This is a genomic window from Pseudomonas sp. GL_135, assembly GCF_057834665.1.
Genome location: NZ_CM174408.1, coordinates 112501 through 495000, shown reverse-complemented (window position 1 = coordinate 495000; position 382500 = coordinate 112501). Strand labels below are relative to the sequence as shown.

Here is a 382500-nt window from a genome sequence, read left to right as displayed (position 1 = left end):
TAATGCCGGGCGCTTCCTGGATACCTACGTAGTTACCCAGCGACTTGGACATCTTCTTGACGCCGTCCAATCCTTCCAACAACGGCATCGTCAGAACACACTGAGCTTCCTGACCATAAGCACGCTGCAGCTCACGCCCCATCAGCAAGTTGAATTTCTGATCGGTGCCGCCCAGCTCGACGTCTGCGCGCAAAGCTACCGAGTCGTAACCCTGCACAAGCGGATAGAGGAATTCGTGGATGGCAATCGACTGGTTCGACTTGTAACGCTTGTCGAAGTCATCGCGCTCCAGCATGCGCGCTACGGTGTATTGGGAAGAGAGCCGGATGAAGTCTGCAGGACTGAGTTGATCCATCCAGGTGGAATTGAATGCCACCTCGGTCTTGGCCGGATCCAGAATCTTGAAGACCTGTGCTTTATAGGTCTCGGCGTAGTCGAGCACTTGCTCGCGCGTAAGCGGGGGGCGGGTAGCACTCTTGCCGCTCGGATCGCCAATCATGCCGGTGAAGTCGCCGATCAGGAAAATCACCTGATGCCCTAGATCCTGGAATTGGCGCAGCTTGTTAATAAGCACCGTGTGTCCAAGGTGCAGGTCGGGCGCGGTTGGATCAAAACCGGCCTTGATGCGAAGTGGCTGCCCACGCTTGAGCTTTGTGATCAGCTCGGCCTCGACCAGGAGTTCATCTGCACCACGCTTGATCAGCGCTAGCTGCTCTTCAACCGACTTCATAACCGCCCCGTAATGCCTTATTTCAAAGGGAAACAACCATACAAGATCAGCGCCCAAATACAAGTTCTGACAATAGGAGCATGACGAATCGCGGAGCAAGCCGATCACAAGCTTGCCTCAGGCGAGATTTGGTTATATTTTATACAGTTATTTCATCTTCATCATGTCATTCATCTTTTCCATTTCATCTTTTTCAAAGTCAAAATTACCTATGACCGACACTCCGCCTAAAGCGCCACCGCTTTATCCGAAGAGCCACCTGCTCGCAGCCAGCGGTATCGCCGCGCTGCTTAGCCTGGCTCTCCTTGTATTTCCATCCAGCGACGTCGAAGCCAAACGAACAAACCTTACTCTGGAACTCGACACACCTGCCGATCAGATCGAGCAAGAACAAGACGCTCAAGAACAGACTCAAGCCACAGACGCGCCGGTAGATTCTCCGTTCGCTCAGATCGAAGGTGATGCGGCTGAGCCGGCCGAAACAGCCAAGACCTCCAACGACACCAAGGCCGCGCCGAAAGAGATCGCTACTGCCAAGGGCCCGACCCACCGGGAAGTGGTGGTATCGAAGGGCGATACGCTGTCGACATTGTTCAGCAAAGTCGGTCTGCCCGCGACGGCAGTGCATGACGTGATTGCCAGCGACAAGCAAGCCAAGCAGTTCAGCCAGTTGAAAAATGGCCAGGTGCTGCAGTTCGAACTGTCGCCTGAAGGCAACCTCAAGCAACTGCACAGCAAGCTGAGCGAGACAGAAAGCATCAGCTTGTCTCGTACAGACAAGGGCTACACATTTACCCGTGACGTGAGTAAACCCAACGTCCGCACTGCCTATGTGCATGGCATGATCAACAACTCGCTGTCGCAATCCGCCCAGCGTGCAGGCCTGAGCCACACCATGACCATGGAGATGGCAAACATCTTCGGCTACGACGTCGACTTCACCCAGGATATCCGCAAGGGTGACGAATTCGATGTGATCTACGAGCAGAAGGTCGTCAACGGCAAGACGGTCAGTACGGGCAATATTCTTTCGGCGCGCTTCGTAAACCGCGGCAAGACTTACACCGCTGTGCGTTATACGAACAAGCAGGGTAATACCAATTATTACACCGCAGACGGCAACAGCATGCGTAAGGCGTTCATCCGCACGCCAGTCGAATTCGCCCGCATTAGCTCGCTGTTCTCATCCGGTCGCAAACACCCGATCCTGAACAAGATTCGCGCCCACCAAGGCATCGACTACGCTGCACCTCGTGGCACGCCAATCAAGGCGACCGGCGATGGCAAAGTCATTCTTGCCGGGCGGCGCGGCGGCTATGGCAATACCGTGATCATCCAGCACGGTGAAACGTACCGGACGCTGTACGGCCACATGCAAGGTTTTGCCAAGGGCATCCAGTCGGGATCCAGCGTCAAGCAGGGACAAGTCATTGGCTATATTGGAACCACCGGGCTGTCGACGGGTCCTCATGTTCATTACGAATTCCAGGTAAACGGCGTTCATGTCGATCCATTGGGGCAGAAGCTGCCGATGGCTGATCCGATCGCCAAGTCCGAAAAACAGCGGTTTATGCAGGAGAGCCAACCTTTGATGGCTCGCATGGACCAGGAAAAGGCCACCATGCTGGCCTCGAGTAAGCGCTGACCCATGACTTTATATGTAGGTGTAATGTCCGGAAGCAGTCTGGATGGACTCGACTTCGCGCTGGTAGAACAGGATGACCGACCACGTCTGCTCGGCACCTACTACATTCCCATGCCGGACGATCTTCGCGCCGAACTGCTTGGGCTCTGTGCCAGCGGCCCGGACGAGCTGGCACGCGCCGGCATTGCCGAGCAGAAATGGGTTCACCTCGCGGCTCAAGGCGTACTGGCCCTGCTGGATCAGCAGAATGTTTCAGCCGGTGAGATCCGCGCCATCGGCAGTCACGGTCAGACGATTCGTCACGAGCCGGCTCGCGGCTTCACCATCCAGATTGGCAACCCTGCCCTCCTGGCCGAGCTGACGGGAATCACCGTGGTCAGCGACTTTCGCAAGCGCGATATCGCTGCAGGTGGCCAAGGCGCGCCGCTGGTTCCGGCATTCCACGAAGCGCTGTTCGACGATAACAAGGACTACCGCGCCGTGCTCAACGTGGGTGGGTTCAGCAACCTCAGCCTGATCGAAATAGACAAACCGGTTTCCGGCTTCGACTCGGGCCCGGGCAATGTGTTGCTCGACGCCTGGATTCAAGCACAGCGCGGCGTGAGCTATGACCGCGATGGCGCTTGGGGCGCGAGCGGGACAGTCAATGATGCGCTGCTCAAGTCCATGCTCAGTGATCAGTTCTTTCAGACCAAGGGTCCCAAGAGCACCGGCCGTGAAGTGTTCAACCTTGGCTGGGTTCACCACCACCTGTTCCAGATGCCCACGCTGAGACCGGAAGATGTGCAGGCGACACTGCTGGAAGTCACCGCATTGAGCATTACCGAGTCGCTGCAATCGGCACAGGCGCAGACCAAAGAACTGCTGATCTGCGGCGGCGGCGCTCACAACAAGGCCTTGATGGATCGACTGGCAGCGCTGCTGCCGGCAACAAAGGTCACGAGCACGGCGGAGTTCGGCGTCGATCCTGATTGGGTCGAGGCGATGGCATTCGCCTGGCTCGCGCACTGCGCACTGGAAAGCGTGCCCGCCAATCGTCCGAGCGTCACGGGGGCCAAAGGCTTGCGTGTTCTGGGTGCCATCTACCCGGCTTAAGCGCAACGCCCGAAATGCAAAACGCCGCGCAAATGCGCGGCGTTTTTGTCTGTACCGACTGGATCAGATCGAAAACGAAGAGCCACAGCCACAAGTAGTCGCGGCGTTGGGGTTCTTGATCACGAAGCGAGAGCCTTCCAGACCCTCCTGATAATCCACCTCCGCACCTGCCAGGTACTGGAAGCTCATAGGGTCGACCACAAGGCTGACGCCCTCGCGCTCGACGATCGTGTCATCTTCGGCGACGTCTTCATCAAAAGTGAAGCCGTACTGGAAGCCGGAACAACCGCCACCGGTCACGAAGACGCGGAGCTTCAGGCGATCATTGCCCTCTTCGTCGACCAGGGTTTTCACCTTGTGCGCGGCACCGTGGGTGAATTCCAAAGCCACAGGGGTAAAGGATTCAACGCTCATGCTCAAAATCTCCCGGCGCTAAGCCGTCATAATGCGTAATGTCGCGCATTATCCGCTTCTCCTAGAAAATTGGTCAACTATTGTCACGGCAGCCACAAGCCGCAAGCGACAAGCTGCGAGAAACAGCCAGCTATCGGCTTACAACTTGAGGCGCTCGACTTGACGCCGTTAAGGCAGCATCCCCGCGTGGGACAGGCCCAGGCGCTCATCAAGGCCAAACATGATGTTCATGTTCTGCACGGCCTGGCCCGAAGCGCCTTTGACCAGATTGTCGATGACCGACAGCACCACCACCAGATCGCCATCCTGCGGACGATGCACCGCCATGCGACAAACGTTCGCGCCGCGTACGCTCCGGGTTTCCGGATGGCTGCCGACCGGCATCACGTCGACGAATGGCTCATTGGCATAACGCTTTTCGAACAACGCCTGCAGATCGACCGACCTGTCAACGACGGTCGCGTACAACGTGGCGTGAATACCACGGATCATCGGCGTCAGGTGCGGCACGAACGTTAGCCCGACATCGCCACCTGCAGCACGACGCAGCCCTTGGGTGATTTCGGGAAGATGGCGATGCCCTTTTACGGCATAGGCCTTGAAGCTCTCGCTGGTTTCGGAATACAGCGAGCCCACACTGGCGCCGCGTCCTGCACCACTGACGCCCGACTTACAGTCGGCGATCAAACGCGACGGATCGGCCAGGCCCGCTTCGAGCAGTGGAAGAAAACCCAGCTGGGTTGCGGTCGGATAGCAACCCGGTACCGCAATCAGGCGTGCGCCCTTGATGTGCTCGCGATTGACTTCCGGCAGGCCGTACACCGCCTCGTCGAGCAGTTCCGGCGCGCCGTGGGGCTGGTTGTACCACTTGGCCCACTCGACCGGATCCTGCAGACGGAAGTCGGCGGAGAGGTCGATGACCTTAGTGCCGGCGGCGAGCAATTCGCCCGCCAGCGCATGTGCGACTCCGTGAGGCGTGGCGAAGAACACCACGTCGCATGCGCCAAGCACTTTGACATCCGGCACGCTGAATGCCAGACCGTCATAGTGACCGCGCAGGTTCGGATACATGTCAGCGACAGGCAGACCTGCCTCGGAGCGCGAGGTGATCGCAACCACTTCAGCCTCTGGATGTTGCGCCAGAAGACGCAGCAACTCGACGCCGGTGTAACCCGTGCCGCCGACGATACCGACCTTGACCATAACCTGCCCCTCAACGAAACCACTGGAAAGCCGCTGATCATATGGGCCGATCGCCAATGGGACAACCGCGAACGTGACGTACGGGCGCCGATGCCACTACTATTTGGCACCGTGTCCCTGGAAAAAAACCAAAATGCTCTATCTCTGGATCAAAGCGCTGCATATCGTCGCGATGGTGTGCTGGTTCGCCGCCCTGTTCTATCTGCCGCGATTGTTCGTCTATCACGCCATGAGCGAAGACGCCGTAAGCCGCGAGCGTTTCTGCACCATGGAGCGCAAGTTGTACCGGGGGATCATGATGCCCGCGATGATCGCTACCCTGATATTCGGGATCTGGCTGATCGTCCTCGCACCGGGTTTCCTGCAGCAAGGCTGGTTGCACGCCAAGCTCACCCTCGTCGTCCTGCTGATTGGCTATCACCACGTCTGCGGCGCGCAGGTCAAACGCTTCGCCCGTGGAGAACCAGGCCGCAGCCATGTGTTTTATCGCTGGTTCAACGAAGTACCCGTGTTGATCTTGCTGGCGGTGGTCATTCTGGTTGTCGTCAAACCGTTCTGACGCGCATCGCTCACATCATATGAACTCAAGACAAGGAAGCCGGCATGTCGGAGCACTTTAAGATCGTTTTCGAGGGACAGTTGCGAACAGGGGTTGAGCTGGAAACTGCACGCCTGAACCTGGCGCAGCTGTTCAAGACCGACGTGTCCGGCGTTGATCGTCTCTTCACCGGGAAACCCGTGACCATCAAGCGCAGCTTGACGCGGGACGACGCGCAGCGCTATCTCGCGGCGCTGAACGATGCAGGCGTCGAAGGCCGTATCGAGGTTGAGGAGCCAGTGTCACTGAGCCTTGATGAAGTGGTGGAAGACGTTCCCCAGCGTCCGGCTTTCGAACCTGCAGCATCGCCCTACGCACCGCCGCGCACGCCGGTTGCACAAGACTGGCCCGCCGTGGGCGAATTGAAGGTGTTCTCCATTCAGGGCCGAATCGGCCGCTTGCGCTATCTGGCGTGGAGCCTGGCGCTGGTTGCAGTTGGCCTGCTGGTCGCCGCCCTGTGCGTCGGCGTTCTAAGCGTTTCGCTGGTGGCGGGCGGACTGCTCGGCACCGTTGCCCTCGTCGCGTTCGTGGTTGTCAGCATCCAGATCGGCGCCCAGCGGTTGCACGATGCCGGGTGGTCAGCCTGGTTGCTGTTGCTGAATCTGGTACCGGTAGTGGGCAGCTTCTTTCCGATCGTAATGATGGCCGTCCCCGGCAGCACGGGCCCGAATAGGTATGGTCCGCCGCCGCCAGGTAACACACCGCGCGTCAAGGTCCTCGCCATCCTGTGGCTTGCGGTGCTTGCGCTGGTGTTTATCGTCGCGATGATGGGTGGCATGGAGACTGTTCAAGAGCAGGTCGAAGCCACCACCAGCGAATACGAGGAAGCGCTGCCGTACGACGATGACACGGAACAACCGGTCGTTCCCGTTGATCCTGTAGATATTGGTGACTCGTCCGACAGCAACGACGACCAATAACTATCTGGCAGCAAGGACGCTGTCTTACTACGAGCTGCAAACACTGGAGAATTGCATGACCCGTTACGCCATGGTCACAGGGGCATCCAGCGGTATTGGCCTGGCGATGGCCGAAGCCCTCGCCCGCCGGGGTCGCAACCTTATTCTGGTGGCCAGGCACCGGGAGATGCTTGAGAGCATCGCAATCGAGTTCACCCAACGCTTTGGTGTCGAGGTGCTGTTCCGCGCCTGCGATCTGGGTGAGCCACTGCGCCTCTCGGGCTTTCTGCTTGAACTTGAGGAAGGCTCGCGAAGTATCGATTTGCTGGTCAACTGCGCGGGTATTGGCAACAGCGGGCCGTTTCTAGCCCAAGAGTGGGCGCAGGAGCAGGACCTGCTCGACCTTAATGTGCTCGCGTTGACGCGCCTCTGTCACACAGTCGGCAACCTGATGGCGGTGCAAGGCGGCGGCCAGATCCTCAACGTTGCGTCGATCATGGGCTTTCAGCCTGGGCCGTGGATGAGCACCTACGCCGCGAGCAAAGCGTATGTACTGCATTTTTCCGAAGGGCTTCGCGAGGAACTGCACAAAACTGGCGTGAAGATTTCGGTGTTGTGCCCCGGGCCGACGCGAACAGCGTTTTTCCGCACCGCACAGCTGGACGCCGGCAAGTTCACCCACGACAAACACATGACCGCCGAGGAAGTTGCGCTGTACACGGTTCGCGCGCTGGACAAGAACCGTGCGGTGATCATTCCTGGTTGGCGTAACAGGCTGCTGACACGCCTTCCGCGCTTCGCCGGTCGCTGGATGACGCGAAAACTCTGGGGCTCGATTCTCAAATCTCGTACGTCAGTCTGACGCAGCACATCGCAACAAACGTCTGGGCGTGACCCGGGACGCTCAGTACACTGCCTTCATCCCCCTCGAAACGGAGCAAGAAGGCTGTGGATACTTTGTTCACCAAGATCATCAACCGGGAAATTCCGGCGAAGATCATCTATGAAGATGATCAGGTACTGGCTTTTCACGACATCGCCCCACAGGCGCCAGTGCATTTTCTGGTCATTCCGAAGAAGCCGATCGCCACCCTCAACGACGTGACTGAAGACGATAAGGGCCTGCTGGGCCATATCCTGTTCACAGCGCAGCGCCTGGCGAAAGAGCTGGGTTGCGAGGATGGCTTCCGAGTGGTCATGAACACCAACGAAAAAGGCGGGCAGACCGTCTATCACATTCATATGCACGTGCTGGGTCAGCGCCAGATGAACTGGCCGCCGGGCTGAGTCATTCCATTCATGCTTCGTCGCCCCGTCGCAGGCGTGCTCTGCGCCTCGGCGGGCTGATGCCGGACAAGCCCGGTTACATCGTTTGAGGTAGACTGGCCACCGTGGATTTACCCGGAGGCGCCCATGGCTACCGAACGTCACTATTCCCCTATCGACCGCTTTCTGCTTCAGGCCGACGCTGCGATGAAGACGCTGCTGCCCGTCAGCGCGCACGCCCACCGTCCCTCGCCTGCCATCGTTCAACCCGACGTCAAGATGAATGAGTCCGACACCCGGCACGTAGCCGGGCTCATGCGCATCAACCACACTGGCGAAGTCTGTGCTCAGGCGTTGTATCAGGGGCAGGCGCTTACTGCGAAACTGCCTCAGGTACGCAAAGCCATGGAGCACGCCGCCGAGGAAGAGATCGACCACCTTGTGTGGTGCGAGCAACGCATTCACCAGTTGGGCAGTCACACCAGTGTGCTCAACCCGCTGTTCTACGGAGCTTCGTTTGGTATTGGCGCGGTGGCTGGCCTGATCAGCGATCGAATCAGCCTGGGCTTCGTTGCCGCGACGGAGGATCAGGTGTGCAAGCATTTGAACGAGCATCTGGAGCAATTGCCGGTCGAGGACGAGAAGTCCCGGGCGATTCTCGAACAGATGCGCGCCGACGAGGAGCATCACGCGGAAAGCGCGATCGAGGCAGGCGGTTTCCGCTTCCCGGCGCCAGTGAAATTCGGCATGAGCCTGATCGCCAAAGTCATGACCAAGACCACCTACAGGATCTGATCGGATCCGCGGCGACCGGCTTCTCTTACGGGGCAAGGCAATCGCTGGAGGCCGGAAACAAGAAAGGCGCCTGAAGAGGCGCCTTTTTTATCGCTGAAACCTTAGACCGGCATGTTGCGGCCGTAGAAGATTTCGAGCATCTCGTGCTTCACGCGGCCAGTGACCTGCTCGCGCTGCTCAGCGGAGAGATTGCTGGTGGCGTCGCCGAACAGGTAGTTGTCCAGTTCGAATTGCTTGAGCAGCATTTTGGTATGGAACAGGTTCTCCTGGTACACGTTGACGTCAGTCATCTGGTAGCTGTCGCGCGTGTCGTCGGAAAGGTAATTCTGGATCGAGTTGATCTCGTGGTCGATGAAGTGCTTCTTGCCTTCGACGTCACGGGTGAAACCGCGCACGCGATAATCGACGGTCACGATGTCGGACTCGAACTTGTGGATCAGGTAGTTCAGCGCTTTCAACGGCGAGATCACGCCACAGGTCGACACGTCGATGTCCACACGGAAGGTGGCGATGCCGTCAACGGGGTGAATTTCCGGATAGGTGTGAACCGTGATGTGGCTCTTGTCCAGGTGCGCAAGGATGGTTTCCGGCAGCGGACCCGGCGATTCTTCGATCTGGCTGTCGGTCGGCGTGACCGGCTGCTCGGAGATCAGAATGGTCACACTGGCGCCTTGTGGGTCGTAATCCTGACGCGCGATGTTCAGGATGTTCGCGCCAATGATATCGACGACATCGGTGAGAATCCGCGTCAGGCGTTCGGCGTCGTACACACTGTTGATGTACTCGACGTAGGCCTGCTGGTCCTGCGGGGTTTCCGCATAGCAGATGTCATAGATGTTGAAGCTCAAGGTCTTGGTCAGGTTATTGAACCCGTGGAGCTTGAGTTTGCTTTTCACCGTTAAAAACTCTCTATATGGGTGCGGCGCTGGCCGCGTGATCAAGCATGCCCGTCAACTGAGCCCGGCTCAGCTGCGTAGGACGGTTAACACCTCTTCGCGTTGGCGATTTTGGTTGTCTGGTCGGAGGCGAGCCGGCTATCCGGCGGTCGCGCCCTGAAAAAGGGGCGCATTATGCAGACGTCAGAAGTCGCATGCCATAGCCTGCACCGCTTTTGTGAAAATTGAGCGTTGCTCAGCCCAGTTCGATGATCTCGTAATCGTGGGTGATTTCGACGCCTGCATTACCCAGCATGATCGACGCCGAGCAGTATTTCTCGGCCGATAGCTCGATCGCTCGCTTGACCTGCGTTTCTTTCAGGCCGCGCCCTTTAACCACGAAGTGCAGATGGATCTTGGTGAAGACCTTGGGATCTTCGTTGGCGCGCTCGGCTTCCAGAAACGCCTCGCAGCTCTCGATAGGCTGGCGGGCTTTCTTGAGGATGCTGACCACGTCGTAGTTGCTGCAGCCACCCAAACCGATCAGCACCATTTCCATCGGGCGAACACCCAGATTGCGACCGCCGCTTTCTGGCGGGCCGTCCATCACGACCACGTGGCCGCTGCCGGACTCACCGAGGAACATTGCCTCACCCGCCCATTGAATACGCGCCTTCATCACCGGACTCCAATGCTTGAAAAATGGCGGCCAGCTTAGCACAGGGCTTTACTGTCGCTGAGTGGACCGGGCATGCCCGAAAACGAGGGAAATGTAGGAAATATCTGAAAAAATGGCTAATTGCCGGTCTTGAACTGCATCAAATCGGAAATACTGCCGATACCTCTAAGAATGCCTCAGGGCGCAGTTTTTTACGGGATACAGCCATGCTCGCCGTGCCGCCTCCGAACAAGATGAAAATCGCCGACAAACTGCTGCCCCATTCCCAGCGGCGAAAATGCCCGGCGAAGAGCAACATCATTTGCGCAGGCGAGGAATCGGACTCGCTGTACTTGATCCTAAAGGGCTCGGTGACGATCCTGATCGAAGATAACGAAGGCCGCGAGATGATAGTGGCCTACCTCAATACCGGGGATTTCTTCGGCGAACTGGGGCTTTTTCAGCAGACGGCCGCCGGTGCACAGCGCAGCGCCTGGGTGCGCGCCAAAACCGAATGCGAAGTGGCCGAGATCAGCTACGCCAAATTCCGCGAGCTCAGTCAGCATGATCCCGAATTGATGTATGCCATCGGTGCGCAGATCGCCGAGCGGCTGCGCAATACCACGCGCAAGGTTGGCGATCTTGCGTTTCTGGACGTCACTGGCCGCGTTGCCCGCAGCCTGCTCGATCTGTGCAAGCAGCCTGACGCGATGACTCACCCCGATGGCATGCAGATCAAGATCACTCGCCAGGAGATTGGCCGTATCGTGGGGTGTTCGCGGGAGATGGTCGGTCGCGTGCTCAAGGCGCTCGAAGAGCAGAACCTGGTTCATGTTCGGGGCAAAACCATGGTTGTGTTCGGTACCCGCTAACGACGTGACCGATGCCCGCAGCTGAATCAGATCCCGGCGAGCAGTCGCGTGTAGCGTTCGCTCAGGCGGTGAAGAAAATCCGGCACTTCGAACAGTTCGTGCAAGGCGATATGGCTCTCTGCTTTGCAGCGCTGCTCCAGCTCGCACGTCTCGTTAAAACGATTGACCGCATTCACCATTGCCACGCGTTCGTCATCCAGTAGCATCGCAGCATGAGCCAACACCACCGGCCGCTTGCCACCCTGACTCTGCCGCCAGCGCTGCGCCGTACCGACCATCTTGCGAGCGTTGAGGTTGACGTTGAAACGGCCATCGCAGAAGGCACCTTCGACTTCGCCCAAGGATGCATTGCCACCCAATTCAATCAGCGCATCCAGGATCGGCTGACACAGGCGCATGTAAGCGTTTTCGATGCGGTCGCGATCCAGGTCGGTGTCCGGCTGCACATACACAAGCGCCACATTCACCGTCGAAGGCGATTGCGGCACGGGCTCGCCGCCACTTTCACGCAACAGCACAGGCCATCCACTGTCGGCGAGCGTTTCGCTGGCTTCAGTGAAGCCGGGAAGACGGCTCAACCGCCGCGGCATGACCAACGCGCGATCCGTAGGCCGCCAGAACAGCAAACCACTGTCGGCGTACCCATCACACACCGATGCCAGCAGATCCTGCTCAGCCTTGAGGCCGGCTTCAACGCAGGTGTCCAAAAGCTGAAGGGTCATGCTGCCTCCTGACGCAAGTGGCGATGGCTTTCTGGCCTAGAACGATAGATCAGTCCAGCCCGCCGGACTTGATCGCCGTGCCTTTCTCCGGGAAAAACAGCCGCTGCAGTTCCACGCCCGGCTTCTCGGCGCGCATGAACGCCTCGCCAACGAGAAAGGAATAGACGTCGTTGATCTCCATCAGCTCGACATCGGCGCGGTTGAGGATCCCGCTTTCAGTGATGACCAGACGATCACGGGGAATACGTGGCAGCAGATCAAGCGTGGTTTCCAGACTGACATCGAACGTGTGCAAGTTGCGGTTGTTGACGCCCACCAGCGGGGTGTCGAGAGTTTTAAGTGCTCGCTCCAGCTCGTCGCCATCGTGGACTTCAACCAGCACGTCGAGGCCGACACCCTTGGCAACCGAGGCCAGCTCGGCCATCTTGACGTCGTCCAGTGCCGAAACAATCAGGAGAATGCAATCGGCGCCCAACGCCCGCGCTTCGACGATCTGGTACGGGTCGATCATGAAGTCCTTGCGGATCACCGGCAGAGAGCACGTCGCCCGGGCTTGCTTCAGATACTCGTCAGCGCCCTGGAAGAAATCAATGTCAGTGAGCACAGACAGGCAGGTAGCCCCGCCGGCTTCGTAGCTCTTGGCGATTTCCGCCGGCTGGAAGTTTTCGCGGATCACGCCTTTGCTCGGCGAAGCCTTCTTGATTTCTGCAATGACGGCCGGCTGCTTGCGCTTGGCCTGAGCAATCATCGCTTGAGCGAACCCACGCGGCGCATCGGCTACTTTCGCCAGAGTTTCCAACTCGGCGAGGCTGACGCTGGCTCGACGCGCAGCGATTTCCTCGACCTTTCGGGCCAGAATCTTTTCCAACACCGTCGGCACATTCATTCTTCATTCTCCTGCTTGAATACCGCGGTAAAGGCACCCAGTTCTTCCAGCTTCTCGCGGGCCAGGCCCGTGTGCAATGCGTCGTGGGCCAAGGCCACGCCTTCTCTCAATGACGACGCATGGTCAGCCGCGTAAAGCGCGGCGCCGGCGTTGAGCACGATCATTTCAGCGGCTTTCTGGCCGTGCTCGGATTTGCGCCGACCCAACGCGTCGCGAATCAATTCCAGCGATTGCGCCGGGCTGTCGACCACCAGGCCGAACAGGCTCTGGCTCTTCATGCCCAGATCTTCCGGCTGCACCCAGTATTCGGTCACTTCGCCGTTCTTCAGTTCCGCGACAAACGTCGGCGCGGCGATGCTGAATTCGTCCAGGCCATCCTGAGAGTGCACGACCAACACATGTTTGCTGCCCATGCGCAGCAGCACCTCGGCCAATGGCCTGCACAGCGCCTGACTGAACACGCCGACCACCTGATGTTTGACGCCAGCCGGGTTAGTCAGTGGACCGAGCATGTTGAACAGTGTGCGCAGGCCCAGTTCCTTGCGTGGTCCGGCGGCGTGTTTCATCGCGCCGTGATGGGTTTGCGCGAACATGAAACCGATGCCGACGCTGTCGATGCAGCGCGCCACTTGCACCGGGGTCAGGTTCAGGTAAACGCCTGCGGCTTCCAGTAAGTCAGCGCTGCCACTCTTGCCGGAGACTGCGCGATTGCCGTGCTTGGCGACTGTGCAACCGGCCGCCGCGATCACGAACGAAGCAGCGGTCGATACGTTGAAGATGTTCGCGCCATCGCCGCCGGTGCCGACGATGTCGACCACGCCGTCGAGGGTTTTGAGTTGGACCTGATCCGCCAGCTCGCGCATGACCGACACCGCACCGACAATCTCGTCGATGCTTTCACTCTTCATGCGCATGCCCATCAGAAATGCGCCGATCTGCGCCTGGGTGCACTGGCCGGTCATGATCTCGCGCATGACGTCGCGCATTTCATCGGTGCTCAGGTCCAGTTGATTCACAACCCGGCCCAGCGCCGTTTTGATATCCATTGCCATGTCGAAGTCCTTAACCCTGACGGGTGCCGCCGGTCTGCTTGAGGAAGTTGGCGAACAGCTCGTGGCCCTGCTCGGAAAGAATCGATTCAGGGTGAAACTGTACGCCCTCAACGTTCAGGGTTTTGTGACGCAAGCCCATGATTTCATCGACAGAGCCGTCTTCGCGCTGGGTCCATGCGGTCAGCTCGAGACAGTCGGGGAGCGTCTCGCGCTTGACCACCAGCGAGTGATAGCGGGTCACGGTCAGCGGATGCTTGAGACCTTCGAAAACGCCTTTGTCCTCGTGAATCAGCTCGCTGGTCTTGCCGTGCATGACCTGGCGCGCACGCACCACGTCACCGCCAAACGCCTGACCAATCGACTGATGGCCCAGGCAGACGCCGAGCACGGGCAGCTTGCCCGCGAAGTGTTTGATCACGTCAATGGACACGCCCGCTTCATTGGGCGTGCACGGCCCGGGGGAGACGACAATGCGTTCGGGGTTCAGGGCTTGGATCTCGGCGACGGTCATTTCGTCATTGCGAATCACTTTGACGTCGGCACCCAGCTCGCCCAGGTACTGCACGACGTTGTAGGTGAAGGAGTCGTAGTTATCGATCATCAGCAGCATGGTGCTTAACCTTTTGAATTACTGACTTCTAACGTGGCCTTCTGGTTTCTGACCGCAGTTGCACGCAGAGAGGTCGCAGGACGGGTTCCGGCGAGGCACTGCAAACCGAGGCATCAGAAGGCATATCAATACAGATCCGGCAGGGCCGGCGGGGGAAATAGTCAGGCGCGCCAACGCCAACGGGCGTGGCCCTTGATAACACGCATCAAGAAGCTGCTGACAATCGACACAGGAAAGGTCTCGTTCATACGTTGCCGCACAGTAGCGTACCGCCGCAGGGCGCGCAATATCGCAGTGCCCGTATGGCCCGGCCCAGCGGCCGATTGGCAGGAACCGGGCGCCTGCAAGATGCAGATCGCAGCTTGTAGGCCAGTACAGAATATTCGCCGTGAATGCCACGGCATCGTGGGCGATTTGTGTCGCGGCTGCTACCTTCTCGTACAGCACTGAAAACAATAAGGGATGCCCCCATGCTCAAAGCCACACTGCGCTGGCCGTTCGCGGCTTGCCTGCTCTCGCTCGCCTGCTCCTCGGCCCTGGCCGCCTCTTCCCCCTACTCCACGATGATCGTGTTCGGCGACAGCCTCGCCGACGCCGGGCAGTTTCCCGATGCGGGCGGACCACCGGGCGCCACCTTGCGCTTCACCAACCGCACCGGCCCAACGTACCTGAACGGCAGCGGCGAGGCATTCGGTCTGAACTCATCGACGTTGCTGGGCGGAATGCTAGGCGTGGCGCCCGGGGATCTGCAGGCGTCGACGTCCCCCGTTCGCGCGGCGCAAGGGCTGGCAGACGGCAACAACTGGGCCGTGGGCGGCGATCGGACCGATCAGATTCTCGCGGCGATCACCACGCAATCACAGGTTGCCAATACCGACGCGGCGACGGGCGTGACCACGGTGTTCCGGACGCGACCCGGTTATCTGGTTGAAAACAGCTCGCGGGCTGACCCGAACGCCCTCTATTACCTGACCGGGGGCGGCAACGACTTCCTTCAGGGCCGAGTGCTGAGTGCCGGACAGGCCGTCAACGCGGCAAACAACCTGGCCAACGGCGCACAAATCCTGTCCCAGGCCGGCGCCCGTTACATCATGGTTTGGCTGCTGCCGGACATCGGCCGTACACCTGCGGTATTCGGCACGCCGTTGCAGGTGCCGTCGACGTTACTGAGCGGGGTGTTCAACCAGCAGTTGGTCAACCGCCTGGGGCAAATCGATGCCGAGGTCATTCCGCTCAATGTGCCGGGGCTCATACGTGATGTTCTGACCGATCCGGCGCGCTACGGGTTGGCGGCCGATCAGAACTTGATCGGCACCTGTTTCAACGGCAACAACTGCACCGCCAACAGCGTTTTCGGGATTGGCGGCCTGACGCCAGATCCGACCAAGCTGCTGTTCAACGACGGCGTGCATCCGACCGTTGCGGGCCAGCGATTGATTGCCGACTACGGGTATTCGGTTCTGTCCGCACCATGGGAAATCACCCTGCTGCCGGAAATGGCCAACGGCACGTTGCGCGCGCAGCAGGATGAACTGCGCAGTCAGTGGCTGGCGGACTGGGGCAACTGGCAGAACGTCGGTGAATGGCGCGCCATCGTCGCCGGTGGCGGTCAGAAAATGGATTTCGACGCGCAAGGCAATTCAGCAAGCGGAGACGGTCGTGGCTACAACCTCACGGTGGGCGGCAGCTATCGTTTCGCTGAGGACTGGAGAGCAGGCCTGGTGGCGGGCGCTTACCGGCAAACCCTCGAAGCCGGTGCCAAGGACTCGGACTACAAACTCAACAGCTATATCGCGACCGCGTTCGTGCAATATCAGGCGCAACACTGGTGGGCGGACCTGGCCGCTTCGGGTGGAAAGCTCGACTACGACAACCTCAAGCGCAAGTTCGCACTGGGCATCAGCGAAGGCGCAGAGAAAGGCGACACCAAAGGCGATCTGTGGGCAGTAAGTGGGCGCGTGGGCTTCGATCTGGCCGAGCCGAGCAGTCGCTGGCATTTCTCGCCGTTCATCAGCGCCGACTATTCCCACGTCAACGTTGATGGTTACTCGGAGAACAGTGCTCGCGCGACGGCACTTAATTACGACGACCAGACGCGCAAGTCGAAGCGGCTGGGCGCGGGGCTGCAAGGCAAATTCGACGTCACACCGCAGACCCAGGTGTTTGGTGAAGTGGCCCATGAACGCGAGTTCGACACCGATCAGCAGGACGTGACCATCGCGCTGAACAGCGTGCCGGGGGTGGACTTCGATCTGAAAGGCTATGACCCACAGCGCAGCTTGAATCGCGCAAGCCTGGGCGTGAGCCAGAAGCTGGCGCCCGACCTGACGCTGCGTGCCGGCTATAACTGGCGCAAGAATGATGACGTGACGCAGCAAGGGGTGAATCTGGCAGTGAGTCTGGATTTCTGACGCACTTAAAACATGTCGGAGCGCCCCGTGTGGCGCTCCACCTGCTCGCGAAGGTTTCGTTGAGCACGCTAAAGATTGAGCGGCGCGGAATCAGCCTTCGCGAGCAAGCTCACTCCTACAACGGATTTGTGTTCGGCATAAAAAACGGCGCCCCTGGCGCCGTTTTCATGAGCAGACCAACCATCAAGCCTCAGGCGTTTGCTGCGCCAGCGCCACCGCGCGGAACATCGCGCGGCGCTTGTTGAGGGTTTCTTCCCACTCCAGCGCCGGCACAGAATCCGCAACAATCCCGCCGCCGGCCTGCACGTGCAGTTCGCCGTTTTTGATCACCGCGGTGCGGATGGCAATCGCGGTGTCCATGTTGCCGTTCCAGGCGAAGTAACCCACTGCGCCGCCGTACACACCACGCTTGACCGGCTCCAGCTCGTCGATGATTTCCATCGCGCGAATCTTCGGCGCGCCCGACAATGTGCCCGCCGGCAAGATAGCCCGCAGCGCGTCCATCGCCGTCAGGCCGTTTTTCAGCTGACCGGTAACGTTGGACACGATGTGCATCACGTTCGAATAACGCTCGATGACCATCTTCTCGGTGAGCTTCACCGAACCGACTTCCGAAACCCGCCCGGTGTCGTTGCGTCCCAGATCGATGAGCATCAGGTGCTCGGCGATCTCTTTGTCGTCAGACAGCAAATCGACTTCCAGCGCGTAGTCTTCTTCCTCGGTGGCGCCGCGAGGACGCGTCCCGGCAATCGGGCGTACGGTGATCAAGTTGTCTTCGACCCGTACCAGCACTTCCGGCGAACTGCCGACGACGTGGAAGTCGCCGAAGTTGAAGAAGTACATATAAGGCGTCGGATTGAAACACCGCAACGCGCGGTACAGGTCGATCGGTGCGGCCTTGAAGTCGATGGACATGCGCTGCGACGGCACGACCTGCATGCAGTCGCCCGCGAGGATGTATTCCTTGATCGTGTCGACGGCTTTTTCATAATCCGACTGGGTGAAGCTGGAACGGAACACCGGGTCCGCCGCCTGCGGACGGGTCAGGTCCAGACCACGGCGGGGCGTGATCGGCTGACGCAGTTTCTCCATCAACGCTTCGAGTCGCGCCAGGCCACCTTCATAGGCTTCAGGCTGAGCCGGATCGACCAGCACGATCGCGTGCATCTTGCCGGCCAGGTTATCGAACACCACGACGGCATCCGACACCATCAACAGAATATCCGGCACGCCCAGTGGATCAGGATTCGGGCATGCGCCCAGACGCGGCTCTACATAACGCACGCAGTCATAACCGAAATACCCCACCAGACCGCCGTTGAAGCGTGGCAGACCGGCGATGGTCGGGACGTTGTAGCGGGCCTTGAAGGTCTCGACGAAGTCCAGCGGGTCTTCGGCTTCCAGGCGCTCGATCTCAACACCGTCGTGGGTGATGCTGACGGTGTGGTCATGCACACGCATGACCGTGCGGCACGGCAGTCCGATGATCGAGTAACGCCCCCACTTCTCCCCGCCCTGCACAGACTCGAGCAGGTAGGAATTGGGCTCGTCAGCAAGCTTCAGATAGATCGACAGCGGCGTGTCGAAGTCAGCCAGGGTTTCGTAGGCAAGGGGAATGCGGTTGTAGCCTTCAGCGGCCAAACGCAAGAATTCTTCGCGGGTCATATCAGCCTCGTGGTCTGAGGGAAAACGGTCAGGGATGCAAACGCGCCGGGGCTCCGGCCAGATTCAAGTCAGGCGCGCCAACGCCAGCGGGCCAGGGCCTTGATGACTTTCATCCAGAGTTTGCGAGTGACCACCACGATGGATTCTCTAAAGGAGGGGGACTTGATGTCGGGCAACGTTATCTCAGCGCCCTGCGCTAAGCAACCGGCAGAACTGCCCGGAATCAGCCTGCGCAAATCGTCGATGACCAGTGCCGGGGACTCTTCCGCGATCGGGCGGCCGTGGTTATAGCCGTAGCTCAATGCCACACAGGCGACACCCGCCGCTTTCGCCGCCAGCACGTCGTTGCGCGAGTCACCCACGAACAGTGACTGCGAGCCCGGTACGCCCGCCATTTTCATGACGAAGAACAGCGCCGCCGGATCGGGCTTCTGCTGCGGCAGCGTGTCGCCACCCACGATCCAGCGAAAGAACCGGCCGAGCTTGAGGTCATCCAGCAAGGGCGCGACAAAGCGTTCCGGCTTGTTGGTGATCAGCGCCATCTCGACGCCCATCTTCTGCAGCCACTTCAGGGTTTCGCGCACGCCGGGGTAGACCTTGGTCAGGGCGTGGCTGCCGCTGTAGGCCTCCATGAAAATCGCCAGCGCAGCCTCTGTGGACTCTTCATCCACGGCGGTGTAATCCATGCCGTTCGCCAACGCGCGGCGTACCAGCACGCGAACACCGTTGCCGATCCAGTCACGTACCCGTTCGATTCCTGCCGGCGGCCGGCCAAGCTGGATCAGGGTTTTATCCACAGCTGCCGCCAGATCCGGCACCGAGTCGATCAGTGTGCCGTCGAGGTCGAACATGATCAGCTTGGGCAGACGGCCCGGAAACAGCTGCTCGAAGCCGCTGGTCAACGGGCCAACGCCAGTTCTGCGTGCATCTTCGCAATGACTTCGCGGTAATCAGGGGCATTGAAAATGGCCGAGCCCGCGACGAACGTGTCGGCACCGGCTGCGGCGATCTCACGGATGTTATTGACGTTAACGCCGCCGTCGATCTCCAGACGGATGTCGCGACCGGACGCGTCAATGAGCGCGCGGGCCTCGCGCAGCTTGTTGATCGTGCCGGGGATGAATTTCTGACCGCCGAAGCCCGGGTTGACGCTCATGAGCAGGATCATGTCGACCTTGTCCATGACGTATTCGAGCAGGTTCAGCGGAGTCGCCGGGTTGAACACCAGACCCGCCTTGCAGCCACCTTCGCGAATCAGCTGCAGGGAACGGTCGATGTGCTGGGTCGCTTCCGGGTGGAAGGTGATGTAGGTGGCCCCGGCTTCGATGAAGTCGCCGATGATGCGATCCACCGGGCTGACCATCAGATGAACATCGATGGGCGCGGTGATGCCGTATTTGCGCAATGCCGCGCAGACCATCGGTCCTATTGTCAGGTTGGGGACGTAGTGGTTGTCCATGACGTCGAAGTGGACGATGTCGGCGCCAGCGGCCAGCACGTTGTCGACTTCCTCTCCCAGACGGGCGAAATCGGCGGACAGAATCGAAGGAGCAATAGCGAAGGGCTGCATGACGCACCTTTTATGAGCGAAATCACGGTGGCGCGCATTGTACTCCAAGAGTTTGAAACGTGCGTTGGGTCGCACGCGAGTGAGTCAAGAGGCTTGATGCAGGCGGCGTGAACCGCACTAGGCCCAGTGCGACAGAAGTGCGCACCGGGCCCAGGCTTGATTCAGGATTCAACGTCAACAGGTGACGACTGAAACCTTACACGGTCTCGACCAGCAGACGAGGACGTGAGCTCAGGGCGAAACGGGCCAGACCAAAGCTCAACGCCGCGCCGATGATCAGCATGAAGAACGTGCCCCACGCCGCCTTGGCGACCTGCTTGGCCGCAACATCCGCCGCTTCACGGGCCTGTTGCTCAGCTTGTTGCTTGAGCTCCGCCACTTTGGCCGCGGCTTGCTGATAGGCCTGGGCATAGTTGTCGACGATCTGCTGCGCCTCGGCTTTGCTCTTGCCGGTGCGGGCCGCAACGATGTTGACCAGCGCGTCTTTGTCGGCGGCGTTCAAGGCCGGTTCGCCGGCTTTCTGAACGCGATCAAACCACTGCTTCAACTGATCGCCCGCCTGGGCTGGATCGGTAGACGCCTGTTCTGCTGTCTGCTTGGCATCGGCGCCAGCCACGTCAGCTTTCTGATCCAGCTTCGAAGGGTCGAGCTCTGGCTTGCCGGACTGCTTCAGGGTGGTGTCCAGCTGTGATTTCAGGCTGTCCCAATCCAGGCTGATGCCGTTCTTATCCAGCTGTTGCTTGATGCTCTGGCCCACACCCGGTGCGGCAGCGGCAACGCCGTCGGCCGCCAGGGAGATACCCTTGCCGGCGATGTTGCCGGCAGTGCCGACGAGCGAGCCGGCCAGCGACGCGAGGAGCCAGGTGGTCAGCAACGTGCTGACCGTCCAGCTGAGCAAACCATGCAGACCACCACGGTCCGGCGCGGTACGGCCCGACACCCAGGCACCGGCGGCAATGGCCACCAAGGTACTGATGAACAACCAGGCGCCGGCGCCCTTACCAAAACCGCTGAGCGGGTTGCCCTGGGCCATCGGATCAAGCGCGCCGGCGCCGATCGCCGTGCCAAGCACGCTGAGCACCAGGTACGTCACCAGCGTGATTGCCGCACCGGCAAACACCGATCCCCATGACACACGGAATGGCGAGGCGTTGCCCAGAACGGCAGATGTTGCGTAGGTCGAAGCCATGAAAATTTCCTCCGGTGCAGGGGGTGCACATCACTCGTGCAACCGACATGTCAGTGCAAATGCACCCCCTGCGTTGATATGGGCGAGCCTGCGAGGGCGGACTCACCGCGTCTTGTAAGACGTGAAACCAGTTTGATCAGCGCGTTGAGGGATGTGATGGCGCATTTGCACCGCTTCGTCTGGTGCATTCGCACCGACCCTCGCGGACCCGGCTGCACTAAGCTTCAGCACTAAGGCTTTGCCAGCCGGTCGGATAGCGTGGAGCGCCCGGCTGACCGAAGCCCGACCGCATTGAGACGTCAGGAGAGCAAGCATGTCACAGGCCATCCTCGCCAGAGAAACCAACCGCCGCCAGTTGCAGCAGATCATCTCGGGTCTGTCGGACGGGGTGATGCTGGTGGAGGTCGATCAGACCATCATCTGGGCCAACGAAGCGGCGCTGCTGATGCATGGCGTCGAAGAGATCAGCGACCTGGGCGCCAACGGCGAGGCCTATCGCGAGAAGTTCTCCCTGCGCTATCGCAACAACCATCCTTTGGACGTCGATCAATATCCGATCAGCCGCGTGGCGGCAGGTGAGGTGTTCAGCGACGTGCTCATCGAGGTCAGCAAGATCGGTGAAGGTGAAGAAGACGAGCGCAGCTGGGTGCATCGCGTGCGCAGCATGGTGCTCGAAGACAGCACCGGCACGCCCGAATCGCTGGTGCTGATCCTGGCCGACGCCACGGAGTGGGCCGGCGCCGAGCAGCGTTTCGAAAAGACCTTCAACGCCAACCCTGCTCCCGCGGTGATCTGCCGCCTGAGCGATCTGCGCTTCATCAAGGTCAATCAGGGCTTTCTGGAGATGACCGGGCATTCGAGAGAGAGCGTTATTGGCCGCTCGGTGTACGAAGTGGACGTGCTGGAAAACGCCGAACGCAAGGACCTCGCCATCGAGCGTCTGAATCAGGGCGCGACCATCCCGCAGATGCAGGCCGAGCTGAAGCTGCCGGAGGGCGGTACCAAATTGGTCATCGTCGCCGGGCAGCCGCTGGACATGAACGAAGAGGACTGCATGCTGTTTTCGTTCACCGACCTTGAGCCCAGACGCAAAGCCGAAACCGCTCTGCGCCAGAGCGAGGAGCGGTTTGCCAAGGCGTTCAAGCTGACACCGGTTCCCACGCTGGTGTGTACGGCGGATCGACAACAGATCGTCGAAGCCAACGAAGCGTTTGTCAGCACCCTGGGTTACACCCCGCAGGAGCTGATCGGCCGGACCGTCGCCGAGCTGGGTTTCATCGAAGACGGCGCTGTGATGGACGGGCTGTTCAACGTCCTGGAAACCACCGGCCGCGTCGACGGGCTCGACCTGAAAGTCCGCAAGAAAGGCAGCGAGTCGCTGGACTGCGTACTGGCCGCTGACACCGTGACGATTCAGGACAACGCTTGCTACCTCTTCGTACTGATGGACATTACCGAGCGCAAGCGATCCGAGCTTGAGCTGGTCGAGGCCATCGAAACGGTGATGCAGGACGCTTCGTGGTTCAGCCAGACGCTGATCGAAAAGCTGGCCAATGCCAAGCGGGTCAACAGTCGACAGATGCCCAGCGCTTCATTCACCGACCTGACCGCTCGCGAGCGAGATGTGCTGAGTTTGATCTGTGAGGGGCTGGCGGACAAAGAGATCGCTGCACGGTTGAACCTGGCGCTCAACACCATTCGCAACCACGTCGCGACGGTGTATTCCAAGCTGGACGTGCACAGCCGGGCGGAAGCCATCGTCTGGGCGAGGGAGCGAAACCTGTTCGCCAATCAGGGCAAAGGCAAACGCTGAGTGGTGCAAATGCGCCAGTGCGTCTGGTGCATAGTCACCTTCAGGGGGTGCTGTCCGGAACCTACGCTATGGGTGTGGCTGACGCAGTTGGGTCAGCGAGATATGCATCACGGATACCCATTTCCCGGAGCCAAGATATGAAAAGCGAACAAGTGAAAGGCGTACTGGAACAGGCAGCTGGCAAGGCCCAAGACGTCTTCGGCAACCTGACCGGTGACGAGCGCACGCAAATGGAAGGCAAGGCACGTCAGGCGGCGGGTGAATTGCAGGAGCGTTACGGCGATCTGCTGGACGAAGTTGCAACCTTCACCCAGCAACGCCCGCGCACTACGTTAATAGTGCTCGCCGGCCTGACGCTGACCGTGGGCTGGTTGCTGGCCCGTCGTCGCAGTTGAGGTTCGTGGCTTGGCCAGCATGATCACTGGCCAGCCTGATCAATACGCCGCGCGGTAGATTTTCTCGATGTCGGTGGCGGTCAGCTTCCGTGGATTGTTGCGCATCAGGCGCTCGATCTTGCTGGCCTCATCGGCCATCGCCGGAATGGCGTCTTCGGGCACATTGAAGCTGCGCAGGCCAGACGGAATCTCCACCGCTGCGCACAAGTCGGCCATGGCTTTCACGGCGAGGTCGGCGGCGTCCTTGTCGCTCAGGTGCGCGACACGGACGCCCATCGCGTCGGCAATGTCGCGCATCCGTTCGACGCAGGCCAGCTTGTTCCACTCCATCACATACGGCAGCAACAGCGCATTGCTGACGCCGTGGGCAATGTTGAAACGCCCTCCCAGCGGATACGCCAACGCATGTACCGCGCCAACCCCGGCATTGCCGAACGCCATGCCGGCCATGAGGCTGGCGGTGGCCATGTCTTCTCGCGCCTGCAAATTCGAAGGATTGGCGTAGGCCTTGGGCAGCGCCTTGACGATCAGTTTGATGGCGCCCAATGCGATGGCGTCGGTGATCGGCGAGGCATTGACTGAAAGGTAGGACTCGATGGCATGCACCAGCGCATCGACTCCGCTGGCTGCCGTGACACTGCGCGGACAGGTCAGGGTCATCAACGGGCTGACCAGCGCGACGTCGGGCAACAGGTAATCGCTGACGATGCCTTTTTTCAGCTGGGCCTCCTTGTCCGAGAAGATCGCGACGTTGGTGACTTCCGAACCGGTGCCGGCGGTGGTCGGGATGGCAATCAGCGGCGGGCCTTTGCGCTTGACCAGATCAACGCCGAACAACTCGGCCAGCGGCCCTTCGTGGCTGGCGAACGCGGCGACGCCCTTGGCGATGTCGATGGCACTGCCGCCACCCACACCGATCAGGCCGTCGTGACCGCCCTCCCGGTAGGCACGGGTGCAGTGCTCGACGATGGAGATTTCCGGCTCGGGTTTGACCTGATCAAACAGGCCATACCGACGGCCGCCCAATTGCGCCAGTGCGAGGTCGACCGTGCCGGATTTAACCAATATCGCGTCGGTGACGATCAGCGGGTTTTGGACGTTGAGCCGGGTCAGCTCGGCCGACAACTGCTCAATCGCGGCGGGGCCGGTGATCAGTTTGTTGGCGATTTTGAAGGCAGAAACACTCATCGGGCTCGTCCTTTACGTTGTTGTTGGAGACGTGGCTCTTTTACAAGGCAGGGTCAGCGTGCGTTGAGTGAAACATAGACCGGATCGCGGGATACGTCAGTTTTGTGGTGTGGGAAGCGCCCTCGGTGTGCGCTATTAATGTTGCGGCGTTGCACCTGACGCTTTCCCGGCTGAAGCCGGTCCTACCATTCGCGTTACAGCCAGTGCCTCAATGGGTGTTGATCACTCCACCGCCGTGCGCAATTTCTCGCTGCGGCCGCGCAGCCATTCCAGCACCAGCAAGAGCACCACCGAGAAACCGATGAGCAAGGTGGCGGCGGCGGCAATCGTCGGGCTGAGGTTTTCGCGGATGCCGCTGAACATCTGCCGCGGCAAGGTTGCCTGGCCTGGACCGGCGAGGAACAGCGTCACCACTACTTCATCGAACGAGGTCGCGAAGGCAAACAGCGCTCCGGAGATCACCCCCGGCGCAATCAGCGGCAGGGTCACACGCCGAAAAGCGGTGGTTGGCGAAGCGCCCAGGCTGGCCGCTGCACGCACCAGGTTGTAGTTGAAACCCTGCAAGGTGGCCGACACGGTGATGATCACGAACGGCACACCCAACACGGCGTGGACCAGGATCAGCGAGATGTAACTGTTGCCCAGACCCAGTGGCGCGAAAAACAGGTAGCTCGCCACCCCGACAATCACCACCGGCACCACCATCGGCGAAATCACCAGCGCCATCACCAGTGCCTTGCCGGGAAAGTTGCTGCGGGTCAGACCGATCGCCGCCAACGTCCCGAACCCCATCGCCAGCACCGTGGCAGCTGGCGCGACGATCAGGCTGTTCTTCAGCGCGCGCATCCACTCCGCCGAACCGAAAAAGTCCTGATACCAGTGCAGCGAAAAGCCCTGCAGCGGGTAGACCAGAAAGCTGCCGGAGTTGAACGACAGCGGCACGATCACCAATACCGGCAGCACCAGAAACAACAGAATCAACCCGCACAGCGTGCGCAGCGTGTAATGCCAGACCCGCTCGATGGGCGAGGAATAAGGGCTCAACATGGTCGTTCTCCTCAGCTCAGACGCAGGCGGCTGGCGCCGACCAGCCAGTTATAGATCAGGTACAGCACGACGGTCGCCAGCAGCAGCAACCCGCCCAGCGCCGTCGCCATGCCCCAGTTGATGCTGGTGTTGGTGTAGAACGCCACGAAATAACTGACCATCTGATCGTTCGGGCTGCCGAGCAGCGCCGGGGTGATGTAGTAGCCGATGGCAAGGATGAACACCAACAGACAGCCCGCGCCCACACCGGCGTAGGTCTGTGGGAAGTACACGCGCCAGAAGCTCGCAAACGGGTTGCAACCCAGAGAGATCGCGGCGCGCATGTAGGTCGGCGAGATGCCTTTCATCACGCTGTAGATGGGCAGAATCATGAACGGCAGCATGATGTGTACCATCGAGATGTAGACGCCGACCCGGTTGAACACCAGTTCCAGCGGTTTATCGATAATGCCCATGGCCATCAGCGCGCCATTGATCAGGCCGCTTGATTGCAGCAACACGATCCACGCAGCGACGCGCACCAGGATCGACGTCCAGAAGGGCAAGAGGACCAGGATCATCAGTAAATTGCTCTGCCGTGCAGGCAGGTTGGCCAACAGGTACGCCAGCGGATACGCCAGCAGCAGGCAGATCACGGTGATCACCAGGCCCATCCAGAAAGTGCGGGCGAAGATGTCGAGGTAAATTGCCTGGTCGGGCGTCGCGGGCGCCACTTCACCGAGGTCATCGATGCGGTGGTCGACAGCGGCCAGTAAATAATAGGGGGTGAAGCTTGAGGTGTTGCGGCGGATCGCCTGCCAGTACGCGGGGTCGCCCCAGCGTTCATCAATGGCTTCCAGCGCTTCTTTATAAGAAGCCGGCTCTTCCTTGAATGGCATGGCGCGGGCGGTTTTTGCCAACAGACTGCGGTAGCCCGCCAACTCCTGGTTCAAGCGTTTGGACAGATCGCCCAGCGTCTGATTCTTGCGCGCTTCGGCCAGGTCCTGGCTCGCGGCTTTGTACACCACTTCCGGCGGCAGCCCCTTGCCGTCCCATTTCGCCACTTCCACCACAGTGAGCGGCATGCCACCCACCACTTCCGGGTTACTGACGCTTTTGTAGAGCAGCGCCGCAATCGGCACGAGAAACACCAGCAGCAGGAAGATCACCAATGGCGCGATCAACGCCTGAGCCTTCCAGCGATTGACGCGCTCGGCACGGGCCAGGCGTTGCTTCAGGGTCGGGCTGGCGCCTTCAGTCAGGGGCACGGCGTTGGCCATAGTGAACTCCGAAATCTTTTAACAAAGAGCGCGTCCCCTGCCCTGCTTTCAGCCAGTTCAGACGACGCACCCGGATCTAACTCACAACGGAACGCTTACAGGGCTGCGATCTTATTTCGCCGCCCAGGAGTTGAATCGCTGTTCCAGCGACTCGCCGAAGTCAGCCCAGAACTTCACGTCGATCTGCACTTGGTCCTTGATGTTCTCAGGGGTGGTCGGCATGTTTTTCAAGGTCTCCGCGCTCAGCAACGGGACGGCGCCCGTGTTGGCCGGACCGTAAGCGATGTTTTCGGAGTAGATTTTTTGTTGCTCTGGCTTGAGTGAATAAGCGATGAATTTCTTCGCCTCTTCGGCGTTTTTCGCGCCCTTCGGGATGGCCCACGCGTCGAAGTCATACACGCCGCCGGTCCAGACCACTTTCAGGTTGCTCTCTTTCTGCACGGCAGCGATACGACCGTTGTAGGCCGAGCTCATCACGACGTCGCCCGATTGCAGGTACTGCGGCGGCTGTGCGCCCGCTTCCCACCACTGAATGCTTGGCTTGAGCTTGTCGAGCATTTTGAAGGCGCGGTCCTGGCCTTCCTTGGTACCCAGCACTTTGTAGACGTCTTTCGGCGCAACACCGTCAGCCATCAAGGCGAATTCCAGGGTGTATTTGGCGCCCTTGCGCAGGCCACGCTTGCCCGGGAATTTCTCGGTGTCCCAGAAATCAGCCCAGCCGGTCGGTGCGGATTTCAGCTTGTCGGCGTTATAGGCCAGCACGGTCGACCAGACGAAAAAGCCCACGCCGCATTCAGAGATTGCGCCTTTGACGTAGTTGTCTTTGTTGCCGAGATCGACCGATGCCAGCGACTCGAACATGTCTTCGTCACAGCCACGGGACAGCTCGGGCGATTCCACTTCCACCAGATCCCACGTCACGCTCTTGGTATCGACCATGGCTTTGACCTTGGCCATTTCACCGTTGTATTCGCCAGCGATGATCTTGCCGTTGCCGGCTTTTTCCCACGGCGCGTAGAAGGCCTTTTCCTGGGCCGCCTTGTTCGCGCCACCGAAGGAAATGACCGTCAGGTCCGCTGCCATGGTTTGCGCGGCGCACATCATGCCGACCGATAAGGCGGTGAGCTTCAATGTCTTGAGCATCAGTTTTTCTCTCCACGAACAATGTTGGTTAAGCGATGGGGCGATTTGGCTCGCCTCTGGTTTCTTCGGTTGACGCGTAATACGGGCGTATCAATGCGCATCCAGCAACGGGTCCAGCGCGCGCGCGTGCTCAACCTGCCATCCAATGGGCACAACATCGCCAACGCTCAGGGCCGGATCCAGCTCGGCGATGGGCTGTTTGACGAAGAAATCGGTTTTGCCGGCGACTTCCAGGCGCACGCGCACGTGGTCGCCCAGGTAGATGAATTCGGCAACACGGCCAGAGAAGCGGTTGACGCAACTTTCACTGCGGCCGTTGAGGTTTACGCGCTCGGGACGAATCGACAGAGTGACCGGACTCCCCGTGGCGCCGACGTTGATCGCCAGCGCTTCGACTTTTTCGCCGCGCGGCAGGCCCACTACGCAGCGGTCGCCGCTCTGGCTGAGCAACGTGCCGCTGATGCGGTTGTTCTCACCAATGAAGTTGGCGACAAAGGTATTTTTCGGTTCCTCATAAAGGGTGCGCGGCGGGGCGATCTGCTGGATCTCGCCCTGATGGAACACCGCGACGCGGTCGGACATGGTCAGCGCTTCGCCCTGATCGTGGGTGACGTAAACGACGGTCACGCCCAGGCGCTGGTGCAGGTGCTTGATCTCCATCTGCATGTGTTCGCGCAGTTGTTTGTCGAGCGCGCCGAGGGGTTCGTCCATCAGCACCAGCTGCGGCTCGAACACCAACGCCCGGGCCAGCGCGACACGTTGTTGCTGACCACCCGACAACTGCGCAGGGTAACGATGGGCGAAGGTGCCGAGCTGCACCATGTCGAGGGCGCGTTTGACCTTTTCGGCAACGTCGGTCTTGCTCATGCCGCGCACCGACAGCGGAAACGCGAGGTTCTCGGCGACCGTCATGTGCGGAAACAGCGCGTAGTTCTGGAACACCATGCCGATGTCGCGCTTGTGCGGCGGCACGTTGTTGATCGAACGGCCCGCCAGCAGGATCTCTCCAGCAGTAGGCGTCTCGAAGCCGGCGAGCATCATCAGGCTAGTGGTTTTGCCGGAGCCGGAGGGCCCGAGCAGGGTGAGGAATTCGCCTTTGCAGATATCCAGGTTGAGGTCTTTGACGATCAGGGCTTCGCCGTCGTAGCTCTTTTGCACACCGCGAAAGCTGACCAGAACATCACTTGCCCCAGCGCTTGAATCGACGTTGCTCATTGCCCACACCTTTGTTTGATCCACCGTGGGGATCAAGCCTAGATGAGCCTGAAGGCCGCGCAAATCGGGGCGTGAGAGAGAATGACCTAGGCGGGATGGAAGGTTTCGGGTAGGGATTGCCCTACAAAGATGGCGGGGACAGGTATGACTTATCCGAGGGATTTATTGCCGTTACCGACGCTTTCGCGAGCAAGCTCGCTCCCACGGGGGATTGCGGTCATTTTGCAGGGGCGCGTCTGGCCGCGAAGACATCAGCACAAGCGCCAGAGGAGGTCGTTTTTAGACTTCGCCTCAGACCAACTTGTGCTCCATCGCATACTTCACCAGCTCGGCCAGCGAATTGATTTTCAGCTTCTGCATCAGGCGCGCCTTGTGGGTGCTGATGGTTTTGCTGCTTAAAGCCAGTTGCTGGGCAATGTCGTTGACGTTGGCGCCCTGGGCCAGGCGCTCGAACACTGAAAACTCGCGTTCGGACAACAACGAGTGCAAAGGCCGGCTATCCGTCAGCCCGACCTCAAACACCATCCGATCGGCCAAGTCCGGATCGATGTAACGCCCACCCGCAGCCACGCGCCGGATCGCTGTCAGCAGCAACGCAGGATCGCTGTCCTTTGTGGCATACCCAGCGGCGCCGACCTTCAAGGCCCGCGCGGCCATTTGCGCTTCATCGTGCATCGACAGCACGAGAATCGCAGGCGGATTGTTCAACGCGCGAATTCGCGGGATCGCCTCCAGACCGTTGACGCCCGGCATGGAAATGTCCAGCAGCACGACCTCGCACGGGATGTGGCGCAAAGCCTCCAGCAACTGCTCGCCATTGCTGGCCTCCCCGACCACTTGCAGATCCTTCGCCAGGCCGATCAGTTGTTTGATGCCCTCGCGGACAATCGTGTGGTCTTCGGCAACCAATACGCGAATCAATGCACGTGCTCCTCAGCGACCGGGTCCAGCGGAATGTGGATGCGCAAGGTTGTGCCTTCACCGGGCAAGGTGTCCAGATGCAATTGCCCGCCCATGATCAGCACCCGCTCGCGCATGCCCACCAGCCCGAACGATGCCGGGCGTTCGGCGCGCAGATCGAAGCCCTTGCCGTCATCGGCGATGCGCATGCACAGGACGCCGTCGTTCAGCGTCAGGCTCAGCTCGACCGTATGCGCTTCGGCGTGACGCATGACGTTGGTCAGCGACTCCTGAAGAATGCGAAACAGCCCGATGGCCGTTGCGTCCGGCAGGCTGGGCAAATTGTCCGGCACCTGCACCAGGCAGGGGATCTGGGTGCGCGCTTCAAAGCGTCGGGCCTGCCACTCGATGGCCGAGGCAATGCCTGCATCGAGAATCGGTGGCCGCAACGCGGTCGCCACGTCCCTCACCAACTGGAACAACTGGGCAATCAGGCGCTTCATGCTGTTCAAGCGATCCCGCAGGCCAGGGTCGAGATCGGCGTAAGCCAGTTCGCACATGGATGTTTCCAGCTTGAGCACGGTCAGCATCTGACCCAGTTCATCGTGGACTTCCCGGGCAATACGCGCCTTTTCTTCTTCGCGCACGGTTTCCAGGTGCGCCGACAGCTCGCGCAACTGCTCGGCGAGCACCTGCAAGCGCGCCTCACTTTCCTGCAGAGCGGCGAGAGATCGACGCCGTTCGGTCACGTCGGTGATGAACACCACCAAGTACTCGGAATCGCGAAAGCGCAGGAAACTCAGTGACACATCGGCAGGCAGGATGCTGCCATCGGCACGCACGCAATTGCTTTCGTAGTTCTGCGGCCCTTCCTCGGTGGAGCGCGCGGTTTTCCACAGATTGAGCCAGCGATCCATGTTCAGCCCCGGTTCGAAATCAATCAGCGGCCGGTCCACCACCCCACCCGGCGCATAACCCAGCATGGTTTCGGCGGCCTGATTGGCGTAGCGCACATGGCTGTCCCAATTGACCCAGAGAATGCCGACGGTGCTCTGATCGATGGAGAACTGCGCCAGCCCCAATGCCTCTTCGCCGGCCAGGCGCCTGGCGATGTCATCCCGCGCGCCAAGCAGCTGTTTCTCCAGTTGCTGCTGTTGCTTGCGCTGCCAGTAAACAATCGCCGCGCTGGCCAGAAGCAGGACCAACAGCAGCAGCGCGATGTTCTTCCACAGCTCCGGCGACTCGCTGATCTGCGGGTATTTGGGCTGCAGCCATTGCGTATGCAACTGTTCGAGATCCCGGGCCGGAATGGCGTTTAATGCCTGGCTGATTATCTCGGCGAGCTGCGGCGTGTCACGTCTGGAAGCCACGCGCAGCAATTGCGGAAAGCCGATGTCGCCCACCACGGCGAGCCCGGCAAACTCTGCCTCACGGGACAGACGGCTGAGCTGTGCCTCATCGATGACGGCGTAACGTGCCTGCTGACTGAGCAAGAGCTGCAAAGCCTGACGCTCCAGCGGTACGCCTTGGAGATTAAGGTGGGTGTAGTTGCTGCGCAGGTAGTCAGCGGTGGCGCTGGGCATGCGTACGGCGACGCGCGCCTGGCTGTCGAGCTTTTCCAGATCCACCGCACCGGTGCCATCACGTTCGCCGACGATCAGTTGCGGCACGCGCATGTACGGATCGGAATACAGCCACAGGCGCAAGCCGGCGGGCGTCTGGGTCAGGCCGGGCGCAAAGTCGATCTGGCCGTCGACAAGGGCTTTTTCGAGCTCGGCCTGATCGGCATAGCTGCGCCACAGCAGCTCCACCTGAAGGGTCTTTGCCATGAGATTGATAAGGTCGACGTTCGCGCCCGACAACTGCTGCGCACGACGATCAAGCTGGGCGTAAGGCGTTTGAAGGACGAGGCCGACGCGCAATTGCCCGCGCTGGGTCAGCCAGTCCCGCTGTTCGCGACTCAAGGGGTCGGCCTGCGTGGGCGAGGCGGCGGCATGGTGCGACATCGGCAACGCGATCAGCATCAGGCCGATCAAGAGCGCGCCGGTATCGCCGATAACCCGAAGGCACCGCGCGTGGATTCTCAAACTGTCGTCTCCATGTCCATGAATCCTGTGCCGATCATGCGCTGTGTATGGCACTCGCTGTATAGCCGATTGCCTGGCCTGACAAACCGCCATCAACCCATTAGTCTGCTGGAATTGTTTCCGGCCTTTGGAATACTCGATGTCCTACACCCTTCGCGCACTATTTCCTGCGCTGTGCCTGACGCTGATACTACCTTGCTCGCCGCTCGTGGTGGCTGCGGACCCGACGCCGGATAAAGACGCCAAGCCTGCTGAAGCGCCGGTCGAGCGGACCGCACTGCCGTCGCGCACTGAAGAAGACACCCTGGCGCTGGAGCGTCAGGTGCCGCAAGTCGAGCAACAACAGTTGCAGGCGGGCGACGAGGCCTTTCTGGCCCTATGGAAACCGGCGAACGTCGACGAGCCCAAAGGCGCGGTGATCATCGTGCCAGGCGCCGATGAATCAGCAGACTGGCCGACGGCGGTGGCACCGTTGCGACGCAAGTTGCCGGACGTCGGTTGGTCCAGCCTCAGTTTGAGCATGCCGGACGCTCACAATGACGGTATTTTCGCCCGCGCGGTGGATGCACCAGCGGCGGCGGGTGACGGCGATAAAGCAAAGGACGCGGCGGCAAAAGCCCCCGACCCTGCGGCCACCGCTGAAGCGGACGCTGCAGCGGCTGCCGAACAGGCCGCCGCCCAGGCCGAGATCGCCAAGGCAAACGCCGAGAAAATCTTCGCCAGGATCGACAGCGCTGTGGCGTTTGCCCAGCAGAACAAGGCCCGCAGCATCGTCCTCCTCGGCCACGGCAAAGGCGCTTATTGGGCAGCGCGTTACATGAGCGAGAGGCCCTCGCCGGCTGTTCAACGGCTGGTAATGGTCACGGCCGTGGACACGGGCAAGGAAACGCCATCGCTGATGGAGTTGCTGCCCACACTGAAAGTCCCGACGGCCGACTTCGTCAATAAGGATCGTCCGGTGCCACGTCAGCAGGCACAAGACCGCCTGGACGCGAGCAAGCGAAGCAAAAACGCGCGGTTCACCCAAGTCGCACTGAGCGCCATTCCCGGCAACCCGGCGATGGAACAGGACCAACTGTTTCGTCGGGTTCGGGGATGGTTGGAAGGGGATGCAGCGAAGTAACCCTGATCGCCTGCGATGCTGCCTGCGCTCAGGGCAGCATCAACGAAACAAAAGCGTCAGCGAAACCCGCGTCGATCGCGAATCACCGCGTAGGCATGATGCAGCTCGCGGGTTTTCTCGGTGGCATCACGAACCTGGATCTGGTTAGCGCCACTGCCGGCGATCTTGTCCGGGTGATGACGACTCAGCAAGCGACGATAGGCCCTCTTGATCTGCGCCGGCTCGGCATCGGCTTTCACACCCAGCAAACGGAGCGCGTCCTGAAACTCGCCGCCACTGCTGGCGGGCGCGCCCCGCGAACGCTGCTCGTCTTCGGTCGATGACAAGCCTTCGACCTTGTCCGCCGTCCAGCCCAGCCATTTGCCCCACAGCACAATCAGTTCACGCTCGGTGCGCGACGCCCTGCCATCCGCCCACGCCATGCGCCAACAGGCACGCAACAGACCTTCTGCGGCGTGGGGCTGTGTTTTAAGGCGCGTGAGGTGGACACGCAAATTGTCGCGCCCGTCCTTACCCCGATTAAACGCCTGGATTGCCCGTCGTTGCGCCGCCTCGCCGAGGTCCAGCCGGCGCATCTCAACGCGCGCCTGCTGAATGTGCCCGTCGACCACCCGACCGTCGCTCTTCGCCAGACGCCCCAGCATGATGAAAATAAGCTCGTCATCCTGCGGCACGCTGCGGCCATTGGCACGCTCGCGCATCTCCGCCCAGCTGCGGAAATGCAGTCGCCGATCAAGCGCCTGCCCAAGAAGTGCGCCGAGCATGGCGCCGGGAATGCTGGCAATCAGATAGCCGACGCCGCCGCCGACCACCGTGAATGGCCACAGCATTTAGGATTTCACCGCAAGGATCTGCTCGACTTCGGCCAGACGCTCATGGGTACCGACATCCACCCAGCGGCCGCCGAAACGTTCGCCTGTAACCAGGCCTTTCGCCATGGCGTCACGCAACAGGGGCGCCAGCTTGAACGCGCCTTCGGTGCAGCCCGCGAAGAGTTGCGGATGCAGCACCGCAATGCCGCTGTAGGTCAGGCGCGGCTGAGCTGCGTCGTCATGCACCTGCCCGTTGATCAGCGCGAAATCCCCGCCAGGGTGATGCGGCGGGTTGTCCACCAGCACCAGGTGCGCAAGCCCCTTGAGCGGTTTCATCAATGAGCTGAAATCGAAGTCGACCCAGATATCACCGTTGACGACTAGAAAAGGCTCGTCGCCCAGCAGCGGCAGCGCACGGAAGATCCCACCACCCGTCTCCAGGGGTTCGCCTTCAGGGGAGTAGCGGATTTTCAGGCCCCACTGACGACCGTCGCCCAGATAATCTTCGATCTGCTGGCCCAACCACGCATGGTTGATCACAACGTCTTCAACGCCGGCCGATTTGATCGCGCGCAGGTGATACTCAATCAGTGGAACGCCGCCGGCACGCACCAGCGGTTTGGGCGTGTGCAGGGTCAACGGGCGCAGGCGCTCGCCTTTACCCGCCGCCAGAATCATCGCTTTCATGCGGCCCTCATCAAGACAATCATCAAGTGCAGTCCCTCTTCAATTTCAGTCCATCCATTACCCAGCAGATGCCGGATTTGCCTGTGTCGGTATTGTATGGCCAAGGCTGGTCAACAGATTGCTCAACTCAACCAGCTCGGGGCGTCGCGCCAACACCGCCTCTATATAAGAGAAGAAGCGTGGTACATCCGCGACGTAGCGTGGTTTGCCGTCACGGTGGCAAATGCGGGCGAAAATACCGATCACCTTCAAATGCCGCTGCACGCCCATCAAATCACTGGCACGACGGAATTCATCGAATTCTTCCTGCACCGGGATGCCCGCCGCAGCGGCCTTGCTCCAATACAGCTTGAGCCAGTCCGCTACGCGCTCCTCCGGCCAGCTCAGGAACGCATCCTTTAACAGGCACGTAATGTCGTAGGTGACCGGGCCGTATACCGCGTCCTGAAAATCCAGTACGCCAGGGTTCGGTTCGCTGAGCATCAGGTTGCGCGGCATGTAATCGCGGTGCACCAGCACCCTCGGCTGGGCCAGCGCGCTTTCGATCAGCAGATCGCTGACGGCCTGCCAACTGGCCTGCTGCGCCTGGTCAAACGCCACGCCCAGATGATGCTTCACGTACCACTCGGGAAACAGCTCCAGCTCGCGGCGCAGCAGTGCCACGTCATAACTTGGCAACGGCGCATCCATCGGGAGTTGCTGGTAGGCGAGCAATGCGTCGATTGCGTCACTGAACAGCTGATCGGCATTTTGCTCGTCGATCACATCCAGATAAGTCTGACGACCCAGGTCATTCAACAAAAGGAAGCCCTGATTCAGGTCTTCGGCATAAATTTTCGGAACATTAATGCCCGGCCCGCTCAATAAATGAGCGATATCCACGAAGGGTTTGCAGTTTTCCTGTGGGGGCGGAGCATCCATGACAATAAAAGTGCGGCCCTCCCCCTCCCAGCGGAAGTAACGTCGGAAACTGGCGTCGCTGCTGGCAGCAGTCAACGTGGCCGGGGGTATCGGGCCCCAGCCCTGGGCCTCAAATAAACGCGGGAGCTGCTCATCGAGCCAAACTTTCAGGTGTTGCAGGCGTACATCTTGATCTGGCATTGCAAGGGTCTCCGACGGCGCTAGCCGTCAAGCGGGTCATGCTTTATTATCCGACATCTTTTTCAGCCCATCGAGAGGCGTGCGGCCCCCCCGCGGGCAGATGGCGCGCAGGAAGCCCGGACTAATAAGATGGCATTGAAATCCCCCGCGTTTCGTAAAAAATTTCCGTTGCTCGTAACCGGCAGTCTGCTGGCGATGCAACCCTTGGCCGTCCCGTACGTGGTTGCCGCCGAACAGTATGACTGCTCGGTGTCTGCAACAGGTGCATGGGATTGCTCCCCGAAAACCAACGCAGCCCAGTTGCCTCCGCGCCCCGTGCACGACGCCAACAGTGTTTCGTCCAACAGCAGCACGGCAGATGGCGCTCAGACGACCACCACCTCCGATGGCGAAGTCGTGCCCAAAACGATGTTGGTCACCGAGGCCAAGGGCCGTGGCCTGAAGTCGCGCAGCGCCGATTACAGCCACCTGGACTGGGTGCCGCGCGAGAAGCTGACCGCAGCCCAACTGGCTGAGACCGGTCCGTATTGCTCGGGCGCCTATGTCGAACCGATCCGTCCGGGCATGGACGACAAGACGCCGAAGAGCGACGCACCGACTTTCATCGGCGCCAAGGCTTCGCGTTATCAGCAGGAAGAACAGGTTGCGACCCTGGCAGGTGACGTTGTCCTGCGTCAGGGCAGCATGCAGGTCGAGGCTGACGAAGCCAGCCTGCATCAGGCCGAGAACCGTGGCGAGCTGAACGGCGATGTCCGTCTGCGCGACAACGGCGCCCTGATCGTCGGCGACCATGCTGAAGTTCAGCTCGACACCGGCGAAGCCAAAGTCGACAACGCCGAATACGTGCTGCACAAGAGCAACGTTCGCGGTAACGCGCTGTACGCTCGTCGTGCCGAGAACGCGATCATCCGCTTGAAGGACGGCACGTACACCACGTGCGAGCCGAACAGCAACGCGTGGACGGTCAAGGGCAACAACATCACCCTGAACCCGGCCACCGGTTTCGGTACAGCCACCAACGCCACACTGCGCGTTCATGACATCCCGATCCTGTACACGCCTTACATCTATTTCCCGATCGACGACCGTCGCCAGTCCGGCTTCCTGCCGCCGACCATCGGCACGAGCACCGACACGGGCTTCTCGTTGCTCACTCCGTACTATTTCAACCTGGCGCCGAACTACGACGCCACGTTGTACCCGACCTACATGGCCAAGCGCGGCATGTTGCTGGAAGGCGAGTTCCGCTACCTGACCAAGAGCAGCGAAGGTCAGTTCGGTGCGGCTTACTTGAATGACGACGATGATGATCGCAAAGACCAGTCGGACTACAAAGACACTCGCTGGTTGATCAACTGGCAGGATCGCAGTGGTCTGGACTCGCGTCTGACCAGCAAGATCGACTACACCAAGGTCAGTGATCCTTATTACTTCAAGGATCTGAAAAGCGGTCAGGAAGGTGTGAGCACTAGCGACTACCTGAACCAGCAAGGTGCGCTTTACTACCGTGGTGACAGCTATACCGCGACGCTGAATGCCCAGCAGTATCAACTGACCACCGTGACTCAGATCACGCCTTACGGTCGCCTGCCTCAGCTCACGGTGAACGGTTCGCTGCCGTTTAAGCCTGCCGGCTTCAAGTTCGATTACGAGACTGAGTTGGTTCGGTTTGATCGCGACTTGAGAACGGGCGGCTATACCAATGAGGACGACGTTACTCAACCTCGACTGGATTCCAACGTCAGCGGCCTTGCCCGTGCAAACGGCGATCGTCTGAACCTGGCTCCGTCGGTAAGCCTGCCGCTGACGGCGAGTTACGGTTTTGTAACGCCTAAGCTTAAATACGTTTACACCCAGTACGATCTTGACCTGGACGCGCAGGGCAAACGAACGTTGCTGGCCGACGAGACTTATCGCAGCAGCGAAAACCGCAGTGTTCCGATCTTCAGCGTCGACAGCGGCTTGTACTTCGATCGCAACACCAACTGGTTCGGTAAAAACTACCGTCAGACGCTGGAGCCTCGTGCTTACTACCTTTATGTCCCGAACAAAGATCAGAGCGATATTCCGATCTTCGACAGTGGCGAAACCACCTTCAACTACAGCTCGCTGTTCCGCGACAACCGCTTCGTCGGCTCCGACCGAATCGGCGACGAGAACAAACTGTCGCTGGGCGTGACCAACCGCTGGATCGAAGACAACGGTTTCGAACGTCAGCGCGTGAGCATTGGTCAGGCGGTGTACTTTGCCGATCGCAAGGTGCAACTCCCTGGCATTTCCTTCGAAGACCGCAAAGATGCTCAGTCCGACGTGTCGCCGTATGCACTGGAATACGAATACCGCTTCAACCGTGACTGGCGTGCAACGTCGGACTTCAACTGGGACCCGGACAGCCGCAGCACTCGCTCCGGCAGTGCAATGCTCCACTACCAGCCTGAAGACGAGCCGGGCAAGATCATCAACGCCGGCTATCGCTATCGTAACGACCAGATTCGCTACGATCAGACGACCGGGCGCTGGACCATTGGAGGCGGCGACGCGGTCCTTCCGGACGGCTCAGTCATCAAGGACTACTACAAGATCCAGCAGCATGACTTCTCGGTTATCTGGCCGGTTGTGCCGCAGTGGAGCGCCATCGCGCGCTGGCAGTTCGACTACAACCGCGACCGTACCCTCGAAGCCTTCGGTGGTTTTGAATATGACAACTGCTGCTGGAAGTTGCGTCTGATCAACCGTTACTGGGTTGATTACGACGAAACGACCCAAGAGGTTGCGCAGAACGAAAAAGGCGACCGCGGCGTCTTCCTACAAATCGTGTTGAAGGGACTTGGCGGCGTCGTTGGCCAAAAAGTTGAAAGCTTCCTCGACAAAGGCATCCAAGGTTATCGTGAACGTGAAGACCAAGCTTTCTGATTGTCTGCGCCCGCTGATGCTGGGCGCGCTGCTTATCGGTTCTGTTGCGCACGCTGAAGTGCGCACCATCGACAAGGTAGTTGCCATCGTCGACAACGACGTGGTCATGCAAAGCCAGCTCGACCAGCGCACCCGTGAGGTTCAGCAAACCATCGCCAAGCGCGGGCAAGGCGTTCCGCCTGCCAGCGCACTGGAGTCACAGGTTCTGGATCGTCTGATCCTGGAAAACCTGCAGATCCAGATCGGCGAACGCTCCGGCATTCGCATCAGCGATGAAGAGCTGAACCAGGCAGTTGCCACCATTGCTCAACGCAACAACATGAGTGTTGACCAGTTCAAGGCTGCACTGACCCACGACGGGCTGTCCTACACCAGCGCACGTGAGCAGATCCGCCGGGAAATGATCATCAGCCGTGTGCGTCAGCGCCGGGTTGCCGAGCGCATTCAGGTCTCGGAGCAAGAAGTGAAGAACTTCCTGGCTTCCGATCTGGGCAAAGCTCAGTTCTCTGAAGAGTTCCACCTGGCCAACATTTTGATCCCGACGCCGGACAGTGCGACGTCGGATCAGATTCAAGCTGCTGCAGCCAAAGCCAAGGACCTCTACGGCAAGCTGCAACAGGGTGCGAACTTCGAGCAGATGGCGATCGCATCGTCGGCCAGTGAAAGTGCGCTGGACGGTGGTGACATGGGCTGGCGTAAAGCCGCTCAGCTACCGCCTCCGTTCGGCGACATGCTGTCGTCCATGCGTCCGGGCGAGGTCACCCCTCCTGCGCGTACACCGGGCGGTTTCATCATCCTCAAACTGCTGGAAAAACGCGGCGGCGAGACTCAGACCCAGATGCGCGACGAGGTTCACGTTCGTCACATCCTGATCAAGCCAAGTGAAATCCGTAGCCCAGCCGAGACCAAGCTGCTGGCGCAACGTATCTACGACCGCATCCAGAATGGCGAAGACTTCGGCGAACTGGCGAAGAGCTTTTCCGAAGACCCGGGTTCGGCGCTTAACGGCGGCGACATGAACTGGGTTGACCCGCGCTCGCTGGTTCCGGAGTTCCGCGACGTCATGAACGAGACACCTCAGGGTGTCGTCTCCAAGCCGTTCGAGACCCAATTTGGCTGGCACGTTCTGGAAGTCCTCGGCCGTCGTTCGACTGACAGCACCAGTCAGGCGCGTGAACAACAGGCAATGACCGTACTGCGTAACCGCAAATACGACGAAGAACTGCAAACCTGGCTGCGTCAGATCCGTGATGAAGCCTACGTCGAGATCAAGCTCCCCGGAGCTGATCAGGCGGCCAAGTGAAACCCCAGCGTTTCGCCCTGACACCCGGCGAGCCGGCCGGCATTGGTCCTGACCTTTGCCTGTTGCTCGCCGCGCAGTCCCAGCCCCATCCCCTGATTGCCATTACCAGCTGTGACCTGCTTACCGAGCGGGCCGCGCAGCTGGGCGTGGCCGTTAGCCTGATTCCCGTCACACCCGCCGCATGGCCTGACGTCCGCGCCCCCGCTGACAGTCTGTATGTCTGGGACACGCCGGTTCAGGCGCCGGTCATTGCCGGCAAGCTCGACAAAGCCAACGGCGGTTTCGTGCTCGAGACCCTGACCCGAGCCGGCCAGGGCTGCATGGACGGCCACTTCGCCGGGATGATCACAGCGCCGGTGCACAAGGGCGTGATCAACGACAGTGGCATCGCATTTTCCGGCCATACCGAGTTCCTTGCGGAGCTGACCCATACCGAACAAGTGGTGATGATGCTGGCGACCGGTGATCTGCGCGTGGCGCTGGTGACCACTCACCTGCCCCTGCGTGACGTCGCCGACGCGATCACTGCTGAGCGGCTGGAGCGTGTGACGCGCATCCTGCACGCGGATCTGGTCAACAAATTCGGCATCCCCCGCCCGCGGATTCTGGTCTGTGGCCTAAACCCGCATGCCGGCGAGAGTGGCCACCTGGGCCGCGAAGAAATCGACATCATTGAACCTACTCTGGCGCGTCTGCGCAGCGAGGGGCTGGACTTATATGGCCCGCTGCCCGCCGACACGCTCTTTACCCCCAAATATCTGGAGCACTGCGACGCGGTGCTGGCGATGTACCACGACCAAGGCCTGCCCGTGCTGAAGTACAAAGGCTTCGGCGCCGCCGTCAACATCACGCTGGGCCTGCCGATCATTCGCACCTCCGTGGATCACGGCACGGCGCTGGATCTGGCGGGCACCGGCAAGATCGACACCGGCAGCCTCAGGGTCGCTCTGGAAACCGCCTATCAGATGGCCGAGACCCATTCATGAACGAGCAATTCCAACACAAGGCGCGCAAGCGTTTTGGCCAGAACTTCCTGCACGATGCCGGCGTGATCGACAAGATCCTGCGCTCCATTCGTGCCAAGGCCGAAGACCGCATGCTGGAAATCGGCCCGGGGCAAGGTGCCCTGACCCAAGGTCTGCTGAGCAGCGGCGCGCAGCTGGACGTCGTGGAGCTCGACAAAGACCTCGTGCCGATCCTCATGCATCAGTTCGGCAGCAAGCCGAATTTCAGCCTGCATCAGGGTGACGCGCTGAAGTTCGACTTCACCAGCCTGAACGCCGCACCCAATAGCCTGCGTGTCGTCGGCAACCTGCCGTACAACATCTCGACGCCGTTGATTTTCCACCTGCTGCAGAACGCCTACCTGATCCGCGACATGCACTTCATGCTGCAGAAAGAAGTGGTCGAGCGTCTGGCGGCAGGCCCTGGCGGCGGTGATTGGGGTCGCCTGTCGATCATGGTTCAGTACCACTGCCGCGTGGAGCACCTGTTCAACGTCGGCCCGGGGGCATTCAATCCGCCGCCGAAAGTGGATTCGGCCATCGTTCGCCTGGTGCCCCATGAAACCCTGCCGCACCCGGCCAAGGATCACCGCGTGCTCGAACGCGTCGTCCGCGAAGCCTTCAACCAGCGCCGCAAGACACTGCGCAACACGCTGAAAGCCCTGCTGACCAGCGAAGAAATAACCGAAGCCGGTGTCGATGGCAGCCTGCGTCCGGAACAACTGGACCTCGCGGCGTTTGTTCGCCTGGCCGACATGCTCAGCGAAAAGCCTGTCGCCGCCTGACCTTCTGGGGACATGTCCGGTCAAAGCCTCAGTGCTTGCTTATCCGTTACATGTCCTAGACTGACTTTCAACCGGACCACTTCCGGCTTCTCCGCTTTCGCTTTTAAGGCCTCTTGCATGTCTGATTCTCGTTACCAGGTCGACGTCAGCGTCGAGACCCGTTTCCTAGCAGAACAATCACAGCCTGAGCACAACCGCTTTGCCTTCGCTTACACCATCACCGTGCACAACAACGGCGAGCTGCCAGCCAAGTTGCTGTCGCGCCATTGGGTCATCACCGACGGCGACGGTCAGGTTGAAGAGGTTCGCGGTGACGGCGTCGTAGGTCAGCAACCGCTGATCCAGCCTGGGCAAAGTCACACTTACACCAGCGGCACCGTGATGACCACCAAGGTGGGCAATATGCAGGGCACTTATCAAATGCTCGCAGAAGACGGCAAGCGCTTTGATGCTGTCATCGCGCCATTCCGTCTGGCCGTACCGGGGGCGCTTCACTGATGGCGGTTTACGCAGTCGGTGACCTGCAGGGCTGCCTTGAGCCGCTGAAGTGCCTGCTCGAACGCGTGGCATTCGAGCCTGGCAAAGACACGCTCTGGCTGGTTGGCGACCTCGTCAACCGAGGCCCGCAGTCATTGGAAACCCTGCGTTATCTCTACGCCATGCGCGACTCCATCGTCTGCGTGCTGGGCAATCATGACCTGCACTTGCTGGCGGCCGGTCGCAACATCGAGCGCCTGAAGAAAGGCGACACGCTGCGGGAAATCCTCGAAGCGCCCGACGCGGTCGTGCTGCTCGACTGGTTGCGCCAACAGAAGCTGATGCATTACGACGCCGAACGCGACATTGCACTGGTGCATGCCGGAATTCCGCCGCAATGGACGCTGAAAAAGGCGCTGCGCTGCGCTGAAGAAGTGGAAGAGGCATTGCGCGATGACAATCGCTTCGAGCCGTTTCTCGACGGCATGTATGGCAACGAACCTGCCAAGTGGGACAAAGACCTGCAAGGCGTCACTCGGCTGCGGGTCATCACCAATTACTTCACGCGCATGCGTTTTTGCACCAGCGACGGCAAGCTCGATCTCAAAAGCAAGGAAGGACTCGACAGTGCGCCGGCGGGTTACGCGCCGTGGTTCAAGCACAAAGAGCGCAAAACCAAAGGCACGGGTATCATTTTCGGCCACTGGGCCGCACTTGAAGGCCGATGTGATGAGCCTGGCGTGTATGCACTGGACACGGGCTGTGTCTGGGGCGGCGCAATGACCCTGCTCAACGTCGACACCCGCGCGCTGATTCGCTGCGAATGCGACGAGCGCGGCAACGCAAAAGCACCCACCCCCGAGGCATCCCCTGTCAGCGAGCCGACGCCGCTGCAGCAATAAACTCTCCCTACGTTCTCGACCGTTCGAGGACCCGACGGCCCAGGAGCCCGAGCCATGACTGACTTCAAACGCATTTCACCCGAACAAGTCCACGCCCTGCGCGAACAAGGCGCCGTGCTGGTGGACGTGCGTGACGCGCAAACCTACGCGACCCAGCACATTCCGGAATCGCATCACCTCGACAACCATTCCATCGCCGACTTCATCCGCCAGGCCGATCTGGACAAACCGCTGGTCGTTCTCTGCTACCACGGCAACTCCAGCCAGAGCGCAGCGGCCTATCTTGTAGGCCAAGGCTTCTCCGAGGTCTACAGCATGGATGGCGGATTCGAGTTGTGGAAAACCAAATTTCCAGACGAAACCGCGCAAGGCTGATCGAAAAATATTTTTGCTGGCCGCTATCCCGCGTCCTACGCGGGCTCGCGCCCCCATCTGACGAACGGGTATGCCCTGTTCATCCCCATTGCTTCTTTCTGTGCCCGAATCCGAACTACTCTTAGCCTCAGGCCATCCGAATCAGGGGAGAGCCGGTACACCGGCGCGTGGGTCATCGGTCGCTACTTTTATGGTGTTTGGGGGGTAATGGCAGCTGCGTGATCGGCTTCCATCCAGCATCAACTGACGATCCGCCGCCGGCTCCACGTATCGAGCGAGGTGACGTCATGAGTATTTTTAGCCACTTCCAACAACGCTTTGAATCGACACGGCAGGAAGAGCTCTCGCTACAGGAGTATCTCGAGCTCTGCAAAACCGATCGCAGCGCATACGCTTCCGCCGCAGAACGTCTGCTAATGGCCATCGGTGAGCCTGAGTTGTTCGACACGTCGACCAATTCCAGGCTGTCCAGAATCTTCTCCAACAAGGTCATTCGGCGCTATCCCGCGTTCGAAGAATTCCACGGCATGGAAGACTGCATCGAGCAAATCGTCTCGTACTTCCGCCACGCCGCCCAGGGCCTTGAAGAGAAGAAACAGATCCTTTACCTGCTCGGCCCTGTTGGCGGTGGTAAATCGTCCCTGGCTGAAAAACTCAAATCGCTGGTTGAAAAAGTACCGTTCTACGCCATCAAAGGGTCCCCGGTTTTCGAATCCCCTTTGGGCCTGTTCAAACCCACCGAAGACGGGACGATCCTCGAAGAGGACTACGGCATCCCGCGCCGGTACCTGAACACCATCATGTCGCCATGGGCGACCAAACGACTGGCCGAGTTCGGTGGCGACATCAGCCAGTTCAAAGTGGTTAAGCTTTACCCTTCCATCCTCAATCAGATCGCCGTCGCCAAAACCGAGCCCGGTGACGAGAACAACCAGGACATTTCGGCGCTGGTGGGTAAGGTCGATATCCGCAAGCTCGAGGAGTACCCACAGAACGATGCCGACGCTTACAGCTATTCGGGCGCGCTGTGCCGGGCCAACCAGGGCCTGATGGAATTCGTCGAGATGTTCAAGGCCCCGATCAAGGTGCTTCACCCGCTGCTGACCGCCACCCAGGAAGGTAACTACAACAGTACCGAAGGTCTGGGCGCGATCCCGTTTACCGGGATTTTGCTGGCCCACTCCAACGAATCGGAATGGCACAGCTTCCGCAACAACAAGAATAACGAAGCCTTCATCGACCGGATCTACATCGTCAAGGTGCCGTACTGCCTGCGGGTCAATGACGAAATCAAGATTTACGACAAATTGCTGTTCAACAGCTCCCTGTCCAAAGCCCACTGCGCCCCGGACACCCTGAAAATGCTTGCGCAGTTCACCGTCCTGTCGCGGCTTAAAGAGCCGGACAACTCCAACATCTATTCGAAGATGAGGGTCTACGACGGCGAGAACCTCAAGGACACCGACCCGAAAGCCAAGTCGATTCAGGAATACCGCGACAGCGCCGGCGTCGACGAAGGCATGAACGGCCTCTCTACACGGTTTGCGTTCAAGATCCTGTCGAAGGTCTTTAACTTCGATCCCCATGAGATCGCCGCCAACCCGGTTCACTTGCTGTACGTGCTGGAGCAGCAGATCGAGCAGGAGCAATTTCAGGCCGAAACCCGCGAGCGGTATCTGCGTTTCATCAAGGAATACTTGGCGCCGCGCTACATCGAGTTCATCGGCAAGGAAATCCAGACCGCCTACCTCGAGTCCTACAGCGAATACGGCCAGAACATCTTTGACCGCTACGTGCTGTACGCCGACTTCTGGATTCAGGACCAGGAGTACCGCGATCCGGAAACCGGCGAGATCCTCAACCGGGTGGCGTTGAACGAGGAGCTGGAGAAAATCGAGAAACCGGCTGGCATCAGCAACCCGAAAGACTTCCGCAACGAGATCGTCAACTTCGTGCTGCGTGCCCGCGCCAACAACAACGGCAAGAACCCAACCTGGCTGAGCTACGAGAAGCTGCGGGTGGTGATCGAGAAGAAAATGTTCTCGAACACCGAGGACTTGCTGCCGGTCATCAGTTTCAACGCCAAGGCCAGCAAAGAGGATCAGCAAAAGCACAACGACTTTGTCACACGAATGGTCGAGCGGGGCTACACCGATAAGCAGGTAAGGCTTCTTTCCGAATGGTACCTACGGGTCCGGAAATCGCAGTAAGGCAGCTGCAAGCGTCAAGCTACAAGCTGTAGGAAGAAAGCGCGTCAACCGCCTCTACTTGCAGCTTGCGGCTCACAACTTGAAGCTCCCCGGAGGGGCCTATGAGCTATGTGATCGACCGACGTCTCAATGGCAAGAACAAGAGCACGGTAAATAGGCAGCGCTTTCTTCGCCGTTACCGTGACCACATCAAGAAAGCAGTAGAAGAAGCCGTCAGCCGGCGCTCCATTACTGACATGGAGCACGGCGAACAGATCAGTATTCCGGGGCGGGATATCGACGAGCCGGTCCTGCACCATGGTCGCGGCGGCAAGCAGACGGTGGTTCACCCGGGTAACAAGGAGTTCACCACCGGTGAGCACATCGCCCGTCCGCAAGGAGGCGGTGGTGGAAAAGGGCCTGGCAAGGCGGGCAACTCCGGCGAAGGCATGGATGAGTTCGTATTCCAGATCACCCAAGAAGAGTTCCTCGAATTCATGTTCGAGGACTTGGAGCTGCCCAATCTGGTCAAGCGCAACCTGAGCGGCACTGACACCTTCAAGACCGTTCGCGCGGGGATCAGCAACGAAGGCAACCCGTCACGCATCAACATCATCCGCACATTGCGCTCGGCCCATGCGCGGCGTATCGCGCTGTCCGGCAGCAGCAGGGCCAAGCTGCGGCAAGTGCAGGCTGAACTGGAACGCCTCAGGATCGAGGAGCCCGACAACTTCGGCGACATCCAGGAACTGGAAATCGAGGCCGCAAAACTTCAGGCGCGCATCCGTCGCGTCCCGTATCTGGACACCTTCGACCTCAAGTACAACCTGCTGGTCAAACAGCCGAACCCCAGTTCCAAAGCCGTGATGTTCTGTCTGATGGACGTTTCCGGGTCGATGACCCAGGCGACCAAGGACATCGCCAAGCGCTTCTTCATCCTGCTGTATCTGTTTCTCAAGCGTAACTACGACAAGATCGAAGTCGTCTTCATCCGCCACCACACCAGCGCGCGCGAGGTCGACGAAGAGGAGTTTTTCTATTCACGGGAAACCGGCGGCACCATCGTTTCGAGTGCATTGAAGCTGATGCAGGAGATCATGGCCGAACGCTACCCCACCAACGAATGGAATATCTACGCAGCCCAGGCCTCGGACGGCGACAACTGGAACGATGACTCGCCTATTTGCCGGGACATCCTGATCAAACAGATCATGCCTTTCGTCCAGTACTACACCTACGTCGAAATCACCCCGCGCGAACATCAGGCGCTGTGGTTCGAATACGAGCGCATCGGTGAAGCCTTCGCCGACACGTTCGCCCAGCAGCAGCTGGTCTCTGCCGGTGATATCTATCCGGTGTTCCGTGAACTCTTCCAGCGCAGGTTAGTGACATGACCGCTAGAGAGCAGAAGCGCCAACCCCTCTCCACGGGTTCAGAGTGGACGTTCGAACTGATCCAGGCCTACGACCGGGAAATCAGCCGCATCGCCGAACGTTATGCGCTGGACACTTACCCCAACCAGATTGAGGTGATCACCGCCGAGCAAATGATGGACGCCTACGCGTCTGTCGGCATGCCGCTGGGTTATCACCATTGGTCCTACGGCAAACACTTCCTCAGTACGGAAAAATCCTATTCGCGCGGACAGATGGGTCTGGCCTACGAGATCGTCATCAACTCCGACCCGTGCATCGCCTATCTGATGGAAGAGAACACCATCTGCATGCAGGCGCTCGTTGTGGCCCACGCCTGCTACGGGCATAACAGCTTTTTCAAGGGCAACTACCTGTTCCGCACCTGGACCGACGCCAGTTCGATCATCGATTACCTGGTCTTCGCTAAGCAGTACATCATGCAATGCGAAGAGCGCCACGGGATCGATGCGGTCGAGGATCTGCTCGACTCGTGCCACGCGCTGATGAACTACGGCGTCGATCGCTACAAGCGGCCCTACCCGATTTCGGCAGAAGAAGAACGCCGCCGCATGAAGGATCGGGAGGAGCATCTGCAGAAGCAGATCAACGACCTGTGGCGCACGATTCCGAAAAGCGCCAGCAAGAACGACAAAGAGGATTTCTCACGCTTCCCCGCCGAGCCTCAGGAAAACATCCTTTACTTCATCGAAAAACACGCACCGTTGCTGGAGCCCTGGCAGCGTGAAGTCGTGCGCATCGTGCGCAAGATCGCCCAGTATTTTTACCCGCAGCGTCAGACCCAGGTGATGAACGAGGGCTGGGCCACGTTCTGGCATTACACGCTTATGAATGATCTGTACGACGAGGGGCTGGTGACTGACGGCTTCATGCTGGAATTCCTGACCTCTCATACCAGCGTTGTCTACCAGCCGGGTTTCGACAGTCCCTACTACAGTGGTATCAATCCCTACACCCTGGGCTTTGCCATGTATCAGGACATCCGGCGGATGTGCGAGCACCCGACCGAAGAGGACCGCCAGTGGTTTCCTGATCTGGCCGGCACCGACTGGCTGACGGCGGTGAAATTTGCGATGAGCAGCTTCAAGGACGAGAGCTTCATCCTGCAGTACCTGTCGCCCAAGGTGATCCGAGACCTGAAGCTGTTCAGCATCCTCGACGATGATCAGAAGGATGATCTCCTCGTGCCCGCCATCCACGATGAAACCGGCTACAAGGTGATTCGTGAAACCCTCGCCGCGCAATACAACCTCGGCAACCGCGAGCCCAACGTGCAGATCTACAGCATTGACCGGCGCGGTGATCGCTCCCTGACCCTGCGTCATCAACAGCACGACCGCAAACCTCTCGGCGACTCCACGGACGAAGTGCTGAAGCACCTGCATCGGCTGTGGGGTTTTGATATCCATCTGGAAACGCTGCAAGGTGACCAGGTGATGAAAGTCCACCATGTGCCACCGAGAAGCGAACACGCTGACAGTGAATATCCCCGGCTGGACCTGGCGGTCGTCCACTTATAGACCCTGAGCGTTTCCAGCCTCCGCGATTGCGACTTAAGGTTTATCCTGTCGCGCTCACGGAGGCTTTTTTATGCAGATTTATAAAGTTGGCGGCGCAGTGCGCGATCGCCTGCTTGGCAAACCGGTCACTGACATCGACTGGGTAGTAGTGGGTGCCTCGACCGAAGAGATGCTGGTCAAAGGCTATCGCCCAGTGGGAACGGATTTTCCGGTCTTCTTGCATCCGTTGACCGGTGAGGAATACGCGCTGGCCCGCACCGAGCGCAAGACCGGCAAAGGCTACGGCGGCTTTGTTTTTCACGCCCATCCGGATGTCACCCTTGAACAGGATCTGATCCGCCGCGACCTGACGATTAATGCAATTGCGGAGGACAGGAACGGCCAACTGACCGATCCTTACCACGGCCAGCAAGATCTCGAAGCCCGAGTATTGCGTCACGTTTCCCCCGCGTTCGCCGAAGATCCTCTGCGTGTCTTGCGCGTGGCCCGTTTCGCCGCGCGCTATGCCCCCGACGGTTTTACCATCGCCTCGGAAACCCTCGAACTGATGCGTCAGCTGAGTAGCTCGGGTGAACTGGAAGCGCTGACACCGGAACGCAGCTGGAAGGAAATCTCCCGGGCACTGATGGAAAAAGAGCCGCAGGTGTTCATCGAGGTCCTGCGTGAATGCGGCGCCCTGAAGGTGCTGATGCCGGAAGTCGACGCGCTGTTTGGCGTGCCTCAGCCGGAAGCCCATCACCCCGAAATCGACACAGGCGTGCATGTCCTCAGCGTGTTGCATCAATCTGCCCTGCATCGCCAGCCACTCAGCGTGCGCTGGGCCTGCCTGCTGCACGACCTGGGCAAAGGGCTCACGCCGCAGGAGGAATGGCCGCGCCACATCGCCCACGAGCATAAAGGGCTCAAAGCGATCAAGGCGGTCAACCAGCGCTTCAAAGTGCCAAGGGACTGTCAGGAGTTGGCGCTGCTGGTGGGCGAATATCACACCCACGGCCATCGCGCGCTGGAGCTGAAGCCGTCGACATTGCTGGATCTGCTGCAGAGCTTTGACGTCTATCGCCGACCGCAACGCTTCGAGGAATTCATCGCCGCCTGCGAAATGGACGCCCGAGGCCGCAAAGGATTTGAGGAGCGCACCTATCCGCAAGCGGAGTATCTGCGCGGTGCTGCCGAAGCGGCGCGGCAAGTGGCGGTTCAGCCACTATTGGAGAAAGGTTTTCAGGGCCAGCAATTAGGCGAAGCGCTCAAGCGAGAGCGGCTGGATACGCTGAAGGTGTACAAGGCGTCGTATCAGCTTTGAGCCGCTGAGTTGGCCGCGGCGCCGTCGAGCTGAATGTCGGACGCCTGTTAGACCGCAGGAAGCAGGATGGCCGGGGTAAGCTGCTCGCCGCGCCATTCGAAGGCAACCGGCCAGAGCTTCTGATCGATGTTCGCTTCAGCCCATAGCTGGGCAAACGACACACCGACCTCAGGGTGCAGACGCTGCGGCGCGATCAGCGACAAGGGCCACAGCACGAACGCATTTTTGAGGATTTCGGCGCGTGGCAGAATCAGGCCATCGAAGTTGCCGACCTGTTCGTCATACAGCAGGACGTCAATATCCAGCGGCAGCCCCTTGCGATCAGGGGCATAGCGGCCGTTATCGGCTTCAATGAACTTGAGGCGGCGGTCCAGTTCGGTCAGCGGCAGATCTGTCAGTGCCGACACCACCAGATTGAAAAACGGCCCGCTCTTGATCCCCACCGGGTGACTTTCAAACACCGGCGAGAGGGTCATGTCGGTGAGGAATTCGGCAAGAGCGTCAAGGCCTGCGCAAAGATGGCGCTCCCGCTCGATATTGCTGCCCAGTCCCAGAAAAATCCGTGTCAGCGACATCCGCGCTCGATCTCCACCCCAACGCCCTTCGCCGCTGGCACGGCTCCCGGCTTGGTCAATTTGAGGTGCAGCCAGGGAATATTGAACTCGCTCATCAGCACTTCGGCGAGTCGCTCGGCGAAGGTTTCAACCAGCTGGAATTGAGAGGCTTCGGCGAACGCCTGAATCCGTGCGGACACACTGGCATAATCGAGCGCTTTGCTCAGGTCGTCGCCTGCAGCTGCAGGCCGATTGTCCCAGGCAAAACTCAGGTCCAGGCGCAGGCACTGGCGAATGCCACGTTCCCAGTCGTAGGCGCCGATGACGGTATCGACCTCCAGACCTTCAATGAAAACTCTGTCCAAGCCTGTCTCTCCGTTGCACGACAAGGGCGCGATGCGCCGTTAGAATCAAGGCAACCTCGCCCGGAATGGTTAGCATGTTTTGGTTACTGGCGGTCCTCGCCTACCTGCTCGGCTCACTGTCCTTCGCCATCCTGATCAGCCGCATAACCGGTCGCCCGGACCCGCGCGCCAGTGGCTCGGGCAACGCCGGCGCGACCAATATGCTGCGCCTGGCCGGCAAGAAACTTGCGGTACTGACGCTGATCGGCGACGTCTGCAAAGGCATGATCCCGGTGCTGATCGCCAGAGGATTGGACCTCGACCCACGACTGCAAGCCTGGATCGGACTGTGCGCAGTGCTGGGGCATCTGTTCCCGCTGTACTTCCGTTTTCGTGGCGGCAAGGGCGTGGCCACGGCCGCCGGCATGTTGCTGGCCTTATACCCGCCAGCTGCCCTGCTCGCCATCGGCGCCTGGCTGCTGACGTTCTACCTCACTCGCACCAGCTCGTTGGCCTCGTTGATCGCCACGCCGCTGACGCTGCCGCTGCTCGCATGGCAGGAGCCCCACGCGTTACTGCCGATGAGCGTGTTAACGCTGCTCATCGTCTGGCGCCATCGGGGCAATCTACGCGACCTGTTTGCCGGGCGCGAACGGCATTTCTGAAGCTACGCCCTGCCACAGCCCCCACCAGGCGCTCGAACCGATTGGCCATCAAAGACCGGGTAACTGCTCCATCGGCCAGCGCGCCTGCACGGTAATGCTCAAACTTTCCCTCTGCCCCGCCTGCAAACGCTGGCAGCCGGCAAAAGCGATCATCGCGCCGTTGTCGGTGCAGAACTCAGGCCGGGCGTAATAAACATTTCCGCCCAGGCCATCGAGCATCTGTTCCAAGGACAGACGCAACGCCTTGTTCGCGCTCACGCCGCCGGCGATGACCAGACGCTTGAGCCCGGTCTGCTTCAGCGCCCGTTTGCACTTGATGGTCAAAGTGTCCACCACCGCCTGCTGGAAGGCCAGCGAGATGTCGCAACGGGTTTGCTCGCTGTCGTCCCCGGTACTTTGGCACTGCTGCCAAGTGTTCAAGGAGAACGTCTTCAAGCCGCTGAAGCTGAAATCCAGCCCGGGGCGATCCGTCATCGGACGCGGAAAGATAAAGCGCCCGGCCACACCGGATTGCGCCAGACGGGAAATCTCCGGACCGCCGGGGTAATTCAGGCCCATCATCTTCGCGGTTTTGTCGAACGCTTCGCCGGCGGCGTCGTCCAGGGTTTCGCCCAGCAACTCGTAGAGACCAATACCATCGACGCGAACAAGCTGCGTATGGCCACCGGAAACCAACAAAGCGACGAACGGAAACTCAGGGGGATTTTCTTCCAGCATGGGGGCCAGCAAATGCCCTTCCATGTGGTGAACACCCAGAGCCGGGATGTCCCACGCAAAGGCCAGCGCCTGTGCGCAGGAGGCACCCACCAGCAGGGCCCCGACCAGCCCTGGGCCAGCGGTATAAGCGATGGCATCGATCTCGGTCACGGCACAGTCGGCCTCGGCCAACACCTGACGAATCAAGGGCAGCATGCGTTTTACGTGGTCACGGGAGGCAAGCTCCGGGACCACCCCACCGTAGACGCGGTGCAGGTCGATCTGGCTGAATAATGCGTCGGCAAGCAGCCCGCGTTCGCTGTCGTACAGCGCGACACCGGTCTCATCGCAGGAAGTTTCCATTCCCAGTACTAGCATGGGGTACGCCTTGTTGGGGCTGAATTCGAAGGCGCGCATAATAGTCGCCGCTCATGCCTGCGACCAGTGCTTTTCGATCAGAGGCTTTGCATTCCGCGAAGCAAGGGGTTAACATCCGCAACCCTTAAAAACCGACGTACTTAGTGCAAGCGTTGCAGTAAGCGTTGACCCCGGTAATGAATGAAGGTAGCTCTGGATGCCAGCCGTCAAAGTTAAAGAGAACGAACCCTTCGACGTAGCTCTGCGTCGTTTCAAGCGCTCCTGCGAAAAAGCCGGTGTTCTGGCTGAAGTTCGTAGCCGCGAATTTTACGAGAAGCCGACTTCTGAGCGTAAGCGTAAAGCAGCAGCTGCTGTTAAGCGTCACGCCAAGAAAGTACAGCGCGAACAGCGCCGCGCCGTTCGTCTGTATTAATACAGACGTCTGACGCAAGCTTCTGCCTTGCCCGGCCTTCAAAGCCGGGCTGTCGGCAGTTGCAGTTCTAGCCTCAAGCAACACCGATCAAGCGACACAAGACAGAGGCTGTTGACGTCGCAGATGCGACCGAGACAAACCCCGTCGATTTCTTCCAGCCTGATTCAGGCCGCGTTGACCCGTCTACACTGACCAAGCAACCGTCGTTACGGTTTGGATTCGCCACGATCTTTCTGGCGGGGCGCCTGATGATGAGAACGCCATGGCCGGACTGATTCCCCAAGGTTTTATTGACGACCTCCTGAACCGCACCGACATCGTCGATGTTGTCAGCTCACGCGTTCAATTAAAAAAGACCGGCAAGAACTTCAGCGCCTGTTGTCCTTTCCATAAAGAGAAGACACCGTCGTTCAGCGTCAGCCCGGACAAACAGTTCTATTACTGCTTCGGCTGTGGCGCGGGTGGCAATGCCCTCGGCTTCATCATGGACCACGACAACCTGGATTTTCCCCAGGCCGTCGAGGACCTGGCCAAAGCGGCCGGGATGGAAGTCCCTCGCGAACAAGGCGTCAAAGGGCAAAAGCCCCGACAGCCTACCGATTCGCCGCTCTACCCTCTATTAACAGCCGCCGCCGATTTTTACCGGGCCGCGCTGAAGAGCCATCCAACGCGAAAATCTGCGGTGGAATACCTGAAAGGCCGTGGCCTGTCAGGTGAGATTGCCCGCGACTTCGGACTGGGCTTCGCCCCTCCTGGCTGGGACAACCTCTACAAGCACCTTAGCAGCGACACTCTTCAGCAGAAGGCGATGATCGATGCCGGCTTGCTGATCGAAAACGCCGAAACCGGCAAACGCTACGACCGCTTCCGCGACCGGGTGATGTTCCCGATTCGCGACAGTCGCGGCCGTGTGATCGCATTTGGCGGGCGGGTATTGGGCGACGACAAGCCCAAATACCTGAACTCTCCTGAAACCCCGGTGTTTCATAAGGGTCAGGAGTTGTACGGTTTATTCGAAGCTCGCAAATTTAACCGTAACCTGGACGAGATTATCGTCGTCGAAGGCTACATGGACGTCATTGCACTGGCCCAACAGGGCTTGCGCAATGCTGTGGCGACGCTGGGTACGGCGACCAGCGAAGAGCATTTGAAACGGCTGTTTCGTGTGGTGCCGAACGTGCTGTTCTGCTTCGATGGTGACCAGGCTGGCCGAAATGCTGCCTGGCGCGCACTGGAAGCGACGATTCCCGGCTTGCAGGACGGCCGGCGCGCCAGGTTTCTGTTCCTGCCCGAAGGGGAGGATCCCGACACCTTGGTGCGCGCCGAAGGCACTGACGCGTTCAAGGCGAGAATCAACCAGCACGCACAACCGCTGGCTGACTATTTTTTCGAGCAACTGACCAAGGAGGCCGATCCGCGCTCCCTGGAAGGCAAGGCGCACATGGTGACACTGGCCGCGCCGCTGATCGAAAAAGTGCCGGGCGCCAATTTGCGCGAGCTGATGCGCCGACGACTGAAAGAGATCACCGGGCTGGACACCGCCGCGGTCAACCAGTTGATGCAGTCCGCTCCGGTTGAAGCTCAGCCCAGCTACGATCCGGGCTTCGATTACGAGGCCGTGCCGGATTACGGCGATTATCAGCAGCACGATTACCAGGCGCAGCAGGAATGGACACCGAACGCGCCGGGCGGTCAGCAGAAGAAATGGGACAAGAAGCCGTGGGAAAAAGGCAAGAAATGGGACAAGAACGGCAAGCGTCCTGATTTTGAGCCTCGCGGGCCACGCACACCGGCGACGGTTGAGCCGCCGGCGCTGACAGCACTCAGAACCTTGCTGCATCACCCTGAACTGTCAGCGCAGGTTGCCAACGCAAGTACGTTCGCCGATGAAGAAAACGTGTATTCGCAGCTTCTGGTGGCACTGATTGACGCCACACAGAAAAACCCGAAGCTGCGCACCATGCAATTGATTGCCCGCTGGCATGGCACCGATCAAGGACGATTGTTGCGTCAACTGGCGGAAAAGGAATGGCTGATCTCGGCCGATAACCTTGAACAACAGTTTTTCGACACTATAACTAGCTTGTCTGCCCGCCAACGCGAGCGACATCTGGAGCAATTGATCAGGAAGGAACGGCAGTCAGGTCTGAGCGCGGAAGAAAAAGTTCAGCTGCTCAACCTGTTAAATCGCAAAGTTCCTGCACAAACCCCGACCTCAACTGGCGTGTGAGGTCATAGCTCGGGTATAATCCCCGGCTTGTTTTTTGCCCGCCAAGACCTTCAGTGGATAGGGTGTTATGTCCGGAAAAGCGCAACAGCAGTCTCGTATCAAAGAGTTGATCACCCTGGGTCGTGAGCAGAAGTATCTGACTTACGCAGAGGTCAACGACCACCTGCCTGAGGATATTTCAGATCCAGAGCAGGTGGAAGACATCATCCGCATGATCAACGACATGGGGATCCCCGTACACGAGAGTGCTCCGGATGCGGACGCCCTTATGTTGGCCGACGCCGACACCGACGAGGCAGCCGCTGAAGAAGCCGCTGCTGCGTTGGCTGCGGTCGAGACCGACATCGGTCGCACGACTGACCCAGTGCGCATGTATATGCGTGAAATGGGTACCGTCGAGCTTCTGACACGTGAAGGCGAAATCGAAATCGCCAAGCGTATCGAAGAAGGCATCCGTGAAGTGATGGGCGCCATCGCGCACTTCCCTGGCACGGTTGAGCACATTCTCTCCGAGTACACCCGCGTCACCACCGAAGGCGGTCGTCTGTCCGACGTCCTGAGCGGTTATATCGACCCGGACGACGGCATAGCGCCGCCAGCCGAAGTCCCGCCGCCAGTCGATCCCAAGGCCGAAAAGGTTGAAGGTGCTGACGACGAAGAGGAAGACGCTTCCGACGATGAAGAGGACGAGGTCGAAAGCGGCCCGGACCCAGTCATCGCCGCCCAGCGCTTCGGCGCCGTTTCAGACCAGATGGCCATTGCCCTCAAGGCGCTGAAAAAGCACGGCCGCGGCAGCAAGCAGGCCAACGCTGAACTGCTGGCTCTGGCCGAGCTGTTCATGCCGATCAAGCTGGTTCCAAAACAGTTTGAAGGCCTGGTTGAGCGTGTTCGCGGTGCCCTGGAGCGTCTGCGTGCACAAGAGCGTGCCATCATGCAGCTGTGTGTTCGTGACGCACGCATGCCGCGCGCTGACTTCCTGCGCCAGTTCCCGGGCAACGAAGTTGACCAGAGCTGGACCGATGGGCTGGCCAAAGGCAAAAGCAAATACGCTGAAGCCATTGGTCGTCTTCAGGCCGACATTCAGCGTTGCCAGCAAAAGCTGACCGCGCTGGAAGAAGAAACCGGCCTGACCATCCTGGAAATCAAGGACATCAACCGTCGGATGTCGATCGGTGAGGCCAAGGCCCGCCGCGCGAAGAAAGAAATGGTTGAAGCCAACCTGCGTCTGGTGATCTCGATCGCCAAAAAGTACACCAACCGTGGCCTGCAATTCCTCGATCTGATCCAGGAAGGCAACATCGGTTTGATGAAGGCGGTGGACAAGTTCGAATACCGTCGTGGTTACAAGTTCTCGACGTACGCCACCTGGTGGATTCGTCAGGCGATCACTCGCTCGATCGCTGACCAGGCACGCACCATCCGTATTCCGGTGCACATGATCGAGACGATCAACAAGCTCAACCGTATTTCCCGTCAGATGTTGCAGGAAATGGGTCGCGAACCGACGCCGGAAGAGCTGGGCGAACGCATGGAAATGCCTGAGGACAAGATCCGCAAGGTATTGAAGATCGCTAAAGAGCCGATCTCCATGGAAACCCCGATCGGTGACGACGAAGACTCGCACCTGGGTGACTTCATCGAAGACTCGACCATGCAGTCGCCAATCGATGTCGCCACGGTAGAGAGCTTGAAAGAAGCGACGCGCGAAGTGCTGTCGGGCCTCACCGCCCGCGAAGCCAAGGTACTGCGTATGCGTTTCGGTATCGACATGAACACCGACCACACCCTTGAGGAAGTCGGTAAGCAGTTCGATGTTACCCGTGAGCGTATCCGTCAGATAGAAGCCAAGGCGCTGCGCAAACTGCGTCACCCGACGCGAAGCGAACACCTGCGTTCGTTCCTCGACGAGTAAGCGACACGTCGTACCAAAACCCCCGGCATTGCTGGGGGTTTTGCGTTTTAAGGAATAAATTTCCGGCAGAGTGCCACTGTTGTCCAGCGCGGCTACACTCGATTGATTCTCATCCATGAATCACGAGGCTGCCATGATCTGGATGCCGGCCATTGCTCTCTTGTGCTTGCTCGCCCCCGCTGCAATCAGCGCCCAGACGGTGCTTGGCGATGGCCAAAACAGGCAAGCGATCCATCAAGAGTGGCTGCCCGGCGAGGATGCTGAACCTGGGAGTGCACCCGGCGTAAGCCTGCATCTGCCCACTGACTTGATCAGCGACCAATTCGCAGGTATCGATCAACGTCTCCAACCTGAGCATTTTGGCGGACTGGACGATCCTCCACCCCTATCGCAGGCGGTCACTCACTCCAGCGAGCGCAGCAAGCTCTGGCATGAGTTTTTGCTGATCGGATTGCCCGGGCTGCTGGTTCTGATAACGGTGCTGGCCATTGTGGTGCGGATCAACCGTCGCCTCAGCTCGGAAATCTCTCGCCGAATTGCCCTTGAGCAGGAGCTGCGCAGCAGCGAATACCACTATCGCGGGATGATCGAAAGCCTTTCGGCCATCGCGTGGGAAGCCAATATCCACGACTACTCCTACAACTACGTCTCACCCCACGCTCAGGATTTGTTGGGTTACCCGCTGCACCAGTGGCGGAGGCCCGGATTCTGGCGGAGCATCGTTCATCCGGAGGACGTCGACTACGCACAGACCTACTGCGACCGCGAGGTGGCGGAAGGTAATGATCACAGCGTCGACTATCGAGTCCTGAGTGCCGACGGCAGGGTGGTCTGGATCCGCGACATTGTGAGCATGATCGGCTATGGCCAGGAACCCGTGATGCGCGGGCTGATGATCGACATCAGCGAAGCCAAGCAAACCGAAGAGGCGCTGCGCCTGTCGGAAGGGAAATTCGCCTCGGTGTTCGCGCAATGCCCTGACATGCTGGTCATCGCGCGCCTTTCTGATGGCTGCTTTCTGGAGGCCAATCCGGCATTTGCAGAGCAAATTGGCGTCAGCCCGGCCGACGTCGTAGGGCGCGTTCCTTCCGAGTTGAATATCTGGGGTATTCCCGACATTGGCCACAGTCTGCTGCAACGCCTCCAGAAGGGCAGCATCCGCAACCTTGAAATGCCGTTTCGGCGCAGTGATGGCCGCCTGTTCACTGGCCTTCTGTCAGCCGAGCCCTTTGATCTGGACTCCACTGCCGCAGTGGTTCTGGTGGTGAGGGACATCACGCCGCTCAAGGAGGCCCAGCAACAGCTGCAGATGTCCGAAGAGAAATTTGCCAAGGCGTTTCACTCTTCGCCAGACGGCCTGCTGATTACACGGCAAAACGACGGATTGCTCGTGGAGGTGAACGACGGTTTCAGCCGCATCACCGGGTATCACAGCTCGCTGTCGCTGGACCGTACCACCCTTGACCTGGGCATCTGGGTAGATCTGAACGAGCGACAGCAACTGCTCGATCAGTTGAGGCGCGACGGCTTTGTGAAGGACTTTACCAGCCACATCCGTCGCAGGGATGGTCAGATCCGCCTGTGCGAGATTTCCGCGCGGCCACTGCCGATTGCCGGTGAGGACTGCATGCTCACCATCGCGCGTGACATCACCGACCGCCATCAGATGCAGGAAAAGCTGCAACTGGCCGCGACGGTATTCGAAAGCACAGCGGAAGGCGTATTGATCACCGACACCCGGCAGCGGATCAACGCAGTCAACCGGGCCTTCAGCGAGATCACCGGCTACAGCGAACAGGAAGCGCTCGGCGACACGCCGCGATTGCTGGCATCCGGACTTCACGACAGCGCGTTCTACGCCGCCATGTGGTACCAACTGACAGCAGAGGGTCATTGGCAGGGCGAGATCAGCAACCGGCGCAAGAACGGCGAGATCTACCCGAGCTGGCTGACCATCAGTGCCGTGCGCAATCGAGACAAATTCATCACCCACTTCGTTGCGGTGTTCGCTGATATCTCCAGCCTGAAGCAGGCTCAGGCCCGCCTCGACTACCAGGCGCACCACGACCCTTTGACCGGCCTGCCAAACCGGACGCTGTTTGAAAGCCGACTGCACGCCGCGCTGACCCACTCAAGAGCGGCCTTCAGCCTCGGCGCGGTGTTGTTTCTGGACCTGGATCGCTTCAAGCACATCAATGACAGCCTCGGCCACCCCGTTGGTGACCTGCTATTAAAAAGCATTGCGGTGCGCCTGAAGGAGAACCTGCGCGACATCGACACCGTCGCGCGGCTCGGTGGCGATGAATTCATCATCCTGTTGCCGGGCCTGCAAAATCCGACCGACGCCGAAGTCGTCGCCACCAAGCTGCTCAACAGTTTTTCGGCGCCGTTTCAGGCGGGCGATCACGAGTTCTTCATGAGCACCAGCATCGGGAGCGCGCTGTTTCCCACAGACGGCGCGGACGTCGCCACGCTGATCAAGAATGCCGACGCGGCGATGTACCGCTCGAAGGCCAAGGGGCGCAACCGGGTCGAGCACTACACCCGCGATCTGACCGCTCAGGCCAGCGAGAGGATTGCTCTGGAACAGGAGCTGCGGCGCGCTATCGAGCGGAACGAGTTCACCCTTTCCTACCAACCCAAAATCAGTTTGCTGACACACCGGCTAGTCGGCGCCGAAGCGCTGATACGCTGGTTCCACCCCACTTTCGGCGACGTCCCACCCGAGCGGTTCATCCCGCTCGCAGAAGAAAACGGCATGATCCTGCAGATCGGCGAGTGGGTGCTCGATACGGCCTGCCAGCAATTGCACGAGTGGAACCAGCGCTACGATGTGTTTGGCCCGCTGTCGGTAAACCTTGCCGGCGCTCAATTGCGTCAGCCCAATCTGGTCAACAAGATCGAACGACTGCTGCTCCAGCACCAGTTACAACCTGGCTGTCTACAACTGGAAATCACTGAAAACTTCATCATGTCGCAGACCGAAGAGGCGCTTTCCGTCCTGCATCGCCTGAAAACACTCGGCGTACAACTGGCAATCGACGACTTCGGCACCGGCTACTCATCGCTCAGTTATCTCAAGCGCCTGCCGCTGGACATCCTCAAGATCGACCAATCGTTCGTGCGCGGCTTGCCTGATGACCCCCACGATGCGGCGATTGTCCGCGCCATCATTGCGCTGGGTCGCAGCATGCAGCTGACAGTCATCGCAGAGGGCGTCGAGACGCTTGAGCAACAGCAATTCCTGGCAGACGAAGGCTGCGAACAAATTCAGGGCTACCTCGTCAGCCTGCCCCTGCGCGCGGAGCAATTCTGTGCGACATTTCTTCGTACAACCGTTTCAGACGTTTCGGATGGCACAGCGCGTAAACCGTCGTTATAATCCGCGGCCTACTGAGGGCCTATAGCTCAGTTGGTTAGAGCAGGGGACTCATAATCCCTTGGTCCACGGTTCGAGTCCGTGTGGGCCCACCAAATAGAAAGCCGCGCATTGCGCGGCTTTTTTCGTTCTTGCGCGGCACGCTCCGCCGGGCTCATCACAACCTCAATCGATCACCACATGCGGCAAAAACCGGCTGCTGTCTTTGGTGATCAAACTGTCGTCTTCACGAATCCCGATCCCCGAAGCCATATCCCCCACCACCCACGATCCGATCAGCGTGTAGCTGTCGCCAAAACGAGGCAATGGCGCGAATTCCTGAAGGATGTAGGGCGCATCGTTGTAGGGGCCGTCTTCGAAAATGACTTGATCAGTCGGGGTGCGGATTTCGATGTTGGCGCCTTCGCGGGAAAAGTACGGTTTGCGCACCCAACCCTTTGGTACTGCGGATTGTGGGTGTTTATCGACAAAGGACGGCAGCAGATTGGGATGCCCTTCGTTGAACTCCCATAGCAACGGCAGGATGCCTTTGTTCGAAATAATCGCCTTCCAGGCCGGTTCGATGAACTGCGTATCACATTGCGGGATGGCCTGGCCGTGGGGCTCATGGAAAACATGCTCCCAGGCGTGAAGCTTGAAGATGCGCTCGATCCAGCGGCCTTCGAGGTCGACGAATCGGCCGTTGGCATTCAGGCCGATGTCTTCGATGTCGATGTGACGGGTTTCGATGCCGGCGTGTTCCGCCATTTTGCGCAGGAATTCAGTCGTGCCCCTGTCTTCTATCGAGCCTGACATGCACGAGAAGTAGAAAGGCCCGCCCTCCCTGATTGCCGCGAAAGCCCGGACCAGGTCTTCCGCCATCGAGTTGAACTGTGAAGCGTGGGCCGGCAATACGCCGCGCTGGATCTGCTCTTCAAGCCAGATGAGCTGAAACGCGCCCGCCTCATAGGCTGACGTAGGCGTGTCCATGTTGGCTTCCAGCAGCTTGGCCGGGTTCACGCCGTCATAGCTGAAGTCAAACCGGCCATACAGATGCGGATGGCCTTCCTTCCATGAGGTGCGAACCAGCTCGAAAAACGTCTCCGGAATGGCCAGCCGGGTCAGCAGCTCTTCGCTCTCGACGACCTTTTCCACGACGTCCAGGCACATGGCATGAAGTTCCTGGGTCGGCGCTTCGATGTCACGTGTGATCTGCGCTTCGGTGAACTGGTAATAGGCCCGCTCATCCCAGTAGCGCTCACCGTCGATGGTGTGAAAATTGAACCCTTCACGCTCGGCCGTCTGGCGCCAGTCAGGACGCTCCTGAATGCTGATCCTTTTCATGGGTAACGTCCCTGTTAGCCGCCGAAGCTTGAGCCGCTGCTTTTGCCACCCCACCCGCTGCGAGCGGTGGCCTGGCTGCCGAAGCCACCACGGGACACGGAAGACGAGACCGATGAATTGCGGCCCAGGGTGCTTTTGCTGTAAGTCCCGGTCGAGCTGGTTCGCGCTTGGGTAGAGTTACCGAAGGTTTTGCCCTGCTCGATCTGGCGCGACAATGTGGACGTTTGATAACCACCACGGGAGTCTCGCGCCTGATAAATAGGCTGGGAGTAGTAACGACCGCCACCGCCGGTAAAGCCGTTGACCACGTTGCTGACGAGCATGCCCATCAGGAATCCGTTTACTCCGGAACCGAAGCCACCCCCTCCGCCACCGGACTGGTCGGCCTGGGCTTTCGCTGCGTCGACCTGTGACTTGGGAAGCTCACCGGAAACTTCCAGCTGGAAGCCGCCGAGCTTGGGCGTGAATTTGCCATCGGCATTCTGCTGGCAGTAATCAGGGACGAAATCTGCTTCACAGGCTGTTTTGTCGTCGTAGGTCGGGGCAACGCGGCGGTGCTCCGCCAGCGCGCTCATGTAGGCGTCCGAGCAGACATCGACCGGGACTTTCTGATCCACACAGGCTTGTACCGACGGGTAGGTCTGCTGCGCGGAAACTTCCACAGTGTCGGATTTGCTGCACGCGCTGATTGCCAGCGGCAGGGTGCTGGCCAAGACCAGTTTGAGGGAACTACGTCTCATCGATAACTCCTTTCGATAACAGGCGATCAGGTCGACGGCGTCATGCAAGCCGAGTTGAGAAAACCGACACTGATCGAGACGCTGGCGGCATAGATCGCCGCAGCAAGCTCGCCTCGGGTAATGCGTGCGGAAAGATCCTTGAGGACCATGCTGGTCGCGGTAAACGCCAGCAACTGTACGACAGCCGCAATGACTGCCCAAATCACCACATCCAGTACGCTGATGCTGTAGGTGATGACGTTGCTGGCAGGCAGGGCGAAACCGATGAGTGCACCGCCCAGGGCGACGGCCGCAGCTACATTGCCCTCACGAATCTGGGCGAACTCCTTGTGCGGCGTCAGACGCGTGTAGGCCATCTGAAACAATGCGAACAACCCGCCGGCCACAATGATGTAGACCAAAAAACTCAGCAACGACTGGAAGCTGACGGACATACGAAGCGCTTCAAGCATTTTTACTTCCTTTTAAATGACGGTGAAATCAGTGGACTGCAGGGTCACGCCGACCGACGTGGTGAAGGAAACAACGCCCTCCTCGTCCTCTTCAACGGACAGCAATAGAAACTCGCGTCGGTCCACCAGGCCCGTGTCCCGCGCGTACAACATGCTCAGGTGTTTGATGCGGTAGGCGCCGTCAGGGCTGACGACCTGCTCGTCCATGGGCGTGAGCTCGGTCTGGCCTTCTTCCGTGCCCCACTGACGCCCGTACTCCCAGCCGTCATGTTCGAACACCGGCAGACCGACGCTGGACTCAGGCCCCACCAGGCGCTTGAGCTCCGCCTCGCTGTTGATCGTGACGACGCTGCTGTAGCCGAACAGGATGATGTCCTGGACGTCTTCAGCGGCAGGCCCGTTCATCATGACTTGCAGCCAGTAATCTTCGTCCTCGAAGTAGAAGCGCACCAGACGAACCGATTGCCCCAGATCGACCTGCCCCACTGACCAGACCACTTCTTCGTCAGGAACCACCAGCTCCGAATGGCCGTCGAGCATCAGCTTGAGCGAGTCATCGAGGTCGAGCATACGACCGGTAGCCAGCCCGAGCGGATTAGCCAGGGCCGCATTGGCGGAGGGGTTGGAGCCGGCCGGTGGAATGGGCGACTCCAGGCCTAACGCGCGTTTGATCCAGCTCATGTGTCATCTCCTTGAATTCGCGCCGAGGCGATGTAAAAAGTTGTGCCACTCACTGCGCCGGACCTCGCTCGACAAGCCGCCGTGAGTGCATTAACCAGGCCGTCACAATACCGGCAAGCGCGCCACACAGGTGTGACTCAATCGATACACCCGGGACCGGAATGAAGCCAAAAATCAATCCGCTGTAGCCCAGCAGGGTCACCAGTGCAATCGCGAAACTTGCCAGACTGCGCTGATACCACGCCCGGGCCAGCAGATACGCCCACAAGCCGAAGATCAGACCGCTGGCGCCCACATGGATGACCGGACGACCGACCACCCAGACCATCAGCCCACCGAGCACAACGATGAGCAGCACCACGCGCACGTATCGCTGAAGCCCCTCGGTTGCGACCAGCCAGCTCAGCACCACAAAAGGCAGAAGATTGCTCAGCAGGTGACAGACCGATCCATGCAAAAACGGGGAGAACACGATGCCCTGCAGGCCGGATAAGGTCCTGGGTACAAGGCCGTGAGACAGCAGGCTGTTGGCGGTCAGCGAGTTAACCATCTGCACAACGATCATCACAGCGGCAAGGCACAGTATCGTCCGTAGTCCGTTTCCGATATTCATCTGCACACCGGTGAGCCGAAAAAAGAAGCCGAAAAAAAGGCAGACGGAAACCCGGCTGCCTTCTTACGGTGTTACTGGCCCGAGTTACCGCTCTGGCTTTGTGCTTTCAAGCGGGCGAGAACGTCAGCTGCGCCGCCGGTTTTCGAGCCAATCCCGGCATCCTGAAGACGACGCTCCAGATCGCCGCCGTTGGCAGCCTCGGTCAGCTCATCGGCCGCTTCAAGCCTGGCGTCCTGTTCATCCTGACGCTGCTTGATACGAGCCAGCGAACCCACTGCGGTTTCGAGTCGGCCATTGGCGCCGCCCGTTGCAGCAGCCGCGTTGATCTGCGCCTTTTGCACGCTGTCACGGGCTTTGGCCATATCGGTCTGCTGACGCAGGCCTTTGATCTGGCTTTCGGCCTTGATGACCTGTGCGGTCAATTTCGCCACGTGGACGCCGAACTGATCGGCCGCGAGTTTTTCTTGATCGCGCAGAGCCGTCAGCTCGGCCACTTTCTCGGCGCACTCGAGGGCGAGGGCTTCTTCGCCTTTATTCATCGCGGCGAGCGCTTTCTGCTCCCAGTTGGCGATGTTCTTGTCGTGCTCTTCGACGCGCTGCAGCGAGAGCTTGTGCTTGGCTTTGATCTGGATCAGCTGGTTGCGCGCCGCGAGCATGGAGGCATCGGCGTCACGGATTTCCTGATCGAGGATTCGCAGTGCCTGAGCATCGACGATGGCTTCACCCACCTCGGAAGCCCCACCACGCAGCGCTGTGACCATTTTTTTCCAAAGGCTCATTGATGTGTCTCCCGGTTACTGTGGATCAACTTTAAGAAAATCTTCATAGGCGTCGGCCGCATGAATCACGTTTTCTGCCAGGGTGAGCACCTCGTGGACGACGACCGTCAGCGAAGAGGCAGCGCTCAGTGCGCCAAACATGTTGTAGAAGGTTTCGCCGTTTGGCAGGGTCTCGATGCCGATCGACGACAGCGGGAAGAGCTCCCGGCTTCGCAGCACGGCGTCGTTGAAAGCGGCTGGGTCTTTGACCTCAGAGGCGTACACCAGTACGGAATCAACCAGGATCTGATCGCCCGCGATGGCAATGATGATGGGCAAGCCACCGAACTGGTTCATCACCAGGCTCAGACTCGGCTCGGCACCTTGAATGAGGGTCAGCTTGATGTCGTTATTCTTGACCACGTCCAGCTCGGCGAACGCCGAGTGAAGGGTGTCGATCGTCCAATTGGTATTCTCAGTCATGAATCCCTCCAGTTTGATCCGGTTACCCAAGTAGGGCTGGCGTAGTACCTTTTCGATATCTCTCAATACCTCCGCGTTTTCCGGAAGTACGTACAGCTCTCGTTTCACGTACCCGGCGGCTGTCAGCCGAGCGCGCATTTCGCGCATGTAGTCGGTTGAAGTTTTCCGAGCCATTGAAGTCTTTCCTGAACATCACATGTGATAGCAACGCACCCTACGCGCAAGCATTGATATATGCAACATCTCACATGTGATGATTTTGTGAATGAAACCACGACGGTGGTGACGCGCCGCATTTACCGGGCTTCGGATATATTCATCTTCCCCATGGTCTGTAACCCCATGAACTCAGCCTCCCTCCCCTCCTGGCTTCGCCGCGTACTGCGTCCACTGCTGGACCCATACCGCCGCTATCGCCATGCCCGCTACATTCACGCCGGCCGAATCGTAGTCGGACTGCTGGTGTCGATACTGCTGACGACCGGTTTTCATCTGCCCCATGGGGAATGGGCGTCGGTGACGATGCTGATCGTGATTGGCGGGTTGCAGCACCACGGCAATATCGGCAAGAAGTCGGTGGAGCGCGCTTACGGGACTTTGATAGGCGCGGCACTGGGCCTGGCAGTCGTGGCGCAGGAAAGCTACTTGGGCATGCCATTGCTGACGTACGTGGTCATGTCACTGATCTGCGGTTTCTTTGCGTATCACGCCATTGGCAAGGGCGGTTACACGGCGCTGCTGTCGGCCATCACCCTGTTTATCGTGGCGGGCCACGGTGATAACCCGATCACGGACGGGTTGTGGCGGACGGTGGACATCCTGATCGGCATCGCCCTCGCCCTGGCGTTTTCCTTCGCGCTGCCGTTGTATGCCGTGTATTCGTGGCGCTACAACCTGGCCAGTGGCCTGCGGGACTGTGCGCTGGCTTACGACCGCATCGCCAGCGGGCAGTCGATCACCGCAGACGAGCACGTGAAGTTGACCGCGCGAATGGGCGCGACGCTGTTGCAGCTGCGCTCGCTGATGCCGTCGGTGTCCAAGGAAGTAAAGATATCGATCGTTGAACTGGACGCCATTCAGCGCCACTACCGCATGTGCCTGAGCATCCTCGAGATTCTTTCGAACCTGCGTCCGGCAGACACTGGCAGTACAGGGGTGACGGCGGAGCAACGGCGAATCCGTCGCATGCTGATCGGTATGGCGCGCGCGCTGCAGACCGGTGCAACTGAACGTTTGCAGCGGCCAACCGAGAGCTTGACCGTCGGGCCTGACGTTCCGACCGCCTCGACCGAGGTGCTGGGTTATCAGTTGATGACCCGCCAGTTCACGCAGAATCTCGAAAGCCTGCAGCAGCGTCTGGCGAAAACAGCGCCGGCGTGGAAGATCTGAACCACGCCAGCGCTCTGACCAAAAACCGGCGGAGGATCAATAAACCGGCGGAACGACCATCTCACGCGGCACCGGGGCACGCAGATAATTGGCGTTGTACTCGCGTTCCGGCAGCACCACTTGCGGTGTCTCGGTATCGCCGCGCGGGATCTGCTCCAGCAGGTGATGAATGCAGTTCAGGCGCGCCCGCTTCTTGTCGTCGGCCTCGACGATCCACCACGGCGCGACATCGGTGTGGGAACGGGTGAGCATTTCTTCTTTCGCATTGGTGTAGTCCTCCCAGCGACGGCGGGACTCAAGGTCCATCGGCGACAGCTTCCACTGTTTCAGCGGGTCATGGATGCGCATCAGAAAGCGCCGGTATTGCTCGTCGTCGGTGATGGAGAACCAGTACTTGATCAGGATGATGCCCGAGCGCACCAGCATTTTTTCGAACTCGGGGACGGTGCGGAAAAACTCTTCGTACTCCTCGTCATTGCAGAAGCCCATGACCCGCTCGACCCCGGCCCGGTTGTACCAGCTGCGGTCGAACAGCACCATTTCGCCGGCGGCGGGCAGGTGCGCGACATAGCGCTGGAAGTACCACTGCGTGCGCTCGCGTTCACTCGGCGCGGTCAGTGCAGCCACGCGGCACACCCGCGGATTGAGTCGTTGGGTGATGCGCTTGATCGCACCGCCCTTGCCTGCCGCATCCCGGCCTTCGAACAGCACGACAACCTTGAGCTTCTGGCTGACCACCCAGTCCTGCAGTTTAACCAGCTCGCCTTGCAGGCGTAGCAGCTCGCGGAAGTACAGGCGGCGATCAATCCCCTTGGGCACCTCCTCGCCCAGATCGGCCAGCAAGCCATCCAGGCGCGCGTCGTCGTACTCCATTTCCAGTTCTTCGTCGAAGCTGTCGAGGATATCGGCCTGGATGTAGCGGGCGGTTTCAGAGAAATCCAGAGTCATGACGAGGCTCCCGGCGTGGATTCAAAGGGATGGGAAGAGAATTTAGGCACGCCGGGGGTGACAGAAGAATGACAAAAGCCTTACAGCGCAGAAAAGTCCTACATGACCGACGCAGGTTTTCTGGCGCCCATCTCTGCCGTACGAGCAACGCAAAATGCCTGGGCTTTAGCGTCGCCTTGGCATTCGAATATCACCCAAACCCCCACGGAATCTCCTAACATGCCCCGCTTGCCGAAGGAGATACACCCTTGTCTGACACCCGCCCCCCAGCAATCGATGACATCGACCGCAAACTGATCGCCGCGCTGCAAATCAATGCCCGGGAACCGGTCGCCAATCTGGCTCGGCAATTGGGCATTGCGCGCACCACCGTGACCTCGCGACTGGCGCGCCTGGAGAAAGCCAAGGTCATCACCGGCTATGGCGTGCGTCTGGGTCAGCGGTTGGTGGATGGCGGGCTGCAGGCCTATGTCGGGATCACCGTGCAACCTCGCTCCGGCAAGGAAGTGCTGCGGCGGCTGAGCGCGCTGGCGCAGGTGCAACAGTTGTGTGCCGTGAGCGGCGAATTCGATTACGTGGCGTGGCTGCGCACGGATTCGCCGGAGCAGCTGGATCAGATGCTTGATTTGATCGGCAGCGTCGATGGCGTCGAGAAGACCACTACGTCGATCATCCTGAGCAGCAAAATCGACCGCGGGCAGCCGTCCTGAACTGACCGCTTCTGACAATATGACGAAGCGCTTCGTCACTTTGCCGGCATTCTCGACACATCGACAACACTCTGCGTCTTAATAACGTCCCAACTGTTATCTAGACTTGTCCACTTTCGCGCCGCAGTCGAACAAGGTCAGTCATGAAAAACAATCGCCACCCCGCCAACGGAAAAAAACCGATCACGATTTTCGGCCCGGACTTCCCGTTCGCCTTCGATGACTGGATCGAACACCCGGCGGGCCTCGGCAGCATTCCGACGGAAAACCTCGGTAAAGAAGTGGCGATCGTCGGCGCAGGTATCGCGGGGCTGGTGGCGGCTTATGAGCTCATGAAGCTGGGGCTCAAACCCGTCGTTTACGAAGCCTCGAAAATGGGCGGCCGTTTGCGCTCGCAACAGTTCGAAGGCGCTGAAGGCATCATCGCCGAACTGGGCGGCATGCGCTTCCCGGTCTCCTCCACCGCCTTTTATCACTACGTCGACAAGCTCGGCCTTGAATCCAAGCCCTTCCCCAACCCGCTGACGGCTGCCTCCGGCAGCACAGTAATTGACCTGGAAGGCAGCACCCACTACGCACAAAAACTGTCGGACTTGCCTGCGCTGTTTCAGGAGGTCGCCGACGCCTGGGCCGACGCGCTGGAGGCCGGCTCGCAGTTTGCCGACATTCAGCAAGCGATCCGGGACCGCGATGTACCTCGGCTCAAAGCGTTGTGGAACAAGCTGGTGCCGCTGTGGGACGACCGCACATTCTATGACTTCGTCGCCACGTCGGAAGCCTTCGCCAAACTGTCGTTCTATCACCGCGAAGTGTTTGGTCAGGTCGGCTTCGGCACCGGTGGCTGGGACTCGGACTTCCCGAACTCGATGTTGGAGATCTTCCGCGTGGTGATGACCAACTGCGACGATCACCAGCACCTGATCGTCGGCGGCGTCGGGCAAGTGCCTATCGGCATCTGGCGCCACACCCCCGAGCGTTGCGTGCATTGGCCCGAGGGCACCAGCCTGTCGACGCTGCACCGAGGCGCCCCGCGCACGGGCGTCAAAGGCATCAGCCGCGCCGCCAACGGCCAGTTCGCGGTCACAGACAATCTGGGTGACGTTCGCCATTACGATGCGGTTTTGGCGACGTGCCAGACGTGGTTGCTGACCACCCAGATCGAGTGCGAAGAGTCGCTGTTTTCCCAGAAGATGTGGATGGCACTGGACCGCACGCGTTACATGCAGGCGTCGAAAACCTTCGTCATGGTCGACCGGCCTTTCTGGAAGGACAAAGACCCGGAGACCGGCCGCGACTTGATGAGCATGACCCTGACCGACCGCCTGACCCGTGGCACCTATCTATTCGACAATGGCACCTATTCCAACGGCGTCGAGAAGCCGGGGGTGATTTGCCTGTCGTACTCGTGGATGAGCGACGCGCTGAAAATGCTCCCTCACCCCGTGGAAAAGCGCGTCAGCCTGGCGCTGGGCGCGCTGAAAAAGATCTACCCGAAGGTCGATATCGCCGCACGCGTCATCGGAGACCCGATCACCGTGTCGTGGGAATCCGACCCACACTTCCTCGGTGCTTTCAAAGGCGCGCTGCCGGGCCACTACCGCTACAACCAGCGGATGTACGCGCATTTCATGCAGAAGGACATGCCTGACGAGCAACGGGGCATTTTCATCGCCGGTGACGACGTGTCCTGGACGCCGGCCTGGGTTGAGGGCGCTGTGCAGACGTCGCTGAACGCGGTGTGGGGCATCATGACCCACTTTGGCGGCAAGACTCACGCCGAGAACCCGGGCCCGGGTGACGTGTTCCACGAGATCGGCCCGATCGTTTTGCCGGAATAAGGAAGCCTCCAATGCGCGTCGCCCTCTACCAATGCCCGCCGTTGCCCCTCGATGTCAGCGCCAATCTTCGGCGCCTGGAAGCTCAGGCGGTCGAGGCATCGGCGCAGGGGGCGAAGCTGCTGGTCCTTCCGGAGATGTTTCTCAGCGGGTACAACATTGGTGCCCAGGCCGCGCGGGAGTTGGCGCAAGCGAGCGACGGCCCGGCTGCGTTGAGGATTGCCGAGATCGCTCAAGCAACGGGTATCGCGATTCTGTACGGCTACCCGGAGTTGAGTGGCGACGGTCAGGTATACAACGCGGTGCAGTTGATCGACGCGCAAGGTGTTCGGCTCTGCAATTACCGTAAGACCCATCTGTACGGCGAGCTGGACAACGCGATGTTTAGCGCAGGCGATGAGCACTTTCCGGTGGTGGCTTTTGGGGACTGGAAGCTCGGATTTCTGATCTGCTACGACGTCGAGTTTCCCGAGAACACGCGCCGTCTGGCCTTGGCCGGCGCAGACCTGATTCTGGTACCGACCGCAAACATGGCGCCCTACGACTTCGTCGCGGAAGTCACCGTGCGGGCCCGTGCCTTCGAAAACCAGTGCTACCTGGTCTACGCCAATTATTGCGGCAGTGAGGGCGATATCCATTACTGCGGCTTGAGCAGTGTCTGCGCGCCGGACGGTCGACAAATCGGTCTTGCCGGTCAGGATGAGACCTTGGTGATGGCAGATCTGGACCGTGACGCGATGAGTGAATCCCAAACGATCAATACCTATTTCAAGGATCGCCGGCCAGGGTTTTATTCGGGACTGGGGAAGCCGTAAGGTCATCATTCGACGTCGCCACTGCGCACGTCCCACACCTGCACGCCCTTTATCCGCTAGCATGGCCGCTCAGTCATCCAACATCACAAGCGCCATGCCCAACCCCATCAGCCAACGATCCCTGACCCTGTCCAACGGCTTGAATGTGGTGCTGGTTTCGGCCCCACGTTTGAAGCGTTGCGCTGCGGCGTTGCGGGTCGCGGCAGGCAGTCATGATGTTTCGCCCCGCTGGCCGGGGCTTGCGCATTTCCTTGAGCATCTGTTCTTTCTCGGCACCGAGCGCTTTGCGGCTGACGAAAAGCTGATGGCGTTCGTGCAGCGCCACGGCGGGCAAGTGAACGCCAGCACACGCGAGCGCACCACCGACTTTTTCTTCGAACTGCCGCGCGCCGTGTTCGCCGACGGTCTTGAGCGGCTGTGCGAAATGCTCGCCCATCCGCGCATGACGATTCCCGATCAGCTGCAAGAACGGGAGGTGCTGCACGCGGAATTCATCGCCTGGTCGCGGGACCATGCCTCTCGTGATCTGCTAAAACGCCTGCAGCCTCTGTCGGCCTTGCATCCGTTGCGTTGGTTTCATGCAGGGAATCGCTTCAGTCTTCCGGTTCCGCGTCAGGTGTTTCAGGATGCGCTGCAGGCGTTCTATCGACGGTTTTATCAGGCCGGGCAGATGACGCTGAGCCTCGCGGGGCCTCAATCGTTTGATGAACTGGATAAGTTGGCGACCCAGTTTGGCGAGTATTTCGCGCAGGGCAGCCGGGTTGAGCAACAGCGACCGCCTGCGCTGCTCACTGATGAACCGAAGCCGATCGGTAAGGCTGATCAGCGTCGGATGCATCTGACGTTTGCGTGCGAAGGCTTACCGGCAGGGCAGGAACAGGCCGCGGCGTTTCTCTGCACCTGGATGAATGACGCGCAAGGGGGCGGGCTGGTGGCGGAGCTGCGTGACCGAGGCTTGATTGAGTCGCTGAAGGCCGAGGTCATGTATGAGTTTGGCGGCCAGGCAGTCATCGACATTGAGGTCGCATTGGCCGCGAAGGCAGCCGACGCGTCATCGCACGTACCAGCACTGGTTTTCAGCTGGCTCGCCTTCTTCAAATCCCATTACCGTCAGTCGATCGAAGAATACGCACGGCTGGAACAGCGGCGTCTGGCCGTCAGCGGTGCGCTGTCGCTGGCGCGGTATTACAGCGCTGAACCTGATGCGGCGTGTCTGTCGACAGAGGCGGTTGATGCGCTGCTCAGCCAGCTCACACCCGCAGCGCTGTTACGGACGCGAGCCGAGCCCTTGGCGTGTGGCACATCCAGCGTTGGGTGGCGGTTGCCTGAGCCCAATCCATTTCTGAAACCCGCAACGGCATCCACTACGCCGACCTTGCCCTTGGCCAAGCTGACATTCAGCAGTGCGTTGCCAGCAAACGGCGAGGCCGCGCTGTACCTACGATGGACGCTCGTTACTGCGCAGCCCAAGCTTGCGCGAATGTTGGAAGAAAGCCTGAGATCACTGGCGGCCCAAGCCAGTCAAGCGGGAGTCACGCTGGCATTCAGTGCCTACGGCAGGTTCTGGCAGCTGAAAGTCTCAGGCCTGGCGGAACCGTTGCCCGCCGTACTGGAAGAGGCGCTGAGTCTGCTCGTCCAGCCGGATGCGCAAACCCTGGCGCGCTACGGTGCGCCAACTGATGAACCGGCCGCAATCCCGATCCGTCAGCTGTTGAAGACGCTGCCTGATCATTATTTGAACAATTCAGTCACCCCACACGCCCACGACCTGCAGCGCGTGTGGGCTGAGGCCAGTTGGACAGGGTTTGTCACGGGCTTTACACCCTCAGCGGGCAATGTGTTGAGCCACGCTGCCCGGCTCATCCACGGTCTGCCTGATGGTTCGGCACTCGCAACACCTCGAGAGACAGGAAACCGGTGGGTAATCGAACCGTCCGAGTCTTCCGAAACTGCGGTGCTGATGTTCTATCCAGCGCCATCCGATTCTCTCCATGACGAAGCCACATGGCGACTCTTCGCACAGCTGATGCAGGCCCCGTTCTACCAGCGCCTGCGTGTCGAGCTGCAACTGGGCTACGCCGTCTTCAGCGGTTTCCGACAGATCGCCGGGCATGGAGGTCTCCTGTTTGGCGTGCAATCCCCTAGCGCGAGCGCGGAACAGCTGGTCGCGCACATCGAGACCTTCATCGAGGGTCTGCCGGCATTGATCAACGCCGCAGACCTACCCGCGCAGGTAAAAATCCTGCAGGATCAACTCGAAACGGCTGACATGGAGCACCTGCAAGCAGCCGAACTCCTCTGGCAAGCGCACCTGGCAGGCCACAGCACTGATTACTGCACCCGCCTGCAACATTCCCTTGCACATCTTCGGCAGGACGCTTTGCTCGAAGCCGCCCATCGGCTGGCACAGCCGGACGGCGCCCGCCTGTGCCTGTCAAACCGTGCCAGTGCGCTCTAGCCCGCGCAGGTCATGGTCCGCAAACAGCCGATCATTGCCCGTTGTGCAAGGATCTTTATCGGATATTTCATCATTGGGCCGCCGATAATTTTAGTAACATAGCCCCCTAAGCATTTGAACGTCTCCGCTCGCCGGAGCACTAACGAATGTAGTCACCCACCGCTGCACTAACCCAGAAGGAGTCAATTATGTGGACTAAACCTGCTTACACTGATCTGCGTATCGGCTTTGAAGTCACCATGTACTTCGCAAGCCGTTGATTGTTGCGCGGTGAGAAGCCTCGGTTCGCCGGGGCTTTTTTATTAACGCGATTCTGATTTCAGGGCCGATCGGCCGTCGCTACGGGGTTCACATGCACATCCAGATTCTCGGTTCCGCCGCCGGCGGTGGTTTCCCTCAGTGGAACTGCAACTGCGCCAATTGCGCAGGCTTTCGCGACGGCAGCTTGCGGGCGCACGCGCGCACCCAGTCGTCCATCGCGCTGTCGGACGACGGTGTGAACTGGATCTTGTGCAATGCCTCTCCCGACATCCGCGCCCAGCTGCAGGGTTTCGCCCCGATGCAGCCCAATCGTGGCCTGCGCGATACCGGGATCAGCGCGATCATTCTGATGGACAGCCAGATCGACCACACCACCGGGCTGCTGAGCCTGCGTGAAGGCTGCCCGCATCAGGTCTGGTGCACGGACATGGTCCACGAGGACCTGAGCACGGGTTTCCCGCTGTTCAACATGCTCAAACACTGGAATGGCGGCCTGACCTGGAATCGCATCGAGCTGGAAGGCAGCTTTGTCATTCCAGCCTGTCCGAACCTGCGCTTTACCCCATTTCCACTGCGCAGCGCGGCACCGCCCTACTCGCCTCACCGATTCGACCCCCACCCGGGCGACAACATCGGCTTGATGGTCGAGGACCTGAGTACCGGCGGCAAACTGTTCTACGCGCCGGGCCTGGGCAAAGTCGACGATGCCCTCATGGAGAAAATGAGCGGCGCCGACTGCCTGCTGGTCGACGGCACGATGTGGGATGACGACGAAATGCAGCGCCGTGGCGTCGGCACCCGCACGGGTACGGAGATGGGTCATCTGGCGCAAAACGGCCCCGGCGGCATGCTTGACGTGCTGGAAAAACTGCCGCAACAGCGCAAGGTGCTTATCCACATCAACAATACTAATCCGATCCTCGACGAAGACTCGCCCGAGCGCGCTGAACTGGCGCGCCGGAACGTCGAAGTGGCATTCGATGGGATGAGCATTGAGCTTTAAGAACGCTAATTACCGACTGTGGGGCCAGGTTTGCTCATGAAGGTGTCAGGTCAGCCAGCCGATGCGGCCCAGGTAGATCGCCTTCGTGGGCAAGCCCACTCCCACGGGATCTGCGGAAATTCTTGACGAGAACTGCCGACATGAACGATGCAACGCCGCTGTCTCCCGCTGAATTCGAACAGGCCCTACGTGCAAAGGGCGCGTATTACCACATCTATCACCCCTTTCATGTGGCGATGTACGAAGGGCGCGCGACCCGCGAGCAGATTCAGGGCTGGGTCGCCAATCGGTTCTACTATCAGGTGAATATCCCGCTGAAAGACGCCGCGATCTTGGCCAACTGCCCGGACCGGGAAATCCGCCGCGAATGGATTCAGCGTTTGCTCGACCATGACGGCGCACCTGGCGAAGACGGCGGTATCGAAGCCTGGCTGCGTCTGGGTCAGGCCGTGGGTCTGGATCCTGACCAGCTGCGCTCGCAGGAACTGGTCCTGCCCGGCGTACGATTTGCCGTCGATGCCTACGTCAACTTCGCCCGTCGCGCCAACTGGCAGGAAGCGGCGAGCAGTTCGCTGACCGAGTTGTTCGCGCCGCAGATCCATCAGTCGCGTCTGGACAGCTGGCCGCAGCACTATCCGTGGATCGACCCGACCGGCTACGAATACTTCCGCACCCGCCTGGGCCAGGCCCGCCGCGACGTCGAGCATGGTCTGGCGATCACGCTGCAGCACTACACCACGCGGGAAGGCCAAGAGCGCATGCTGGAAATTCTGCAGTTCAAACTCGACATTTTGTGGAGCATGCTCGATGCGATGAGTATGGCCTACGAGCTGAACCGCCCGCCCTATCACAGCGTGACCGACCAACGCGTCTGGCACAAAGGAATCGCCCTATGAGCTTCAATCGCGAGCAGGTGCCCAGCTGGCGCCGCGGTTATCGTTTCCAGTTCGAGCCCGCGCAAAACGGTCACGTGCTGCTCTACCCTGAAGGCATGATCAAGCTCAATGACAGCGCGAGCGCGATTGGCGGCCTGATCGATGGTCAGCGCAGCGTTGGCGCGATCATTGCGCTGCTTGACGAAAAATTCCCCGGCGTTCCCGAGCTCGGCACTGACGTCGAGCAATTCATGGAGGTCGCCCGTGCAGAGCTCTGGATCGAATTTGCCTGACTCAGTGAACACTCAGTCTGATGTCTACATTCCGCCCACGCCCCCGGTCGGGCTGCCGCTATGGCTGCTCGCCGAGCTGACCTATCGCTGCCCGCTGCAATGCCCGTATTGCTCAAACCCGCTGGACTTTGCCAAGCAGGGGCAGGAGTTGACCACCGAGCAGTGGTTCAAGGTCATGGCCGAAGCCCGGCAAATGGGCGCGGCGCAGATCGGCTTCTCGGGTGGCGAGCCACTGGTGCGCCAGGACTTGGCGGAGCTGATCGCCGAAGCGCGGCGGCTGGGCTTCTACACCAACCTGATCACTTCCGGCATCGGCCTGACCGAGCAGAAGATCATCGACTTCAAGGAAGCCGGGCTGGACCACATCCAGATCAGTTTCCAGGCCAGCGACGAGCAAGTGAACAACATGCTCGCCGGCTCGAAAAAAGCCTTCGCGCAGAAGCTGGAAATGGCCCGCGCTGTGAAAAAGCATGGCTACCCGATGGTCCTCAACTTCGTGACCCATCGGCACAACATCGACAAGATCGACAAGATCATCGAGCTGTGTGTGGCGCTGGAAGCGGACTTCGTGGAGCTGGCGACCTGTCAGTTCTACGGCTGGGCACACCTGAATCGTGTGGGCTTGCTGCCGACCAAAGACCAACTCGTGCGCGCCGAACGCATTACTAACGAATACCGGGTCAAGCTCGCCGCTGAAAATCACCCGGTGAAGTTGATCTTCGTCACCCCGGATTATTACGAAGAGCGTCCGAAAGCCTGCATGAATGGCTGGGGCAATCTGTTCCTCACCGTGACGCCGGATGGTACTGCGCTGCCGTGCCATGGCGCGCGGCAGATGCCGATCCAGTTTCCCAACGTGCGCGATCACACCATGCAGCACATCTGGTACGAGTCGTTCGGTTTCAATCGCTTTCGCGGTTACGAGTGGATGCCAGAGCCTTGCCGCTCCTGCGACGAGAAGGAAAAAGACTTCGGTGGCTGCCGCTGTCAGGCGTTCATGCTCACCGGCGATGCAAGCAATACGGACCCGGTGTGCAGCAAGTCGCCGCAGCATCACTTGATCACCCAAGCCCGTGATGAAGCCGAGTATGCTAGCCAGACCATCGAGCAACTGGCCTTCCGCAATGAACGAAACTCACGCCTCATCGCCAAGTCCTGACCTTCTTTCTGCCGCCCAGGCTGTGGCGGCAGGCACCGATTTCGCCGAACTCAGCGTCAGCCCTGCGGGGCTTTTCTGGAGTGAATTCCGCCCGCAGGATGCCGCGACGCGCATCTGGCGCTGGCACCACGGCGCGACTGCTTGCCTGACGCCCGAGGGTTTCAGCGTGCGCAGCCGGGTGTATGAATATGGCGGCGGTTCGTTCTGCCTGACTGACGGTGCCGTGGTGTTCGTCAACGAAGCGGACCAGCAGATTTACCTCCAGCCCTTCGACTCCCAAACACCTCAACCCCTGACCCAGGGCGACAAGCTCTTCGGAGATGTCCGCTACGCGCGTGGGCAGATTCTGGCGGTTGAGGAGGATAAGGACACTCACCGGCTGGTCGCCTTCGACGTCGCCGACAGCCGCCGCCACGTACTGGCCGAAGGCGCCGATTTTTACGCATCGCCCACCGTCAGTCCGGATGGCAATCGCCTGGTATGGATAGAGTGGTGGCGGCCCCATCAGCCGTGGACGTCTACGCGACTGATGAGTGTCGAACGCCAGGCCGATCTCGCGTGGGGCCGACCGCACTGCCTCGCGGGCGGGCTGGGGCTGGAATCGCTGCAGCAACCCCGCTTTGATGAGGCTGGCCGCCTGTATTGCCTGACCGACCGCGCCGGATTCTGGCAGCCGTGGGTTGAGACGCTGGATGGTTTTGAAGCGCTGCCTGCCGCCGCTGCCGATCACGCTTCGGCGCCGTGGCAACTGGGCGCGTCGACCTGGGCGCCGCTGAGTGATGGCGCTTACCTCGCCGCCTGGTTCGAGGACGGCATAGGTCTGCTCGGCTTGCGTTCGGCGCAGGGTTCAGTTGAAGATTTCAGCGGAGATTACAGCCGTTTCAGAAGCCTTGCGGTGGACGCGGACTACCTCTATTGCATCGCAGCGTCGCCCGTCAGCCCTTCTGCGGTGATTGCCATCAGCCGTGCTGACAAGCGCGTTCAGGTGCTGGCCGGCGGCGTGCCTCCTCTCCCCGTCGAGCGTATCAGCCAGCCGCAAACCCTGCGTTATCCGAGCGGCTCCAGCGAAGCCCACGGGTATTTCTATCGGGCCATGAATGGCGACGACAAGCCGCCGCTGGTGGTGTTTATCCACGGCGGCCCGACCTCCGCCTGCTATCCCTCACTGGACCCGCGCATTCAGTTCTGGACCCAACGGGGCTTTGCCGTCGCTGACCTTAACTATCGCGGCAGCACCGGTTACGGCCGAGCGTATCGTCAGGCGCTGTTTCTGGAATGGGGCGTTGTCGACGTCGAAGACGCCTGCGCAGTGGTGGAATACCTGGGCAATCAGGGTTTGATCGATCCGGAAAACGCATTCATCCGCGGCGGCAGCGCAGGCGGCTATACGACGCTGTGCGCATTGGCCTTCAAGGATGAGTTCCGCGCGGGCGCGAGCCTGTATGGGGTGAGTGACCCGCTGGCGCTAGCGGAAGCCACGCACAAGTTCGAAGCGGATTATCTGGACTGGCTGATCGGCGACCCCGACGTCGACATGGCGCGCTATCGGGAGCGCACGCCGCTGCTGCATGCCGATCAGATCAAGGTCCCTGTGATTTTCTTCCAGGGTGAACTCGACGCCGTGGTCGTCCCCGCCCAAACCCGAGACATGCTCAATGCATTACTGGAAAACGGCATCCCGGCCGAAGGGCACTTCTACCCCGACGAACGCCACGGCTTCCGCAAAGCGGCCAATCTCGCCCACGCACTGGAAACCGAGTGGGCGTTTTACCGGAAGGTAATTGATGGTTGATGTGTCAGACGTTTTGCGCGTCAGCCACTGAAGCACCTGGCCAACACGATCATGTGGGAGTGAGCTTGCTCACGAAGAAGGCATTTCAACCGCTGGAATTTTAGCGGTTGTACCGGCCCCTTCGCGAGCAAGCTCGCTCCCACAGGTTGTGCGTAAACTGTCAAACCCGCGACATCGCCATGTGTAACCGCGCGAACCCGTGATTGGCTCATCCATAAACGTGCAGCGCCACGGCGCCGATCAATACCAGCCCTACCCCGCAGACCTGAATGGTGCTGAGCCGCTCTTTGAAGAACAGGAAGCCAAGCACGGCGGCGATCCCCCCTGAAAGGGTGCTGATGACGGTGACCACGGAAACCGATCCCACCATCACGCCATACGAGAACGCGGAGAATCCACCCAGGTTCAGCAGGCTCGCTGCCACAAGGGTTACCCCGGCGCGCACAGGCGGCAGCTTCAGGGCGTCTTTCATTCGCAAAATCATCGGCGACAAAACGGTGAGGCCGACCAAGTATCCCAGCCAGAGCATCGTGACGGGCCCCAATGCAGGCAGTGTGAAGCGACCCTGCATCCAGAAGCTCGATCCGTACAGCAAGGCAGCGCCCAATGCGTAAGCAATCGCTTTCCGGTTATGCTTTTTCGCCGTGGAATCATCGCCTGCCGTGATGCTCGACAGAACGACTCCCAGCACACACAGCGCGATCAACAGCAGCTGTGTCATTGATATCTGCTCGCCGCTCGCCCAGGACAACAGCGTGGTGAAGACGCCGTACGACGTCACCAGAGGAGCCACAATTGAAGCTTTGCCGAGCGCGAACGCTTTGGATAGGGCCAGCGCGCCGCTGACCGTGAAAACCGAGGCCAGCACACCTAGAAGCCACGTGTGCCAAGGCGCAGAGAATGATTTGGAGATAAAAGCCGGGTAGCACAACAACAGAATGCACATGATCAGGAAGCCAAGTGCCTGACCGAAATAAACCGCTCGCTTGACCCCTACCGCGCGGGCATTGAGCCCTACCAGAAAGTCTGTGCCGCCCCAGAAAAGAGCGGCGAGTAATCCCAGAACAACGTCCATCCCTGACCTTCCTGATCATAAAGTCCGACGTCGGACTTTATGTCAGCTGACCTGAGACGGGAAGCGCGGTGTTCAGCGGATCGGGTTACTTGCGACTGACAATAATGTAGATCGCATGGATGATCCCCGGGATGTAGCCCAGCAGGGTCAGCAGGATGTTCAGCCAGAAAGCGCCGGCGAAGCCGACTTGCAGGAACACGCCCAGGGGTGGCAGCAGGATGGCGATGATGATGCGAATGATGTCCATGGGTGGAGCTCCTGATTAAGTGGCCCAATAGAAGAGGGCCGCACAGCTAATCGACCTTTAGCCACTACAGGGGTTCCGCAGCGCACGTCCTCAAGCCATTACCTTCCCGCAGGCGCCCCAAGCGAGGCGGCCGATGTCATCGCACTTTTCAAAACGCAGAAAAAAGAAAACCCCGCCTAAGCGAGGTTTTCCAGACTGTTTCCCATGACTTCCATTTCTTCCCGCCGTCCTGGCAGGCAATCCCTTACGTGTCCCTGTTATCTGTTTGCGCATCCTGCGCGACGTCCATGTGTGTAGATTAAACTTGGATCCACTAAAGCGATAGAGCCGATTGCCATCACGTCATGTAAGCAAATGCTTACATGGTTTCCGCAGTGTCAGAACTGTGACGCCTCCAACAGATACAGCGACTCGCTGCCTGCCGTGACCGACGCCGAAAGTGACTGAATTCGCGGCAGCAGCCGAGCAAAATAAAACCGTGCAGTGCCCAGCTTGCCGGCGTAGAAATCTTCCTGAGCCTCTTTGCCCGATGCGGCTTTTGCCATCATCGCCCACATGTAGGCGTAGGCCGTGTATCCGAACGCATGCAGATACTCAACAGACGCGGCACCGATTTCATTCGGGTTGCTGCGCGCCCGGTCCAACACCCAGTCGGTCAATTCGTCCAGTGTGGTCAGTGCTGCGGCCAACGGCTTGGTGAACTCGGCCTGCGAACTGTCAGATGACGCGATGAATTGACGGACCTCGTCGGAAAACAGCTTGTAATACGCTCCGCCGCTGGCAACGATCTTCCGCCCCATCAGGTCCAGTGCCTGAATGCCGTTGGTGCCTTCGTAGATCTGGGTAATGCGCACATCACGCACCAGTTGCTCCTGACCCCACTCGCGAATGTAGCCGTGACCGCCGAACACCTGCTGACCGTGCACAGTGGTGTCCAGGCCCATGTCGGTGAGGAAGGCTTTGGCGACCGGGGTCAGCAGCGCGACCAACGCATCGGCGCGCTGACGCACATCGGCGTCTTCGCTGTACTTGGCGGTGTCCAGTTGCATGGCTACGTACGTGGAGAACGCGCGACCGCCTTCGTTCAGCGCCTTCATCGTCAACAGCATGCGGCGCACATCGGGGTGAACGATGATCGGGTCGGCCATGGTTTCTTTGGACTGCGCGCCTGTCGGGGCCCGGCTTTGCAGACGGTCGCGGGCGTACTCGATCGCGTTCTGATAAGAACGCTCGCCGGACGCCAGGCCTTGAATGCCCACACCCAGTCGCTCGTAGTTCATCATGGTGAACATCGCCGCGAGGCCTTTATTCGGCTCGCCGATCAGATAGCCCTCGGCCTGATCGAAGTTCATCACACAGGTGGCCGACGCCTGAATGCCCATCTTGTGCTCGATGGACCCGCAGAACACCGTGTTGCGCTCACCCAGGCTGCCGTCGTCGTTGACCATGATTTTCGGCACGAGGAACAGCGAAATGCCCTTAGGCCCTGCCGGTGCGTCCGGGAGCTTGGCCAAGACCAGATGGATGATGTTCTCGGTGAGGTCGTGCTCGCCGCCGGTGATGAAGATTTTAGTCCCGCTGATCTTGTAGGACCCGTCGGTCTGCGGCTCCGCTTTCGTGCGGATGATCCCGAGGTCGGTGCCGGCGTGAGCTTCGGTCAGACACATTGAACCGGCCCATACCCCGGCGTACATGTTCGGCAGGTACTTGGTTTTCAATGCTTCGCTGGCGTGGGTGGCGATCGAGACGCACGCGCCGGACGTCAACATCGGGTACAGCCCGAACGCGAGGCTCGCGGAGTTGACCATCTCTTCGACTTGAGCAGAGACCGCCTTGGGCATGCCCATGCCGCCGAACTCCGGATTGCCGCCGACGCCGACCCAGCCCCCTTCAGCATACGTTTTGTACGCCTGAACGAACCCCGCCGGAGTGGTGACGACGGTGTCTTTCCAGTGGCAGCCTTCCTCATCGGCCGCGCGGCTCAGCGGTGCGACGGATCTGCCAGTGACTTTGCCCGCCTCTTCGAGAATCGCCTCGACGGTCTCGGCGTCCACGGTTTCAGACAGTTCGGGAAGCGTGGCCCAAAGTCGGGAGACTTCGAACACTTCATTGAGGACGAAGCGCATATCGCGCAAGGGCGCTTTGTAGTCAGCCATGGCAAACCTCGTTTCAGCGGCAAAGAACTCGGGGGAGGAGCGGCACAGCATGGAGATTGCGGCGCCGATGTGTCAGTGGAACGAGTGTACCTGAACACCATTTGCGACACATAGGGTCAACGCGTGACTATTAATTGCTTTTCGGTCACTACCGAATGACAGTCAGGCCCATGCCCGCTTGCGACCGCGAGTGGGTTTGACTAGTGATTAAAAAAGGTTGATTTAGCCAGCGGCCGCCATGCGAACAGCACCGCGCTTGCTCGTTTGTGCATGACTGATGACGCAGTTACGGCCGGCGCCTTTGGCGGCATACAGTGCCTGATCGGCGGATTTGAGGACTTCTTCCGGATTGCGATGCTCGGGAAGACGCTCGGCCACACCAATGCTGACCGTCACCGATACCGCTGAAGCCTGGGAGCCTGCCCGACGCTGGCGCCCTTGCAGGTCGTCATTCGGCCGATTGTCCTGATTACGCAGCTGAATCTGATAGCTGGCGATGGTTTCCCGGATGACTTCGAGATGCGGCATGCACTCTTCCAGGGTTTTGCCGGCAAACACGATGGCGAATTCTTCACCGCCATAGCGATAGGCGCGCCCGCCACCGTTGGTGATCTTCGACAATTTGCTCGCCACCAGACGCAGCACCTGGTCTCCGACGTCGTGGCCGTGGGTGTCGTTGAATTTCTTGAAATGATCGACATCGCTCATCGCCAGCACATAATTGCGGCCCAGTCGCTGCATCCGCTCATTGAGCGCGCGTCGGCCGGGCAGCCCGGTCAGCTCGTCGCGGAACGCCATTTGGTAGGCCTCGTGCGCGACTGCCGCCGCAATCATCAGCATCACCTGGCTGCACATGATGTTCAGGGTGAACGGCAAGATGAAGGTTTTCGGCAACGCCCAGAACATGCCGAGCAACCCCACCAGTTGTGCGGCATGCAGCGGGCGCGGCTTATAGAGGTATTGCGTGATCAACACGGCGAACGCGATGAAAAACGTCACGTAAGACAACTGGATCAGGCTCATCCAGTCTCCGTGCAGTGCCGGCCAGCGGATGTCGGCGAGCCAGGCCAGCAGCCCGGCGGGGAAGCTCTGTTCGAGTCCCAGCGCGACGCTGCCTACGGCGACCAGTACCGCCAGTCGAGCGACAAGGTCTTGAAACAGATGGGTCCGCTCTTCCCACGCGGCAAACAGGCCAAACATGACCGGAAGCAATAGGCAGCACAGATGAAACACCACGGCAGCGTCCTCTCGGACTTTTCCGTTATCGCGGTAGTAATCGGTCTGCGTGTCGAGCAGGAAATAGGCGATGTACACCGTGATCATCAGGAACAGTTCACGCTGCCGCTTGTAAACGCCGCAATACGCACCACCCAGCAACAGCACCAGAGTGGGCAGCACGTTGAAGAGTGAGGTGAAGAAGACGTTGAGGTCTTTCACGTACGCGGCCGCCAGTCCGGCAATCAGCAAGGCCAGAGAGGGTAAAAAATGACTGAGCCGTGCGGCAGAGGGGCGCAGCAAAAGGACTATCTCCTCACCGAAGATGCGAGCGCTGATTAAATGGCATTGTGCCTGTATCGGCCGCGTCATGCATAGGATGAGGAAGAATGTGCATGGCTATGGGCAATGATCGGCAGGCACAAAAAAGCCGCTTGTCCCTGAGGACAAGCGGCTTGAGGGAAACGCTTCCGGTGACTTAGTAAGCCAGGCCGAAGTGTTCTTCGTTCATGTCCATCAGGTTGCTGGCGCCCGACAGCATAGTTGCCACGTGGGTACGGGTGCGCGGCAGGATGCGCTGGAAGTAGAAGCGCGCCGTCTGCAGCTTGGCGGTGTAGAAGGCTTCTTCGCTGGTGCCGGCCGCCAGTTTCTCGGCTGCCACACGAGCCATGTCAGCCCAGAAGTACGCCAGGCAGGCGTAACCGGAATACATCAGGTAATCCACCGAAGCGGCACCAACTTCTTCACGGTCTTTCATGGCGGCCATGCCGACCTTCATGGTCAGTTCGCCCCATTCTTTGTTCAACGCAGCGAGCGGTGTCACGAATTCGCTGATCGCTTCATTGCCTTCCTGCGACTGACAGAACTTGTGGACGATCTTGGTGAAGCCCTTAAGCGCCTCGCCCTGAGTCATCAGCACTTTACGACCCAGCAGGTCGAGCGCCTGAATACCGGTGGTGCCTTCGTACAGCATGGCAATACGCGCGTCGCGAACGTTCTGCTCCATGCCCCACTCGGCAATAAAGCCGTGGCCGCCGTAGACCTGGACGCCGTGGTTGGCGGCTTCGAAACCGACTTCGGTCATGAACGCCTTGGCGATCGGGGTCATGAACGCCAGCAGGCCATCGGCTTGCTTCTTGGCTTCGGCGTCGTCGCTGTACTTGGCGATGTCGACCTGCTTGGCGGTGAAGTACACCATCGCACGAGTCCCCTCGGCGAAGGCCTTCATGGTCAGCAGCATGCGACGTACGTCGGGGTGAACAATGATCGGGTCAGCGGCTTTTTCCGGCGCTTTCGGGCCAGTCAGCGAACGCATCTGCAGACGCTCACGGGCGTATTTCAGGCCGCCCTGGAAACCGATCTCGGCGTGGGCCAGACCTTGCAGCGCCGTGCCCAGACGCGCGGTGTTCATGAAGGTGAACATGCAGTTCAGGCCTTTGTTCGGCGGGCCGATCAGGTAACCGGTGGCGCCGTCGAAGTTCATCACGCACGTGGCGTTGCCGTGAATGCCCATCTTGTGTTCCAGCGAACCGCAATTCACAGCGTTGCGCTCGCCGACGCTGCCGTCAGCGGCCGGCACGAATTTCGGCACGATGAACAGGGAAATGCCTTTGGTGCCGGCAGGCGCGTCGGGCAGGCGGGCCAGCACGATGTGGACGATGTTATCGGCCATGTCGTGTTCGCCAGCGGAAATGAAGATCTTGGTGCCGGACACTTTGTACGAACCGTCAGCCTGAGGCTCGGCCTTGGTGCGCAGCATGCCCAGATCGGTACCGCAGTGAGGTTCGGTCAGGCACATGGTGCCGGTCCACTCGCCCGAGACCAGCTTGGTCAGGTAGGCGTCCTGCTGCTCAGGGGTGCCGTGCTCGGAGATGGTGTTCATCGCGCCATGGGACAGGCCCGGGTACATGCCCCATGACCAGTTGGCTTCGCCAACCATTTCACTGACGGCCAGACCCAGCGACTCGGGCAGACCCTGACCGCCGTGAGCGACATCGTGGGCCAGGCTCGGCCAGCCGCCTTCAACGAACTGCTTGTAGGCTTCCTTGAAACCGGTCGGCGTTTTTACGCCGGACTCGCTCCAGGTGCAGCCTTCGATGTCACCCACACGGTTCAGCGGGGCCAGGACCTGCTCACAAAACTTGGCGCCTTCCTCGAGAATGGCGTCAACCATGTCAGGCGTGGCGTCCTGGCATGCTGGCAGACTCTGATAGTGCGCTTCGTAGCCGAGCAGCTCGTCACGGACGAAGCGAATATCACGCAAGGGGGCCTTGTAGTCAGGCATAGCGATAAACCTCTGCTGGTGAATCCTGGAATTGGATGACCGTGTGGTCACTGTGGGGCATTGCCCCGGCGCCGACGCTTGGGTTCACGCGGCGATCAAACAGGTGTTTGAAACATACGTTTACGCCTATACCTTGTCAAGCGACGCCCAGCGCCTTTCATCACCTGATGCGGGCAACTCGCAGGCGTGCGTAGACGACGCCACGCGGTTAAGACCGGAGCGTTGAGTCTAGAAAACGTCGGGGTAAAAAAAGCTGAAGCGCCCGCAGGATGGGCACGTGAATGGGGCGTTATTCAGGAGAGTGTCATGCAGCGACGTGAGCCGCAGCGCACGATAGGAGGCAAATCAGGCGAAGGTATCGATCAGCGTGCCAAGCATTTCGTCGCTGGCTTTTTCGACTCTCACGCCAGCCTGGACTTGAATACGGCCTTGGGTCAGCTCGACAACATTGGTGGCCATGTCGGAGCGTTGCGGACGGTCCACAGAGCGCAGACGCTCCAGCTGGAAATCCGAAGACTGACTGCGCCCGGACACTTCAGTGGCGGGACTGGCCAACTGGGTTGCAGCCTGATCGACACGGCCCTGCCCGACCTGCATTGCGCTGAGGCCTGGGTACAGTGTGTTGTTCAGTGAGATTTGCATGAGCACGATCCTCTGTTCGTAGCGAACACAGCGATTAAAGCAGCAAACCGACTGGATTACGCTGCGAAGCGACTAGTGGCATTGAGCCTTGTGACGTGCCTCACAGTCTGCGACTCATTACTCGCTAGTCCAACAGCTCCAGATGCAGGTGCTCGGCGATCATTTCCGAAGTCGCCTTCTTCATGAACGGCACGCGACCGAGGCACGGCGCTGGCAAACGCTCCGCGAGCGTGGCGAGGTTTTCCTCAAGCCGTGACGTTTTGGGATCGATAATATTCGCCACCCAGCCCGCCAGTTGCAGACCGTCGTTGGCGATCGCTTCCGCTGACAGCAGCGCATGGCTGATACAGCCCAGCCGCACGCCCACTACCAGAATAACCGGCAGTTTGAGCGCGATGGCCAGGTCAGACAGATTGGCCTGATCGGCCAGTGGAACGCGCCAGCCGCCAGCCCCTTCGATCAGCGTGAAGTCGGCCTGCTTGTCGAGGATATGCTGCATCGGGCCGAGCAAGGATTGCACGGTCAAGGCGACACCCGCCTCCCGTGCGGCCAGATGGGGCGCAATGGCTGGCTCGAAGGCCACCGGATTGACTTCGTTGTAGGTCAGTTGGATCGAACATTGGGCACGCAGGGCGACGGCGTCCGAGTTGCGCAGACCTTTGGGTTTGACGTCGCACCCTGAAGCCACGGGCTTGCCCGCCGCCGTACTCAACCCCGACTGCCGCGCCGCGTACAGAAGCCCTGTGGCGATGGTGGTCTTGCCAACGTCGGTGTCGGTTCCCGTGATGAAATACGCAGCGCTCATCGTGGCGACCATCCGTTCAGATATTTCAAACTATTGCCTGCTTACTATAGCGCCCGTTTGACGGACGTTGACTAATAGATCATTTTTTAATCAATGTCAGGCTTCGCCAAGACGGCGTACACCACCTGATACGTGGCGGGCAGGCCTTTTTCCTGACGAAACTTTTCGTACGCCTCCATCAAAGCCTGAATTCGCGCGCGGCCGGTCAGGCCTCCCGGGCGACCTGGATTGATGTTGTGCGCACCCAATGCCTTGAGCTCGTGGGTCAGGCTGCGCACGTCGGGATAGTGCAGCACGTGGGGCAGGACTTCGAGGCTGCGCACGCTCAGACCACTGTCCGCGCAGAGGCGTTGATACGCCTCGCGCTCGCGGAAGCGGTTGACGTGGACCATGCCGTCCACCGCCTGCCAGCTGTCGCGCAGTTCAACCAGCGTCCCGACGCAGAGGCTGGCAAAAGCGAACACGCCGCCTGGTTTCAGCACACGACGCGCTTCGCTCAGCACCGCGGAAAAATCCGGGCACCATTGCACCGCCAGGCTGGAGAACATCAGATCGACGCTCGCATCGCGCAGCGGAAGATGCTCCGCGTCGCCTGACACGTAATGAGTGGCGCCCCCTAACGGGCGTGCATAACGCAGCATGCCTTCGGCGATGTCGAGCGCAATGCCCTCGCTCTCAGGAAACGTCTGCGTCAGCGCGCGACTGAAGCAACCGGTGCCGCTGCCCAGGTCCAACCAGCGGGAAGGTGCCAAGGCTGGCAGTCGCGTCATCAGCTCGGTGCCGACGGCGCGCTGCAAGTCGGCCACGCTGTCGTAACTCGCCGCGGCCTTCGAGAAGGACGCCGCCACCTGACGCTTGTCAGGCAGGGTGTGTTGCCCGGATGCCTGTTGCTGTTTCACGGCCTTCAGCACCGCGCAATGGGAAAGATCAGTCATCACCGGACTCGTGTAAAAACGCATGAACTGCAGCGGCGACGCCGTGCGGGTTTTCCAGAATAAAAGCGTGACTGGCCTGCTCGATCACGCCGACTTCGATGTCAGGCTGGAGGCAAAGCAAGTCCGCCGATGCTTCAGCGGGCACCAACGCGTCAAGACCGCCGAACAGATGCAATTGAGGACCGCGAAACCCTTGCAGCGCTTTGCGCGTGTCCATTTGCTCGAGCAGCTTCAGGCCTTCGATCAAACCGGCACTGGTGCCGTGGGGCGCGCAGGCTTTCAGTTGTCTCGACAGCGGCCGTGGCTCTTCGGCGCCTTGCACGCATAACAGGGTGAAGCGCTTGAGCGTTGCGTCCAGGTCGGCCTTGCAACCGGCAATGAACGCGTCGAAATCCGTTTGTGGCATCGCGTTGGGCCACTCGCTGCGGGCCACGAAGCAGACATTACTGGCGAACGTCGCCAGCCCACAGCAGCGCTCGCCCCTGCGCGCCGCCAGTTCGGCGGCGAGCATGCCACCCAGGGACCAACCGCCCAACCAGACGTTGTCGGGCAATGTCGAATCCAGCTCATCAAGCCATTCGTCGAGGTTGTCGGTGTCCATGTCAGGCAAAGGCTCGATCACGACCCGCAAATGTTCGTCGAGCCCTCGCAGCGCTGCCGCCAGCGGTTCCAGAGGAGAAACACCAAGGCCCCAACCGGGCAACAGGATCAACTGATCACGCATGGTTCAGCTCCGAAGATTCGTCTACGCCCAGCAGCGGAAAACACTGCTCCAGTGCATTCAACAATAGCTGCACCTGCGCTTCGCTGTGGGCGGCGGACAATGTCACGCGTAAACGTGCGCTGCCCGCAGGCACCGTCGGCGGCCGAATAGCGGTGACCATCACACCGCGCTCTCGCAGCAACTGCGACAGCCGCAACGCGCGTCCGCTGTCGCCAATCAAGATTGGCTGGATGGGCGTGAAACTGTCCATCAGCGCCAGGCCAAGGGCTTGAGCGCCAGCGCGAAACTGCTTGATGAGTGCTGCCAGGTGCTCACGCCGCCAGTGTTCGGAGCGCAGCAGTTCGAGGCTTTTAAGGGTCGCGCACGCCAGCGCCGGCGGCTGGCTGGTGGTATAGATGTAGGGGCGGGCGAACTGGATCAGGGTTTCGATCAACTCTTCGCTGCCCGCGACGAATGCGCCGGCCGTGCCGAAGGACTTGCCCAACGTGCCGATCAGCACCGGGACGTCATCGATGCCAAGACCGAAGTGCTCGACGATGCCTGCACCGTTCGCCCCCAGTGGGCCGAAACCATGGGCATCGTCGACCATCAGCCACGCATTTTTGGCTTTGGCCGCCTTGGCCAGCGCGGGCAGGTCAGCGACGTCGCCGTCCATGCTGAACACGCCGTCGGTAACCACCAGCGTGTCGCCGACGGCTTTGTCCAACCGGCTGGCTAGGCTGTCGCAGTCGTTGTGCAGATAGCGGGAAAAACGCGCGCCGCTGAGCAGGCCGGCATCAAGCAACGAAGCATGATTGAGGCGATCTTCCAGCACCGTATCGCCCTGCCCGACCAACGCGGTGACCGTGCCGAGGTTGGCCATGTAGCCATTGGAGAACAACAGCGTGCGGGGCCGCCCGGTGAACTCGGCGAGGGCTTCTTCGAGGGCGTGATGGGGCGTGCTGTGGCCGATCACCAAATGCGAAGCACCACCGCCGACGCCCCAGTGCTCGGCGCCGGCTTGCCAGGCCGCGATGACTTCGGGGTGATTGGCCAGCCCCATGTAATCGTTGTTGCAGAACGCCAGCAGCGGCTTGCCGTCGACAATGACTTCAGGGCCCTGCGGGCTTTGCAGCAAGGGCCGCTGACGATAAAGGTGCTCGGCACGACGGGCAGCGAGACGTGCGTTCAGATCAAAGGACATGCAGGCCTCGTAGGTAGACGCGGGGTAATGAGCACGCGGTTATCGTCAGGCTGGAGGTGAACCCGTGGGAGCGAGCTTGCTCGCGAAGAGTCAGGAACATCCGCTAAATCTTCAGCGGCTGGCATGGCTCCTTCGCGAGCAAGCTCACTCCCACAATAATGCACTCTGGCCGGAGGATCGAAGGCGCATCAAACAGCCGCGTCGTAAAACAGCTCGCTGCTTTTCTGCTCGATCAGCGCTTGTTCGATGGCGGCCTGATGCACCTCGTCCGAGTGCTCTTCCCGAGCTTCTGGCTGAATGCCCAGACGCGAGAACAGCTGCATGTCCTTGTCGGACTGCGGGTTGGCGGTGGTCAGCAGTTTGTCGCCGTAGAAGATCGAGTTGGCGCCGGCGAAGAACGCCAAGGCCTGCATCTGATCGTTCATGGCTTCGCGGCCAGCGGACAGGCGCACGTGGGATTGCGGCATCAGGATGCGCGCGACGGCCAGCATGCGGATGAAATCGAACGGATCGATATCCTCGGCGTTTTCCAGCGGCGTGCCGGCCACTTTCACCAGCATGTTGATCGGCACGGATTCCGGGTGCTCTGGCAGGTTGGCCAGCTGGATCAGCAGATTGGCGCGGTCGTCCAGGGATTCCCCCATGCCCAGAATGCCGCCGGAGCAGATCTTCATCCCCGAATCACGCACGTACGCCAGGGTCTGCAGACGATCGCTGTAGGTGCGGGTGGTGATGATGCTGGTGTAGAAATCCGGCGAGGTGTCGAGGTTGTGGTTGTAGTAATCAAGGCCCGCGGCGGCCAGCGCCTGGGTCTGGTCCTGATCCAGCTTGCCGAGGGTCATGCAGGTTTCCAGGCCCATGGCCTTGACGCCTTTGACCATCTCCAGCACGTAGGGCATGTCTTTGGCCGACGGGTGTTTCCACGCCGCACCCATGCAGAAACGGGTCGAACCAATGGCCTTGGCGCGTGCGGCTTCTTCCAGCACTTGCTGGACCTGCATCAGCTTTTCTTTTTCCAGACCTGTGTTGTAGTGGCCCGATTGCGGGCAGTACTTGCAGTCTTCCGGGCAGGCGCCGGTTTTGATCGACAGCAGGGTCGAGACTTGCACGCGGTTGGCGTCGAAGTGAGCGCGGTGCACGGTTTGCGCCTGAAACAGCAGGTCATTGAATGGCTGTGTGAACAGCGCCTTGACCTCGGCTAGATTCCAGTCGTGACGCAGGTTGGCATTGATGCTGGCGCTCATGGGCGGCTCCTTGATGTTTTCTGGACGATGACCCGGGCGGCTTCGCCCAGCGGCAAAACCGGAAAGCCCACAGGCGCAACACGGATGTTCGGCATATTTAAGGAAGCGACATGCGCTGTCAACCATGCAAGGGGCACGAGGTTTACATCTGGTTAAAAAACGCACAGACGTGTTTGTTGTGCGATGAAGCGACAGATTCCGCCACTCCGATCTGCGTGGCCTGTGAACGCGAACTGCCTTGGCTGATTGACCAGTGCGACCGATGCGCATTGCCCATGCCGATGTCCGGTCTGACCTGTGGCGCCTGCAATCGCCAGCCTCCGGCCTTCAATGAAGTTGTCGCTCCGTGGCTTTACGACTTCCCGATCGACGCGCTGGTCACACGCTTCAAGCATCAGGGCAAATGGCCGCTGGGACGACTGCTCGCCGAGCTGTTGGGCGAGACCCTGCAGCACCGCTTCAATGAAGGCCTGCAGCGACCCGACGTTCTTATCCCGGTGCCACTGGCCAAAAAGCGCTTGCGTCAGAGGGGCTTCAATCAAGCGGCGATGCTGGCGAACTGGCTCGGTGCGCGATTGGACTTACCCGTCGATGAGCGCGTGATTGGCCGTGTAAAGGAAACACCCTCGCAGCAGGGCCTGGATGCGAAAGCCAGAAAGCGCAACCTGGCGTCCGCCTTTGCGCTGAAGGACGCGACGCCGATTGGCGGCAGGCACCTCGCGCTGATTGATGACGTCCTCACCACCGGCTCCACGGCAAATGCGCTAGCAGAACTGTTGCTCAAGGCCGGCGCCAGATCGGTGGACGTGTATTGCCTGGCGAGGACGCCGAAGCCAGGGGACTAAAAAGCCGGGAGGTTAAGAAACCCGCGGGATTTGGGCGTAAGCCGTTTTGCCTTACACTCCGGCTTCATCACTCTCAGCGCATCCGACCCCCTATGTCACTACCGCCGTCCCTCACCCAGCACATGGTTCGTCGCCCCCATCGCATCGCGCTGTTGCAGCACATTGCCGAGCAGGGTTCGATCACGCGTGCAGCAAAGAGCGCAGGGCTGAGCTACAAGGCGACATGGGACGCCATTGATGAGCTGAACAACCTGGCGCAGAAACCGCTGGTCGAGCGCAGCGTCGGCGGTCGAGGGGGTGGCGGCGCGAAATTGTCGGCCGAAGGCGAGCGGGTGCTGCGGCTTTATCAGCGCTTGCAGGCGTTGCAAACCCAACTGCTGGAAACCTCGGAGGAGTCCAATGACCTCGCCTTGCTCAGCCGCTTGATGCTGCGCACCAGCGCGCGCAATCAGTTGCATGGTCAGGTCAGCGGCGTTCGTTCTCAGGGCCGCAACGATATGATCACGTTGCAGCTCGCGGGCGGTTTGTCGATCGAGGCGCAGATCACTCACGACAGCACATTGCGACTGGGGCTTGAGGTCGGCACGGATGTGTTCGCCCTGATCAAGGCCGGCTGGCTGGAATTAATAGCGCCAGACCAGGCTGAAACAACCGGACACAATTGCCTCACCGGTCAAATCGAGGAAATTCTCGACGCCGAGGATGGCCCAAGTGAAGTCAGAATTGTCCTTCCCAGCCACCAGATTCTCTGTGCGTTGGTCGACGCGGACCGGCTGCACGCCTTGCAGCTCAAGGTCGGCGGTGAGATTAAGGTTCAATTTGCGCCCTCAAACATTCTGCTCGGCACGCCGCTATAAGCGCCGCTTGCACGCAAGACCGACGCCCGACTCGTCATCTGACCGACACAATAACGTCATGAGCACTGCATAGGGTTTTGCCCTAAACCGCAGGGAGCCCGTGATGACGCTATTAAAAGATAACCAATCCACCGACCTCGAAAACATGGTTGGCCTGACCCGACGCGGATTCATCAGCGCGGGCGCCCTGTGCGGCGCGGCGATGTTTCTCGGGGGCAACCTGCTCAGCCGCAGCGTAATGGCCGCCAGTGTCAGCGCCGCCAACGGGACGCTGCTTGGCTTCGACAGCATCCCCTCTTCCACCGCCGACAGCATCAGTCTGCCGCCGGGCTATCGCTCCTCGGTTCTGATCAGTTGGGGCCAGCCGCTGCAATCCAACGGCCCGGCCTTCGACCCCAGCGGCAAAGGCACTGCAAAGATGCAGGAGTTGCAATTCGGCGACAACAATGACGGCATGAGCTTGTTTACCTTCCCCGGTGACAAGCCGGAGACCGCCGGCCGCGCACTGATGGCGATCAACAACGAATACACCAATTACCGCTACCTCTTCGATCACGGCAAAGACCCGCAATCCGCCGAAGACGTGCACAAGGCCCAGGCCAGCGAAGGTGTGTCGGTGATTGAGGTCAAGCGCGACGGTCAGCAGTGGGCGTTCGTGCAAGGTTCCAAATACAACCGTCGGATCCACGGCAACACGCCGATTCATCTGAGCGGCCCGGCCGCCGGGCATGAATGGTTGAAGACCGCCTCCGACAAAACCGGCAAGAACGTCCTCGGGACCTTCCAGAACTGCGCCAACGGCAAGACGCCGTGGGGCACCTATCTGACCTGCGAAGAGAATTTCACCGACTGCTTCGGCAGCAGCGATCCCGCGCAGACCTTCGACGCCGCGACCAAGCGCTATGGTGTGACGGCTGCCAGCAAGGAAGTGAACTGGCATTTGCACGACCCGCGCTTTGACGTCGCGAAAAACCCCAACGAACCCAATCGCCATGGCTGGGTGGTTGAGATCGACCCGTTCGATCCGAAATCCACGCCGGTCAAACGCACCGCCCTGGGCCGCTTCAAACACGAAAACGCTGCGCTGACGGAGACAAAGGACGGCCGCGTCGTGGTGTACATGGGCGACGATGAGCGCGGCGAGTTCATCTACAAATTCATCAGCCGCGACAAGGTCGATCACAAGAACCCGAAGGCCAACCGCGACATCCTCGACCACGGCACGCTGTACGTGGCGCAGTTCGACGCTGGCGACAGCAACCCCGACCACCCGAAAGGCCAGGGCAAGTGGATTGAATTGAGCCACGGCAAGAACGGCATCGACGCGGCCAGTGGTTTCGCCAATCAGCCTGAAGTGCTGATTCATGCTCGCCTCGCGGCAAGTCAGGTGAAAGCGACGCGCATGGACCGGCCCGAGTGGATCGTTGTCAGCCCCAAGGACGGCCAGGTCTATTGCACACTGACCAACAACATCAAGCGCGGCGATGAAGGCCAGCCGGTCGGCGGTCCGAACCCCCGGGCGAAAAACCAGTACGGGCAGATTCTGCGCTGGCTGGAAACGGGGTCAGATGCAGCCGCCATGGACTTCGCATGGGACTTGTTTGTCGTCGCCGGCAACCCGGGTGTGCATGCCGGTACGCCCCAGGGTGGATCAAACAACATCAATCCGCAGAACATGTTCAACAGCCCGGATGGCCTGGGCTTCGACATGGCCGGGCGGCTGTGGATTCTGACGGATGGCGACTCCACCAATGCCGGCGACTTCGCAGGCATGGGCAATAACCAGATGCTGTGCGCCGACCCTGCAAGCGGAGAGATCCGCCGGTTCATGGTCGGGCCAGTAGGTTGTGAAGTAACCGGCATCAGCTTCGCGCCCGATCAGAAAGCCCTGTTCGTCGGCATTCAGCACCCTGGTGAAAACGGCGGTTCAACCTTCCCCGAGCACTTGCCGAACGGCAAGCCGAGGTCATCGGTGATGGTGATCACGCGGGAGGATGGCGGCGTGATCGGCGCATAACGAGCGCGCTTCCCCATCCCGCAAAAGAGGCAATCGGCGGGATGGGGATTCCACTGAATCAACGGCAACGGGTGTAACGCGCTGTGTCAGGTGTAACACGCCTGAGTTACCATGACTGGCCCGACGCGGCAGCCTGCTGCGCGCAGGAGTTAGCATGGCCCACCCGTTCGCAACACTTACACCTGACCTGGTGCTGGACGCCGTCGAGAGCATCGGCTTTGTCACCGACGCCCGTATTCTCGCGCTCAACAGCTACGAGAACCGCGTCTATCAGGTCGGCATCGATGAACAGCAGCCGCTTATTGCCAAGTTCTACCGGCCCGATCGCTGGACCAACGAAGCCATTCTCGAAGAACACAGCTTTACCGCCGAACTCGCCGACGTCGAAATCCCGGTCGTCGCGCCCCTCGTGCACAACGGCGAGACTCTGTTCGAGCACGCCGGTTTTCGTTTCACCCTCTTCCCCCGTCGTGGCGGCCGCGCGCCAGAGCCCGGCAACCTTGATCAGCTGTACCGTCTAGGCCAGTTGCTCGGGCGCATTCACGCCGTCGGCGCCACGCGCCCGTTCCAGCACCGCGAAGCCCTTGGTGTGCAGAACTTCGGCCACAACTCGCTGAACTACCTGCTGGACAACAACGTGATTCCGCGCAGCCTGCTGCCGGCCTATGAATCCGTTGCCAAAGACCTGCTCAAGCGTGTGGAAGACGTCTACGCCGCCACGCCCCATCAGAACATCCGCATGCACGGCGATTGCCACCCCGGCAACATGATGACCCGCGACGACATCTTCCACATCGTCGATCTCGACGACTGCCGCATGGGCCCGGCGGTGCAGGATGTCTGGATGATGCTCGCGGGTGATCGTCAGGACTGTCTGAGTCAGCTGTCGGAATTAATGGACGGCTACAACGAGTTTCACGATTTCGATCCCCGTGAACTGGCGCTCATCGAACCGCTGCGCGCACTGCGCCTGTTGCATTACAGCGCCTGGTTGGCTCGTCGTTGGGACGATCCGGCGTTCCCCCACAGCTTTTCCTGGTTCGGCACCGAACGCTATTGGGGCGACCAGGTACTGGCGCTGCGCGAGCAGTTGTCCGCGCTGAACGAGGAACCGCTGAAGCTGTTCTGAAAACGCTAAATACCCCTGCAGGACACCACAACAAAAAAACTTGCCGAAGGACCACCCATGCAAGCTGCCAACCCGCGTCGCGGGTACATTCTGGGCCTGAGCGCCTACATCATCTGGGGACTGTTTCCGATCTACTTCAAGGTGCTTGCCAGCGTTCCCTCGCTGGAAATCATCGTCAATCGGGCGATCTGGTCGGCCATCTTCGGCTCGCTTCTGCTGCTGGTATGGAAGCATCCCGGCTGGTGGCAAGAGCTGCGGGATAATCCTAAACGCCTCGCGATTCTCGCCTGCAGCGGATCGTTGATCGCCGCCAACTGGCTGATCTACGTCTGGGCCGTGAACAACAACCATATGGTCGAAGCCAGCCTGGGTTATTTCATCAACCCACTGATCAACGTGATGCTCGGCATGGTGCTGCTGCGTGAAAGACTGCGCCCCTTGCAATGGGTCGCAGTGATGCTGGCGTTGATCGGTGTGCTTCAGCAGGTCTGGCAGGTGGGGAGCCTGCCGTGGGTGTCGCTCGCGCTGGCGTTCACCTTCGGCTTCTACGGCCTGATTCGCAAAAAAGCACCGGTGGCTGCATTGCCCGGGCTGGTGGTGGAGACCTGGATTCTGGTGCCGCTGGCCGTGGGCTGGTTGATTTTCAACCCGCTCGCCCACAGCGCACAGCCGGAGTTCTGGACCACATCCGAGGCACTCTGGCTGGCGGCGGCCGGTCCGGTGACGCTCGTGCCGCTGGTGTGTTTCAACGCCGCAGCCAGGCATTTGCCCTACGCGACGCTGGGCTTTTTGCAGTACATCGCGCCGACGCTCGTGCTGGCCCTGGCGGTTGTGCTGTACGACGAACACATGCCCTCGGCCACCTTGGTAACCTTCGCCTTCATCTGGTCCGGGTTGATCATCTACAGCATCGACGCCTGGCGCTCCCTGCGCAGACGCGCCCAAGCCTGATGGAATAGGGTAATCCGCTGCAGGCCTTCTAACGAGCAGAGCCTACAGCGGCGACATTGTTTACTCGTCCGTCGGCAAATGCAGTTCCACCATCAGGTCATCCGCCAGGGTTTCCAGCCGCTGTTGCAGCACATCCAGTGAAAGATCCATCGGCAATCCCAACTCGGCATGGGCGCGAAACAGCGTTTCGCTGCTCATGGGTGCTGGCTCCACGCTGGTCACCAGATGCTCCAGGTTGACGCCTTGCTCGGTCAGCACGCGAGTGACGTCGCGCACGATCCCGGATCGATCATTGCCCACCAGCTCCATGGTGATGGGCCGCCACTCCGGCAAGGATTCTGGAAGGACTTCGGCGAACAGGACGCGAATGCCTTTTGCCGAAAGCCCTTCCAGCGCGTTGCGCAGGGGCGGATGCGCGTCGACCGGCGCACTGACCCGCAGGATCCCGGCGAACTGCCCGGCCATGTGTGACATACGGCTTTCCAGCCAATTGCCACCGTGATCGGCAATGCATGCCGCGAGCTGCTCGACCACGCCTGGCTTGTCCGGCGCTGACACAGTGACGATAAGATGATCCACAAACGACTCCTTTTATCCGCAGCGACTGAGACCTGTTTAATAGCACGTCCCATGGATTGCAGGGAGTATAGGCACGTCTACCCGGCGTGCAGTGGCGTCAATGCTGCAGGAATTTTTGTGTACGATTCTGATAATTATCTGGAACAATCTGCACGATCTTTGAGAACATCCAACACCGCTGCGTGACCGAATGCCCAAGTTCGGTCGCTCGGTGCACTTTCAGTCTGATTTTCATGCCGCAACTCATCATGTAGTATCGCTTCGCGTTCACTACATAGATGTCGAATCCAGGCCTGATCCGATGTTCCTGCAAGGCCGAAACCTGTTTCCGCGCTTCACCTCAGGTGCCCGCCGCCCCGCCCAGCCGCCCGCACCGGCATGTTCTGGAAGGGCTCGCAGTGACGTCGATGGCTTTAACAAGAAAGCGCTCGTGATTGAAGCGCAGATAGCTGAGCAGAGTGAGGCAAGCAATGACTGAACACGTTCAAGTCGGTGGCCTGCGGGTCGCCAACGTCCTGCTGGATTTCGTGAACAACGAAGCCATTCCTGGAACCGGCCTCGACGCCGCTGCATTCTGGGCCGGTGCCGATGCGCTCATCCACGAGCTCGCGCCCAAGAACAAAGCCCTGCTCGCCAAACGAGATGAATTCCAGGCGCGTATCGACGCCTGGCATCAGTCCAATGCCGGCAACGCCCACGACGCAGCTGCCTACAAGGCGTTCCTGCTGGAAATAGGCTATCTGCTGCCGGAACCGTCGGACTTCCAGATCACCACACAACACGTCGATGAAGAAATCGCTCGCATGGCCGGCCCGCAATTGGTGGTGCCGGTGATGAACGCACGCTTTGCGCTCAATGCTTCGAATGCCCGCTGGGGCTCGCTGTATGACGCGTTGTACGGCACCGACGCCATCAGCGAAAGCGGCGGCGCGGAAAAGGGCAAAACCTACAACCGGGTCCGCGGCGACAAAGTCATCGCCTTCGCCCGAGCGTTTCTGGACGAAGCCGCCCCGCTGTCGGCGGGCTCCCATGTCGACTCCACCGGCTACAAGCTGGTCGATGGCATGTTGATCGTAAGCCTCAAGGGCGGCAGCAACACCGGCCTGCACGATGATGCCCAACTGATCGGCTTCCAGGGCGACGCGTCGGCGCCGACCGCGCTGCTGTTCAAGCACAACGGCCTGCACTTCGAACTCCAGATCGACGCGACGAGCCCGGTCGGCCAGACCGACCCGGCCGGCGTCAAAGACGTGCTGATGGAAGCGGCGCTGACCACCATCATGGACTGCGAAGACTCCATCGCAGCTGTCGACGCTGACGACAAGGTCGTGGTGTACCGCAACTGGCTGGGGCTGATGAAGGGCGATCTGTCCGAAGAAGTCTCCAAAGGCGGTACGAGCTTCACCCGTACGATGAACCCCGACCGCGTCTACACCTCACCCACCGGTGAACCCGTCACGCTGCATGGCCGTTCTCTGTTGTTCGTGCGCAACGTCGGTCACCTGATGACCATCGATGCAATCCTCGACAATCAGGGCAACGAAGTGCCGGAGGGCATTCTCGACGGCCTGCTGACCAGCCTCGCGGCCATCCACAACCTCAAGGGCAATACCTCCCGCGCCAACAGCCGCACGGGCTCGGTGTACATCGTCAAACCGAAGATGCACGGCCCGGAAGAAGTGGCCTTCACCAACGAGTTGTTCGGGCGCATTGAGGCTGTGCTGAAGCTGCCGCGCAATACGCTGAAAGTCGGAATCATGGACGAAGAGCGTCGGACCACGATCAACCTCAAGGCGTGCATTCAGGCGGCAAGCGAGCGTGTGGTGTTCATCAACACGGGCTTCCTGGACCGCACCGGCGACGAGATTCACACGTCCATGGAAGCGGGGCCTGTCGTGCGCAAGGCGCAGATGAAGGCTGAAAAGTGGATCGGCGCGTATGAAAACTCAAACGTCGATATCGGCTTGAAATGCGGCCTGCAAGGGCGCGCGCAAATCGGCAAAGGCATGTGGGCGATGCCTGACTTGATGGCCGCGATGCTCGAACAGAAAATCGCCCACCCACTGGCCGGTGCCAATACCGCCTGGGTTCCGTCGCCTACCGCCGCGGCGCTGCATGCACTGCATTACCACAAGGTCGATGTGTTCGCGCGTCAGGCTGAACTGGCCCAGCGAGCGCCGGCCTCGGTCGACGACATCCTGACCATTCCGCTGGCGCCGAACACCGACTGGACAGCCGAGGAGATTCAAAATGAGCTGGACAACAACTCGCAGGGCATCCTCGGTTATGTGGTGCGCTGGATCGATCAGGGCGTAGGCTGCTCGAAGGTGCCGGACATCAACGACATCGGCCTGATGGAGGACCGTGCCACGCTGCGGATTTCCAGCCAGCACATCGCCAACTGGCTGCGCCATGGTGTCGTCAGCGAGCAGCAGGTGATGGAAAGTCTCAAGCGCATGGCGCCGGTGGTGGACCGTCAGAACGCAGGCGATGGGCTGTATCGCCCGCTGGCGCCGGACTTCGACAGCAACATCGCGTTTCAGGCAGCGGTCGAGCTGGTGATCGAAGGCACGCGGCAGCCCAATGGCTACACCGAGCCGGTCCTGCACCGTCGCCGTCGGGAGTTCAAGGGGAAACATGGCGCGTAATCAGCGCCCAAACAAAAAGGCGGTGTCCAGTTAAGTGGACACCGCCTTTTTTATTGCACAACTTTTTATGGCAAAACGCAGCTCGAAGGCGGCGTTATCAGGCCATTTCCAGTTCCCGCTTCACCAGACGCAACAGCTGCTTGGTGTTGATCGGCTTGAGCAGAAAATCCACCACGCTCAGGTGCATGGCGTCGATGGCGTCGCGCACATTGGCGTCGCCGGACACGATAATGATCGGCAACTCCGCACGGTCCGATTCACGCACGCGACGGATCAGGTCCAGCCCGTCGCATGGCGCCATGCGCAGATCGGTGATCAGCAGCGCAATGGACGGCCGGGTCTGCAGCAAATGCATGGCGCTGGTGCCGCCGGCGGCGGTGATGCAACTGATGTCATTGAGACTGAGAATTTCGGCCAGAACTTCCCGAGCATCCTTGTCGTCATCGACGATCAACACCCGTTGTGGCGATTGGGATGCAGGCGCGAGCATTACCTCATTGAGGGCTTCGCGCTCTTCATCACTCAAAATACTGTGATCGAACATACCCGTCTCATCTTCCTGTCGACTTCAATTCTGACAGCGCAAACGATTGATACGCTGCACATCCTGTCGGCTTCATGCCGGGCCCTTAAAGCCTCGTGCTCACTGCATCGCTGCGGTATTACACCTTGGTTCGATGCGATTCAACGCCTTTGCAGTCACCTAAGACTTACGTCCAATGGGCACTGCCCGATAAGCGGTCGACCATGGGGTCAATAAAAACAAGCGGTATCGGTCATGAGCAAAGCGGACGCTTTTACCCAGGCAGGCAAAACAGCCGTTCTGCAGAACATCCACGGCACGATGCAATTTCTGCAAAAATTCCCGCCGTTCAACCAGATGGAAACCGCCCATCTGGCCTACCTTGTCGAGCAGTGTCACCTGCGTTTCTACGCTACAGACGAGAGCATCATCAAGCCTAGCGATGGGCCAGTAGAACATTTTTACATCGTCAAACAAGGCCGCGTGGTGGGCGAGCGTCCCCACTCGGCAAAAGGCGGCACCGAGACCACGTTCGAAATCACCACGGGCGAGTGCTTTCCCCTTGCCGCGCTGCTCGGCGAACGCGCCACGCGGACCGAACATCTGGCGGCCGAAGACACCTTCTGCCTGCAGCTGAACAAGCAAGCCTTCATCAAATTGTTCGCGCTCTCCAATGAATTCCGCGACTTCGCTCTGCGCGGCGTCAGCAGCCTGCTCGATCAGGTGAATCAGCAAGTAAAGCAGAAGGCGGTGGAAACACTCGGCACCCAATATTCGCTGAACACGCGGCTGGGTGAACTGGCGATGCGTCATCCGGTGACGTGCTCCCCCGATACGCCGCTGCGCGAGGCCGTGCGGCAGATGGACGAGCAACAGGTCGGCAGCATTGTGATCGTGGATGAGGCCAAGGCGCCGCTGGGCATCTTCACGTTGCGCGATCTGCGTCAGGTCGTTGCGGACGTCAACGCCGACTTCGGCCAACCCATTGAGCGCAGCATGATTCAGGCGCCGTTTTATCTGAGCCCGGACGCCAGCGCGTTTGACGCAGCCATTGCCATGACTCAGCGGCATATCGCTCACGTGTGCCTGGTCAAGGATCAGCGCCTGTGTGGCGTGGTGTCCGAGCGCGACCTGTTCTCGCTGCAGCGCGTGGACCTGGTGCATCTTGCGCGCACCATCCGCAGCGCGCCGCGCATCGACTCGCTTGCCAACCTGCGCGGCGACATCGTCCAGCTGGTGGACCGAATGCTCGCCCACGGCGCCTCGTCCACGCAGATCACCCAGATCATCACGCTGCTCAACGACCACATGGTCTGTCGCGTTATCGAGCTCACGCTTGAAGAAAAAGGCGATCCCGGCATCGCGTTCAGCTGGCTGTGTTTCGGCAGCGAGGGCCGGCGCGAGCAGACGCTGTACACCGATCAGGACAACGGCATTCTGTTCGAGGCCGGGGATGCTGCCGAGGCTGCCGCAATACGCGGCCGACTGCTGCCCATCGCCGAGCGGATCAATCAAAGCCTGGCCGTATGCGGATTTGCCCTGTGCAAGGGCGGGATCATGGCGAGCAATCCGCAGCTGTGCCTGTCGCGTATCGAATGGGCGCGGCGATTCGGCTCCTTCATTCGCGAAGCCACGCCGGAGAACCTGCTGTCGTCTTCCATCTATTTCGATCTGCGCGTGGTCTGGGGCGATGAAAACGGCGGCGATCAATTGCGCCAGAGCATTCTTGCCCAGGTGGCAGACAACGCGTTGTTCCAGCGCATGATGGCCGACAACGCCCTGCGTCAACGCCCGCCGGTGGGCCGTTTCAAGGATTTCGTGGTCGCCCGCAAAGGCAGCGAAAAAGACACGCTGGATCTGAAAACCCAAGGCCTGACGCCATTTGTCGACGGCGCGCGTTTGCTGGCGCTGGCCAACGGCGTCGAGGCCAGCAATACGCTGGAAAGGCTGCGTCAACTGGTCGACAAAGAGGTCATCGACCCACTGGACGGTGCGGCGTACGAAGAGGCTTATCACTTCATCCAGCAAACCCGCATGCAGCAACATCAGCAGCAAAACCGGCAAAATCTGCCGTACTCCAACCGCATCGACCCGGATGTGCTCAATCATCTGGACCGACGCATTCTGCGTGAGTCGTTCCGCCAGGCGCAGCGGCTGCAGACCAGCCTCACCGTGCGCTACCAACTGTAAGCGACTGATCATGAATTTGTTCCGCTGGCTGAGGCCACACAGACGCGCCGTCGCCCCTGAACTCTCGCCTGAACAGCTAATACGCCTGCGCGCCCTGCCCGGCCCGGTCGCGTTGGATCGGAAGACATTGCGCCAGCAACGCTGGGTCGTGGTCGATCTTGAAACCAGCGGGCTGAATCTGCAGCGGGACGAAGTGCTGTCTATCGGTGCCGTGGTCATCGAAGACGGCGCAATCGATCTGGGGCAGCAGTTCGAGCGCACGCTGATGCGCACCGGTCACAAACTCAGCCCCAGCGTGTTGCTTCACGGCCTAGGGCCCACGGCAATTGCCGCAGGCAGCGAGCCCGTCGAAGCACTGCTGGATTTCATGGCGTTCGTGGGTGACAGCCCGCTGCTGGCGTTTCACGCGGCGTTCGACGAACACATGCTGGGGCGTGCATTAAAGGAAAGCCTGGGCTATCGCCTGCTGCACCCCTTCATCGATGTCGCTCACATCGCGCCCTTCGTTTGCCCGAACGCGAATTTGCGTCAGGCAGGCCTGGACGACTGGACGCGATTCTTCGGGCTTCACGCCGAAGAGCGTCATCACGCCAGCGCCGATGCCCTGGTGACCGCCGAGCTCGCGATGATCCTGTTCAGCCACGCCAGGCGACAAGGGATAGAAACCCCCGCACAGCTTGAGCAAGGTGTGGCGAAATGGCGACGGCAGCAGCAGTCGCACTCGTTTTAGCATCCATCCTCTGCGCCAGCCTCCGCATCCCGTCTCGCCTTACAAACCGAATGGTCGATTCGTACATCAACCGTTCGGCTTGTTCCTACAAGGACCAATTGCCAGCATTGGGCGGCTCTGACACAATCGCGAACAATTCTCGTTAGCCCCTTTGTTCTCCTCGGTGCGTTCGTGTCGTCACTTCAAAGTCCCCAGCAGCAGCTCGTCGGAACGCTCTATCGCGACCACCGCGGCTGGCTGCTGGGTTGGCTCCGACGCAACGTGGCCTGCCCCCATCGCGCCGAAGACCTGAGCCAGGACACGTTCATTCGCCTGCTGGGCCGCGAGCAATTGCTTGAACCCCGCGAGCCCCGGGCCTTTCTGGTCTCGATCGCGAAAGGCTTGTTGTTCGACCACTTCCGCCGGGCCGCGCTGGAACAGGCGTATCTGGACGAGCTGATGCTGATCCCCGAGGGCGAACAACCTTCGCTGGAAGAGCAGCAACTGATTCTTGATGACCTCAAAGCCATTGATCGCCTGCTGGGCAAGCTCTCCAGCAAAGCGCGCGCCGCCTTTTTGTACAACCGCCTGGACGGGATGCCCCACGCGGAGATCGCCGCACAGCTCGGCGTTTCCGTACCCCGCGTGCGTCAGTATCTGGCGCAGGGTTTGCGCCAGTGCTACATCGCGCTGTATGGCGAGCCAACATGAGCCGTATTTCCACCCGACCTGTTTCATCCCCCGTGCTGGACGCCGCCATTGCCTGGCAGCTGTGCCTGGATTGCGGTCGAGGCAGTGAGGTCGAGCGCGAAGAGTTCGCCAAGTGGTACGCCGCCAGCGAGGAGCATGCCCGCGCCTGGATGCAGCTAGGCATGGTCGATCAACGTTTCGCCGGCACCACCGGCCCGGCACGTTCGGCGCTTTTGCGGTCCCGTGATGGCATCTGCGTGCGGTTGCGCAAGCTGGGCCGCGGGGTTGCAGGCTTCGCGCTGGCGCTGGGCTTGACGGTGTTTTTGGGGGATCGCCTGCTGCCGGTGGATTACTGGCTCGCGGATCTGCGCACCGCCACGGGCGAGCAACGCACCATTCGCCTGTCGGATAACACCCTTATCCGGCTCAACACACACACCGCGCTGGACGTGCGATTCGATGACACACAGCGACGGATCGTGCTTCAGGAAGGCGAAATCTTCGTGGAGACCGGGAGCCACAGCGACGCGCGTCCGTTCATCGTCGAAACCCCGGAAGGGCAGATGCGCGCCCTGGGCACGCAGTTTCTGGTCAAACGGCAGGCTGATGGCACGCTGTTGAGCGTGCTGCAATCAGCCGTCGCCGCTCACCCGCAGGCTTCCACCCACGAACTGGTGCTGCATGAAGGCCAGCAGATGCTGATTCATCGCAACAGCCTCGGTCCCATGCTGGCCCTTGCACCCGGTACCGGCGCCTGGATGCGCGGCATGCTGGTGGTCGATAACGCCCGCCTGGGAGACGTGGTCGCGGAGCTTGCCCGTTATCGCCAGGGCCATCTCGGCGTAGCGAAAGACGTTGCGGACCTTCGCATCACCGGCAGCTTTCCGCTGACCAACACGGATCTGGCGCTCAAGGCATTGACGCCCACCCTGCCCGTGCAGATCGAAACGCGTACGCCGTGGTGGGTGACGGTGGTCCGCAGCGAGAAAAAGCCGACGACTGCGCTGTAAATACTGCCCTCTAAATAAAGGCCCGCGAGCGAGTGCGACTTATTTTCTCCCGGCCCTATCACTTTTCAGATCTCGTTCGGCACATAGGCATTGAGAACCATTTCCTTCGAGGTGCCGTTCATGTCCCGCACGCTTCAAACCCTTCTGCGACCGAGTCTCCTGGCTATCGCCGTCGCCATTGCCGCACCGATGCTCAGTGCGCCGCTGATGGCCGCCTCACAGGCGTCCAGCGTGCGCGCCTACAATCTGCCGGCCGCGCCGTTGTCGACGACGCTGACGCAGATTGCCAGTCAGGCGGGCCTGGCGCTGTCGCTGGATCCGGCACTGGCAGCGGGCCGCACGTCGGCGCCGGTTCAGGGTCAATTCGACGCATCAGGCGCGATGGGGCAGGCGCTGCGTGGCACCGGCTTGCAATTGAACCTGACCACGGCGGGCACCTACACCCTCGTGGCTGCGCCTGAAGGGGCGATGGCATTGCCGGCCACCAGCATTCAAGGCAGTCAGGAAAGTTTCGAAAGCGCGTGGGGGCCGGCGCAGGGATACGCCGCCAGTCGCACCGCAGCGGGCACCAAAACCGATACTGCACTGGTCGAAGCACCGCGCTCGATCTCGGTCGCGACCCGACAGCAGATGCAGGATCGCGCAGTACAGAACATCGACGACGCCGTTCGCTACATGCCGGGCGTGGTCGCCAGCAGTTACGGCAGCGACAGCCGGGCCGAATGGCTGAAGGTCCGCGGTTTCGAACCCACCCAATTCCTCGACGGCTTGCCGCTGCCCAAAGGCGCCTACGTGATGCCGAAGATGGAAACCTGGGACCTGGAGCGCATCGCCCTCCTGCGTGGGCCGGCGTCTTCGGTTTACGGTCAGACCCCGCCGGGCGGCATGCTCGACATGGTCAGTCGTCGCCCCGAAGCCGAAGCCAGCCACGAAGTGCAGGTTCAGGTCGGCACTTACAATCGCAAGCAGATCAGCTTCGACAGCACCGGCAAGATCGACGACGCCGACAATTTCGAGTACCGCGTCAGCGGCGTCGTGCGTGACAGCGGCACCTCGGTGGATCACATCGATGACAAGCGTTACAACATCGCGCCGAGCCTGACCTGGAACATCGACCCGGACACCAAGCTGACTTTCCTCAGCCAGTTCAATCGTGACGATACCGGTATCACCAGCCAGTTTTTGCCGATCCAGGGCACCAAATACCCGTCGGCCGTGGGCCGCGTGAAGTACCACGAAAACCTCGGCGATCCGGACTGGGAGTTCTACGACAAAACCTATTACGCGCTGGGCTATGCCTTCGAGCATCGCCTGAACGACGTCTGGCAGTTCAAGCAGAACGTTCGCTACACCAAGAGCGACCTGTCCTTTCAGGGGATAACGGCCGGTGGCTTCTTCGGTTCGGTCAGCGGGGATGGCACCGTCCAACGCGGCGCCAATGTCGTGAACGAAGACATCTCCCAGTTCGCGCTGGACAACAACCTGCAAGCCGACTTCGACACGGGCGCTCTCAAACACACTGTGCTGCTGGGGCTCGACTATCAGCGTCTGAATCACAACTACAAATGGCAGTACGGCGCCGCGCCGACCAGCAACATCGCCAACCCGATTTACGGGCAGGACTTCAGCAACGTCGCCTACAGCGCATTTCAGGATTACAACCAGAAAACCCAGGACGTCGGCGTCTACATTCAAGACCAACTGGCCCTGGATAACTGGCGTCTGACCCTGGGCGGCCGCCAGGATCTGCTCAAGACCGAATCGAAGTTCTACAACACCGATCAATCCGATGACCGCACCGACAGCGCGTTCACCGGCAACGCCGCCCTCAGCTACGTCTTCGATTCCGGCTTCACCCCGTACATTTCCTACGCCGAGTCATTCCAGGCCGAGCAAGGCGGCGCCAATGGCGTAGCGTTTCAGCCAGGGACGGGCAAGCAGTACGAAGTGGGCCTCAAATACCAGCCGCCGGGCAGCAACATCATCTTCACTGCGGCCGCGTACGACCTGACCCGTCGCGACATCGTGCTCAGCGATACCCTTGGCGTGCAGCGTCCTCTGGGCGAAGCAAAAGTGCGTGGCTTCGAGCTGGAAGCGGTGGGCGATGTCACTGAGAACCTGAAAGTGACGGCGTCCTACACCTACGCCAACAGCAAGATGACCAAAGTCACCGACCCGCTGGACAAGAATCGTCCGCTGCCACTCACGCCTGAAAATCAGGCGGCGATCTGGGGTGATTACACGTGGCACAACGGCGTGCTAGACGGGTTCGGCCTGGGCTTTGGCGCGCGATACATTGGCGAAACCGACAACATTGCAATAGGAAGTTACGGTTTTGTCGCCGACTCCAACTACGGCCACAGCAATGCTTACACCGTCTACGACGCCGCCGTGCATTACGACCTCGGCCGCATGAGCACGTCGTTCAAGGGCGTGAGCGTGTCGGTCAACGCCAACAACGTTTTCGACAAGGAATACATTTCCACCTGCGACGGCTTCTACTGCTATTACGGCGACCGCCGTACAGTGCTCGCGAGCGTAGACTACAAATGGTAATCGTTTAAACTCTCATTACCTGAAACAAGGGCCGCTCCCATACAGCGGCCTTTGTTGCTTTCGCCTACTCCGGATTTCCACATGAAAAGCCAAACCATCCGCCGCTGGTCTTTCATCCACACGTGGACCAGCCTGATCTGCACGGCATTCCTGCTGATGCTGGCAATCACCGGCTTACCCCTGATCTTCAGTCACGAGATCGCTCACCTGACGGGCGATGCGCCGGAATTCAAGGAAATGCCCGCCGGCACTCCGCATCTCGACCTCGAACAACTCGTCCGCTCAGCCGAAGCCCACCGCCCCGGCGACGTGATGCAGTACTTCGGCTGGGACGACGATGACCCCAACGGCGTCTACGCCATCATGGGCAAAACTGCCGGCGGCGACCCGAACGAATCCCACAGTTTCATGATCGACGCGCGCACCGGCGAAGCGATGGAAACCCCAAATGCCAATGGCGGTTTCATGATGATCATGCTGCGCCTGCATGTGGACATGTACGCGGGGCTGCCGGGCAAACTGTTGCTGGCGTTCATGGGCCTGCTGTTTGTCATGGCGATCGTTTCCGGCGTCGTGCTGTACGCACCCTTCATGCGCCGTCTGGATTTCGCCACGGTGCGGCCGAATAAATCCACGCGGGTGCGCTGGCTTGATCTGCACAACCTGATCGGCGTCGTCACCTTGACCTGGGCCATTGTCGTCGGCCTGACCGGCGTGCTTAATGCCTGCGCCGATCTGGTGATCGCGCAATGGCGTACCGACGCGCTGATGACCATGATCGCGCCATACAAAGACGCCCCGCCTCTCGCCGAGCGCGGGCCAGCCACCCGACTGATCGAGATATCGAAGGCCACCGTCCCCGGCGCCGAGCCGAGCTTCATAGCCTTTCCCGGCTCGCGCTTTTCCAGCGAGCATCATTACGCGGTGTTCATGAAAGGCGACACGCACCTGACCTCCCACCTGCTGACCCCTGTCCTGATCGACGCTCAGGATCTGCACGTGACCGCAACGCTGGGACGCCCGTGGTACATGGACGCACTTCTGTTGTCGCAACCGCTGCACTTCGGTGACTACGGCGGCATGCCGATGAAAATCCTCTGGGCCGCGCTCGATGTGCTGACGATCCTCGTCCTCGGCAGTGGCTTGTACCTGTGGTGGGTCCGCCGCCGCGCCGCTGTCGCCGTCGCGAAGGCAGTGGCCGTAGAGGCGGAAGTCGCATGACCCGACACAAAAAACACTCTGCATTCTGGAAGACATTCGCCAAACCGGGCTGGATTGCACTGCTGACAGCGATTGGTCTGTTTGCGGCGCTGCTGGGCGACGGCGCGTGGGACGTGCTGTCGTGGATCGGCATGGCGATCCCGGCCTGGCTTAGTTGCAAGGGGCTGATGGCGCGCAAGCGGGTTTAATCACAGCCATTCCTCTACTGCACAACATCGGCGGGATCTCCCCGGCCGATGTTCGATGTCGTCATATGACACATGAATAGCCGTCCCCTCGTTGTTCATGCGCCGAGTCAAGGCCACCCCACCCAAACGCCCCAATTTAGCTCAGGCCCGGTCGCTGACGAATCAGCGTCGTGACAAGCCCGTTACATTCAGAAATATAATCAGCGCTCAGCAGTATTTCAATTGACAACAAAACGTGCCTTTGACTAAATCCAGTCATACGACGACGTATAACGATCGCCGCTAAATAAAAACAATACCCAGAGTGGACTCGATGAAAATCAAAGGCATCCGTTGGTGGATGGTCGCGCTGATAACCGGCGGCCTGATCGTCAACTATCTCGCACGCAACACCCTCTCCGTCGCCGCTCCCACCATGATGAGCGAGCTGAACATTTCCACCGAACAGTACTCGCACGTCGTCATCGCGTGGCAGATGGGCTATGCCTTCATGCAGCCCGTTGCCGGCTATGTGATCGACGCCATTGGCACCAAAATCGGCTTCGCAGTGTTCGCTATCGCCTGGTCGGTGGCGTGCGCATCGGCAGCCATGGCCACCGGCTGGCAGAGTCTGGCGTTCCTGCGCAGCTTGCTGGGCATTACTGAAGCGGCAGGTTTTCCGGCGGCGATCAAAGCAACGACTGAATGGTTTCCCGCCAAAGAGCGCTCGGTCGCCATCGGCTGGTTCAACATCGGTTCGTCGATCGGTGCGTTGCTGGCCCCTCCCCTCGTGGTCTGGGCGATTCTGCATAGCGGCTGGCAGATCGCGTTCATCATCGTCGGCGGGCTGGGCCTGCTGTGGAGCGCTGGCTGGCTGTTCTTCTACAAGCATCCGCGCAATCAGCGTCTTCTGGGCGATGAGGAGCGCGATTACATTCTTGCGGGTCAGGAGTCCCACCTGAAGGACGCGCCCACCAAGCACGCCAGCTGGAAGAAGATCGTCGGTACCCGCAATTTCTACGCAATCGCCTCGGCCCGCATGCTGTCGGAGCCGGCATGGCAGACCTTCAACGCCTGGATTCCGCTGTACCTGATGACCGAGCGCCACATGAACATCAAGGAAATCGCGATGTTTGCCTGGCTGCCGTTTCTCGCCGCCGACATCGGCTGCGTGTTGGGCGGTTACTTGAGTCCGTTTTTCTACAAGCACTTCAACGTGTCGCTGCTGACGTCGCGCAAGATGGTGATGGTATTGGGCTCGCTGTGCATGATCGGACCTGGCTGCATCGGTCTGGTGGACAGCCCCTATGTCGCCATCGCGCTGCTGTGCGCTGGCGGTTTTGCGCACCAGACGCTGTCGGGCGCCTTGTACGCCATCACGTCGGACTCCTTCGGCAAGAACGAAGTGGGCACGGCAACTGGTCTGGGTGGCATGTTCGGGTTTCTCGGCGCGGCACTGTTCACGCTGGTGCTCGGGATCATGGTGACCAAAGTAGGCTACAGCCCACTGTTCGTGGCGCTGGCCGCTTTCGATCTCATCGCCGCCACGATCATCTGGTTTGTTGCCAAGCCGCTGTTGGCCGGCACACCTTCGGCGCAGTCCGGCAGCGCATCGGCTGATTCGGCAGATGGGGTCCCGACGGTCTGACATTTATGTCCGGGCCTTCGCAAATCGGCCCGGCATTCACTCAGGATATTGCGCAGCGTCCCGGCCCTCACTAGTCTGGAGGCCCAGGCCGATCAGAGGAATGCCCATGTCTGCGCCCAGCATGACGCTGTATTACAACGCCGCTTCGCCATTCGCGCGCAAAGTGCTGATCTTGCTTCATGAAACCGGACAGGCAAGCCGGGTGAGTCTCAAGGCGGTTGCGCTCACCCCCGTCAGCCCCGACGCTGAAGTCTGTCGCGACAATCCGTGCGGGAAAATTCCGGCGCTGTGCCTGGCCGACGGTAACGTAATCCATGACAGCCGGGTGATTCTCGACTACTTGGACCAACAACATGTCGGCAACCCCCTTATCCCCAAGGAAGGCTCGGCGCGCTGGCGGCGATTGACGCTCGCGTCGCTGGCGGATGCCCTGTTGGACGCTGCATTGCTCATCCGCTACGAGACCTTCCTGCGGCCAGAGGAGAAACATTGGTCGGAATGGCTCGACGCCCAACAAGAAAAAATCGCCCGCACCCTGGCCTATTTCGAGGCCGAAGCCGTCACTGAATTGAGTACGCATTTCGACGTCGCGTCGATCAGCGTGGCCTGCGCGGTGGGCTATCTGGATTTCCGCCAGCCGAATCTGGGCTGGCGCAGCAGCTACCCGCGATTGGCAAACTGGTATGGCGAAGTCAGTCAGCGGCCGTCGATGCTGAAGACTCAGCCGCCTGCGTGAGCCATGTGGAGCGCCACCCCGGTCACGCCCATAAGCCCAACCGCGCGGCCGAAATCTCGAGTTCGCCTCGATGCTGTGGGAGCGAGCTTCCCCGCGAAGGGCGCGGAGACGGCCGCTGCATTCTTTGGCGCCTGAATCGCCGTTTCGTGAGCAAGCTCACGCCCATAGGGGGTGTGTTTGCTGCAAGACAGCGCGTCGCCTGGACGACGGGGTATCTCCCATCAGCAATCCGGCCTGTCCGCCGTATAACGACGCGCCGGGTTAACCGCCGCGCCGAATTCACGCAGGGCCTTGGCGCCGATCAGCAACGGATAGTTGAAGTGGCTGCGGTCGACGAGGTTGACCTCCACGGTGCGTTTCACGTTGCCCAGGCACAGCTCAAGATCGACAACCGGGCGCTTGGTGGGATCCGCCGGTTCTTCGTCATCGTCGCCTTCGGAACGGCCCTTGATCCGGCTGATGCGCGAAACCTTGTGCTCATACACTTTGCTGTCGGCGTCCTTGGTCGCCAGACGGAAACGCACCCAGTCATCGCCATCGCGCTTGAACAGTTCGATGTCCTTGGCCGACAGCGATGCCGTCAACGCGCCGGTGTCCATCTTGGCTTTGAATGTCTCGCCGATCTCCGAGACCTGGATGTATTCGTAACGGCCGTACAACGTCGGTTCGGCAGCCATGACAGGCAACGCCAGCAAAGACATAAGCGCCAGAAGGGATTTCACGGATTTGATTCCTCGTGATGAATGGGCGAAGCGTGTGCCCGGTTTAGACCGTCACTTTGCCGATGGTTCGCGCCGGGGCTGGAGCACCGGGCAGTCGCGGTGAGGGCAATGCCGAGCGTACCGAAAGCGGCGTGAAACATTCGTCGGTATCGCCAGGGATTTTGCGCCAACCGCCCGGCCTGCTTATCATTGCGCGCCACCCTGTCGACCGCGAGTGCCTTATGCGTCACCTGCTTACCGGAATTGCCGTCACGCTGCTGCTTCTGCTCAACACGCTGGTGCTGATCGGCCCGCTGATGGTCTTTGCGCTGCTCAAGTTGGTGTTCCAGAGCGAGATGCGCGACAACTGCTCGGCAGCAGTGATGTGGATCGCCGAGACCTGGTGTGAAATCAACAAGCTGATCTTCAAAATTTGCCTGCCGACCCAGTGGGAAATCTGCGGCGATGAAGGCCTGCGTGGCGACACTTCCTACCTGGTCATCGGCAACCACCAGTCCTGGGTCGACATCCCGGCGCTGGTGCAGGCGCTGAATCGACGTACGCCGTTCTTCAAATTCTTCCTCAAGAAAGAGCTGATCTGGGTGCCGTTCCTGGGGCTGGCGTGGTGGGCGCTCGATTACCCGTTCATGAAGCGCTACACGAAAGCGTTTCTGGCCAGGCATCCCGAGCTCAAGGGTAAGGATCTGGAAATCACCCGCGAGGCGTGCGAACTGTTCAAACGTCAGCCGGTGACGGTGGTGAATTACCTGGAGGGGACGCGCTTTACCCCGGCCAAGAAAGCCGAGCAGGCTTCGCCCTATCGTTACTTGCTCAAGCCCAAGGCGGGCGGCGTCGCATTTGTGCTGGCGGCGATGGGTGAGCAACTGGACGCGGTGCTCGATGTGACGGTCGTTTATCCCAGCGAGCGCATTCCGGGGTTCTGGGACTTGATTTCAGGACGGGTGCCGCGGGTGATCGTCGACATCAAGACCCGCGAACTCGACCCGGCGCTGTGGCAGGGCGATTACGAGAATGACCCGGTGTTCCGCGTGTACGTGCAGGACTGGGTCAACGGGCTGTGGGAAGAGAAGGATGCGCGGATCGCCGAGTTGCGCGGCGCGATTTCCTAGCATTACTTCTTGGCAACAAGCGCCCCTTTTGCAGGGGCGCGGCAACTCAATTACTTGGCGCCCCAGACGCCACTCAACGCCTGCAACGCTGAACCACCGGCGCCTTGCTGACCCAGGTATTGCAGGATCACCGGCACGAACTGGCTGACCATGCTGCTGTTCATGCCCAATGCGCTGAACGCCTTGTTCACGTCGCCCATGCTCTGAACATTGCCCAGCGCGCTATCCAGGGCCGAGCTGCTGCTCCCCGAATTACCCAACAGTCCGCCCAGACCACTCAGGCTGCCCAGGGCCGAGTTGCCGGCCAATTGATCAAGGCCGGGCACTGATTTGCTCAGTTGCGAATAGTCGTTGCCAGCGAGTTTGTTCTTGGCCAGCCCCAACAAGGCCCCGGTGCCGCCCACCGCTTGCTCCGGCGTGACCTTCAATTGCGTGCCCAGCGTGTTCAGCAGCCCGGCGGCCTCAGGCGCGGCCGTTGCCTTTTGCTGGCCGCCGGTAGCATTGGCAACCGCGTTGGCGGCGTCATTCAGATTGAAAGCGAAGACCGGTGTGGCGGCCAGCGCCATCAGGCTCGCCAGCGCAGCACCGCGTACGTTTTTCAGTGAAACTTTCATCGCAACAACCTCGTTTGCCGGGGGACCGGCCGTAGCCGGGTAAACACGCGTTGGACCGCCTCTCGAAGGGAAGTTCCACGCAGGCCGTCAGGGTTAGCGGACGTAAAACAGCCGCTGCGGCTCGAAGGTCCGCGCCAGCCGTTGATCCGCCGCCGTCGAGCCTGCCTCCAGGAGCCGATGACGAATGAACGCCTTACCGAAATGCTCACCGTTGCGGAGCTTCTCGCGCAGGCTGATCAAGCGCGTGCCGCCCTGATGATCGGCGCCTCGATAAAGCGGCTCGCTGAAGAGGCGTACCTGAGGGTCGGGGCTGGCTCCCATGGATGTCAGCTGAACCTGCGTGATGATCGCGAAACCGGACAACCAGGGCGACCAGAGCCGGGAGACGTCGGCAGCGAAACACTCACCCGGCGTGAAGTCAGCCTCACAGTCCGCCAGCTCACGGTAGGTCGGCGCCACTCGCACATGTTGGCGGTAAGCGGCTCGGTATCCGGCCTTGCAGACGGGCGGCGCGATTCCGGCCCAGATGCAGTCGTTGGGATTTTCAAAGAACAACTCCGACGAGGCCCAGCCCGACGGAAAGGGCTCCAGGTGAGCGCTGGCCAGCGTGGCTGGCAGGACAAAGAGCGGCATTGTGACGAGGAAATAAATCGAGGTTCTGACCCACCAGACAAACATGCATGACTCGCCAGCTGAAAAACGGGCCGGACAAATAGCACGGAGAAAAGACAGCTGAAACCAGCGGGAACGGAATTCAAACGCGCCTCAAGTATTTTCAGAAACGCCCTACAAATGCCGGACCAGAAGCCTACGTCAGGTATAAAAAAAGCGACCCGAAGGTCGCCTTTTGTAAAGCTCAGAGAATCATGCGGCGCTGAACAGTTTGTGTGGATCTATGACGAATTTCTTCGGCACGCCAGCGTCAAACTCGCCGTAACCTCGCGGGGCGTCGTCGAGGCTGATGACTTCCACGCCCACCACATCGGCGATGTTGATGCGGTCCCACATGATCGCCTGCATCAGTTGGCGGTTGTACTTCATGACCGGTGTCTGGCCAGTGTGGAAGCTGTGGGATTTTGCCCAGCCCAGGCCGAAACGAATGCTCAGCGCGCCGACCTTGGCGGCAGCGTCCACGGCGCCCGGGTCTTCCGTCACATACAGGCCAGGAATGCCGATTTTGCCGGCGACGCGCACCACGCCCATCAGCGAGTTGAGTACGGTGGCCGGTGCCTCGGCCTTGGCGCCGGAGTGGCCGTGGCCGCGTGCTTCGAAGCCCACAGCGTCGACGGCGCAGTCCACTTCCGGTTCGCCCAGCAGATCGGCGATCTGCTCGTGCAGCGGGGTGTCTTTGGACAGGTCGGCGATCTCGAAACCCTGGGCCTTGGCGTGGGCCAGACGCACCGGATTGACGTCACCGACGATGACGACTGCCGCGCCGAGTAAGCGTGCTGATGCGGCAGCGGCAAGACCAACCGGACCTGCACCGGCGATGTACACCGAGCTGCCCGGGCCAACGCCGGCAGTCACTGCGCCGTGGTAACCGGTGGGCAGGATGTCGGAAAGACAGGTCAGGTCGCGAATCTTCGACATCGCCTTGTCGCGATCGGGAAGCTTGAGCAGGTTGAAATCGGCGTAGGGCACGAGCACGTATTCGGCCTGGCCGCCGGTCCAGTCGCCCATGTCGACGTAACCGTAGGCACCGCCGGCACGGGCCGGGTTGACGGTCAGGCAGACGCCGGTGTGTTGCTCTTTGCAGGAGCGGCAACGGCCGCAGGCAACGTTGAACGGCACGGACACCAGATCGCCGATTTTGAGGTTCTCGACATCGCTGCCCTTCTCGATCACTTCACCGGTGATTTCGTGCCCCAGTACGAGGCCGACCTGGGCTGTCGTTCGCCCACGCACCATGTGTTGATCGGAGCCACAAATGTTGGTGGAAACCACGCGCAAGATCACCCCGTGCTCGATCTTCTTGCCGCGCGGGTCCTGCATCTTGGGATAGTCGATTTTCTGTACTTCGACCTTGCCTGCGCCGAGATACACCACACCACGATTACCAGACATACATGTCACCTCTTTATTTGTTGTTGTAGAAGAGAGTGGATCGGGTTTCGAGCGGCAAGCTACACGCCGCAAGAAGTGTGCACGCCGCCTTCTCTTGCGGCTTGAAGCTTGAAGCTTGCAACTACCCCCTACAGCACCACCGTCCTGTTGGCGTTGAGAAACACCCGTCGCTCGATGTGGTATCCCACCGCGCGCGCCAGGGTCAGGCCTTCGATGTCGCGACCCTTGGCGATCAGGTCTTCGGGGTAGTGACTGTGGTCAACCACTTCGACGCCCTGGGCAATGATCGGCCCTTCGTCGAGGTCGTTGTTGATGTAATGGGCCGTCGCGCCGACCAGTTTCACACCCTTGTTGTAGGCCTGGTGATAGGGCTTGGCGCCCTTGAAACCCGGCAGCAGCGAGTGATGAATGTTGATCGCCTTGCCATCGAGCTTGCGGCACAGCTCCGGCGACAGCACTTGCATGTAGCGGGCAAGCACCACCAGTTCAGCGCCGGTGTCTTCGATCACCTTCATTACCCTGGCTTCCTGCGCCGGTTTGTCGTTGGGGTCGAGGGGGAAATGGTAGTAGGGAATGTCGTGCCAGCGCGCCAACGGTTCGAGGTCCGGGTGATTGGAAACCACGGCGACCACGTCCATCGACAGCTGATTGATGCGCTGGCGGTAGAGCAGATCGTTAAGACAGTGGTCGGCCTTGGACACCATGATCACCACTTTGGGGCGGTAATTCGGGGCGGTGAGCTCGAAGATCATGCCGAAGGATTCGCCACGCTCGGCAAGGCCTGCACGGAAGGACGACTCGTCAAACCCCTCCGGCTGGCGAAACTCGACGCGAATGAAAAAGCGGCTGGACAGCCGGTCATCGAACGAGTGGTGCTCGGTGACGTAACAGCCCTGCTCGAAGAGGTAACGCGTCACCGCGTCCACCGTGCCCAGCACGCTAGGGCAGTCGGCGGTCAGAATCCAGGTATCGGGGGCGCGGCTCATGGGGTGTTGCTCCTACTGGTTCAATTCTGCGGGACATACGCAGATCCCCTGTGGGAGTGAGCTTGCTCACGAAGACGGCTTCTGGGACAACACAAAATCGTGCCCCCTATCGGCCACTTCGCAAGCAAGCTCGCTCCCACAGGTCATGTGGTCAACCTGGCATCAGGCGGCAACGCTCAAACCATACTCAGCACTCGCGTCCTGCAACCACATCCACCAGTAATCGGCGAAGCTGCGGCGGATGACCAGTTCCCAGGTGTCTTCGCCGGTACGGCGGATCACCAACTGCGATTTGGCGAACACCGTGCCGATGGCCTTGCCCACCGGGAAGTTGCTCGGGTGCACGTCGTAGCTGGTGGACTTCATCAGCACTTCGCGCACCTTCGGGCCGGTCAGCTCCAGCAGCGATTGCCCGCCGCTGACGTTGACGATGGCGATGTGCAAACCGGCTAGCGCCTCGCGCAGCTTCTGCTCGACGGCGAATTCTTCACCGGTCGGCACGATCAGCAACCACTCATCCGGGCCGAGCCACTGGATCGAGCTATCGCCGCTTGAGACCAGCGCCAGCGCGCCCGGCAGTTCCATGCCCAGCGCCTTGTGCACACCCGCCGCGAACGCCGCATCGTGGCCATTGCCACGGATGGTCAGGTGGCCAAGCAGTTTTTTCTCCCGCAGCACGACGCCCGGATTGCTGCGGCCTTTGCCAATCAGGCTCTGAAGGTCAGCGTGAAACAGCGGCGACTCGGCTTTGGCGTCGGTCGCTGGCCGCTGTTGGTAAACGTTGGCTGTGGTCATAGAGCACCTGTGTTGAATTCTGTTGTTTCAGTGAGTGCAAAATATGCGATGTCCGGGATGGCCCCTTCGCAAGCAAGCTCGCTCCCACAAGGTCCATGATCACCGTGGCAGCAAGTTCAGTCCCATGAAGTCAACGGTCATCGTGAAAGCAAGCTCATTCCCATCAACGTCAACGGCCACTGTGGGAGCGAGCTTGCTCGCGAATGGATCAGGCGACGCAGCATGTCAGACATGCCGCGCGCCCCCACCAATCACTCCACGTTCTGTTGATCACCCTTCGGATCGAAGAACACCGAGGACACGATCTCCGCCTCGATCACCGACCCATCCGCCAGGGGCGCAAACACCCGCTCGCCCATGCGCTTCAGCCCGCCCTTGACCACACCCATCGCGAACGAATAGCCCAGCGAGTTCGCGGCGTAACTCGAGGTCACGTGGCCCACCATCTTCATCGGGATCGACTGCTTCGGATCGAACACCAGTTGCGCGCCTTCCGGCAGCCATTTATTCGGGTCAACCGGTTTCAGGCCCACAAGCTGCTTGCGATCTTCCCGCACGCAGTCCTCACGGTTCATGCCGCGCTGGCCGATCCACGAGAACGGCTTGGTGCGGCCGACACACCAGCCCATGTTCAAATCGTCCGGGGTCATCGAGCCGTCAGTGTCCTGGCCGACAATGATGAAGCCCTTCTCCGCCCGCAGGACGTGCATGGTTTCAGTGCCATACGGGGTCAGGTTGTACTGTTTGCCGGCTTCGGCGATTTTTTCCAGAACGCCCATGGCGTAGTCGGCCTGGATGTTCACTTCGTAGGAAAGCTCGCCGGTAAACGAAATCCGGAATACACGCGCCGGCACACCGGCCACCAGCCCCTCTTTCCAGGTCATGAACGGAAACGCTTCACGGCCCAGGTCGATGTCGGTCACTTCGCTGAGCAGCTTGCGGCTGTTCGGGCCCGACAGTGTCAGGGTTGCGTAGTGGTCGGTGACGGACGTGAAGTACACCTTCAGATCCGGCCACTCCGTCTGTTGATAGATTTCCAGCCACTGCAGCACGCGGGCAGCGCCGCCGGTCGTGGTGGTCATGATGAAGTGGTTGTCGGCGATACAGGCGGTGACACCGTCGTCGAAGACCATGCCGTCTTCCTTGCACATCAGGCCGTAACGCGCCTTGCCTACATCGAGCTTGGTCCAGGCGTTGGTGTAGATGCGGTTCAGAAATTCCCGCGCATCCGGGCCTTGAATGTCGATCTTGCCCAGTGTCGATGCGTCCAGCAGACCCACGCTGTCGCGCACGGCCTTGCACTCGCGGCGCACCGCGGCGTGGATGTCTTCACCGGCTTTCGGGAAATACCATGGACGTTTCCACTGACCAACGTCTTCGAATTCAGCGCCGTTCTTCACGTGCCAGGCGTGCAGCGCGGTGAAGCGCACCGGCTCGAACACGTGACCGCAGTGACGCCCGGCGATGGCGCCGAAGGTCACCGGCGTGTAGTTCGGGCGGAACATGGTGGTGCCCATTTCAGGGATCGACACGTTCAGCGAACGGGCGGCAATCGCCAGCCCATTGACGTTGCCAAGCTTGCCCTGATCGGTACCGAAACCCAGCGCGGTGTAGCGTTTGACGTGCTCGACGGACTCGAAACCCTCGCGGGTCGCCAACTCAATGGCCGCCGCGGTGACGTCGTTCTGCAGGTCGACGAATTGCTTCGGCGCCCGCGCAGTGCCTTTCTCGTGCGGCACTTGAAACAGCGCCAGTGTCGGCTCTTCCACGCGGCTCAACGCTTTGGGCAGTACGCCTTCGACCGGTTTGAAACCGGCTTCACTGGCGGCGCGAACACCGCCTTCAAAGCCATCGGCCAGTGAGTCGCCGAGGGCGTAGACGCCGTTCACACCGCCGACGCAGACACGTTTCTGCGGCGCTTCGCCCGGCACGAAACCGAGGATGTCTTCGCGCCAGACCGGCTTGCCGCCGAGGTGGGAAGCCAAGTGAACGATCGGGCTGTAACCACCGGAGCTGGCGACCAGATCGCACTCGAGCCACTCGCCAGGACTGGTGACCTTGTGAGCTCTGACGTCGATGGCGCAAACCCGGGCTGCGGTCACGCGCTTGGTGCCACGGGCTTCGGTGACGGCGCTGCCGGTCAGGATGCGAATGCCTTTGGCGCGGGCTTCTTCCACCAGTGCGCCGCGCGGGTTGTGACGCGCATCGGCGACAGCTACCACGTGCAAGCCAGCGTCTAGCCAGTCCAGCGCCACGCGGTAGGCGTAATCGTTGTTGGTCGACAGCACCAGTTTCTTGCCCGGCGCCACGCCATAACGGCGCACGTAAGTGGAGACCGCGCCGGCCAGCATGTTGCCCGGCACATCGTTGTTGCCGTAAACCAGCGGGCGCTCGTGGGTACCGCTCGCCAGCACCACGCGCTTGGCGCGAACACGGTGCATGCGCTGCCGCACCTGACCAATCGGTGCACGGTCGCCGAGGTGATCGGTCAGGCGCTCATGAATGGTCAGGAAATTGTGGTCGTGGTAACCGTTCACCGTGGCGCGCGGCAGCAGGGTGACGTTGGGCAGGCCTTTGAGTTCGGCCACCACCGTCGCCACCCATTCCGCTGCCGGTTTACCGTCCAGACTTTCGCGGCTGTCCAGCAGGCTGCCGCCGAATTCTTCCTGCTCGTCCGCCAGGATGACCCGAGCACCGCTGCGCGCAGCGGCCAGTGCGGCGGCCAGACCTGCAGGGCCGGCGCCGACCACCAGCACATCGCAGTGCTGGTTCATGTTGTCGTAGGTGTCCGGATCCAGCTCGGTCGGCGAACGCCCCAGGCCTGCGGCCTTGCGGATGTACTTCTCGTAGGTCATCCAGAACGATTGCGGGTACATGAAGGTTTTGTAGTAGAAGCCCGGCGGCATCAGTTTGCCGCCGACCTTGCCGAGAATGCCCATCATGTCGGTATTCACGCTCGGCCAGCCGTTGGTGCTGGTCGCGACGAGGCCCGAGTAAAGCGCCTGTTGCGTAGCGCGCACGTTGGGAATCTGCGTGGCTTCGGTGGCGCCGATCTGCAGCACGGCATTCGGCTCTTCGGAACCTGCCGCAAAGATGCCGCGAGGACGGGAATACTTGAAGCTGCGACCAATGATGTCGACGCCGTTGGCAAGCAAGGCGGCGGCCAGGGTGTCGCCTTCGAAGCCTTGGTACGTCTGGCCATTGAAGTTGAAATTCAGGACCTTGCTGCGATCGATGCGGCCGCCGTTGGGCAGGCGATTGGACTGGCTCATACCTGATCCCCCTTTCTGATCGCGGGCGCCGGATTGACGAACTGCGGCTGCGTGCCGATCGGATAGGTTTCGAGAATTTCGTAGGTCACGGTGTCACGCGTGGTGTTGAAGTACTGACGGCAGCCCGCTGCGTGAATCCACAGCTCGTGGTGCAGGCCGCGCGGGTTGTCGCGGAAGAACATGTAATCGCCCCACTCTTCGTCAGTGCAGGCAGCCGGGTCCAGCGGACGCGGGATATGGGCCTGACCGGAGACGTGGAATTCCTCTTCGGAGCGCAGTTCGCCACAGTGAGGACAGAAGATATGCAACATGGGAAAAGTCCTCTGTTAGTGGGCTACGGCTGCAGCGCCGTGTTCATCGATCAATGCGCCGTTGTGGAACCGGTCGATTGAGAAGGGCTTGGCCAGCGGGTGCATTTCGCCTTTCGCCAGGCTTGCAGCAAACACGTTGCCCGAGCCAGGGGTGGCCTTGAAGCCACCGGTGCCCCAACCGCAGTTGAAGAACATGTTCGGCACCGGCGTCTTGGAAATGATCGGGCAGGCGTCCGGGGTGGTGTCGACGATGCCGCCCCACTGGCGGTTCATGCGTACCCGCGACAGCACCGGGAACATCTCGACGATGGCCTGAATGGTGTGTTCGATCACCGGGTACGAGCCGCGCTGGCCATAGCCGATCCAGCTGTCGATCCCGGCCCCGATCACCAGGTCGCCCTTGTCGGACTGGCTGATGTAGCCGTGCACGGCGTTGGACATGATCACGCTGTCGATAATCGGCTTGATCGGCTCAGACACCAGCGCTTGCAGCGGATGAGATTCCACCGGCAGACGGAAACCGGCGAGCTTGGCCATGTGGCCAGAGTTGCCGGCAGTCACCACACCGACGCGCTTGGCGCCGATGAAGCCCTTGTTGGTTTCGACGCCGATGCACACGCCGTTTTCCTTGCGGAAACCGGTCACTTCGGTCTGCTGAATCAAGTCCACGCCCAACGCATCGGCGGCGCGGGCATAGCCCCAGGCCACGGCGTCATGACGCGCCACACCGCCGCGACGCTGCACGGTCGCGCCGATGATCGGGTAACGGGTGTTTTTCGAGCAGTCGAGGTACGGAATCTCGTCGGCCACTTGCTTGCCGTTAAGCAACTCGCCGTCGACGCCGTTGAGGCGATTGGCGCTGACGCGGCGCTCGGAATCACGCATGTCCTGCAGGGTGTGGCACAGGTTGTAAACGCCGCGCTGGGAAAACATGACGTTGTAGTTGATGTCCTGAGACAGGCCTTCCCACAGTTTCATCGCGTGTTCGTATAAGTGCGCGGACTCGTCCCATAGATAGTTGGAACGCACGATGGTGGTGTTACGCGCGGTATTGCCGCCGCCCAACCAGCCTTTTTCGACCACGGCCACATTGGTGATGCCGTGTTCTTTGGCCAGGTAGTACGCCGTCGCCAGACCGTGCCCGCCTCCGCCGACAATCACGACGTCGTAGACCTTTTTCGGGGTGGGCGTGCGCCACATGCGCTGCCAGTTTTCGTGGTGGCTGAGGGAGTGTTTGAAGAGGCCGAAGCCCGAGTAATGCTGCATGGTGCGACTCCTGACTCAGCGGTAAACCGGGAAATCGGCGCACAGCGCGGCGACCTGGTCGGCAACATTGGCCTCGACATCGGCGTCGCCGAGGTTGTCGAGGATGTCGCAGATCCAGCCTGCCAGCGTGATGCACTGGGTAACTTTGAAACCGCGCGTGGTCACAGCGGGTGTGCCGATGCGCAGGCCCGACGTCACGAACGGCGATTGCGGATCATTCGGCACGGCGTTCTTGTTAACGGTGATGTGCGCTCGACCCAGCGCCGCATCGGCGTCTTTCCCGGTCAGGCCCTGACGGATCAGGCTGACGAGGAACAGGTGGTTATCCGTCCCGCCCGACACGACGTCGTAACCGCGATCAATGAACACCTGCGCCATGGCCTGGGCGTTGTCGATCACTTGCTGTTGGTAGGCTTTGAAACCGGGTTCCATGGCTTCTTTGAAGCACACGGCCTTGCCGGCAATCACGTGCATCAGCGGGCCGCCCTGGGCACCCGGGAACACGGCGGAATTGAGCTTTTTCTCGATCTCTTCGTTGGCCTTGGCCAGGATCAACCCGCCACGGGGACCGCGCAGGGTTTTGTGGGTGGTGGTGGTGACCACGTCGGCGTACGGCAGCGGGTTCGGGTACAAACCGGCGGCGACCAGACCGGCCACATGGGCCATGTCAACGAACAGCAGCGCGCCCACTTTGTCGGCGATCTCACGAAAGCGTGGGAAATCCAGGGTTTTGGAGTAGGCCGAGAAACCGGCAACGATCATCTTCGGTTTGTGCTCGACGGCCAGTCGCTCGACTTCGTCGTAATCGATCAGGCCAGTGGCAACGTCGATGCCGTATTGAACGGCGTTGTACAGCTTGCCCGATGAAGACACTTTGGCACCGTGGGTCAGGTGACCGCCATGGGCCAGGCTCATGCCCAGCAAGGTGTCGCCCGCTTGCAGCAGCGCCAGGTAAACCGCGCTGTTGGCCGATGAACCGGAATGCGGCTGGACGTTTGCGTAGTCGGCGCCAAACAGCAGCTTGGCGCGATCGATCGCCAGTTGCTCGACCTTGTCGACATGCTCGCAACCGCCGTAGTAACGCTTGCCGGGGTAACCCTCGGCGTATTTGTTGGTCAGGCCGCTGCCCTGGGCCTGCATCACGCGCTTGCTGGTGTAGTTCTCCGAGGCGATCAGCTCGATATGGTCTTCCTGACGCTGCTCTTCGGCACTCATCGCCGCCAACAGTGCATCGTCATAACCCTGGATCTGGTCTTGCTTGCTGAACATCGCGGTTCTCCCAGCGGCGGCGCGGCGCCTGAATGATCGACAGGGCCTTGAACTGCCCTTTGGCCACGATGGTATGGCTGACGCTGACAGCCCAGATGCCTACGCACGCCACACAAAGGCGCGTTTACGACATGGGTCAACGGGGAGCGGGATTTGCGCGATTCTGCGCGCAGCAGACTGTCGGCCCTGAGCCTCCCGCGGATCCTCGGCACGCCACAACACCTCAGACCAATGGGCACGGGGACTGTCAAAACTGACAGTATTCAAATAGCGACAGCGGCCTTACTTTTGAGCCAACGGATTAACTGCCAGCCACTCACTCAAGGGAATGATCATGGGCACAATCGCAAGGTCGCATACGCTAACTCCACAGTTGTGGAAAACCCTGAGGGGGAAACACGTCAGTCGGCAGGGGCCCGCTACCGAGCCGCTGCTCTTTCTGACTCAGGGCGTGTTTCACACGGTAGATATAGAAGGCTCGGTCAAGCTGAGGATTATTCGAGAACTGAACGAGTTTGAGGCGCTGATTGCCGTCTACGTCGAGGATTCGGACGAAGTTCTCTCGGCCACAGTTGCAGTGGGCGATGCCAGGCTTTATGCAACCCCTCAGGACATCGTTCATCAGGACGGCGGGTACTATTCGGTCATTCTGAAAATCATTTCCTATCCAGACGCAGAAGTGGTCGCCGATATTTATTTATGGGAACTACCACCCATCGCGGCACCGCAGTCCGTCGAATCCGACCTCGCGCTGTATCTTCCAAAAGGCACGACTTTTTACGTAAGTCCTACTGAAGAAGACATTGTGATGGACAGAACTTTCAGAGTGTCTGATGACCGCCAAGTGTCAGTCAACATCCGTACCGTTGAAGGGCGCAGCTACTCAAAAACTGTTACGGAAGCTGAAGCAATTCGATGTGCCGCGCTCGGTGATTACTATGTAGAGAGCAGTTCCAATAAACTATCGGTCGTCTATGGCATCACCACACGTGCCGAATTACCCTCATCACCGATTCTCAAGCATATGCCGCTACCGGATGTGCCGAGGTCCCGTCATGACCTCGGCACATGAGTGACGGTATTCAGTTTTTTTGCGTAACCCATCCGTCAGCCCGAAACATGCTGCTAATACCCCGCACGGCCTGACGAATCCGGGCCTGGTTCTCGATAAGCGCAAAGCGAACGTGGTCGTCGCCGTATTCACCAAAACCGACACCGGGCGATACGCAGACCTTTGACCAGCACGTTACGACACTGACGCAAAGTTGCTCACTGAATTTAAAAAATAGAGCAGTAGCCAGTCTGAGGATCTGTTGAAGTTGCTATCCCAATACAGTGAACTTAAGCCTCATTTACTATAAATATTTGGCTGACAGCACCCCGACCAACGGCAGTAAAACCTGTCATTTCTGACAGTTCACGGGCAAGTTTTCAAGGCGTAATATGAACTTACCAACTCATCGGTTGGCCTATCTAAAAGGAGCAATAACCATGGCACAAATCGAAGTTCAAGTGAGAGGCTTAACATTTAGCCCAATCAAGGTCTCTATGACAGATATTGATTTCGCTGGGCTTAATAAAGGTGATGAAATCGTGGCCGGACATCAACCTGCAAGGGTCCTTTATAAGAAAATCTGGTTTCCCGATGATGGGACGGAATCTTCGTACGTAATCTTCACTCATTACGACGGCCTGATCAGCCACACATCGGACTGAAGAGATTGCAGGTATTGCCTGAGGAATCAGGCAATACCTGCAACACTATATATAGTCAGCTTTTCCCAGAAAGCTGCCCATCCGTCCGTAACATGCTACGAATACCCCGCACGGCCTGACGAATCCGGTCCTGGTTCTCGATAAGCGCAAAGCGAACGTGGTCGTCGCCGTATTCACCAAAACCGACACCGGGCGACACGCAGACTTTGGCCTCTGCTAGCAGTTTCTTGGCGAACTCCAGCGACCCAAGGTGCGCGTAAGCCTCGGGAATCTTCGCCCAGACGTACATCGACGCTTTCGGGTTCTCGACCATCCAGCCCAGCTCATGCAGACCTTTGACCAGTACGTTACGGCGCTGACGATACTGCTCGGCGATGTCGAGCACGCACTGCTGATCACCTTCCAGCGCAGCAATGGCGGCCACTTGCAGCGGCGTGAACGTGCCGTAGTCGTGATAGCTCTTGATCCGCGCCAAGGCGTTGACCAATTCCGGATTGCCGACCATGAAGCCGATCCGCCAGCCCGCCATGTTGTAACTCTTGGACAGGGTGAAAAATTCCACCGCAATGTCCTTGGCGCCGGGCACCTGCATGATCGACGGGGCTTTCCAGCCGTCGTAGACGATGTCGGCGTAGGCCAGGTCGTGAACCACCAGCACGTCGTACTGTTTGGCGAGGGCAACGACGCGCTCGAAGAAATCCAGCTCGACGCATTGAGCGGTAGGGTTGGACGGGAAACCCAGAATCATCATCTTGGGCTTGGGGATCGAGCCGCGAATGGCTTTCTCCAGCTCTGCGAAGAAGTCCACGCCTGGCACCAGTGGCACGGAGCGCACTTGGGCGCCGGCGATGACGGCGCCATAGATGTGGATCGGGTAACTGGGGTTTGGCACCAGAACAGTGTCGCCCTGATCCAGCGTGGCGAGCATCAGGTGCGCCAGGCCTTCCTTGGAGCCGATGGTGACGATGGCTTCATCTTCAGGGTCGATGTCGACGTCGTAGCGTTTCTTGTACCAGCTGGAAATCGCCCGACGCAGACGCGGGATGCCACGCGAAGTCGAGTAGCCGTGAGTGTCTTCACGTTGGGCGACGGTGACCAGTTTCTCGACAATGTGCGGCGGCGTTGCCCCATCGGGGTTGCCCATGCTCAGGTCGATGATGTCCTCACCACGACGACGCGCAGCCATTTTCAGCTCGGCGGTGATGTTGAACACGTAAGGGGGGAGTCGATCAATGCGCGCAAAACGGCGCGGCGAACCTTGGTCTGCCATGGAAACCTCTGAAGACGTAAGCGCCCGGAACCGTCCGAGCGACGCTGGCCACTGCGGTGGCCTGAGGCGGAAGATACGGGCGGGGACAGCGGTTTGTCTACAGCGACACCGGAAAATTGAGGGTGCTCACACCGGCCTCTTCCCGGCTAAAGCCGGTCCCACTGAATCACTGCGATTAAATAGTGGGACTGGCTTTAGCCGGGAAGGCGTCGGAAGTCGCAACGCAAAACTAAGGGCGCACACGCTGAGTACCTGTCTGCCACATCACTGTCATTCGATGATCTGCCGCAGTCCAAACAGCAGCAAAAAATGCACCGGATAAATCAGGTACGCCCACCGCCGCATTGGCCACACGTCAAATGCCGGGCGCCAGTGCAGAATTGCCAGCCCCAACAACGGCGCCAGCAGACAAGCCACCAGCGCACCGATGGAAATCGGGTCGCCCCACAGCATGCCGTCGATGATCTTCGGCCACTCGTTGCTCAATAAACAGACGATCCCCGGCACAATCGCCAGCCATAAAGAGGTACGCAGCACGAGCACAAACGCCAGCGGCAGCAAAACCCCATACATGCCGAACATCAAGTGCGGCCCAAACAGAACACCAATCGCCAGGGCAGCGATACCCAGGCCCCTCGCCGGCCATGACCGGCTCAATCCGCCCTGCGCAACCAGCAAACCCAGCGCCAGCGTCGGCAGCACATTAAGCGTCGTGACCTCCCCGGCCATGTAAATCCTGTAGGGCAACTCGGCGACCACAGAAAACACCGCCAGCCATGTCAGGTATTTCCACTTCACCGAAGGCTCAACCTCACGCCGGCCACTGCGCACCACGTTGACGGCAATCGCGAGGCAAAACCACGGGAACGCCAGCCGCCCCGGCACGTACAGCCAATTGGCGTGCCAGCCGACGTAGCGCAGGTGATCCATCACCATGCTCAGCATCGCCAGCCACTTGAGCAGGTCCAGCGCGCGATCACGCGCGGGTGCGGTCATTGATTTCGTTTCGGTCATATTGCTTCGCTGTCTGGCTGAATTTTCTGACGCAAGAATGCATGACCAAACCGATCAACTTTGGTTACAGTCGCAGCCTTCGATTACAGGGAAGCGGCCATGTCAGACCAAAGCCAGCAGTTCGCCAGCGACAACTATTCGGGAATCTGCCCGGAAGCGTGGGCGGCCATGGAACAAGCCAACCACGGGCACCAGCGTGCCTATGGCGACGACCAATGGACAGCGCGCGCGGCCGATCAATTCCGTCAGTTGTTCGAAACAGACTGCGAGGTGTTTTTCGCCTTCAACGGCACCGCGGCCAACTCCCTGGCGCTGTCATCGCTCTGCCAGAGTTACCACAGCGTCATCTGCTCGGAAACGGCCCACGTTGAAACGGATGAATGCGGCGCCCCGGAATTTTTCTCCAACGGCTCTAAACTGCTGACCGCACGCAGCGAGAACGGCAAGCTGACGCCTGATTCCATTCGTGAAGTCGCGCTCAAACGCGCCGACATCCACTATCCGAAACCCCGCGTGGTCACGTTGACCCAGGCCACGGAAGTCGGCAGCGTCTATCAGCCCCAAGAGCTCAAAGCCATCAGCGAGACCTGCAAAGAGCTGGGCCTGAACCTGCACATGGACGGCGCTCGTTTTGCCAACGCCTGCGCCTTCCTCGGTTGCTCGCCTGCCGAGCTGACCTGGAAGGCAGGGGTTGATGTGCTGTGCTTCGGTGGCACCAAGAACGGCATGGCGGTAGGCGAGGCGATCCTGTTCTTCAACCACAAACTCGCCGAAGACTTCGACTACCGCTGCAAGCAGGCCGGTCAACTCGCCTCGAAGATGCGCTTCCTGTCGGCGCCCTGGGTCGGTTTGCTGGAAAACGACGCCTGGCTTAAACACGCGCGTCACGCCAACCGCTGCGCGCAGTTGCTGGCGGATCTGGTGAAGGATATTCCGGGGGTGGAATTGATGTTCCCCGTGCAGGCCAACGGCGTATTCCTGCAACTGTCGGAAGCGGCCATTGCTGCGCTGACCGCACGGGGCTGGCGCTTCTACACGTTCATCGGCGTCGGCGGCGCGCGCTTCATGTGCTCGTGGGACACCGAAGAAGCACGCGTGCGGGAGTTGGCTGCGGATATCCGGCTGGTGATGGGTAGCTGAAAGCAGCTTGCTCGTGGCTCGCAGGCTGCCGCCCATCCGCAGTCAGCGGATGGGCTGGGCTGGGCGGCACATCACCCTTGGGCGATCACCTTCTCGATCACTTCGACCGTTGCGCTGACCTTGTCTTCGTAACGGCTCAGCGCTTCGGCATGTTGTTGCTTGAGTTCGATCTGCTTTGAACACAGGTTCAACGCCGCCAGCACCAGCAAGCGGTCGCCGATCAGCGTCGGGTAACTGCGCTTGGTTTCAAACAATGCCGATCTCAGCATCGACACAGCATCCATCAAGGTCTGCTCTTGCCCGGCAGGTGCCTTGATCGTGTAGTCGTTGCCCAGAATCGAAATAACCTTGGCGCCGTCCTGATCAGTGATCATGCGTCAACCGCGCTGACGCTGGTGGCACGATCAACCAACGCCTGGATGCGCGCAGCCGTCGCGCCTTGCTTCTCTTCCTGCTCCATCAGACTCAGCTGCAGACTGTCGTTGTCATCCCGGGCTTGTTTCAACTCTTCGGCGAGTTGTGCGTTCGTGTTCTGCAGCTCCTGATTGTGCTGTACCAGGTCACTGACGAGCTTTTCCAACTGGCTTAGGGATGCTTCCAACATTTTGATATCTCAGGCAAATTTCAAAGGGCGCGTACGATAAAGAAAAGTCACTTTAGCTACCAGTGAAATCAGGGCATCCAAGCCACTACACCGACCAACAAGCATCTCTACAACTCTATTCCGCAAACGCATAACGGCCCTGATTGACTACGTTTCTGCGATCTTGTTCCTGCTGTTCGTCAGATTAGCGGGTGCGACATAACCGCACAGCGCAGACCAGCGGCATCAAGTCCCCATATGGCCGTCCGATAACCCGTGCATCTCTGACACATTTATCTTTCGCCTCGCATGGATCGCGGCCTTCCTGGAACCGTAATGTCCCTACGTAATTTGAATATCGCCCCACGCGCCTTTCTTGGATTCTCCGTCATTGGCCTGCTGATGCTGATTCTGGGCATCTTCGCTTTGTCGCAGATGAACAAGATCAACAACGCCAATGTGGTCATGGCGACCAACAGCATGCCGAGCATCAAGGCGCTGGATAAGTTGACCGAGGGCAGCATTCGCCTGCGCGTATTGTCGTACCGGCTCATGCTCAATCGCGACCCCGACACGCTGCAGAAAACCACCGATTTGTTGGCCATGCGCAACAAGCAGATCGACGATGCCCGCGCCGTCTACGTCAAACTGATTTCCGCACCAGAGGAACAGTCGGCCTACGACCAGTACGTGCAGCTGCTGAACGACTATCGCCAGCTTGAAAGCCGCATGAAGTCGCTGAGTCAGGCCAATGACATGACCGAACTGACCCGCCTGCTCAGCGCCGACCTGCAGACCAACTCGGACCAGATGAACGTAGTGCTCGGCAAGCTGGTGGAGATGAACACGCAACAGCTCAACCAGGCCAGCGCCAACGCGACTCAGCAGTACTCGACCGCGTTCACGATGGTCGTCACGCTGCTGATCATTGCCACTGCGCTGACCTTGCTGTTCGCCTGGTTGCTGACCAACAGCATTACCCGACCTATCGCGTCGGCACTGCACGCTGCCGAGGATATTGCCGAAGGTGACCTGACGCGCACCATCACGGTGGACGGTACTGACGAAGCGGGCCGTTTACTGGCCGCGATGCTGAAGATGCAATCCAAGCTGCGCGATACCCTGCAGCGCATTTCCGGTTCGGCCACACAGCTTGCTTCGGCAGCCGAAGAGCTGAACGCTGTCACCGATGAAAGCGCACGTGGCCTGTCCCAGCAGAACAACGAAATCGAACAGGCCGCCACCGCGGTCAACCAGATGACCAGTGCCGTAGAAGAAGTCGCACGCAATGCTGTGAGCACCTCGGAAGCGTCGAAGAATGCCACCACGTCCGCCAGCGATGGCCGCGATCTGGTGCAGGAAACCGTCGGCGCCATCGAGCGCATGAGCGCCGATGTGCAGAGCACCTCCACCTTGATCGGCAATCTGGCGGACGAGTCCCGTGACATCGGCAAGGTGCTGGATGTGATTCGCGGTCTGGCGGACCAGACCAACCTGCTGGCCCTTAACGCTGCCATCGAAGCGGCCCGTGCGGGTGAAGCGGGTCGCGGGTTTGCTGTGGTTGCCGATGAAGTCCGCGCCCTCGCCCACCGCACCCAGCAGTCGACCAGCGAAATCGAGCGCATGATCGGCAGCATCCAGGGCGGCACCGAGCAGGCTGTGAACTCCATGCGCAGCAGCACCGAACGCGCCGAGTCCACATTGAACATCGCCAAGGGCGCCGGTCTTGCGCTGGATACCATTAATAGCGCGGTGGTGGAAATCAACGAACGCAACCTGGTCATCGCCAGCGCCGCGGAAGAGCAAGCCCAAGTCGCTCGGGAAGTGGACCGCAACCTGGTGAACATCCGTGACCTGTCGACTCAGTCGGCGACCGGGGCGAATCAGACCAGTGCCGCCAGCAACGAGCTGTCACGTCTGGCTGTGGATTTGAACGGCATGGTTGCGCGCTTCAAGGTTTAACCACGGTTAAGAGCCGCTCGAGACCGAGTCGGCTCTTCCAAACGGGTAAGAGGTTGAGGCCGGCGTCAGGCCTCAATATTCAATCCGCACATCCCCCTTCGGCACGCTGCAGCAGGCCAGGATGTAGCCTTCGTCTACATCGTCATCGGTGATGCCACCGTTGTGCTCCATCTCCACCTCCCCGCTCAGTTTCATCACCTTGCAGGTCCCGCAGATACCCATGCCACAGGCCTTGGGAATCATCAGGCCTAGCTTCGCAGCAGCCGCGTGTACGGTTTCGCCCGGTGCGACGCGAATGCTCTTGCCGGTGTCGGTGAATTCCACCTGATGCAAGTCAGCGACATCCAGGTCGGGCGCATCGGCGGCCTGTTCGGCCTGTTCCACGGCGTCGGCGCGGGCTTCCGGCGGCGTCGCGCCAAAGGACTCTTCATGGTACTGCGCCATGTTGAAACCGTTGGCCTCAAGCAACCGCTTGACCGCACTCATGTACGGCGTCGGCCCGCAGCAGAACACCTCTCTCTCCATGAAATCCGGGGCCATCAGTTCGAGCATCTTCTGGTTCAGATAACCGCGATAGCCTGCCCAAGGCTCACCCAACCCATGTTTCTCACAGACGATGTGCAGAGCGAAATTGTTGATTCGCGACGCCATCTGTTCCAGCTCGCGGTGGTAAATGATGTCTTTGGGCGAGCGCGAACTGTGGACGAACACCATGTCGACGTTGGCGTTGGTGTCGTAGTACCAGCGCGCCATGGACATGACCGGCGTGATGCCGACGCCGCCGCTGAGGTAGAGAATCTTCGGATTCGGGAAATCGATCGCGTTGAACAGGCCCACCGGCCCGTGCACCGCCAGCTCCTGGCCTTCGTGAAGCGTGTCGTGCAGCCAGTTTGAAACCTTGCCGCCGGGCACACGCTTGATGGTGATCGAAAAGCTGTACGGCACCGAAGGCGAACTGGAGATGGTGTAGGAGCGCATGATCGGCACGCCGTCGATTTCAAGCTCCAGGGTGACGAACTGGCCGGGCTTGAAGAAGAACAGAATCGGCTGGTCGGCCATGAAGCAGAACGTGCGCACGTCCCAGGTTTCCTGGATCACTTTGACGACCCGTACCAGGTGGCGGCCGTTGGACCACGTCTGGGTGTTGACCGGGCTGAGGAAACTCTGGGACATATTCACTCTCCACGGCCGACGGTCGGCCTCTTATGGTGCGATTCTGCGTAACGGGCGACCCGCCTATTTACCTATCAGCGACATTCACATACTTATGGCGACCAGCCCCGGTCTATAGGGGCCGGGCCGTCGGAAACGGATTCGGCCATGTCGCCCATGGATAAGGTTCGGGTCGCGCCCGGCTCCACACTCGCCATCAATTCGTTACAGCATTTTTATCTGTCGGCCGGCGCGTCAGAAACTCTGCCGCCTCACGTGATTCGCTACACACCCACCGTATCAGCCACATTCGTAGGCTGCGCCAAGCGCGGCCTGAGGACTTGAAAGATGGACGTCACCGCAACTCTGAGCTTGGGCGATCCGCTGGAACCTGCGCGCAAGGCGACTGCCGAGATGCTGCACACCCGCGAGCGCACTTACTCGCTGCCGCAGCCTTTCTACAGCGATGAGCGGCTGTTTGAAATCGACATGCAGGAAATCTTTCAGAAAGAGTGGCTGATCGCGGGGATGAGCTGTGAAGTGCCGGCCAAAGGCAACTTCCTCACCCTCCAGATCGGCAAGAACCCGATCCTGGTCGTGCGCGGACCGGACGGCTCGATCAATGCGTTCCACAACGTCTGCCGCCACCGCGGTTCTCGCCTGTGCACCAAGGAAAAAGGCAAGGTTGCCAAGCTGGTCTGTCCTTACCACCAGTGGACCTACGAACTCGATGGTCGCCTGCTGTATGCCGGTACCGAAATGGGTGCGGACTTCGACATGAAGCAGTTCGGCCTCAAGCCGGTGCATTGCAAAGTGGCGGGCGGGTACATTTTCATCAGCATGGCCAGCAACCCTCCCGCCATCGACGCGTTCCTGCAGACGCTGAATCACTACATGGAACCGTACGACATGGAGAACACCAAGGTGGCGGTGCAAACCACCCTGGTCGAAAAAGCCAATTGGAAGCTGGTGCTGGAGAACAATCGCGAGTGCTACCACTGCAATGCGTCGCACCCCGAACTGCTGAACACCTTGCTGGAGTGGGACGACGTCACCGACCCGCGCGCTGACCAGGCCTTCAAGGACCACGTCGCGGCATCCGCCGCCGCCTGGGAAGCCGAAAAGATCCCGTTCGCCCACGCCAGCTTTGGCCTGCGCAACCGCATCGTGCGCATGCCGCTGCTCAAAGGCACCGTCTCGATGACGATGGATGGCAAGCAAGGCAGCAAAAAACTGATGGGCCGCATCCAGAACCCGGACCTGGGCTCGATGCGCATCCTGCACCTGCCCCACTCGTGGAACCACTGCATGGGCGACCACGTCATCGTATTCACCGTGTGGCCGGTCAGCGCACAAGAAACCCTCGTTACCACTAAATGGCTGGTGCACAAGGATGCTGTCGAAGGCGTCGACTACGACGTCGCGCGCCTGCGTGAGGTCTGGGACGCCACCAACGACCAGGACCGTCGACTGGCCGAAGAAAACCAGCGCGGGATCAACTCCGTCGCTTACCAGCCGGGGCCGTACTCAAAGACGTACGAATTTGGCGTGGTGAACTTCATCGACTGGTACAGCGCCAAATTGCTGGAAAACATGGGCGCCGAGCCTGCTTCATATTTGAAAGGTGTGGCGGTTAACCACGAGTAGGGTTTATCAGTCGGGTTCATGCGCACAACGTCGCGGGCAACCGCGCTTCTACAGACATTCGAGCTGTAGGAGCGCGCTTGCCCGCGCTGCGTTTAGGAAGTGTGCGCGGAAATCTGCGTGACGCTCCCCGAACCTGCATGTGATCTTGCCCCACTTTGATAAATGCTAAAAAAGACTCCTGATCATTTTTTGAGCAGATCGCTCAAACGACCGGATTCAGGGGTTAAACCCCGACCGCGAACATGTTATCCACAGAAGCGCCAACAGCATATGTGTGTAAGTCTGCAAAGTGCTGTGGAAAAGCGTGAAAAGCGCTCGTTAGAGCTTACCAGCAGCGCGGATTAACTCTAGATGGCTGTTATTGGTTAAATTTTGAGCAAAGCTCTAGACGCCACGAATTACAAGGTCTGCAGCGAATCACGAACATCTTATCCACACGCACGCTCACAGACAATGTGGGTAAGAAAACGCGCCAACGGGACTGGCCTGTGGAGAAAATCCATAGCAATCCGCTAGATAGAGCGATCAAAAATCAACCAGCCGGCTGAGAGCGACGCCAGCAAAGGGCTGGAGCAATACGCGAACAGTTTATCCACAGGCGGATCAACAGCGATTGTGGGTATGTCTCCATAGACATTTGGGTGGGTACGTTTAGGAAGTGTCTGACATCCAAGCCCCGGACTGCTCGGTACACTCATCGCACATCAACCCGGCAGGAGGGAGCACACTTATGGATCACTGGACACCGTTCTCACACAAAGTCGTTATTGAGGCGAACAACAGGCTATCCAAACGTAAGCAAGGCGCCTCGTTTGCTCTGCCCAAAGAATTATTGGGCATTATCAGCTTCAAACCCAAGACCACGGAAGAAATCAGGGAAGCGTTCCGATCGGCCTCCCGCAGGCTCCGGCAGGAATGACCGCACATGACCGAAGAGCGCTACAACTACATCTTCAGCGAGTTAGTGAACGATGAGGACGACATACTCGGCCAACTGGCGTACTCGGTGTATAAACGGCAGAAAATCGAGTATATCCACGCGTTCAAAGAGAGAAACGGTACTGATCCGCTAGATTGCGATCTCGTTGCATTCCACGACATCAGCAACAGGAGCTCGCAAATTGAAGCCTATCGAACCCAGGCGACCCGGCTGGCGACAAACTTTCTGGAGTCCTCACTGAGTACCGAAACGGACGAGTTGGCGGCGTTTTACTCTTCCAGAGCCGCCAACGATATCCGCATGGCGCGGCCAGGGTTCTGGAAGGGGGCTGCGCAGAGCCTCGTTGGCTTGGGCTTGTTCACTCTACTCGTCGGGTGTCTCGTTTTCTTCGCATGGAGTTTGAAACAGGGGCCGCGTCAGGTCATTGAGCAGGTTTTCGACGTTGTGATTGTTGATGCAGATTCCAGGGGTCGAAAAATGCAGCGAGAAACGCCTCAGTCGTGAACGGAGAAAAGGCGCCATCGCGGCGCCTTTCGGGGCTCAACGAACTACCCCCTCCTCCACCAACAATTTCAAAATCGCCGCAGCCCCCTCCTGAGCAGTCACCCCCTTGAGCACCTGCCCACCGCCTCCGGTCGCTTTAGCCGTGGCGGCCTTCATGCGATCAGCGCCGCTTTTGGCTTTGATGACCTTCAAGCGCTTTGGCCGTGGCTTTGCGGGGGTTAACTCCGCGTCGGTAAACACTTCGTCGATGACTACTTCAATCTCTTCCACATCCAGCAGACCGCGTTGCGCCGGGCCGTAAGCGCTTTGACGAGGCTTCGGTGCAGCGTTATCCACAGTCGCCAGGAACGGCAATCTGACCTTGAGTCGGCGACGCTGACCTCGGGGGAGCGCCTGCAGCACCTGGGCGCTGCCATTGCTCATGGACTCGACCTCGGCCAGGCCCACCACCAGCGGCCAGCCGAGCGTTTCGGCCAGCAAATACGGGAGCATGCCGGACCCTTCGCCCGTCTCGGCCTGACTGCCGGTCAGCACCAGTTGCACGCCCGACTCACGAATGTAATCCGTTAGTCCAGGCACTGCGTCCGCGCCTGGCGGCTGGGCAAGCACATGGAGTTCGTCCACGCCCATACCCAGGTAGCCACGCAAGGCGGGCTCTTCGGCATTACCCGCATGCAACACGTGCAAGTTATCCCCAGCCAGTTGCAAACCCAGTTCAACCGCGCGGGCATCCTGCTCGGCGCGACGGGGACGTCCTGACGTCGGGTGCGCGCCGACGGAGACGAGGCTGATGACGTGCAGCGTACCTTTATCCACAGAGCTCCCCATTTCAGGCTGCATCGCGCTTCGCCCCATTTCGATAAGTGTCCACCGCCTCCATCAGCGCTTCGAGAATGGCCGAACTCTCTCCGATCACCGACAGATCAGCACGCTTGATCATGTCGCAGGTCGGGTCAAGGTTGATGGCCACCACCTTGTCGCAGGCGCCAATGCCCTGTAAATGCTGGATCGCGCCGGAAATTCCGACCGCCACGTAAACCCGGGCGGTGACCCAAGTGCCGGACGCGCCCACCTGGCGATCGCGCATCATGAAGCCATCGTCCACCGCCACCCGGGATGCGCCCTCAGTGGCGCCCAATGCGACGGCGGTGCGGTGAAACAGCGGCCAGTCCTTGACCCCGTTACCACCCGAGAAGATAAATTCAGCTTCAGACATGGGGATAAGTGCCGGATCGACCGCCACCGCGCCAAGGTCCTCAATGCGCGGTAAGCTGCGTACAACTGCTGTGGATAACTCCACAGGCAGCGCTTCATGCCGAGTTTCACTGACAGGTTCGGCACATTCCGCTTGCGCAAGAATAAGGCGTGACACGGGGCGCAACAGGTCTTGCGCTCCAGCACCGGCGCGCCCGATGCACTGTTCGCCAGCCACTTGCCAGACGCGTGTCGACGGCCGCTCTCCCAAACTCGCCGCAAAACGGCGTCCCAACTCTCCCCCGCCGTTTCGGCTGTCGGGCAGCAACCAGTGATGCGGGTCGAACTGGTTATCCACAGCCCGCAAACCCTGTACCCGCTGCTCGGGCGAATAACCACTGAACACGCTCCCTTCCAGTATCAACAGACGATCGACCCCAGCGGTGTCGAACGCCGTCTCTTTGTGCTCGCCAAAAACCACCGCCAGCACCGCACCCTCGTTGCCCGCCAGCCCATGGGCCAAGCCCAACAGGTCGCGATCATGGCTGCTCAGACGGCCGCCGACCATGTCGGGCACCACAGCGATATAAAAAGCCGGCGTCGCAATCCGATGCAACGGCAATTGCACATCCACAGATACAGAGCGTTTGATCGCGCCGCCCTGTTGCGCACCGCTGCGATCAACGCGCTTAAGACCGTTGGGACCGATAAAACCGACGCCATGCACGTTTTTACGCAGCACACCGTTGGGGCCCATCCAGCTAGATTGCGGCGGTTGCATGGCAGCGTGCAGCGGATGCAGCCGGTTTCGTGCGATCCATTCAGCGCGTGGATCACGGCGGATAATGTCGCTCATCAATGCGCCTCCGCAGGTTCACGTCGGGCCGCCGCCGGTTTTACCGGCGCGGTATCTTCCAGCAGTGAGTCAGCCACCAGCTCGGCGATGTCTTTGATCATGGGCCGTGGCTCCACAACGCCTTCGAGCATCGCGGTGCATTGTGGACAACCCACAGCCACCAGCTCGGCGCCGGTCTCGCGGATGTCATCCATGCGCATGTCCGGAATCCGTTGCTTGCCGGGAATGTCAGTGATCGGCGCGCCGCCGCCGCCGCCGCAGCAACGTGAGCGGAATCCGGATCGGACCATTTCCTTGACCTCAATGCCCAGCGCACGCAGCACATCGCGCGGCGCCTGGTATTCGCCGTTGTAACGGCCGAGGTAGCACGGATCGTGATAGGTGACGCTGGTGCCTTTGTGCTGGCCCAGCTTCAACGCGCCGTCGCCGATCAGCTCCGCCAGATACGTGCTGTGGTGCTGTACGACGTAGTGGCCTTCGAACGCGCCGTATTCGTTTTTCAGCACATGAAAGCTGTGTGGGTCGCAGGTGACGATGCGCTTGAACTCGTACTGCGCCAGCGTCTGGATGTTGCGTCTGGCAAGCATCTGGAACGTCGCCTCATCTCCCAGACGACGGGCCACATCGCCGCTGTCGCGTTCTTCCAGCCCCAGCACGGCGAAGTCGACCTTGGCGGCTTTCAGTACTTTGACGAAGGCGCGCAAGGTGCGCTGATTGCGCATGTCGAACGCGCCGTCACCGACCCAGAACAGCACGTCCACGGTTTTCTTGTGGCTCATGAGGTCAAGGTTCAGGTCGGCCGCCCAGTTCATGCGTCCGCCCGGCGCGAAGCCACCCGGGTTGTCGGTCGCGATGAGGTTTTCCAGGACCTCGGCGCCCTTATTGGGGGTGGCGCCTTTTTCGAGCGTCAGATGCCGGCGCATGTCGACGATCGCGTCCACGTGCTCGATCATCATCGGGCACTCTTCCACGCAGGCCCGGCAGGTCGTGCACGACCACAGTGTGCCGGCGTCGACCAGCCCGTTGACGATGGGTTGATGGGGATTGCCGCTGTGCTCGCCAATGGGTTTGCCCTGGCCGTCGAGGGACGGATAAGGGCTGCCGGCGAAGTGGGCATCGGTGCCGCCCGCCAGACCGACGACCATGTCCTGTATCAGCTTTTTCGGGTTCAGCGGCTGGCCCGCAGCGAAGGCCGGGCAGGCAGCTTCGCACTTGCCACACTGCACGCAGGCGTCAAAGCCGAGCAACTGATTCCAGGCGAAGTCCTTGGGTTTTTCCACGCCCAGCGGCGCTGTTCTGTCGCTGAGATCGAGGGGCTTCAACCCTGTGGAGCGGCCACCGCCGAAGCGCTCGGGGCGCCGGTGCCACGCCAGGTGCAACGCGCCGGCGAAGGCGTGTTTCATCGGGCCGCCCCAGGTCATGCCGAGGAACAATTCGCAGATGCCCCAGAGCACGCCAATCCCCAGAATGATCGCCAGCAACCAGCCCCCGAAGTTCACCGGCAGTACGCCCGCAACGGGCAGCGTGACGATGAAGAACGAACCCGAGAACGCCAGCAGGCTTTTTGGCAGGCGCATCCACGGGCCTTTCGAGAGCCGACTCGGCGGATTGCGTCGACGCAGGTACATGAAGATTGCGCCCACGAACATGACGGCCGACACCAGCAGCAGCGAGTAACCGAGGACCCGGTTATGCCACCCAAAACCGTGTACCAGAATCGCCAGGACGATCGACGCCACCGCGCCGCCGGCCGTGGCCACGTGGGTGTTGGCGATGTATTTGTCCCGCGCGACGACGTGGTGCAGATCAACCATGTAGCGCTTGGGCATGGCCAGCAATCCGCCGAGCAGATCGACCTTGGCAGCACGCCCGTTGCGCCACAGGCTCACCCGCCGCAGCGCGCCAAGGACCGCGAGGGCCAGGGCAGCGAAAAGCAGGATGGGTAAAAGGGTGTTTAACATGTGGAGCTCCCAAAGACTCAGGGTCTTACAGGTCGGGATGCCTTACTTGGGTCCTGTGGGAGCGAGCTTGCTCGCGAAGCCGGACCGACATTCAACAGGTATGTCGACAGACCCGTCGCTTTCGCGAGCAAGCTCACTCCTACAGGGTTGTGTGCCGGCCGCTAGAAATCCTTGCACAGCCTGAGTGCGTCATAGATCGCCGCATGGGTATTGCGTTGAGCCACGCAATCGCCGATGCGAAAGAGCAGATACCCGTCACCTGACTGACTCAATGAAGGCTGCGGCTGAATCGCGAACAGCGCGTCGATGTCGATCTGACCCTTGTTGCGCGACCCTTCCTTCATCCCGTAATAAAGCTCCTCGTCAGGACGCACGCCGTTCTCGATCACCACCTGATCGATCACCCGCTCCTCTTTGGCGCCGGTGTATTCGTTCTCCAGCACGGCCACTAATTTGTCGCCCTCGCGGTAGACCTTTTCCAGCATCATGTCGCCGGTCATGATTACTTCCTTCGGGTACATGCTGCGGTAGTAGGTCGGGAACGACGTGCCGCCGATGGCCACACCCGGCTTGATGTCGTCGGTGACGATCTCGACCTGACAGCCTTTGTCCGCCAGGAAGTCGGCCGTGGACATGCCGGTGAACTCGCAAATGGTGTCGTAGACCAGCACGTTCTTGCCCGGCGCAACTTTGCCGTCAAGGATGTCCCAGCTGCTGACAACCAGGCCTTCAGCGGCGCCCCAATGCTCGTTCTGCTCAATGAATGGATGACCGCCGACCGCCAGCACCACCACGTCCGGGCGCAGGTCCATGATGGTCGCGATATCTGCCGCCGTGCCCAGACGCAGATCGACTTTCAAGCGCGCCAGCTCCAGCTGATACCAGCGCGTGATGCCGGCGATCTGATCGCGCTGCGGCGCTTTCGATGCCGTGGTGATCTGGCCGCCGATGGCGTCTTTCTTCTCGAACAGAGTCACGTCGTGGCCCCGCTCGGCCGAGACGCGCGCCGCTTCCATCCCCGCAGGCCCTGCCCCGACGATCACCACCTTGCGCTTCACACCGGTGGTCTTTTCGATGATGTGCGGCACGCCCATGTATTCGCGAGACGTCGCGGCATTCTGGATGCACAGCACGTCCAGGCCCTGGTACTGACGGTCGATGCAATAGTTGGCACCGACGCACTGACGGATCTGATCGACCTGACCCATTTTGATCTTGGTGATCAGGTGCGGGTCGGCGATGTGCGCGCGGGTCATGCCGACCATGTCGACGTAGCCGCCTTCGAGGATGCGCGTCGCCTGATTCGGGTCCTTGATGTTCTGCGCGTGCAGGACCGGCGCCTTGACCACTTCCTTGATGCCGGCCGCCAGATGCAGAAATGGCTCCGGTGGATAACTCATGTTCGGGATAACGTTGGCGAGGGTGTTATGGGTATCGCACCCCGAGCCCACGACGCCGAGAAAATCGATCATGCCGGTCTGGTCGTAGTACTTGGCGATCTCTTTCATGTCCTCGTGGCTGAGGCCGTCCGGGTGAAATTCGTCGCCGCAGATCCGCAGGCCGACGCAGAAGTCCGGACCGACTTCCTTGCGCACGGCCTTGATCACTTCCAGGCCAAAACGCATGCGGTTTTCGAAGCTGCCGCCCCACTCGTCAGTACGCTTGTTGACCCGTGGGCTCCAGAACTGGTCGATCATGTGCTGGTGCACCGCCGACAGCTCGACGCCATCCAGACCGCCAGCCTTGGCACGCGCCGCCGCGCTGGCGTAGTTGCCGATCACCCGCCAGATCTCTTCCGGCTCGATGGTCTTGCAGGTCGCGCGGTGTACCGGCTCGCGAATGCCCGAAGGCGACAACAGCGTCGGCCAATGATCGCCGTCCCAGCGGGAGCGACGACCCATGTGGGTAATCTGGATCATGATCTTGGCGCCGTGCTTGTGCATGGCGTCAGCGAGGTTCTGGAAGTGCGGAATGATCTTGTCGGTCGCCAGGTTCACCGATTTCCACCAGCCCTGCGGGCTGTCGATGGCCACGCTGGACGAGCCGCCGCAAATGGCCAGACCGATGCCGCCCTTGGCTTTCTCCTCGTAGTACTTCACGTAACGGTCGGTGGTCATGCCGCCGTCGGTGGCGTAGACCTCGGCGTGCGCGGTACTCAATACGCGGTTGCGTATGGTCAATTTACCGATCTGAATCGGTTGAAACATCGCTTCGAAAGCCATGACGGAAACCTCGACTTACAACGGCTTGACGACAAACAGGCCGTCGTCGTGGCCTTCTTCGGATCCGCCGTAAACCTGCTCGGCCACGGTGCGGATTTTGCTGCCGCTGGCTTCCAGGACTTGGTCCATGGCGCCGGCAAACCAGCCGGTGAACATGTAATCGACCTTGCGCCCCACTTTGCCGTAGACGTAAACGAAGGCCGAGTGCTCAAGCTTGACGCTGGCGGTGCCTTTTTCCAGATCGATGTCCTGAATCTTGAACAGGCCCCAACCGCGCTGGGACAGACGATTCATGTAGTGCTCGAACACCGCAACGCCTTCGATGCCATGGCATTCGGCTTCTTTCTCGCACCAGTGCCAGGCGGACTTGTAGCCGGCCTTGTAGAGGATTTCGGCGTACGCCTCGGCGCCCAGCACTTCTTCGATGCCCATGTGGTTGTTGACGAAGAAATGCCGCGGCACGTACAGCATCGGCAGGGCGTCGGAGGTCCAGACACCGGTCTCGCTGTCGACTTCGATTGGCAATTGCGGGGCGATCTTGGCCATGGAAACTTAACTCCGGAAAATTCGAGTGGATGCCCTCTCCGCGAGGGGGAGAGGGAAAATTCAGTGCTCGGCGCGTGGGGCCGGAGGCTTATTCGCCCCAGACGTCGCCCAGAATGCGAACCCAGTTTTCGCCCATGATCTTGCGCACCACGCGCTCGGCGTGGCCGCGTTTGAGCAGGGTTTCGGTGAGGTTCGGGAATTCGCCGACGGTGCGGATGCCCAGCGGGTTGATAATCTTGCCGAAGTTGGTCAGGCGCCGGGCGTAGCCTTTGTCGTGGGTCAGGTATTCGAAGAATTCCTGGCCGTGGCCCTGGGTGAAATCAGTGCCGATGCCGATGGCGTCTTCGCCGACGATGTTCATCACGTACTCGATGGCTTCGGCGTAATCGTCGATGGTCGAATCAATGCCCTTGGCCAGGAACGGCGCGAACATGGTCACGCCGACAAAGCCGCCGTGATCGGCGATGAACTTAAGCTCCGCGTCGGATTTGTTGCGCGGGTGTTCTTTGAGGCCCGAGGGCAGGCAGTGGGAGTAGGTCACTGGCTTCTTCGATTCGAGGATGACTTCCTCGGAGGTCTTGGAACCAACATGGGAGAGGTCGCACATGACGCCGACGCGGTTCATCTCCGCGACGATTTCACGACCGAAACCTGACAGGCCGCCGTCGCGCTCGTAGCAGCCGGTGCCCACCAGATTCTGGGTGTTGTAGCACATCTGCACGATGCCCACGCCCAGCTGTTTGAAGATCTCGACGTAGCTGATCTGGTCCTCGTAAGCATGGGCATTCTGGAAGCCGAACAGGATGCCGGTCTTGCCCAGTTCCTTGGCTTTGCGTATGTCGGCCGTGTTGCGCACCTGGATCACCAGGTCGCTGTTTTCACGAATCAGTTTCTGGCTGGAGGCGATGCTGTTGACGGTCTGTTGAAAACCTTCCCACACCGAAACTGTGCAGTTGGCCATCGTCAGGCCACCTTTGCGCATGTCTTCGAACAGCTCACGGTTCCATTTGGCAATGATCAACCCGTCAATGACGATGCTGTCGGCGTGTAATTCGGCTGGGCTCATCAGGCGGTCCCCTGGGGTTCTTTAATGGCCGGAAGGTCTGCCGGCGCTTTGGGATCAGCATATGCCTGAGGGTCGGAGGAGCCGGGTGCAAAAACGACAGGGGAATTGCCGAAAGCGTCAAGAAACGACAAAGGGACGACATGGCCTTTTGCAGCCCGCATTTGATACCTGTTCTTTGCCTCGCGCTTGGGCGAGAATCCAATCCATCTCTGACTCGGAAAGCCCCAATGAAAACCATGTTTCTGGCTCTGGCTCTATTCGCGACAGGCGCACACGCTGCATCCAATCCGGCCGCCAACCCTTGTGACGGCGTCGAAGAGGACCAACAGACTCTGGAGTGCTCGGTGTACAGCCGCGACACGGCGGAGAAGCTGCTGACCGAGAATGTTCAAAACGTGCTTGAGCGTGTGCAGACGCAGTTCGGTGCAAACAAGGCCCAGGCCGAGGAATTCGCCACCAAACTCAAGGCCGCCCAGGAAGCGTGGAAAAAACTGCGTGACGCGGACTGCGCAGTCGAGGTGTTTCCGGCCAAGCCAGGTACCAAGGAATTCAACATCGATCAGAACGACTGCCTGACCCGCGCCAGCGACGAGCGATCGGAGTATCTGGATACCGTCGCGCAGTCCGAGTGATCCCGAATGCGCTACCCTGACGTCCTTCCCGAGCTCAAGGTAGGCACATGAACATCTGCGGCGTAGAAATCAAAGGCAGCGAGGCCATCTTCGCTGTCGCCACTCGCGCATCTGGCGCGCTCGAACACGTTCCACTCCCAACCAAGAAGATCGCACTCGAAGACGACGATGAAGCCGTCAACGTGAAAGCGTTCGCCCGCCAGATCGAGGCCTTCGTGCGCGATAGCGGCATTGGTCACATCGCGATCAAAAAGCGCAGCAAGAAAGGTGAGTTCGCCGGCGGCCCTACGACGTTCAAGATCGAGACCATCTTTCAGCTGCTGGAAGACTGCGAGGTCATCCTGCTGTCGCCTCAGACGATTAATGCTCAGATGAAGAAGCACAGCTTTGAATTGCCCGCAGCACTGAACAAGTATCAGCATGAGGCGTACAAAGCGGCGTGTTCGGCGCTGATGAAGACCAAGTAGAAAGGTCTGCACCCGATCGCTTGCTCGGTGGTGGGCCGGGGTTAAATCCGACTGTAGGACCGGCTTTAGCCGGGAAGGCGTCAGGCGCCACCACCTTAAACTGAGGGTGCTCAACCGGGCCTATTCCCGGCTGAAGCCGGTCCTACTGAACGAGCCGGAGCCTGAAGAAGAAGATGAAAGCCGCCCGCCGGGTCATTTATACCGAATTATAGTCGCGACTATAATTCACCATAATTGAGCATCAAACAGTCTTCACCTCACGCGTGCGCCCTCGGTCCTCCCTCGGGCACACCACAAATCTCGCCCTGTAACTGCGGGTGAAATAGGACGGCGATTCAAAGCCGCACGCAATGCTGACCTCCAGCACGCTCATGTCGCTCTGACGCAGCAGTTGCCTGGCTTTTTCCAGCCGCAGGCCGAGGTAGAAGTTGCTCGGCGTGTCGTTCAGGTGCAGACGAAACAACCGCTCCAGCTGACGCCGCGTCACCTGAATCCCTTCCGCCAGTTCCAGCGTGCTCAGCGGCGGCTCGGTGTGCTGCTCCATGACGCCGATGACCTGTACCAGTTTCTTGTTATTGATGCCGTAGCGCGTGGCGATCTGCATGCGCTGGTGGTCTTTGCGCTGGCGTATGCGCCCGAGGACGAACTGCTCGGACACCTTGATCGCCAATTCCGGTCCATGGGCCTGGCCGATCAGGTCGAGCATCATGTCGATAGAGGCCGTGCCTCCGGCGGAGGTAATGCGGCGCCGGTCGATCTCGAACAGCTCCTGCGTCGCTTGCAGCCGGGGGTAGGTTTCCTTGAAGGCGTCCAGCGCTTCCCAGTGCAGGGTCAGGCGATAGCCCTCCAACAGACCGGCTTGGGCCAGGACAAAACTGCCGGTGTCGATCGCACCAAGAACCACGCCTTCCAGGTCCAACCGGCGCAGCCAGTGTTCCAGTGTTCCGGTGTAAAACTTCAATGGATCGACGCTGCCCATCACCCACAGCGTCGCACCCTTTTTCAGCGGCTCAAGCGCGGCGTCCGCATTTACCGACATGCCGTTGCTGGCAATCACAGGACCACCGTCGACGCTCAGGATGTGCCAGCGGAACAGCTCGCCTCCAAAACGATTGGCGACGCGCAGCGGCTCCAGCGCCGACACGAAGCCCATCATCGAAAAGCCGGGCATGAGCAGAAAGTAGAAATCCTGGGACATCGTTGGCGCGTTCCTTGGGATCGGAGCAGATGGGCGATTGGGGTGGAGACGTGAGTTCAGAAATGATCGTGCCTCTTGGGCCCGATCATCAAATACACCTCTTGCCGATGGGCAGCAACAGCACACGTCGCTGCTGTGCAAGACCGTGTCGCCGCTGTGCGTTTTGAGAGGCTCGCCGCTGCGTAGTTTTGCACCTCAACAGCGGGCCGCAATGTCCGCGTCACTGTCTGGCCTGCAAGGAACCTCTCCCATGAATCATGACGTCATCATCACCTGCGCACTGACCGGTGCTGGCGACACGACCGGGAAAAGCCACCTGGTCCCGATCACGCCCAAGCAGATTGCCGCTGCCGCAGTCGAGGCCGCGAAGGCCGGGGCAACCGTCGTGCACTGCCATGTGCGCGACCCCGAGACCGGCAAGTTCAGCCGTGACGTCGAGCTGTACCGCGAAACCATGGACCGCATCCGTGAAGCCGACATCGACATCATCGTCAACCTGACCGCCGGAATGGGCGGCGATCTGGAAATCGGACCTGGCGAACGTCCGACCGAATTCGGCCCCGGCACCGATCTGGTCGGTCCGCTGACCCGGCTGGCGCACGTTGAAGCGCTGCTGCCGGAAATCTGCACGCTGGATTGCGGCACCCTCAACTTCGGCGATGGCAACACGATTTACGTGTCCACGCCCGCGCAACTACGGGCCGGGGCCAGGCGAATTCAAGAGCTGGGGGTGAAAGCCGAGCTGGAGATTTTCGACACCGGCCATCTTTGGTTTGCCAAGCAGATGATGAAAGAAGGCTTGCTCGATAACCCGCTGTTCCAGCTGTGCATGGGCATTCCGTGGGGGGCGCCGGCGGACACCACCACGATGAAAGCCATGGTCGACAACTTGCCCGCCGACGCGGTGTGGGCTGCCTTCGGTATTGGCCGCATGCAAATGCCGATGGCCGCGCAGGCGGTATTGCTCGGCGGCAACGTGCGGGTCGGTCTGGAGGACAACATCTGGCTCGACAAAGGCGTGCTTGCGAGCAACGGCGCACTGGTCGAGCGCGCCGGCGAAATTCTCAGTCGCTTGGGCGCACGGGTCCTGACCCCGGCCGAGGGCCGCGTGAAGATGGGGCTTAAGAAGCGGTTTTGATCCGGCGCACAAGTCTTGCCACGTCCTGCGAAACCCTTCAAAAAAATCATTCGAGCACCGACATGACCTTCATCACTACCATTAAAACCTTCGCAGCCTTGGGCAGCGGTGTCATCGGCAGCGGTTGGGTGGCGCGCGCGCTGGCTCATGGCCTGGATGTCGTGGCCTGGGACCCGGCGCCCGGAGCCGAAGCAGCACTGCGCAAACGCGTCGCCAACGCCTGGCCGGCGCTTGAGCAAAAGGGTCTGGCGTCGGGCGCCTCCCAAGAACGTCTGCGCTTCGTCGACACCATCGAAGAGTGCGTTCGCGACGCCGACTTCATCCAGGAAAGCGCCCCGGAGCGCCTTGACCTCAAGCTGGATCTGCACAGCAAGATCAGCGCGGCGGCCAAGCCTGACGCGATCATTGGTTCCAGCACCTCCGGCCTGCTGCCGTCGGAGTTTTACGAAAGTGCCACGCACCCGGAACGCTGCGTGGTGGGCCACCCGTTCAACCCGGTTTATCTGCTGCCGCTGGTGGAAGTGGTCGGCGGCAAGAACACCGCACCGGAAGCGGTGCAGGCAGCGATTCAGGTCTATGAGTCGCTGGGCATGCGCCCGCTGCATGTCCGCAAAGAAGTCCCCGGTTTTATTGCGGATCGCTTACTGGAAGCGCTATGGCGTGAGGCGCTGCACCTGGTCAACGATGGCGTCGCGACCACCGGCGAAATCGATGACGCGATCCGTTTCGGCGCTGGCTTGCGCTGGTCATTCATGGGCACCTTTCTGACTTACACCCTGGCTGGCGGCGATGCAGGCATGCGTCACTTCATGGCGCAATTCGGCCCGGCGCTGCAGTTGCCGTGGACCTACCTTCCGGCGCCCGAGCTGACCGACAAGCTGATTGACGATGTGGTCGATGGCACCTCCGATCAATTGGGCAGCCACAGCATTGCAGCGCTGGAGCGGTATCGCGATGACTGCCTGCTGGCGGTGATTGAAGCGGTGAAAACCACCAAGGCCAAACATGGAATGGCGTTCGAGGATTGATCTGCGCAAGCCTCGCCAGGTTTGAACTCACTGGTTGATCATGGATAACTTTGGACTCATTACATGCCCGCGCTCCTCACTTACAAAACCCCAGTCCTCGCCGATTGGGTCGACTACAACGGCCACCTCCGCGACGCCTTCTATTTGCTGATCTTCAGTTTCGCCACAGACGCCTTCATGGACCGAATCGGCCTCGCCAGTGACGATCGGGATGCCAGCGGCCACTCGCTGTTCACGCTCGAAGCGCACATCAATTTCCTGCACGAGGTGAAACTCGGTCAAGCCGTGGAGGTGCGTACGCAAATCGTCGGACACGATGGCAAACGGGTGCAGCTTTACCACGGTCTGTACAAGGCAGAGGAGGATGTAGAGCTGGCAGCGAGCGAGCAGATGCTGCTGCATGTGGATCTCGCGGATGGGCCGAAGTCGGCACCGTTCAGCGCAGTGTCGCTGCAGGCGTTGCGCCTGCTCTCGGAAGCTCAACTTGATCAGCCGGAGCCAAAGTATGTCGGGCGTATCATCGCCCTGCCCGGCCGGCGAAACACCCCGTAGAGAAGCGAATCACAGCCACAAAAAAGCCCGCATCGCTGCGGGCTTCTTCATTTCAGCAAATCGATCAGAAAACGATCAGTTCACCTTGGCGTTCAGCTCGCCTTTGGCATAACGCTCGAACATCTTCTCCAGGGAGATCGGCTTGATCTTCGAGGCGTTGCCAGCGGTGCCGAATGCTTCGTACCGGGCGATGCACACGTCGCGCATGGCCGATACGGTTTTCGCCAGGTATTTACGCGGGTCAAATTCGCTCGGGTTCTTCGCCATGAACTCGCGGATGGCACCGGTGGACGCCAGACGCAGGTCGGTGTCGATGTTGACCTTGCGCACACCGTGCTTGATGCCTTCAACGATTTCTTCGACCGGCACGCCGTAGGTTTCTTTGATGTCGCCGCCGAACTCGTTGATGATTTTCAGCCATTCCTGTGGAACGGAAGAAGAACCGTGCATCACCAGGTGAGTGTTCGGGATGCGCTTGTGGATCTCTTTGATCCGCTCGATCGCCAGGATGTCGCCGGTAGGCGGCTTGGTGAACTTGTACGCGCCGTGGCTGGTGCCGATGGCGATGGCCAAGGCATCCACCTGGGTTTTCTTGACGAAATCGGCCGCTTCTTCCGGATCAGTCAGCATCTGGCTGTGATCCAGCATGCCCTCTGCGCCAACGCCGTCTTCTTCACCGGCCATGCCGGTTTCCAGCGAGCCCAGAACACCCAGCTCACCCTCAACCGAAACGCCGCAGGCGTGCGCCATGGCGACCGTTTCCTGCGTCACGCGAACGTTGTACTCATAGTCAGCCGGGCTTTTGCCGTCTTCGCGCAGCGAACCGTCCATCATGACCGAGCTGAAGCCCAGCTGGATGGAACGTTGGCAGATGGCCGGGCTGGTGCCGTGGTCCTGGTGCATGACCACCGGAATGTGCGGGAATTCTTCGATTGCCGCCAGGATCAGGTGGCGCAGGAACGGGGCGCCAGCGTATTTGCGCGCACCGGCCGAAGCCTGAACGATCACCGGAGAGTCAGTCTTGTCGGCCGCTTCCATAATGGCGCGCATTTGTTCCAGGTTATTTACGTTGAATGCAGGAACGCCGTAACCGAATTCGGCTGCGTGGTCCAACATCTGGCGCATGCTGATAAGTGCCATTGTCTGTCTCTCTCCCGGTGGGGTCGTTAATCGTGCGTGCCGTATTGGCGGCTATTCAAATTATAGGGGTCGATTGCTCAGTCATCGCCCCGGTGCAGCCTCGCTCGAACTGCTCGGCCCTTTACGGCGCCTTGCAGCCACGACCGATCAAATCGTTGGTAGCGTCCCAGTAGACCAGGCCTTCGCTGCCTTTGTTGTCGAACGCCAGCACGCCGTTACTGTAAAGCGCGCCGGAAGCTCCGGGCGACGCTTGCAGACGGAATACCTGCTCGCTCTGATTGAGGCGTACATCCACCTCCTTCTTCGCGGCATCGGCGTACTTCCAGAAAATCTCGGCTTTGCTGTCGCAGACCCAATGGGTCCACGGGGCTGCCGGTTCCGAAGCCTTCATGCTGGCGCAACCGCTCAGCAGCATCAGTGTCGCAAGGGCTAACAAGCCTTTCATTACTACTCCCGAATCCCCTGCATCGCGTGACTGATGTCGATCACGGCAGGGGCAATGCTGTTCCTGTATTCCGGCACACCGTCAACCAAGAATCAATGACAGGGGACTGGTCCCACGGCAGGCATGAATTCGTATTTTTCCCAGACTTCAGGCCCGCCACGCTTGTAAACGATCGGTACGGTTTCCGCCTGCCAGCCCGCCTGGTAGCAACTGACCTGAAGCAAACCCGGCGCCGCAGTCGATGCCGTCTCCGCTTCAGGCTTGCTTGCGCAGCCGACCAGCAAACCCGCCATGATCAACAGCGGTAATGGCTTGACCATTTCACTCCCCTTCACCTTGGCCGGTCAGGCCTTGGTGCGTTGTTCCAGAACATCCACGGCAGGCAGAACCTTACCCTCGACAAACTCGAGGAACGCACCGCCGCCTGTAGAGATATAGGAGATCTTGTCGCCTACACCGTATTTATCGATCGCGGCCAAGGTATCGCCGCCACCGGCGATGGAGAAAGCAGAGCTCTCGGCGATGGCGTGAGCCAGCGTCTTGGTGCCTTCGCCGAACTGATCGAACTCAAAGACGCCAACCGGGCCGTTCCAGAGAATAGTCTTGGAAGATTTCAGCAATTCGGCGAAGTGAGCAGCTGTTTGAGGACCGATGTCGAGGATCATGTCGTCATCGGCCACATCGGCGATTAGCTTGACGGTGGCTTCGGCATCCGCGGCGAACTGCTTGGCAACCACCACGTCGACCGGCAACGGCACGCTGACCTTGGCGGCGATTGCTTTAGCGGTATCGAGAAGGTCCGGCTCGTACAACGATTTGCCAACCGGATGACCGGCCGCCGCCAGGAAGGTATTGGCGATGCCACCGCCAACAATCAGCTGGTTGCACTTCTCGCTGAGGCTGTTAAGCACGTCCAGCTTGGTGGAAACCTTGGAGCCGGCCACGATGGCCGCCATTGGCTGGGCCGGATTGCCGAGGGCCTTGCCCAACGCGTCAAGTTCAGCGGCAAGCAGCGGACCAGCCGCAGCGACTTTGGCGAACTTGGCCACGCCGTGGGTCGAGCCTTCTGCACGGTGAGCGGTGCCGAAAGCGTCCATCACGAACACATCACACAGAGCGGCGTACTTCTGCGCCAGCTCGTCAGCGTTCTTCTTTTCGCCCTTGTTGAAGCGCACGTTCTCGAACAGCACGATATCGCCCGCTTTGACGTCGACACCGTCCAGGTATTCCGCGACCAGCGGCACTTCGCGGCCGAGCGCCTTGCTCAGGTAGTCCGCGACCGGCTTCAGGCTGTTCTCGGCGGAAAACTCACCTTCGGTTGGACGACCAAGGTGTGAGCAGACCATGACCGCTGCGCCTTTCTCCAGCGCCAGTTTGATGGTGGGCAACGACGCGAGAATGCGTGCATCGCTGGTCACCACGCCATCTTTGACCGGAACGTTGAGGTCTTCGCGGATCAGTACACGCTTACCTTGCAGATCGAGGTCGGTCATCTTCAACACGGTCATGAGGCATTCCCTGTTTTTACTATTGTTTATGAATGGTGTGCAGGTAGTGATCGGCGACATCCAGCATACGATTGGCAAAGCCCCACTCGTTGTCGAACCAGGCCAGGAGGTTCACCAGCCGAGGGCCCGAAACCCGCGTCTGGCTGGCATCGATGATGGCCGAGTGCGGGTCGTGGTTGAAATCGCAACTGGCATGCGGCAATTCGGTGTACGCCAGCAGCCCCTTCAGCGGGCCGCGGGTAGCGGCCTCGCGCAGGATACGGTTGACCTCGACGGCATCGGTGTCATGGGCGACCTGCAGCGTGATGTCCAGGCACGAGACGTTCACCGTCGGCACACGAACTGCTTTGGCCTGAATTCGGCCGGCAAGTTCCGGAAGCAGGCGCTCGATGCCGCGCGCCAGACCAGTGGACACCGGGATAATCGACTGAAAGGCCGAGCGCGTACGGCGCAGGTCCTCATGGTGATAGGCGTCGATCACCGGCTGATCATTCATTGCCGAGTGAATCGTGGTGATGGTCACGTATTCGAGACCCAGCTCGCGGTTCAGCAGGTCGAGCAACGGCACGCTGCAATTGGTGGTGCACGACGCGGCAGACACCAGCCGCTCCTCGCCCGTCAGGGTTTCCTGATTGATGCCGTAGACGATGGTGGCGTCGACATCGGCTTCGCTGGCCATGGGCTGGGAGAACAACACCCGCGGCGCGCGGGCCGCAAGAAAGCGCTCTCCGTCGGCGCGTGTGTTGTAGACGCCGGAGCATTCGAGCACCAGATCCACATCGAGCGAGCCCCAGTCGATGCCTTCCGGCGTCGCGCTGCGAAACACTTTGATGACGTGATCGTTGATGTGCAGAAAATCGCCTTCGACCCGCACATCGCCGGGAAACCGGCCATGGGTGGAGTCAAAGCGCGTGAGGTATTCGAGACTGGCCATGTCGGCCAGGTCGTTGATTGCCACCACTTCGAAGCCAGCCTTCGCACCTCGTTCGCACAGCGCACGCAGCACGCAGCGGCCGATACGACCGTAACCATTGAGGGCGACTTTATAAGGGCGTGGCTGAGGCATGGGGTTCTCAAAATCTTGAGTGGTACAGAGAACCTGCAGGCGCGTGGCTCGCCTCGCGATCTGTTGCCAGATACAGGCAGCAGATCGCAGGACAAGGCACGCGCCGACAAGGGCAACGCAATGGTGCTTAGTCTTCCAGCAGCTCTTCAGCTGTGGAGAGAACGTTCTCCAGCGTGAAGCCGAACTCTTCGAACAGCAGGTTGGCAGGTGCCGACTCGCCGAACGTGGTCATGCCGATCACGCGGCCTTCCAAGCCCACGTATTTGTACCAATAGTCGGCGTGAGCCGCTTCGATGGCGATGCGCGCGCTGACTTCCAGCGGCAGAACCGACTGCTTGTACTCGGCGCTCTGAGTTTCGAAAACGCTGGTGCACGGCATGGAAACCACACGCACGTTTTTGCCGTCCGCGCTCAGCTTGTCGTAAGCCTGAACAGCAAGGCCGACTTCGGACCCGGTGGCGATCAGGATCAGATCCGGCTCGCCGTTACAGTCGCGCAGCACGTAGCCACCGCGGTTGATGTTTTCCAGCTGCTCGGCATCACGCGCCTGATGCTGAAGGTTTTGACGAGAGAAAATCAGCGCCGATGGGCCGTCATCACGTTCGATGGCGTGTTTCCAGGCGATGGCGGATTCAACGGCATCAGCCGGGCGCCAGCAGTCCAGGTTCGGCGTGGTGCGCAGGCTGGTCAGCTGCTCGATCGGCTGGTGAGTCGGGCCGTCTTCGCCCAGACCGATGGAGTCGTGGGTAAATACGTAGATGATGCGTTTCTTCATCAACGAGGACATGCGCACGGCATTGCGGGCGTATTCCATGAAGATCAGGAACGTCGCGCCGTATGGCACGAAACCGCCGTGCAGGGCGATACCGTTCATGATTGCGCCCATGCCGAACTCACGCACGCCGTAGTGCAGGTAGTTGCCGGTGGCGTCTTCGCCGGTGATGCTGCGGCAGCCTTTCCAGATGGTCAGGTTGGAACCTGCCAGGTCAGCGGAGCCGCCGAGGAATTCAGGCAGCAGCGGACCGAAGGCGCTCAAGGCGTTCTGGCTGGCCTTGCGGCTGGCGATGGTTTCGCCCTTGGCGTTGACTTCTGCCACGTACGCGGCGGATTTCTCGGCGAAGTCAGCAGGCAATTCACCGCTCATGCGGCGGATCAGCTCGTTGGCTTCGGTTGGGAAGGCAGCGGAATAGGCAGCGAAACGCTGGTCCCACTCGGCTTCAACGGCCAGGCCTTTTTCCTTGCCATTCCACTCGCTGTAGATGTCGGCCGGGATCTCGAACGGACCGTGAGTCCACTTCAGCGCAGCGCGGGTCAGGGCGATTTCTTCAGTGCCCAGCGGAGCGCCGTGGCAGTCTTCCTTGCCCTGCTTGTTCGGCGAACCGAAACCGATGGTGGTCTTGCAGCAGATCAGCGTCGGCTTGTTGCTCTTGTGAGCGGTATCGATGGCGGTTTTGATCTCGTCGGCGTCATGGCCGTCGACATTGCGGATGACCAGCCAGCCGTAAGATTCAAAGCGCTTCGGGGTGTCGTCGGTGAACCAGCCCTCGACTTCGCCGTCGATGGAAATTCCGTTGTCGTCGTAGAACGCGACCAGCTTGTTCAGGCGCAGCGTGCCGGCCAGCGAAGCGACTTCGTGGGAGATGCCTTCCATCATGCAGCCATCACCCATGAACACGTAGGTGTGGTGGTCAACGATGTTGTGGCCTGGACGGTTGAACTGGGCAGCGAGGGTTTTCTCCGCGACCGCGAAACCGACGGCGTTGGCGAAACCCTGACCCAGTGGGCCGGTGGTGGTTTCAACGCCCGGGGTGTAGCCATATTCCGGGTGACCCGGGGTGCGGCTGTGCAGCTGGCGGAAGTTTTTCAGGTCTTCGATGGACAGGTCGTAACCGGTCAGGTGCAGCAGCGAGTAGATCAGCATCGAGCCGTGACCGTTGGACAGGATGAACCGGTCGCGGTCAGCAAACATCGGATTGGCTGGGTTGTGCTTCAGATAATCGCGCCAAAGCACTTCAGCGATATCCGCCATGCCCATCGGGGCACCCGGGTGGCCGCTATTGGCCTTTTGCACGGCATCCATGCTGAGGGCACGAATGGCATTGGCTCGCTCACGACGGCTTGGCATCGCTGATCTCCTGGGGCAGATAAAAGTGGGACCGGAAAAAGGCGGCCATTTTCCCTCAGGCACCCTCCGGGGGCAATGACAGATCACACGCCATCGGTGTTTTCCTCTGCCGCTGACGTGTTTTCGTACGCCACACCCAACGCATGACGGCAAACGGCAGAATCACGGCGCCGGGAGGTCGCCACTGATCGACCAATATCAAAACTTTTTGATATTGGCCTTGCGACCGGCTTGGTCGATAACTAGACTGCCTGCCTTATGAATCTTCGCGTGCCTGCCATTAGCCATGATGAATGCGACGAGCTGGCTGCCCTGTGCAAAGCCGGCGGCGATCCGCTGCGGCTGAATGTCCTGCGCGCGCTGTCGAATGATTCCTTTGGCGTGCTGGAGCTGGCGCAGATCTTCGCCATCGGTCAGTCCGGCATGAGCCATCACCTCAAGGTCCTGGCCCAGGCCGATCTGGTGGCGACGCGGCGTGAAGGCAACGCGATTTTCTATCGACGCGCCCTGCCCCACACCGAACACACCGGCGGCAAGCTGCACGCAGCGATGCTTGAAGAAGCCGACAACCTGCGCCTGCCCGATGACGTACAGACCCGGATCGGGCTGGTGCATCGGCAGCGGGCCAATGCCAGTCAGGATTTCTTCGCACGCACGGCCGAGAAATTTCGGGCCCAGCAGGACCTGATCGCAGGACTGCCGCAGTACCGCGACAGCCTGCTGTCGTTGCTGGACAAACTGAGCTTTCCCGCCGATGCCACGGCAATAGAAGTCGGGCCCGGGGATGGTGGTTTTCTGCCGGATCTGGCGCGGCGTTTTCGGCACGTTACGGGGCTGGACAACAGCCCGGAAATGCTCGATCTGGCGCGCAAGATCTGCACGCAAAGGGCGTTGGGTAACGTTGAGCTGAAACTGGCCGATGCACTGACCAACGCTAATATTTCCGGCAACTGCGTGGTGTTGAATATGGTGTTGCACCATTTCGCCGCGCCCGCCGAAGCGCTCAAACAATTGGCCAACCTGTTGCAACCGGGCGGTAGCCTGCTGGTGACAGAGTTGTGCAGCCATGACCAGAGCTGGGCCAAGGAGGCCTGTGGCGATCTCTGGTTAGGCTTCGAACAGGAAGATCTGGCCCGTTGGGCCATCGCTGCGGGGCTGGTCCCCGGGGAAAGCCTGTACATAGGCTTACGTAATGGTTTCCAGATCCAGGTCCGCCATTTTCAGCGACCGGCTGGCGACACTCACCATCGGTACTAATCAGGAAATCCGTCGAGATGAGCGAATACTCCCTTTTCACCTCCGAGTCCGTGTCTGAAGGACATCCGGACAAAATCGCCGACCAGATCTCCGATGCGGTGCTGGACGCCATCATTGCCCAGGACAAGCAGGCGCGCGTCGCCGTGGAAACCCTGGTCAAGACCGGTGTGGCCATTGTTGCCGGCGAAGTCACCACGACCGCGTGGGTCGACCTGGAGCAGATCGTTCGTGACGTGATCTGCGAGATCGGCTACACCAGCTCCAACGTCGGTTTCGACGGTGCCACCTGCAGCGTGATGAACATCATCGGCAAGCAGTCCCCTGACATCAACCAGGGCGTCGACCGCGCAAAACCTGAAGATCAAGGCGCTGGCGATCAGGGCCTGATGTTCGGCTACGCCAGCAACGAAACCGCCGAGCTGATGCCTGCGCCGATCGCATTCTCCCACCAGCTGGTGCACCGCCAGGCCGAAGCCCGTAAATCCGGCCTGCTGCCGTGGTTGCGCCCGGACGCGAAATCCCAAGTCACTTGCCGCTATGAAAACGGCATCGTGGTGGGCATCGACGCCGTTGTTCTGTCGACCCAGCACAACCCGGAAGTGTCGTACAAAGATCTGCGCGAAGGCGTGATGGAACTGATCGTCAAGCACGTGCTGCCGGCCGAATTGCTGCACAAAGACACCCAGTTCCACATCAACCCGACTGGCCAGTTCATCATCGGCGGCCCGGTGGGCGACTGCGGTCTGACCGGTCGCAAGATCATCGTCGACAGCTACGGCGGCATGGCCCGTCACGGCGGCGGCGCGTTCTCCGGTAAAGATCCATCGAAGGTTGACCGTTCGGCTGCGTACGCTGGCCGTTACGTTGCCAAGAACATCGTCGCCGCCGGCCTGGCCGAGCGCTGCGAAATTCAGGTTTCCTACGCGATTGGCGTTGCACAGCCGACGTCGATCTCGCTGAATACCTTCGGCACCGGCAAGATCAGCGACGACAAGATCGTCCAACTGGTCCGCGAGCACTTCGACCTGCGTCCGTACGCGATCACCACCATGCTCGACCTGCTGCACCCGATGTACCAGGAAACCGCAGCCTACGGCCACTTCGGCCGCACGCCGCAAACCAAGACCGTGGGCGACGACACCTTCACCACGTTCACCTGGGAAAAAACCGACCGCGCCGACGCCTTGCGTGCCGCTGCCGGTTTGTAATACCCGACGGGTGCATTGCGCTTAGCGGCACCCGGCAAGAGAAAAGCCCCTGGCGATGTGAGTCGTCAGGGGCTTTTTTGTTTATTTGGTCGGTTAATTCGAGTCAAACGGATAACTGGCCAAAGGATTTAAAGGTATCGGGCTAAACCGATTGGCGATCAGTGTTATCGCGGCCGGCGATAACGGCCTTCAACCCTTTGATTCACTTGTCATTTCATTCAAATACATCTCATCAGCAATTTCGGTCGATCCCTGCACTTGTCTCTACGCTGGATTAGTAACTGCGAATCTCGCAATTCATCCAGCGTAAAAGGAACTCGATCATGGACGACACCCTCACATCTGCCACTTATGCCAAACTTTTTCCCGAACAAGTCGCTGACAGATGCTCCTCCGATGCACTTGAGGCCAATAATGGTCCCATAGCCTACCTGCACGCTCTGTATGAGATGGCGTTAGGTGTTGAGGCGAATGGCGATCCCCAAAGCAGGATTACTCTCGCTGAGAGGAGGCCGGATATCGGTGAGCGAGTTCTTGATCAAGGCAGCCTCGATACGCCGGTTTCGGCACTGACGCTGGTCATTGAAGCCATGACGCGTCAGGCCAGAGCTCACGTGGGAGCCTCAAAAGACCTGGAAGAGGAAATTGCGCAGGCGCAATACCCTGTTCAATTGCCGTTTCACTATCCGCTGGAGCAGATCAAAGCGGACCTGCATGGCAAGCACACCTCGCTGTTCGACTTGCTCCAACAATGCCAATACAGCTTTCCTAATTTCACACACGACAGCTTGCGCACCAGCGAACTCAGGAGTGCCATGCGCAAGGGGGCCGGGCTCAGTCCGGCATTGCAGTCATTGCTGCTGGATGCTAGCCCTTCAAGCAGCGACGAATTTCTAATTCAGCGATTTGGTGTCACCGGCACGGTATCCGAAGGTTTAGAAGCACTGACAAGCGTCGAACTGCTCGGACAAAAAACAGGGCTCAGACCCGACCACATTCTGGACATGCTCGCCACCTCGGGGGTGCCCGATGACGGTAAGGAAGCCTTCACCACGGTCAAACAATCAGACGCTTATGTGTCTGCGGCTGAGAGCAAGGCGCTTGTTGGAGGTCATCTTTTTGGCGCGGCGTTCATCAACAACGCAACTGCTCCGGCGCTGTCGTTGGAAGACACCATGAGAGGTGCAGGTATCCACTTGCGCATCAAAGGTGCGACTGCGGATCACTTCGGCCGGATCCACAAAATCATTCACCTGCAACACGCCCTGAAACTGCCTTTCGCCGACGTGGATCTTTTGGTCATGGCGGCGCTGCGCTCGGAAGGACAGACCCAGGATTTCCATTTCACCGCAGATACGCTCAGGGCGTTGGGGGTGTTTGTTCATATGCGGAATGAATACGGCATTACGGCCGAGCAGTTCGCAGCACTGATCAACGCCGTTACGCCTTATTCCGTGGATGACAACAAGCCGTTTCTTGACCGGGTTCTTGACCGGCCTGTCGCAAGCCAGACAGCGCAAATCGATGGCGGGCTAAAGATCGATGGGACGGTGTTCGAATTATTGGCACCTGCCGCTGGCGAGACTGCATCAACTAGCGCTGTCATCGCAGGCTTAAGCCGTGCATTAGCGCTCGAAGAACACCAGGCCAATCTCTACGTGGCGCAGATTACGATGGCGCTGCGGCTCAACAAGCCTACGCTGTCGATTACTTTGGTTTCGGCGCTTTATCGCCTGGCCTGGTTGCCACGCCTCCTACGCGTTAGCCCAAGTGAAGGAGCACGCCTGATCGCCTTGATCAGCAACGTCAACACACAGGTCTTCAGTCAGCTGGCGGGCACGCCGACTATTAGTGGCGATGACGCCAAACCTGACATCCTGGATGTTCTGATGGCTCTGGTAAATCTGGAGAAATGGCTACGCCAGCACAAGATCAAAGCCACTACGCTTTCGAATTGGCTGACGCAACTCCCCACCGTAATCCCTGAACAATACAAGCCGTTGTACAAAATCAGCGGTTTCGTTCAGCGCACCATCGAGGGTGCCATTCCACGCCTCAAAGCCTCGTTAATCACCGAATCGCAGATTATCCAGATCGCAGGCCCTGGCGTTGCGCCTGCATCCGGTACATGGCTTGGCACACTGGCCACGTATGTCGATGACCGAGGTCTAGTCAAAGACCAGTCGTGGCTTTCTTCGGTGAATTCCGGGCAACACTTGGTTCAGGAGCTTAAAGGCAAACTCAAGAACACGGGCCCGTTGGTTCAAAACGAAGTCGACACGGTAGAGATCGCAGACGGGCTCATGCAGCTACTGACTAATGCGTCGATCGCACAAGAAGATGTGGTCAAACACGTCGTGGGGGCGGCGTTCAATTCGGGAGGAGGTGACCCTGGGCTAACGCCTGGACATGCAGTGGAGCTGCTGCGCTGGATAAACAAAACCGGCTTTGATGTGCTGAACGATATTCTGGCAACAGAAGACAGCGCATTACCAGGAAATACAATCAATCTGGAGGGTCTCGACTTCCTGATGTGGACTGAACTTGAGCGTCATGCGCAAGTAGTCAAGCAGCTGCAACTCAGCGCGACAGGACTCAAAGCCCTGAATGATCACCCTGAGTGGTTTGACCTCAAGAGCAACCGGCAAGTGCCGAATAAAAAAGACAAACCACGGACCACGCTGAGCCTCGATCTTTGCTATCAGATCAGCCGGTACCGCGCCTGGGTGCAGCAGTGCGAACATAGTGGTTGGGGTGAGCAGGTTGCGCAGGACTTATTGCTCAACACATCCCTCATCGGTACAGCGGAAACTGCCAAACGCCTAAGCACCCTAATTGAATGGTCTGAAAGCGAGACGATGCTTGCTCTCACTTACGCAGAAGCTTCCAGAGGCGAATGCCCCAAACCAGTACCAAGCAAAAATTTTCAATACTTTTTGGACTCACTGACGAAATCTGAGCGGGCCGAATATGACCGTTCAAATTGGCGCGAGTGGACTTCTTTTGGCGAACTTGTATCTCAATACCTGTGGAAAAGAGGGCCATACACCGACAAAAATACACAGTCGATTTATGAAAAATTTATAAAGTTTATAGACGAAAACCCAGGACCACTGCAAGTCAGCAAGGACCTTATATTGCCCACCGCTTTACCGGAAGTATGGAAAGAGATATTGATTTACAAGGCAAAGGACAGAGAGTTGTCGTTTGTCGAGTACGTACCGGCAATACCGGAATCGCAAAGTGTGACGGAGCCGAACATTACAATTACCGACATTGACTTCATCATCAGGCTAAAAAATCTTTGCCAACTGACTAAACTGTCATGCCAGAATTTGTGGGACCTGAGCGCACTTGATCATAGCGCTACATTCAGCGCATACCGTATTATCGAAAAACTGCTGCCAGATGTCTGCGATAAAGAAATGCAACAGTCAGAATCAAGCCTCCAGGAACAATGGCGCGATGCATTGGCCGGTTTTTTAGTGGGCCACTGGGCCGCATCCAGCAGTGCTCTACAGCAATTCATCCCATCCATCGAAGCACTTTCCAGCTATCTACTGACCGACGTTCTGGTGGGCTCTGCTGTCAAGACACATATCGCCACCCAGGCAATGGCAAGTCTGCAGCACTACCTTCATAACGTTTTCGCACGACTGGAGCCGGGCTACCTCGGTTCAAGAATACCGGAAGAACAGTCCACGGCCTGGCGGCAGTACATGGGTGAGTTCAGTTCATGGAGAGCATGGCAGACACAGCTTAACCATCCTGCCAATCTGATTTATTACGCTAATCGTCCAAACAAGAGCGAAGCATTTAAAACGTTGGAAAATGAGCTTAATCAGGGAAAACTAGACAAAAGCTTATTACAAACAGCCCTCACGAGCTATCTAACTAAATTCGAAAAAAACAGCAACTTGCAAGTGGTGAGTGGCTACCTTGACGGCACTCAACCCCATACCGATACCTACCACTTCATCGGCAAGACAAATGCCTCGCCCATCGAGTATTACTGGCGCTCTGTCGACATGGGATTACGTGACAACGAGGAGCGACTGAGCCCGCTAGCTTGGACAGAATGGGAAAAAATCACTGTAAGCCCCAGTGGGCAAATCGCTCAAAGCACAAACCTGACGCCACCCGCAGCGACAGCCACAACTACCACTCCGGCCCTAGCCACACCTGCAGGCCAAGCTCCTCTCTTAATGGCAGCTTCCTGCGATGCCATACGCCCAGTCATGATAGAAGGCCGCCCCTATGTGTTCTGGGTAGAATGGGGCTCAGTCGAGTTGCCAGAGGCCGCTGAGAAAAACAGACTGTCTAGCTTCAAGAGACTCAGCGTGCAATATATCTACAAACAGAGTGATGGTTTTTGGTCGCCGCCTAATGAAATGTTATACCTCGATGGCACCAAAAATGGCGAAGAATCAGCCAAAGGGCGAGACACCTTTTTAAAAGGTGATAACTACGTTCCGGGTTTAATCGCGGTAGTCGACACGGAAGGCGCTCGCACACAGGATCCATGGCTGACCGTCATGCTGTATAACTGTGCTCATACCGGCACGGACAAAATACCGTCACCCGGCGCGCTTGATGTAGACTATTTCGTTGAGTCAAGGGATATGCTTCTCATCCATAGGAAGTCACTTGAACCAAAAGACAGTAAGGCGCTGGCGGAGATTTTATATAAATCCTACGCTGACATCAGGAAGATTCAACACCCCTACAATGGGAACGCGCTTTCAGTTTCCAGGAAAAAGGACTTCCAGCCTCGCTTTGCCGAAGGCATGCGAGCATTCATCAAAGAAGCGATCGCCTCGCCGCATTTTATAAAAGAAGGTGACAAGGCAATAAAATATATTGCCCTCAGTCGCGAATCGGACCATCAAAACTGGCAAATCGCCCGCAACAGAGAGCGCATTGACTTAAAGCACGTGCGCTATCTCTATATCAAAACCAGCAAAGACGACCCCAACCTGAAGGATAATCTCAATAGGCTTAAAGGTGGCGCCCCAAACAAAAAGGATCCCTATTTAGCAGATTTGGCAGTCCGTAAAGGATTACAGCCAGATCTCGCAGAAAATCTCAACACACTTAACAAGGAGTTAGGATCCAAGATTGAGCTTTGTTATTACTCGGAAAATGATAAATATGGATACAACGAATATTCTGAGAAATACTTTTTTACAACGCTGGAGTCAAACGGCTTTGTCACCGTGACCGCGGACCCGGAAAATATTAACGTCTTGACAATCGAGTCAACGTATCCAAAGGCAATCATCAAACTTGAAGGCGACAAGAAGCTGGAAGTCAGGAGATTTAGGCAAGAGATACGTATAGGGAATCTGACCTATACGGTAACTGGATCCTTGCCTGAGACAAGCTTTACAATCAATAAGAGTATAACAATCCCGATGGAAATTTCGGGCGAAGGCGCGGAAGCACCTCGGATAGGATACATCGCGTACGTTGCAGACAATGCGGTCTACTCATCTGGAACGCCAGCGTCAGTCGAAGCCGGCAGCAAAGGCAAATGGACTTACAATCTGGTCATTGATAAAGCCCAGCATCTGTTTGAAAAAAGCTTTGTCATTACATTCTCTGTTGCCGGCAACGTGACCAGAAAGACGTTCCCCATCGAGGCTCTCATCGCACCAGAGTATTGCGGCGAAATCCAATTGATACTTTACGCCAAAGGACCAAAAGACCAAGAATTCAAGGTGTTGAGCGATGGGAAATTTAGCGCTAATGGGCAGGCTTCTTTCAGGACTCAATACACCTGGAACAACCCTGGCCTGCACCTCTTCATCCTGTGTGAAGCGGGAAATCCCGACAATAACGCAGGCGCTGCTTATGACGTTAGATACCTAGGTAAGGATGAGGGCTGGGAGATATCCATCAGAGAAAACGCCGAACAAGCTCAATATCTCGATTTACGTGAAGCGGTCAATGAGGGGATTGCTCTGAAGTCCAATACCATACGCCTCAATACATTGTTCGGCAAACAACTGCTGTCCAGAGCAGCGAGTAATATCGAGCGGGCGCTTGGGTGGGAGGCTCAGCTTATCGAGGAGCCCGTCATCGATCCTCAATTTGAAAGGCCGCCGGTAGACTTTCACGGCGCAAACGGTGCCTACTTTCGCGAGCTATTCCTACACCTTCCAGACTTAGTTGCAACGCGGCTCAGCGAACAACAGCAGTTCGACGAGGCCGAGGAATGGTATACACGGTATCTGTTTGACCCCTATAGAACAGAGGGTGACAAATACAACCCCCACCCCTTTTGGAACACTCGGCCTCTCGCTGAAGTCGGTAGTGGTCGCTCTGAGCTGCAAAAAACAGTGGATCCAGTGGCACGAGCATTTACGTTGTCGCGGTACTACCGGCAGGCTGTGCTCCTGTCGCTGGTTGACAACTGGCAGCGCCAGGGTGACTACTTTTATCGGCAGCTTACGCCCAGCAGTCTCAATCACGCATGGCTGAGTTATCAAAAAGCACTCAAGCTCATCGGTCCGCTGCCAGAGCGGGTTTCAGTATCGCGATGGGTTGCTGCCGCGCTCAAGGATATACAAAGCTGGTCATTTCGGACGCCCATTAACGAGCGGATTATTAATGCGCGAAAAACGGTGGAGCAAAGACTGTTCAATCTTCGCCACGGGCTAACCATTGACGGCAGGATATTACCCGCCATCGACTGGCAAATCGAAGGCACTGATGGTCTCAGCATCACCCAGCGCAACGTCGATCATGTGATGAGCACCTACAACAGTGATCGAGCTCCAGTCCCAGCGTTCCGTTTCAGGCAACTGGCACCCATGGCTCGCGCGGCAGCGCAGCAATTACAGGACATGGGGCGGCATTACATGAAACTGGTAGAGGACGAGTCAAACACTGGGCTCTCTGTGCTGCTTAAGGAACAGGAAATAAAATTTTCCGAGTTCAGTGTCAAGCTTCAGCAGGAAGCGATCAATTTTGCAAAGGCCCAAAGCGCCGCACTGCAGTCCAGCAAGCAAATGGCGGAGTTCAGAAAAGACTATTACACCCACTTGATTGAAGTAGGACGATCGCCGATGGAGGAGGCCGCTTCCGGACTGCAATGGTCAGCAGCGCTTCTTCAGAACGTCTCGTTACCGCCCATGATTGTTGCGAGTGTTATTAAGGCATTGGCGCCAACCATTTTTGGCGCAGCGGTTGGTGGGAATGAGCCAAGCAGTATTATCGATTCTGGATCAAAGGCTGCAACAATAGCGGCGAAGGGCAGCAAGTATCTAGCTGAGCGTTTGCTGGAGGAATCAGCCTACGAACGCAGAGCCGCTGAATGGGCGTTTGAGCAAAAGTTGGCAGAGATGGATATCCAGCTGCTCGACGTGCAACTTAAACAAACTGACGTCGAGATAAAGGCGGCCGTTATCAGCCTCGATATGGCGCAGGCAGACCGAGCGAATCTCATAGAGGCGCACGCCTACATGACCAGCGGCCTGGCCATTCTCCCTGTCTACAACTGGCTCGTCGCTCGCCAGGAACTGCTGTATGCCCCGGCCTATGACGCAGTGCTTTCGCTCTGCCTCAGCGCCGAGGCAGCCTGGCGCTACGAAATCGGTGACTACAAAAGCACTTCCTTTATCAAGACCGGCGGATGGAACGATACTTACAAGGGCTTGCTGGCCGGCGAGTCACTGATGGTCGATCTGCAGGAAATGGAGAACGCCTATCTGCATAGCCGGGAGCGCCGCCTGACGATCAAAAAGACCATCGATATGAAAGGCAAGCAAACGGATGCTGCATGGCTCGCCACGTTAAGCGGCTTGGCCACCACGCCTATTACCCTAGAGCTCAAGGCTGTCGATTTCGACAAAAACTACCCAGGTCATTATCTGCGTCAACTCAAGCACGTTTCTATCTCTTTCGTCATGACGTCGAGTAGTGGAATGGACTTGGAAGACATCAGTGCCATTCTGACTCAAGTAGACAGCACAACGCTGGTCGAACCCACTGAAGAGGGGCTAGGTTATCTCTACAACGCGACAAAAGCGCCGCCGGAAATCAAGCGCAATTTGCGCGCTAACCAGCAAATCGCCTTGTCGTCTCAAGTCGCTGATGATGGATTGGGACTAGGGAAGGATGGGTGGATGTATGAGCTGGTGTTCCATGACGGCCGTTACTTACCATTTGAAGGTACGGGTGCCATTTCCCGCTGGGAACTGAGTTTTCCGGACGCTGAATTTGCGAGGTCACTCATCAGCGCCGACAAGAAAACCGCTCTCGTAAAAAACATCCAGATTCACCTTGTTTATACAGCTGTAGATGGAGGCAAGGAATTCACTGAAAAAGTGAAAGCCATTATGCCAACCTGACAGTTGGCATCAGCGACTTAAAGCAGCTGTTAGCTGGAAGACCTATGAAATCCCCCAAACGAAACTTGCTGGGGGATTTCTATCACAGAAAATTTATAACCTTATAACGAGTGACGCCGCCCTACACTCCAGCAACCTGGGAGTCAAGAAAGTTCTATAGTTAGACACATTCGCGATTACTGTTATAGCGACAGGCGATAGCCGTCGCTAATCAACTGTTTCATATAGCCTTTAGCAGATAGCACTTCGTCTGGCATTTCTACAGATCGCGTCACCCGCGTCTACCCTGAGTATTAGTTGCGATCCCGCAATCCAATCCCGCGTGTACAGGAATACGATCATGGACGACACAACCACTTCAGCCGTGTTCAGAGAGCTCTTTCCCGAACAAGTCGCCGATAAATGCTCCTCCGATGCATTGGAGGCCAATAATAGCCCGCTTGCCTATCTTCACGCGCTTTACCACCAGGCACTAGAGCTTGAAAAGCTTGGCGACGCCGCTACTCAGATCAGGCTCGCCACACGGCGCCCGGATATAGGCGAAAGGGTACTCGATGAAGGCAGTCTTGAAACCCACATACCCGCGCTGACCCTGGTCATAGAGGCGATGACACGTGAGGCAAAACTCCACGTAGGGGACAAAACCGTCCTGTCAGAGCGAATCGCTAACGCACAGTACCCTGTGCAGTTACCCTTTCATTATCCCCTTGAACAAATCAACGCCGTACTTAGCGTTAGACAGTCCTCCCTGTTCAATCTGTTACAGCAGACTGATTACGCCTACCCCAACTTCGTTTACGGAAACCTACGAACCGATCAACTGCGTAATATCATGCGCAAAGCCACCGGATTCAGTCCCTCACTGCAAGCGTTATTGCTGGAAAAAAATGACAGCACGGTTGCCGACTTTTTGCTAAAGCGCTACGGCGTGACAGGCACTGCGGAGCACGCGCTGGAACGATTGAGTGATGTCGAATTTCTTGCGCGGCAAACAGGGTTGAAGCCGGAAGACATTGTTGATTTGCTCGCTGTGTCCGGCGTAGCAGACGAGAGCCAGGAGGCATTTACCGCTGTTAAACAGTCAAGCGCCTACTCGCCAGCCGGTAAGAACGCGGTGCCGATCGCGGGGCACATCTTCGGCGCAGCTTTTATCAATAACGCCACTGCCCCCGCCCTTACGCTGCAAGACACGTTAAGCGGAGCAGGTATCTCACTGCGAATCAAAGGCGCCAATGCGGACCACCTCGGCCGCATCCACAAAATCATTCACCTGCAACACGCCCTGCAGTTGCCCTACTCGGAAGTAGATCTTCTGGTCATGGCCGCGCTGCGCGCGGAAGGTCAGACCAAAGACTTCACCATTACGGAAAACACCCTCAGGGCATTGGGCGTATTCAAACACCTGCGAAATGAATATCAGATTACTGCCGAGCAATTCGCGGCGCTGATAGATGAGGTGACGCCTTATGCCGTAGGTGAAACCGAGCCGTTTCTCGATAGAGTTCTTGATGGCCCAGGGGCAGGCATGCTGGCAGAAATCGATACGCCGCTGGTGCTCGATGCACGGGTCTTTGAACTACCCACGACCACGGGCGTTGAGAATGCTGCGCCAAACCCGGTGATCGCTGAACTCTGCAAAGCGTTCGCACTTGAAGAGAACGTGGCAATTCTATATCTGAACCAGATCAAACGGACGTTGGGCGTGAAACAGCATGCCCTGACGCTTGGGGTCTTTTCGTCGTTATACCGTCTTACTCGATTGCCGCGACTTCTGCGTCTGGGCATGAACGAGGGCGCCAGCCTGATCGCGCTGCTCGACGCCGCTAACCCTCAGGTCATGGCACAACTGGCTGGCAAACCGGTGATTGCCAGCGATGAAAAGACGACCGACGTCCTTGATGTACTGATTGGCCTTGCGAATCTGGACCACTGGCTGCGCGAGCACAGCATCACGCCGACCGCGCTTTTGAGTTGGCTCACGCCCTACCCCACTAACATACCCGCCAGCCTTAAATCGTATTTCGCTTTGGATGCACGCATCCAACGCACCGTTCTTGACGCTGTCCCGCGAATCAAATCGTCACTGGTCACCGAGTCGGGCCTCGCTCAGACCGCTGGGGCAGGCGTAATGCTCATATCGGGTTCATGGCTGGACACGCTGTCCGCTTACATTGACAGCAGCGGCCTTATTAAATCGTTTGCCCTGGAGACCTCAGGCCCCCTCGCCAGTCAGTTGACCGAGGTGATTGTAGGCAAAGTTGCCAGCACTTCCGGCCTGCTCATAGCCAAAGCTAATTTGGTGGAGATAGCTGATGGTCTTGGGTCGCTCATACAAAACGCAGTGATCGCCCAAGAAGATGCGGTAAAACACATCATTGGCGCAGCGTTTGGTAAATCGAACGATGTCCTGGCCCTGAAGCCTGAACATGCTCTGCAATTACTGCAGTGGGTGAGCGTCTCGCGCTTTGAGCTCCTCGCTGGAATCCTCGAAGCAGAATCCGGTCCACCAGAGCCACCCGGCGCGACAGCAAATGGCCTTGATGTCGCGCTATGGAGCAATCTCGCTCGCCATGCGCAGGTGATCAAGCATTTCAAGTTGAGCGCCTCAGGCTTGAGCGCGCTGCTGAATAGACCCGAATGGTTTTCGCTCGAGCAAACCACGCTGGATAATAAGGTGCCGTCAACAGTGCTGCCTGTGTTGAATCTCGATCTGTGCTACCAGATCGGGCGTTACCACGACTGGGTGTCCAAATGTGAAGAAAATGGTTTTGAAGAGAAAGACGCGCTGGCCTTCTTCGGCAACATTCCAGCCGCCGACGATACCGAGGCAATCGTCGCTTCGTCCCAGCGATTAGGAAAATTGACGGGCTGGTCCCAGAGCGAAGCCTTGTCGCTGATGTCTTCGTTGCAAAAAGTGAAAGAACATCCGTTGGAAGAAAATCTGCTGCCCGAACAGCCAGTCAAGGCCGTAGCCACCTTTGATGACTTCCTAAAGTTGCTCAAACCTGCTGAGAAAGCGCTCTACTACCGCTGGGAGCAGAGGCCCAGAGGCGCAATGGCCGAATTGCTTAATATGTACATGTTGGAAAACAGAACATCGAGCGGAGGCACAGAGGCTGACATTGAACGCGGACTGTACGACAAATTCAAAACATTCATGAGCGATAACCCGGCGCCTCTGCGAGTGTTTGCGAGCCAATATCTGCCAGAAACGAAGCCTACTCTGTGGAAAGAAATGGAGCTATATCAAAGAAATAAATCGCCGCTGACCCTGACGAAATATGACCCGGAAATTTTGGAACCTGAGCCAGGAAAGATTGAGCCTCAAGTGGCATCAGGTTTGAAAAGCACCTTAAGCGACATTGATTACGTGCTGAGATCGCAGCGCCTTTGCAATTTGACGAAATTGCCGTTCCGTTCAGTTCTGGACATGTACAGGCTTGACAGGAGCTCGGCATTTGATGCGTATCGAAATACCGCACAACTGTTACTGGGTGCATGTAGCGAGAAGGAGTCAGCGTCGGTCCAGTCACTCTTGCAGGAAAAGTGGCGTGATGCATTGGCGGGTTACCTGCTAGAACATTGGGCGCCCTCCACTGAGGCTACTAAAACGCGCATTAATTCGTTCGATGATCTGTCCAACTATTTTCTGACAGATATCCTGGTCAGCTCAGCTGCCACTACCCGCGTTGCCATTAAGCATATTGCCAGTCTGCAGCATTATTTGCACAGGCTGTTTGCCCGTCTGGAACCCGGCTATGTGAATGCCGCTATTCCGGAAGCCGCCTCGACGGTGTGGCGAGAGTACATGAGTGAATATGGACTATGGAAAATCTGGAAAACTCAGATCAACCACCCGGAAAATTTAATTTATTACGCAAACCGACCCAATAAAACCGCCGCATTCCAATCCCTGGAAGTCGAGCTCAACCAAGGCAAGCTTGATCCCGCACTACTGCAAACTGCCATTACCAGCTACCTGACTAAGTTTGAACAGACCAGCAACCTGCAGGTTGTTAGCGGGTATCTGGACGGCGTAGATCCTAAAAACGACACTTATCATTTCATTGGCAAAACCAACACGTCGCCCCCTGAGTACTACTGGCGCTCGGTAGACATGGGACTGCGTGATGACAAAGAACGTTTGAGCCCGCTCGCCTGGACGGAGTGGGAAAAGATTAGCGTCGCACCAGGTGGCCAAATCACACAAAGCAGCTACAGAGAGACAACACGTGACAATAAGATCATTAAACACACTTGTGACACGATCCGCCCGGTGATGATCGAGGGGCGGCCTTATGTGTTTTGGGTCGAGCGTGGCTCCGTGGGCCTGCCCAGTTCTGACAAGCAAAACCAGACCCCTACCAAGTTCAAGAAGCTTTCTGTTCAGTACATTTACAAGCAAAGTGACGGCTTTTGGTCGCCGCCTAATGAGTTGATGAGCCTGGATGGAACAAAAGATGGCAAGCGGCTTGATGACATGGTGGACGACGAATCGAGCTCAGCGAAAAACAAAACAAAAATCCCAAACCCATACCTCAAAGATGACACATACGAGCCAGGGCTGATTGCGCTGGTTAACGTGGAAGGAGAGCGGGCTAAAGATCCCTGGTTAACAGTGATGCTGTACGACTGCGCGAGGCCCTCTGAAACAGCGATGAGTCCCGGAAAGATCGATAGCGACTACTTCATTCAGTCGCGAGACCTCTTACTCATAGATAAAAAAACCTTCCTCACAGCAGACCTAGAGAGAGTCAGCCTTGATATTTATTCCTGTAATCGCGACATCAGGGCGATTCAGTATCCCTACGGCATTGAGCGCATCATCATAAAATCCACAGGAACAAGTGAGATAGGTTATATAGCAAATGAGCAATGGAACACTGCTGACCACCTCGCAGCCGAATTACCGGGTATTAAGGGACCGTTGAGCGCGATAATAAATGATTATTGGTTTCAAGCATCCCCTCCCAACACGATGACGGTGAGCTTCAACAAAAAAACCGCTGACCGCATGACGATCACGAGCGAATATCGGAAAAAAATATTCGATAAAACAATTACCCCTACATTACTTTCCTGCAACGTAGCCTGGCAGGGGATTATAAGCGGCGCCCGCGCCTCAATCAATTATCAAGAGTCCAACATTTCGCCTTTTTCCAAGCCGTCACATGTAGTGTCACTGACCATCGTTTCTAGTGAGACAGCCCCTCCCAAGCTGGGATATTCCTTGCTCGTCGATGGAGTTGAAAAAATTTCGCTTCTAGAGGCAGCTCAAAAAAGCAGCAAGACTGGTCTATGGACATACTCGCTTAAAATAGACAACGCCGAGAATTTAATTGACGACAGTTTTAAAATAGTCTGCGCCTTTGCCAAACAAACAGTTTCAGCCCCCCTGCAGCTGACTGTTAACCCAGAGGCATATGCACACGTAACGCTAGGTCTCGTATTTACGGAACGCGCCAAATCTAACTCCGAGGTGCTGGAGGTAGACCTTAAATCCAGGACTGCCCATGCCAATGGGCACGTTATTCTTTCATGCGACGTCAACTTAGCAACTCTGGGACCGAAGGACTACTTCATTCGTGCACTGATACGTAACCGAGAAGTCAGCGATTCTCACTTCTTTTGGTCATTAGAACAGATGACAGCCTCCGAAAAATGGGACATCTCAATCAAGCGGAACGAGCAACAGGCCCAATATCTCGATCTGAATGCCGTTGCCGATCAATCCCCAACATTTCCTACCAACACCATTCGGCTCAACACCCTGTTCGGTAAGCAACTCGTTGCCCGTGCATCGCGCAGCGTAGAACGGGCGTTGGAGTGGGACGCGCAGTTGCTCAAAGAACCCACAATCGATCACGCCATTCCCAACCCGTCTGTTGATTTTCACGGCGCCAACGGCATCTATTTTCGGGAGTTGTTCCTCCACTTGCCGAATCTCGTAGCCACTCGCCTGAGCGAACAACAACAATTCGATGAGGCTGAGCGTTGGTACACCCAGTATTTGTTCGACCCCTACAGAACACAGAAGGACGAAAAACAGCGTCCGCCCTTCTGGAACACCCGTCCCCTCGCGGATGCGGGGACAGGTACCTCAGAGTTGCAAAAGGTGGTGAACCCCACGACCAGAGCTTTCATTCTGTCGCGATACAACCGGCAAGCGGTGTTCCTTTCGATGGTGGAAAACTGGCAGCGCCAGGGCGACCATTTTTACCGTCAACTTACCCCGAGCACGCTCAATCACGCCTGGCTAAGCTATCAAAAAGCGCTGAAGCTGATCGGGCCGCTACCAGAGCGCACGGCGGTGTCGCGTTGGGTGCCTACCGCACTGAGCCAACTGGAAGGCTCGGCATTCCGTATGCCGATCAATGAACGCGTTATAGAAACGCGGAAAATAATCGAACATCGCCTGTTCAATCTACGCCACGGCCTGACGCTGGACGGAAAGCTGCTGCCGGTCATGGACTGGCGCACAGAAGGCACAGACCCTTTCGGGTTCGCCCAACGAGGCATCGGTCATCTCATCAGCAGCTACAACAGCGACCGCATGCAAATACCGGCCTACCGGTTCAGGCAGTTGATCCCCATGGCCCGTGCAGCGGTGCAGCAACTTCAGGACATGGGTCGGCATTACATGAAGCTGATGGAGGATGAGTTCAACACTTCCCTTTCCGTGCTGCTAAAACAGCAGGAGATCAGAATCTCTGATTTCACATTAAGACTTAAGCAGGAGGCAATCAGCTCGGTCAAGGCCAAGAAGGAAACGTTATTGATAAGCAAGCAGATAGCGACTTTCAAGAAGAATCACTACACCAACCTGATTGAAGTTGGGCGGTCTGCAAGGGAGGAGGCGGCAACAGGCCTGCAGTGGACGGCGGCAATACTGGAAAACACTTCAATGCCGCCAAAGCTTCTTGCCAGTGCAATCAAGGCCGTGGTGCCAAACATCTATGGCTTGGCAGTCGGCGGAAATGAACCTTCAAAAACCATTGACACGTTCTCTGAGTTGGCCGAAATCGGTGCTAAAGCCTCCAAGTATCTTGCAGACAAACTCCTTGTTGAAGCGGGCTACGAACGCCGGGCAAACGGATGGACATTCGAACAGGGCCTCGCAGCGTTGGATATTAAATCCATCGACCTGCAGCTGAAGGAGACCAATATCGAACTAAACGCAGCCACCTTATCTATGGACGAGGCCCGTACCCATCGCAAAAACCTCGAAGAAGCCCACGTGGCCATGACAACCGGCTTCACCATCATCCCCATCTACAACTGGCTCGTCGCCCGTCAGGAACTGCTCTATGCCCCAGCCTATGACGCCGTCTTGTCGTTGTGCCTGAGCGCCGAAGCCGCCTGGCGTTACGAGATCGGCGATTACAAACGACCTGCGTTTGTTAAGACCAGCGCATGGATCGACTCCTACAAAGGCATGCTGGCGGGCGAGTCGTTGCTGGTCGATTTGCAGGAAATGGAAAATGCGTATCTGCAAAGCAATGAGCGTCGCTTGACGATCAGAAAAACAATCAATATCTGGGAGGCGCAGACTGATACAGGTCTCAAGATCCTTAAGGGGCTGAAGAGCACCCCTCTGACATGCGACATTAAATCCGCCGACTTCGACCGGAGCTATCCTGGCCATTACCTGCGGCAGCTCAAGCACGTATCGGTTTCGTTCGTAATGGCTGCCGAAGCCGGCGATACCATGAAAGAGGTCAGCGCGGTTCTGACCCAAACCGACAGCACGACGCTGATCGAGCCTGTCAAAGATGGGGCTGAGTATCTTTACGGTCTAGCCACCAAACCACCTGCCAGCGTTAAACGTAATTTACGAGCGCAACAGCAAATCGCCCTATCGTCAGGCACTGCCGATGACGGATTGGGTTTTGGGCCCGGGGATTGGGTGTATGAACTGATGTTCCACGATGGCCGGTATTTGCCATTCGAGGGCACGGGTGCGATATCGCGCTGGCAGCTAAGCTTTCCTGACGAGCAGTTCGTCAGGTCATTGGTCAACGGTGATAAAGCACTCGTCAAAAGCATCCAGCTTCATATGGTCTACACCGCAGTAGACGGCGGCAAGGAATTCACTGACACCGTGAAAACACTGCGAGACAAGCCGTAACCGCAACAAGCACCACGTCGGGGTCATGATCATCTCATGGCCTTCGACGATTACTTGGATTCAGCCCACCTCCGTGGGCTGAATACGTATTACCCCCGCCGCGCCACCAGCAAAAACGACGCCGCACTCGCCAACAACCCCGCACACGCCCGGTTGAACCACCGCTTGCCACTAGACTTGGCAAACAGCCGACGCGCATGCACCCCCATCCAGCAATACAGCCCGATAGCGATACATTCCAGCGCCAGAAACAGCGCGCCCAGTTGTGCGAATTGAGTGGTGATAACGCCGGTACGGTCCACGAATTGCGGCAGAAACGCCGTGAACAAGAGAATGGCTTTGGGGTTGCCGATGGCGATCAGAAACTCCTGACGTGCCAGCCTCGGCACTCCGGCCTGCGCGCCGGCTTCGACATCGTGCGCCTCGCATGGCGCTCGCCACAGTTGTAACGCCAGATAGAACAGATACGCCGCCCCCACAATCTTGATCGTATGAAACAGCCACTCGGACGTATGCAGCACCGCTGTAAGCCCGACTGCGGCCAGCGCAATCATGATCGCGAATGCCAGCAACCTACCAAGCCCGCCGGTGCAGGCGCGGCCAAATCCATAACGCGACGCGTTGCTGATGGAGAGCAGATTATTCGGGCCCGGCGCCATGTTCAGGGCGAAACAGGCGGGGATGAATAGAGCGAGGGTCGACATGTCCATGGCGGTGTCCCTTCCAGTAGCCGGGTGAAACATCATTTTGCACTCGTCACCAGCCGGCTCAAGATACAGCTAGGCCGGGAAACCGCGCCTGGCTGTACCGGTGCGAGACAAACGCGGTAACCAAGGGGCGATGAAACGCCCATCGAGAAAACCTAGCCTTGCAGTCCCTCCCCCAGCAAGGACGCTCCGATGCTGCCCCTCCTCCGCGCGATGACCTGCGCTTTGATCGCGCTCGTTTCCATCACAGCCAATGCCACCTCTTGCCCCGACTGGCCACCGGCCAAAGCCCGAAGCGAAATCCTCGCGCTGCAAAGCCAGATCACCCAATGGGACGACAGTTATCACCGCCAGGGCGTCTCGCTGGTGGCCGATGAGCTGTACGACCAATCCGTTCAGCGACTCGCCGATCTGCGCGGCTGTTTCGCCGCGACGCCAGCCTCGCCCTTGAACCCGCTGAAAACCGCGCGCGGTACCGTTGCCCATCCCATCCCCCATACGGGCCTGACCAAACTGCCGGGCGAGGTTGCCGTTCAGGCGTGGCTTGAAGGCCGAAGCGATCTATGGATTCAGCCGAAGGTAGACGGCGTGGCGGTCTCGCTGGTGTATGTCGACGGCAAACTGGTGAGCGCCATCAGCCGGGGCGACGGGGTTTTCGGTCAGGACTGGACTGGACATGCCCACCAGATCGAGGCGATCCCTCGCCATCTCGCGTGGGAAAAGACCGTGATCCTCCAGGGCGAGTTGTATTGGAAGCTGACAGATCACGTTCAGGCGGACGCCGGCAGTCTTAACGCTCGCAGCAAAGTGGCCGGGCTGCTGGCGCGTCACGCGATCAGCGAACAGGAAGGCGCGAATATCGGGCTGTTCGTCTGGGACTGGCCAGAAGGTCCGTCGGACATGACCGCGCGATTGGCAGGGCTCAGGGCCATGGGTTTCGAGGACAGCGCGCGCTTCAGTGAGCCGTTGGAAGGTTTCATTCAGGCGAAAAACTGGCGAGAGCACTGGTACCGTTCGCCGCTCCCGTTTGCCACCGATGGCGTGGTCATTCGCCAAGGCGAGCGCCCGTCGGCCGAGCGCTGGCAGGCGAAAGCGCCTTACTGGATCGCGGCCTGGAAGTACCCGTTTGCGCAGGCGCTGGCCGAGGTGCGCAAGGTTCATTTCAATGTCGGGCGCAGTGGCAAGATCACGCCCGTGCTGGACATCGAACCGGTGCGCCTGGATGACCGAATGATCGCCCGCATCAGCGTTGGCTCGCTTAAGCGCTGGCAGGAAATGGACATTCGGCCTGGCGATCAGGTCGCGATCAGCCTCGCCGGCCTGACGATTCCGCGTCTGGATGAGGTGATATCGCGCAGCGTTGATCGTGCGCCACTGGATGTGCCGCGAGCAGAGGACTTTCATTCGCTGAGTTGCTGGCAGCCCGTTGAGGGCTGCGAAAGTCAGTTCCGTGAACGGTTGAAATGGCTGGGAGGGAAGAAGGGCTTGGCGCTTAACGGCGTAGGACCGGGCACCTGGGATAAGTTGATTCAGGCAGGACAATTAAACGGTTTGCTGGACTGGATGACCCTCGACAGTGCGCAGCTTGCTAACATTCCCGGTCTGGGCGAGCGCAGCGGCGCTAAACTGCTGGCAAGTTTTCAGGCTGCACGCGATAAGCCCTTTGTCGTGTGGCTCAAAGCCATCGGTTTGCCGCCGGCCACGGGTGTTGATCTGGGTGATTCGTGGGCAGCGCTGGTCTCGCGAAGCGCCGTGGAATGGCAGGCCGAACCCGGCATTGGCTCCGGACGTGCGAAGCAGTTACATGCATTTTTTCAAGACCCGCAGGTGCAGGCCCTAAGCAGGCAGCTGAAGGACGAAGGCATCAACGGTTTTTAGTATTTTCAGGGCCGCATGATTGTGTAGAGCGTGCGGCTGTGTGTATTCAAGGAGTATTCATGAAATTCCTGTCATCCCTTTTTGCATTCACCGCGTGCGGGTTTCTGGCCGCGCCCGTGTTTGCGGCCGAACAAGCGCCGGAGCCGTCCGAATGCGCCTCGAAGCGTCAGGACATCACCACTCAGATTGAGAGCGCCAAAGCCGCCGGCAACACCGATCAACAGGCCGGGCTGCAAAAAGCCCTCAGCGAAATGAACGCAAACTGCACCGACGTCGACGTGGTCAAGCAGCAGGAACAGAAGGTGCTGGATGCCAAGCGCGAAGTCAGCCGTCGCCAGGCGGATCTGAACAAGGCCATGAGCAAAGGCGATCCCGAGAAAATCGACAAGCGTAAAGACAAGCTGGCCGAGTCCCGCAAGGAGTTGCAGGAAGAGCAGGAGAAGCTGGAGAGCGTCAAGCCGGACGAGGATGACGATTAAGCGCAATTACTGCTTTCTGGAGGAGTGAGCTGCTCGGGAAGTGGCGTTCAGTCCGAAATATTCAGCGACTATACTGGCCTCTTCGTGAGCAAGCTCACTCCCACAGGTAGTGTGTTTGCTGCCACATCGCGTCAACTTAGAAATAGTGAGCGGTCAGACAGAGACGCCAAACAGCGCAATCACCAGACCCATCCCGACGATCCAGGCCAGCGAACGCAACGCCGCGAGATCCGCCAGATAGAAGATGATGTAGAGCAGGCGACTGGTCACGAACAGCACGGCCAGTACGTCGATCGTCACCAACTGCGCCACGCCGGCAACGTGGGCAATGATCACACCGGCAGCAAATCCTGGAATCGCTTCAAAACTATTGAGCTGCGCGTTGTGGGCGCGCCGCGGGAGACCTTCGAGGCGGTCGAGAAAGTCACGGGGATCATGATTGTGCCTTGCACTGAACTTGCCGCTGCTGAACTTGGCAACGCCAGCGCACCCTATCGGCAACAGAATCACGATCAACACGCACCAAAAAGCAACGGTCATAACCACATCCTTTTTTTAGAATTTGAGCTTCATCAGAAACATCCCGGCCAACACCTATCTACAGGCTAAGAGCCACGGTCCGCCGAAAGGTTCTTACAGGTAACGCATGCAATCGTAGGACCGGCTTCAGCCGGGAAGGCGTCGCCCGCCACACCACAAATTTGATAGCGCACACACCGGCCCCTTCCCGGCTAAAGCCGGTCCTGCAGAGAACAACCTGCGCGCAGTTTGTTCGCCGTTACTGCCACCGCCATCCCGATTGGCTAAGATGCCAGCCACCCAGCCGACCCAGGCTGTATCTCGTTGCCCAGGAGCCTGCATGTCCAGCGAAGAAGACGCCACCCTCAGTGGCGCAGCGCCGATGATTCCCGATCAGCGTCGGGAGTTGATGCTGCGTCAGTTGCGCAAGCATCAGGTGCTGAGCGTGCATCAGCTCATGGAAATGTTCGACTGCTCGCACATGACTGTCCGCCGCGACATCGCGCTGCTTGAGCAAAGCGGCCGTGCCTATTCGGTGACCGGCGGGGTGCGCATCGCCAGCCAGGTTCACAGCGAGCCCAGTCACCAGTCCAAGGCCGTGGTCGAGCTGCCGCACAAACAGGCGATGGCGAAACTGGCCGCCAGCCTGCTGCACCCTGAGATGACCGTGTACCTGGACGCCGGCACCAGCACGCTGGAAATCGTCCCGTACATCGTCGCACTGGCGGGCATGACCGTGGTCACCAACGATTTTGGCGTGGTCAACGCCCTCGCCGATGCGACCCATGTGGATGTGATTCACACCGGCGGGCTGCTGGATCACCCGAACCGATCCTGTGTCGGCGGGCTGGCAGCGGCGACGCTGCGGCAATTGGCAACCGACGTGGCGTTCATGTCGACCAGTTCGTGGGATCTGCAGCGGGGTACCACGACGCCGTCCGCGCTAAAAGTTGAGGTCAAGCAGGCGGCGATGCAGTCAGCGTCGCGCACGGTGTTGCTGACGACCAGCACGAAATACGGCACGTTCGGCATGTACAAGGTCGCCGGCCTGGAGCAGTTCGACACGATCATCAGCGACGACCGCCTCGCCCACGGCGCAGCGGACAGCATTCGCGGGCTGGGGGTTGAGTTGATGTTGGCGTCGGTGGGTAAGGCCGAGCTCTCCCGACGCTGACATCCCTGCTGTGGGAGTGAGCTTGCTCGCGAAAGCGGTATTTCAGCCGCCGAAGATGCGGCGGATGCGCCTGCTGCTTCGCGAGCAAGCTCGCTCCCCCAGTTGTGTACCGACAGATACATCCCACCCCATAAACCGTGCACCCAAGCCTTGGCAGCCAGCCAGGGCTTTTTTATGCGCGGCTACGTCAATGTTAATTTTTGTTAACTAAAAAAAGCACTTCACATTATCCGATCACAGGTTCACTATCTTTAACAGATCAGAACAAACACCATTCGAGTGCTGATGAACTTCGGCGCTCACCCGAGGAGAGATTCATGGATAACAAGAATGTCGGCGTCATTGGGCTGGGTGCAATGGGCCTGGGTATTGCGCGCTCCTTGCTGCGCAGCGGCTTCAACGTTCATGCCTGTGACGTACGCGCGGCCGTGACAGAGCAATTCGCCAGCGAAGGCGGCGTTGCCTGTGAATCTCCTGCAAGCATGGCGGCGGCCTGCGACGTGATCATCACCGTCGTTGTCAACGCCGAGCAGACCGAAACCGTATTGTTCGGTGACAACGGCGCAGTCGCCGCCCTGCGCCCGGGCAGTCTGATCATCGGTTGCGCCACGGTCGCACCGACCTTCGCCATCGAACTCGGTCAACGCCTCACCGAAAAAGGCCTGCTCTACCTCGACGCGCCGATCTCCGGGGGCGCGGCCAAGGCAGCCGCTGGCGAGATGACCATGATGACCTCCGGCCCGGCTGATTCTTACGCCAAGGCCGACGCGATCCTCAACGGCATGGCGGGCAAGGTCTATCGCCTGGGCGACGTCCACGGCCTGGGCTCCAAAGTCAAAATCATCAATCAGTTGCTGGCCGGCGTCCACATCGCCGCCAGCGCCGAAGCCATGGCCCTGGGCCTGCGCGAAGGCGTCGATGCCGATGCGCTGTACGAAGTGATCACCAACAGCGCCGGTAACTCGTGGATGTTCGAGAACCGCGTGCCGCACATTCTCAAGGCGGACTACACGCCGTTGTCGGCCGTGGACATCTTCGTCAAAGACCTGGGTCTGGTACTCGATACCGCCCGCGCCAGCAAATTCCCGCTGCCGCTGTCGTCCACCGCCCACCAGATGTTCATGCAAGCCTCTACCGCTGGCTTTGGTCGCGAGGATGATTCTGCCGTGATCAAGATTTTCCCGGGCATCGAACTGCCGAACGCCAAGCCTGAAAACAACTGAGATGACGCTGATGAGCACCACGACTCCGCGCCCTCTGTTGGGCTGCATCGCCGATGATTTCACCGGCGCCACCGACTTGGCCAACATGCTGGTGCGGGGCGGCATGCGCACCGTGCAGAGCATTGGTATCCCGAGCGCCGAGAGCCTGTCCGAACTGGACGCCGACGCCATCGTCATCGCGCTGAAGTCCCGCACCACGCCCGCTGCAGAAGCGGTGGAAGAATCCCTCGCCGCGCTGCAGTGGCTGCGTGAGCAGGGCTGCGAGCAGATCTTCTTCAAATACTGCTCGACGTTTGATTCCACCGCCAAAGGCAACATTGGCCAGGTCAGTGAAGCGCTGCTCAAGGCGCTGAACAGCGATTTCGCGTTGGCTTGCCCGGCGTTCCCGGAGAACGGTCGCACGATTTTCCGCGGCCATCTGTTCGTGCAGGACCAACTGCTCAGCGAATGTGGCATGCAAAACCACCCGCTGACGCCGATGACCGATGCCAATCTGGTGCGCGTGCTGCAATCGCAAACCACGCAGAAAGTTGGCCTGCTGCGTTATGACAGCATCGCCAAAGGCGTCGACGGCGTGCGTGCGCGCATCAAAGAGTTACGTGGAGACGGCGTGGTCATGGCGATTGCCGACGCGCTGTCTGACGCTGATTTGTACACGCTGGGCGAAGCCTGCGCCGACCTGCCGCTGCTCACCGGCGGCTCGGGTCTGGCGCTGGGCCTGCCGGGCAATTTCCGCAAAGCGGGCAAGCTGCGCGACATCGATGCGGCGAAGCTTGAGCACGTCGACGGCGGCGAAGTGGTATTGGCGGGCAGCGCGTCGGTGGCTACCAACGGCCAGGTTGCCGCCTGGCTTGAGGCTAACCGGCCTGCACTGCGCATCGATCCATTGGCATTGGCTGAAGGCAAACCGGTGGTGGCAGACGCACTGGCGTTCGCCCGCGATGCCGGGCAAACCGTGCTGATCTACGCCACCAGCAGCCCGGAAGAAGTCAAAGCTGTGCAGCAAAAACTCGGCGTCGAACGTGCTGGCGCGCTGGTCGAAGACGCGCTGGGGCAGATCGCTAGCGGCCTGTTGGACGCGGGCGTGAAACGCTTTGTCGTCGCTGGCGGTGAAACCTCCGGTGCCGTGGTTCAGGCCTTGGGTGTGAGCCTACTGAAGATCGGCGCGCAGATCGACCCGGGTGTTCCAGCGACCATCAGCAGCGGTGCGATGCCTCTGGCTCTGGCGCTGAAGTCCGGGAATTTCGGTGGCCGCGACTTTTTCGACAAAGCCCTCAAGCAACTGGCGGGGGGTGCTCAATGAGCAACGTAACCAGCCCTTCAGTGAGCGCCGAAAACAAGCAGCGTGAAGAAATCTGCACCATCGGCCGTCTGCTGTTCGGACGCGGCTACACCGTCGGCACCGCAGGCAACATCAGCGCGCGCCTTGACGACGGCTGGCTGATTACGCCAACCGACGCATGCCTGGGGCGCCTCGATCCTGATGCCATCGCCAAGGTCAATCTGGCCGGCGAATGGGTGTCCGGCGATAAGCCGTCGAAGACATTGGCGCTGCATCGTCAGGTCTACGACCGCAATCCCGGTGTCGGCGGCGTGGTGCACACCCACTCGACGCACCTGGTCGCGCTGACACTGGCCGGCGTCTGGAAACCCGAAGACATCCTCCCGCCGATCACCCCTTATCAGGTGATGAAGGTCGGGCACATTCCCTTGATTGCCTACGAGCGCCCCGGCTCGCCGAACGTCGCTGAACAAGTGGCGAAACTGGCGAACAGCGTGCGCGGCGTGATGCTCGAACGACTCGGCCCGGTGATCTGGGAAAGCTCGGTCGCCAAGGCTTCTTATGCGCTGGAAGAGCTGGAGGAGACCGCACGCCTCTGGCTGATGAGCAACCCCAAACCTGAACCGCTGGACGCAGCGGCCCTGGAAGAACTGCGCCAGACGTTCGGCGTGAACTGGTAACCCCAACGGCGTTTTGATCGAAAACCGGCCTGCCGGTTTTCGGCGGACCGGCTTGGCCGGAAAACAATAACAACGGGACACAACATGACTCCTCTATTGCTCATGATCATCGCCGGAGCCGGCATTGCGCTGTTGCTGCTTCTGGTCCTGAAATACAAGTTTCAACCGTTCGTGGCGCTGATGCTGGTCAGCATTATCGTGGCGCTGGTGGCCGGGGTTAAACCGGGCGATCTGGTAGCGACCATCGAAGGCGGCATGGGCAAAACCCTCGGCCACATCGCGATCATCATCGCCCTTGGCGCCATGATCGGCCGCATCATCGAACTGTCCGGCGGCGCCGAGGCGCTGGCCAAGACCCTGATCAACCGCTTCGGCAACCGGCGCACGCCGCTGGCCCTGACTGTGGCGGGTTTCATGGTCGGTATTCCAGTGTTCTTCGAAGTCGGCGTGATCATCCTCATGCCACTGGCCTACGGCGTCGCCCGCGCTGCTCGTAAGCCATTGCTGGTTTATGCGCTGCCGATGTGCGCTGCGCTGTTGTCGGTACACGCCTTCCTGCCACCGCATCCGGGTGCTGTTGCAGCCGCCGGCCAGCTGGGCGCGGACTTGGGTCGCGTATTGATGTTCGGGCTGCCGATGGTGGGGATTCTGTGCCTGATCGGTTACCTGATCGCCGGGCGCATGACCCGCAGGGTCTACCCGATGACCGACGATATCCGCAGCGAAGTGTACGGCTCCCACGTCACCAACGACGACCTGGTGGCTTGGGCCAATAACGATTACTCGCGAGTGTCTGAAGCGACCCACACCAAAGAGCTGGGCCTGGAAGAAAACGCCAGCAGCCTGGCGGCACGCCTGCCCAAAGCGCCGGCGCCGGGGGCAGGCATCATCATCGCGCTGATTCTGCTGCCGATCATTTTGATTCTGCTGGGCACGCTGGCGACCACGATGTTGCCAGCCGACTCAATGCTGCGCAACGTGCTGACCGTTCTCGGCGCGCCGCTGGTGGCACTGCTGATCGACACGCTGCTGTGCGCCTGGTTGCTGGGCTCGCGCCGTGGCTGGAGCCGCAGTCAGGTGTCCGATGTCGTGGGCTCGGCACTGCCCGGTGTAGCGATGGTGATCTTGATTGCGGGCGCAGGCGGCGTGTTTGGCAAGGTGCTGGTCGATACCGGCATCGGCGCCGTCGTGTCCGAAGCGCTGCGCAACACCGGCCTGCCGGTCCTCGCGCTGGGCTTTCTGCTGACACTGCTGTTGCGCGCCGTACAGGGCTCGACCACAGTGGCGCTGGTGACCACGGCTGGCATTCTCAGCCCGCTGATCGCCACGCTGAACCTGAGCGCCAACCACATGGCCCTGCTCTGTCTGGCCATGGGCGGTGGCGGTCTGGCGATGTCGCACATCAACGACGCCGGTTACTGGATGTTCACCAAACTGGCGGGCCTCAACGTTGCCGACGGCCTGCGCACCTGGACCTTCCTGGTGACCATTCTGGGCACCCTCGGGTTCTTGATGACGCTGCTGCTCTGGCCATTCGTCTAACGGCTTCAATTGGGAGATAACCATGCCTCGCTTCGCTGCCAACCTCAGCATGATGTATCCGCAATACGACTTTCTGGCGCGTTTCTCGGCTGCGGCGAGTGACGGCTTCAAGGGCGTGGAATACCTGTTTCCGTATGACTTCAAGGCCGAGGAAATCAAGCTGCGTCTGGACGACTTCGGCCTGACCCAGGCGCTGTTCAATGCCCCGCCCGGCGATTTCACCAAGGGCGAGCGCGGCATTGCATCGTTGCCGGGCCGGGAGAGCGAATTTCGCGACGGCTTTCAGAAAGCGCTGGATTACGCAGCGGTGCTGGGCAACGACCGGATTCACGTCATGGCCGGCCTGCTGCACAGTGAAGATCTGCGTCAGAAGCATCACGCGGTGTACCTGGAAAACCTGAGCTTCGCCGCGCAACAGGCGGCAAAGGTCGGGCTGACGGTGTTGATCGAGCCGATAAACACCCGCGATATTCCGGGCTTCTTCCTCAATCGTCAGGATCAGGGTCAGGCGGTGCTGAAAGAAGTCGGCGCTGACAATCTGCGGGTGCAGTTCGACTGCTATCACTGCCAGATCGTCGAGGGCGACGTGACCAGCAAACTGCGTCGTGACTTCGCCGGCATCGGCCACATCCAGATCGCGGGTGTGCCGGACCGGCATGAGCCGAGCGTGGGGGAAGTGAATTACCCGTGGCTGTTCGAAGAGATCGACCGCCTGGGCTACACCGGCTGGGTCGGCTGCGAGTACCGTCCGAAAGGCGATACCAGCGAAGGCCTGCAGTGGCTGCGCGATTGGCAGGCGCGTCATCAGAGCTGAAGCACACATTTCATTGCGGAAGCGAGCTTGCTCGCGAATCGGTCAGTACATCCGCTCGATTTTCAGGATCTGAAATGCCGTCTTCGTGAGCAAGCTCACTCTCACAGGGACTGTGTGTGTGCTGCCTGATCGCGCCCCGTCAGAACGATAGACCGCTCAGTGATCACCCAAAACTTCAGGCACGCAGCACGATCACTCGTTGATCGATTCTTCCTTGAACTGATCTTTCACGTAGGTGATTTCGGTCTTGCCGTGTGGCGCCGGCAGGCCGTCTTCGCCCAGGTTCACGAAGACCATTTTCTCGACCGTGAGAATGCTCTTGCGGGTGATCTTGTTGCGCACCTGGCAGGTCAGCGTGATGGAGGTGCGGCCAAATTCGGTGGCGGTAATCCCCAGTTCGATGATGTCGCCCTGACGCGACGCGCTGACAAAGTTGATCTCGGAAATGTACTTGGTCACGACGCGCTGATTGCCCAACTGAACAATGGCGTAGATGGCCGCTTCTTCGTCGATCCAGCGCAACAGGCTGCCGCCGAACAACGTGCCGTTGGGGTTGAGGTCTTCGGGTTTTACCCATTTGCGGGTGTGGAAGTTCATGGGGGCTCCGGGGTGTTTGGGAGGCGGTGGTGGATGTGCCCCAGCTTCAAGCTTCAAGCCTGAAGCTGCAAGTTAAAAGCAGGTCCGCTGTTGTTTACCGCTTGCCGCTTGCAGCTTGCCACTTGCAGCTCAAAGAAAGATAATCGCCACCGCTTCAAAAAACGGTCATCACACCTTGTTACCGTTTTCCCGCCACCTGTCCGAGGGGCGCTGCAGCAGGTCAGACCTGTCAGGCTCGGAGAGGGCGTTGTTTGATCAGGCTTCTCGCCGCTCAAGCTTTAAACGCACAACGGCGCCCATTCGCACCCTACGAATGGAGACTCTTTATGAGTGCTGTACTGACGCCCAACGATTTCAACGACTACAAAGTCGCCGACATGTCCCTGGCTGGCTGGGGCCGTCGCGAAACCATCATCGCCGAATCCGAAATGCCAGCCCTGATGGGCCTGCGTCGCAAGTACGCTGGCGAACAACCGCTCAAGGGCGCGAAGATTCTCGGTTGCATCCACATGACCATTCAGACTGCCGTGCTGATCGAAACCCTGGTTGCCCTGGGTGCCGAAGTACGCTGGTCGTCCTGCAACATCTTCTCGACTCAGGATCAGGCCGCTGCTGCCATTGCTGCTGCCGGCATTCCTGTTTTCGCCTGGAAAGGCGAGACCGAAGCCGAGTACGAGTGGTGCCTGGAGCAGACCATCCTCAAGGACGGTCAGCCATGGGACGCCAACATGATCCTCGACGACGGCGGCGACCTGACCGAGCTGCTGCACAAGAAATACCCGGCCATCCTGGACCGCGTCCACGGCGTGACCGAAGAGACCACCACGGGCGTTCACCGCCTGCTGGACATGCTGGCCAAGGGCGAACTGAAGATCCCTGCGATCAACGTCAACGACTCGGTCACCAAGAGCAAGAACGACAACAAGTACGGCTGCCGTCACAGCCTGAACGACGCCATCAAGCGCGGTACCGACCACCTGTTGTCCGGCAAGCAAGCGCTGGTCATCGGCTATGGTGACGTGGGCAAGGGTTCGGCTCAGTCGCTGCGTCAGGAAGGCATGATCGTCAAGGTCACCGAAGTCGACCCGATCTGCGCCATGCAAGCGTGCATGGACGGTTTCGAATTGGTTTCGCCTTTCATCGACGGCGAGAACGACGGCACCGAAGCGAGCATCGACAAAGCACTGCTGGGCAAGATCGACCTGATCGTTACCACTACCGGTAACGTCAACGTCTGCGACGCCAACATGCTCAAGGCCCTGAAGAAACGCGCCGTGGTCTGCAACATCGGTCACTTCGACAACGAAATCGACACGGCTTTCATGCGCAAGAACTGGGCATGGGAAGAAGTGAAGCCGCAAGTGCACAAGATCCACCGCACCGGCGCTGGCCAGTTTGACCCGCAGAACGACGACTACCTGATCCTGCTGGCCGAAGGTCGTCTGGTGAACCTGGGCAACGCAACCGGTCACCCGAGCCGCATCATGGACGGCTCGTTCGCCAACCAGGTGCTGGCACAGATCTTCCTGTTCAACCAGAAGTACGCTGACCTGAGCCCTGCTCAGAAAGCCGAGCGTCTGACCGTTGAAGTGTTGCCGAAGAAGCTGGACGAAGAAGTGGCCCTGGAAATGGTACGCGGCTTCGGCGGCGTCGTGACCAAGCTGACCAAGACCCAGGCCGACTACATCGGCGTGACCGTCGAAGGTCCGTTCAAGCCGCACGCTTATCGCTACTAAGCAGTAAGCGGCAAGCTTCAAGCGGCAAGTAAAGGCATCACCATTGTGAGCACTTGCCGCGTCAGGCTTTAAATCGTCCAAGCATTTAGCAGCACCAGGTGGCAAGCCTTGAGCTGCAGGATACGGCGCACCGCCACTCTTGCAGCTTATGGCTTGTAGCTTGCCGCTGGAGACTCGCTCCATGAGCCAAGACCGTAGCTACAGTTTCGAATTCTTCCCGACGAAGACCGACGCTGGTCATGAAAAACTGCTTGCCACGGCGCGTACGCTGGCCAGCTACAACCCCGAATTTTTCTCCTGCACTTACGGTGCCGGGGGTTCCACGCGCGATCGCACGATCAACACCGTGCTGCAGCTGGAAAAAGAAGTGCACGTCCCGGCCGCTCCGCACTTGTCGTGTGTCGGTGACAGCAAGGCTGACCTGCGCAGCTTGCTGACGCAGTACCAGCAAGCCGGCATCAAACGTATCGTTGCCCTGCGCGGTGACCTGCCCTCAGGCATGGGCATGGCCAGCGGTGAGTTGCGTTATGCCAATGACCTGGTGAGCTTCATTCGAGAAGAAACCGGCGATCACTTTCACATCGAAGTCGCGGCTTACCCCGAGATGCACCCACAGGCGCGCAACTTCGAAGACGATCTGAAAAACTTTGTGCGCAAGGCCAACGCCGGCGCCAACAGTGCGATCACCCAGTACTTCTTCAACGCTGACAGCTACTTCCACTTCGTCGAGCGCGTACGGAAGATGGGCGTGGATATTCCGATCGTGCCAGGCATCATGCCGATCACCAACTACAGCAAACTGGCGCGCTTTTCGGACGCATGCGGTGCGGAGATCCCGCGCTGGGTTCGCAAGCAGCTGGAAGCGTACGGCGATGACACGGTGAGCATTCAGGCGTTTGGCGAGCAGGTCATCACCGAGATGTGCGAACGACTGCTGCACGGTGGTGCCCCCGGTTTGCATTTCTACACGCTGAATCAGGCCGAACCCAGTTTGGCGGTGTGGAACAACCTCAAGCTCTCTGCACAATAACGGTTTCAATCCAGACGGATTGAAACCATGCTGGCTTCACCGGCAGGCTTCGTCACCCCGAGGCCTGCCAGCCCCGTCATTGAGCCCAGCCTTCTGTTTTTGTTGAGAATCATTGCTTTTATTTAGTTTGCTCGCGTCGTAATCTCGCGCGCATGCCGCCCATCCTCCCACTATTCATTGCCGCTCTTCTCGCCTGCCTGAGCTTCAGCGCGCTGGGCGAAAAACTGCGGATCGTCACCGAACCCTGGTCCCCGTACGTCATCGTGGACGACAACCATGCCTCCGGGCTGGATTACGACACGACGGCGGTTGTCTTCGAGCGTCTGGGCATCGACGTCGAGTGGCAGTTTCTCCCGTGGAAACGCTGCCTGATGATGCTCAGTGACGGCGAGGCCGACGGGGTTCTCGACATCTTCAAGGACGAAGCACGGCCTGACCTTTTGTATCCAAACGAACCGTTATCGAGCATCGACTGGGTGCTGTTTCAGGCCAATGCCCGGCCGCATGCCTTCAATGGCGTAGAAGACCTGCACGGGCTGACCGTCGGCGTCTCTCCGGGTTATCGATACAGCCCGGCGTTTGACAGCTCGACGGCGTTCATCCGCGAGCCTGCGCCCAGCCATGAAGCGAACTTCGGCAAACTGATTCGCGGCCGCATCGATTTGATGGTGACCGATCGCCTGCTGGGTCGACAGATGATCGAGCGACTCAAGCTGGAAGGCCAGGTCAGTCAGTTGCCGACCGTGCTCAATCACCGGGGGCAGTACCTGGCGCTGCGCCCCAATGCCGGCATGGACTTGCTGGCCCAGCGCTTCAGCGCAGAACTCAAGCGTTTCAAGCGCGAACCCGCGTACGCAAAACTGGTGGAGCGGTACACCGGCGAAACACTGACGACATTGCCTGCAGAACCGGGGGAAAGTGTCGATAAAACCGTTGAGCAGCAGGAAAGCAGCGCGTTGTGATTGCTCTGTTATACTCCGGCGTCCCCGCCAGGCTTGCGCCCGGGTGCACGGTCTCACAGAAGACTTCTCGAACACGTCAGCAGCGCACTTTTTGCGCCCCTGCCCGAGTTGAACTTACAGACCTCCACAGGACCGGACGCCATTGCACCTTCCAAGGAGTGTGCGATGACCGCAGCAGGGTCGAGCGCATTCACGTTACGTGCAGAACCTTTAGTCTGCGCCTGGAAGATCATCCCTATTTGGGCCTCTATGGCCCCAACTCAAGACAGGATTACTCATGTCCTTTGCTTCCCTCGGTCTCTCCGAGGCTTTAGTCAGCGCCATCGAGGCTGCTGGCTACACCCAGCCTACCCCGGTGCAACAGCGGGCCATTCCCGCCGTGTTGCAAGGCCGCGATCTGATGGTCGCCGCCCAGACAGGTACTGGTAAAACCGGTGGTTTCGCCCTCCCAATCCTGGAGCGGTTGTTTCCCAACGGTCATCCGGACAAATCCCAGCGTCACGGCCCGCGCCAACCCCGCGTCCTGGTCCTGACCCCGACCCGTGAACTGGCCGCTCAAGTCCACGACAGCTTCAAGATCTACGCCAAGAACCTCAAGTTCGTCAGTACCTGCATCTTCGGCGGTGTCGGCATGAACCCACAGGTCCAGGCCATGGCGCGCGGCGTCGACGTACTGGTCTCCTGCCCGGGTCGTTTGCTCGATCTGGCCGGTCAGGGCAGCGTCGATCTGTCCCACGTTGAAATCCTCGTGCTGGACGAAGCCGACCGCATGCTCGACATGGGCTTTGTTCACGACGTGAAGAAAGTCCTCGCCCGCTTGCCGTCCAAGCGTCAGAACCTGCTCTTCTCGGCAACGTTCTCGCAGGACATCACCGCGCTGGCCGGCAAACTGCTGCACAACCCGGAACGCATCGAAGTCACGCCGCCGAACACCACGGTCGAGCGCATCGAACAGCGCGTTTTCCGTCTGCCGGCCAACCACAAACGTTCGCTTCTGGCGCACTTGATCACTCAAGGCGCGTGGGAACAGGTGCTGGTGTTTACCCGCACCAAGCACGGCGCCAACCGCCTGGCCGAGTACCTGGACAAACACGGCCTCAGCGCTGTGGCGATCCACGGTAACAAAAGCCAGAACGCGCGCACCAAAGCGTTGGCGGATTTCAAGGCTGGGACCGTCCGCATCATGGTCGCGACCGACATCGCTGCCCGCGGCCTGGACATTGACCAGCTGCCCCACGTGGTCAACTTCGAGCTGCCTAACGTCGACGAAGACTACGTGCATCGAATCGGTCGTACCGGTCGCGCAGGGCGTAGCGGCGAGGCGATCTCGCTGGTTGCCCCGGACGAAGAGAAGCTGCTGAAAAGCATCGAGCGCATGACCAAGCAGAAGATTGCCGACGGCGATCTGATGGGCTTCGACATCACGGCCGTTGAAGCCGAGAAGCCGGAAGTCCGCGAGCGTCCGGACGTGCGTAACCCACGCAATGCCCGTGGCCCGCGTGGCGACGGTCCGAACGGCGGCGGCGGTGGTGGCGGTCGCAAGGACAAAGGCAAAGACAAGGGCAAGGAAAAGCCGGCATCGGCAGCGGCCGCACCTTCGGGCGAGCGCCCGGCACGTCCGGCGCGCCCGCAAAAGCCGCGTCAGGGCACCGCGTCGAGCGAGTCACGTCAGTCGCAGCCGGCAGCGTCAGGTGCGAATCGCGCACCCGACGAATTCCTCGATGACGAAGTGGACAACTTCGGTAACCGCGCCGACTACGTCAGCCCGTACCAGAACAAGAACCAGAGCCGCGGCCGTCGTCCGGGCGCTCCTGCCACTGGGGCCGCACCGGCACCGCGTGGTCAGGCGCCAGGCCGTAGCGGTCCACGCGGTGGTTCAGGCAGCGGTTCGGCCACCGGCGCTCCCGCCAGCACCGACACCGCCGGCGCTCCGGCCAAACGCAGCGGTCCTCGCAACGGCTCCGGCCGTGATGGTCAGGCTCGCCGTGAAGACCAGCCTCGTGCACGTCGCCCGGCACGCGAAGACCAGCCAGCGCGTCAGGAACCAGCGGTTCGCGGCCCTCGCGACGGTCAGCCTGCACCGAAGATCATGCACAAAGAGTCCAAGGGTGATCGCTTCCCTTCGGCTGAACAACTTGATCAGCTGCCAAGCCGCCCACGCGGTGAAAAACCAGCCCTGCTGACCCGCAACCGCGAAGGTTAAGCAGCGCCGGTTGTTGAGTAGCAAATAAAACGCCCCGACTGGTTCGGGGCGTTTTTGTTTCTGCCTGTTCTTGAAACCCGGACCTCTTCCCGGCTGAAGCCAGTCCTACCAGCCTCGCGCACATCTGTAGGACTGGCTTTAGCCGGGAAGACGTCAATCGCCACGCTGCAAAATTGATGGCGCACACACCGGCCTCTTCCCGGCTAAAGCCGGTCCCACTGACCGCGCACATCTGGTAGGACTGGCTTTAGCCGGGAAGACGTCAAGCGCTACGCTGCAAATTGATGGCGCACACACCGGCCTCTTCCCGGCTAAAGCCGGTCCCACTGACACAAAAACGCCGACCCAAAGGTCGGCGCTTTATCACTACAACAACGGGTCTTACTTGGCTTTGACGCCTTCGAACGAGATGTCCAGGTCCATGGTGTCGGACTGCGGACCCAGGTCCATCATCTTGCCGAAATCAGAACGCTTGATCGAGGTCGTGCCCTCGAAGCCGGCACGGTAGCCGCCCCATGGATCCTTGCCTTCACCCAGGAAAGTGGTCTTGACCACAACCGACTTGGTCACGCCGTGCAGGGTCAGGTCGCCAGTCACGTCAGCCGTGGTTTTGCCATCGGCGTTCTTGCCGACGTTGCTGACCTTGGTGGAGACGAATTTGGCGTCAGGATAAGTTGCGACGTCCAGGAAGTCCTTGCTGCTGATGTGCTTGTCACGTTCAGCGTGGTTGGTGAAGACGCTGGCCGTCTTGACGTCGATGCTGATCTTGCTGTCTTCAGGCTTGGCGGCGTCGAAGCTGAATGTGCCGGTCCAGTCTTTGAACGTGCCGTAGATGAAGCTGTAGCCCAGGTGGCTGATCTTGAAGTTGATAAAAGCATGTTGTTGTTCTTTGTCGATCGTGTAATCGGCGGCCATTGCCTGACCGGCCGTCAGCAGCGCGGTACCAAGGGCCAGTGCAGCGAGTGTCTTTTTCAACATACGTCGTCTTCCTTTCTAGTTGAATTGAGTATCAGGCCTTGCGGCCAAGCATACGTACAACGGTGGCATCACGATCAACGAAGTGATGCTTCAAAGCGGCCAGCCCGTGGAGTCCTGCAAAAATCACCAAAGTCCAGGCCAGGTACAAGTGCACGGTGCCTGCTACGTCTGCCTGGTCTGGCAGTCCGCTGATCAAGGCAGGCACTTCGAACAATCCAAACACCGTAATCCCGACACCGTCTGCGGTGGAAATCAGGTACCCGGCGAACATCACCAGAAACAGGTCCAGGTACAGAAACGCATGGCCCAGTTTCGCAGCGGTTTTCACAAACCGGCTGTGGGAGGCAGGCGCTGCTGGCGGCGGGCTGACGAAGCGCCAGATCACCCGGATCAGCATGAACAGGAACAGCGTGATGCCGATGCTCTTGTGCAGGTCCGGGCCAGCCTTGCGCCACGTGTCGTAATAGCCCAGCCCTACCATCCACAACCCTAGCGCAAACATGCCGAACACCGTCAGCGCCACACCCCAATGCAAAACGATGCTGACCCAGCCATAGCGAGAAGAAGAGTTGCGTAGCTGCATGCTGAATATCCTGTGAGGGCCGAGGGAAAGACTAGCGGGTTATCTATCGAAAGAAAGCGCAAAATTCTGTTCTGAGAGATCAGGAAATACGATCAAAATGGCTTGTGACATTCTTCGTCGACGCCGATTATGTCAACGTTAAGCACTCAGCAACTTCAAGGAGAAGATCGGCCGAATCTCAGGAAGCGTCGGTCCAACGACAACGCGGACTTTGATATGCATGTTTTCGTACGATCCAGGATCGCATGCCGTTTGTGAAGGGATGCGGCGCGCGACTAAGGCCTTCTTATTTTGAGACACAGCCACGCCGAAGCCACCCAGCTAGGGCCTAATAAAACTGGAAGTAACGTCAGCGGGTGGTTTCAGACTGCCTACGTTGACTCGGCTGCTTACCAAGGATTCTGCGTGCTCAAATGATGATGAGTAATTTAAGCGCGATTATCTCGACTACCCAGGACCTTCACTCACCGGCTGCAGCGTTCACTGATTTATTGAAATCCACTAGGGCTTGCCAAGCGTTTGGTTGGCAGCCAAACATGTTGTCGCACCAAAGCTTCGCTTTGATAACATATTTTCCAGCGCCAACCGCGTCTTTCGACACCTGAGCAGCTAGTCTAGGGCTATTGGGGATAGGGTTGTAAGTGTCGAAGTAGTCAACACCGTAATTTTGGATCTTCGTACCTGCATGGCTTAAGACCCAACTTCTAGCTGCAGACCATTTAACTTGGCAAACATCTTCAGACTGGCAAGTTGGAAGCGTCCGCTGGACTTCTGCCTGCCAAGCTTCAGTTTGCTTATTGTTTGAGCAACCTGCCAATGCCGTTGTTACCAGCGCTAAAGCGAATAAAGTACGCATTTCATCTCCTTTGAATTGTCCGACTATGGCGATATGGCGCCACTAATTAAATATTATTAAAAGGAAATCCTTTTAGATTTTATGAGTTTGCGAGCGCTGGGTTTAGGCATAGCAAAACCCGCGCCGTCCGCGATATCGGAATTCCAACTGAGTCGCTACCCCCCAGAGAGACCACGCAGTTGAACCTCCGAATCGAGCACCGCACCATCGGGCACAGGTGCGATTGCTCGAACTGACACCACACAAGTTACATCGCTGTTTAGGTGCCCGGCAAAGCCGGCGTTGTCTTATCCTCTGTGGCCTTGGCCGGCGCTTTTTTCGCAGCGTCGGTTTTGGCCGGGGCTTTGTGAGTAGCTGCCGGTTTGGCCGGAGCCTTTTTAACCGGCTCCTTCTTCGCCGGTTCCTTCTTGGCCGGCGCCTTTTTCGCAGGTTCCACAGCCGCAGGCTTGGCCGGTTCAACCACTGGAGCCGGCGGCGGCGTTACCGGGGCAGGCGCTGGAGCCGGGGCCGGAGCAGGTGCTGGCGCTTTCTCGGCCGGTTTTGGCTCAGGCTTGGAACCGCCGAACATGTTGGAGAAGAAGCCGCCAATGCCGCCGCTGCTTTCCTTGGCCGGTTCAGGGGCCTTCGGTGGCGGTGCTTTCACCGGTTCGTACGATTTGCCTTCCGACAGACCCTGCACCTGAATCGCCGCGCGCTGACCTGAACGCAATGCGCCTTCCAGGGTGCCTGGGTACAAAGTGTCAGTATGTTCGCCGGCGAAGGCTACGCGCTGCAGTGGTCGTTCCCACAAGCGCCAGTATTTGCTGATCTGGCCCGGGCCGAACGCCAGGTAAGCGCCGCCGCTGGACGGGTCGATGCTGGAGCGACGCAGTTCATAACCGGTGAACGCGCCGCGGGCCTGTGGATAGAACGCCTGCATGCGGATCAGCACTTGATCCACCAGTTGCTTGTCGCCGAACGCCTGCATGATGCGGGCGTTGTCGCCGGACAGGTTGATCACGACGTTAGCGCCGCCCTTCAGCGCAGGCTCGACCCACAGCATGCCAAGGCCCGTGTTGCTGTAGATCTCGCCGGACATGCGCGCCTTGCTGTCCCAGACCGGGGTCTTGAATTTGAGCATGATCTGGTCATGCCAGCCGTAGTTGGTGCTTTTGATCGCGCCCAGACGCTGGGCGTCCAGGGCCGGGGTCATCTGGATCTTGCTCAGTGCGCGCAACGGCACGGCCAATACGACGTACTCGGCTTCGTAACCCAGCGAACCGACCTTGACGGTCACGCCGTCCTTGTCCTGGTTGATGGCCGACACCGGCGAATTGGTCTTGATGACTTTCAGCTGTTTGACGAATTCCTCGGCCAGCACCGCGCTGCCACCCGGCAGGCGAGCGGCGCGACGGTCGCGGTCGTCGACGTTGCGATTGACCCGCGTTTGTTGTGCGAGATACAGCAGCGACAGACGCGAAGGTTCGTCGTAGCGCGTACGAATCTGCTGATTGATCAACTGGCGTGCAGTCGGTGGCAGGCTCAGACGGTCCAGCCAGTTGGCGACGGTGATCTGGTCCAGTGCAAACAGCGTGCTGTTGGCTGCCGGGTTGTCCGGGTCGGTGATCGAGCGGGCCAGGTCATCCACTGCCGCTTCGTAGCGCTTGATGGCTTCAGCGGTCGCTGGCTGTTTGGTCGCCAGGTCGGCGCCGGTGAAGTACTCGCCTTCGATCAGGTAGCTCGGGGTCCGCACGAATTCCGGCGCGGGCACGGCCTTGATCTTGAAGCGATCAATGTACTGATTGAGCACCGGCTGGGCCTTGGCGTTGCCAATCCACTCGCTGCCGGCCAGACCGGAGCGGCCGCCAACGTTGGGTTTGGCTTCCAGCAAGGTGACTTGCCAGCCTTTGCTCTGCAGCTCGTAAGCCGTCGTGAGTCCCGCCAGACCGCCGCCGACGACGATCACCGTATGCGGCTTATCCACGGCAAGCGCTGAAGCGCTGACCATCCCAACCATCACCAACGCACAGGCGCGCAGCCAACCAGAAAGCATTCAGCGAACTCCGGAGAAAAACGGGGGGAATTGTCGGATTTTGTTGTCCGATTTTTCGAAGAGCGCGAAGGATACGCGAGCCGCGAAACGCCCGCCAGCAATGTCCGTCAGGCTTGAAAACGGCGTCCGCGGCGATTGAAAGAACGCGCTAAAGGTTGTCCCGCTGGCATGCATTGCATAGGCTTGCGCGATTGTTTGCCCTCGCGCCATGCGAGCCGCTATGTGGAGAAGAGTAATGGGCCTTAACGACCAGTGGATGCAGCGCGACCTGAAGGTCCTTTGGCACCCCTGCACCCAGATGAAAGACCACGAAAAACTGCCGCTGATTCCGATCAAGCGTGGCGAAGGGGTCTGGCTGGAGGACTTCGAAGGCAAGCGCTACCTCGACGCAGTCAGCTCGTGGTGGGTCAACGTATTCGGCCACGCCAACCCGCGCATCAATCAGCGCATCAAGGATCAGGTCGATCAGCTGGAGCACGTGATTCTGGCGGGTTTTAGTCATCAGCCGGTCATCGAACTGTCCGAGCGTCTGGTGGCGATGACCCCCGAAGGCCTGACACGCTGCTTCTACGCTGATAATGGTTCGTCCTGCATCGAAGTCGCGCTGAAAATGAGCTTTCACTATTGGCTCAATCGCGGCAAACCGGACAAGAAACGCTTCGTCACGCTGACCAACAGCTATCACGGCGAAACCATGGCAGCGATGGCGGTGGGCGATGTGCCGCTGTTCACCGAAACCTACAAGGCGCTGTTGATGGACACCATCAAAGTGCCGAGCCCGGACTGCTACCACCGGCCTGAAGGCGTGAGCTGGGAAGAGCACACCCGCACGATGTTCGCGGTGATGGAGCAGACCCTGGCCGAGCATCACGACGGCGTTGCGGCGGTGATCATCGAGCCGCTGATTCAGGGCGCCGGCGGCATGCGCATGTACGACCCGATTTACCTCAAGCTGCTGCGCGAGGCCTGCGACCGGTATGGCGTGCACCTGATTCATGACGAGATCGCAGTGGGCTTCGGTCGCACCGGGACCATGTTTGCCTGCGAGCAGGCCGGCATCCGTCCGGACTTCCTGTGCTTGTCCAAGGCGCTGACCGGCGGTTATCTGCCGCTGGCGGCCTGCATCACCACCGATGATGTGTACGACGCGTTTTACGACGACTACCCGACACTGCGCGCGTTTCTGCACTCCCACAGCTACACCGGCAACCCCTTGGCGTGCGCGGCGGCGTTGGCGACGCTGGATATTTTCGAGCAGGACAACGTCATCGAAAACAACAAGGCGCTGGCCCAGCGCATGAAGACCGCGACGGCGCATCTGGTCGATCACCCGAACGTCGCCGAAGTGCGGCAGACCGGGATGGCGATTGCCATCGAGATGGTGCAGGACAAAGCCAGCAAAACGCCGTATCCGTGGCAGGAACGGCGCGGGCTGAAGGTGTTCGAGCACGCGCTGACCCGAGGTGCTTTGCTGCGTCCGCTGGGCAGCGTGGTGTATTTCCTGCCGCCTTACGTAATCACGCCGGAGCAGATCGACTTTCTGGCTGACGTGGCGACCGAAGGGATCGACATCGCGACGCGCAGCGCCGTGAGTGTGGCGGTCAGGGAAAACTTCCATCCTGATTTTCGCGATCCGGGCTAGCAGCCCCTTAAATCCATTCTCCAGGTGCTGCCTTCAACACAATCTTTAGAGACACAACCATGAGACTGTCCCGCTTTTTCGTCGACGCCACCCTCAACGTCGGTGAGCACGAACTGCCAGAGGCCCAGGCCCATTACATCAGCCGCGTGTTGCGCATGTCTCAAGGCGACGCGGTGCAGTTGTTCGATGGCTCGGGCCATGAGTTTCGCGCCACGCTGGCGGAAGTCGGCAAAAAGCAGGTCCGGGTGCAGGTAAACGAAAGCTTCGCCGGTCAGCCGGAGTCGCCGTTGCACATCCACCTTGGGCAGGGCCTCTCAAGGGGTGAGCGGATGGATTGGGCGATTCAGAAAGCCACCGAGCTGGGCGTGACGCAAATCACCCCGATCATGAGCGAGCGCTGCGAAGTGCGCCTGAAAGATGAGCGTGCGGAGAAGCGTCAGGCACACTGGCAGCAGATCGCAATCAGTGCCTGTGAACAGTGCGGGCGCTCAGTGGTGCCGGTGATCCATGCTCCCGTGACCCTGGCCGACTGGCTCAAGCAGACAGAAGCGGACTTGAAGCTGGTGCTGCACCCGGTGGCCGCACCCCTGACCAGCCATGAAAAGCCCGGCAGTCTGGCGTTTCTGATTGGTCCGGAAGGCGGGCTGAACGACGCCGAAGTGGCTCAGGCGCAGGACGCCGGTTTCCACGCCGCCCGCCTCGGCCCCCGCGTGCTGCGCACCGAAACCGCGCCAGTGGTGGCGCTGAGCATCGCGCAACAGCTGTGGGGGGATTTCTAGGTTACAGACGGCACTGACCAAATGTAGGACCGGCTTTAGCCGGGAAAGCGTCAGGCGTCACGCTGCGAAATTGATGGCGCACACACCGGCCTCTCCCGTGTAGGACCGGCTTTAGCCGGGAAAGCGTCAGGCGTCACGCCGCGAGGTTTGGTGGCGCGCAGGCCGGCCTCTTCCCGGCTGAAGCCGGTCCCACTGGGGTCGCATGCATCCGCCAGAGATTTAGCGGATGTTCGTGCCTCTTCGCGAGCAAGCTCGGCTCCCACAGGAATGGTGTGAGTCAGCCAATATCGCGCCGCCATTGATGCACAACGCGTATGACAGTCATCATTCCGGTAACTCCGACTCTCGACGCCGGGCTTTCGCAGGCTCCGGGCGGGCGCAGGGCAGAAATTCTCCGCGCCCCGGTTCACCCAACGGACTGCCGTCCCACACCCTTTCCCCTCTGGCGAAGGTCATCGCCGGCCATGCACTCAAGCGCATCCCCTCGTACGGGGTGTAATCGACGTTGTGGTGCAGCATTTCGTTGCTCAGCTCGATGTCCAAGCCTTCATCCCAGATCACCAGATCCGCATCCGATCCAATGGCGATGCTGCCCTTGCGCGGGTACAAACCGTACAACCGCGCCGCATTGGTGGCCGTCAGCGCGACAAACGCCTGCGGGCTGATTCGCCCCTTGCGCACACCTTCCGACCAGAGCAGCGCCATGCGCGTCTCGACGCCCGGAATGCCATTGGCCACTTCGGAAAACGGCGCTGTCTCGCCGTGGGCACGTTTGCCGTCCGGGCCGCCGTAGCGAAACGGCGCGTGATCCGACGAGAACACTTCAAACGAGCCATTCTGCAGGCCGTCCCAAACCACTTGCTGATTGCCGGCGTCTCTCGGCGGCGGGCTGCAGATGCATTTCGCGCCTTCGAAGCTGTCATCGCAGCCCAGCGAATCTGCCGTCAAAAACAGATACTGCGGGCAGGTTTCGCCGTAGACCTTCAAGCCGTGGCTCTGCGCCCAGCGGATCTGCTCGATGGCCTCACGCCCCGACACATGGACGATGAGAATCGGCACATCCACCAGCTCGGCCAGTGCAATGGCCCGGTGGGTGGCCTCGCGCTCGACCAGCATTGGTCGGGAGGTCGCGTGATAACGCGGCGCGCTATGGCCGGCGGCGAGCAGGCGCTCGGTCAACCAGGCGATGCAGTCGCTGTTTTCAGCGTGCAGCATCACCATCGCGCCTTCGGCCCTCGCCACCGACAGGGTTTCCAGAATCTCCCGGTCGTTGAGCTTCAGCGCGTCGTAGGTCATGTAGATCTTGAATGAGGTGTAGCCCTCGGCAATCAGCTCGGGCAGCTCACGGCGCAGCACGTCGTCGGTGGGGTCGGTGACAATGAGGTGAAACGCGTAATCGATGATTGCCCGACCGTCCGCGCGCCGATGGTAATCCTCCACCGCCGCCCGCAGGCTTTGTCCCTTCTGCTGGCAGGCAAAGGGAATCACCGTTGTCGTCCCGCCACACGCGGCTGAACGGGTGCCGCTTTCGAAATCATCGGCCATGACCGAACCGTCGCCGGTCGGCTGATCCAGATGCACATGGCTGTCGATCCCGCCGGGCGTGACGATTCGCCCACGCGCATCGACTTCCTCTGCGGCACCTTGCAGGCCCAGGCCCAGCGCGACAATTCGGCCGTCGCGCACGCCGATGTCGCACAGGAAGCCGTCCGCCGCCGTCACCACATTGGCGTTGCGGATGATCAGATCAAAAGCCTGCATGTCGTTCACTCCGTCAGGCGCGGGTCAGCCAGGCCTTGGCGATCTCTTCGCGGGTGGTGAACCAGACGCCTTCGCGGGCCTGGGCGTACTCGATGAAGTGCTTGATCGCGCGGACCCGGCCAGGACGTCCGACCATGCGCGGGTGCAGCCCGATGGACATCATTCGCAAGCCGTTGGCGGATTCTTCGTACAGCACATCGAAGCTTTCCTTCATGTACTCGAGGAAATCGGACGCCTGAGACAAGCCCGGGGAGTTCCAGTAACGGAAGTCGTTGACGTCGCTGGTGTACGGCACCACCAGATGTTGCTTGCCCTCGACGTCGACGAAATACGGAACGTCATCGTTGTAGGCGTCGGAGTCATAGAGAAAACCGCCCTCTTCCGCCACCAGCCGACGCGTATGAACGCTGGCGCCATAGCGGCAATACCAGCCCACCGGACGTTTGCCGCAGGTGCGCTCGAACGACTCGATCGCCAGACGAATGTGCTCGCGTTCCTCGGCCTCGGTCAGGCGGAACACTTCTTCCCAGCGGTAACCGTGGCTGCAGATTTCATGACCCAATTCGACGGCGGCCTTTGCCACATCCGGGTTCTGCTCGAAAGCCACCGCGCAGGCATGAAAGGTCGCCGGGACGCTGGCCTGTTGCAGGATGTCGAGGATCCGCCAGATGCCAACGCGGGCGCCGTACTCGTACATCGACTCCATCGCCAGATTGCGCACGCCGTCGGGAAACTGATAGCTGCCCCACTCGGTCATGCTCTCCTGGTCGGGATCACCCATGGCCAGGGAGCGCTCCGAGCCTTCTTCGTAATTGATGACAAAGTTGACGGCCAGCCGCGCGCCATTGGGCCAGGTGCCTTGGGGGCGCTGCCGGCCGTAGCCGACCAGATCTCGAATGGGTGACGCCATAAAAGCCTACTCCTGCAACGTTCGATCAGTCGGCCGACCGCCAAGCCAAGGCTCAGCAGTCGATGGTTTTCAGTGCATCGTGGTCCGGACCATCGAGGGTCTGACCGGTCCGGAACGCCAGGCCCATGGCCAGGGTCTGCGCAATGCAGAAAGCGGCGGTTAGCGAGCGAAAGCCCAGCAGCTCGGCGTCGTTGACCTCGATCATCACCGACGCAGTTTGTCCGATGGGGCTGAGAATGCTGTCAGTGATCGCCACGATGGGCGTCCCCGCAGCAACCGCTTGCTGGCAGGCGTCGATGGTTTCCTGCGCGTACGGCGGAAAACTCACCGCCACCAGCACGTCATCGCCGTGCAGCGCGCCGACCTGCTCGCGCAAACTGCCGCCCAGGCCGCTGATGTGTACGGCACGACGACCGACACGGCTGAGGGCGTAACTCAGGTAGGAGGCCATGGGAAACGAACGGCGCATGCCGACCACGAAGGTGGTGCGCGCCTGTTCCAACAGCTCGATGGCGCGTTCGATGGCCTCGACCTGCTCGCCTTCGGCCAGGTGCTCCAGCGAAACGATATTCGCGCGACTGAACGCCGAGAGCATGGCGCCCACATCGGTGGGATCGTCGAGCAGTTGCTCGCCACGGTAATGCCGGATGCGCTCTTTGAAACTGCCCTGCCCGGCCTGCTGCAACGGCTGCTTGAACAAGCGCTGCAGATCGCTGAACCCGCCGAAGCCCAGCGCCTGGGCCAGCCGAATGAACGCCGACGACGGGATGCTGGAGATCTTCGCCAGCGCCGCGACCGTGTTCAGTGCCACATCGTGGGGGTGCTCGTTCAGGTAATGCGCCGCGTCACGCTGCCGCGCGGTCAGGCGTTCCTGATGTTCGACGATGGCGGCACGCAGCTCGGCCAGGGTTTGGGGTACAGGCATAAAAAGGCTCGATAAAAGTCAGGAGGGACGCAGTTCTGTGATCGCCCGGGCCAAGTGCTCCACCAGACGATTCAGCTCATCGACGCTGTTGTAGTGCGCAATCGACACACGAACCACGCCGCCGTATGGGGTCAGGCCCAACTGTTCGATCAGGCGGCGAGCGTAGAAGTCACCAAAGCGGATGCCCATGCGGTGATTGTCCACCCGACGCACGATGGCTTCCGACTGAATGCCCTCCACCACAAAGCTGATGGTCGGCACGCGATCACCGTCAGTCACGCGGGATTTTCCGATGATTCGTACGCCCGGCGTCTCCCGCAGAAACGCCAGCAGTGTTTCGGCCAACAGGTCTTCCTGGACTTCGAAGGCATCGAACGCCGCCTGCATCAACTGGCGTTCACTGCCGCTGGCGCCAAGGCGTCGACCGATGTCGATCAGGTAATCGCTGATGCCGATGCAGCCGTAGGACAGTTCGTAGTTCAAGTTGCCGGGCTGCAGCTTGTAGGGAATGATTTCCTGACCGATGAAAAAGTGGTTCAGGCTCGGCAGTTCCAGCAATGCTTCCCGCTTGCCCCACAGCACAGCGAAGTGTGGGCCGAAGGTCTTGTAGAAGCTGAACACGTAATAATCGGCGCCGCTGGCTTGCACATCGACCAGCCGATGGGGCGCGTAGGCCACGGCATCGACGCACACCTTGCCGCCCACCGCGTGCACCCGGCGCGCAACCTCGGCGACCGGGTTGACGCTGCCAAGGATGTTCGACGCATGGGTCATGGCCAGGTAGCGTGTTTTGTCGCTGAGCAGTGCGTCCAGATCGCCAAGCTCCAGGTCCATGCTCTGCGGGTTGACCGCCCAGACGCGCAAGGTCGCGCCGCGCTCTTCGCACAGCCGCACCCACGGCCCGATGTTGGCTTCGTGGTCGCAGTTGGTGACGATGATTTCGTCGCCGGGATTGATCGACGGCGCGATGGCGCGGCAGAGGATTTGCAGCAAATGGGTGGTCGAGCCGCCCATTACGCACTCTTCCGGGTAGCGCGCGTTGATCAGTTGCGCGACCGATTCCCGCGCCTGCATGACCCGGGCGCCAGCGTCCACCGACTCGCTGTAGGACGCGCCCAGTTGCACGGCGCTGTTGAGCAAGTAATCAGTGATGCGCTCGGCGACCGGCTTGAGCACGGCCGATCCGCCGGCGTTGTCCAGGTAGGCATAGCCGCTGCTGAGGGCGGGAAACTGGCTGCGTACGTAATCGATGTCCAAGGCATTCAAGGGATGAGCTCCAGAGTCTGATCAGTGATGCAGGATGGCCTGCAAAAACGCGCGGGTTCTCGGCTCTTGCGGGGCCGTGAAGAAATCGTGCGGGTTGTTCTGTTCGATGATTCGGCCGTTCTCCATGAAGATCACCCGGTCGGCGACCTTGCGCGCAAAGCCCATTTCGTGGGTCACGACGACCATGGTCACGCCGTAGCGGGCGAGGTTCTGCATGACGTCCAGCACTTCGCCGACCATCTCCGGGTCGAGTGCCGATGTGGGCTCGTCAAACAGGATCACCCGTGGCTCCATCGCCATGGTCCGGGCGATTGCCACGCGCTGCTGCTGGCCGCCGGACAACTGGCTCGGGTATTTCGCCGCGTGGGCGCCCATGCCGACTTTCTCCAGCAACAGGCGCGCGCGTTCGTTGGCGTCACGGCGAGACATGCCACGCACCCGCACTGGCGCCAGCGCCACATTGGCGAGCACGGTGAGGTGCGGGTACAGATTGAAATTCTGGAAGACCATGCCGACTTCGCAACGGATGCCGGCCAGCTTCGGGCCCGTTTCAACGCGTTGGCTGCCGACGCGGATGTCGCCCTGCTGATATTCCTCCAGCAGATTGATGCAGCGGATCAGTGTCGATTTCCCGGAGCCCGACGGCCCGAGGATGACCACCACTTCGCCTTGATCGACGGTCAGGTTGATGTCGGTCAGGGCCTGGAATGGCCCGTAGAATTTGGCCACGCCTTCCATTTCGATGACGCTGCTCATGCGCTTTTCCTCCCGGCGCCGTTACGCCGCTCGATCCAGCTGACCAGTTGCACCAGCGGCAGAAGCAGCAACAGGTACATGACCGCCGCGCCCACCAGCGGTGTCGGGTTGGCCGCCAGTGCCTGGGCCTGAGTGGCTTGTTTCAGAAGATCGGGCATCGCCACGACCGACGCCAACGCGGTGTCTTTCATGACGTTGATGCAGTTGCTGGTCATCGGCGGCATGACGATGCGCATGGCCTGGGGCAGGATGATGTCGCGCATAGTGTTGAAAAAACTCATGCCCTGGGATGCCGAGGCTTCGAACTGCCCGCGCGGAATGGCCTCGATGCCGGAGCGGAAGATCTCCGCCGAATACGCGCAGGACACCAGCGAAAGCGCCGCAGTCGCTGCCGCAAAGGACGATAGGCGAATGCCCACAAACGGCAGCGCGTAGTAGATCAGCACCAACAGCACCAGCAATGGAATCGAGCGCAGCACGTCGATGTACACCCGCGCCAGAAACCGTACGGGCGCGTACCCATACAACCGCAGCATCGCCAGCACCAGCCCGCCCACCAAGCCGAGAATGATGCTGACCACGCCGAGCATCACCGTCACGCCCAGGCCGCGCAGCATCAGTGGCAGCGCATCGACGAACACGCTCCAGTTGAAGAACGTTTCTAACAACTCCATTGCGATTCCTTGGTGGCGAGCAGTGACGGACGCGGGCGTGAGCAGTCAGGGGTTACTTGAGTACGTCGACCACTTTGACGGTGCTGGACTCCGGATCAGCGTCGGCACCGAACCACTTCTTGTGCAAGTCGGCGATCACGCCTTCTTTTTTCATCGTACTGATGATGTCGTTGACCTGACCGGCCGATGCCCAGCCCTTGGCGTGCATCAACGAGTACTTCTCGCCGGTAGGAATTTTCGCGACGACTTTGTACTGCGGCTTGTCCTTGATGTAGTACAGGACCGCAGGGATGTCGCTGATGTAGCCGTCCATGCGGCCGGACGCGAGGTCGAGCATCGCAGGCGACAGCCCTTCGTAGCGTGAGACTTCCTTGAACTTGTATTCGGCCTGATGGGCGTTGACCCACATGTCGCCGGTGGAACCGGTGTCGACGCCGACCACCTTGCCGTCCATGTCTTTCAGGCCGTTGATGCCGGATTTGGCGAGCACCGACAGGGATTGGTCGCTGTCGTAATACGGCTGGGCGAAGCCGACCGATTCAAGGCGCTTGGGGGTGATGGTGATCGAGGAGATGGCGATGTCAGCGCGCTTGGACTGCACGGCGCTGAACAGGCCGTTGAACGGGATGTTGACGAATTCCACGGACTTGCCGGCGCGTTTGGCGACTTCTTTCACCACATCGACTTCGAAGCCGACGATCTCGCCTTTGGCGTCCTGAAACTCCCACGGCACGTTACCCACGTTGGCGCCGACGGTCCAGTCAGCGGCCCAGGTGGATGCGGAAAAGGCGGTTGCCACGGCCATGCTCAAGAGTACTTTCACATTCATGTCTTGCTCCCCGATTGATCAGTCAGTTCAAGAAGGCCGCCTTACCACAAGAGGGGGCGTTTCGAGGATCAGACTAGGATGACGAATCAAATAATTCAACAAATAAAATAAATGAATTAAATGCTTCAATCAGGTGCGAAAGTTATCCGCATTGGTGCAGCGCGCAAAGTGCACAAGGCTGTGGGGTGTACAGAAAATGATCAGTGATGTGAAAGATGATATGCACCGAAGCGGCGCATGGATTGCTCGCCATGCGTCGGATATCGCCTATTGTGGGAGTGAGCTTGCTCACGAAGACGTCATCCCAGCCACTGAAAATCCAGCAGATGAATCGTCATCTTCGCGAGCAAGCCGGAGCGCCACTCTCGCCCCATACGCCTAAAGCACATAACGCGAAATCGCGACAAAGTGCAGCAGGCTGCCGGCAATCACAAACAGGTGCCAGACCCCATGAAAGTGTCGGACCTTGGTGTCGAGCGCGAAGAAAATGATCCCCACGGTGTAAAACACGCCACCCAGCGCCAGCCAGACGAAGCCGGCCATGCCCAGCGCGGCGATCAGCGGCTTGACCGCGACCAGCACAATCCAGCCCATGACCGCGTAAATGACGATGGACATCACCCGTGCTTCGGAGCGAGGTTTTATTTCCTGAAGGATGCCGATGATCGCCAGCGTCCAGACGATACCGAACAACGTCCAGCCCCAGGTCCCGTGCAGCGTCACCAGACAAAACGGCGTGTAGCTGCCGGCGATGAGCAGATAGATCGAAAAGTGATCAACCTTTTGCATGATCACTTTGGCCCGGCCGCGAACGCTGTGATAGACCGTCGACGCGCTGTACAGCATTACCAGCGCCACGCCGTAGACCGCGACGCTGATGATCTTCCAGATATCCCCGGACATCGTCGCGACAACCAGCATCCACACCGCGCCGATCGTCGCCAGAATCGCCCCCACCAAGTGGGTCCAGGCGTTGAATTTTTCTCCGTAGTACATCCGCAAACTACCTCTCAATTGCATGACACACGCCAAGCGTCCTGCTTCTCAACCGCAATGACAACGCATTGTGTCGTGTTATCGAGAATTTAATGCAGTCAGCAACCGATCTCTTCGGCACAATCGGGCGCTCTCAAAACAAGAATCCGGCGCGGATCCACACGATGCAGATCGACGAAGAGCTCACCCTCAAGAAGCTGGAAATCTTTCTGGCGTTCATGCGCACCGGCAATCTGGCGCGCGCGGCGGCAGAGCTGCAGACGAGCACGGTCAGTGTGCACCGGGCGATTCACTCGCTGGAAAGCGCGTTGCGGTGTCCGCTGTTCAAGCACGAAGGGCGCAACCTCACGCCCCTCGAAGGCGCTTATGTGCTGGAAGAGCGCGCGCAGAAACTGGTGCAGGACGTGCTCGCCACCATTGAACAAACGCGTCAGGCGGCGGGGTTTTCGGCGGCACGTTTCAAACTCGGCGCGCTGTATTCACTGACGGTCAAGACCGTGCCGCAGCTGATCATGGGGCTGAAAATCCGTCGCAGCGAACTCAACATCGACCTGATTCTGGGCTCGAACATCGACCTCTTCTACAAGCTGAAGAACATGGAAGTGGACGCGATTCTGGTGTCGCTCAACGAGAGTGTGAGCGATCCGGATTGTGAGCAACTGCCGCTGTTCTCCGACGATATTTTTCTCGCCACGCCGGCTGACTCACCCTTCGCGCTACAGAGCGAGGTGGACCTGAGCGACCTTCGGGAGGCGACCTTCATTACCCTGACCCAGGGTTTCGCCACCCATCGGGATGGCGCGCGGGTGTTTGAGCAGGCCGGGTTCGAACCGAAGGTCGCCATGCAGGTCAACGACATCTTCACGCTGCTGAGCATGGTCAGCTCGGGTGTGGGTTACGCATTGCTGCCAGGGCGAATCGCCGCCGTCTACGAAAATCGCGTCCGCCTGGTGCCGCTGCAAGCGAGATATCGCATGCAGCAGCACATCGGACTGGTCTTCCTCAAAGCCCGCGAACGCGACCCGAACCTGCTCGCGTTGCTGGCGGAATGCCGGATGTACTCGAACCGGCTGACGCACGCCTGAGCCCGGCTTCAGCTCAATCCACTATCCACTGGGGTTGAGCTTGGTTGCATCCGGGCGAAGAGGCCAGGATATCCGGCCACTTCCTCTGCGGACTGCCAGTAAGCCTTCGCGAGCAAGCTCGCTCCCACAGAGCCGTCCGTCAATTTGATATCTCGGCCGGTTCGCAGGACTTATGGGAGTGAGCTTGCTCACGAAGGCGGCATTTCAGCCGCTGACAATTGGGTGGATGCTCCAACCCCTTCGCGAGCAAGCTCGCTCCCACCGGCAGGCTGTCGGCAGATACATCTGCGGCGTCTTCTGACACCGCGCTTTCTTGCATCAAACACATCCCCTGTGGAAGTGAGCTTGCTCACGAAGGCGGCATTTCAGCCGCTGACAATTGGGTGGATGCTCCAACCCCTTCGCGAGCAAGCTCGCTCCCGCGATTCCGACGCTTGCAGGTAGATCTGCAATCAGGCGCGCAGTGGCAGCATGTTGCTGAACACCGCATGCCAAAGCCTCAGCCCAGAATCCCGCGCACGATGAAGTACAGTAGCGACGGCCCCAGCAGACAACCCAGCCCGGTGTGAAACGTCGCCGTCAGCGCGCCGTAAGGCACCAGCCGCCGATCCGTTGCCGCCAGCCCTGCCGTCACGCCGCTCACGGTGCCGGCCAGACCGCCGAAGACCATCGCGGAACGCGGGTTATCCAGCCCCATCCAGCGCGCGGCCATCGGGGTGCCGACCATCACCAGAATGGCTTTGATCAGACCGGTCGCGATAGACAGCGCCATGACATCCGAGGTCGCGCCCAACGCCGCTCCCGTCACCGGTCCGACGATGTAGGTCACGGCGCCCGCACCAATGGTGGTAATGCTCACCGCGTCGCGATAGCCGAACGCGTACGCCACGCAGCACCCCACAATGAACGGCAGCAAGGTGCCCAGCAGCAGCGAGAACGCGCCAACCCAGCCTGCCTTTTTCGCTTCGGTCGCCTGCACTTCGAAGGCCGTGGCGACGATGGCGAAATCACGCAGCATCGACCCGCCCATCAAGCCGATCCCGGAAAACAACGCCAGATCCGCCAGCCCTTTCTGGCCGCCGGTCATCGTGCCGCCGACCCACGCCAGCACCAGGCCGATGACGATCGCAATGGCCGAACCATGAATGCGCCCGAACGTCAGGCGCTTGGACAGCACCACTGAAATCCACATCACCACGCCCACGACCGCAAACGCGGTGACCAGGCCCTGACTGATCAGGTCTTTCTGAATGAGCTCCCACATATCAGCGGCCTCCTGCTGGCGAAACAGTCGGCGCGATCACCGGCAGCGGATGCGCGAGTTCGTCTTCTTTGGGCAGTGGCTCGCCCTTGTTGATGCGACTGATGACCGCAATCGTGCAGCCGCAGACCACCACCGACACCACCGCCGCGATGACCGCGATCGGCCCGCCCTTGAGCGCCGTCACGACGTTTTGCTGAGCGGCCATGGCCACGACGACCGGGATGTACATGGCGCCCCAGAAGCCGACGCCCATTTCGCAGCCTTCGCTCATGCCGCCACGCTTTTGCATGAACAGCCGCGCGCAGATCAGCAGGATCATCGCGATCCCCACGCCGCCCACGTTGGATTTTACGCCCAGCAGCACGCCGAGCAGATCACCGAGAATCACCCCTGCGAGGGTGCAGATTGCGAGTAACGCCACGCCATAAATCACCATTGTTCTTATCCTCAAATTGCATCGTCGAAGTTGTTGTTTTTGTGTTCCTTCGAAAGCAGCAGTCGGTTTATGAGTGGCGGCGTTCCTCCTCTCGCGACAGCGCGCTGAGCGTGTCCAGCCGGGCGCCCTGAAAGGCGACGACCGATCCTTGTTCGAAAACGCGACGCGCCAGGCCTGTCAGCACGGTGCCTGGCGGCAACTCGATGTGCAGCCGCGCACCTCGCTCGTAGGCGGTTTGCACCGTGCTGCGCCAGTCGATCACCCGGCACATGTTGAACGCCAGATCGTCACGGACCTTGTCGGCACTGAGCATCGGCCGCGCGGTGCTGCCGCTGAGGTATTTCAGCGTCGGCGCTTTCACGGAAACTCGTGCGAATGCATCGGCAAGGGCGCGTGCCGGTTCGGCCAGCAGTTCGCAATGGGACGGCACGCTGACCGCCAGCCGCTTGGCCGCCGCAGCGCCCTGCTCTTTTGCGAGCGCAGCGACGGCCGTCATGGCTTCGTCTCGGCCAGCAATAACGAACTGGGTATCAGCGTTGATGTTGGCCAGATAGACCGGCGTCTCAACGCTGTGAATGCGTGCGATCAGGCTTTCGACCGTAGGTTGGTCCAGCCCGATCAGCGCGGTCATGCCGTAGCCCTGTGGATAAGCGCTTTGCATCAGCTCACCCCGCAGCGCCACCAGACGCACCGCATCTGAAAAATCCAGAGCCTCCGCGATCACTGCCGCTGGATAAGCACCGATGGACAAACCTGCGACCATGTCGGGGGTGTTCCCATCGGCCATCAGCACCCGGGCGCACGCGACGCCCGCGATTAACAGGCACAGCTGAACAGCTCGCGTCGATTGCAGGGAGGCGGCCGTATCCAGCGTCAGGACGTCCTCGCTCAATGCAGCGCTCGCTTCTGCCAGACACTGTTCAACCAAGGGGTGCTCCGGCAGCCCATGGAGCATGCCCGGCTGTTGCGCGCCCTGGCCGGGAAACGCCCAGAAACTGCTCATGCCGCAACCGCCTGCGCCAGCCATGGGTTCTCCACAAGCCGCGCGCCGTCTTCGGCTTTGAGCAGCACCTGGCGAGACGATCCTGCCCACTCGCGCAGCGCCACGGCACCAAACGGGGTTTGCATCTGAAGGTCGATGCGGCAGACCGCACCGGCAAGCTGCTCGACCAAACGCGCGGCGTGCTGGCGATCAAGAAGATCCGGGGTACGCAGAATGAGATCCAGGTCGCTGTCCGCGTGCAGCACCGGCACGCCACTGGCCAGTTCGAAACCGGCGCCACCCGCCACTCCCCAGGGCAGGCCGAGCGCATTCATCACGGGACGGATCTGTTGCAAGGCGCGCAACGCCGGCCAATCAGCGTGAGGCGTCATGGCGATCAACGCTTCAGGCCGCACGCGCCGTTGCACTTCGTCGAGCTTCATGTGGGTGGCGTAGCGCTGATCTCGCGACTGACCCCTTATGCCCACCGCCACCAGGCCTGCCGCGACACGGGCGCGGCGCACCACCACCGGGTGACCCAGGCCAACGATCTCACACGCCCACGCTGGTGCGTCGATCGGCAACGCAGCCGCCGACAAACCCCACAACAAATCGTGGGGCAGCACCGGCTGCAAAGTGCTCATCACCACTGCGCCCGCAACAGCTCGCGGACTTTCGACGATGCCTCACGATTCGGCGCGCCGAGGCGTGAACTCAGGTTATTGGCGCCGGCCAGGGTGTCTTTGATCGCTGCAATCAAACAGTCCTGAACCCGCGTGAGATCCGATGCAGTGGGCTGCTCGATCTGACTGACCGACAGGGTTTCCCAGAGCAAACCAAGGCTGGCATAGCTGTCGATGTCATAGGCCATCGGCGGCACACTGGCAGCGAGTTTTTCCAGTTCTTCGACGCTGCGCAGTGTCACCCGCGCCGCCGAAGCCTTGCCCATCGCGTGAACCATCACACCCGGATCGCGCAGGGCAATCAGCCGATTGGCCTGATAGCCGTGGGCGAGAAACGCACCCGACATCGCCTTGCCCACCAATAGCCCAATCACCGTATGCCCGGCCAGACGCGCCCGAGCATAGGCATCGACCGCGCCGGCCAGTGCCTGGTGAATGCCCAGCGCTTCTTCGCGGCGGCCATAGGCCTGACTCGGCACGTCGATGATGGCGATCAATGTCCGCTTGTTGTCGCTGTCCTGATCCAGCTCGATCGCGGTATCCACGGCCTGGGCCAGACCCCATCCTTCGAGCAGTCCGACTTCGCCGTTCTGTGCGCGGGGAAAGCGGTTAGCTGGATCGGCGACCACCGCCAGGAATCGCGCCGGGCGATCACCCAGCGTGCCATCAGCCGCTTTCACCGACGCCGGCAGCCCCGCCAGTGCAGCGGCGTTGGCGGCCAGCGCGTTAAACCAGTTCAATCCACGAAGCGAGTAAGCACTCATGACCGGTCTCCTTGATAGGCAGTGCGCACCGCAGCAGGCTCAATCTGCTGGCCGGTGTCGACCTGGGACAGACGCTCGAGAAACCAGGCGTATCGACTGCTGCGCTCCTGCTCAGGCTTGCCTTTGTGCAACAACCCTTGCACCTGTTGCTGAATGGCGCTGATGTCGTCGGCGACAAAGGCGTCCACCAGACCGCTGGCAAAACGTTGCTCGCCCCCGGTCAGGCTCCAAATGAAAGGCCTGTCGCGTGAATCGTATTCTTCGATGCCGGCTTCCTGCTCGATGACTTGCGGGCCGTTCAGGCCGAGACGCGCTTCCTGAGTGACGACCAGATAACTGCACAAGCCCGCCGCAATCGACATGCCGCCGAAGCAGCCGACGCTGCCCGCCACCACGCCAATCACTGGCTGATAACGACGCAGATCAACGATCGCCGCGTGAATGTCGGCGATGGCCGCCAGCCCGAGATTGGCTTCCTGCAAGCGCACGCCTCCGGTTTCCAGCAACAGAACGGCTGCCGTGGGAATGCCCTTTCGGTTGTCCTCAGCGGCCAGTTCCAGAGCGCCGGCCATTTTGGCGCCGCCGACTTCGCCCATGCTGCCGCCTTGAAAGCCGCCTTCGATGGCACAGATCACCACCGGCTTGCCCTCGATCGTGCCCTTGGCGATCACTACGCCGTCGTCGGCTTGTGGCACGACGCCTTGCTTGGCCAGCCAAGGGGATACGAGGCGCTCGAAGGGATCGATCAGCTCGCGAAAACTGCCGTCATCCAGCAGTGCGCGGGCGCGTTGCCGGGCGCCGAGCTCGACAAAACTGTGCTGCTGCAGAAGCCGTGTGCTGTCAGTCATGACCGACCTCCTCGAAACCTTGCTCCAGGCGCAGCCGAACCACGCCCGGTGTCGCGCCAAAATCGTGGATGTCGATGCTCATGGCCGGTGGCGTCTGGCCGTCGAACATCCGCTGAAAAAGGTTTTCCCAACGCGCCGAACTGCCGTTGACCGACGTCAGCACCTGGATCGTCAGCTTGCCCGGCTGGCCCGGTTCAAGCAGCACTTCCAGATCACCTGAACCGACACAACCCACCAGAGCGCGACCCCGTGGCGGCTGCCCGGCAGGGAATTCAAAAGACAGGGTTTCCATGATCAGACGTTCCTCGTTGCATCGCCGAGCGCAGGCTCCAGGCGATCAATAAACAGGCAAGCGGCGAGCAAGTCGGCAGCGCCGCCGGGAGAAGCGTTCAGGCTCAGCAGTTGCTGATCGAGCTGGTTCAGCGCGCGACGACCGCTGAGGGTCGCGCTGCCACCGGCGTCCAGCACCCGCTGCGCGCCGTGTTGCATGGCATGCAGGCCTTCTTCACCCGCGCGGTACAGCACGCAGGTATCGGACAGCGTGGTCATGATCGCCAGCAGCGCATCGAGTCGCGCGTTCTGCTCGCCATGCCCGGCGGCGCGGCTGCAGATAAGTTGCGGCAAGCCGGTTTGAGTGACGGCAGGGAAACCTGCTTGCGCTTGTTCTCGGGCACCCATTGCGCCGTATTTTTGCGCAACGGTTTGGCCGTGACTCTGGCTTTTGCTGGCGGTTTGATGACGGTCTTCGATCAGTGCCAGACGGCCCGCGCGTTGGCACAGCCCTTCCGGGGAAAGGTCATCGGGATTCAGCGCAGCAGCAGTGACCAGCAACCCCAGAGCCCAGATCGCGCCACGGTGCGTGTTCACTCCGTTGGTGGTGCGCATCATCGCGGCTTCACCTTCGCGACCGAGTCGGCCAATGGTTTCTCGCAGCGCCGGGTTGATCTCACTCATGGCAACGGCGGCTTCGGCCATCTGCTTGAATGCAGGCCACAGCGACAGCGCAGACGCGTGCATCAGCCCCAAGTGCAAATCCGTATGGGCGCCACTGCTGCGACGATCAACCAGCGCCGGTTTCGGCGACAGGTCGGCCTCGTCGATCAGTGCATCTACCGCCAGATCGGCCAGGCGCTCTGCCAGTGACGCAGGGTTCGGCGTTGCATCAAAGGCATCGAAAGCTACGTTGAATGCGCGCATCACCAGCTCCTGAATTTCGCAGGCGGGTTGTACAAACCGCCGGACCACTCCACCAGCTCGGCGATGCTCTTGGCGGCGAGCAGTTCGCGGCTAGCGTCGGTGCGGCGAATGCCCAAATCCTCAGGCAGCGCGATCAGCCCTTCACGGCGCATGCGGGCGGTGTCTTTCGGGTTGTGACGCAGGCCGATGGAGGTCACGCCCGCAACGGCGGCAATCATGGCCTGACGCTCCTCCAGGGTGCGCGCCTTGTATAGATAGGCGATGCCTTCTTCGGTCAGCAGATGGGTCACGTCGTCGCCGTAGATCATGATCGGCGCCAGCGGCATCCCGCTCTTTTTTGCGACTTCGACGGCGTCCAGGGTCTCGACGAAGGTGGGTTTGCCGCCCTCCTGGAAGGTCTCGACCATCTGCACGACAAGCTTCTTGCCGCGCTCAAGATAGGCGTCTGGCCCGTCACCGCTCTGCTGACGCATGTCCAGCCAGGCGGGCGTGGCGTGACGCCGGCCGCGCGGGTCGTGGCCCATGTTCGGTGCGCCACCGAAGCCGGCAAGGCGCCCGCGCGTAACGGTCGAGGAATGGCCGTCGCCGTCGACTTGCAGCGTGGCGCCAATGAACAGGTCAACGGCGTATTGCCCGGCCAGCTGGCACATCATCCGGTTGGAACGCATGGAACCATCGTGGCCGGTGAAGAACACGTCGGGCCGCGCGGCAATGTAGTTTTCCATGCCCAGTTCGGTGCCGAAGCAATGCACGCTTTCGACCCAGCCGCTTTCGATGGCAGGGATCAGCGTCGGGTGCGGGTTGAGTGTCCAGTTGCGGCAGATCTTGCCCTTCAGGCCCAAGGATTCGCCGTAGGTCGGCAGGATCAGTTCGATGGCGGCGGTGTTGAAGCCGATGCCATGGTTGAGGGACTGAACGTTGTGTTTTTCGTAGATCCCGCGAATCGCCATCATCGCCATCAGCACGTGCACTGGCTTGATGTGGCGCGGGTCACGGGTGAACAGCGGCTCGATGTAGAACGGCTTGTCGGCGACGACCACGAAGTCGACCCAAGACGCCGGGATGTCCACGCGCGGCAGGTCGCTGACGTCATCCACCAACTGGTTGACCTGCACGATAACGATGCCGTCGCTGAAGGCGGCCGGTTCGATCAGGGCGGGCGTGTCTTCGGTGCTGGCGCCGGTGTAGATGTTGCCAGCGCGGTCAGCCATGAAGCCGGCCGAGAGTACAACGTTGGGAATCAGGTCAACCAGCAGACGGGAATACAGCTCGATGTAGGTATGAATCGCGCCGATTTCCAGCAGGCCGTCTTCCAGCAGCTGGCTGATGCGCAGGCTTTGGGTGCCGGCGAAGGAGAAGTCCAGCTTACGGGCGATGCCGCGTTCGAACAGGTCCAAATGCTCGGCCCGGCCCACGCTGGGCATGATCATGTGCAGATCGTGAAGCTTCCCGGGATCGGCCTTGACCAGTGAGCGGGACAGGAAATCCGCCTGCTTCTGGTTATTGCCTTCAAGCACCACGCGATCGCCCGGCGCAATCAGCGCCTCAAGCGCCGCGACAATCTTGTCGGTGGGCAGTACAACGCCATCGGCGAAGGAACGCACCAGGTCGAGCCGTCGCAGCTTTTCAGTGCGACGACGCGACCAGCGCGGGTCAAGTTTCGTTGTTGTGGTCATGCTGACTCCACGAGTTCGCTGTCGTGGGGCAGATTAGGAGGGGTTGAGGTGCGGCATCAATCAAGTAACTGGCGGGATCGTTACGCTGAGAGTAATGATCAGATCTGCCAATTGATCTGGTAGCGGGTGCTGCGCCCGCCGCCCGGGAGCTTCGCCAGACAACCTTTTTCCAGCAGGTCCTGAAGATGCCGGGTGGCGGTGGCTTTACTGACTTTGGCGACCGCCTGGTATTGAGCGGCGCTGATGCCACCGGTAAAACCTGCGTCCGGCTTCTCCGACAGCAGGTCGCCATTCAGCAAACGGTTGAGCACTTTGATTTGCTCGGGAGATAGCCCGTCATCTCGATGGGCTTGCCAGAATCTCGCCTTCGCCAAAACCCGGTTGATGCGCTGGATGGCCTGCTCAAACGTATGGAGCAGCGTCTGCAAAAACCAAACGAGCCATTCGGTGATGTTCAGGCCTCCACGCTGAGTCGCTTCCAGAATCCGATAGTAGTCCTGACGGCGGGCGAGGATGCTGGCGGACATGGCGTAAAAGCGTATGGCCTGGTGTTCGCCCTGGGCCATTGCCAGATCAGTGATTGCGCGGGTCAAACGTCCATTGCCATCGTCGAACGGGTGCAGCGTCACGAACCAGAAATGCGCGATGCCCGCGCGGATCAGCGGGTCCAGGGTTGGATCGACGCGGCTGCTGTTGAACCAGTAAAAGAAGTCATCAAGCTTTTGCTCCAGGCCTTCGCGCGCAGGCGCCTCGAAGTGCACCACGGGCCGGTCGATGCGACCGGACACGACCTGCATGGGCTCAGGCCCTCTGAGCGCCCCGACCTGGATGGGGTATGCCGTCAACGCGCTCGGCTCGGGGAACAACAACTGATGCCAGCGCATCAGCCGTTTAGACGTCAACGGCATGTCGTATTGTTGGGTGGCATCCAGCATCAGCTCCGCCAGACCTTCACTGCGCGCCGTCACGCGTTCATCGCTGGCGAGCCCGAGCCGTTTTGCCAGCGAGGAGCGCACCGACTCCACGTTGAGTTGCTCACCCTCAATGGCCGATGAGGTGATGAGGTTCTGCAGCAAAGCGTCCAGTTCACGCTCGACATTCGCGGCGGCGCCTGAAGCGCCAATCATCCCCAATAGCTGACCCTGCGCCTGGGTGCAGGCCCGCAACAGCGGCGCCAACGGCTCCACATCCCAGGAAAAGGAAGGCCAATTGGGGTGTTGCCAAATCCATTGTGTTGACTGTTTCACTGGACGCCTCGGAAGAGCGTGAGCCGATTAGCAACCTTATTCGGCTCACTGCATGAGCCGAATATGCATTTTATTCGGCTCGTCGTCTAGGAGGGATTTGGGAGGAAAGCGATATATATGTACCGCAATTGATCCTTCTCGACTGATTAAACTGTCCACTTCACAAACCTGAAATCCGAGCGCGACGTCGCAGTTACCTGAATTGCCTTTTCCGAACCAGACTCCTACCTTTGAAGGCGATATGTATGCCTTCCAAGCGCCTGGAAATCTCATGTCATCGACTGTCCTGTCATTTCAAGCCGATGAAGAAACAGTACAAACGCTCGATCAGCTGGCCGGCGCCACTGGGCGTAATCGGCAATACCATTTACAGAGGGCACTGAGCCGTTACCTGGAAGCCGAGATGGGCCAGATGCAGGCTATTTCGGACGGTATAGCGGATGCCAACGCAGGAAACCTTACCGATATCGAATCTGTAAAAGCGAAATACTTCAGCCTGATATGAGCCGGCTTCCGCAGGCAGTTCTTGGATGCTCCAGACAGAAACAAGTTGAGCATGCTGGAGATCAAATTGTGGGAGCGAGCTTGCTCGCGAAAGGGTCGGGACGGTCGCCGAATCTCCAGCAGCTGAAATACAATCTTCGTGAGCAAGCTCACTCCCACAAGGGCTGTGTCCGCCATGCAATCTGCGGCGGCTGGCATGCATTGGTGGGAGCGAGCTTGCTCGCGAAGATGTCGGTACATCCACCAAATCTTCAGCGGCTGAAATACAGCCTTCGTGAGCAAGCTCACTCCCACAAGGGCAGTGTCCGCCATGCAATCTGCGGCGGCTGACATGCATTCGTGGGAGCGAGCGTGCTCGCGAATAGGCCGGGACAGCCGCTAAATATTCAGCGGCTGAAATACAGCTTTCGTGAGCAAGCTCACTCCCACAAGGGCAGTGTCCGCCATGCAATCTGCGGCGGCTGACATGCATTGGTGGGAGCGAGCTTGCTCGCGAATAGGCCGGGACAGCCGCTAAATGTTCAGCGGCTGAAATACAGCTTTCGTGAGCAAGCTCACTCCCACAAGGGCCGTGTCCGCCATGCAATCTGCGGCGGCTGGCATGCATTGGTGGGAGCGAGCTTGCTCGCGAAGATGTCGGTACATCCACCAAATCTTCAGCGGCTGAAATACAGCCTTCGTGAGCAAGCTCACTCCCACAAGGGCCGTGTCCGCCATGCAATCTGCGGCGGCTGACATGCATTGGTGGAAGCGAGCTTGCTCGCGAAGATATCGGTACATCCACCAAATCTTCAGCGGCTGAAATACAGCCTTCGCGAGCAAGCTCACTCCCACAAGGGCAGTGTCCGGCATGCAATCTGCGGCGGCTGGCATGCATTGGTGGGAGCGAGCTTGCTCGCGAAGATGTCGGTACATCCACCAAATCTTCAGCGGCTGAAATACAGTCTTCGTGAGCAAGCTCACTCCTACAGGGGGCTGTGTTCGGCATGCAATCTGCGGGGTTTGAGAGCCGGGAAGTCTCTTATAAGTTTGGCGTCATCTGAACCAACCCCGCCTCCACCAGCCACTCTTCCAGCGCCACAAGATCGGGGATTTTCGCCACGGTCTCGCCCACTTGCACCGCGGCCAGTTCCAGCTCGGCCAGCGGCACGTCGACGTAGCTGAGCTGGCTGTCCAGCTTGCAGGAACGCGGAATGCCTTGGGTCAGCAGGGCGATGAATTTCAGGTCAGGCCGACCGCCGAGGGCGTTGAGCACGACGATGCGGGCGCGGCCTCCAACGCGGGCGCGGCTGCCGCAGGCGGCTTCGAAGCTGAGCAGCGGCAGACTGCGGTTGCGCCAGTTGATGGGGCCCAGGTACCACTGCGGTGCGGCGGGGTCGGCGACGCTGTCTTGATAGTCGATCAGCTCGGCGACCGCCACGTTGGGCAACAACAGGTGCCGGTCACTCAGGGGAATCAGCAACCCGGTCAGGCTGGTCAGCCGCGCCGTTTGCGTGGTGGTGTCAGACATGGGCGTGGCTCCAGTGGGCGATGCTTTCCAGCAGTGCGGCTTCCTGATAAGGCTTGCTCATGTATTCGTTCACCCCAAGCGCCATGGCGTGGTCGCGGTGCTTCTGCCCTGATCGCGACGTGATCATGATGATCGGCAGGTGTTTCAAGGCGTCGTCTCCGCGAATCTTGCTGACGACTTCAAAGCCGTCCATGCGCGGCATTTCGATGTCCAGCAGCATGATGTCCGGGGTGTGCTCTTGCAGCAGCGCCATGGCATCGACGCCGTCTTTGGCCGTCAGCACGTTCATGCCGTTGCGCTCCAGCAAGCGGCCGGTGACCTTGCGCACGGTCACTGAGTCATCCACTACCATCACCAGCAACGGCCGCGCCTGTTCGGGTTCTACATAACGCACTGGCGCATGACCGGCGACCTGCAACGCGAGCAACTTGGCGTGGAAGCGCCGGATGTGGGCAAACAGGTCGAGAATCAGCACCACGCGGCCGTCCCCCAGAATGGTGGCGCCGGCAATGCCCGGAATCGAGGAAAACTGCGGGCCCAGGTTTTTCACCACGATTTCCCGCGAGCCGGCCAGCGCGTCCACCTGCACCGCAACCCATTGATCGTGAACGTGGACGAGAAGCACGGGCAGCGGCTGGGCCTGAGTCTGGCCGCTCAGTTTCGGCGGATGACCGTTATTGAGTAATTCGCCCAGATAACGCAACTCGTAACTCCGTCCGCTGTACTCGTACCGCGGCGGCACCGTGTGATAGCAGGACTCCAGCTCGCTCGGCATCACGCGCACGATGCCCTCGATGCTGTTTAGCGGTACGGCGTACTGTTCTTCGCCGCACTGAACCATCAGCGCCCGATTGACCGACACCGAGAACGGCAGGCGGACACGGAACCGCGCACCCTCGCCCGCTTTGGAATCAATGACCATCGAGCCGCCCAGGTCCTTGACCTCGGCATGCACCACATCCATGCCGACACCGCGCCCGGAAATCTGGGTGATGGTCTCGGCGGTGGAAAATCCTGGCCGCAGGATGAACTGCAGAATGTCGTGTTCGCTCAGTTCGGCGTCCGGGCCGATCATGCCGCGCTTGATCGCCTTGCGCCGCACGGCCTCGAAGTCGACACCGGCGCCGTCGTCGCGCATTTCGATAACGATGTCGCCGCCTTCGTGGGCCAGACTCAGCGTGATATGCCCCCACTCGGGTTTGCCAACGGCCAGACGTTCCTCGACGCTCTCCAGACCATGATCGACGGCGTTGCGCAGCATGTGCTCCAGCGGCGCGACCATGCGTTCGAGCACGTTGCGGTCCATCTCGCCCTCGGCGTTGACCACGTCGAACTTGACCTTCTTGTTCAGCTCGCCCGACACCTGACGAACGATCCGGCGCAGGCGCGGCACCATACGCTCGAACGGGACCATGCGCGTGCGCATCAGGCTTTCCTGAAGCTGGGTGTTCACCCGCGCCTGCTGCTGCAGCAGGGTTTCGGCCTCATGGGCGCGGGTGTCGAGGGTTTCCTTGAGGTCCATCAGGTCGGACGCGGACTCGAACAGCGCGCGGGATAACTGCTGCAGCTGCGAATGACGGTCCATTTCCAGCGGGTCGAATGCTTCATAACCGCGCCGATCGACGTGGTGGTCGCGGCTGAGGATACGGCCCTGGGTCTCAATGTCGAGTCGGCGCAGCTGATCCCGCATCCGCTCGATGGTGGTTTCCATCTCGATCAGGGTGATCTGCGCGTCGCTGACCTGCTGCTCGACACGGCCCCGGAATATCGAGGTTTCCCCCGCCAGATTGGCCAGGTCCTCCAGTTGCTCGGCCGGAACCTTGATCATCTCCGGGCCGGTACGCTCGCCGTCGGCCTCGGCCTGCGCCGCCGTATCAACAACCGGCGCGGGCACCTGAGCCGGCGCATCCTGAGGTGTATCGACAGCGTCTCGGGCGGTTCCGGACGAGGTGTAGTGACCGATGCTCTCGATCAGCAGCGCCGGGTTGGGCAGCGGCTCGTAACCCCGAACGGCATCCACCATGTCGGCGAGCATGTCGTGGCCGCTTTGCAGCAAGCCGTTGAGCAGCGCGCTGTTTTTCAGCGCACCCGTCGATAATCCTTCGTACAGCGACTCCAGTTCGTGGGCCAGATCGCCAATCGGCGCGATCTCCACCATGCGCGCGCCGCCCTTGAGCGTGTGCAGATCACGCAGCAGGTTTTCCACTTCCAGCGCGTTGTGCGGATCGGCCTGCCAGCGCACCAACGCCGCGCTGCTGCTTTCGATGATGTCGTCGGCTTCTTCGAGGAAGATTTCCAGCAGTTCCGGATCACGCTCGTCCAGCGAGTGAATCATCGAGCTGACATTGCGCGTCTCGCCGTCATGGGGCAGCAAGTAACAGTTGCGCTGACGAAACTCGCGGATCTTCTCGATCAGGTGCGCGGGACTGGTCAGCGCCGAGCGGTGCTGCAACTGCTCAAGCATCAGCGACAGGTGATCGTGGCTGTGCACCAGCAGTTCGGCCAGTTGCGGCGAGTAACCGCATCGTCGGTCAAGCAGGCCTTCGTAGAGCGATTCCAGCTCGTGACCGAGGTCGCCCACCGGCCCGATTTTGGCCATGCGCGCGCCCCCTTTGAGGGTGTGCAGGTCACGTTGCAACGATGACAGCGGCAGCGGGTTGTCCGGCTCGTCAAGCCAGCGTTGCAACGCAGGGCCGGCGATGTCGAGAATGTCCATCGCCTCTTCAAGAAAGATCTCGACGATTTCCTGATCAAAATCATCACTCAACGGCTTGGCAGGTTGAGCGAGGCGTTCGCTGACCTCCTCCATCTCTGTGATGTGGGTCGCCCCAGCGCCATCACTTTTGATGACGCCCATCGCGCCGGGGTCCAGCGCTTCGGCAAGCAGCCCGCGCAAGGCGCTCACCCGTTCGGGGCAAGGCTGAACTTCCTGTCCGGCGGCGACCTGATCGAGCATGTTGATCAGCGCCTCGTGGGCCTTTTCGGCTTCATCGAAGAACCGTTCGCTGACGGCAAGGCTGCTCTCCTCCACCGCGCCATACAAGTCGAGCAGCGCTTCGCAGAGTTCGTCGACCTGAGGCAGGTCGGCCATATGTGCGCCGTGGCCGAGCATGGTCAATTCGTCCAGCAGCGCATTCAGTTCCTGGCGGTGGCCGGGGTGCTGACGCCAGTCTTTGAGCAGGTTGTCGGCGTCCAGCAGGATGTCCATGCCCTCGGCCAGAAAGCTCGCGATCAACTGCGGATTACGCCGCGTGCGCAGCCCATTGCTGTCGTCGCTCAAGGCATCGGCCAGCCGTCCGTCAAGCAGCTCCTGGGCCTGTTGAATTAGGGCGGCAGCGCCTTCGATGGGCATCAGCGGGTCGACATTCAGCTGAGCCAGACCCTGATGGAACAAAGGCTCGGCCGCACGCAGCAGGTCGATTTCGTCCTGGCCGACCGCGATCAGGTTGGTCTTGAACTCGCGAACGAGTTGATCCAGCGGGCTCGCCAGCTCGGCAATCGGCAGGACGCCTGCCATGTACGCGCTGCCTTTGAGGGTGTGCAGCGCGCGCAGCAAATCGTTGCTGAACACAGGCGCATCAGCGTCCTGCGAGGCGTCGAGATAGCGGCTCACCGTGTTCAGGTGGGTATGGGCTTCCTGACGGAAGATCTCCAGCAACTGCGGGTCAAAACCCTCTTCGTCCTCCGGGCGTTGCGCAGGCTCGACGTCGCCTGCCTCGCCCTGGGCCAGCGCGTGAGCCTGGGCGGCCAGTTGGTCGACATCGTCACGCTGACGCTGAACGTCCTCGGCGAAATCGCGAATCACGTCCGGCAGCAAAGTCTGTACGTCTGTCAGCAACTGCTGCACCCGTGCATCCGGCTCGACGCTGTGTTCCAGAACGCGGTTCAGCAGGTTTTCTACCGACCATGCCAGCTCGCCCAGAATCAGCGCGCGCACCATCCGGCCGCTGCCCTTGAGGGTGTGAAACGCGCGACGAATCTCGCCCAGCGCCGAGAGGTTGCCGGGATCGGCAAGCCAGCGCGGCACGTACTCGCGCAGGGCTTCGAGCATCTCGTCGGTTTCTTCGAGGAAGACTTCGCGCAACTCGTCATCGATCGCCTGCTCACCCTTCGGCGGCGGCAACAGGCTGGCCGGCATGTTTCGCGCCGGCGGGTTGACCGCCGACAGCGGGCTGGCCAGCACTTCGGCGAGGGTGCGGCTCGGGCTGACCAGGGCCTGCCGCTCGTGCAGATCCTGCAGTTCTTCTTCGCTGATGACTTCTTCGAGCACCGGCACATCCAGCGCGTCGGGGACCGGCGAGTAACCGAGCCGGGCCAGACTTTCCTGGGCCAGGTCCAGCACGTGTTCACCCGGCGCCTCCGGGTCTTCGGCCATGCGTTCGAGGTAGTACTCGACGCCGATGATCACGTCCGCCAAGTGATCGAGCTGCGAGGCCGCCGGGCTCTCACCGTCGACCAGCAAGCGCTCGGTGATGTAGTCGTTACAGGCCGCCAGCAGGCCGGATGCCCGCGCCAGCGGAATCATCGCCAGGGCGCCGCGCACCTGAACCAATTGCTCCGACAGCGGTAGCAGACGTGCCCGATCCATTTCGCCGTCGACGTAGGCGTCGATCACATCCTTGGCCTGCTGAAGGACGATGCGCGCTTCCTTGATGACCAGCTGATGAATCTGGCTGAGGTCCGTGGTCGGCAGGCGGCTCTCTTCGGGGCTGCTCTGGTTGACGGTTCCGGCCATGCCCGCGAGGGTGGATTCGACGTACAGCAGCGCGCCGGCGACGTCCATCAAGGTGGCATCGTCGGGCTCGCGCTGCCCTTGGGCCATGCCCTGCACCACGGTCATCTGATCAATGATGACTTTGCGCGGCTGCCCAAAGCCCAGCACCGCCAGGGTGTCGGCGATCTGCCGCAGCGGCGGCAGCAACGCACTCAGCTCACTGACGTGCTGACGATCCCCGCGCACAAAAACGTCGAGCCGCTCCTTGGTACGCACCAGCTCATCACACAGCGCAATGATCACAGAGCGCATGGCGTCGCGGTCCGGCCCGGCCATGCGCGCGCGTTCTTCAGCAACCAAAGCGCTGTGCGGCAGGGCATCGGCAAGGGCGTATTGGTCCTTGAGGTCCGTCATCTTCTGCGCCTCGCTGTCGGACTTGGCGATGTAAAACAACAGGCTTTTCAGGAGTTCGTCGGGCGCAGGCTGATTGATCCCCTCGATGCCTTGATCCAGCAGACGTTTCAGTTCTTTGTCAGCGTCCTTGAACAGGCTGCGCAGCGCCGGGCTGTTAGTGAAGTTACCGCTGACCATGGTTTCGACCAGCGCGGAAGCGATGCGCCAAAGCGGTTCGAGGGGCGCGTCCTCGCACAAGACCTCAAGCCGTGCGAACACTTTGCCCATGTAACCGAGTTGAGTCTGCACGTCCTGATCGCGAAGCAGCCCGACCAGCGCGGTTTGCAGCGTCTGCCGCAGTTTGCGCAGCTTCGCGGGCAGCTCCGGGCTGTCGCGCTCGGCCAATGCGTCGGCATCAAGGGCAGGGATAGACAGCAATTGTGGCGAGAACAGGCTGGTTTCCGACAACAGGCTTTCGCCCCGGGCGCTGCGCAGATCATTGAGCAGCGGCAGCACCACCAGCGGCAGATCACGGCGGGCGGAATGCACACGCTCCAGGTAGAGCGGCAGTTGGGTCATCGCCAGATTCAGCAGCTGAATCGCTTCGCTTTCCTGGCTGACGTGGCCCTGCTTGAGGGCCAGCGCCAGCTGTTCAATCTCCTCGGCGAACAACGCGGCGCCGTAGAACTCGATCATCTGCAGGCTGCCATGAACCTGGTGGATAAGGTCAAGGCAAACGTCCATCGCCGATGCGTCGTGGGGGCGGGCGACGAAAGTGTCCAGTGCCTGTCGGGCGTGGGTGAGGGTTTCGGCTATTTCGCCTTTGACCCACTCCAGGGCCACGTAATCGTGACGGTCAGCCATGGTGACTCCGGTTGCCTGTGTTCTGACGCTGCTTCATTTGCGATAACGGGTGCATTAACGGGGCTATCAAACGGGCGCTCACAACGGCCATCAATGCCGTGATGTCGGCAGCGTAAAGCCGGACACCGAGCGGCGCATCTCGCTGGCCATCTTCGCCAGATTGCCCATGCTCCGGGCAGTCGCCGCCGTGCCTGAGGTGGTCTGCGTGGTGGTCTGCTGGATCACCAGCATGGTCGACGAAATCTGCTGGCCCAACTCAGCCTGCTGCTGCGCCGCATTGGTGATGCTCTCGACCAGCGCGGCGAGGATCTTCGACACGCCTTCAATTTCTTCCAGCGCGACACCGGCGTCCTGCGCCAGCCGCGCACCGCGCACCACTTCGGCGGTGGTCTGCTCCATGGAGATCACCGCTTCGTTGGTGTCGTTCTGAATTGCGCGCACCAGCGTTTCGATCTGCTTGGTCGCTGACGACGAGCGCTCGGCCAGCCGCTGCACCTCATCGGCCACCACCGCGAAACCGCGTCCGGCATCACCGGCCATCGAGGCCTGGATCGCGGCGTTGAGCGCAAGAATGTTGGTCTGGTCGGCGATGTCATCGATCAGGCTGACGATGTCGCCAATCTCCTGGGATGACTCGCCGAGGCGCTTGATGCGTTTTGACGTGTCCTGAATCTGCTCGCGGATGTTGTCCATGCCGGTGATGGTGTTGTGCACCACCTCGTTGCCCTTGTTGGCGATGGTCACAGACCGCTCGGCGACCGCAACGGACTCGGACGCATTGGCCGAGACCTGATCGATGGAAGTCGCCATGTCATGGATGGCGTTAGAGGCCGCTGCGATCTGCAACGCCTGATGCTCGGACGCCGCGGCCAATTGGGTGGCGGTGGTCTGCGTGTCTTTCACGGCGCCGAACACTTGCTCGGCGGTAAGGTTGATGGTCGACACCAATTCGCGCAGTTGATCGATGGAGTAGTTGATCGAATCGGCAATCGCGCCGGTGAAATCCTCGGTCACCGAGGCAGCCACGGTCAGGTCGCCGTCCGCCAGGTTTTCGATCTCGTCGAGCAGGCGCATGATCGCGTTCTGGTTGCGCTCGTTCTTCTCAGCGGTTTCGCGCAGCTGCCGGTTGGTTTCGCGCACCATCACCAGGCCAATCAGGATGATCGACGCCAGGGCCAGCAGGCCGAGTATGTAGCCGCCATAGCTGTACGCCGCGCGCCCACCGGCCATGTGCTCGAAACTGTTGGCCAGCACCGAGGCTTCGTCGAGGAGCGTCTGCGAGAGGTTGAAGATGCTGCCCGCCGCTTCACGGACTTCCAGCAGCTCCGGCGAGGTTTCAAGGATTTCGTCGACCGACCCCGAGACGAACTGGAACAGCTCGGCAATCTCGGCCAGACGCGCCCGCGCATCGCGGTCTTCGACCTGAGCGATTTTCAGGGTGGCATTCCCTTCGAGCATGCCGTTGAGCACACGCCCGAACTGGCTGGCATCACGACCGAAAGCATCCGCTGCCTGAACCGCGGTTTCGTCACCCGACAACACCGTGTTCACCGCACCCAGTATCCGCTCGGCCAGCAGCGACTGCCGCTGTGCGAGGGCCACTTGAGCCGCGGGCGCACGGGTTTGCAGGAGAATGTCGACGACCTTTTCCGATTCGATCTGCAATTGCGGGATGGTCTCTGCGAGCGTTGCCGCGACCTGATGCAGCGAGAGCACGGTCTGCTCACGGGCCAGAATCACGTCGGTGCTTTTGCGCAGATTCTCCCAGTCGTTCTGTACCGCTTTCAGCTCATCGCTCACCGCAGCGGGCGCAGCAGGCAGGCCGGTGTTCTTGTCGCCTTTCTTCAAATACTGCCAGCGCGTGTCGAAGTCGTTGCGCGCGTCGGCCAACAGCTTGAATGCCGCCGCCTTGCCCGCCGCCGCCTCCGTGGCGTTCTTGGCGATGCGCTGGGACAGCACGCGAAGCTCGCCGGCGTGGCCTATGTATTGTTTGTCGTAGTTGGATTGCGTGCTGAGATACGCGAAGTTGACGAACAGCAGCATGATGAAAACGATGAGGCAGATGAACAGCACGACGATCTGCGATCGACTGCGCGCGCCTTCCAGTGACTTGCCGGTATTACTCATTGCTCAGGGCTCCGCCTGATGTTCGATTAAGGGACGGCATTAGCCGTCTGGACAGGCACTGTTCAACGCCGCACATCAAAGCGCCACATCCATAAACTCAGGCGACTGCACCAGCGCACGTGGGCTGAATACCTGCCAGGCCTGCTCGCGCACAAAACGCCCCCGTATGTACGGCGCGACGCGGGGTTCGCTGTCGTGACCCGCTTCAGGCATCAGGCTCCGCTCGCTGAAATGCTGCATGCCCAACACCTCGTCGATGAGCAGACCGACGAACACGCCCTCGAAGTCGATGACCAGCACGCGCCGGTGTTTGCGCAGGGGTGAAAGTTCGTGACCAAAGAAGGCGCACAGATCCATGATCGGCAACAAGCGGCCGCGCAGATTGGCGATGCCGCAAACCCACGCCTTGGCGCCCGGCAACACCGCGCAGCGCGGTTCGTGAAGGATTTCGTCGACCTCGCCCATGGGCGCCACGTAATGGCGCTCGCCCATGCGGAAGCCAATGCCGCCCCAACCTTGTTGTCGGGTTTCCTGCAACGGCAGGCCGGCAGCGAGGGAGCGGCAGCGCTGGTCGATATCGAGCAGCAGCTGGAAGGCGGTTTGTGACCGAGCCATGAGCGTCAGCCGGGGGTCAGCCCGCGAGCACCGCGTTCAGGGTTTTCATGAGGGTTTCTTCGTCCACTGGCTTGGTCAGGTAATCCCGCGCGCCCTGGCGTTTGCCCCAGACCTTGTCGGTTTCCTGATCTTTAGTGGTGATCATGATGACGGGGATCATGCTGGTGTCAGCGTCTTTGGTCAGCTGACGGGTCGCCTGAAAACCGTTGAGGCCCGGCATGACGATGTCCATCAAGACGGCATCGGGTTTTTCCTGACGGGCCAGCGCCACACCGTCGGCACCGTTCTCGGCCTTGAGGACCTGGTGGCCGTGCTTCTCCAGCATGCCGGTCAGCTTGTACATTTCGGTCGGCGAGTCATCGACGATCAGAATTCGAGCCATGGTGCTTCCCCATAGAAACAGCCGTCCCCCACGAAGGGGGCGGCATCAAGATAGTTGTTGTTCGACTGCAACGAACCCGGGCACATGGGCCTTGATCGCACTGAGCAGTTCTTCCTTGCTGAACGGTTTGGTCAAAAACTGATCGGAGCCGACGATGCGCCCCTTGGCCTTGTCGAAGAGCCCGTCCCTTGAGGACAACATGATCACCGGCGTGGATTTGAACGCCCGGTTGTTCTTGATCAACGCGCACGTCTGATACCCGTCGAGCCTGGGCATCATGATGTCGACGAAAATGATTCTGGGATGATTGTCGGCAATCTTGGCCAGTGCGTCGAAGCCGTCGATGGCGGTGATTACTTCACAGCCGACGTTTTTCAGCAGCGTCTCGGCGGTGCGACGAATCGTTCGGGAGTCGTCGATGACCATCACTTTCAATGGGGCTGAATGCTGTTCCATATCTGCTCTACCATCGCCGCGGCGAATCAGATGGGTTGCCTTCCGCCGGGCATCTGGTTTTGGGTCGGGATGATCGGGAGGCGCCAGAGACAGCTGGCGCGACACCGGATGCCGAGCCTTTTTAGCACACTCTCCACGGTCAATCCATAAAGCCTTGCCCCTTGACCCAAAGCCGGCGCGGCGCCACCCTGACGCCTATTTTCGGCCTGTCGTGGCCATTACCGATCAGAGGATATTACCCATGAGCATTCGCCTGGGAATCGTCATGGACACCATCGAGCGCATCTCCTATAAAAAGGACAGCTCGCTGGCCATGCTCCTGGCAGCGCAAGCCCGCGGCTGGTCGTTGTTCTATATGGAGCAGCACGACCTGTACCAGGACGCCGGCCAGGCCCGCGCCCGCATGAAACCGCTGAAAGTCTTCGCCGACCCGGCTCACTGGTTCGAGCTGGAAGCCGAAGTCGACAGCGGTCTGGATGATCTGGACGTGATCCTGATGCGCAAGGATCCGCCGTTCGACATGGAGTTCGTCTACTCCACCTATCTGCTCGAACAAGCCGAGCGCGCCGGCGTGCTGGTGGTCAACAAGCCGCAAAGCCTGCGTGACTGCAACGAGAAGCTGTTTGCCACGCTGTTCCCGCAATGCACGCCGCCCACGCTGGTCAGCCGTCGTGCGGACATCATCCGTGAGTTCGCCGCCAAACACGGCGATGTCATTCTCAAGCCGCTGGACGGCATGGGCGGGGCGTCGATCTTCCGCCACCGCGTCGGTGACCCGAACCTGTCGGTGATTCTCGAAACCCTGACCAAGCATGGCCATGAGCAGATCATGGCGCAGGCCTATCTGCCCGCGATCAAAGACGGCGACAAGCGCATTCTGATGGTTGACGGCGAACCCGTGCCGTATTGCCTGGCGCGCATCCCGGCCGCTGGCGAAACCCGAGGCAACCTGGCGGCGGGTGGTCGTGGCGAAGCCCGTCCTCTGACGGACCGAGATCGCTGGATCGCCGCCGAGATCGGCCCGACGCTGCGGGAAAAAGGCCTGCTGTTTGTAGGCCTGGACGTGATTGGCGAGCACCTGACCGAAATCAACGTCACCAGCCCGACCTGCATCCGCGAGATCGACAACGCGTTCGGGACGGACATTGGCGGCATGTTGATGGATGTGATTGAGAAGAAGCTGCAGGCGCGCGCTTAACCCAGCTCCTTGTGGGAGTGACGCTGATTACTCCCACAATGAAAGGCACCGCCCACTAATCGGCCCGGTGACATCAAACGCCAAGCCAGTCCTGACATTGCGTTATCATGCGCGGCCTGAATTTTTGCGCTAGGTGAGTAGTAATGCTGGCACATGTGCTGCCGGAGCGTGGATGAACGCTGCGGTCGACGATGATCTCCCCCTGTCCCTGACCCGCACTGGCGTGCGCCCTGCCGATCGCCTCGGGTTTACCCTGATGATCGCCGCACTGGTGCATCTGGCCGTCATCCTTGGCGTCGGTTTCACTTACGTCAAACCGGAAAAGATCAGCCAGACCCTGGAGATCACTCTCGCCCCTTTCAGAAGTGACACCAAGCCCAAGGACGCTGACTTCCTCGCCCAGCAAAACCAGCAGGGCAGCGGCACCCTCGACAAGAAAGCGGTGCCCAAGACCACTGAAATCGCCCCGTATCAAGACAACCAGATCAATAAGGTCACGCCACCGCCTGCCGCCAAACCGGTGGTCAAGCAGGACGCGCCGAAGACCGCTGTTGCCACGAAAGCCCAGTCTCCGCAAAAGACCGTCGCCAGGCGCGATGAGGTCAAGCCGGAAGAACAGAAGAAAGTCGCACCGACCATCGACAGCACGCAGCTGAACAGCGAAATCGCCAGCCTCGAAGCCGAGCTGGCGGATGAGCAGCAGGCGTACGCCAAGCGTCCGAAGATCCACCGCTTGAGTGCGGCCTCGACCATGCGCGACAAGGGCGCCTGGTACAAAGAAGACTGGCGCAAGAAGATCGAGCGCATCGGCAACCTGAATTACCCGGACGAAGCGCGCCGCAAGCAGGTCTACGGCAGCCTGCGGATGATGGTGTCGATCAATCGCGACGGCTCACTGTACGAGGTACTGGTTCTCGAGTCGTCGGGTCAGCCGCTGCTGGATCAGGCCGCGCAGAAGATTGTCCGGCTGGCCGCACCGTTTGCGCCGTTCAGTGGCGATCTGGCCGATATCGACCGGCTTGAAATCATCCGCACCTGGAAATTCGCGCGCGGGGACAAGCTGTCGAGTAATTGATCAGCCAATGCCGCGCACTAGGAAACCTGACCTGCGTCGCGATTTATCCGCCCGCGAGTCGGTTCTGCCAGTTGTCACAACAGCCCCGCGACGCCACACTAGGGCTCATGAAAAACGTCTCTCCGTCGTACCTCAAACACCAGTTTCTGATCGCCATGCCCCACATGCACGATGAGAACTTCGCCCAGACCTTGACCTACATCGTCGAGCACAACGCCAATGGCGCCATGGGCCTGATCATCAACCGACCGCAAAGCCTGTCGCTGGCAGATGTCCTTGAACAGCTGCGTCCCGAATTGCCGCCTCCTGCGCGGTGCAGGGATATTGCCATTCACCTCGGCGGGCCGGTGCAAACCGATCGCGGCTTTGTCCTGCACCCTTCCGGTCAGGTCTTCCAGGCGACGGTCGACCTGGGTGGCATTTCGCTCTCGACTTCCCAGGACGTGCTCTTCTCTATCGCAGATGGCTACGGCCCTGATCAAAATCTGATCACACTCGGCTATGCCGGTTGGGACGCAGGCCAGCTGGACGCCGAGTTTGCAGCCAACGCCTGGCTCAACTGCGCGTTCGACCCGGCAATCCTGTTCGAGGTGGAGAGCGAAGACCGGCTCAACGCCGCCGCCGCCAAACTGGGCGTCAACCTCAACTTGCTGACCAGCCAGGCGGGCCACGCCTGATGGCCGCACTGCGCTTGTTGCTGGGGTTCGACTACGGCACCAAACAGATCGGCGTGGCGGTCGGCCAAGTGATCACCGGGCAGGCCCGCGAACTCTGCACATTGAAAGCGCAGAACGGCGTGCCGGACTGGGACAAGGTTCAGGCGCTGATCAGCGAGTGGAAACCGGACGCCATCGTCGTCGGCCTGCCCCTGAATATGGACGGCACGCCGAGCGAGATGAGCGCACGCGCCGAGAAGTTTTCACGCAAGCTCAACGGCCGCTTCAACCTGCCGGTCTACACCCACGACGAACGCCTGACCACCTTCGAAGCCAAAGGCGAACGCGCCTCCCGCGGCCAGCACGGCAGCTACCGTGATAACCCCGTGGACGCCATCGCCGCAGCGCTTCTGCTGCAAAGCTGGCTGGAAGCCAATACCGCGCTGTTTGAAACCTGATCCATCTACGCTGCACCGAATTCGATTTACCCCGGACGTTCGTGCAGCGCACGCCGGGGCACCTGAAGGAGCAACCATGAGCCTGCCAAATCCTGCCGAACTGATCAGCCAGATGGCGATTGATCTCGACGCGCACCTGAACAAACGCGGCATCCAGGAGCCTCGCTTCATCGGCATTCGCACCGGTGGCGTGTGGGTCGCGCAGGCGCTTCTCGAGGCCCTCAACATTGAGTCCCCGCTGGGCACGCTGGACGTCTCCTTTTATCGCGACGACTTCAGCCAGAACGGCTTGCACCCGCAAGTGCGACCGTCAGAGCTGCCGTTCGAGATCGAAGGCCAGCACCTGGTGCTGATCGATGACGTGCTGATGAGCGGGCGCACCATTCGTGCAGCGCTCAACGAACTGTTCGATTACGGCCGCCCGGCCAGCGTGACCCTGGTGTCGCTGCTGGATCTGGACGCCGCCGACCTGCCAATCCGCCCGAACGTGACGGGCGCGACCCTGTCACTGGGGCCGAACGAACGGGTCAAGCTGTCCGGGCCAACGCCGCTGACGCTTGAACTGCAAGACCTTTCCACCGATTCCGCCGCCCTCTAAGAGTCCTTTGCGATGACGCCTCTCGACGCCAAGCGCCCGCTGCAACTGAACCATCAGGGCCAACTGCAGCACTTTCTCTCCCTCGACGGTTTGCCCCGCGAACTGCTCACCGAAATCCTCGACACCGCCGACTCGTTCCTCGAAGTCGGCGCCCGGGCGGTGAAGAAGGTCCCGTTGCTGCGCGGCAAGACCGTGTGCAACGTGTTCTTCGAGAATTCGACCCGCACCCGCACCACGTTCGAACTGGCGGCGCAGAGGTTGTCGGCGGATGTCATCACGTTGAACGTGTCGACCTCCTCGACCAGTAAGGGCGAGACGCTGTTCGATACGCTGCGCAACCTTGAGGCCATGGCCGCCGACATGTTCGTCGTGCGCCACGGTGACTCCGGTGCGGCGCACTTCATCGCCGAACATGTCAGCCCGCAGGTGGCGATCATCAACGGTGGCGACGGCCGTCACGCGCACCCGACGCAGGGCATGCTGGACATGCTGACGATTCGCCGCCACAAGGGCAATTTCGAGAACCTCTCGGTGGCGATCGTCGGCGATATTCTGCATTCCCGCGTCGCGCGCTCGAACATGATCGCGCTCAAAGCGCTGGGCTGCCCGGACATCCGCGTGGTCGCGCCAAAAACGCTGCTGCCGGTGGGCGTCGAGCAATACGGCGTGAACGTGTACACCGATCTGACCGAGGGCCTGAAGGACGTCGACGTGGTGATCATGCTGCGCCTGCAACGCGAGCGCATGTCGGGCGGCCTGCTGCCGAGCGAGGGTGAGTTCTACCGCTTGTTCGGCCTGACCACCGCACGCCTGGCCGGCGCCAAGCCCGATGCCATCGTAATGCATCCGGGCCCGATCAACCGCGGCGTAGAGATCGAATCGGCAGTAGCAGACGGCCCTCATTCGGTCATTCTCAATCAGGTGACCTACGGCATCGCCGTGCGCATGGCCGTTCTGTCCATGGCCATGAGTGGCCAAACCGCACAACGTCAGTTCGAGCAGGAGATCGCCCAGTGAAGTTCAGCATCCTCGGCGCTCGCGTCATCGACCCTGTCAGCGGTCTGGATCAAGTCACCGACATCCATCTTGAAGCGGGAAAGGTTCTTGCCCTCGGCGCGGCACCTGCCGACTTCAGCCCTATGGAAACCATCGACGCCGCCGGCCTGATCGCTGCCCCCGGGCTGGTCGACCTGAACGTGTCGTTGCGCGAGCCGGGTTACAGCCGCAAGGGCAGCATCGCCAGCGAAACCCGCGCAGCAGCAGCAGGCGGCGTCACCAGCCTGTGCTGCCCGCCGCGGACCAAACCGGTGCTCGACACCTCCGCCGTTGCGGAGCTGATCCTAGACCGCGCCCGCGAAGCCGGCTACAGCAAGGTCTTTCCCATTGGTGCGTTGAGCAAGGGCCTGGAAGGCGAGCAATTGGCCGAGCTGATTGCCCTGCGCGACGCGGGCTGCGTGGCCTTCACCAATGGCATGGTGAATTTCCGCAGCAATCGCACGCTGTGCCGCGCGCTCGAATACGCGGCGACGTTCGATCTGACGGTGATTTTCAACTCCCAGGACCACGACCTTGCTGAAGGAGGCCTGGCCCACGACGGCCCGACGGCTGCGTTTCTGGGTCTGCCGGGCATTCCGGAAACGGCGGAAACGGTGGCACTGGCGCGGGACCTGTTGCTGGTCGAGCAAAGCGGTGTGCGCGCGCATTTCACGCAGCTGACCAGCGCGCGCGGGGTGGCCCTGATTGCTCAGGCCCAGGCGCGTGGCCTGCAGGTGACGGCGGACGTGGCGCTTTATCAGTTGATCCTGACCGACGAGGCGCTGACCGGCTTTTCGAGCCTGTACCACGTGCAGCCGCCGCTGCGGACACGTGCAGACCGCGACGCACTGCGTGAAGCGGTGAAGTCGGGCGTGGTGCAGGCGATCTCCAGTCATCACCAACCCCATGAGCGTGACGCAAAACTGGCCCCGTTTGGCGCGACCGAGCCGGGCATCAGCAGCGTAGAGTTGTTGCTGCCCCTGGCGATGACGCTGGTCGAAGACGGCCTGCTGGACCTGCCGACGCTGCTGGCACGCCTCAGCTCCGGACCCGCCGCTGCGCTGCGCCTGCCGGCCGGAACGCTGACAGCCGGCTCGCCTGCGGACGTGGTGCTGTTCGATCCCGCCGCTTCTACGGTTGTAGGCGAGAAGTGGCTGTCGAGAGGCGAAAACTGCCCGTTCCTCGGCCATTGTCTGCCGAGCGCCGTGAAGTACACGTTTGTGGATGGGCGGGTTAGCTATAACGGGTGAGATGCCCAACCTCAGGCAGACGCTGATTATGTGGGAGCGAGCTTGCTCGCGAAGGCTTACCTTCAGCCCCAGAGAAAGTGGCTGAATGTACTGGCTCCTTCGTGAGCAAGCTCACTCCCACAGGTCCAGCGGCTTGGCCAAATTTCAAGTCGACCGCTGCCCACGTGGGAGCGAGCGTGCTCGCGAAGGCTTACATTCAGCCTCAGAGAAAATGGCTGAATGCAACGGCTCCTTCGTGAGCAAGCTCACTCCCACAGGTCCAGCGGGTAGGCCAAATTTCAAGTCGACCACTGCCCACGTGGGAGCGAGCTTGCTCGCGAAGGCTTACCTTCAGCCCCAGAGAAAGTGGCTGAATGCACCGGCTCCTTCGTGAGCACGCTCACTCCCACAGGTCCAGCGGGTAGGCCAAATTTCAAGTCGACCACTGCCCACGTGGGAGCGAGCTTGCTCGCGAAGGCTTACCTTCAGCCCCAGAGAAAGTGGCTGAATGCACCGGCTCCTTCCTGAGCACGCTCACTCCCACAGGTCCAGCGGGTAGGCCAAATTTCAAGTCGACCGCTGCCCACGTGGGAGCGAGCTTGCTCGCGAAGGCTTACCTTCAGCCCCAGAGAAAGTGGCTGAATGCACCGGCTCCTTCGTGAGCACGCTCACTCCCACAGGTCCAGCGGGTAAGCCAAATTTCAAGTCGACCGCTGCCCACGTGGGAGCGAGCTTGCTCGCGAAGGCTCACTTTCAGCCTCAGAGAAAATGGCTGAATGCAACGGCTCCTTCGTGAGCAAGCTCACTCCCACAGGTCCAGCGGGTAGGCCAAATTTTGTGTCGACCACTGCCCACGTGGGAGCGAGCTTGCTCGCGAAGGCTTACCTTCAGCCCCAGAGAAAGTGGCTGAATGCACCGGCTCCTTCGTGAGCACGCTCACTCCCACAGGTTTTGTGTCGCGCGTTGCCTTCACCGATGACTCGCCTCATGATGGGATGATCTCTCTCACTTCCACGGACGAGCCCAAAGCAACCGCGATTACCGGCGGGCGTTCTTCACCGAGATCTGGTCATTCAGCGTCCAGAAGTCGTACAGCACGCCCAGCAGCGCCAAACCTCCGGTGAACAGGTAAATGATCCCGGTGATCCATTTGCCCTGATACATCCGGTGCACACCGAACACACCCAGAAAGGTCAGCAGAATCCAGGCGAGGCTGTAATCGGTCGCACCTGCGTTGAATCGAAGGTCCGCTTCCCGATCCATCGCCGGGATCAGGAACAGGTCGATCAGCCAGCCGATGCCCAACAGCCCCAGCGTAAAGAACCAGATCGTGCCCGTGACTGGTTTGCCGTAATAGAAGCGATGAGCGCCGGTAAATCCCACAATCCAGAGCAAATAGCCCATGACCTTGCTGTGGGTATCAGGACGTTGAACGTCGGGTTGATAGGTGTTCATTGTTGACCTCGTCTGCTGCAATAGAAAAAAATATGCGTAAGTTTTGTGACTTTAGTGACGCCGTCCGACGTATGGCTTGAACCTCTTTTCAATCGTGCAAACCCTTGTTCTGCAAGGTGATCAGCACAGCAAGATGACGATTTAGCCGCCAAAACTGACTTCAAGGGCAGTAAATTGTTCGACAAGGGGGCTCAGAATTTCGCAAAAAGCTGTTATAAAGTTGCGCGCTGACCAACATGAGCCCTGCCTAATGCGTCCATTTTTCAAGACATGGCTGACTATTTGTCTATTTATGCCACTGGCCGCCCACGCCACCAATCGTGAGCAAACGCTTCCACCGAGCTTCACCGGTTTCACCGCCAAGTCCGAGTCGCCGGAATCCGTTTCACGCAACATTGCCGCTCAACGGGCTGCAATGGCTGCACTGGAACAAACGGCTACTCCACTCGAGTCCTCTGGCAAGCGAGCCAAAGCCGTTAAGGGTAAATCCTCCCGCAGCACTCGCAAAATTTCGCAGAACACTGTCGCCCTGGCCAACACGGCGCAGATGGGTACCAAACAGAGCAGCACTGTGGTCAACCGGGCCGTTAATGCCATCGGTACACCTTATCGTTGGGGCGGCACCAGCCCAACAAAAGGGTTCGACTGCAGCGGGCTGGTGAAATATGCCTTCAACGACGTGAGCGAAGTCGATCTGCCGCGCACGTCCAACGCCATGGCCGAAGGTCACGGTCAGAAGGTGGACCGCAAGGATTTGAAACCGGGTGACTTGCTGTTTTTCAACATCAAGAGCCGCAAGGTGAACCATGTTGCCATCTACCTCGGCAACGACCGTTTCGTTCACGCGCCACGCCGTGGCAAATCCGTGACGATCGACACGCTGAAGAAGCCGTACTGGGACAGCCATTACGTCGTCGCAAAGCGTGTGCTGCCAAAGCAGCCGCCGAGCCAGAAGGGCACCGTGCGCATCGCTCAGCGCTGATCCCACACACCGCCTGAAAACACTGTGGGGAGCGAATTGATTCGCTCCCCACAGTCGTTTGCCTTCCTGATCAGAAATTATCCGGCGTTTTCGCCTTCTCCCGCGCACTCTCACGCGTGATCAGCCCCTTGCTGATCAGATCCTTCAGGCACATGTCCAGCGTCTGCATCCCCAGCGATCCCCCGGTCTGAATCGACGAATACATCTGCGCCACCTTGTCCTCGCGGATCAGGTTACGGATCGCCGACGTGCCGATCATGATTTCGTGGGCCGCGACCCTGCCTCCGCCGACCTTCTTCAGCAGCGCCTGAGACACGATGGCGTGAAGCGACTCGGAAAGCATTGAGCGGATCATCGACTTTTCCTGCGCCGGGAACACATCGACGATACGGTCGATGCTCTTGGCAGCGGACGTGGTGTGCAGCGTGCCGAACACCAGGTGGCCGGTTTCTGCCGCCGTCAGCGCCAGGCGGATGGTCTCAAGGTCGCGCAGCTCACCTACCAGAATCACGTCAGGGTCTTCCCGCAGCGCTGAACGCAGTGCTTCGGCAAAGCCGTGGGTGTCGCGATGGACTTCGCGCTGGTTGATCAGGCTTTTTTTGGACTCGTGGACGAATTCGATCGGGTCTTCAATGGTGAGGATGTGGTGATGCTTGTTGCTGTTCAGGTAATCGACCATGGCCGCGAGCGTGGTCGATTTGCCCGAGCCGGTCGGACCGGTGACCAACACCAGGCCGCGGGGCACGTCGGTAATCTTGCGAAACACTTCGCCCATGCCCAGCTCTTCCATGCTCAAGACCTTGGATGGAATGGTCCGGAACACCGCGCCGGCGCCGCGATTCTGGTTGAACGCGTTGACCCGAAAGCGCGCAACGCCTGGCACTTCGAAGGAGAAGTCTGTCTCCAGATCTTCCTCGAAGTCCTTACGCTGCCTGTCGTTCATGATGTCGTAGATCAGCGCCTGAACCTCTTTCTGGTCCAGTGCGGGCAGGTTGATCCGCCGCACATCACCATCGACGCGAATCATCGGTGGCAGGCCGGCAGAGAGATGCAAGTCCGACGCGCCTTGCTTGGCACTGAAGGCCAGCAGCTCGGTAATATCCATACAGCTCCTCATCACATAGAATGCCGCAGACTTTAGCCCTGCTGGCGCAAATCAATGTCCACGATAGCAGAGAACATTTCAACGCTCGCCGAGCGAATTCGTAGCGCGGCGCAAGCGGTACAGCGCGACCCGGCCTCTGTCGGCCTGTTGGCGGTGAGCAAGACCAAACCGGCGAGCGACCTGCGGGAAGCCTACGACGCCGGACTCCGCGATTTCGGCGAGAATTACCTTCAGGAAGCCCTCGGCAAACAGGCTGAATTAAGCGACCTGCCCTTGATCTGGCATTTCATCGGCCCCATCCAGTCCAACAAGACTCGCGCCATCGCCGAGCACTTTGCCTGGGTGCATTCCGTGGACCGTCTGAAAATCGCACAGCGTTTGTCTGAACAGCGTCCGCCAGAACTGCCGCCACTGAACATCTGCATTCAGGTCAACGTCAGCGGCGAGGCCAGCAAGTCAGGCTGCGCCCCTGAAGACCTGCCCGCACTGGCCCAAGCCATCAGCGTGCTGCCCAACTTGAAACTGCGCGGCCTGATGGCCATTCCCGAGCCCACCGATGATCGCGACGAACAGAACGCTTCGTTCGCTGCCGTCAGCACCCTGCAGGCACAACTGGGCCTGCCGCTGGACACGCTTTCCATGGGCATGAGCCACGACCTCGAAGCCGCCATCGCACAAGGCGCGACCTGGGTGCGGATTGGCACTGCCCTCTTTGGCGCCCGCAATTATGGGCAGCCTTAACCTTTGCCCTACAGGAAACCGTTCATGAGCAAAACCCGTATCGCGTTCATCGGCGCCGGCAACATGGCTGCCAGCCTGATTGGTGGCATGCGCGCCCAGGGCGTCGACGCTGAGCTGATCCGTGCCAGCGATCCTGGCGCAGAAACCCGCGAGCGCGTGGCAAAAGAACACGGCATCAAAGTGGTCGCCGACAACGCCGAGGCCGTCGAAGGCGCCGATGTGGTGCTGCTGGCGGTCAAGCCGCAGATGATGAAAGCCGTGTGCGAAGCGCTGAAGCCGGCACTCAAGCCTCATCAATTGGTCGTATCCATCGCCGCAGGGATCACCTGCGCCAGCATGCGGGCCTGGCTGGGCGAGCAACCCCTCGTGCGCTGCATGCCGAATACCCCGGCCCTGTTGCGCCAAGGTGTCAGCGGCCTGTACGCCACGGCGGACGTCACTCCGGCCCAACGCGAGCAGGCCGAGACATTGCTGTCGGCGGTCGGGATTGCACTGTGGGTCGACGAAGAAGCCCATATCGACGCGGTGACGGCGGTGTCAGGCAGCGGCCCGGCGTATTTCTTCCTGCTGATCGAAGCCATGACGGCCGCAGGCGTCAAACTCGGCCTGCCGGCTGACGTGGCTAGCAAACTCACCCTGCAAACCGCGCTGGGCTCGGCATTGATGGCCACCGGCAGCGACGTCGATGCGGCCGAACTGCGTCGCCGAGTGACATCCCCTGCGGGCACCACTGAAGCCGCCATCAAATCTTTCCAGGCCGATGGCTTCGAAGCCATTGTGGAGAAGGCGCTGGGCGCCGCTGCACATCGCTCCGCCGAACTCGCCGAACAGCTGGGCAAATAAGGAGCAATTCATGAATGCACTCACCGGCGCCACGATTTTCGTCATCCAGACGCTCATCAGCCTGTACCTGACCATCGTTTTGCTTCGCTTTGTGCTGCAGCTGGTCAAAGCCAACTTCTACAACCCGCTCTGCCAGTTTGCCGTTCGTGCAACCCAGCCGTTGCTCAAGCCTATCCGGCGCATCGTGCCAAGCGTCTTCGGGCTCGACACGTCATCGCTGCTGCTGGCGATCGTCATTCAGGCGCTGCTGATGGCCTTTGTACTGATGATGACCTACGGCACCATCGGCGATATCCCGCACCTGTTGATGTGGTCGATCATCGGTATCACGTCGCTGCTGCTGAAAATCTTCTGGGTCGCGATGATCATCATGGTCATCGTTTCGTGGATTGCTCCGGGCAGCCACAACCCGGCCGCTGAACTTGCCTACCAGATCAGCGAACCGATCCTAGCGCCGTTCCGTCGCATCATCCCCAACCTGGGCGGCATGGACATCTCGCCGATCTTCGCCTTTATCGCGATTCAGGTGCTGCAGTCCTACGTCATGCCAGCGCTGGCGGCCTACGCCGGCATGCCGCAAGAGCTGTGGCGGTTGATCTGACAGCCGCTGCATGCAGCAAATGAGAATGCGGTAACTCTGATCGCAGGACCGGCTTCAGCCGGGAAGCTTTTGATCTTGGGGCGACGGCACCAGCAGCCGTCGCCCTTTTCCCGCCTAATGAATGTCGCGCCGGCAAAAATCCAAAGCGTCACCCTCCGCGAAATCAGCCATTTACTTTGTTGCCGCCCCCCCGCGCGATCTTTAGACTTACGCCTCATTTCAGCGAGAGCAGGTCGATGTCCACGGTCTTTCCCAAAGATTCTGTCGGTCTAGTCACGCCGCAAACGGCGCATTTTAATGAGCCGCTGGCCTTGGCCTGCGGACGCTCATTGCCTGCCTACGATCTCATCTACGAAACCTACGGTCAGCTCAACGCCGCCAAAAGCAACGCGGTACTGATTTGCCATGCGCTTTCGGGTCATCACCACGCGGCGGGCTACCACAGCGCAGAAGACCGTAAGCCGGGCTGGTGGGACAGTTGCATCGGCCCCGGCAAGCCTATCGACACCGATAAGTTCTTCGTCGTCAGCCTGAACAACCTCGGCGGATGCAATGGCTCCACCGGTCCCAGCAGCCTCAACCCGGAAACCGGCAGGCCCTTCGGCGCCGACTTTCCGGTGTTGACGGTCGAAGACTGGGTGCACAGCCAGGCGCGGCTTGCCGACCGGCTGGGCGTGGATCACTGGGCCGCCATCGTCGGCGGCAGTTTGGGCGGCATGCAGGCGCTGCAATGGACGATCACCTACCCCGAGCGCGTGCGGCACTGTCTGGCGATTGCTTCTGCACCCAAGCTGTCGGCGCAGAACATCGCCTTCAACGAAGTCGCGCGGCAGGCAATTCTGACGGACCCGGAATTCCACGGCGGCTCGTTTCAGGAGCACGGCGTGATTCCCAAGCGCGGCTTGATGCTGGCGCGCATGGTCGGGCACATCACGTACCTGTCCGATGACTCGATGGGTGAGAAATTCGGCCGGGGCCTGAAGAACGAGAACCTCAACTACGACTTCCACAGCGTCGAGTTCCAGGTCGAAAGCTACCTGCGTTATCAGGGCGAGGAGTTTTCCGGGCGCTTCGACGCCAACACCTACCTGCTGATGACCAAAGCGCTGGACTACTTTGATCCGGCCGCCAACTTCAACGACAACCTTGCCGCCACCTTCGCCAACGCCAGCGCCAGGTTCTGCGTGATGTCGTTTACCACTGACTGGCGCTTCTCCCCGGCCCGCTCGCGGGAACTGGTCGATGCGCTAATGGCGGCGAAAAAAGACGTCTGTTATCTGGAAATCGATGCGCCGCAGGGCCACGACGCGTTCCTGATCCCGATCCCGCGCTACTTGCAGGCTTTCTCCAGCTACATGAACCGAATTGCACTCTGAGGACACCATGAGAGCCGACCTGGAAATCATCCAAGACTGGATACCGGCAGGCAGCCGTGTGCTCGACCTCGGCTGCGGCGACGGCGAATTGCTGGCCTGGCTGCAGGAGCACAAGCAAGTGACGGGCTACGGCCTGGAGAACGACGCCGACAACATCGCCCGTTGCGTGGCGCGGGGCGTCAATGTCATCGAACAGGATCTGGACAAAGGGCTGGGCAACTTTGCCAGCAACAGTTTCGATGTCGTGGTCATGACCCAGGCGCTTCAAGCCGTGCACTACCCGGATCGCATCCTCGACGAAATGCTGCGCGTCGGCCGCCAGTGCATCATCACCTTCCCCAACTTCGGGCACTGGCGTTGCCGCTGGTACCTGGCGAGCAAGGGGCGAATGCCGGTTTCCGAGTTTCTGCCGTACACGTGGTACAACACGCCGAACATCCACTTCTGCACCTTCGAAGATTTCGAAGAACTGTGCCGGGGTCGGTCGGCCAAGGTCATTGATCGGCTGGCAGTCGATCAACAGCATCGGCACGGCTGGGCCAGCAAGCTTTGGCCTAATCTGTTGGGGGAAATCGGCATCTATCGCGTCAGCAGCCCGGGCTTGCAGGACCACCAGATTGCCGTGTGACCAGCGACTCAGGCAGGTGAAGCCCTGCCAGCCAGCGTCTGCACCGAAGTAAGAGCCGAAGACAGCGACGTAAACCGGCTCAGGTTCAATCAGCAGATTTCATGCAGCAGATTTTCACGCAGCCGATTTTCACGGACTCATCATGACCCTCACCCAGCTTGTATTGGCCAGCCACAACGCCGGCAAACTCAAAGAACTCCAGGCCATGCTCGGCGCGAGCGTTCAGCTGCGCTCGATTGGCGAGTTCAGCACCGTGGAGCCCGAAGAAACCGGGCTGTCGTTCGTCGAGAACGCCATCCTCAAGGCGCGCAACGCTGCGCGTATTTCCGGTCTGCCGGCGCTGGCCGATGACTCGGGGCTGGCGGTGGACTACCTGGGCGGTGCGCCGGGCATTTACTCCGCGCGTTACGCCGACGGTCAGGGTGATGCGGCGAACAACGCCAAATTGCTGGAAGCCCTCAAGGACGTACCCGCCGAACAACGCGGCGCCCAGTTCGTCTGCGTTCTGGCACTGGTGCGCCACGCCGACGACCCGCTGCCGATCCTCTGCGAAGGTCTGTGGCACGGCCGCATCCTCACCGCCGCCAGCGGCGAACACGGCTTTGGTTATGACCCGCTTTTCTGGGTGCCGGAGCGCAACTGTTCAAGCGCCGAACTCACCCCGGCCGACAAGAACCAGATCAGCCACCGCGCCCGCGCCATGGCCCTCCTGCGTCAGCGTCTGAAGCTGAGCCCTGATCAACAATGACTCAGGATTCCACCACCCGGCCGTTGATTCTGGGCGCGGCCGGTTTCTCCTCTGAGGAGCCACGGCCCTCCCTTACCGAGCTGCCGCCACTGTCGCTGTACATCCATATTCCGTGGTGCGTGCGCAAATGCCCTTATTGCGATTTCAACTCCCACACGGCGAGCCCGGTGTTGCCGGAGCAGGAATATGTCGACGCGCTGCTGGCCGATCTCGACCAGGACCTGCCCCACGTCTACGGCCGCGAGCTGAGCACAATCTTCTTCGGCGGCGGGACGCCCAGCCTGTTCAGCGCCGATGCGTTGGGCCGTTTGCTGCGCGGCGTTGAACAACGCATCCGTTTCGCGCCGGACATCGAGATCACGCTGGAAGCCAACCCCGGCACCTTCGAGCAGGTGAAATTCAGCGCCTATCGCGGCCTGGGCATCAATCGCCTCTCGATCGGCATCCAGAGTTTTCAGGAGGCCAAGCTCAAGGCCCTCGGGCGTATCCATAACGGCGATGAAGCGGTGCGCGCGGCGGAGATGGCGCGTCAGGCGGGTTTCGATAACTTCAACCTGGACCTCATGCACGGTCTGCCGGATCAGTCCCAGGAAGACGCCCTTGGCGACCTGCGTCAGGCGATCGCCCTCGCCCCGACGCACCTGTCCTGGTATCAACTGACCCTCGAGCCGAACACGGTGTTCTGGAATCAGCCGCCCACGCTGCCGGAAGACGACATTCTCTGGGACATTCAAGAGGCCGGTCAGACGCTGCTGCGGGAAAACGGCTACGCCCAATACGAAGTGTCTGCCTACGCACAGCCGGAGCGCGAAGCCCGACATAACCTGAACTACTGGGGCTTCGGGGACTTTATCGGAATCGGCGCGGGGGCCCATGGCAAGCTCAGCCACCCGGACGGGCGCATCATCCGCACTTGGAAAACCCGGCTGCCCAAGGATTACCTCAATCCGGCCAAGGCCTATCAGGCTGGCGAAAAGCTGCTGCCACTGGATGAGATGCCCTTTGAATTTTTGATGAACGCCCTGCGCCTGACAAAAGGCGTGGACGCTGCATTATTTCAGCGCCGCACCGGTCTAAGCGTCGATTCGCTCGCCAGCGCCCGTCTTGAGGCGGAACAACGCGGCTTGCTGGAGACCGATCCGTTACGGCTGGTGGCGACCCCTCGCGGCCAGTTATTCCTCAACGACCTGCTGCAGCACTTTCTTCTGTAAGGCTCAACACTAAGGACACTGAATGGAATTCGTACTCGACTTGCTGGCCACCGTGTCGCGCTGGAGTCGCAGCAACTTATCGGAGATCGCTTTGGCCTTGGTCGGCTGCCTGCTGATTCTGTTCGGGACCGACATCAAGGGCTGGATCGAAGGCCGCCTCGGCAGCTTTACCGGCGCCTTGCGCATTCCGATCATGGCGTTGCTCTGCACCGTCGGCAGTGGCGCTGCACTGATTTATGCCACGCCGTGGGTCGTGCGCGGCCTGAGCCAGTTCAACAACTACAGCCTGGCGCCGGTGTTGCTGGTGGTACTGGTACTGATCGGTGTGGTGGCTGATCGGAAATAACCGTCCAGAAATGCAAAAGCGCCCCTGCCCGCGGGCGCGGGAGGGGCGCTTTCAAGAAATCACACTCCGCTGTTGCCGAGTGCAATCAGCCCATCAGCGAATGCTCTGGATGCTGCCTTTGTTGCCGGTCACTTTCACGTTCACTTGCTTGAAGATGAAGTAATCGTTGACGGTGACTTCGTAACGCGGCGCGACGATCAGGTCGGAACCGGACGATTTGACGGCCTTGAAGGCCGCGGCTGCTTTGGTGGAGGAGATCGGGTCCGGCAGTGGGAGGCCCATGCCACCGCCGCTCGCACCGCCGTAGGTCACGCCGTCGGCAAACTGCGTATCGCCGCCGATATTCAACCAGCCGAACAGGACATTGGTGGACGACTCGCCGCTGATGGCTTCACCGACTTTGACGTCAGCCTTCAGATCAGTCTTCACGTCGCCGGACAGCGAAGCGCTTGGCTGGCTGACGTTGTAGCTGACACACCCGCTGGTGGTCGCAATCAGCGTGGCGATTGCAGCCATTTGCCAAAACTTGTTCATCTTCATTCCTCGTCATCAATATTGATATATGCAACGGCGGGGACTATGAAGATCAGAACTGAAAAGGGATGTCGGACGATTCCGAAGACCCTGTAGCTTTATTAGGAAGAAATCGAAGGGTGCGTCATACAACGCAAATTGTTGGCTGAAATGTGCTGTAAAAACTCAAAAGCGGCCGCTACCGGGCCGCTTCTGGTCAAGAAGTGATCAGGCCAGCTTCTCGAACTTCAGGTCCCAAACCCCGTGACCGAGACGTTCGCCACGGCGCTCGAATTTGGTGATCGGACGTTCCGCAGGGCGCGGAACGCATTTGCCGTCTTCTGCCAGGTTGCGGTAACCCGGCGCTACGTTCATCACTTCCAGCATGTATTCGGCATACGGTTCCCAGTCGGTTGCCATGTGCAGCACGCCGCCGGACTTCAATTTGGTACGCACCAGCTCGGCAAATTCGGCCTGGACGATGCGGCGCTTGTGATGGCGGGACTTGTGCCAAGGGTCCGGGAAGAACAGCATCAGCCGATCCAGGCTCTTGTCGGCCACGCAGCGGTTGAGCACTTCGATCGCATCGCAATCGTAAACGCGCAGATTGGTAAGCCCTTGGGTCAGCACGCCATTGAGCAAGGCGCCGACACCCGGACGGTGAACTTCCACGCCGATGAAGTCCTGCTCTGGCGCCGCAGCGGCCATCTCCAGCAGCGAGTGACCCATGCCGAAACCGATTTCGAGGGTACGCGGGGCCGAACGGCCAAAGACCTGATCGAAATCAACCGGGGCGTCGGCCAGCGGCAGCACGAACAGCTCCTTGCCCTGATCCAGGCCGCGTTGCTGGCCTTCGGTCATTCGACCGGCGCGCATTACGAAGCTCTTGATGCGCCGGTGATGGCTGTCATCGTCTGGCGCTTTGGCATTTTCGTCATTCATCACTTCATCGTCCGGAAGCGGGTCGGGCGTTTGCGAATCAATCATCAACAGGCTCTTACTTGATCAGACCATCCAGCGGCGAGGACGCGCTGGCATAGAGTTTCTTGGGCATACGGCCGGCCAGGTAAGCCATGCGTCCCGCCAGAATGGCGTGTTTCATGGCTTCGGCCATCAATACCGGGTGTTGCGCGTGGGCGATTGCCGAGTTCATCAGCACCGCTTCACAACCCAGCTCCATGGCGATGGTCGCGTCGGATGCAGTGCCGACACCGGCATCCACCAGCACCGGGACTTTCGATTCTTCGAGGATGATCTGCAGGTTGTACGGGTTGCAGATCCCCAGGCCAGTACCGATCAGGCCCGCAAGGGGCATCACTGCGCAGCAACCGATTTCGGCGAGCTGGCGGGCAATGATCGGGTCATCGCTGGTGTAGACCATGACGTCGAAGCCGTCCTTGACCAGCGTTTCGGCCGCCTTGAGGGTTTCAATGACATTGGGGAAAAGGGTTTTCTGGTCAGCAAGAACTTCCAGCTTGACCAGATTGTGGCCATCGAGCAGCTCGCGGGCCAGGCGGCAGGTGCGTACGGCTTCGATGGCGTCGTAGCAACCCGCTGTGTTCGGCAGGATGGTGTAGCGGTCCGGCGGCAGCACGTCGAGCAGGTTCGGTTCACCCGGGTTCTGCCCCAGGTTGGTCCGGCGCACTGCAACGGTGACGATCTCGGCGCCCGAGGCTTCGATGGCCAGACGGGTCTGTTCCATGTCCGTGTACTTGCCAGTGCCGACCAGCAGGCGCGACTGAAAAGTACGACCGGCCACGGTGAACGGCTTGTCGCTGCGAACGTTGCTCATCTGAAATCCTCTTTACGGTTGAGGTTCTTGCAGTGCTTGCGGACCCGGCCGCAGCGCGTCGAGGGGCTAGCCGCCACCGATGGCGTGCACCACTTCGACCTGATCGCCTTCGGTCAGCGCCGTGGCGGCATGCTGGCTGCGCGCAACAATGTCCAGATTGAGCTCGACGGCAACTCGGCGCCCGGTCAGCTCCAGACGCGACAGCAATCCCGCGACGGTCTCGCCATCGGGCAGCTCAAAGGATTCACCGTTCAACTGAATGCGCATGCGAGAGGGCAGCCATCATTTTAGGGGGCGAGCATTCTAGCCCGATCGGTCGGTATGACCAAGGCAAAGCCACGCCATTCGTCTTCGGCGTGGCCGAGTGCTTGCAACGCGTCCGCGGCAGACGAGCGCTCCAGACGGGATTAAAGCGTATCGAGTCCCAAGCGCCATGCCGTCCAGCCGAGAATCGCCCAGCCGATCAGGAAAAACAGGCCACCGAACGGGGTGATGATTCCCAGCTTGGTCGCGCCCGTCAGTGTCATCAGGTAGAGGCTGCCTGAAAACAGGATGATGCCCAGTGTGAAAGAGATGCCGGCATAGGTGACGAGCCGGCCCTGGATCTGCATCGCCAGCAGTGCTACGCCAAAAATCGCCAGCGCATGAATCAGCTGGTAGAGCACGCCGGTGTGGAAGACCGCCAGGTATTCGGGGGTCAGACGGTTTTTCAGGCCGTGGGCAGCAAACGCACCTAAGGCAACGCCGGTAAATCCGAAGAAGGAGGCCAACATCAGAAAGGTTCGTAACATGTACAACTCCAGGCAAGTTCAATGACGCTTGGTCTGTATAATGGCCCGCTCAACCGGTTCGGCCAAGCCATCTCTATGCTGCAATTACTACTCCGTCGTGTCGCCAAAGGCCTGCTCTGGTTCGCAGCGGCAAGTGTCGTGCTGGTGCTGATTTTCCGCTGGGTCCCTCCTCCGTTTACCGCTTTGATGGTCGAACGCAAGATTGAATCCTGGTTTGACGGTCAGCCCATTGACCTGCAGCGCGACTGGGAGTCATGGGACCGCATCTCAGATGACCTGAAAATCGCCGTCATTGCCGGCGAGGACCAGAAGTTCGCCGAGCACTGGGGTTTCGATATCGACGCCATTCAGGCAGCACTGGTTCATAACGAACGCGGTGGCTCTCTGCGCGGGGCCAGCACGCTGAGCCAGCAGGTGTCGAAAAACCTGTTCCTGTGGTCGGGGCGCAGTTACTTTCGCAAGGGCCTGGAAGCCTGGTTCACCGGGCTGATCGAGGTGTTCTGGTCCAAGCAACGCATTCTTGAGGTGTACCTGAACAGCGTGGAATGGGACGACGGCGTTTTCGGCGCTCAGGCTGCTGCGCAGCATCACTTTCATGTGAATGCGAGCCAACTGTCCACGCAACAAGCGAGCTATCTCGCCGCCGTGCTGCCCAATCCAAGGGAATGGAGCGCCAGCCATCCCAGCAGCTACGTCGCAAGTCGCGCAAGCTGGATCCGCCAACAGATGCGGCAGCTGGGTGGGGAGGACTATTTGATGGGGTTGAATCACAGTAGGAAGTTTTAATTCCTCCACTAGATTGATGTGCCCGGATGGATGGAGATGTATGGTGCGATACGGCGCGCTGTCATAACTGACAGTAGACGCTCCCGCGTCGACAAGTCTAGGGTATTGCTCATGGATCCACTCATGAGCAGGAGCTCGCCATCATGTCAACCCTTTCGTATAAGCCCATCGTTTACACTGGAACGATTGGTGACGTTGACCACGGTACAACCACGCTGACCGCTGCTCTGACTCGCGTTTGCTCCGAAGTTTTCGGTTCGGCTCGTGTTGACTTCGACAAGATCGACAGCGCACCAGAAAAGATGATCAACCGAATCACCATCAACACGGCTCAAATCGAGTTTGACTCCGCAACGCGTCATTACGAACATGTTGGCTGCCCAAGTCACGCCGACTGGGTGAAGTATATGATCACCAGTGCTAACCCGATGGACGGCGCTATCCTCGTTTGTTCTGCTGCTGATGGTCCGACGCCACAAACTCGCGAGTTCATCCGGTTGTGCCGTCAGGTAGGGGTTAAATATATCGTGGTCTTCCTGAACAAGGCTGACTTGGTAGATGACGCTGAGCAGCGGGAACGGGTTGAGATGAGCGTGCGCGATATGCTGAGCACTTACGACTTCCCGGACGACACACCAATCATCATCGGCTCTGCCCGTATGGCGTTGGAAGGCAAAGACGACAACGAGATGGGCACCACTGCCGTCAAGAAGTTGGTTGAAACTCTGGACAGTTACATTCCTCAGCCAGAGCGTGCTGTCGACAAGCCATTTCTGATGCCAATCGAAAACGTATCCTCGATCTCCGGTGGCGGTAGTGTTGTGATTGGTAGTATTGAGCGCGGTATCGTCAGGATTTGTGAGCCACTGGAAATCGTTGGTCTGCGTGACACTACCGTCACCATCTGCACCGGTGTTGAAATGTTCCGTAAGCTGGTCGACGAAGGTCGTGCTGGCGAGAACTGCGGCATTCTGTTGAGAAATATCAAGCGTGAAGACATTGAGCGTGGCCAGGTTCTGGTCAAGCCGGGCACCGTCAAGCCGCACACTCAGTTCGAAGCTGAAATCTACGTTCTAAGCAAAGAAGAAGGCGGCCGTCAAACTCCGTTCTACCAAAACTACAGTCCGCAGTTCAATTTCCGTACTACCGACGTAGCTGGTAGTTGCGAACTGCCGGAAGGCGTTGAGATGGTGATGCCAGGTGAATACGTGAAAGTTTCCGTTACCCTGATCAAGCCAATCGCGATGGAAGACGGTCTGCGCTTCGCTATCCGCGAAAGCGGTCGTACCGTGGGCGTCGGCATTGTTAGCAAAATTCTTAAATAATTGAACCCCACAAACAAAAACGCCCCGATCAACTCGGGGCGTTTTGCGTTTCAGCGCAGCGATCAGGCAGCGATCGACAGTTTCAGCTTGTTCATCGCGCTCTTTTCGAGCTGACGAATACGCTCGGCAGAGACGTTGTACTTCTCAGCCAAGTCGTGCAGCGTGGCTTTTTCTTCCGCCAGCCAGCGCTGATACAGAATGTCGCGGCTGCGATCGTCGAGCACGTTCAGCGCTTCGTGCAGGTTGGCCGTCGAGCTGTCAGTCCAGTCGGAATCTTCCAGCTGACGCGCCGGATCGTAACGATGGTCTTCCAGATAGTTGGCCGGCGACTGGAAAGCGCTGTCGTCGTCGGCTTCTGCCGCCGGGTCAAAGGCCATGTCGTGGCCGGTCAGACGGCTTTCCATCTCGCGCACTTCTCGGGGCTCAACGCCCAGACTTTCGGCAACGCGATGCACTTCTTCGTTATTCAGCCAGGCCAGACGCTTCTTCTGGCTGCGCAGGTTGAAGAACAGTTTGCGCTGAGCCTTGGTGGTCGCGACTTTCACGATGCGCCAGTTGCGCAGAATAAACTCGTGAATTTCGGCCTTGATCCAGTGGACTGCAAAAGACACCAAGCGCACGCCCATCTCGGGGTTGAAGCGCTTCACGGCCTTCATCAGGCCAACGTTACCTTCCTGAATCAGGTCAGCCTGAGCCAGTCCATAACCGGAATAACTGCGTGCGATATGCACGACAAATCGCAGGTGGGCGAGCACCATCTGCCGAGCCGCCCCCAAATCCTGCTCATAGTAGAGACTCTCGGCCAGTTCACGCTCCTGCTCGGGCGTCAGCAGTGGAATGCTGTTAACCGTGTGCACATAGGCTTCCAGGTTTGCACCCGGGACTAAGGCATACGCAGGTTGCAAAGAATTGGTCATACGAAAAACCTCCGACACATAACTCGTGCAGTTCAGCACTGCGAAATTGACCGGGAACCGCTAGACAAGTTCCCTGAGCTGAAAAGTCAATAGGTGAAACAAAATTTACTAACGATGAAGCTACTCAATACTAACGAGGCGCCAACTCTCTTAAATGGCGTGCTACCGCGATCCACGCACCGATATACCCCAACAGCACCGCCCCAAGCAAGAGCGACACACCGTCAGACACTGGCACGCCGGCAAGGGCAAAATCACTGCCGTACAGCCCGGCCAGTTTGACCACTGCGTCGTTCAGCCAGTCCAGCCCGAACGCCAGCACGCCCCAGGACAAGACACCTGCACCCAGCCCGTACAACGCGCCCATATAGAGGAAAGGCCGGCGAACGTAGCTGTCTGTGCCGCCTACTAATTTGATGACCTCGATTTCCGTGCGACGGTTCTCGATGTGCAGACGAATGGTGTTACCGATGACCAACAGCAGTGCTGCGACCAGCAACACCGTCAGGCCAAACACGAACCGATCACCCAGCTTCAAGATAGCGGCTAAACGCTCGACCCAGACCAGGTCCAGTTGTGCCTGCTGCACTTTGGGCAACTCGGCCAGCTGTGTACGTAATGCTTCCAGCGCGGCTTTGTCAACTTCCAGTGGTGTAACCAGCACGACACCGGGCAGCGGGTTTTCAGGCAGTTCCTTGAGCGCCTCGCCCAGCCCGGACTGTTTCTGGAATTCGTTCAGCGCCTCATCGCGACTGATGTACTCGGCATCGGCGACACCGCCCATGTCCTTGATCTGACGGACAAGGCCTTCGCCCTCGCTCGGCGACGCATCCAGCTGCAGATACAGGGATATCTGCGCCGCGCGCTGCCAGGATCCGCCCAAACGCTCGACATTGCTCAGCAACAACGACAAGCCCATCGGCAAACTCAGCGCAATGGCCATCACCAGACAGGTAAAAAAGCTGCCAATGGGCTGCTTGCCGAGACGGCGCAGGCTGTCCAGCAGGCTTGAGCGGTGGGCTTCGATCCAGGCGTTGAACAACTCGCCGAAACTCGGGCCATCGTCGTCATCGCGTTTCTTTTTCTTTTGCGGCGCCGGGTCTGAAGCTTTGGGCGCTACGCGTTCGGACACCTTGGGACTGCGAGTGGCACTCATACGCCAGCCTCCCCGTCGCCGATCAGTCGGCCGCGTTGCAACGTCAGCATCCGATGGCGCATCCGCGCGATCAATGCGAGGTCATGACTTGCAATCAGCACGCTGGTGCCCAATCGGTTGATGTCTTCGAACACACCCATGATTTCAGCTGCCAGTCGCGGGTCGAGGTTACCGGTGGGTTCGTCCGCCAGCAGCAGGGCCGGGCGGTGAACGATGGCGCGGGCGATGCCCACGCGCTGTTGCTGACCGGTGGACAAATCGCCCGGGTACAGCTCGGCTTTGTCCGATAACGCAACGCGCTCAAGGGCCGAGTCGACGCGCTTGACTACTTCGGTCTTGGACAGGCCGAGGATCTGCAGCGGCAGCGCGACGTTATTGAACACCGTGCGATCAAACAGCAATTGGTGGTTCTGGAACACGACGCCGATTTGCCGACGCAAAAACGGAATCTGCGCGGTGCTGATCTGACCCAGGTCCTGACCCGCCAGCAACAGCTTGCCCGTGGTGGGACGCTCCATCGCCAGCAGCAGGCGCAACAAAGTGCTCTTGCCCGCGCCGGAGTGACCGGTCACAAACAGAAATTCGCCACGACGTACTCGAAAGCTCAGCTCATGCAGGCCGACGTGTCCGTTCGGATAGCGTTTACCGACCTGTTCGAAACGAATCATGGGCGCTCCCGCTCGGCGAATAGGGCTTGGACGAACGGCTCGGCTTCGAAGGTGCGCAGATCGTCGATGCCTTCACCCGCGCCGATATAGCGAATCGGCAGGCCAAATTGCTTCGCCAGGGCGAAGATCACGCCGCCTTTGGCGGTGCCGTCGAGCTTGGTCAACGCAAGGCCGGTCAGCTGGACTGTCTGGTTGAACTGTTTGGCCTGGTTGATCGCGTTCTGACCCGTTCCCGCATCCAGGACCAGCAGGACCTCGTGCGGCGCGTCGGCGTCCAGCTTGCCGATCACGCGGCGAACCTTCTTCAGCTCTTCCATCAGGTTGTCTTTGGTGTGCAAGCGGCCTGCGGTGTCAGCGATCAACACGTCGATGCCGCGCGCCTTGGCGGCCTGAACGGCATCAAAAATCACCGAAGCCGAATCAGCGCCCGTGTGCTGCGCGATGACCGGGATCTTGTTGCGCTCACCCCAGACCTGCAACTGCTCAACGGCTGCAGCGCGGAAGGTGTCACCCGCCGCCAGCATGACTTTTTTGCCTTCAAGCTGGAGCTTCTTGGCGAGCTTGCCGATGGTGGTGGTTTTACCCGCACCGTTGACGCCCACGACCAGAATCACGAACGGCTTGTGCTGTGCCGTGATGACCAGCGGAGCCTCCACTGGCTTGAGCATTTCGGTCAGTTCATTTTGCAGCGATTTGTACAGCGCGTCGCTGTCAGTGAGCTGCTTGCGCGCCACTTTCTGCGTCAGGTTGCGCACGATTGCCGACGTTGCTTCCACCCCAACGTCCGCGGTCAGCAGCCGGGTTTCCAGCTCGTCGAGCATGTCGTCGTCGATGGCTTTCTTGCCGAGGAACAGGCTGGCCATGCCTTCGCCCAGGCTGGCGCTGGTTTTCGACAGGCCCTGCTTCAGGCGCGCGAAAAAACCAGGCTGCTTGGGTGCGGTTGTTCCTTCGAACGGAACAGGTGGCACGCTGGTTTCAAGAACGGGCACAGCGGCCGCGGCTGGAACCATCGGTGCTGTCGTCAACGGCGGCGTCAGCGAAGGAAGATCATTGCCGGAAACCGGGTCAGGCAGTGCGACCGGGGTCGGCTCGATGGACGGAGCCACCTCGAACGACGTTGTGTCGATGACCGTCGGTTGAGCAGGCACTTCAGCCACAGAAGCGGCGGCGGATTCCACGTTGGATTCGGTGTGTACCGGAATGGGCGGCGTGACGTGAGGCTCGCGCTCATCGGTGAAGGCGACGGGCTCTTCGGCAACGGGCAGGTGAAGCCAGGGATCTTCGATAGGGGCCGAAAGCGCTTCAATCGTAGCGGTTTGTGGCAAGGGTTGCGGTGCGTTTTGCGGCGCGCGCTCGGCCGGGATGGCCGGGGCGTTATGCTGCTCAGCAACCGCCGGGGCCTGATCGGGCACGGACTCTGGCGCTGGAGCGGGGGCATTCTGAGGCGGCTCGGGAGTGACTTCCTGCGGCTTTTTGCGCAGCCATCCGAACAGGCCTTTCTTCTCGCCAGCCGGGGCTGGGGTCTTCTTGTCGTCGTTGGAACCAAACATGGAGGACGGCTATCTCACGGTAACGACGCGCCAGAGCGGCGCCTCTGAAAAATTCTGTATGCGAAACAGACTGCTTTTATGTCCGCTTGTTCATAGGTTGCCCGCGTCAAATGATCGGACCTCGCCAAGCCTTCCTACACGCTAACCCAGGCCAAGTCTTACAAGGTCTGTTTACGGCTCGGACATCTTAGCCATAGTCGTCAGGCAAACTGGCCGCTATCCTAACACCCCCGCGCCCGCTGACGCTAAGCAGGCCGTCTCCAAGGTTCAAATCACGAATGAATGCTCTTGCCCGCTGTGCCGCAGGCCTGCTGCTCAGCACAATCTGTTTGCCCTTCGCCGCATCGGCTGCCGACCCACAACCCACCACCGAATTCACGCTGGACAACGGCCTGAAGGTGGTCGTGCGTGAAGATCACCGCGCACCGGTGGTGGTTTCGCAGGTCTGGTACAAGGTGGGTTCCAGCTACGAGACGCCTGGCCAGACGGGCCTGTCCCATGCGCTGGAACACATGATGTTCAAGGGCAGCTCGAAAGCGGGCCCCGGCGAAGCATCGCTGATCCTGCGCGACCTGGGCGCGGAAGAGAATGCGTTCACCAGCGACGACTACACCGCTTACTACCAGGTGCTGGCCCGTGATCGACTGGCGGTTGCCTTCGAACTGGAAGCCGACCGCATGGCCACCCTGCGCCTGCCCCCTGAAGAGTTCGCGCGGGAAATCGAAGTCATCAAGGAAGAGCGCCGGCTGCGCACCGATGACAAGCCGAACGCCAAGGCCTATGAGCGCTTCAAGGCCATCGCCTACCCCGCCAGCGGCTACCACACGCCGACCATTGGCTGGATGGCAGACCTTGAACGCATGAAGATCGAGGAACTGCGCCACTGGTATGAATCCTGGTACGTGCCCAACAACGCCACGCTGGTGGTGGTGGGTGACGTGAAGCCCGATGAAGTGAAAGCCCTGGCTGAGCGCTTCTTCGGCCCGGTGCCACGCCGCGACGTACCGCCCTCGAAAAAGCCGCTGGAGCTGGCCGAACCTGGTCTGCGCCAGATCACCGTGCATGTCGCCACGCAGATGCCAAGCCTGATGTACGGCTTTAACGTGCCGAGCCTGGCCACCGCCACCGATCCACAGTCAGTCAACGCACTGCGCCTGATTTCGGCCTTGCTTGACGGCGGCTACAGCGCGCGCATTCCGACGCGCCTGGAGCGCGGCGAAGAGCTGGTCACCGGCGCTTCATCCGACTACGACGCCTACACCCGCGGCGACAGCCTGTTCACCATTAGCGCCACGCCCAATCAGCAGAAGAAGAAAACCCTCGCCGACGCTGAAGCCGGCATCTGGCGCCTGCTCGACGAACTGAAAACCAAGCCGCCTGCCAAGGAAGAGCTGGAACGGGTCCGGGCCCAGGTGATCGCCGGATTGGTCTATGAGCGCGATTCCATTACCAGTCAGGCCAGTACCATTGGCGAACTCGAAACGGTGGGCCTGTCCTGGAAACTCATCGATAAGGAACTGGCCGCGCTGCAAAGCGTGACGCCGGAAGACATCCAGAAAGCCGCCCGTACTTACTTCACCCGCGAGCGCCTTGCCGTTGCGCATGTTTTGCCTGAGGAGAAAGCCCAATGAGCCAGCGCAACGAATCCCGCTCTGCGCGAACGCGGGCCTGCTCATTCGCACTCGCCGTGACGTTTGGCCTGTTGGGCGCGGCGTCGGCGATGGCAGAGACCGCCGCGGATGCCCCTAAGGCCATCGACAAGGCCGCCAGCACGCTGGAGTCCCTGAAGGAGCTGGACGGTAAAGCGCCCGCTCGCCGTTCGCTGAACATTCAGTCGTGGAGTACCGCCGAAGGCGCTCGCGTGCTGTTTGTCGAAGCCCATGAGCTGCCGATGTTCGACATGCGCCTGCTGTTCGCGGCGGGCAGCAGCCAGGACGGCGCCAACCCCGGCATCGCGCTGGTCACCAACGCGATGCTCAACGAGGGCGTCAAAGGCAAGAACGTCAGCGCCATCGCCGAAGGTTTTGAGGGGCTGGGCGCTGATTTCGGCAACGGCTCCTATCGCGACATGGCGATCGCTTCGCTGCGCAGCTTGAGCGCCGCCGACAAGCGCGAGCCTGCGTTGAAACTGTTTTCCGAGGTGGTGGGCAAACCGACGTTCCCGGCGGACTCGCTGGCGCGGATCAAAAACCAGTTACTGGCAAGTTTCGAATATCAAAAGCAGAACCCGGGCAAGCTGGCAGGCGATGAGCTGTTCAAGCGGTTGTACGGCGATCATCCTTACGCGCACCCAAGTATGGGCACGGCGAAGAGCATCGCACCTCTGACTTTGGCTCAGCTGAAGGCCTTTCATGCCAAGGCCTACGCCGCTGGCAACGCAGTCATCGCGCTGGCTGGCGACCTGACACGCGCAGAGGCCGAAGCGGTAGCGACCCAGGTTTCCGCCGCGCTGCCGAAAGGTCCGGCGCTGGCACAAACCGTTGCACCGACCGAACCCAAGCCGAGTGAAACCCACATCGAGTTTCCGTCCAAGCAGACGCACCTCATGCTGGCTGAACTGGGCATCACCCGAGGCGATCCTGAGTACGCGGCCCTGTCACTGGGCAACTCGATTCTCGGCGGCGGCGGTTTCGGCAGCCGTCTGATGACCGAGGTGCGGGAAAAACGCGGCCTGACCTATGGCGTGTCTTCAGGCTTCACGCCGATGCAGGCACAGGGTCCGTTCATGATCAGCCTGCAGACCCGGGCCGAACTGAGCGAAAACACCCTCAAGCTGGTCAAGGACATCACCCGTGACTTCCTTGCCAACGGCCCGACCCAGAAAGAACTCGACGATGCCAAGCGCGAACTGGCCGGCAGCTTTCCGCTGGCGACTGCCAGCAATGCGGCCATCGTTGGGCAACTGGGCGCGGTCGGCTTCTATAATCTGCCGCTGACCTACCTCGAAGATTTCATGACGCAGTCCCAGAGCGTCACGGTCGAGCAAATCAAGACCGTGATGAACAAACATCTGGACGCTGACAAGCTGGTGATCGTGACTGCAGGTCCGACCGTCCCGCAGAAGCCACTGCCGCCCCCTACTGACAAACCCGCCGAGCAACCGCTCGGCGTTCCGGAGCACTGATGACCTCGACTTCCAAGCCGCCACGTATCCACAAAGGGCACAAAATCCACACGGGCCTCGGCCAACTGCGGATCATCGGCGGCGAATGGCGCAGTCGGCGTCTGAGCTTCCCTGACGCCCCCGGTCTGCGCCCGACGCCGGACCGTGTGCGTGAAACCCTGTTCAACTGGCTGGCGCCGTACATCGAGGGCGCGCGCGTTCTGGATCCGTTCGCCGGCAGTGGCGCGCTGTACCTCGAAGCCCTGTCCCGCGGCGCCAGCATGGGCCTGGCGCTGGACACCAATTCGATGGCGATTTCCAGCCTGCGCGAGCACCTCGGTACGCTGCGTTGCACGGTTGGCAAAACCGCGACAGGCGACGCCCTTCGCCATCTGGAAACCCAGCCGGCCGAACACTTCGACGTGGTGTTCCTCGACCCGCCGTTCCACCAGGACTTACTGATGCCTGCGTGCACGCTGCTGGAAGAGCGTAACTGGCTGGCGGACAACGCGTGGATCTACACCGAAAGCGAAACCGCGCCCTCCACGCTGGGCATGCCGGCCAACTGGCGCCTGCACCGTGAGAAGAAGGCCGGTCAGGTGCACTACGCGGTGTGGGAACGCAGTGCCGTCGCGAGCTGACCTTCCAGGGTTTACCCCGGCGTTCGGCCTGGGCAATCCGCACTTGCAGACGCTGTGGGGACCGCTCTGGCGTCCGACCACTCACCTAGAGCGCCGGCGCGAGCGCGTCTGGCTTGAGGACGGCGATTTCCTCGACATGGACTGGCACGGGCCACACGACGCCACTGTGCCGGTCGTGCTGGTGCTGCACGGTCTGACGGGCTCGTCCAACTCCCCCTATGTCGCCGGGCTGCAACATGCCATGGAAAAACGCGGCTGGGCGAGTGTCGCCCTTAACTGGCGAGGCTGTTCAGGGGAGCCAAACCTGTTGCCCCGCAGCTATCACTCCGGCGCCAGCGAAGACCTTGCCGCCGTGATCGATCATCTGCGCAAGGCCCGGCCATTGGCGCCGCTTTACGCTGTCGGGTATTCCCTCGGCGGCAACATTTTGCTCAAGCACCTCGGCGAAACCGGCCTCAACAGCCACCTGCAAGGCGCTGCGGCGGTGTCGGTGCCGTTTCGACTGGACGAGTGCGCCGACCGGATCGGGCTGGGGTTTTCCAGGGTTTACCAGCGGCACTTCATGCGCGAGATGGTCGGCTACATCAAGGACAAGCAGAGACGCTTTCAGCATGAAGGTCTCAGCGATGGCCTTGCAGAATTGGCGGCGCTGGGTTCGCTGAAAGACATGCGCACATTTTGGGATTTCGACGGGCGTGTGACAGCGCCGCTCAATGGATTCGTGGACGCCCATGATTACTACCGACGCGCCTCCAGTCGGTACTTCCTCGGCGCCATCCGCACGCCAACCCTGCTGATTCAGTCCCTTGATGACCCGTTCGTGTTCAAGCACAGCCTGCCTGAAGCCTCTGAGCTGTCGTCCAGCACCGAGTTCGACCTGCAGAAAAAAGGCGGCCATGTGGGTTTTGTCGGCGGCACGATTAGAAAGCCGACGTATTACCTGGAGCAGCGGATTCCGGCGTGGCTGACGGACATCCATGGCGCGCAGACACACCGCTAACGCCTGCACGATCGTTCAAGACACGTATGCGCCACCCGCATAACATCGGGACATAAGGAGAAAAACCATGTCCCGACATCAATTCTTCGTCCGCGGCCTTCGCGACAGCCTGCCGATGCTGGTCGGCATTGCCCCGTTCGGCATTATCTTCGGCACCCTCGCCGGCGTGGGCGGCCTGACGCTTTGGCAGGCGGTCGGCATGTCGATGTTCGTTTACGCAGGATCGGCGCAGTTCATCGTTATCAGCCTGATGGGCGCCGGGGCCGGCGCGGTGGTGATTCTATTGACGACGTTCATCGTCAATCTGCGCCACGTGCTGTACAGCGCCACGTTGCAGCCTCAGGTTCAGGGGCTGCCACAACGCTGGCGACTATTGCTGGCGTTCTGGCTGACGGACGAAACCTTTGCCATCGTTCAACGCCACTACCTGGTCCACGGCCGAACGCCGCTTGCACATTGGTACTGGCTTGGCGTGGCGGGCTCGCTGTATGCCTGCTGGGTGAGCAGCTCACTGGTGGGCGTGCTGTTTGGTCAGGCTTTTCCCGACATGGCCAGCTGGGGCCTGGAGTTCGCGATGCTGGCGACCTTCATCGGCATCGTCGTGCCCCTGCTGCGCAATCAGCCACAAATCGCCGCCGCGTTGGTCGCTGGCGCCGTTGCCCTGTTAACGTGGTCGTGGCCCTACAAGCTGGGGCTCATGGCCGCAGCCTTCAGTGGCATCGCGGCGGGGGTACTGCTGGAAAGACGACAGCCAGAAAGGCAGGACGACGTGACCCCGAACGAGGTGCGCCCATGACGTACGGGTGGCTGATTCTGGGCATGGCCGCGATCACTTTTCTGATGCGCTACAGCCTGTTCGCCTGGCCGAACCTGCGTTTCCCGCCGCTGGTGCGCCAAGGCCTGCATTACGTACCCACCGCCGTGCTGACGGCCATCGTCGTCCCAGGCATGTTACTGCCCGACGGCGCGCACTGGCAGTTGTCCCTGGACAACCCCTATCTGCTGGCCGGGATCGTGTCGATTGGCATTGCGGCCATCAGCCGCAATCTTCTGGCGACCATCGGCGGCGGGCTGCTGGTGTTTTTCTTGCTGCGCTGGGCGATGGGGCAGATGTGAGGCAAACACGCCGCCACCTCAGTCCCCGGTCGCGACGCCACGCTGCGGATCATTGATCCACTCGCTCCACGACCCCGCGTACAGTGCCCCCAATGGATACCCGGCGAGGGCCAAGGCAAACAGGTTGTGGCAAGCCGTCACGCCGGAGCCGCAGTAGGCGACGAGCTCATGAGCAGGACGGCCTTGTAACGCCTCGGCAAACCGCTGCTTAAGTTGCTCTGCCGGAAGAAAGCGGCCATCCGGTCCGAGGTTGTCGGTGAACGCCGCGCACTGCGCGCCAGGAATGTGCCCCGCAATAGGGTCGATGGGCTCGACCTCACCCCGGAACCGCGCGGGGGCACGGGCGTCGATCAACGTCATGGAGGGATCGCCGATGCGCGCCAGCAGTTGCTCGGCCGTCAGCACCATCGCGTCATCCGGCACGCCTTCAAACGCACCTTCGGGTTGATGCGGCGGATCAAGACTCAGCGGTAAACCCGCCGCGTGCCAGGCTTTGAGGCCGCCATCGAGCACATACACACCGTCGCGCTTGCCCAGCCACGTCAATAACCACCAGGCTCGGGCGGCGTACGCACCCGGCCCATCGTCGTACAGCACGATATCGCTCTGATTGTTCACACCCCAGAACCGCAAGCGCTCGATCAGCGCCTGTGGATCCGGCAGCGGGTGGCGGCCGGTCACGCCTTTGGTGATGGCCCCGCTGAGATCATTGAGCAAGTCAGCGTAGGAAGCGCCTTCGATATGGCCCTCTGCGTAGCTGCGCTGGCCGTAGTCCAGATCGTCCAGCGACGAACGACAATCCAGTATCACAAGCCCGGGCTGGGTCAGGCGTTCTGACAATTGTTGCGGGCTGATCAATTGCGCGATGGACATGACAGACTCCTGCAGGCAGTAAAAAAGGTGATGACGATCGAGTGAGATAACCGGCGCGATTCAGCTAGCGTCCTCCAGTGCCTTGGCCAATGGCACATAAAACTCCGCGCACAGCGCATTCACCGCTTCCCGCGCCTGGGGCGTGACGTAAGCCAGCTCCAGTATCAACACCTGATAGACCCCGCGTCGAATCGCGTCATCATTCAGGTGATCGGCGTTTTCCCGCGTGGTGCAGAGAAAACGTACCCAGGACGTAAGAATGATCCACGCATTGAGCGTCAGCGATTCGATCTGGACCTTGTCCATGCTCAGAATCTGCGCGTCGACAAAGCCGCTGTAAATGGACATCGCCTTGATCAGGCAGTGTTGGGAGAAGCGTCGGTAACGCACCGCCAGCTCAGAATCGGTTTCAAGCAGGTGCTCGAGATCGCGGTGCAGAAAACGGTAGCGCCACATGCCGTCGAGAATCGCCATCAAGTAATGACGCTTGTCTTCGACACCCGGCAGACGGCCCTTGGGCGGGTGCAGAAAGCTGTCGACCAGGGTTTCGTATTCGGTAAACAACTCGGCGATGATCGCCTGCTTGTTGGGGAAGTGGTAGTACAGATTGCCGGGTGACATTTCCATGTGCGCAGCGATGTGGTTGGTGCTGACGCTGCGCTCGCCCTGCTGATTGAACAGGTCCAGGCTGCTATGCACGATGCGTTCACGTGTGTTGATGCGTACGGTTTTGATGCGCGGCGCCATGTTCAACTCGAACGTCGAAATGTAACAGGAATGTGCCGGATCTTAACGCAAGCGTCGGGCCCGTTGCAGACTTCATCGCTCCACGGCAGTCGCCAGCCTGAGCCGTACCACCGCTGCCACACCCACCCCGAGCACGCCCGCCGCCAGCGCGTTGATCAAAATGACGCCGCGCAGCCCGATAGGCGCCGTCAGCACGCCGACCAGCAGACCGGCCAACGGTTGCGACAAGTTGTTTAGCAGCGTGATGACGCCCACGGTCTTGCCGAAGTCGCGCGCCGGGATGACCCGCTGACGGATGCTGCGCATGTACACGTTGAACATCTTGTCGAAGCCGACGATCAGCAGAAAGCCTACTAGGTAGACCTCGGATGACGCACTGGTAGCGGTAATGAATGCACCCAGCAGCAAGGCGATGTATGACATCGCACCGAGCAGTTTCAGCGGCAGGCTTATCCGCGCCAGGACAAACAGAATCGCGATGGTCAGCAAGGCGCCCGCCGCCTGGAGGCCAGCGTAAAAATCTTTGCTCTCGCTGAATGAGCCGATCACCATGGCGGCGGAGCTGGCCAGCGTGACGCCGACGATCAGGTTGACGCCGACCGCCAGCAAAATGATCTTCTGCAACTCGGCCAGCCGGCGAATATGCCCGAAAGCGATTTTCAGTGGCTGAGTCCAGATGTCGGCGTGTTGATCAAAGCGCTCCAGCGTGACGTCGCTGTTGCGTTGCCAGACGCGCATGGCCAGATCCGCCGCGATGAAGACCAGCGCCACACCGATGACGACCCCCCACCACGGGCAGATTTCCAGCGCCAGCGCCGCCAGCAAAGGGCCGAGCACCAAGCCACTCTGGTCGGCAATCTGAGAGTAGGACAGCGTCTTGCCGTAGCGGTAATCCGGGAAAATGTGCGGCATCACCACCTCACGGGCCATGATTCCCTGGGTGGTCAGGACGCCGCATATTGCCGACAGACCGATCAGCCAGCCGATGCCGCCCAACAGGCCGTACAGCCCCATGGCGACCAGGCAGATCAAGGCGCGATATATCTGGCTGATGTGCAGCAGCCGGATGGGCGAGTATTTGTCGCAAAGCGCGCCGCAAATCGGGAAGGCAAGGAAGCGCGGCAACGTCTCGACGAAGAACGCCAGCCCTGCCAGTGACGCGCTGTTGGTGCTCTGGAACACAATCAGCGGCACCAGAAACAGGAGAACCTGATCGGCGAGGCGCGAGAGGAACAGGGAAAGAAAAAACGCCAGATAATCCGTGCGCATTGAGACTCCGTGTCAGGTGATGCAGGGCGGCAGTTCAGTTGTTAGCCCGGACAGTCTGGCGTGCGCCTGCGAGCGAATGCAAGAACCTTTGACTTCGTAGAGCAACGACTCTAAAAGCACTGCATAACGTCAATCAGGACCGCTGCGATGCCCGTCGAATCCAGTCTTCTGCCCTGTGCAGACGATGCCCCTCCCCTTCGCCGCAGCCTGGAGCAGGTATTCGACGAACAACGTCGCGCATTCGCGGCCATCCGATGCCGACGCTGCAAGAACGCAGGCAATGGCTCGACCGCCTGCACACGCTTCTCAGCACCGAGCGTCAGGCGATCATTGATGCGATCAGCGCTGATTTCAGCCACCGCAGCGCCGATGAAACGCTCCTCGCCGAGCTGATGCCCTGCCTGCACAACATCCGCCACGCCCAACGTCACTTGAAGAAATGGATGCGGCCTTCGCGCCGAAGCGTCGGCCTGGCGTTCCAGCCCGCCAGCGCCAAAGTCGTTTACCAGCCATTGGGCGTGATTGGCGTGGTGGTGCCGTGGAATTACCCACTGTATCTGGCCATCGGGCCGCTGGTGGGCGCGTTGGCGGCGGGTAACCGTGTGATGCTTAAGCTCAGCGAATCCACGCCCGCCACCGGCACCTTGCTAAAAAGCCTGCTGGCACGAGTGTTTGCGGAGGACCACGTCGGGGTTGTGCTGGGCGAGGCGGAGGTCGGCGTGGCCTTTTCGAAGTTGCCGTTTGATCATTTATTGTTCACGGGTGCCACCAGCGTCGGGCGGCATGTCATGCGCGCGGCGGCGGAAAACCTCACGCCTGTGACGCTGGAGCTGGGCGGCAAATCCCCCGCCATCGTGTCCCGCGACGTCCCGCTTAAGGACGCCGCCGAACGCATCGCTTTTGGCAAAGCCCTCAATGCCGGGCAAACCTGCGTCGCGCCCGACTACGTGCTGGTGCCCAGGGATCGCGTTGACGAATTCGTTGAATCCTACAAAGAAGCCGTCACGCGTTTTTATCCCACGCTGGCCGACAACCCGGACTACACCGCAATCATCAATCAGCGGCATGTCGCACGGCTGAATTCGTATCTCGCCGACGCGCAAACCAAGGGTGCCCGGGTGGTTCAGCTGTTCGCCGAGGGGCAGGATCGTAGAATGCCGTTCAGCCTGATTCTGGATGTGAGCGACGACATGCTAATCATGCAGGACGAGATCTTCGGCCCGCTGCTGCCGATCGTGCCCTACGACCAAATCGAGCACGCGTTCGCCTACATCAATCAGCGTCCAAGGCCACTGGCGCTGTACTACTTCGGCTACGACCGACATGAACAGAAACGCGTGCTGGAGCAGACGCATTCGGGCGGCGTCTGCCTGAATGACACCCTGCTGCATGTCGCCCAGGACGACTTGCCTTTCGGCGGCATCGGCGCGTCGGGCATGGGCCATTACCACGGGCACGAAGGGTTTCTGACGTTCAGCCATGCCAAAGGTGTGCTGATCAAGCAACGATTCAACGCCGCACGGCTGCTCTACCCGCCCTATGGAAAGGCAATTCAGAAGCTGATTCAGCGACTGTTCGTGCGCTGATGGGCTTGCGAATTCTGACTGACCCAACACACTTGGCCAGCGGGGCTGGCTGTGGAACATTGTGGGACCGGCTAGCCGGGAAGGCGTCTCGCGTCACACCGCAAATCTGACGGTGCCCACGCCGGCCTCTTCCCGGCTGAAGCCGGTCCCACTATTTGAACGCGATTATCCTGTAGAACTGGCTTTAGCCAGGAAGGCGTCTCGCGTCACACCGCAAATCTTATGGCGCCCACACCGGCCTCTTCCCGGCTGAAGCCGGTCCCACTATTTGAACGCGATCGTCCTGTGGGGTTGGCTTTAGCCAGGAAGGCGTCTCGCGTCACACCGCAAATCTTATGGCGCCCACACCGGCCTCTTCCCGGCTGAAGCCGGTCCCACTATTTGAGCGCGATCGTCCTGTGGGACTGGCTTTAGCCGGGAAGACGTCTCGCGTCACACCGCAAATCTGACGGTGCCCACGCCGGCCTCTTCCCGGCTGAAGCCGGTCCCACTATTTGAGCGCGATCGTCCTGTGGGACTGGCTTTAGCCAGGAAATCGTCTCGCGTCACACCGCAACGCCCCACTGCACTCTTCAGCAGCTTGGCCGGTCCACTGCGCTGCGTTACCATCCAGTCCCCAACGAACTCCGACCAGGACGACGCGATGAACCGAGTGTTGTACCCCGGCACCTTCGACCCTATCACCAAGGGTCATGGCGATCTGGTCGAGCGCGCCTCGCGCCTGTTCGATCAAGTGGTCATTGCCGTCGCCGCCAGCCCCAAGAAAAACCCCCTGTTTCCGCTGGAGCAACGGGTTGCGCTTGCTCGCGAAGCGACCAAACACCTGCACAACGTGGAAGTCGTAGGATTCTCGACGCTGCTGGCGCACTTTGCCCAGGAACAGAACGCGAACATCCTGCTGCGCGGCCTGCGCGCGGTGTCGGATTTCGAGTACGAATTTCAGCTCGCCAACATGAACAAGCAACTGGCCCCGGACATCGAAAGTCTTTTTCTTACGCCGTCCGAACGCTATTCGTTCATTTCATCTACGCTAGTCCGGGAAATCGCCGCGTTAGGCGGTGATATCACCAAGTTCGTACACCCCGCCGTGGCCCAGGCGCTGAGCGAACGCTTCAAAGCCTGAGGCCTTGCGTCGAGGTAAGGTGCATACCGAGCGCTAATGCGGCACAATTCGCCGCATTCGTTTTGATATGCCTCGGTGTCGACCGTGGCAGGAGTATCCATGTCCCTGATCATCACCGACGATTGCATTAACTGCGACGTCTGCGAACCCGAGTGCCCGAACGAAGCCATTTCCCAGGGTGAAGAGATCTACGTGATCAATCCCAACCTGTGCACCGAATGCGTCGGCCACTATGACGAACCGCAGTGCCAGCAGGTCTGCCCCGTGGATTGCATCCCGCTGGATGAAAACCATGTGGAGAGCAAGGACGAGCTCATGGCCAAGTACAACCTGATCACCAGCAAGGCATAACCGAACGCATATCCTGTCGGCATACGTGCTTTCGCCGAAGACACTGGCTTATAACGCCTGTTGAATTGAGCGAGATACGCATGATCTCTATGCTGGAACGGATACCTGTTTTGTCGGGCGCAGTGTTTCTGCTGTGCGTTTGTTCGGCTCAGGCCAGCCCCGATCATCCTGATCAGGCCGCCATCGCCAGCCCGCATCCCATCGCGACGGCAGCCGGTCAGGAAATCCTGGTCGACGGCGGTAACGCATTCGATGCCGCCATTGCCATCAGCGCCACGCTTGCCGTGGTTGAACCTTACGGGTCGGGCCTCGGCGGCGGCGGGTTTTTCCTGCTGCGCCAATCGGGTGTCCCCGTTCAGTATCAGTTTCTCGACGCACGCGAAAAAGCGCCGCTCAAATCCAGACCCAAGATGTTCCACCGCAACGGGATCCTCCAGCCGGACCTGTCCCTGAACGGACCTCTGGCGGCCGCGATTCCGGGACTGCCCGCTGCGTTGGTCGAACTGGCTGAACGCTACGGCCGACTGCCGCTTTCGATCTCGCTGGCGCCGGCCATTCGGGTCGCGTATCGCGGTTTTAAGGTAGACAGTGTTTATCGCGAGCGCGCCAGTTGGCGGCTGTTCGCACTGCGTAATAACAAGGAGAGCGCGCGCCTGTTCCTGCGCAACAACGACGTGCCGAATCTGGGTGACGTCATCACCCAGCCGGAGCTCGCGCAGACGCTGGAGCACCTTGCCGACAATGGTCGCGCAGGGTTCTACAGCGGCCTGGTGGCGCAGGCGATGGTCAGTGGCGTTCGTCGCGCCGGCGGCATCTGGAATTATCACGATTTCGAAGAGTACGAAGTCATAACTCGCACGCCTCTGCGCATTCAGCTGGCCGATCAACGGGAACTGATCAGCGCGCCGCCGCCCTCGGCAGGTGGCATCGCACTGGCGCAAAGCCTGTTCATGCTGCAACAACTGCCGTGGCGGGAGTCAGAGAAAATCCAGCGGGCGCACTTTGTGATCGAGGCACTGCGCCGCGCTTACCGTGATCGCGTGTTGCTCGGGGACCCTGACTTTGTGCCCAATCCGGTGGCTCAACTACTCTCCCCCGACTACTTGCTGCAACTCACCACCAGCATCGACCCCCACCGCGCCACGCCCAACAACATCCTGCCACCCGCCCCGCGCTGGCGTGAGGGCGACAACACCAGCCATTTCGCCGTACTGGACAACGAAGGCAACGCCGTCACGGCGACACTCTCGCTGAATCTGCCCTTTGGCTCGGCGTTTACCGTGCCTGGCACCGGGATCATCCTCAACGACGAAATGGACGACTTCGCCCTCGACCCAAAAGGCCAGGGAGCCTCGGCGGCGGCAGACGGTCACGCCAATGCCATCGAGCCGGGCAAGCGGCCACTGTCGAGCATGAGTCCGAGCTTCATAGAAGGCCCGCAGTCGCTCGCCGCCTTCGGCACGCCGGGCGGCAGCCGTATCCCCAGCATGGTGCTGCTGTCGATGCTGCAGTACCTGGACGACAAGCCGATTGCCAGCTGGGTATCAACGCCGCGCTATCACCACCAGTACACACCGGATGTGGTCGAGTACGAGCCGGGGACATTCACGGAACAGGAATTGGCCGACCTGCGCGAGCGCGGTTACGCACTGAAGGAGACGGCGAAGGATTTTGGCAATCAGCAGGTGTTGTTGTGGCACAAGAACAATGCCCGGGTTGAAGCGGCCAGTGACCCACGCGGCATTGGCGTGTCGACGATCTTCAAACCCGATGGCGCGCTGAAGCTGATGCGCGCCTGCGCCGATCAGTCCTGCTTGCCGTAACCATCGCCGGTGCAACCGAGGCAGCGGACAAATGCCGCCTTGCCCGGATCCACGACAAGCGCCTTGCCGGTACGGCCAATGCCGCCGCCGGTGGCTGTAAACGGCAATGCAACCACAAACAATCCGGCGCCAATGACGGTGGCAACGATGAGAATCGGGCGCGCAATCAGCAGGTCGCCGATCATCGCGTAGGCAGGAGGGCTTTCGATTTCGTAGACGGGATCACCACTGCCTGTCGCGTCCTGAGCCAGCGCAGGCGTGAATTGCAAGCCGAAGAACACGGCCAACGTGGCAGCAAGCATGCGAAACGGGCTCATGGCATGGTCCTTCAGGCTAAGGCAGAGATGGAGCTGTTCACTATAAACAGGGCGGGGGCTTACGCAAGGGGCGGCGTGTCTCATTGACGATACACGCCCTGTAGGAGACGTCGGATAAAGCCTGGCGATCAAGCAGCAGTCAGTACTTCCTGTCGCCGTTGGGAATTATTTCTGGCACTTCGGGCAGTAAACGCTGGCACGCTGACCCAGCTTCACCTCTCGCAGCGTGGTCCCGCAGACCTTGCACGGCTCCTCGCCACGGCCGTAGGCGAACAGTTCCTGCTGGAAGTAGCCAGGCTGGCCGTCCCCGCCGATGAAATCGCGCAGCGTGGTACCGCCCCGTTCGATGGCGGCGGCCAGGATGCGTTTGATTTCAATCGCCAGCTTTATATAGCGAGCCTTGGAAACGCTCCCGGCGGCACGGCGCGGATCAATGCCGGCGGCAAACAGGGCTTCGGTCGCATAGATATTGCCGACGCCCACGACGATCGCGTTATCCATGATGAACGGCTTGACTGCCATTGCCCTGCCCCGTGACAGCTCGAACAGACGCAACCCGTCGAACACGTCCGTCAGCGGCTCCGGCCCGAGGCGGGCGAGCAGCTCGTGGTTGAGCGGGTCGAGACTCCAGAGCATGGCGCCGAAACGCCGCGGGTCGGTGTAGCGCAAAGCCAGGCCGGATTCGAGTTCGATGTCGACGTGCTCGTGCTTGAGCGGCGGCAGGCCGGCATCCACCAGACGCAGATTGCCCGACATGCCGAGGTGGCTGATCAAGGTGCCAACCTCCGCCTGAATCAGGAGGTATTTGGCACGCCGCTCGACCGCCACGATTTTCTGCCCCGACAAACGCACGTCGAGGTCTTCAGGGATCGGCCAGCGCAAGCGACGATCACGCACGATTACCCGGCTGACGCGCTGGCCCACCAAGTGCGGCGCAATGCCCCGGCGAGTGGTTTCAACTTCTGGTAATTCAGGCATGGGGCCGCTCGATGAAGGATGAGGTCAGGCGCGCAGGGTCAGTGCGCACTCAGCTCACGAATGCTTTCTTTGAGGTTTTCGAAGTCATAGTCGGACAAGCCAACGTAATCGAGCACCAACGGACCAATGCTGTTCCACTCATGATCGACGGGCTCGTTGCCCAGAACGCGGTGAGATTCACAGACATGCTCGGCCATTTTCAGCACAGCGAGCATGTTTTTCAGCGGCGCATTGCGACCCGAGTCGTCCTGAAAAATCGCCAGCGCATTGTGATGATTGGCGATCGCATTGCTGACATGTTCCGGCAAACGCCAGGACTTGGCGGTGAAATAACCGACAACGGCGTGGTTGGTGTTCAGCAGCCTGTTCTCGGTGTCGACCACACGGCACTCGGCGGTGGTGTTGGCATACGCTTCTTCGAGGACGCTCATGTAATCGGGAAAACGCTTGATCATCAGCGGCACGCCGCAGTCATGAAACAGACCCAGCGCGTAGGACTCGTCCACGGTTTGCGAGCCGATGCGCTTGGCCAGCGTCAGACTGGTCATCGCCACGTCCTGAGCGGTATCCCAGAAACGGTTGAGCACGACAATGGTTTCATCGCTCATCTCGCCCTTGATCGATTGCGCGTTGATCAGGTTGATGACCGAGCGGCTACCAAGCAGATTCACCGCCCGCTGAATCGAAGCGATTTTGTTGCTCAGGCCGTAATGGCTGGAGTTGACGATTTTCAGCAACGCCCCGGAGAGCCCCGGATCCTGAGCGATCAGCCGGGCGATGGCACCCAGGTCAGGGTCGGGCATGTACTGCTCCATCTGCAAGTCCACCATGATTTGCGGCTGGGGCGGAACGCTGATGCCTTGTAACGCCTGCTGGATCTGCTCGGACGTAAGCTCTTGGGACATAACTTCACACTCGGGTTCAGGCCACGATTCTAACCCCTCGCGGCCATGGGTCTACAACTGTATGACGATTCAACGGGTCCGACGGACAGCCAGACGGTAATTGAGCACGGCGCGACCTCCAGCAGGCTGACGCGCTATACTCCCGCTCTTTTTTCCGGAGCGACGTCATGTCCCTGCCTAGCTTGCGCCTCAAGCCCAACGCCGATCGCCGTTTGCGCAACGGTCATTTGTGGGTCTACAGCAACGAAATCGACGTCGCTGCCACCCCGCTCAACGGCTTTGCTCCTGGCGCTCAAGCCGTTCTTGAAGCAGCCGGCGGCAAGCCGCTGGGTATCGTCGCGATGAGCCCGCAGAACCTGATCTGCGCACGGCTGCTGTCCCGCGACATCAAGCTGCCACTGGACAAGTCGCTGCTCGTTCATCGCTTGAATGTCTGCCTGTCGCTGCGCGAGCGTCTGTTCGACAAGCCGTTCTATCGCCTGGTCTACGGCGACTCCGATCTGTTGCCGGGTCTGGTGGTGGATCGCTTCGGCGACATTCTGGTGGTGCAGCTGGCGTCAGCGGCCATGGAGCAACTCAAGGACGACGTGCTCGCTGCGCTGATTCAGGTGATCAAGCCGAGCGGCATTCTGCTCAAGAACGACTCCGCCGCACGCGACGCCGAAGGGCTGAACCGCTACGTTGAAACCGCATTCGGCCTGGTGCCGGAGTGGGTCGCGCTGGAAGAAAACGGCGTGAAGTTCGAAGCGCCGGTGATGGAAGGTCAGAAGACCGGCTGGTTCTATGACCACCGCATGAACCGCGCGCGCCTGGCGCCGTACGCCAAGGGCAAGCGTGTGCTGGACCTGTTCAGTTACATCGGCGGCTGGGGCATTCAGGCCGGTGCGTTCGGCGCCAGCGAAGTGTTCTGCGTCGACGCGTCGGCCTTTGCGCTGGACGGCGTGGAGCGTAATGCGGTACTGAATGGCTTCGCGGAGAAGGTCACCTGCATCGAAGGCGACGTGTTTGAAGCGCTGAAGGAGCTGAAAGCGGCTGAAGAGCGTTTCGACGTGATCATCGCCGACCCGCCTGCGTTCATCAAACGCAAGAAGGACATGAAAAACGGCGAAGGCGCCTACCGCCGCCTGAATGAGCAAGCCATGCGCCTGCTCAGCAAGGACGGCATTCTGGTCAGCGCATCCTGCTCGATGCACCTGCCGGAAGATGACCTGCAAAACGTCCTGCTGACCAGCGCCCGCCATCTGGACCGCAACATCCAGCTGCTCGAGCGCGGCGGCCAGGGCCCGGACCACCCGGTTCACCCTGCAATCCCCGAAACGCGCTACATCAAAAGCATCACCTGCCGGTTGCTGCCGAACAGTTGATGGCTGTGGCGTAACGAGATGGCCCATTTCCGCAGATCCCGCGCGGATCTGTAGGCGATTGATCCCTGTGGGAGTGAGCTTGCTCACGAAGACGGCGTTGCACCCGCTGAAGCTTTAGCGGATGTACCGCCACCTTCGTGAGCAAGCTCACTCCCACAGTTGCGTTTGTCCGCAGATACATTTGTGTTATCAGACCGATGAGTCCGCAGCAGCACTTCCCGCCATTCCCTCCCGCCCTCACAGGTGTAGAATCAGCGCTATTCATCGCCAGTCATCCCCCGGCGGGTTTATGAGCTCAGGCTGGGCGTACGGTGATCCCGTATCGTTCGGTTTCTTCGCTGCATCCGGTCACTGCCTTTTGCACACGACGTCACTAGAAGCTCACTCCCTTCCTCATTCAGCCGATTAGCCGGAGTGTTCCAATGCCTGATTACCGCTCGAAAACGTCTACCCACGGCCGCAATATGGCCGGTGCGCGCGCCTTGTGGCGTGCCACGGGTATGAAGGACGACGATTTCAAGAAACCGATCATCGCCATCGCCAACTCGTTCACCCAGTTCGTTCCGGGCCACGTCCATTTGAAGGACATGGGCCAGCTGGTGGCGCGCGAGATCGAAAAAGCCGGCGGCGTCGCCAAAGAGTTCAATACCATTGCGGTAGATGACGGCATCGCCATGGGCCACGACGGCATGCTGTATTCGCTGCCAAGCCGCGAGATCATCGCCGACTCGGTCGAGTACATGGTCAACGCCCACTGCGCCGACGCCATCGTCTGCATCTCCAACTGCGACAAGATCACCCCCGGCATGCTGATGGCTGCGTTGCGCCTGAACATCCCGGTGATCTTCGTTTCCGGCGGCCCGATGGAAGCCGGCAAGACCAAGCTCGCCAGCCACGGCCTGGACCTGGTTGACGCCATGGTCATCGCTGCCGACTCCACCGCTTCCGACGAGAAAGTCGCTGAATACGAGCGCAGCGCCTGCCCGACCTGCGGTTCGTGCTCCGGGATGTTCACCGCCAACTCGATGAACTGCCTGACCGAAGCGCTGGGCCTTGCGCTGCCGGGCAACGGCTCGACGCTGGCGACCCACTCCGACCGCGAACAGCTGTTCCTGCAGGCCGGCCGCACTATCGTCGACCTGTGCAAAACCTACTATAAAGACAACGACGACTCGGTGCTGCCGCGCAACATCGCCAACTTCAAGGCGTTCGAGAACGCGATGACCCTCGACATCGCCATGGGCGGTTCGACCAATACCATCCTGCATTTGCTGGCCGCGGCCCAGGAAGCCGAGATTCCGTTCGACCTGCGCGACATCGATCGCCTGTCGCGCCGCGTGCCGCAGCTGTGCAAGGTTGCGCCGAACATCCAGAAGTACCACATGGAAGACGTTCACCGCGCCGGCGGCATCTTCAGCATCCTCGGCTCGCTGGCCCGTGGCGGCCTGCTGCACACTGATTTGCCGACCGTGCACAGCAAGTCCATGGAAGAAGCCATCGCCAAGTGGGACATCACCCAGACTGACGATGAAGCGGTGCATCACTTTTTCAAAGCAGGTCCTGCCGGTATTCCGACCCAGACGGCCTTCAGTCAGTCGACCCGTTGGGAAACCCTGGACGACGACCGCGAGAACGGCTGTATCCGCAGTGTCGAGCACGCTTACTCGCAAGAAGGCGGCCTGGCCGTGCTGTACGGCAACATCGCGCTCGACGGCTGCGTGGTGAAAACCGCCGGCGTGGACGAGTCGATCCACGTGTTCGAAGGCAACGCCAAGATATTCGAAAGTCAGGACAGCGCGGTACGCGGCATTCTGGCGGACGAGGTGAAGGCCGGCGACATCGTGATCATCCGTTACGAAGGTCCGAAGGGCGGCCCGGGCATGCAGGAAATGCTGTACCCGACGTCGTACCTGAAATCCAAAGGCCTGGGCAAAGACTGCGCGCTGCTGACCGACGGGCGTTTCTCGGGCGGCACCTCTGGTCTGTCCATCGGCCACGCCTCCCCTGAAGCCGCAGCGGGCGGCGCAATCGGTCTGGTCCGTGACGGCGACAAGGTGTTGATCGACATTCCGAATCGTTCGATCAATCTGTTGATCGACGACGCTGAAATGGCCGAACGTCGCGCCGAGCAGGAAAAGAAAGGCTGGAAACCGGTTGAGTCACGCCCCCGCAAAGTGACCACCGCCCTCAAGGCCTACGCCTTGCTGGCCACCAGCGCCGACAAAGGTGCTGTGCGTGACAAGGCGATGCTCGACAAGCTGATGCCATAAGCATCACCCCGCATAAAAAACACCCCGCATGTCGGGGTGTTTTTTTGTCTGCCTGCCGATTAGAGGAGGTAAGGCTCGGACATCCAGCCGAACCATCGATTTAGCCTCCAGCAGATCCGGACACCGGAGGTTTCAGGCGCCAATCGCAACAGTGATCGCGCCCAACAGCAGGCAAAGACTGGCGACCAACGTTAAACGCAGACGCATCGGCAGATACCAGGCGGGCAGTGTTGTGGCTTTCACCAGACGGCGGTCCTGCCAGTAGTGCGCGACGAAACCGAAAATCAGCAGCAACAGCCCCAATGGTGCCGGCAATAACAGCGCGGGCCAGGCGATCAGTGCCGGGATGACACTCCAGATGAACCGCTCGCGACACTGATCGGGATTCAAGCCTTGCAGGGTCATGGCGAATCCCCAATGCAGCGCGCCCACAAAACTCAGGATCACTGCCCCGTAAGCGACCAGCGCTTGCGTCAAGAACGGGCGGTATTCGACTGAAAACAGAATCAGCAACAGCAGCCCAACGAACGGCAGCAATCCACCATAGCCCAACAGGGCGACATACCTTGGCGACGAAGACAGCGACAACGGTTTCATTTGAGCCCCTTCCATTCATTTACTTGAAAGACTATCGCTCAAAAGCGCAATCCTGTTTAGCTTCTCTTCACGCGACCGGAAAAAGGACCGCGTCCTGAAACCCACTGATCACGGCCTTGATCCATAGACGCTGAGACCTTCACATGAATACGTTGATCTATTGGTTCCGCCAGGACCTTCGACTTGCTGACAACCCTGCCTTCACTCGCGCGTGTGAACAGGCGGACACACTGCTGCCGGTTTACTGCGCGCCGGCGGCGGGCCCAACGCCATGGGGCTTTGAACGCATCGGCGCCCATCGTCAGTATTTCGAACAATCAGCGGTCAGCGCACTGGCCGTGCAGTTGCGGGCCCACGGCAGTGGGTTGATGCGGATCGAGGGTGATCCGGTTGAACAGCTTGTCGCCCTGGCCCACGAATGGGGCGTCTATACGGTCATCTGCGAACGCATCGCGGCGCCAGAAGAGGAAGCCCAGGTGCAGGCCCTCCGCGCGGCGGGACTGACCGTGGAAGATCACTGGCAGTCGACACTGTTGTCGCTGGATGAGTTGCCAATGGCGGTCGAGGAGCTGCCCGACGTATTCAGCAGCTTTCGGCGCCTTGTGGAAAAAGCCCACACTTCTGCACGCCCCGCCATACCGTCGCCAACGACAATTCCTGCGCTGCCCAAAGGTTTGAGCATCGAGCCGGTTACGCAGCAGGCGCCTCCCGCTTTGGACTCCCGCTCTGCGTTTCCTTACCAACAGCAAGCGTTCCACGGTGGCGAGCAGGCAGCCATTGAGCATCTGCAGCAGTATTACCGTCGGGGTCTGGCGAACAGCTACAAAGCCACGCGCAACAACTTGAGCGCTGTGGACGACTCCACCAAATTTTCGCCCTGGCTTGCACGGGGTTCGCTGTCAGCGCCGCAGATTGATCAGGCGTTGAAGGCTTTCGAGGCCGAACACGGCGCCAACGACAGCACGTACTGGATTTATTTCGAGTTGCTGTGGCGCGATTACTTTCGCTTGCTGCATCTGAAATACGGTCGCCTTCTGTACCGCGCCAGCGGCCTGAAAGGTGGCAGCGAGCCAGGCCACAACCCACAGGGGTTCGCGCGCTGGTGTCGGGGTGAAACCGGAGAGGCCTTGATTGACGCTGGCATGCGGGAATTGGCAGCAACCGGCTACTTATCCAACCGAATGCGCCAGATCGTCGCCAGTTACCTGATTTTTGACCTGAAGGGCGATTGGCGCGCCGGGGCCGCCTGGTTCGAAGCGCAGCTGGTGGATTACGACGTCTACAGCAATCAGGGCAATTGGCTGTACATCGCCGGCTACGGAACGGACCCCAGGGGCGGTCGGCGCTTTAACACCACGAAGCAAGCGGACGAACATGATGCCGACGGCGCATACCGCAGGTTATGGGCCTGACAGTGCGCGGCACGGCAAATCACCGTGCCGCGATGAGACGGCTTACTGAATCTCGTCCGGCTTGACGATTACCCAGTTCTTGTCCGCCGTGACCGGCAAGCCCTCTTTAGCCTGAGCCTCGGCGTTGGTCTTCATCATGCCGTTGAGCTGAGTCATGTACTTGTCCTTGCGATTGATCCACAGATGAACGCCGCCTTTGCTGACATCGACGCTGTGGAACAGCATGTAACCGTCGCTGGTAGGGGTGTCGCCGCCCACCAGCACCGGTTTTTTCCACTGATCGATGTAGGTCAGGATCGCCGCCTGCTTGCCGGCCATCCACGTCGCCGGGGTCCACAGGTAAGGCGTCAGCTCAAGACCGAGGTTGGCTTTCTCATCGTACTTGCCGGCGGTGATCTGCTTCCGCGCGGTCGTCAATTCGCCTGTCTCGCGGTTCTTCAGCAGCGTGGTCACGCCGATAACATTCTGCGGCTTAACGTTGTAGCCGTATTTAGGATCAGCGGCGACCATGCGCACCAGCTCTTCTGACGCTGCGGTCATCACATAGACCTCGATGCCGTTTTCCATCAGCTTGTTGTACAGCTCGGCCTGGCCGGTGAAGACCTTGGGCGGCTGCACTTCGATGGTCTTGACCACGTCGCCTTCGTAATAGGTGCTTGGTACGGGTTTACCCGAGGCCATCAGCTCGTCGACGTAGCCTTTGAGTTCTTTGAGGGTGAAGCCGGAAAACACTTGCGCGACCCATGGATAACAGACCATGTCGTCGATTTCGCAAAGCCGGTAGTAATAGCTGAACAGGCTTTCCTTATGGTCAGCGGTGTCCTTGAACGGAATGAGCTTGAGGGAAGGATCGAGTGTGTCGCGGGTGATCAGCCCTTTGTTTTCCATGAACGGCAGCAGTGACTCCTCCAGGTCGTAGCGGTAGCTGGTGTTGTCCATGTCGAAAACGGCGAAATTACCTTTGTTGGCGTTCGCCGCAATCATGGCGTTGAGCTGCTTGGCGGCAGGCGCGGGCCAGTGGTTGAGCTCGGTGGCGAATACCTGTCCGGCCAGGCCGAGACACAGCGCAGTCGCCAGAAGTGTTGGTACGAATTTCATGGTGATCTCCTCCCCTTTTTGGTTCGAGGAGGACCGTAACAAAAAGCGATGACTGTTTGGATGCGTCAGCGACAGCGTCCGTCTTGCTGGCGTCACCCAGATCGCCATTCGCGACAGATGACATGAAAACGACGTTTTTGTGACAGGGCTAGAGCTGCTCACTCCTGCAGTTGGTCTCATTCCTCTGTAGGAGTGAGCTTGCTCGCGATAGCGATATCAGGCCCGCTCCCAAACCTCGAAACTGTACGCAGGCTTGTCATCCAGCGCCGGGTTTGGCGTGTCTGAAACCAGTTTCCACTGCGCCAGATCGAATTCCGGAAACCACGCGTCTCCTTCGGGGCTCAGCGCCACGCGGGTAAGGTATAGGCGGTCAGCATGCTCGAGCGCCTGGCCGTAAAGCTGTGCGCCGCCGATCAGCATCACTTCACTGACGCCCTGCTCGGCCGCCCACTCTTCGGCGCGCTCCACTGCCGCCTCCAGAGAGGTAAACACTTCCGCGCCTTCAAGCTGCAAATCCTGCTGACGCGTGACCACCAGATTCAACCGGCCCGGCAGCGGACGGCCCAGAGAATCCCAGGTCTTGCGACCCATGATGATCGGCTTGCCCAGCGTGGTCGCCTTGAAATATTTGAAATCGCCCGGCAGGTGCCAGGGCATGGAATTGTCGACGCCGATGACCCGGTTTTCAGCGAGTGCGGCAATCATGCTCAGGGGGAGATGTTTTTTCATGACGCGAGGATATCAGAGCGCCCTCCCCCAGCACATTCGCTCGCCACGCGGTCCAAGCCCGATACCTGTTCGCTGCGCGATCGCAGCCACACCGGTTATGCTCACCCACGACTTTACCGACGAGACGCCGCGTGACTGCACTGACTCCCCTTGATGAACTCTGGCTGACCGAAGCCGTGCGGCTGCGTGAAGAACACGCCGGCGCGCTGGAAGACGAAGAAGCCAATCGCCGCGCACGCGCCGCTGCGGGCGACTTGCAAACCCGGATCAAACACCGCGCCCTGTGGCTTGCCGAGCGCGACGGCATGCTCAAGGCGCTGCATCACTGGAAACAGGGCGCGCGCCTGGCGTTGATCGTGCTGGCGGTGTTCGCGGTGGTCAGCGGCGCCGGGCTGGCTTTCGCCGCATTGGGCGACGGACAGACGCCCGTCAATGTGTTCTGGGCGCTGGGCAGCCTGCTCGGGCTTAACCTGATTCTGCTGACAAGCTGGGCGATGGGCCTGCTCTTCGTCGGGGAAAGTACCGCTGGCCTCGGTCGCCTCTGGATGTGGCTCAGCGAGAAGCTGGCACGCGATGCCCAGGCGGCGCAGCTCGCGCCGGCGTTGATATTGCTGCTACAACGCAAGCGTCTGAACCGATGGGTGCTGGGCATCTGCGTCAACGGCCTGTGGTTGATCGCCCTGCTCAGCGCGCTGACCCTGCTGCTGTTACTGATGGCGACGCGGCGCTACGGCTTCGTCTGGGAAACCACCATTCTGGGCAGCGACACCTTTGTCAGCCTGACCCGAGGCCTGGGGGCGATTCCTTCGTTGCTGGGCTTCAGCGTACCGACCGAATCGATGATCCGCGCCAGCGGCGACACTGCGCTCGCCATCGAAAACGCCCGTCAGGCCTGGGCCGGATGGCTGGTCGGCGTGCTGGTGGTGTTCGGTATTGTGCCGCGCCTGCTGCTGACGATGCTGTGTTACCTGCGTTGGCGCGTGGGTCGACAGGGGCTGGGACTGGATCTGAGTCACTCCGGTTTCGTCGAACTGCGCGAGCGCTTGATGCCCAGCAGCGAAAGGCTGGGCGTCAACGATGCAGCGCCTCCTGAGCTTCACGCGGTCACCACCGGCCCGTCGGCGAGCGAAAGCCAGGGCGCGCTGCTGGTCGCCATCGAGCTGGACAATCAGCAGCCGTGGCCACCCGAGCTTCCCGGCAGCGTGGTCAACGCCGGCATTCTCGACTCCCGTGAATCAAGGCGCACACTGCTCGACCAACTGACACGCTACCCGCCTGCGCGCCTTGCCATCGCCTGCGATCCACGTCGTTCCCCGGATCGCGGCAGCCTGGCGTTGATTGCCGAACTCGCGCGATGCGCGACCGCGACGCGCATCTGGCTGTTGCCTGCTCCCACCGGACAGGCGCTGGACGCCGACCGACTGGAAGATTGGCACACGGCGTTGCAGCAGCTCGAACTGAACTGGACCGACAGCGCGCCAGTGAGCTGGCTGGAGAGCGGACATGACTGACAAGGACGCAATTCGACCGCTGAAACTGGCCGTGGTTGGCCACACCAACGTCGGCAAAACCTCGCTGTTGCGCACGCTGACCCGCGATGTCGGCTTCGGCGAAGTCTCCCATCGCCCGAGCACCACCCGGCACGTCGAAGGCGCGCGGTTGTCGGTGGACGGCGAGGCGTTGCTGGAGCTGTACGACACGCCCGGCCTGGAAGACGCCATCGCACTGTTCGACTATCTCGAGCGGCTGGACAGACCTGGCGAACGGCTCGACGGCCCGGCGCGGCTCGGGCGTTTTCTTGAGGGCAGCGAGGCGCGCCAGCGTTTCGAGCAGGAAGCCAAGGTGCTTCGTCAGTTGCTCGCCTCGGACGCCGGCTTGTACGTGATCGACGCGCGAGAGCCGGTGCTTGCCAAATACCGCGACGAGCTTGCCGTGCTCGCCAGTTGCGGCAAACCGTTGCTGCCCGTGCTCAATTTTGTCAGCAGTGCGCAGCAGCGCGAGCCGGACTGGCGTGAAGCGCTGGCGCGTCTTGGCCTGCATGCGCTGGTGCGTTTCGACAGCGTCGCCCCGCCCGAAGATGGTGAACGCCGTCTCTATGAAAGCCTCGCCCTGCTGCTGGAAACCTCACGGGGCAGACTGGAGCGTCTCATTGCAGATCAACAGACTCAGCGTGAGGCTCGCAAGCAGAGCGCAGCCAGGCTGATCTCCGAACTGTTGCTGGACTGCGCCGCCTGCCGTCGAAGTGTGGCCAGCGATTCCGGTCAGGTACAGGCGGCGATCGATGATCTGCGCAAGGCCGTGCGCCAGCGCGAACAACGCTGCGTCGAGTCGCTGCTCAAGCTTTACGCGTTTCGTCGCGAAGACGCCTCGGCCAGCGATCTGCCGTTGATGGATGGCCGCTGGGGCGATGACCTGTTCAATCCCGAAACCCTGAAATTGCTGGGCGTACGTGTGGGTGGCGGTATCGCTGCGGGCGCGGCGGCAGGTGCTGGCGTGGATTTACTGGTCGGCGGCATCACGCTGGGCGCTGCGGCACTGGTCGGCGCGATTGCCGGCGGCGCCCTGCAAACAGCGCGAAGTTACGGTGGGCGGCTGATGGACAAATTCAAGGGTCAGCGCGAACTGACTGTTGACGATGCCGTGCTGCGACTGCTGGCGCTGCGCCAACGGCAACTGCTGCAAGCGCTGGAAGTGCGCGGCCATGCCGCGATGGACAGCATCAAACTGACTGCCCCGCTGGACAAGACCTGGCGCGAAGGCAAGCTGCCGGAGGCGCTGCACAAGGCGCGGGCGCATCCGCAATGGTCGTCGCTGAATCCGGGGGCAAAGCTGAACCAGACGGAGCGGCAGGAGCAGGTCGAGGCATTGGCCAAGACAGTGCTGGTCTGAAATGGGCAGCGGCGATGATCTACCGATCAGCAGCCGACAGTCGCCTCGACGATTTTGCGGTAGGGGAATTGCGCGCGGACCGGTATGATCGCGCGCCCGATACACCCGGAAGCACACGCGCATGAAACCCACCTTGATCGCCGCTGCAGAACTCGACCGCATCGAGACCTGGCAGAAATATTCCAGCTACATGTGCGGAGGCTGCGTTTCCAGCTGCTGCACGCTGCCTGTGGAAGTGAAGATCAAGGACCTGATCCGCATCGGCATCGTCGACGAGTTCGAACAGGGGGATAACCCGAAGAACATCGCCAAACGGTTGCAGAAGGACGGGATCGTCGAACGCTTCAATCAGAAATCCGGGATCTTTACCCTCCAGCGCATGAGCAACAACGATTGCCTGTACCTGGATCGCAAGAGCCGGCTGTGCACCATCTATGACAAACGCCCCGACACCTGCCGCAACCACCCGAAGATCGGCCCGCGTCCGGGTTATTGCGCGTACAAGCCGAAAGAAGTCGTGCGCGAAAGCACCGGCACGCTGAACTCGAACTCCGGCCGTGTGCCCTTGAAGTTCTAAGCCCCTACAGAGTTCGCGCACGCGTTCCCGGCTAAAGCCGGTCCTACCAAAGGCGCGCGGACTTTAGCGGGACCGGCTTTAGCCGGGAAGGGGCCGGTTCCAGCAACATCGCCCTCACAGCATCGACACCGGCCAAACCAAAATCCAGACAAACAAAAACGCCCCCGGCCTTTCGACCGGGGGCGTTTTCGTTCAGCCGGGGCTAGTTACGCCTTGGCTTTCTTGGCAGCACGGGTACGCTCGCCTTCGTCGAGGATCTTCTTGCGAAGACGGATCGACTTAGGGGTGACTTCGCACAGCTCGTCGTCCTGGATGAATTCCAGAGCCTGTTCCAGAGTGAAGCGAACAGGTGGAACCAGAGCGATGGTTTCGTCTTTGCCCGAAGCACGCATGTTGTCGAGCTTCTTGCCTTTGGTTGGGTTCACACCCATGTCGTTGTCGCGGCTGTTCAAGCCAACGATCTGACCGTTGTAGATCTCCTGACCGTGCTCGACGAACAGCTTGCCGCGCGCCTGCAGGGTTTCCAGGGAGTAGGTCAGTGCCTTACCGGTTTCAACCGATACCAGAACGCCGTTCTGACGGCCGGACATGTCGCCGGACTTCATGGTGTCGTAGCGGTCGAAGATCGAGGTCAGGATGCCAGCACCGTTGGTCAGGGTCAGGAACTGGTTACGGAAACCAATCAGGCCACGAGCAGGGATGTTGTATTCCAGACGCACACGGCCTTTGCCATCCGGCACCATGTTGGTCAGGTCGCCTTTACGCAGACCCATCTCTTCCATGACCTTGCCCTGGGATTCTTCCGGGGTATCGATGGTCACGTTTTCAAACGGTTCCTGCTTCACGCCCTCTACCTGACGGATGATCACTTCAGGACGACCGACACCCATTTCGAAGCCTTCGCGACGCATGGTTTCGATCAGTACCGACAAGTGCAGCTCACCACGGCCCGAGACCTTGAACTTGTCAGCCGAGTCGCCTTCTTCAACGCGCAGAGCAACGTTGTACAGCAGCTCTTTGTCCAGACGCTCCTTGATGTTACGGGAGGTCACGAACTTGCCTTCTTTACCGCAGAACGGCGAGTCGTTGACCTGGAAGGTCATCGAAACGGTCGGTTCGTCAACGGTCAGCGGCTTCATCGCTTCAACTGCGTCCGGGTGGCACAGAGTGTCGGAGATGAACAGCGAGTCCATACCGCTGATGCAGACGATGTCGCCAGCGGCAGCTTCTTCTACGTCGATGCGGTGCAGACCGTGGTGACCCATCAGTTTCAGGATACGGCCGTTGCGGCGCTTGCCGTCAGCGCCGATCGCGACAACCGGAGTGTTCGGCTTGACGCGGCCACGAGCGATACGGCCAACACCGATGACGCCCAGAAAGCTGTTGTAGTCCAGAGCCGAGATCTGCATCTGGAACGGACCGTCACGGTCAACCTTTGGCGCAGGGACGTTGTCGACGATCGACTGGTACAGCGGGGTCATGTCTTCAGCCATGTCGGTGTGATCCAGACCGGCAATACCGTTCAGGGCCGAGGCGTAGACGACTTTGAAGTCCAGCTGTTCTTCGGTGGCACCGAGGTTGTCGAACAGGTCGAAGATCTGATCCAGAACCCAGTCCGGACGCGCGCCTGGACGGTCAACCTTGTTGATGCACACGATCGGACGCAGGCCGGCTTCGAAAGCCTTCTTGGTCACGAAACGGGTTTGCGGCATAGGGCCGTCTTGGGCGTCGACCAGCAGCAGAACGGAGTCAACCATCGACATCACGCGCTCTACTTCACCACCGAAGTCGGCGTGGCCCGGGGTGTCAACGATGTTGATGTGGTAGCCATTCCAGTTGATCGCGGTGTTCTTCGCGAGAATGGTGATACCGCGCTCTTTTTCCTGGTCGTTGGAGTCCATCACGCGTTCGTCGTTGAGCTCGTTGCGCTCAAGGGTGCCGGACTGGCGCAGAAGCTTGTCGACGAGGGTAGTTTTACCGTGGTCAACGTGAGCAATGATGGCGATGTTGCGTAGATTTTCGATCACTTGTGTATCTCGATCAGAGGATTCGGTCAGCTGTCTGATTGTAGGCAGCTATGAACGGTGGAGCCGGCGAAAGCCGTTACGGCTGACGACTGGTGTCGGGGGGCCGGTGACGCAAGCCACAGGCAAACAGCCCCGGGCACTTAGCTCGGTCGATAAACGCGCACATTGGCATGCCCCTCACTGAGCAGATGATGAGCATGCAGGCGACTCATGACGCCTTTGTCGCAATAGAGCAGGTACTGGCGCGTGTCATCCAGTTCCTTGAAACGGCTGTTCAATGCAAAGAACGGCAGCGTTTGTACTTCAACGCCAGTCAGCGCCAGCGGGCGGTCTTCTGCTTCATCCGGGTGACGGATGTCGATGACCACTTGCCCGGCCAGCGCCTGACTGACTTCTTCAATCTGAACGTCCTGACCCAACTCCTCGATCACGCGGTCGATGGGCACCAGACGAGCGTTTTCGAGCGCACGCTCGAGCACGGCCATGTCGAACGATTTTTCTTCGTGCTCGACCCGATTGCGCTTGGCGGCGGTCTTCGGGTTCACCGAAATCACACCGCAGTATTCGGGCATGTGCCGGGCAAAATCGCCGGTGCCGATCTGATCGGCCAGGTCGATGATGTCCTGCTTGTGACTGGCGATCAGCGGTCGCAGGACCAGCTTCTCCGTCACGCAATCGATGACCGACAGGTTGGGCAGCGTCTGGCTGGACACCTGGGAGATCGCCTCGCCGGTGACCAGCGCGTCGATTTCCAGCCGGTCGGCAATGTTGGTCGCAGCGCGCAACATCATACGCTTCAATACTACGCCCATATGACTGTTATCGACTTTTCCGAGAATTTCTCCCAGAACTTCCTCGAACGGTACGCTGACGAACAGCACCCGCTGGGAACTGCCGTACTTCTTCCAGATGAAGTGCGCGACTTCCATCACGCCCAGCTCGTGGGCACGTCCGCCCAGATTGAAGAAGCAGAAATGGCTCATCAGGCCACGACGCATGATCTGGTAGGCCGCCACGGTGGAGTCAAAACCACCGGACATCAGGATCAGGGTCTGTTCAAGCGAACCCAGCGGATAACCGCCAATGCCGTTGTGCTGGCTGTGAATCACGAACAGACGCTGGTCCCGAATCTCGATTCTGACTTCGACTTCCGGCGCCTTCAGCGAGATACCAGCGGCGTTGCACTCACGGCGCAATTTACTACCGACGTACTTCTCGACGTCCATGGAGCTGAAGTCGTGATGGCCTGCCCGCTTGCAGCGAACCCCGAATATCTTGCCGGGAAGCGCGTCGCCGAAGTGCAGTTTGCACTTCTCGTAGATGTCTTCCATGTCGCCCAGCGGATACTGGTCAACCTGCAGAAAGTGCGTGATGCCGGGCATGCAGCTCAGCCGCTCGGTCATCTCGCGCAGGACTTTGGCATCCTCGACCCTGGTTTCGACCTCAAGGTTGTCCCACACGCCATCCACCACCAACGCCGGGTCCAGATCGCGGAGCACCGTACGGATGTTCTTGGCCAGCTGTTTGATGAAGCGCTTTCGCACAGGCCGGCTTTTGATAGTGATTTCTGGGAAGACTTTGACGATTAATTTCATGAAAACAGCGCGCTAGGTCCCGGTCGAAAAAGGGGGGCGCGGATTATAGCGGAAATTGCTCAAGGTTTAACCAGTTATCGTACGGCCAATCGTCCGCGCACCAAAACGGCCCTGTATACAATTACCTGGCACCATAAGAGTGCGCCGGTTTTCGAATATGCGACGTTTAACGCGCTTAAAGGCAGGTAATCCCGCCGAAAACCCAACACAGGGCACTGGCATGCAAATTGCTCCCTTGTGAGGCAGGTTGCCTTGGTCGAGTATCGCGCCCGGCATCACCCAAATTGAAGGGCCCACTACTACTCAGGCCCTAATCCACCCCGGAGGACAGCATGTCGAAGTCGGTTCAACTCATCAAAGATCATGACGTTAAGTGGATTGATCTGCGCTTCACGGACACCAAAGGCACTCAGCACCACGTGACCATGCCGGCCCGCGATGCGCTGGAAGACGACTTCTTCGAAGTCGGCAAAATGTTCGACGGTTCCTCCATCTCGGGCTGGAAAGGCATCGAAGCCTCCGACATGATCCTGCTGCCGGACGACGAAACCGCAGTGCTGGATCCGTTCACCGAAGAGCCTACCCTGATCCTGGTATGCGACATCATCGAACCTTCGACCATGCAAGGTTACGATCGCGACCCACGCGCCATCGCTCACCGCGCCGAGGAATACCTGAAGTCGACCGGTATCGGTGACACCGTATTCGCCGGCCCTGAGCCAGAATTCTTCATCTTCGACGAAGTGAAGTTCAAGTCCGATATCTCCGGCTCCATGTTCAAGATTTACTCCGAACAAGGTTCATGGATGTCCGACGCGGACATCGAAGGCGGTAACAAGGGCCACCGTCCAGGCATCAAAGGCGGCTACTTCCCGGTTCCACCGTTCGACCACGACCACGAAATCCGCACCGCAATGTGCAACGCTCTGGAAGAAATGGGCCAGGTCGTCGAAGTTCACCACCACGAAGTGGCAACCGCTGGCCAGAACGAAATCGGCGTGAAATTCAACACGCTGGTTAAGAAGGCCGACGAAGTTCAGACCCTGAAGTACGTCGTGCATAACGTTGCGGACGCTTACGGCCGCACCGCTACTTTCATGCCAAAGCCTCTGTACGGCGATAACGGTTCGGGCATGCACGTTCACATGTCCATCTCCAAAGATGGCAAGAACACCTTCGCTGGCGAAGGTTATGCCGGCCTGTCCGACACCGCTCTGTACTTCATCGGCGGCATCATCAAGCACGGTAAGGCCCTGAACGGCTTCACCAACCCGGCAACCAACTCGTACAAGCGTCTGGTTCCAGGTTTCGAAGCGCCGGTCATGCTGGCTTATTCGGCTCGCAACCGTTCGGCTTCGATCCGTATTCCTTACGTCAACAGCCCTAAAGGCCGTCGTATCGAAGCACGTTTCCCGGACCCTGCAGCCAACCCGTACCTGGCCTTCGCTGCACTGTTGATGGCTGGCCTGGACGGCATCCAGAACAAGATCCACCCTGGCGATGCGGCTGACAAAAACCTGTACGACCTGCCGCCTGAAGAGGCGAAAGAGATCCCACAAGTGTGCGGCAGCCTGAAAGAAGCCTTGGAAGAGCTGGACAAAGGTCGTGCGTTCCTGACCAAAGGCGGCGTATTCAGCGACGATTTCATCGACGCTTACATCGCGTTGAAATCCGAAGAAGAAATCAAAGTGCGCACCTTTGTGCACCCACTGGAATACGAGCTGTACTACAGCTGCTGATCCAGTCGCGTCGGCGTAAGCCGCGTGAACAAGAGGCCTCCTTCGGGAGGCCTTTTTTGTGCCTGGTTTTTACTGCGTGGTACATATACACATGTAACGCATTCGAGCCGACCTTCCCGGGCAATATGCTCAGCATTGCAACACTGCCAAACGGTGAATCTGTGCCTGGCCCGTTGCGGGCGACGATCACTCATGCGAGAACAGACAACCATGCTCAAGTCATTTCACATAACCGCTCTGGCAATGGCCCTGTTTGCGCCATGCCCCAATGCAGCATCCGCCCAGCAGCCTCCCGCGCAACTCCAGCCGCTTATTGCGGCCATGGAGCAAAGGCTGGAAATCGCCAATGACGTGGCGCGCAGCAAATGGCACAGCGGCAAGCCGGTGCAGGACAGTGAGCGCGAGCGCCAGGTGATCCAGAATGCCGAATCTCGGGCGGGTGAATTCAAGCTGGCGGCCGATGATGTAAGCGAGTTCATGACCGCCCAGATGGAAGCCAACAAGATGGTGCAGTACGCGCGCATCGAGCAGTGGCGTGATACCGGCCACTCCCCGGAGAAGCCCGAATCCGGCCTCACCGACGGCATCCGGGGTCGGCTGGATACGCTGCTGCCGGTGTTGATGCAAAGCTACTCGGCGTTTCAGCCTTACCGCAGCAATGCCAAGTGCTCAGGCTGGGTGCAGTCGGAAATCCAGCGACAGGCAAGCGATCCGGTCATTGTGACCGCGCTGCAACGGGCGGCAGGCGACCTCTGCCGGATCACGGCAACCCAGTGAGCAGGCACGCAGATACGCTTCTCAACTGACACCGTCGATCAGTATTCCTCTATGCTGATCTTGTGCCGCGCCCTGCATTGAGCGCGGCACCATTGTTGGTTGTCCTGATCGCTGCACTGGAGTGTTCATGCGTCAATGTCTCGCCCTTCTGCTGCTGGTGTTTGCACTGCCCGCTGCCGCGCAGATCTACAAATACACCGATGCCTCCGGGAACACGGCGTACAGCAACCAGCCGCCGAACGGTACCAAAGCCGAAACTGTCGAGTTGCCGCCGCTCAACAGCGTCGAGACCGTTGTGCCTGCCGCGCCTCCGCCACTGCCCGCGACGCAGAACCAGAACCAGAACCAGCAAAGCGCCGCTGCCTATCAGGTGCTCGCGCTGAAAGACCTGCCGGAGGACGAAGCGCTGCGTGCCAACAACGGCTCGTTTACTGTTGGCGTTGCCATAGAGCCTCGTTTGCAGCCCGGGCATTTGCTGCAGTTGATTGTGGACGGCGCGCCCTACGGACAGCCCACCAACATTCCGCGGCTGCAGGTCATGGAGCTTGAACGGGGCGAACACAGCTTTTCGGTTCAAGTGCTGGAAAACCAGCGTTCAATCCAGCAAAGTGAGACGGTCAACCTGACAGTGCAGCGAGTCCATGTCGGCCGGCCTTAAATACTTCTGCCAGTTGGCCGTTGCTCTGTGCCTGCTGTTCAGCGTAAGCCAGACCGTTTTGGCCCAGGTGTATACCTACATCGACGCGAACGGGAATCGGGTCTTTACCGATCAACCTCACCGCAATGCGAAGAAGGTCGAGATAGCGCCGACCAACCGGGTCGATCAGCCTACGAAGGCGCCCAGTCGGGCATCCAAAGCGAAGCCAGCGGCGAGTCCGATCTTTCATTATCAGTTGCTGCGCATACTGGCGCCGGAACCCGACAGCACGATCCGCGATATTGAAGGCAATCTGAACGTCACCGTCAGCAATGATCCCGAGTTGCAGCCGGACCACTTGTACAGGTTACTGCTCGACAGCAAGCCCTACGGCGAACCGACGCGCAGCCCGGTTTTCCCGCTGACGAACATTGATCGTGGTACTCACCAGCTGTCCGTAGAGATCATCGATCAATACGGGCGAGTGCTGGAGCGAACCCCCAATCAGCCCTTCCATCTGGTCCGCATCTCTCTGGCTCAGAAACGACTCGCGCAGCCCTGCAGAACCGATGATTACGGCGTGCGCCCCGAATGCCCCATCAAGGACAAACCGGAAGAAAAATCGAGCTTCTTTCCCTTTTTCCGTTAATCCTGCCTGACCAGGTATGCTCCAATGTGGTGCGCGAGCTGGACAAGCTCGCGCACAAAAAGCCCATTTTGGTTCAGCATTCAGAAACCCATGCACTGTCGCCGGGCCTGTCTTCCGAAAAACGCTCGCAATTTCTCAATCCGCGCTTCTTTTCGGAGCCTTGGTTTGGTTTTTGCATTTTGTAATGAATGCGCGAGCACATCACAGGTTTCAGCGGTTTCCAAGCGCTGGCAAAGACCAATCAGAGCCTGCACCCACGGCCTAGCCCGTGTGCATAAAGCCAAAAGAGGTCACCGGGATTCATGACTATCAGCGATGCGTTGCATCGGTTGTTACTCGACAACCTGACCACTGCCACGATTCTGCTCAACTCGGACCTGCGTCTGGAGTACATGAACCCTGCCGCTGAGATGCTGCTGGCCATCAGCGGTCAGCGCAGCCACGGACAATTCATCAGCGAACTGTTCACCGAATCTGCAGAAGCGCTCAGTTCGCTTCGTCAGGCAGTGGAACAGGCGCACCCGTTTACGAAACGTGAAGCGATGCTGACCGCGCTGACCGGCCAGACGCTGACGGTCGATTACGCCGTCACGCCGATTCTTTCCCAGGCCGAGACCATGCTGCTGCTGGAAGTCCATCCCCGTGATCGCTTGCTGCGGATCACCAAGGAAGAGGCTCAGCTGTCCAAGCAGGAAACCACCAAGATGCTGGTGCGTGGCCTGGCCCATGAAATCAAGAACCCCCTCGGCGGGATTCGCGGGGCCGCGCAGTTGCTGGCACGTGAACTGCCAGAAGAGAGCCTCAAGGACTACACCAACGTCATCATCGAAGAGGCCGACCGTCTGCGTAATCTGGTCGACCGCATGCTCGGCTCGAACAAGCTGCCGATGCTGGCGATGACCAACGTGCATGAAGTCCTCGAGCGCGTGTGCAGCCTGGTCGAAGCCGAGAGCCAGGGTTGCATCACCATCGTGCGCGACTACGACCCGAGCATTCCCGATGTGCTGATCGACCGCGAGCAGATGATCCAGGCCGTGCTCAATATCGTGCGCAACGCCATGCAGGCCATCAGCAGTCAGAACGAGCTGCGCCTGGGCCGCATCAGCCTGCGCACGCGCGCCATGCGCCAGTTCACCATCGGCCACGTGCGCCATCGTCTGGTCAGCAAGATCGAAATCATCGACAACGGCCCCGGCATTCCGCCGGAGCTGCAAGAAACCATTTTTTATCCCATGGTCAGTGGCCGCCCGGATGGCACCGGGCTGGGCCTTGCCATTACCCAGAACATCATCAGTCAGCACCAGGGGCTGATCGAGTGTGATAGCCACCCTGGCCATACAACATTCTCGATCTTCCTGCCGCTGGAACAAGGAGCAGCGTCGACATGAGCCGTAGTGAAACTGTCTGGATCGTCGATGACGACCGTTCCATCCGCTGGGTACTGGAGAAAGCCCTGCAACAAGAGGGCATGACCACGCAAAGTTTCGACAGCGCCGACGGCGTGATGAGCCGCCTGGCCCGCCAGCAACCGGATGTGATCATTTCCGACATCCGCATGCCCGGCGCCAGTGGCCTGGATTTGCTGGCACGTATTCGCGAACAGCATCCGCGCCTGCCGGTCATTATCATGACCGCGCATTCGGACCTCGACAGCGCCGTGGCGTCCTATCAGGGTGGGGCGTTCGAATACCTGCCCAAGCCGTTCGACGTTGACGAAGCCGTTTCGCTGGTCAAGCGCGCCAATCAGCACGCTCAGGAGCAGCAAGGCCTGGCCGTTCCGCCAGCATTGACCCGCACGCCGGAAATCATCGGCGAAGCGCCGGCGATGCAGGAAGTGTTTCGCGCCATTGGCCGCTTGAGCCACTCCAACATCACCGTGCTGATCAACGGTGAATCCGGGACCGGTAAAGAGCTGGTTGCCCACGCCCTGCACCGCCACAGCCCGCGTTCGGTGTCGCCATTCATTGCACTGAACATGGCCGCAATTCCGAAAGATCTGATGGAGTCCGAACTGTTCGGCCACGAAAAAGGCGCGTTCACTGGCGCGGCGAACCTGCGGCGCGGCCGTTTCGAACAAGCCGACGGCGGCACTCTGTTTCTCGATGAAATCGGCGACATGCCGGCCGACACCCAAACCCGACTGCTGCGCGTACTGGCCGACGGAGAGTTCTACCGGGTCGGCGGCCACGTGCCGGTCAAAGTCGATGTGCGCATCATCGCGGCGACGCACCAGAATCTGGAAACGCTGGTTCAGGCCGGCAAGTTCCGCGAGGATTTGTTCCACCGCCTGAACGTGATCCGCATCCACATCCCGCGCATGTCCGACCGTCGCGAAGACATCCCGACACTGGCGCGCCACTTCCTCAGCCGCGCTGCGCAGGAATTGGCAGTTGAGCCGAAGCTGCTGAAGGCCGAGACCGAGGAATACCTCAAGCATTTGCCGTGGCCGGGCAACGTCCGTCAGCTGGAAAACACCTGCCGCTGGATTACAGTGATGGCGTCGGGCCGCGAAGTGCATGTCAGCGATCTGCCGCCCGAACTGCTGAGCCTGCCCCAGGACGCCGCGCCAGTGACCAACTGGGAACAAGCGCTGCGCCAATGGGCCGATCAAGCACTGGCCCGTGGCCAATCCAGCCTGCTGGACAGTGCTGTACCGACGTTCGAACGCATCATGATCGAGACCGCGCTCAAGCACACCGCCGGCCGGCGTCGCGACGCCGCCGTGCTGCTGGGATGGGGCCGCAATACCTTGACCCGCAAGATCAAGGAGCTGGGCATGAAGATCGATGGCGGGGATGACGACGAGGGGGATGAAAGCTGACCTCACTGTCATTTGTGACAGTTTACGCAGTACCGCAACAGTGATTAGCTCCTGACGTCTCGACCACTGAGACAGGGAGCTCAATCACGTGAACCGATTCTGGCGATACGCCCTTCGATGGGGCATCGGCCAACGACTTATACGCCGGCAAATCAAAACTCAAGCGCGCCTGGTCGACTATTCGCTCGTCGAAATGGCCGCATTGCTGCGTACTGGTGAACTGACGTCCCAACAAATCACCCTCGCCTATCTTGAGCGAATTGATCGGCTCAATGGTCCGTTGGAAACCTACAACGACAATGGCGGCTATAACGCCTTTGTGCGTATTGATCGCGAGCAGGCGCTCGCCCAATCACAAGACGCTGACGCATGGATCAACAATCCGGACGATCCGCGTGGCATCGCACCGATGCTTTGCGGAATACCCGTTGGCGTCAAGGACTCCATAGGCATCGTCGGCCTTGAGAGCAAGAATGGCGCACCGGAATTCAGTACCAATTTCGCACTTCGCGATGCCACCGCCGTCGCCCGGTTGCGCGCTGCGGGGGCTGTCGTGCTGGGGCATACCATTTGCTCACGCTTCTCAGGCAGCACCGTCGGTGATTTCGGGTGTAACGCTTGGGATGTGGACAAAGTGCCCGGTGGCTCCAGCTCCGGATCCGCTATAGCCCCGATCGCTCGGCTGTGTGTCGCAACACTGGGGGAGGAGACCGGCGGCTCCATGATCATTCCGGCCGCTGCCAACGGTGCCAGCGCCATCAAGCCGTCGCTGGGCTACGTATCGACCGGCGGCGTGATGCCGTTGCGCATAGGTTGGGATGTGGTCGGTCCGATGGCACGTTCAGTACAGGACGCGGCTCATCTCCTTGCCGCGATACAAGGCCCTGATCCCATTGGCGATCCGCAGACGCTGTATACGCCGCTGCCATTTCCACAGATGCCGACTACACCACGTCCGGGAGAAACCCCACTGGCGGGACTTACGATCGGCGTGCCACAGACTGACTGGATGTCTGCCTCAGACGCTCCTCCGGGACACACTTACGACTCCGACTATGGACTGGCGTTTGAGCGCTTCAAACAGCAGTTGCAGCAGCTCGGCGCAAGCGTGCTCGACTTTGAGGGAGTGAACATGGCCGATGAGGCCAACCGTCTTTATTACGTAGGGCCCGTCCTATGGACGATTGAAAACCTCGATATACGTGTCACGCCCGCAATGGCGACTAGCTACTGCCAGCAATACGAAGCAAATTACTGGCAAGCCGTCGAAGACTTTGTCGCCGGCCGACCCGACGAGGACCGGGAAACACTTCTGCGCTACTACGGCACGGCGTTCACCCACCCTGTCATAGAACAGATGCCGTGCTCGGTACGAATAGAAGCGGAGCAGCGACGTCGCGCGCAGATGGCTCTATGGCAAGACGCTTTGGATGAAGCGGGCGTGGATTTCATGGTGGTCATGCCATTGGGCGCGCATGTAGGGTTTCGATTGGGACTGGGCGATCCCTCCGGATTGCAAAATCAACGGCTCTATTACGATCTGCCCAATGCATTGGGATGGCCGATGGTGACATTTCCCATCGGCCATGGGACTACCGGCATCACCAGACCGTTGCCGGTAAACGCCGCGTTCTGGGGACCACGCTTCAGCGATGCATGTCTGGTGCAGGCAGCCTTGGACTATCAGCACCATTATCCCGAGTACCACCAACAGGCACCCGATGATCCTCAGCTCCGAGCGCCTGCCACGCTTGCACAGCCCCACTGGCCAGTCACCCGCGAAAACTCGACAGATCCACTGGTCAGAGAAGGCAGTCTGCGACCATGAACAGCGACCCGACGGCTCAACTGCCCTTCTTCGTCATCGCCTGGCGCCCAGCCAGCGCTCCGGCACAGTTGGTGTCGGATCGAGGCCAGCCTTACCTGACGGTGGGTTGGCGCGCGCCGCTGGGGGCGGTGAGCTATGCCCGCCCCCAGCGAAGTGAGCCGTTTATTCCGCGGAAGACGGCTTCTCCCACAGATTGATCCCGCCTTCCACCGCGAACCGGTCGATCTCGGCCAGTTCTTCCTGACTGAACTCCAGATTGTCGAGGGCGCCGACGTTCTCGACGATCTGCTCCGGGCGGCTCGCACCGATCAGCGCGGAGGTGACGCGCGGATCGCGCAGCGTCCAGGCCAGTGCCATCTGCGCCAGGCTCTGACCACGACGCTTGGCGATCTCGTTCAGCGCGCGCACATGCTCGATGTTCTGCTCCGATAAGTGCCCTGCCTGTAACGAGCCGCCGCCCGGACGGTTGACCCGTGCGTCTTTTGGAATGCCGTTCAGGTATTTGTCCGAGAGCAGCCCTTGGGCCAGCGCAGTGAATGCAATAACACCCGAGCCGAGTTCTTCGGTGGTGTCCAGCAGGTCTTTTTCTACCCAGCGGTTGAGCAGGTTATAGGCCGGCTGATGAATCAGCAGCGGCACTTTCCACTCTTTCAGCAGGCCTGCGATTTCTCGGGTTTTGGCACCCGAATACGACGAAATCCCGATATACAGCGCTTTGCCCTGCTGCACCGCCGTGGCCAGTGCGCTCGCGGTTTCCTCCAGCGGGGTGTCCGGGTCGAAGCGGTGGGAATAGAAAATATCAACGTAGTCCAGCCCCATGCGCTGCAGGCTCTGGTCGAGGCTGGCGAGCACGTACTTGCGTGACCCGCCGCCCTGACCGTAAGGCCCCGGCCACATGTCCCAGCCGGCTTTGCTGGAAATGATCAGCTCGTCGCGGTACTGCTTGAAGTCTTCCTTGAGCAGGCGACCAAAGTTGATTTCGGCACTGCCATAGGGCGGGCCATAGTTATTGGCGAGGTCGAAGTGATTGATACCCAGATCGAAGGCCGTGCGCAACATGGCACGCTGGGTGTCAATCGGAGTGCTGTCACCGAAGTTGTGCCACAGACCCATGGAGAGCGCTGGCAGCACCAGGCCACTGCGGCCTACGCGACGATAGGGAATGCGTTCATAACGGTTCTCGGCAGCGATGTAAGTCATCCAGTCCTCTCTTTCTTGTATGGAAGTCAGGTCACAAAACGAACCTGCGAGATTACTCGGATTTCTCTGCGGCGAGGGGGTTCAAGGGAGTGGACGAACGCAACGCTTCAGCGCTGACAGATAGCCAGGGCCATTGCATTGTTCGCTGCTGCAGAACAATGAATGCGCTTCTGCGGCGTTTATCAGCGCGGTCTGCCATGTGAAGCTGCACTCATTCTCAATGAAGCGGAGACTCACCATGACGCAATCCACCCCACGCATCACCCGCCCTGTCGCCATCGTCACCGGCGCCTCCCGTGGTATCGGCGCTGAAATCGCCCGGCGCTTGAGCCACGACGGTTTCGCGGTGGTCGTGAACTACGCCAGCAGCGCGGCAGAGGCCGACGCCCTGGTTGCGCAGCTCAATGCCGATGGCGGTCAGGCCATCGCGATCAAAGCCGACGTTGCCAAAGCTGACGAAGTCCGCGCGTTGTTCGAGCAAACGGAGACGCACTTGGGCAAGGTGGATGTGTTGGTTAATAACGCAGGCGTTATGAAGGCGTTGCCGCTGGCGGAGACCAGCGATGAGCAGTTCGATCAGGCGTTCAACATCAACACCCGAGGCACCTTCAACACCTTGCGCGAGGCAGGCGCGCGGATGAACGACGGCGGCCGCATCATTAACTTCTCCACCACTGCACTGGCGCTGAACCTGCCGGGTTACGCGATCTATAACGCAACCAAGGCGGCCGTCGAGGCCTTCACCCATGTGTTCGCCAAAGAGCTGCGCGGGCGGAATATCACGGTGAATGCGGTCGCGCCGGGGCCGGTAGCCACCGAACTGTTCCTGCACGGCAAGAGCGAGGAGCAAATTCAGCACTTCGCCAGCATGCCGCCGTTGCAACGCCTGGGACAGCCGGACGATATCGCCAGCGTCGTGTCGTTTCTTGCCGGCCCGGATTCAGGCTGGGTGAATGGGCAGGTGCTGCGGGCCAATGGTGGCTTGGCGTAAAAAACCAGACTGCAGAAACGCGCGTGCCCGCGAAGATTTCGTGTCAGTCCCGGTTAGGGGACCGACACGACGCCATCGCGGGCACGCGTGCTCCTGGAAAACAACCAGCCTCAACGCACCAGGTGCAGGAACTGCATATGGCGCTCGTACTGGTCGAGGATGTCGTTGATGACCTGTTCCTTGGTATAGCCCACCAGGTCATAGTCCTGACTGCCCTCGCTCAGGTGCACTTCAGCGCGGTAATACCGGCGGTTGTTGAGCTGTTTCGAGCCCATGCCGCCGCGTGCGAAGGACGGCGTGAAGTAGCCACGCATGGTCACCTGGTACACGAACGGACGCTCTTCACCGTGGCCGATTTCCAGGCCCACTGTGTCATTGGCCGGATCCGGCTGAGTCACGACGGTCAGTCCTTTCTCGACAAACACTGCCGTCACTTCTTCAATCGCCGGGCGCACGGTCTGGTCGAGGAAGCGGTAAACCTCATCACGGGACGGGAACGCCACGGCCTGGGTCAGACGCTGACGCCAGCCGCCACGCCGGGACCCGGAGACCGGTGCCAGTGAGTACAGCTGAGCGATCTGGCGCTGGGACTCCATGTAGAACGCCTTGTGCAGCCCCCACATCATCAGCAGCAGAATCAGCGAGAACGGCAATGAGGTCAGCACCACCGCAGACTTCAGCGCATCGATGCTGCCCGAGAACAGCAGGCCGCTGGTGATCAAAGCAGTCATCACGCCCCAGAACACCCGCAGCCATTTCGGGCCGTCTTCGTCCGGGCTGCCGCCTTTGGCAGACAGCGTCGAAAGCACCACGGTGCCGGAGTCGGCCGAGGTTACAAAGAACACGAAGCTGATGAACACCGTCACGGCAATGACCGTCCGGCTCCATGGGTACGTCTGCAGCATGAGATACAGCGTCATCGAAGGATCTTCGATGGCTGATTGGCCCAACGCAGCCATGCCGTGGTTCAGCACCAGGTCGATTGCGCTGTTACCGAAAATCGACATCCACGCCAGGGTGAAGCCCAGCGGGATCAGCAGCACGCCGCAGACGAATTCACGAATGGTGCGACCACGGGAGATGCGCGCGATGAACAGACCTACGAAGGGTGACCAGGCAATCCACCACGCCCAATAGAACACGGTCCAGCCGCCCAGCCAGTCGCTCGGGCCATCGTACGCATACACGTCGAAGCTCTTGACCGGCAATGCGCCGAGGTAATCGCCGATGTTCTGCACCAGGGTGTTGAGCAGGTGCTGCGTGGGCCCGGCGAACAACACGAACAGCAGCAGCGCGCACGCCAGCAGCATGTTGATGTCGGACATGACCCGCACGCCCTTGTCGACGCCCGCGATGGCTACGAGGATTGCCGCGCCCATCATCAGGGTGATCAAACCGACCTGAATCCACTGGGTGTGCGGCACGTTGAACAGGTAGTCCAGCCCGGAATTCAGGTGCAGTACGCCAAAGCCCATGTCGGCGCCGAGGCCGAAGATGGTGGCGATGATGCCGAAGCCGTCGACGGCGTAGCCGATCGGGCCATTGATGCGCTTGCCGATCAGCGGATACAGCGCTGAACGCAATGCCAGCGGCAGGTTGTGGCGATAGGCGAAGTAGGCCAGCGCCATGCCGACGAAGGCGAACACGCCCCAACCGTGCAGGCCCCAATGCAGAAACAGCAGCTGCATGGCCTGACGTGCCGATTGGGTGGTCCCGCCCTCACCCTGGGGCGGCTGCAGCATATGGGTCAGCGGCTCGGACACGCAGAAGAAGAACAGCGTGATGCTGATCCCGGCGGCGAATAGCATGCCGGCCCAGGACAGGTAGCTGAACTCGGGTTCGTCGTGGTCAGCACCAAGCTTGATCTTGCCGTAGCCAGACAGCGCAGTGACCACAACGAACAGCAGATACAGGGTCATGGCCAGCATGTAGTACCAGCCAACGGTGTTGGCGGCCCAGTTCTGTGCGGCGAGCAACCAGGCGCCCGAGGCTTCCGGGAAGCCGATCACGACCAGTCCGAAGATCAGGATAAAGCTGGCGGCAAAGTAGAAAACAGGGCCGTTCATGCGAACAGCCGAGCCGTTTGGAGCGCTTGAATTATTCATATGAATACCGCCGCGCGGGCGAGGGGATCGATCATGGAACGTGAATGCGGCAAAGGTAGGCCTCCTGAGATCAGCGGGCAGCGAACCACCGGTTTAACTTGATTGAACGTTCAATTAAAGCACGAAAAGACAGCCAAAGACTAATGCACGGTGGCGTGACGCTCACTCAGGCGAGGGTAGGACGGACGCCGAAAGCCTTTCGTTCCGTGGGTTCGGGAGGGTTTTCAAAGCACTGAATAAATTGCGGAGTGACACACGCCGCCTTCCCGGCTAAAGCCGGTCCTACACGATGTACGCGATCGATCAGTGGGACCGGCTTCAGCCGGGAAGAGGCCAGCGTGCGCACCCCGAAACTTGTGATATGACGGGCTACTTCGGACAACCATCCTCGTGCTGCAGGCTCGCCTGATTGACGTTGCTGCCCGCCGGGACGCCGCGCGTCAGCCACACATTGCCGCCGATGGTCGAGCCCTTGCCGATGGTGATGCGCCCCAGAATCGTGGCGCCGGCATAGATCACCACGTCGTCTTCGACGATCGGATGACGCGCATGCCCTTTGAGCAATTGCCCGTCTTCATCGGACGGGAAACGTTTGGCACCCAGCGTAACAGCCTGGTAGATGCGCACGCGCTCGCCGATGATGGCGGTCTCGCCGATAACCACGCCGGTCCCGTGATCGATAAAGAAGCTCGGGCCGATCTGCGCACCGGGATGGATATCGATGCCCGTGGCGGAATGGGCCAGTTCGGCGCTGATGCGCGCCAGCAGGGGCAAACCGTTGTGGTACAGGTGGTGGGCCAGACGATGGTGAATCACCGCCAGAATGCCCGGGTAGCACAGCAACACTTCATCGACACTGCGCGCGGCGGGGTCACCGTGGTACGCCGCCAGCACGTCGGTGTCGAGGATGCGGCGAATGGTCGGCAGCGCGCTGGCGAAATCCTGAATCAGCCGCTCCGCATGCACATCCGCGCAGCTGGCATCCTGGCCTTTCTGCCGGGCGGCGTAGCGCAATTCGAGCCGCGCCTGGTCGAGCAGCGAGTTCAACGCCACGTCGAGGGTGTAGCCGACGTAGAAATCCTCGCTCTCTTCGCGCAGGTCCACCGGCCCCAGCCGCATCGGAAACAGCGCGCCGCACAACGCATCGAGAATGTCGCGCATCGCCTCACGGGAAGGCAGCTCGCGGCCGCCCTTCTCGCCGCTGATTCGGCCGTTGCTGGTACGCCAGTCATCACGCGCGGCGCGCAATTCGCCCACAATCCGCTGCAATTGCCAGTGGCCGGTCACGCCCTCGGCGCAGGACTCCGGGGACAGGTCGGGAATAGTGCTCACGCAGATTTCTCCTCAATTCAACGGCGAGTCAGGCTGTAACGGCCGAAGTGGAATCACTCTACGACATCCCTTCGCGGCAAAAAAATAACAATTTTCGTGGGGCTTCTGCGCAGAGGATGAAGGACGCTGGGCGGTTGCCCTGTAGGAACCGTCTGCCTATAGTCCTGCGACCCAATTGCAGACCTGTCGACACCACCATGATCAAACAACAGCTCGCCCGTTTTAATCGTCTGGAATTGCTCGGCGGTCCCACGCCCTTCGAAAAGCTGGAACGCCTTTCGACCTGGGCCGGCCGCGACGTCTATGTGAAACGCGACGACATTACGCCGCTGGCCATGGGCGGCAACAAGCTGCGCAAGCTCGAATACCTCGCGGCCGATGCCTTGGCTCAAGGGTGCGACACGCTAATCACCGCGGGCGCCATTCAGTCCAATCATGTGCGTCAGACGGCCGCCCTCGCCGCCCGCCTTGGCCTGGGCTGTGTGGCGCTGCTGGAAAACCCGATTGCAACCGACGACAGCAATTACCTGGGCAACGGCAATCGCCTGTTGCTGGACTTGTTCGATACCAAGGTTGAGTTGGTCGAGAACCTCGACAACGCCGATGAGCAACTGCAAGCCCTGGCGAGCCGACTGCGCCTCAGCGGCAAAAAGCCGTACCTGGTGCCGATCGGCGGTTCGAATGCCCTCGGCGCATTGGGTTATGTGCGCGCAGGTTTTGAACTGGCCGAGCAGATCAAGCAAAGCGGCCTCTCATTCGCAGCCGTGGTGCTCGCGTCTGGCAGTGCCGGCACCCACAGCGGCCTGGCATTGGCCCTTGCAGAGGAGCTGCCCGAGTTACCGGTGATTGGCGTGACCGTGTCGCGCCCGGAAGAAACCCAGGCGCCCAAAGTTCAGCGCCTGGCCGAGCAAACCGTCGAACTACTGGGCGAATCATTGCCGGCCGCGTTCAAGGTGCAGCTGTGGGATGAGTACTTTGGCCCCCGCTACGGCGAGCCAAATGCCGGCACGTTGGCGGCAATCCGGCTGGTGGCCAGTCATGAAGGGTTGCTGCTGGACCCGGTCTACACCGGCAAAGCCATGGCCGGCCTGCTCGACGGCATTGGCCGGCAGCGATTCGAGGACGGTCCTATCGTCTTTCTCCACACCGGCGGCGCACCTGCCTTGTTTGCATATCCAGACGTCTTCTCGGCGAGATAGGGCCTTGGTCGCGCTCCTGTTCACAGGGCGGTCCGGGCCAGTTATTCGAAAAACTGATAAGCGATCCGCTTTTTATTATTTTTCATCGCTGGATTCGAGTCTTATGATCGCCGCCAGCCGGCGTGCAGAGCCCCGCAGGCGACTGAAAAAGCTGGATAAACGCGTGATGCCAACGTAGCTTCGTCGGGTCTGATACTTGCCTGACATTCCAATTAAAACAGGGGACTTTCATGAACATGTCTGCAATCCGCCGCACCTTTCTGTTGTCGGCCTTCAGCCTGGTGCTGGGCACGGGTCTGGTTAGCCAGGCTGTCGCTGGCGATCAACTGGCAACCATCAAAAAGAACGGAACCCTTAACGTCGGCCTGGAAGGCACTTATCCACCCTTCAGCTTCGTGGGTGAAGACGGCAAGCTGACCGGTTTCGAAGTGGAGTTCTCCGAAGCACTGGCCAAGGAACTGGGCGTCAAGGTCAAGCTGCAAGCCACGCCGTGGGCTGGCATTCTGGCTGCGCTGGAATCCAAGCGTCTGGATGTTGTGGTCAATCAGGTGACCATCTCCGACGAGCGCAAGAAGAAGTACGACTTCTCCGAACCCTACACCGTGTCGGGTATTCAGGCGCTGGTGCAGACCAAAGACGTCGGCGTGATCAAAACGGCTGCAGACCTGAAAGGCAAAAAAGTCGGCGTCGGCCTGGGCACCAACTACGAAGAGTGGCTGAAAGCCAACGTGCCTGATGCCATCGTCAAAACCTACGACGATGATCCGACCAAATACCAGGACCTGCGTGTCGGCCGCATCGACGCCATCCTCGTCGACCGCCTCGCTGCACTGGAACTGGTCGCCAAGACCAAGGACAAGCTGGCCGTTTCCGGCGAACCGTTCTCCCGTCAGGAATCCGGTGTCGCGCTGCGCAAGGGTGAGCCTGAATTGCTGGACGCGATCAACAAAGCCATCGACAAGCTGCGCGCCGACGGCACCCTCGCCAAGCTGTCGGACAAGTACTTCAAGGCTGACGTGACCAAATGATCCCAGAGAGCCTTCAGCTCGCGCTGGACTCCGCGCCCTTCCTGCTCAAGGGCGCGTATTACACGGTGGGCTTGAGCCTGGGGTCGATGTTTTTCGGATTGGTGCTGGGCTTCGGCCTGGCACTGATGCGTTTGTCAAAGATCTGGGTCATCAGCGCCATTGCCAGGGTTTACGTGTCGTTCTTCCGTGGCACGCCGCTGCTCGTCCAGCTGTTCATGATCTATTACGGCCTGCCGGACCTGGGGATTGAACTGGATGCGATCACCGCAGCGCTGATCGGCCTGTCGCTGAACATGGCCGCGTATGCCTGCGAAATCCTTCGGGCCGCGATCAGTTCGGTGGACCGAGGGCAATGGGAAGCTGCAGCGAGCATTGGCATGACGCGCGCCCAGACCATGCGCCGCGCCATTCTGCCGCAAGCTGCACGCACCGCGTTGCCGCCCTTGGGCAACAGCTTTATTTCACTGGTCAAGGACACGGCGATGGCCGCCACCATTCAGGTGCCGGAAGTGTTCCGCCAGGCGCAGCTGATCTCCTCGCGGACGCTGGAGATTTTCACCATGTACCTCACCGTCGCGGTGATCTATTGGGTGCTGTGCAGCATCCTGGCGCATTTTCAAAATCGCCTGGAAGCACGGGCCAACCGCCACGATGTGGAGTCCTGAGGCATGATCACGGTTGAAAAACTGACCAAGCAATTCAAGGGCAACGAAGTGCTCAAGGGCATTGACCTGAAGGTTGAGCCGGGCGAAGTGGTGGCAATCATCGGCCCCAGCGGATCGGGCAAAACCACCCTGTTGCGCTGCCTGAATCTGCTGGAAGTGCCTACGAGTGGCAGCATTGTCGTGGGCGACATCAAAGTCGATTTGAGCCGCCCGTTGAGCCAGCAGCAGGGCCTGATCCGGCAGCTGCGCCAGCATGTCGGGTTCGTCTTCCAGAACTTCAATCTGTTCCCCCACCGCACCGCGCTGGAAAACGTCATCGAAGGCCCGACCGTGGTCAAGAAGATGCCTCGCGAACAGGCCATTGAGCTGGGCCGCGCGCTATTGGCGAAGGTTGGCCTCGCGGGCAAAGAGGACGCTTATCCGCGTCGACTGTCCGGCGGTCAGCAGCAACGCGTAGCGATTGCCCGGGCGCTGGCCATGGAGCCCGAAGTCATTCTGTTCGATGAACCGACATCGGCGCTTGATCCCGAGCTGGTGGGCGAGGTGCTCAACACGATTCACGCCCTGGCCCTGGAGAAACGCACGATGGTCATCGTGACTCACGAGATGAGCTTCGCGCGGGACGTCGCCAACCGGGTGATCTTCATCGACAAGGGGGTCATTGTTGAACAGGGCGAGGCGAAAGCCCTTTTCGCCAATCCGAAAGAGGAACGCACAAGGCAGTTTCTTGAGCGCAGCAGGAACTAGTCCGACACGTTATGTGTTTAAAACGGCGCCAATAGGCGCCGTTTTCTTTGACGTTCATATTTAGAAAAGCGTTGACCCACTAAAAGTCCTACTATTTCGACGCCGGTTAGCCGTAATCAATTTATCTATTTTTTCAATACGAATAGCCCTCACTCTCTCCACTTCCCCGCAACGTTGATTGACCATTTTTTCACCCACAAATAACTGCCGCTGACACTTTCCATCAGCTTGCTGGCTGTGGAATACAGCGTGCCCGGCGGCTCAGGTAGGACCACAGTCGTACCTCCCTCCCCATAAGAACGCACAAGTGTAGGAAGCTTCTGCATTTGCGTTACACACACTTTAAAGACTTAATTACCGTTGACACAAACACCGCAACACAATTAGCTGAAATCGCTCTCGGTGTATTTTCTTTCCAAAACGGCAACCCTCTAATTACCACCGTTTGTAATGTTTGCCATGCCTGCGCATCCCGGCGTGTACTAGTGCCAGTCGTTTTCACGTTGCAGTTCCGATGAATTAACCACCTGACTTGCCTTAACCCAGGCACACATTCGAAGAGTATTAAAGATGATCCATACCCCAGTAATGACGCAGTCTTTCAAGCTGATGGCCCCGTATCTTCCGCAGTCGAACAAGCACGGGATTGGCGCCCTTGCGGCGGCCGATCTGCAGGTACACATTGATCCCTGGCCAGAGATGGACTGCGGTGACTTGATCGAATTGTTTTGGGGAGGCTGTTATGCCGCATCAAAACTTCTATCAGAGTCTGACATCGGACATACATCCGTCCTACATGTACCTGAAAGTTTTCTTCGAAGTGGAAAAGTTAAAACCTACTATCGCGTTACAAAGATAGGCAGCGAACCCATTAAGTCTCCCGGTGCCAAGCTATGGGTCAAACTGGAGACTCCCGGCGGTCAATTGGTCAGCGGCGAGGGTGATGAGAATCAGGGACTGGCACCCGTGACGTTTGCCGAGTCAGTCATGCAAGGCGGCTTGACGGCGCGCCACTTCGATGAGGGCGTGCAGCTCACTCTCGACGCTTATCCCAACATGGACGCCTACGATGAAATCACCCTGCGCTGGGGCGACATGCGTCTGGATCTTCCAGCGCTCACCCAAGACGACGTCGGCATGCCTATTGTTGTGGACGTACCGGCGGAGTTGGTGCGCGAGGCGGGCGATGATCCGCATCTGGAGGTGAGCTATTGCGTGATTGACCGGGTTGGCAACAACTCGCGCTGGGCGCCGGCGCGGCTGATCAAGGTATCGACCGAGGTGATCGATGGGGCCGAAACTTGATATCGGCCCTCTTCAGGACGCTGACGCGGCGCAGCATCAGTGCGCCGCGACACGTCTGCAGCCCGCCTCCTCTGGGCTCACGCCTTCAATCACATGCCGAAATCGTGATCGACACCACAGATCAATCACTGAGAGGAAACCTCCCACATCATCTGCAATAGCGTCCTACAGGTCCCCTCCTTACTACGTGAAAACCGGCTGCTAGCCTGCGGTGAAACCCCTCACGAGGTGTCCACCATGCCCTGCAGACATATCGTCAAGTACATGATTCTGGCCCTGGCTTTCGGCTCATGCCTGACCTACACCCAAGCCACGGCGCTGGCGACGGCCGCCGCTATTTAGCCTTCTATGCTTATTCCTAAATGTGAGTTTATTTAATTTTTATACACGCTTAGGGTATATGCACCGGACCACCGGACCATCGTCAATTTTCTCGCCGCCACAGCGGTATTGATTCGAGGTTCGAATGGTCAAGCACAACGACCCCAGTGCTCGCGCTCGTGAAGGTCACCACCATGACTGATCTGAACGCCCTTTCTGTCCAGCACACCCTGGACGTGGCTCCTCCCCTGCTTCCCGCCAACCTATTGCGCGACGACGCCGACGCGATTGCCGCGGCCCATGAATTGGCCGCCGTCGTGCGCACCCATGCCGCCACGCGAGACCGTGAGCGGCAATTGCCCTGGTCGCAAATCGAGCTGTTTACCCGCAGTGGCCTGGGCGGCATCTCGGTACCGCGGCTCTATGGCGGGCCACAGGTGTCATTCGTGACCCTCGCCGAAGTCTTCGCCATCCTGTCGGCAGCCGACCCTGCCGTGGGCCAGATTCCGCAAAACCACTTCGGTATTCTCAATTCGCTGATCGGCAGCGCCTCAGAGGCTCAGAAACAAACCCTCTTCGCCAGCGTTCTCGGCGGCGCACGCATCGGCAATGGCGGCCCCGAGCGGGGGACCAAAAACACCCTCGATATCCGTACGCGACTGACTGCAGACGGTGATCAGTTTTTGCTCAACGGCCGCAAGTTCTACTCGACCGGCGCGTTGTTCGCCCACTGGGTCGCGGTCAAGGCCATCAATGACGACGGCAAGCAGGTGCTGGTGCTCGTGCCACGCGGGACGCCGGGGCTGTACATCATCGACGACTGGTCCGGCTTCGGTCAGCGCACCACCGCCAGCGGCAGCGTGCTGCTGGAAAACGTGCGCGTGAGTGGCGAGCGGGTTGTGGATAACTGGAAGCTAGGGCTGACACCGAACATCCAGGGCGCGGTTTCGCAGCTGATCCAGGCGGCCATCGATGCGGGCATTGCCCGGGAAGCCATCGACGAAAGCATCCGTTTTGTGCGTGAGCGTTCGCGGCCATGGATCGACGCCAATGTGGAGCGCGCCAGTGACGATCCCTATGTGATCGCCGACATCGGCAAGCTAAAACTCGAACTGCACGCCGCTGAGGCGCTGTTGCGCAAGGCCGGTCGCGTGCTCGATGACATTGCCGCCGCCCCCATCGACGAACACTCAGCGGCGCGGGCGTCCATCGTGGTTGCCGAAGCCAAGGTGCTGACGACACAGGTCGCCCTGCTCGCCAGTGAAAAACTGTTCGAGCTGTCGGGCAGTCGCGCGACGCTGGCCGAATTCAATCTTGATCGTCACTGGCGCAATGCGCGGGTTCACACCCTCCACGACCCGGTGCGCTGGAAGGTCCACGCCGTCGGCGCCTGGCACCTGAATGGCGCCCTGCCTGCCCGTCACTCCTGGATATAACCAGACCACTGGAAGCACACCTATGAGCCTTCAACCCTTGCCGCGTGACACGCAGGCGACCGCCGTGACCGCGATCATTCGTGACGACGCCGAGGCACTGCGCATCGCGCGCACGTTGGCGGAAAATTTCAGACAACAGAGTGCCATTCGAGATCGTGAACGGCGGCTTCCCCATCAGGAACTGGAGGCGTTTTCGCGCTCGGGCCTGTGGGGCATCAGCGTGCCGAAGGCCTTTGGTGGCGCCGGTGTGTCCAATATCACCCTGGCGGAAGTCATCCGAATCATCTCTGCGGCGGACGCTTCGCTAGGGCAGATTCCGCAAAACCACTTCTACGCGCTGGAAGTCCTGCGGGTCAACGGCAGCCCGGCGCAGCAGGCACGGCTGTACGCCGAGGTCCTCGCCGGTCAACGCTTCGGTAATGCGCTGGCCGAACTGGGCACCAAAACCGCCCACGACCGCACCACCCGACTGAGTCGCGACGGCAACGGCTGGCGCATCAACGGCCGCAAGTTCTACGCCACCGGCGCCCTTTACGCACAACGCATACCGACCTCGGTCGTGGATGACAGCGGCGTGCAGTTGGCGTTCGTACCGGCGAACGCAGCGGGGCTGAGCGTGATCGACGACTGGAGCGGCTTCGGCCAGCGCACCACGGGCAGCGGCTCAGTAGTGTTCGATAACGTGTATGTCGAAGCCGATGACGTGGTGCCGTTTCAAACTGCCTTCGAGCGCCCAACCACCGTCGGCCCTTTGGCGCAGATCCTCCATGCCGCCATCGACACCGGCATCGCCCGCGCCGCATTTGAAGACGCGCTGCATTTCGTGCGCACCCGCACGCGGCCATGGATCGACTCCGGCATCGAAAAAGCCGTTGATGACCCGCTGACGCTGCACAGCTTTGGCAAGCTTGGCATTCGCCTGCACGCCGCCGAAGCCTTGCTCGAACGTTCGGGGGAATTTCTGGATCGGGCCCAGGCGGAAACAACGCCGGAAAGGCTGGCGCAGGCATCGGTCGCCGTGGCGGAAGCGCGGGCGATCAGCACCGAGATCTCATTGGAAGCCGGTAGCACCTTGTTCGAACTCGCCGGTTCCCAGGCAACGCTGGCAGAGCACGGCCTTGACCGGCACTGGCGCAACGCGCGGGTCCACACGTTGCACGACCCGGTGCGCTGGAAGTACCACGCCATCGGCAATTACTACCTCAATGACGTCAACCCGCCACGCCGGGGGACGATCTGATGAGCAAGAAAAAGATCCTGCTCAACGCGTTCAACATGAACTGCATCGGCCACATCAACCACGGTTTCTGGACCCACCCCCGGGACACGTCGACCCAGTACAAGACCCTGGAATACTGGACAGAGCTGGCGCAGTTGCTGGAGCGCGGGCTGTTTGACGGCTTGTTCATCGCCGACATCGTCGGGGTCTATGACGTCTATCAGAACTCGGTGGACGTCACGCTGAAGGAATCGATTCAGTTGCCGGTGAATGATCCGCTGCTGCTGGTATCGGCCATGGCCGCGGTCACCAAAAACCTTGGCTTCGGCCTGACCGCCAACCTCACCTACGAGGCGCCGTACCTGTTCGCCCGGCGCATGTCGACGCTGGATCACCTGACGCGCGGCCGCGTCGGCTGGAACATCGTCACCGGGTATCTGGACAGCGCCGCGCGCGCGATGGGCCTGACCGAGCAGATCGAACACGACCGCCGCTACGACCAGGCCGATGAATACCTGGAGGTGTTGTACAAGCTGTGGGAAGGCAGCTGGGAGGACGACGCGGTGATCGAAGACCGTCAGGCGCGCATCTATGCCCAGCCGGAAAAAGTCCACTATGTGCGGCACAGCGGCGAGTTCTATCAGGTGGAGGGTTATCACCTGTGCGAGCCGTCGCCACAGCGCACGCCGGTGTTGTTTCAGGCCGGAAGCTCCGAGCGCGGCCTGCAGTTTGCTGGCAGCAACGCGGAGTGCGTGTTCATCAGCGCGCAGAACAAACCCGCAACCCGCGAGCAGGTCGACAAGGTCCGCGCCAGTGCCATGGCGGCCGGGCGCAACCCGGATGACATCAAAGTGTTCATGGGCCTCAACGTCATCGTCGGTCCCACCGAAGAAGCGACCCGGGCCAAGCATGCGGAGTACCTGACTTACGCCAGCGCCGAGGCCGGGCTCGCCCATTTTGCTGCGTCCACCGGCATCGACTTCGCCGACTACGAGATCGACGAGCCGATCCAGCACGTGAAAGGCAACGCCATTCAGTCAGCGACGAAGATCCTCAAAAACAACGACTGGACCCGCCAGAAGCTGCTCGATCAACACGCCCTGGGCGGCCGTTACATCACGCTGATCGGCTCGCCCGAACAGGTGGCCGATGAGCTGGAATCGTGGATTGCGGAAACCGGCCTGGACGGCTTCAACCTGACCCGCATCGTCACTCCGGAGAGCTACGAGGATTTCATCGATCTGGTGATCCCGGAGCTGCAGCGAAGGGGCTCATACAAGACCGCGTACGAACACGGCACCTTGCGCGAGAAGCTGTTTGAAGACGGTGACGCAAGACTGCCGGAACGGCACGCCGGGGCGAGCTTCAGGGCGCACCCCCCATCGCAGGCGTGAGCGAGCTCAATCCATGTGGGAGCGAGCTCGCTCGCGAAGACAGCTTCACAGACACCCAAGAATTCCAACCAGACCACTGACACGGATTACCCCTCGATGACGAAAACCCTCCTCACCCTCGCGCTGTCCCTGGGCCTGTTTGCCGGCGTCACTCACGCTGCCGATCAACCGCTCAAAGTGGGCACCACTGCCGCGTTCGCCATCCCGCTGGAAACCGCCGTCGCCGAAGCCGAGAAGCAAGGCCTGAAAGTCGAGCTGGTGGAATTCACTGACTGGATCGCGCCCAACGTCAGCCTCAACGCCGGCGACATCGACGTGAACTACTTCCAGCACATTCCGTTTCTGGAGAATGCCAAAGCCGCGTCCGGCTTCGATCTCGTGCCGTACGCGCCGGGCATCATCAACAACGTCGGGCTGTATTCGAAGAAGTACAAAAGCTTCGATGAGCTGCCAACCGGCGCCACCGTCGCAATCGCCAATGACCCGATCAACAGTGGCCGCGGCCTGCAACTACTCGCCAAAGCCGGTTTGATTACCCTGAAACCGGGCGTGGGCTACAAGGCGACCGAAGACGACATCACCGCCAACCCGAAGAAGATCAAGCTGATTCAGGTCGAGGCCGTGCAACTGGTGCGCGCCTATGACGATGCCGACCTGGTGCAGGGCTATCCCGCCTACATTCGTTTGTCGAAGACCTTCGATGCCGGCTCGGCAATCCTGTTCGACGGCCTCGACCATCCGGAATACGTCATTCAGTTCGTCATCAGGCCGGACCACAAGGATGACCCGCGTCTGGCCAGGTTCATCGACATTTACCAACATTCGCCGGTCGTGCGCGCCTCCCTGGATAAGGTCAATGGCTCGCTGTATCAGGTTGGCTGGAAGAACTGATCATGACGGCATCCGCCCAACGGGCTTTGACGCTTGAGGGTGCTGCGGCTCCCCATGCCGCCGAGCGAGCAGAACTGCACCCGGAGAAGCAACGCGCCCATGTGCGCTTCATTAATCTGGGCAAGGTCTATGAATACCCGCAAGGGCCGGTGCCGGCGCTTCAGGGCGTCGATCTGGATATCCAGCGCGGTGAGGTGTTCGGCATCATCGGCCGAAGCGGCGCAGGCAAATCGTCGCTGATCCGCACCATCAATCGTCTGGAGAAACCCAGCAGCGGCCGCGTGCTGATCGATCAGGTGGACATCGGCGACTTCAACGAAGACGCGCTGGTGGCGATGCGCCGACGCATCGGCATGATCTTTCAGCATTTCAATCTGATGTCGGCCAAGACCGTGTGGCAGAACGTCGAGCTGCCGCTGAAGGTCGCGGGCGTGCCGAAGGCGCAGCGTCAGCGCAAAGTCGCCGAGCTGCTGGAGTTGGTGGGGCTGGAAGGCAAGCACAAGGCCTATCCGGCACAGCTGTCGGGCGGGCAGAAGCAGCGCGTCGGCATTGCCCGGGCGCTGGTGCATGATCCGGCGATTCTACTGTGCGACGAAGCGACCTCGGCCCTCGACCCGGAAACCACGCAATCGATTCTGGGGCTGCTGCGCGAGATCAATCAGCGCCTGGGCCTGACGATCATTTTGATCACCCACGAGATGGCGGTGATTCGAGAAATCTGCGACCGCGTGGTGGTGCTGGAAAAAGGTGAAGTGGTTGAGCAGGGCCCGGTCTGGCAGGTATTCGGCAATCCGCAGCATGAGGTGAGCAAGACACTGCTGGCACCGCTGCAACATGCGCTGCCGGAGGATTTGCAGGCGCGCTTGCAGCTCCAGCCATCCGAACAACACGTCAGCGTTGTGCTGGACCTGCAATTTACTGGCAGCGACGGCAAGGAGCCTGATTTGTCGGCGCTGTTCAATGCATTTGGCGGGCGGGTGAGTCTGCTGCACGGCGGCGTCGAACGCATTCAAGGGCGTGCGCTGGGTCATCTGCTGCTGGCGGTGAGTCACTCGCCGCTGTCAGCGGAGGAATTGCTAAATCGCGCCCGCAAACACGCGCATCAGGCGGAGGTACTGGGTTATGTGGCTTGATCGTCTCTGGCAGGGCGTTATCGACACCTTCCTGATGGTCGGCGTGTCGTCGCTGATCGCATTGATATTGGGCATTCCACTGGCGGTGATCCTGGTCACCAGCGGCAAGGGCGGCATTTTTGAAGCGCCCAATGTGAACCGTGTACTGGGCGCGTTTGTGAATATCTTCCGTTCAGTGCCGTTCCTGATTCTGATGGTTGCGCTGATCCCGTTCACGCGGCTGATCGTCGGCACGACCTACGGCGTGTGGGCGGCGGTGGTGCCGCTGACCATCGCAGCGACACCGTTCTTCGCGCGTATTGCGGAAGTTAGCCTGCGCGAGGTGGACCACGGTTTGATTGAAGCGGCGCAAGCGATGGGCTGCCGTCGCTGGCACATCGTCTGGCATGTGCTGTTGCCCGAAGCGCTGCCGGGCATCGTTGGCGGATTTACCATCACGATTGTGACGATGATCAATTCGTCGGCCATGGCCGGTGCCATCGGCGCGGGCGGCCTGGGCGACATCGCTTATCGCTACGGTTATCAGCGGTTTGATACGCAGGTGATGCTCACCGTGATCGTGTTGCTCGTGATCCTGGTGGCGGTGATTCAGTTGGGCGGGGATCGATTGGCATTGCGGCTGAATAAGCGGTGAATGAGTAGGATTTTTCCCCTGGCAAAGTGCGAAAGCTCCATTTATTTTCGAGCAAGGAATTGCTTCAGTTAAATCCGCTAGCCTTGCAAACCTTGAAAGTTGAAGCATAGGGAGGCTAGCAGATGCAAGAGAAGGAACTATCAGACGCTGTTTTCAGCACCGTTCATGAGTTGCAGAGAGATGGGGTGAATCTTGGGCCTTCCAGCCTGGTAGCATTTAATTTGCGAAGCTCGATGATGACCTCATGCCCAGGCACGTTGATACTCCCTTCGCAGTCGTGGACAACGGGTGCCATCGCGCATGAGGTAATTAACGGCGTGCGCACCAACTCATCGTTACCCGAAACCACGTTTGAAACGCTTTGGGAGTGCACGAAGGAGCATTACGCCCTGACCGCCACGTCAGCGATTACGGCCTCAGCAGGAATTCCCATCAACAAGACAGCCGTTGGAGCATGGGTGCACGCTGGCTCAAGCAGAACGACCAACCTCGCCAGCCTGATCGGCATGCGCTTTTTCCCCCGCACACTCATCCGCCATCCGACGGCCGCCAGAATGGCAAAGGCCACCTTCGGCACAATAAGGGTCTTCGGGGTTATCGGAAGAGGAATTCCCTTCGTGGCCGCAGGGCTGGCAGTATTCGATCTGGTGAGCATAGGTCTGTGTGCATATGAGGCGAGAAATGCAAAACAAAGCTGATCGGGCGCAACTGACTCAGGAAGTGATTGAGCTTTTTGTTTCTGTCATTGGCTTTATCCCGCGAAACAACGTCACGCCCACCACCAATTTCATTCGCGACTTCGACATCATCGATGACGATCTCACCTGTTTCATGATGCAGGTGAAGTGGCAATACAAACTGAAGCCAACGCCTGAAGATTGGGCACGGATCGAAACCATCGACGAGGTGGTCGATTTGATCCTCGCTGAGCAATTGATCAAAACCTGAGCGGGGGTATATTGGCGGCTTTCCACGCTCAGACGGCCGCACGATGAAACTCGACCCACATGATCTCGCCCAGATCACCGCCACTACCCTCGGCAATTACAACGAGGTCGCCGAGGGCTTTCGCGAAGGGACCCGCGACCATGATGTGAGCCAGAATATCGACGCGTTGCTGCGCAATATCACCGGCCTGGCGCCGTTCCAGATTCTCGATTTCGGGTGCGGACCAGGGCGTGATCTTCAGACATTTTCTGCCATGGGCCACATCGCCACCGGACTGGACGGCTCCGAACGCTTCGCCGAGATGGCCCGCGCCGATAGCGGCTGCGACGTGCTGCACCAGAACTTCCTGGACATTGATCTGCCCGCAGAACGCTTCGACGGCATCTTCGCCAATGCCTCGCTGTTCCACGTACCGCGTCAGGAATTGCCTCGGGTGCTGCGTGAGTTGCGCGCCGCACTCAAGCCCGGCGGCGTGCTATTCAGCTCCAACCCCCGGGGCGACAATCAGGAAGGCTGGAAAGGCGAGCGCTTCGGCTCATTTCATGATCTCGAATCGTGGAGCGCGTTACTGACCGAGGCCGGGTTCACCGAAGTCGAGCATTACTACCGACCGCCGGGATTGCCGAGAGATCAACAGCCGTGGCTGGCGAGTGTGTGGCGCAAGGTGTGACTGTTGCAGGTCGCGATATTCGGAAAACCGGGCGTATCAGCCGCCCTCGTCCGTTGCGTGATAAACGCTGACCGCTCCGTCAGGCGCAACCGCCGTCACGCTATGCCCTGCATACCGGGTGGTCCCCACCTCACGCGGCGTGCCATCGAAGTTCGCCACCAGCCTTGTTCCGTCCGCGAATGTGGTCTGCTGAACCAGTCGATCATGGGTCAGCCAGCTAAATGCCGTCATCGCCTGGCTGCCAAGGCGCTCGTGCAATGGCCTGAAAAAACTGTCCTGTCGCTGCATCACCGGCAATCGCTCGGCCAGCGTCGCGCTGCTCAGGTGATACAGCGGCGGCACGTTATAGAGCAGTTGAGCGAGCTCGTTGTGCTGCCTGACATTCACCAGTTTCAGGCTGTCGAACAGCCAGTGGTGAGTCGTGATGACTGATCCATGAAATACGGTTTGATACAGCGGCAGACGGGTCGTCGGGTTGAAGTGAACGGTGCGATAAGGCTCCTTGATCGGCACCGGCTTGAAGAACACGTCCGGCTGCTCCGGCGGATACCAACTGCCCAGGTACCAGCGGGAGGACTTGTGCTGACTGAGGTCCGAATCACCCCAGCCGATCACCGGCGTCTGCATGCCGTGAGCAAAAAGGATGCCTGCGGCGGTGACAGCATTGCCGTCCTCGGAACCTGAGGGCAGCGCTCGGGCTTCAGCCACCCACTGCGAAGCACTGACATTGGCGGAGGCGTTCTGCATCTGGGTCATGGTCGCGCCGGGGCGATAGCTGTCAAACAGCATCCCCGTGGCGTAGGCATCCAGAAACCAACTGTTGAAACCGGCGGCGGCCTGGACAGCCGTAATTCGCGCCTGCATCAACGGCCGGACACAACGTGGATCGGTGTAATGCCCGGACTGCTGAAAACCTGCCTTGAACGTGCCGTCCTTCAGCACGATGGCGCATTGACGATGTGCGTCGCTGCCCAGATGAGCGGTCACCCAGTCCGAGTTTTCATGTGTCGCCAGAGCCGTTTCGTAGGAGTCATAGGGCGCAATCAGATAGCCTGCCTCTACGGCGGCGCGAACGGCTTCGGGATGCCAGAGCCCGCCCTCCCAACCTTCGCCGAGCCCAAGCCACAGACGGGACAAACCGGATGTTTGCAGATCTTTGACGCCCTTAACGGACAGCGCGCCGCCCCAGGTTGAGGGGTCGTCAGCAAGGGCGCCAGCGAACAGGCGGGCAACTTCCTCGCGGAGCTCGCTGTAACGCGAGGCCAACCGCGACATGTCGGGCGGGGCATCACGTTGCCAGGCTTGCCTTGCGACAGAGTTGAGCGCGCTGTTGAGACTGCGCAGCAGGGCGACCCGTTGCCAGTGTTGCAACTGCCCATGGCTTCCACTCAGCGCAATCAAGGCCTGTTTATCCAGCCGCTTGCGCAGTTGCACGGCCAGTGGTTCGTCGGACGCAAGTACCTGAGTCAGGCGCTCCCATGATTTAACGTCCCCAGGCGCGAGCAAGTCGTTGCCCCACAGATACACGTGGGCGGCGCCGAGCAGCTTGCGCCCCTCCGGGGTTTTCTCGAACTTGCTTTCGAGCGTCTGATATTCGCCATTGTCGATGAGCCACTGCCGATAGCGCCTCGCACCGGCCAGCGGATCGGGAGCGTCCAGAGACAGGCGAAAGGTCATTGGCGCACTGACATCCAGCGCCGTGAACTCATGAGTGGCGGACAACCCCAGCGCGACACCCTGCGAATACAGGCTCAGACGATTATTGAACGGGTTGGTCAACAGCCAGGTCAGGGTGAACGCGCCGTGGTCCACTCCCCACAGCGGCAAGCTCAGGTCCTGCGTGGTGTTGATCTCGCCCTGGGCCACCAGAAACTGTTGCCAGACGTTGTTACCCCGAGGGACGTAATGACCCTCCGCCATCGGCCAGATCAGCGCTTTGCCCATGGCCTCGCCGGGCTGATTCAGGAACTCCAGCACGCCGGCATCCCGGGCCTTGATGGTCAGCAAGAGGTCACGTTGCTGCAGCCGGACTTCGAGATGCCAGGCGCCGTCGTCCCACTGCCACGCGAGGGAGTCCTGCGAAGCCTTGAGCTCACTGACGCGATGCGCTTTGACCCCGCTTGATGCCTGCAAAGCAGGTTGCCCGGTTGGCGAGACGCAGACCGCGAGTGTCTGCGGATCAACGTTCACCCGCCAGAAGTCGTTTTCCAACGTCTCGGCCGAACTGCCGAATGGCAGCAGCCAGCTCAACAAGAGGCAGACACACAAGCGTACTGAGAAAAAAGACATGCCGAGCCCCGCGAAGCGATTCAGCGGGGCACAGTAAGGCAGGGACAGACGAGTGTCTGTCAGACCGATCCTAAATCACGGCTGGTCTGGAGACTCCTCGCCCGCCTTCTCTTGTTCAGCCTTCTCTTGTTCAGCCTTCTCTCGCTCAGCTTTCTGACGCTCCTCGTCACTCGGTTCCTTGATCTTGTACCAGGCCACGTACAGCGCCGGCAGGAACAACAGCGTCAGCAAGGTCGCGATGATAATCCCGCCGATCATCGCGTAGGCCATCGGCCCCCAGAACACTTCGCGGGCAATGGGGATCATGCCCAGGCTCGCCGCCGCGGCGGTCAGCAGGATCGGTCGACGACGATGTTCAGTCGCTTCCGCCACCGCGTCCCACGGCAGATAACCGGCCACCTCGTATTCGTGGATCTGCGTCACCAGAATCACCGAGTTGCGGATGATGATGCCGATCAGTGCAAGAATTCCGAGGATCGCCACAAAGCCCATGGGCGTTCCGGTCGGCACCAGCGCGAGCACCACGCCGATCAACCCCAACGGCGCCACACTGGCGACGATGAACATCTTTTGCACGCTGTGCAGCTGGATCATCAGGAACGTCGCCATCAGGAAGATCATCAACGGCACGACCTTGGCGATCGGCCCTTGGGCCTTGCCGCTTTCCTCCACCGTACCGCCGGTAGCGATCTTGTAGCCCACCGGCAAACCGGCGGCGAACTTGTCGATCTCGGGCTTGAGCTCCTTGACCAGATCGGTCGGCTGCATCTCATCGCGGACCGCGGCCTTGAGCGTGATCGTCGGTTTGCGATCACGACGCCACACCAGCGGCTGCTCCAGCTCATAACGCACATTGGCGAAGGCCAGCAGCGGGATCGAGGTGCCCTGGGGCGTGACGATCTGCAGGTTCTGCAGGGTTTCCGGCGACCCGCGCTCGGAATCCACCGCACGCCCGACGACGTTGATCAGGTAGATGTCGTCGCGCACCTGGGTCACTGCCGAGCCGGTCACGATGCTGTTCATCAGTTGCGCAACGTCCTCGGACGACAATCCCAACTGCCGCGCCTTGTCCTGATTGATGTCGATACGCAGGACTTTACCCGGCTCGTTCCAGTCGTAGATCATCTCGCCGATGTGTTGATTCTTGTCGAGCAGAGTGGCGAGTTCGATAGCGTGCTGGCGGACTTGGTCAATGTTGTCGCCGCTGACCCGGTACTGAATCGGACGCCCTACCGGCGGCCCCATTTCCAGCGCCTGCACGTAAGTGCCAATGCCGACGAATTCATCACGCAGGCGCTTTTTCAAACGCTCGGTCAACGCCCCGCGCTCTTCCAGCCCTTTGCTGACGATCACCAACTGCGCGTAGTACGGGTTTTCCAACTGCTGATCCAGCGGCAGGTAGAAACGCACCGCGCCTTCGCCGATGTACGTGCTCCAGCTGACGATGTCCGGATCGTCCTTGAGGGTCGCTTCGAGCTTGTCCACCGCGCGGCGCGTCTCGTTGATCGAGGCGTTCTGCGGCAGATTGAGGTCGACCAGAATCTCCGGGCGGTCCGATGACGGGAAGAACTGGTTCTGCACGAAGCGCATGCAGAACAGCGAGGTGGCGAACAGCAAAATCGTGATGATGATAGTCAGCCAGCGGTGACGCATGGCCCAGAACATCGAACCGTTGAAGGCTCTGGCGATGCGTCCGGGCTTGGCGTTCTCGTCGTGCTTCTTCACGTTCTCGCTGAGAATATGCACGCCGATCACCGGCGCAAACAACACGGCAACGACCCACGAGACCAACATGGCGACGGCAATCACGGCGAACAGGGTGAAGGTGTATTCCCCTGCCGAACTGGCGTTTAGGCCGATCGGCACGAAGCCCGCGACCGTCACCAGCGTGCCGGTGAGCATCGGGAAGGCCGTCGAGGTATAGGCATAGGTTGCAGCCTGGGCTTTGGTGTCGCCTTTTTCGAGGCGCGACACCATCATCTCCACCGTGATCATCGCGTCATCGACCAACAAGCCAAGGGCAATGATCAGGGCGCCCAGGGAAATACGCTGCATGGTGATGCCGCTGTATTCCATGAACACAAAGACCATCGCCAGCACCAGCGGGATCGAGCAGGCAACCACCAGCCCCGCGCGCATGCCAAGGCTGATGAAGCTCACGATCAACACGATCACCACGGCCTCGAACAGCGCGCTGGTGAAACCGCCAACGGCCTTCTCGACCACCTGCGCCTGATCGGACACCACATGAACGCCGACGCCGATCGGCAGGTCCGCGGTCGCGGCGCTCATGCGTTCATGCAGCTGCTTGCCGAACTCCTGAACGTTGCCGCCCTTCTTCATGGCGATCGCCAGGCCGATGGCGGGCTTGCCGTCGAAGCGGAACAGCGGCTTGGGCGGATCGGCGTAGCCACGCGTGATTTCGGCAATATCGCTCAAGCGATAGAAGCGATCGTTGAGGCGCAGGTTGACGTTCTCGAGGTCTTTTTCCGACGCGAACTGGCCGGAGGTGCGCACTGAAATTCGCTCAGGCCCGGCTTCGATGACCCCGGCGGGCGTCACGGTGTTCTGCGATTGCAGGCTCTGCACGACCTGACGCTGATCAAGGCCCAAAGCCGCCAGTTTGCGAGTGGAGAAGTTCAGGTACAGCACTTCGTCCTGCTCGCCGATCATCTCGACTTTGCCCAGGCCCGGCACGTCGCGGATCTGGACGCGCACTTGCTCCACGTAGTCGCGCAACTGGCGCAGGGTCAGGCCGTCGGAGGTGAAGGCGTAGATCGAGCCGTAAACGTCACCGAACTCGTCGTTGAACGCCGGCCCTTGCAGGCCTTGAGGGAACTGCCCGCGAATGTCGTCGATCTTCTTGCGCACCTGATACCAGATGTCGGGTATGGCCCCGGCGCTGGTGGTGTCGCGCAGGTAAACGAAGACCGTGGACTCGCCTGGCCGGGTGTAGCTCTTCACATAGTCGAGGGAGTCGAGTTCTTCGAGCTTTTTCTCGATGCGGTCGGTGACCTGCTCCAGGGTTTCGTCCACGGTCGCGCCCGGCCAGCGGGTTTGTATGACCATGGTCTTGATGGTAAACGAAGGGTCTTCTTCGCGGCCCAGATTCATGTAGGAAAACACGCCCATAAGCAGGCCGACGAACATCAGGTACCAAACGAAAGACTGATGCTTGATTGCCCAATCGGAGAGGTTGAACGTCCCTTTCATCGCGGGCTTTCCTTATCGACTTTGATTTTCTGCCCCGGCTTGAGGCTGTTGACCCCGGCGGTTACCACGCGATCGCCGTTGTTGACGCCGCCGTCCAAAACCACCGAGCCATTGCTGCGGCTAACGATATTGACCCCGCGTGGCGAGACTGTCTGGTTTTGCATGTCGATGATCCAGATCTGCGTCTTGCCGTCGACTTCCTGCACGGCCGTGGCGGGCAGCTCAATGCGCGGCTTGATCGCCGAGCTGAGGGTCACACTGATCGCCGTACCCAAACGGAAGGCCGCCGGCGTATCCGCCAAGGTCAAACGTGCGCGACGGGTGCGGGTGGTGCTTTCGGCCTGGGGCTCGAGTTCGCGTACCGTCGCGGTGGTGTTGATCTCCGGCTCCAGCTGGCTGGCGACTGTAAACACAACGTCGCTGGGCAGTTGCTCACCCAGTTGCGCCGGCAGGTCAATGACTGCCTCCTTGATGTCAGGGCGCGCCAGCGTCACCACCTGCTCACCTGCGCTGACTACCTGGCCGGCCTCGACTTTCCATTCGGTGACGACGGCATCGTGATCGGCGCGCAACTCGCTGTAGCTAAGCTGGTCTTTAGCCTGCTGCATCGCGGCCTTGGCCTGATCGTAGGACGACTGGGTGGTTTTCAGGTCAGTGACCGCGACATCCAGCGCGGCCTGGGCGCCAACACCGCGATCGAACAGCTCTTGTTGGCGACGGGCATTGGCCTGGGCGTTGATCAGCTGGGCTTCGACCCGGGCCAGATCGCCCTGGGTCGAGCGCACCTGATTCTGTTGGTCAGTCGGGTCGAGCACGGCGAGCATGTCGCCCTTCTTCACCTGTGCACCGACATCGACGCTGCGCTGGGCGATGCGTCCCGATACGCGAAAGCCCAGGGTGCTTTCATAGCGCGCGGCAATGTTGCCGGCAAAACGACCCAGGTTTTCCTGCGCCTGTGGCTTCACCTCGATGAACAGCACCGGCCGGACCGGTTCCGGTGGCGGCTCTTCCTTGCTGCACGCGCTCAATAGCAGACCGGTCAACACGATTCCCGACAGGCGCTTCATTGTTTGGCTCCTGACGGCTGTTTCGAGAGATCGGTGTACACATCGGCGAGTTCCACCTGCATGTCCGGGTGGAGCAACTGGTTACCGGCAACGACCACTTTTTCACCATTCTTCAAACCGTCGACAATGATCACCTTGCCTGTCAGATAGCGCCCAACCGTGACGCCGCGCAGGCTGACCTTGTTGTTGCCATCGACCACCCACACCGCTGGCTTGCCGAGCTGATCGCCCAGGCCTTTAGTCAATGCGGACCATGGCAGCTCGACGCTGGTTTTGGCCGGCACGCTCAGGGCGGCACTGACCACCGAACCCAGGTCCATGCCCGGCGGCATTGAGGCGAGCGCGATTTTCACTTGCAGCGTGCCTGTCTGCGCCGACACGGCCGGGGTGACTTCGCGAACTTTACCGACGGCCTTGACCTTGGGGTTGTCCAGTAACGTGACTTCCACCGGCTGATCAGTAGGCGGGTTAACAAAAAGCGATTCGTAAACGTTGAACACGGCATCGCGTTCGCCGTCACGGGCCAGGCTGAAGATCGGTGCCGTCGGTTGCACGACCTGGCCGACTTCGGCCTGCCGCGCGGTAATGATGCCCGGCGCATCGGCGATCAAGGCGGTGTAACTCAGTTGCTCGCGGGCATTGGCCAGTTGCGCCTGGGCGGCTTTGAGCGCGCTCTGGCTGCTGCGCAATTGCGCCTGGGCCGAGTCGTACTCACTGCGGCTGGTGTAGCCCTTGGGCAAGAGCTTTTCCTGACGCACGAAAGCAGCGGAGGTTTGCTTCACGCGGGCCTGCTCGGCGGCGACGGCAGCAATGGCCGAGTCGACGTTGGTCTGCAGGTCTTTGGGGTCGAGCTTGGCCAGCACTTGTTTGGCCGACACCCGATCGCCGACATCAACCGAGCGCTGAATGATCTTGCCACCCACGCGGAACGAAAGTTGCGTCTGCACCCGCGCCTGAACATCGCCGGTCAGCGCCACGTCTGCGGCGAAATCGGCCGTCTTGACCTCCTGCGCCTGCACGCGTGCGCGCACCGGTTCCTGGGGCTTTTCCTTCTCACAGCCAGCAAGAATGGCCAGGCACAGACCGAGGAAGAGGACGGTCACACGACCATGAAAAAAGAGGGGTTGGGCGGGCATGCAAGCTCCTTGTGCCAATGCCGTTGCGACACCGCGCCGCCGGACGCCGTAGCGATGTGATCATGCGACTGTGAGCTTACATCAGGGTTCCTTGGCGCACACCGATATGGGTGCGCTAAACGCTGCCGCAATGTATGCCGTAGCGGTGACTGACACAATGCATTCGCGAGCAAGCAATGCCGGTCCCGCTGGACGAGCGCGATGCTTTTAAGTGGGACCGGCTTCAGCCGGGAAGAGGCAGGTGGGGACAACCTCGATTTTTTGCGCTGCAATACCGACGCCTTCCCGGCTAAAGCCGGTCCTACAGTCGAGGTCACAGCCAATCCCACTGGACGAGCGCGATGCTTTTTAGTGGGACCGGCTTCAGCCGGGAAGGGGCAGGTGGGGACAACCTCGATTTTTTGCGCTGCAATACCGATGCCTTCCCGGCTAAAGCCGGTCCTACAGTCGAGGTCACTGCCAATCCCGCTGGACGAGCGCGATGCTTTTTAGTGGGACCGGCTTCAGCCGGGAAGAGGCAGGTGAGGACAACCTCGATTTTTGCGCTGCAATACCGATGCCTTCCCGGCTAAAGCCGGTCCTACAGTCGAGGTCACAGCCCATCCCGCTTAACGAGCGCGATGCTTTTTAGTGGGACCGGCTTCAGCCGGGAAGGGGCAGGTGGGGACAACCTCGATTTTTGCGCTGCAATACCGACGCCTTCCCGGCTAAAGCCGGTCCTACAGTCGAGGTCACTGCCAATCCCGCTGGACGAGCGCGATGGTCCCACAATTGGCAGTCAACTGCCTGCGCCACCGTGGGCTTCTTCGAAGAAGAAATCCTTCCAGCTGTCGGCCTTGTTTTTCAGCACACCGAGTTCGTGGAGTTTTTCGGCGTAAATGAACGTGCGCTGGGGCACGACGGTGAAGTCGATTTCAGGATCGGAGACGATCTTCTCCACCAGCGGCAACGGCAGCTTGGATTTCTCGACATCGATGTAGGTCTTCGCCGCGGCAGGTTTGTCGGCTTTGATGATTTTCTCGGCCTCGGCCAGGGCGTCATAGAACGCTTTGTAGGTCTTCGGGTTTTCGTCGTGGAATTTCTGGGTGGTGTAGAGCACGTTGAACGTCGCCTGGCCACCCAGCACATCGTACGAACTCAGCACTTTATGCACCTTGGGGTTTTCCAGCTCCTGATACTGAAAAGGCGGACTGGAGAAGTGCGCGCTGATTTCCGAACCGCCGGCGATCAGCGCCGACGTGGCGTCCGGGTGCGGCAGGCTGACGGAGATGTTGTCGAACTTCTTGAAATTCTCGTTCCCAAAGAGCTTGGCGGTTTCGATCTGCAACGTACGCGACTGGAAACCCACGCCCGCCGCCGGCACCGCGATGCGGTCCTTGTCGGTGAAGTCGTTGAGGGTTTTCACGTTCGGGTTGTTGCTGAGCAGGTAATTGGGCATCGAGCCCAGCGACGCGATTGCCTTAACGTTCTGCTTGCCCTTGGTGCGGTCCCAGATGGTCAGCATCGGCGGCACGCCCGCCGACACCACGTCCAGCGCGCCAGCCAGCAGAGCTTCATTCATCGCGGTGGCGCCGGAAATACTGTTCCAGTCGACCTTGATGTCCAGGCCCTGCTCCTTGCCGTGCTTCTCGATCAGCTTCTGCTGCTGAACGACGTCCAGAATCAGATAACCGATACCGAACTGCTGGGCGATGCTGATCTTGCCTTCAGCGTGAGCGCCGTTGCTCAACAAGGCCAGCCCCAGTGCGGCGGCGAGCGTGGTCAGTGTCGGGCGCTTGAACGGTGCAACTCTCTTTGGAAAATTCATACATTTCTCACGATGAAGGCGAAAGGGGTGACAGCCTCATTGCCTATCAAGCGGCCACAAGGCGGAGCGTTCGTTTGATAAAGCAGATCAGCGCTGCATGCCCCACCGCTTCACGGTCAGGCGCTCGACGTTGCTGAACAGCAGGTTTTCCACCAGCAGACCGATGATGATCACCGCCGCCAGACCCGCGAACACCTTGTCGGTGTACAGCTCGTTGCGGTTCTGGAAGATGTACCAGCCCAGACCGCCCTTGCCTGAAGACGCACCGAACACCAGTTCAGCGGCGATGAGGGTTCGCCAGGCAAACGCCCAGCCGATCTTCAGGCCTGCGAGAATCGACGGCAGCGCAGCGGGGATCAGGATGTACCAGACGAACCGCAGGCCCTTGAGGCCATAGTTGCGCCCGGCCATGCGCTGGGTTTCAGAGACGCCGAGAAACCCCGCGTACGTGTTCAATGCCAGCGCCCAGAGCACGGAGTGCACCAGCACGAAGATCAAGCTGTTCTCACCCAGGCCAAACCACAGCAGCGACAGCGGCAGCAGCGCGATGGCCGGCAACGGGTTGAACATCGCCGTCAGCGTGCCCAACAGGTCGCGGCCCAGTTGGGTCGACACCGCCAGCGTGGTCAGGCCGAACGCCAGGACGATGCCGATCAGGTAGCCCTTGATCAGGACCGTCAGGGAAATCCAGACCTTGTTCAGCAACTCGCCGCTGGCGATGCCGTCGATGAACGCCGAAGCGGTTTGCAGAAAGCTTGGCAGCAGCAGGTCGTTGCCCTGAATGCGCGCGGCGATTTCCCAGATGATTGCCAGGGCGACGAGGATGACGGCCTTGCGCACCCAGCTGACCTGCCAGATGCGTTGCGCGAGGGGAATGTCGCGGGCCAGGTCTTCCTGAGTGAAAGGCTCCAGCACGACTTCATATTCTTCCCGCAGAGGGGGTGAAAGGCTCATGGGTATATCTCTCAAGTAAGCAGCTCGGCTGACCGCGCATTGTGGGAGTGAGCTTGCTCGCGAAGAGGCCAGCACAGACGATCAATCTGCAGCGTCTGAACGTCAGCTTCGCGAGCAAGGTGGAGCGCCACCCCGGTCGCTCCCACAGGTGACCAGCGATTTACGATCAGTAGGCAATCCGTACATCCTGAAACCGCAGATCGGGCTCGACCGCAGGCGCTTCGCCCTCGTCGAACAGCAGCCGGTGAATGCGCTGCGCAGACGCCTGAAACTCGACGCCGCCGAGGCTCTTCAGGTTGTACTGATGGCTGTTGATCTCGGCGCGCACGCGGCCAGGATGGGGCGACAGCAGCAGAATCCGGTTGCCCACCACCAGCGCTTCCTCGATGGAGTGGGTCACGAACAGCAGCGTAAAGCGCACCTCTTCCCACAGCTCCAGCAGCTCTTCCTGCATCTTGCGGCGAGTCAACGCATCAAGCGCGGCGAAGGGCTCGTCCATAAGCAGGATCTTGGGTTGCATCGCTAACGCCCGGGCAATTGCCACGCGTGCCTTCATGCCGCCGGACAAGGTGTGCGGGTAAGCGTCAGCGAAAGCGCTCAGGCCGACTTTCTCCAGGTAATACCGCGCACGCTCCTCGGCTTCGCGACGCTTAAGGGTGCGCGAAGCCAGCAGCGGAAACATGACGTTCTGGATCACCGTCTTCCATGGCGGCAACTGGTCGAATTCCTGGAACACCACAATCCGGTCCGGCCCCGGCTCCTTTACCTCCTGGCCGGCCAGACAAATCTGCCCTTCGCTGGGCTGAATGAACCCGGCCACGGCTTTGAGCAGCGTTGACTTGCCGCAGCCCGACGGGCCAAGCAGGACAAAACGGTCGGCCGGATCGATTTCAAAACTGACTTGATGGGTGGCCCGCACCACGCGTTCCGGCGTGCGGTATTCAAGGCTGACGCCCTGTACTTGCAGCAGCGCTTCAGCGGTGGGCTGATTGGCCTGGTGCGCGTTCAAGCGATCGCTAGCCGTGTGGCTTTGCAGAACAGCGTTCATGGAGCTCTCCTGAATCAGAACGGCGCATCGCCCTGAATGGTGGTGCGGTGCAGGCGACGGCGCAGGTGATCGGGCGTGCCACCGGCCAGATGAATCAGCGAACGGTTGTCCCAGAACACCATGTCGTTCTCCTGCCAGTTGTGGCGGTAAACGCCTTCCGGACGAACGCTGTGGGCGTACAGCTCAGTCAGAATCGCCTGACTCTCGTCTTCCGGCAGGCCGACGATGTGGGTCGTGAAGCCTTCGCTGACGAACAGCGCCTTGCGCCCGTTTTCCGGGTGGGTACGCACGATCGGGTGGCTGACCACCGCGACCTGGGCCAACTGTTCAGCGCTGAGGGTCGGGCGCCAGTTATCGGCGTTATGCCCATGGCTGTAGCGCGAGGTGTAACTGTGCACGGCGTTGCGCCCTTCCACGGCTTTGCGCAGATGCTCGGGCAGCGTGTCCCAGGCCAGGTGCATGTCCGCGAACAGGGTGTCGCCGCCTTCGCTTGGCAGCTCCTGGGCGTAGAGCATTGAGCCCAGGCTTGGCAGTTCTTTGTAGGACAGGTCCGAGTGCCAGTATTTGCCGGCATCGCCCAGCCCGACCGGCTGACCGTTCTCGACAATATTGGAGACGATCAAAATCTCGGGATGATGGGCGAGCAGGAATTGCTTGAGCACGTGAATCTGTAGAACGCCAAAACGGCGGCTGAAATCGATCTGTTGCTGTGGAGTGATGTGCTGATCGCGAAAAACGACAACGTGATAATCGAGATGCGCTTGGTGCACGCGGGCAAAATCAGCGTCGTTGAGCGGACGGGACAGATCCAGACCGACGATTTCCGCGCCCACCTTTTCGGCGAATGGACGCACATCGAACTGCTGACCGGGCGCTTGCGCGGAAGAAGCGTGGGAGGCTGCTGGCATGAGAACTCCGACTCCAAAAGGTGTGGCTGAGGAGGGAGGACTTTAAAGCTATAAGAAGCGAATTTTAAATATCGTTAGAGCATATGCATAGCGCCGAACGACCTAGGGACGGCCGTCGGCCATCGTCGTCATCAGCGCAGTTGCAAGCCGAGGAACGCTGACGATCCATGAGCTTTGAACGCAAAAAACGCGCTTGCCCGGCACCACTCCCTGCACCCGATGACGATGCGTCAGCGGAGCGGGAACAGCGGCGGGCAAGCGCGTTTTTATCAATAAACGCGCTGCAATCGCGCGTTCAGGCCTTCATCAGAACGCCGGCAATACCGCGCCGTCGTACTTCTTGTTGATGAAGTCTTTGACTTGCTGGCTGGTCAACGCCTTGGACAGCTTCTCGATCGCGTCGGTATGGGCGTTGTCGGTACGGGTCACCAGGTAGTTCACGTACGGCGAGTCGGCACCTTCCAGAATCAGCGCATCCTTTTTAGGGCTGAGCTTGGCTTCCAGCGCGTAGTTGGTGTTGATCAGATCCAGGTCAACCTGATCCAGCGCGCGCGGCAGCAGCGCCGATTCCAGCTCGCGGAATTTCAGTTTCTTCGGGTTGGTAGCGATGTCTTTCGGCGTCGACAAGGCGTTGGTCGGGTCTTTCAGGGTGATCAAACCGTTCTTCTGCAACAGCAGCAGGGCGCGACCGGCGTTGCTGCCTTCGTTCGGAATGGCAACGGTTGCGCCTTCAGGCAACTGATCGATGGACTTCCACTTCTTCGAGTAGCCGCCGAACGGTTCGACGTGTACGCCGACGCCGGTCACCAGGGTGGCGCCCTTGCCTTTGTTGAAGCCGTCCAGGTAAGGCTTGGTCTGGAAGTAGTTGGCGTCCAGACGCTTCTCGTTCAGTTGCACGTTGGGCTGCACATAGTCAGTGAAGACCTTGATCTGCAGGTCCACGCCTTCTTTGGCCAGTTCAGGCTTGATCAGCTCAAGGATCTCGGCGTGCGGAACAGCGGTGGCGCCCACGACGAGCTTCTCGGCAGCTTGTGCAGCGCTGATGCCCAGGGAGAGAGCAGCCGCCAGTGCGGTGAACAGAAACGTCTTCTTCATGCGATGTCCTTAATAGAAATCGGGTCGCCTCGTGGGCGACTTGTCTTCGGTCTGCCGCGGGATCGACCCTCGGCAGGGTGGCGGCTGGTGCCGACAGTACCGAGATTTTTTATTCCGAGACAATACTTTTTAGTCAGGCGGTTATGCTTTTTCGTTCTCAGTGAGCATTTTGCCACCCCACCGCTTGGCGCCAGGGCCGAAGCGTCGTCAGCGAACAGGCAGATTCAAATGCTCGGGCAGGATCTCCGCGCCGCTGCTGACCAGCAGCGCGAAGTGGATGACGTTCTCCAGCTCCCGCGTGTTGCCCGGCCAGTAATGAGCTTCGAGCACCCGCTGCGCGTCTTCGCTGATCAACGGCATCTCGAAATCGAAGCGCTGGCTGTAAATCCCCAGGAAGTACTCGGCCAACGGCAGGATGTTGCCCGGCTGCTCGCGCAACGCCGGCAGGTCGAGGCGCCCTTCGTTCAAGTAGCGATAAAGCCGCTCATGGAATTTGCCGGCGGCGACAGCCAGGCGCAGATCGATGCTGGTCGCGGCGACCAGCCTGACGTCGACCTGGCTGGGCTGCGTGGCGCCGACGCGGGTGACTTCGTGGTTCTCCAGCGCGGCCAGCAACTTTATCTGAATGGCCATGGGCAGGTCGGCGATCTCATCCAGATACAGCGTGCCGCCCGTTGCGGAGCCGAACCAGCCGGCCCGACTGCTGGCAGAACCGCTGTGGGCGCCAGCGGCGTACCCGAACAACTCGGCGTCGGCGTAGGTCGAGCTGATAGCACCGCAGTTGACCGACACGAACAACCCCGCCCGGTCGCTGCCACGGTGAATATGACGCGCCAGCAATTCCTTGCCTGTGCCGGATTCGCCGCGGATCAGTACCGGCAAGTCCAGCGGCGCCAGCAGCTCCATCTCTTCACGCAATTGCCGCGATCGCGGATCGATGAACACCAAGGCCTTGGCGCGGATGCTCAGCGGGCTTTTTTCAGCATCAGGGAAGGTCAACAGCGGGTTGCTCGAAATGTCGGAAAGGCTCATGGCAGGCTCCCGCCCCGGCCATCCATTGACCGAAGCGTTTTTAAAAAAAAGGCCGCAGCGCCTGTCGGTTCACTGCGGCGAAAGTGATCGTGAGAAAAGAGGTCCCAGGCGCAACAACCGGCGCGAACGCGGTGGTCATGCGCGGCGGCGGTTGAAATGCTCGATGCGCCCTTGCAGCCGGTACAGGTAAGCGAAACCCTGTTCCCAGCGTTGATGGCCGGACTTCACGTTGATATGACCCGCGCCGCTGAGGATGCCGATTTCCGCGCCCCAGTTGCGGGCCATTTCCATCGCGCGCAACGCGCTGACGGCTGAGTCGTTGTCCGAGCTGACGACTTGGGTCGGGAACGGCAGCAGGTGCTCGGGAATCGGCGCAAAATTACGAATGGCAGGCGGGCAATTGGGCCGTTCGACGTCGGCGGGGGCCACCAGCAGGGCGCCGCGCACCTGACGCAAACTCGCCAGTGGCGCCAGTTGCGCCCAATGGGCGACGGTGACGCAACCCAGGCTGTGGGCGATGAGAATCACCGGCGTGGTGTCAGACGCGATAACGCGTTGCAGCTCACCCACCCAATCTTCTCGGCGCGGCTTGAGCCAGTCGGCCTGCTGCACACGCACGCTGTTGGGCAGGCTGTTCTGCCAGTGGGTTTGCCAATGGTCGTCGGCAGATCCTTGCCAGCCTGGCACGATCAGGTAACGGATCGATTCGTTATGCATGGCCTTCGCCTCCTGCATGCTGCGTTCATGGGGGCGAGTATAGGGATCGGACATATATTCGAAAAAGAATAAGAAGCTATTTATTAATAGCTCGAAAATATATGCCGCAACTTCAGGGGACGGCCCAAAAAAGAGGGCCACCCCCTGCCTTAAAGGGGTGACCCTGAGAATCACGCTGTCTGCCCCCAGCTCGCCGGGGATGAGCAGAGATTAAGGGGCGGTTGTTACAGAAATTTTTATCCGAAGAAATTCTCCACAAGCCGGCGAGACTGGAGCAATGGGTCGCCAGGTATTAACCCCGCGCAGGCTTGAGCACCGGGTCATTCTCGGCGACCCGTTCAAACCGGTTCGCCCGCCCGAAGGTGCCGAAATCATTGAAGCGAACCCCCATTTCGGCCATCACTTTGTGCGCAACGGGCGCCGTCATCTGGCGTATGTAAAACGGCTCCTTCACCACGAAGTGATGAATACCGTGGGTGCTGCCGAAGTTGAAGCAGAACGCCTGCATCGGCCACATCCACCACGGATTGAGCACTTGGGTCTGCTGCATGACATTCCCCAGTTCGACGTCGCCGTAGTAATGCATGTTCGAACTGACGAAATGCAGACAGAAGGTACGCAGCACGTTCGGGCCAACCAGCACCACGACAGCGACGTCGATGACGTGCATGACCGCCAGCGTATTCGCCGACCAGCCAATCGAGCTGCCCATCAGGCCGGCAATACCATTGGCGGCATGGAAGCCAAGAAACACGTACCAAGCGCCCCAGTTGAGCAGCGCCAGCGGCGCATAAACGCGAAGGGTGCGCTTGAGAATGCTGAATTTATGCGCCCAGGTTTTCGCCCGCAGCATGCGGATCAGCGACGACATGACGTTGTCGCCCACCATCAACAGCCGCGCCAGGCCCCACGGCTCGCCATTGGTGATAGCGCGCTCTTCCATATCCGCCTCGGTCCCGGACACCTTGTGGTGATTGAGGTGCAGGTGCCGACGAATCCAGGGGTTGATCGTGCTCGGACGCGCCAGCCAGACCAGCGCCAGCATCAGGTTGTGGGGCACTCGCTGCTTGCGGAAATACATGCTGTGGATCAGGTCGTGTTCAAGCTCATGGGTCAGCGAAGCGAAGAACGCGTTCAGCAGCAGACACGCCCACCAGGCCAGGTAACCCCCGAGATAGAGCGCCGCGCTGCCGATCATGCCGGCGAGTGCAAAACACAGAATGCCGGCGCCGATGGCGTCCTGGTGCCGCAGCACTGGATACCGTTCTCGCAGCACGGCGCCACGGGCGGACACCACCGCGCGAATATGCGCTGATCGTTGTTGTGCATTCAGTCCGGCAGCACTTGCAGAAGTGTCGTGCATGCTTCCATTCTCCGGTTTCAGGATGAAAAAACGTGGCACCACTGTGCCGCTTAAGCCGGGATGCTGCCTGACCGTGAACGCCAATCTGTAGACCGGAAGCGCCAACCTGTATGCCTGAGCCGAGCATCCTCGCCAGCTGGACCCGCGCCCTGCGCAAGCAACTCGAGGCCCTTGGCCTCGACAGTCTCGCGCTGAGCCAGGCTGCGGGCCTGGATCCGCAACTGATGGATGATCCCAACGCGCGATACCCGGTGACGGTGACCACCCGTTTTTGGGAACTCGCCGTGCAAGCCAGCGGCGATCCGGCGCTGGGCTTGCGGGTGTCACGGTTCGTCAGCCCGACGACTTTCCATGCGCTCGGTTACGCGCTGGTCGCCAGCGGCTCGTTGCGTGAGGTGTTCGAGCGCATCGTGCGTTATCACCCGGTGGTCAGCGACGCGCTGGTCATGAGCTTTGAACGTGTGGACGAGCGTTACGAATTTCGCTTCCGCGTGCCCGACGGCAGTCCGATGCCGGCCAATGAGGCCATGGACGCTTTCGCCGCGATCTATGTGCGCACTTGCCGCAACCGCCTGGGACGTCATTACGCGCCGCTGGCCGTGCACCTGATGCGGCCACAGCCTGAAGACCCGCAGCCCTGGCATGACGTCTTCCGTGCGCCGCTGTTCTTCGGCGCAGCGGACAACCTGCTGAGCTTCGCCTGCGACGATTTCGACAGCCATCTGGACGATGCCAATCCGGAGCTGGCCGAGCATAACGAGGCTGTGCTCAACCGCACCCTTGAGCAACTCAGCGCACTGACCTGGGAGCGCAAGGTAAGGGGCGCCATCGAGGCCCAACTGCCGGAAGGCGAACCGTCGGCCGAGCACATCGCCCACACGCTGCACCTGAGCCTGCGCAGCCTCCAGCGCCATTTGGCCGACGAGGGTTGCCGCTACGATTTGCTGCTCAATCAGTGCCGGCAGAATCTGGCGCTGCAACACATGCGCGACCCGGGTTGCTCGCTCAGCGAAGTCGCCTATCTGCTCGGCTTCGCGGACACCAGCAGTTTCAGCCGCGCGTTCAAGCGCTGGACCGGCATGACGCCCGGTCAGTATCGCGAGGGCTTGAACCGCTGACCGGTGATGCCATCACGCATCTGCGCCGGTCAGACGATGAAGGGCCGTCTCGCGTAGCCATTCGGTGTCCAGCACATGGATCAGGTCATGATCGCGGCGCACGATCTGCCGTTCGGCGAACTGCCCCAACACCCGCTCGACCACCTCACCGCTCAGCCCCAGGCAGCGATTGGATGCCATGTCGGAGAGGGGCACGCTGCGCACGGATCGGTCCATCTCGCCATAGGCTTCGGCCAGCATCAGCAGCCGAAACGCCACACGCTCTTCAGTGGGCATCAGGGTGATGTTTTCAACGGCAGGTACGGCGAGCCCGAGCTTGCGCCCCAGCAGCTCGCGAAAATGGCGCCACAACGGCGGGTGATCTGTCAGCAGTTGCTTAAGTGGCGCATGGGACATGTGCAGGAGAATGACCGCGCCCTGGGCGAACACATCGTGGGTCGCGGGCAGGTCGTCGAATAGCGAGGCTTCGCCAAACCAGAAGGGCCGATAGCCTTCTGCCGGAGGCATGTCCGCTTGCTGCGGTTTGAGGGGATTGATGCGCAACGAGCCCGTGAGCAACGCGTACAGGCCGGGCGCCGGATCGCCGCGCTGGAAGATCGATTTGCCGGGCGTCACCCGGCGCTGCCGCATGCCGATCAGCAAGCTATCCTGCAACAGCGCAGGCAGATCGCGGAACCATCGGTCGTTGATAAACCATGAGCGCCATTGGGTTCCATTCGTCATGTGAATCTCCTTTTGATAGCCGGCGTTTTGTTGCAGGCTGAACCGTCCAGCGGGCTCAGCCTAAAAAATCAGCGGCATGATCCACGCATCCATAGAGGAATAACAATGAAAAACCTCGTCGATCACCTCAGCCAGTACGCGGCCTACCACCGCGACACCCGCAATATCGTTACCCACTTCGTCGGCATTCCCCTGATCGTGATTGCGGTGGCCGTGCTGTTGTCACGCCCCGGTTGGACCAGCTGGTCCCTCGGCGGGATTTGGGTGTCCCCCGCCTTGCTGGTGAGTCTGGCCGCGACGCTTTTCTACCTGCGGCTGGATGCCTTCTTCGGCGTACTGATGGGTGTCCTGCTCGCGCTGTGTCTGTGGCTCGGCGCGAACCTGGCGCAACAGAGCACCATGGTCTGGCTCAGCGCAGGCGTCGGGTTGTTCGTACTCGGTTGGGTGATTCAGTTTGTGGGCCATTATTACGAGGGCCGCAAGCCCGCGTTTGTCGACGACCTCACAGGCCTGATCATCGGCCCGCTGTTTGTCGTCGCCGAAGCGGCTTTTCTGCTGGGAATGAGAAAGAAGTTGCAGCACGCCATCGAGGCGCGAGTGGGCAAGACGCACCGGCGGGATTTGAAAAAGGCTGCGGTTTAGAACTGTGTTTTAACAACCAATCAGATCGATCGTCGAAGGACATCGCTGATTTCCCTGCGGATGAAGGAATGTGGGAGTGATCGGGGTGGCGCTCCACCTTGCTCACGAAGGCTGGATTCCAGCCGCTGAAAATCTAGCGGAGGTAATGGCCTCTTCGCGAGCAAGCTCGCTCCCACAAGATGTGTATTTACCCCCAGACAGCGCGGTGGCCGAGCTGTCCATTTGATTAGAGAGCGGACTAGATGCTCTCCCGCTTCTGCCAGACCTTCGGCTTGAAGAACAACGTCTCGCCCCGCGCCAGTCCGGTCAGGCTGTCATGGTCTTTCACCACTTCCGCTTCGATCAGCTCAGGCTGTCCTTCGACTTTCAGCGTCACACGGGTCGTGGCGCCCAACGGACGGATGTCCCGAACTTCCGCCGCGTGATGCCCTTCCACTTCATGCCGGGACAGCGACACCTCATGGGGGCGGAACAACACGTGGCTGTCTTCGCCCAGGTGCAGGCGGTTTGAATCACCCAGAAAGTGATACACGAAATCGCTCGCCGGGTTCTCGTAGACATCGCCGGGCGAGCCGATCTGCTCGATCACACCCTTGTTCATCACCACGATCCGGTCCGCGACTTCCATCGCTTCTTCCTGGTCGTGGGTCACGAATACCGAGGTCAGGTTGATGTCTTCGTGCAGCCGCGCCAGCCAGCGACGCAGCTCCTTGCGCACCTTGGCATCCAGCGCGCCGAACGGCTCGTCCAGCAGCAATACCTTGGGCTCAACCGCCAACGCACGGGCCAGGGCAATCCGCTGACGCTGACCGCCCGACAATTGCTCCGGATAACGATCCGACAGCCAGTCCAACTGCACCATGTTCAGCAGCTCATGCACTTTGACGGCGATCTGGCTCTCGTTCGGGCGCTGGTTCTTCGGCTTCATACGCAGGCCGAAGGCGACATTGTCGAACACGGTCATGTGGCGGAACAGCGCGTAGTGCTGGAACACAAAACCCACGTTGCGATCACGCACGTCGTGACCGGAGACATCCTCGCCGTGGAACACAATGCTGCCCTTGTCCGGCGTTTCCAGCCCGGCAATGATGCGCAGCAGCGTGGTCTTGCCACAGCCGGACGGGCCCAACAGCGCCACGAGCTCGCCACTCTGGATATCCAGACTGATGCCGTCGACGGCCTTGAAGGCGTTGAAATTCTTGCTGACGTTACGGACTTCGATCGACATGAATTATTCCTCCGCCGCGTTTTTGCGCAGACGGCTAATGCGCGCTTCGCTCCACTGCTTGAGCAGCAGGATGAACAGCGCAAGGATCAATAACAGGCTCGCCACGGCAAATGCAGCCACGTGGTTGTACTCGTTGTAGAGAATCTCGACATGCAGCGGCAAGGTGTTGGTCACGCCGCGAATGTGGCCCGAGACCACAGACACCGCGCCGAACTCACCCATGGCCCGCGCGGTACACAGCACCACGCCGTAGATCAGGCCCCATTTGATGTTGGGGACGGTTACGTGCCAGAACATCTGCCAGCCATTGGCGCCCAGCAGGCGCGCGGCTTCTTCTTCCTGGGTGCCCTGCTCCTGCATCAGCGGGATCAGTTCGCGGGCCACGAACGGCACGGTCACGAAGATGGTCGCCAATACGATGCCCGGCAGGGCGAAGACGATCTGGATGTCGTGGTCCTGAAGCCATGGGCCGAACACGCCACGGGCGCCGAACATCAGCACGTAAATCAAACCGGCGATCACTGGCGAGACCGAGAACGGCAGGTCGATCAACGTGACCAGAATCGCCTTGCCGCGGAACGAGTATTTGCTCACGCACCAGGCCGCGGCGACACCGAAGACCACGTTGAGCGGCACCGAAATCAGCACCGCGAACACGGTGAGCTTGAGGGCCGACAGCGCGTCGGGCTCCAGAATGGCCGCGAAGAATCCGCCGAGGCCGTTACTCAAGCCCTGGCCGATCACCACCACCAACGGCAGCAACAGGAAGAACGCGAAGACCAACCAGCCAAGGCCGATCAGAATGCGCCGCGACACCGCGCTGCCACGACGGGCAGCATTGGCGGAGGACGCAGCAATGAGCGATGAATCAGACATAGGTGCGCCTCCTCAGTTAGGGGTTTCGATGCGTCGCTGCAACAGATTGATCAGCAGCAACAGCACGAACGACACCAGCAGCATCATCACGCCAATTGCCGTGGCGCCGGTGTAGTCGTACTGGTCGAGCTTGACCATGATCAGCAACGGCAGGATCTCGGTCTTCATCGGCATGTTGCCGGCGATGAAAATCACCGAGCCGTATTCACCGACACCCCGGGCAAAGGCCAGCGCAAAGCCGGTCAGCCAGGCAGGCAACAAGGCCGGCACGAGGATGTGACGAAACACCTGAAGAGGTTTGGCGCCAAGGCACGCCGCGGCTTCTTCGACTTCCCGGGGGATGTCCGCCAGCACCGGCTGAACCGTGCGCACGACAAACGGCAGAGTGACGAAGGTCAACGCCAGGGTGATGCCGAACGGGGTGTAAGCGATTTTGATGCCCATGTCGGCAGCGAACTGGCCGATGAAACCGTTCGGCGTATACAGCGCGGTCAGCGCAATACCGGCCACGGCGGTGGGCAATGCGAAGGGCAGATCGATCATCGCGTCGATGATCTTGCGACCGGGGAAGGTGTAACGCACCAGCACCCAGGCCAGCAGCGTGCCGATGACGCCGTTGATGATCGCCGCGAAAAACGCGGTGCCGAAACTCAGCCTGAGCGCTGCGAGCACGCGAGGGGCCGTAACGATGTTCCAGAACTGAACGGCGCTCAGCTGGGACGCGTGGATGAACATGACCGCAAGCGGTATCAGCACAATCAGACTGAGGTACACCAATGTGTAGCCCAGCGTCAGCCCGAAGCCGGGTATGACGGGGGATATGCGTCGCGACATAAAAGTCCTTGGTTTACACACGTTACCCGGAACGAGTCCGGGTCCTTTTATTCCGTGGGGCGCTGCAGTTACTGCGGGATGTAGATCTGATCGAACACACCGCCGTCATCGAAGAACTTGGGTTGAGCCGACTTCCAGCCGCCGAAATCTTTATCGATGGTCAGCAGATTCAGTTTAGGGAACTGCTTTTCGTACTTGGCCGCGACGTCTGCGTCACGAGGACGATAGAAGTTTTTCGCCGCGATTTCCTGACCTTCCTTGCTGTACAGGTGCTTGAGGTATTCGGTGGCGATCTCGGTGGTGCCGTGCTTCTCGGCGTTCTTCTCGACAACGGCCACGGGAGGCTCGGCCAGAATCGACAGCGAAGGTACGACGATGTCGAACTTGTCGGCGCCGCCGTCTTCTTTCAGCGCCAGGAAGGCTTCGTTTTCCCACGCCAGCAACACATCACCCTGACCGTTGTTGACGAAAGTGATGGTCGAGCCTCGCGCACCGGTGTCCAGCACAGGCACGTGCTTGAACAGTTTGCCGATGTATTCCTTGGCCTTGGCTTCATCGCTACCATTGGATTTCAGGCCATAGCCATAAGCAGCCAGGAAATTCCAGCGCGCGCCGCCCGAGGTTTTCGGGTTGGGCGTGATCACCGACACGCCGTCCTTGATCAGGTCGCCCCAGTCATGGATGCCTTTCGGGTTGCCCTTGCGCACCAGGAACACGATGGTCGAGGTGTAGGGGGTGCTGGCGTCCGGCAACTTGGTCTGCCAGTTCTCAGGAATGGTCTTGCCCAGTTTGGCGATTTCGTCGATGTCGCCGGCGAGCGCCAGGGTCACCACGTCGGCGGGCGAGCCGTCGATAACCGAGCGGCCCTGCTTGCCCGAGCCACCGTGGGACTGATTGATCTTCACGGTGTCGGCCGGGTGGGATTTTTTCCAGTAGTTGATGAATTCGGCGTTGTAGTCCTGATACAGCTCGCGGGTAGGGTCGTACGAGACGTTCAGCAGGGTGAAATCCTTGGCGACAGCAGAACCGGCAAACACCGCACTGGCGAGCGCGGCCAGCGCATAACGACGAATGGACATGAATCAGGCTCCTGGACAAATGGTGTTGTTGGCTTTTTCTAGTTTTAGGTCATGCGGTGTTCGTCATGCGGGAGCGTGGCTCAACCCTGCTTGTTGCTCGGATTCTGCAGACGGAATTTCTCCTTGCGCTCGATCTGGACCACCTGCGCGTTATGCACCGTGATCTCAACCGCGCCAAAGCGCAGGTCACGCAGCGCGCTTTGAATTTCACGCAAAATGCTTGCTTCGTCCTGGCCGTCAACGCTACGTAGAGATGCGCTCATGTTCGTGCTCCTTGAAAGATTTTTGCCGCAGCGTGGGGGCAAACGCTGCTTGTGGCGTGAGCGCGATATTAGAGACGCAGAGATATTCTTAAAAATACTATTTAAGAATTCAGATATAACCAAAAGGCATTTACGAAGGGTGTGGTCAGCCAGCCGCTTTAAAAGCGGCGATGGGACCTGTAAGCGGCGGCCATGCTGCCGTCTTAAGCAGAGACAAAAACCGGCGCATGGTGCCAGTCGATCTGTTCCGCCGGCATGGGCCGCGCAAACCAGTAGCCCTGGCCCAGTTCACAGTTGTGCTTGAGCAGGAAGCCGGCTTGATTGGCCTGCTCGATACCTTCTGCCAGCACGCGCATGCCCATGGCCCGTGCCAAAGCGATGATGGCGTTGACGATCGCGATGTCGTCATCGTCGTCCGGCAATCCGGCCACAAACCCCTGATCGATTTTGAGTTTCTGCACCGGCATGCGCTTGAGCCGCAGCAGCGACGAGTACCCTGTGCCGAAATCGTCGATAGACAATTTCAGCCCCAGGTCCCGCAGTCGGTGCATCTGTTCGATGGCTTGGTCGGGGTCGTCCATGATCGCGCTTTCGGTGACCTCAAGCTCCAGAAACTCCGGCGCCAGGCCGGTTTCGTCCAGCACCTTGGCCACCCGACGATCAAGATCCCCGCGACCAAACAATCGACTGGACACGTTGACCGCGACGTAGGAGATCGCCACGCCTTCTGCAAGCCACTCCCCCATCTGCCGACAGGCTTCGGTCAATACCCAGTTGTCGATGTCGGCGATCAGTCCGCTTTGCTCGGCGATGGGGATAAATTCACCGGGCGAGACCATACCGCGCGCCGGATGCTGCCAGCGCACCAACGCCTCAACGCCCTCGATACAACGGCTGTGGAGGTTATGAATCGGCTGATAAAACACCCGCAGTTCGTTCTCCTCGACAGCCTGTCGCAGCTCGGCGGCCAACTCGACGCGGCGCTGGGCATGGGCAGTCAATTCGGCGGTGTACATCGCGTAGCTTTCACGCCCCTGATGCTTGGCCTGAGACAGCGCGGCGTCGGCATTACGCAACAGCTGTTCGGCGGTCAGCGCATCGTAGGGGAAGATGCTGATGCCGACGCTGGCCGTCAGAAACAGCGATTGTCCACTGACCATAAAAGGCTCACGCAATCCCTCCAGAATGGTCTGCGCCAGTTCGGCGGACTGCGCGACCTGCTGGGCATTTTCGAGCAGAATCGCGAATTCGTCGCCGCCCAGCCGCGCCAGCGTGACGCCCTTCTCCAGATGGGTTTGGAGGCGCTCGGCAGCAGCTTTCAACACTTCGTCCCCGGCGCTGTGGCCGAGGCTTTCGTTGATGTGCTTGAAGTGGTCCAGATCGACGAGCAACAGCGCCAGGCTGCGCTTGTTGCGACGTGCGTGGGTGTGCGCCTGTTCGGCACGGTCGGTGAACAGCAGGCGATTGGGCAGACCGGTCAGCGGGTCGTAATGGGCCAGATGCGCCAGCTCGCGCTCGGAATGCTTGATCGAAGAAATGTCGGAAAACACCGCAACGAATTGAGTGATCTCGCCCTGCTCATCCCTGATCGGACGAATGCTTTGCCACTGCGGGTAGATCTCGCCGCTTTTGCGCCGGTTCCAGATCTCGCCGCTCCACTGCCCGGCGCTGAGAATGGTCTTGAACATGCGTTCGTAGAACTCGGGGCCATGGCGCCCTGATTTAAACGTACTCGGGCGCAAACCCAGCACTTCGTCCTGCTGGTACCCGGTGATCTCGCTGAAGGCGCGATTCACATGCACGATCACGCCTGTGGCATCGGTGACCAGCACGCCTTCCAGCGTGGTATCGAACACGGCCGCTGCCAGTCGCAAACGCTGCATGTCCTCATCCCGGCGCGCCAGCTCGGCGACGCCCATGAAGCCCAGCAGTCGCGAGCGAGCCAGATAAATCAGCAGTGCGCTAAGGGCCAGCCAGAGGTAAGCGCCGGTCTGCTGCGCCCGTGCCAGTACAGTCGGCTCTTCAATCAGCCGCGGCAGCACGTAGTCGTTGATCGCCAGCCACACCATCGACACAACCCCGTACAACGTTGCGGTGCGTAGCGCATCCCGGGTAATGCTCGACATAAATAGAAACGACCTTGCGAAAGTCGGAAATTATAGAACAAGAAACATCTTGCGACGCTTCTCTGAAACACCGACTGTTTTTATCTGTGAGCTAAGTGATAATGCGCCCTTCTGTCTCAGGGTCCGTTTAGGCGGATCCGTACATCGCACGCGTTACAACCGAGGGCAACTCAGCCTATGTGGAACAACGGTCTGCTCGACCTTTCCGTCTGGCAATTGGTCGCAGTCACCCTGGCGATGACACACGTCACCATCGTCGGCGTCACGGTCTATCTCCATCGCTATTCAGCGCATCGCTCCCTGGAACTCAACGCAGGGCTCAAGCACTTTTTCCGTTTCTGGCTGTGGCTCACCACGGCGCAGAACACCCGCGAGTGGACCGCTATCCACCGCAAGCACCACGCCAAATGCGAAACCGTCGATGACCCGCACAGTCCGGTCATCAAGGGCCTGTCAACCGTGCTGCGCAAAGGCGCCGAGCTGTACCGCGCTGAAGCGGAAAACCCGGAGACGCTGCGCATCTACGGCAAAAACTGTCCCGAGGACTGGATCGAGCGCAACCTGTATTCGCGCTATCCCCTGCTGGGCATCGCGATCATGGGCGTGATCGATCTCGCCCTGTTCGGCGTGATCGGCATCACCGTCTGGGCGATCCAGATGATGTGGATTCCGGTGTGGGCGGCGGGCGTGGTCAACGGCCTTGGCCACGCGGTCGGCTATCGCAACTTCGAATGCCGCGACGCCGCCACCAATCTGGTGCCCTGGGGCATTTTGATCGGCGGTGAAGAGCTGCATAACAATCACCACACCTACCCCAACTCGGCCAAGCTGTCGGTCAAGCGCTGGGAGTTCGACATGGGCTGGGCGTGGATCAAAGTGTTTAGCTGGCTGCGCCTGGCAAAAGTGCAGCGGGTCGCGCCGATTGCGCACCGCGTTGAAGGCAAGGGCCATCTGGACATGGACACGGCGATGGCCATCTTGAACAACCGGTTCCAGATCATGGCCCAGTACCGCAAGTTGGTCATCGCGCCGTTGGTCGCGCAGGAACTGGCGAAAGCCGATGCCTCTGTACGTCATCAGTTCCGACGTGCCAAACGCCTTCTCTCCCGAGAGCCAAGCCTGCTGGAAGACAAGCATCAAGCGCGCATCCAGACCATGCTGGAGCACAGCCAAGCACTGAAAGTGATCTACGAGAAACGCCTGGCGCTGCAGCAGATCTGGGCGAAGACCAGCAGCAATGGTCACGACATGCTGGCGGCCATCAAGGAGTGGATCCACGAGGCCGAAGCCAGCGGTATTCAGTCGCTGCGTGACTTCGCCGATCAGCTGAAAACCTACTCGCTGCGGCCTCACCACGCTTGATGCCGTTGATCGGTGACCATTCGTCTGGGTGGCACCGATCGGAACTTAGTGCCATTAGTCCTATCTCACTAACACCTTCGCACTATGCTGTGTGACATGTTGTGGCATGCGCCGCACCTTATTCTGAGATGCAGTGCTCATGGACAACCAGACTCCCCACGTTGAGACACCCGCCGCAGCAGAAACCCTTCTGGCGCTGATGCATGCCCAGGCCGAAGTGGCGCGCCTCAGCGAGCGCGAGCAGCTGTTCAGTTCTCTGCTGGTCAGCGTCAACGCCGTGTTATGGGCGTTCGACTGGCAGACGCAACGCATGATTTATGTCAGCCCCGCCTACGAGCGCATTTTCGGCCGCTCGGCCGGCTTGCTGCTCGCGGACTACAGCGAGTGGCGCGACAGCATTTACCCCGACGATCTGGACTATGCCGAGCGCAGCCTGAGCGAAGTGCTTGAGAAGGGCTCCATCGAAGACCGCGAGTACCGGATCATTCGTGCTGACGGCCAGGTCCGCTGGCTGAGCGACAAATGCTTTGTCAGTCATCAGGTCGAGCACAGTCAGCGCCTGATCGTGGTGGGCATCGCCGAAGACATCACCGAGAAGAAGCACCTCGAAGACGAGCTGCAGCGTCTGGCCACCACCGACGTCCTCACCCAGAGCAGCAACCGCCGGCACTTCTTCGAATGCGCTCAACGCGAGTTCGAGCAGGCGCGTCTGCAGGGTACGCCGATGGCGTTCCTGTTGCTGGACGTGGATGATTTCAAGCTGGTCAACGACACCTACGGCCACCAGGAAGGTGATCTGGTGCTGCAACGCATTGCTGAATGCGGGCGCAAGACGCTGCGCCGTGGGGATCTGTTCGGGCGAATTGGGGGTGAGGAATTTGCCGCCGTATTCCCAGGCTGCGCGCCCGAAATGGCCCAGCAGATTGCCGAGCGGTTACAGCGTGAGATTCAGCGCCTGAGCTTTCAGTGCAATGACAAAACCTTCGGTATCACCGCCAGTCAGGGGCTGACCAACCTCGGCGAACAGGACCAGAGCCTTGAAGCGCTTTACGCCCGCTCTGACGCTGCGATGTACCAGGCCAAGCGCCAGGGCAAGAATCAGATCGTGTTGGTATAAGCCTGCTTTTCTGAAATCAGCCTCTGGCTAAGCCACCGTCTTGCGACGCACCCCTTCCAGATCCGACTCGCTGATCTTCAGCAGCCGGGCTGATTTGCTTTTTGCCAGCGCCTGCAGCGGGTCTTCAAGTCCCAGTGAACCCATTTGTCCCGCGACATTCATTGCCAAAATCTCGCGGGTAAAAACGCCGGTGTTGTATTGATACACCGCCGCGATCAACTCGCGCAGCTCCAGCGGCAGCCGCCAGCGCGTACGCAAAGCCGAGCCGAACGAGGCCGAATACTGCGCCAGCGCGCGGCGAACAGTTGCCTCATCCAGCGAACCGCCGGCAATCAGCCAGTCCTGCAAACAGCGCAGCACCGTCAGTTCCCCCAGGCCCCTGAGCAAACCGGCGCAATAACAGCGCTCATGATCCAGATCCAGCTTGCGCGCCAGCGTGCGCGCGCATTCGGCAGTGCGTTGCGAGACCTCCCAGATTTCGGTGGCGTGAAGCAATAACGCTGCATCCGTCAGCACCGCGCCGCGCTTGAGCGCCAGACCCTGAACCAGGTTGACGCTCTGGGTGCCACCCAGCACGGCAAGCGCCTGACCCAGTGTTTGCACGGGCTTGCCCTGGTGTTGCGACGCGCTGCTCGCCGCAGCAATTAACAGCGCGGTAACGTGGGGGTCGTGGCTCAACGCCTTTTCCAGCAGCTTCAGGTCAACACCCGACGCCCCTCGACTGCTGGCCACCGCCGCCGTCACATCAACGAATAGCGGCCCGCCATCGGCCACTTCCCGGCGCTTCTCCAGAAACGCATCCAGCCCGACACCCGGCGCCAACGCCGGCACCGCACAGGCAACCTGCGCGCCATCCTGCAACAGCAGCGTTTCGAGCCGTTGGCGCAGGCCTTCCATGTTCAGGGGTTTGGTGAGGTAGGCGGTGGGCGCCAGCTGCACGGCCTCGCGGACACTGACGCTGTCGCTGCGACTGCTCAGCAGAATGAAACGAACCGGCGGCTGGCGACGCAACTGCCGTAGCACGCGAAGCAGGCTCAGTCCGTCGACGCCCGGTAACTCACGGGATGCGATCACCAGGTCCGGGATGTACCCGCTCATCAGCTCGATGGCCTCTCGGCCGTTTGAACAGATATCCAGTTGGGCGTCGCAACGTACGTCCAGGACCAATTCGTTGAGCATCTCACGGGCCCAAGGGTCCGCTTCAGCGATCAACACGCGGGGAACGGCTAGCGCCTCTACAACGGTCATCATGACTCTCCGGCATCAGTCTCCTTACCTTAGTCAAAGACTGAGAAGGGGGACAAACCAAGAGAGAAATTTCTGATCTCACTGACGAAAAAACCTGCCGAAGCAGGTTTTTCCTGATGGAGCGGTCACATTTTTATCAAATGTGCCTGCGGCTCATCGGCATAAAGTCAGGCGATTTCAGCGAAGCATTCTTCGATGATCTTCAGGCCTTTATCCAACTGCTCGTCCGGCGAGGTCAGCGGGACCAGCACGCGCAGTACGTTGCCATAGGTGCCGCAGGACAGCAGGATCAGCCCCTTGTCACGGGCCTTGGCAATCACTTGCGCCACGGCAGCAGCGTTAGGTTTGTGGGTGTCGCCATTCTCGAAGCACTCGACGGCGATCATGGCGCCCAGTGCGCGGACTTCACCGATGACCGGGTACTTGGCCTGGATGGCGCGCAGACCAGTAACCAGACGCTCGCCCACGGCCTTGCAACGATCAAGCAGGTGCTCTTCTTCGAACACCTCCATGACCGCCAGCGCCGCAGCGCACGCGATCGGGCTGCCGGCATACGTACCGCCCAGACCGCCCGGCGCGATGGCGTCCATGTATTCAGCCTTGCCGCACACGCCGGCCAGCGGGAAACCACCGGCGATGGATTTGGCAAAGGTGGTCAGGTCGGCGCTGACGCCCATCTGTTCCATGGCGAAGAAAGTGCCAGTACGGCCAGCGCCGGTCTGCACTTCGTCAGCGATCAGCAGAATGCCGTGCTTGTCGCACAGTTCGCGCAGACGCGCCATGAACGCCTTCGGCGCCACATAGAAACCGCCCTCGCCCTGCACCGGCTCGATGATGATCGCGGCGATGTCCTTCGGCTCGGCGTCGTTCTTGAAGATGCGCTCGATGCTGGCGATGGAATCGTCAACGCTGACGCCGTGCAGCTCGTTCGGGTAGATGGCGCGGAAGATACCGCCCGGCATCAGGCCCATGCCGGCCGAGTACGGCACGACTTTACCGGTCAGACCCAGAGTCATCATGGTGCGGCCGTGGTAAGCGCCGGTGAAGGCGATGACGCCCGCACGGCCTGTCGCGGCGCGGGCGATCTTGACGGCGTTTTCAACCGCTTCGGAACCGGTAGTGACCAAAAAGGTTTTCTTGGCGAAATCGCCCGGTACCTTGGCGTTGACCTTCTCGCACAGCTCGACGTACGGCTCGTAAGCCAGCACCTGGAAGCAGGTGTGGGTCAGCTTGGTCAGTTGCTCTTGCACGGCCGCGACGATTTTCGGGTGCAGGTGACCGGTGTTCAGTACCGCAATGCCGCCGGCGAAGTCGATGAACTCGTTGCCTTCAACGTCGGTGACGGTGGCGTTCTTCGCGGACTCAGCGAAGATCGGGTGAATTTGACCAACGCCGCGTGGGATAGCAGCTTCGCGGCGTTTCATCAGGGATGCGTTCGTTTTGCTCATCATTTCCTCATTCGCCGCTCATCGGGCGGCGCGGTTCAAGGATCAAGCAGCGGGGGTCAACAGCAACAGCATACGATGATCGACTGTCGCGGCCTCCCGGCCACCAATAGGTTGGTGCCACTGAAACCTGCGAAACGGCGCTCTCGCGTCCCGCAGGTTGTCGAACAGTTACTTCACTCTGCCATTCAGCGGGTTCAGATGCTGAGGCAGAGATATTTGATTTCCAGATAATCTTCGATGCCGTACTTGGAGCCTTCGCGACCAAGACCGGACGCCTTGACGCCGCCGAACGGCGCGACTTCGTTGGAGATCAGGCCAGTGTTAATGCCCACCATGCCGTACTCCAGCGCTTCAGCCACACGGAACACGCGGCTCAGGTTTTGCGCGTAGAAATACGACGCCAGCCCAAACTCGGTGTCGTTGGCCATGGCGATCACTTCGGCTTCATCTTTGAAGCGGAACAGCGGGGCCAGAGGCCCGAACGTTTCTTCTTTGGCCACGGCGGCGTTTTTCGGCACGTTGACCAGGATAGTCGGTTCGAAGAAGTTGCCTTCCAGGCTGTTGCCGCCACTCAGTACTTTCGCGCCTTTGCTCAACGCGTCAGCGATGTGTTCCTTGACCTTGGCCACGGCTTTTTCGTCGATCAGCGGACCGGTGGTCACGCCCTCAGCCAAGCCATCGCCGACCTTCAGCTTGGCGACCGCTGTCTGCAGCTTCTCGGCGAAAGCGTCGTAGACTGCGTCCTGCACGTAGATACGGTTGGCGCACACGCAGGTCTGGCCGTTGTTGCGGTACTTGGAAATGATTGCGCCTTCAACGGCCTTATCCAGGTCAGCGTCGTCGAACACGATGAACGGTGCGTTGCCGCCCAGTTCCAGCGAGACTTTCTTGATGTCGTGGGCGCATTCAGCCATCAACTGGCGACCGATCTCGGTCGAGCCGGTGAACGACAGTTTGCGCACGATCGGGTTGCTGGTCAGCTCGCTGCCGATGTCGCCCGCGCTGCCGGTCACCACGCTGAACACGCCAGCCGGAATGCCAGCGCGCTCGGCCAGTTCAGCCAGAGCCAGTGCGGAGTAAGGGGTTTGCGAAGCGGGCTTGAGCACCATGGTGCAGCCTGCCGCCAGCGCCGGGCCGGCCTTGCGGGTAATCATGGCGGCCGGGAAGTTCCACGGCGTGATCGCCGCAGTGACGCCAATTGGCTGCTTGAGGACGATCAGGCGCTTGTCCGGCTGATGGCCCGGAATCACGTCGCCATAGACGCGCTTGGCCTCTTCGGAAAACCACTCGATAAAGGAAGCCGCGTAAGTGATTTCGCCTTTGGCCTCGGCCAGCGGCTTGCCCTGCTCCAGGGTCATCAGGCGACCGAGGTCGTCCTGGTTTTCAATCATCAGTTCGAACCAACGACGCAGCTTGGCGCCACGCTCTTTGGCGGTCAGCGCACGCCAGGCCGGCAGCGCCTTGTCAGCGGCCTCGATGGCGCGGCGGGTTTCAGCAGCGCCCATCTTTGGCACAGTGCCGAGAATCTCGTTGGTCGACGGGTTGTTGACCTTGATGGTCTGGCCACTGTCGGCATCAGCCCAGGCGCCATTGATGTACGCCTGCTGGCGGAACAACTTCGAGTCTTTGAGCTGCATTGCGGCCTCCTGAACAGCACCGCGCGCGGCGGAGCGAATGGTTGTGTGCGGGCGCCTCGACCGAGGCCGCCGCCGGATATAACTGTCGCCGGCCCTGATTGGAGAATAGAGGAAAGGTCGGGCGGGGCGTTTGAAATCTCAAACGAATCCTAGGGACAACAGGGTTAAAGGACAATAGTGCGTTCGAAAAAAAGAACGGCTGGGGATTGGGGTGGGTATGAATTCGGATCAGCGTAGCCGCCAATGTGCCGAAACGTGTGAAATTGAGAACAGTGAGTCACCGGCATGGACGCACGTCGGCCAGATGAGTATTATGGCGCCCGCATTGCACCTGTAGCTCAGCTGGATAGAGTACTGCCCTCCGAAGGCAGGGGTCATGGGTTCGAATCCCGTCAGGTGCACCATATTTTCCTAGGTTTCTCGGCTGTCGCTCTGATTTCATTTTGAAGTGTGACAGCAGGGTGACAGCAATTCCCCTCCCCCTGTCCTCACATGCTCGCTTTGCTGCTTGCAGCTGCTTGTCCGAAAAAGTATGTGTCCGATTTTGCCAGCCCACTGATCAATGCAATTGTTTACGACCTGCCTCGGCTTCAGATAGAAATCCGGGGCAGTGTGCCAACGTCATAACGACGCGTAAATGTGGTGCCGCGGCAATCTTCCCAACCAGATCACCTTTCAAAAAGGAGTTTGGAATGCATCATGTCATCAGTGCGCTCATCACTGAGCTTGAACTTGTTGTTGGCGGGATAACTGCCACTGTTCCTTCGGACGCAGCGTTTGCTGCCGCTCACAGCAACTGGACGTTTCCAGCGATTAGTCGTGACGATCTGATAGACAAGGTCGACTCGGTACGTGTGCGACTCCAGGAAGATGCGCCAGAGGATCTAGGCATTCACCAGCTTCGCCTAGAAAAATTCATCGAGAACCTCCAATTTCTTCGAACGCACACAGTTCCCCAGATTTGGGGAAATGCCGCGGCGGCCTGTCCTAGCTTTTTTTTGACACTGGACGCATTGGAACTCGCTCTCAAACCTCTCTTTAGAGTCGACGAAGCGGATCAGGCACTGGCTAGCCGGGCAACATCGAACCAGCTTAGATCGATCGAGGCCCAAGTGCTGCGACTTGCCTCAAGGTCTCATAGTCTCGACGCTATGGTTACAAAGATTGAGTCAGCTCACGACGCAGCGGAGCAACTGCCAGAAAATTTGGCTAGCTTGAGCGATGCAAGAACTCAGATGCAATTGCTCCTGAGTGAAGCTGAGCGCGACAGGGGCCTAGCATTCTCTGCAAGGGAGTCAGCCGAGAGCATGAGGGGCCTAATGGAGGAAATCTCAAAGGAGGCAGCAAGCGTATTAGAAAAGGCCGAGCAGGCTTACTCAGCCAATACCAGCCAAGGCTTGGCAGCAGCATTCGCAGAGAGATCCGAGAGTTTAGGCATATCAATGTACTTGTGGGTCTGCGGCCTGATCGCATCCTTAGCGCTAGGTAGCTTTCTAGGAAAAGCTCAGTTGCAAAACTTGGCAGAGCTAATTAAGACACCTGGGGCTTCAGACGCTGCATTAGCTCTAAATCTTCTTCTTTCGGTAATTTCCGTAGGGGCTCCGATCTGGTTTGCCTGGCTAGCCACAAAACAAGTAGGCCAACGTTTTAGGCTTGCTGAGGACTATGCCTTCAAGGCTTCGGTCTCCAAAGCTTACGAGGGATATAGAAAGGAAACGACACGTGTCGATCCCGCGTTAGGAGCCTTGCTTCTCAAGTCTGCTTTGATGCGCCTCGAAGAGCAGCCGTTGCGTTTTGTCGAGCCTGCTAGCTATGGCAGTCCGTGGCATGAGCTTGTGTCATCAAACACGGTAAAGGAAGCGCTGCAATCAGTTCCTGGCTTCGCCGAGCGAGTGCGTGAGCTGGCCAAAGGTTTGATTGAAAAGCCAAGCGGCTCGAAGTGAGGAGACTGACCTGCGATGTCAATATCAAATCTTGATAAATATAGAAAGGATTTGGACGCCCTCTTAGCGGAAGCCAGCAATGTTCAATACTCTCTGAATTTGGAAGCGTATGGTTACGCTGAATTCTTAAAGGCTTTGAAAAAGGATCACACCAAGGAGGAAGCGGACGCGTTCATCAAAGGGCTAAAGCCGTTCAGTGCCGCATACCAGCATTGGTACTCTGAAGCGTTGCCACTCATAAGGCAGTTATTGCCTGATCGTGTTTCTGACTTCAGCCGCTTTTATGAAAAACCCAAGCCTAGAAAAGAAATCGATTTCGAAAACTATCGTATCGAGGATGCTTGCCAAGGACTTCGCGTGACCCTGAGGGGTGAGGTCCAAGCTGACCAGAAAGCAGCTATCCCATTGCTATCGCAACAGATTGCGATAGTCGACGCTATTAAACGGCGCTTTGAAAGCTCACTATTTGACATCAAACACCTAGTTCAGGCTGATCTGTATGACTCAGAACTCGACACTGCACGGGATCTGCTGAAAGCAGGATTCGCACGTGCTGCTGGTGCAGTTGCTGGCGTGGTGCTCGAAGGCCATCTCAAGCAAGTGTGCGATAATTCTAAGCTAGCTAAAAAGTCCGGCACAATTTCCGTTCTAAATGACGTCCTGAAGGCAGCTACGGTCATAGACCTCCCTCAATATCGGCATATCCAGTATCTAGGCGACATTCGAAACAAATGTGGGCACAAGAACACGACGGAGCCTACTGCTAGTGAGGTTCTCGACCTCATCGAAGGCGTTGAAAAGGTTATAAAAACGATCTTTTGAACGCGACTCGCTGGATGCTTGAACGCCGGAGGAGTGAGAGATGATCTCTGCAATGGTCGATGGACTGAAGCGGCAGCCTTTGAAGAAGGGCGAAACTACTGTGTGCCCTGGCTGCGGAGGTACCCTTCGAGCGGTCATTCCGCAGTTCAAAATAGCGCATTGGCGACATGAAAAAGGGGACTGCGACTCTTGGAGCGAACCCGAGGGCCCTTGGCATTTGGCTTGGAAGGCACTTTTTCGCCCTGAGTTCTGCGAGGTCTTCCTGCGGGATCAAATTTCCCAAGAGATCCATCGAGCGGACGTCCTGTGCCCTGGGTTGGATGGTAAAGGCGTGGTACTGGAACTTCAGCACTCTTCAATTAGCGAGGAGGAGCGGGAGGCTCGAGAGACATTTTATAAACTGGAACATCAGATGTTTTGGCTGCTAAATATGGATAGAACGTCGTCACTATCATTCAGCTTCGGAATCTCGACAGACTTCAATGATGCAAAGTCCATCATGCTGCATGATCGCAATTTCTATCCAATGACATGGATGGGCCGGGGCACGATCCTTGATAAGTGGAAGCAGTCGACCGCACACGTTTTCTTGAACCAAGGGCGGTTCGTTTATTACTTGGCCACCAACGCCTCATGCCGTACGTTGGTCGCTAGTCAGGGTAAGCATGAGTTTGCGTTGGCCAGGCTGACCATTAGACAGTTTCTGATGGCTGTTGCAGGGGAGGACATGGGCGCCCTGCGACCACCTGCGTAGGAGAGTCTGGCATTGATCGCTGATCTCCGTTCTTGAGCGGAGCTTGTGACTATCATCGGCCAGACGTCAACTGAATCATATCCCGTGCGCCAACATGTCCGTTGGACGCTGAAGCGGTGTCGACCATTGGAATAGGCGAGCTCGATTTGGAAAAACCTTAAATAAGTCCGAGAGGCGCTCAACCTCTACGCCTAGACACCAGAAATCGAGCACTCCCGGAACGTAAGTCTGCACCCTTCCGGATTAAACCTCAGTTATTTCTAGCTCCCCAAGCGTGATTTCTTATGTCTGGAACCACTCAACAAGCTCTTCAAGAGCACGCGGGTTGGTAGCATGGTTAATACTCTGAGTTGCTTGAGTCGTTGTGATAAAGCTCATTCGTGCTAAATCATTTTTTTGTATCCCGAGGCAAGATTCAATTGCTCCACTATCCCACACCCAAATATCTTGCTCGCGAAGTTTTCTAGCTAATCGCTTTACTTCAGATGCATTAGCGGAAGCCATACTTGTGAATGCCTGCTCAGGAGGGGTCGCAACGATGTCGCCGTTTACCCCGCGTTTCGTAGGGAATCCGTCAGTTCCTAAACCAAAACCTCCAGCCACGACATTCGTAGAGAACCAATCTTTGCACTTAATGAAATCTGGATCCGTGGACACTATCAAACCAAGCTGTGGTGCGACTTTAAATACATAATCTAAGTCAACAAGCGCTTTAGGTTTGTAGCCAACTCCTCTCAATATCTGAGTCATTGGCCAAGTGGATGAGCTGCTAGAACCCTCGATTATACAAGATTTGTCCTGCGCTAATGTTCGCCCGGTCACGGCCTTGTATATAACCGGTATCAGCATTCCCTCTGTTTTTCCTTCAATTACCAAAACTTTTTCGGAGAATAATAAGTATGTGGAGTTTTGAATGGAAAAAATGACGTTTGATTGATGAGTGTGAGTGGCTATTGCCTGTGCAGCGGTAGCAAGCTTCTCACGGGATACGGTTTGACCTGCTTGGTTTCGATATATCATCGAGGTATTAAGCACGTGGGTGTTTCCAAGCATCAGCGGCGAATGCGTAGAAAATATAACTTGAAAATTTTGATTGGATAGTAATTCCAATGAGTCCCGTAGTAGCTCGATTGCTTGCGGGTGTAAGTAAAGCTCAGGTTCGTCGATCAGCAGAACAGTGACGGCGCCTCGGCCATTGCTTTGGTTCACGTGCGAAGCCAGTAGCTTGATAAGAGCCATCTGCACTGTTCGTTGGGCTCCGTGCCCAAATGAAGTAAATGGCCTCTGATGTCCATGACTATCTGAAAGGGAAACTGTAGCGCCTTTTATGAGGTCCTCTAAAGAAGGGGTGGCTATGTCAAGGTGTAAACCGAGCCCAGGAAAAAACTCTGAAATGTGCGTCCCAGCATCAGATTCAAGTACCCCAAGCTCCGCCAAGCGTGTTGGGCCCGTAAGGTGGCCTCCAAGGGTTGCAAGATCTGCAAGCACTGTTTGTAATGCCGCAGCGTTATTCCTACGAATTTGCTCAATTGAATATTTCAGCAGTAAACCGATAGTGTTTTTTGCGGCAAATTTACCGATATCATCCGCGGCATCATCCATGGCCTCTATATAAAGCGGGTCGGGAAATAAAACACCGATAGCATTGTCTAGGCCAACGGGATTGGCAACCCATGCGCCGGTGGTAGTGTCCAAAACATCTACTTTGATTTGCGCCGCAGAAACGCTAGGAGCGTCCTGGCGTCTTCTGAAATGCAGTCTGCCTTCAGAGATATAGCGATTGACCTGACTCTGCTGGTTTACCGGAAGCAGTTCAATATTAACATCGCTAATGCATCCCTCGACAATGACGGGTTGTTCAACATCGTGGAACGCGTGCTCACTCAGAACTGATTTGCGTAGAAGCCAGCTAATTGCCCTCAAGATATTGGATTTTCCGGAATTGTTATAACCGATTATTGGATTAAATCCGCTAAGAGCTATTTCTAGTGACGCGCACGAACAGAAGTTTTTGATTGTTACAGCTTCTAACCGCATTATAAAATCCCTTTTCAAGTTTTTTTGACTTTTCAGTGCTGTGGCAGAAATCCTAAGCACTGGCTTCGCCGGCTCAAAGAACAGCCATCTGCGGTGTAGACGAGGAATCTGCACTCTGCAACTAAAACTCTTGAAAAATTTCATTATCCCTAGCGTGCGAGAGCCTTTACGTTTGCAAATGGGCTCAGCATGGTAAGCACATTACCTACACCGGTTCGTTCGAGGTGTAGTTCATACCTTGTCCTCTGCGTAGATAGAGGCCGATATAATCGCACCGCCCCAGCGCCGATGGCCGATACAGATCGGCACCGGGTTGCCGCTGGCCGTGGTGTTCTTGGCGCTGCCAAACGCATAGCTCGGCAAGTTATCCGGGGAACCGCTCTGGCGCAGGCCTGAAGCCTGTGGGCTTAGGATCTGGATAACTCCGCCGGCGGTCATCGGAACGCCTGCAGCGATCAGGTTCGGATTCTGTGAGTAGGCGCCAACCACGATCAGAACACCCCCAACACTGTTTGCAGAATCCCGGCACGCTTGGCGCCCGAGATAACCGGCACAATCCGGATCTCCCGCGCGCCGTTCATCCCGAAACCGTCCTCGCCGACGTTCTTGCGGTTTCGAAAGATGGCGAATCGCATCCCCAGGCGGGCCAGCCTGGCTACTTCTGCAGCGAAGCCGTCGACCGTATTTTTTCAGCGCTTTGAACCCCTCATTCGCGCAACCGCTGTCCAGTTGGTAGTCCTTGTAGAGGAAGAACTTGCGCGCCAGCGATCCGGACAAGTAGATGCGGGTCGTACGGGCGGCAGTTCGAGCTGGATAAATGAGTCCAGTCCTATCTCGATTCCGGGCACTTGAGAGAAGTCAAAAAAGGAGGCAAATGTGGATCGCCGTGAGTTGGCCGAACAGTTGAAAACAATCCAGGCCCCCGCCGACAGCTACGCCATCGGCGAAATCAACGACGAGGCGCTCTGCCTGGTCGAAGAAAACGGGGGCTGGTCGATCTTCTACAGTGAGCGCGGATTGCGCACCGAAGAGCAGCGCTTCAGTGACGTAAACAGTGCTTGTGAAGCCTTTTTGCAGCGCCTGAATCACATGCTTGGCATCCGCTGAGTCAGCGAAGATCGGACCGCGGCTACGCAACGATCCTACATCTACCTACCCCGGCGGCTAGACAACGAACTTGCTCACCAACCCCTGCAGATGCACACCCAACCGCGCCAGCTCAACGCTTGAAGCTGCTGTCTGTTCACTCGCGGAAGCGGTCTGTTCGGAGATGTCCCTCACACTTAGAACACTGCGGTTTATCTCTTCAGCCACGGCGCTTTGCTCTTCAGCGGAGGCGGCGATTTGCTGGTTCATCGACTCGATGGTTGAAATTGAGCGACTAATGTTGCCGATCGAAGCCCCTGCATCCCGCGCCAGCTCCACGCTGTTGTCAGTCAAGAGGCGACTGTTTTCCAGGGTGGTCGCAACCTGTGCGGTTCGGCTGTGCAGACCACCAATCAACGTCGCAATTTCTTCGGTCGACGCCTGGGTGCGCTGCGCAAGACTTCTTACTTCATCCGCTACAACCGCAAAACCTCGTCCGGCTTCGCCAGCCCGCGCGGCTTCAATGGCCGCATTGAGTGCCAGCAAGTTGGTTTGCTCGGCGACCGCCTTGATCACGTCAAGCACGCCGCCGATCTTGTTGCTCTCTTGCTTGAGCTCATCCATGGCGATTTTCGAATGACCCACTTCGGTTGCGAGCTTTTCGATCTGGAGCACTGCCTTGGCCACAACTGCGTCGCCATCGCGGGCTTCTTTCGAGGCGCTGACCGCCGCATCTGACGCCTGCTCTGCGTTCCTGGCGACTTCCTGAACAGTAGCGGCCATTTCATTCATGGCTGTGGCGACCTGATCAGTTTCGGTTCGCTGGCTGTTAACGCCCGCGCTGGTCTGCTCGGTCACCGCCGACAACTGTTCGGCAGCGCTCGCGATCTGAGTGACGCTATCACGCAGGCCACCAATCAATTGCCGCAGGTTGGTGGTCATTCTGTGCATGCTGGTCTGCAGCAGGCCAAGCTCGTCTCGCCTTTGCGTTACTTCGCTGTAGGTCAGATCGCCGTTGGCGACCCGATCAGCCAATTGCAGCGCTTCGCGAAGCGGACCCACGATGAGGCGAGTGATGACCCATGCAGCCAGTGCGCTGATGATGAGCGCAATGCTGAGCCATATGATCAACATCTTGTTGGCTTGACCCACGTCCTCAATACGCAGCGAGACCTGGTTCTGTGCCAACTGATCGGCGGAGGCCAGCAGGACTTCGATGTTTTTCGTGATACCTGCTTGTCCCTGGTTGATCGCGACCTGTGCTTCTGAAAACTGAGCAATGGCGGCCTGGTATTTACTCAGTGAAGCCTGGAGGCCCTTGATGGCATCAGGTTGAAATCCGGCGGCTTGCAGGGATTGGACGTTGTTCATGACTGCGGCGATTGAAGCGATCGCCAGCTGCTGCGCGTCAGGCTTGAGCGTGAAGGTGTACCCCCGCACATCAAAGCGCATTTTCTGAAAAAGCGTCAGTGCTTGCCCGATTGCATCTCGCTGTGCGGACGTGCCCTCTGGCGAATTGGAGAGGGTGGCTAAACGTAGCAGCACCTCCAATGCCTCATCGGCGGCGCTGCCAGACACGGCTCGACTCGCTTCGCGAGTACGGGTCGCATTGATGATGTCGTTGTAAAAACCCTTGTAGACCGTCATCGCGGCCGTCGCGGTTTTTACATGGGGGATATTGAGCTCGGAATCCAGGATCTCGCGCAAATACGCCAAATGAGCGTCCAGGTTGTCGTAGGCTTTTAGCCAAGTGGCAGCGTTGGCGTCGTCGGAATTCTGTCCGTAGACCAGCCGGGCGATGCGCATGTCCCGGGTCAGGGTTGTGAGCTTCGCAATATCAGACACGCGTTCGCTTCGCTCACTGAGTGAGGAGATTCCTGTCCAACCCGTGAGGGCGATAAGGACAGTAAATATGATCACCAGGGTGAAGCCGAGTACGAGCTTTGACCTGACGGTCATATTGATCAAGATATTCTTTAGCATGGCGCCCTCTGAAAGTTATAGGTATTCACATAGGAGAGGGCTACTCCATGCCATTCCTACCGCCTTAAACTTCGGCTCGCCACAACTAAACTTTAGGGAAATATCGTTCCTTTCATACACTTTTCTACTTAATGCTCTACTTGCATCGGCGAAACTATCACACATAAAAAGTTCAAATTATTTGCCGTTTCTTTGTGAGTCCGATAGACGGTTACACTGACCTGAGGCGTTGGATCCACATGGGCTCTGGCGGTTTGGACTGATGCCTGGCCCAAGTCAGGAGCGCAAGGGTCGCGCCTCTCAGGGCTGATGAGTTAGGAACTTCTCCACTCGGTGGATGGACCAGGTTAAGCCAGACACGAAAAACACCTACTGTTTTTAGTCAGTGTGAGTACTGCTAAGCACATGGCAACTTTGAGTTTAAAAATTTAGTGCCGCGAGCGTTGAACAAATCAGTCCTCACACGGGTCGCTTTTAGTTGATCTCACCTTAACTTCCGCGAGGCTTCTACCGTTCAGACTCATCACCTGGCAATCGCAAGAACCCGGAGCACTTACTCCAGCAAACCGGCGGCCTGAACCAACTTCAGCCCCCATTCCACTCGTTCGGGAATGGCTTGGATCAACTGCTCCCGGTCTCCACCCAGCAGCGCTCTGAGCTGATGGGGCGCGAACACCAAGTCGATGAATTGAAGGGCCAGCGCATCAGGATCCGAGGGCTGGTCTAGGCCCGCCATGATGGCGGAGCGCACTCTGGTGAAGCCGCCTTCCCACCCAATGCGGTTCACTTCGGCCGCCAGAAGTGGGGTCCGACTGGAAGTAGCGATCACCAGTCGCATCATTGCCAGGGTATCGGGTTGCAGCGCATGTTCGAGGATGCCCTGGCCCACATGCCTCAAGCGGCCTTCGAGCGGAAGCGCGGGAATCGCCTCGGCAGGCGCCAATAAGGTAGCGACGTGGCGCCGCACTACGGCTTCGAACAATGCCTCTTTATTGGCATAGCGCGCATAGAGGGTGGCTTTGCTGGCGCCGGCCGCCCGGGCGATGTCTTCGCATGAGGTGCCTTCGACGCCCTTGGCCAAAAAGCGCTGCAGCGCAGCGTCCAGCAAGCGACGCTCGGCCTCGCCCGCCTGGCTTTGCCTGGGCCTGCCGCCTTTGGATTTGGTCGTGATCAACGTCATGGCCGGCAACTTACCTACCTCTTGTTTGCACGTCAACTAAACGGTAACGTTCAGTTAAATCGACGCAGGCATGCGCCGTCCTTTACCCTTTTAAACTGACCAGGAAGGCGCTTTGTGGATCATACGACTGCTTTACCCATTGTGGTGGCTGGCGCCTCAGGAGACTTGGGCCAACGCGTAGTCCGGGCGCTGGTTAAGCGCGGCGCCCATGTCATCGCGCTGGTTAGGCCAGGCACTGAACAAGCCCGGCTGACGGGTCTGCGCAGCAGCGGCGTCACCGTCACGCCCGTTTCCCTGGATGACGCTCAAGGCCTGCGCGGTGCCATTGCCGGCTCAGGTTGCGTGGTGTCCACGCTCAACGGCCTGGAAGCGGTAATCATCGAGCAGCAAGGCAGGCTGTTGCAGGCCGCTGTTGCCGCTGGGGTTCCCAGGTTTATTCCCTCGGATTACTCACTCGACTACACCCGCACCCGTCCTGGGGAGAACCGCAACCTGGACCTTCGCCGACGCTTCGCCACCCGTCTCGATACAGCCGACATCGCCGTCACCTCAATCCTCAACGGTGGTTTTCTGGAGCTGCTCGAAGGCGACGCGCCTATTGTGCTCCCCGGCCGCCAAGTGCTGCATTTCGGCGACGCGCAACAGCTGCTGGACTTCACTGCCAAGGACGACGTAGCCGCATTCACCGCCGATGCCGCGCTCGATCACAACACGCCGCGTTTCCTGCGCATTGCCGGCAACAGCGTCTCCCCCGCGCAGATTGCCAACATCCTCACCGCGCTGACCGGGCAGCGCTACCGCACATTGCGCCCGGGGAATATCGGCACGCTGTCCGCCCTGATCTACATGGTGCGTGCGCTCACGCCTGCCAGTGACAAGCCCTTCCCCGCCTGGCAAGGCATGCAGTACCTGCGAGACATGATGAGTGGGCGCGGCAAGCTGCTCAGTCTGGACAACGACCGTTATGGCCAACGTGAATGGGCATCCGTCCGTGACACATTGGCCCGTACTCATGTGCAAGGGATCAAGCAATGACACACCCTATCGAATCGTTTCCTCTTCAAATTCCCCAGGCGCAACTCGACGATCTGGCCCAGCGCCTGGCGCAAACCCGCTGGCCTGACCCGGAAACCGTCTCCGACAACAGCCAGGGGCCACGGCTTGAACGCCTTCGCGCGCTGGTCGAACGCTGGCGCAACGGTTATGACTGGCGCGCGACTGAAGCGCAGCTCAACCAATGGAACAGCAGCCGGACCGAGATCGACGGTCTTGGCATTCACTTTCTTCACATACGCTCGCCTCACCCTGACGCCCTGCCCTTGCTGATGACCCACGGCTGGCCTGGCTCCATTCTGGAGTTCAGGGCGATGGTCGGGCCACTTACCGACCCGACCGCCCATGGCGGCGACGCCAGCGATGCATTCCATTTGGTGATCCCCGCGCTTCCAGGGTTTGGTTTCAGTGATAAACCACGTTCACCCGGCTGGGGCGTAGGCAAGACCGCTTCGGCCTGGGCGCAATTGATGGACCGCTTGGGATATGGCCAGCGCTGGGCCGCCCAGGGTGGGGATTGGGGCGCGGCAGTGACCACCGCCCTTGGGCACATGCGTCCGCCTGGCCTGATCGGTATTCACCTGAATATGGTGATGTACCAACCCACTGAAAATGAAATCGCGCAGGCCACCCCTGAAGAGCAACGCATGCTGGCTGATGCGCAACGCTATGAGCGAGAGCTGTCCGGCTACATGAAGGTGCAAAGCACCCGGCCGCAGTCGATAGGCTTCGGCCTGGCAGATTCGCCCGTTGGCCTGGCGGCGTGGATTTACGCGCTGTTCCAGGATGCCTCCGACAGCGGCGCAGAGCCCGAGCGAGTCATTGAGGTCGATGCGTTGATCGACGACATCATGCTGTACTGGCTGCCCAATGCGGGACCCAGCTCGGTCCGGTTCTATTGGGAAGGAATGCGCGAAATGCAACAGCAAGGCCCTGCACGCGCCATACCCATCCCGGCAGGCGTGAGCATGTTCCCGGGCGAGCTGCTTCGCCTGTCCCGGCGCTGGGCAGAGGCGCGTTTCGACGACCTTCGATTCTTCGCTGAGGCCGAGCACGGTGGCCACTTCGCTGCGATGGAAAACCCGGCAACGCTCACCGAGCATGTGCGTGAGACCTTTCGCCTGCTCCGTTAATGTATCCGCCGCGCGCTGTCCGCTGTCACTGCCAGCCCGTCATCGTCCAATGCTCTGTCTAAAGCCGCGCCACCTGTCGCCGATACGCCTTACCTAGAGCGTCATTTTCATTTATTCGGACAGTCACACAGCAGTCCCGCAAGGAGCATATTCGGCATGATCGTCGGCATAGATCTCGGCACCACCAACAGTCTGGTCGCCGTATGGCGCGATGGCGGCACGCAACTGGTCAGCAATGCGCTGGGTGAACTGCTGACGCCCAGCGTCGTCGGGCTGGATGACGACGGACAGGTGTTGGTGGGCAAGGCAGCCCAGGAGCGTCTGCAAACTCATCCGGGCACAACCACGGCGCTGTTCAAGCGGCACATGGGCAGCGCGCATGAAGTGAAGCTCGGCGCGCGCAAATATCGCCCGGAAGAGCTGTCGGCGCTGGTGCTGAAAAGCCTGAAAGCAGACGTCGAGCGGGCGTTCGGCGAGCCGGTGACTGAAGCGGTAATCAGCGTGCCGGCGTATTTCAGCGATGCGCAGCGCAAGGCCACAAAAGTGGCCGGCGAGCTGGCGGGCCTGAAGGTCGAAAAACTCATCAATGAACCGACTGCGGCAGCGCTGGCCTACGGGCTGCATCAGAAAGAAGGCGAGACGTCGTTTCTGGTATTTGACCTGGGCGGAGGGACATTCGATGTGTCGATCCTGGAGCTGTTCGACGGTGTCATGGAAGTGCGCGCCAGCGCCGGGGATAACTTCCTCGGCGGCGAGGACTTCGACAACGTGCTGCTTGAGCATTTCGTGGCGCTGCACAAGCATGAGAGTGAATTTCCACCTGCATTAACCGTGAAGCAATCCCTTCGCCGCGAAGCCGAGCGCGTGCGTAAAGCGCTGGGGCAGGAAGCGAGTGTTGATTTCGTGCTGCGTCATGGCGATCGCGAGTGGCGCAAGCCAGTGACCCAGGAGCAACTGATCGAGCTCTACGCGCCCCTGCTGGACCGTCTGCGCGCCCCGATCGAACGAGCCCTGCGTGACGCGCGCATCCGTGTCGCCGATCTGGATGAAATCCTGCTGGTGGGCGGCACCACGCGCATGCCGCTGATCCGTAAACTGACGGCCAGCCTGTTCGGCCGCTTCCCGTCCATCACGCTCAACCCCGACGAGGTGGTCGCTCAAGGCGCAGCAATTCAGGCCGCCCTGAAAGCGCGCGACTCGGCGCTGGAGGAAGTGGTGCTGACGGATGTGTGCCCGTACACGCTGGGCATCGAGACGACCCAACGCATCGGCGAGCATTTCGAAAGCGGCCATTACCTGCCGATTATCGAGCGCAATACCGTCGTTCCGGTGAGCCGGGTCAGGACTGTCAGCACCCTCAGCGATCATCAGCAATTCGTCATTGTGAGGATCTTTCAGGGCGAGAGCCGCAAGGTGAAGGACAACGTGGCCCTGGGCGAACTCGAGATCAAGGTGCCTCGCCGCCCTGCCGGTGAAGTCGACCTGGACGTGCGGTTTACCTACGACAACAACGGCATTCTCGAAGCGGATGTGCGCATTCCGATGACCGGGGAAGCGCATACGCTGGTGATCGAAAACAACCCCGGCGTGCTGACGCCTGCCGAGATTCAGGAGCGCCTTAAAGCCCTCGACTCGTTGAAGACGCATCCTCGCGAGCAGCAAGTGAACACGCACATGACTGCAAAGCTCGAGCGCCTGTATCAGGAGTACCTGGGTGAGGCGCGCGAGATGGTCGGGGCATGGGCCAGCCAGTTTCAGCACGTGCTCGAAACCCAGGATGAACGGCAGATCAGCGAGGTGCGCAAGCGGCTCACCGAGCAGGTCGAACGCTTCGAGCGAGGGGAATGGTAAGCGCCATGAACCCTTGGACTTTGCTGGGCCTGAACGACGATGCCGATGAGCGGACCGTCAAACGTCAATACGCAAAACTGTTGAAGGTCACACGACCGGACGAGGATCCAGAGGCGTTTCAGCGCCTGCGGGAAGCCTACGAGCGAGCGCTCGATTGGTCACGAAATCGTGCCGACGAAGACGATGAGTTCGACTCGCCTGCGGTGACCATCGGCCAGGCATCGGCGCTCTCGGTCGAGACCGTAACGTCAGCGCACACTACGGCCGATCTGGTTCAGCCGGCACCGGATGCCGAAGCCATGGCGCGGCAGGCTGCACGCGTGCTGGTGGAAGAGACCACCGCAGAAAATCTGCCGCGCCAGCATCAGCGCGCTGTGGAACAAGGCTGCGATTTGCCCTTCCAGCAACGCGTGCTTGATCGGTGTCTGGAAGCAAATTCGTCTAACGGCGATTTGCTTGAAGCCGCTATCAACCAGCTGCAGTGGCTGACGCCCTGGCAGTCGTTACGCATCAGCGCAGACCGGGAAATCCAACTGACCCAGCGGCTGCTCGACAGCGAAGGCGCGCGGCTCGAACGCGCGCTGGCCGAAGGCAAAGAGCGCCAGTTTCTTGCGGCGTTGCAGGCGCTGGCTCAGCAGCCGTGGCTGGCCTCGCTGGAACGCCGCGATCAGCTGCAGCGCTGGGTCATGTTCTTTCTGCACAATCACAAAGGCTGGACGGCTGCGCTGTTCGACAGGGTCTGCGAGCTTTTTGGTTGGGACGACCGCAAGGGCGTGTTTCCCGAGCCGGAGTTTATCTGGCGGAATTTGATCGAACGATGCGAGAAGTACGCCTACATCGAACACTGGCAGCGCCTGCTGGCGGGCGGCAAGACTGACAGCGTCGAAGAGAAGGCAGCGCGGCTGGTGCTCCAGCCGGGGCGCAAGGTCGATCGGCTGCGACTGGCGAGATTCTGCAGCGCGGACGTGTGGATTGCCTGCGAGCGCCTGTGCTCGACGATCAACAATCGCTATCCGGAAATGCTCGACGTCTTCCCCGAGGCGGATCTGCAGAGCTGGCGAACCTTGCGGGTTGAGCCGATGAACCCGGCTGTCTGGATATGGATCGGCTGGGTACTTTTCACGGCCTTCTACGTGATTCCAGACCAGATGATGAAAGGCATTTCTGATGGCGTGGGAGTGGCGCTGACATTACTGCTGTTCCCGCTTTTCATGAGTTTCCTGTCCGAGATTGCCATGCGCGGCTGGCGCCCGGTGTGCCTGGCAATCGAAGACGCAGATGAATGGCTCAGCGACCTGCTGCTTCCGGAGTGGCTGCATTGGCCGGCGTCGCAGGCACTCCTGATTCGGCACGGCGTGCCGCTGGTGCTGACCGGGATGTTGATCTCGTCTCAAGGCCTTGCCCCTGGGATGTGTTACACGCTGCTGATGCTGGCCTGGATCTTTCTGTCGCCCTATCGCCACCCGCAGATTTACGCCCCTATTCGCGAAGCGGTGAGGACATTCCTGCACGTAAACGCGCGCAAAATATTCCTGTCGATCATCGTCATCGCGGCCTCTGCGATCTATTTCAGTCTCTACCCGCTGGCACCGAAGCCGGTGCCGACCTCCAGCTCCGGACAAGTTGCGAAAGCGCTGCCCGGCCAGCTTGATTGCAGCAGCGAGCAGGCAATGGATTTGATGGACAAGGAGTGCAGAAACGCGGTGCTGCCTGAGCGTTGCGCGAACTATTCGCGAGAGCAGAAGATCAGCCAGTGCTGGCGGCTTCGAACCCGGTTGCAGCGTGAACTGGACAGTCAGGCGTCGCCCGGCCATTAGTCTGGACTGGCCAGCGCATTCGACATGGAGTACATGTGTCGGACGCTCTGGCTCGCTGATTCCAGCCCGTCACGATTTCTAAGACGCCGGGTTGATCAGGGGAACAATGAGCGCTGAGGGAGCTCACACCTCTTGCCTTTGAACCGTCCTGTTGGTGACCCCTCTATGGAACACGTACTTCCGGAAGCCTGGCTGAACGCATTGCCGTTGCCCTGGCTCAACACCCTCGTGGCCGCCGCCGTCGCGATCGGCATCGCACTGTTGGGACGCTGGATTGCGCTGGTCTTGCTCCGCCGCGTCGCGAAATCCTTCGTCTTCGCCCAGCAGCTCCTCCATCGCGCCGAGCCGCCGACCTTGTGGCTGATCCCGCTGCTGGCCCTGCAAACCGTCTGGACCTCCGCCCCCGATGATCTGATGTTGATCAACGGCGTGCGGCATCTGAACGGCATGCTGGTGGTGGCCGGGTTCACCTGGCTGGCGCTGAGTTGCGTGAAGGCCATCGGCGAAGCGGTCGCGATCCGAAACCCGCTGGACATCGAAGACAATCTCCAGGCCCGCCGCATCCAGACCCAAGTGCGGGTGCTGGTGCGCTGCCTGAATGTGCTGGTGCTGTTGTTCGGCACCGGATTGATTCTGATGAGCTTCCCGCCGGTGCGACAGATCGGCACGAGTCTGCTGGCATCGGCAGGGCTCGCAGGACTGGCCGCCGGTTTCGCCGCCAAGCCGGTGCTGGGCAACTTGATCGCAGGGCTGCAGATCGCAATCTCTCAGCCAATTCGCCTGGATGACGTTGTGATCGTTGAGGGTGAGTGGGGTCGCATCGAGGAGATCAGCGGCACGTACGTGGTGCTGAAGATCTGGGATGAACGGCGGATGGTGATTCCGCTGCAGTACTTCATCGAGAAGCCCTTCCAGAACTGGACCCGCAGCACGTCGAGCCTGATTGGCTCGGTGTTTTTGTGGGTGGATTACGCGTTGCCACTGGAGGAGTTGCGCGAAGAGGCGGAGCGCATCTGCAAGGAAATCCCGCACCTCTGGGATGGCCGCGTCTGCGTGTTGCAGGTCACGGACACCACCGATAAGGCGATGCAATTGCGGGTGTTGTTGAGCTCGGCGGATTCATCGCGCAGTTGGGATGCGCGATGCCACATGCGCGAGCGCTTGATCAGTTTCGTTGCCCGGCAATATCCGCAATGCCTGCCTCAGCTGCGTGCGGAGATGTCCTCGCGCACCGTGCAGCCGGAGCGCGAAGGCCACGAAGCGCCCACAGAAATCGCGCGCCAGCCGCCGGTGTGACGACAGGTAAAAGCAAGTTGCCCGGCCACCTCAGCGGTGGCCGGACCAGGCTCACTGCCCGCCGCTGAACATCACAAACTTGCCCATCATCATTGCGGCAAACTGTTGCGCCGGCATCTTCACGCCGTTGAAGTCCACCACGTCGTTGGCGTAATGCAGGCTGGAGACGATGTTGTCGCCCTCGACCTTGCCCACTTGCAACATGACCGCCATGCCACCCACCGATTCCGCTGCGCCCTGCGCCTGTTGCGCGATGGCGGCAGGGTCGGTCAGACCGGCAGACTTGGCACGCAGTGCGGCCAGGTCCTTGATCATCGGCTTGGAGAGCACCAGTTTGGCGTCAAGCTGAGTGAGCAACTGCTTGAGCAATTCCGCACCCGGCTGATCAAGCGCCGAAGGGTTGCCCAGGTCCATCGTCAGGCTGAACTGGCTCTCGCCGCTGGCTGTTTTCAGCGAAAGCTTCTCCAGCTCGATGTGCGGCTTGGCGCTCAGCAGTTTGCTGACCTCTGCCTGCACCAGCGCCTCATCAGCCGGGCTCAAATGCGGCGTGTAGGTTTCACCCATCGCTGCGGCGGCCTGGGCTTGAGGCTGAACTTTCTCCTGATAGATCTTCATCAGCGCCTGGGTTGACGCGATGTCGAAATTGCCGAACTTCCAGAGCATCTGCATGGCGCCGATGTCGCTGCCGTTGAAGCTGATGTTGCCGACGTCATAGGTCACCTGAGCATTCAGGTTGCCTTCCACTTCCTGCAACAGGCTGGTGTTGACGAAGTCCTTGAGCTGAATGGCCGGTTGGCCCGCCGCCTGGAATGTCGCCGAGGCGATTTTCGCGTCGGTATGACCCAGGTAGAAACCCGATTTGCCCTTGGTCCCACCGGTGTTGAAGGTGAAGTCCTTGAGCGTCAGGTGCACAGGGCCTTCTTCGGAAGTTGCGGTGACGTCGACGCTGCCCAGTACACCGTTGGCTTCGAGCTTCTGGCCGTCACCCGAGCCCGAGGCATTCAGGGTGAAACCGGAAAACTTGAACGCGCCGGTCTGATCGGTGAATTCAAACGGCAGCAACTCAACACGGCCCAATGCGGCGCGGTCGTAGCCCATGCTGAAGTGGCCGGTCAGCGGCGGCTGGCCGTTGGTCATGGCAAACCATTTTTCGGAGAAGGCGTTCTTTTCGATCTGCATGTTGCTGGCCGCCATTACCGGCAGCAGTTGCAGCGACTTTACGCGGCTCCAAGGCAATGGGCCGTGCTCGATGTTATCGACAAACAGCAGCTCGACCGGCTGACCGTCATTGAATTTGGGGTCCTGGATATTCAGCTTGTAGTGCGCAGTGCTGGTGAAAAAGTGGCGGTCCAGAGAAAGGAGCTCAACACTCGCCTTGCCTTCATGGCCGACAAACGCAGCTTGAAGCTGCTGATTGCCTTGCTGGATGGCGTCGTTGAGCGCGCCTTCCAGCCGTTTTCCGGTGTACCAGGCGCCTGCGGTGATAAGGACGCCCGCAACCACAATGACGCCTACGGCGATGTTGACTGATTTTTTCATGTGTCGACTCGAAGATGTCCGTTCTTGAAGAGAGGTCTTGCCTTCCTTGACCCCGGAGGGTTTCGGCGCCACACAAAGCGGCCGTGCAGCACCTTGCGCTGCCGAGAGCCCGGCGAGATTAGCACTTGGCGAGAACGTTTTGCAGCCGTTGCGCCTAGCCACGGCGTTCGCCGAAGCGTTAGGCTGGACGCCAATTTGCTAACGGGATCGATGAGATGAGCGAAGTGCAAAAGCCCAAGGGTCCGGTCAAAGCGGTGATCTTCGACATGGACGGCCTGCTGCTGGACACCGAAGGCATCTATACCGAGGTGACCGACACCATCGCCAAGCGGTATGGCAAGACGTTCGACTGGGCCGTGAAGCAGCATTCCATTGGCCGCGGCTCTCAGGATTTCGCCGAATACGTGATCAGCGCGCTCGAGCTGCCGATGTCTCCCGAGGAGTTCCTGACCGTTCGCCAACCGATGCTGGACGAGCGCTTCCCCCACGCAGTGCCGATGCGTGGCGCCGAGGCACTGGTGCGGCATCTTGCCGAGCACAACATTCCGATCGCGGTGGGCACCAGCTCATCCCTTCACTATTTCCACGCGAAGACGAGCAATCACCGCGCCTGGTTCGAGCTGTTCAAAGACGTGGTGACGGCGGATCACGCCGAAGTCACGGCGGCCAAGCCGGCGCCGGATATCTTCCTGGCTGCAGCGCGCCACCTGGGCGTGGACCCGAGGGATTGCATTGTGTTTGAGGACTCCCCTTTCGGCGTGACCGCTGCCAAGACTGCAGGGATGTACGCCGTGGCCGTGCCGGACTCGCACATGCCGATCGACCAGTACGCGCATGCGGACCTGATATTGGGTTCGCTGACGGAGTTTCCGCTGGAAGATTGGGGTTTGCCGGGGTTTGCCCGCTGATCACGCTATAGGTGTAGGAGCGCGCTTGCCCGCGATGAGGTTGGCACTTCTGCCAAATTTCCCGCGCTCGAAAAGGCGGCTTCGCGAGCAAGCTCACTCCCACAGGGACGGTGTTTGCTGCATGCCACCGGGCTCACGTTCGCGGCAATTGCGTGACATTTACGCTACACCCCAACCCTCAAATCCACCCCTAACGCCCGAGCGAACGCCTTGACCAGCGGGCTTCGTGGGGCGTTGTGTCTCAGGATGAGGTTGACGGGCGTGCGCAGGAAGATCAGGTCGGGGCGCAAGGCGCGGAGTAGGCCGTCGCGGATCAGATTGCGCGTGTAGTGCTCGGGGAGAAAGCCGATGAAGCGGCCGGTCATGATCATCATGGCCACCGCTTCTACCTGAGAGGCTGATGCGCACTGGCTGTCCGAATTAACAAAGCTCGCCTTGTCGCGATGGATCGCATAGCGATGATTCACGATGTCGAATGCGCGCAGGCTGTCGATGCCCAGGGTGCTTTCATCCGCCTCGAACAGCGGATGACCCACTGCGCAATACGCGTGGGAGGTCTCTTCGTACAGCTCGAAATAATCAAACTCTTCGCGCCGCTGATACACCGGCACGATGCCAAGACTCACGCGCCCTTCGACCATTGCGCGCTCGACTTCATCCAGTTGGGACGCTTGCAGTCGCAGTCTGACTTTGGGCGCTTCATCGTGCATTACTCTAAGCGCGGCAATGAGCGGCGAACTTTTATCGGTCAGGGTGTTATCAATTACGCCGACACTCAAATCGCCAATCAACTCATTCTGCGCTGAACTAATCCGGTCGCGAAAACTGTCCACCGAGGCGAACAGTTCGATAGCCGCCTGATAGACAAGCTTGCCCTCTTCAGTGAGATGAAACCCTTCCCGGCCTCGTGTACAGAGGCGCATGCCGATACGAATTTCGAGGTCGGAAATCTGCTTGCTGATGGCTGCAAGGCCCACGTTCAGCTCGTTCTGGGCGGCGCTGAAGCCACCCGCCTCCACAACGGCCTGAAACACCCGCAACAGCTTGAAGTCCATTCCGCTGAGAGTAAGAGGGGGGCGTATTCCCGGTTTAGGCGGCACGTTTCCAGAATTGGAAAGTGGAGTTTCCATAATGCTTATTGACCTCGCCTATTGGATTCAACAGGCTCTGACTCACAACAAATACGTGCCCGGTTGATAATAATGAACACAGAAAAACCTGATTGGCAACCGCGCACGCGGCACTTCGCTACATAGGCCGAAAGCGGATCCAACATTAAATAACCTGACACTTTGATCAGGACTTTAAATTCGTAACTGCCCTCTATCCAGGACGGTTCCATGCTGCAGCGGCGGGCCTGCGTTGCGGCGGAGGCTGGGTAGGGTTGCCCAGATCAGGCAGGCGCGGTCTGCACACAGCTTCGGAGAGACACATGAATCAGAATCAGGCGGAGCAGCTGCAAGCCGAGCGCAGAAAGACCGAAAACGCGTTCGACATCACCCAGTACGAACACGTCCCACGCCGCTATTACGGGCGCATATTCTTCGCGACCCTGATTATTGTTGCACTCGCCGGCCTGGCCCGTGCGTTTGCCAACGGGCAGATCGAGTGGAGTTACATCGGCCAGTTCCTGACTTCTGAGGCCATTCTGTGGGGACTGCTGAACACGATCGTCATGTCGATTCTGGCGATGGTGCTCGGGGTGGTGATCGGCGTGGTCACGGCCATCATGCGCATGTCGGCGAACCCGATTTTGCGTTACGTCGCGATCACCTACACCTGGCTGTTTCGCGGCACGCCGTTGATTCTGCAGTTGCTGCTGTGGTTTAACCTGGCGCTTATCTTCCCGGTCATCGGCATTCCCGGCGTGTTCGAGATCGACACGGTCAGCCTGATGACACCCTTCGTTGCCGCACTGCTGGGCCTGAGCATCAATCAGGGCGCGTACACCGCTGAGGTCGTGCGCGCAGGCTTGTTGTCCGTGGACACCGGTCAGTACGAAGCCGCCAAGTCCATCGGCATGCCGCGTCTGCAGGCACTGCGCCGGGTGATCCTGCCCCAGGCGATGCGCGTAATCATCCCGCCGGTTGGCAACGAATTCATCAGCATGGTGAAGATGACCAGCCTCGCCAGCGTCATCCAGTATTCCGAATTACTGCACAACGCGCAGAACATCTACTACGCCAACGCCCGGGTCATGGAGTTGCTGATCGTCGCGGGCATTTGGTACCTGGCAGTGGTGACGGTCCTGTCGTTCGGCCAAAGCCGGCTGGAGCTGCGTTTTGCCCGCGGCGCCGGCAAGCGTTCGTAAGTCAGGCCCAGGAGAGTGAACATGAGAAACATCGTCAAAGCCGTCGGCCTGAACAAATACTACGATCAGTTCCACGCCCTCAAAGACGTCAGCATTGAAGTCGAACAAGGTGAAGTCCTGTGCATCATCGGGCCCTCGGGCTCGGGCAAGAGCACCCTGCTGAGGTGCGTTAATCAGCTCGAAAAAATCGACAAGGGCGGTTTATGGGTCGACGGCGAACTGGTGGGCTACCGCATCGTCGGCAACAAACTGCACGAACTGACGGATGCTCAGATTGCCCGTCAGCGTTTGAGCACCGGCATGGTGTTTCAGCGCTTCAATCTCTTCCCGCACATGACCGCCTTGCAGAACGTAATTGAAGGCCCGATCCAGGTGCTCAAGCGCTCGCCCAAAGAGGCGAACGAAGAAGCCACCGAGCTACTGGCCCGCGTCGGACTGGCGGACAAGCGCCACTCCTATCCCGTCGAGCTCTCCGGCGGCCAGCAACAGCGGGTCGCCATCGCTCGCGCATTGGCGATGCGGCCCAAGCTGATGCTGTTCGACGAACCCACTTCTGCCCTTGATCCGGAGTTGGTGGGTGAAGTGCTGTCGGTCATGCGTGACCTGGCGCACAGCGGCATGACCATGATCGTGGTGACACACGAACTGGGCTTTGCCCGCGAAGTTTCCAACCGGATGGTGTTCATGGACGGCGGCCAGATTGTGGAGGCCGGCACCCCGGAAGACATTCTAATAAGCCCACAAAACCCTAGAACCCAAAGCTTCATTTCTGCCGTTCGCACTTAAACCAGAACAAACGAGAACGACCATGAAAAAGATCCTCATCCCCAGCTTGCTCGCCGGTCTGATGGCCTCCGCGTCGGTGTTCGCCGCGTTGCCCGCCAGCCTCAAGGAGAAGGGCGAAATCACCGCCGCCATCGTCCCGAATTACCCGCCGATGGATTTCAAAGACACCAGCACCAATGCGCTGACTGGTCTGGATGTGGATCTCGGCAACGCCCTGGCAGAGCGCCTTGGCGTCAAGATCAAATGGCAGGAAACCGCGTTCGAGCAGATGGTCAGCGGCCTGGCGACCAAACGCTTCGATATCATTCTGTCGGGCATGACTGACACGGTCGAACGGCAGAAGTCTGTGACGTTCATTGACTACTTCGCCAGCGGCCCACAGTTGTACACACTGACTAAAAATGCTGACCTGAATGAGCCGGTTGATTTGTGCGGCAAGAAAGTCGGCACCAGCCGCCGTACCACCTGGCCGGCGGAAATCGCGGCCTGGAGCAAAGAAAACTGCGAAGCGAACGGCAAGCCGGCAATCATCGTCAGCGGCTCGGAAGGGTCGGCGGATGCACGCGCGCAACTGCGTCAGGGCCGACTCGACGCCGCGATGCAAGGCAGCGAAACCATTCCATACCTGATGTCCCAGGAGAAGGACACCTACAAGCCGCTTGGTCTGGCGATCTCGAAGCAGTTCACCGGCCTGGGCGTCAGCAAGTCCAACCCTGAACTGGCGGCGGCCATCGCCGAGGCGATGCAGGCGATGGTGGATGACGGTACCTACGGCAAGATCCTCAAGAAGTGGGAGCTGGAACAGGGCGCGGTGACCAAGGTCGGGATGAATCAGGGGCACTAGTAGACGGTCGGTCAGCAACGATCGCTCATGTGGGAGTGCCATACCGGTGCTCCCGCAAAGGATTACGCCAAGGCTCTAACAAGGACGGAAGAAACGACAGTGGCCACCTACTCCCTCGTCATCCGCCGGTTGATGATCTGCTCGCTGACCATCGTCATGAGCCGAGCCATGACCAGCCCGTTGCTGTCGCTGTTCCTCAGCACAAGATTGGGACTCAACCAGCAAGACGTCGGACTGCTGATGGGCATCGCGGTGTTCATCGCCACGCTGCTGGGACTGTACGGTGGCTACGTCATTGACCGGCTGGAGAAGCGCAAATTGCTGATTCTGGCGATGCTGTCCAGCGCCGTCGGCTTCGCGCTACTGACTTTCGCCCGCAACGTCTATCTGACGACCCTTACGTTGGTCATCACTGAAACGGCTTCGGCGCTGTTTCTAATCGGCTCCAAAGCAATCATCAGCGAAAACCTGCCCATCGGGCAGCGCGCAAAGGTGTTCTCCCTGCGCTACACCCTCACCAACATTGGCTACGCGACCGGCCCGATGCTCGGCGTGGTCATCGCCGGGCACCTGCCACTGGCACCGTTTTTTATCGCCAGCGCCATCGCGTTCTGCAGCCTTTTTTTGATGCTCGGCATTCCGCGCACAGTGGCTGAAACCGAATACCTACCGCGCAGCTTTATCGACACCCTGGTCACGCTGAAAAACGATCGCACGCTGATCCTGTTCACGGGCGGCAGCTTGCTCAGCACCATCGTGCATGGCCGGTATACGTTGTACTTGTCGCAGTTTCTGCTGGTCACGCACACGGCGGAGCAGGCACTGAAAATCTTGTCAGCCGTATTGGCGTGCAACGCGCTGACGGTCATTGTGATGCAGTACCAGATCGGCCGTTTCCTCAAGCGCGAGCAGCTGCCCTACTGGATTTGCCTCGGCACTGCATTGTTCGCGATCGGCCTTGTCGGCTTCAGCTTTGCCGAAACCACCCTGGCCTGGTGCGCTGCGATGTTCGTCTTTACGCTGGGCGAGATGATCATCTACCCCGCCGAATACCTGTTCGTCGACACCATTGCGCCCGATCACCTTCGCGGCAGTTACTTGGGTGCGCAGAATCTGGCGGCCTTCGGCGGAGCGTTAAGCCCGGTTATCTGTGGCTACTTATTGATCAATAGCCCCGCGCCAACCATGTTTTACGTCCTCGCGTCCCTGACTGTGGTGGGCGGTACGTTGTGCTTTCTGGCCGGGCGACACGCGAAGCTCACTCACACTGACATCTCCCTCTGACCCTGCGCTCGGCCGCATGCAGTTCCGTCAATTTGTCACTTTTCAAACGCTGCCCAAACAGGTGAGTATGTCCGGCCTAGAGCTGTCGGTCTGATCGGTCTTTACGAGACCCCTTGCAAGCCTGTCCCAGACTGTCCTGATTTCCACTTCCCCAACGAAAAGGATATCGAGCAATGAAATACCGCACCCTTGGCCAATCCGGCCTCCAGGTTTCAACGCTGACACTGGGCTCAATGATGTTTGGCGTGCAGACCGGCACCGAAGAATCCCTGCGCATCATCGACAAGGCCTGGGATGAAGGCGTCAATTTCATCGACACGGCCAACGTCTACAACGCCGGCCGGTCTGAGGAAATCGTTGGCGAGGCCATCGCCAGACGGCGTAGCGAGTGGATCCTCGCCACCAAGGTCGGCAGCAGCTCGGGCAACACTGCACCGAACACCAGCGGTTTGAATCGCAAGCACATCTTCAATGAAATCGAGGCCAGCCTGCGGCGTCTCGATACCGACTACATCGACATTCATTACCTGCACAAGGAAGATCACAACACGCCACTCGAAGTGACCGTGTCCGCCATCGGCGATCTGATTCGCGAAGGCAAGATCCGGTACTGGGGCGTGTCGAACTTCCGCGGCTGGCGTATCGCCGAGGTGGTTAACGTCGCTCAGCGCCTGGGCGTCGACAAACCAGTGATCAGCCAGCCGCTGTACAACATCGTCAACCGCCAGGCCGAACTGGAGCAGATCACAGCGGCGAAGTTCTATGGCTTGGGCGTCGTGCCCTACAGCCCGCTGGCGCGTGGCGTGTTGAGTGGCAAGTACGCCCCCGACGTAACGCCGGACAGCAGCACCCGCGCCGGCCGTCAGGACAAACGCATTCTGGAAACCGAATGGCGCAGCGAGTCGTTGCACATCGCTCAGAAACTGCAGGCGTATACCCAGGCCAAGGGCGTGGGTCTGGTGGAATTCGCTATCGCCTGGGTGCTGAACAATCAGGCCGTGACGTCTGCCATTGTCGGGCCGCGCACCGAGGACCAATGGGACAGCTACACCAAGGCGCTCAGCGTGAACATCACTGCCGAGGACGAGGCGTTCATCGACTCCCTTGTGACACCCGGACATGCATCCACGCCAGGTTTCAACGATGTGCAGCATTTCGTGACAGGCCGTTATACCTGATACCGATCGACTGGGAAGCCAGCCTCAAGTGCTGCAAACGAAGTCCGTAAGCGAGGCTGGACATCGCGGTCCCAATCCCGATTGATGGCAGTACCTGCACGCGCAATCCCTTGTAGAATGCCGCGCCGAGACTGCCTGCCAGACTTGTATCAAAGTTTGACAAGGCCACAATGGGTCTCTAGTGTTCCATTGGATCCAATAACTGTTCAGCTGAAGAAGATCAAGCATGCGCAGGACTGAGAAAGAGCAATTTCTGCGGGAAACCCTGGGTGATGAGCAGCCGCCTGCGCATCTGGCCCGTACCGTCATCGAAGAAAAGCTGCGCAGCGCCATCCTTGAAGGACGTCTTCCGGCAGGAATCGCCTTGCGCCAGCAAGAGCTGGCGACCCTTTTCGGTGTCAGTCGCATGCCCGTCCGCGAGGCGCTGCGGCAGCTGGAAGCTCAATCGTTGCTGCGTGTCGAAACCCACAAAGGTGCGGTCGTTGCCCCGTTGATCAACGAGGATGCAACGGATGCCTATGCGTTGCGCATCCTGCTGGAGTCCGAGGCCCTGCGACAATCAATCCCGCTTCTGACCGCCGAAGACATCAGCATGGCGCGTGGGTACATCGAACAGCTCGAGGTCGAAACCGACTACAGCATCATGGGCACGCTCAACCGTCAGTTCCACATGGTGCTGTATTCAAAGGCCCACAATACCCGCCTGCTCAAATTGGTCGAGGACGGCTTGAACGAGGAAGAGCGTTTCCTGCGATTCAATCTCAAGCAAATGAACCTGGGCAAGGTGTCCCAGCACGACCACCTTGAGCTGCTTGAGATGGCCGCTGCCGGTGATGTCAATGCTACGGTCGAGGCGCTGACTCACCACTTGAACCGTGGTGTTGAAGCTATTAATGCTTATTTGAGCGCCCGCAAGGCCGAAGAGGCAAAACCTGCAACGGCCTCACGAAAGCGTGCCGTCACCCAGTGACATTCACTGCTGTTTTTTAATCTCGACCTTGCGCGCCACTGCCTGATTGGCCAAAAAGCACAAGGGATCAACGAACGCCGTTCATGACGGCGTATGCGCCGAAGGACCCGGCTCCACGGTTATGACGCCTTTTCAAGGCTCGGGGAAGCTGAGTGCACGCCGAAAAGAACAAATGGCTGATGGTGGTCAATTCCGGACAACCCGTCAGAACACGCCTGATTTGCTTCCCTCATGTCGGAGGCGATCCGGAGCACTTTCGTGACTGGTCCGAAGGCCTTGCCGATCACATCGAGCTGGTAACGCTGCGCCTGCCCGGCCACGGCAGCCGGCTCAAGGAAACGCCCTACGATCAGTGGGCACCCTTGCTGCAAGACACCTTCCTCGCGTTGCAGCCCTACCTGAGCGAACCCCATGCGTTTTACGGCCACAGCTTCGGCGGCCGGGTCGCTTATGAAATGGCCAGACTGGCGCAGAATCACTACCCGAGTCTGACACGTCATTTGTTCGTTTCCGGCTGCCGTAGCCCTGACAGCCGACAACCCTGGCCGTATTTGCACACGCTGCCGCAAGACGATTTCATTCAGGCGCTAATCAGGTTGGGCGTGGTCCCGAACACTTTCGCGCAGGATAAAAAACGCCTGAAGCTGCTGGAGGCTGTCGTGCGCAGCGATGTAAAGCTGTCGGAGATCTGGTCACACTGCGCGGACGAGGGCCTCGATATTCCGTTGACCGGTCTGTACGGCAGCGATGATCCGGTCGCTACGGCCGCAAGCATGATGAAATGGCGTGAGTTCACTCGGCGGGAATTTGAGCTGATCGAAGTGCGCGGCACTCATGACTTTCTCAGCTCGCAACGCGACCGTCTGCTGCACATCATCAATACGCACCTCGGTTTGCTGGGCGGCTGAGCCGCCCTCTCCCACTGCATCGACTCTTTAAGCCCCCCTTCTAACCTCTCCTACGACTAAAAGCCGGCCGTGCCACGCTTGGGCCGAGCGCCGCTAATGCACCTATCGTGAAACTTGGCCGTCGTTACGCGGTGTACCGCCGTGTTCAGGCAAACTCGAACAACGAATCGGTCTGCAGCCGGTTCAGGACAGGCAGTTCTCATGGAGCGGTAAAAGGAGCATTGCCCTGGGCGGAGACATTGAAGTTAAACCCTAAATGTCGCCCAAACCAAAAAATCTCAAAAAGTGTATTAGCCCAATAAAGCGCAACGCTGAACGAGGTATTCGTTCATTAATTTCAATTCTGGCTCTAATAAGCCGGAAGGGTTGCGCTCGCCCCAATAAAACTTTATTTAAAAGTTTTATTGCCTTCACTCATGTCGGATTTTTATGCACTAGTAATTATATTAAAAAGTGTTTGCGAAACCATTTGAAACTGTTCTAACGTTTTCTGGCCGCCAACGCTTGTGGGCCATTCGCCCACAAACGCTGGTCAGCGAGGGCATAGATCACGTGAGCATGCCTTATTAAACCCTGCACGATTGTTGACCATTAACGAAGTAACGTTCGCAGCCCCTTATTGCCAGATAGTTACGGGAGTCCATTTCAGTCGCTCTTATACGGGCACTTAAGACGACCGCTAATTGCGGCAATTAGAAGAGTTTGTGACGCACCCAACCTCATCAAGGACGTAAAAATGGATTTGTTAAAACAGCAACTTATCGCAAAGAAATCAGTGCTCAGCGCGCACCCTGTTTTTTCCGAAATTGATTCACTGCACGCTCTGCAGCGGTTCATGGAGGTGCATGTGTTCGCGGTCTGGGACTTCATGTCACTGACCAAACGGCTGCAGCAGGAACTGACATGCACGCGACTCCCCTGGCTGCCGCCGCGAGACCCGAAGGCCGCACGACTCATCAACGAAATCGTGTTGGGCGAAGAGTCGGATGATCGGCCGGGACGCCACGATCATTACAGTCACTTCGAGCTCTATCTGGACGCCATGCGCGAGATCGGCGCCAGCACGGCGCGCATCGAGCAGTTCGTCGGACTGTTGCGCGAAGGCGTTCACTACAAAACGGCGCTCAACAGCGTCGGCGCAGGCCGAGCGGCCACTCACTTCGTCCGCGATACCCTCGACATTGCCTTGAACGCGCCGGCGCATTGCGTCGCCGCCGCGTTCCTGCACGGCCGCGAGAGCGTTATCCCACAGATGTTCCAGCGGATTCTCGACGACTGGGGCATCACCGCCGATAAGGCACCGACCTTTCGCTACTACCTGGAACGCCACATTGAAGTGGACTCCGAAGACCACGGTCCGGCGGCCGAAGACCTGCTGGCCAGGCTGGTCGCGGGCAATGAACGGCATCAGCGCGAGGTGTATGTCGCCGCCATCGCCGCAGTCGAGAGCCGCATTGCGCTATGGGATGCCCTGCGCCTGACCATGCGCGAACCAGTGCGGGAAGTCAGCGCTTGAGCCTGGCACACGTTCGCAACCGACCAGCCCTCCACACAAGGACGCCATCATGAAAGCCGAAGACTACCTGTCATTCGTCGATGCCTGGGAAGGCCGCGCGACGATTCGGACACGCCCGCGCCGCATCGTCGAAAACGACGAAAAACTGATCTACCCGCTCAGCCGTCAGCCAATGGTGCTGAGCGAGACGTTCACTCGCGAATGCGCCCATCTGCGCGATCTGGCGCTGGTGCAGAGCCTGTACAAGTTCATCAACGACGTGGTGATTTTCGAGACCGAAATCGTCGACAAGACCGCCCGAAGCATCGCCAAAGACAACTTCGCGATCCGCTTTCCTTTCGCCTGCCGGTACGACGCCATGACCGTGGTCGTCGATGAGGATTACCACGCGCTGGTGGCAATGGACTTCATGCAACAAACCATCGCATTGACCGGCATCCAGCCGATCCCCTTGCCGGAGGAAATCGAACTCAGCCGGGCCATCCCCGCTGCTCTGGCATTGGCGCCTCACCACCTGCGCAGCGCAGTCGAGCTCATCTGCGTGGCGATCGCCGAGAACACCGTGACCAACGACGTGGCCGCGTTCGCCAAAGACGACACGGTGAAGCAGTCAGTCAAAGGCCTTATGGCGGACCATCTGCTCGATGAAGGGCGGCATTCCGGCTTCTGGGCACGTCTGGTCAGGATTTACTGGCATGCAGCTCCAGAAAAGGACAAGCAGCTTATTGCGCAGGTCCTCCCGGTATTCATTGCTCAGTATTTGACCAATGACATCCAGAAGTCTTTTGATTTCGTTCTGATCAACAGCCTGCCGGTCGCAGAACCGATCAAACAAGCGCTGAGGGACGAGACGCAGGCGATGTGCTTCCCGATCAATCGCCACCATCCGCTGGTGGGCAACATCATGCGTTTCTTCACCGCCAGCTCGATGCTTGAATCCCCCTGCGTGCAGCACGCCCTTGCCGACTATCTCCCTGTCGGAGCCTTGCAATGAAGCGCTTGGAGATTGTGCTCATCGGTCACAGCCAAGCGATGAGTGAACTGAGTGCAGAGCTTGACGCCCACGGCCATCTGATTCACCACCTGCGCGATCAGGCCACGCTGGAGCTGAGCGAGGTGAAGGACGCGTCAGTCTTCATTGAAGACGGAACACTCGACGTGCCACATGCCGGATTGGACGCATTTGAGGCAGCCGTGCATCTTGGGCTCCGGGTAAGCCTGACACCGGTGGGTGAGCGGGCACTGCCTGAGCTGGAATTAGTATGCTGGCTCGGGACGGCTACAGCGCAGCGCCTGATTGCACGCTATGCCGTGGTCGCCACGTCTTCCGGCAACGGATGCGTGTTGCGGGACGCGGCGGTCGCGACGCTGGTCGACAACGTAGCGATGCTGGTCAGCCGGTTCTCGCGTGATACCGAATATTTCGCCCGCGCCGAGCACGTTGACCCGCCCCACAGTGAACGCCAGGAAAGCCTGCTGCGGCTGGACCGACTGGCCTTCGAGCATTGCTTCAACTTCACCGACGACCCCGAACTGCTGAGCATCGCAGAGCAGCCATTGGTAGTACGACTTGATCGGAGCTTCAGCGAATTCGCCAAGCGCACTGCGCTGAATATCGACGGCGAGCGCATCAGCTATGACCAACTGCGCGCACACAGCGTCGCGATCCAGAAGCAGATACAGGCCATGCTGCCGCACGCACCAGATGAACCGTTGGTGATCGGCATTTGTATGCCGAAATCTGCGGCGCTGTTCGCCGGGATCCTTGGCATTTTGGGCAACGGAGCGGTGTACCTGCCGTTGGACCCTAGCCAGCCTCTACAGCGTCAACAGTACATCCTCGAAAACGCCAATGCCGTGTTGCTGCTGCACGATGGGAGTCATCCGTTGGCGGGTGTTGTAGTGCCCGGTCTGGACATTAGTCATATCGAGGTTGTGCCTACGCCGCAGTCGCTGATGCGACAGTGCCCTGAGATCAACGCGCCGTGCATGGCGCTGTACACCTCGGGCACGACCGGGCACCCGAAAGGCGTGATGCTGAGTCAGCGTAACCTAAGCCATTTCACGGCCTGGTATGCACGCTATGTCGAGCTGTCCGAGCACAGCCGGGTGCTGCAGTTCTCGACGCTGAGTTTTGATTCGTCGGTCATCGACATATTCCCCACCCTCCTCAGCGGCGCGGAGCTGATCGTGGCGAACGATGATCAGCGTCGTGATCCGCTGCAACTGTTCGAGCTGCTGGATCAGAATCTCAGCCACGCGTTTCTGCCGCCTGCTTTGTTGAGCATCCTGCCCATCGACCGGCCACTGAAACTCAAGCACCTGAGCACGGGCGGTGATGTCTGCGAGCCCCTCGTGATCGAACGCCTCGCAGCGCAATGTCACTTCCATAACCTGTACGGCCCGACTGAGGCCACGGTGTTGATCACCGCCGGCCGGTTTCAACCCGGCGGCAGCAACCGCAACCTGGGTCGCCCCATCGCCAACAGCCAAGTGTTGATCCTCGACGAGGATATGCAGCCCGTCGCAGACCAGACGCCCGGCGAGCTCTACATCGTCGGTCCGGGCGTGTGCCTGGGGTACATCCACAACCCTGCGCTCACCGATGAGCGCTATGTGCATGTCGCGCTGGGTGACGGCCAAAGCGTGCGCGCCTATCGCACCGGGGACATCGGCAGATGGACGGACGATGGTATCGAATTGTCCGGGCGACGTGACAACCAGGTCAAGATCCGGGGATTCAGGGTCGAGCCTGAGGAGATCGAACATTGCCTGCGCGACAGTCAGCTGTACCGCCAAGTCGCAGTCGTGATTGACGACCAGCGACGCATCCTGGCTTTTCTCGCGCAGCCCCACGGCGTAGAACCCGACGCGGCTCGGCATTTGCTCAAGGACCATGTCGCCGCTTTGTTGCCCGACTATATGCGGCCGACCGCCTACACAGAGCTGGCGAGCATGCCGTTTGCCAGCAATGGCAAGGTCGATCGCAAGGCGCTGTTGCAGCTGCCAGTGAACATGCTGGAGCAAGCCCCACGTCGTTTTCCCGCTACTGAAAACGAGAGGCTCCTCCTCACGCTGTGGGCAGACCTTCTAGAGCTCCCCCCCGGCGAGATATCAACCGACGAGAGCTTCTTCAACCTGGGTGGCCACTCGATTTTGCTATCGCAGATGCTGCTGGGGATTCGCGATCAGTTCGGCCGCAGCATTCCGATCAACCGCTTCATCGAGGCACCCACGCTGACCAATCTGGCGTCACTGCTCGACAGTAACGGCACCACCTCCTGGACTGTCAGCCCGCAAACACTTTTGGATGCATCAGCGCCCTTCGAGCTGCCGGTACTGCCTGTAGAGCGCATGGGGGACGTTCATAAAGTCATCGTCACTGGCGCCAATGGTTTTCTCGGTGTTCACATCGTCGAAGCGCTGTTGGCGTGGGGTGCAACCGAGGTCGCCTGCCTTGTACGTGAAAACGCAGGGATGACGGCGCAGGATCGCTTTATTCAGGCACTGCGCGAAAACCGTCTTGAGCATCTGGATCTGGCGCGAGTGCGGATTTATGCCGCCGACGTCACCCAACCACAGCTCGGGTTGAGCAACGAGGTGTATGAGCGGCTTGATCGCGAGTTTGGCGCGCTGGTGCATAACGCCGCCAACGTCAACCACGTCCAGGATTACGAGACCCTGGCCAAGGATAACGTCGAGCCGATCTTCGAATGCCTGAAGCTGTGCGAAGGGCGCAGCAAGAAGGTGTTCAACTTCGTGTCGACGCTTTCAGCCTCGAGCGCCGTCGGGGCGGACGGTAGCGTCCTCGAAGCGCCTGCTGCCGAGACACCGCCCATTTACATCAAGAACGGCTACAACCTCTCCAAGTGGGTCGCCGAGCGCATCTTGGAGCGAGCCCGTGACCGAGGCGCGTGGGTGAACATCTACCGGCCCGGTAACATCGCATTCAACAGCACGACCGGTGTCTGCCAGCCGCACAAGAATCGCCTGATGCTAATGCTCAAGGGTTCGATGCAACTGGGCCAAGTCCCGGATTTCTCCATGAGCTTCGACTTGATGCCTGTCGATTTTCTCGCCCGATTCATAGGCTTTCACGCCAGCCGTTATCAACCAGCCCACGCAGTGTTCAACCTCCATAACCCGGAGCCGTTGAGCTGGGGCAATTACGTGAGCGCGTTCCGTGAAGCGGGCAGCGATTTCGAAATGGTCAGCGTCAGTGAGTGGCAAACCCAGTTGAAACGGGTGGATAGCAAGAACGCTTTATTCGGCGTGCTCGGCTTTTACCTCGACGGGTTGGAGGAAGACATCGGAGACATATCGATGATCGCGTATCAGAACGCCCATGCGGGTGTTCAACGAATGGGCGAGTGCTACCCCCCGAAAACCCCGGCGCTGTTGCGCAAGGGCTGCGAGTACCTGAAAGAGATTGCTTTCATCTGATACACCCCTAACGCAACATCCCCTTAAGTTATGGAGAACAACATGAACGCTATTCAGCCGCTCAACACCCTCGGCTCCCTTTCGCCCGATACGCTGATCACCAATCCCGCTGGAGAACCGGTGGTGTCTGCGATATCGATAAACGCCCTAGCGGGTGACGTCTGGAAGGTCGTAGGCGATTTCGGTGGGTTCACGCAATTCATTCCGGCGCTTGCGAGCATCGAAGTAATCGGTAACGGTCCTGGCTCAGTCCGTTACAAGAAATTCAAGGAGGGTGGTCTTGTGGTTGTCGAGCAACTCAATTCTCGCGACGACAACGCGATGTCCATGACATGGACAACTATTTACAACAATCTTGGCGTCAGCAAGCTCTGGGCCTCAATGACGGTTGTGCCCAAGGATAGTGCCAGCTGCATTGCAACCTGGACCATCATCGCTGAACCTACAGATGACAACCCGATGAGCGCTGAGGGCTTCAGAGAGTTTTTGCAGGGCTTTGCTGATGGTGCAATGAAGAACGTACCCGGAGCTGTGATGCGCTCATAGGGGAAGCCTTCGGCGGTTTAATGCTGGTGGCTTAAACGACAAAACCCCAGTCTGCGTATGCAGACTGGGGTTTCGGAATTCAATCTTGACGATGACCTACTCTCACATGGGGAAACCCCACACTACCATCGGCGATGCACCGTTTCACTGCTGAGTTCGGGATGGGATCAGGTGGTTCCAGCACTCTATGGTCGTCAAGAAATTCTGTGGCCGATCCGTTACTGACGTAACGTTCCAGCGAAAATGTATGACCTTCACTTAAAACAAAACCCCATCTGCTTTCGCAAATGGGGTTTCGGAATTTAATCTTGACGATGACCTACTCTCACATGGGGAAACCCCACACTACCATCGGCGATGCATCGTTTCACTGCTGAGTTCGGGATGGGATCAGGTGGTTCCAACGCTCTATGGTCGTCAAGAAATTCGGGTACTGACTCGTCCTCTCGAACGCTTCAGCAAATCGGGTATGTGATCAAGGTACAGCTTGTGTGTTCGCAAACTTTCGTCTTCATGCGTCTTCACACACCGCAACCTGCTGTCTTTCTGCAGATTGCTTGGGTGTTATATGGTCAAGCCTCACGGGCAATTAGTATTGGTTAGCTCAACGCCTCACAGCGCTTACACACCCAACCTATCAACGTCGTAGTCTTCGACGGCCCTTCAGGGAACTCAAGGTTCCAGTGAGATCTCATCTTGAGGCAAGTTTCCCGCTTAGATGCTTTCAGCGGTTATCTTTTCCGAACATAGCTACCCGGCAATGCCACTGGCGTGACAACCGGAACACCAGAGGTTCGTCCACTCCGGTCCTCTCGTACTAGGAGCAGCCCCTCTCAAATCTCAAACGTCCACGGCAGATAGGGACCGAACTGTCTCACGACGTTCTAAACCCAGCTCGCGTACCACTTTAAATGGCGAACAGCCATACCCTTGGGACCGGCTTCAGCCCCAGGATGTGATGAGCCGACATCGAGGTGCCAAACACCGCCGTCGATATGAACTCTTGGGCGGTATCAGCCTGTTATCCCCGGAGTACCTTTTATCCGTTGAGCGATGGCCCTTCCATACAGAACCACCGGATCACTAAGACCTACTTTCGTACCTGCTCGACGTGTCTGTCTCGCAGTCAAGCGCGCTTTTGCCTTTATACTCTACGACCGATTTCCGACCGGTCTGAGCGCACCTTCGTACTCCTCCGTTACTCTTTAGGAGGAGACCGCCCCAGTCAAACTACCCACCATACACTGTCCTCGATCCGGATAACGGACCTGAGTTAGAACCTCAAAGTTGCCAGGGTGGTATTTCAAGGTTGGCTCCACGCAGACTGGCGTCCACGCTTCAAAGCCTCCCACCTATCCTACACAAGCAAATTCAAAGTCCAGTGCAAAGCTATAGTAAAGGTTCACGGGGTCTTTCCGTCTAGCCGCGGATACACTGCATCTTCACAGCGATTTCAATTTCACTGAGTCTCGGGTGGAGACAGCGCCGCCATCGTTACGCCATTCGTGCAGGTCGGAACTTACCCGACAAGGAATTTCGCTACCTTAGGACCGTTATAGTTACGGCCGCCGTTTACCGGGGCTTCGATCAAGAGCTTCGCGTTAGCTAACCCCATCAATTAACCTTCCGGCACCGGGCAGGCGTCACACCCTATACGTCCACTTTCGTGTTTGCAGAGTGCTGTGTTTTTAATAAACAGTCGCAGCGGCCTGGTATCTTCGACCGGCATGAGCTTACGGAGCAAGTCCTTCACCCTCACCGGCGCACCTTCTCCCGAAGTTACGGTGCCATTTTGCCTAGTTCCTTCACCCGAGTTCTCTCAAGCGCCTTGGTATTCTCTACCCAACCACCTGTGTCGGTTTGGGGTACGGTTCCTGGTTACCTGAAGCTTAGAAGCTTTTCTTGGAAGCATGGCATCAACCACTTCGTGTTCTAAAGAACACTCGTCATCAGCTCTCGGCCTTGAAACCCCGGATTTACCTAAGATTTCAGCCTACCACCTTAAACCTGGACAACCAACGCCAGGCTGGCCTAGCCTTCTCCGTCCCTCCATCGCAATAACCAGAAGTACAGGAATATTAACCTGTTTTCCATCGACTACGCTTTTCAGCCTCGCCTTAGGGACCGACTAACCCTGCGTCGATTAACGTTGCGCAGGAAACCTTGGTCTTTCGGCGTGGGTGTTTTTCACACCCATTGTCGTTACTCATGTCAGCATTCGCACTTCTGATACCTCCAGCAAGCTTCTCAACTCACCTTCACAGGCTTACAGAACGCTCCTCTACCGCATCACTTGCGTGATACCCGTAGCTTCGGTGCATGGTTTGAGCCCCGTTACATCTTCCGCGCAGGCCGACTCGACTAGTGAGCTATTACGCTTTCTTTAAAGGGTGGCTGCTTCTAAGCCAACCTCCTAGCTGTCTAAGCCTTCCCACATCGTTTCCCACTTAACCATGACTTTGGGACCTTAGCTGACGGTCTGGGTTGTTTCCCTTTTCACGACGGACGTTAGCACCCGCCGTGTGTCTCCCATGCTCGGCACTTGTAGGTATTCGGAGTTTGCATCGGTTTGGTAAGTCGGGATGACCCCCTAGCCGAAACAGTGCTCTACCCCCTACAGTGATACATGAGGCGCTACCTAAATAGCTTTCGAGGAGAACCAGCTATCTCCGAGCTTGATTAGCCTTTCACTCCGATCCACAGGTCATCCGCTAACTTTTCAACGGTAGTCGGTTCGGTCCTCCAGTTAGTGTTACCCAACCTTCAACCTGCCCATGGATAGATCGCCCGGTTTCGGGTCTATTCCCAGCGACTAGACGCCCTATTAAGACTCGCTTTCGCTACGCCTCCCCTATTCGGTTAAGCTCGCCACTGAAAATAAGTCGCTGACCCATTATACAAAAGGTACGCAGTCACCCAACAAAGTGGGCTCCCACTGCTTGTACGCATACGGTTTCAGGATCTATTTCACTCCGCTCTCCGCGGTTCTTTTCGCCTTTCCCTCACGGTACTGGTTCACTATCGGTCAGTCAGTAGTATTTAGCCTTGGAGGATGGTCCCCCCATGTTCAGACAAGGTTTCTCGTGCCCCGTCCTACTCGATTTCATTGACAAGAGATTTTCGCGTACAGGGCTATCACCCACTATGGCCGCACTTTCCAGAGCGTTCCGCTAATCTCAAATCAACTTAAGGGCTGGTCCCCGTTCGCTCGCCACTACTAAGGGAATCTCGGTTGATTTCTTTTCCTCAGGGTACTTAGATGTTTCAGTTCCCCTGGTTCGCTCCATACACCTATGTATTCAGTGTAAGGTAACTGTCTTATGACAGCTGGGTTCCCCCATTCAGACATCTCCGGATCACAGTCTGTTTGCCGACTCCCCGAAGCTTTTCGCAGGCTACCACGTCTTTCATCGCCTCTGACTGCCAAGGCATCCACCGTATGCGCTTCTTCACTTGACCATATAACCCCAAGCAATCTGGTTATACTGTGAAGACGACATTCGCCGAAAGTTTGCATTTCACAAACTTTACCTTAGCCTGGACACGCACCAGTGAAAGAGGTGCCCAGTCTATATTTCAATCACATACCCAAATTTTTAAAGAACGATCCAGTCAAAAGACCAGAAATCAACACTCAGCATCCCAGTGGATGGAGCGCTCATTTCTAAGCTTTCACAATTCAGAAGCAGTTATGGTGGAGCCAAACGGGATCGAACCGTTGACCTCCTGCGTGCAAGGCAGGCGCTCTCCCAGCTGAGCTATGGCCCCATAACAAAATTGGTGGGTCTGGGCAGATTCGAACTGCCGACCTCACCCTTATCAGGGGTGCGCTCTAACCAACTGAGCTACAGACCCAATTTCGAGCTTGTAACTGTTAGCGTGA

Annotated in this window: 322 protein-coding genes, 4 tRNA genes, 3 rRNA genes, 8 pseudogenes and 1 riboswitch (1 of these 338 only partly in view); of the genes and pseudogenes, 171 read left to right on the top strand and 166 right to left on the bottom strand. The window is 59.7% G+C overall.

What is annotated here, in order from left to right; translation table 11 throughout:
- Positions 1 to 730, bottom strand: the 5' portion of a protein-coding gene (gene tyrS, locus AC3ISG_RS02200; RefSeq protein ID WP_205486518.1) for a tyrosine--tRNA ligase. 470 nt of this gene lie to the left of the window's left edge; 730 of the gene's 1200 nt are visible here — the first part of the coding sequence; the start codon lies at positions 728 to 730; its stop codon lies off the left edge, out of view.
- 211 nt (positions 731 to 941) lie between these two features.
- Between tyrS and AC3ISG_RS02195 the strand changes: the two genes are divergently transcribed.
- Positions 942 to 2375 carry a peptidoglycan DD-metalloendopeptidase family protein gene (locus AC3ISG_RS02195; protein WP_489298423.1) on the top strand — a complete coding sequence of 478 codons (1434 nt, stop codon included), beginning with the start codon at positions 942 to 944 and terminating at the stop codon, positions 2373 to 2375.
- Between the two features lie 3 nt (positions 2376 to 2378).
- Positions 2379 to 3470, top strand: a complete 1092-nt coding sequence (locus AC3ISG_RS02190; RefSeq protein ID WP_205486510.1) for an anhydro-N-acetylmuramic acid kinase — start codon at positions 2379 to 2381, stop codon at positions 3468 to 3470.
- A 63-nt stretch (positions 3471 to 3533) separates the two neighbouring features.
- On the opposite strand, the gene erpA is transcribed toward AC3ISG_RS02190, so the two are convergent.
- The gene (erpA, locus tag AC3ISG_RS02185; RefSeq protein WP_122536594.1) at positions 3534 to 3884 is read right to left on the bottom strand and encodes an iron-sulfur cluster insertion protein ErpA; all 351 of its coding nucleotides are present in this window, start codon (positions 3882 to 3884) and stop codon (positions 3534 to 3536) included.
- 168 nt (positions 3885 to 4052) lie between these two features.
- A complete protein-coding gene (gene argC, locus AC3ISG_RS02180) occupies positions 4053 to 5087 on the bottom strand; it encodes an N-acetyl-gamma-glutamyl-phosphate reductase (protein ID WP_122536593.1) in 1035 nt (344 codons plus the stop codon).
- A 133-nt stretch (positions 5088 to 5220) separates the two neighbouring features.
- On the opposite strand from argC, the gene hemJ reads away from it, so the two are divergent.
- The 5 genes from hemJ (at position 5221) to coq7 (ending at position 8645) form a co-directional block, all read left to right on the top strand.
- The gene (gene hemJ, locus AC3ISG_RS02175; protein ID WP_122536592.1) at positions 5221 to 5646 is read left to right on the top strand and encodes a protoporphyrinogen oxidase HemJ; all 426 of its coding nucleotides are present in this window, start codon (positions 5221 to 5223) and stop codon (positions 5644 to 5646) included.
- Between the two features lie 44 nt (positions 5647 to 5690).
- Positions 5691 to 6605 carry a DUF805 domain-containing protein gene (locus AC3ISG_RS02170; protein WP_122624546.1) on the top strand — a complete coding sequence of 305 codons (915 nt, stop codon included), beginning with the start codon at positions 5691 to 5693 and terminating at the stop codon, positions 6603 to 6605.
- A 55-nt stretch (positions 6606 to 6660) separates the two neighbouring features.
- Positions 6661 to 7446, top strand: coding sequence for an SDR family NAD(P)-dependent oxidoreductase (locus AC3ISG_RS02165; RefSeq protein WP_205486503.1), 786 nt, complete (start codon positions 6661 to 6663; stop codon positions 7444 to 7446).
- A gap of 86 nt (positions 7447 to 7532) precedes the next feature.
- A complete protein-coding gene (locus AC3ISG_RS02160) occupies positions 7533 to 7871 on the top strand; it encodes a histidine triad nucleotide-binding protein (protein ID WP_065991361.1) in 339 nt (112 codons plus the stop codon).
- A gap of 126 nt (positions 7872 to 7997) precedes the next feature.
- Positions 7998 to 8645, top strand: a complete 648-nt coding sequence (coq7, locus tag AC3ISG_RS02155) for a 2-polyprenyl-3-methyl-6-methoxy-1,4-benzoquinone monooxygenase (protein ID WP_122624544.1) — start codon at positions 7998 to 8000, stop codon at positions 8643 to 8645.
- Between the two features lie 101 nt (positions 8646 to 8746).
- Here the strand turns inward: coq7 and speD are convergent, their stop codons facing one another.
- Both speD and AC3ISG_RS02145 read right to left on the bottom strand, forming a co-directional pair.
- Positions 8747 to 9541 carry an adenosylmethionine decarboxylase gene (gene speD, locus AC3ISG_RS02150; protein ID WP_037019204.1) on the bottom strand — a complete coding sequence of 265 codons (795 nt, stop codon included), beginning with the start codon at positions 9539 to 9541 and terminating at the stop codon, positions 8747 to 8749.
- A 235-nt stretch (positions 9542 to 9776) separates the two neighbouring features.
- Entirely contained in the window at positions 9777 to 10199 is a 423-nt protein-coding gene (locus tag AC3ISG_RS02145; protein WP_037019202.1) for an OsmC family protein, read from the bottom strand.
- 206 nt (positions 10200 to 10405) lie between these two features.
- Here AC3ISG_RS02145 and crp point away from each other — a divergent pair, with 206 nt between their 5' ends.
- Positions 10406 to 11050: a cAMP-activated global transcriptional regulator CRP gene (gene crp / locus AC3ISG_RS02140; protein WP_122536587.1), complete on the top strand. Its 645-nt coding sequence runs from the start codon at positions 10406 to 10408 to the stop codon at positions 11048 to 11050.
- A gap of 26 nt (positions 11051 to 11076) precedes the next feature.
- On the opposite strand, the gene AC3ISG_RS02135 is transcribed toward crp, so the two are convergent.
- From AC3ISG_RS02135 to AC3ISG_RS02120, 4 genes are read right to left on the bottom strand one after another with little or no spacing between them, the layout of a single operon-like run.
- On the bottom strand, positions 11077 to 11772 hold the full coding sequence (locus AC3ISG_RS02135) for a lipoate--protein ligase family protein (RefSeq protein WP_489298422.1): 696 nt from the start codon (positions 11770 to 11772) through the stop codon (positions 11077 to 11079).
- 49 nt (positions 11773 to 11821) lie between these two features.
- Positions 11822 to 12658, bottom strand: coding sequence for an indole-3-glycerol phosphate synthase TrpC (gene trpC, locus AC3ISG_RS02130; protein ID WP_122624540.1), 837 nt, complete (start codon positions 12656 to 12658; stop codon positions 11822 to 11824).
- Positions 12655 to 13704 carry an anthranilate phosphoribosyltransferase gene (gene trpD / locus AC3ISG_RS02125; RefSeq protein WP_192173234.1) on the bottom strand — a complete coding sequence of 350 codons (1050 nt, stop codon included), beginning with the start codon at positions 13702 to 13704 and terminating at the stop codon, positions 12655 to 12657. The genes trpC and trpD overlap by 4 nt, the downstream gene beginning before the upstream one ends.
- Before the next feature lie 16 nt (positions 13705 to 13720).
- Positions 13721 to 14320: an aminodeoxychorismate/anthranilate synthase component II gene (locus tag AC3ISG_RS02120; RefSeq protein ID WP_489298421.1), complete on the bottom strand. Its 600-nt coding sequence runs from the start codon at positions 14318 to 14320 to the stop codon at positions 13721 to 13723.
- 470 nt (positions 14321 to 14790) lie between these two features.
- Between AC3ISG_RS02120 and estP the strand changes: the two genes are divergently transcribed.
- Positions 14791 to 16731 (top strand): esterase EstP, encoded by a 1941-nt coding sequence (estP, locus tag AC3ISG_RS02115; RefSeq protein ID WP_489298420.1) that lies wholly within the window; start codon positions 14791 to 14793, stop codon positions 16729 to 16731.
- Between the two features lie 183 nt (positions 16732 to 16914).
- Here estP and trpE read toward each other — a convergent pair whose 3' ends face one another.
- The 4 genes from trpE to AC3ISG_RS02095 all read right to left on the bottom strand — a co-directional run bounded on the left by trpE (position 16915) and on the right by AC3ISG_RS02095 (position 21155).
- On the bottom strand, positions 16915 to 18396 hold the full coding sequence (gene trpE, locus AC3ISG_RS02110) for an anthranilate synthase component I (RefSeq protein WP_489298419.1): 1482 nt from the start codon (positions 18394 to 18396) through the stop codon (positions 16915 to 16917).
- A 68-nt stretch (positions 18397 to 18464) separates the two neighbouring features.
- Positions 18465 to 19247, bottom strand: coding sequence for a phosphoglycolate phosphatase (locus AC3ISG_RS02105; protein WP_489299441.1), 783 nt, complete (start codon positions 19245 to 19247; stop codon positions 18465 to 18467).
- A 47-nt stretch (positions 19248 to 19294) separates the two neighbouring features.
- Positions 19295 to 19966, bottom strand: coding sequence for a ribulose-phosphate 3-epimerase (gene rpe / locus AC3ISG_RS02100; RefSeq protein ID WP_074887036.1), 672 nt, complete (start codon positions 19964 to 19966; stop codon positions 19295 to 19297).
- 196 nt (positions 19967 to 20162) lie between these two features.
- Positions 20163 to 21155, bottom strand: a complete 993-nt coding sequence (locus AC3ISG_RS02095) for a hypothetical protein (protein WP_489298418.1) — start codon at positions 21153 to 21155, stop codon at positions 20163 to 20165.
- 313 nt (positions 21156 to 21468) lie between these two features.
- On the opposite strand from AC3ISG_RS02095, the gene AC3ISG_RS02090 reads away from it, so the two are divergent.
- Together AC3ISG_RS02090 and AC3ISG_RS02085 are read left to right on the top strand one after the other, a co-directional pair.
- Complete coding sequence (locus AC3ISG_RS02090; protein WP_489298417.1) at positions 21469 to 22968, top strand: helix-turn-helix transcriptional regulator; 1500 nt, start codon at positions 21469 to 21471, stop codon at positions 22966 to 22968.
- Positions 22969 to 23105: 137 nt separating this feature from the next.
- Positions 23106 to 23363 (top strand): CsbD family protein, encoded by a 258-nt coding sequence (locus tag AC3ISG_RS02085; protein WP_272632979.1) that lies wholly within the window; start codon positions 23106 to 23108, stop codon positions 23361 to 23363.
- A gap of 39 nt (positions 23364 to 23402) precedes the next feature.
- On the opposite strand, the gene AC3ISG_RS02080 is transcribed toward AC3ISG_RS02085, so the two are convergent.
- The 7 genes from AC3ISG_RS02080 to AC3ISG_RS02050 all read right to left on the bottom strand — a co-directional run bounded on the left by AC3ISG_RS02080 (position 23403) and on the right by AC3ISG_RS02050 (position 32139).
- Positions 23403 to 24551, bottom strand: coding sequence for an iron-containing alcohol dehydrogenase (locus AC3ISG_RS02080; RefSeq protein ID WP_489298416.1), 1149 nt, complete (start codon positions 24549 to 24551; stop codon positions 23403 to 23405).
- Positions 24552 to 24773: 222 nt separating this feature from the next.
- Entirely contained in the window at positions 24774 to 25598 is an 825-nt protein-coding gene (locus AC3ISG_RS02075; protein ID WP_065991348.1) for an ABC transporter permease, read from the bottom strand.
- A gap of 11 nt (positions 25599 to 25609) precedes the next feature.
- Positions 25610 to 26857: an ABC transporter permease gene (locus AC3ISG_RS02070; RefSeq protein WP_489298415.1), complete on the bottom strand. Its 1248-nt coding sequence runs from the start codon at positions 26855 to 26857 to the stop codon at positions 25610 to 25612.
- Positions 26858 to 26968: 111 nt separating this feature from the next.
- The gene (locus AC3ISG_RS02065; RefSeq protein WP_122536574.1) at positions 26969 to 28000 is read right to left on the bottom strand and encodes a polyamine ABC transporter substrate-binding protein; all 1032 of its coding nucleotides are present in this window, start codon (positions 27998 to 28000) and stop codon (positions 26969 to 26971) included.
- Between the two features lie 90 nt (positions 28001 to 28090).
- Positions 28091 to 29215 carry an ABC transporter ATP-binding protein gene (locus AC3ISG_RS02060; protein WP_122536573.1) on the bottom strand — a complete coding sequence of 375 codons (1125 nt, stop codon included), beginning with the start codon at positions 29213 to 29215 and terminating at the stop codon, positions 28091 to 28093.
- Between the two features lie 291 nt (positions 29216 to 29506).
- Positions 29507 to 30136 carry a response regulator gene (locus AC3ISG_RS02055; protein WP_122536572.1) on the bottom strand — a complete coding sequence of 210 codons (630 nt, stop codon included), beginning with the start codon at positions 30134 to 30136 and terminating at the stop codon, positions 29507 to 29509.
- Positions 30133 to 32139, bottom strand: coding sequence for a PAS domain-containing sensor histidine kinase (locus tag AC3ISG_RS02050; RefSeq protein ID WP_489298414.1), 2007 nt, complete (start codon positions 32137 to 32139; stop codon positions 30133 to 30135). Before AC3ISG_RS02050 ends, AC3ISG_RS02055 begins: the two co-directional genes overlap by 4 nt.
- 202 nt (positions 32140 to 32341) lie before the next feature.
- Between AC3ISG_RS02050 and AC3ISG_RS02045 the strand changes: the two genes are divergently transcribed.
- Positions 32342 to 33325 (top strand): alpha/beta hydrolase family protein, encoded by a 984-nt coding sequence (locus AC3ISG_RS02045; RefSeq protein WP_489298413.1) that lies wholly within the window; start codon positions 32342 to 32344, stop codon positions 33323 to 33325.
- Between the two features lie 56 nt (positions 33326 to 33381).
- Here the strand turns inward: AC3ISG_RS02045 and AC3ISG_RS02040 are convergent, their stop codons facing one another.
- Genes AC3ISG_RS02040 through AC3ISG_RS02030 form a run of 3 tightly spaced genes read right to left on the bottom strand, consistent with a single transcriptional unit; the run spans position 33382 to position 35925 of the window.
- Positions 33382 to 34155 carry a DnaJ domain-containing protein gene (locus AC3ISG_RS02040; protein ID WP_122624528.1) on the bottom strand — a complete coding sequence of 258 codons (774 nt, stop codon included), beginning with the start codon at positions 34153 to 34155 and terminating at the stop codon, positions 33382 to 33384.
- On the bottom strand, positions 34156 to 34824 hold the full coding sequence (gene murU / locus AC3ISG_RS02035) for an N-acetylmuramate alpha-1-phosphate uridylyltransferase MurU (RefSeq protein ID WP_489298412.1): 669 nt from the start codon (positions 34822 to 34824) through the stop codon (positions 34156 to 34158).
- 57 nt (positions 34825 to 34881) lie between these two features.
- A complete protein-coding gene (locus AC3ISG_RS02030) occupies positions 34882 to 35925 on the bottom strand; it encodes an aminoglycoside phosphotransferase family protein (protein WP_489298411.1) in 1044 nt (347 codons plus the stop codon).
- Positions 35926 to 36054: 129 nt separating this feature from the next.
- On the opposite strand from AC3ISG_RS02030, the gene AC3ISG_RS02025 reads away from it, so the two are divergent.
- The 11 genes from AC3ISG_RS02025 to AC3ISG_RS01975 all read left to right on the top strand — a co-directional run bounded on the left by AC3ISG_RS02025 (position 36055) and on the right by AC3ISG_RS01975 (position 50126).
- Positions 36055 to 38838, top strand: coding sequence for an LPS-assembly protein LptD (locus tag AC3ISG_RS02025; RefSeq protein WP_122536567.1), 2784 nt, complete (start codon positions 36055 to 36057; stop codon positions 38836 to 38838).
- Positions 38819 to 40141, top strand: a complete 1323-nt coding sequence (locus tag AC3ISG_RS02020) for a peptidylprolyl isomerase (RefSeq protein ID WP_163023110.1) — start codon at positions 38819 to 38821, stop codon at positions 40139 to 40141. Before AC3ISG_RS02025 ends, AC3ISG_RS02020 begins: the two co-directional genes overlap by 20 nt.
- The gene (pdxA, locus tag AC3ISG_RS02015) at positions 40138 to 41127 is read left to right on the top strand and encodes a 4-hydroxythreonine-4-phosphate dehydrogenase PdxA (protein WP_489298410.1); all 990 of its coding nucleotides are present in this window, start codon (positions 40138 to 40140) and stop codon (positions 41125 to 41127) included. Before AC3ISG_RS02020 ends, pdxA begins: the two co-directional genes overlap by 4 nt.
- Positions 41124 to 41930 (top strand): 16S rRNA (adenine(1518)-N(6)/adenine(1519)-N(6))-dimethyltransferase RsmA, encoded by an 807-nt coding sequence (rsmA, locus tag AC3ISG_RS02010; RefSeq protein ID WP_122536564.1) that lies wholly within the window; start codon positions 41124 to 41126, stop codon positions 41928 to 41930. The genes pdxA and rsmA overlap by 4 nt, the downstream gene beginning before the upstream one ends.
- Positions 41931 to 42047: 117 nt before the next feature.
- Positions 42048 to 42428, top strand: a complete 381-nt coding sequence (gene apaG, locus AC3ISG_RS02005; protein WP_172609904.1) for a Co2+/Mg2+ efflux protein ApaG — start codon at positions 42048 to 42050, stop codon at positions 42426 to 42428.
- Positions 42428 to 43309: a symmetrical bis(5'-nucleosyl)-tetraphosphatase gene (locus AC3ISG_RS02000; protein ID WP_122624521.1), complete on the top strand. Its 882-nt coding sequence runs from the start codon at positions 42428 to 42430 to the stop codon at positions 43307 to 43309. Before apaG ends, AC3ISG_RS02000 begins: the two co-directional genes overlap by 1 nt.
- Before the next feature lie 54 nt (positions 43310 to 43363).
- The gene (glpE, locus tag AC3ISG_RS01995; RefSeq protein WP_122536561.1) at positions 43364 to 43684 is read left to right on the top strand and encodes a thiosulfate sulfurtransferase GlpE; all 321 of its coding nucleotides are present in this window, start codon (positions 43364 to 43366) and stop codon (positions 43682 to 43684) included.
- A 287-nt stretch (positions 43685 to 43971) separates the two neighbouring features.
- Positions 43972 to 45894 carry a PrkA family serine protein kinase gene (locus tag AC3ISG_RS01990; protein WP_122536560.1) on the top strand — a complete coding sequence of 641 codons (1923 nt, stop codon included), beginning with the start codon at positions 43972 to 43974 and terminating at the stop codon, positions 45892 to 45894.
- A 101-nt stretch (positions 45895 to 45995) separates the two neighbouring features.
- A complete protein-coding gene (locus AC3ISG_RS01985; protein WP_074886967.1) occupies positions 45996 to 47267 on the top strand; it encodes a YeaH/YhbH family protein in 1272 nt (423 codons plus the stop codon).
- Complete coding sequence (locus tag AC3ISG_RS01980) at positions 47264 to 48826, top strand: SpoVR family protein (protein ID WP_074886964.1); 1563 nt, start codon at positions 47264 to 47266, stop codon at positions 48824 to 48826. Before AC3ISG_RS01985 ends, AC3ISG_RS01980 begins: the two co-directional genes overlap by 4 nt.
- 70 nt (positions 48827 to 48896) lie before the next feature.
- A complete protein-coding gene (locus tag AC3ISG_RS01975; protein WP_489298409.1) occupies positions 48897 to 50126 on the top strand; it encodes a multifunctional CCA addition/repair protein in 1230 nt (409 codons plus the stop codon).
- A gap of 47 nt (positions 50127 to 50173) precedes the next feature.
- Here AC3ISG_RS01975 and folK read toward each other — a convergent pair whose 3' ends face one another.
- Together folK and folB are read right to left on the bottom strand one after the other, a co-directional pair.
- Positions 50174 to 50701, bottom strand: coding sequence for a 2-amino-4-hydroxy-6-hydroxymethyldihydropteridine diphosphokinase (folK, locus tag AC3ISG_RS01970; RefSeq protein ID WP_272632946.1), 528 nt, complete (start codon positions 50699 to 50701; stop codon positions 50174 to 50176).
- Positions 50692 to 51045 carry a dihydroneopterin aldolase gene (folB, locus tag AC3ISG_RS01965; RefSeq protein ID WP_074886956.1) on the bottom strand — a complete coding sequence of 118 codons (354 nt, stop codon included), beginning with the start codon at positions 51043 to 51045 and terminating at the stop codon, positions 50692 to 50694. Before folB ends, folK begins: the two co-directional genes overlap by 10 nt.
- A gap of 74 nt (positions 51046 to 51119) precedes the next feature.
- Here folB and plsY point away from each other — a divergent pair, with 74 nt between their 5' ends.
- Entirely contained in the window at positions 51120 to 51689 is a 570-nt protein-coding gene (gene plsY, locus AC3ISG_RS01960) for a glycerol-3-phosphate 1-O-acyltransferase PlsY (RefSeq protein ID WP_074886952.1), read from the top strand.
- 48 nt (positions 51690 to 51737) lie between these two features.
- On the opposite strand, the gene tsaD is transcribed toward plsY, so the two are convergent.
- Positions 51738 to 52763, bottom strand: a complete 1026-nt coding sequence (tsaD, locus tag AC3ISG_RS01955; protein ID WP_122536608.1) for a tRNA (adenosine(37)-N6)-threonylcarbamoyltransferase complex transferase subunit TsaD — start codon at positions 52761 to 52763, stop codon at positions 51738 to 51740.
- Positions 52764 to 52959: 196 nt separating this feature from the next.
- On the opposite strand from tsaD, the gene rpsU reads away from it, so the two are divergent.
- From rpsU to AC3ISG_RS01930, 5 genes and pseudogenes are all read left to right on the top strand, one after another.
- A complete protein-coding gene (gene rpsU, locus AC3ISG_RS01950; protein WP_002551877.1) occupies positions 52960 to 53175 on the top strand; it encodes a 30S ribosomal protein S21 in 216 nt (71 codons plus the stop codon).
- A gap of 262 nt (positions 53176 to 53437) precedes the next feature.
- Positions 53438 to 55405 carry a DNA primase gene (gene dnaG, locus AC3ISG_RS01945; protein WP_122624516.1) on the top strand — a complete coding sequence of 656 codons (1968 nt, stop codon included), beginning with the start codon at positions 53438 to 53440 and terminating at the stop codon, positions 55403 to 55405.
- Between the two features lie 67 nt (positions 55406 to 55472).
- Positions 55473 to 57317, top strand: coding sequence for an RNA polymerase sigma factor RpoD (gene rpoD / locus AC3ISG_RS01940; RefSeq protein ID WP_205486444.1), 1845 nt, complete (start codon positions 55473 to 55475; stop codon positions 57315 to 57317).
- Positions 57318 to 57756: 439 nt separating this feature from the next.
- A pseudogene (locus tag AC3ISG_RS01935) lies at positions 57757 to 60699 on the top strand (EAL domain-containing protein); the annotation flags it as partial.
- Between the two features lie 15 nt (positions 60700 to 60714).
- Positions 60715 to 60791: transfer RNA gene (locus tag AC3ISG_RS01930), tRNA-Ile, on the top strand.
- Between the two features lie 70 nt (positions 60792 to 60861).
- Here the strand turns inward: AC3ISG_RS01930 and AC3ISG_RS01925 are convergent.
- The 7 genes from AC3ISG_RS01925 to AC3ISG_RS01895 form a co-directional block, all read right to left on the bottom strand.
- Positions 60862 to 62019, bottom strand: coding sequence for a glutathionylspermidine synthase family protein (locus AC3ISG_RS01925; protein WP_489298408.1), 1158 nt, complete (start codon positions 62017 to 62019; stop codon positions 60862 to 60864).
- Between the two features lie 14 nt (positions 62020 to 62033).
- Entirely contained in the window at positions 62034 to 62759 is a 726-nt protein-coding gene (locus tag AC3ISG_RS01920; protein ID WP_489298407.1) for a DUF1190 domain-containing protein, read from the bottom strand.
- Between the two features lie 26 nt (positions 62760 to 62785).
- On the bottom strand, positions 62786 to 63211 hold the full coding sequence (locus AC3ISG_RS01915) for a DUF350 domain-containing protein (RefSeq protein ID WP_272632931.1): 426 nt from the start codon (positions 63209 to 63211) through the stop codon (positions 62786 to 62788).
- A gap of 12 nt (positions 63212 to 63223) precedes the next feature.
- Positions 63224 to 63892, bottom strand: coding sequence for a DUF2491 family protein (locus AC3ISG_RS01910; protein WP_172609916.1), 669 nt, complete (start codon positions 63890 to 63892; stop codon positions 63224 to 63226).
- Between the two features lie 49 nt (positions 63893 to 63941).
- On the bottom strand, positions 63942 to 64505 hold the full coding sequence (locus tag AC3ISG_RS01905; RefSeq protein ID WP_489299440.1) for a rhomboid family intramembrane serine protease: 564 nt from the start codon (positions 64503 to 64505) through the stop codon (positions 63942 to 63944).
- Positions 64506 to 64576: 71 nt separating this feature from the next.
- Positions 64577 to 65284 (bottom strand): PspA/IM30 family protein, encoded by a 708-nt coding sequence (locus AC3ISG_RS01900; protein ID WP_122624511.1) that lies wholly within the window; start codon positions 65282 to 65284, stop codon positions 64577 to 64579.
- A 15-nt stretch (positions 65285 to 65299) separates the two neighbouring features.
- Positions 65300 to 65920 carry a YjfI family protein gene (locus AC3ISG_RS01895; RefSeq protein WP_272632925.1) on the bottom strand — a complete coding sequence of 207 codons (621 nt, stop codon included), beginning with the start codon at positions 65918 to 65920 and terminating at the stop codon, positions 65300 to 65302.
- A gap of 168 nt (positions 65921 to 66088) precedes the next feature.
- Here AC3ISG_RS01895 and AC3ISG_RS01890 point away from each other — a divergent pair, with 168 nt between their 5' ends.
- A complete protein-coding gene (locus AC3ISG_RS01890) occupies positions 66089 to 67135 on the top strand; it encodes an FUSC family protein (RefSeq protein ID WP_122536528.1) in 1047 nt (348 codons plus the stop codon).
- A gap of 36 nt (positions 67136 to 67171) precedes the next feature.
- On the opposite strand, the gene ppk2 is transcribed toward AC3ISG_RS01890, so the two are convergent.
- Entirely contained in the window at positions 67172 to 68083 is a 912-nt protein-coding gene (gene ppk2, locus AC3ISG_RS01885; RefSeq protein WP_074886916.1) for a polyphosphate kinase 2, read from the bottom strand.
- Positions 68084 to 68331: 248 nt separating this feature from the next.
- Here ppk2 and AC3ISG_RS01880 point away from each other — a divergent pair, with 248 nt between their 5' ends.
- From AC3ISG_RS01880 to AC3ISG_RS01835, 10 genes are all read left to right on the top strand, one after another.
- Positions 68332 to 68793: an Lrp/AsnC family transcriptional regulator gene (locus AC3ISG_RS01880; RefSeq protein WP_122624509.1), complete on the top strand. Its 462-nt coding sequence runs from the start codon at positions 68332 to 68334 to the stop codon at positions 68791 to 68793.
- Positions 68794 to 68936: 143 nt separating this feature from the next.
- On the top strand, positions 68937 to 70631 hold the full coding sequence (locus AC3ISG_RS01875; RefSeq protein WP_489298406.1) for a flavin monoamine oxidase family protein: 1695 nt from the start codon (positions 68937 to 68939) through the stop codon (positions 70629 to 70631).
- 11 nt (positions 70632 to 70642) lie between these two features.
- Complete coding sequence (locus tag AC3ISG_RS01870; protein ID WP_485620412.1) at positions 70643 to 71443, top strand: carbon-nitrogen hydrolase family protein; 801 nt, start codon at positions 70643 to 70645, stop codon at positions 71441 to 71443.
- A gap of 94 nt (positions 71444 to 71537) precedes the next feature.
- Complete coding sequence (gene pqqF / locus AC3ISG_RS01865) at positions 71538 to 73901, top strand: pyrroloquinoline quinone biosynthesis protein PqqF (protein WP_489298405.1); 2364 nt, start codon at positions 71538 to 71540, stop codon at positions 73899 to 73901.
- A gap of 188 nt (positions 73902 to 74089) precedes the next feature.
- Entirely contained in the window at positions 74090 to 74161 is a 72-nt protein-coding gene (gene pqqA, locus AC3ISG_RS01860) for a pyrroloquinoline quinone precursor peptide PqqA (RefSeq protein WP_008365141.1), read from the top strand.
- A gap of 92 nt (positions 74162 to 74253) precedes the next feature.
- Positions 74254 to 75165 carry a pyrroloquinoline quinone biosynthesis protein PqqB gene (gene pqqB / locus AC3ISG_RS01855; RefSeq protein WP_489298404.1) on the top strand — a complete coding sequence of 304 codons (912 nt, stop codon included), beginning with the start codon at positions 74254 to 74256 and terminating at the stop codon, positions 75163 to 75165.
- Positions 75166 to 75305: 140 nt separating this feature from the next.
- Entirely contained in the window at positions 75306 to 76061 is a 756-nt protein-coding gene (pqqC, locus tag AC3ISG_RS01850; protein WP_065991310.1) for a pyrroloquinoline-quinone synthase PqqC, read from the top strand.
- On the top strand, positions 76058 to 76333 hold the full coding sequence (gene pqqD, locus AC3ISG_RS01845) for a pyrroloquinoline quinone biosynthesis peptide chaperone PqqD (protein WP_065991309.1): 276 nt from the start codon (positions 76058 to 76060) through the stop codon (positions 76331 to 76333). The genes pqqC and pqqD overlap by 4 nt, the downstream gene beginning before the upstream one ends.
- Complete coding sequence (gene pqqE, locus AC3ISG_RS01840; protein WP_163023107.1) at positions 76305 to 77492, top strand: pyrroloquinoline quinone biosynthesis protein PqqE; 1188 nt, start codon at positions 76305 to 76307, stop codon at positions 77490 to 77492. The genes pqqD and pqqE overlap by 29 nt, the downstream gene beginning before the upstream one ends.
- Positions 77458 to 79284: a S9 family peptidase gene (locus AC3ISG_RS01835; RefSeq protein WP_489298403.1), complete on the top strand. Its 1827-nt coding sequence runs from the start codon at positions 77458 to 77460 to the stop codon at positions 79282 to 79284. Before pqqE ends, AC3ISG_RS01835 begins: the two co-directional genes overlap by 35 nt.
- A gap of 208 nt (positions 79285 to 79492) precedes the next feature.
- On the opposite strand, the gene AC3ISG_RS01830 is transcribed toward AC3ISG_RS01835, so the two are convergent.
- From AC3ISG_RS01830 to bioB, 11 genes are all read right to left on the bottom strand, one after another.
- Positions 79493 to 80359 carry a DMT family transporter gene (locus AC3ISG_RS01830; protein ID WP_489298402.1) on the bottom strand — a complete coding sequence of 289 codons (867 nt, stop codon included), beginning with the start codon at positions 80357 to 80359 and terminating at the stop codon, positions 79493 to 79495.
- An 85-nt stretch (positions 80360 to 80444) separates the two neighbouring features.
- Complete coding sequence (locus AC3ISG_RS01825; RefSeq protein ID WP_037019089.1) at positions 80445 to 80606, bottom strand: YqaE/Pmp3 family membrane protein; 162 nt, start codon at positions 80604 to 80606, stop codon at positions 80445 to 80447.
- Between the two features lie 377 nt (positions 80607 to 80983).
- A complete protein-coding gene (locus tag AC3ISG_RS01820) occupies positions 80984 to 82762 on the bottom strand; it encodes an acyl-CoA dehydrogenase C-terminal domain-containing protein (RefSeq protein WP_122624502.1) in 1779 nt (592 codons plus the stop codon).
- 222 nt (positions 82763 to 82984) lie between these two features.
- Positions 82985 to 84280, bottom strand: coding sequence for a GGDEF domain-containing protein (locus AC3ISG_RS01815; RefSeq protein ID WP_489298401.1), 1296 nt, complete (start codon positions 84278 to 84280; stop codon positions 82985 to 82987).
- Between the two features lie 175 nt (positions 84281 to 84455).
- Positions 84456 to 86261 carry a phenylacyl-CoA dehydrogenase gene (locus tag AC3ISG_RS01810; RefSeq protein WP_122536515.1) on the bottom strand — a complete coding sequence of 602 codons (1806 nt, stop codon included), beginning with the start codon at positions 86259 to 86261 and terminating at the stop codon, positions 84456 to 84458.
- 345 nt (positions 86262 to 86606) lie between these two features.
- Positions 86607 to 86903: a pyrroloquinoline quinone biosynthesis protein PqqE gene (locus AC3ISG_RS01805; protein ID WP_122536514.1), complete on the bottom strand. Its 297-nt coding sequence runs from the start codon at positions 86901 to 86903 to the stop codon at positions 86607 to 86609.
- A 124-nt stretch (positions 86904 to 87027) separates the two neighbouring features.
- Positions 87028 to 87708 carry a dethiobiotin synthase gene (gene bioD, locus AC3ISG_RS01800; RefSeq protein ID WP_489298400.1) on the bottom strand — a complete coding sequence of 227 codons (681 nt, stop codon included), beginning with the start codon at positions 87706 to 87708 and terminating at the stop codon, positions 87028 to 87030.
- 86 nt (positions 87709 to 87794) lie between these two features.
- A complete protein-coding gene (gene bioC / locus AC3ISG_RS01795) occupies positions 87795 to 88643 on the bottom strand; it encodes a malonyl-ACP O-methyltransferase BioC (protein ID WP_489298399.1) in 849 nt (282 codons plus the stop codon).
- Entirely contained in the window at positions 88636 to 89367 is a 732-nt protein-coding gene (locus AC3ISG_RS01790; protein ID WP_272632897.1) for an alpha/beta fold hydrolase, read from the bottom strand. The genes bioC and AC3ISG_RS01790 overlap by 8 nt, the downstream gene beginning before the upstream one ends.
- Complete coding sequence (gene bioF, locus AC3ISG_RS01785; RefSeq protein ID WP_489298398.1) at positions 89360 to 90550, bottom strand: 8-amino-7-oxononanoate synthase; 1191 nt, start codon at positions 90548 to 90550, stop codon at positions 89360 to 89362. The genes AC3ISG_RS01790 and bioF overlap by 8 nt, the downstream gene beginning before the upstream one ends.
- A 188-nt stretch (positions 90551 to 90738) precedes the next feature.
- Positions 90739 to 91794, bottom strand: coding sequence for a biotin synthase BioB (gene bioB / locus AC3ISG_RS01780; RefSeq protein WP_172609934.1), 1056 nt, complete (start codon positions 91792 to 91794; stop codon positions 90739 to 90741).
- A 110-nt stretch (positions 91795 to 91904) separates the two neighbouring features.
- Here bioB and AC3ISG_RS01775 point away from each other — a divergent pair, with 110 nt between their 5' ends.
- The 5 genes from AC3ISG_RS01775 to rarD all read left to right on the top strand — a co-directional run bounded on the left by AC3ISG_RS01775 (position 91905) and on the right by rarD (position 97593).
- On the top strand, positions 91905 to 92639 hold the full coding sequence (locus AC3ISG_RS01775; RefSeq protein ID WP_489298397.1) for a ComF family protein: 735 nt from the start codon (positions 91905 to 91907) through the stop codon (positions 92637 to 92639).
- A gap of 92 nt (positions 92640 to 92731) precedes the next feature.
- Positions 92732 to 93496 (top strand): TOBE domain-containing protein, encoded by a 765-nt coding sequence (locus AC3ISG_RS01770; RefSeq protein ID WP_489298396.1) that lies wholly within the window; start codon positions 92732 to 92734, stop codon positions 93494 to 93496.
- Positions 93497 to 93599: 103 nt separating this feature from the next.
- A complete protein-coding gene (locus AC3ISG_RS01765; protein WP_489298395.1) occupies positions 93600 to 95513 on the top strand; it encodes a PhoX family protein in 1914 nt (637 codons plus the stop codon).
- Between the two features lie 154 nt (positions 95514 to 95667).
- Positions 95668 to 96642, top strand: a complete 975-nt coding sequence (locus AC3ISG_RS01760; protein WP_122536506.1) for a serine/threonine protein kinase — start codon at positions 95668 to 95670, stop codon at positions 96640 to 96642.
- Positions 96643 to 96699: 57 nt separating this feature from the next.
- The gene (gene rarD, locus AC3ISG_RS01755; RefSeq protein ID WP_489298394.1) at positions 96700 to 97593 is read left to right on the top strand and encodes an EamA family transporter RarD; all 894 of its coding nucleotides are present in this window, start codon (positions 96700 to 96702) and stop codon (positions 97591 to 97593) included.
- 60 nt (positions 97594 to 97653) lie between these two features.
- On the opposite strand, the gene AC3ISG_RS01750 is transcribed toward rarD, so the two are convergent.
- Positions 97654 to 98172, bottom strand: a complete 519-nt coding sequence (locus AC3ISG_RS01750) for an ACT domain-containing protein (protein WP_122536504.1) — start codon at positions 98170 to 98172, stop codon at positions 97654 to 97656.
- A 470-nt stretch (positions 98173 to 98642) separates the two neighbouring features.
- On the opposite strand from AC3ISG_RS01750, the gene AC3ISG_RS01745 reads away from it, so the two are divergent.
- Positions 98643 to 100820 carry a malate synthase G gene (locus AC3ISG_RS01745; protein WP_122536503.1) on the top strand — a complete coding sequence of 726 codons (2178 nt, stop codon included), beginning with the start codon at positions 98643 to 98645 and terminating at the stop codon, positions 100818 to 100820.
- A gap of 97 nt (positions 100821 to 100917) precedes the next feature.
- Here the strand turns inward: AC3ISG_RS01745 and AC3ISG_RS01740 are convergent, their stop codons facing one another.
- Positions 100918 to 101364, bottom strand: coding sequence for a response regulator (locus AC3ISG_RS01740; RefSeq protein ID WP_163022123.1), 447 nt, complete (start codon positions 101362 to 101364; stop codon positions 100918 to 100920).
- A gap of 234 nt (positions 101365 to 101598) precedes the next feature.
- Between AC3ISG_RS01740 and AC3ISG_RS01735 the strand changes: the two genes are divergently transcribed.
- The 9 genes from AC3ISG_RS01735 (at position 101599) to AC3ISG_RS01695 (ending at position 112270) form a co-directional block, all read left to right on the top strand.
- Positions 101599 to 103533: a putative nucleotidyltransferase substrate binding domain-containing protein gene (locus AC3ISG_RS01735; protein WP_489298393.1), complete on the top strand. Its 1935-nt coding sequence runs from the start codon at positions 101599 to 101601 to the stop codon at positions 103531 to 103533.
- A 10-nt stretch (positions 103534 to 103543) separates the two neighbouring features.
- On the top strand, positions 103544 to 104263 hold the full coding sequence (locus tag AC3ISG_RS01730) for a 3'-5' exonuclease (RefSeq protein ID WP_489298392.1): 720 nt from the start codon (positions 103544 to 103546) through the stop codon (positions 104261 to 104263).
- A 171-nt stretch (positions 104264 to 104434) separates the two neighbouring features.
- Entirely contained in the window at positions 104435 to 104953 is a 519-nt protein-coding gene (locus AC3ISG_RS01725) for an RNA polymerase sigma factor (protein ID WP_489298391.1), read from the top strand.
- Positions 104950 to 105942, top strand: coding sequence for a FecR family protein (locus AC3ISG_RS01720; RefSeq protein WP_489298390.1), 993 nt, complete (start codon positions 104950 to 104952; stop codon positions 105940 to 105942). Before AC3ISG_RS01725 ends, AC3ISG_RS01720 begins: the two co-directional genes overlap by 4 nt.
- A gap of 120 nt (positions 105943 to 106062) precedes the next feature.
- Complete coding sequence (locus AC3ISG_RS01715) at positions 106063 to 108498, top strand: TonB-dependent siderophore receptor (RefSeq protein WP_489298389.1); 2436 nt, start codon at positions 106063 to 106065, stop codon at positions 108496 to 108498.
- 81 nt (positions 108499 to 108579) lie between these two features.
- Complete coding sequence (locus AC3ISG_RS01710; protein WP_122624485.1) at positions 108580 to 109719, top strand: PepSY-associated TM helix domain-containing protein; 1140 nt, start codon at positions 108580 to 108582, stop codon at positions 109717 to 109719.
- Positions 109716 to 109907, top strand: coding sequence for a hypothetical protein (locus AC3ISG_RS01705; RefSeq protein WP_122536496.1), 192 nt, complete (start codon positions 109716 to 109718; stop codon positions 109905 to 109907). Before AC3ISG_RS01710 ends, AC3ISG_RS01705 begins: the two co-directional genes overlap by 4 nt.
- Positions 109908 to 110220: 313 nt before the next feature.
- Positions 110221 to 111534 (top strand): MFS transporter, encoded by a 1314-nt coding sequence (locus AC3ISG_RS01700; RefSeq protein ID WP_122536495.1) that lies wholly within the window; start codon positions 110221 to 110223, stop codon positions 111532 to 111534.
- A 106-nt stretch (positions 111535 to 111640) separates the two neighbouring features.
- Positions 111641 to 112270, top strand: coding sequence for a glutathione S-transferase family protein (locus tag AC3ISG_RS01695; RefSeq protein WP_272632868.1), 630 nt, complete (start codon positions 111641 to 111643; stop codon positions 112268 to 112270).
- A gap of 221 nt (positions 112271 to 112491) precedes the next feature.
- Here the strand turns inward: AC3ISG_RS01695 and rloA2 are convergent, their stop codons facing one another.
- On the bottom strand, positions 112492 to 112992 hold the full coding sequence (gene rloA2 / locus AC3ISG_RS01690; RefSeq protein WP_489298388.1) for a retropepsin-like aspartic peptidase RloA2: 501 nt from the start codon (positions 112990 to 112992) through the stop codon (positions 112492 to 112494).
- Between the two features lie 221 nt (positions 112993 to 113213).
- On the opposite strand from rloA2, the gene yihG reads away from it, so the two are divergent.
- The gene (yihG, locus tag AC3ISG_RS01685; RefSeq protein ID WP_489298387.1) at positions 113214 to 114101 is read left to right on the top strand and encodes a 1-acylglycerol-3-phosphate O-acyltransferase, YihG family; all 888 of its coding nucleotides are present in this window, start codon (positions 113214 to 113216) and stop codon (positions 114099 to 114101) included.
- Positions 114102 to 114151: 50 nt separating this feature from the next.
- Here the strand turns inward: yihG and AC3ISG_RS01680 are convergent, their stop codons facing one another.
- The 9 genes from AC3ISG_RS01680 to glyA form a co-directional block, all read right to left on the bottom strand.
- Positions 114152 to 114715 (bottom strand): DUF2780 domain-containing protein, encoded by a 564-nt coding sequence (locus tag AC3ISG_RS01680; protein ID WP_485620383.1) that lies wholly within the window; start codon positions 114713 to 114715, stop codon positions 114152 to 114154.
- 93 nt (positions 114716 to 114808) lie between these two features.
- A complete protein-coding gene (locus tag AC3ISG_RS01675; RefSeq protein ID WP_489298386.1) occupies positions 114809 to 115393 on the bottom strand; it encodes a DUF1190 domain-containing protein in 585 nt (194 codons plus the stop codon).
- 186 nt (positions 115394 to 115579) lie between these two features.
- Positions 115580 to 116779: a formaldehyde dehydrogenase, glutathione-independent gene (gene fdhA, locus AC3ISG_RS01670; protein WP_122536487.1), complete on the bottom strand. Its 1200-nt coding sequence runs from the start codon at positions 116777 to 116779 to the stop codon at positions 115580 to 115582.
- 128 nt (positions 116780 to 116907) lie between these two features.
- Positions 116908 to 117765 (bottom strand): formyltetrahydrofolate deformylase, encoded by an 858-nt coding sequence (gene purU / locus AC3ISG_RS01665; protein ID WP_122536486.1) that lies wholly within the window; start codon positions 117763 to 117765, stop codon positions 116908 to 116910.
- 162 nt (positions 117766 to 117927) lie between these two features.
- Positions 117928 to 118560, bottom strand: a complete 633-nt coding sequence (locus AC3ISG_RS01660) for a sarcosine oxidase subunit gamma (protein WP_489298385.1) — start codon at positions 118558 to 118560, stop codon at positions 117928 to 117930.
- A 251-nt stretch (positions 118561 to 118811) separates the two neighbouring features.
- Positions 118812 to 121832, bottom strand: coding sequence for a sarcosine oxidase subunit alpha (locus AC3ISG_RS01655; RefSeq protein ID WP_489298384.1), 3021 nt, complete (start codon positions 121830 to 121832; stop codon positions 118812 to 118814).
- Positions 121829 to 122143, bottom strand: coding sequence for a sarcosine oxidase subunit delta (locus tag AC3ISG_RS01650; protein ID WP_074886785.1), 315 nt, complete (start codon positions 122141 to 122143; stop codon positions 121829 to 121831). The genes AC3ISG_RS01655 and AC3ISG_RS01650 overlap by 4 nt, the downstream gene beginning before the upstream one ends.
- A 15-nt stretch (positions 122144 to 122158) precedes the next feature.
- Complete coding sequence (locus AC3ISG_RS01645; RefSeq protein WP_122536482.1) at positions 122159 to 123409, bottom strand: sarcosine oxidase subunit beta family protein; 1251 nt, start codon at positions 123407 to 123409, stop codon at positions 122159 to 122161.
- A gap of 15 nt (positions 123410 to 123424) precedes the next feature.
- Positions 123425 to 124678 carry a serine hydroxymethyltransferase gene (gene glyA, locus AC3ISG_RS01640; RefSeq protein WP_122536481.1) on the bottom strand — a complete coding sequence of 418 codons (1254 nt, stop codon included), beginning with the start codon at positions 124676 to 124678 and terminating at the stop codon, positions 123425 to 123427.
- Between the two features lie 334 nt (positions 124679 to 125012).
- Here glyA and AC3ISG_RS01635 point away from each other — a divergent pair, with 334 nt between their 5' ends.
- The gene (locus AC3ISG_RS01635; protein WP_489298383.1) at positions 125013 to 125750 is read left to right on the top strand and encodes a hypothetical protein; all 738 of its coding nucleotides are present in this window, start codon (positions 125013 to 125015) and stop codon (positions 125748 to 125750) included.
- A gap of 10 nt (positions 125751 to 125760) precedes the next feature.
- On the opposite strand, the pseudogene AC3ISG_RS01630 reads toward AC3ISG_RS01635, so the two are convergent.
- A pseudogene (locus AC3ISG_RS01630) lies at positions 125761 to 125916 on the bottom strand (alanine transaminase); the annotation flags it as partial.
- A gap of 253 nt (positions 125917 to 126169) precedes the next feature.
- Here AC3ISG_RS01630 and AC3ISG_RS01625 point away from each other — a divergent pair.
- Entirely contained in the window at positions 126170 to 126394 is a 225-nt protein-coding gene (locus AC3ISG_RS01625; RefSeq protein WP_489298382.1) for a hypothetical protein, read from the top strand.
- A gap of 55 nt (positions 126395 to 126449) precedes the next feature.
- Here the strand turns inward: AC3ISG_RS01625 and alaC are convergent, their stop codons facing one another.
- The gene (gene alaC / locus AC3ISG_RS01620; RefSeq protein WP_489298381.1) at positions 126450 to 127664 is read right to left on the bottom strand and encodes an alanine transaminase; all 1215 of its coding nucleotides are present in this window, start codon (positions 127662 to 127664) and stop codon (positions 126450 to 126452) included.
- A gap of 270 nt (positions 127665 to 127934) precedes the next feature.
- Positions 127935 to 128660, bottom strand: coding sequence for a TraX family protein (locus tag AC3ISG_RS01615; protein WP_489298380.1), 726 nt, complete (start codon positions 128658 to 128660; stop codon positions 127935 to 127937).
- Between the two features lie 117 nt (positions 128661 to 128777).
- On the opposite strand from AC3ISG_RS01615, the gene AC3ISG_RS01610 reads away from it, so the two are divergent.
- Complete coding sequence (locus AC3ISG_RS01610; RefSeq protein ID WP_122536477.1) at positions 128778 to 129818, top strand: threonine aldolase family protein; 1041 nt, start codon at positions 128778 to 128780, stop codon at positions 129816 to 129818.
- A gap of 71 nt (positions 129819 to 129889) precedes the next feature.
- Here AC3ISG_RS01610 and AC3ISG_RS01605 read toward each other — a convergent pair whose 3' ends face one another.
- Positions 129890 to 130192 (bottom strand): cell division protein ZapA, encoded by a 303-nt coding sequence (locus AC3ISG_RS01605; protein ID WP_122536476.1) that lies wholly within the window; start codon positions 130190 to 130192, stop codon positions 129890 to 129892.
- A complete protein-coding gene (locus AC3ISG_RS01600; protein ID WP_065991261.1) occupies positions 130189 to 130422 on the bottom strand; it encodes a hypothetical protein in 234 nt (77 codons plus the stop codon). The genes AC3ISG_RS01605 and AC3ISG_RS01600 overlap by 4 nt, the downstream gene beginning before the upstream one ends.
- 288 nt (positions 130423 to 130710) lie before the next feature.
- On the opposite strand from AC3ISG_RS01600, the pseudogene AC3ISG_RS01595 reads away from it, so the two are divergent.
- Positions 130711 to 131508 (top strand): annotated as a pseudogene (locus tag AC3ISG_RS01595) (MCP four helix bundle domain-containing protein); the annotation flags it as partial.
- Positions 131491 to 132363, top strand: a complete 873-nt coding sequence (locus AC3ISG_RS01590) for a methyl-accepting chemotaxis protein (protein ID WP_420793055.1) — start codon at positions 131491 to 131493, stop codon at positions 132361 to 132363. The pseudogene AC3ISG_RS01595 and the gene AC3ISG_RS01590, both read left to right, overlap by 18 nt.
- 72 nt (positions 132364 to 132435) lie before the next feature.
- Here the strand turns inward: AC3ISG_RS01590 and gbcB are convergent, their stop codons facing one another.
- A complete protein-coding gene (gbcB, locus tag AC3ISG_RS01585) occupies positions 132436 to 133536 on the bottom strand; it encodes a glycine-betaine demethylase subunit GbcB (RefSeq protein ID WP_122536474.1) in 1101 nt (366 codons plus the stop codon).
- A gap of 327 nt (positions 133537 to 133863) precedes the next feature.
- On the opposite strand from gbcB, the gene gbcA reads away from it, so the two are divergent.
- The 3 genes from gbcA (at position 133864) to AC3ISG_RS01570 (ending at position 136606) form a co-directional block, all read left to right on the top strand.
- A complete protein-coding gene (gene gbcA, locus AC3ISG_RS01580) occupies positions 133864 to 135162 on the top strand; it encodes a glycine-betaine demethylase subunit GbcA (protein WP_122536473.1) in 1299 nt (432 codons plus the stop codon).
- A 730-nt stretch (positions 135163 to 135892) separates the two neighbouring features.
- Positions 135893 to 136081, top strand: coding sequence for a hypothetical protein (locus AC3ISG_RS01575; protein WP_122624469.1), 189 nt, complete (start codon positions 135893 to 135895; stop codon positions 136079 to 136081).
- Positions 136082 to 136087: 6 nt separating this feature from the next.
- Positions 136088 to 136606, top strand: coding sequence for a hypothetical protein (locus tag AC3ISG_RS01570; protein WP_489298379.1), 519 nt, complete (start codon positions 136088 to 136090; stop codon positions 136604 to 136606).
- A gap of 36 nt (positions 136607 to 136642) precedes the next feature.
- On the opposite strand, the gene etfB is transcribed toward AC3ISG_RS01570, so the two are convergent.
- The 6 genes from etfB to AC3ISG_RS01540 all read right to left on the bottom strand — a co-directional run bounded on the left by etfB (position 136643) and on the right by AC3ISG_RS01540 (position 144451).
- On the bottom strand, positions 136643 to 137446 hold the full coding sequence (gene etfB / locus AC3ISG_RS01565) for an electron transfer flavoprotein subunit beta (RefSeq protein WP_489298378.1): 804 nt from the start codon (positions 137444 to 137446) through the stop codon (positions 136643 to 136645).
- Entirely contained in the window at positions 137436 to 138656 is a 1221-nt protein-coding gene (gene etfA / locus AC3ISG_RS01560; RefSeq protein ID WP_489299439.1) for an electron transfer flavoprotein subunit alpha, read from the bottom strand. The genes etfB and etfA overlap by 11 nt, the downstream gene beginning before the upstream one ends.
- Positions 138656 to 140617, bottom strand: coding sequence for a dimethylglycine demethylation protein DgcB (gene dgcB / locus AC3ISG_RS01555; RefSeq protein ID WP_489298377.1), 1962 nt, complete (start codon positions 140615 to 140617; stop codon positions 138656 to 138658). Before dgcB ends, etfA begins: the two co-directional genes overlap by 1 nt.
- Before the next feature lie 161 nt (positions 140618 to 140778).
- Complete coding sequence (gene dgcA, locus AC3ISG_RS01550) at positions 140779 to 142839, bottom strand: dimethylglycine demethylation protein DgcA (RefSeq protein ID WP_489298376.1); 2061 nt, start codon at positions 142837 to 142839, stop codon at positions 140779 to 140781.
- Between the two features lie 15 nt (positions 142840 to 142854).
- A complete protein-coding gene (locus AC3ISG_RS01545) occupies positions 142855 to 143385 on the bottom strand; it encodes a 4-vinyl reductase (protein WP_065991251.1) in 531 nt (176 codons plus the stop codon).
- Positions 143386 to 143473: 88 nt separating this feature from the next.
- The gene (locus tag AC3ISG_RS01540; protein WP_489298375.1) at positions 143474 to 144451 is read right to left on the bottom strand and encodes a dipeptidase; all 978 of its coding nucleotides are present in this window, start codon (positions 144449 to 144451) and stop codon (positions 143474 to 143476) included.
- A 227-nt stretch (positions 144452 to 144678) separates the two neighbouring features.
- Here AC3ISG_RS01540 and AC3ISG_RS01535 point away from each other — a divergent pair, with 227 nt between their 5' ends.
- Together AC3ISG_RS01535 and AC3ISG_RS01530 are read left to right on the top strand one after the other, a co-directional pair.
- Complete coding sequence (locus AC3ISG_RS01535) at positions 144679 to 145083, top strand: lysozyme inhibitor LprI family protein (protein WP_065991249.1); 405 nt, start codon at positions 144679 to 144681, stop codon at positions 145081 to 145083.
- A gap of 47 nt (positions 145084 to 145130) precedes the next feature.
- Positions 145131 to 145550, top strand: coding sequence for a DUF3010 family protein (locus AC3ISG_RS01530; RefSeq protein ID WP_122624456.1), 420 nt, complete (start codon positions 145131 to 145133; stop codon positions 145548 to 145550).
- Positions 145551 to 145791: 241 nt separating this feature from the next.
- Here AC3ISG_RS01530 and AC3ISG_RS01525 read toward each other — a convergent pair whose 3' ends face one another.
- Positions 145792 to 146748 (bottom strand): GlxA family transcriptional regulator, encoded by a 957-nt coding sequence (locus tag AC3ISG_RS01525; protein WP_272632833.1) that lies wholly within the window; start codon positions 146746 to 146748, stop codon positions 145792 to 145794.
- A 250-nt stretch (positions 146749 to 146998) separates the two neighbouring features.
- Between AC3ISG_RS01525 and cdhC the strand changes: the two genes are divergently transcribed.
- From cdhC to AC3ISG_RS01510, 3 genes are all read left to right on the top strand, one after another.
- Entirely contained in the window at positions 146999 to 147886 is an 888-nt protein-coding gene (gene cdhC, locus AC3ISG_RS01520) for a 3-dehydrocarnitine:acetyl-CoA trimethylamine transferase CdhC (protein WP_489298374.1), read from the top strand.
- Between the two features lie 62 nt (positions 147887 to 147948).
- A complete protein-coding gene (locus AC3ISG_RS01515; RefSeq protein WP_122536602.1) occupies positions 147949 to 148914 on the top strand; it encodes an L-carnitine dehydrogenase in 966 nt (321 codons plus the stop codon).
- A gap of 63 nt (positions 148915 to 148977) precedes the next feature.
- Positions 148978 to 149466 (top strand): thioesterase family protein, encoded by a 489-nt coding sequence (locus tag AC3ISG_RS01510; protein WP_489298373.1) that lies wholly within the window; start codon positions 148978 to 148980, stop codon positions 149464 to 149466.
- 75 nt (positions 149467 to 149541) lie between these two features.
- On the opposite strand, the gene fba is transcribed toward AC3ISG_RS01510, so the two are convergent.
- The 6 genes from fba to tkt all read right to left on the bottom strand — a co-directional run bounded on the left by fba (position 149542) and on the right by tkt (position 155750).
- A complete protein-coding gene (gene fba, locus AC3ISG_RS01505; RefSeq protein WP_037018967.1) occupies positions 149542 to 150606 on the bottom strand; it encodes a class II fructose-bisphosphate aldolase in 1065 nt (354 codons plus the stop codon).
- A gap of 121 nt (positions 150607 to 150727) precedes the next feature.
- Entirely contained in the window at positions 150728 to 151051 is a 324-nt protein-coding gene (locus AC3ISG_RS01500) for an MliC family protein (RefSeq protein ID WP_065991241.1), read from the bottom strand.
- A 92-nt stretch (positions 151052 to 151143) separates the two neighbouring features.
- The gene (locus AC3ISG_RS01495) at positions 151144 to 151371 is read right to left on the bottom strand and encodes a putative periplasmic lipoprotein (protein WP_122536455.1); all 228 of its coding nucleotides are present in this window, start codon (positions 151369 to 151371) and stop codon (positions 151144 to 151146) included.
- Positions 151372 to 151395: 24 nt separating this feature from the next.
- The gene (locus tag AC3ISG_RS01490) at positions 151396 to 152559 is read right to left on the bottom strand and encodes a phosphoglycerate kinase (protein ID WP_489298372.1); all 1164 of its coding nucleotides are present in this window, start codon (positions 152557 to 152559) and stop codon (positions 151396 to 151398) included.
- A gap of 19 nt (positions 152560 to 152578) precedes the next feature.
- Positions 152579 to 153625: an erythrose-4-phosphate dehydrogenase gene (gene epd / locus AC3ISG_RS01485; protein ID WP_122536453.1), complete on the bottom strand. Its 1047-nt coding sequence runs from the start codon at positions 153623 to 153625 to the stop codon at positions 152579 to 152581.
- Between the two features lie 127 nt (positions 153626 to 153752).
- Entirely contained in the window at positions 153753 to 155750 is a 1998-nt protein-coding gene (tkt, locus tag AC3ISG_RS01480; RefSeq protein ID WP_122536452.1) for a transketolase, read from the bottom strand.
- A 258-nt stretch (positions 155751 to 156008) separates the two neighbouring features.
- Here tkt and AC3ISG_RS01475 point away from each other — a divergent pair, with 258 nt between their 5' ends.
- The 4 genes from AC3ISG_RS01475 (at position 156009) to AC3ISG_RS01460 (ending at position 174697) form a co-directional block, all read left to right on the top strand.
- The gene (locus AC3ISG_RS01475) at positions 156009 to 157007 is read left to right on the top strand and encodes an ArsR/SmtB family transcription factor (protein WP_122536451.1); all 999 of its coding nucleotides are present in this window, start codon (positions 156009 to 156011) and stop codon (positions 157005 to 157007) included.
- 17 nt (positions 157008 to 157024) lie between these two features.
- The gene (metK, locus tag AC3ISG_RS01470; RefSeq protein ID WP_065991235.1) at positions 157025 to 158215 is read left to right on the top strand and encodes a methionine adenosyltransferase; all 1191 of its coding nucleotides are present in this window, start codon (positions 157025 to 157027) and stop codon (positions 158213 to 158215) included.
- Between the two features lie 323 nt (positions 158216 to 158538).
- Positions 158539 to 166569 carry a Tc toxin subunit A-related protein gene (locus AC3ISG_RS01465; RefSeq protein ID WP_489298371.1) on the top strand — a complete coding sequence of 2677 codons (8031 nt, stop codon included), beginning with the start codon at positions 158539 to 158541 and terminating at the stop codon, positions 166567 to 166569.
- Positions 166570 to 166909: 340 nt separating this feature from the next.
- The gene (locus AC3ISG_RS01460) at positions 166910 to 174697 is read left to right on the top strand and encodes a Tc toxin subunit A-related protein (RefSeq protein ID WP_489298370.1); all 7788 of its coding nucleotides are present in this window, start codon (positions 166910 to 166912) and stop codon (positions 174695 to 174697) included.
- 89 nt (positions 174698 to 174786) lie between these two features.
- Here AC3ISG_RS01460 and AC3ISG_RS01455 read toward each other — a convergent pair whose 3' ends face one another.
- On the bottom strand, positions 174787 to 175407 hold the full coding sequence (locus AC3ISG_RS01455) for a LysE family translocator (RefSeq protein ID WP_489299438.1): 621 nt from the start codon (positions 175405 to 175407) through the stop codon (positions 174787 to 174789).
- 189 nt (positions 175408 to 175596) lie between these two features.
- On the opposite strand from AC3ISG_RS01455, the gene ligB reads away from it, so the two are divergent.
- Together ligB and AC3ISG_RS01445 are read left to right on the top strand one after the other, a co-directional pair.
- On the top strand, positions 175597 to 177282 hold the full coding sequence (gene ligB / locus AC3ISG_RS01450) for an NAD-dependent DNA ligase LigB (protein WP_489298369.1): 1686 nt from the start codon (positions 175597 to 175599) through the stop codon (positions 177280 to 177282).
- Positions 177283 to 177341: 59 nt separating this feature from the next.
- A complete protein-coding gene (locus tag AC3ISG_RS01445) occupies positions 177342 to 177761 on the top strand; it encodes a DUF1090 domain-containing protein (protein WP_122536444.1) in 420 nt (139 codons plus the stop codon).
- 153 nt (positions 177762 to 177914) lie between these two features.
- Here AC3ISG_RS01445 and AC3ISG_RS01440 read toward each other — a convergent pair whose 3' ends face one another.
- Entirely contained in the window at positions 177915 to 178301 is a 387-nt protein-coding gene (locus AC3ISG_RS01440) for an MAPEG family protein (RefSeq protein WP_122536443.1), read from the bottom strand.
- Positions 178302 to 178620: 319 nt separating this feature from the next.
- Between AC3ISG_RS01440 and AC3ISG_RS01435 the strand changes: the two genes are divergently transcribed.
- The 6 genes from AC3ISG_RS01435 to otnI all read left to right on the top strand — a co-directional run bounded on the left by AC3ISG_RS01435 (position 178621) and on the right by otnI (position 184995).
- Positions 178621 to 179454 (top strand): DeoR/GlpR family DNA-binding transcription regulator, encoded by an 834-nt coding sequence (locus AC3ISG_RS01435; RefSeq protein ID WP_205486179.1) that lies wholly within the window; start codon positions 178621 to 178623, stop codon positions 179452 to 179454.
- Between the two features lie 200 nt (positions 179455 to 179654).
- Entirely contained in the window at positions 179655 to 180677 is a 1023-nt protein-coding gene (ltnD, locus tag AC3ISG_RS01430) for an L-threonate dehydrogenase (RefSeq protein ID WP_489298368.1), read from the top strand.
- A 10-nt stretch (positions 180678 to 180687) separates the two neighbouring features.
- Positions 180688 to 181980, top strand: a complete 1293-nt coding sequence (gene otnK, locus AC3ISG_RS01425; RefSeq protein ID WP_489298367.1) for a 3-oxo-tetronate kinase — start codon at positions 180688 to 180690, stop codon at positions 181978 to 181980.
- Positions 181977 to 182639: a 3-oxo-tetronate 4-phosphate decarboxylase gene (gene otnC, locus AC3ISG_RS01420; RefSeq protein WP_122536440.1), complete on the top strand. Its 663-nt coding sequence runs from the start codon at positions 181977 to 181979 to the stop codon at positions 182637 to 182639. The genes otnK and otnC overlap by 4 nt, the downstream gene beginning before the upstream one ends.
- An 84-nt stretch (positions 182640 to 182723) precedes the next feature.
- Complete coding sequence (locus tag AC3ISG_RS01415) at positions 182724 to 184181, top strand: GntT/GntP/DsdX family permease (RefSeq protein ID WP_122536439.1); 1458 nt, start codon at positions 182724 to 182726, stop codon at positions 184179 to 184181.
- Positions 184182 to 184203: 22 nt separating this feature from the next.
- A complete protein-coding gene (gene otnI, locus AC3ISG_RS01410) occupies positions 184204 to 184995 on the top strand; it encodes a 2-oxo-tetronate isomerase (RefSeq protein ID WP_272633640.1) in 792 nt (263 codons plus the stop codon).
- A gap of 192 nt (positions 184996 to 185187) precedes the next feature.
- Here the strand turns inward: otnI and AC3ISG_RS01405 are convergent, their stop codons facing one another.
- A complete protein-coding gene (locus AC3ISG_RS01405; protein WP_122536437.1) occupies positions 185188 to 185592 on the bottom strand; it encodes an acyl-CoA thioesterase in 405 nt (134 codons plus the stop codon).
- A 196-nt stretch (positions 185593 to 185788) separates the two neighbouring features.
- A riboswitch (S-adenosyl-L-homocysteine riboswitch) is annotated at positions 185789 to 185897 on the top strand.
- 21 nt (positions 185898 to 185918) lie between these two features.
- Here AC3ISG_RS01405 and ahcY point away from each other — a divergent pair.
- The 4 genes from ahcY (at position 185919) to rhlE2 (ending at position 191523) form a co-directional block, all read left to right on the top strand.
- Entirely contained in the window at positions 185919 to 187328 is a 1410-nt protein-coding gene (ahcY, locus tag AC3ISG_RS01400) for an adenosylhomocysteinase (protein ID WP_489298366.1), read from the top strand.
- Positions 187329 to 187509: 181 nt separating this feature from the next.
- Entirely contained in the window at positions 187510 to 188358 is an 849-nt protein-coding gene (gene metF / locus AC3ISG_RS01395) for a methylenetetrahydrofolate reductase [NAD(P)H] (protein ID WP_122536436.1), read from the top strand.
- A gap of 152 nt (positions 188359 to 188510) precedes the next feature.
- On the top strand, positions 188511 to 189320 hold the full coding sequence (locus AC3ISG_RS01390) for a substrate-binding periplasmic protein (protein ID WP_122536435.1): 810 nt from the start codon (positions 188511 to 188513) through the stop codon (positions 189318 to 189320).
- Between the two features lie 277 nt (positions 189321 to 189597).
- The gene (rhlE2, locus tag AC3ISG_RS01385; protein WP_489298365.1) at positions 189598 to 191523 is read left to right on the top strand and encodes an RNA helicase RhlE2; all 1926 of its coding nucleotides are present in this window, start codon (positions 189598 to 189600) and stop codon (positions 191521 to 191523) included.
- A 381-nt stretch (positions 191524 to 191904) separates the two neighbouring features.
- Here the strand turns inward: rhlE2 and AC3ISG_RS01380 are convergent, their stop codons facing one another.
- The 4 genes from AC3ISG_RS01380 to AC3ISG_RS01365 form a co-directional block, all read right to left on the bottom strand.
- A complete protein-coding gene (locus AC3ISG_RS01380; protein ID WP_489298364.1) occupies positions 191905 to 192501 on the bottom strand; it encodes a YceI family protein in 597 nt (198 codons plus the stop codon).
- A 31-nt stretch (positions 192502 to 192532) separates the two neighbouring features.
- Complete coding sequence (locus AC3ISG_RS01375) at positions 192533 to 193084, bottom strand: cytochrome b (protein ID WP_489298363.1); 552 nt, start codon at positions 193082 to 193084, stop codon at positions 192533 to 192535.
- A 460-nt stretch (positions 193085 to 193544) separates the two neighbouring features.
- Complete coding sequence (locus tag AC3ISG_RS01370) at positions 193545 to 193940, bottom strand: hypothetical protein (RefSeq protein WP_489298362.1); 396 nt, start codon at positions 193938 to 193940, stop codon at positions 193545 to 193547.
- Between the two features lie 259 nt (positions 193941 to 194199).
- On the bottom strand, positions 194200 to 195972 hold the full coding sequence (locus AC3ISG_RS01365; protein ID WP_489298361.1) for an FAD-dependent oxidoreductase: 1773 nt from the start codon (positions 195970 to 195972) through the stop codon (positions 194200 to 194202).
- A 235-nt stretch (positions 195973 to 196207) separates the two neighbouring features.
- Between AC3ISG_RS01365 and AC3ISG_RS01360 the strand changes: the two genes are divergently transcribed.
- Complete coding sequence (locus AC3ISG_RS01360) at positions 196208 to 197614, top strand: adenosylmethionine--8-amino-7-oxononanoate transaminase (RefSeq protein WP_489298360.1); 1407 nt, start codon at positions 196208 to 196210, stop codon at positions 197612 to 197614.
- A 59-nt stretch (positions 197615 to 197673) separates the two neighbouring features.
- Positions 197674 to 198393, top strand: coding sequence for a 16S rRNA (uracil(1498)-N(3))-methyltransferase (locus AC3ISG_RS01355; protein WP_489298359.1), 720 nt, complete (start codon positions 197674 to 197676; stop codon positions 198391 to 198393).
- A gap of 324 nt (positions 198394 to 198717) precedes the next feature.
- On the opposite strand, the gene hydA is transcribed toward AC3ISG_RS01355, so the two are convergent.
- From hydA to trhA, 8 genes are all read right to left on the bottom strand, one after another.
- The gene (gene hydA, locus AC3ISG_RS01350; protein ID WP_489298358.1) at positions 198718 to 200154 is read right to left on the bottom strand and encodes a dihydropyrimidinase; all 1437 of its coding nucleotides are present in this window, start codon (positions 200152 to 200154) and stop codon (positions 198718 to 198720) included.
- A 13-nt stretch (positions 200155 to 200167) separates the two neighbouring features.
- The gene (locus tag AC3ISG_RS01345; RefSeq protein ID WP_489298357.1) at positions 200168 to 201064 is read right to left on the bottom strand and encodes an allantoinase PuuE; all 897 of its coding nucleotides are present in this window, start codon (positions 201062 to 201064) and stop codon (positions 200168 to 200170) included.
- 52 nt (positions 201065 to 201116) lie between these two features.
- Complete coding sequence (locus tag AC3ISG_RS01340; RefSeq protein WP_485620347.1) at positions 201117 to 201989, bottom strand: MurR/RpiR family transcriptional regulator; 873 nt, start codon at positions 201987 to 201989, stop codon at positions 201117 to 201119.
- 18 nt (positions 201990 to 202007) lie between these two features.
- Complete coding sequence (locus tag AC3ISG_RS01335) at positions 202008 to 203255, bottom strand: cysteine desulfurase-like protein (RefSeq protein WP_489298356.1); 1248 nt, start codon at positions 203253 to 203255, stop codon at positions 202008 to 202010.
- Positions 203256 to 203276: 21 nt separating this feature from the next.
- Entirely contained in the window at positions 203277 to 204011 is a 735-nt protein-coding gene (locus tag AC3ISG_RS01330) for an amino acid ABC transporter ATP-binding protein (protein ID WP_489298355.1), read from the bottom strand.
- Positions 204008 to 204685, bottom strand: a complete 678-nt coding sequence (locus AC3ISG_RS01325) for an amino acid ABC transporter permease (RefSeq protein WP_191944630.1) — start codon at positions 204683 to 204685, stop codon at positions 204008 to 204010. The genes AC3ISG_RS01330 and AC3ISG_RS01325 overlap by 4 nt, the downstream gene beginning before the upstream one ends.
- A 52-nt stretch (positions 204686 to 204737) precedes the next feature.
- A complete protein-coding gene (locus AC3ISG_RS01320; protein ID WP_122536423.1) occupies positions 204738 to 205514 on the bottom strand; it encodes a transporter substrate-binding domain-containing protein in 777 nt (258 codons plus the stop codon).
- 378 nt (positions 205515 to 205892) lie between these two features.
- A complete protein-coding gene (trhA, locus tag AC3ISG_RS01315) occupies positions 205893 to 206510 on the bottom strand; it encodes a PAQR family membrane homeostasis protein TrhA (protein ID WP_489298354.1) in 618 nt (205 codons plus the stop codon).
- Positions 206511 to 206674: 164 nt separating this feature from the next.
- Between trhA and AC3ISG_RS01310 the strand changes: the two genes are divergently transcribed.
- Complete coding sequence (locus AC3ISG_RS01310) at positions 206675 to 207595, top strand: LysR family transcriptional regulator (RefSeq protein WP_122624553.1); 921 nt, start codon at positions 206675 to 206677, stop codon at positions 207593 to 207595.
- A gap of 499 nt (positions 207596 to 208094) precedes the next feature.
- Here AC3ISG_RS01310 and madM read toward each other — a convergent pair whose 3' ends face one another.
- From madM to AC3ISG_RS01260, 10 genes are all read right to left on the bottom strand, one after another.
- On the bottom strand, positions 208095 to 208859 hold the full coding sequence (gene madM, locus AC3ISG_RS01305; protein WP_037018905.1) for a malonate transporter subunit MadM: 765 nt from the start codon (positions 208857 to 208859) through the stop codon (positions 208095 to 208097).
- 1 nt (position 208860) lies between these two features.
- Entirely contained in the window at positions 208861 to 209295 is a 435-nt protein-coding gene (madL, locus tag AC3ISG_RS01300) for a malonate transporter subunit MadL (protein WP_192172962.1), read from the bottom strand.
- A gap of 67 nt (positions 209296 to 209362) precedes the next feature.
- Positions 209363 to 210298 carry a malonate decarboxylase subunit epsilon gene (gene mdcH, locus AC3ISG_RS01295; protein ID WP_282368576.1) on the bottom strand — a complete coding sequence of 312 codons (936 nt, stop codon included), beginning with the start codon at positions 210296 to 210298 and terminating at the stop codon, positions 209363 to 209365.
- Positions 210295 to 210927, bottom strand: coding sequence for a malonate decarboxylase holo-ACP synthase (locus AC3ISG_RS01290; protein ID WP_489298353.1), 633 nt, complete (start codon positions 210925 to 210927; stop codon positions 210295 to 210297). Before AC3ISG_RS01290 ends, mdcH begins: the two co-directional genes overlap by 4 nt.
- Positions 210921 to 211724, bottom strand: coding sequence for a biotin-independent malonate decarboxylase subunit gamma (mdcE, locus tag AC3ISG_RS01285; RefSeq protein WP_489298352.1), 804 nt, complete (start codon positions 211722 to 211724; stop codon positions 210921 to 210923). The genes AC3ISG_RS01290 and mdcE overlap by 7 nt, the downstream gene beginning before the upstream one ends.
- Entirely contained in the window at positions 211721 to 212572 is an 852-nt protein-coding gene (locus tag AC3ISG_RS01280) for a biotin-independent malonate decarboxylase subunit beta (protein ID WP_489298351.1), read from the bottom strand. The genes mdcE and AC3ISG_RS01280 overlap by 4 nt, the downstream gene beginning before the upstream one ends.
- A complete protein-coding gene (locus AC3ISG_RS01275; protein ID WP_133775589.1) occupies positions 212565 to 212864 on the bottom strand; it encodes a malonate decarboxylase subunit delta in 300 nt (99 codons plus the stop codon). Before AC3ISG_RS01275 ends, AC3ISG_RS01280 begins: the two co-directional genes overlap by 8 nt.
- 2 nt (positions 212865 to 212866) lie before the next feature.
- Positions 212867 to 213769, bottom strand: a complete 903-nt coding sequence (locus AC3ISG_RS01270; protein ID WP_489298350.1) for a triphosphoribosyl-dephospho-CoA synthase — start codon at positions 213767 to 213769, stop codon at positions 212867 to 212869.
- Positions 213769 to 215445, bottom strand: coding sequence for a malonate decarboxylase subunit alpha (gene mdcA, locus AC3ISG_RS01265; protein ID WP_272633609.1), 1677 nt, complete (start codon positions 215443 to 215445; stop codon positions 213769 to 213771). The genes AC3ISG_RS01270 and mdcA overlap by 1 nt, the downstream gene beginning before the upstream one ends.
- A 98-nt stretch (positions 215446 to 215543) precedes the next feature.
- Entirely contained in the window at positions 215544 to 216692 is a 1149-nt protein-coding gene (locus tag AC3ISG_RS01260; RefSeq protein WP_489298349.1) for a Fic family protein, read from the bottom strand.
- A gap of 271 nt (positions 216693 to 216963) precedes the next feature.
- On the opposite strand from AC3ISG_RS01260, the gene AC3ISG_RS01255 reads away from it, so the two are divergent.
- A complete protein-coding gene (locus tag AC3ISG_RS01255; RefSeq protein WP_272633663.1) occupies positions 216964 to 217197 on the top strand; it encodes a CopG family ribbon-helix-helix protein in 234 nt (77 codons plus the stop codon).
- Positions 217198 to 218217: 1020 nt separating this feature from the next.
- Here AC3ISG_RS01255 and AC3ISG_RS01250 read toward each other — a convergent pair.
- The 6 genes from AC3ISG_RS01250 to pilG all read right to left on the bottom strand — a co-directional run bounded on the left by AC3ISG_RS01250 (position 218218) and on the right by pilG (position 228257).
- Complete coding sequence (locus tag AC3ISG_RS01250) at positions 218218 to 218706, bottom strand: chemotaxis protein CheW (RefSeq protein ID WP_122536410.1); 489 nt, start codon at positions 218704 to 218706, stop codon at positions 218218 to 218220.
- Positions 218699 to 224677: a hybrid sensor histidine kinase/response regulator gene (locus AC3ISG_RS01245; protein WP_489298348.1), complete on the bottom strand. Its 5979-nt coding sequence runs from the start codon at positions 224675 to 224677 to the stop codon at positions 218699 to 218701. The genes AC3ISG_RS01250 and AC3ISG_RS01245 overlap by 8 nt, the downstream gene beginning before the upstream one ends.
- Positions 224678 to 224767: 90 nt before the next feature.
- Positions 224768 to 226804 carry a methyl-accepting chemotaxis protein gene (locus AC3ISG_RS01240; RefSeq protein WP_122536408.1) on the bottom strand — a complete coding sequence of 679 codons (2037 nt, stop codon included), beginning with the start codon at positions 226802 to 226804 and terminating at the stop codon, positions 224768 to 224770.
- 75 nt (positions 226805 to 226879) lie between these two features.
- The gene (locus AC3ISG_RS01235; RefSeq protein WP_489298347.1) at positions 226880 to 227419 is read right to left on the bottom strand and encodes a chemotaxis protein CheW; all 540 of its coding nucleotides are present in this window, start codon (positions 227417 to 227419) and stop codon (positions 226880 to 226882) included.
- 16 nt (positions 227420 to 227435) lie between these two features.
- A complete protein-coding gene (pilH, locus tag AC3ISG_RS01230) occupies positions 227436 to 227801 on the bottom strand; it encodes a twitching motility response regulator PilH (protein ID WP_065991171.1) in 366 nt (121 codons plus the stop codon).
- A 45-nt stretch (positions 227802 to 227846) separates the two neighbouring features.
- Positions 227847 to 228257, bottom strand: coding sequence for a twitching motility response regulator PilG (pilG, locus tag AC3ISG_RS01225; RefSeq protein ID WP_065991170.1), 411 nt, complete (start codon positions 228255 to 228257; stop codon positions 227847 to 227849).
- A 241-nt stretch (positions 228258 to 228498) separates the two neighbouring features.
- Here pilG and gshB point away from each other — a divergent pair, with 241 nt between their 5' ends.
- The 7 genes from gshB to AC3ISG_RS01190 all read left to right on the top strand — a co-directional run bounded on the left by gshB (position 228499) and on the right by AC3ISG_RS01190 (position 234527).
- The gene (gshB, locus tag AC3ISG_RS01220; RefSeq protein WP_489298346.1) at positions 228499 to 229455 is read left to right on the top strand and encodes a glutathione synthase; all 957 of its coding nucleotides are present in this window, start codon (positions 228499 to 228501) and stop codon (positions 229453 to 229455) included.
- A 172-nt stretch (positions 229456 to 229627) separates the two neighbouring features.
- The gene (locus AC3ISG_RS01215; RefSeq protein WP_489298345.1) at positions 229628 to 230530 is read left to right on the top strand and encodes an energy transducer TonB; all 903 of its coding nucleotides are present in this window, start codon (positions 229628 to 229630) and stop codon (positions 230528 to 230530) included.
- Between the two features lie 107 nt (positions 230531 to 230637).
- Entirely contained in the window at positions 230638 to 231207 is a 570-nt protein-coding gene (locus tag AC3ISG_RS01210) for a YqgE/AlgH family protein (RefSeq protein WP_122536404.1), read from the top strand.
- Positions 231207 to 231644 (top strand): Holliday junction resolvase RuvX, encoded by a 438-nt coding sequence (gene ruvX / locus AC3ISG_RS01205; protein ID WP_205486098.1) that lies wholly within the window; start codon positions 231207 to 231209, stop codon positions 231642 to 231644. Before AC3ISG_RS01210 ends, ruvX begins: the two co-directional genes overlap by 1 nt.
- A 76-nt stretch (positions 231645 to 231720) precedes the next feature.
- Positions 231721 to 232242: a bifunctional pyr operon transcriptional regulator/uracil phosphoribosyltransferase PyrR gene (gene pyrR / locus AC3ISG_RS01200; RefSeq protein WP_122536402.1), complete on the top strand. Its 522-nt coding sequence runs from the start codon at positions 231721 to 231723 to the stop codon at positions 232240 to 232242.
- A gap of 12 nt (positions 232243 to 232254) precedes the next feature.
- The gene (locus tag AC3ISG_RS01195) at positions 232255 to 233259 is read left to right on the top strand and encodes an aspartate carbamoyltransferase catalytic subunit (protein ID WP_489298344.1); all 1005 of its coding nucleotides are present in this window, start codon (positions 232255 to 232257) and stop codon (positions 233257 to 233259) included.
- Positions 233256 to 234527 (top strand): dihydroorotase, encoded by a 1272-nt coding sequence (locus AC3ISG_RS01190; protein WP_489298343.1) that lies wholly within the window; start codon positions 233256 to 233258, stop codon positions 234525 to 234527. The genes AC3ISG_RS01195 and AC3ISG_RS01190 overlap by 4 nt, the downstream gene beginning before the upstream one ends.
- 1017 nt (positions 234528 to 235544) lie before the next feature.
- Here AC3ISG_RS01190 and AC3ISG_RS01185 read toward each other — a convergent pair.
- Entirely contained in the window at positions 235545 to 235961 is a 417-nt protein-coding gene (locus AC3ISG_RS01185) for an NINE protein (protein WP_122536400.1), read from the bottom strand.
- 250 nt (positions 235962 to 236211) lie between these two features.
- Between AC3ISG_RS01185 and AC3ISG_RS01180 the strand changes: the two genes are divergently transcribed.
- Positions 236212 to 236943 (top strand): C40 family peptidase, encoded by a 732-nt coding sequence (locus AC3ISG_RS01180; RefSeq protein ID WP_489298342.1) that lies wholly within the window; start codon positions 236212 to 236214, stop codon positions 236941 to 236943.
- A gap of 70 nt (positions 236944 to 237013) precedes the next feature.
- On the opposite strand, the gene AC3ISG_RS01175 is transcribed toward AC3ISG_RS01180, so the two are convergent.
- Positions 237014 to 238048, bottom strand: a complete 1035-nt coding sequence (locus AC3ISG_RS01175) for a type IV pilus twitching motility protein PilT (protein ID WP_065991152.1) — start codon at positions 238046 to 238048, stop codon at positions 237014 to 237016.
- A gap of 54 nt (positions 238049 to 238102) precedes the next feature.
- On the opposite strand from AC3ISG_RS01175, the gene AC3ISG_RS01170 reads away from it, so the two are divergent.
- From AC3ISG_RS01170 to AC3ISG_RS01135, 8 genes are all read left to right on the top strand, one after another.
- Complete coding sequence (locus AC3ISG_RS01170; RefSeq protein WP_122624413.1) at positions 238103 to 238789, top strand: YggS family pyridoxal phosphate-dependent enzyme; 687 nt, start codon at positions 238103 to 238105, stop codon at positions 238787 to 238789.
- A gap of 24 nt (positions 238790 to 238813) precedes the next feature.
- Positions 238814 to 239632 (top strand): pyrroline-5-carboxylate reductase, encoded by an 819-nt coding sequence (proC, locus tag AC3ISG_RS01165; RefSeq protein WP_489298341.1) that lies wholly within the window; start codon positions 238814 to 238816, stop codon positions 239630 to 239632.
- 10 nt (positions 239633 to 239642) lie between these two features.
- The gene (locus tag AC3ISG_RS01160; protein ID WP_065991147.1) at positions 239643 to 240233 is read left to right on the top strand and encodes a YggT family protein; all 591 of its coding nucleotides are present in this window, start codon (positions 239643 to 239645) and stop codon (positions 240231 to 240233) included.
- A 236-nt stretch (positions 240234 to 240469) separates the two neighbouring features.
- Positions 240470 to 241609, top strand: coding sequence for a homoserine O-succinyltransferase MetX (gene metX, locus AC3ISG_RS01155; protein WP_272633590.1), 1140 nt, complete (start codon positions 240470 to 240472; stop codon positions 241607 to 241609).
- 7 nt (positions 241610 to 241616) lie between these two features.
- Complete coding sequence (gene metW / locus AC3ISG_RS01150) at positions 241617 to 242237, top strand: methionine biosynthesis protein MetW (RefSeq protein ID WP_122536395.1); 621 nt, start codon at positions 241617 to 241619, stop codon at positions 242235 to 242237.
- A gap of 139 nt (positions 242238 to 242376) precedes the next feature.
- The gene (rdgB, locus tag AC3ISG_RS01145; RefSeq protein ID WP_489299437.1) at positions 242377 to 242985 is read left to right on the top strand and encodes an RdgB/HAM1 family non-canonical purine NTP pyrophosphatase; all 609 of its coding nucleotides are present in this window, start codon (positions 242377 to 242379) and stop codon (positions 242983 to 242985) included.
- On the top strand, positions 242982 to 244196 hold the full coding sequence (gene hemW, locus AC3ISG_RS01140) for a radical SAM family heme chaperone HemW (RefSeq protein ID WP_489298340.1): 1215 nt from the start codon (positions 242982 to 242984) through the stop codon (positions 244194 to 244196). Before rdgB ends, hemW begins: the two co-directional genes overlap by 4 nt.
- A gap of 22 nt (positions 244197 to 244218) precedes the next feature.
- Positions 244219 to 244542 carry a DUF3392 domain-containing protein gene (locus AC3ISG_RS01135; RefSeq protein WP_122536392.1) on the top strand — a complete coding sequence of 108 codons (324 nt, stop codon included), beginning with the start codon at positions 244219 to 244221 and terminating at the stop codon, positions 244540 to 244542.
- Between the two features lie 93 nt (positions 244543 to 244635).
- Here AC3ISG_RS01135 and AC3ISG_RS01130 read toward each other — a convergent pair whose 3' ends face one another.
- The 5 genes from AC3ISG_RS01130 to AC3ISG_RS01110 form a co-directional block, all read right to left on the bottom strand.
- Positions 244636 to 245076 (bottom strand): hypothetical protein, encoded by a 441-nt coding sequence (locus AC3ISG_RS01130; protein ID WP_065991133.1) that lies wholly within the window; start codon positions 245074 to 245076, stop codon positions 244636 to 244638.
- Between the two features lie 207 nt (positions 245077 to 245283).
- Positions 245284 to 245997 (bottom strand): tRNA (guanosine(46)-N7)-methyltransferase TrmB, encoded by a 714-nt coding sequence (gene trmB, locus AC3ISG_RS01125; RefSeq protein ID WP_489299436.1) that lies wholly within the window; start codon positions 245995 to 245997, stop codon positions 245284 to 245286.
- A 55-nt stretch (positions 245998 to 246052) separates the two neighbouring features.
- Positions 246053 to 246847, bottom strand: coding sequence for a thiazole synthase (locus AC3ISG_RS01120; RefSeq protein WP_065991132.1), 795 nt, complete (start codon positions 246845 to 246847; stop codon positions 246053 to 246055).
- A 66-nt stretch (positions 246848 to 246913) separates the two neighbouring features.
- The gene (thiS, locus tag AC3ISG_RS01115; protein WP_489298339.1) at positions 246914 to 247114 is read right to left on the bottom strand and encodes a sulfur carrier protein ThiS; all 201 of its coding nucleotides are present in this window, start codon (positions 247112 to 247114) and stop codon (positions 246914 to 246916) included.
- Positions 247115 to 247254: 140 nt separating this feature from the next.
- Complete coding sequence (locus AC3ISG_RS01110) at positions 247255 to 247638, bottom strand: DUF423 domain-containing protein (RefSeq protein ID WP_065991125.1); 384 nt, start codon at positions 247636 to 247638, stop codon at positions 247255 to 247257.
- A 75-nt stretch (positions 247639 to 247713) separates the two neighbouring features.
- On the opposite strand from AC3ISG_RS01110, the gene mtgA reads away from it, so the two are divergent.
- Positions 247714 to 248424 carry a monofunctional biosynthetic peptidoglycan transglycosylase gene (gene mtgA / locus AC3ISG_RS01105; RefSeq protein ID WP_489299435.1) on the top strand — a complete coding sequence of 237 codons (711 nt, stop codon included), beginning with the start codon at positions 247714 to 247716 and terminating at the stop codon, positions 248422 to 248424.
- Positions 248425 to 248567: 143 nt separating this feature from the next.
- Positions 248568 to 249749, top strand: coding sequence for an elongation factor Tu (gene tuf / locus AC3ISG_RS01100; protein ID WP_489298338.1), 1182 nt, complete (start codon positions 248568 to 248570; stop codon positions 249747 to 249749).
- 62 nt (positions 249750 to 249811) lie between these two features.
- On the opposite strand, the gene rpoH is transcribed toward tuf, so the two are convergent.
- From rpoH to ftsY, 4 genes are all read right to left on the bottom strand, one after another.
- Entirely contained in the window at positions 249812 to 250666 is an 855-nt protein-coding gene (gene rpoH, locus AC3ISG_RS01095; protein ID WP_065991120.1) for an RNA polymerase sigma factor RpoH, read from the bottom strand.
- A 130-nt stretch (positions 250667 to 250796) separates the two neighbouring features.
- Positions 250797 to 251822: a permease-like cell division protein FtsX gene (gene ftsX / locus AC3ISG_RS01090; RefSeq protein WP_122536390.1), complete on the bottom strand. Its 1026-nt coding sequence runs from the start codon at positions 251820 to 251822 to the stop codon at positions 250797 to 250799.
- Positions 251819 to 252490 (bottom strand): cell division ATP-binding protein FtsE, encoded by a 672-nt coding sequence (ftsE, locus tag AC3ISG_RS01085; RefSeq protein ID WP_037018829.1) that lies wholly within the window; start codon positions 252488 to 252490, stop codon positions 251819 to 251821. The genes ftsX and ftsE overlap by 4 nt, the downstream gene beginning before the upstream one ends.
- Positions 252487 to 254040 carry a signal recognition particle-docking protein FtsY gene (gene ftsY, locus AC3ISG_RS01080; protein ID WP_489298337.1) on the bottom strand — a complete coding sequence of 518 codons (1554 nt, stop codon included), beginning with the start codon at positions 254038 to 254040 and terminating at the stop codon, positions 252487 to 252489. The genes ftsE and ftsY overlap by 4 nt, the downstream gene beginning before the upstream one ends.
- Positions 254041 to 254318: 278 nt before the next feature.
- Between ftsY and AC3ISG_RS01075 the strand changes: the two genes are divergently transcribed.
- From AC3ISG_RS01075 to AC3ISG_RS01050, 6 genes and pseudogenes are all read left to right on the top strand, one after another.
- Positions 254319 to 255671, top strand: a complete 1353-nt coding sequence (locus AC3ISG_RS01075) for a M16 family metallopeptidase (RefSeq protein WP_489298336.1) — start codon at positions 254319 to 254321, stop codon at positions 255669 to 255671.
- A 116-nt stretch (positions 255672 to 255787) separates the two neighbouring features.
- A pseudogene (locus tag AC3ISG_RS01070) lies at positions 255788 to 257164 on the top strand (M16 family metallopeptidase); the annotation flags it as partial.
- Entirely contained in the window at positions 257164 to 257784 is a 621-nt protein-coding gene (rsmD, locus tag AC3ISG_RS01065) for a 16S rRNA (guanine(966)-N(2))-methyltransferase RsmD (protein WP_122536386.1), read from the top strand. The pseudogene AC3ISG_RS01070 and the gene rsmD, both read left to right, overlap by 1 nt.
- Positions 257768 to 258784 carry a hydrolase gene (locus AC3ISG_RS01060; RefSeq protein WP_489298335.1) on the top strand — a complete coding sequence of 339 codons (1017 nt, stop codon included), beginning with the start codon at positions 257768 to 257770 and terminating at the stop codon, positions 258782 to 258784. The genes rsmD and AC3ISG_RS01060 overlap by 17 nt, the downstream gene beginning before the upstream one ends.
- Positions 258785 to 258851: 67 nt before the next feature.
- The gene (locus AC3ISG_RS01055; RefSeq protein WP_489298334.1) at positions 258852 to 259580 is read left to right on the top strand and encodes an AzlC family ABC transporter permease; all 729 of its coding nucleotides are present in this window, start codon (positions 258852 to 258854) and stop codon (positions 259578 to 259580) included.
- Entirely contained in the window at positions 259577 to 259900 is a 324-nt protein-coding gene (locus AC3ISG_RS01050) for an AzlD domain-containing protein (RefSeq protein WP_489298333.1), read from the top strand. Before AC3ISG_RS01055 ends, AC3ISG_RS01050 begins: the two co-directional genes overlap by 4 nt.
- Before the next feature lie 18 nt (positions 259901 to 259918).
- Here the strand turns inward: AC3ISG_RS01050 and AC3ISG_RS01045 are convergent, their stop codons facing one another.
- From AC3ISG_RS01045 to AC3ISG_RS01035, 3 genes are all read right to left on the bottom strand, one after another.
- Complete coding sequence (locus AC3ISG_RS01045) at positions 259919 to 260773, bottom strand: sulfurtransferase (RefSeq protein WP_489298332.1); 855 nt, start codon at positions 260771 to 260773, stop codon at positions 259919 to 259921.
- 60 nt (positions 260774 to 260833) lie between these two features.
- Positions 260834 to 261520, bottom strand: a complete 687-nt coding sequence (locus AC3ISG_RS01040; RefSeq protein WP_489298331.1) for a TetR/AcrR family transcriptional regulator — start codon at positions 261518 to 261520, stop codon at positions 260834 to 260836.
- A gap of 72 nt (positions 261521 to 261592) precedes the next feature.
- Complete coding sequence (locus AC3ISG_RS01035; RefSeq protein ID WP_489298330.1) at positions 261593 to 262789, bottom strand: MFS transporter; 1197 nt, start codon at positions 262787 to 262789, stop codon at positions 261593 to 261595.
- 147 nt (positions 262790 to 262936) lie between these two features.
- Here AC3ISG_RS01035 and AC3ISG_RS01030 point away from each other — a divergent pair.
- The 4 genes and pseudogenes from AC3ISG_RS01030 to ggt all read left to right on the top strand — a co-directional run bounded on the left by AC3ISG_RS01030 (position 262937) and on the right by ggt (position 267672).
- Positions 262937 to 264375: pseudogene (locus AC3ISG_RS01030) on the top strand (coniferyl aldehyde dehydrogenase).
- 643 nt (positions 264376 to 265018) lie between these two features.
- A complete protein-coding gene (gene coaD, locus AC3ISG_RS01025; RefSeq protein ID WP_065991094.1) occupies positions 265019 to 265498 on the top strand; it encodes a pantetheine-phosphate adenylyltransferase in 480 nt (159 codons plus the stop codon).
- Positions 265499 to 265597: 99 nt separating this feature from the next.
- On the top strand, positions 265598 to 265849 hold the full coding sequence (locus tag AC3ISG_RS01020) for a YfhL family 4Fe-4S dicluster ferredoxin (protein WP_065991092.1): 252 nt from the start codon (positions 265598 to 265600) through the stop codon (positions 265847 to 265849).
- 80 nt (positions 265850 to 265929) lie between these two features.
- Positions 265930 to 267672: a gamma-glutamyltransferase gene (gene ggt / locus AC3ISG_RS01015; RefSeq protein WP_489298329.1), complete on the top strand. Its 1743-nt coding sequence runs from the start codon at positions 265930 to 265932 to the stop codon at positions 267670 to 267672.
- Here ggt and AC3ISG_RS01010 read toward each other — a convergent pair.
- From AC3ISG_RS01010 to AC3ISG_RS01000, 3 genes are all read right to left on the bottom strand, one after another.
- Complete coding sequence (locus tag AC3ISG_RS01010) at positions 267654 to 267989, bottom strand: multidrug transporter (RefSeq protein ID WP_122536784.1); 336 nt, start codon at positions 267987 to 267989, stop codon at positions 267654 to 267656. The genes ggt and AC3ISG_RS01010 overlap by 19 nt on opposite strands.
- A 165-nt stretch (positions 267990 to 268154) precedes the next feature.
- The gene (mutM, locus tag AC3ISG_RS01005; protein WP_122536783.1) at positions 268155 to 268967 is read right to left on the bottom strand and encodes a bifunctional DNA-formamidopyrimidine glycosylase/DNA-(apurinic or apyrimidinic site) lyase; all 813 of its coding nucleotides are present in this window, start codon (positions 268965 to 268967) and stop codon (positions 268155 to 268157) included.
- A gap of 38 nt (positions 268968 to 269005) precedes the next feature.
- On the bottom strand, positions 269006 to 269872 hold the full coding sequence (locus AC3ISG_RS01000) for an HDOD domain-containing protein (protein ID WP_122624395.1): 867 nt from the start codon (positions 269870 to 269872) through the stop codon (positions 269006 to 269008).
- A gap of 167 nt (positions 269873 to 270039) precedes the next feature.
- On the opposite strand from AC3ISG_RS01000, the gene AC3ISG_RS00995 reads away from it, so the two are divergent.
- Positions 270040 to 271236: a class I SAM-dependent rRNA methyltransferase gene (locus AC3ISG_RS00995; protein ID WP_489298328.1), complete on the top strand. Its 1197-nt coding sequence runs from the start codon at positions 270040 to 270042 to the stop codon at positions 271234 to 271236.
- A 422-nt stretch (positions 271237 to 271658) separates the two neighbouring features.
- On the top strand, positions 271659 to 273506 hold the full coding sequence (ilvD, locus tag AC3ISG_RS00990; protein WP_122536780.1) for a dihydroxy-acid dehydratase: 1848 nt from the start codon (positions 271659 to 271661) through the stop codon (positions 273504 to 273506).
- Positions 273507 to 273638: 132 nt separating this feature from the next.
- Here the strand turns inward: ilvD and AC3ISG_RS00985 are convergent, their stop codons facing one another.
- On the bottom strand, positions 273639 to 274103 hold the full coding sequence (locus AC3ISG_RS00985; protein WP_489298327.1) for a DUF3429 domain-containing protein: 465 nt from the start codon (positions 274101 to 274103) through the stop codon (positions 273639 to 273641).
- A 143-nt stretch (positions 274104 to 274246) separates the two neighbouring features.
- On the opposite strand from AC3ISG_RS00985, the gene AC3ISG_RS00980 reads away from it, so the two are divergent.
- The gene (locus tag AC3ISG_RS00980) at positions 274247 to 275515 is read left to right on the top strand and encodes a DASH family cryptochrome (RefSeq protein WP_489298326.1); all 1269 of its coding nucleotides are present in this window, start codon (positions 274247 to 274249) and stop codon (positions 275513 to 275515) included.
- 42 nt (positions 275516 to 275557) lie between these two features.
- Here AC3ISG_RS00980 and AC3ISG_RS00975 read toward each other — a convergent pair whose 3' ends face one another.
- Both AC3ISG_RS00975 and AC3ISG_RS00970 read right to left on the bottom strand, forming a co-directional pair.
- Entirely contained in the window at positions 275558 to 276613 is a 1056-nt protein-coding gene (locus AC3ISG_RS00975) for an HAD family hydrolase (protein WP_489298325.1), read from the bottom strand.
- A gap of 216 nt (positions 276614 to 276829) precedes the next feature.
- The gene (locus AC3ISG_RS00970) at positions 276830 to 277342 is read right to left on the bottom strand and encodes a dihydrofolate reductase (RefSeq protein ID WP_489298324.1); all 513 of its coding nucleotides are present in this window, start codon (positions 277340 to 277342) and stop codon (positions 276830 to 276832) included.
- Positions 277343 to 277473: 131 nt separating this feature from the next.
- Here AC3ISG_RS00970 and AC3ISG_RS00965 point away from each other — a divergent pair, with 131 nt between their 5' ends.
- The 3 genes from AC3ISG_RS00965 (at position 277474) to AC3ISG_RS00955 (ending at position 280808) form a co-directional block, all read left to right on the top strand.
- Positions 277474 to 278853, top strand: coding sequence for a DUF2868 domain-containing protein (locus AC3ISG_RS00965; RefSeq protein ID WP_489298323.1), 1380 nt, complete (start codon positions 277474 to 277476; stop codon positions 278851 to 278853).
- Positions 278846 to 280231: a GTPase/DUF3482 domain-containing protein gene (locus AC3ISG_RS00960; protein WP_489298322.1), complete on the top strand. Its 1386-nt coding sequence runs from the start codon at positions 278846 to 278848 to the stop codon at positions 280229 to 280231. Before AC3ISG_RS00965 ends, AC3ISG_RS00960 begins: the two co-directional genes overlap by 8 nt.
- Before the next feature lie 121 nt (positions 280232 to 280352).
- Positions 280353 to 280808, top strand: a complete 456-nt coding sequence (locus AC3ISG_RS00955; protein ID WP_074890161.1) for a YkgJ family cysteine cluster protein — start codon at positions 280353 to 280355, stop codon at positions 280806 to 280808.
- Between the two features lie 206 nt (positions 280809 to 281014).
- Here the strand turns inward: AC3ISG_RS00955 and typA are convergent, their stop codons facing one another.
- Together typA and thiI are read right to left on the bottom strand one after the other, a co-directional pair.
- Positions 281015 to 282835: a translational GTPase TypA gene (gene typA, locus AC3ISG_RS00950; RefSeq protein WP_489298321.1), complete on the bottom strand. Its 1821-nt coding sequence runs from the start codon at positions 282833 to 282835 to the stop codon at positions 281015 to 281017.
- Positions 282836 to 282975: 140 nt separating this feature from the next.
- Positions 282976 to 284430 carry a tRNA uracil 4-sulfurtransferase ThiI gene (gene thiI, locus AC3ISG_RS00945; RefSeq protein ID WP_122624387.1) on the bottom strand — a complete coding sequence of 485 codons (1455 nt, stop codon included), beginning with the start codon at positions 284428 to 284430 and terminating at the stop codon, positions 282976 to 282978.
- 332 nt (positions 284431 to 284762) lie between these two features.
- On the opposite strand from thiI, the gene glnA reads away from it, so the two are divergent.
- From glnA to AC3ISG_RS00910, 7 genes are all read left to right on the top strand, one after another.
- Complete coding sequence (gene glnA / locus AC3ISG_RS00940; RefSeq protein ID WP_037018763.1) at positions 284763 to 286169, top strand: glutamate--ammonia ligase; 1407 nt, start codon at positions 284763 to 284765, stop codon at positions 286167 to 286169.
- A gap of 210 nt (positions 286170 to 286379) precedes the next feature.
- Positions 286380 to 286946 (top strand): chorismate mutase, encoded by a 567-nt coding sequence (locus AC3ISG_RS00935; protein ID WP_489298320.1) that lies wholly within the window; start codon positions 286380 to 286382, stop codon positions 286944 to 286946.
- A 127-nt stretch (positions 286947 to 287073) separates the two neighbouring features.
- Positions 287074 to 287604: a DUF4124 domain-containing protein gene (locus AC3ISG_RS00930; RefSeq protein WP_122624385.1), complete on the top strand. Its 531-nt coding sequence runs from the start codon at positions 287074 to 287076 to the stop codon at positions 287602 to 287604.
- Positions 287588 to 288232 carry a DUF4124 domain-containing protein gene (locus tag AC3ISG_RS00925; protein ID WP_489298319.1) on the top strand — a complete coding sequence of 215 codons (645 nt, stop codon included), beginning with the start codon at positions 287588 to 287590 and terminating at the stop codon, positions 288230 to 288232. The genes AC3ISG_RS00930 and AC3ISG_RS00925 overlap by 17 nt, the downstream gene beginning before the upstream one ends.
- Positions 288233 to 288534: 302 nt before the next feature.
- Positions 288535 to 289620 carry a nitrogen regulation protein NR(II) gene (gene glnL, locus AC3ISG_RS00920; RefSeq protein WP_074890143.1) on the top strand — a complete coding sequence of 362 codons (1086 nt, stop codon included), beginning with the start codon at positions 288535 to 288537 and terminating at the stop codon, positions 289618 to 289620.
- Positions 289617 to 291053 (top strand): nitrogen regulation protein NR(I), encoded by a 1437-nt coding sequence (gene ntrC, locus AC3ISG_RS00915; protein WP_122536769.1) that lies wholly within the window; start codon positions 289617 to 289619, stop codon positions 291051 to 291053. The genes glnL and ntrC overlap by 4 nt, the downstream gene beginning before the upstream one ends.
- A gap of 88 nt (positions 291054 to 291141) precedes the next feature.
- Positions 291142 to 292881, top strand: a complete 1740-nt coding sequence (locus tag AC3ISG_RS00910) for an amidase (protein ID WP_489298318.1) — start codon at positions 291142 to 291144, stop codon at positions 292879 to 292881.
- A 162-nt stretch (positions 292882 to 293043) separates the two neighbouring features.
- Here the strand turns inward: AC3ISG_RS00910 and mgrA are convergent, their stop codons facing one another.
- Complete coding sequence (gene mgrA / locus AC3ISG_RS00905) at positions 293044 to 294081, bottom strand: L-glyceraldehyde 3-phosphate reductase (RefSeq protein WP_122536767.1); 1038 nt, start codon at positions 294079 to 294081, stop codon at positions 293044 to 293046.
- 238 nt (positions 294082 to 294319) lie between these two features.
- Between mgrA and AC3ISG_RS00900 the strand changes: the two genes are divergently transcribed.
- Entirely contained in the window at positions 294320 to 295072 is a 753-nt protein-coding gene (locus AC3ISG_RS00900) for an SDR family oxidoreductase (protein WP_489298317.1), read from the top strand.
- 110 nt (positions 295073 to 295182) lie between these two features.
- Here AC3ISG_RS00900 and betT read toward each other — a convergent pair whose 3' ends face one another.
- Positions 295183 to 297138, bottom strand: coding sequence for a choline transporter BetT (gene betT, locus AC3ISG_RS00895; RefSeq protein ID WP_163022128.1), 1956 nt, complete (start codon positions 297136 to 297138; stop codon positions 295183 to 295185).
- Positions 297139 to 297546: 408 nt separating this feature from the next.
- Positions 297547 to 298491 (bottom strand): serine O-acetyltransferase EpsC, encoded by a 945-nt coding sequence (gene epsC / locus AC3ISG_RS00890; protein ID WP_197986109.1) that lies wholly within the window; start codon positions 298489 to 298491, stop codon positions 297547 to 297549.
- 215 nt (positions 298492 to 298706) lie between these two features.
- Between epsC and AC3ISG_RS00885 the strand changes: the two genes are divergently transcribed.
- From AC3ISG_RS00885 to AC3ISG_RS00820, 14 genes are all read left to right on the top strand, one after another.
- Positions 298707 to 299708 carry a D-cysteine desulfhydrase gene (locus AC3ISG_RS00885; RefSeq protein ID WP_489298316.1) on the top strand — a complete coding sequence of 334 codons (1002 nt, stop codon included), beginning with the start codon at positions 298707 to 298709 and terminating at the stop codon, positions 299706 to 299708.
- Between the two features lie 230 nt (positions 299709 to 299938).
- Positions 299939 to 300736 (top strand): cystine ABC transporter substrate-binding protein, encoded by a 798-nt coding sequence (gene tcyJ, locus AC3ISG_RS00880; protein WP_369306615.1) that lies wholly within the window; start codon positions 299939 to 299941, stop codon positions 300734 to 300736.
- The gene (gene tcyL / locus AC3ISG_RS00875) at positions 300733 to 301401 is read left to right on the top strand and encodes a cystine ABC transporter permease (RefSeq protein ID WP_122536762.1); all 669 of its coding nucleotides are present in this window, start codon (positions 300733 to 300735) and stop codon (positions 301399 to 301401) included. Before tcyJ ends, tcyL begins: the two co-directional genes overlap by 4 nt.
- A gap of 3 nt (positions 301402 to 301404) precedes the next feature.
- On the top strand, positions 301405 to 302148 hold the full coding sequence (gene tcyN / locus AC3ISG_RS00870) for an L-cystine ABC transporter ATP-binding protein TcyN (RefSeq protein ID WP_065991020.1): 744 nt from the start codon (positions 301405 to 301407) through the stop codon (positions 302146 to 302148).
- Positions 302149 to 302718: 570 nt separating this feature from the next.
- A complete protein-coding gene (locus AC3ISG_RS00865) occupies positions 302719 to 303453 on the top strand; it encodes a hypothetical protein (protein WP_489298315.1) in 735 nt (244 codons plus the stop codon).
- Positions 303454 to 303968: 515 nt separating this feature from the next.
- Positions 303969 to 305210 carry an SfnB family sulfur acquisition oxidoreductase gene (locus AC3ISG_RS00860; RefSeq protein ID WP_489298314.1) on the top strand — a complete coding sequence of 414 codons (1242 nt, stop codon included), beginning with the start codon at positions 303969 to 303971 and terminating at the stop codon, positions 305208 to 305210.
- Between the two features lie 37 nt (positions 305211 to 305247).
- Positions 305248 to 306450 carry an SfnB family sulfur acquisition oxidoreductase gene (locus tag AC3ISG_RS00855; RefSeq protein ID WP_489299434.1) on the top strand — a complete coding sequence of 401 codons (1203 nt, stop codon included), beginning with the start codon at positions 305248 to 305250 and terminating at the stop codon, positions 306448 to 306450.
- Entirely contained in the window at positions 306450 to 307823 is a 1374-nt protein-coding gene (locus AC3ISG_RS00850) for an LLM class flavin-dependent oxidoreductase (protein WP_489298313.1), read from the top strand. Before AC3ISG_RS00855 ends, AC3ISG_RS00850 begins: the two co-directional genes overlap by 1 nt.
- A 96-nt stretch (positions 307824 to 307919) precedes the next feature.
- The gene (locus AC3ISG_RS00845; protein ID WP_122536758.1) at positions 307920 to 308714 is read left to right on the top strand and encodes a MetQ/NlpA family ABC transporter substrate-binding protein; all 795 of its coding nucleotides are present in this window, start codon (positions 307920 to 307922) and stop codon (positions 308712 to 308714) included.
- A gap of 2 nt (positions 308715 to 308716) precedes the next feature.
- The gene (locus AC3ISG_RS00840) at positions 308717 to 309847 is read left to right on the top strand and encodes a methionine ABC transporter ATP-binding protein (RefSeq protein WP_489298312.1); all 1131 of its coding nucleotides are present in this window, start codon (positions 308717 to 308719) and stop codon (positions 309845 to 309847) included.
- On the top strand, positions 309837 to 310481 hold the full coding sequence (locus AC3ISG_RS00835; RefSeq protein ID WP_489298311.1) for a methionine ABC transporter permease: 645 nt from the start codon (positions 309837 to 309839) through the stop codon (positions 310479 to 310481). The genes AC3ISG_RS00840 and AC3ISG_RS00835 overlap by 11 nt, the downstream gene beginning before the upstream one ends.
- 122 nt (positions 310482 to 310603) lie before the next feature.
- Entirely contained in the window at positions 310604 to 311179 is a 576-nt protein-coding gene (locus AC3ISG_RS00830) for a hypothetical protein (RefSeq protein WP_122536755.1), read from the top strand.
- Positions 311163 to 311429, top strand: a complete 267-nt coding sequence (locus AC3ISG_RS00825; RefSeq protein WP_122536754.1) for an acyl carrier protein — start codon at positions 311163 to 311165, stop codon at positions 311427 to 311429. Before AC3ISG_RS00830 ends, AC3ISG_RS00825 begins: the two co-directional genes overlap by 17 nt.
- Before the next feature lie 43 nt (positions 311430 to 311472).
- Positions 311473 to 312099: a class I SAM-dependent methyltransferase gene (locus AC3ISG_RS00820; RefSeq protein ID WP_489298310.1), complete on the top strand. Its 627-nt coding sequence runs from the start codon at positions 311473 to 311475 to the stop codon at positions 312097 to 312099.
- Positions 312100 to 312135: 36 nt separating this feature from the next.
- On the opposite strand, the gene AC3ISG_RS00815 is transcribed toward AC3ISG_RS00820, so the two are convergent.
- The 12 genes and pseudogenes from AC3ISG_RS00815 to AC3ISG_RS00760 all read right to left on the bottom strand — a co-directional run bounded on the left by AC3ISG_RS00815 (position 312136) and on the right by AC3ISG_RS00760 (position 328728).
- Complete coding sequence (locus AC3ISG_RS00815; RefSeq protein ID WP_489298309.1) at positions 312136 to 314388, bottom strand: glycoside hydrolase; 2253 nt, start codon at positions 314386 to 314388, stop codon at positions 312136 to 312138.
- Between the two features lie 75 nt (positions 314389 to 314463).
- On the bottom strand, positions 314464 to 317601 hold the full coding sequence (locus AC3ISG_RS00810) for an efflux RND transporter permease subunit (RefSeq protein ID WP_489298308.1): 3138 nt from the start codon (positions 317599 to 317601) through the stop codon (positions 314464 to 314466).
- The gene (locus AC3ISG_RS00805) at positions 317598 to 318668 is read right to left on the bottom strand and encodes an efflux RND transporter periplasmic adaptor subunit (protein WP_489298307.1); all 1071 of its coding nucleotides are present in this window, start codon (positions 318666 to 318668) and stop codon (positions 317598 to 317600) included. Before AC3ISG_RS00805 ends, AC3ISG_RS00810 begins: the two co-directional genes overlap by 4 nt.
- Complete coding sequence (locus AC3ISG_RS00800; protein ID WP_489298306.1) at positions 318665 to 319804, bottom strand: efflux RND transporter periplasmic adaptor subunit; 1140 nt, start codon at positions 319802 to 319804, stop codon at positions 318665 to 318667. Before AC3ISG_RS00800 ends, AC3ISG_RS00805 begins: the two co-directional genes overlap by 4 nt.
- Positions 319805 to 320582: 778 nt before the next feature.
- Positions 320583 to 321611, bottom strand: coding sequence for an ABC transporter substrate-binding protein (locus AC3ISG_RS00795; RefSeq protein WP_489298305.1), 1029 nt, complete (start codon positions 321609 to 321611; stop codon positions 320583 to 320585).
- Positions 321612 to 321698: 87 nt separating this feature from the next.
- Positions 321699 to 322565, bottom strand: coding sequence for an ABC transporter permease (locus AC3ISG_RS00790; RefSeq protein WP_489298304.1), 867 nt, complete (start codon positions 322563 to 322565; stop codon positions 321699 to 321701).
- A 166-nt stretch (positions 322566 to 322731) separates the two neighbouring features.
- Complete coding sequence (locus AC3ISG_RS00785; protein WP_122536746.1) at positions 322732 to 323613, bottom strand: ABC transporter ATP-binding protein; 882 nt, start codon at positions 323611 to 323613, stop codon at positions 322732 to 322734.
- Positions 323614 to 323627: 14 nt separating this feature from the next.
- A complete protein-coding gene (locus tag AC3ISG_RS00780) occupies positions 323628 to 324521 on the bottom strand; it encodes a TauD/TfdA dioxygenase family protein (protein WP_489298303.1) in 894 nt (297 codons plus the stop codon).
- Positions 324522 to 324827: 306 nt separating this feature from the next.
- Positions 324828 to 325616 (bottom strand): MetQ/NlpA family ABC transporter substrate-binding protein, encoded by a 789-nt coding sequence (locus AC3ISG_RS00775; protein ID WP_172610077.1) that lies wholly within the window; start codon positions 325614 to 325616, stop codon positions 324828 to 324830.
- A gap of 216 nt (positions 325617 to 325832) precedes the next feature.
- Positions 325833 to 326648 (bottom strand): annotated as a pseudogene (locus AC3ISG_RS00770) (sigma 54-interacting transcriptional regulator); the annotation flags it as partial.
- Positions 326649 to 326783: 135 nt separating this feature from the next.
- Entirely contained in the window at positions 326784 to 327365 is a 582-nt protein-coding gene (locus tag AC3ISG_RS00765; RefSeq protein WP_489298302.1) for an alpha/beta hydrolase, read from the bottom strand.
- A gap of 292 nt (positions 327366 to 327657) precedes the next feature.
- On the bottom strand, positions 327658 to 328728 hold the full coding sequence (locus AC3ISG_RS00760; RefSeq protein ID WP_489298301.1) for a fatty acid desaturase: 1071 nt from the start codon (positions 328726 to 328728) through the stop codon (positions 327658 to 327660).
- 110 nt (positions 328729 to 328838) lie between these two features.
- On the opposite strand from AC3ISG_RS00760, the gene AC3ISG_RS00755 reads away from it, so the two are divergent.
- Positions 328839 to 329846 carry an AraC family transcriptional regulator gene (locus tag AC3ISG_RS00755; protein WP_489298300.1) on the top strand — a complete coding sequence of 336 codons (1008 nt, stop codon included), beginning with the start codon at positions 328839 to 328841 and terminating at the stop codon, positions 329844 to 329846.
- A 12-nt stretch (positions 329847 to 329858) separates the two neighbouring features.
- Here the strand turns inward: AC3ISG_RS00755 and AC3ISG_RS00750 are convergent, their stop codons facing one another.
- Positions 329859 to 330569 carry a Crp/Fnr family transcriptional regulator gene (locus AC3ISG_RS00750; RefSeq protein ID WP_489298299.1) on the bottom strand — a complete coding sequence of 237 codons (711 nt, stop codon included), beginning with the start codon at positions 330567 to 330569 and terminating at the stop codon, positions 329859 to 329861.
- 105 nt (positions 330570 to 330674) lie between these two features.
- Between AC3ISG_RS00750 and AC3ISG_RS00745 the strand changes: the two genes are divergently transcribed.
- On the top strand, positions 330675 to 331211 hold the full coding sequence (locus AC3ISG_RS00745; RefSeq protein WP_205485971.1) for an Mpo1 family 2-hydroxy fatty acid dioxygenase: 537 nt from the start codon (positions 330675 to 330677) through the stop codon (positions 331209 to 331211).
- 238 nt (positions 331212 to 331449) lie between these two features.
- Here the strand turns inward: AC3ISG_RS00745 and AC3ISG_RS00740 are convergent, their stop codons facing one another.
- From AC3ISG_RS00740 to dibA, 6 genes are all read right to left on the bottom strand, one after another.
- Entirely contained in the window at positions 331450 to 332439 is a 990-nt protein-coding gene (locus AC3ISG_RS00740; protein WP_489298298.1) for a sulfate/molybdate ABC transporter ATP-binding protein, read from the bottom strand.
- A gap of 3 nt (positions 332440 to 332442) precedes the next feature.
- Positions 332443 to 333315, bottom strand: a complete 873-nt coding sequence (gene cysW / locus AC3ISG_RS00735) for a sulfate ABC transporter permease subunit CysW (protein ID WP_074890084.1) — start codon at positions 333313 to 333315, stop codon at positions 332443 to 332445.
- Positions 333316 to 333327: 12 nt separating this feature from the next.
- Positions 333328 to 334149 (bottom strand): sulfate ABC transporter permease subunit CysT, encoded by an 822-nt coding sequence (cysT, locus tag AC3ISG_RS00730; protein WP_122536737.1) that lies wholly within the window; start codon positions 334147 to 334149, stop codon positions 333328 to 333330.
- A gap of 68 nt (positions 334150 to 334217) precedes the next feature.
- Positions 334218 to 335228, bottom strand: a complete 1011-nt coding sequence (locus AC3ISG_RS00725; protein WP_489298297.1) for a sulfate ABC transporter substrate-binding protein — start codon at positions 335226 to 335228, stop codon at positions 334218 to 334220.
- Positions 335229 to 335308: 80 nt separating this feature from the next.
- The gene (gene oscA / locus AC3ISG_RS00720) at positions 335309 to 335491 is read right to left on the bottom strand and encodes a sulfur starvation response protein OscA (RefSeq protein ID WP_065990977.1); all 183 of its coding nucleotides are present in this window, start codon (positions 335489 to 335491) and stop codon (positions 335309 to 335311) included.
- A 203-nt stretch (positions 335492 to 335694) separates the two neighbouring features.
- The gene (dibA, locus tag AC3ISG_RS00715; RefSeq protein WP_489298296.1) at positions 335695 to 337617 is read right to left on the bottom strand and encodes a phosphodiesterase DibA; all 1923 of its coding nucleotides are present in this window, start codon (positions 337615 to 337617) and stop codon (positions 335695 to 335697) included.
- 177 nt (positions 337618 to 337794) lie between these two features.
- Here dibA and desA point away from each other — a divergent pair, with 177 nt between their 5' ends.
- Both desA and AC3ISG_RS00705 read left to right on the top strand, forming a co-directional pair.
- Complete coding sequence (gene desA, locus AC3ISG_RS00710) at positions 337795 to 338979, top strand: delta-9 fatty acid desaturase DesA (protein ID WP_122536734.1); 1185 nt, start codon at positions 337795 to 337797, stop codon at positions 338977 to 338979.
- 139 nt (positions 338980 to 339118) lie between these two features.
- Entirely contained in the window at positions 339119 to 340096 is a 978-nt protein-coding gene (locus tag AC3ISG_RS00705; protein ID WP_122536733.1) for a GGDEF domain-containing protein, read from the top strand.
- Between the two features lie 27 nt (positions 340097 to 340123).
- On the opposite strand, the gene AC3ISG_RS00700 is transcribed toward AC3ISG_RS00705, so the two are convergent.
- The 3 genes from AC3ISG_RS00700 to gabD form a co-directional block, all read right to left on the bottom strand.
- Entirely contained in the window at positions 340124 to 341347 is a 1224-nt protein-coding gene (locus AC3ISG_RS00700) for an HDOD domain-containing protein (RefSeq protein ID WP_489298295.1), read from the bottom strand.
- A 164-nt stretch (positions 341348 to 341511) separates the two neighbouring features.
- Positions 341512 to 342792 (bottom strand): 4-aminobutyrate--2-oxoglutarate transaminase, encoded by a 1281-nt coding sequence (gene gabT / locus AC3ISG_RS00695; protein WP_485620707.1) that lies wholly within the window; start codon positions 342790 to 342792, stop codon positions 341512 to 341514.
- 194 nt (positions 342793 to 342986) lie between these two features.
- The gene (gene gabD / locus AC3ISG_RS00690) at positions 342987 to 344429 is read right to left on the bottom strand and encodes an NADP-dependent succinate-semialdehyde dehydrogenase (RefSeq protein WP_489298294.1); all 1443 of its coding nucleotides are present in this window, start codon (positions 344427 to 344429) and stop codon (positions 342987 to 342989) included.
- 327 nt (positions 344430 to 344756) lie between these two features.
- On the opposite strand from gabD, the gene AC3ISG_RS00685 reads away from it, so the two are divergent.
- From AC3ISG_RS00685 to AC3ISG_RS00670, 4 genes are all read left to right on the top strand, one after another.
- Positions 344757 to 344833, top strand: a tRNA-Arg gene (locus AC3ISG_RS00685).
- Between the two features lie 288 nt (positions 344834 to 345121).
- Positions 345122 to 346372: a hypothetical protein gene (locus tag AC3ISG_RS00680; protein WP_489298293.1), complete on the top strand. Its 1251-nt coding sequence runs from the start codon at positions 345122 to 345124 to the stop codon at positions 346370 to 346372.
- A 15-nt stretch (positions 346373 to 346387) separates the two neighbouring features.
- On the top strand, positions 346388 to 347194 hold the full coding sequence (locus tag AC3ISG_RS00675) for a hypothetical protein (RefSeq protein WP_489298292.1): 807 nt from the start codon (positions 346388 to 346390) through the stop codon (positions 347192 to 347194).
- A gap of 40 nt (positions 347195 to 347234) precedes the next feature.
- Entirely contained in the window at positions 347235 to 347948 is a 714-nt protein-coding gene (locus AC3ISG_RS00670) for a competence protein CoiA (protein WP_489298291.1), read from the top strand.
- Between the two features lie 282 nt (positions 347949 to 348230).
- Here the strand turns inward: AC3ISG_RS00670 and AC3ISG_RS00665 are convergent, their stop codons facing one another.
- Together AC3ISG_RS00665 and AC3ISG_RS00660 are read right to left on the bottom strand one after the other, a co-directional pair.
- On the bottom strand, positions 348231 to 349985 hold the full coding sequence (locus tag AC3ISG_RS00665) for an ATP-dependent nuclease (protein WP_489298290.1): 1755 nt from the start codon (positions 349983 to 349985) through the stop codon (positions 348231 to 348233).
- 231 nt (positions 349986 to 350216) lie between these two features.
- A pseudogene (locus AC3ISG_RS00660) lies at positions 350217 to 350804 on the bottom strand (tail assembly protein).
- 57 nt (positions 350805 to 350861) lie between these two features.
- Here AC3ISG_RS00660 and AC3ISG_RS00655 point away from each other — a divergent pair.
- Positions 350862 to 351092 carry a hypothetical protein gene (locus AC3ISG_RS00655; RefSeq protein ID WP_489298289.1) on the top strand — a complete coding sequence of 77 codons (231 nt, stop codon included), beginning with the start codon at positions 350862 to 350864 and terminating at the stop codon, positions 351090 to 351092.
- Between the two features lie 57 nt (positions 351093 to 351149).
- Here the strand turns inward: AC3ISG_RS00655 and AC3ISG_RS00650 are convergent, their stop codons facing one another.
- The 3 genes and pseudogenes from AC3ISG_RS00650 to AC3ISG_RS00640 all read right to left on the bottom strand — a co-directional run bounded on the left by AC3ISG_RS00650 (position 351150) and on the right by AC3ISG_RS00640 (position 354234).
- Positions 351150 to 351863, bottom strand: coding sequence for a methyl-accepting chemotaxis protein (locus tag AC3ISG_RS00650; RefSeq protein ID WP_446731160.1), 714 nt, complete (start codon positions 351861 to 351863; stop codon positions 351150 to 351152).
- Positions 351864 to 352004: 141 nt separating this feature from the next.
- Positions 352005 to 353030: pseudogene (locus AC3ISG_RS00645) on the bottom strand (methyl-accepting chemotaxis protein); the annotation flags it as partial.
- Between the two features lie 577 nt (positions 353031 to 353607).
- Entirely contained in the window at positions 353608 to 354234 is a 627-nt protein-coding gene (locus tag AC3ISG_RS00640; protein ID WP_489298288.1) for a TetR/AcrR family transcriptional regulator, read from the bottom strand.
- A 114-nt stretch (positions 354235 to 354348) separates the two neighbouring features.
- Here AC3ISG_RS00640 and AC3ISG_RS00635 point away from each other — a divergent pair, with 114 nt between their 5' ends.
- From AC3ISG_RS00635 to AC3ISG_RS00615, 5 genes are all read left to right on the top strand, one after another.
- Positions 354349 to 355269: an NmrA family NAD(P)-binding protein gene (locus tag AC3ISG_RS00635; RefSeq protein ID WP_489298287.1), complete on the top strand. Its 921-nt coding sequence runs from the start codon at positions 354349 to 354351 to the stop codon at positions 355267 to 355269.
- Positions 355266 to 356420 carry an epoxide hydrolase family protein gene (locus AC3ISG_RS00630; protein ID WP_489298286.1) on the top strand — a complete coding sequence of 385 codons (1155 nt, stop codon included), beginning with the start codon at positions 355266 to 355268 and terminating at the stop codon, positions 356418 to 356420. Before AC3ISG_RS00635 ends, AC3ISG_RS00630 begins: the two co-directional genes overlap by 4 nt.
- A gap of 156 nt (positions 356421 to 356576) precedes the next feature.
- A complete protein-coding gene (locus AC3ISG_RS00625; protein ID WP_489298285.1) occupies positions 356577 to 358271 on the top strand; it encodes a molecular chaperone HscC in 1695 nt (564 codons plus the stop codon).
- A 5-nt stretch (positions 358272 to 358276) separates the two neighbouring features.
- On the top strand, positions 358277 to 360088 hold the full coding sequence (locus AC3ISG_RS00620) for a J domain-containing protein (RefSeq protein WP_489298284.1): 1812 nt from the start codon (positions 358277 to 358279) through the stop codon (positions 360086 to 360088).
- Positions 360089 to 360253: 165 nt separating this feature from the next.
- The gene (locus tag AC3ISG_RS00615) at positions 360254 to 361384 is read left to right on the top strand and encodes a mechanosensitive ion channel family protein (protein WP_122536723.1); all 1131 of its coding nucleotides are present in this window, start codon (positions 360254 to 360256) and stop codon (positions 361382 to 361384) included.
- Between the two features lie 51 nt (positions 361385 to 361435).
- Here AC3ISG_RS00615 and AC3ISG_RS00610 read toward each other — a convergent pair whose 3' ends face one another.
- Positions 361436 to 362923: a YdgA family protein gene (locus AC3ISG_RS00610; RefSeq protein ID WP_122536722.1), complete on the bottom strand. Its 1488-nt coding sequence runs from the start codon at positions 362921 to 362923 to the stop codon at positions 361436 to 361438.
- Between the two features lie 215 nt (positions 362924 to 363138).
- Between AC3ISG_RS00610 and AC3ISG_RS00605 the strand changes: the two genes are divergently transcribed.
- The gene (locus AC3ISG_RS00605; protein WP_122536721.1) at positions 363139 to 363831 is read left to right on the top strand and encodes an HAD-IA family hydrolase; all 693 of its coding nucleotides are present in this window, start codon (positions 363139 to 363141) and stop codon (positions 363829 to 363831) included.
- 164 nt (positions 363832 to 363995) lie between these two features.
- Here the strand turns inward: AC3ISG_RS00605 and AC3ISG_RS00600 are convergent, their stop codons facing one another.
- Positions 363996 to 364961 carry a LysR family transcriptional regulator gene (locus AC3ISG_RS00600; protein WP_489298283.1) on the bottom strand — a complete coding sequence of 322 codons (966 nt, stop codon included), beginning with the start codon at positions 364959 to 364961 and terminating at the stop codon, positions 363996 to 363998.
- Positions 364962 to 365263: 302 nt separating this feature from the next.
- Here AC3ISG_RS00600 and AC3ISG_RS00595 point away from each other — a divergent pair, with 302 nt between their 5' ends.
- The 11 genes from AC3ISG_RS00595 (at position 365264) to AC3ISG_RS00545 (ending at position 378617) form a co-directional block, all read left to right on the top strand.
- Positions 365264 to 366142: an amino acid ABC transporter permease gene (locus AC3ISG_RS00595; RefSeq protein WP_489298282.1), complete on the top strand. Its 879-nt coding sequence runs from the start codon at positions 365264 to 365266 to the stop codon at positions 366140 to 366142.
- A 21-nt stretch (positions 366143 to 366163) separates the two neighbouring features.
- On the top strand, positions 366164 to 366928 hold the full coding sequence (locus tag AC3ISG_RS00590; protein WP_065990920.1) for an amino acid ABC transporter ATP-binding protein: 765 nt from the start codon (positions 366164 to 366166) through the stop codon (positions 366926 to 366928).
- Between the two features lie 22 nt (positions 366929 to 366950).
- Positions 366951 to 367772 carry an ABC transporter substrate-binding protein gene (locus tag AC3ISG_RS00585; protein WP_489298281.1) on the top strand — a complete coding sequence of 274 codons (822 nt, stop codon included), beginning with the start codon at positions 366951 to 366953 and terminating at the stop codon, positions 367770 to 367772.
- A 99-nt stretch (positions 367773 to 367871) separates the two neighbouring features.
- Entirely contained in the window at positions 367872 to 369056 is a 1185-nt protein-coding gene (locus AC3ISG_RS00580; protein ID WP_489298280.1) for an MFS transporter, read from the top strand.
- 173 nt (positions 369057 to 369229) lie between these two features.
- Complete coding sequence (locus tag AC3ISG_RS00575; RefSeq protein ID WP_205485829.1) at positions 369230 to 370234, top strand: aldo/keto reductase; 1005 nt, start codon at positions 369230 to 369232, stop codon at positions 370232 to 370234.
- 226 nt (positions 370235 to 370460) lie between these two features.
- Positions 370461 to 371204, top strand: a complete 744-nt coding sequence (locus AC3ISG_RS00570; RefSeq protein WP_122536715.1) for a GntR family transcriptional regulator — start codon at positions 370461 to 370463, stop codon at positions 371202 to 371204.
- Positions 371205 to 371356: 152 nt separating this feature from the next.
- Entirely contained in the window at positions 371357 to 372112 is a 756-nt protein-coding gene (locus AC3ISG_RS00565) for a thioesterase II family protein (protein WP_489298279.1), read from the top strand.
- A gap of 736 nt (positions 372113 to 372848) precedes the next feature.
- Positions 372849 to 373628 (top strand): DUF3050 domain-containing protein, encoded by a 780-nt coding sequence (locus tag AC3ISG_RS00560; protein WP_122536713.1) that lies wholly within the window; start codon positions 372849 to 372851, stop codon positions 373626 to 373628.
- A gap of 49 nt (positions 373629 to 373677) precedes the next feature.
- On the top strand, positions 373678 to 374622 hold the full coding sequence (locus AC3ISG_RS00555; protein ID WP_489298278.1) for a diiron oxygenase: 945 nt from the start codon (positions 373678 to 373680) through the stop codon (positions 374620 to 374622).
- On the top strand, positions 374619 to 378071 hold the full coding sequence (locus AC3ISG_RS00550) for a non-ribosomal peptide synthetase (RefSeq protein WP_489298277.1): 3453 nt from the start codon (positions 374619 to 374621) through the stop codon (positions 378069 to 378071). Before AC3ISG_RS00555 ends, AC3ISG_RS00550 begins: the two co-directional genes overlap by 4 nt.
- A 42-nt stretch (positions 378072 to 378113) precedes the next feature.
- Complete coding sequence (locus tag AC3ISG_RS00545) at positions 378114 to 378617, top strand: SRPBCC family protein (RefSeq protein WP_489298276.1); 504 nt, start codon at positions 378114 to 378116, stop codon at positions 378615 to 378617.
- Between the two features lie 83 nt (positions 378618 to 378700).
- Here the strand turns inward: AC3ISG_RS00545 and rrf (AC3ISG_RS00540) are convergent.
- The 5 genes from rrf (AC3ISG_RS00540) to AC3ISG_RS00520 all read right to left on the bottom strand — a co-directional run bounded on the left by rrf (AC3ISG_RS00540) (position 378701) and on the right by AC3ISG_RS00520 (position 382472).
- A 5S ribosomal RNA gene (rrf, locus tag AC3ISG_RS00540) occupies positions 378701 to 378816 on the bottom strand.
- Positions 378817 to 378923: 107 nt separating this feature from the next.
- Positions 378924 to 379039, bottom strand: a 5S ribosomal RNA gene (rrf, locus tag AC3ISG_RS00535).
- A 146-nt stretch (positions 379040 to 379185) separates the two neighbouring features.
- Positions 379186 to 382076: ribosomal RNA gene (locus AC3ISG_RS00530) — 23S ribosomal RNA — on the bottom strand.
- A gap of 233 nt (positions 382077 to 382309) precedes the next feature.
- A tRNA-Ala gene (locus AC3ISG_RS00525) sits at positions 382310 to 382385 on the bottom strand.
- Between the two features lie 10 nt (positions 382386 to 382395).
- Positions 382396 to 382472: transfer RNA gene (locus tag AC3ISG_RS00520), tRNA-Ile, on the bottom strand.
- Positions 382473 to 382500 lie beyond the last annotated feature (28 nt).

Excerpts from the sequence above, each read along its gene's own strand:
- AC3ISG_RS01500 (WP_065991241.1), bottom strand. The coding sequence starts at position 151,051 with ATGAAAGGCTTGTTAGCCCTTGCGACACTGATGCTGCTGAGCGGTTGC.
- tkt (WP_122536452.1), bottom strand. The coding sequence starts at position 155,750 with ATGCCAAGCCGTCGTGAGCGAGCCAATGCCATTCGTGCCCTCAGCATG.
- AC3ISG_RS00765 (WP_489298302.1), bottom strand. The coding sequence starts at position 327,365 with ATGCATAACGAATCGATCCGTTACCTGATCGTGCCAGGCTGGCAAGGA.
- AC3ISG_RS01695 (WP_272632868.1), top strand. The coding sequence starts at position 111,641 with ATGTCTGCGCCCAGCATGACGCTGTATTACAACGCCGCTTCGCCATTC.
- AC3ISG_RS02090 (WP_489298417.1), top strand. The coding sequence starts at position 21,469 with ATGTCACAGGCCATCCTCGCCAGAGAAACCAACCGCCGCCAGTTGCAG.
- crp (WP_122536587.1), top strand. The coding sequence starts at position 10,406 with ATGCTCGCCGTGCCGCCTCCGAACAAGATGAAAATCGCCGACAAACTG.
- AC3ISG_RS00995 (WP_489298328.1), top strand. The coding sequence starts at position 270,040 with ATGTCCCTGCCTAGCTTGCGCCTCAAGCCCAACGCCGATCGCCGTTTG.
- AC3ISG_RS01110 (WP_065991125.1), bottom strand. The coding sequence starts at position 247,638 with ATGTTACGAACCTTTCTGATGTTGGCCTCCTTCTTCGGATTTACCGGC.
- cdhC (WP_489298374.1), top strand. The coding sequence starts at position 146,999 with ATGAATCATGACGTCATCATCACCTGCGCACTGACCGGTGCTGGCGAC.
- AC3ISG_RS01895 (WP_272632925.1), bottom strand. The coding sequence starts at position 65,920 with ATGGCTCGGAAAACTTCAACCGACTACATGCGCGAAATGCGCGCTCGG.
- AC3ISG_RS01600 (WP_065991261.1), bottom strand. The coding sequence starts at position 130,422 with ATGTTGGAAGCATCCCTAAGCCAGTTGGAAAAGCTCGTCAGTGACCTG.
- AC3ISG_RS00835 (WP_489298311.1), top strand. The coding sequence starts at position 309,837 with ATGTGGCTTGATCGTCTCTGGCAGGGCGTTATCGACACCTTCCTGATG.
- AC3ISG_RS00830 (WP_122536755.1), top strand. The coding sequence starts at position 310,604 with ATGCAAGAGAAGGAACTATCAGACGCTGTTTTCAGCACCGTTCATGAG.
- AC3ISG_RS02050 (WP_489298414.1), bottom strand. The coding sequence starts at position 32,139 with ATGCTGATCGCGTTGCCGATGTCGCACCATGCCGCCGCCTCGCCCACG.
- gbcB (WP_122536474.1), bottom strand. The coding sequence starts at position 133,536 with ATGTCCCAGAGTTTCCTCAGCCCGGTCAACACCCAGACGTGGTCCAAC.
- alaC (WP_489298381.1), bottom strand. The coding sequence starts at position 127,664 with ATGGCAGACCAAGGTTCGCCGCGCCGTTTTGCGCGCATTGATCGACTC.
- AC3ISG_RS01280 (WP_489298351.1), bottom strand. The coding sequence starts at position 212,572 with ATGACTGACAGCACACGGCTTCTGCAGCAGCACAGTTTTGTCGAGCTC.
- AC3ISG_RS01405 (WP_122536437.1), bottom strand. The coding sequence starts at position 185,592 with ATGAACTTCCACACCCGCAAATGGGTAAAACCCGAAGACCTCAACCCC.
- AC3ISG_RS00675 (WP_489298292.1), top strand. The coding sequence starts at position 346,388 with ATGTCAATATCAAATCTTGATAAATATAGAAAGGATTTGGACGCCCTC.
- AC3ISG_RS01980 (WP_074886964.1), top strand. The coding sequence starts at position 47,264 with ATGACCGCTAGAGAGCAGAAGCGCCAACCCCTCTCCACGGGTTCAGAG.
- AC3ISG_RS01210 (WP_122536404.1), top strand. The coding sequence starts at position 230,638 with ATGAAAAACGTCTCTCCGTCGTACCTCAAACACCAGTTTCTGATCGCC.
- AC3ISG_RS00885 (WP_489298316.1), top strand. The coding sequence starts at position 298,707 with ATGATCAAACAACAGCTCGCCCGTTTTAATCGTCTGGAATTGCTCGGC.
- AC3ISG_RS01515 (WP_122536602.1), top strand. The coding sequence starts at position 147,949 with ATGACCTTCATCACTACCATTAAAACCTTCGCAGCCTTGGGCAGCGGT.
- AC3ISG_RS01240 (WP_122536408.1), bottom strand. The coding sequence starts at position 226,804 with ATGAGTAATACCGGCAAGTCACTGGAAGGCGCGCGCAGTCGATCGCAG.
- AC3ISG_RS00575 (WP_205485829.1), top strand. The coding sequence starts at position 369,230 with ATGAAATACCGCACCCTTGGCCAATCCGGCCTCCAGGTTTCAACGCTG.
- glpE (WP_122536561.1), top strand. The coding sequence starts at position 43,364 with ATGACTGACTTCAAACGCATTTCACCCGAACAAGTCCACGCCCTGCGC.
- pyrR (WP_122536402.1), top strand. The coding sequence starts at position 231,721 with ATGAGCCTGCCAAATCCTGCCGAACTGATCAGCCAGATGGCGATTGAT.
- AC3ISG_RS01760 (WP_122536506.1), top strand. The coding sequence starts at position 95,668 with ATGGCCCACCCGTTCGCAACACTTACACCTGACCTGGTGCTGGACGCC.
- AC3ISG_RS01050 (WP_489298333.1), top strand. The coding sequence starts at position 259,577 with ATGACGTACGGGTGGCTGATTCTGGGCATGGCCGCGATCACTTTTCTG.
- AC3ISG_RS00705 (WP_122536733.1), top strand. The coding sequence starts at position 339,119 with ATGGACAACCAGACTCCCCACGTTGAGACACCCGCCGCAGCAGAAACC.
- plsY (WP_074886952.1), top strand. The coding sequence starts at position 51,120 with ATGTTTTGGTTACTGGCGGTCCTCGCCTACCTGCTCGGCTCACTGTCC.
- tcyN (WP_065991020.1), top strand. The coding sequence starts at position 301,405 with ATGATCACGGTTGAAAAACTGACCAAGCAATTCAAGGGCAACGAAGTG.
- coaD (WP_065991094.1), top strand. The coding sequence starts at position 265,019 with ATGAACCGAGTGTTGTACCCCGGCACCTTCGACCCTATCACCAAGGGT.
- glyA (WP_122536481.1), bottom strand. The coding sequence starts at position 124,678 with ATGTTCAGCAAGCAAGACCAGATCCAGGGTTATGACGATGCACTGTTG.
- pqqC (WP_065991310.1), top strand. The coding sequence starts at position 75,306 with ATGAACGATGCAACGCCGCTGTCTCCCGCTGAATTCGAACAGGCCCTA.
- AC3ISG_RS02080 (WP_489298416.1), bottom strand. The coding sequence starts at position 24,551 with ATGAGTGTTTCTGCCTTCAAAATCGCCAACAAACTGATCACCGGCCCC.
- dgcA (WP_489298376.1), bottom strand. The coding sequence starts at position 142,839 with ATGGCTTTCGAAGCGATGTTTCAACCGATTCAGATCGGTAAATTGACC.
- AC3ISG_RS01325 (WP_191944630.1), bottom strand. The coding sequence starts at position 204,685 with ATGGAGTTGTTAGAAACGTTCTTCAACTGGAGCGTGTTCGTCGATGCG.
- AC3ISG_RS01660 (WP_489298385.1), bottom strand. The coding sequence starts at position 118,560 with ATGACCACAGCCAACGTTTACCAACAGCGGCCAGCGACCGACGCCAAA.
- AC3ISG_RS01040 (WP_489298331.1), bottom strand. The coding sequence starts at position 261,520 with ATGGCGCCGCGCATCAAAACCGTACGCATCAACACACGTGAACGCATC.
- AC3ISG_RS01510 (WP_489298373.1), top strand. The coding sequence starts at position 148,978 with ATGCCCGCGCTCCTCACTTACAAAACCCCAGTCCTCGCCGATTGGGTC.
- AC3ISG_RS00680 (WP_489298293.1), top strand. The coding sequence starts at position 345,122 with ATGCATCATGTCATCAGTGCGCTCATCACTGAGCTTGAACTTGTTGTT.
- AC3ISG_RS01130 (WP_065991133.1), bottom strand. The coding sequence starts at position 245,076 with ATGAACAAGTTTTGGCAAATGGCTGCAATCGCCACGCTGATTGCGACC.
- AC3ISG_RS00805 (WP_489298307.1), bottom strand. The coding sequence starts at position 318,668 with ATGAAGCGCCTGTCGGGAATCGTGTTGACCGGTCTGCTATTGAGCGCG.
- AC3ISG_RS00555 (WP_489298278.1), top strand. The coding sequence starts at position 373,678 with ATGAAAGCCGAAGACTACCTGTCATTCGTCGATGCCTGGGAAGGCCGC.
- AC3ISG_RS01775 (WP_489298397.1), top strand. The coding sequence starts at position 91,905 with ATGCGCTGTCAACCATGCAAGGGGCACGAGGTTTACATCTGGTTAAAA.
- AC3ISG_RS01920 (WP_489298407.1), bottom strand. The coding sequence starts at position 62,759 with ATGAGACGTAGTTCCCTCAAACTGGTCTTGGCCAGCACCCTGCCGCTG.
- AC3ISG_RS01180 (WP_489298342.1), top strand. The coding sequence starts at position 236,212 with ATGCGTCCATTTTTCAAGACATGGCTGACTATTTGTCTATTTATGCCA.
- AC3ISG_RS01435 (WP_205486179.1), top strand. The coding sequence starts at position 178,621 with ATGTCCAGCGAAGAAGACGCCACCCTCAGTGGCGCAGCGCCGATGATT.
- oscA (WP_065990977.1), bottom strand. The coding sequence starts at position 335,491 with ATGAGCGCATCTCTACGTAGCGTTGACGGCCAGGACGAAGCAAGCATT.
- AC3ISG_RS01975 (WP_489298409.1), top strand. The coding sequence starts at position 48,897 with ATGCAGATTTATAAAGTTGGCGGCGCAGTGCGCGATCGCCTGCTTGGC.
- AC3ISG_RS00605 (WP_122536721.1), top strand. The coding sequence starts at position 363,139 with ATGAGCGAAGTGCAAAAGCCCAAGGGTCCGGTCAAAGCGGTGATCTTC.
- ligB (WP_489298369.1), top strand. The coding sequence starts at position 175,597 with ATGCTGCCCCTCCTCCGCGCGATGACCTGCGCTTTGATCGCGCTCGTT.
- AC3ISG_RS01460 (WP_489298370.1), top strand. The coding sequence starts at position 166,910 with ATGGACGACACAACCACTTCAGCCGTGTTCAGAGAGCTCTTTCCCGAA.
- AC3ISG_RS00785 (WP_122536746.1), bottom strand. The coding sequence starts at position 323,613 with ATGAACGCTGTTCTGCAAAGCCACACGGCTAGCGATCGCTTGAACGCG.
- metX (WP_272633590.1), top strand. The coding sequence starts at position 240,470 with ATGTCCACGGTCTTTCCCAAAGATTCTGTCGGTCTAGTCACGCCGCAA.
- trpC (WP_122624540.1), bottom strand. The coding sequence starts at position 12,658 with ATGAATGTGCCGACGGTGTTGGAAAAGATTCTGGCCCGAAAGGTCGAG.
- AC3ISG_RS02085 (WP_272632979.1), top strand. The coding sequence starts at position 23,106 with ATGAAAAGCGAACAAGTGAAAGGCGTACTGGAACAGGCAGCTGGCAAG.
- AC3ISG_RS02065 (WP_122536574.1), bottom strand. The coding sequence starts at position 28,000 with ATGCTCAAGACATTGAAGCTCACCGCCTTATCGGTCGGCATGATGTGC.
- AC3ISG_RS00955 (WP_074890161.1), top strand. The coding sequence starts at position 280,353 with ATGAAACCCACCTTGATCGCCGCTGCAGAACTCGACCGCATCGAGACC.
- proC (WP_489298341.1), top strand. The coding sequence starts at position 238,814 with ATGAGCAAAACCCGTATCGCGTTCATCGGCGCCGGCAACATGGCTGCC.
- AC3ISG_RS01375 (WP_489298363.1), bottom strand. The coding sequence starts at position 193,084 with ATGCAGCTACGCAACTCTTCTTCTCGCTATGGCTGGGTCAGCATCGTT.
- AC3ISG_RS00640 (WP_489298288.1), bottom strand. The coding sequence starts at position 354,234 with ATGACGTTGATCACGACCAAATCCAAAGGCGGCAGGCCCAGGCAAAGC.
- ahcY (WP_489298366.1), top strand. The coding sequence starts at position 185,919 with ATGAGTGCTGTACTGACGCCCAACGATTTCAACGACTACAAAGTCGCC.
- AC3ISG_RS01790 (WP_272632897.1), bottom strand. The coding sequence starts at position 89,367 with ATGCGTGATCAGTTGATCCTGTTGCCCGGTTGGGGCCTTGGTGTTTCT.
- AC3ISG_RS02145 (WP_037019202.1), bottom strand. The coding sequence starts at position 10,199 with ATGAAGGCGCGTATTCAATGGGCGGGTGAGGCAATGTTCCTCGGTGAG.
- AC3ISG_RS01650 (WP_074886785.1), bottom strand. The coding sequence starts at position 122,143 with ATGTTGCATATCTTCTGTCCTCACTGTGGCGAACTGCGCTCCGAAGAG.
- AC3ISG_RS01615 (WP_489298380.1), bottom strand. The coding sequence starts at position 128,660 with ATGACCGCACCCGCGCGTGATCGCGCGCTGGACCTGCTCAAGTGGCTG.
- AC3ISG_RS02025 (WP_122536567.1), top strand. The coding sequence starts at position 36,055 with ATGGCATTGAAATCCCCCGCGTTTCGTAAAAAATTTCCGTTGCTCGTA.
- rpoD (WP_205486444.1), top strand. The coding sequence starts at position 55,473 with ATGTCCGGAAAAGCGCAACAGCAGTCTCGTATCAAAGAGTTGATCACC.
- AC3ISG_RS00925 (WP_489298319.1), top strand. The coding sequence starts at position 287,588 with ATGTCGGCCGGCCTTAAATACTTCTGCCAGTTGGCCGTTGCTCTGTGC.
- AC3ISG_RS00795 (WP_489298305.1), bottom strand. The coding sequence starts at position 321,611 with ATGAATTTTCCAAAGAGAGTTGCACCGTTCAAGCGCCCGACACTGACC.
- madM (WP_037018905.1), bottom strand. The coding sequence starts at position 208,859 with ATGTGGGAGCTCATTCAGAAAGACCTGATCAGTCAGGGCCTGGTCACC.
- glnL (WP_074890143.1), top strand. The coding sequence starts at position 288,535 with ATGACTATCAGCGATGCGTTGCATCGGTTGTTACTCGACAACCTGACC.
- AC3ISG_RS01035 (WP_489298330.1), bottom strand. The coding sequence starts at position 262,789 with ATGCGCACGGATTATCTGGCGTTTTTTCTTTCCCTGTTCCTCTCGCGC.
- AC3ISG_RS00650 (WP_446731160.1), bottom strand. The coding sequence starts at position 351,863 with ATGAATGAAATGGCCGCTACTGTTCAGGAAGTCGCCAGGAACGCAGAG.
- AC3ISG_RS00935 (WP_489298320.1), top strand. The coding sequence starts at position 286,380 with ATGCTCAAGTCATTTCACATAACCGCTCTGGCAATGGCCCTGTTTGCG.
- AC3ISG_RS02070 (WP_489298415.1), bottom strand. The coding sequence starts at position 26,857 with ATGGCCAACGCCGTGCCCCTGACTGAAGGCGCCAGCCCGACCCTGAAG.
- AC3ISG_RS00610 (WP_122536722.1), bottom strand. The coding sequence starts at position 362,923 with ATGAAAAAATCAGTCAACATCGCCGTAGGCGTCATTGTGGTTGCGGGC.
- ntrC (WP_122536769.1), top strand. The coding sequence starts at position 289,617 with ATGAGCCGTAGTGAAACTGTCTGGATCGTCGATGACGACCGTTCCATC.
- AC3ISG_RS01355 (WP_489298359.1), top strand. The coding sequence starts at position 197,674 with ATGAGACTGTCCCGCTTTTTCGTCGACGCCACCCTCAACGTCGGTGAG.
- estP (WP_489298420.1), top strand. The coding sequence starts at position 14,791 with ATGCTCAAAGCCACACTGCGCTGGCCGTTCGCGGCTTGCCTGCTCTCG.
- AC3ISG_RS01360 (WP_489298360.1), top strand. The coding sequence starts at position 196,208 with ATGGGCCTTAACGACCAGTGGATGCAGCGCGACCTGAAGGTCCTTTGG.
- gabT (WP_485620707.1), bottom strand. The coding sequence starts at position 342,792 with ATGAGCAAAACGAACGCATCCCTGATGAAACGCCGCGAAGCTGCTATC.
- AC3ISG_RS02170 (WP_122624546.1), top strand. The coding sequence starts at position 5,691 with ATGTCGGAGCACTTTAAGATCGTTTTCGAGGGACAGTTGCGAACAGGG.
- AC3ISG_RS00665 (WP_489298290.1), bottom strand. The coding sequence starts at position 349,985 with ATGCGGTTAGAAGCTGTAACAATCAAAAACTTCTGTTCGTGCGCGTCA.
- mtgA (WP_489299435.1), top strand. The coding sequence starts at position 247,714 with ATGCTGCAATTACTACTCCGTCGTGTCGCCAAAGGCCTGCTCTGGTTC.
- erpA (WP_122536594.1), bottom strand. The coding sequence starts at position 3,884 with ATGAGCGTTGAATCCTTTACCCCTGTGGCTTTGGAATTCACCCACGGT.
- AC3ISG_RS02195 (WP_489298423.1), top strand. The coding sequence starts at position 942 with ATGACCGACACTCCGCCTAAAGCGCCACCGCTTTATCCGAAGAGCCAC.
- AC3ISG_RS01875 (WP_489298406.1), top strand. The coding sequence starts at position 68,937 with ATGAAAAACAATCGCCACCCCGCCAACGGAAAAAAACCGATCACGATT.
- pilG (WP_065991170.1), bottom strand. The coding sequence starts at position 228,257 with ATGGAACAGCATTCAGCCCCATTGAAAGTGATGGTCATCGACGACTCC.
- AC3ISG_RS00900 (WP_489298317.1), top strand. The coding sequence starts at position 294,320 with ATGACGCAATCCACCCCACGCATCACCCGCCCTGTCGCCATCGTCACC.
- tuf (WP_489298338.1), top strand. The coding sequence starts at position 248,568 with ATGTCAACCCTTTCGTATAAGCCCATCGTTTACACTGGAACGATTGGT.
- AC3ISG_RS01730 (WP_489298392.1), top strand. The coding sequence starts at position 103,544 with ATGAATTTGTTCCGCTGGCTGAGGCCACACAGACGCGCCGTCGCCCCT.
- AC3ISG_RS01715 (WP_489298389.1), top strand. The coding sequence starts at position 106,063 with ATGTCCCGCACGCTTCAAACCCTTCTGCGACCGAGTCTCCTGGCTATC.
- AC3ISG_RS01250 (WP_122536410.1), bottom strand. The coding sequence starts at position 218,706 with ATGTCTGACACCACCACGCAAACGGCGCGGCTGACCAGCCTGACCGGG.
- dnaG (WP_122624516.1), top strand. The coding sequence starts at position 53,438 with ATGGCCGGACTGATTCCCCAAGGTTTTATTGACGACCTCCTGAACCGC.
- mdcH (WP_282368576.1), bottom strand. The coding sequence starts at position 210,298 with ATGAGCAGTTTCTGGGCGTTTCCCGGCCAGGGCGCGCAACAGCCGGGC.
- AC3ISG_RS01770 (WP_489298396.1), top strand. The coding sequence starts at position 92,732 with ATGTCACTACCGCCGTCCCTCACCCAGCACATGGTTCGTCGCCCCCAT.
- AC3ISG_RS01680 (WP_485620383.1), bottom strand. The coding sequence starts at position 114,715 with ATGAAAGTTTCACTGAAAAACGTACGCGGTGCTGCGCTGGCGAGCCTG.
- AC3ISG_RS01900 (WP_122624511.1), bottom strand. The coding sequence starts at position 65,284 with ATGAGCCTTTGGAAAAAAATGGTCACAGCGCTGCGTGGTGGGGCTTCC.
- AC3ISG_RS01745 (WP_122536503.1), top strand. The coding sequence starts at position 98,643 with ATGACTGAACACGTTCAAGTCGGTGGCCTGCGGGTCGCCAACGTCCTG.
- AC3ISG_RS01530 (WP_122624456.1), top strand. The coding sequence starts at position 145,131 with ATGAACATCTGCGGCGTAGAAATCAAAGGCAGCGAGGCCATCTTCGCT.
- AC3ISG_RS01915 (WP_272632931.1), bottom strand. The coding sequence starts at position 63,211 with ATGCTTGAAGCGCTTCGTATGTCCGTCAGCTTCCAGTCGTTGCTGAGT.
- AC3ISG_RS01525 (WP_272632833.1), bottom strand. The coding sequence starts at position 146,748 with ATGTCCCAGGATTTCTACTTTCTGCTCATGCCCGGCTTTTCGATGATG.
- mgrA (WP_122536767.1), bottom strand. The coding sequence starts at position 294,081 with ATGACTTACATCGCTGCCGAGAACCGTTATGAACGCATTCCCTATCGT.
- AC3ISG_RS00790 (WP_489298304.1), bottom strand. The coding sequence starts at position 322,565 with ATGAGCCTTTCACCCCCTCTGCGGGAAGAATATGAAGTCGTGCTGGAG.
- AC3ISG_RS00865 (WP_489298315.1), top strand. The coding sequence starts at position 302,719 with ATGATCCATACCCCAGTAATGACGCAGTCTTTCAAGCTGATGGCCCCG.
- AC3ISG_RS02120 (WP_489298421.1), bottom strand. The coding sequence starts at position 14,320 with ATGCTGCTGATGATCGATAACTACGACTCCTTCACCTACAACGTCGTG.
- ppk2 (WP_074886916.1), bottom strand. The coding sequence starts at position 68,083 with ATGACTCTGGATTTCTCTGAAACCGCCCGCTACATCCAGGCCGATATC.
- AC3ISG_RS01440 (WP_122536443.1), bottom strand. The coding sequence starts at position 178,301 with ATGACCGTTGCTTTTTGGTGCGTGTTGATCGTGATTCTGTTGCCGATA.
- ftsE (WP_037018829.1), bottom strand. The coding sequence starts at position 252,490 with ATGATTCGTTTCGAACAGGTCGGTAAACGCTATCCGAACGGACACGTC.
- AC3ISG_RS01020 (WP_065991092.1), top strand. The coding sequence starts at position 265,598 with ATGTCCCTGATCATCACCGACGATTGCATTAACTGCGACGTCTGCGAA.
- fba (WP_037018967.1), bottom strand. The coding sequence starts at position 150,606 with ATGGCACTTATCAGCATGCGCCAGATGTTGGACCACGCAGCCGAATTC.
- AC3ISG_RS00985 (WP_489298327.1), bottom strand. The coding sequence starts at position 274,103 with ATGAAACCGTTGTCGCTGTCTTCGTCGCCAAGGTATGTCGCCCTGTTG.
- AC3ISG_RS01625 (WP_489298382.1), top strand. The coding sequence starts at position 126,170 with ATGGCACAAATCGAAGTTCAAGTGAGAGGCTTAACATTTAGCCCAATC.
- metK (WP_065991235.1), top strand. The coding sequence starts at position 157,025 with ATGAGCGAATACTCCCTTTTCACCTCCGAGTCCGTGTCTGAAGGACAT.
- otnC (WP_122536440.1), top strand. The coding sequence starts at position 181,977 with ATGAGCAACGTAACCAGCCCTTCAGTGAGCGCCGAAAACAAGCAGCGT.
- bioF (WP_489298398.1), bottom strand. The coding sequence starts at position 90,550 with ATGTCCTTTGATCTGAACGCACGTCTCGCTGCCCGTCGTGCCGAGCAC.
- AC3ISG_RS00700 (WP_489298295.1), bottom strand. The coding sequence starts at position 341,347 with ATGATGACCGTTGTAGAGGCGCTAGCCGTTCCCCGCGTGTTGATCGCT.
- rpsU (WP_002551877.1), top strand. The coding sequence starts at position 52,960 with ATGCCAGCCGTCAAAGTTAAAGAGAACGAACCCTTCGACGTAGCTCTG.
- AC3ISG_RS02105 (WP_489299441.1), bottom strand. The coding sequence starts at position 19,247 with ATGTTCGACCTCGACGGCACACTGATCGACTCGGTGCCGGATCTGGCG.
- AC3ISG_RS01740 (WP_163022123.1), bottom strand. The coding sequence starts at position 101,364 with ATGTTCGATCACAGTATTTTGAGTGATGAAGAGCGCGAAGCCCTCAAT.
- epd (WP_122536453.1), bottom strand. The coding sequence starts at position 153,625 with ATGCCTCAGCCACGCCCTTATAAAGTCGCCCTCAATGGTTACGGTCGT.
- AC3ISG_RS01905 (WP_489299440.1), bottom strand. The coding sequence starts at position 64,505 with ATGAATATCGGAAACGGACTACGGACGATACTGTGCCTTGCCGCTGTG.
- AC3ISG_RS01445 (WP_122536444.1), top strand. The coding sequence starts at position 177,342 with ATGAAATTCCTGTCATCCCTTTTTGCATTCACCGCGTGCGGGTTTCTG.
- bioD (WP_489298400.1), bottom strand. The coding sequence starts at position 87,708 with ATGAGCGCTGCGTATTTCATCACGGGAACCGACACCGACGTTGGCAAG.
- AC3ISG_RS01925 (WP_489298408.1), bottom strand. The coding sequence starts at position 62,019 with ATGAAAAGGATCAGCATTCAGGAGCGTCCTGACTGGCGCCAGACGGCC.
- trpD (WP_192173234.1), bottom strand. The coding sequence starts at position 13,704 with ATGGATATCAAAACGGCGCTGGGCCGGGTTGTGAATCAACTGGACCTG.
- AC3ISG_RS01465 (WP_489298371.1), top strand. The coding sequence starts at position 158,539 with ATGGACGACACCCTCACATCTGCCACTTATGCCAAACTTTTTCCCGAA.
- rarD (WP_489298394.1), top strand. The coding sequence starts at position 96,700 with ATGCAAGCTGCCAACCCGCGTCGCGGGTACATTCTGGGCCTGAGCGCC.
- gbcA (WP_122536473.1), top strand. The coding sequence starts at position 133,864 with ATGGACGTCACCGCAACTCTGAGCTTGGGCGATCCGCTGGAACCTGCG.
- AC3ISG_RS01055 (WP_489298334.1), top strand. The coding sequence starts at position 258,852 with ATGTCCCGACATCAATTCTTCGTCCGCGGCCTTCGCGACAGCCTGCCG.
- dibA (WP_489298296.1), bottom strand. The coding sequence starts at position 337,617 with ATGTCGAGCATTACCCGGGATGCGCTACGCACCGCAACGTTGTACGGG.
- ilvD (WP_122536780.1), top strand. The coding sequence starts at position 271,659 with ATGCCTGATTACCGCTCGAAAACGTCTACCCACGGCCGCAATATGGCC.
- thiI (WP_122624387.1), bottom strand. The coding sequence starts at position 284,430 with ATGAAATTAATCGTCAAAGTCTTCCCAGAAATCACTATCAAAAGCCGG.
- rsmD (WP_122536386.1), top strand. The coding sequence starts at position 257,164 with ATGACCTCGACTTCCAAGCCGCCACGTATCCACAAAGGGCACAAAATC.
- etfA (WP_489299439.1), bottom strand. The coding sequence starts at position 138,656 with ATGAGCGACATTATCCGCCGTGATCCACGCGCTGAATGGATCGCACGA.
- AC3ISG_RS00670 (WP_489298291.1), top strand. The coding sequence starts at position 347,235 with ATGATCTCTGCAATGGTCGATGGACTGAAGCGGCAGCCTTTGAAGAAG.
- otnK (WP_489298367.1), top strand. The coding sequence starts at position 180,688 with ATGAGCACCACGACTCCGCGCCCTCTGTTGGGCTGCATCGCCGATGAT.
- AC3ISG_RS00600 (WP_489298283.1), bottom strand. The coding sequence starts at position 364,961 with ATGGAAACTCCACTTTCCAATTCTGGAAACGTGCCGCCTAAACCGGGA.
- AC3ISG_RS00825 (WP_122536754.1), top strand. The coding sequence starts at position 311,163 with ATGCAAAACAAAGCTGATCGGGCGCAACTGACTCAGGAAGTGATTGAG.
- AC3ISG_RS01635 (WP_489298383.1), top strand. The coding sequence starts at position 125,013 with ATGGGCACAATCGCAAGGTCGCATACGCTAACTCCACAGTTGTGGAAA.
- AC3ISG_RS01380 (WP_489298364.1), bottom strand. The coding sequence starts at position 192,501 with ATGTTGAAAAAGACACTCGCTGCACTGGCCCTTGGTACCGCGCTGCTG.
- AC3ISG_RS01340 (WP_485620347.1), bottom strand. The coding sequence starts at position 201,989 with ATGCCTGTACCCCAAACCCTGGCCGAGCTGCGTGCCGCCATCGTCGAA.
- AC3ISG_RS00570 (WP_122536715.1), top strand. The coding sequence starts at position 370,461 with ATGCGCAGGACTGAGAAAGAGCAATTTCTGCGGGAAACCCTGGGTGAT.
- rpe (WP_074887036.1), bottom strand. The coding sequence starts at position 19,966 with ATGCAGCCCTTCGCTATTGCTCCTTCGATTCTGTCCGCCGATTTCGCC.
- AC3ISG_RS00780 (WP_489298303.1), bottom strand. The coding sequence starts at position 324,521 with ATGCCAGCAGCCTCCCACGCTTCTTCCGCGCAAGCGCCCGGTCAGCAG.
- AC3ISG_RS00860 (WP_489298314.1), top strand. The coding sequence starts at position 303,969 with ATGACTGATCTGAACGCCCTTTCTGTCCAGCACACCCTGGACGTGGCT.
- thiS (WP_489298339.1), bottom strand. The coding sequence starts at position 247,114 with ATGCGCATTCAGTTGAACGGTGAATCCTTTGAGCTGCCCGATGGCGAG.
- AC3ISG_RS02030 (WP_489298411.1), bottom strand. The coding sequence starts at position 35,925 with ATGCCAGATCAAGATGTACGCCTGCAACACCTGAAAGTTTGGCTCGAT.
- AC3ISG_RS01010 (WP_122536784.1), bottom strand. The coding sequence starts at position 267,989 with ATGAGCCCGTTTCGCATGCTTGCTGCCACGTTGGCCGTGTTCTTCGGC.
- AC3ISG_RS01330 (WP_489298355.1), bottom strand. The coding sequence starts at position 204,011 with ATGAGCAGCGTCATCGAAATGGAAGGCGTGGCCAAATTCTACGGGCCA.
- AC3ISG_RS01545 (WP_065991251.1), bottom strand. The coding sequence starts at position 143,385 with ATGGCCAAGATCGCCCCGCAATTGCCAATCGAAGTCGACAGCGAGACC.
- rhlE2 (WP_489298365.1), top strand. The coding sequence starts at position 189,598 with ATGTCCTTTGCTTCCCTCGGTCTCTCCGAGGCTTTAGTCAGCGCCATC.
- AC3ISG_RS00745 (WP_205485971.1), top strand. The coding sequence starts at position 330,675 with ATGAAAAACCTCGTCGATCACCTCAGCCAGTACGCGGCCTACCACCGC.
- hemJ (WP_122536592.1), top strand. The coding sequence starts at position 5,221 with ATGCTCTATCTCTGGATCAAAGCGCTGCATATCGTCGCGATGGTGTGC.
- AC3ISG_RS02000 (WP_122624521.1), top strand. The coding sequence starts at position 42,428 with ATGGCGGTTTACGCAGTCGGTGACCTGCAGGGCTGCCTTGAGCCGCTG.
- AC3ISG_RS01890 (WP_122536528.1), top strand. The coding sequence starts at position 66,089 with ATGAACTCAGCCTCCCTCCCCTCCTGGCTTCGCCGCGTACTGCGTCCA.
- AC3ISG_RS00585 (WP_489298281.1), top strand. The coding sequence starts at position 366,951 with ATGAAAAAGATCCTCATCCCCAGCTTGCTCGCCGGTCTGATGGCCTCC.
- AC3ISG_RS00930 (WP_122624385.1), top strand. The coding sequence starts at position 287,074 with ATGCGTCAATGTCTCGCCCTTCTGCTGCTGGTGTTTGCACTGCCCGCT.
- AC3ISG_RS00550 (WP_489298277.1), top strand. The coding sequence starts at position 374,619 with ATGAAGCGCTTGGAGATTGTGCTCATCGGTCACAGCCAAGCGATGAGT.
- rsmA (WP_122536564.1), top strand. The coding sequence starts at position 41,124 with ATGAACGAGCAATTCCAACACAAGGCGCGCAAGCGTTTTGGCCAGAAC.
- AC3ISG_RS00750 (WP_489298299.1), bottom strand. The coding sequence starts at position 330,569 with ATGACGAATGGAACCCAATGGCGCTCATGGTTTATCAACGACCGATGG.
- AC3ISG_RS01345 (WP_489298357.1), bottom strand. The coding sequence starts at position 201,064 with ATGGCGTCACCCATTCGAGATCTGGTCGGCTACGGCCGGCAGCGCCCC.
- dgcB (WP_489298377.1), bottom strand. The coding sequence starts at position 140,617 with ATGTTAAACACCCTTTTACCCATCCTGCTTTTCGCTGCCCTGGCCCTC.
- madL (WP_192172962.1), bottom strand. The coding sequence starts at position 209,295 with ATGGTGATTTATGGCGTGGCGTTACTCGCAATCTGCACCCTCGCAGGG.
- AC3ISG_RS02040 (WP_122624528.1), bottom strand. The coding sequence starts at position 34,155 with ATGCTGTGGCCATTCACGGTGGTCGGCGGCGGCGTCGGCTATCTGATT.
- metW (WP_122536395.1), top strand. The coding sequence starts at position 241,617 with ATGAGAGCCGACCTGGAAATCATCCAAGACTGGATACCGGCAGGCAGC.
- etfB (WP_489298378.1), bottom strand. The coding sequence starts at position 137,446 with ATGCAGCCTGAAATGGGGAGCTCTGTGGATAAAGGTACGCTGCACGTC.
- pilH (WP_065991171.1), bottom strand. The coding sequence starts at position 227,801 with ATGGCTCGAATTCTGATCGTCGATGACTCGCCGACCGAAATGTACAAG.
- mutM (WP_122536783.1), bottom strand. The coding sequence starts at position 268,967 with ATGCCTGAATTACCAGAAGTTGAAACCACTCGCCGGGGCATTGCGCCG.
- hemW (WP_489298340.1), top strand. The coding sequence starts at position 242,982 with ATGACTCAGGATTCCACCACCCGGCCGTTGATTCTGGGCGCGGCCGGT.
- AC3ISG_RS01075 (WP_489298336.1), top strand. The coding sequence starts at position 254,319 with ATGAATGCTCTTGCCCGCTGTGCCGCAGGCCTGCTGCTCAGCACAATC.
- otnI (WP_272633640.1), top strand. The coding sequence starts at position 184,204 with ATGCCTCGCTTCGCTGCCAACCTCAGCATGATGTATCCGCAATACGAC.
- trpE (WP_489298419.1), bottom strand. The coding sequence starts at position 18,396 with ATGACCCGCGAAGAATTCTTGCGTTTGGCCGCTGAAGGCTACAACCGC.
- AC3ISG_RS01365 (WP_489298361.1), bottom strand. The coding sequence starts at position 195,972 with ATGCTTTCTGGTTGGCTGCGCGCCTGTGCGTTGGTGATGGTTGGGATG.
- AC3ISG_RS01605 (WP_122536476.1), bottom strand. The coding sequence starts at position 130,192 with ATGATCACTGATCAGGACGGCGCCAAGGTTATTTCGATTCTGGGCAAC.
- yihG (WP_489298387.1), top strand. The coding sequence starts at position 113,214 with ATGCGTCACCTGCTTACCGGAATTGCCGTCACGCTGCTGCTTCTGCTC.
- cysT (WP_122536737.1), bottom strand. The coding sequence starts at position 334,149 with ATGTCGCGACGCATATCCCCCGTCATACCCGGCTTCGGGCTGACGCTG.
- AC3ISG_RS01310 (WP_122624553.1), top strand. The coding sequence starts at position 206,675 with ATGCAGATCGACGAAGAGCTCACCCTCAAGAAGCTGGAAATCTTTCTG.
- AC3ISG_RS01390 (WP_122536435.1), top strand. The coding sequence starts at position 188,511 with ATGCCGCCCATCCTCCCACTATTCATTGCCGCTCTTCTCGCCTGCCTG.
- AC3ISG_RS00595 (WP_489298282.1), top strand. The coding sequence starts at position 365,264 with ATGAATCAGAATCAGGCGGAGCAGCTGCAAGCCGAGCGCAGAAAGACC.
- AC3ISG_RS00845 (WP_122536758.1), top strand. The coding sequence starts at position 307,920 with ATGACGAAAACCCTCCTCACCCTCGCGCTGTCCCTGGGCCTGTTTGCC.
- AC3ISG_RS01475 (WP_122536451.1), top strand. The coding sequence starts at position 156,009 with ATGAATCTTCGCGTGCCTGCCATTAGCCATGATGAATGCGACGAGCTG.
- AC3ISG_RS01835 (WP_489298403.1), top strand. The coding sequence starts at position 77,458 with ATGAACGAAACTCACGCCTCATCGCCAAGTCCTGACCTTCTTTCTGCC.
- tsaD (WP_122536608.1), bottom strand. The coding sequence starts at position 52,763 with ATGCTAGTACTGGGAATGGAAACTTCCTGCGATGAGACCGGTGTCGCG.
- AC3ISG_RS01675 (WP_489298386.1), bottom strand. The coding sequence starts at position 115,393 with ATGTTTGTCTGGTGGGTCAGAACCTCGATTTATTTCCTCGTCACAATG.
- AC3ISG_RS00630 (WP_489298286.1), top strand. The coding sequence starts at position 355,266 with ATGACACACCCTATCGAATCGTTTCCTCTTCAAATTCCCCAGGCGCAA.
- gshB (WP_489298346.1), top strand. The coding sequence starts at position 228,499 with ATGAGCATTCGCCTGGGAATCGTCATGGACACCATCGAGCGCATCTCC.
- folK (WP_272632946.1), bottom strand. The coding sequence starts at position 50,701 with ATGTCGCTGACACGGATTTTTCTGGGACTGGGCAGCAATATCGAGCGG.
- AC3ISG_RS01490 (WP_489298372.1), bottom strand. The coding sequence starts at position 152,559 with ATGACCGTGTTGAAGATGACCGACCTCGATCTGCAAGGTAAGCGTGTA.
- AC3ISG_RS02060 (WP_122536573.1), bottom strand. The coding sequence starts at position 29,215 with ATGAGCAACGTCGATTCAAGCGCTGGGGCAAGTGATGTTCTGGTCAGC.
- AC3ISG_RS02135 (WP_489298422.1), bottom strand. The coding sequence starts at position 11,772 with ATGACCCTTCAGCTTTTGGACACCTGCGTTGAAGCCGGCCTCAAGGCT.
- AC3ISG_RS02045 (WP_489298413.1), top strand. The coding sequence starts at position 32,342 with ATGTCCTACACCCTTCGCGCACTATTTCCTGCGCTGTGCCTGACGCTG.
- hydA (WP_489298358.1), bottom strand. The coding sequence starts at position 200,154 with ATGCAGGCTTTTGATCTGATCATCCGCAACGCCAATGTGGTGACGGCG.
- AC3ISG_RS01185 (WP_122536400.1), bottom strand. The coding sequence starts at position 235,961 with ATGAACACCTATCAACCCGACGTTCAACGTCCTGATACCCACAGCAAG.
- pqqD (WP_065991309.1), top strand. The coding sequence starts at position 76,058 with ATGAGCTTCAATCGCGAGCAGGTGCCCAGCTGGCGCCGCGGTTATCGT.
- coq7 (WP_122624544.1), top strand. The coding sequence starts at position 7,998 with ATGGCTACCGAACGTCACTATTCCCCTATCGACCGCTTTCTGCTTCAG.
- AC3ISG_RS01700 (WP_122536495.1), top strand. The coding sequence starts at position 110,221 with ATGAAAATCAAAGGCATCCGTTGGTGGATGGTCGCGCTGATAACCGGC.
- AC3ISG_RS01045 (WP_489298332.1), bottom strand. The coding sequence starts at position 260,773 with ATGTCCATCGCGCAATTGATCAGCCCGCAACAATTGTCAGAACGCCTG.
- glnA (WP_037018763.1), top strand. The coding sequence starts at position 284,763 with ATGTCGAAGTCGGTTCAACTCATCAAAGATCATGACGTTAAGTGGATT.
- bioB (WP_172609934.1), bottom strand. The coding sequence starts at position 91,794 with ATGAGCGCCAGCATCAATGCCAACCTGCGTCACGACTGGAATCTAGCC.
- tcyJ (WP_369306615.1), top strand. The coding sequence starts at position 299,939 with ATGAACATGTCTGCAATCCGCCGCACCTTTCTGTTGTCGGCCTTCAGC.
- AC3ISG_RS01535 (WP_065991249.1), top strand. The coding sequence starts at position 144,679 with ATGAAAACCATGTTTCTGGCTCTGGCTCTATTCGCGACAGGCGCACAC.
- AC3ISG_RS01495 (WP_122536455.1), bottom strand. The coding sequence starts at position 151,371 with ATGGTCAAGCCATTACCGCTGTTGATCATGGCGGGTTTGCTGGTCGGC.
- rpoH (WP_065991120.1), bottom strand. The coding sequence starts at position 250,666 with ATGACCAATTCTTTGCAACCTGCGTATGCCTTAGTCCCGGGTGCAAAC.
- AC3ISG_RS00625 (WP_489298285.1), top strand. The coding sequence starts at position 356,577 with ATGATCGTCGGCATAGATCTCGGCACCACCAACAGTCTGGTCGCCGTA.
- AC3ISG_RS00760 (WP_489298301.1), bottom strand. The coding sequence starts at position 328,728 with ATGCACGACACTTCTGCAAGTGCTGCCGGACTGAATGCACAACAACGA.
- AC3ISG_RS00620 (WP_489298284.1), top strand. The coding sequence starts at position 358,277 with ATGAACCCTTGGACTTTGCTGGGCCTGAACGACGATGCCGATGAGCGG.
- AC3ISG_RS01255 (WP_272633663.1), top strand. The coding sequence starts at position 216,964 with ATGTCATCGACTGTCCTGTCATTTCAAGCCGATGAAGAAACAGTACAA.
- AC3ISG_RS00840 (WP_489298312.1), top strand. The coding sequence starts at position 308,717 with ATGACGGCATCCGCCCAACGGGCTTTGACGCTTGAGGGTGCTGCGGCT.
- tcyL (WP_122536762.1), top strand. The coding sequence starts at position 300,733 with ATGATCCCAGAGAGCCTTCAGCTCGCGCTGGACTCCGCGCCCTTCCTG.
- AC3ISG_RS01765 (WP_489298395.1), top strand. The coding sequence starts at position 93,600 with ATGACGCTATTAAAAGATAACCAATCCACCGACCTCGAAAACATGGTT.
- AC3ISG_RS01805 (WP_122536514.1), bottom strand. The coding sequence starts at position 86,903 with ATGCAAATCTCACTGAACAACACACTGTACCCAGGCCTCAGCGCAATG.
- murU (WP_489298412.1), bottom strand. The coding sequence starts at position 34,824 with ATGAAAGCGATGATTCTGGCGGCGGGTAAAGGCGAGCGCCTGCGCCCG.
- trmB (WP_489299436.1), bottom strand. The coding sequence starts at position 245,997 with ATGAATGACGAAAATGCCAAAGCGCCAGACGATGACAGCCATCACCGG.
- betT (WP_163022128.1), bottom strand. The coding sequence starts at position 297,138 with ATGAACGGCCCTGTTTTCTACTTTGCCGCCAGCTTTATCCTGATCTTC.
- AC3ISG_RS00810 (WP_489298308.1), bottom strand. The coding sequence starts at position 317,601 with ATGAAAGGGACGTTCAACCTCTCCGATTGGGCAATCAAGCATCAGTCT.
- AC3ISG_RS01170 (WP_122624413.1), top strand. The coding sequence starts at position 238,103 with ATGTCCACGATAGCAGAGAACATTTCAACGCTCGCCGAGCGAATTCGT.
- AC3ISG_RS02190 (WP_205486510.1), top strand. The coding sequence starts at position 2,379 with ATGACTTTATATGTAGGTGTAATGTCCGGAAGCAGTCTGGATGGACTC.
- AC3ISG_RS00820 (WP_489298310.1), top strand. The coding sequence starts at position 311,473 with ATGAAACTCGACCCACATGATCTCGCCCAGATCACCGCCACTACCCTC.
- ftsY (WP_489298337.1), bottom strand. The coding sequence starts at position 254,040 with ATGTTTGGTTCCAACGACGACAAGAAGACCCCAGCCCCGGCTGGCGAG.
- AC3ISG_RS02165 (WP_205486503.1), top strand. The coding sequence starts at position 6,661 with ATGACCCGTTACGCCATGGTCACAGGGGCATCCAGCGGTATTGGCCTG.
- pqqF (WP_489298405.1), top strand. The coding sequence starts at position 71,538 with ATGCCCAACCCCATCAGCCAACGATCCCTGACCCTGTCCAACGGCTTG.
- AC3ISG_RS00615 (WP_122536723.1), top strand. The coding sequence starts at position 360,254 with ATGGAACACGTACTTCCGGAAGCCTGGCTGAACGCATTGCCGTTGCCC.
- AC3ISG_RS00740 (WP_489298298.1), bottom strand. The coding sequence starts at position 332,439 with ATGTCGATCGAAGTCCGTAACGTCAGCAAGAATTTCAACGCCTTCAAG.
- AC3ISG_RS01160 (WP_065991147.1), top strand. The coding sequence starts at position 239,643 with ATGAATGCACTCACCGGCGCCACGATTTTCGTCATCCAGACGCTCATC.
- AC3ISG_RS01655 (WP_489298384.1), bottom strand. The coding sequence starts at position 121,832 with ATGAGCCAGTCCAATCGCCTGCCCAACGGCGGCCGCATCGATCGCAGC.
- AC3ISG_RS01830 (WP_489298402.1), bottom strand. The coding sequence starts at position 80,359 with ATGGACGTTGTTCTGGGATTACTCGCCGCTCTTTTCTGGGGCGGCACA.
- AC3ISG_RS01320 (WP_122536423.1), bottom strand. The coding sequence starts at position 205,514 with ATGAATGTGAAAGTACTCTTGAGCATGGCCGTGGCAACCGCCTTTTCC.
- AC3ISG_RS01120 (WP_065991132.1), bottom strand. The coding sequence starts at position 246,847 with ATGAGCAACGTTCGCAGCGACAAGCCGTTCACCGTGGCCGGTCGTACT.
- AC3ISG_RS01195 (WP_489298344.1), top strand. The coding sequence starts at position 232,255 with ATGACGCCTCTCGACGCCAAGCGCCCGCTGCAACTGAACCATCAGGGC.
- AC3ISG_RS01910 (WP_172609916.1), bottom strand. The coding sequence starts at position 63,892 with ATGAGCTGGATCAAACGCGCGTTAGGCCTGGAGTCGCCCATTCCACCG.
- AC3ISG_RS00980 (WP_489298326.1), top strand. The coding sequence starts at position 274,247 with ATGAATACGTTGATCTATTGGTTCCGCCAGGACCTTCGACTTGCTGAC.
- purU (WP_122536486.1), bottom strand. The coding sequence starts at position 117,765 with ATGAGCCGCGCCCCCGATACCTGGATTCTGACCGCCGACTGCCCTAGC.
- AC3ISG_RS00815 (WP_489298309.1), bottom strand. The coding sequence starts at position 314,388 with ATGTCTTTTTTCTCAGTACGCTTGTGTGTCTGCCTCTTGTTGAGCTGG.
- AC3ISG_RS01245 (WP_489298348.1), bottom strand. The coding sequence starts at position 224,677 with ATGGCTGACCGTCACGATTACGTGGCCCTGGAGTGGGTCAAAGGCGAA.
- AC3ISG_RS01820 (WP_122624502.1), bottom strand. The coding sequence starts at position 82,762 with ATGGCTGACTACAAAGCGCCCTTGCGCGATATGCGCTTCGTCCTCAAT.
- AC3ISG_RS01175 (WP_065991152.1), bottom strand. The coding sequence starts at position 238,048 with ATGGATATTACCGAGCTGCTGGCCTTCAGTGCCAAGCAAGGCGCGTCG.
- AC3ISG_RS02095 (WP_489298418.1), bottom strand. The coding sequence starts at position 21,155 with ATGGCTTCGACCTACGCAACATCTGCCGTTCTGGGCAACGCCTCGCCA.
- AC3ISG_RS01000 (WP_122624395.1), bottom strand. The coding sequence starts at position 269,872 with ATGTCCCAAGAGCTTACGTCCGAGCAGATCCAGCAGGCGTTACAAGGC.
- mdcA (WP_272633609.1), bottom strand. The coding sequence starts at position 215,445 with ATGACCACAACAACGAAACTTGACCCGCGCTGGTCGCGTCGTCGCACT.
- AC3ISG_RS01710 (WP_122624485.1), top strand. The coding sequence starts at position 108,580 with ATGAAAAGCCAAACCATCCGCCGCTGGTCTTTCATCCACACGTGGACC.
- AC3ISG_RS01870 (WP_485620412.1), top strand. The coding sequence starts at position 70,643 with ATGCGCGTCGCCCTCTACCAATGCCCGCCGTTGCCCCTCGATGTCAGC.
- AC3ISG_RS01985 (WP_074886967.1), top strand. The coding sequence starts at position 45,996 with ATGAGCTATGTGATCGACCGACGTCTCAATGGCAAGAACAAGAGCACG.
- AC3ISG_RS00800 (WP_489298306.1), bottom strand. The coding sequence starts at position 319,804 with ATGCCCGCCCAACCCCTCTTTTTTCATGGTCGTGTGACCGTCCTCTTC.
- AC3ISG_RS01610 (WP_122536477.1), top strand. The coding sequence starts at position 128,778 with ATGTCAGACCAAAGCCAGCAGTTCGCCAGCGACAACTATTCGGGAATC.
- argC (WP_122536593.1), bottom strand. The coding sequence starts at position 5,087 with ATGGTCAAGGTCGGTATCGTCGGCGGCACGGGTTACACCGGCGTCGAG.
- desA (WP_122536734.1), top strand. The coding sequence starts at position 337,795 with ATGTGGAACAACGGTCTGCTCGACCTTTCCGTCTGGCAATTGGTCGCA.
- AC3ISG_RS02075 (WP_065991348.1), bottom strand. The coding sequence starts at position 25,598 with ATGTTGAGCCCTTATTCCTCGCCCATCGAGCGGGTCTGGCATTACACG.
- AC3ISG_RS01825 (WP_037019089.1), bottom strand. The coding sequence starts at position 80,606 with ATGGACATCATTCGCATCATCATCGCCATCCTGCTGCCACCCCTGGGC.
- cysW (WP_074890084.1), bottom strand. The coding sequence starts at position 333,315 with ATGTCTGATTCATCGCTCATTGCTGCGTCCTCCGCCAATGCTGCCCGT.
- AC3ISG_RS00970 (WP_489298324.1), bottom strand. The coding sequence starts at position 277,342 with ATGAAAAAACATCTCCCCCTGAGCATGATTGCCGCACTCGCTGAAAAC.
- AC3ISG_RS01275 (WP_133775589.1), bottom strand. The coding sequence starts at position 212,864 with ATGGAAACCCTGTCTTTTGAATTCCCTGCCGGGCAGCCGCCACGGGGT.
- AC3ISG_RS01415 (WP_122536439.1), top strand. The coding sequence starts at position 182,724 with ATGACTCCTCTATTGCTCATGATCATCGCCGGAGCCGGCATTGCGCTG.
- AC3ISG_RS00545 (WP_489298276.1), top strand. The coding sequence starts at position 378,114 with ATGAACGCTATTCAGCCGCTCAACACCCTCGGCTCCCTTTCGCCCGAT.
- AC3ISG_RS01990 (WP_122536560.1), top strand. The coding sequence starts at position 43,972 with ATGAGTATTTTTAGCCACTTCCAACAACGCTTTGAATCGACACGGCAG.
- AC3ISG_RS00775 (WP_172610077.1), bottom strand. The coding sequence starts at position 325,616 with ATGAAGAAGACGTTTCTGTTCACCGCACTGGCGGCTGCTCTCTCCCTG.
- bioC (WP_489298399.1), bottom strand. The coding sequence starts at position 88,643 with ATGACTGATCTTTCCCATTGCGCGGTGCTGAAGGCCGTGAAACAGCAA.
- pqqB (WP_489298404.1), top strand. The coding sequence starts at position 74,254 with ATGCACATCCAGATTCTCGGTTCCGCCGCCGGCGGTGGTTTCCCTCAG.
- AC3ISG_RS01735 (WP_489298393.1), top strand. The coding sequence starts at position 101,599 with ATGAGCAAAGCGGACGCTTTTACCCAGGCAGGCAAAACAGCCGTTCTG.
- AC3ISG_RS01135 (WP_122536392.1), top strand. The coding sequence starts at position 244,219 with ATGGAATTCGTACTCGACTTGCTGGCCACCGTGTCGCGCTGGAGTCGC.
- AC3ISG_RS00975 (WP_489298325.1), bottom strand. The coding sequence starts at position 276,613 with ATGAAATTCGTACCAACACTTCTGGCGACTGCGCTGTGTCTCGGCCTG.
- AC3ISG_RS01705 (WP_122536496.1), top strand. The coding sequence starts at position 109,716 with ATGACCCGACACAAAAAACACTCTGCATTCTGGAAGACATTCGCCAAA.
- mdcE (WP_489298352.1), bottom strand. The coding sequence starts at position 211,724 with ATGAGTGCTTACTCGCTTCGTGGATTGAACTGGTTTAACGCGCTGGCC.
- trhA (WP_489298354.1), bottom strand. The coding sequence starts at position 206,510 with ATGTACTACGGAGAAAAATTCAACGCCTGGACCCACTTGGTGGGGGCG.
- AC3ISG_RS01270 (WP_489298350.1), bottom strand. The coding sequence starts at position 213,769 with ATGCGCGCATTCAACGTAGCTTTCGATGCCTTTGATGCAACGCCGAAC.
- AC3ISG_RS00755 (WP_489298300.1), top strand. The coding sequence starts at position 328,839 with ATGCCTGAGCCGAGCATCCTCGCCAGCTGGACCCGCGCCCTGCGCAAG.
- AC3ISG_RS01810 (WP_122536515.1), bottom strand. The coding sequence starts at position 86,261 with ATGCCTGACTACAAGGCCCCCTTGCGTGATATTCGCTTCGTCCGTGAC.
- metF (WP_122536436.1), top strand. The coding sequence starts at position 187,510 with ATGAGCCAAGACCGTAGCTACAGTTTCGAATTCTTCCCGACGAAGACC.
- AC3ISG_RS01370 (WP_489298362.1), bottom strand. The coding sequence starts at position 193,940 with ATGCGTACTTTATTCGCTTTAGCGCTGGTAACAACGGCATTGGCAGGT.
- AC3ISG_RS00590 (WP_065990920.1), top strand. The coding sequence starts at position 366,164 with ATGAGAAACATCGTCAAAGCCGTCGGCCTGAACAAATACTACGATCAG.
- AC3ISG_RS00725 (WP_489298297.1), bottom strand. The coding sequence starts at position 335,228 with ATGTCCATTCGTCGTTATGCGCTGGCCGCGCTCGCCAGTGCGGTGTTT.
- fdhA (WP_122536487.1), bottom strand. The coding sequence starts at position 116,779 with ATGTCTGGTAATCGTGGTGTGGTGTATCTCGGCGCAGGCAAGGTCGAA.
- ruvX (WP_205486098.1), top strand. The coding sequence starts at position 231,207 with ATGGCCGCACTGCGCTTGTTGCTGGGGTTCGACTACGGCACCAAACAG.
- apaG (WP_172609904.1), top strand. The coding sequence starts at position 42,048 with ATGTCTGATTCTCGTTACCAGGTCGACGTCAGCGTCGAGACCCGTTTC.
- AC3ISG_RS01215 (WP_489298345.1), top strand. The coding sequence starts at position 229,628 with ATGAACGCTGCGGTCGACGATGATCTCCCCCTGTCCCTGACCCGCACT.
- AC3ISG_RS01645 (WP_122536482.1), bottom strand. The coding sequence starts at position 123,409 with ATGCAGCATTACTCGGGCTTCGGCCTCTTCAAACACTCCCTCAGCCAC.
- AC3ISG_RS00850 (WP_489298313.1), top strand. The coding sequence starts at position 306,450 with ATGAGCAAGAAAAAGATCCTGCTCAACGCGTTCAACATGAACTGCATC.
- ggt (WP_489298329.1), top strand. The coding sequence starts at position 265,930 with ATGATCTCTATGCTGGAACGGATACCTGTTTTGTCGGGCGCAGTGTTT.
- AC3ISG_RS00960 (WP_489298322.1), top strand. The coding sequence starts at position 278,846 with ATGACTGACAAGGACGCAATTCGACCGCTGAAACTGGCCGTGGTTGGC.
- AC3ISG_RS01720 (WP_489298390.1), top strand. The coding sequence starts at position 104,950 with ATGAGCCGTATTTCCACCCGACCTGTTTCATCCCCCGTGCTGGACGCC.
- ftsX (WP_122536390.1), bottom strand. The coding sequence starts at position 251,822 with ATGAGTGCCACTCGCAGTCCCAAGGTGTCCGAACGCGTAGCGCCCAAA.
- AC3ISG_RS01575 (WP_122624469.1), top strand. The coding sequence starts at position 135,893 with ATGGATCACTGGACACCGTTCTCACACAAAGTCGTTATTGAGGCGAAC.
- AC3ISG_RS01455 (WP_489299438.1), bottom strand. The coding sequence starts at position 175,407 with ATGGACATGTCGACCCTCGCTCTATTCATCCCCGCCTGTTTCGCCCTG.
- AC3ISG_RS01590 (WP_420793055.1), top strand. The coding sequence starts at position 131,491 with ATGCTGAAGATGCAATCCAAGCTGCGCGATACCCTGCAGCGCATTTCC.
- AC3ISG_RS01540 (WP_489298375.1), bottom strand. The coding sequence starts at position 144,451 with ATGAGCCCAGCCGAATTACACGCCGACAGCATCGTCATTGACGGGTTG.
- gabD (WP_489298294.1), bottom strand. The coding sequence starts at position 344,429 with ATGCAGCTCAAAGACTCGAAGTTGTTCCGCCAGCAGGCGTACATCAAT.
- AC3ISG_RS01570 (WP_489298379.1), top strand. The coding sequence starts at position 136,088 with ATGACCGAAGAGCGCTACAACTACATCTTCAGCGAGTTAGTGAACGAT.
- AC3ISG_RS00560 (WP_122536713.1), top strand. The coding sequence starts at position 372,849 with ATGGATTTGTTAAAACAGCAACTTATCGCAAAGAAATCAGTGCTCAGC.
- AC3ISG_RS01235 (WP_489298347.1), bottom strand. The coding sequence starts at position 227,419 with ATGGCTCGGTCACAAACCGCCTTCCAGCTGCTGCTCGATATCGACCAG.